At 70.1% G+C, this 354,337-nt stretch carries 357 protein-coding genes, 3 tRNA genes and 8 pseudogenes (1 of these 368 running past the window's edge); 203 read left to right on the forward strand and 165 right to left on the reverse strand.

Features of this window, described 5'->3' with window-relative positions; translation table 11 throughout:
• Positions 1–280 carry the end of an APC family permease gene (locus tag ACPEH2_RS06605; protein WP_423718476.1) on the forward strand. It extends 1,265 nt beyond the left edge of the window, so only the last 280 of its 1,545 coding nucleotides appear in the window; the start codon falls outside the window, past its left edge; its stop codon occupies positions 278–280.
• Positions 281–299: 19 nt separating this feature from the next.
• Positions 300–1,538, forward strand: coding sequence for a saccharopine dehydrogenase family protein (locus tag ACPEH2_RS06610; protein ID WP_423718477.1), 1,239 nt, complete (start codon positions 300–302; stop codon positions 1,536–1,538).
• 10 nt (positions 1,539–1,548) lie between these two features.
• Here the strand turns inward: ACPEH2_RS06610 and ACPEH2_RS06615 are convergent, their stop codons facing one another.
• The 3 genes from ACPEH2_RS06615 to ACPEH2_RS06625 form a co-directional block, all read right to left on the reverse strand.
• Entirely contained in the window at positions 1,549–2,940 is a 1,392-nt protein-coding gene (locus tag ACPEH2_RS06615; RefSeq protein ID WP_359918950.1) for a CotH kinase family protein, read from the reverse strand.
• A gap of 38 nt (positions 2,941–2,978) precedes the next feature.
• The gene (locus tag ACPEH2_RS06620; protein WP_359918952.1) at positions 2,979–4,142 is read right to left on the reverse strand and encodes an acyl-CoA dehydrogenase family protein; all 1,164 of its coding nucleotides are present in this window, start codon (positions 4,140–4,142) and stop codon (positions 2,979–2,981) included.
• 120 nt (positions 4,143–4,262) lie between these two features.
• On the reverse strand, positions 4,263–5,213 hold the full coding sequence (locus ACPEH2_RS06625; RefSeq protein WP_359918954.1) for a M15 family metallopeptidase: 951 nt from the start codon (positions 5,211–5,213) through the stop codon (positions 4,263–4,265).
• Positions 5,214–5,309: 96 nt separating this feature from the next.
• On the opposite strand from ACPEH2_RS06625, the gene ACPEH2_RS06630 reads away from it, so the two are divergent.
• Complete coding sequence (locus ACPEH2_RS06630; protein ID WP_359918955.1) at positions 5,310–7,406, forward strand: intein-containing Rv2578c family radical SAM protein; 2,097 nt, start codon at positions 5,310–5,312, stop codon at positions 7,404–7,406.
• Position 7,407: 1 nt separating this feature from the next.
• Here the strand turns inward: ACPEH2_RS06630 and ACPEH2_RS06635 are convergent, their stop codons facing one another.
• Together ACPEH2_RS06635 and ACPEH2_RS06640 are read right to left on the reverse strand one after the other, a co-directional pair.
• The gene (locus ACPEH2_RS06635) at positions 7,408–7,833 is read right to left on the reverse strand and encodes a GNAT family acetyltransferase (RefSeq protein ID WP_359918957.1); all 426 of its coding nucleotides are present in this window, start codon (positions 7,831–7,833) and stop codon (positions 7,408–7,410) included.
• A 22-nt stretch (positions 7,834–7,855) separates the two neighbouring features.
• Positions 7,856–9,898: a DEAD/DEAH box helicase gene (locus ACPEH2_RS06640; RefSeq protein ID WP_359918959.1), complete on the reverse strand. Its 2,043-nt coding sequence runs from the start codon at positions 9,896–9,898 to the stop codon at positions 7,856–7,858.
• Between the two features lie 233 nt (positions 9,899–10,131).
• Here ACPEH2_RS06640 and ACPEH2_RS06645 point away from each other — a divergent pair, with 233 nt between their 5' ends.
• The gene (locus ACPEH2_RS06645; RefSeq protein WP_359918960.1) at positions 10,132–11,034 is read left to right on the forward strand and encodes an aldose 1-epimerase family protein; all 903 of its coding nucleotides are present in this window, start codon (positions 10,132–10,134) and stop codon (positions 11,032–11,034) included.
• Positions 11,035–11,037: 3 nt separating this feature from the next.
• On the opposite strand, the gene ACPEH2_RS06650 is transcribed toward ACPEH2_RS06645, so the two are convergent.
• The 3 genes from ACPEH2_RS06650 to ACPEH2_RS06660 all read right to left on the reverse strand — a co-directional run bounded on the left by ACPEH2_RS06650 (position 11,038) and on the right by ACPEH2_RS06660 (position 15,651).
• Positions 11,038–14,331, reverse strand: a complete 3,294-nt coding sequence (locus ACPEH2_RS06650) for an efflux RND transporter permease subunit (RefSeq protein ID WP_423718479.1) — start codon at positions 14,329–14,331, stop codon at positions 11,038–11,040.
• An 86-nt stretch (positions 14,332–14,417) separates the two neighbouring features.
• The gene (locus ACPEH2_RS06655; protein ID WP_423718481.1) at positions 14,418–15,380 is read right to left on the reverse strand and encodes a DNA topoisomerase IB; all 963 of its coding nucleotides are present in this window, start codon (positions 15,378–15,380) and stop codon (positions 14,418–14,420) included.
• A 1-nt stretch (position 15,381) separates the two neighbouring features.
• The gene (locus tag ACPEH2_RS06660) at positions 15,382–15,651 is read right to left on the reverse strand and encodes a DUF7218 family protein (RefSeq protein ID WP_217529101.1); all 270 of its coding nucleotides are present in this window, start codon (positions 15,649–15,651) and stop codon (positions 15,382–15,384) included.
• A gap of 185 nt (positions 15,652–15,836) precedes the next feature.
• Here ACPEH2_RS06660 and ACPEH2_RS06665 point away from each other — a divergent pair, with 185 nt between their 5' ends.
• Positions 15,837–15,995 (forward strand): hypothetical protein, encoded by a 159-nt coding sequence (locus ACPEH2_RS06665; protein ID WP_164499361.1) that lies wholly within the window; start codon positions 15,837–15,839, stop codon positions 15,993–15,995.
• 100 nt (positions 15,996–16,095) lie between these two features.
• Here the strand turns inward: ACPEH2_RS06665 and ACPEH2_RS06670 are convergent, their stop codons facing one another.
• Positions 16,096–16,854, reverse strand: a complete 759-nt coding sequence (locus tag ACPEH2_RS06670; RefSeq protein WP_253034846.1) for a MerR family transcriptional regulator — start codon at positions 16,852–16,854, stop codon at positions 16,096–16,098.
• A 136-nt stretch (positions 16,855–16,990) separates the two neighbouring features.
• Between ACPEH2_RS06670 and ACPEH2_RS06675 the strand changes: the two genes are divergently transcribed.
• Together ACPEH2_RS06675 and ACPEH2_RS06680 are read left to right on the forward strand one after the other, a co-directional pair.
• Complete coding sequence (locus tag ACPEH2_RS06675; protein WP_423718483.1) at positions 16,991–17,842, forward strand: DUF4097 family beta strand repeat-containing protein; 852 nt, start codon at positions 16,991–16,993, stop codon at positions 17,840–17,842.
• A gap of 1 nt (position 17,843) precedes the next feature.
• The gene (locus tag ACPEH2_RS06680; protein ID WP_423718485.1) at positions 17,844–18,446 is read left to right on the forward strand and encodes a PadR family transcriptional regulator; all 603 of its coding nucleotides are present in this window, start codon (positions 17,844–17,846) and stop codon (positions 18,444–18,446) included.
• 1 nt (position 18,447) lies between these two features.
• Here ACPEH2_RS06680 and ACPEH2_RS06685 read toward each other — a convergent pair whose 3' ends face one another.
• Positions 18,448–19,008 (reverse strand): universal stress protein, encoded by a 561-nt coding sequence (locus ACPEH2_RS06685; protein WP_423718486.1) that lies wholly within the window; start codon positions 19,006–19,008, stop codon positions 18,448–18,450.
• Positions 19,009–19,154: 146 nt separating this feature from the next.
• Between ACPEH2_RS06685 and ACPEH2_RS06690 the strand changes: the two genes are divergently transcribed.
• Positions 19,155–19,364 (forward strand): DUF3073 family protein, encoded by a 210-nt coding sequence (locus tag ACPEH2_RS06690; RefSeq protein ID WP_064003512.1) that lies wholly within the window; start codon positions 19,155–19,157, stop codon positions 19,362–19,364.
• A gap of 16 nt (positions 19,365–19,380) precedes the next feature.
• Here the strand turns inward: ACPEH2_RS06690 and ACPEH2_RS06695 are convergent, their stop codons facing one another.
• From ACPEH2_RS06695 to purM, 3 genes are read right to left on the reverse strand one after another with little or no spacing between them, the layout of a single operon-like run.
• On the reverse strand, positions 19,381–20,613 hold the full coding sequence (locus ACPEH2_RS06695; protein ID WP_253034848.1) for a CynX/NimT family MFS transporter: 1,233 nt from the start codon (positions 20,611–20,613) through the stop codon (positions 19,381–19,383).
• Positions 20,614–20,631: 18 nt separating this feature from the next.
• Positions 20,632–22,095, reverse strand: a complete 1,464-nt coding sequence (gene purF / locus ACPEH2_RS06700; protein WP_064003510.1) for an amidophosphoribosyltransferase — start codon at positions 22,093–22,095, stop codon at positions 20,632–20,634.
• Between the two features lie 9 nt (positions 22,096–22,104).
• Positions 22,105–23,223 (reverse strand): phosphoribosylformylglycinamidine cyclo-ligase, encoded by a 1,119-nt coding sequence (gene purM / locus ACPEH2_RS06705; protein WP_308210392.1) that lies wholly within the window; start codon positions 23,221–23,223, stop codon positions 22,105–22,107.
• A gap of 88 nt (positions 23,224–23,311) precedes the next feature.
• On the opposite strand from purM, the gene ACPEH2_RS06710 reads away from it, so the two are divergent.
• Positions 23,312–23,923, forward strand: a complete 612-nt coding sequence (locus ACPEH2_RS06710) for a zinc-binding alcohol dehydrogenase (RefSeq protein WP_423718488.1) — start codon at positions 23,312–23,314, stop codon at positions 23,921–23,923.
• A gap of 7 nt (positions 23,924–23,930) precedes the next feature.
• Here the strand turns inward: ACPEH2_RS06710 and ACPEH2_RS06715 are convergent, their stop codons facing one another.
• Genes ACPEH2_RS06715 through ACPEH2_RS06725 form a run of 3 tightly spaced genes read right to left on the reverse strand, consistent with a single transcriptional unit; the run spans position 23,931 to position 25,416 of the window.
• Positions 23,931–24,251 carry a hypothetical protein gene (locus ACPEH2_RS06715; RefSeq protein ID WP_064003507.1) on the reverse strand — a complete coding sequence of 107 codons (321 nt, stop codon included), beginning with the start codon at positions 24,249–24,251 and terminating at the stop codon, positions 23,931–23,933.
• A 22-nt stretch (positions 24,252–24,273) separates the two neighbouring features.
• Positions 24,274–25,026, reverse strand: coding sequence for an HtaA domain-containing protein (locus ACPEH2_RS06720; RefSeq protein ID WP_423718489.1), 753 nt, complete (start codon positions 25,024–25,026; stop codon positions 24,274–24,276).
• Positions 25,027–25,062: 36 nt separating this feature from the next.
• Positions 25,063–25,416 carry a sterol carrier family protein gene (locus ACPEH2_RS06725; RefSeq protein ID WP_366213462.1) on the reverse strand — a complete coding sequence of 118 codons (354 nt, stop codon included), beginning with the start codon at positions 25,414–25,416 and terminating at the stop codon, positions 25,063–25,065.
• A gap of 44 nt (positions 25,417–25,460) precedes the next feature.
• Between ACPEH2_RS06725 and purD the strand changes: the two genes are divergently transcribed.
• Positions 25,461–26,732: a phosphoribosylamine--glycine ligase gene (gene purD, locus ACPEH2_RS06730; protein WP_423718490.1), complete on the forward strand. Its 1,272-nt coding sequence runs from the start codon at positions 25,461–25,463 to the stop codon at positions 26,730–26,732.
• A gap of 28 nt (positions 26,733–26,760) precedes the next feature.
• On the opposite strand, the gene ACPEH2_RS06735 is transcribed toward purD, so the two are convergent.
• The 3 genes from ACPEH2_RS06735 to ACPEH2_RS06745 form a co-directional block, all read right to left on the reverse strand.
• A complete protein-coding gene (locus ACPEH2_RS06735; RefSeq protein ID WP_423718491.1) occupies positions 26,761–28,251 on the reverse strand; it encodes a DHA2 family efflux MFS transporter permease subunit in 1,491 nt (496 codons plus the stop codon).
• The gene (locus tag ACPEH2_RS06740; protein ID WP_423718492.1) at positions 28,248–28,832 is read right to left on the reverse strand and encodes a PadR family transcriptional regulator; all 585 of its coding nucleotides are present in this window, start codon (positions 28,830–28,832) and stop codon (positions 28,248–28,250) included. Before ACPEH2_RS06740 ends, ACPEH2_RS06735 begins: the two co-directional genes overlap by 4 nt.
• A 101-nt stretch (positions 28,833–28,933) precedes the next feature.
• A complete protein-coding gene (locus ACPEH2_RS06745) occupies positions 28,934–29,476 on the reverse strand; it encodes a hypothetical protein (RefSeq protein ID WP_366213457.1) in 543 nt (180 codons plus the stop codon).
• Between the two features lie 42 nt (positions 29,477–29,518).
• Between ACPEH2_RS06745 and ACPEH2_RS06750 the strand changes: the two genes are divergently transcribed.
• From ACPEH2_RS06750 to ACPEH2_RS06760, 3 genes are all read left to right on the forward strand, one after another.
• A complete protein-coding gene (locus ACPEH2_RS06750; RefSeq protein WP_423718493.1) occupies positions 29,519–30,469 on the forward strand; it encodes a phosphoribosylaminoimidazolesuccinocarboxamide synthase in 951 nt (316 codons plus the stop codon).
• 78 nt (positions 30,470–30,547) lie between these two features.
• Positions 30,548–31,906: a uracil-xanthine permease family protein gene (locus ACPEH2_RS06755; RefSeq protein ID WP_423718494.1), complete on the forward strand. Its 1,359-nt coding sequence runs from the start codon at positions 30,548–30,550 to the stop codon at positions 31,904–31,906.
• Positions 31,907–32,003: 97 nt separating this feature from the next.
• On the forward strand, positions 32,004–32,837 hold the full coding sequence (locus tag ACPEH2_RS06760; RefSeq protein ID WP_423718572.1) for a VOC family protein: 834 nt from the start codon (positions 32,004–32,006) through the stop codon (positions 32,835–32,837).
• A gap of 6 nt (positions 32,838–32,843) precedes the next feature.
• Here ACPEH2_RS06760 and ACPEH2_RS06765 read toward each other — a convergent pair whose 3' ends face one another.
• The 5 genes from ACPEH2_RS06765 to ACPEH2_RS06785 all read right to left on the reverse strand — a co-directional run bounded on the left by ACPEH2_RS06765 (position 32,844) and on the right by ACPEH2_RS06785 (position 38,725).
• Entirely contained in the window at positions 32,844–33,878 is a 1,035-nt protein-coding gene (locus ACPEH2_RS06765) for a LacI family DNA-binding transcriptional regulator (protein ID WP_423718495.1), read from the reverse strand.
• Complete coding sequence (locus tag ACPEH2_RS06770) at positions 33,875–35,320, reverse strand: GH1 family beta-glucosidase (RefSeq protein WP_423718496.1); 1,446 nt, start codon at positions 35,318–35,320, stop codon at positions 33,875–33,877. Before ACPEH2_RS06770 ends, ACPEH2_RS06765 begins: the two co-directional genes overlap by 4 nt.
• A 43-nt stretch (positions 35,321–35,363) precedes the next feature.
• Complete coding sequence (locus ACPEH2_RS06775) at positions 35,364–36,290, reverse strand: carbohydrate ABC transporter permease (RefSeq protein ID WP_423718497.1); 927 nt, start codon at positions 36,288–36,290, stop codon at positions 35,364–35,366.
• Positions 36,287–37,333, reverse strand: coding sequence for a carbohydrate ABC transporter permease (locus tag ACPEH2_RS06780; RefSeq protein WP_423718498.1), 1,047 nt, complete (start codon positions 37,331–37,333; stop codon positions 36,287–36,289). The genes ACPEH2_RS06775 and ACPEH2_RS06780 overlap by 4 nt, the downstream gene beginning before the upstream one ends.
• 69 nt (positions 37,334–37,402) lie before the next feature.
• The gene (locus ACPEH2_RS06785; protein WP_064003492.1) at positions 37,403–38,725 is read right to left on the reverse strand and encodes an ABC transporter substrate-binding protein; all 1,323 of its coding nucleotides are present in this window, start codon (positions 38,723–38,725) and stop codon (positions 37,403–37,405) included.
• 231 nt (positions 38,726–38,956) lie between these two features.
• On the opposite strand from ACPEH2_RS06785, the gene purS reads away from it, so the two are divergent.
• Both purS and purQ read left to right on the forward strand, forming a co-directional pair.
• Entirely contained in the window at positions 38,957–39,202 is a 246-nt protein-coding gene (purS, locus tag ACPEH2_RS06790; protein ID WP_064003491.1) for a phosphoribosylformylglycinamidine synthase subunit PurS, read from the forward strand.
• Positions 39,199–39,906 (forward strand): phosphoribosylformylglycinamidine synthase subunit PurQ, encoded by a 708-nt coding sequence (purQ, locus tag ACPEH2_RS06795; RefSeq protein WP_359918997.1) that lies wholly within the window; start codon positions 39,199–39,201, stop codon positions 39,904–39,906. The genes purS and purQ overlap by 4 nt, the downstream gene beginning before the upstream one ends.
• A gap of 4 nt (positions 39,907–39,910) precedes the next feature.
• Here purQ and ACPEH2_RS06800 read toward each other — a convergent pair whose 3' ends face one another.
• Complete coding sequence (locus ACPEH2_RS06800; RefSeq protein ID WP_423718573.1) at positions 39,911–40,342, reverse strand: DUF1761 domain-containing protein; 432 nt, start codon at positions 40,340–40,342, stop codon at positions 39,911–39,913.
• A gap of 106 nt (positions 40,343–40,448) precedes the next feature.
• Between ACPEH2_RS06800 and ACPEH2_RS06805 the strand changes: the two genes are divergently transcribed.
• Positions 40,449–41,363, forward strand: coding sequence for a 2-hydroxyacid dehydrogenase (locus ACPEH2_RS06805; RefSeq protein ID WP_423718499.1), 915 nt, complete (start codon positions 40,449–40,451; stop codon positions 41,361–41,363).
• Here the strand turns inward: ACPEH2_RS06805 and ACPEH2_RS06810 are convergent.
• Together ACPEH2_RS06810 and ACPEH2_RS06815 are read right to left on the reverse strand one after the other, a co-directional pair.
• Positions 41,350–41,922 carry a nucleotidyltransferase family protein gene (locus tag ACPEH2_RS06810; protein WP_359919001.1) on the reverse strand — a complete coding sequence of 191 codons (573 nt, stop codon included), beginning with the start codon at positions 41,920–41,922 and terminating at the stop codon, positions 41,350–41,352. The genes ACPEH2_RS06805 and ACPEH2_RS06810 overlap by 14 nt on opposite strands.
• Positions 41,922–42,914 (reverse strand): XdhC family protein, encoded by a 993-nt coding sequence (locus tag ACPEH2_RS06815; RefSeq protein WP_423718500.1) that lies wholly within the window; start codon positions 42,912–42,914, stop codon positions 41,922–41,924. Before ACPEH2_RS06815 ends, ACPEH2_RS06810 begins: the two co-directional genes overlap by 1 nt.
• A gap of 139 nt (positions 42,915–43,053) precedes the next feature.
• Between ACPEH2_RS06815 and ACPEH2_RS06820 the strand changes: the two genes are divergently transcribed.
• From ACPEH2_RS06820 to ACPEH2_RS06845, 6 genes are all read left to right on the forward strand, one after another.
• Entirely contained in the window at positions 43,054–43,890 is an 837-nt protein-coding gene (locus ACPEH2_RS06820) for an FAD binding domain-containing protein (RefSeq protein WP_423718501.1), read from the forward strand.
• A complete protein-coding gene (locus ACPEH2_RS06825; protein ID WP_423718503.1) occupies positions 43,887–46,613 on the forward strand; it encodes a molybdopterin-dependent oxidoreductase in 2,727 nt (908 codons plus the stop codon). The genes ACPEH2_RS06820 and ACPEH2_RS06825 overlap by 4 nt, the downstream gene beginning before the upstream one ends.
• A gap of 66 nt (positions 46,614–46,679) precedes the next feature.
• Entirely contained in the window at positions 46,680–47,774 is a 1,095-nt protein-coding gene (locus tag ACPEH2_RS06830; RefSeq protein WP_359919006.1) for an ABC transporter substrate-binding protein, read from the forward strand.
• Positions 47,775–47,789: 15 nt separating this feature from the next.
• Positions 47,790–48,611 carry an ABC transporter ATP-binding protein gene (locus ACPEH2_RS06835; RefSeq protein ID WP_311286558.1) on the forward strand — a complete coding sequence of 274 codons (822 nt, stop codon included), beginning with the start codon at positions 47,790–47,792 and terminating at the stop codon, positions 48,609–48,611.
• A 2-nt stretch (positions 48,612–48,613) separates the two neighbouring features.
• Positions 48,614–49,420: an ABC transporter permease gene (locus ACPEH2_RS06840; protein ID WP_423718505.1), complete on the forward strand. Its 807-nt coding sequence runs from the start codon at positions 48,614–48,616 to the stop codon at positions 49,418–49,420.
• On the forward strand, positions 49,420–50,307 hold the full coding sequence (locus ACPEH2_RS06845; protein WP_423718506.1) for an ABC transporter permease: 888 nt from the start codon (positions 49,420–49,422) through the stop codon (positions 50,305–50,307). The genes ACPEH2_RS06840 and ACPEH2_RS06845 overlap by 1 nt, the downstream gene beginning before the upstream one ends.
• A gap of 17 nt (positions 50,308–50,324) precedes the next feature.
• Here the strand turns inward: ACPEH2_RS06845 and ACPEH2_RS06850 are convergent, their stop codons facing one another.
• Positions 50,325–51,692, reverse strand: a complete 1,368-nt coding sequence (locus tag ACPEH2_RS06850) for an amidohydrolase family protein (RefSeq protein ID WP_423718507.1) — start codon at positions 51,690–51,692, stop codon at positions 50,325–50,327.
• A 93-nt stretch (positions 51,693–51,785) separates the two neighbouring features.
• Between ACPEH2_RS06850 and ACPEH2_RS06855 the strand changes: the two genes are divergently transcribed.
• Positions 51,786–52,403, forward strand: coding sequence for a TIGR00730 family Rossman fold protein (locus ACPEH2_RS06855; protein WP_287270402.1), 618 nt, complete (start codon positions 51,786–51,788; stop codon positions 52,401–52,403).
• Positions 52,404–52,441: 38 nt separating this feature from the next.
• On the opposite strand, the gene ACPEH2_RS06860 is transcribed toward ACPEH2_RS06855, so the two are convergent.
• The 6 genes from ACPEH2_RS06860 to ACPEH2_RS06885 form a co-directional block, all read right to left on the reverse strand.
• Positions 52,442–53,821 carry a Zn-dependent hydrolase gene (locus tag ACPEH2_RS06860; protein WP_359919012.1) on the reverse strand — a complete coding sequence of 460 codons (1,380 nt, stop codon included), beginning with the start codon at positions 53,819–53,821 and terminating at the stop codon, positions 52,442–52,444.
• Complete coding sequence (locus tag ACPEH2_RS06865; RefSeq protein ID WP_311286563.1) at positions 53,818–55,050, reverse strand: pyridoxal-phosphate-dependent aminotransferase family protein; 1,233 nt, start codon at positions 55,048–55,050, stop codon at positions 53,818–53,820. The genes ACPEH2_RS06860 and ACPEH2_RS06865 overlap by 4 nt, the downstream gene beginning before the upstream one ends.
• Positions 55,047–56,621 carry an AtzH-like domain-containing protein gene (locus ACPEH2_RS06870; RefSeq protein WP_359919015.1) on the reverse strand — a complete coding sequence of 525 codons (1,575 nt, stop codon included), beginning with the start codon at positions 56,619–56,621 and terminating at the stop codon, positions 55,047–55,049. Before ACPEH2_RS06870 ends, ACPEH2_RS06865 begins: the two co-directional genes overlap by 4 nt.
• A complete protein-coding gene (locus tag ACPEH2_RS06875; RefSeq protein ID WP_311286565.1) occupies positions 56,618–57,703 on the reverse strand; it encodes an acetamidase/formamidase family protein in 1,086 nt (361 codons plus the stop codon). Before ACPEH2_RS06875 ends, ACPEH2_RS06870 begins: the two co-directional genes overlap by 4 nt.
• Entirely contained in the window at positions 57,700–59,088 is a 1,389-nt protein-coding gene (gene allB / locus ACPEH2_RS06880; protein WP_359919019.1) for an allantoinase AllB, read from the reverse strand. Before allB ends, ACPEH2_RS06875 begins: the two co-directional genes overlap by 4 nt.
• 73 nt (positions 59,089–59,161) lie before the next feature.
• Positions 59,162–59,782 carry a helix-turn-helix domain-containing protein gene (locus ACPEH2_RS06885; protein WP_311286567.1) on the reverse strand — a complete coding sequence of 207 codons (621 nt, stop codon included), beginning with the start codon at positions 59,780–59,782 and terminating at the stop codon, positions 59,162–59,164.
• A 191-nt stretch (positions 59,783–59,973) separates the two neighbouring features.
• Here ACPEH2_RS06885 and ACPEH2_RS06890 point away from each other — a divergent pair, with 191 nt between their 5' ends.
• Genes ACPEH2_RS06890 through ACPEH2_RS06900 form a run of 3 tightly spaced genes read left to right on the forward strand, consistent with a single transcriptional unit; the run spans position 59,974 to position 62,653 of the window.
• The gene (locus ACPEH2_RS06890; RefSeq protein ID WP_028497146.1) at positions 59,974–60,930 is read left to right on the forward strand and encodes an ABC transporter substrate-binding protein; all 957 of its coding nucleotides are present in this window, start codon (positions 59,974–59,976) and stop codon (positions 60,928–60,930) included.
• A gap of 53 nt (positions 60,931–60,983) precedes the next feature.
• Positions 60,984–61,850: an ABC transporter permease gene (locus tag ACPEH2_RS06895; protein WP_084201860.1), complete on the forward strand. Its 867-nt coding sequence runs from the start codon at positions 60,984–60,986 to the stop codon at positions 61,848–61,850.
• Positions 61,851–61,864: 14 nt separating this feature from the next.
• A complete protein-coding gene (locus tag ACPEH2_RS06900) occupies positions 61,865–62,653 on the forward strand; it encodes an ABC transporter ATP-binding protein (protein WP_076688357.1) in 789 nt (262 codons plus the stop codon).
• Positions 62,654–62,686: 33 nt separating this feature from the next.
• Here ACPEH2_RS06900 and ACPEH2_RS06905 read toward each other — a convergent pair whose 3' ends face one another.
• Entirely contained in the window at positions 62,687–63,394 is a 708-nt protein-coding gene (locus ACPEH2_RS06905) for an aspartate/glutamate racemase family protein (RefSeq protein WP_311286568.1), read from the reverse strand.
• Entirely contained in the window at positions 63,391–65,001 is a 1,611-nt protein-coding gene (locus tag ACPEH2_RS06910; RefSeq protein WP_423718511.1) for an NCS1 family nucleobase:cation symporter-1, read from the reverse strand. Before ACPEH2_RS06910 ends, ACPEH2_RS06905 begins: the two co-directional genes overlap by 4 nt.
• A gap of 226 nt (positions 65,002–65,227) precedes the next feature.
• Between ACPEH2_RS06910 and ACPEH2_RS06915 the strand changes: the two genes are divergently transcribed.
• The 4 genes from ACPEH2_RS06915 to hpxO are packed head-to-tail and all read left to right on the forward strand — an operon-like array spanning position 65,228 to position 67,948.
• Positions 65,228–65,833 carry a helix-turn-helix domain-containing protein gene (locus ACPEH2_RS06915; protein ID WP_311286570.1) on the forward strand — a complete coding sequence of 202 codons (606 nt, stop codon included), beginning with the start codon at positions 65,228–65,230 and terminating at the stop codon, positions 65,831–65,833.
• A gap of 41 nt (positions 65,834–65,874) precedes the next feature.
• Entirely contained in the window at positions 65,875–66,393 is a 519-nt protein-coding gene (gene uraD / locus ACPEH2_RS06920) for a 2-oxo-4-hydroxy-4-carboxy-5-ureidoimidazoline decarboxylase (RefSeq protein ID WP_423718512.1), read from the forward strand.
• Entirely contained in the window at positions 66,390–66,710 is a 321-nt protein-coding gene (uraH, locus tag ACPEH2_RS06925; RefSeq protein ID WP_311286572.1) for a hydroxyisourate hydrolase, read from the forward strand. The genes uraD and uraH overlap by 4 nt, the downstream gene beginning before the upstream one ends.
• A gap of 47 nt (positions 66,711–66,757) precedes the next feature.
• A complete protein-coding gene (hpxO, locus tag ACPEH2_RS06930; protein WP_359919026.1) occupies positions 66,758–67,948 on the forward strand; it encodes an FAD-dependent urate hydroxylase HpxO in 1,191 nt (396 codons plus the stop codon).
• Positions 67,949–67,954: 6 nt separating this feature from the next.
• On the opposite strand, the gene ACPEH2_RS06935 is transcribed toward hpxO, so the two are convergent.
• On the reverse strand, positions 67,955–68,473 hold the full coding sequence (locus ACPEH2_RS06935) for an adenine phosphoribosyltransferase (RefSeq protein ID WP_217529048.1): 519 nt from the start codon (positions 68,471–68,473) through the stop codon (positions 67,955–67,957).
• A 73-nt stretch (positions 68,474–68,546) separates the two neighbouring features.
• Between ACPEH2_RS06935 and ACPEH2_RS06940 the strand changes: the two genes are divergently transcribed.
• From ACPEH2_RS06940 to sufU, 8 genes are all read left to right on the forward strand, one after another.
• Positions 68,547–70,220 carry a glycoside hydrolase family 13 protein gene (locus ACPEH2_RS06940; protein WP_423718514.1) on the forward strand — a complete coding sequence of 558 codons (1,674 nt, stop codon included), beginning with the start codon at positions 68,547–68,549 and terminating at the stop codon, positions 70,218–70,220.
• A 1-nt stretch (position 70,221) separates the two neighbouring features.
• Positions 70,222–71,247: a LacI family DNA-binding transcriptional regulator gene (locus ACPEH2_RS06945; RefSeq protein WP_217529044.1), complete on the forward strand. Its 1,026-nt coding sequence runs from the start codon at positions 70,222–70,224 to the stop codon at positions 71,245–71,247.
• 10 nt (positions 71,248–71,257) lie between these two features.
• Entirely contained in the window at positions 71,258–72,472 is a 1,215-nt protein-coding gene (locus ACPEH2_RS06950) for an amidohydrolase (protein ID WP_217529042.1), read from the forward strand.
• Positions 72,469–73,284 (forward strand): hypothetical protein, encoded by an 816-nt coding sequence (locus tag ACPEH2_RS06955; protein ID WP_253034873.1) that lies wholly within the window; start codon positions 72,469–72,471, stop codon positions 73,282–73,284. The genes ACPEH2_RS06950 and ACPEH2_RS06955 overlap by 4 nt, the downstream gene beginning before the upstream one ends.
• Before the next feature lie 106 nt (positions 73,285–73,390).
• Positions 73,391–75,445 (forward strand): APC family permease, encoded by a 2,055-nt coding sequence (locus ACPEH2_RS06960; protein WP_359919031.1) that lies wholly within the window; start codon positions 73,391–73,393, stop codon positions 75,443–75,445.
• Positions 75,446–75,479: 34 nt separating this feature from the next.
• On the forward strand, positions 75,480–76,235 hold the full coding sequence (locus ACPEH2_RS06965) for a hypothetical protein (RefSeq protein ID WP_253034875.1): 756 nt from the start codon (positions 75,480–75,482) through the stop codon (positions 76,233–76,235).
• A 47-nt stretch (positions 76,236–76,282) separates the two neighbouring features.
• Positions 76,283–77,578 carry an aminotransferase class V-fold PLP-dependent enzyme gene (locus tag ACPEH2_RS06970; RefSeq protein ID WP_359919033.1) on the forward strand — a complete coding sequence of 432 codons (1,296 nt, stop codon included), beginning with the start codon at positions 76,283–76,285 and terminating at the stop codon, positions 77,576–77,578.
• A complete protein-coding gene (gene sufU, locus ACPEH2_RS06975; RefSeq protein WP_217529033.1) occupies positions 77,575–78,036 on the forward strand; it encodes a Fe-S cluster assembly sulfur transfer protein SufU in 462 nt (153 codons plus the stop codon). The genes ACPEH2_RS06970 and sufU overlap by 4 nt, the downstream gene beginning before the upstream one ends.
• A gap of 48 nt (positions 78,037–78,084) precedes the next feature.
• Here the strand turns inward: sufU and ACPEH2_RS06980 are convergent, their stop codons facing one another.
• The 3 genes from ACPEH2_RS06980 to ACPEH2_RS06990 form a co-directional block, all read right to left on the reverse strand.
• Positions 78,085–79,053 carry an SRPBCC family protein gene (locus ACPEH2_RS06980; RefSeq protein ID WP_359919035.1) on the reverse strand — a complete coding sequence of 323 codons (969 nt, stop codon included), beginning with the start codon at positions 79,051–79,053 and terminating at the stop codon, positions 78,085–78,087.
• 26 nt (positions 79,054–79,079) lie between these two features.
• Positions 79,080–79,421 (reverse strand): ArsR/SmtB family transcription factor, encoded by a 342-nt coding sequence (locus tag ACPEH2_RS06985; protein ID WP_311860790.1) that lies wholly within the window; start codon positions 79,419–79,421, stop codon positions 79,080–79,082.
• 551 nt (positions 79,422–79,972) lie between these two features.
• Complete coding sequence (locus tag ACPEH2_RS06990) at positions 79,973–80,128, reverse strand: hypothetical protein (protein WP_359919037.1); 156 nt, start codon at positions 80,126–80,128, stop codon at positions 79,973–79,975.
• 289 nt (positions 80,129–80,417) lie between these two features.
• Between ACPEH2_RS06990 and ACPEH2_RS06995 the strand changes: the two genes are divergently transcribed.
• The 19 genes and pseudogenes from ACPEH2_RS06995 (at position 80,418) to ACPEH2_RS07085 (ending at position 97,207) form a co-directional block, all read left to right on the forward strand.
• A complete protein-coding gene (locus ACPEH2_RS06995) occupies positions 80,418–80,870 on the forward strand; it encodes a hypothetical protein (RefSeq protein WP_359919038.1) in 453 nt (150 codons plus the stop codon).
• A 90-nt stretch (positions 80,871–80,960) separates the two neighbouring features.
• Positions 80,961–81,629: a DsbA family protein gene (locus ACPEH2_RS07000; protein WP_359919040.1), complete on the forward strand. Its 669-nt coding sequence runs from the start codon at positions 80,961–80,963 to the stop codon at positions 81,627–81,629.
• Between the two features lie 26 nt (positions 81,630–81,655).
• Positions 81,656–82,648: a flavin-containing monooxygenase gene (locus ACPEH2_RS07005; protein WP_359919041.1), complete on the forward strand. Its 993-nt coding sequence runs from the start codon at positions 81,656–81,658 to the stop codon at positions 82,646–82,648.
• A 13-nt stretch (positions 82,649–82,661) separates the two neighbouring features.
• Positions 82,662–83,399, forward strand: coding sequence for a copper resistance CopC family protein (locus tag ACPEH2_RS07010; protein ID WP_423718516.1), 738 nt, complete (start codon positions 82,662–82,664; stop codon positions 83,397–83,399).
• Positions 83,389–83,940 (forward strand): signal peptidase II, encoded by a 552-nt coding sequence (locus ACPEH2_RS07015; protein WP_359919045.1) that lies wholly within the window; start codon positions 83,389–83,391, stop codon positions 83,938–83,940. The genes ACPEH2_RS07010 and ACPEH2_RS07015 overlap by 11 nt, the downstream gene beginning before the upstream one ends.
• Positions 83,937–84,272 (forward strand): annotated as a pseudogene (locus ACPEH2_RS07020) (DUF6804 family protein). The gene ACPEH2_RS07015 and the pseudogene ACPEH2_RS07020 overlap by 4 nt, the downstream one beginning before the upstream one ends.
• On the forward strand, positions 84,269–84,871 hold the full coding sequence (locus tag ACPEH2_RS07025; protein ID WP_359919047.1) for a TlpA family protein disulfide reductase: 603 nt from the start codon (positions 84,269–84,271) through the stop codon (positions 84,869–84,871). Before ACPEH2_RS07020 ends, ACPEH2_RS07025 begins: the two are co-directional and overlap by 4 nt.
• Positions 84,868–85,635, forward strand: coding sequence for a cytochrome c biogenesis CcdA family protein (locus ACPEH2_RS07030; protein WP_359919048.1), 768 nt, complete (start codon positions 84,868–84,870; stop codon positions 85,633–85,635). The genes ACPEH2_RS07025 and ACPEH2_RS07030 overlap by 4 nt, the downstream gene beginning before the upstream one ends.
• Positions 85,616–87,310 carry a cytochrome c biogenesis protein ResB gene (gene resB / locus ACPEH2_RS07035; protein WP_359919050.1) on the forward strand — a complete coding sequence of 565 codons (1,695 nt, stop codon included), beginning with the start codon at positions 85,616–85,618 and terminating at the stop codon, positions 87,308–87,310. The genes ACPEH2_RS07030 and resB overlap by 20 nt, the downstream gene beginning before the upstream one ends.
• Entirely contained in the window at positions 87,307–88,245 is a 939-nt protein-coding gene (locus ACPEH2_RS07040) for a cytochrome c oxidase assembly protein (RefSeq protein WP_359919052.1), read from the forward strand. Before resB ends, ACPEH2_RS07040 begins: the two co-directional genes overlap by 4 nt.
• Positions 88,246–88,248: 3 nt before the next feature.
• Complete coding sequence (lnt, locus tag ACPEH2_RS07045) at positions 88,249–89,865, forward strand: apolipoprotein N-acyltransferase (RefSeq protein ID WP_359919054.1); 1,617 nt, start codon at positions 88,249–88,251, stop codon at positions 89,863–89,865.
• A 191-nt stretch (positions 89,866–90,056) separates the two neighbouring features.
• Positions 90,057–90,794, forward strand: a complete 738-nt coding sequence (locus ACPEH2_RS07050; RefSeq protein WP_359919056.1) for a hypothetical protein — start codon at positions 90,057–90,059, stop codon at positions 90,792–90,794.
• 46 nt (positions 90,795–90,840) lie between these two features.
• Entirely contained in the window at positions 90,841–91,266 is a 426-nt protein-coding gene (locus tag ACPEH2_RS07055) for a M23 family metallopeptidase (RefSeq protein WP_359919058.1), read from the forward strand.
• A 196-nt stretch (positions 91,267–91,462) separates the two neighbouring features.
• Positions 91,463–92,143: a M23 family metallopeptidase gene (locus ACPEH2_RS07060; RefSeq protein ID WP_359919059.1), complete on the forward strand. Its 681-nt coding sequence runs from the start codon at positions 91,463–91,465 to the stop codon at positions 92,141–92,143.
• An 80-nt stretch (positions 92,144–92,223) separates the two neighbouring features.
• Positions 92,224–93,219: pseudogene (gene ccsB, locus ACPEH2_RS07065) on the forward strand (c-type cytochrome biogenesis protein CcsB).
• Positions 93,220–93,264: 45 nt separating this feature from the next.
• The gene (locus ACPEH2_RS07070; RefSeq protein WP_359919061.1) at positions 93,265–93,957 is read left to right on the forward strand and encodes a DUF3105 domain-containing protein; all 693 of its coding nucleotides are present in this window, start codon (positions 93,265–93,267) and stop codon (positions 93,955–93,957) included.
• On the forward strand, positions 93,954–94,637 hold the full coding sequence (locus ACPEH2_RS07075; RefSeq protein WP_359919063.1) for a DUF305 domain-containing protein: 684 nt from the start codon (positions 93,954–93,956) through the stop codon (positions 94,635–94,637). Before ACPEH2_RS07070 ends, ACPEH2_RS07075 begins: the two co-directional genes overlap by 4 nt.
• A 154-nt stretch (positions 94,638–94,791) precedes the next feature.
• Positions 94,792–96,788 (forward strand): annotated as a pseudogene (locus ACPEH2_RS07080) (cytochrome c oxidase assembly protein).
• A gap of 23 nt (positions 96,789–96,811) precedes the next feature.
• On the forward strand, positions 96,812–97,207 hold the full coding sequence (locus ACPEH2_RS07085; protein WP_242086713.1) for a DUF4307 domain-containing protein: 396 nt from the start codon (positions 96,812–96,814) through the stop codon (positions 97,205–97,207).
• A 35-nt stretch (positions 97,208–97,242) separates the two neighbouring features.
• Here ACPEH2_RS07085 and ACPEH2_RS07090 read toward each other — a convergent pair whose 3' ends face one another.
• Complete coding sequence (locus ACPEH2_RS07090; protein WP_242086711.1) at positions 97,243–97,527, reverse strand: zf-TFIIB domain-containing protein; 285 nt, start codon at positions 97,525–97,527, stop codon at positions 97,243–97,245.
• 82 nt (positions 97,528–97,609) lie between these two features.
• A complete protein-coding gene (locus tag ACPEH2_RS07095) occupies positions 97,610–99,646 on the reverse strand; it encodes a heavy metal translocating P-type ATPase (RefSeq protein ID WP_242086709.1) in 2,037 nt (678 codons plus the stop codon).
• 78 nt (positions 99,647–99,724) lie between these two features.
• On the opposite strand from ACPEH2_RS07095, the gene ACPEH2_RS07100 reads away from it, so the two are divergent.
• On the forward strand, positions 99,725–100,057 hold the full coding sequence (locus tag ACPEH2_RS07100) for an ArsR/SmtB family transcription factor (protein ID WP_242086707.1): 333 nt from the start codon (positions 99,725–99,727) through the stop codon (positions 100,055–100,057).
• Positions 100,058–100,378: 321 nt separating this feature from the next.
• Here the strand turns inward: ACPEH2_RS07100 and ACPEH2_RS07105 are convergent, their stop codons facing one another.
• From ACPEH2_RS07105 to ACPEH2_RS07115, 3 genes are all read right to left on the reverse strand, one after another.
• Positions 100,379–102,301, reverse strand: coding sequence for a heavy metal translocating P-type ATPase (locus ACPEH2_RS07105; protein ID WP_242086706.1), 1,923 nt, complete (start codon positions 102,299–102,301; stop codon positions 100,379–100,381).
• Positions 102,302–102,563: 262 nt separating this feature from the next.
• Positions 102,564–102,899: a Cd(II)/Pb(II)-sensing metalloregulatory transcriptional regulator CmtR gene (gene cmtR, locus ACPEH2_RS07110; RefSeq protein ID WP_313895384.1), complete on the reverse strand. Its 336-nt coding sequence runs from the start codon at positions 102,897–102,899 to the stop codon at positions 102,564–102,566.
• Between the two features lie 208 nt (positions 102,900–103,107).
• The gene (locus ACPEH2_RS07115) at positions 103,108–103,767 is read right to left on the reverse strand and encodes a hypothetical protein (protein ID WP_359919067.1); all 660 of its coding nucleotides are present in this window, start codon (positions 103,765–103,767) and stop codon (positions 103,108–103,110) included.
• Between the two features lie 290 nt (positions 103,768–104,057).
• On the opposite strand from ACPEH2_RS07115, the gene ACPEH2_RS07120 reads away from it, so the two are divergent.
• Together ACPEH2_RS07120 and ACPEH2_RS07125 are read left to right on the forward strand one after the other, a co-directional pair.
• The gene (locus tag ACPEH2_RS07120) at positions 104,058–104,879 is read left to right on the forward strand and encodes a mechanosensitive ion channel family protein (RefSeq protein ID WP_359919069.1); all 822 of its coding nucleotides are present in this window, start codon (positions 104,058–104,060) and stop codon (positions 104,877–104,879) included.
• Positions 104,880–105,063: 184 nt separating this feature from the next.
• Complete coding sequence (locus tag ACPEH2_RS07125) at positions 105,064–106,485, forward strand: DUF222 domain-containing protein (protein WP_423718519.1); 1,422 nt, start codon at positions 105,064–105,066, stop codon at positions 106,483–106,485.
• Positions 106,486–106,692: 207 nt separating this feature from the next.
• On the opposite strand, the gene ACPEH2_RS07130 is transcribed toward ACPEH2_RS07125, so the two are convergent.
• The gene (locus tag ACPEH2_RS07130) at positions 106,693–107,031 is read right to left on the reverse strand and encodes a TraR/DksA family transcriptional regulator (RefSeq protein ID WP_217529024.1); all 339 of its coding nucleotides are present in this window, start codon (positions 107,029–107,031) and stop codon (positions 106,693–106,695) included.
• Between the two features lie 97 nt (positions 107,032–107,128).
• Here ACPEH2_RS07130 and ACPEH2_RS07135 point away from each other — a divergent pair, with 97 nt between their 5' ends.
• The 6 genes from ACPEH2_RS07135 to ACPEH2_RS07160 all read left to right on the forward strand — a co-directional run bounded on the left by ACPEH2_RS07135 (position 107,129) and on the right by ACPEH2_RS07160 (position 112,396).
• On the forward strand, positions 107,129–107,365 hold the full coding sequence (locus ACPEH2_RS07135; RefSeq protein WP_311286585.1) for a hypothetical protein: 237 nt from the start codon (positions 107,129–107,131) through the stop codon (positions 107,363–107,365).
• 166 nt (positions 107,366–107,531) lie between these two features.
• Entirely contained in the window at positions 107,532–109,853 is a 2,322-nt protein-coding gene (gene purL / locus ACPEH2_RS07140; protein ID WP_359919071.1) for a phosphoribosylformylglycinamidine synthase subunit PurL, read from the forward strand.
• A complete protein-coding gene (locus ACPEH2_RS07145) occupies positions 109,850–109,984 on the forward strand; it encodes a hypothetical protein (protein ID WP_308210393.1) in 135 nt (44 codons plus the stop codon). Before purL ends, ACPEH2_RS07145 begins: the two co-directional genes overlap by 4 nt.
• An 8-nt stretch (positions 109,985–109,992) precedes the next feature.
• Entirely contained in the window at positions 109,993–110,724 is a 732-nt protein-coding gene (locus ACPEH2_RS07150) for a YqjF family protein (RefSeq protein WP_359919073.1), read from the forward strand.
• 45 nt (positions 110,725–110,769) lie between these two features.
• Positions 110,770–111,633, forward strand: coding sequence for a hypothetical protein (locus tag ACPEH2_RS07155; protein WP_359919075.1), 864 nt, complete (start codon positions 110,770–110,772; stop codon positions 111,631–111,633).
• A gap of 10 nt (positions 111,634–111,643) precedes the next feature.
• Positions 111,644–112,396 carry a hypothetical protein gene (locus ACPEH2_RS07160; protein ID WP_359919076.1) on the forward strand — a complete coding sequence of 251 codons (753 nt, stop codon included), beginning with the start codon at positions 111,644–111,646 and terminating at the stop codon, positions 112,394–112,396.
• 12 nt (positions 112,397–112,408) lie between these two features.
• On the opposite strand, the gene ACPEH2_RS07165 is transcribed toward ACPEH2_RS07160, so the two are convergent.
• From ACPEH2_RS07165 to ACPEH2_RS07175, 3 genes are all read right to left on the reverse strand, one after another.
• A complete protein-coding gene (locus ACPEH2_RS07165; RefSeq protein ID WP_253035073.1) occupies positions 112,409–113,323 on the reverse strand; it encodes a glycine betaine ABC transporter substrate-binding protein in 915 nt (304 codons plus the stop codon).
• Positions 113,324–113,412: 89 nt separating this feature from the next.
• Positions 113,413–114,393, reverse strand: a complete 981-nt coding sequence (locus ACPEH2_RS07170; RefSeq protein ID WP_359919078.1) for an ABC transporter permease — start codon at positions 114,391–114,393, stop codon at positions 113,413–113,415.
• A complete protein-coding gene (locus ACPEH2_RS07175; RefSeq protein ID WP_359919080.1) occupies positions 114,393–115,691 on the reverse strand; it encodes a quaternary amine ABC transporter ATP-binding protein in 1,299 nt (432 codons plus the stop codon). The genes ACPEH2_RS07170 and ACPEH2_RS07175 overlap by 1 nt, the downstream gene beginning before the upstream one ends.
• A gap of 365 nt (positions 115,692–116,056) precedes the next feature.
• Here ACPEH2_RS07175 and ACPEH2_RS07180 point away from each other — a divergent pair, with 365 nt between their 5' ends.
• From ACPEH2_RS07180 to ACPEH2_RS07200, 5 genes are all read left to right on the forward strand, one after another.
• Complete coding sequence (locus tag ACPEH2_RS07180; RefSeq protein ID WP_359919081.1) at positions 116,057–117,226, forward strand: MalY/PatB family protein; 1,170 nt, start codon at positions 116,057–116,059, stop codon at positions 117,224–117,226.
• An 85-nt stretch (positions 117,227–117,311) separates the two neighbouring features.
• Positions 117,312–117,695, forward strand: coding sequence for a GntR family transcriptional regulator (locus ACPEH2_RS07185; protein ID WP_064002872.1), 384 nt, complete (start codon positions 117,312–117,314; stop codon positions 117,693–117,695).
• The gene (locus ACPEH2_RS07190; protein ID WP_359919083.1) at positions 117,692–118,588 is read left to right on the forward strand and encodes an ABC transporter ATP-binding protein; all 897 of its coding nucleotides are present in this window, start codon (positions 117,692–117,694) and stop codon (positions 118,586–118,588) included. The genes ACPEH2_RS07185 and ACPEH2_RS07190 overlap by 4 nt, the downstream gene beginning before the upstream one ends.
• Entirely contained in the window at positions 118,585–119,280 is a 696-nt protein-coding gene (locus ACPEH2_RS07195; RefSeq protein ID WP_359919084.1) for a hypothetical protein, read from the forward strand. Before ACPEH2_RS07190 ends, ACPEH2_RS07195 begins: the two co-directional genes overlap by 4 nt.
• Positions 119,281–119,371: 91 nt before the next feature.
• The gene (locus tag ACPEH2_RS07200) at positions 119,372–121,264 is read left to right on the forward strand and encodes an amylosucrase (protein WP_359919086.1); all 1,893 of its coding nucleotides are present in this window, start codon (positions 119,372–119,374) and stop codon (positions 121,262–121,264) included.
• A 462-nt stretch (positions 121,265–121,726) separates the two neighbouring features.
• Here ACPEH2_RS07200 and ACPEH2_RS07205 read toward each other — a convergent pair whose 3' ends face one another.
• Positions 121,727–122,521: a hypothetical protein gene (locus ACPEH2_RS07205; protein WP_359919088.1), complete on the reverse strand. Its 795-nt coding sequence runs from the start codon at positions 122,519–122,521 to the stop codon at positions 121,727–121,729.
• Between the two features lie 352 nt (positions 122,522–122,873).
• Here ACPEH2_RS07205 and ACPEH2_RS07210 point away from each other — a divergent pair, with 352 nt between their 5' ends.
• The gene (locus ACPEH2_RS07210; protein ID WP_359919089.1) at positions 122,874–123,824 is read left to right on the forward strand and encodes an L-lactate dehydrogenase; all 951 of its coding nucleotides are present in this window, start codon (positions 122,874–122,876) and stop codon (positions 123,822–123,824) included.
• A 140-nt stretch (positions 123,825–123,964) separates the two neighbouring features.
• Here the strand turns inward: ACPEH2_RS07210 and ACPEH2_RS07215 are convergent, their stop codons facing one another.
• Complete coding sequence (locus ACPEH2_RS07215) at positions 123,965–124,543, reverse strand: hypothetical protein (RefSeq protein WP_311286598.1); 579 nt, start codon at positions 124,541–124,543, stop codon at positions 123,965–123,967.
• Between the two features lie 88 nt (positions 124,544–124,631).
• The gene (locus tag ACPEH2_RS07220) at positions 124,632–126,239 is read right to left on the reverse strand and encodes an L-lactate permease (RefSeq protein ID WP_311286599.1); all 1,608 of its coding nucleotides are present in this window, start codon (positions 126,237–126,239) and stop codon (positions 124,632–124,634) included.
• 295 nt (positions 126,240–126,534) lie between these two features.
• Here ACPEH2_RS07220 and ACPEH2_RS07225 point away from each other — a divergent pair.
• Positions 126,535–126,702: pseudogene (locus ACPEH2_RS07225) on the forward strand (ABC transporter ATP-binding protein); the annotation flags it as partial.
• Positions 126,703–126,900: 198 nt separating this feature from the next.
• On the opposite strand, the gene ACPEH2_RS07230 reads toward ACPEH2_RS07225, so the two are convergent.
• The 11 genes from ACPEH2_RS07230 to ACPEH2_RS07280 all read right to left on the reverse strand — a co-directional run bounded on the left by ACPEH2_RS07230 (position 126,901) and on the right by ACPEH2_RS07280 (position 135,617).
• The gene (locus ACPEH2_RS07230) at positions 126,901–127,182 is read right to left on the reverse strand and encodes a hypothetical protein (RefSeq protein ID WP_311286600.1); all 282 of its coding nucleotides are present in this window, start codon (positions 127,180–127,182) and stop codon (positions 126,901–126,903) included.
• 132 nt (positions 127,183–127,314) lie between these two features.
• Complete coding sequence (locus ACPEH2_RS07235; protein ID WP_311286601.1) at positions 127,315–127,605, reverse strand: chorismate mutase; 291 nt, start codon at positions 127,603–127,605, stop codon at positions 127,315–127,317.
• Positions 127,606–127,742: 137 nt separating this feature from the next.
• The gene (locus ACPEH2_RS07240) at positions 127,743–128,486 is read right to left on the reverse strand and encodes a ComEA family DNA-binding protein (RefSeq protein ID WP_359919092.1); all 744 of its coding nucleotides are present in this window, start codon (positions 128,484–128,486) and stop codon (positions 127,743–127,745) included.
• Complete coding sequence (locus ACPEH2_RS07245; RefSeq protein WP_311286603.1) at positions 128,483–128,989, reverse strand: hypothetical protein; 507 nt, start codon at positions 128,987–128,989, stop codon at positions 128,483–128,485. The genes ACPEH2_RS07240 and ACPEH2_RS07245 overlap by 4 nt, the downstream gene beginning before the upstream one ends.
• Positions 128,986–129,723, reverse strand: coding sequence for a 4Fe-4S single cluster domain-containing protein (locus tag ACPEH2_RS07250; RefSeq protein ID WP_359919093.1), 738 nt, complete (start codon positions 129,721–129,723; stop codon positions 128,986–128,988). Before ACPEH2_RS07250 ends, ACPEH2_RS07245 begins: the two co-directional genes overlap by 4 nt.
• Positions 129,720–129,926, reverse strand: coding sequence for a DUF2997 domain-containing protein (locus ACPEH2_RS07255; protein ID WP_064002863.1), 207 nt, complete (start codon positions 129,924–129,926; stop codon positions 129,720–129,722). Before ACPEH2_RS07255 ends, ACPEH2_RS07250 begins: the two co-directional genes overlap by 4 nt.
• A gap of 11 nt (positions 129,927–129,937) precedes the next feature.
• Positions 129,938–131,557, reverse strand: coding sequence for an AAA family ATPase (locus tag ACPEH2_RS07260; RefSeq protein WP_311286606.1), 1,620 nt, complete (start codon positions 131,555–131,557; stop codon positions 129,938–129,940).
• Positions 131,558–131,579: 22 nt separating this feature from the next.
• On the reverse strand, positions 131,580–132,338 hold the full coding sequence (locus tag ACPEH2_RS07265; RefSeq protein ID WP_423718521.1) for a hypothetical protein: 759 nt from the start codon (positions 132,336–132,338) through the stop codon (positions 131,580–131,582).
• Positions 132,335–133,177, reverse strand: coding sequence for a hypothetical protein (locus tag ACPEH2_RS07270; protein ID WP_359919097.1), 843 nt, complete (start codon positions 133,175–133,177; stop codon positions 132,335–132,337). The genes ACPEH2_RS07265 and ACPEH2_RS07270 overlap by 4 nt, the downstream gene beginning before the upstream one ends.
• Before the next feature lie 37 nt (positions 133,178–133,214).
• Positions 133,215–134,327 (reverse strand): lactonase family protein, encoded by a 1,113-nt coding sequence (locus ACPEH2_RS07275; protein WP_423718522.1) that lies wholly within the window; start codon positions 134,325–134,327, stop codon positions 133,215–133,217.
• 3 nt (positions 134,328–134,330) lie between these two features.
• On the reverse strand, positions 134,331–135,617 hold the full coding sequence (locus tag ACPEH2_RS07280; protein WP_064002858.1) for an adenylosuccinate synthase: 1,287 nt from the start codon (positions 135,615–135,617) through the stop codon (positions 134,331–134,333).
• Positions 135,618–135,810: 193 nt separating this feature from the next.
• Here ACPEH2_RS07280 and ACPEH2_RS07285 point away from each other — a divergent pair, with 193 nt between their 5' ends.
• The 4 genes from ACPEH2_RS07285 (at position 135,811) to ACPEH2_RS07300 (ending at position 139,164) form a co-directional block, all read left to right on the forward strand.
• The gene (locus tag ACPEH2_RS07285) at positions 135,811–136,794 is read left to right on the forward strand and encodes a methionine ABC transporter ATP-binding protein (RefSeq protein ID WP_359919101.1); all 984 of its coding nucleotides are present in this window, start codon (positions 135,811–135,813) and stop codon (positions 136,792–136,794) included.
• Positions 136,791–137,510: a methionine ABC transporter permease gene (locus ACPEH2_RS07290; RefSeq protein ID WP_359919103.1), complete on the forward strand. Its 720-nt coding sequence runs from the start codon at positions 136,791–136,793 to the stop codon at positions 137,508–137,510. Before ACPEH2_RS07285 ends, ACPEH2_RS07290 begins: the two co-directional genes overlap by 4 nt.
• A gap of 65 nt (positions 137,511–137,575) precedes the next feature.
• Positions 137,576–138,403, forward strand: coding sequence for a MetQ/NlpA family ABC transporter substrate-binding protein (locus tag ACPEH2_RS07295; protein WP_217528982.1), 828 nt, complete (start codon positions 137,576–137,578; stop codon positions 138,401–138,403).
• Positions 138,404–138,456: 53 nt separating this feature from the next.
• A complete protein-coding gene (locus ACPEH2_RS07300; RefSeq protein ID WP_253035095.1) occupies positions 138,457–139,164 on the forward strand; it encodes a Pr6Pr family membrane protein in 708 nt (235 codons plus the stop codon).
• 32 nt (positions 139,165–139,196) lie between these two features.
• On the opposite strand, the gene ACPEH2_RS07305 is transcribed toward ACPEH2_RS07300, so the two are convergent.
• The 7 genes from ACPEH2_RS07305 to ACPEH2_RS07335 all read right to left on the reverse strand — a co-directional run bounded on the left by ACPEH2_RS07305 (position 139,197) and on the right by ACPEH2_RS07335 (position 146,795).
• On the reverse strand, positions 139,197–139,463 hold the full coding sequence (locus tag ACPEH2_RS07305) for a hypothetical protein (protein ID WP_253035096.1): 267 nt from the start codon (positions 139,461–139,463) through the stop codon (positions 139,197–139,199).
• A gap of 16 nt (positions 139,464–139,479) precedes the next feature.
• The gene (locus ACPEH2_RS07310; RefSeq protein ID WP_217528977.1) at positions 139,480–140,493 is read right to left on the reverse strand and encodes a LacI family DNA-binding transcriptional regulator; all 1,014 of its coding nucleotides are present in this window, start codon (positions 140,491–140,493) and stop codon (positions 139,480–139,482) included.
• Complete coding sequence (locus tag ACPEH2_RS07315) at positions 140,490–142,013, reverse strand: sugar ABC transporter ATP-binding protein (RefSeq protein ID WP_359919106.1); 1,524 nt, start codon at positions 142,011–142,013, stop codon at positions 140,490–140,492. Before ACPEH2_RS07315 ends, ACPEH2_RS07310 begins: the two co-directional genes overlap by 4 nt.
• A 37-nt stretch (positions 142,014–142,050) precedes the next feature.
• Positions 142,051–143,079, reverse strand: a complete 1,029-nt coding sequence (locus tag ACPEH2_RS07320) for an ABC transporter permease subunit (protein ID WP_359919107.1) — start codon at positions 143,077–143,079, stop codon at positions 142,051–142,053.
• On the reverse strand, positions 143,076–144,125 hold the full coding sequence (locus ACPEH2_RS07325) for an ABC transporter permease (RefSeq protein ID WP_311860854.1): 1,050 nt from the start codon (positions 144,123–144,125) through the stop codon (positions 143,076–143,078). The genes ACPEH2_RS07320 and ACPEH2_RS07325 overlap by 4 nt, the downstream gene beginning before the upstream one ends.
• Entirely contained in the window at positions 144,122–145,714 is a 1,593-nt protein-coding gene (locus ACPEH2_RS07330; protein WP_359919109.1) for a sugar ABC transporter ATP-binding protein, read from the reverse strand. The genes ACPEH2_RS07325 and ACPEH2_RS07330 overlap by 4 nt, the downstream gene beginning before the upstream one ends.
• Positions 145,715–145,805: 91 nt before the next feature.
• Positions 145,806–146,795, reverse strand: coding sequence for an ABC transporter substrate-binding protein (locus ACPEH2_RS07335; RefSeq protein ID WP_359919111.1), 990 nt, complete (start codon positions 146,793–146,795; stop codon positions 145,806–145,808).
• A 345-nt stretch (positions 146,796–147,140) separates the two neighbouring features.
• On the opposite strand from ACPEH2_RS07335, the gene argG reads away from it, so the two are divergent.
• The 4 genes from argG to ACPEH2_RS07355 all read left to right on the forward strand — a co-directional run bounded on the left by argG (position 147,141) and on the right by ACPEH2_RS07355 (position 151,946).
• Positions 147,141–148,583 carry an argininosuccinate synthase gene (gene argG, locus ACPEH2_RS07340; RefSeq protein ID WP_359919113.1) on the forward strand — a complete coding sequence of 481 codons (1,443 nt, stop codon included), beginning with the start codon at positions 147,141–147,143 and terminating at the stop codon, positions 148,581–148,583.
• A gap of 152 nt (positions 148,584–148,735) precedes the next feature.
• Complete coding sequence (locus tag ACPEH2_RS07345; RefSeq protein WP_359919114.1) at positions 148,736–149,347, forward strand: TetR/AcrR family transcriptional regulator; 612 nt, start codon at positions 148,736–148,738, stop codon at positions 149,345–149,347.
• The gene (locus tag ACPEH2_RS07350) at positions 149,344–150,054 is read left to right on the forward strand and encodes a hypothetical protein (RefSeq protein ID WP_423718523.1); all 711 of its coding nucleotides are present in this window, start codon (positions 149,344–149,346) and stop codon (positions 150,052–150,054) included. Before ACPEH2_RS07345 ends, ACPEH2_RS07350 begins: the two co-directional genes overlap by 4 nt.
• Positions 150,051–151,946 (forward strand): YhgE/Pip domain-containing protein, encoded by a 1,896-nt coding sequence (locus tag ACPEH2_RS07355; RefSeq protein ID WP_359919117.1) that lies wholly within the window; start codon positions 150,051–150,053, stop codon positions 151,944–151,946. The genes ACPEH2_RS07350 and ACPEH2_RS07355 overlap by 4 nt, the downstream gene beginning before the upstream one ends.
• A gap of 3 nt (positions 151,947–151,949) precedes the next feature.
• Here ACPEH2_RS07355 and mnhG read toward each other — a convergent pair whose 3' ends face one another.
• The 7 genes from mnhG to ACPEH2_RS07390 all read right to left on the reverse strand — a co-directional run bounded on the left by mnhG (position 151,950) and on the right by ACPEH2_RS07390 (position 159,286).
• On the reverse strand, positions 151,950–152,306 hold the full coding sequence (mnhG, locus tag ACPEH2_RS07360; protein ID WP_217528957.1) for a monovalent cation/H(+) antiporter subunit G: 357 nt from the start codon (positions 152,304–152,306) through the stop codon (positions 151,950–151,952).
• A complete protein-coding gene (locus ACPEH2_RS07365) occupies positions 152,303–152,575 on the reverse strand; it encodes a monovalent cation/H+ antiporter complex subunit F (RefSeq protein ID WP_359919119.1) in 273 nt (90 codons plus the stop codon). The genes mnhG and ACPEH2_RS07365 overlap by 4 nt, the downstream gene beginning before the upstream one ends.
• Positions 152,572–153,171 (reverse strand): Na+/H+ antiporter subunit E, encoded by a 600-nt coding sequence (locus ACPEH2_RS07370; protein WP_359919121.1) that lies wholly within the window; start codon positions 153,169–153,171, stop codon positions 152,572–152,574. The genes ACPEH2_RS07365 and ACPEH2_RS07370 overlap by 4 nt, the downstream gene beginning before the upstream one ends.
• Positions 153,161–154,732 carry a Na+/H+ antiporter subunit D gene (locus tag ACPEH2_RS07375; protein ID WP_064002839.1) on the reverse strand — a complete coding sequence of 524 codons (1,572 nt, stop codon included), beginning with the start codon at positions 154,730–154,732 and terminating at the stop codon, positions 153,161–153,163. The genes ACPEH2_RS07370 and ACPEH2_RS07375 overlap by 11 nt, the downstream gene beginning before the upstream one ends.
• The gene (locus ACPEH2_RS07380; RefSeq protein ID WP_217528951.1) at positions 154,729–155,250 is read right to left on the reverse strand and encodes a Na(+)/H(+) antiporter subunit C; all 522 of its coding nucleotides are present in this window, start codon (positions 155,248–155,250) and stop codon (positions 154,729–154,731) included. The genes ACPEH2_RS07375 and ACPEH2_RS07380 overlap by 4 nt, the downstream gene beginning before the upstream one ends.
• Positions 155,247–158,162, reverse strand: coding sequence for a Na+/H+ antiporter subunit A (locus ACPEH2_RS07385; protein ID WP_359919124.1), 2,916 nt, complete (start codon positions 158,160–158,162; stop codon positions 155,247–155,249). Before ACPEH2_RS07385 ends, ACPEH2_RS07380 begins: the two co-directional genes overlap by 4 nt.
• Positions 158,163–158,245: 83 nt before the next feature.
• Complete coding sequence (locus tag ACPEH2_RS07390) at positions 158,246–159,286, reverse strand: LacI family DNA-binding transcriptional regulator (RefSeq protein ID WP_359919126.1); 1,041 nt, start codon at positions 159,284–159,286, stop codon at positions 158,246–158,248.
• 65 nt (positions 159,287–159,351) lie between these two features.
• On the opposite strand from ACPEH2_RS07390, the gene ACPEH2_RS07395 reads away from it, so the two are divergent.
• Complete coding sequence (locus ACPEH2_RS07395) at positions 159,352–160,566, forward strand: MFS transporter (RefSeq protein ID WP_253035708.1); 1,215 nt, start codon at positions 159,352–159,354, stop codon at positions 160,564–160,566.
• Positions 160,567–160,572: 6 nt separating this feature from the next.
• On the opposite strand, the gene nucS is transcribed toward ACPEH2_RS07395, so the two are convergent.
• The gene (gene nucS / locus ACPEH2_RS07400; protein ID WP_423718526.1) at positions 160,573–161,259 is read right to left on the reverse strand and encodes an endonuclease NucS; all 687 of its coding nucleotides are present in this window, start codon (positions 161,257–161,259) and stop codon (positions 160,573–160,575) included.
• Positions 161,260–161,517: 258 nt separating this feature from the next.
• Here nucS and ACPEH2_RS07405 point away from each other — a divergent pair, with 258 nt between their 5' ends.
• Complete coding sequence (locus tag ACPEH2_RS07405; protein WP_359918382.1) at positions 161,518–162,429, forward strand: helix-turn-helix domain-containing protein; 912 nt, start codon at positions 161,518–161,520, stop codon at positions 162,427–162,429.
• A 9-nt stretch (positions 162,430–162,438) separates the two neighbouring features.
• Positions 162,439–163,116, forward strand: coding sequence for an HAD hydrolase-like protein (locus tag ACPEH2_RS07410; RefSeq protein WP_064002833.1), 678 nt, complete (start codon positions 162,439–162,441; stop codon positions 163,114–163,116).
• A gap of 4 nt (positions 163,117–163,120) precedes the next feature.
• Here the strand turns inward: ACPEH2_RS07410 and ACPEH2_RS07415 are convergent, their stop codons facing one another.
• Entirely contained in the window at positions 163,121–163,327 is a 207-nt protein-coding gene (locus tag ACPEH2_RS07415; protein ID WP_064002832.1) for a cold-shock protein, read from the reverse strand.
• 175 nt (positions 163,328–163,502) lie between these two features.
• On the opposite strand from ACPEH2_RS07415, the gene ACPEH2_RS07420 reads away from it, so the two are divergent.
• From ACPEH2_RS07420 to ACPEH2_RS07430, 3 genes are all read left to right on the forward strand, one after another.
• Positions 163,503–165,149, forward strand: coding sequence for an FAD-dependent oxidoreductase (locus ACPEH2_RS07420; protein WP_359918384.1), 1,647 nt, complete (start codon positions 163,503–163,505; stop codon positions 165,147–165,149).
• A 2-nt stretch (positions 165,150–165,151) separates the two neighbouring features.
• Positions 165,152–165,418 (forward strand): metal-sensitive transcriptional regulator, encoded by a 267-nt coding sequence (locus ACPEH2_RS07425; protein ID WP_253035715.1) that lies wholly within the window; start codon positions 165,152–165,154, stop codon positions 165,416–165,418.
• A gap of 73 nt (positions 165,419–165,491) precedes the next feature.
• Positions 165,492–165,887, forward strand: coding sequence for a VOC family protein (locus ACPEH2_RS07430; protein ID WP_359918386.1), 396 nt, complete (start codon positions 165,492–165,494; stop codon positions 165,885–165,887).
• A 65-nt stretch (positions 165,888–165,952) separates the two neighbouring features.
• Here the strand turns inward: ACPEH2_RS07430 and ACPEH2_RS07435 are convergent, their stop codons facing one another.
• Both ACPEH2_RS07435 and ACPEH2_RS07440 read right to left on the reverse strand, forming a co-directional pair.
• Positions 165,953–166,543: a GNAT family N-acetyltransferase gene (locus tag ACPEH2_RS07435; protein ID WP_311286629.1), complete on the reverse strand. Its 591-nt coding sequence runs from the start codon at positions 166,541–166,543 to the stop codon at positions 165,953–165,955.
• A 332-nt stretch (positions 166,544–166,875) separates the two neighbouring features.
• Positions 166,876–166,959: transfer RNA gene (locus ACPEH2_RS07440), tRNA-Leu, on the reverse strand.
• 143 nt (positions 166,960–167,102) lie between these two features.
• On the opposite strand from ACPEH2_RS07440, the gene ACPEH2_RS07445 reads away from it, so the two are divergent.
• The 7 genes from ACPEH2_RS07445 to pknB all read left to right on the forward strand — a co-directional run bounded on the left by ACPEH2_RS07445 (position 167,103) and on the right by pknB (position 176,039).
• Positions 167,103–167,837: a DUF3662 and FHA domain-containing protein gene (locus tag ACPEH2_RS07445; RefSeq protein ID WP_359918388.1), complete on the forward strand. Its 735-nt coding sequence runs from the start codon at positions 167,103–167,105 to the stop codon at positions 167,835–167,837.
• Complete coding sequence (locus tag ACPEH2_RS07450; protein WP_253035718.1) at positions 167,834–168,370, forward strand: FHA domain-containing protein FhaB/FipA; 537 nt, start codon at positions 167,834–167,836, stop codon at positions 168,368–168,370. The genes ACPEH2_RS07445 and ACPEH2_RS07450 overlap by 4 nt, the downstream gene beginning before the upstream one ends.
• Positions 168,371–168,382: 12 nt before the next feature.
• Complete coding sequence (locus ACPEH2_RS07455; protein ID WP_311286632.1) at positions 168,383–169,612, forward strand: PP2C family protein-serine/threonine phosphatase; 1,230 nt, start codon at positions 168,383–168,385, stop codon at positions 169,610–169,612.
• The gene (locus ACPEH2_RS07460; RefSeq protein WP_359918391.1) at positions 169,609–170,985 is read left to right on the forward strand and encodes an FtsW/RodA/SpoVE family cell cycle protein; all 1,377 of its coding nucleotides are present in this window, start codon (positions 169,609–169,611) and stop codon (positions 170,983–170,985) included. The genes ACPEH2_RS07455 and ACPEH2_RS07460 overlap by 4 nt, the downstream gene beginning before the upstream one ends.
• The gene (locus ACPEH2_RS07465; RefSeq protein ID WP_064002824.1) at positions 170,982–172,436 is read left to right on the forward strand and encodes a peptidoglycan D,D-transpeptidase FtsI family protein; all 1,455 of its coding nucleotides are present in this window, start codon (positions 170,982–170,984) and stop codon (positions 172,434–172,436) included. Before ACPEH2_RS07460 ends, ACPEH2_RS07465 begins: the two co-directional genes overlap by 4 nt.
• Entirely contained in the window at positions 172,433–174,253 is a 1,821-nt protein-coding gene (locus ACPEH2_RS07470; protein WP_359918393.1) for a protein kinase domain-containing protein, read from the forward strand. Before ACPEH2_RS07465 ends, ACPEH2_RS07470 begins: the two co-directional genes overlap by 4 nt.
• Positions 174,254–174,341: 88 nt before the next feature.
• On the forward strand, positions 174,342–176,039 hold the full coding sequence (pknB, locus tag ACPEH2_RS07475; protein ID WP_359918634.1) for a Stk1 family PASTA domain-containing Ser/Thr kinase: 1,698 nt from the start codon (positions 174,342–174,344) through the stop codon (positions 176,037–176,039).
• A 9-nt stretch (positions 176,040–176,048) separates the two neighbouring features.
• Here the strand turns inward: pknB and ACPEH2_RS07480 are convergent, their stop codons facing one another.
• From ACPEH2_RS07480 to ACPEH2_RS07490, 3 genes are read right to left on the reverse strand one after another with little or no spacing between them, the layout of a single operon-like run.
• Positions 176,049–176,687 carry an anthranilate synthase component II gene (locus ACPEH2_RS07480; protein ID WP_359918395.1) on the reverse strand — a complete coding sequence of 213 codons (639 nt, stop codon included), beginning with the start codon at positions 176,685–176,687 and terminating at the stop codon, positions 176,049–176,051.
• Positions 176,684–176,851: a hypothetical protein gene (locus ACPEH2_RS07485; protein ID WP_251577382.1), complete on the reverse strand. Its 168-nt coding sequence runs from the start codon at positions 176,849–176,851 to the stop codon at positions 176,684–176,686. Before ACPEH2_RS07485 ends, ACPEH2_RS07480 begins: the two co-directional genes overlap by 4 nt.
• Positions 176,851–177,648, reverse strand: coding sequence for a class E sortase (locus ACPEH2_RS07490; protein ID WP_253035454.1), 798 nt, complete (start codon positions 177,646–177,648; stop codon positions 176,851–176,853). The genes ACPEH2_RS07485 and ACPEH2_RS07490 overlap by 1 nt, the downstream gene beginning before the upstream one ends.
• A gap of 55 nt (positions 177,649–177,703) precedes the next feature.
• On the opposite strand from ACPEH2_RS07490, the gene ACPEH2_RS07495 reads away from it, so the two are divergent.
• Entirely contained in the window at positions 177,704–177,940 is a 237-nt protein-coding gene (locus tag ACPEH2_RS07495; protein ID WP_253035455.1) for a cell division protein CrgA, read from the forward strand.
• A gap of 78 nt (positions 177,941–178,018) precedes the next feature.
• Here the strand turns inward: ACPEH2_RS07495 and ACPEH2_RS07500 are convergent, their stop codons facing one another.
• Positions 178,019–178,894 carry a rhomboid family intramembrane serine protease gene (locus ACPEH2_RS07500; protein WP_359918397.1) on the reverse strand — a complete coding sequence of 292 codons (876 nt, stop codon included), beginning with the start codon at positions 178,892–178,894 and terminating at the stop codon, positions 178,019–178,021.
• A 7-nt stretch (positions 178,895–178,901) separates the two neighbouring features.
• Entirely contained in the window at positions 178,902–179,459 is a 558-nt protein-coding gene (locus ACPEH2_RS07505) for a peptidylprolyl isomerase (RefSeq protein WP_311286641.1), read from the reverse strand.
• A gap of 100 nt (positions 179,460–179,559) precedes the next feature.
• Between ACPEH2_RS07505 and ACPEH2_RS07510 the strand changes: the two genes are divergently transcribed.
• On the forward strand, positions 179,560–180,129 hold the full coding sequence (locus tag ACPEH2_RS07510; RefSeq protein WP_217528917.1) for a DNA helicase: 570 nt from the start codon (positions 179,560–179,562) through the stop codon (positions 180,127–180,129).
• Positions 180,122–180,619: an aminoacyl-tRNA deacylase gene (locus ACPEH2_RS07515; RefSeq protein ID WP_359918401.1), complete on the forward strand. Its 498-nt coding sequence runs from the start codon at positions 180,122–180,124 to the stop codon at positions 180,617–180,619. Before ACPEH2_RS07510 ends, ACPEH2_RS07515 begins: the two co-directional genes overlap by 8 nt.
• Here ACPEH2_RS07515 and ACPEH2_RS07520 read toward each other — a convergent pair.
• The 4 genes from ACPEH2_RS07520 to ACPEH2_RS07535 all read right to left on the reverse strand — a co-directional run bounded on the left by ACPEH2_RS07520 (position 180,610) and on the right by ACPEH2_RS07535 (position 182,720).
• Positions 180,610–181,035: an NUDIX hydrolase gene (locus ACPEH2_RS07520; RefSeq protein WP_064002815.1), complete on the reverse strand. Its 426-nt coding sequence runs from the start codon at positions 181,033–181,035 to the stop codon at positions 180,610–180,612. The genes ACPEH2_RS07515 and ACPEH2_RS07520 overlap by 10 nt on opposite strands.
• Positions 181,036–181,269: 234 nt before the next feature.
• Positions 181,270–182,397 (reverse strand): dimethylsulfone monooxygenase SfnG, encoded by a 1,128-nt coding sequence (gene sfnG / locus ACPEH2_RS07525; RefSeq protein WP_359918403.1) that lies wholly within the window; start codon positions 182,395–182,397, stop codon positions 181,270–181,272.
• A 162-nt stretch (positions 182,398–182,559) separates the two neighbouring features.
• Positions 182,560–182,632: transfer RNA gene (locus tag ACPEH2_RS07530), tRNA-Ala, on the reverse strand.
• 14 nt (positions 182,633–182,646) lie between these two features.
• Positions 182,647–182,720: transfer RNA gene (locus tag ACPEH2_RS07535), tRNA-Ile, on the reverse strand.
• A gap of 113 nt (positions 182,721–182,833) precedes the next feature.
• Between ACPEH2_RS07535 and ACPEH2_RS07540 the strand changes: the two genes are divergently transcribed.
• Positions 182,834–183,559, forward strand: coding sequence for a VIT1/CCC1 transporter family protein (locus ACPEH2_RS07540; protein ID WP_359918419.1), 726 nt, complete (start codon positions 182,834–182,836; stop codon positions 183,557–183,559).
• A 21-nt stretch (positions 183,560–183,580) separates the two neighbouring features.
• On the opposite strand, the gene ACPEH2_RS07545 is transcribed toward ACPEH2_RS07540, so the two are convergent.
• The 7 genes from ACPEH2_RS07545 to dnaA all read right to left on the reverse strand — a co-directional run bounded on the left by ACPEH2_RS07545 (position 183,581) and on the right by dnaA (position 193,461).
• Positions 183,581–183,988: a DUF3566 domain-containing protein gene (locus ACPEH2_RS07545; RefSeq protein ID WP_064002812.1), complete on the reverse strand. Its 408-nt coding sequence runs from the start codon at positions 183,986–183,988 to the stop codon at positions 183,581–183,583.
• Positions 183,985–186,543 (reverse strand): DNA gyrase subunit A, encoded by a 2,559-nt coding sequence (gene gyrA / locus ACPEH2_RS07550; RefSeq protein ID WP_253035462.1) that lies wholly within the window; start codon positions 186,541–186,543, stop codon positions 183,985–183,987. The genes ACPEH2_RS07545 and gyrA overlap by 4 nt, the downstream gene beginning before the upstream one ends.
• Positions 186,544–186,594: 51 nt before the next feature.
• The gene (gene gyrB / locus ACPEH2_RS07555) at positions 186,595–188,637 is read right to left on the reverse strand and encodes a DNA topoisomerase (ATP-hydrolyzing) subunit B (protein WP_064002919.1); all 2,043 of its coding nucleotides are present in this window, start codon (positions 188,635–188,637) and stop codon (positions 186,595–186,597) included.
• Positions 188,638–188,760: 123 nt separating this feature from the next.
• Positions 188,761–189,255 carry a DUF721 domain-containing protein gene (locus tag ACPEH2_RS07560; protein ID WP_217528896.1) on the reverse strand — a complete coding sequence of 165 codons (495 nt, stop codon included), beginning with the start codon at positions 189,253–189,255 and terminating at the stop codon, positions 188,761–188,763.
• Positions 189,242–190,408 (reverse strand): DNA replication/repair protein RecF, encoded by a 1,167-nt coding sequence (gene recF, locus ACPEH2_RS07565; protein WP_217528894.1) that lies wholly within the window; start codon positions 190,406–190,408, stop codon positions 189,242–189,244. Before recF ends, ACPEH2_RS07560 begins: the two co-directional genes overlap by 14 nt.
• 55 nt (positions 190,409–190,463) lie before the next feature.
• The gene (gene dnaN, locus ACPEH2_RS07570; protein ID WP_217528892.1) at positions 190,464–191,606 is read right to left on the reverse strand and encodes a DNA polymerase III subunit beta; all 1,143 of its coding nucleotides are present in this window, start codon (positions 191,604–191,606) and stop codon (positions 190,464–190,466) included.
• A 430-nt stretch (positions 191,607–192,036) separates the two neighbouring features.
• The gene (dnaA, locus tag ACPEH2_RS07575; RefSeq protein ID WP_253035465.1) at positions 192,037–193,461 is read right to left on the reverse strand and encodes a chromosomal replication initiator protein DnaA; all 1,425 of its coding nucleotides are present in this window, start codon (positions 193,459–193,461) and stop codon (positions 192,037–192,039) included.
• Between the two features lie 303 nt (positions 193,462–193,764).
• Here dnaA and rpmH point away from each other — a divergent pair, with 303 nt between their 5' ends.
• From rpmH to ACPEH2_RS07625, 10 genes are all read left to right on the forward strand, one after another.
• Entirely contained in the window at positions 193,765–193,902 is a 138-nt protein-coding gene (rpmH, locus tag ACPEH2_RS07580; protein ID WP_064002918.1) for a 50S ribosomal protein L34, read from the forward strand.
• A gap of 9 nt (positions 193,903–193,911) precedes the next feature.
• Positions 193,912–194,250 carry a ribonuclease P protein component gene (rnpA, locus tag ACPEH2_RS07585; protein WP_253035466.1) on the forward strand — a complete coding sequence of 113 codons (339 nt, stop codon included), beginning with the start codon at positions 193,912–193,914 and terminating at the stop codon, positions 194,248–194,250.
• On the forward strand, positions 194,247–194,603 hold the full coding sequence (yidD, locus tag ACPEH2_RS07590; protein ID WP_082886155.1) for a membrane protein insertion efficiency factor YidD: 357 nt from the start codon (positions 194,247–194,249) through the stop codon (positions 194,601–194,603). The genes rnpA and yidD overlap by 4 nt, the downstream gene beginning before the upstream one ends.
• Positions 194,604–194,609: 6 nt before the next feature.
• Positions 194,610–195,704 (forward strand): membrane protein insertase YidC, encoded by a 1,095-nt coding sequence (gene yidC, locus ACPEH2_RS07595; RefSeq protein ID WP_217529204.1) that lies wholly within the window; start codon positions 194,610–194,612, stop codon positions 195,702–195,704.
• A gap of 20 nt (positions 195,705–195,724) precedes the next feature.
• Positions 195,725–196,228 carry a protein jag gene (locus ACPEH2_RS07600; RefSeq protein WP_064002805.1) on the forward strand — a complete coding sequence of 168 codons (504 nt, stop codon included), beginning with the start codon at positions 195,725–195,727 and terminating at the stop codon, positions 196,226–196,228.
• Positions 196,221–196,865 carry a 16S rRNA (guanine(527)-N(7))-methyltransferase RsmG gene (gene rsmG / locus ACPEH2_RS07605; protein ID WP_359918424.1) on the forward strand — a complete coding sequence of 215 codons (645 nt, stop codon included), beginning with the start codon at positions 196,221–196,223 and terminating at the stop codon, positions 196,863–196,865. Before ACPEH2_RS07600 ends, rsmG begins: the two co-directional genes overlap by 8 nt.
• Positions 196,866–197,040: 175 nt before the next feature.
• On the forward strand, positions 197,041–197,970 hold the full coding sequence (locus ACPEH2_RS07610; RefSeq protein WP_359918426.1) for a ParA family protein: 930 nt from the start codon (positions 197,041–197,043) through the stop codon (positions 197,968–197,970).
• Positions 197,970–198,956: a ParB/RepB/Spo0J family partition protein gene (locus tag ACPEH2_RS07615; protein ID WP_359918428.1), complete on the forward strand. Its 987-nt coding sequence runs from the start codon at positions 197,970–197,972 to the stop codon at positions 198,954–198,956. The genes ACPEH2_RS07610 and ACPEH2_RS07615 overlap by 1 nt, the downstream gene beginning before the upstream one ends.
• 39 nt (positions 198,957–198,995) lie before the next feature.
• Entirely contained in the window at positions 198,996–199,331 is a 336-nt protein-coding gene (locus ACPEH2_RS07620; protein ID WP_359918430.1) for a tryptophan synthase subunit alpha, read from the forward strand.
• 23 nt (positions 199,332–199,354) lie between these two features.
• Positions 199,355–200,383 (forward strand): hypothetical protein, encoded by a 1,029-nt coding sequence (locus ACPEH2_RS07625; RefSeq protein ID WP_359918432.1) that lies wholly within the window; start codon positions 199,355–199,357, stop codon positions 200,381–200,383.
• 10 nt (positions 200,384–200,393) lie between these two features.
• On the opposite strand, the gene trxA is transcribed toward ACPEH2_RS07625, so the two are convergent.
• The 4 genes from trxA to ACPEH2_RS07645 form a co-directional block, all read right to left on the reverse strand.
• The gene (trxA, locus tag ACPEH2_RS07630; protein ID WP_064002800.1) at positions 200,394–200,717 is read right to left on the reverse strand and encodes a thioredoxin; all 324 of its coding nucleotides are present in this window, start codon (positions 200,715–200,717) and stop codon (positions 200,394–200,396) included.
• A gap of 74 nt (positions 200,718–200,791) precedes the next feature.
• Positions 200,792–201,772 carry a thioredoxin-disulfide reductase gene (trxB, locus tag ACPEH2_RS07635; RefSeq protein WP_061018795.1) on the reverse strand — a complete coding sequence of 327 codons (981 nt, stop codon included), beginning with the start codon at positions 201,770–201,772 and terminating at the stop codon, positions 200,792–200,794.
• 85 nt (positions 201,773–201,857) lie between these two features.
• The gene (murJ, locus tag ACPEH2_RS07640; RefSeq protein WP_359918434.1) at positions 201,858–203,477 is read right to left on the reverse strand and encodes a murein biosynthesis integral membrane protein MurJ; all 1,620 of its coding nucleotides are present in this window, start codon (positions 203,475–203,477) and stop codon (positions 201,858–201,860) included.
• The gene (locus ACPEH2_RS07645) at positions 203,477–205,546 is read right to left on the reverse strand and encodes a DUF6049 family protein (protein ID WP_359918436.1); all 2,070 of its coding nucleotides are present in this window, start codon (positions 205,544–205,546) and stop codon (positions 203,477–203,479) included. Before ACPEH2_RS07645 ends, murJ begins: the two co-directional genes overlap by 1 nt.
• A 107-nt stretch (positions 205,547–205,653) precedes the next feature.
• Here ACPEH2_RS07645 and ACPEH2_RS07650 point away from each other — a divergent pair, with 107 nt between their 5' ends.
• Positions 205,654–207,177: a DUF7059 domain-containing protein gene (locus ACPEH2_RS07650; RefSeq protein WP_359918438.1), complete on the forward strand. Its 1,524-nt coding sequence runs from the start codon at positions 205,654–205,656 to the stop codon at positions 207,175–207,177.
• A 38-nt stretch (positions 207,178–207,215) separates the two neighbouring features.
• A complete protein-coding gene (locus ACPEH2_RS07655) occupies positions 207,216–208,643 on the forward strand; it encodes a CCA tRNA nucleotidyltransferase (RefSeq protein WP_359918440.1) in 1,428 nt (475 codons plus the stop codon).
• 18 nt (positions 208,644–208,661) lie between these two features.
• Here the strand turns inward: ACPEH2_RS07655 and ACPEH2_RS07660 are convergent, their stop codons facing one another.
• From ACPEH2_RS07660 to ACPEH2_RS07670, 3 genes are all read right to left on the reverse strand, one after another.
• On the reverse strand, positions 208,662–208,859 hold the full coding sequence (locus ACPEH2_RS07660) for a helix-turn-helix transcriptional regulator (protein WP_064002794.1): 198 nt from the start codon (positions 208,857–208,859) through the stop codon (positions 208,662–208,664).
• A gap of 2 nt (positions 208,860–208,861) precedes the next feature.
• Positions 208,862–209,338 carry a hypothetical protein gene (locus tag ACPEH2_RS07665; RefSeq protein ID WP_359918442.1) on the reverse strand — a complete coding sequence of 159 codons (477 nt, stop codon included), beginning with the start codon at positions 209,336–209,338 and terminating at the stop codon, positions 208,862–208,864.
• A gap of 77 nt (positions 209,339–209,415) precedes the next feature.
• On the reverse strand, positions 209,416–209,808 hold the full coding sequence (locus ACPEH2_RS07670; protein WP_359918444.1) for a DUF6992 family protein: 393 nt from the start codon (positions 209,806–209,808) through the stop codon (positions 209,416–209,418).
• 187 nt (positions 209,809–209,995) lie between these two features.
• Here ACPEH2_RS07670 and ACPEH2_RS07675 point away from each other — a divergent pair, with 187 nt between their 5' ends.
• The 8 genes from ACPEH2_RS07675 (at position 209,996) to ACPEH2_RS07710 (ending at position 219,299) form a co-directional block, all read left to right on the forward strand.
• On the forward strand, positions 209,996–211,309 hold the full coding sequence (locus ACPEH2_RS07675; RefSeq protein WP_359918446.1) for a helix-turn-helix domain-containing protein: 1,314 nt from the start codon (positions 209,996–209,998) through the stop codon (positions 211,307–211,309).
• Between the two features lie 172 nt (positions 211,310–211,481).
• Complete coding sequence (gene exaC / locus ACPEH2_RS07680) at positions 211,482–213,029, forward strand: acetaldehyde dehydrogenase ExaC (protein WP_311286667.1); 1,548 nt, start codon at positions 211,482–211,484, stop codon at positions 213,027–213,029.
• A gap of 11 nt (positions 213,030–213,040) precedes the next feature.
• Positions 213,041–213,427 (forward strand): DUF779 domain-containing protein, encoded by a 387-nt coding sequence (locus ACPEH2_RS07685; protein WP_423718536.1) that lies wholly within the window; start codon positions 213,041–213,043, stop codon positions 213,425–213,427.
• 66 nt (positions 213,428–213,493) lie between these two features.
• Positions 213,494–214,471, forward strand: a complete 978-nt coding sequence (locus tag ACPEH2_RS07690; protein ID WP_359918448.1) for a glycosyltransferase family 2 protein — start codon at positions 213,494–213,496, stop codon at positions 214,469–214,471.
• Positions 214,468–215,820, forward strand: a complete 1,353-nt coding sequence (locus ACPEH2_RS07695) for a polysialyltransferase family glycosyltransferase (protein ID WP_359918450.1) — start codon at positions 214,468–214,470, stop codon at positions 215,818–215,820. Before ACPEH2_RS07690 ends, ACPEH2_RS07695 begins: the two co-directional genes overlap by 4 nt.
• 1 nt (position 215,821) lies before the next feature.
• Positions 215,822–216,985 carry an acylneuraminate cytidylyltransferase gene (locus tag ACPEH2_RS07700; protein WP_359918452.1) on the forward strand — a complete coding sequence of 388 codons (1,164 nt, stop codon included), beginning with the start codon at positions 215,822–215,824 and terminating at the stop codon, positions 216,983–216,985.
• A gap of 104 nt (positions 216,986–217,089) precedes the next feature.
• The gene (locus tag ACPEH2_RS07705; protein ID WP_359918454.1) at positions 217,090–217,962 is read left to right on the forward strand and encodes an N-acetylneuraminate synthase family protein; all 873 of its coding nucleotides are present in this window, start codon (positions 217,090–217,092) and stop codon (positions 217,960–217,962) included.
• Positions 217,959–219,299 (forward strand): DUF6716 putative glycosyltransferase, encoded by a 1,341-nt coding sequence (locus ACPEH2_RS07710; protein ID WP_359918455.1) that lies wholly within the window; start codon positions 217,959–217,961, stop codon positions 219,297–219,299. Before ACPEH2_RS07705 ends, ACPEH2_RS07710 begins: the two co-directional genes overlap by 4 nt.
• Before the next feature lie 77 nt (positions 219,300–219,376).
• On the opposite strand, the gene ACPEH2_RS07715 is transcribed toward ACPEH2_RS07710, so the two are convergent.
• The gene (locus tag ACPEH2_RS07715; protein ID WP_253036004.1) at positions 219,377–220,285 is read right to left on the reverse strand and encodes a LysR family transcriptional regulator; all 909 of its coding nucleotides are present in this window, start codon (positions 220,283–220,285) and stop codon (positions 219,377–219,379) included.
• A 144-nt stretch (positions 220,286–220,429) separates the two neighbouring features.
• On the opposite strand from ACPEH2_RS07715, the gene ACPEH2_RS07720 reads away from it, so the two are divergent.
• Together ACPEH2_RS07720 and ACPEH2_RS07725 are read left to right on the forward strand one after the other, a co-directional pair.
• Positions 220,430–221,812, forward strand: coding sequence for an MFS transporter (locus ACPEH2_RS07720; protein ID WP_359918457.1), 1,383 nt, complete (start codon positions 220,430–220,432; stop codon positions 221,810–221,812).
• Positions 221,809–222,555, forward strand: coding sequence for a 3-hydroxybutyrate dehydrogenase (locus ACPEH2_RS07725; protein ID WP_311286674.1), 747 nt, complete (start codon positions 221,809–221,811; stop codon positions 222,553–222,555). The genes ACPEH2_RS07720 and ACPEH2_RS07725 overlap by 4 nt, the downstream gene beginning before the upstream one ends.
• A 90-nt stretch (positions 222,556–222,645) precedes the next feature.
• On the opposite strand, the gene ACPEH2_RS07730 is transcribed toward ACPEH2_RS07725, so the two are convergent.
• The 3 genes from ACPEH2_RS07730 to ACPEH2_RS07740 form a co-directional block, all read right to left on the reverse strand.
• Complete coding sequence (locus ACPEH2_RS07730; RefSeq protein WP_359918459.1) at positions 222,646–223,764, reverse strand: hypothetical protein; 1,119 nt, start codon at positions 223,762–223,764, stop codon at positions 222,646–222,648.
• Positions 223,761–224,741 (reverse strand): hypothetical protein, encoded by a 981-nt coding sequence (locus tag ACPEH2_RS07735; RefSeq protein WP_359918461.1) that lies wholly within the window; start codon positions 224,739–224,741, stop codon positions 223,761–223,763. Before ACPEH2_RS07735 ends, ACPEH2_RS07730 begins: the two co-directional genes overlap by 4 nt.
• Before the next feature lie 91 nt (positions 224,742–224,832).
• Entirely contained in the window at positions 224,833–225,288 is a 456-nt protein-coding gene (locus ACPEH2_RS07740) for a VOC family protein (RefSeq protein ID WP_359918462.1), read from the reverse strand.
• 90 nt (positions 225,289–225,378) lie between these two features.
• On the opposite strand from ACPEH2_RS07740, the gene ACPEH2_RS07745 reads away from it, so the two are divergent.
• The 5 genes from ACPEH2_RS07745 to rplI all read left to right on the forward strand — a co-directional run bounded on the left by ACPEH2_RS07745 (position 225,379) and on the right by rplI (position 228,103).
• A complete protein-coding gene (locus ACPEH2_RS07745; protein WP_359918463.1) occupies positions 225,379–226,326 on the forward strand; it encodes a helix-turn-helix transcriptional regulator in 948 nt (315 codons plus the stop codon).
• Between the two features lie 112 nt (positions 226,327–226,438).
• Positions 226,439–226,804, forward strand: coding sequence for a 30S ribosomal protein S6 (rpsF, locus tag ACPEH2_RS07750; RefSeq protein ID WP_269454691.1), 366 nt, complete (start codon positions 226,439–226,441; stop codon positions 226,802–226,804).
• Positions 226,805–226,809: 5 nt separating this feature from the next.
• Positions 226,810–227,331 (forward strand): single-stranded DNA-binding protein, encoded by a 522-nt coding sequence (locus ACPEH2_RS07755; protein ID WP_064002776.1) that lies wholly within the window; start codon positions 226,810–226,812, stop codon positions 227,329–227,331.
• A 53-nt stretch (positions 227,332–227,384) separates the two neighbouring features.
• Positions 227,385–227,639, forward strand: a complete 255-nt coding sequence (gene rpsR / locus ACPEH2_RS07760; RefSeq protein ID WP_005054609.1) for a 30S ribosomal protein S18 — start codon at positions 227,385–227,387, stop codon at positions 227,637–227,639.
• A gap of 11 nt (positions 227,640–227,650) precedes the next feature.
• Positions 227,651–228,103, forward strand: a complete 453-nt coding sequence (gene rplI / locus ACPEH2_RS07765) for a 50S ribosomal protein L9 (protein ID WP_064002775.1) — start codon at positions 227,651–227,653, stop codon at positions 228,101–228,103.
• 230 nt (positions 228,104–228,333) lie between these two features.
• Here rplI and ACPEH2_RS07770 read toward each other — a convergent pair whose 3' ends face one another.
• Together ACPEH2_RS07770 and ACPEH2_RS07775 are read right to left on the reverse strand one after the other, a co-directional pair.
• Positions 228,334–229,989, reverse strand: a complete 1,656-nt coding sequence (locus ACPEH2_RS07770) for a chaplin family protein (RefSeq protein ID WP_359918466.1) — start codon at positions 229,987–229,989, stop codon at positions 228,334–228,336.
• Between the two features lie 97 nt (positions 229,990–230,086).
• Entirely contained in the window at positions 230,087–231,115 is a 1,029-nt protein-coding gene (locus ACPEH2_RS07775; RefSeq protein WP_359918467.1) for a hypothetical protein, read from the reverse strand.
• A 440-nt stretch (positions 231,116–231,555) separates the two neighbouring features.
• Here ACPEH2_RS07775 and dnaB point away from each other — a divergent pair, with 440 nt between their 5' ends.
• Complete coding sequence (gene dnaB, locus ACPEH2_RS07780) at positions 231,556–232,926, forward strand: replicative DNA helicase (protein WP_064002773.1); 1,371 nt, start codon at positions 231,556–231,558, stop codon at positions 232,924–232,926.
• Positions 232,927–233,077: 151 nt separating this feature from the next.
• Positions 233,078–233,416, forward strand: a complete 339-nt coding sequence (locus ACPEH2_RS07785) for a hypothetical protein (RefSeq protein WP_359918469.1) — start codon at positions 233,078–233,080, stop codon at positions 233,414–233,416.
• Positions 233,417–233,479: 63 nt separating this feature from the next.
• On the opposite strand, the gene ACPEH2_RS07790 is transcribed toward ACPEH2_RS07785, so the two are convergent.
• The 8 genes and pseudogenes from ACPEH2_RS07790 to ACPEH2_RS07825 form a co-directional block, all read right to left on the reverse strand.
• Positions 233,480–236,428: a type I restriction endonuclease subunit R gene (locus ACPEH2_RS07790; protein ID WP_359918471.1), complete on the reverse strand. Its 2,949-nt coding sequence runs from the start codon at positions 236,426–236,428 to the stop codon at positions 233,480–233,482.
• A gap of 13 nt (positions 236,429–236,441) precedes the next feature.
• The gene (locus tag ACPEH2_RS07795) at positions 236,442–237,497 is read right to left on the reverse strand and encodes an ImmA/IrrE family metallo-endopeptidase (protein WP_359918473.1); all 1,056 of its coding nucleotides are present in this window, start codon (positions 237,495–237,497) and stop codon (positions 236,442–236,444) included.
• Positions 237,498–237,542: 45 nt separating this feature from the next.
• Positions 237,543–237,833: a type II toxin-antitoxin system RelE/ParE family toxin gene (locus ACPEH2_RS07800; RefSeq protein WP_359918475.1), complete on the reverse strand. Its 291-nt coding sequence runs from the start codon at positions 237,831–237,833 to the stop codon at positions 237,543–237,545.
• A gap of 56 nt (positions 237,834–237,889) precedes the next feature.
• Positions 237,890–239,143, reverse strand: coding sequence for a hypothetical protein (locus ACPEH2_RS07805; protein WP_359918477.1), 1,254 nt, complete (start codon positions 239,141–239,143; stop codon positions 237,890–237,892).
• A gap of 89 nt (positions 239,144–239,232) precedes the next feature.
• Complete coding sequence (locus ACPEH2_RS07810; protein WP_359918479.1) at positions 239,233–241,089, reverse strand: DUF262 domain-containing protein; 1,857 nt, start codon at positions 241,087–241,089, stop codon at positions 239,233–239,235.
• A complete protein-coding gene (locus ACPEH2_RS07815) occupies positions 241,086–242,900 on the reverse strand; it encodes a type I restriction-modification system subunit M (protein WP_359918480.1) in 1,815 nt (604 codons plus the stop codon). The genes ACPEH2_RS07810 and ACPEH2_RS07815 overlap by 4 nt, the downstream gene beginning before the upstream one ends.
• Positions 242,901–242,971: 71 nt before the next feature.
• Positions 242,972–243,325, reverse strand: coding sequence for a hypothetical protein (locus ACPEH2_RS07820; RefSeq protein WP_359918640.1), 354 nt, complete (start codon positions 243,323–243,325; stop codon positions 242,972–242,974).
• Positions 243,326–243,414: 89 nt separating this feature from the next.
• Positions 243,415–243,687, reverse strand: a pseudogene (locus ACPEH2_RS07825) (metallophosphoesterase); the annotation flags it as partial.
• Positions 243,688–243,775: 88 nt separating this feature from the next.
• Between ACPEH2_RS07825 and ACPEH2_RS07830 the strand changes: the two are divergent.
• Positions 243,776–244,414 (forward strand): SDH family Clp fold serine proteinase, encoded by a 639-nt coding sequence (locus tag ACPEH2_RS07830; protein ID WP_359918482.1) that lies wholly within the window; start codon positions 243,776–243,778, stop codon positions 244,412–244,414.
• Positions 244,415–244,707: 293 nt separating this feature from the next.
• Here the strand turns inward: ACPEH2_RS07830 and ACPEH2_RS07835 are convergent, their stop codons facing one another.
• From ACPEH2_RS07835 to ACPEH2_RS07865, 7 genes and pseudogenes are all read right to left on the reverse strand, one after another.
• Complete coding sequence (locus ACPEH2_RS07835; RefSeq protein WP_359918483.1) at positions 244,708–245,187, reverse strand: GNAT family N-acetyltransferase; 480 nt, start codon at positions 245,185–245,187, stop codon at positions 244,708–244,710.
• A gap of 166 nt (positions 245,188–245,353) precedes the next feature.
• A pseudogene (locus tag ACPEH2_RS07840) lies at positions 245,354–246,790 on the reverse strand (phytoene desaturase family protein); the annotation flags it as partial.
• Positions 246,739–247,737, reverse strand: coding sequence for a UbiA family prenyltransferase (locus ACPEH2_RS07845; RefSeq protein ID WP_359918635.1), 999 nt, complete (start codon positions 247,735–247,737; stop codon positions 246,739–246,741). The gene ACPEH2_RS07845 and the pseudogene ACPEH2_RS07840, both read right to left, overlap by 52 nt.
• Complete coding sequence (locus ACPEH2_RS07850) at positions 247,734–248,231, reverse strand: gluconokinase (protein WP_359918485.1); 498 nt, start codon at positions 248,229–248,231, stop codon at positions 247,734–247,736. Before ACPEH2_RS07850 ends, ACPEH2_RS07845 begins: the two co-directional genes overlap by 4 nt.
• On the reverse strand, positions 248,228–249,250 hold the full coding sequence (locus tag ACPEH2_RS07855; RefSeq protein WP_359918487.1) for an L-idonate 5-dehydrogenase: 1,023 nt from the start codon (positions 249,248–249,250) through the stop codon (positions 248,228–248,230). The genes ACPEH2_RS07850 and ACPEH2_RS07855 overlap by 4 nt, the downstream gene beginning before the upstream one ends.
• Before the next feature lie 15 nt (positions 249,251–249,265).
• On the reverse strand, positions 249,266–250,033 hold the full coding sequence (locus ACPEH2_RS07860) for an SDR family oxidoreductase (RefSeq protein WP_359918488.1): 768 nt from the start codon (positions 250,031–250,033) through the stop codon (positions 249,266–249,268).
• Positions 250,026–251,408 (reverse strand): GntP family permease, encoded by a 1,383-nt coding sequence (locus ACPEH2_RS07865; protein WP_359918490.1) that lies wholly within the window; start codon positions 251,406–251,408, stop codon positions 250,026–250,028. The genes ACPEH2_RS07860 and ACPEH2_RS07865 overlap by 8 nt, the downstream gene beginning before the upstream one ends.
• Before the next feature lie 168 nt (positions 251,409–251,576).
• Between ACPEH2_RS07865 and ACPEH2_RS07870 the strand changes: the two genes are divergently transcribed.
• The 6 genes from ACPEH2_RS07870 (at position 251,577) to ACPEH2_RS07895 (ending at position 256,266) form a co-directional block, all read left to right on the forward strand.
• Complete coding sequence (locus ACPEH2_RS07870) at positions 251,577–252,281, forward strand: FadR/GntR family transcriptional regulator (protein WP_359918492.1); 705 nt, start codon at positions 251,577–251,579, stop codon at positions 252,279–252,281.
• A gap of 136 nt (positions 252,282–252,417) precedes the next feature.
• Positions 252,418–252,699 carry a metal-sensitive transcriptional regulator gene (locus ACPEH2_RS07875; protein ID WP_064002763.1) on the forward strand — a complete coding sequence of 94 codons (282 nt, stop codon included), beginning with the start codon at positions 252,418–252,420 and terminating at the stop codon, positions 252,697–252,699.
• 28 nt (positions 252,700–252,727) lie between these two features.
• The gene (locus tag ACPEH2_RS07880) at positions 252,728–253,015 is read left to right on the forward strand and encodes a heavy-metal-associated domain-containing protein (RefSeq protein WP_359918494.1); all 288 of its coding nucleotides are present in this window, start codon (positions 252,728–252,730) and stop codon (positions 253,013–253,015) included.
• Positions 253,012–255,189, forward strand: a complete 2,178-nt coding sequence (locus tag ACPEH2_RS07885) for a heavy metal translocating P-type ATPase (protein ID WP_359918497.1) — start codon at positions 253,012–253,014, stop codon at positions 255,187–255,189. The genes ACPEH2_RS07880 and ACPEH2_RS07885 overlap by 4 nt, the downstream gene beginning before the upstream one ends.
• 135 nt (positions 255,190–255,324) lie before the next feature.
• Positions 255,325–255,753: an SRPBCC family protein gene (locus ACPEH2_RS07890; RefSeq protein WP_359918499.1), complete on the forward strand. Its 429-nt coding sequence runs from the start codon at positions 255,325–255,327 to the stop codon at positions 255,751–255,753.
• An 81-nt stretch (positions 255,754–255,834) separates the two neighbouring features.
• The gene (locus tag ACPEH2_RS07895; protein WP_359918501.1) at positions 255,835–256,266 is read left to right on the forward strand and encodes a hypothetical protein; all 432 of its coding nucleotides are present in this window, start codon (positions 255,835–255,837) and stop codon (positions 256,264–256,266) included.
• A 1-nt stretch (position 256,267) separates the two neighbouring features.
• Here the strand turns inward: ACPEH2_RS07895 and ACPEH2_RS07900 are convergent, their stop codons facing one another.
• Positions 256,268–257,005 (reverse strand): SDR family NAD(P)-dependent oxidoreductase, encoded by a 738-nt coding sequence (locus tag ACPEH2_RS07900; RefSeq protein WP_359918502.1) that lies wholly within the window; start codon positions 257,003–257,005, stop codon positions 256,268–256,270.
• 23 nt (positions 257,006–257,028) lie between these two features.
• Positions 257,029–258,582: a cryptochrome/photolyase family protein gene (locus ACPEH2_RS07905; protein WP_359918504.1), complete on the reverse strand. Its 1,554-nt coding sequence runs from the start codon at positions 258,580–258,582 to the stop codon at positions 257,029–257,031.
• Positions 258,583–258,676: 94 nt separating this feature from the next.
• Between ACPEH2_RS07905 and ACPEH2_RS07910 the strand changes: the two genes are divergently transcribed.
• Positions 258,677–259,669: an alpha/beta fold hydrolase gene (locus tag ACPEH2_RS07910; protein WP_359918505.1), complete on the forward strand. Its 993-nt coding sequence runs from the start codon at positions 258,677–258,679 to the stop codon at positions 259,667–259,669.
• 22 nt (positions 259,670–259,691) lie between these two features.
• Here ACPEH2_RS07910 and ACPEH2_RS07915 read toward each other — a convergent pair whose 3' ends face one another.
• The gene (locus tag ACPEH2_RS07915) at positions 259,692–260,885 is read right to left on the reverse strand and encodes an ROK family protein (protein ID WP_359918507.1); all 1,194 of its coding nucleotides are present in this window, start codon (positions 260,883–260,885) and stop codon (positions 259,692–259,694) included.
• Between the two features lie 127 nt (positions 260,886–261,012).
• On the opposite strand from ACPEH2_RS07915, the gene ACPEH2_RS07920 reads away from it, so the two are divergent.
• The 11 genes and pseudogenes from ACPEH2_RS07920 to ACPEH2_RS07970 all read left to right on the forward strand — a co-directional run bounded on the left by ACPEH2_RS07920 (position 261,013) and on the right by ACPEH2_RS07970 (position 270,223).
• Entirely contained in the window at positions 261,013–262,317 is a 1,305-nt protein-coding gene (locus ACPEH2_RS07920; protein WP_359918509.1) for an ABC transporter substrate-binding protein, read from the forward strand.
• Positions 262,314–263,237, forward strand: a complete 924-nt coding sequence (locus ACPEH2_RS07925) for a carbohydrate ABC transporter permease (RefSeq protein ID WP_359918511.1) — start codon at positions 262,314–262,316, stop codon at positions 263,235–263,237. Before ACPEH2_RS07920 ends, ACPEH2_RS07925 begins: the two co-directional genes overlap by 4 nt.
• On the forward strand, positions 263,237–264,157 hold the full coding sequence (locus ACPEH2_RS07930; RefSeq protein WP_359918513.1) for a carbohydrate ABC transporter permease: 921 nt from the start codon (positions 263,237–263,239) through the stop codon (positions 264,155–264,157). The genes ACPEH2_RS07925 and ACPEH2_RS07930 overlap by 1 nt, the downstream gene beginning before the upstream one ends.
• Before the next feature lie 29 nt (positions 264,158–264,186).
• On the forward strand, positions 264,187–265,881 hold the full coding sequence (locus ACPEH2_RS07935; protein WP_423718541.1) for a glycoside hydrolase family 13 protein: 1,695 nt from the start codon (positions 264,187–264,189) through the stop codon (positions 265,879–265,881).
• Positions 265,882–265,988: 107 nt separating this feature from the next.
• Positions 265,989–266,849 (forward strand): DNA-formamidopyrimidine glycosylase family protein, encoded by an 861-nt coding sequence (locus ACPEH2_RS07940; protein ID WP_359918515.1) that lies wholly within the window; start codon positions 265,989–265,991, stop codon positions 266,847–266,849.
• A gap of 55 nt (positions 266,850–266,904) precedes the next feature.
• Positions 266,905–267,279: a DUF2256 and DUF3253 domain-containing protein gene (locus ACPEH2_RS07945; RefSeq protein WP_359918517.1), complete on the forward strand. Its 375-nt coding sequence runs from the start codon at positions 266,905–266,907 to the stop codon at positions 267,277–267,279.
• Between the two features lies 1 nt (position 267,280).
• Positions 267,281–267,733 (forward strand): MSMEG_6728 family protein, encoded by a 453-nt coding sequence (locus tag ACPEH2_RS07950; RefSeq protein WP_311860985.1) that lies wholly within the window; start codon positions 267,281–267,283, stop codon positions 267,731–267,733.
• A gap of 250 nt (positions 267,734–267,983) precedes the next feature.
• Positions 267,984–268,331, forward strand: a pseudogene (locus ACPEH2_RS07955) (DUF805 domain-containing protein); the annotation flags it as partial.
• Positions 268,332–268,375: 44 nt separating this feature from the next.
• Positions 268,376–268,576: a hypothetical protein gene (locus ACPEH2_RS07960; RefSeq protein WP_359918518.1), complete on the forward strand. Its 201-nt coding sequence runs from the start codon at positions 268,376–268,378 to the stop codon at positions 268,574–268,576.
• A 25-nt stretch (positions 268,577–268,601) separates the two neighbouring features.
• On the forward strand, positions 268,602–269,888 hold the full coding sequence (gene nhaA, locus ACPEH2_RS07965) for a Na+/H+ antiporter NhaA (protein WP_359918520.1): 1,287 nt from the start codon (positions 268,602–268,604) through the stop codon (positions 269,886–269,888).
• The gene (locus ACPEH2_RS07970) at positions 269,885–270,223 is read left to right on the forward strand and encodes a DUF6804 family protein (RefSeq protein WP_217528765.1); all 339 of its coding nucleotides are present in this window, start codon (positions 269,885–269,887) and stop codon (positions 270,221–270,223) included. The genes nhaA and ACPEH2_RS07970 overlap by 4 nt, the downstream gene beginning before the upstream one ends.
• A gap of 1 nt (position 270,224) precedes the next feature.
• Here ACPEH2_RS07970 and ACPEH2_RS07975 read toward each other — a convergent pair whose 3' ends face one another.
• The 6 genes from ACPEH2_RS07975 to ACPEH2_RS08000 form a co-directional block, all read right to left on the reverse strand.
• Positions 270,225–270,614 carry a ribonuclease inhibitor gene (locus tag ACPEH2_RS07975; RefSeq protein ID WP_359918522.1) on the reverse strand — a complete coding sequence of 130 codons (390 nt, stop codon included), beginning with the start codon at positions 270,612–270,614 and terminating at the stop codon, positions 270,225–270,227.
• Positions 270,615–270,619: 5 nt separating this feature from the next.
• A complete protein-coding gene (locus ACPEH2_RS07980; protein ID WP_359918524.1) occupies positions 270,620–271,555 on the reverse strand; it encodes an aldo/keto reductase in 936 nt (311 codons plus the stop codon).
• Between the two features lie 79 nt (positions 271,556–271,634).
• Positions 271,635–272,333: a GOLPH3/VPS74 family protein gene (locus ACPEH2_RS07985; protein ID WP_423718542.1), complete on the reverse strand. Its 699-nt coding sequence runs from the start codon at positions 272,331–272,333 to the stop codon at positions 271,635–271,637.
• Positions 272,334–272,366: 33 nt separating this feature from the next.
• A complete protein-coding gene (locus ACPEH2_RS07990; protein ID WP_359918528.1) occupies positions 272,367–273,137 on the reverse strand; it encodes a MerR family transcriptional regulator in 771 nt (256 codons plus the stop codon).
• A gap of 45 nt (positions 273,138–273,182) precedes the next feature.
• Positions 273,183–273,764, reverse strand: coding sequence for a small multidrug efflux protein (locus ACPEH2_RS07995; protein ID WP_359918529.1), 582 nt, complete (start codon positions 273,762–273,764; stop codon positions 273,183–273,185).
• 63 nt (positions 273,765–273,827) lie between these two features.
• The gene (locus ACPEH2_RS08000; RefSeq protein WP_359918531.1) at positions 273,828–274,613 is read right to left on the reverse strand and encodes an EI24 domain-containing protein; all 786 of its coding nucleotides are present in this window, start codon (positions 274,611–274,613) and stop codon (positions 273,828–273,830) included.
• 93 nt (positions 274,614–274,706) lie between these two features.
• Here ACPEH2_RS08000 and ACPEH2_RS08005 point away from each other — a divergent pair, with 93 nt between their 5' ends.
• The 4 genes from ACPEH2_RS08005 to ACPEH2_RS08020 are packed head-to-tail and all read left to right on the forward strand — an operon-like array spanning position 274,707 to position 278,308.
• Positions 274,707–275,195: a DUF2975 domain-containing protein gene (locus tag ACPEH2_RS08005; RefSeq protein ID WP_359918532.1), complete on the forward strand. Its 489-nt coding sequence runs from the start codon at positions 274,707–274,709 to the stop codon at positions 275,193–275,195.
• Between the two features lie 39 nt (positions 275,196–275,234).
• Positions 275,235–276,614: an APC family permease gene (locus ACPEH2_RS08010; protein ID WP_359918534.1), complete on the forward strand. Its 1,380-nt coding sequence runs from the start codon at positions 275,235–275,237 to the stop codon at positions 276,612–276,614.
• 57 nt (positions 276,615–276,671) lie between these two features.
• Positions 276,672–277,061, forward strand: coding sequence for a D-alanyl-D-alanine carboxypeptidase family protein (locus ACPEH2_RS08015; protein ID WP_359918536.1), 390 nt, complete (start codon positions 276,672–276,674; stop codon positions 277,059–277,061).
• Positions 277,058–278,308 carry an FAD-binding protein gene (locus ACPEH2_RS08020; protein WP_359918538.1) on the forward strand — a complete coding sequence of 417 codons (1,251 nt, stop codon included), beginning with the start codon at positions 277,058–277,060 and terminating at the stop codon, positions 278,306–278,308. Before ACPEH2_RS08015 ends, ACPEH2_RS08020 begins: the two co-directional genes overlap by 4 nt.
• Positions 278,309–278,681: 373 nt before the next feature.
• Here ACPEH2_RS08020 and ACPEH2_RS08025 read toward each other — a convergent pair whose 3' ends face one another.
• Together ACPEH2_RS08025 and ACPEH2_RS08030 are read right to left on the reverse strand one after the other, a co-directional pair.
• Complete coding sequence (locus ACPEH2_RS08025) at positions 278,682–280,079, reverse strand: HNH endonuclease signature motif containing protein (RefSeq protein WP_359918540.1); 1,398 nt, start codon at positions 280,077–280,079, stop codon at positions 278,682–278,684.
• 355 nt (positions 280,080–280,434) lie between these two features.
• On the reverse strand, positions 280,435–280,680 hold the full coding sequence (locus ACPEH2_RS08030; protein WP_311286429.1) for a hypothetical protein: 246 nt from the start codon (positions 280,678–280,680) through the stop codon (positions 280,435–280,437).
• A gap of 199 nt (positions 280,681–280,879) precedes the next feature.
• Between ACPEH2_RS08030 and ACPEH2_RS08035 the strand changes: the two genes are divergently transcribed.
• The 4 genes from ACPEH2_RS08035 (at position 280,880) to ACPEH2_RS08050 (ending at position 284,003) form a co-directional block, all read left to right on the forward strand.
• Positions 280,880–281,887 (forward strand): SDR family oxidoreductase, encoded by a 1,008-nt coding sequence (locus ACPEH2_RS08035; RefSeq protein WP_064002726.1) that lies wholly within the window; start codon positions 280,880–280,882, stop codon positions 281,885–281,887.
• Between the two features lie 57 nt (positions 281,888–281,944).
• Positions 281,945–282,739 carry a thioesterase family protein gene (locus ACPEH2_RS08040; protein ID WP_311286427.1) on the forward strand — a complete coding sequence of 265 codons (795 nt, stop codon included), beginning with the start codon at positions 281,945–281,947 and terminating at the stop codon, positions 282,737–282,739.
• Positions 282,736–283,596: an SDR family oxidoreductase gene (locus tag ACPEH2_RS08045; RefSeq protein WP_359918542.1), complete on the forward strand. Its 861-nt coding sequence runs from the start codon at positions 282,736–282,738 to the stop codon at positions 283,594–283,596. The genes ACPEH2_RS08040 and ACPEH2_RS08045 overlap by 4 nt, the downstream gene beginning before the upstream one ends.
• A gap of 152 nt (positions 283,597–283,748) precedes the next feature.
• Positions 283,749–284,003 (forward strand): hypothetical protein, encoded by a 255-nt coding sequence (locus ACPEH2_RS08050; RefSeq protein ID WP_253034674.1) that lies wholly within the window; start codon positions 283,749–283,751, stop codon positions 284,001–284,003.
• A gap of 32 nt (positions 284,004–284,035) precedes the next feature.
• On the opposite strand, the gene ACPEH2_RS08055 is transcribed toward ACPEH2_RS08050, so the two are convergent.
• Positions 284,036–284,557, reverse strand: coding sequence for a sigma factor-like helix-turn-helix DNA-binding protein (locus ACPEH2_RS08055; RefSeq protein WP_359918544.1), 522 nt, complete (start codon positions 284,555–284,557; stop codon positions 284,036–284,038).
• Positions 284,558–284,753: 196 nt separating this feature from the next.
• Between ACPEH2_RS08055 and ACPEH2_RS08060 the strand changes: the two genes are divergently transcribed.
• The 5 genes from ACPEH2_RS08060 to ACPEH2_RS08080 all read left to right on the forward strand — a co-directional run bounded on the left by ACPEH2_RS08060 (position 284,754) and on the right by ACPEH2_RS08080 (position 289,513).
• A complete protein-coding gene (locus tag ACPEH2_RS08060) occupies positions 284,754–285,584 on the forward strand; it encodes an aldo/keto reductase (RefSeq protein ID WP_253034676.1) in 831 nt (276 codons plus the stop codon).
• 127 nt (positions 285,585–285,711) lie between these two features.
• A complete protein-coding gene (locus tag ACPEH2_RS08065; protein WP_217528736.1) occupies positions 285,712–287,223 on the forward strand; it encodes an MATE family efflux transporter in 1,512 nt (503 codons plus the stop codon).
• Between the two features lie 120 nt (positions 287,224–287,343).
• Positions 287,344–288,141, forward strand: a complete 798-nt coding sequence (locus tag ACPEH2_RS08070; RefSeq protein ID WP_253034677.1) for an alpha/beta fold hydrolase — start codon at positions 287,344–287,346, stop codon at positions 288,139–288,141.
• A gap of 96 nt (positions 288,142–288,237) precedes the next feature.
• Positions 288,238–288,933: a DUF2332 family protein gene (locus ACPEH2_RS08075; protein ID WP_253034678.1), complete on the forward strand. Its 696-nt coding sequence runs from the start codon at positions 288,238–288,240 to the stop codon at positions 288,931–288,933.
• A 127-nt stretch (positions 288,934–289,060) separates the two neighbouring features.
• Complete coding sequence (locus tag ACPEH2_RS08080) at positions 289,061–289,513, forward strand: hypothetical protein (RefSeq protein WP_423718547.1); 453 nt, start codon at positions 289,061–289,063, stop codon at positions 289,511–289,513.
• On the opposite strand, the gene ACPEH2_RS08085 is transcribed toward ACPEH2_RS08080, so the two are convergent.
• Complete coding sequence (locus ACPEH2_RS08085; RefSeq protein WP_253034680.1) at positions 289,488–290,612, reverse strand: PQQ-dependent sugar dehydrogenase; 1,125 nt, start codon at positions 290,610–290,612, stop codon at positions 289,488–289,490. The genes ACPEH2_RS08080 and ACPEH2_RS08085 overlap by 26 nt on opposite strands.
• A gap of 95 nt (positions 290,613–290,707) precedes the next feature.
• On the opposite strand from ACPEH2_RS08085, the gene ACPEH2_RS08090 reads away from it, so the two are divergent.
• Together ACPEH2_RS08090 and ACPEH2_RS08095 are read left to right on the forward strand one after the other, a co-directional pair.
• Positions 290,708–291,349 carry an acyl-CoA synthetase gene (locus ACPEH2_RS08090; protein ID WP_253034681.1) on the forward strand — a complete coding sequence of 214 codons (642 nt, stop codon included), beginning with the start codon at positions 290,708–290,710 and terminating at the stop codon, positions 291,347–291,349.
• Entirely contained in the window at positions 291,346–291,699 is a 354-nt protein-coding gene (locus ACPEH2_RS08095) for a hypothetical protein (protein WP_217528725.1), read from the forward strand. Before ACPEH2_RS08090 ends, ACPEH2_RS08095 begins: the two co-directional genes overlap by 4 nt.
• A gap of 27 nt (positions 291,700–291,726) precedes the next feature.
• Here ACPEH2_RS08095 and purB read toward each other — a convergent pair whose 3' ends face one another.
• Entirely contained in the window at positions 291,727–293,109 is a 1,383-nt protein-coding gene (gene purB / locus ACPEH2_RS08100) for an adenylosuccinate lyase (RefSeq protein ID WP_359918550.1), read from the reverse strand.
• Between the two features lie 26 nt (positions 293,110–293,135).
• The gene (locus ACPEH2_RS08105; protein ID WP_064002909.1) at positions 293,136–293,609 is read right to left on the reverse strand and encodes a low molecular weight protein-tyrosine-phosphatase; all 474 of its coding nucleotides are present in this window, start codon (positions 293,607–293,609) and stop codon (positions 293,136–293,138) included.
• Between the two features lie 140 nt (positions 293,610–293,749).
• Between ACPEH2_RS08105 and ACPEH2_RS08110 the strand changes: the two genes are divergently transcribed.
• Both ACPEH2_RS08110 and ACPEH2_RS08115 read left to right on the forward strand, forming a co-directional pair.
• Positions 293,750–294,043 carry a hypothetical protein gene (locus ACPEH2_RS08110; protein ID WP_359918552.1) on the forward strand — a complete coding sequence of 98 codons (294 nt, stop codon included), beginning with the start codon at positions 293,750–293,752 and terminating at the stop codon, positions 294,041–294,043.
• Entirely contained in the window at positions 294,043–295,329 is a 1,287-nt protein-coding gene (locus ACPEH2_RS08115; protein ID WP_359918553.1) for a hypothetical protein, read from the forward strand. The genes ACPEH2_RS08110 and ACPEH2_RS08115 overlap by 1 nt, the downstream gene beginning before the upstream one ends.
• Here ACPEH2_RS08115 and ACPEH2_RS08120 read toward each other — a convergent pair.
• Positions 295,301–295,693, reverse strand: coding sequence for a phage holin family protein (locus ACPEH2_RS08120; RefSeq protein ID WP_253034684.1), 393 nt, complete (start codon positions 295,691–295,693; stop codon positions 295,301–295,303). The two genes, ACPEH2_RS08115 and ACPEH2_RS08120, sit on opposite strands and share 29 nt — an antisense overlap.
• A gap of 71 nt (positions 295,694–295,764) precedes the next feature.
• Here ACPEH2_RS08120 and ACPEH2_RS08125 point away from each other — a divergent pair, with 71 nt between their 5' ends.
• Complete coding sequence (locus ACPEH2_RS08125; RefSeq protein ID WP_359918555.1) at positions 295,765–296,829, forward strand: histidinol-phosphate transaminase; 1,065 nt, start codon at positions 295,765–295,767, stop codon at positions 296,827–296,829.
• A gap of 103 nt (positions 296,830–296,932) precedes the next feature.
• Here the strand turns inward: ACPEH2_RS08125 and ACPEH2_RS08130 are convergent, their stop codons facing one another.
• Positions 296,933–298,381, reverse strand: a complete 1,449-nt coding sequence (locus ACPEH2_RS08130) for a sugar porter family MFS transporter (RefSeq protein WP_423718549.1) — start codon at positions 298,379–298,381, stop codon at positions 296,933–296,935.
• Positions 298,382–298,466: 85 nt separating this feature from the next.
• A complete protein-coding gene (locus tag ACPEH2_RS08135) occupies positions 298,467–299,516 on the reverse strand; it encodes a LacI family DNA-binding transcriptional regulator (protein ID WP_359918558.1) in 1,050 nt (349 codons plus the stop codon).
• A 114-nt stretch (positions 299,517–299,630) separates the two neighbouring features.
• On the opposite strand from ACPEH2_RS08135, the gene ACPEH2_RS08140 reads away from it, so the two are divergent.
• Entirely contained in the window at positions 299,631–300,209 is a 579-nt protein-coding gene (locus tag ACPEH2_RS08140) for an NAD(P)H-dependent oxidoreductase (RefSeq protein WP_359918560.1), read from the forward strand.
• A gap of 387 nt (positions 300,210–300,596) precedes the next feature.
• Here ACPEH2_RS08140 and ACPEH2_RS08145 read toward each other — a convergent pair whose 3' ends face one another.
• Together ACPEH2_RS08145 and ACPEH2_RS08150 are read right to left on the reverse strand one after the other, a co-directional pair.
• Positions 300,597–301,028 (reverse strand): GIY-YIG nuclease family protein, encoded by a 432-nt coding sequence (locus ACPEH2_RS08145; protein ID WP_359918562.1) that lies wholly within the window; start codon positions 301,026–301,028, stop codon positions 300,597–300,599.
• Between the two features lie 267 nt (positions 301,029–301,295).
• Positions 301,296–302,066, reverse strand: a complete 771-nt coding sequence (locus tag ACPEH2_RS08150) for a PepSY domain-containing protein (RefSeq protein ID WP_423718551.1) — start codon at positions 302,064–302,066, stop codon at positions 301,296–301,298.
• 85 nt (positions 302,067–302,151) lie between these two features.
• Here ACPEH2_RS08150 and ACPEH2_RS08155 point away from each other — a divergent pair, with 85 nt between their 5' ends.
• Positions 302,152–302,664, forward strand: a complete 513-nt coding sequence (locus ACPEH2_RS08155) for an ASCH domain-containing protein (protein WP_359918565.1) — start codon at positions 302,152–302,154, stop codon at positions 302,662–302,664.
• A 29-nt stretch (positions 302,665–302,693) separates the two neighbouring features.
• Here ACPEH2_RS08155 and ACPEH2_RS08160 read toward each other — a convergent pair whose 3' ends face one another.
• Together ACPEH2_RS08160 and ACPEH2_RS08165 are read right to left on the reverse strand one after the other, a co-directional pair.
• Positions 302,694–304,037: a sensor histidine kinase gene (locus ACPEH2_RS08160; protein ID WP_359918567.1), complete on the reverse strand. Its 1,344-nt coding sequence runs from the start codon at positions 304,035–304,037 to the stop codon at positions 302,694–302,696.
• A gap of 4 nt (positions 304,038–304,041) precedes the next feature.
• Positions 304,042–304,719 carry a response regulator transcription factor gene (locus tag ACPEH2_RS08165; protein ID WP_359918569.1) on the reverse strand — a complete coding sequence of 226 codons (678 nt, stop codon included), beginning with the start codon at positions 304,717–304,719 and terminating at the stop codon, positions 304,042–304,044.
• A 145-nt stretch (positions 304,720–304,864) separates the two neighbouring features.
• On the opposite strand from ACPEH2_RS08165, the gene ACPEH2_RS08170 reads away from it, so the two are divergent.
• The 3 genes from ACPEH2_RS08170 (at position 304,865) to ACPEH2_RS08180 (ending at position 308,446) form a co-directional block, all read left to right on the forward strand.
• Positions 304,865–306,004, forward strand: a complete 1,140-nt coding sequence (locus ACPEH2_RS08170) for a thiamine pyrophosphate-dependent dehydrogenase E1 component subunit alpha (protein WP_217528701.1) — start codon at positions 304,865–304,867, stop codon at positions 306,002–306,004.
• A complete protein-coding gene (locus ACPEH2_RS08175; protein WP_311286403.1) occupies positions 306,001–306,984 on the forward strand; it encodes an alpha-ketoacid dehydrogenase subunit beta in 984 nt (327 codons plus the stop codon). The genes ACPEH2_RS08170 and ACPEH2_RS08175 overlap by 4 nt, the downstream gene beginning before the upstream one ends.
• 127 nt (positions 306,985–307,111) lie before the next feature.
• On the forward strand, positions 307,112–308,446 hold the full coding sequence (locus ACPEH2_RS08180; protein WP_359918571.1) for a dihydrolipoamide acetyltransferase family protein: 1,335 nt from the start codon (positions 307,112–307,114) through the stop codon (positions 308,444–308,446).
• 61 nt (positions 308,447–308,507) lie between these two features.
• Here ACPEH2_RS08180 and ACPEH2_RS08185 read toward each other — a convergent pair whose 3' ends face one another.
• Positions 308,508–308,960 (reverse strand): BLUF domain-containing protein, encoded by a 453-nt coding sequence (locus tag ACPEH2_RS08185; RefSeq protein ID WP_359918572.1) that lies wholly within the window; start codon positions 308,958–308,960, stop codon positions 308,508–308,510.
• Between the two features lie 249 nt (positions 308,961–309,209).
• Between ACPEH2_RS08185 and ACPEH2_RS08190 the strand changes: the two genes are divergently transcribed.
• The 10 genes from ACPEH2_RS08190 to rpsN all read left to right on the forward strand — a co-directional run bounded on the left by ACPEH2_RS08190 (position 309,210) and on the right by rpsN (position 316,196).
• A complete protein-coding gene (locus ACPEH2_RS08190) occupies positions 309,210–310,211 on the forward strand; it encodes a metal ABC transporter solute-binding protein, Zn/Mn family (RefSeq protein WP_359918574.1) in 1,002 nt (333 codons plus the stop codon).
• Entirely contained in the window at positions 310,208–311,020 is an 813-nt protein-coding gene (locus ACPEH2_RS08195; protein ID WP_359918575.1) for a metal ABC transporter ATP-binding protein, read from the forward strand. Before ACPEH2_RS08190 ends, ACPEH2_RS08195 begins: the two co-directional genes overlap by 4 nt.
• Positions 311,017–311,916, forward strand: a complete 900-nt coding sequence (locus ACPEH2_RS08200; protein WP_359918577.1) for a metal ABC transporter permease — start codon at positions 311,017–311,019, stop codon at positions 311,914–311,916. Before ACPEH2_RS08195 ends, ACPEH2_RS08200 begins: the two co-directional genes overlap by 4 nt.
• Before the next feature lie 9 nt (positions 311,917–311,925).
• The gene (locus tag ACPEH2_RS08205) at positions 311,926–312,339 is read left to right on the forward strand and encodes a Fur family transcriptional regulator (RefSeq protein WP_359918578.1); all 414 of its coding nucleotides are present in this window, start codon (positions 311,926–311,928) and stop codon (positions 312,337–312,339) included.
• Entirely contained in the window at positions 312,329–313,669 is a 1,341-nt protein-coding gene (locus tag ACPEH2_RS08210; RefSeq protein ID WP_359918580.1) for a permease, read from the forward strand. The genes ACPEH2_RS08205 and ACPEH2_RS08210 overlap by 11 nt, the downstream gene beginning before the upstream one ends.
• Complete coding sequence (locus tag ACPEH2_RS08215) at positions 313,666–314,334, forward strand: DNA-3-methyladenine glycosylase (RefSeq protein WP_363379972.1); 669 nt, start codon at positions 313,666–313,668, stop codon at positions 314,332–314,334. Before ACPEH2_RS08210 ends, ACPEH2_RS08215 begins: the two co-directional genes overlap by 4 nt.
• Before the next feature lie 333 nt (positions 314,335–314,667).
• Positions 314,668–315,306: a HEAT repeat domain-containing protein gene (locus tag ACPEH2_RS08220; RefSeq protein WP_064002677.1), complete on the forward strand. Its 639-nt coding sequence runs from the start codon at positions 314,668–314,670 to the stop codon at positions 315,304–315,306.
• 173 nt (positions 315,307–315,479) lie between these two features.
• On the forward strand, positions 315,480–315,716 hold the full coding sequence (gene rpmB / locus ACPEH2_RS08225) for a 50S ribosomal protein L28 (protein WP_018187658.1): 237 nt from the start codon (positions 315,480–315,482) through the stop codon (positions 315,714–315,716).
• Complete coding sequence (gene rpmG, locus ACPEH2_RS08230) at positions 315,716–315,886, forward strand: 50S ribosomal protein L33 (RefSeq protein WP_005051772.1); 171 nt, start codon at positions 315,716–315,718, stop codon at positions 315,884–315,886. The genes rpmB and rpmG overlap by 1 nt, the downstream gene beginning before the upstream one ends.
• A gap of 4 nt (positions 315,887–315,890) precedes the next feature.
• Positions 315,891–316,196 carry a 30S ribosomal protein S14 gene (gene rpsN / locus ACPEH2_RS08235; RefSeq protein ID WP_217528687.1) on the forward strand — a complete coding sequence of 102 codons (306 nt, stop codon included), beginning with the start codon at positions 315,891–315,893 and terminating at the stop codon, positions 316,194–316,196.
• A gap of 83 nt (positions 316,197–316,279) precedes the next feature.
• On the opposite strand, the gene ACPEH2_RS08240 is transcribed toward rpsN, so the two are convergent.
• Genes ACPEH2_RS08240 through ACPEH2_RS08250 form a run of 3 tightly spaced genes read right to left on the reverse strand, consistent with a single transcriptional unit; the run spans position 316,280 to position 318,773 of the window.
• On the reverse strand, positions 316,280–316,684 hold the full coding sequence (locus ACPEH2_RS08240; protein ID WP_217528686.1) for an arsenate reductase ArsC: 405 nt from the start codon (positions 316,682–316,684) through the stop codon (positions 316,280–316,282).
• The gene (locus ACPEH2_RS08245; RefSeq protein ID WP_423718554.1) at positions 316,681–317,451 is read right to left on the reverse strand and encodes an aquaporin; all 771 of its coding nucleotides are present in this window, start codon (positions 317,449–317,451) and stop codon (positions 316,681–316,683) included. Before ACPEH2_RS08245 ends, ACPEH2_RS08240 begins: the two co-directional genes overlap by 4 nt.
• A 2-nt stretch (positions 317,452–317,453) precedes the next feature.
• Entirely contained in the window at positions 317,454–318,773 is a 1,320-nt protein-coding gene (locus ACPEH2_RS08250; RefSeq protein ID WP_423718577.1) for an NAD(P)-binding domain-containing protein, read from the reverse strand.
• Between the two features lie 91 nt (positions 318,774–318,864).
• On the opposite strand from ACPEH2_RS08250, the gene ACPEH2_RS08255 reads away from it, so the two are divergent.
• The 6 genes from ACPEH2_RS08255 to ACPEH2_RS08280 all read left to right on the forward strand — a co-directional run bounded on the left by ACPEH2_RS08255 (position 318,865) and on the right by ACPEH2_RS08280 (position 324,030).
• The gene (locus ACPEH2_RS08255) at positions 318,865–319,215 is read left to right on the forward strand and encodes an ArsR/SmtB family transcription factor (RefSeq protein ID WP_359918589.1); all 351 of its coding nucleotides are present in this window, start codon (positions 318,865–318,867) and stop codon (positions 319,213–319,215) included.
• On the forward strand, positions 319,212–319,715 hold the full coding sequence (locus ACPEH2_RS08260; protein ID WP_423718555.1) for an N-acetyltransferase family protein: 504 nt from the start codon (positions 319,212–319,214) through the stop codon (positions 319,713–319,715). The genes ACPEH2_RS08255 and ACPEH2_RS08260 overlap by 4 nt, the downstream gene beginning before the upstream one ends.
• A gap of 32 nt (positions 319,716–319,747) precedes the next feature.
• On the forward strand, positions 319,748–320,053 hold the full coding sequence (locus ACPEH2_RS08265; RefSeq protein ID WP_217528681.1) for a biopolymer transporter Tol: 306 nt from the start codon (positions 319,748–319,750) through the stop codon (positions 320,051–320,053).
• 100 nt (positions 320,054–320,153) lie between these two features.
• Positions 320,154–321,185, forward strand: a complete 1,032-nt coding sequence (locus ACPEH2_RS08270; RefSeq protein WP_423718557.1) for an alpha/beta hydrolase — start codon at positions 320,154–320,156, stop codon at positions 321,183–321,185.
• A gap of 501 nt (positions 321,186–321,686) precedes the next feature.
• Entirely contained in the window at positions 321,687–321,965 is a 279-nt protein-coding gene (locus tag ACPEH2_RS08275; RefSeq protein WP_064002669.1) for an HU family DNA-binding protein, read from the forward strand.
• 82 nt (positions 321,966–322,047) lie between these two features.
• Complete coding sequence (locus tag ACPEH2_RS08280) at positions 322,048–324,030, forward strand: cytochrome c oxidase assembly protein (RefSeq protein ID WP_423718558.1); 1,983 nt, start codon at positions 322,048–322,050, stop codon at positions 324,028–324,030.
• Positions 324,031–324,036: 6 nt separating this feature from the next.
• Here the strand turns inward: ACPEH2_RS08280 and ACPEH2_RS08285 are convergent, their stop codons facing one another.
• Positions 324,037–325,164 carry a hypothetical protein gene (locus ACPEH2_RS08285; RefSeq protein ID WP_423718559.1) on the reverse strand — a complete coding sequence of 376 codons (1,128 nt, stop codon included), beginning with the start codon at positions 325,162–325,164 and terminating at the stop codon, positions 324,037–324,039.
• A gap of 44 nt (positions 325,165–325,208) precedes the next feature.
• Between ACPEH2_RS08285 and ACPEH2_RS08290 the strand changes: the two genes are divergently transcribed.
• Entirely contained in the window at positions 325,209–326,591 is a 1,383-nt protein-coding gene (locus ACPEH2_RS08290; protein ID WP_423718560.1) for an ATP-dependent DNA helicase, read from the forward strand.
• A gap of 22 nt (positions 326,592–326,613) precedes the next feature.
• Here the strand turns inward: ACPEH2_RS08290 and ACPEH2_RS08295 are convergent, their stop codons facing one another.
• Positions 326,614–327,267: a heme oxygenase (biliverdin-producing) gene (locus ACPEH2_RS08295; RefSeq protein ID WP_217528672.1), complete on the reverse strand. Its 654-nt coding sequence runs from the start codon at positions 327,265–327,267 to the stop codon at positions 326,614–326,616.
• Between the two features lie 47 nt (positions 327,268–327,314).
• Positions 327,315–327,626 (reverse strand): DUF2470 domain-containing protein, encoded by a 312-nt coding sequence (locus tag ACPEH2_RS08300; RefSeq protein WP_311286384.1) that lies wholly within the window; start codon positions 327,624–327,626, stop codon positions 327,315–327,317.
• 93 nt (positions 327,627–327,719) lie between these two features.
• On the opposite strand from ACPEH2_RS08300, the gene ACPEH2_RS08305 reads away from it, so the two are divergent.
• Together ACPEH2_RS08305 and ACPEH2_RS08310 are read left to right on the forward strand one after the other, a co-directional pair.
• Positions 327,720–328,973, forward strand: a complete 1,254-nt coding sequence (locus ACPEH2_RS08305; RefSeq protein WP_366214558.1) for a serine hydrolase domain-containing protein — start codon at positions 327,720–327,722, stop codon at positions 328,971–328,973.
• Positions 328,970–329,845, forward strand: coding sequence for an EamA family transporter (locus ACPEH2_RS08310; protein ID WP_366214557.1), 876 nt, complete (start codon positions 328,970–328,972; stop codon positions 329,843–329,845). Before ACPEH2_RS08305 ends, ACPEH2_RS08310 begins: the two co-directional genes overlap by 4 nt.
• Positions 329,846–330,007: 162 nt before the next feature.
• Here ACPEH2_RS08310 and ACPEH2_RS08315 read toward each other — a convergent pair whose 3' ends face one another.
• The 6 genes from ACPEH2_RS08315 to ACPEH2_RS08340 form a co-directional block, all read right to left on the reverse strand.
• Positions 330,008–330,703 carry a sirohydrochlorin chelatase gene (locus tag ACPEH2_RS08315; RefSeq protein ID WP_359918606.1) on the reverse strand — a complete coding sequence of 232 codons (696 nt, stop codon included), beginning with the start codon at positions 330,701–330,703 and terminating at the stop codon, positions 330,008–330,010.
• Positions 330,700–331,845: a uroporphyrinogen-III synthase gene (locus tag ACPEH2_RS08320; RefSeq protein ID WP_359918607.1), complete on the reverse strand. Its 1,146-nt coding sequence runs from the start codon at positions 331,843–331,845 to the stop codon at positions 330,700–330,702. The genes ACPEH2_RS08315 and ACPEH2_RS08320 overlap by 4 nt, the downstream gene beginning before the upstream one ends.
• Positions 331,842–333,083, reverse strand: a complete 1,242-nt coding sequence (gene cobA, locus ACPEH2_RS08325; RefSeq protein WP_423718563.1) for a uroporphyrinogen-III C-methyltransferase — start codon at positions 333,081–333,083, stop codon at positions 331,842–331,844. Before cobA ends, ACPEH2_RS08320 begins: the two co-directional genes overlap by 4 nt.
• Positions 333,080–333,457, reverse strand: a complete 378-nt coding sequence (nirD, locus tag ACPEH2_RS08330) for a nitrite reductase small subunit NirD (RefSeq protein ID WP_311861131.1) — start codon at positions 333,455–333,457, stop codon at positions 333,080–333,082. Before nirD ends, cobA begins: the two co-directional genes overlap by 4 nt.
• Positions 333,454–336,033 carry a nitrite reductase large subunit NirB gene (nirB, locus tag ACPEH2_RS08335; protein ID WP_423718565.1) on the reverse strand — a complete coding sequence of 860 codons (2,580 nt, stop codon included), beginning with the start codon at positions 336,031–336,033 and terminating at the stop codon, positions 333,454–333,456. Before nirB ends, nirD begins: the two co-directional genes overlap by 4 nt.
• A gap of 77 nt (positions 336,034–336,110) precedes the next feature.
• Positions 336,111–336,986, reverse strand: coding sequence for a formate/nitrite transporter family protein (locus tag ACPEH2_RS08340; RefSeq protein ID WP_359918612.1), 876 nt, complete (start codon positions 336,984–336,986; stop codon positions 336,111–336,113).
• Positions 336,987–337,171: 185 nt separating this feature from the next.
• On the opposite strand from ACPEH2_RS08340, the gene ACPEH2_RS08345 reads away from it, so the two are divergent.
• Positions 337,172–338,032 (forward strand): carbohydrate kinase family protein, encoded by an 861-nt coding sequence (locus tag ACPEH2_RS08345; RefSeq protein WP_359918614.1) that lies wholly within the window; start codon positions 337,172–337,174, stop codon positions 338,030–338,032.
• A 16-nt stretch (positions 338,033–338,048) separates the two neighbouring features.
• Here the strand turns inward: ACPEH2_RS08345 and ACPEH2_RS08350 are convergent, their stop codons facing one another.
• Positions 338,049–338,390, reverse strand: coding sequence for a hypothetical protein (locus ACPEH2_RS08350; protein WP_359918616.1), 342 nt, complete (start codon positions 338,388–338,390; stop codon positions 338,049–338,051).
• A 124-nt stretch (positions 338,391–338,514) separates the two neighbouring features.
• Here ACPEH2_RS08350 and ACPEH2_RS08355 point away from each other — a divergent pair, with 124 nt between their 5' ends.
• Both ACPEH2_RS08355 and ACPEH2_RS08360 read left to right on the forward strand, forming a co-directional pair.
• A complete protein-coding gene (locus ACPEH2_RS08355) occupies positions 338,515–339,027 on the forward strand; it encodes a MarR family winged helix-turn-helix transcriptional regulator (RefSeq protein WP_359918618.1) in 513 nt (170 codons plus the stop codon).
• A 79-nt stretch (positions 339,028–339,106) separates the two neighbouring features.
• The gene (locus ACPEH2_RS08360; protein ID WP_217528643.1) at positions 339,107–339,466 is read left to right on the forward strand and encodes a hypothetical protein; all 360 of its coding nucleotides are present in this window, start codon (positions 339,107–339,109) and stop codon (positions 339,464–339,466) included.
• Between the two features lie 9 nt (positions 339,467–339,475).
• Here the strand turns inward: ACPEH2_RS08360 and ACPEH2_RS08365 are convergent, their stop codons facing one another.
• Complete coding sequence (locus tag ACPEH2_RS08365) at positions 339,476–340,354, reverse strand: aldo/keto reductase (protein WP_359918619.1); 879 nt, start codon at positions 340,352–340,354, stop codon at positions 339,476–339,478.
• 121 nt (positions 340,355–340,475) lie between these two features.
• On the opposite strand from ACPEH2_RS08365, the gene ACPEH2_RS08370 reads away from it, so the two are divergent.
• Together ACPEH2_RS08370 and ACPEH2_RS08375 are read left to right on the forward strand one after the other, a co-directional pair.
• The gene (locus ACPEH2_RS08370) at positions 340,476–341,522 is read left to right on the forward strand and encodes an NAD(P)-dependent alcohol dehydrogenase (RefSeq protein WP_217528636.1); all 1,047 of its coding nucleotides are present in this window, start codon (positions 340,476–340,478) and stop codon (positions 341,520–341,522) included.
• 108 nt (positions 341,523–341,630) lie between these two features.
• Positions 341,631–341,975, forward strand: a complete 345-nt coding sequence (locus ACPEH2_RS08375; RefSeq protein ID WP_217528634.1) for a hypothetical protein — start codon at positions 341,631–341,633, stop codon at positions 341,973–341,975.
• Positions 341,976–342,108: 133 nt separating this feature from the next.
• On the opposite strand, the gene ACPEH2_RS08380 is transcribed toward ACPEH2_RS08375, so the two are convergent.
• Positions 342,109–342,369 carry a hypothetical protein gene (locus tag ACPEH2_RS08380; RefSeq protein ID WP_311861146.1) on the reverse strand — a complete coding sequence of 87 codons (261 nt, stop codon included), beginning with the start codon at positions 342,367–342,369 and terminating at the stop codon, positions 342,109–342,111.
• A gap of 200 nt (positions 342,370–342,569) precedes the next feature.
• Here ACPEH2_RS08380 and ACPEH2_RS08385 point away from each other — a divergent pair, with 200 nt between their 5' ends.
• From ACPEH2_RS08385 to ACPEH2_RS08425, 9 genes are all read left to right on the forward strand, one after another.
• Entirely contained in the window at positions 342,570–342,752 is a 183-nt protein-coding gene (locus ACPEH2_RS08385) for a hypothetical protein (RefSeq protein ID WP_359918621.1), read from the forward strand.
• A 155-nt stretch (positions 342,753–342,907) separates the two neighbouring features.
• Positions 342,908–343,897, forward strand: coding sequence for a MetQ/NlpA family ABC transporter substrate-binding protein (locus tag ACPEH2_RS08390; protein ID WP_359918623.1), 990 nt, complete (start codon positions 342,908–342,910; stop codon positions 343,895–343,897).
• A 78-nt stretch (positions 343,898–343,975) separates the two neighbouring features.
• Complete coding sequence (locus ACPEH2_RS08395) at positions 343,976–345,025, forward strand: methionine ABC transporter ATP-binding protein (protein ID WP_359918625.1); 1,050 nt, start codon at positions 343,976–343,978, stop codon at positions 345,023–345,025.
• Complete coding sequence (locus tag ACPEH2_RS08400) at positions 345,018–345,683, forward strand: methionine ABC transporter permease (protein ID WP_217528626.1); 666 nt, start codon at positions 345,018–345,020, stop codon at positions 345,681–345,683. Before ACPEH2_RS08395 ends, ACPEH2_RS08400 begins: the two co-directional genes overlap by 8 nt.
• Positions 345,680–346,849, forward strand: coding sequence for an acyl-CoA dehydrogenase family protein (locus ACPEH2_RS08405; RefSeq protein ID WP_359918626.1), 1,170 nt, complete (start codon positions 345,680–345,682; stop codon positions 346,847–346,849). Before ACPEH2_RS08400 ends, ACPEH2_RS08405 begins: the two co-directional genes overlap by 4 nt.
• Positions 346,846–347,859: an aldo/keto reductase gene (locus tag ACPEH2_RS08410; RefSeq protein ID WP_359918627.1), complete on the forward strand. Its 1,014-nt coding sequence runs from the start codon at positions 346,846–346,848 to the stop codon at positions 347,857–347,859. Before ACPEH2_RS08405 ends, ACPEH2_RS08410 begins: the two co-directional genes overlap by 4 nt.
• Positions 347,856–349,049: an acyl-CoA dehydrogenase family protein gene (locus ACPEH2_RS08415; protein ID WP_359918628.1), complete on the forward strand. Its 1,194-nt coding sequence runs from the start codon at positions 347,856–347,858 to the stop codon at positions 349,047–349,049. The genes ACPEH2_RS08410 and ACPEH2_RS08415 overlap by 4 nt, the downstream gene beginning before the upstream one ends.
• Before the next feature lie 22 nt (positions 349,050–349,071).
• A complete protein-coding gene (locus ACPEH2_RS08420; RefSeq protein ID WP_359918629.1) occupies positions 349,072–350,460 on the forward strand; it encodes an NtaA/DmoA family FMN-dependent monooxygenase in 1,389 nt (462 codons plus the stop codon).
• A gap of 112 nt (positions 350,461–350,572) precedes the next feature.
• Entirely contained in the window at positions 350,573–351,427 is an 855-nt protein-coding gene (locus tag ACPEH2_RS08425; protein ID WP_359918630.1) for a sulfurtransferase, read from the forward strand.
• 109 nt (positions 351,428–351,536) lie between these two features.
• On the opposite strand, the gene ACPEH2_RS08430 is transcribed toward ACPEH2_RS08425, so the two are convergent.
• The gene (locus tag ACPEH2_RS08430) at positions 351,537–351,842 is read right to left on the reverse strand and encodes a substrate-binding domain-containing protein (protein ID WP_359918632.1); all 306 of its coding nucleotides are present in this window, start codon (positions 351,840–351,842) and stop codon (positions 351,537–351,539) included.
• A 410-nt stretch (positions 351,843–352,252) separates the two neighbouring features.
• Here ACPEH2_RS08430 and ACPEH2_RS08435 point away from each other — a divergent pair, with 410 nt between their 5' ends.
• Positions 352,253–353,977, forward strand: coding sequence for an alpha/beta hydrolase family protein (locus ACPEH2_RS08435; RefSeq protein WP_423718571.1), 1,725 nt, complete (start codon positions 352,253–352,255; stop codon positions 353,975–353,977).
• A 267-nt stretch (positions 353,978–354,244) separates the two neighbouring features.
• Here ACPEH2_RS08435 and ACPEH2_RS08440 read toward each other — a convergent pair.
• Positions 354,245–354,337: pseudogene (locus tag ACPEH2_RS08440) on the reverse strand (IS5/IS1182 family transposase); the annotation flags it as partial.

A 354,337-nucleotide genomic window follows, 5' to 3' on the forward strand; every position in this document is an offset into this window, starting at 1 on the left:
CCCCCTCGTCGGCGCCCTCATGCTGACCTACGCCTTCATCCAGTCGGCGATCGACATGCTGAACCCCGATTACGGCTACTCGGGCACGCTGCTCGGCGTGGGGTCGACCTTCGTCGTCGGCATCGGCGCGCTCGGCCTCGGCGTCGTGCTCATGCTCGTGTGGTTCCTCTTCCCGCGCTCGAAGCGGTTCTTCCGCGGCGAGAGCCTCAACCGCGAGACCCCCGTGCTCGTCCCCGACGACACGAGCACCCTCCCCCGCTCCATCGACGGCGGCATCTGACCGCCCGGAAGGACCCCGCATGCGCATCCTCATCATCGGCGCCGGCGGCGTCGGCAGTGCCGCCGCCCGCATCCTCCGCCGCCGCGACTTCTTCGAGGCCGTCGTCATCGCCGACTACGACCCGGCCCGCCCCGAAGCGCTCGTGGCGGAACTCGGCGACGAGCGGTTCGCCGCGGCGCAGGTGGATGCCTCGAGCGCCGAGTCCGTGGCATCCCTGATCCGCGAGCACTCCGCCACCCATGTGCTCAACGCCGTCGACCCGCGGTTCGTCATGCCGATCTTCGACGGCGCCTTCGCGGCCGGGGCGACGTACCTCGACATGGCGATGAGCCTGTCGCAGCGGCATCCGGAACGCCCCTATGAGGAAGTGGGCGTCAAGCTCGGCGACGCGCAGTTCGCCAAGGAGCAGGAATGGAAGGATGCCGGGCGCCTGGCGCTCGTCGGGATCGGCGTCGAGCCGGGCCTGTCGGACGTGTTCGCCCGCTACGCGGAGGACGAGCTGTTCGACGAGATCGACGAGCTGGGGGTGCGCGACGGGGCGAACCTCGTCGTCGCCGGGTACGACTTCGCGCCGTCGTTCTCGATCTGGACGACGATCGAGGAGTGCCTGAACCCGCCGGTCGTCTACGAGGAGGGCAAGGGCTGGTACGTCACCGAGCCGTTCAGCGAGCCCGAGGTGTTCGACTTCCCCGACGGCATCGGTCCGGTCGAGTGCGTCAACGTCGAGCACGAGGAAGTGCTCCTCATGCCGCGGTGGACCAAAGCAAAGCGCGTCACGTTCAAGTACGGCCTCGGTGACGAGTTCATCGAGGTGCTGCGGGTGCTGAACAAGCTCGGCCTCGACAAGACCGAGCCGCTGTCGGTGAAGGGTGTGCAGGTCTCGCCGCGCGACGTCGTGGCGGCGGCCCTGCCCGACCCCGCCACGATCGGCGACAAGATGAGCGGCAAGACCTGCGCCGGCGTGTGGGTGACGGGAACCGGCAAGGACGGGAAGCCCCGCTCGACGTACCTGTACCACGTGGCCGACAACGAGCAGACGATGCGCGAGGACAACTCGCAGGCCGTCGTCTGGCAGACCGCGATCAACCCCGTCATCGCCCTCGAGCTGCTCGCCCGCGGCACCTGGTCGGGCACGGGCGTGCTCGGCCCCGAGGCGTTCGACGCCAAGCCGTTCCTCGAGCTGCTCGCGGCGCCGAAGCCCGAGGGTTACGGCTCGCCGTGGGGCATGCGGGAGCAGCCGCACCCCGTCGCGTCCTGAACCGTCGAGGTCAGCCCGCGAGTCGGTCGAAGGATGCCGAGAGGTCCTCAGCGTCGGAGGTCACGACGTCGGCGTCCACGAGATCCGACGCGCCGTCGATCAGGGTGTCGGACCACGTCTGCAGGATCTCCTCCGCCGCTCCCGAGTCGTAGAACAGCTCGCTGAGCCGGTCGAGCTCGCTCTCGTACAGGACCGTGAAGTCGTCGTTCGCGAGGAAGCGCTCGGCGAGGATGTTCGAGCCGCCGCCCGGGCCGGCACCGCCGCCCATCTGCGCCCCTGCCTCACCGCCGTCGTCCGGTCGCGTGGGACGCTCACCGGCCGCGCCCCAGGCCGCGTCATCCGGCGGCGTCGCGCCGTCCGGAGCGGCCGCGTCGTCGCGATCGGGCATCATCCCGCCGCCGGCACCGCCACCGCCGACCTCGTCGGCCCCGGGCGAGGCCCCGAAAGCCAGGTTCACATCCCAGTTGACGACGGTCATCAGCCCGGTATCCGCGTCGTAGGCCAGGTACGAGTTGTTGCCGGGACCGTCGATGTCGTCGAAGTTGTCGACAAGGTCCTGGAACGCGAGGTAGGTCGCGAAGGCGTCGATGTCGAGGTGATCCGACAGCTCCGCGGCGAAGGTCTCGTCATCCGAGTCGTTGATGAACTCGAGGAAGTCGATGAGGGGCGTCAGGTCGTCCTCGCCCGCCTCCTGGTCGAACACGTCGGTGTACGAGTCGGGGTCGTCGCCGCGGTACGAGTAGTCGCCGCCTGACTCGGCCTTGTACAGCGCCGTCGCGCCCACGGTCGAGTCGTTCCAGGTGTCGCTCGGGTTCTCGACGACCAGGCGCAAGGACGTCGCGTCGCCGATCGTGAAGCGGGTGGCGGCCGCCTGCTCGGCGGCCAGACCTGTGAGGTCGAGCAGGTCGAGTGCGACCGCCTCGTTCAGCGACGTCTCGGAGCTGTTGCCGCGGACGACGAACTCGGTGATGCCCTCGTGCTCCTGCCAGTCGACGAACTTGTCGAGGCGGATGACCCAGGGGATCGTGCTCGGGTCGTCGTCGCTCGTGACGCTCCGGAGCGACGAATTGCCCTTGAGCTTGAGTCCCGCACCCTCGTAGACCTCGCCGTCGATTGTGACGGTGACCTCGATCCACTCCTTGTCGCCGGTGCTCTCGTACGTCTCGAGCAGCTCGGTGAGCGCGTCGTCGTCCACATCGACGGTGATCGAGTGCACGGTCGAGGAGTCCCAGAAGCTCGCAGTCGAGGTCGACACGGATGCGGCGTCCGAGGACCCGTCGCCCTCGTCCACCGCAGGCGCGACGCATCCCGCGAGGGCGAGGGCACCGACCGAGACGACGGCGAGGGACAGGGTGAGGCGGAAGTGACGGTGACGCATCCGCCGATTCCACCCGGCTGTCATTAACCGCGCCTAAGACGCGACTAATGACAGCCTTCGGGTCAGCGCTTGCCGGCGATCCGGCGCGAGACGATGTCGCGCATGATCTCGTTCGTGCCGCCGTAGATGCGGTGGACGCGGGCGTCGAGGAAGGCGCGGGCGATCGGGTACTCCATGATGTAGCCGTAGCCGCCGTGCAGCTGGACGCAGGCGTCGAGCACCTCCCACTCGCGCTCGGTGGCCCAGAACTTGACTTGAGCGGCATCCTCGGCGGACAGCTTGTTCTCGCCGTACAGGGTGATCGCGCGGTCGACGTAGGCCCACAGCGCGTCGACGGTCGTGACGAGGTCGGCGAGGGTGAAGCGGGTGTTCTGGAAGTCGATGATCCGCTGACCGAAGGCCTCGCGGTCCTTCGTGTACGCGACCGTCCACTCGACGCCCGCCTGCGCGGCCGCGGCGCCCGCGACACCGATCGACAGGCGCTCGAGCGGCAGGTTCATCATGAGCTGGATGAAGCCCTTGCCCTCTTCGCCGCCGATGAGGTTCGCGTCGGGGACGAAGACGTCGGTGAAGCTGAGCTCGGCCGTGTCGTGGCCGTGGAAGCCCATCTTGTGCAGTTTCTTGCCGTGGTCGAAGCCCGCCATGCCGGCCTCGAGCAGCAGGAGCGAGAAGGCGTCGGGCCGGTTGCCCTCGCCCGTCTTCACGAACACGACGAAGATGTCGGCGGTGGCGCCTGACGAGATGAAGGTCTTCGCGCCGTTGACGATGTAGCCGCCGTCGGTCTTCTTCGCGGTCGTCGAGATGCCGCGCAGGTCCGATCCCGCACCGGGCTCGGTCATCGCGAGCGCACCGATGATCTCACCGGTCGCCATGCGGGGGAGCCAGGTCTCCTTCTGCTCCTGCGTGCCCATGTGCACGAGGTAGGGCACGGCCAGGTCGTCCTGGATGCCGAAGGCGCCGGCGAGCGATCCCGCACCGGCCCGGATGACCTCTTCATTGACGATCGTGCGGAAGCGGTAGTCCTGCAGCATCCCCGCGCCGCCGAACTCCTCCGGCACGCTGAGCCCGATCACACCGGCCTCGCCGGCCGCGCGCATCGTCGCCCGGTCGATCTCGCCGGCGGCATCCCACTGTTCGCGCTTCTCGTTGGTGACGTAGCGCTTGATGAACTCCTTGACGACGTCGCGGAACGCTTCGTGGTCCTCGTCGTAGATGTTCCGCTCCATGTGCGGACCCCCTTCGTGTCGGCGCGACGCTGCGCTCGTGGGCGGCGTCGCCACCCTCCACTGTACGCGCGCCGTGGGATCCGATGCCAGGGTGAGCGCGACTGAGTTCCGCGACGAGCCTCAGCCGTATTCGGGGGCGGGCTCGAGTCCGAAGAACTCCTCGAGGGTGTGGAAGCCGCCGTCGGCGTAGGCGGCGGCCAACTCACGGCCGATGAACCGCAGGTGCCACGGCTCGGCGGAGTAGCCCGTCGTCGCGGTGCGTCCCTCCTCGTAACGGACGATGAAGCCGTACCGCCAGGCGTTCTCGGCGATCCAGTCCGACTGCGGGGTGCCGCCGAAGCCGTCATGGTCGCCGCATCCGGAGTCGCATGCCACGACGTCCACGGCGAGTCCGGTCTGGTGCTCGCTGTGGCCGGGGCGTGCGCTCCGGAGGTCGGCGGCGGCCTTGCCGCGCATCGAGACGTAGCGGTTGTACGTGTCGACCTGGAAGTCGTAGGGGCGGAACCCGCTGCTCACCCCGATGGTGCCCGCCGCGGCTCGCACGTCGGCCGAGAGCTCGTCGAGCGCCGCCGCCGTCTCGTCGAGCAGCCACCCGCCCGCCACGATCCAGGTGTCCTGCGGACGCGCCTGCGGTGTGGGCCAGTAGTCGATCGGATCGAGGGGATGCCGCTTGTTCGCGACCACCCAGAGGCGCCCCGCCTCGTGCAGGTCGACGCAGGGGGCCGCGCCGTCGGCGATCGCCGCGCGGAACGGTTCGGCGCCGCCGAACGCGGCGATCACGTCGCGGTCGGAGCCGTTTTCGAGCGCCGCGGTCACGGCATCCGTCTCGCACAAGGCCGGCTCGGCCTCGGGGGTCTCCGGCGTCGGCGTCGGTGTGCTCGTCGGCGCGGACGAGGGCGGAGCGGGGGTGGATGCCGGTTCGGCGACGGCGTCGTCGGGGGCGAGGGCGCGCGGGAGGACGACGACGAGGGCGATGATGAGCGTCGCGACGAGGGCGAGCAGGACGACCGCGCGGCGCTGGCGTCGCCGACGGAGCACCCGCCGCCTCGCGGCGCTCCTCGACTCTGACACGTGACCATTGTCCCAGGCCGGGGAGTGCGTCCTCGATGTTCTACTCTCCCGGGCGCGACATTGACTCTTTGCTCGTATATGTGTTCGACTGAGGAGATGCGGTGGCAGGGGCAGGACATCTCGACGGTCGATGAGGCCGCCCTGCCCGGGCTCGAGTCGATGGGCGGTCTCGTCCGCTCGGTGACGACGCCCGAGTTCGCCGGGATGACATTCCACGAGGTGGTCGCGAAGTCCGCGCTGAACCACGTGCCGAGCGTTTCCGCGATGCCGTTCTCGTGGACCGTGAACCCGTATCGAGGCTGCTCGCATGCGTGCACGTACTGCCTGGATCCCGAGACCCTGGTCATGACGGCTGAGGGTCGACACAAGCGGCTCGGGGACGTGCGCGTCGGCGAGGACGTGATGGGGACGCGCGTGGATGGTGCGTACCGGCGCTACGTCCCCACGACGGTGCGCGCCGTCTGGCACACCCGGAAAGCGGCCTACCGGATCACCCTTGCCGACGGGACGGAGATCATCGCGAGTGGCGATCATCGGTTCCTGACCGAGCGCGGATGGAAGCACGTGACGGGGACGACATCGGGCGCCGGCCGTCGTCCGCATCTGACCACGGGGAATCGTCTGCAGGGGTTCGGGATGGGCGCCCCGCGCGGGCAGAGCGCTTTCGTCGCCGACCCGGACTTCGAACGGGGATACCTCAGTGGGATGATCCGCGGCGACGGGATGATCTTCCATGGCACGTACACCGACGCGAAGCGGGTCCGGGTGATTCACCGATTCCGCCTCGCGTTGGCGGATGTCGACGCGTTGGACCGGACTCAGCGCTTCCTGGAGCGGGCAGGAGTTCTCACGCACGAGCGAGCGTTCACTCCGGCGACGGACGTGCGGCGGCCGATGACGGCGATCCACACGGCACGGCAGGGCGATGTCGAGACGATCGAGACGCTGATCGTCGAACCCATCGCACCCTCGTCCGCCTGGAGGGCGGGATTCCTCTCCGGCATCTTCGATGCGGAGGGCTCGTGCTCGCGCGGCATCCTCCGCATCGTCAACACGGACGAGCGGCTGCTCGAGACGGTGTCGACCTCGCTCGACCACTTCGGGATCAGCTTCATCCGAGAGCCCGTGCGGCCCAATGGTCTGAGGGCGATCCGCGTGACCGGCGGGCTGCCCTCGCGGGATCGGTTCTTCCGGATCACCAGCCCCACCATCACGCGGAAACTGTCGATCGTGGGCGCGGCCGTGAAGACCGCGACCGATCTGACGGTGATCTCGATCGAGGACGTCGGTGAACGCGATCTCGTCGACATCTCCACGGACACCGAGGACTTCATCGCCGCCGGGGTGGTCAGCCACAATTGCTTCGCCCGCAACACGCACACCTACCTCGACCTCGACGCGGGGGCCGACTTCGACTCGCAGATCGTCGTGAAGGTGAACGTGGCGGAGGTGCTCGCGCGGGAGCTCGCCAAGCCGTCGTGGCGGCACGAACCGGTCGCCCTCGGTACGAACACCGATCCGTACCAGCGGGCCGAGGGCCGCTATCGGCTGATGCCGGGCATCATCGACGCCCTCGCCTCGAGCGGCACGCCGTTCTCGATCCTCACGAAGGGCACGCTGCTGCGCCGCGACCTGCCGCAGCTGACGGATGCCGCGACCCGCGTCCCGATCCACATCGCCATGTCGATCGCGATCCCCCACGAACCGTTGCGTCAACTCCTCGAGCCGGGCGCGCCGTCGTTCCAGGCACGGCTCGACACCGTGAAGGCCGCGACGGATGCCGGTTTCTCGGTGACCGTGTTCCTCATGCCGATCGTGCCGCACCTGACCGACGGGATCGACGTGCTCGACGACGCGATCGCGCGGATCGCGGCATCCGGTGCGCGTCGGGTCGTCTTCGGCGCCCTGCACCTGCGGCCGGGCGCGAAGGAGTGGTTCTGGCAGTGGCTGGAACGCGAGTGCCCGGACCTCGTGCCGGCCTACCGCGGTCTCTACCCCGGCGTCTCGGTCTCGGCGCCGAAGGGATACCGCTCTTGGCTGTCCGCGCGGGTGCGTCCGCTGCTGCGGAAGCACGGACTGCACGGCAGGCTCGAAGAGGAGGACGCTCCCCCGCGCGGGCTCGGCCCGGTGCGGACCACGGGTCCGGTCATGAAGGCGACGACGCGCGAGCAGGCGGCAGCGATGCTGTTCTGACTCAGTCGTCGGGGATGAGGCGTTTGCCGAGGACGGAGGTCGCGTCGCGCGCGTAGCCGATGCCGTCGTAGAACTCGGCGACCGCGTCGTTGCCCTCGCGGACCATGAGCATCACCTTCGGGCAGCCGAGCGCTTCGAGCCGTCGCTCCGCCTCGGCCACCAGCATCCGCCCGGTCCCCTCGCCGCGCCGGTCGGAAGCCGATGCGAGGTAGTACAACCAGCCGCGGTGTCCGTCGTACCCGGCCATGACCGAGCCGACGACGCGGTCGCCGTCCGCCGCGACCAGAAGGAGGTCGGGCCAGACGGCGCGGGCACGCGCGATGTCGCGGTGCGGGTCGTTCCAGGGGCGGGTCAGGCCGGCGTCGTGCCACAGGGACACGACCGCGTCGACGTCGGGATCACCGAGCGGGCGGATGACGAGCGGCATCCGCCCACCCTAGTGACACCGCTCAGGCGTCGACGTTCGCGGCCTGACGACCCGTGATCTCCTCGAGCAGGTCGTCGCCGATGCGCGCCTCGTCGAAAGGCGCATCGATCTCGGCGCGCTCGAGCATCTCGGTCATGCGCCGACGACGCTGACGCGTGATCAGCGTGACGACCGTGCCCGCGCGGCCCGCGCGACCGGTGCGGCCCGAGCGGTGCGTGTACGTCTTGTACTCGTCGGGAGCGTCAGCCTGGACGACCAGGTCGATGTCGTCGACGTGGATGCCGCGGGCTGCCACGTCGGTCGCGACGAGCACGTTGACCTTGCCGTCGGTCAGGCGCTGCAGGTTGCGGGTGCGCTTGGCCTGGTTGAGGTCGCCGTGGAGGGCGACGGCGGCGATCCCGGCATCCTCGAACTGCTCCACGAGCATCTCGGAGTACGCACGGGTCCGCGTGAAGACGAGCGTCTTGCCGTCGCGGTCGACGAGCGAGGTGAGGATCTCGGCCTTGTCGCGGTGGTCGATCACGAGCACGCGGTGGTCGATGGTGCCGGTCTCCTGCGTCTCGCCCGCAACCTCGTAGACGGCCGGGTTCACGAGGAACTCGTCGACCAGAGCAGCGACCTCGCGGTCGAGCGTGGCGGAGAAGAGCAGCTTCTGCGCGTCGTCTCGCACGAGGCGGAGGATCCGCTGCATCGGCTCGAGGAAGCCCAGCTCGCTCATGTGGTCGGCCTCGTCGAGGACGACGATCCCGACCTCGGACAGGTCGAGCTTGCCCTGCTTCTCGAGGTCCTCGATGCGGCCAGGGGTGCCGATGACGATGTCGACGCCCTTCTTGAGCGCGCCGACCTGGCGGCCCTGCGGGACGCCGCCGTAGACCTGCGTCGTGAAGAGGCCGACGCTCCGCGCGAGCTCCTGCACGGTGCGGTCGATCTGCAGCGCGAGCTCGCGCGTCGGCGCGAGGATCAGCGCCTGCGGCGAACGGCCCCACGCGCGGCGCTTGCCGGCCTGGCCGCGCAGCACACGCTCGACGAGCGGAGCGCCGAAGGCGATCGTCTTGCCCGAGCCGGTACGGCCACGGGCGAGGACGTCACGGCCCTCGAGGATCGGACGGACGGTGGCCGCCTGGATCGGGAAGGGGCTCGTGGCGCCGAGACCTTCGAGGGTGCGCACGATGTTCTGGCCGAGCCCGAGGTCGGCGAACGACGCCTGCTCGACGGATGCGGCATCCACCGCTTCGGCCTGGAGACGCTCGTGGACGACGTCGACGTGCTCCTGGTGCGCCTTCGACTTCTCGGCGGCGTTCTCCCCACGGCCACTCCACGCGCCGCTGCCGCGCCGCGCGGAGCCTCCGGCCGCCTGGGCCCAGTCCGACCGGTTCGCGCGCTCGTCGCGGCGGGGCCGGTCGTCGCGGCGGGGCCGGTCGTCGAACGAGCGCGCGGTGCGGTCGGCGCGGTCGAAGCGCGGGCGCTCGGGACGGCCAGTACCGCGGAATTCGCGTGCGTCACGGCCGTTTCCGGCGTCACGAGGGGCGCGGCGGTCGGAATCTCCGCGGTCGTTGCCACGGTCGACGCGGTCGAGGCGGGGGCGCTCGGTCCGGCCGAACCGCGCACGATCGTCGCGCTCGGGGCGGCCGTAACCGCGGACATCCTGCCCATCCCGACGCGAATCGGCCCCACGGGGGCCCCGACGATCGAAATCTCCGCGGTCGTTGCCACGCTCGCGGTCGAAGCGCGGGCGCTCGCCACCGGCGCGGTCGAAACGCGGGCGCTCGCCACCGGCGCGGTCGAAGCGCGGGCGCTCGCCAGCGGCGGCGCGGTCGCCGCGGGCGTGCGAGCGGATGCCGCGGGCCTCGGCCCGGCCGGCGCGGTCCTGCTCGGTCCAGCGGCCCTTCGCAGGTGCCGACTCCTCGGCGGCGCGGAAGCCGCGATGCTTGGGGCTCTTGCTGCCGGCGGTTCCGGCGGAGGCCTGGCCGGGGCGGCGCTTGGCGTCCTGGTAGGAGGTCTTCTTGCCGTAGCGGGGCTCGAAGTTCTGCGCGCGGCCGCCGGCCGGCTTCTTGTTCTTGGGCATGCGTGTGCTTTCTGGGTTCTCGCACGAAACAGCGCCGTGCGCGCACGCACGGTGAGACCCGGACTTCCGTCGGCCGGGGGCCATTCCAGTTACTGGTTCCGACACCACGGAGCGGGTGTCGAGATCGGCCCCGAGGACTACACAGGATGCCCGCGCACAGCGCGGTGTCCTCCGCCGACGGATCCACGATACCCGGCCCACCTGGGAACCCGCCGCGCCGATACGCTGGCCGCATGGCCGCCGATCCCACCGGAACCCGCTTCGCCCTCCGCGCCGCCGACGTCTCGGCCGAGATCACCGAGGTCGGTGCCGCGCTGCGGGCGCTGCGCGTCGGCGGCGTCGACCTCGTCCCGGACTACCCCGACGACGCGCCGACACCCGCGGCATCCGGCATCGTCCTGGTCCCCTGGCCCAACCGCGTCCGCGACGGCCGCTGGGAGGACGACGGCGAACTCCGCCAGCTCGCGATCACTGAGCCGAAGCTCGGCAACGCGTCGCACGGGCTGCTGCGGTTCGCGTCGTACCGGGTGGAGGAGCAGACGGATGCTGCGCTCACCCTGCGGGCCGACGTCGTGCCGCAGACGGGGTACCCGTACCACCTCGCCACTCGCGTGACCTATCGCCTCGGCGAGCGCGGCATCCGGGTGACCCACGAGATCACGAACATCGGCGACGGCGACGCCCCGGTCGCCCTCGGGACGCACCCGTACTTCCGGATCTCCGACGTCGACACCGCCGACCTGTCGCTGCAGGTCGAGGCGCGGACCTGGTTCCGCCTGGACGATCAGAGCATCCCGGTCGCCGAGGAGCCGCTCGACGACGAGCACGACCTCCGCACGCCCCGACGCGTCGGCGACCTGTCGCTCGACGTCGCCTTCGCGGGACTCCCCCGCCGCGACGGACGGATCCATGCGCACCTGATCGCCCCGGACGGGCGCCGCCTCACGGTGTGGGCGGGCGAGGGATTCGAGTACGTCCAGGTCTTCACGACCGACCGCTTCCCGGGGCACGACCTGGCCGTCGCGATCGAGCCGATGACGTCTCCGGCCGACGCATTCAACTCCGGCCGGAGCCTGCGACGTCTCGCCCCCGGCGAGAGCTGGACGCTCGAGTGGGGCGCCGACCTCGTCGGCTGACCCTCACTCCTCGCGCCGCGGCTCCTCGTCGGACGCCGCCGGCTCCTCGACCGCCGGCGCCTCGACCGCCGGGATCTCGATGTCCGGGGCCTCCTCGATCACGAGCGCCGTGTCGACGGCGGCCGCGCCGGTGACGACTCCCGCCGAAGCCGCGGCATCCCGCCGCGCGCGTCGCGTGAGCGGCGCCTCGGTCGCGGTCGCGGCGGGCACGACGTCGCCGCGCTTGGCGGCGCGACGCTCCTTGGCGCCCTCGACGAGGTTGTAGAGCGCGGGCAGCACGAGCAGGGTCAGCACGGTCGACGACACGAGTCCGCCGATGACGACGATCGCGAGCGGCTGCGAGATGAACCCGCCGTGCCCCGTGATCCCGAGCGCCATCGGCGTGAGCGCGAAGATCGTCGCGAGGGCCGTCATGAGGATCGGCCGCAGTCGGCGCGCACCGCCGGCGAGCACCGCCTCGGGCGTGGACAGACCCTTCTCGCGGTACTGGTTCACGAGGTCGATGAGGACGATCGCGTTCGTGACGACGATGCCGACGAGCATCAGGACGCCGATGAGCGACGCGACGCCCAGCGGCACACCCGAGACGATCTGCAGCAGGATGGCGCCGGTCGCCGCGAACGGCACCGAGACGAGCAGCAGCACAGGCTGCCGCAGCGACTTGAAGGTCGCGACCATGACGATGTAGACGATGAGGATCGCCGCGAGGATCGCGAGCCCCAGCTGCGCGAAGGCGTCCTGCTGCTGCGTCACGACCCCGCCGATCTCGGCGTCGGCGCCCTGCGGCAGGTCGACGTCGGCGAGCGCGGTGGTGACGGCCGCGTTCGAGGCGTTCAGGTCGTCGGTGGCGGGGGTGACGGTGACGGATGCGGTGCGCTGACCGCGCTCGCTGGTGATCGACGACGGTCCCTCGGACTGCTCGACGGTCGCCACCTCGTCGAGGCGCACGAGGCCCGACGCGCTCGCGATCTGGAGCGAACGGAGTTCGTCGATCGTCTGCGGGATGTCGGCAGCCTTCAGGTACACGGTGAGCGACGCGTCGTCGATCTCGACGGTGCCGATCTGTCGCGGCTGCATCGTGTTCGACACGAGCCCGCCGACGGCGACCTCCGACAGGCCCAGCTCGGCCGCCTTGTCGCGGTCGACGGCGACCGAGACGAAGGGGAGGGATGCCGAGAGGTTCGAGTCGACCTGCTCGATGCCCTTCGCGTCCCGCAGCGCGGCGACCACGGCGTCGGTCGCGTCGCGCAGCACGCCGGCGTCCGGCGCGGTCACGTCGACCTCGATGTCGGTCGAGCCGAAGCCGCCCTGCGCCGCCGAGACGACGACCTCACCGGCATCCGGCAGGTCGGCGACGGCCTGCTGCACGTCGGTGCGGATCTGCTCCTGGTCGGCGTCGGGGTCGGTCGTGATCGAGTAGGTGATGCCGGGCCCGCCGCCCGAGAACGCGTCGCGGAGCGCCGAACCGCTCGAGCCGATCGAGGTCTGCACCGTCTCGATGCCGTCGACGTCGAGCAGGACCTCCTCGACGCGCTTCGCGGCGGCGTCCTGGGTCTCGAGGCTCGCGGTGTCGCCGACGTTCTGCGTCACGGTGAAGGTGTTCTGTCCCGAATCGCCGAGGAAGTTGACCTTCATGAGCGGGGCGGCCAGGACGGTGCCGCCGAGCACGATGGCGGCGAGCACCAGCGTCACCACCGAGTGCTTCAGCGTCCAACGCAGCACCGGCAGGTACGACGTCTGCAGGCGGCTCGGCGGCGCGGCCGGATCTTCGGGGTCGATCGCCCGACCCGCGGCATCCGTCACCGGCTTGCCCGGCCGCAGGAACCAGTACGCGAGGACGGGCACGATCGTCAGCGCGACGAAGAGCGACGCGAGCATCGCGATGGTGACCGTCAGCGCGAAGGGGCGGAAGAGCTCGCCGGTCAGGTCGCCGACGAAGGCGATCGGCAGGAAGACGGCGACGGTCGTGAGGGTGGAGGCCGTGATGGCGGCCGCGACCTCGCGGACGGCGAGGAGGATCGCCTGCAGCTTGTCGGCGCCGCCGACGTAGTGTCGCTTGATGTTCTCGATGACGACGATGGAGTCGTCGACCACACGGCCGATCGCGATCGTGAGGGCGCCGAGGGTCAGGATGTTGAGCGAGTAGCCGAAGGCCTGGATGCCGATGAACGTGATGAGCACGCTCGTCGGGATCGAGATGGCGGTGACGAGGGTCGAGCGCACCGACAGCAGGAAGATCAGGATGACGACGACCGCGAACGCGAGCCCGAGGAGCCCCTCCTGCGCGAGCGCCTCGATCGACTGCTCGATGTAGGGCGCCTGGTCGAAGACGACCGTGATCGTCGCGCCGCTGCCGATGTCGTCCTGCAGCGCGCCGATCGCGTCGCGGACGAGGTGCGAGACGTCGACCGTGTTGGCCGCGGGGAGCTTCGTGATCGACACCGTGAGCGCGGGCTTGCCGTCGACGCGCGAGATCGAGGTCACCGGGTCGGTGTCGAGGACGACGTCGGCGACGTCCCCGACGGTGACCTTGCCGGCGGCGAACTGGTCGGCGTCCGTGGGGACGAGCGGGAGCGCGGCGATCTCGTCGATGGAGTCGAGCTTCGTGCCGGTCTGCACGGTGAGGGTCTGGTCGCCCTCGTCGATCGTGCCGCCGGGGAACAGGACGCCGTTCTGGTCGAGCGCGTCGGTGATCGCGGTCTGCGTGTACCCGTCGGCGGCGAGCGCGGCCTGGTCGGGGGTGATCGTCACCCGCGAGGTCTGCCCGCCGACGATCTGCGCGGCGGCGACTCCGTCGAGGTCCTCGATGTCGGGGACGACGGCGTTCTCGAGCCGTGTCTGCACCTCGGTCGCGTTGTCGTATCCCGTGACGGCGAGCGCGATGACGGGGAGGTCGTCGGTCGAGAAGGCGAGGACGCTCGTGTCGAGACCGTCGGGCAGCGTGTCGTCGATGCGGTTGATGGCCTGCAGGATCTTCTGCTCGGCGGTCGCGAGGTCGGTGCCGTAGGCGAAGGATGCTCGGATGATCGACGCGTTCGTCGTGCTCGTCGACGACGTGGACTCGAGGTCGGGGACGGCCTGGATCGCCTGCTCGATCGGCGTCGAGACGTCGTTGTTGACGACGTCGGGGGATGCGCCGGGGTACGTGGTCAGGATCGACAGCTGCGGCAGCTGGATCGGCGGGATCAGCTCCTGCTTGAGGCTCGTGAGGGCAAGTCCACCGAAGATCGCCGCGACGATCGTGATGAGGGCGATGAGCGCGCGGTTCTTGAGGCTCAGGACAGCGAGGTTCGACAACGGAGGCCCATTTCCACGGTGCAGGTGAGGGATGCGGGGGTGCGCGTCAGTATTTCACGGCACCCCACCCGCGGGGCTGGGAGGGGTCAGGTGAGGATGAGCGTCCGGATGGCGGATTCGGGCGACACGGTGGTGTCGAGCAGGATGCCGCGACGGTAGCGGTCGAACACGCGCGGGTCGATGTACGAGCTGCGCGCCACCGACGGGGTGTTGCCGAGCGTCTCGGCGGTCACCTTGACCGCGAGGACCTCGGCGCGTTTGAGGTCGGACTTCTTCGTCGAAGGCCCGATGCGGGCGAGGGCGTCGGCGGCGGTGATCGTGCCCCGCAGGGTGCGGAAGTCCTTCGCCGTGAACGTCCCCCCGGTCATCGACCGGACGTAGAGGTTGACGTCCCGGGGCGTGAGGGCGACGCGGCGACGCCCGCGGAGGTAGGCGAGCAGCGGCGAGCTCGGCCTGCCCGCGACGAGCAGCTCCACGGCCGCGGCGAGGTCGGGGTCCTCGACCTCCATCTCCTGGCGCTGGCCGCTCTTGCCCGGGAAGCGCAGCGCGACGACGGTGCCGTCGACGACGGCGTCCCGGCGCAGCAGCGTGGTGAGGCCGCGGCTGCCGTGCTTGACGAGGTAGCGCTCGGCTCCCACGCGCGGCGCGGCGAGGTCGAGCAGCCGGAAGGCGGCGGCGAGCACGCGTTCCTGGTCGATGTCCTCGCGACGGATCGACGTCGTGACGCGTCCGCGCGCCCGCGGCAGCGCCTCGGCGAGCTGCAGCGCCCGGGCGTACTTGCCCTTGTCGCGTCCCGCCGTCCACTGCGGGTGGTAGCGGTACTGCACCCGCCCCGCCTCGTCGACGCCGGTCGCCTGGATGTGCCCGTTCGGGTCGGAGCAGATCCACACGTCCTGCCACGCGGGCGGCAGGACGAGGGCGCGCACGCGGTCGGCCTCCGCCTTCGGGAGGGGGTCGCCGTCGGCATCCACGTACCGGAAGCCGGTCCCGGAGCGCAGCCGGCGATAGCCGACGTCGGTGCCGGGCCGCACCCGCTTGAGCCGTGGCACGTCAGTGCGATCGGAGCATGTCGATGAGGTCGGCCTTGCGGGCATGGGAGTACCCGCGGATGCCGAGCTCCTTCGCGCGGCCGCGGAGGTCGGCCACGGTCCAGTCCTCGTAGTCTCCGGACGCGCCGCCCCGGCGGCCCACGGCGCTGCGGCCGTCGCGCGCGGCGGCGTTGGAGATGCGGGCCGCCTTCTCCTTCGAGGCGCCGTCCTTTCGGAGCTCTTCGTAGAGGTCGGGGTCCTTCAGGCTGTTCGAGCCGCGTCCTGCCGGCATGGTGCATCCGCCTCACGTGATCGATGCGGACAGGGATCGCCCGCGTCCGGCCACGTTATGTCACCGCCCGCAGCGCCTGTCAAGGGCCTGATCCGCCTGGGAGAACGCTGATAGCAATGTCTACGACGCACACCCGCGTCACCCCCGCTCCGGCGGACAACGGAGACAAACAGAGGGAGCCTCCAATGAACCTTGCACTCATCATCATCATCGTGATCGCCATCGTGCTGGCGATCGTGGGTGGCATCACGGAAGGTCTCCAGTTCCTGCTCTGGGTGGCCATCATCGTGGGTGTCATCGCGCTGATCGCCTTCTTGCTGCGGGTCCTCCGCAAGAACACCTGATCGTCTGACGCGCACCCCCAGGCGCGTCAGCGGCGCTCGCCCCCACGAGCGCATCGAGGCCCCCTCCCGATCTCGGTCGAGGGGGCCTCGTCACGTCCGCTCACGACCGGTCGAGGTGGTGGCGCAGCGCGTCCCGGACGAACGTCGCGCCCGCCGTCCCGCCGTAATTCGCACCGAAGCGGTCGTCGGCCACATACATGTCGGCGAGGCCGAGCACGTATCCGCGGAGGTCGCCGCCGTCGGCGGCGGGCGTTCCGGGGATGCTCTCGAGCCACGCGATGTGCCGCGCGGCGAGCTCCTGCGCCTCGTCGGAATCGGGACGGATGCCGCGGCCCGCCGCATCGCTCCAGTCGGAAGTCAGCTGCGCGCTGCGCTCCATCCAGCCCTTCTTCTCCTCGGCCGACATCCCGCGCCACCAGGCGTCGGAGCGCGCGTACGCGTCGGCGCCCCAGCGTTCGGTGACCTCCTCGCGGTGCACGGTGTGGTCGAAGCCGTCGAACATGTTCTCGGCCATGGGTTCCTCTCCTCTTCTCCTCGCGTCGAGGGTCGATGCGACGGCGGCGATCTGCCGGTCGATGCGCGCGCGTTCGGTCTCGAGCCAGCCCAGGTGGGTGGCCAGCGCCGCGGTCTCGTCGACGTCCTCGGCGAGGACCTCGGCGATGCGGGGCAGACCCAGTCCGAGCTCGCGCAGCAGCAGGATGTGCTGCAGGCGGCGCAGGGCGGCGGCGTCGTAGAACCGGTAGCCCCCGGTGCCCGTCCGCGTCGGCGACAGGAGTCCGACCTGGCCGTAGTGGCGCAGGGTGCGGCTCGTCGTCCCCGCCAGGCGGGCGAGTTCCTGGATCGACCATTCACGCGTCATGACGACCACGCTAGAAGTTGACGCAGCGTCAAGGTCAAGCGCTCGTTGCACATCGGTCTCGACAATTCGAGATATATCGTGTTACGGTGCCTGCAACGCGATATATCTTGATTCGCGATCGACCGCAGGAGACAACATGACTCTCGAGAAGTGGCTGGTCCAGCCCGGGGAGACCCGCGTCATCGACCTCGACGGCATCCGTCGACTCAAGGTGGGACTCGTCGGCGGACAGATCGACGTCGTCGCCCACGACGAGCCCGGCGTCCGCATCGAAGTGCACTCCGTCACGCAGAAGGAACTGCGCATCGAAGCTCGTGACGGTGCAGTGGAGATCGATCACGCACAGCTGCGCTGGGACAACTTCCTGTCGTCGTTCCGCAACTTCGGCAGCGGCGGACCGCAGGCGGAGGTGAGCATCGCGGTTCCGCGCGAGATCGCCCTCACCCTCGGCGTCGTCAGCGCGAGCGCGCTCGTGGCGGGGCTCGTCACCGACGCGAAGCTCAACACCGTGTCGGGTGACATCATCGTCGACGGCCTGACCGGCGACGTGACGGTGAACTCGGTCTCGGGCGACGTGCAGATGCGCGACCTCACCGGCACGCTCAACGCCAACGCGGTCTCGGGCGCGATCACCGCGGCCGGCACGATCCGCACCGCGTACGCCGACACCGTCAGCGGCGCCGTCCTCATCGACTCGGTCGGACCGACCCAGAACGTCTCGTTAAATACGGTCAGCGGCGCCGCAACCCTGCGCCTCGATGAGGCCGTAGCGGCGAAGTACACCCTGCGCACGGTCAGCGGGAAGCTGAGCGTCGACGGGATCGACCGGTCCCAGAGCGGGATCGGCTCGACCTACTCCGGATCGGTGGGCGAGCTCAGCGGCTCGTTCGCGGAGGTCCGCGCCAACACCGTTTCGGGCGACGTCTCCGTCATCCGACGCGTCGCCTCGGCGATCACCGACCCGACCCCCGCGGCAGAGGAGTACTGAGATGCCCCCCGTCTTCTCCCACGGCGACCTGCGCCTCTACCTGCTGAGTCTGCTCGACGAGGCGCCGCGCCACGGGTACGACCTCATGCAGGCGCTGTCCGACCGCACCGGCGGCACGTACACCCCCAGCGCCGGCACGATTTACCCCCGCCTCTCGAAGCTCGAGGAGGAGGGTCTCGTCACCAAGACCGTCGACGGCCGCAAGACCGTCTACGAGATCACGGATGCCGGTCGCGCCGAAGTGGCGTCGCGCTCGGGCGACCTCGCGGGCATCGAGGCCGGCCTCGCGGACAGCGTCCGTCTCATCGCCGACGAGGTGCGCGCGGGCGTGCGGGAGGCCATGCGCAGCCTGCAGGCCGACCTGGCCGCGGCATCCGCTGCGCCCAGCCGACCCGCGGCGCCCCCCTCGACCGATCCGCGCGCGGCGGCGCGCGAGCAGGTGCGACGGGCCGACGAGCTGCTCGCCGAGTTCCGTGCCGGTCTGCGAGCCGACCTGCGCGGTCACGTCGCCCGCGGCGGCGACCTCGCGGCATCCGTCGTCGACGACCTGAAGACCGCGCTCGACGAGACGGCCGAGGCCGTCCGGCGCGCGATGCGCAGCTGACTCAGCTGCCGGGCCAGAGCTCCTCGGGCCAGTCCTGCCGGTCGCGCCACAGGTCCTCGTCGTCCTTCACGGGCTCCCCCAGGGGGACGACGAGGACGGGGCGCGGCTGCCGGTGCGCGAGGCGTGCCGCGACCGACCCCGTGAAGAACTCCCGGATCGAGTCGCCGATGCCGCGCTTGCGCGTGCCGACGACGATGAGACGCGCCTCGGTGCGCTCTGCGAGGTCCTTCATCGCCAGCGCCGGGTCGCCCGCCAGCATCTCGAGCGACCACGCGACGTCGATGCCCGACAGCGCCGCGGTGGCCTGGTCACGCAGCTGGGCCTCGAGCGCTTCGCTCGGGATCGCGTCGAGATTGATCGGCGCCGTGTGGACGTAGCCGTCGGGATCCTCGTACGAGACGAACCGGGTGATGTCGACGTGGGCGATCAGCAGGGCGGCGCCGTGGAGCCGGGCATACTGCGCGGCTTCGCGGAGCACGCGGGCCGGCTGCCCGGGCACGATCCCCGCGATCACGGGACGATGCGGACGGCGGGTCTGCGGCTGCGATACGGCATCGGACATGTCGGATCACCCTTCCTGGATCCCCGCCGCGAGGGCGGTGGGAACGCTCCGTGGTACCCTGAATGCTACTCTTCCCGGCCATTGCCGGACTGTGACTCGTCGGGCTGCCGGACCAAGCCCGCACTCGTGAAATGAGGGGGTTACGCATGGGGCGTGGCCGTCAAAAGGCGAAGAACACCAAGATCGCCCGTGAGCTGAAGTACGACACGTACAGCTTGAACATCAACGCGCTCGAGCGTGAGCTCGGCGCGCCCGGTGACGAGCAGTACGAGGACAAGTGGGCCGACCAGTACGCCGACGAGGACGACGAAGAAGACCCGTCGGCCGCGGCCCCGGCATCCTTCGAGAAGGCCTGACCCCTCGCTCGTCCGCTCACCACGAACCGTGGCGCTGTTCCCACTCCTGTTCGACCGTCTTCCGTCGCGCGATCACGACGCCCGCCGGCACGGCGAGCAGTGAGATCGCGAGGAGCATGAACAGCGGCACCGTCCACGAACCCATCGCATCGTGGATGAGGCCGACCCCGATCGGCATCAGCATCGTCACGCCGTAACCCAGGCTCTGCGCGAACGAGCTCAGCGCGACCGTCGCGTCGTGCGTGCGCGTGCGCAGCCCGACGGACGTCAGGACGAGCGGGAACAGCAGCGGCAGGATGCCGAGCAGCGTGACCCAGAGCCAGGGGGCGGATGCCGGGGCCACCAGCAGCCCACCGGCGCCGAGCACCCCCGAGGCCGAGGCGACGATGAACAGCGGCAGCACGACGCCCCGCCGGGCGACGAGCACCGGCACGACGAGCGACGCGGGCAGCCCGATCAGCGCGAAGAGCGACAGCAGCGTGCCGGCGACCTGCGGCGTCACGCCCGCCGTGTCGACGAGGATCTTCGGCAGCCACGCGAACGACGTGTAGGCGACGGCGCTCGAGACGAAGAAGGTGACGGCGAGGGCCCAGGCGGTGGGCAACCGCCACATCCGCCCGAACACCCGTGTGCTCACGGGTTCGAGGTCCACCTCGGCGAGGGCGGCGCGGCGGGCGCGCAACGCGAGCACGATCCAGGGGGCGAGCCCGGCCAGGGCGAAGACCGCCCAGAGCCCCAGCGACGTGCGCCACCCCGCGGCATCCGCCACGGGCACCGCGACCAGCGGAGGCACGAAGGTCGAGATCGCCATCATCGTCGAGTAGACCGTGGTCATCAGGCCGATGCGGTCGGGGAAGTACTTCTTGACCAGCGCGGGCAGGAGCACGTTGCCGACCCCGACCCCGGCGAACACGAGCGCCGAGCCGAGCAGCAGCCCGTACGCGTCGATGGCGGCCGCGCGCGCCACCAAGCCGAGAGCGACGGCGCCGAGTGCGACGAGCGTGGTCCGCTCGAGCCCGAAGCGACGCTCGAACCCCGAGGCGAGGAGGCCGAACACCGCGAAGCACAGCGGCGGCACGGTGCCGATCAGGCCGAGCACCGCGGCGGGAAGGACGAAGTCCTCGCCGATCGCATCGAACAGCGGCGAGAGCGACGCCACCGCCGAGCGCAGCGAGAACGCGAGCAGGACGATGCCGACGACGGCGAGGATCCGACCACGACGCACGGCGAGGGGATCGGGGGACGTCACCGATTCAGCCTAGGCGGCTCAGGACTCCTGGGTGCCCTCGACCCAGGCGAGGTACTCGTCGCTCACCGTGCCGGTGACGTACCGACCGTCGAAGCAGCTCATGTCGAGGTCCTCGACGTCGGGCGCACCCTCGAGGATCGCGGCCTTCAGGTCGTCGATCTCCTGGTAGACGAGGTAGTCGCAGCCGAGCTCCTCGGCGATCTCGGGGATCGTCCGGTTGTATGCGACGAGCTCGTGACGCGACGGCATGTTGATGCCGTACACGTGGGGGAAGCGGATGGGCGGGGCGGCCGAGGCGAAGGTCACCGAGGTGGCCCCGGCATCCCGTGCCATCTGGATGATCTCGCGCGAGGTGGTGCCGCGCACGATCGAGTCGTCGATGAGGAGGACGTTCTTGCCCTTGAACTCGGTCGACATCGCGTTGAGCTTCTGGCGCACGCTCTTCTTGCGGATCGCCTGGCCCGGCATGATGAACGTCCGGCCGATGTAGCGGTTCTTGTAGAAGCCCTCGCGGTACTCGATGCCGAGCTTTCGCGCGACCTGCATCGCGGCGGGACGCGAGGAGTCCGGGATCGGCATGACGACGTCGATCGAGCCCTCGGGGGTGTACTTCGCGATCGTGTCGGCGAGGCGCTCGCCCATGCGGAGGCGGGCCTCGTAGACCGAGATGCCGTTCATGACCGAGTCGGGACGGGCGAGGTAGACGTACTCGAACGAGCAGGGCACGAGCTTGGGGTTCGGCGCGCACTGCTTCGTGAAGAGGTTGCCGTCGAGATCGATGAAGACCGCCTCGCCGGGCTCGACGTCGCGGACGACCTCGAAGCCGCCGTTCTCGAGGACGAGCGACTCGGAGGCCACGGTCCACTCGTACCGGCCGTTCTCGGCCCGGCGGGTGCCGAGGATCAGCGGACGGATGCCGAAGGGGTCGCGGAAGGCGAGCAGACCGTACCCGGCGATCAGGGCGATGGCGGCGTACGAGCCCTCCACGCGCTGGTGCACGCGCGTGACGGCCTCGAAGATCTGCTCGTGGTCGAGCTCGAGCCCCGAGATGACGGCCTGCAGCTCGTTCGCGAGGACGTTGACGAGCAGCTCGGTGTCGGAGCTCGTGTTGAGGTGCCGGCGGTCGGTGCGGAAGAGCTCCTCGGTGAGCTCGCGCGTGTTCGTGAGGTTGCCGTTGTGGACGAGGACGATGCCGTACGGGGCGTTCACGTAGAACGGCTGCGCCTCCTCCTCGTTCGAGGCGGTCCCCTTCGTCGCGTACCGCACGTGACCGAGGCCGATCGTGCCGAGGAGCGAGCGCATGTCACGGGTGCGGAACGCCTCGCGCACCATCCCGCGGTTCTTCGCGATGTGGAAGATGCCACTCGACTCCGCTGTCGCGATGCCGGTCGAGTCCTGCCCGCGGTGCTGCAGCAGCAGCAGTGCGTCGTAGACCTCCTGGTTGGCGGGTCCCTGTCCGACGACGCCGACGATTCCGCACATGGGTGTAGCTCAGTCCGTTTCTGCGTAGGAGCCGACGAGACGGACCGCGCCGCCGTCGACGCCCTTCGCGCCCTGCTCGTAGTCGCCGGCCGGCAGCGCCGCATCCGACACCGTCCCGACCTGCCAGGTGTGGATGCCCTCCGCGGAGAGGGTGGACGCGGCGGCGTCGGCGGCCTCGGCCGACACGACGGCGAGGAAGCCGATGCCGAGGTTCCAGGTGCCCTCGGTCTGCTCGAGCGACAACCCGCCGATGTCGGCGAGGACGCGGAACACGGGCGGGGGCGACCACGTGGCGCGGTCGACGTCGACCCAGGTGCCGACGGGCAACACGCGGGCGAGGTTGGCCGCGATGCCGCCGCCGGTGACGTGGCTGAGGGAGTGGACGGCGCCCGGGTGCGCGTCGATCGCGCGCAGCAGCGGCGACGTGTAGAGGCGCGTCGGCTCGAGGAGCTCCTCGCCCCACGTGCGACCGAAGTCGGCGGCGTTGTCGCCGTACCCGATGCCGGCGTTGGCGATGATGTGGCGGATCAGCGAGTAGCCGTTGGAGTGGGGACCGCTCGAGGCGAGCGCCAGCACGACATCGCCCGAACGCACCCGGTCGGCGCCGAGGACGGCATCCGCTTCGACCACTCCCGTGGCCGCTCCCGCGACGTCGTAGTCGTTGACGCCGAGCAGGCCCGGGTGCTCGGCCGTCTCGCCGCCGACGAGCGCCGTGCCGGTCGCGGCGCAGCCGTCGGCGATACCGCGGACGATGTCGGCGATGCGCTCGGGGAAGACCTTGCCCGTCGCGATGTAGTCCGTCATGAAGAGCGGCTTCGCGCCGACCACGACGATGTCGTCGACGACCATGCCGACGAGGTCCTGGCCGATCGTGTCGTGCTTGTCGAGGGCCTGCGCGATGGCGACCTTCGTGCCGACGCCGTCCGTCGAGGTCGCGAGCAGGGGCTTCGTGTACCCGAGGAGGGCCGAGGCGTCGAAGAGGCCGGCGAAACCGCCGACGCCGCCGAGCACTTCGGGGCCCTGGGTGCGACGGACGGCCGATTTCATCAACTCGACGGCGAGGTCCCCCGCCGCGGTGTCGACGCCGGCAGCGGAGTAGGGATCGGTGGGAGTCGAGGCCACCCGCACAGCCTACCGGCCCCCGGACGCCGCCTGCTTCCGCCGCGGAGGCGACGCGGAGCGGACGGGGACCACAGGCGAGCCATAGGATGGCGCCATGGGCGGGGCTGAGCGGCCCGAATGGGTGGTGCGGGAGGACGCGAGTACGACGGTGCTCGTCGCCTTGTTCGTGCGCCAGGCACTCGGCATCCGTGCCCCCGAAGAGCTGCCCCACCTGCGGGGAGCCCCCGCGGCACCGCCCGCCGGCGATGACGACGACGCCCGCCTGCTGCAGCGGCAGTGGCTCGCGTACTGGGCGATGGCGGTCGAACCGCAGGCGCACCCCTCCCCCGTGCCTCTCGATCTCGTCGACGGTTACGAGACGCTCGCCGTGCTCCCCGTCGACGGTTTCGACGAGCTCCGCGCCGCCATGGCGCCGCTCGCCGACGATGCCGTCGCCTTCGCGCGGTGGGCCGCCGATCGCTACACGATGCAGGCGCGGGCCGGATCGGCGAGCAGCTACCGGGCCTACGCGAGCGCGATCGCCGAGCACGAGCGCCGCGTCGGCCGGCGGGCGCACTCGTTCGAGCTGAACGTGCAGGTGCTGCCGCTCACGCAGCGCGGCGTCTGGTGGATCGGCTCACTGACGATCGCCGTCACCGACGGCCTGCGCGGCGACGTCGCGGCGTTCGATCCGGCGATCCAGCCGATCATCGCCGAACTCGCCTGAGGCGGGCTCAGTCCTCCGAGCCCTCGACGCGCTCGCGCTCGATGCGCACGGTGCGGTGCTTCTTGCCGAGCACCCGGTCGAAGACGAGCGCGACGACCGCGCCGACCGCGATCCCGGCGGGCACGCACCACAGCAGCAGGAAGCCGAACACCTGGCTCTGCGAGTAGCGCGCTCCCGTGCTCTCGCTGATCGCTCCGTCGCCGAACGCGAACGTCAGGATGAGGGCGACGAGGATGCCGAGGGCCGCCCCGACGGCGAAGAAGGCCGCGAACCGCGGGGTGCGCCGCAGCTCGGCGGACTCGACGTGCGTTTCGGAGTGCTCGGCCATGCTTCCATTGTCCACCCCCGTCTCAGGGGAGCGGGTCGCCGACGGTCTCCGGCTGGGCGGCGCGGGCACTGTTGCGCTTGCGCCGCTGGACCGATCCGACGGCGAGGATGACCGTCACGGCCGTGGCGATCCCGACGACGATGAGCGGGACGAGGATGCCGGGGGCCGCGGCATCCTGCTCCTCCTCCTCGACGACCGCGGTGTCGGCGATCGTGGTGCAGTCCGCGGTCACGGTGAGATCGAGGTCCTCGAGGGTGCCCGCCCAGAGCAGGTCGGAACCGTCGGCGGTCGCGTCGGTCTGCGCGTCGACGCCGTCGAGGTTCATGGTGTCGCCCGATTCCGAGACGGCGACGGCGCGGAGGTCGACCTCGGCGAGCGCCGCTTGGGGGATCAGTTCCGTCCCCTCGGGCTGCACGTCGAACAAGAGGGTGCCCGAGCCGCCGTCGATCACGAGGGTCGGGGCGGACAGCGTCGTCTCGACGCCCGCGGCGCTCGTGTAGGCGACGGTCCCGTCGAAGCTGAGGCTGCCGGAGGGGCGGACCGGCTCGAGCACGCCGGCGCCGCCGTCGAACGTGAGGATGCCGCCCTCCGCCGAGATGGCGCCGTCGGTCCGCAGCTCATCGGCGCCGGAATCCCAGACGGCCGTCGCCTCGGAGACGACGCACGTCGGCGTCGCCGCGTTCGCGGGCGCCACGGGCGCGAGGAGGACCGCAGCCGCACCGATCAACCCGGCGACGAGGGGACGTGTGACGCTCCGGGGGTGCCGTGCCTGCATGGGGATCCTCTCCGCAGGCGATGGTACCGGGGCAGGTCAGGGCCGGAGCGGCAGCAGCCCGTCGAGGTTCGCCCGGACGCCCGACGCCCGGACGGTGCCGGCGGTGACGGCGTCGGCCCAGGCGACCCGTCCGGTTGCGAGAGCGATCCAGGTCGCGGCATCCGTCTCGATCACGTTCGGCGGGGTGCCGCGCGTGTGACGCGGTCCCTCGACGACCTGCACCGCGCCGAACGGCGGCACACGCACCTCGACGGAGTTGCCCGGCGCCTTCTCGACCAGCAGCTGCAGCAGGTAGCGGACCGCCGTCGCCGTCTCGGGACGCGTCGGGGTGCCGGCGGCGACGGCCGCGAGGGCGTCGCGTCCGTCGCCGGTGCTGATCGTGCGGGCCATGGCAGCCACCGTAACGCGCGCAGGCCGGTCGGTAGGCTGGCGGGGTGAAGATCCTGGTCCTCGGCTCGGGCGCGCGCGAGCACGCCATCATCCTCGCCCTCGCCGCCGAAGGCGCCGGGCACGAGATCTTCGCGGCCCCCGGCAACGCCGGCATCGCCGCCGACGCGAGGATCGTCCCCGGGCTCGATCAGAACGACCCCGCGGCCGTCACCGGCTACGCGAACGAGGCGGCGATCGACCTCGTCGTCATCGGCCCCGAAGCCCCCCTCGTCGCCGGCGTCGCCGACGCGCTGCGTGAGCGCGGCATCCCCGTCTTCGGTCCCGGCGAGGCCGCCGCGCAGCTCGAGGGCTCGAAGGCGTTCGCGAAGCGGATCATGGATGCCGCGGGCGTCCCGACCGGTCGCGCGGCGCGCGCACACACCCGCGACGAGGTCGCCGCGGCGATCGACGAGTTCGGCGCCCCCTACGTCGTGAAGGCCGACGGTCTCGCTGCCGGCAAGGGCGTCATCGTCACGTCCGACCGCGACGCGGCGCTCGCGCACGCCGACACCTACTTGCCGAGCGGTCCCGTCCTGGTGGAGGAGTTCCTCGCCGGCCCCGAGGTCTCGCTCTTCTTCGTCTCCGACGGCGACATCGTGCGGGCGCTCAGCCCTGCGCAGGACTTCAAGCGCGCGTACGACGGCGACGAGGGCCCGAACACAGGCGGGATGGGCGCCTACTCGCCGCTCCCCTGGCTCGGCGAGCGCTTCGGCGGCGAAGACGCGTTCGTCGCGCAGGTGACCGCCGAGGTGGCCGAGCCCGTCATCCGGCAGCTGGATGCCGAGGGCACCCCGTTCATCGGGCTGCTCTACGCGGGCCTCATCCTCACCGAGTCCGGCGTCAAGGTGATCGAGTTCAACGCCCGCTTCGGCGACCCCGAGACGCAGGTCGTCCTGGCGCGTCTGCGCAGCCCGCTGTCACGCCTGCTGCTGGCGGCGGCCAGCGGCACGCTCGAGTCCGAGCCGGCCCCCGAGTTCTCCCCCGAGGCCGCCGTCACCGTCGTCCTCGCGAGCGAGGGATACCCGGAGGCGCCGCAGACCGGCCGCGCCATTGAGGGGACGGATGCCGCGGCATCCGTCGACGGCGTGCACCTGGCCCATGCTGCGACCGCCACCGCCGACGGTGCGCTCGTCGCCACCGGCGGGCGCGTGCTCAACGTCGTCGCGGTGGGCGCCGACCTCGCCGACGCGCGCGAGCGGGCGTACACCGCCCTCGAGCGCATCACCCTCGAGGGCGGGCACTACCGCCGCGACATCGCCGCCCGCGCCGCGGGCTGAACCCCGCGCGCGCCACCGAGCGCTGCGCTCAGCGCTGCGCGAGGTGCGCGGGGCGGCGCAGGAACAGCACGAGCACGACGCCGAGCGCGATCACGGCAGCGGGCAGGAGCATCGCTTGAGCCATCGCGGCGGAGAACCCCTCGGCGACGACGGGAGGCATCCCGCCACCGCCGCCGAAGTCCCCGCCCGTCGCGTCGCCGGCACCCGGCAGGTTCGCCTCGAGGCGCGACTGCATGACGGAGGCGATGGCCGCGGAACCGATGACCGACCCGATCGTCCGGGTCGTGTTGTAGATGCCCGATCCGGCACCCGCCTGCTGCGGCGGCAGGTTGCGCGTAGCGGTCGTCGCGAGCGGTCCCCACATACCCGCGTTGGCGACACCGATGACCGCCGACGGGATCAGCAGCAGGAGGATCGGCGCCTCGGTGTTCATGAGCAGGGAGTACCCGGCGAGCCCCGCAGCCATCAGCGTCAGTCCGGGGACCAGCAGCACGCGGGGGTCGACGCGGTCGAGGATGCGGCCCGCGAAGGGGGCGAGCACACCCGAGAGCACCGCCATCGGAATGAGGAGCAGGGCCGACTCGGTCGGCGTCAGCCCGCGCGCGAGCTGGGTGAAGAACGCCATCGGCAGCGCCATGCTCGTCACGGTGAAGCCGACGGCGGCGATCGCGAGGTTGGAGATCGCGAAATTGCGGTCGCGGAAGAGCCGGAGCGGCACGAGCGGCACGCTCTTCGTGCGGCCCTGCGTCCAGATGAAGATCGCGAGGACGACGACGCCGGCGGCGATCATCGCCCACACCCACGCGGCCCAGTCGTAGTGCTCGCCCTCCTGCAGGCCGAAGACGATGAGGAAGAGGGCGACCGCACTCAGCACGACGCCGAGGACGTCGAACCGGTGCGGGTGCGTCTCGAGCTGCGGCACGAGCCGCCAAGCGAGCACGAAGGCGACGACGCCCACGGGGATGTTCACGAAGAAGATCCACTCCCACCCGAAGCCGTCGACGAGCAGGCCGCCCGCGAGCGGACCGACGAGGGTGGCGACACCGGCGGTCGCGCCCCACAGGCCCATCGCGGCGCCGCGGCGCTCGGCGGGGAAGGTCCGGGTGATGACCGCCATCGTCTGCGGCGTCATCAACGCGGCGCCGAGGCCCTGCGCGGCGCGCGCGATGATCAGGGCCATGAGCGAGCCCGAGAGTCCGCACGCGAGCGACGCGAGAGTGAAGATCGCGAGGCCGATCAGGTACATGTTCTTGGGCCCGAACCGGTCGCCGAGACGGCCGGTGACCAGCAGCGGCACGGCGTAGGTCAGCAGGTAGGCGGACGTGACCCACACGACGTTGTCGAGGTTGCTCGTGGTCGGGTCGAGGGCAGCCTTGATGGCGGGGTTCGCGACCGAGACGATCGTCGTGTCGACGAGGATCATGAAGAACCCGATGACGAGCGCCCAGAGCGCGGGCCACGGGTTCGTGGGGGCGGCGGGTGCGCTAGGGGCGCGGACGGTGGACGTGCTCTCGCTCATGCGCGTGCGGCTTCTCTCTGTGCCAGATAGCGGTCGGTGGCGGGGATGTCGACGACACCCCAGACGGTGTCGGGACGACGGATGAACTCGACCGCTTCGTCGAGCCAGGCGATGTCGGCGTCGAGGAGCGCCGCCTGGCGGTGCACCTCGATCAGGAACTGGGGGTGCGATCCGTGCGCGATCGCGCGATCGCGGGCGCTCCGATGGGCGTCCAGGGATGCCGCGAGCAGCTCCCGACGCTGGGAGAGGAGCGCGAGCACCTCGTCGCGGGGCAGGTTGTGCGCTTCGGTCAGGGCGATGCGGAAGCGGCCCGGGTCGTCGACCGACACGAGCTCGCGGCGGATCCAGGCGAGGAGGTCGGCGGCACCGGCATCCGTCAACGCATACGTCGTGCGCTCGGGGCGGTTGCCGTCGCGGCCGCTGCCGACCTCGACGATGCGACCCTGCCGTTCGAGGCGGGCCACCGTGTGGTAGATCGTGCCGTGGGTGAGGGCGATCAGCCGGTCGGCGCGGCGCTCGCGCAGCAGGCGCACCATCTCGTACGCGTGCATGTCGTCCTCGTGCAGCAGCGCGAGGAGCATGACGGCGGTCGGCGTGAGCGTCGCCGTGCCGTGCCGTGCGCCATGGAGCCTCCCGATGAATTAGTCCATGTGGACTATATGCCGGTCCGACGACACCGGGATCACTGGTCGGGACGCAGCACCGCCCACGCGCGCGACACCTCGTCGCCCGTCATCGAGATCTGCACGCCGACCATCCGGTCGACACGGATCCCGGTCGTCCGACCCGGCCCGCTGCACCCCTGCGTGAGGGCGATGGGCCCGGAGAAGTTCACGGGAGGGTCGTCCTCGCCCACGGCCGGCGACAGGGACAGCGTGATGGTGGCGTCCCGCGGGACGCAGTCGAAGTCGAGCACGTAGTCCTGGTCCCTCACCGCACTGCTCGACACGCTCACGACCGTCACGGGGTCGACGCCGACGGCATCGCTCTCGAACACCAGGCGCGAGGCCTCGAGCGGGTCCTGCTCGGGGACGGCGTACGAGGGGTCCACCGATTCTTCGGATTCGGGCGTCGAAGTGGGGGTCGGGGTCGGCGCGGCCTCGGCCGACCTGGTCGGGGACGACGACGGCGTCGGCGCGGCGTCATCGACCGCGGCCGTCGAGACGCAGCCGCTCAGTCCGAGCGACACCGCGAGGGCGGTCAGGGCGAGCAGGGGGCGACGCATCCCGCCACGGTACGCGTTCCGCGCTCCCGCCATAATGGGCTGGTGACGGATGCCGCGACCCCCCTGCCCGGATGGACCCACGTGTACTCGGGCAAGGTCCGCGACCTCTACCGGCCCTCCGACGGCGCCGATGACGGCCGACTGCTCGTGGTCGCCAGCGACCGTGTCAGCGCGTTCGACCACGTGCTCGAGCCGGCGATCCCCGGCAAGGGCGCCCTCCTCACCGCGCTGTCGCTGTGGTGGTTCGAGCAGCTCGCCGGTGCCGACGGCGGCCGCGCGATCGCCAACCACCTCCTCCCCGGCCAGACGCCGCCGGCCGCGACCGACGGGCGCGGCATGGTCGTCCGTTCGCTTGACATGCTGCCCGTCGAGTGCGTCGTCCGCGGCTACCTGACCGGCTCGGGATGGGTCGAGTACCAGGCGGACGGCACGGTCTGCGGCATCCCCCTCCCCACCGGCCTCGGCAACGGCGACCGCCTGCCGGAACCGATCTTCACCCCGGCCTACAAGGCCCCGCTCGGCGAGCACGACGAGAACATCTCCTTCGAGCGCACCGTCGAGCTCGTCGGCGCCGAGCGCGCGGCCGAGCTGCGCGACGCGTCGCTCGAGATCTACCGCCGCGCCGCCGCCCTCGCCGAGGCGAAGGGGCTGATCCTGGCCGACACGAAGTTCGAGTTCGGCCTCGACGCCGACGGCGTCCTCACCCTCGCCGACGAGGTGCTCACAAGTGACTCGTCGCGGTACTGGGATGCCGAGACCTGGCGCACCGCCGAGACCCCCGCCGCGCGCATGGCGAGCTTCGACAAGCAGATCGTGCGCGACTGGCTGGCGGCGCATTGGGCCCACGCGCCCGGAGGCTCGGCGCAGCGCAATAGCGATGCGTCGAGTGGGCGTGGGGAGGACAAGCAGGGCACGCCGCCCGTCGTCCCCGACGAGATCGTCGCCCAGACGGCGGCGAAGTACCGCGAGCTCCTCGCACGCCTCACGTCCTGACGGCGTCGCTCCCACGCACTCAGCCGGCTCCCAGGTAGCCTGACGCCAGGCATCCCCCATTACCCGAGGAGTACGCGCATGCCCATTTGGACCCTCCACGGCGACGGCCGTCGCGTCGCCCCCGGTGCCGTCGTCACCCCCCGCGAGCGCCTCGGCTGGGGCACCACGATCGCCATCGGCGCCCAGCACGTCGTCGCGATGTTCGGCGCGACGTTCCTCGTGCCCCTGCTCACCGGGTTCCCCGTCAGCACGACGCTGCTCTTCTCGGGCCTCGGCACTCTCCTCTTCCTGCTCCTCACCCGGAACCGCCTCCCCAGCTACCTCGGGTCGTCGTTCGCGTTCATCGCGCCGATCACCGCCTTCGGGCCGGGCGAGGGCAAGCCGCTCGACAGCCCCGAGCAGATCGGGCAGGCGCTCGTCGGCGTGTTCGTCGCCGGCCTCCTGCTCGCCGGCATCGGCTTCCTCGTGCAGGCGACGGGGACGCGCTGGCTCGAGAAGCTCATGCCGCCGGTCGTGTCGGGAGCGATCGTCGCTCTCATCGGCCTGAACCTGGCACCCGCCGCCTGGAACAACTTCACGACCGACGCGGTGCTCGCGACGATCACGCTCGTCGCGTGCATCCTGTTCGCGGTGCTGTTCCGCGGCATCCTCGGGCGCGTCTCGATCTTCCTCGGCGTCGTCGTCGGCTACATCGCCGCGCTGATCATGGGGCGGGTCGACTTCACCGGCGTGGCGAAGCTCATCGAGGACCGCGCGTGGTTCGGGTTGCCCGCCTTCCACCTGCCGTCCTTCGGCGACCCGATCGCGTGGGGCCTGCTCCCGATGTTCCTGCCGGTGGTGCTGGTGCTCGTGGCCGAGAACGTCGGACACGTCCGCGGCGTCGCGACCATGACCGGCGACCCCACCGTCAACACGCGGACCGGTCGCGCCCTCGTCGCCGACGGACTCGCGACGACCCTCGCCGGCGCGTTCGGCGGCTCGGGCACGACGACCTACGGCGAGAACATCGGCGTCATGGCGGCCACCCGCATCTACTCCACGGCGGCGTACTGGGTGGCGGGCATCATCGCGGTGCTGCTGTCGTTCTCGCCCGTCGTGGGCGCCGTGCTCTTCACGATCCCGAGCGGCGTGATCGGCGGGGTGACGACCGCCCTCTACGGCCTCATCGGCGTCATCGGCATCAAGATCTGGGTCGACAACCAGGTCGACTTCTCCCGCCCGGTCAACCAGTACACGGTCGCGGTCGCCTTCGTCGTCGCGATCGCGAACTTCACGATGGACCTCGGCCAGCTGCAGTTCGGCGGCATCGTCCTCGGCACCCTCGCCGCGCTCGCGATCTACCACGGCGGCAACGCCATCGCCCGGGCGCGCAAGACGGGGGCGGATGACGGGGGCCCGATCGTCCCGATCGGTCAGCTGGGCGGCGACCCGGACTGAGTTCCGGCGCCGCGCGCGTGGGAACAAACGGGAAGCGGCGGCGTTACCGATTCATGTGAATACGCCTACGCCGGACCGTCTCGCGCCCGCGACCTCGATGGGCGCGGTGACGCTCCTGGTCGGAGACCTCGACGGGATGACCCGGTTCTACCGCGACGTCATCACACTGCAGGTGCTCGATGCGGAGGGCGACACGGTGACGCTCGGTCGCGCGAACCGCCCGATCGTCGTGCTCCGAGCCGATCGGTCGCTGCGCCACGCCCCCGCAGGTTCCGCGGGACTGTTCCACACCGCGATCCTCTTCGAATCGCAAACGGCGCTCGCGGCGGCCCTGTACTCCCTCGCACGCCATGCGCCCCAGACCTTCACGGGCAGCGCCGACCACCTCGTGAGCCAGGCCTTCTACGCCACCGACCCCGAGGGCAACGGCATCGAGCTCTACTGGGACCGCGACCGGAGCGCCTGGTCGTGGACGCACGGACGGGTGGAGATGGCGACGCTCTTCCTCGACCCGAACGCCTTCATCCGCGAGCACCTGACCGACGCCGCCGCCGCGGGCGCGACCGCCGACGAGGCGGCATCCGTCGGTCACGTCCACCTGTCGGTGGGAGATGTCGAGACCGCCCGCTCCTTCTACGTCGACACGCTCGGGTTCGATGTCACTGCGGAGCTCAGCGGTTCCGCCCTGTTCGTGAGTGCGGGCGGCTACCACCACCACATGGCGATGAACGTCTGGAACTCGCGCGGCGCGGGGCCGCGCATGCCCGCGCTCGGCCTCGGCCGCGTCGACCTCGCCCTGCCCGACCGCGACGGTCTCGGCGAACTGAGCGAACGCCTGCGGCACCACGGCGTGCAGGTGGCCGACGACGGTCGGACGGTGACCTTCACCGACCCGTGGCGCAACACGCTGCACGCGACCGCCGTCACGTGAGCCGCGTCAGGCGGACTCGCGGACGATCAGCTGCGTGTCGAGCAGCGTCTCGCGCGGCGGGTATCCGCCCGACAAGAGGGTGAGGAGGATGTCCGCCATCACCTCGCCCTGCTCGAGCGACGGCTGACGCACCGTCGTCAACGCGGGCGAGACCGACGTGGCGACAGGGGAATCGTCGTAGCCGACGATCGCGACGTCCTCGGGGACGCGGATGCCGGCGCGCGTCAGCTCGGTCAGGACGGCTCCCGCCATCAGGTCGCTCGCGACGAACAGTCCGTCGAACTCGGCACCCGACCGGAGGATCCGCGTGACCGCGGCGGCGCCGCCCGCGGCGGTGAAATCGCCGTCTTCCACCGCGACGGGCGACAGGCCCGCAGCGTCCAGCGCCTCGTGGAATCCGGTCAGCCGGTCGATGCCGCCCGGCATCGTCGTCGGGCCCGTGACCATGGCGAGCCTGCGCCGACCCCGGTCGAGAAGATGCTGCGTCGCGACACGGCCGCCCTCGACGTTGTCCACGTCGACGTAGTAATCGCGTTCGCGCTGGCGCACGGGTCGCCCGCCGAACACGACGGGCATCGCGGCGGCGATGCGGTCGATGAACGCGTCGCTCGTGTGGTGCGACACGATGATCGCACCGTCGACCGCTCCGCTGCGCAGGTACTCCGTCGCCTTGTCGTTCGGATCGTCGCTGGCGATGATCAGGTTCAGGACGTACTCGGACTTCGAGATCCGCTTGTTGATCCCGCTGACGATCGCCGCGAAGAACGGGTCGCCGAAGAAGCGGGTGGTGTCCTCCGGGACGACGAGCGCGATGGCCATCGTCGCGCGGCTGGCGAGGGACCGCGCAGCGCGGTTGGGAACGTAGTTGAGCTCATCGATCGCGCGGCGGACGGCGGCGAGCGCGGCGGGGCTGACGGCGGTCGAACCGTTCACGACGCGCGAGACCGTGGAGCGGGACACCCCCGCCGCCGAGGCGACCTCTTCGATCGTCACCGGGGGGTGGAGGACATCGGACACGGTCACCTCGCGGAGTGCAGTCATTCCATCGCTCGGGCGGCGATGACCCGACGATACTCCAGGGCGCTGTCTTTGAACGTCCGTTCCTGAGTGGCGTAATCGACGCGGATGAGACCGAACCGCTTGTCGTACCCCCACGCCCACTCGAAGTTGTCCATGAGCGACCAGTAGAAGTAGCCGCGGACGTCGACGCCGGCGTCGGCGGCATCCAGGATCGCGGTGAGGTGGCCGCGCAGGAACCCGACCCGGTCCGCATCGTGCACGCGCACGGTGCCGTCGTCCACGACCGCCTCGTCGTCGTAGGCCGCGCCGTTCTCGGTCACGAACAGCGCTGTCCCGGCATCCTTCGCGTACTCGTCCCAGACCCGCTCGAGCAGCACCGTCAACGCCTCGGGTTGCACCTCCCAGTGCATCACCGTCCGCGGCAGTCCGCGCTCGTACCAGTGGATGCCGTCGCCCGCCGGCCACGGCGACCCGACCGCGCGGTCGGTCGGGGCATCGCCGGGCAGCGGCGGATCCGCGGGGGCCGTGCCGCCGACGAACTCGCCGTGGTAGTAGTTGACGCCCAGCACGTCGAGCCGCCGGGAGATGGTGTCGAGGTCGCCGGGCAGCACCGCCGCCTCGAAGCGCGCGACCGCGTCCGCGTCGACGGCGCGGATGTCGGCGACGATGTCCTCCGGGTAGCCGCCGCGGAAGATCGGGTCGAGGAACCAGCGGTTGAACTGCCCGTCGATCCGGCGCGCGGCATCCACGTCCTCGGGTCTGGCGGGGTCCGCCGCCTCGGCGACCGTCAGGTTCAGGGTGATGCCGAGGTTCAGCGCGGGGTCGCGACGGCGCAGTTCCTCGACGACGAGACCGTGTCCGCGCAGCAGGTGGTGGGAGGCCAGCATCCCGTCGGCGATGCTGAACCGGCCGGGCGCGTGGATGCCGCCGGTGTAGCTGAGGAACGACGAACACCAGGGCTCGTTGAGCGTCGTCCAGTCCGTCACGCGGTCGCCGAGTGCGTCGTGGACCGACAGGGCGTATTCGGCGAACCGCTCGCTGGTCTCGCGCGCCGTCCACCCGCCCCGCTCCTCGAGCGCCTGCGGCAGGTCCCAGTGGTACAGCGTGAGCCAGGGACGGATGCCGGCACCCAGCAGCTCGTCGACGAGACGCTCGTAGAAGTCGATACCCTTCGGGTTCACCGCGCCGCCGTCGGGGCGCACGCGCGACCACGACGTGGAGAACCGGTAGGTGTCGAGGCCCAGCTCCTTCATGAGCGCGACGTCGCCGCGGTAGCGGTGGTAGTGGTCGCACGCGACGTCGCCGTTGTCGGCGTTGATGACGGCCCCCGGCACCCGGCTGAAGGCGTCCCAGATCGACGCGGTGCGACCGTCCTCGAAGGCGGCGCCCTCGATCTGGTAGGCGGCGGTCGCCGCCCCGAAGAGGAAGCCGGTCGGGAAGGGGCGGATGCGGGGGGCGGGCACGGGGGCAGAGTACTCCTGCGCGAGGACGTTCACCGGATGACCGTCAGCCCTTGACCGCGCCGGCCATGATGCCGCTGATGAGCTGCTTGCCCGCGACCACGAAGAGCACCAAGAGCGGGAGCGTTGCCAGGATCGCGCCCGTCAGGACGATCGAGTAGTCGACGTAGTAGCCCGACTGCAGCTGGCTGAGCGCCGTCTGCAGCGTGGGGCTCTGCGGCTTGAGCACCAGCAGAGGCCACAGGAAGTCGGTCCATGCCGTCATGAACGTGAACAGGCCGAGGATCGCCATGGCCGGTCGCGCCGCGGGCACACCCACCGTGAGGAAGGTGCGGAACTGCCCCGCACCGTCGACGCGGGCGGCCTCGATGAGTTCGTCGGGGATGACGTCCACGAGGTACTGCCGCATGAAGAAGACACCGAACGCGGTGACGAGGGTTGGGATGATGACGGCCCCGATGCTGCCGGTCCAGCCCAGCTCGCGCATCAGCATGAACAGCGGGATGATGCCGAGCTGCGTGGGGATCGCCATCGTCGCGACGACGAAGACCATGAGGCCGTCGCGGCCCTTGAACCGCAGCTTCGCGAACGCGTAGCCCGCGAGGGTGGAGAACGACACGACTGAGACCGTGATGATCGACGAGATGAGGACCGAGTTACCCAGGGCGACCCAGAACGGGATGGCGTCGAGGACCTTCATGGCGTTCGCCAGGAAGTTGCCGCCCGGGATGAGCGGAAGCGTCTCCGCCCGCGTGGCGTTGGTGCCGCTGCCGACGACGAACGACCACCACATCGGGTAGACGCTGCCGACGACGAAGGCGGTCAGCAGTCCGTAGGTCAGGAAGCCGGGGCGGCTGCCGATGCCGGCCGGCCCGCTCTCGCGGGGACGTCGACGGCCGCCGCGGCGCGGACGCTCGGGCTCGACGACGTCGACCTGCTGGACGGGCAGCGGTGCCGGGATCGCGGTGGTCATCGGGTGCCTTTCGTGAAGTCGGAACGACGCGCGCGGCGCGCCTTGCGGTCGGCACGCTCCGCGCCGCCGGCGATGCCGCGCGAGAAGAGGAAGTTGATGAGGCCGATCCCGACGATGAGGACGAACAGGAGGATGGCGACGGCCGAGCCTTCGCCGAGATCGCGGCGGAAGAACGCCAGCTCCCAGAGGTAGAGGACCGTCGTCTGGAACTGCCGGTCGCTGCCGCCGGTGCCGCCGGCGGTCGACACGTCGAACAGCCGGGGCTCCGCGAAGATCTGCAGACCGCCGATCGTCGCGGTGATGATGACGAAAATGAGCGTCGGTCGGATCGAGGGGATCGTGATCGAGAAGAACCGGCGCGCGGGTCCCGCACCGTCGATGGCGGCCGACTCGTAGAGGTCGCGCGGCACCGCCTGCATGGCCGCGAGGAGGATGAGGGCGTTGTATCCCGTCCACCGGAAGTTGACCATCGTGGCGATCGCGATGTGGCTGAGGAACGTGTCGTGCTTCCACTCCTGGTCGGGGATGCCGACGAGGTTCAGCACGTTGTTGACGAGGCCGTCGGCCTCGTTGAAGGCGCTGGAGAAGATCAACGCGGTGGCGACGGGGGTGACCACGAAGGGGATGAGGACGCTCATCCGCCAGAAGGTCGGCGCACGCAGACCGCGGTCCAGGAGGTAGGCCACCAGGAGCGCCACGGAGAGCTGCGGGATGGCCGAGAGCAGGAAGATGCTCAAGGTGTTGCCGATGGACTTCCAGAACGAGTCGTCCTGGAGCACGCTCACGAAGTTGCCCGCGCCGACGAACTCGTCCTGACCGCTCAGCAGATCCCAGTCGAACAACGAGACGTTGACCGTGTACAGCAGCGGGAAAAGACCGACGAGGGCGAAGAGGAGGAAGAACGGGGCGATGTAGGCGTACGGCGAACCGCGATACGCGAATCGCGAAAGGCGCTGGCGTGCGCTGAGGCGCGGCGGTCGAGCTGCGCCGTCGGTCGGGGCCTCCGGGCGCACGCGAGGCTGCGGCGAAGCGGTGGTGGTCATGGTGTCCTCTCGTGTGCGCCGGGATGGTGCACGGGTCACCGGCGATGCCGGTGACCCGTGCGGGAGGTCCTAGTCGGACTCGACCTGCTTGGCCAGCTCCGCGAGTGCCTTGTCCCACGCGCCGGCGGTGTCGACCTCTCCCCGGTCCAGCGCGCTCAGCGCGGGCCCGAAGACGTTCTCCTGGATCACCGAGTCGTCCGGTCCCTTGTACTGGGCGACGACACCCTTCGCGCGCTCGGCGAGGATCGCGCCGGTCGGGGCGTCATTGAAGAACTCGTTGGGCGTCGCGTCGCTCGCGAGGCTCTCCTGTGCCTCGATGGTCGACGGGAAGTTGCCCGCAGCCGCCGACTGCTTGACCTGCTGCTCGGGCTGCGTCAGCCAGTCGGCGAGCTTCGCCGCCGCTTCCTTGTGCTCCGAGGTCTCGGAGACCGACAGCCACGCGCCGCCCCAGTTGGCTGCGCCGCCGGGGAAGACATCCGCGAAGTCCCACCCGGTGGAGGCGTCCCCGCCCGCGCTCTCGACGCGCTCCTTGACGATGCCCAGCATCCATCCCGGGCAGACGAAGGTCGCGAACGTCCCGTCGACGAACGACTTGTTGCCGTTCCAGTCCCACGCCGCCTGCGCGGCGGACTGGCCACCCTCGGTGGCGGCGCCGAGGAGCTCGAAGCGCCGCTTGAGCTCGGCGTTGCCTTCGACGTTGAGCGTCCCGTCGGCGGTGTAGTAACCCTCGTCGAGCTGGTTGACCATGGCGTTCCAGACGAAGCCGGAGTGGTCGTACCACCCCTTGCCGGTGTCGTCGGTGTACTTCTGGCCGATCTCGAAGTAGTTCTCCCAGTCGCCGTCGAGCAGCTCGGCGACACTCTCGCGGTCGGTCGGCAGGCCGGCCGCCTCGAACGCCGGGGCGTTGTAGCAGATGCCGCTCGGGCCGATGTCGGTGCCGTAGCCAATGACACGACCGTCGGGTGCCGTGGCGGTCTCGTACTTCCAATCGACCCAGTCGGCCTTGCGGTCCTCGATGCCGTAGTCGCGCAGGTCGGCGAAGTTCTCGACGACACCCTCCTCCATGATCGCGCCGAGCCAGCCCTCCTCGATCGCCACGATGTCGGAGAGCCCGCCGGCGCCGATCTTCGTGAAGAGGTCGGTGCGCGCGTTGCCGCCGGTGTCGATGTTGGTGGCTTCGATCTTCACGCCCGGGTTGGCCTCTTCGTACTCCTTGTAGAGGTCCTCGTAGCCGAAGGTGCCGAAGGTGGTGATGGTGAGGGTGACGTCGTCGCCGCCACCGCCGCTGCCGGTGCCGCCGGTACCGCCGGCCGAGCAGCCGGCCAGGACGAGAGCGGACGATGCGGCCGCGCCGGCGATGATTCCGACGCGTCGCAGAACGCGTGAGTTCACAGGACACTCCTTCGTGGTGTGGACGAGAGCCAGGTGCCGTACTCCGCCTTTGGGAGCGCTCTCATCGGGTTGTGGGAGACGTTATGGGATCGCTCCCACGACTGTCAAGGGAGCGCTCCCACGGCGGGAGTCACGGTTTGGTCACGGACGGCCGCGGTGGAGCGCAACGGCGGCGCGGCGCGGGCTCTAGACTGGTCGCGCACCCTGCCCGCGACATCCCGGAGCTTTCTGATGCCCACCATCGTCGTCGACGTCATGCCCAAGGCCGAGCTCCTGGACCCGCAGGGGAAGGCCGTCGCCGGCGCCCTGCAGCGCCTCGGTCACGCCGGATTCGGCGACGTCCGCATCGGCAAGCGGTTCGAGCTCACGGTCGACAGCGCCGACGAGCAGACCCTCGCCGCCGTCAAGACCATCGCCGACGAGATCCTGTCGAACTCGGTCATCGAGGACGTCGTGGGCATCGAGGTCGTCGAGTGACCGTCCGCGTCGGGGTCATCACCTTCCCCGGCTCGCTCGACGACGGCGACGCGCGCCGCGCCGTGCGTCTCGCCGGCGCCGAGCCCGTCGCCCTCTGGCACGGCTCGCACGATCTCGACGGCGTCGACGCCCTCGTCCTGCCGGGCGGGTTCAGCTACGGCGACTACCTGCGCGCCGGCGCGATCGCCGCGCTCGCGCCGATCATGTCCGAGGTGAAGGATGCCGCGGCGAAGGGCATGCCCATCCTCGGCATCTGCAACGGCTTCCAGATGCTCGTCGAGGCGCACCTGCTGCCGGGCGGACTGATCCGCAACGCCCACCAGCAGTTCATCCGCCGCGACCAGCGGCTCGTCGTCGAGAACGCCGACACCGCGTGGACGAACGAGTTCCGCCGCGGGCAGGAGATCGTCATCCCGCTCAAGAACGCCGACGGCGGCTACATCGCCTCCGACGAGACGCTCAAGCGGATCCAGGGCGAGAACCTCGTCGCGTTCCGCTACGCCGGCGTCAACCCGAACGGGTCGATCGACGACATCGCGGGCCTGACGAACGAGGGCGGCAACGTCGTGGGTCTCATGCCCCACCCCGAGCACGCGATCGAGCCGGGCTTCGGTCCCGACACCCCCGCCGCGATGCGGTCGGGCGTCGACGGTCTGCGCTTCTTCACCGCGGCGGTCTCCGCGGTCGTGCACTCCGCCGCCTGAGCCGTCAGACGGTCCCCGCCGGGGGCCAGACGCCGATGATCACGGCCATGACGAGGACCGTGACGAGCTCGTGCCCGATGTTCATCACCGTGAGCGAGGACGGCCGCCCCTCGAAGGCGTCGTGCGTGATGAACCGGGATGCCGTGAACCCCGCCCACAGCAGGATGCCGGTCACGATCGCCGCCCACAGATACGACCCCTCGTAGAAGTGCCAGGCGATCGTCGTGGCTCCCGCGAGCACCCACGCGGAGGCGAAGCTGACGAAGACCGTCACCACGATGGCGACGGTGGCCGAGGCGGCGGGACGATCCATGTCGACACCCGCCAGGCGCGCCCATCGCGTCCCGAAGACCTTCGGGGCGTACCAGATCGACCCGACGATCATGGTCGAGACGGTGGCGAGGATGACGCTCCAGTAGTTGATCTCGGGGACCACGGGGACCTCCTGAGGACGACGGTCGATGTGAGGCGACAGGAGCGCCGCGCGGGCGCCCGCGCGAGATGCCACGGCGTCCGTGTCGGACCGAAGGTAGCGTGAGGGGATGACCCTCGTCGTGACCGTCCCGACCGCGGGTCTCGCCGCGGACCTCGCCCCCGTGCCCGACGGCGTCGAGGTGATCGTCTGGGCGATGGACACCCCCGCGCCGCGCCCACGGATCGACATCGTCGTGCCGCCCTACATGTCGGACGTCACCTTCGATCGTCTGGCCGGCGTCGAGATCGGCCTCGTGCAGGGACAGGCGATCGGCTATGAGGGCATCGCCGACAAGCTCCCGCCCGGCACCGTCTTCGCCAACGCCACCACGGTGCACGAGACCTCCACGGCCGAACTCGCGGTGGGTCTGGTGCTCGCGTCGCAGCGTCGCATCGACAGGTTCGCCGTCGACGGGCGAGAGGGCCGGTGGAACCCCGTCCTCACCGACAGCCTCGCCGACCGCCGCGTCCTGCTCCTCGGCTACGGCGGCGTCGGCACCGCGATCGCCGCCCGACTCGCCCCGTTCGAGGTCGAGATCGTCCCGGTCGCCTCACGGGCCCGCGACGAGGACGGCGTCCACGTGCACGGCATCGACGAGCTGGGGGACCTCCTGCCGACGACCGACATCATGATCGTGTCCCTCCCCGGCGGCGATGCGACGCGGCACATCGTCGGCGACGCAGAGCTCGCCGCCCTGCCCGACGGCGCGCTCGTCGTCAACGTCGGCCGCGGCCCGCTCATCGACACCGACGCACTGGTGCGCCACACCGCGGCCGGGCGCATCCGCGCCGCGCTCGACGTCACCGACCCCGAGCCGCTGCCCGCGGACCACCCCCTGTGGCGGAACGACGGGGTGCTGATCTCGCCGCACGTCGGCGGGGCGAGCAGCGCCATGCGGCCCCGGATGGTCGCGCTCCTCCGGCGTCAGATCGCCCACGTCCTGGCCGGCGAGCGGCCGGAGAACATCGTCATCGGCGGCTGATCGGCTGCGGAAGGTCGGTGTCGGCGCCGTCCCACAGGTCACCGCACTCCACGACGAGCGCCCCGCGCGCCGCGAGGAGGGGTCCGGCGCCGCGGTCACCCGTCACTGCGGCGGCGAGCTCAGCCCAGTGGTCGCGCCCGATCAGCACGGGGTGCCCCGGCATCCCGTCGAATCCGGCTCGGACGAGCGCGGCCGGTCCGATCGCCGACGCGACGATGCGGCGACAGACGGATGCCGGGAGCCCCGGCACATCGACGGGAACGACCAGCAGCGCATCGGCCGTCGAGTCCGCCGCCGCCGCGAGGGCCCGCCGCACGGTGGCCGAGACACCGCGTCGCCAGTCGGGGACGACGGTGACGTCGCACCGACGCGGCACCAACGGAAGGGCCTCCTCGGCGCGTGCTCCCAGCAGGACGCCGACCTCGTCGCAGCCGCCGGCGGCGAGCGCCTCGGCGACGCGGGTCACCCACGGGGTGCCGTCGTCGGTGCGGGCCAGCACCTTGGGATGCCCGTAGCGCGTGCCGGCGCCGGCGGCGAGGACGACGCCCCGCACCCGCATCAGGACACGACCGTCCCGGCGTGGACCGGCCCGGAGCGCTCGGTCAACCGCATCCCGCTGGCTCCGTGCCGGTCGGCGACGATCTCGGCGAGGATCGACAGCGCGGTCTCGGCCGGCGTCCGGCCGCCGAGGTCGAGTCCCAGGGGAGAGCGCAGCCTCGCGAGCGCGTCGTCCCGGACGCCTGCCTCGCGGAGGCGTCGAGCACGGTCGTCGTGCGTGCGCCGGCTCCCCATCGCCCCGACGTAGCCGGCCGCGGAGGCGAGGGCGGCCTGGAGGGCGGGGACGTCGAACTTGGGGTCGTGGCTGAGCACGCAGACCGCGTCGCGCGGGACGAGGCGCTGCGCCGCGAGGTAGCGGCCGGGACGGTCGACGACGACCTCCGCCCCGGGGAAGCGGGCGGCGGTCGCGAAGACGGCGCGCCCGTCGACGACGGTGACCCGCATGCCCGCGGCGACACCCAGGCGCGTGAGGGCGACGGCGAACTCGACGGCGCCGACGACGATCAGCCGCGGCTGCGCTCCCACCACGACCGACAGGGCCGTCGGATCGGGCGCCGAGTCGACGTCGACGATGCGGCCGTGCCCGAGGTGCGCCCCCGAGACGGCGAGGTCGAACCGGGTGGGATTGCCGGCGGCATCCCGCTCCGCGAGCAGGATGAGCTCGCGGGCCTCCGCCGAGCCGGGAAGGATGCGGCGCACGAGCACCTCGACGACGCCGCCGCACGTGAGCCCGATCTCGATCGCATCGGCGTCGCCGTAGCCGAAGCGCTCCACGACGGGCGCTCCGTCAGCGATGACCTCGAGCGCGGTGCCGTAGACGGCGCCCTCGACGCAGCCCGCCGAGACGTTGCCGAACAGGTCGCCGTCGGCCGAGACAACCATGCTCGCCCCGATCTCGCGCGGCGCGCTGCCCGCCACCGCGATCACCGTCGCGACGGCGAACGCACGCCCCGCGCGCGCCCAGTCGGCGGCGGCTTCGAGGATCTCCTGCATCCGGCAACGGTAGGACGGCGCCGGCACCGCCGCGTTGCGCCATCGTTTCGAACGCATGAAACACCGCGGAAACGACCGAGTGGTTCGATCGAGCGGTCCCCGGCCGAGCCCCGACCGGGACCCGGGATCGGAGGCCGCCGTGGACATCACGTCCGTCACCTCCTACCGCCGCGCACGCGACCGCGGCGACCTCGCGCTCGCGCCCGGAGAGGTCGTCATCGCCGGCGGCACCTGGCTCATGAGCGAGCCCCAACCGGACACGACGGGCTTCGTCGACCTCACGACCCTGGGGTGGCCCGACCTCGAGATCGATGCGAGTGGGCTGCGCATCGCCGCCACCTGCACGATTGCCCGGCTCGTCGCCTGGGCGGAGGGCCGCCTCCCTGCGCTGCCCGTCCCCGCGGACTGGCGCGCAGCCGCGATCGTGCCGGATGCCGCGAACGCCCTGCTCGCCTCGTTCAAGATCTGGAACACCGCCACCGTCGGCGGGAACCTCTGCCGCTCCTTCGCCGCCGCCGCGATGGTCTCGCTATGCGTCGCCCTGGACGGAGTTGCGGAGGTCTGGACGGCGGACGGCGGCGAGCGCCGCATCCCCGTCGCCGAACTCGTCACCGGCGACGGCACGAACGTGCTCGCCCGCGGCGACGTGCTGCGCGCGGTCCGGCTGCCGGGCGAGGCGCTGCGCTCGCGTGCGCTGCTGCGCAAGATCGCCCTCGCCGAGCACGGCCGGTCGGGCGCCGTCGTCACCGGGCGGGTCGATCCCGGCGGTGCGTCGGTGTTCACGATCACCGCCGCGACCTGGACGCCCACCGTGCTGCGCTTCGCGGAGATGCCGGATGCCGCAGCCCTGGCCGCCGCGGTGGCCGCGGCATCCGGGTACTACACCGACCCCCTCGGGTCGGCCGACTGGCGACGGGGCGTGAGCGGGGTGCTCGCGGAGCGGATCCGCGTGGAACTGATCGAGGGGGGCGCATGAGGTTCGAGGTCGACGGCGAGCCGGTGGAGGCGGAGCCCCGCCCCGGCCAGTGCCTGCGGACCCTGCTGCGCGAGGCCGATCGCACCTCGGTGAAGAAGGGCTGCGATGCGGGCGACTGCGGCGCGTGCAGCGTGCTGCTCGACGGCGACCCGGTGCACTCCTGCCTCATCCCGGCGGTCCGCGCCGAGGGCAGGCGCGTGACCACCGCGGCGGGACTCGCGCCGGGCGATGACCTGCATCCGGTGCAGCAGGCGATCGCCGACAGCTTCGGGTTCCAGTGCGGCTTCTGCTCGCCGGGGATGAGCGTGACCGCCTCGACGCTGTGCGCGAGCGACCTTCCCGACCTCGATCGCCGGATGAAGGGCAACCTGTGCCGGTGCACGGGGTACCGTCCCATCCGCGAGGCGATCACGGCCGCGGTGCTCGGGCCCGTGCGCGAGACCGGCCGCGCCCGCGAGAGCGGCCCCGCCCCGGAACGGGTGGGGCACTCGACGCGCCCCGAGGCCGCCGCCCGCGTCGTGCAGGGCACCGAGCCGTTCACCTTCGACCTGCCGCCGGGGCATCCGGCATCCGCCGCGCTCGTCCTCCGGGTCGTGACGAGCCCGCATGCGCACGCCCGCATCCTGTCGATCGACACGGCCGCGGCCCTCGCCGTTCCCGGCGTCGTCGCTGTGTTCACGCACCGCGACGTGCCCGACCGGCGCTACTCGACGGGACGCCACGAGCACCGTGAGGACGACCCCGACGACACCCGCATGCTCGACGACGTCGTGCGCCACGTCGGGCAGCGCGTCGCCGCAGTGGTCGCCGAGACGGCCGAGGCCGCCGACGCCGCACGCGCGCTCGTGCGCGTGCGGTACGAGCTGCTCGACGCCGTCTTCGACCCCGAGGCCGCCCGGCGCCCGGGGGCACCGCTCATCCACCCCGACCGCACGCCCGCCGACAGGGTCGACGACGCCGGGCGCAACGTCGTGCTGCGGGTCGAGTCCGGCGACGACGTCGACGACATCCTCGCGGCGAGCGCCGCCGTCGTCGGCGGCACCTGGCGCACGTCGCGCGTGAGCCACGCCCAGCTCGAGACGCACGGGGCCGTCGGCTGGCTCGACGACGACGGCCGGCTCGTCATCCGCGCGTCGACCCAGGTGCCCTTCCTCGCCCGCGACGAGATCGCGCGGCTGTTCGACCTCGACCGCGAGCAGGTCCGTGTGCACACCGCCCGCGTGGGCGGCGGCTTCGGCGGCAAGCAGGAGATCTTCGCCGAGGACCTCGTCGCCCTCGCCGTGCTGCGCACCGGGAGACCCGTGGGGTACGAGCTCAGCCGCGCGGACGAGTTCCAGCGCACCTCCGTGCGGCATCCGATGCGCGTGCGGGTCGACCTCGGGGCCGACGCGCACGGCATGCTGACGGCGCTCAAGCTCGATGTCCTGAGCGACACCGGCGCCTACGGCAACCACTCGCGCGGCGTGCTCTTCCACTCGCTCGCGGAATCCACGACGATCTACCGCTTCCCCGCCCGGCGCATCGAGGCGGAGGCCGTCTACACGAACAACGTCCCCTCCGGCGCCTTCCGCGGGTACGGGCTGGGGCAGGTGATGCTCGGCGTCGAGTCGGCGATGGACATGCTGGCCGAGCGGCTGGGCATCGATCCGTTCGACCTGCGGCGGCGCAACGCCATCCGCCCCGGCGACGACCCCGGCCACGACGACCTGGTCTGGGGCAGCTACGGCTTTGACCAGTGCCTCGACCTCGCCCAGGACGCGCTCCGACGCGGCAACGGCGTCGAGGCGCCCGCCGGCTGGCGGGTCGGCGAAGGGGTGGCCGCCGCCATGATCGCGACGATGGCGCCCTTCGGCCACATCGCGCACACGAGCGCCACCCTCCGACCGGACGGTACGTACCTGCTGCGCACCGGGACCACGGAGTTCGGCAACGGCACGACGACGGTGCTTCGTCAGATCGCCGCGACCGACCTCGCGGCATCCTTCGACCGCCTCGAGCTGTGGACGGCCGACACCGACGCCGTCGCGCACGACACGGGAGCGTTCGCCTCGGCCGGCATCACCGTCGCCGGCAAGGCCCTGCACGCGGCGTGCCTCGCCCTCGCGAGGCGGATGCGGGAGCGCGCCGCCTCGCTCACCGGCACCGACCCCGACGAAGCGGTGCTGACGGAGACCGGCGTGTCCACGCCCCGCGGCACGGTGGGCTTCGCCGCGCTCACCGCCGACGGCGAGCTCTCGGCGCACGGCGGGGAACTGGGCGAGCAGCGCTCGCTCGCCTTCAACGTGCACGCGGTGCGCGTTGCCGTGGATCCCGAGACGGGTGTCGTGCGGATCCTGCAGTCGGTGCACGCCGCCGACGCGGGCTTCGTCATGAACCCCGCGCAGTGCCGCGGCCAGATCGAGGGCGGCGTAGCGCAGGGGATCGGCAGCGCCCTGTACGAGGAGGTCATGGTCGACGCGGACACGGGCCGCGTGACGACGCCGGTCCTCCGGCTGTACCGGATGCCGCAGCCGGCCGACATCCCCGAGACCGAGGTCCTCTTCGCCGACACGAGCGACGACCTGGGGCCGTTCGGGGCGAAGTCGATGAGCGAATCGCCCTACAACCCCGTCGCCCCGGCGATCGGGAACGCCATCGCACGGGCGCTCGGCGCCCGCCCGTTCGTGCAGCCGTTCTCCCGCGACCGGGTCTGGGAACTCGGCCGTCACACGTCGGAAACGTGACTGACCGTCAGCCGGAAATACGAGCGGTCTAGCGTCACGACTGCACCTCTCACAGATGGAGTCCCGATGCACGCACGTCACCTCACCCGCCGCCGCGGCGGAACCGTCCTCGCCCTGGCCGCCACCGCCGCCCTCGCCCTGTCCGCCTGCGCCGGCACGAGCGCCGAAGAGGCGTCGAGCTCCGGCGAGGCCGCCGACTTCGGCTCGATCAGCGTCCAGTACTCCTGGATCAAGAACGAGGAGTTCGCGGGCGAGTTCTATGCCTACGACAACGGCTACTACGACGAGGCCGGCTTCTCGGAGGTCACCGGCATCGCCGGCCCCGACACCGGCGTCGCCAAGCTCCTCTCCGGCACGGTTCAGGTCGCGCTCAGCGATGCGGCATCCATCGGCGCGGCCGTCGCGACGGAGGACGCGCCGCTGAAGATCGTCGGCGCGACGTTCCAGAAGAACCCCTTCACGATCCTCTCGCTCGCCGACGGCGGCGACATCGAGACGCCCGAGGACCTCAAGGGCAAGAAGATCGGCGTGCAGGACTCGAACGCCTCGGTGTTCCAGGCCCTCCTCGCCGCCAACGGCATCGACGAGAGCGAGGTCGAGATCGTCCCAGTGGACTTCGACCCGACGCCGCTCATGAACGGCGAGGTCGACGGCTTCATGGCCTACCTCACCAACGAGGCCATCACGGTCGAGATGGCCGGATACGAGGTGACGAACCTCGCCTACGCCGACAACGGCCTGCCCTACGTGGCCGAGACGTTCTCGGTCACCGACCAGTACCTCGCCGAGAACCGTGAGCTCATCAAGGCGTTCCTCACCGCCGAGATCAAGGGCTGGACCGACACCTTCACCGAGCCCGTGGACGACACGGTCGCGAAGGTCATCGAGCACTACAACGAGTCCGCCGCCGCCGGCGACCTGACGTTCGGCGAGCTGGACCCCGCCAAGGTCGAGGCGGGCCTCGCCGCTCAGGCCAAGCTCATCTCGACCGAGGAGACCGAGGCGAATGGCCTGTTCACGATCTCGGACGAGCTGAAGGAGCAGACCCTCACGTCGCTCGCCGCGTCGGGCTGGGAGCTCGAGGCCGACGACCTGTTCGACACGACGATCATCGACGAGATCTACGCCGAGAACCCCGACCTGAAGGAGTACCTGCCCTGAGCAGGCCGACCCGTCATGAGCACCACTGACACCCTGGATGCCGGTTCCCTCGCGGGAACCGGCATCCGGATCACCGGAGTCTCCAAGACCTTTCCGCTGCGCGGCGGCAAGACCCTGACCGCGCTGCAGGACACCGATCTGCACACCGAGAAGGGCTCCTTCCTCGCGCTGCTCGGTCCGTCCGGATGCGGCAAGTCGACCATCCTTCGGATCCTCGCCGCGCTCGAGCACACGTCCTCGGGCGTGGCGCTGGTCGACGGGCAGACGCCCGACCAGTTGCGGGCCCGCAGCGAGCTCGGGATCGCGTTCCAGGACCACGCCCTGCTGCCGTGGCGCAGCATCCGCAAGAACATCGAACTGCCCTTCGAGGTCGCCGGCCGCAAGGTCGACAAGGCGTACGTCGACGAGCTGATCGAGCTCGTCGGGCTCGCGGACTTCGCGAACGCGAAGCCGGCGCAGCTCTCGGGCGGCATGCGCCAGCGCGCCTCGATCGCCCGGGCGCTCGTCCTCAAGCCGTCGGTACTGCTGCTCGACGAGCCGTTCGGTGCGCTCGACGACATGACCCGGCAGAACCTGAACCTCGAGCTGCTGCGCATCTGGACCGAGAAGCCCGCGACGACGCTCCTCGTGACCCACGGGATCAGCGAGGCGATCTTCCTCGCCGACCGTGTCGCGGTGATGTCGCCGCGCCCGGGGCGGATCAAGGAGATCCTCGAGATCGACCTGCCGCGTCCCCGCACGCCCGACATGATGCGCACCCCCGAGTTCCACGCCTACGTCGACCGCGCCTCCGAACTGCTGTTCGGGACCGACGGGCGCGCCGAAGCGGAGGCGTGAGCGTGACCCGCAGGGGCCTCCCGGGCTGGGTTTCGGGGATCCTTGGCGGCGGCGCGCTCGTGCTGCTCTGGTGGCTGTTCTCGGCGACCGCCTTCCGCCCGCAGGAGGGGACGAGCTTCACTCCGGTGCCCTCGCCGGGGGCGGTCTTCGATTGGCTCATCGTGCAGGGCAACATCGCCGGCGCGTGGAACGTGTTCCAGCCCACGGTCACCGCCGCGGCCGTCGGCTACCTCTGGGGCAACGGCATCGCCCTGCTCCTCGCGGCCCTCGTGCTGCTGTTCCCGCGCCTCGAGCTGCTCGTGTCGCAGATCGCCGTCGTCACCTACTGCCTGCCGATCGTCGCCGTCGGCGGCATCTCGATCGTCGTGCTCGGCCCAGCCAAGAACCCCGGCGACCCCTCGCCGACCGCGATCTTCCTGGCCGCGCTCGTGTGCGTCTTCACCACGGTGGTCGGCTCGATCCTCGGGTTCACCTCGGCCGACAAGGCCTCGCTCGACGTCGTCCGCGTCTTCGGCGGCGGCGCGTGGACCCAGCTTGTGAAGGTCCGCCTGATCGCCGCGCTCCCCGCGATCCTCAACGCCCTGCAGATCGCGGTGCCGAGCGCGTTCCTCGGCGCGGTCCTGGGCGAGTACCTCGGCTCCATCACCGCGGGCGTGGGGCCCACGCTCATCCGCCTGCAGGGTCAGCTCGACTCCGCCGGCGTCTGGTCGGTGTTCCTGCTCACGGCCGTCTTCGCGCTCGTCGCGTACGGCCTGTTCGGTCTGCTCGTACGGCTCGTCACGCCGTGGGTCTCGGGGAAGGCACGCTGATGGTCGACACCACGCATCCGACGGGCGCGGCGCCCGCGGCCGAGGACGCCGCCCACGCCGCCGCGCAGGCGCGACTGCGTGCCGAGCGCCGTCGCGCTCTCGGGAGGACGCTGCTGCGCTCACTGGGAGGCGCCGCGCTCACCCTCGCCGTCCTGCTCCTGCTGTGGCAGGCCGCCGTCAGCTTCACCGGCATCTCGCCCTTCGTCGCCAAGGGTCCGCTCGACGTGTGGGGATTCCTGTTCACCGACGAGGATGCCGCCGAGCATCGCGATCAGATGTTCCCGCTGGTCGCGGTGACCCTCGCGGACGCGGCCATCGGGTTCGTCGTCGGCATGAGCGTCGCGATCGTCGCCGCGATCCTGTTCAGCCTGTCGCGGTCCATCGAGGCCGGCGTCATGCCGCTCGTGCTGCTGCTGCGGACGATCCCGCTCGTCGCGATCGCGCCCGTGATCATCCTGGTCACCGGGCGCGGAACCCCGGCATCCGTCGCGGTCATCGGCACCATCGTGGTGCTCTTCCCCGCTCTCGCCAACGTGCTGTTCGGCCTGAGCCGGGCGAGCCAGCAGAGCGTCGACGTCGTGCGGGTGTTCGGCGGCGGTCGGTTCACCACCCTCCGCAAGGTCAACCTGCCGGGGGCGCTGCCCAGCGTCTTCGCCGCAGCCCGCGTCTCGGTGCCCGGCGCCGTCACGGGAGCACTGCTCGCCGAGTGGCTCTCGACCGGCACGGGGATCGGCGGGTCCATCCTCAAGTTCAACGCGCAGGCCCAGTTCACGCAGGTGTGGGCCTCGATCGCGCTGATCACCGTCATCACGCTCGTGCTCTACAACCTCGTGCAGATCCTCGAGAACGTCGCCCTCACCCGCATGGGCATGACCGGCTCGCGCTGAGCCGACCCGCCCGCCGCTCAGTGCGGGTGGCCGCGGTGCGGCACGAGCGCCGCCGGCAGCTCGTGCACCTTCGCCGAGGCCTCGGCCGCCAGCGGGTTCGTCGAGACACCCGCGGCGTCCATGAGTCGGCCACCGACGTAGACCGCCTTGAGGTTCCGCGGGCTCATCGCGAGCACATACGAACGCACCGGATGCCACAGCGGACCGACATCCGGCATGCGCGGATCCACCACCACGAAGTCGGCAAACTTGCCGACCTCGAGACTGCCGACCCGGTCGTCGACGCCCATGATCTCGGCGCCGCCGAGCGTGTGCAGTCGCAACATCTGCTCGGGCATCATCGACAGCGGGTCCTTCGTGCGGGCACGCTGCATGTAGATGCCCATGCGCATGTTCTGCCACGGGTCACTCACGTCGGTGCACGCCTGGTCGTCGAGCCCGACGCCCACCTTCATTCCCATCGCGAGCATCTCGGGCACGCGCGCCACGCCGGATGCGAGCCGACCATTGGATGCCGGTTGCCACGACATCGACGCACCGCCGGCGACCGCCTGCTCGATGATCTCGGGGGTCGTCTGGATGAAGTGCCCGAACATGAGGCCGAGGCCCAGCGCCCCGGCATCTCGGTACAGCGCGAACTTCGACTGCTGGTGCTCGATCGCCTCGGGCGACTCGAGGAAGTGCGCCTGGTTGGTGACGCCGTAGCGGCGCATCGCCTCGGTCTCGAGCTCGGCCGCCTCGGGCCGCGGCGACCACTGCACCTGGCCCATGATCGAGCAGCCGAGGGCGTAGTCGGGGTCGAACGTGCGGGTGTGGGCGACCTCTGCGGCGAACCGGTCGAAGATGTCCTGGTCGGTGCCGACGGTGACGTCCATGCCGGTCGCATCGACGAAGCGGATGCCGGCGTCCCGCGTGCCGTCGGCCTGTCGGAAGTGGTATTCGAGGTCGCGGATGCCGGCGGTGCCGGCGCGCTTGCCGTCGACCATCGACTCCCAGGCCTGCAGCGGGTCAGTGAAGTTGTAGGCCGTCGTGACGCCGTTGCCGAGGAAGTCGAGGCTGCCGTGCAGGGTCGACCAGTACATCTGCTCGGGCGTCATGTGCGCCGTCGTGCCGAGCATCGAGTCGCACCAGCCGTAGAGCGTGTCGGCGACGCCGAGCCCTCGCAGCCCCGACGTGAACAGGTGCGAGTGGCTGGAGACGAACCCGGGGGCGACGAACTTGCCCGCCACGTCGAGGACCTCGTCGGCGGTGACATCCGGGGTCCCGGAGCCGATCGCCGCGATGCGACCGTCTCCGATGAGCATCCAGCCGTCCTCGATGTACCCGGGGTCGGCGGTGCCGGCGGGGATCGTGATGAGACGCGCGTGGGTGACCAGAACAGACATGCTCGTCACGGTATCCGGGCGATGTTTCCGCGCTGTCACGGCCTGGAAACACGCAGGCACGCCCCGGAAACACGCGAGTTCTAGCGTCTATCCATGGAACGGTTCACAGTCACGGTCTTCTGCGGATCCTCGCCGGGGTTCGACCCGATCTACGTCGACGCCGCCCGCGCGGTCGGCACCGCGATCGGCCGGGCCGGCATGAACCTCGTCTACGGCGGTGGGCACGTCGGGCTCATGGGCACGGTGGCGGATGCCGCGGTGGCAGCCGGCGCGCACGTCACGGGCGTCATCCCGCGCGCGCTGCAGGCGCGTGAGGCCGTCAACCACAACATCGCCGAACTCGTCATCGTCGACACGATGCACGAGCGCAAGATGATGATGGCCGACCGGGCCGACGCGTTTCTGGCCCTCCCCGGCGGGCCGGGCACGCTCGAGGAGCTCACCGAGCAGTGGACGTGGGCGCAGCTGGGCATCCATCAGAAGCCCGTCGGCCTGCTCAACATCGACGGCTACTTCGACCCGCTGCTCGCGTTCGTCGCGAACATGCGCGACCGCGGCTTCACCCACCCTCGCTACACCGACATGCTCGTCGTCGCGACCGAGGCCGACGAGGCCCTCGCCCGGTTGCGCGACTACGTGCCGCCGGCGCGGAGCGAGGCATCGCCCGGCGCTGAGATGACCGGCGCGCTGTCGCTGCCCGTGCGGCCCTGACGCGGCGGGCGCGGGCCGCGGGCTGCACGGGCAGCGGGTCAGCGCGGCTCGGCGGCGAGGTGCAGGATCGATTCGGCGAGGGCGCGGATGCCGTGGGCCACGTCACCGGCCGAGACGAACTCGTCGGGGTGATGACTGATGCCGTCGGGGTTGCGCAGGAACAGCATCCCCACGTCGGTGATCGCGCCGAGCGCCATGCCGTCGTGGCCGGCCGGGCTGAAGAGGACCGGCGCCGCATCCGAACGCACGGGCAGTGTCGCGCGGATGCCGGCGGCCACGACATCCTGCAGCAACGGCGCGCAGAACACGGCCGGGGCGCTGTGCACCTCACGCGCCGACCAGCGCAGGCCGCGGCGACCCATGATCTCGTCGAGGTCGCGCGAGAGCAGGTCCCACACGCGGTCGCGTTCGCCATCGAACTCGCCGCGCAGATCGAGCGAGAACCGCACTTCGCCGGGGATCACGTTGACGGCACCGGGGAAGGCCTCGAACCGGCCCACCGTGCCGATGATGTGGTGCTCCGCGGCGCACACGCGCTCGACGGCGAGCGCCGCTTCGCTTGCGCCCAGCAGGGCATCGCGGCGCATGTCGTAGGGAGTGCCGCCGGCGTGCCGCGCCTCGCCCTCGACGACGAGCTGGAACCGGCGCGCCGACGCGATCGACGACACGACCGCAAGGGGCTCGCCGGCGCGGTCGAGCGCGGGGCCCTGCTCGATGTGGGCCTCGAGGTAGGCGACGAGCTCATCGGGGCGGCGAGCCGCCTCGCCGATGCGCGCGGGGTCGAGTCCGAACTCGAGGAACGCCTGCCGCAGGCTCACGCCGTCGGCATCCGTCAACGTCCACCACGCGTCGTTCCACGAACCGGCGACCGCCGACGAACCCAGCAGCGCCTTGCCGAACCGGGTGCCTTCTTCGTCCGAGAAGGCGACGACCTCGATCGGGAACGGTAGCGGCACGGCCCAGCCGGTGTCGGCCGGCACCCGCAGCAGCCGCACGACCTCGAGCGCGATGAGCACGCCCGCGATGCCGTCGAACCGGCCCGCGTCGATGACCGTGTCGAGGTGGGACCCCAGCAGCAGTGCGGGAGCGTCGGATGGTCTCGATACGCCCGGCACTCGACCACCGGGGGACGCGTCGCTCCGCGACGGCACTCGACCACCGGGGAAGGCGTCGCCGGCCGCCTCGATCCGCCCGACCTGGTTGCCGGCGGCATCCTGCCACGTGCGCATGCCGACCTCGCGCATCCATTCGGCGGCGAGGCGGTTGACGCGGGCGTGCTCGGGCGAGAGGTAGACGCGCTCGATGCGCCCCGGCGTCGCGGTGACGCGGGCGAGCTCGTCGCAGCGCGCCATGACGCGGCGCGCGGCTGCCGCCACGGCATCCGGCGACGCGGTGAGCAGGCGGGACGCAGCGCTCACGCGGCCCCCGCGTAGACGTCAGCGGCCGCCTCGACACCGCCACCGGCGGGCACGGAGGCCCCGAACCGCCGCAGCACGGCCTCGAGCGCGGCGAGCGTCGTGAGCACGGCGTCCTTCCGGGCGTTGTAGCCCATCGTCCCGATGCGCCAGACGCGGCCGTGCAGGGGTCCGAACGAGGTGCCGATCTCGATGCCGAAGTCCTCGAGCAGGGCCGAACGCGCGGCATCCCCCGGCACGCCCTCCGGGATCTCGACGGCGACGACGTTGTTCATCTTGTGCGCGACGTCGCCGAAGACGCCGAGGCCGAGGCCCCGCACGCCCGCGAGCATTGCGCGCCCGGCGAGCTCGTGCCGGGCGATGACCTCGTCGCGCCCCTCGAGCAGCAGCACGCGTGCGCACTCGCGCGCCGCGTACAGCATGCTCGTCGCCTCGGTGTGGTGGTTGAGCCGCCGCGGCCCCCAATAGTCGAGGATCATGCCGAGGTCGAAGTAGTTCGACAGCACGAAGTCGGATGCCGCGACATCGCCCGCCTCACGGATGCCCGCCTCGACGCGGCCGCGCGAGCGGATGACCTCGACGGCGCGCTCCGACAGCGTGATCGGCGACGAGCCCGACGGCCCGCCGAGGCACTTCTGCAGTCCGGCGGTCGCGGCATCCAGCCCCCACGCATCCGCATCGAAGGCGTTGCCGCCGAGCGATGCGGTGGCGTCGGAATAGAACAGCACGCCGTGGCGGGCGCAGATCGCGCCGATGTCCTCGAGCGGCTGGTTCATCGTCGTCGAGGTGTCGCCCTGCACGAGGGCGAGCAGGGCGGGCTTGACGCGGATGATCGCCTCCTCGATGACGGATGCCGGGAACACCTGCCCCCACTCGGTCTCGATCGTGTGCACCTCGGCCTGCGCGCGCTCGGCGATCTCGGCGAGCAGATGCCCGAACCGGCCGAAGACGGGGACCAGCACGCGGTCGCCGGGGCGCACGAGCGAGACGATCGCCGCCTCGATGCCGGCGCGGCTCGTGCCGTCGACGAGCAGGGTCGCGTCGTTGGTGGTGTTCCAGACGACGCGGTAGAGCTCCTGCGTCTCGGCCATCGCCGTCGTCATGAACGGGTCGTACTGCCCGACGAGGGGTGCCGACATCGCGCGCAGCACGCTCGGGTAGGCCGAGATCGGGCCGGGGCCCATGAGCAGGCGCGCAGGCGGGTCGATGGGGCCGGGGATGACGGTGGTCATGGTGCTTCCGTTCCGGTGGTGAGTGCGTGCAGGGCGAGGCCCTGCCGCACGAGGGCGATGTCGGTTCCGGAGCGCGCGACGAGGCAGACGCCGACGGGGGCCGGCCCGAGGGGCGAGGCGACCGTCAGGAGCGGCACCGAGAGGGCGGGCAGCCCCGCGACGGCGGCGGGGGTCGTGAGCCGCAGCGTCGCCTGGCGCACGGCGTCGATGCCCTCGCCGCCGGCCGTGCGCGCGGGGGCAGGGCCGGGCGCGGTCGGCAGGATCAGGACGGCATCCGTCACGAGGTCGGTCAGCCGTGCGCGCAGCGGGGCGAGGGCGGTGCGGGCCGCGGCCTCGTCGGCGGCCGTGACGGCAGCGGCCGCGCGGAAGCGGTCTGCGACGGCGGGACCCGTGGCGCCCGGGTGCGCGCGCAGCCAGTCGCCGTTGTTGCGCCAGGCCTCCGCGCCCTGCACCGTGCGGAACGGCACGAGGTAGTCGTCGAGGTCGCCGATCGAGGCGGTTTCGACGGGCAGAGCGGATGCCGCGACGAGGGCCTCGAACGCGGCGCGCGTGGCGGCATCCGCGGCATCCAGCGCCTCGGCCGGGATGACGAAGCGCCAGGGCAGGTCGGCGCCGGACTCACCGAAGACCGACTCGGTCGAGTCCGACCCGTCGTAGCTGAGGCACCAGTCCGCGACGCGCTGCAGGGTCGCGCCGTCGCGCGTCAGCCAGCCGACGGTGTCGAAGCTCTGCGCGAGAGGCAGCAGACCCTGCCGCGGCACGAGGCCGTGCGTCGTACGCAGACCCCACAGCCCCTGGTACGACGCGGGCACGCGCACGCTGCCGGCGGTGTCGGTCGCGAGGCCGATGTCGGCCTGGCCTGTCGCGACGGCGGTCGCCGGTCCACTCGACGAGCCGCCGGGCAGGGCCCCCGGGAGGGCTCCGTTGGGCGGGGTGCCGTAATGCGCGTTGTCGCCCGCGATCGAGTACGCGAACTCGTCGGTGCGGGCGATGCCGCGCAGCGACGCGCCGCCGCGGAGCAGGTCGCCCACGGCGGGAGCCGTCGTCGTCTCGGCGCGCGCCGAGTCGAGGTAGGTGGGGTTGCCCGCGCCGATGCGGTAGCCCTTGATGGCGAAGAGGTCCTTGACGGCGACCGTGAGGCCCTCGAGCGGACCCTCCCACGCGCCCTGGAACAGCGGGTCACCGACCGATCGCCAGACCGACCGGTCGAGCGCCTGCGCGCGCGGCGTGACGTGGGCGGCCGTGATGAGCCAGCGCCCGTCGAGGCGCTCCCAGACCTGCGTCTGCAGTCCCGTGCCACCACCGCGGAAGCGCGAGACCGACACGAGCAGCGCGACGCCGTCTGCCAGCGGGCGATACTCGATGCGCTCGATCGTGCGGGGCGGAACCCCAGCGCGCACGCCGCGGAACGCGCTGATCGTGTCGTGCCCGACGAGCAGGCCCGCGCCGTCGCCGCGCATCGTCTCGGCGCCGGGCGCGAACGCGGCATCCAGCGCATCGAGGTCGTTCGCGAGGATCGCGGCCTCGTACGCGTCGAACGCCGCGCGCAGGTCGGCGGGGATCTCGGTCACGCGTCGCCCGCCCTCGCGACGCCGGCGAAGTCGGCCTCGCGGATGCGGGCGTGCACACCGCACACGATGTCGACGACCTGGGAGATGTCGAAGTCGGTGGCCGCCGACAGGTACGCGTAGGCGAGGTGCTCGGCCATGCCGTAGCGGGCCGCGAGCAGGTCGAGCGCCGCGCGCACGGCCTTGCGCATCGCCTCGTTGAGGTCGGGGTCGAGTCCCGTCGGCACGAGGTACTCGTCCGTCCGCACGAGGGGGCCGGTGACCTCGCCGAAGGCGGCGAGCGCTTCGGCGCGCGGCACGACCTCGAAGCGCAGCGTCGCGCGCAGGGATGCCTCGAGCGCCGTCAGCGCGACTTCGCCGTCGCCCTGCGCGAAGTGCGGGTCGCCGACGTAGGCGAGGGCGCCGGGCACCTGCACGGGCAGGTACAGGACCGTGCCCTCGACGAGCAGGTTGATGTCGATGTTGCCGCCGTGCGAGCCGGGCGGCACCGAGTGGGGGCGCTCCGGCCCCGCGACGGCGACGCCCATCGTGCCGAGGAACGGCGCGAGCGGGAAGCCCACGACGCGATCGCCTCCCTCGACGAGCGGCAGGCGTCCGGCGCCGCCGGCGACCGGCGTGAAGACGCTGACGTTCTCGGGGCCGCGCGGCAGCGTGCCGGGCAGGGCCCCCTTGCCGTGCCGGTTCGAGATGACGCCGTACGGCACGCGCGGTGCGAGATCGACGACCGTGATCTTGAGCAGGTCGCCGGGCTCGGCTCCCTCAACGAAGACGGGACCCGTGACGACGTGCGGACCGTCGGCGACGGCGTCGCGGGGGACGGATGCCGCGATCTCGATCGCGTCGGTGAGCACGGCCTCGGGCGCGACCCCGTGTCCCGTGAAGTAGGCGAACGGATCCTGCCCCTGATCAGGCAGGATGCCTTCGTGGCTGACGGTGTCGAACGTGACGGTCGCCCCGGCCGGAACGGCCAGCACCGGGGCATCCGTCTCGCACGGCAACCTCCCCCACATCACCGTCTGCGGCGACGCGGCGACGTAGTGGTCGCCGGGGATGGGCCCGACTCCGGGCTGCAGGATCTCGCTCACGCCGTTCCTCTCGACAGGAGGCGGCCCGCCGGTGGGCGCCTCAGCCACGGCGCCTCGCCGGCGCCGCCTTCGCTCGCGTCGTACACACTCTGCCCGCGCAGCCACGTGCGGCGCACGCGTCCGGTGAGGACCTTGCCGTCGTAGGCCGAGATGGGGTTGCGGTGCTGCAGGGCGCGCGCCTCGATGCGCAGGGTGTCGTCGAGGCCGAACACCGCGAGGTGCGCGGACGCGCCGACGACGATCTCGCCGACGCCCGTCAGCCCCGCGACCCGCGCGGGACCGGTCGTGAACAGCGGCAGGAGGGTGTCGAGCGGGATGCCGCGGCGGCGCGCCTCGGTCCAGACGGCCGAGAGCCCCACCTGCAGGCCGGCGATGCCGCCCCACGCGAGACCGAAGTCGCCGTTCCCCGACCGCTTGAGGTCGACGGTGGAGGGCGAGTGGTCGCTCACGATCGCGTCGATCGTTCCGTCGAGGATGCCCTGCCACAACAGCTCCTGATTGCCCGCTTCGCGGATCGGCGGGCAGCACTTGAACTCGCTCGCGCCGTCGGGGATCTCTTCGGCGGTGATCGTCAGGTAGTGCGGGCAGGTCTCGACGGTGAGGTCGACGCCGTCGGCCTTGGCGGCCGCGATCGCGGGAAGGGCGCGCGCGTCACTCAGGTGCAGGATGTGGGCGCGTGCGCCGTGACGCCGCGCGGCGGCGATGACGGCGTCGATCGCAGCCTCTTCGCTCGCCGGCGGGCGCGACGCGAGGAAGGCGGCGTAGCCGCGCCCGAGCGACCCGTCACCGGAGAGGAGGTCGGGGTCTTCCGCGTGGACGATCAGGCGCGAGCCGATCGCCGCGACCTCGGCCATCGCCCGGTCGAGCTGGGCGCGATCGAGGTGTCCGAACTCGTCGACGCCGCTGGGCGCGAGGAAGCTCTTGAACCCGTACACCCCCGCGTCGTGGACCGGCCCGAGCGCACCGAGGTTCTCCGGAACCGCGCCGCCCCAGAACCCGATGTCGACATAGGCGGATGCCGCGGCAGCCGCCCGCTTGATCGCGAGGGCCTCCGTCGTCGTGGTCGGCGGGATCGAGTTGAGCGGCATGTCGACGAGGGTCGTCACGCCGCCCGCGGCGGCGGCGAGGGTCGCCGAGCGGAAGCCCTCCCACTCGGTGCGGCCGGGTTCGTTGACGTGCACGTGCGAGTCGACGAGACCAGGGAGGAGGACCGCGTCTTCGGGCACTTCGACGGCTCCGCGCGGGGCACCGTGGGGCACCCGGACGTCCGCGATGACTCCGCCGCGCACGACGACCTCGGCGGGGCGGAACGCACCGTCGATCCACGCGCGCTCCGCACGGATCACGAGGTCCGCGCCATCCACCTGCTCTTCACCGGTCTTCACGCCTCTAAAGCTATTGCTTAACGTGACGCGAGCGATTACCCCCACGTAACGGGCGTGTGAAACGCCGCAGGGTTCAGACGCCGCGCGCCGGGAGGATCGTCAGCCAGATCGCCGAGGCCACCTCCGCCGTCTGGTTGACGACGCGGTGCGGCCGAGACGCCGCGAACGAGAGCGACCCGCCTGCTCCGAGCCGCACGGCGCCTTCCGTGAACTCGAACGTGAGCTCGCCCGAGCGCACGTAGCCCGACTCGAGACCGTCGTGCACGAGCATCGCACCGTCGGCGCTCGACGCGGAGCCAGGCGGGTAGATCGACTCGAAGAAGTCCACGCCGGGAAGAGGCGCCGGCGACAGTCGTCGGTAGACCACGTCCTGGTCCAGCTGCGCGGGGGCAGCCTCGCCCGGCCCGGTGACGAGGACCCCCGGGAGGGGTTCGGCGACGTCGCCCGCGGCGTGATCGAGGTCGGGTGCGAACAGATCGAGATCATCGAAGATCGCCGACACGGGAGCGCCCAGCACGGCGACGAGCTCGACGAGCCGGTTGACCGAGGGACGCATCGTGCCCGTCTCGATCTGCGACAGCGCGCTCGACGAGATGCCGAGCTGCTGTGCGACCGACGCGAGGGAGCGGCCCGAGGCCGTCCGCAGCCGACGCAGTCGCGCACCGATCTGTGCGGGCAGGGGGCTCTCTTCCACGGCATCCTCCGGTCCTCGTGCGCGACCCATCGTATGCGCGACCGACTCCGCGCGTGTTCAGTCATGACTTAACACAACCGTTACACCGCCTTCATGGCGAGCGCGACCGCGCTCGCTTTACTGGGGCCACACAGCACCTCGCACCGTCCGTCGGCCGTGTCGTCGGCGGACCGAACCCGGGAGTCCTTCACATGGCACGATTCCGTCCTCGCATCGCCGCCGCGCTGGCCGTGGCATCCGTCCTCATCCTGTCCGCCTGCAGCTCGGGTGACACGACACCCGCGTCGTCGGATGCCGCCGAGACCGTCACCGTCAAGATCGGCACCCTGCGCGGCCAGCCGCACTTCTACCAGCCGTTCCTCTACGACGACCACGCCGTCGACGGTGTGAAGTTCGAGGTCGTCACGCTCGACACGACGCCCGCCCTCTCCGACGCGCTCGTGTCGGGGTCGATCGACTTCGCGATCTCGGGTGTCACGCCGACGATCTCCTCGATCGCGCAGGGCCGCGATCTCAAGATCATCGCGAGTGCCGCCGACGGCGGATCCGGCTTCATCGGCAACGGCGAGTCGAGCCTCGACGAGCTCGTCGGCAAGAAGATCGGCATCGTCCAGGGGTCGGCCCAGGAGGTCGCCCTCCGCCTGCTGATCGACGAGGCCGGTCTCACCCCCGAGGACTTCGAGCTGTCGGTGATCCCCGTGCCCGAGATGGCATCGGCGTTCATCGCGGGCGACATCGACGCGTTCATGGGCGTCGAGATCGGCGTCTCGATCGCGAAGAACGCCGGCGGCACCGAGGTCGTCGACCCGTACTCGACGCCCATCGGCAAGGTCAACATCGGCCTGGTCACCACCGGCAAGCTCATCGAGGAGAACCCCGAGCTCGTGCAGAAGGTCGTCGACACGCACGCCGCGACGACCGCCTACATGGCCGACAACATCGAGGAGTGGCTGCCCGGCATGGTCGAGGAGTTCGGCGGTGACGAGGACGTGTTCACGTCGGCGCTGGCGAACTTCTGGCTGCGCTCGGATCTGTCCGACGAGTACGTCGGACAGCTCTCCGCCCTCGCCGAGGCGATGGCCTCGATCGGGCTCATCACCACGACGCCCACGGGCGACGACATCGTGGACACCTCCTTCACCTCGTGATCGCGCGTGCGGGGGCGGCTGCGGCCTCCCCCGCACGCCAGAAGGGCGGCCGCATGGCCACGCAGACGACGGCGCGACCCGTTCGCCGACGCCCTCCCGCGCAGCGACCCAATCAGCGCGCACTCCTCACGCGGATCCTCCTCGGGATCCCGATCCCGTTTCTGTTCCTCGTCCTGTGGCAGGTGGGGCGCGACCAGGCGTGGGAGATTCCCCTCATCGGCATCCGGATGGGGTACCTGCCCGCCCCCGGCGACGTCGTCGCGTCGCTGTGGGACTACGCATTCGGGGGCATCCACGACGACGCCTTCTCCGGCGACCTGTGGGTGAACCTCGGGGCGTCCTCGCTGCGGGTGCTCATCGGCTTCCTCATCGCGTCGGTGCTGGCGATCCCCCTCGGCATCCTGATGGGCCGCTACTACAAGATGGACGCGATGTTCGATCCGTTCATCAACCTGTTCCGGCCGATTCCGGCGACGGCGTGGGTGCCGCTCGTCGGCCTCCTCATCGGCTGGGGCGACCAGGCGACGATCTTCCTGATCGCCCTGTCCTCGTTCTTCCCGATCGTGCTCGGCGCGATCAGCGGATCCAAAGAGGTCCCGGGTCGGCTCATCGAGGCCGGGCAGATGCTCGGCGCCAGGCGGTGGGAGATCCTCGGCCAGATCGTCGTGCCCGCCTCGGCGGCAGCCGTCATCAACGGAATGCGCGTCGGGCTCGGGCTCGCCTGGGTCGTGCTCGTGCTCGGCGAGAGCGTCGGCGTCAATGTCGGCCTCGGCTCTGCGATCATCCTCGCCCGCGACGTGGTGCGCACCGACATGATCGTCGTCGGCATGATCGTGATCGGCCTCGCCGGCTTCCTCTCCGACCGCATCCTCGTCGGAGCCTTCCGCCTGCTCACGCGCGGGCGCCCCCTGGTGAAGTGACGGGAGCACAGCACATGACCGATCTGACCACCGCCGACGTCGTCCTGCAGGATCTCGGCAAGCGCTACGGTCCGGAATGGGCCGGCGTGCAGGCCGTCGCCGACGTCGACATCGACATCGCGGCGGGCGAGTTCATCGCCGTCGTCGGCGCATCCGGCTGCGGCAAGAGCACCGTGCTGCGCATCCTCGCCGGATTCGAGCCCGCCACGAGCGGCAGCGTCACCGTCGGCGGGCGGCCCGTGACCGCCCCCGGTCCGGACCGCGGGGTCGTCTTCCAGGACTACGGGCTGTTCCCCTGGCTCACGGTGCGCGAGAACATCGCCTACGGCCCGAAACGGCGGCGCCTGCCGCGCGCACGTGTGCGCGAGCTTGCGGACCGGTTCACCGAGACCGTCGGGCTGAGCCGCTTCGCCGACCGTTACCCGGGCGAGCTGTCCGGCGGCATGCAGCAGCGGGTCGCGATCGCCCGCGTCCTCGCGAACGAGCCGAGCGTGCTGCTGATGGATGAGCCGTTCGGCGCGCTGGATGCGCTGACGCGGTCGGATCTTCAGGCCGAGCTCAAGCGCATCCACCTCGAGACCCGCACAACCGTCGTCTTCGTGACGCACTCGATCGAAGAGGCCGTGTTCCTCGCCGACCGCGTGGTGGTGATGACCGGTGGGGCCTCGCACGGCGTGCCCGGGCACATCGCGCGCACCGTGCCGATCGACCTGCCCGAGCCGCGGGATGTCACGACCCCCGCGTTCAACGCGTACAAGCGCGAGATCTCAGACCTCGTGCACGGCGCAGGCGATCACGCCTGACACCGGCCCCGGCCCCGGCCGCGGGGCAGCGCCTCACACGGCGACGAGGCGGGGCGGGCTCGCGTACTCGCTGCGCTTGCTCGTCTTCAGCCCCATCCGCACCATCGCGGTCGCGAGGCCCACACCCGACGCGACACCGTCGACGACGGGGACACCCGCTGTCGCGGTGAGCATGCGACACAGATCCGCCATCCCGGCGCAGCCGAGCACGATGACGTCGGCCTCGCGGCGCACCGCTTCGTGGCAGAGGCGGGCGATGGATGCCGCGGCCTCCGACCCGGTGTCCTCGAGCTCGAGCACGGGGATCTCGGCGGCCGTCAGCCAGACGGCCGCGTCACCCATGCCGTAGCGGGCCACGAGGTCGCGGGCGCGGCCGAGCGTGCGGCTCAGGGTCGTGACGACGGCGAAGGTGCGTCCCGCGAGGGTCGCGGCGTGCATCGCGGCCTCCGCGATGCCGATGACGGGAACGTCGACGAGCTCCCGCGCGGCATCCAGCCCCGGATCCCCGAAGCAGGCGATGACGTACGCGTCACTGCCCCCCGCCTGCTGGTCCTGCCGGACGAGGTCGACCACCGCCGCGGCGGCGAGGACCTCGTCGACGTGCGACTCGATCGCGGCGGCGCCCGTTTCGGGGCAGACCGCGTCGATCACGACGCCGGGCCCCGCCGCCTCCCGGGCGGCGGCGGCGATCTTCGCCGTCATCGCCCGGGAGGTGTTGGGGTTGATGAGGAGGATCCTCATGCGGTGGCCGGGACCGTCGCCGGGGCTTCCTGCTCGATGCTGCCGTCGGAGATGCCCTCGGTCTCGCCGTCGAAGGTCGGGACCTGCGGGTCGATGCGCTCGAAGACGACGAAGGCGGCGAAGGCGAGGCCGCAGCCGATGAACCACGTGAAGTTGCCGATCCACGACACGTCGAACAGTCCGAGGTCGGCGAAGGTCTTCGGTAGGATCGCGATCAGCACGGTGGGGATGCCGGCGACGAGGAGCGTCTTCATCGCGTTCGGGTTGTAGCCGCGCCGGTACCAGTAGGCGCCCTGCTCGCTCATTGTGAACATGTCGTCCGTCTTGATCCGCTGCCGCGCGGCGATGTAGTAACCGGCGACGAGGAGGCCGAAGAGGGGCCCGATGAGCGCGGCGAGGATGCCGAGCGAATAGTGGATGGCCGTGGCATCCGAGTACCAGTTCCAGGGCGTGAGGAACACCGAGCCGACGGCGGCGATCATGCCGCCCATCCGCCACGAGATCCTCTGCGGAGCGACGTTCGAGAAGTCGAACGCGGGGGCGATGAAGTTGGCGACGATGTTGATGCCGACCGTCGCGGTGACGAAGGTGAGTCCGCCCAGGAGGATCGCGAACGGGGTGTCGATCGCCTCGACCGTGTGGATCGGGTCGAGCAGCAGCTCGCCGAAGACCGGGACGGTCGCGGCGGCCGTGAGGACCGTCAGAATCGAGAAGAAGAGGAAGTTGACCGGCAGACCCCAGAAGTTGCCCTTCTTCACGTCGCGGAATGAGCGGCCGTAGCGGGCGAAGTCGCCGAAGTTCAGCATCGGTCCCGCGAAGTAGGCGACGACGATGCCGACGGTCATGGCCATGAGACCGAGCGTGCCCCAGAAGTCGTGCGGGGCTGCCTCGGGGTCCGACAGGTTGAGGTCGATGTTCTCCCAGCCGGCCTGGCTCACCAGGTAGATCGCGAGCACGATCATGACGACGTAGACGGCGGGGCCTGCCCAGTCGATGAAGCGGCGGATGACCTCCATGCCGTTCCAGAACAGCGCGACCTGCGCGACCCACAGGATCGAGAAGGAGATCCAGCCGAGGGCCGAGAGTCCGAGGAACTCGATGTCGAGGAGGACCTCGGAACCCGGGATGAACTTCAGGAAGATGATGTTGAGCGACTGCGCCGCGAGGAACGTCTGCACGCCGTACCAGGCGATCGCGATGATGCCTCGGATGATCGCGGGGATGTTCGCGCCGCGCACGCCGAAGATCGCGCGGTTGATGACCGGGTAGGGCACACCCGTCTTCTGACTGGGCTTCGCGACCAGGTTGGCGAAGATCTGCACGATGACGATGCCGACGACGAGCGCGACGAGCACCTGCCACGCGGCGATGCCGAGCGCGAACAGCGATCCCGCCGTCACGTAGCCGCCGACGGAGTGCACGTCCGACATCCAGAAGGCGAAGATGTTGTACCAGGTCCACTTCTGCTTGCGAAGCGGGGCGAGGTCCTCGTTGGCGAGGCGGGGGTCGTATCCGGGCTTGACGTTCCCCGATCCGGTCGGGTGGCCGGCGGCCTCGACGAGGTCGTGCGGCTTCGTCGTCACCGACAGCTCCTGCGATGTGGTCATTGGTGGGCTTACCTTCCAGGTGGGGCCGATACGGCCCGCGGATGAGGGGACCACGACGTGGAGTCCGCGGCCTGGTGGTACGTGAAATGAAGCTATTGATTCACGGGATCGCGGCGGTTTCGCTCATGTAACAGCCGTGTGAAGTCGTCGCTTCACATTCACCGGACGGGATCGACCGAGAGTGGATGACGCGGATGCGCTCCGACCCGCCCGTAGGATCGGCGGTATGTCAGAGCTCGCTGCCGTGGGGACGGTGCCCGAAGTCGGACGCCGCCTCCGCGAGCTGCGTCGGGCCCAGCGCATGTCGGCGCGTGCACTGGCGGAGACGCTCGGCATCAGCCCCAGCGCGGTGTCGCAGATCGAACGCGGCGTCCTGCAGCCGAGCGTCTCGCGGCTGATCGCCATCACCGACGCACTCGGCGTGCCCCTCGCATCGGTGTTCGAGGCCGATGCGGAGCCGGGTGACGCGGTTCCCGACCCCGATGCCGACGGCTTCGTCCTGCAGCGCGCCGGCCACGGATCGACCGTCGTCCTCGACAGCGGGGTCGCCTTCCGCCGGCTCACCCCCGGACGGACGCCGGGGGTCGACTACTTCGAGTCGATCTACCCTCCGGGTTCGAGCGCCCACGCCGATACCGAGCTGTTCCGCCACGACGGGTACGAGATCGGCACCGTCCGCTCCGGCGAGCTCACGATCGACTTCGAGTCCGAGCGGGTCGTGCTGCGGCCGGGCGATTCGATCAGCTTCCCCTGCTCGAGGCCGCACCGCATCCACAACGCGGGTGCCGAGATCGCCGTCGCGCAGTGGCTCATCGTGCACCCGCCGCACTGACGCGACATCCCGGCGAAACCTCGGACCGCTAGCCTCGCGGCATGCAGCTCAGCGCCTTCAACGCGGCACCGGATGCCGAAGCCGCCCGCACCGTCGCAGTCTTCGCCGCGGTCCCCGACTGGGTAGACGCCGTCGTCGCCGGGCGCCCGTACGACAGCGTCGACGAGCTCGCGCAACGGGCGGCCCTGCTGTCGCAGGAGTGGGATGCCGACGACCTCGCGGCCGCGCTCGCCCACCACCCTCGCATCGGCGAGCGACCGGCCGGTGCCGGAGCCGAGGCGGACCACTCCCGCACCGAGCAGGCGGCGATGAGCGCGGCATCCGACGATCTGAGCGAGGCGATGGCCACCGCGAACGCCGCGTACGAGGCACGGTTCGGACGCGTGTTCCTCATCCGCGCCGCGGGCCGATCGGCCGAGGAGATGCTCGCCGAGGCGCGTCGCCGCGTGGGGAACGACGCCGTGACCGAGACCGACGAGGCCCTCACCCAATTGCGCGAGATCGCCCTGCTCCGACTGCGCGCGACTCTCGTCGACGACGACGACGAGGAGCGCACATGAGCCTGCTGACCACTCACGTCCTCGACGCCGTGCGGGGGGCGCCGGCTGCCGGCGTCGAGGTCGTCCTCCTCGGCCCCGACGGCGCCGAGGTCGCTCGGACGACGACGGATGCCGACGGCCGCGCCGCGGTCGGACCCGACTCGCTCGAGCCGGGCGAGCACGCCCTGCGCTTCGGCACCGGCGCGTACTTCGCGCGCAGCGGGACCGAGACCTTCTACCCGACGGTGACCGTCGCGTTCGTCGTCGGCGACCGCCCGCACTACCACGTGCCGCTGCTGCTGAGCCCGTTCGCCTACTCGACGTACCGGGGCAGTTGAGGTCCCACGAAACGAGGCCGTGACATGCGAGCCGTAGCGTGCTCGGCATGAAGGTCATCATCGTCGGCGCCGGGATCGGCGGCACGAGCGCGGGGATCGCGCTGCAGCGGCTCGGGCACGAGGTGGTCGTCTACGACCAGATGCGCGAGAACAAGCCGGTCGGCGCCGCGCTCTCGCTCTGGCCGAACGGGGTGAAGGTGCTCAACTGGCTGGGCCTCGGCGACGAGGTCGCGCGGCTGGGCGGCGACATGGCCGACCTCGTCTACGCCGACGGGAGGACCGGCGAGACCCTCTGCGACTTCTCGCTCGCCCCGGTGACGGCCCAGACCGGCCAGCGCCCCTACCCGGTCGCGCGCGCCGACCTGCAGGCGCTGATGATGCGCCGGCTCGGGGGCGACAGCATCCGCCTCGGAATGCGACTGGTCGGCATCGAGGACGACGGCGAGACGGTCACCGCGACGTTCGCCGACGGCACGACCGACACCGCTGACCTGCTCATCGGGGCGGACGGCGCCCGGTCGATCACCCGCGCCTACGTGCAGCCCGATGGTGCGGCGCCGATCGAGCGCGAGTACGCGGGTTATACGAACTTCAACGGGCTCGTGCCCGTCGACGAGTCCATCGGGCGTGCGACGGCCTGGACGACCTACGTGGCGGACGGCAAACGCGCCGCGGTCATGCCGGTCGCGGGCGACCGCTTCTACTTCTGGTTCGACGTGCCGCAGGCGTCGGGACTGCCCTACGACCGCTCCGAGGGCACCGCGCCGCTCCGGGCCGCGTTCGAGGGCTGGGCCCCGGGCGTGCAGGCCCTCATCGACGCGATCGACCCCGAGTCGTCACTGAACCGGGTCGAGATCTGGGACATCACCCCGTTCTCGACGTGGGTCAAGGGTCGAGTCGCGATCCTCGGCGATGCGGCGCACAACACCGCCCCCGACATCGGTCAAGGAGCGTGCTCGGCCCTCGAGGACTCGTTCGCCCTGGGCATCGCGTTCGCGACGAACACGGTGAGCGTCCCGGACACCCTGCTGCGCTACCAGGACATCCGCGTCGAACGTGCGGGAGACCTCGTGCTGCGCGCCCGCAAGCGGGGCCACGAGACGCACGCGTTCGACCCCGCGGTGACCGCCGCCTGGTACGAGAGCCTGCGCGGCACGGACGGCGCCGGCATCATCCGCGGCATCGTCGGCAACGTCGACGGCAGCCCGGTGAACCTCGGCGGTCCTCTGCGGGCGTGAAGCCGCTCAGACGGTGAACACGCTGTGCACGTCGCCGCAGACGGTGCGGCCCTGCAGGGCGGTGAGCTCCATCAGCACCGAGGTGCCCGCGAGCGTGTAGCCGAGCTGCTCGAGCAGCTGCTGCCCGGCGCGCAGCGTCCCCCCGGTGGCGAGCACGTCGTCGACGAGCAGGACGCGGGCGCCGGCGGTGAGGTCGTCGGTCATCTCGATCGTCGCGCTGCCGTACTCGAGGTCGTAGCTGACCGATCCCGCCGGACGCGGCAGCTTGCCCGCCTTGCGGATCGGTGCGAGGCCGGTGCCCGACGCGACCGCGATCGCCCCGGCGAGCAGGAACCCGCGCGCCTCGACGCCGGCGACGACGTCGAACGAGCCGACGTACGGCTCGGCCATGGCCATCGCGATCGTGCGGAGGGCCGCGGCATCCGCCAACAGCGGCGAGATGTCACGGAAGAGGATGCCGGGTTCGGGGAAGTCAGGGATCGTCGCGATGAGCGATTCGGCTCGGGCGAGGGCGTCGGGATTCACTGGGTCGAGGTTACTCGCCTCGCCTGACGACAGAGGATGCGGGTGCGCAAGCGCTTGCGCTAGGCTGGCGCGCATGACTTCGACCCCCGTCTCGATCGTCACCTCGACGCTGGCCCCGATCGGCGAGAGCCGCCCCGGCGCCGAGTGGTGGCGCACCGCCGTGATCTACCAGATCTACCCCCGCTCCTTCGCGGACGCCTCGGGCGACGGCATCGGCGATCTGCCCGGCATCACCGCGCACCTCGACGACCTCGCGTCGCTCGGCGTCGACGCGGTCTGGCTGAGCCCGTTCTTCACCTCTCCGCAGAAGGACGCCGGCTACGACGTCGCCGACTACCGCGACGTCGACCCGATCTTCGGCACCCTCGGCGACTTCGACGACATGCTCGAGGCGGCGCACGCCCGCGGCATCCGCGTCATCATCGACCTCGTCCCCAACCACTCCTCCGACAAGCACGTCTGGTTCCAGCAGGCGCTCGCCGCCGCGCCCGGCAGCCCCGAGCGTGCGCGGTACATGTTCCGCGACGGCACCGGCGAGAACGGAGAACTGCCTCCCAACAACTGGGAGTCCGTGTTCGGCGGGCCGGCCTGGACCCGGGTCCCCGACGGCCAGTGGTACCTGCACCTGTTCGACAGCTCGCAGCCCGACTTCGACTGGAACAACCCCGAGGTGCGCGCCGAGTTCGAGACGACGCTGCGCTTCTGGCTCGACCGCGGCGTCGACGGCTTCCGCGTCGACGTGGCGCACGGTCTGATCAAGGCCGACGGCCTGCCCGACTACACGCCCCCGGCCGAGGCCGACTCGATGGGCGGCGCCGAGCCGGTCCCCTACTGGGGTCAGGACGGCGTGCACGAGGTGTGGCGCGAATGGCACCGCGTGCTCGACGAGTACGAGGGCGACCGCGCGCTGTGCGCCGAGGCGTGGCTGCCGACGGTCGACGAGACCGCGAAGTGGGTGCGCCCGGACGAGATGCACCAGGCGTTCAACTTCCCCTACGCGATGAGCGAGTGGGATGCCGCGCAGCTGCGCGTCGTCATCAGCGAGTCGCTGCGGGCCTTCCCCGCCGTGGGCGCGCCGGCCACCTGGGTCCTCTCGAACCACGACGTCATCCGCCACGCGACCCGCCTCGCGATGCCGGGTCACCCGCAGGGGCACGGCGTCGGACCGGCGTCCCCCGGCAAGCCCGACCCCGCGGCGGGCCTCCGTCGCGCCCGCGCGGCGACCGCGCTGATGCTCGCCCTGCCGGGCTCGGCCTACCTGTACCAGGGGGAGGAGCTCGGCCTCCCCGAGGCGATGGAGCTGCCCGACGACGTCCGCCAGGACCCGACCTGGTTCCGCACCGACGGCGAACGCTACGGCCGTGACGGATGCCGCGTCCCGCTGCCCTGGACCGCGGACGACGGCGCCTTCGGGTTCAGCCCGACCGGCGAGAGCTGGCTGCCGCAGCCGGCCGAGTGGAACGCGCTCGCCCGCGACGTGCAGGAGGACCAGCCCGAGTCGACGCTGTGGCTGTACCGCACGCTGCTCGCCACCCGTCGCGCGCACGACCTCGGCTCGGGCGCGCTCGAGTGGCTCGACGGCTACGGTGACGACGTCATCGCGTTCCGCAACGGCGACGTCACCGTCGTCGCGAACGTCGGGTCGACGCCGGTCGCCCTGCCGAAGGGCACCCTGCTCGTCGAGAGCGACGCGTTCCTCGGCCGCGAACTGCCCGCCGACACCACCGTGTGGATCGCCGCGGAGTGACGTGACCGGGATCGACGACGTCGCCCGCGCAGCCGGCGTGTCGGCGGCGACCGTCTCCCGCGCACTCAGCGGGCGCGGGCGCATCTCGGATGCGACCCGCGCCCGCGTGCGCGCCGCCGCCGCCGACCTCGGCTACGTCGTCTCGGCCGCGGCATCCGCTCTCGCGACGGGCCGCGCGGCGAACATCGGCGTCGTGGTGCCGCTGCTGGACCGCTGGTTCTTCGCGAACGTGCTCGACGGGATCGCCAGCCGGCTCACCCCGCGCGGGTACGACATGACGCTGTACAGCATGAGCACGGACCGCGCGCAGCGCGACGGGGTGCTGGACGTGTCGTTGCGCCGCGGGCGCGTGGACGGACTGATCGTGCTGTCGCTCACGCTCGCCGACGACGAGGTCGACCGGCTGCTGGCCCTGGACCTGCCGGTCGTGGGGCTCGGCTCCACCAACCGGCGACTGCCCGCGTTGCGGATCGACGACGTCGCCGTCGCGCGCCTCGCGACCGAACACCTCCTGGCGCTCGGGCACCGCCGGATCGCGCACCTCGGCGCCGGGTACCCGGGAGACCCGGGCCTGGACATCCCGTCCCTGCGCCGCCACGGGTTCGATGCGGCGATGGCGGATGCCGGCATCCGCGACGCGCGCTTCGTCGCCACCGACTTCACGATCGACGGCGGCTACCGCGCCGCTCGCGCCCTGCTGCAGGAGGCGGAGCCGCCGACGGCGATCTTCGCGGCATCCGACGAACTGGCGTTCGGTGCGCTCTTCGCGGCGCGGGACGAGGGCCGGGACGTCCCGTGGGACCTCTCGGTGATCGGCGTCGACGGTCACGAGATGAGCGACTTCTTCGGCCTCACGACGATCGCCCAGTTCCCGCACGAGCAGGGCGAACGGGCGGCGGACGCGGTCCTGGCGGCCGTGGACGGACGCACCGAACTGGGGGAGCTCTCGTTCCGGCTCGTCGAACGCACCTCGACGAGCGCCCCGCATGGAGGACTCGCTGAGAAATCGGGGTCTCCCGCGCCGTAGGCTCGAAGGTATGCCCCTCGATCTCGAAGCGATCTACACCGATCTGCACCGGCATCCGGAACTCTCGTTCCAGGAGACCCGGACGGCCGGCGTCATCACGCGCGAGCTCGCGGCGCTCGGCCTCGAGTACGAGGAGGGCGTCGGCCGCACGGGTGTCGTCACGGCCGTCCGCAGCGGCGACGGCCCCGTTGTCTGGCTGCGCGCCGACATGGACGGCCTCCCCGTCGCCGAGCAGACCGGACTCCCCTACGCCAGCACCGCCCGCGGCGTCGACCCGGCGGGGCAGGACGTGCCCGTCATGCACGCGTGCGGACACGACATGCACGTGACCGCGCTGCTGGGTGCACTCGAGAAGCTGCAGGCGACCCGCGGCGAATGGTCGGGCACCGTCGTCGCCGTCTTCCAGCCCGCCGAGGAGTACGGCGCCGGCGCGCAGGCGATGATCGCCGACGGCGTGTTCGACCGGTACCCGAAGCCCGACATCGTCCTCGGTCAGCACCTGACCCCGCTGCCGGCGGGAACGATCGGCGTGCGTCCGGGCACGCAGATGGCGGCATCCGACGGCATCACCGTCACCCTGCACGGCCGCGGCGGACACGGCTCGCGCCCGCACGCCACGATCGACCCCGTCGTCATGGCGGCGGCCACCGTCATGCGCCTGCAGACGGTCGTCTCGCGCGAGGTCGACCCGCGCGAGATGGCGGTCGTGACCGTCGGCTCGATCCACGCGGGCCTGAAGAACAACATCATCCCCGCTGAGGCGACCCTCGAGCTCAGCCTGCGCTACCCCAACGACGAGGCGCGCGCCGACATCCTCGCGCGCGTCGAACGCGTCGTCCGCGCCGAGGCGGCGGCATCCGGTGCCGAACAGGAACCCACGATCTCAACCCTCCATTCCCTCCCGCCGACGATCAACGACGCAGACGCGACCGCGCGTCTGACCGCCGCGCTCGACCGCGCGTTCGGCGAGGGCACGGTCGTCGACCCCGGCATGTTCACCGGCAGCGAGGACGTCTCGTGGTTCGCCCGCGAGTCCGGCGCCCCGCTCGTCTACTGGTTCTGGGGCGGTGTCGACCCGCAGCAGTACGCGGATGCCGCCGCTGCCGGCACGATCTCGCGCGACATCCCGACGAACCACTCCCCCTTCTTCGCCCCCGTGCTGCACCCGACCATCGAGCGCGGCGTCGACGCCCTGACCGTCGCCGCGCGGGAGTTCCTCTCGTGAGCAACGACGACTGGCTGCCTTTCGCCCCCCTCGACCCGCAGGAGCACCGCGAGCCGGAGCGCCCCGAGAACCCGAACCGCGTGCCGATGATCCTCGGCGCCATCGCCGGTGTGCTGCTCGTGGCCGTGATCGTCGTGGTCAGCGCCTACCTGCTGCGCGCGACCGAGCCGACGACGGCGGCACCGCCCGCGGCGAGTTCACCGGCCGCGCCGCAGCCCGCGCCCTCGACGCCGCAGGAGCAGCCGCAGCCGTCCGAGACGCCCACGCCCGAGCCGCCGGCGGCGGCTTCGACGATCGCGCTGAACGGATCGGGCTTCACGATCACGTCCGAGGACGGCGAGTTCACGCACCGATGGGCGGATGACGCGGCCCCCGCGATCGCCGCGCTCACCGAAGCGTTCGGCACGGCGCCGGAGGAGGACTTCGTCAACGGCGACGCCGAGAACTGGGCGTACGACATCTACGTGTGGCCCGGCTTCCGCCTCTACGACGTCTTCCTCGGTGACGGCGGACGCTCGCGCAGCGAGGTGCCGGCGCCGACCTGGGTCACCGTCGGTGCCGGTCTGCCGGCCGACGTGCAGGTCACGAACGAGTTCGGCGTCGCGGTGGGCGACACCATCGACCAGGCCCGCAGCAAGGGGCCGTTCGACGAGTTCGCCCTCACGAACGGGCGCCTCCGCCTGACCTACGGCGAGGGCCGCGGCACGTTCTACAACAACGGCGAGCGCGTGTTCAGCGCCTTCGTCGAGTCGGACGAGTCCGCGCAGAAGGTCGCGACGATCACGTACACGTTCCGCGCCCGCGGTCAGTGACCGTCGCCGCGGTCGGACTCTGACCGCGAGAGCTCGCCGGTCATGCCTGGATTCTGGGGACGGAGCGGCATCCGCTTCGCGTTGCACTGCGTTCGCGGGAGGCGTAATGTCGCCCGCCGTGACCAGTGACAGCCGCGATCCGAACGCGGCCCCCTCCCCCGCCGTGAAGCGCATGCTGATCGGCGAACCCCTCGACACCGAGAAGCTCGACGGACAGCTCCTGCCCAAGAAGCGGGCGCTGCCGATCTTCGCCTCCGACGCGCTCTCGTCGGTGGCCTACGCGCCGCAGGAACTGCTCATGATCCTGCTGCTCGGCGGCACGGCGTTCATGGCCTTCGCGCCGCCGGTGGCGGCGGCCGTCGTGGTGCTGCTGGTCGTCGTGGTCCTCAGCTACCGCCAGCTCATCAAGGCCTACCCCTCCGGCGGCGGCGACTACGAGGTGGCCCGCACGAACCTCGGCGAGAAGGCCGGTGTCGTCGTGGCATCCGCTCTGCTCGTCGACTACGTGCTGACCGTCGCCGTGTCGGTCTCCTCCGGCGTGGACAACATCATCTCGGCCCTCCCGGCACTCGACCCCTGGCGCGTCGAGCTGGCGGTGGGCTTCGTCATCCTGCTGGTCATCGTCAACCTGCGCGGCGTGCGCGAGGCGTCGCAGACGTTCGCGATCCCGACGTACGTCTTCATCGGGTCGGTCGCCCTCATGATCGTGACGGGTCTCTTCCGGTGGGCGATGGGCGACGCCCCCGTCGCCTCGAGCGCCGACTTCACCGTCGAGGCCGAGAGCCTGTCGCAGGTCGCCTTCATCCTGCTCCTGCTGCGCGCCTTCTCGAGCGGATGCTCCGCCCTCACCGGTGTCGAGGCGGTCAGCAACGGCGTCCCCGCTTTCCGCACGCCGAAGATCAAGAACGCGCAGACGACCCTCGTCCTCATGGGCGGCATCGCCATCGCGCTGTTCGCCGGGCTCACCGCCCTCGCCCTCATCGCGGGGGTGCACTACGCCGAGAACCCCTGCAAGCTGATCGGGTTCGACTGCGAGGCGGGACCCCAGCCGAGCCTCATGGCCCAGGTGGCCGCGGCGACGTTCGGCGGCGACTCGATCTTCTTCTTCGTCATCCAGGCCGCGACCGCGTGCGTCCTGCTGCTGGCGGCCAACACCGCCTTCAACGGGTTCCCGCTGCTCGGATCGGTGCTCGCGCGCGACAGCTACGCGCCGAAGGCGCTGAACTCCCGCGGCGACCGCCTCGTCTTCTCGAACGGGATGCTGATCCTCGGCGGCGCGGCGATCACGATCCTCGTGGTCTTCCAGGCCAACCTGACCACCCTCATCCAGCTCTACATCATCGGTGTGTTCGTGTCGTTCTCGCTCGGACAGATCGGCATGGTGCGCCACTGGCGGCGCGAGCTGCGGCTGCTCAAGACCCGGCCCGCCGCGGCGCGACGCGAGGCGACGGCGGGACTCGTGATCAACTCGATCGGTGCGGCGTTCACCGTGGCCGTGCTCGCGATCGTGACGATCACGAAGTTCACCCACGGCGCGTGGCTCGTCTTCCTGGCGATGCCGGTGCTCGCGTTCCTCATGATCGGCGTGAACCGCTACTACCGCGACGTCGAGCACGAGATCGAGATGGACGACTCCGTGAAGTTCGGCTCGTCGGGCGACCTCGCCATCATCCTCGTCGGCAAGCTTCAGAAGCCCGTCGCCAAGGCGATCGACTACGCCCTCGCCGCCAAGCACGAGAAGACGCTCGCCGTCCACGTGGCAGTCACGACCGACGACATCGCCGAGCTGAAAGCCGATTGGGAGTACCACCGGATGCCGGTGCCCCTCGTCGTCGTCGACTCGCCCTACCGCCACTACGCCGGGCCGCTCATCGGCTTCATCGAGAAGTACCGCGAGAAGCACGGACCCTCGGTCGTGACCGTCTACCTGCCGCAGTACATCGTCGGGCATTGGTGGGAGACACCCCTCCACAACCGCCGCGCCCGCCGCATCGCGCAGCAGCTGATGATGGTGCACGGCGTCACGGTGACGCTCGTGCCGTGGCTGCTGGACTCGTCCGAAATCGTCTACGGACGGCGTTCGCGCCCCCTCCCCGGCGACGACCGCGGCGGCCGCGTCGAGCAGCGTCATTACGGTTTGGTAGAGCATTCCGAAAACTGATGGATGAAAGTCGCCGGGCTGCCATGATGTGCCCATGGCAGAGTCTCGCCGTCCCCGCAACCTCATCCCGCTCCTGACGTTCGCGGGTGTGCTCGCGATCGCGGCCGTCATCGCGATCGTGCTCCTGCTGAACCGCGCGCCGGCCCCCGCCGCCGCGCCGGGAGCGGGCTCGCCGACGCCCGAGGCATCCACTCCGTCCCCGGCGGCGCCCACGCCCGCGCCCTCGGAGACGCAGACCGAGGACCCGACGGCGAGCGCGGTCCTGCTGGGCGCGGACGGCTTCACGATCGTCGCGGACGACGGGTCGGAGCTGTACGCCTACGGGTGGCGCGACGACGCGGAAGCTGCCGTCGCGGCGCTCACGGACGCGTTCGGCTCCGAGCCGTCGGAGTCGGTCTACGAGGGCGACGGCTCGCACTTCCCCGATTACACGTCGTACGACTGGGAGGGGTTCATGTTCCGCGACATGATCGTCACGGAGGACGGCAAGCCGCGCGACGAGTACTTCGTCCCCTCGTACGTCTCGGTCACGGCGAACGAGGTGGGCGACGTCGCCGTCACGCCCGAGTTCGACCTCGCGATCGGTCTCACCGCCGACGACGTCCGCGCCCTCGGACCCGACGAAGAGGTCGAGATGCCCGACGGCGAACCGCGTTTCTTCTTCGCGATCGATCGCGCCGACGGACCCGAGGACGACGCCGAGCTCGACGGATACTCGCCGTGGGTCAACACCGACCCCGCCGACGAGACGGTGGTCTCCATCACGTACCGCCCGTGGTCCGAGCTCTGAGCCGGGGCGACCGGCCCCGGAACCCCGCACCGGCGTAGCCTAGAGGGGTGACTTCTCCCGCCCTGTCCGAGACCGCGACGCTCGACGCTGCCCGGCTGCGCGCGGACTTCCCGATCCTGCAGCAGGAGGTGAACGGGCACCCGCTCGTCTACCTCGACTCCGGTGCGACGAGCCAGAAGCCGCGTCAGGTGCTGCAGGCCGAGTACGACTTCCTCACCCGCAGCAACGCGGCCGTGCACCGCGGCGCCCACACCCTCGCCGCCGAGGCGACGGACCTGTTCGAGGATGCCCGGGCCACGGTCGCGCGCTTCGTCGGCGCCCGCGAGGAGCAGCTCGTGTGGACGAGCGGCGCGACGATGGGACTGAACCTCGTGGCGTACGCGATCGGCAACGCGACGCTCGGGCGGGGGGCACCGGCATCCGCTCGGTTCGCGCTGCAGCCCGGCGACGAGATCGTCGCGACCGAGGCGGAGCACCACGCGAACCTCATCCCATGGCAGGAGCTCGCCGCGCGCACCGGCGCCGTGCTGCGCCACATCCCCGTGCACGACGACGGCCGCCTCGACCTGGATGCCGCGGCGCAGATCATCGGCGAGCGCACCCGGATCGTGGCGTTCTCGCACGTGTCGAACGTGCTCGGGATCGTGAACCCCGTCGCCGAGCTCGTCGCACTCGCGCGGGAGGTCGGCGCGCTGACGGTGCTCGACGCGTGCCAGTCCGCTCCGCACATGCGGCTCGACCTGCCCGCGCTCGGGGTGGACCTCGCGGTCTTCAGCGGGCACAAGATGCTCGGCCCCTACGGCGTCGGCGGTCTCTACGGCCGCAGCGACGTGCTCGAGGCGCTGCCCCCGTTCCTGACCGGCGGGTCGATGATCACGACCGTCACGCTCGACGAGGCGGGGTACCTGCCGCCGCCGCAGCGGTTCGAGGCGGGGACCCAGCCGATCGGTCCCGCGATCGGACTCGCCGCCGCGGTGTCGTACCTCGAAGATGCGGGCATGGCCGCCGTGCACGCGCACGAGGTGCGCCTGGCCGCGCGGATGCGCGAAGGGCTCGTCGACATCCCCGGCGTCCGCCTGCTCGGAGACGCCGAGGGCGCCGAGCGCGTGGGCCTGTGGAGTTTCACGGTCGACGGCGTGCACGCGCACGATGCCGGTCAGTTCCTCGACGCGCAGGGGATCGCCGTGCGCGTCGGGCACCATTGCGCCGCGCCGCTGCACAAGCGGTTCGGGGTGACGGCGTCCGTCCGGGCGTCGGCCTCGCTGTACAACACCGACGACGACGTCGATGCGCTGGTGGATGCCGTGAGCGGCATCCGTTCCTACTTCGGAGTGGACGCATGAACGGTCTCGACTCGCTGTACCAGGAGCTCATCCTGGATCACTCGAAGCACCCGCACGGGCGCGGTCTGTCCCCCGAGGAGGGGCGGACGGCGAGCTCGCACCAGCACAACCCGATGTGCGGCGACGACATCACGCTGCGCGTGCGCGTCGACGACGCGGGCGAGCGCATCACCGACCTGTCCTGGGAGGGGTCGGGCTGCTCGATCTCGCAGGCGTCCGCCTCGATGCTCGCGGCGCTGATCGAGGAGGACGGCGGCGACGACGGACTGCCGCGGGAGGATGCCGTGAAGCTGATCGACGGCTTCCGCGAGGCGCTGCGCTCACGCGGCGCGATCCCGCTCGACGAGGAGACCTTCGCGGACGCGGCGGCGCTCTCGGGGGTCTCGAAGTTCTCGGCGCGCGTGAAGTGCGCGATGCTCGCGTGGGTCGCGCTCGAGGACGCCCTCGCCCGCGCCTGAGCCTGACGATGCCGCGGCGCGCCCCGCGGCGCGCCGTTGCGCACCCGGTCAGGCCGCCTGCAGCACCTCGCGCTCGAGGCGGGCGTACGAGGTCTCCATGCCGTCGGCCATGCCGGTGGCGAGGATCATGTCGCGCGTCTCCTTGTCGGGGTACTCGATGAGGAGCGTCAGCAGGGTGGCGCCGTCCTCCTCGTAGAACTGCAGGTCGTTGGTGGTCGACGGGCCGTCCATGCCGATCATCTTCTCCGTGCTGACCGAGCGGCGGGGTTCGTCGTAGAGGAGGGTCTCGCCCTCGAAGCCGAAGCGGCTCTCGGGGTTTCCGCGCTCCTCCCACACGTACCGGTAGGTGTCGCCGACGACGCATTCGACCATCGACCAGCCGTCGGGGCCCAGCATCCACTTCTTCAGGAGTTCCGGATCGTGGTGGGCACGCCACACGAGATCGCGGGGGCCCTCGACGAGGCGCGTGATGCGCACGTGGGTGTCGTCGAGGAGCTCGACGTTCGTGCCCTTGCCCTGGAACCACTCGCGTAGGCCGTGGAGCACCGTGTCGAGCTGATCCATCGCCATGCGGGACCCTTCGACGGCGCCCATCGCGACGACCTGTTCGAGGGCCTCGGCGGAGGTGAAGTACGTGACGTTCGAGAGGCGCGAACCGCCGGCGGTCTCGGCGAACGAGAAGACCATCCGCATCGACGGGAACTCGGCGATCGGCTGTCCGTCCTCGTCGGCGAACGCGTCGAGCACCTCGAAGCTGCGACCCTCGTCGATGGCGAGGAACTCCCACGTGCCCCGGGACTTCTCGCCCTGCGGGCTCGTCATCGCGTACCGGGCGTGACCGCCGACCGTGAAGTCGAAGTCGGTGAAGGTCGCCGGCCAGCCGGGAGGGCCCCAGAACCGCTCGAGCTGACGCGGCTGGGTGAACGCGCGCCACAGCCGGTCGACGGGGGCGTCGACGTCGGCGGTGAGCGTCATCGTGAGGTTCTCGGTGTCGGTGGTGATGTCGGTGACGGGCATGTCCTTCTCCTTCGGTGGACGGTCGGTCAGTTCTCGGGTTCGGCGAGCAACGCATCGAGGCGGTCGATGCGTGCGCGCCAGAGGTCTTCGTACTGCGCGAGGAGCGCGCGGGCGCGGGCGATCATCGCGGGGTCCGCTCGGACGAGTCGCTCGCGGCCTTCCGCGCGCTTGACGACCAGCTCGGCCGCCTCGAGCACCGCGATGTGCTTCTGGACCGCCGCGAACGACATGTCGTAGTCGGCCGCGAGTGCGGAGATGGACTGCTCGCGCTCGAGAGTGCGGCGCAGGATGTCGCGCCGCGTCGCGGTCGCGAGCGCGTGGAAGACGCGGTCGATCCGATCATCGCTGAGCTCCGTTTGTGCAACCATTTGGTTGTACGTTAAGGCAGCGGATGCCGGGCGTCGAGGGGCGGCGGTGTCGGGAACGCGTTCTCGTTGCACTAGAGGCCTTTTCGTTGCACTAGCCGACTTCCCCATTGCACTAAATGCAATGACACACGCAGGGCCGCCGTCTGCGTACCGGTGTGGATCACGGATCGCGGCCGTCAGACACACTCGTCAGATCAGGTGTAGTCGGGGTGGTTGTGAGTTGCCGCGCGCTGTTTCCCAGGCGCGTGCAGCATCGAGGTAGGGGCGGGCCCACCCGGGAAGCTCATCTGTGTGGCGTACGAGTTCGCCCCACCTGTCGGGCTCGTCGCTGAACCCGAGTCCTTTGTCGCCGCCGAGTGTTCCATCGACCCGCACCCGCATGCCGTCGATGAACACGTGCAGCGCCCCAGGCGAGTCATGCTTAGCCCAATGTTCCACTCGCAGGACCCGCGGAGCTACTACCAGTCGGCGCTGCCGGGCCTCCATCCCGACAACATCAGGCAACCCGTCCGGCAGCTTCCACGAGTACGCGACGTCGCAGCGCCCGACTCTCACGGGTGCACCTCAAGGTCGCTGATCGTGACTCGTTGAAAACCGACCGGTTCCTGGTGGTCATGCGCGACGCCAGCTCCGATCACACGCGTCTGGCGCGCCGCCGCGGTCAGCGCGGGGACAGTCTGCGCCGTCGTCTCGGTGGTTGTGGTCATACGCGCATTCTGTCGTCGAGTCGGGACATCGTCAGGGGATCGGATCGAATGCGAGCTAGCTGCCTTGCGAGTCGCGCTGATAGTCAAAGAATCCGAAGGATGTCTGCTGTTCCATCAGGCGAAAGATCACGCCGTGGTGATCCAGGGCCCTCTTCGGGTTGCCGTCGGGTTGGAGGGGACAGACGACGGGCTCCCCGGCGGGTGTGGGAACGGACCCTTCGTGCAAAACCGCGACGCAGGGCGTGAGGCCTTCTGAGTGCGTTTGGGTGTGCACTGTAGGCTGTTAGAGATGGTCTCTTCGGCCCGGAACTCACAATTCGTGACGCTGAATGAGCAGTTGTTGATAATGAGGCTCATTACTAGCGTCGGTTTGGCGTTGCTGCTGATGCTTGGTCTGGCGGCAACAGCCCATACGGAGCTGGATGGGGCTGCGCCCGTTCCTCTCGTGGTGTCCGGGCTGATGGACCCGCATGTGGAGCCTGTAGCGGATGTCGCGGCCGCGCATGAAGCAGTCGCTGATGGCTCCTGGTCGGGATCGAACGCACTTGTCGGTGCGGCGTTGTGTGTGTTCGGTGTGCTGTGCGGCCTCACGTTCATGGTGGTGTTGCGGAGACTATGGCGTCGGCGGATGCCGCCTGTTCTCGGTGAAGCTCCACGAATGCCTTCGCTGCTCCCTGCTTCGGCGGCGCGCGCGCATCCGATCGTTTTCTGGTTGACGCAACTGGGTCTTTCCCGAACCTGATATCTGGCACGCCACCCCGTGAGGTGGTGCTTCGTCCCGGGCTGTATGCCCGGGTTCTGTCCTGTGCCGTGTCCTGGTTTGGAGTACCCGATGAAAACCCCTGTAAAGGCGACTCTCGCCACCATTGCCGTTGTGGTGGTGCTGGTTGCGGCCGCGTTGATCTATGTCCTTGTCAATCAGAACCAAGCCGCTCCGCCCTCGTCCGGGGACGGCTCCCCGTCGGCGCAGCTGGTGCGGGAGAACTCGCACGTCCTCGATGACGGAGGTGAGGGCGCGGTCACGGTGGTGGAGTTCCTGGATTTCGAGTGCGAGGCATGTGGGTCGTTCTACCCGATCGTGGAAGATCTGCGGGAGCAGTTCGCCGGGGAGATCACCTATGTGGTCCGCTATTTCCCTCTTCCGGGTCATTTCAATTCGAAGAACGCCGCGATCGCGGCGGAAGCCGCTGCGCAGCAAGACCGGTTCGAGGACATGTACCACCGCTTGTTCGACTCACAGGCGGAGTGGGGTGAGGCGCAGGAGTCTCGAGCCGACTTGTTCCGCGGCTTCGCGGAGGAGCTCGGCCTGGATATGGCCACTTACGACGCCGCTGTAGCAGACCCGTCAACGAGTGAGCGTGTCGACCTGGACTTCGAGGAAGGTCGCGCTCTCGGGGTGAGCAGTACTCCGACGTTCTTCGTCGACGGGGAGCTCGCGGAGTTGCAGGAGTGGGACGACCTCGAGAACCTCATCCAGGCCGCGGTGAGCGGTGGCCAGTGATGCGGGCGGGGTTGTCGCATCGGCGGGTGATCATCGTCGGCGCCGGGCAGGCCGGGATGGCGGTCGCTGCGGCGTTGAGCGCGGAAGGGCTCCGGCCACAGCACGAGTTCGTGGTGATCGATGCCGCCGCGATGGGTCAGCGTTCCTGGGCGTCGCGGTGGCATTCGATGGAGTTGCTCAGCGACGCTCGACATAGTGCGTTGTCTCCGCGCCGGCTGCTGGGTGATCAGCGCCGGCATCCACGGGCGGACGAGATGGTGGACTACCTCACGTATGTGGAAGCCGGGCTTGGTGTGGAGACGGTGTGGGGTGTCCGAGCCACGGGGGTGGAGCATCGTGGGAACGGTTCGACGCTGCTGCTGTCGACGACGGCGGGCGAGGTGCAGACCCGCAACGTGGTGTGCGCGACCGGCGCGGCCGCGCACCCTCGGTTCCCGGAGTGGGCGAGTTGGCTGCGTGTGCCTGGTGTCGTGCTGCACAGCAGCGAGTACCTGTACCCAGGGCAGATCCCTGCCGGGGACGTGCTCATCGTTGGCGGGGGTAACAGTGGTGTGCAGCTGGCCCGTGAGCTGTCCGCCTCGCACACCGTCACCCTGTCCACCCGCACTTCGCGGCGGCACCGCCCGGCGGTGAGCTACCCCGCTGCGGCCGGTGAAAGCGTGTCCTGGCTGTCTCGCGAGAGACGCCCCGAGCCGGTGTTCGGCGACAGTTATGAGCAGCTGCGTCGCGCGGGGGTCACGATTGCACCGGCTGTGGCGACCGCGGACGGCGCCGCGGTGACTTTCGTCGATGGTGCTCAGACGTCACCGGGGTCGGTGATCCTCGCCACCGGATATGACCCTGGTGATCACTGGTTGCCGGAAACGGCCCGCACCGAGCGGCCCCGGCGCACCATGACCGGGCTTCCCGGGTTGTTCGTGGCAGGAATGCCGCAGTACGGCGGCCGCGGCGCCGACACCATCGCAGGGGTCTCCAAGGACGCGACAACGATCGCCCAGCACATCATCAACCGGCCCTGAAAGGACCTAGACCATGACCGCAGTACACGTTGCCGACCGCGCATCCCGGCGCCGATCGCCCACCCCCAGGAGCCGTCGACCCTTCCCCTTGCTGTCCAGCCTGGCGGCGCTGCTGCTGACCGCCGGTCTGCTGTACGCCGGCGCAGCTCCCGCGGCCGCGCACGATGAAATCGTCTCGTCCTCCCCCGAAGCCGGTTCGACGATCAGCGTGGTCCCGGAGGAGATCTCGCTGACGTTCAGCGGTGAGATCCTCACCGATTTCAGCGCGGTGATCATCGAGGTCGTCACCGCGGACGGGCAGAACCTCGCGTCCGGAGAACCGATCATCGACGGGACAACCGTCACCCAGGCTGTCCAGCCGGGTCAGGCCGGGGTGTTCACGGTGCGGTGGCGGGTCGTCTCCAGCGACGGGCACCCGATCAGCAACGAGTACCGATACACCGTCGAGGCCGTAGCGGTGCCCACCAGTACCCTCACCCCCGAAGCGACCGAGGAACAGACACCCGCACCGTCTACGACCACAGAGGCCACTACTCCCGGTGAGGTTCACAACGGTCCCTCCGGAGGTGGGGAGCTTCTACCCGTCCTCGCGGTCGTGAGCGGTGTGATCGTGCTCGGCGGCGCTCTGATCGTCGTACTCATGGTGGCTCGAGAGCGCCGCCGCCGCGACAGAGCAGCCACAGCTGCTGCGTCCGGCCAGAGCGGCGGAGATGGCGACACGGGGAAGGACGGTCTGGCCGATGAATCGTGAGCAGTCCCGACGATTCGCCATCGCCTGCCTGGCCGCCGGTGTGGTGGTCTTGGTTGATCAGGCGACGAAAGCGGCCGCACTCAGCGGGTTGAGCCAGGACGAGCGCATCCCGCTGCTGGGAGATCTGCTCGGGCTGCAGCTCGCGTTCAACCCGGGCGCAATCCTCTCTCTTGGCGCCGGGTTCACGGGGCTACTCACTCTCCTCGGCGTCGGCGCCGTGATGGTGCTGATCGTCGCCGCGGCGCGGGCACGGACGGGATGGTGGGCGGTGGGGATCGGGCTGATCCTGGGCGGCGCGGTCGGGAACGTGATCGACCGGCTGTTCTCCCCGCCTGGCTTCGGGGTCGGGCACGTCACCGACTTCCTCGCCTACGGGAACCTCTTCATCGGAAACCTCGCCGATGTCGCCCTCGGCGCTGGCGTGATCGTGCTCGGACTGTACATCTGGATCCGACACCGGCGCGCCCGCACGAACACAGCGGATGCCGGGATGGCCCGCGGACCGTCGCCGGCGGCGGGATCGGCGGTGAACGGTTCATGATGGCTAAGCAGCGCACCCCGTCCGTGTATCAGCGCAACGCATTCGCCCCGGGGCTGCTCGCGGCCGCGGTGTTGTTCCTTGCACCGGCGCTGATGGGTGGGGACTGGTTCACGCTGGTGCTGTTCGTCGCCGCGATCTTGGCGGTAGTCGTCGGTTGATTCGCAATCCAGGCGTGGCAGTGGTGGTGGGTGCCGGTGTTCGCAGCGATCGTGGTGATCTGGAACCCGGTGTTCCCGTTTCCGTTCACCGGCCCGGTGTGGACGGCCGCGCAACCGGTCGCCGCGGTCGTGTTCCTGGTGGCCGGCGCACTGATCAAGGTCAAGCGACCATGAACCACCGCGCTCTGATCGCCACCGCCTCGGTCTTGCTTGTTGCTGGGCTGCTCGCCGGGTGCGGATCTAGCGACTCGCTCGCGCAGCAGTACCGGGACGGAAGCCAGAAAGGCTACATCGCCGGCGACTTCCAGATCGTCGAGATCCCGGATGCCGATCGTGGAGAGCCGGTGGTGTTCGAAGGCGTCACCGAGACCGGCGAGGCGGTCTCCAGCGACGACTACCGCGGCGGGGTGCTGGTGGTGAACTTCTGGTACGCCGCCTGCGGGCCATGCATCGTCGAGGCGCCTCTGCTCGAGGAGGTCTGGCAGGAGTACCAGAAGCAGGGTGTCGCGTTCCTCGGGGTCAACACCTACGACCAGCCCGCGACCGCACTGTCTTTTGCCCGCGATAACAACGTCACCTACCCGAGCGTGATCGACGTGAACGACGGCAAAGTGAAACTCGCATTCGCGCAGGTCACCCCAATCCAGGCCACCCCCACCACCCTGGTCATCGACCAGGAAGGGCGGGTCGCCGCGCGGATCATCGGGCAATTGGCCAGCGCATCGATCCTGTCCACCCTGGTCGCCGACACCCTCGCCGAGGACACCTCGTGAACCCGGGAGCGGTCATCGTCGACGGCGCCCTGTGGGTCGCGATCCCGGTCGCGATCCTCGCCGGGCTGGTCTCCTTCGTGTCCCCGTGCGTTCTCCCGCTGGTGCCCGGTTACCTCGGCTACCTCGGCAGCACCACCACCACGACAACATCCCCCACCGTGAACGGCGGGCGCACCGCCACTGCGGAGCGCGCCCGGCTGCTGCTGGGCGTGACGTTATTCATCGCCGGGTTCACGGTCGTCTTCGTCGCCGTCACGATCCTCGGGGGCACCTTCGGATACCTGCTGCTGCAATACGCAGGCATCCTCACCCGGGTGTTCGGGATCATCATCATCGCCCTGGGGCTCGTGTTCCTCGGCTTCTTCGGCATCGCGCAGCGCACCCTCCGCCCCCGCGCCCAGGGCAGGGCCGGGCTGATCAGGGCGCCGCTTCTGGGGTTCGCGCTCGGCGTCGGCTGGACTCCGTGCATCGGCCCGACGCTCGCGGCGATCATCTCGATGTCGTGGAACCTCGGCGACCCCGCCCGCGCCGGCCTGCTCGGGCTGGCGTACTCGCTGGGCCTGGGTATCCCGTTCCTGATCCTCGCGGCCGGGTGGGGCTGGGCGTCCCGATCGGTCACGTTCCTGCGCCGCCACATCCGGGCACTGAACATCATCGGCGGGGCCATGCTCATCGCCCTCGGCCTGCTGATGGTGACGGGACTGTGGACGGTGCTGATGTCGCAGCTGCAACAGGTGGTGATCAATGTCCCCCTCCCACTCTGACACCGGCGCCGACGTCACAGCCGACCCGCTGCGGCCCGGCGACCACGCCGACACTGACGTCGACGCCGCAACCGAGATCACCCAGCCGGCACTCGGCATCACGGGCTGGTTGCGGTGGGCGTGGCGGCAACTGACGAGCATGCGCACCGCGCTGGTGTTGCTCCTGTTCCTCGCCATCGCCGCCGTGCCCGGGTCGCTGTTCCCGCAACGCAGCGCCGACCCCAACGGCGTCATCCAATGGGAGCGGAACAACCCCGACGTGTTTCCGCTGGCGGACGCGGTCGGGCTGTTCGACGTGTACCTGTCGCCGTGGTTCTCCGCGATCTACCTGCTGCTGTTCACCTCCCTGATCGGCTGCGTCATCCCGCGCGCGAAACATCACTACAAGGCGCTCCGCACCCGCCCGCCGCGCACCCCATCGCGGCTATCACGCCTATCCGAGTACCGGGAGTTCACCATCCCGGTAAGGGCCGCGCAGCCCGACGCGGCCGCGCAAGCGGTTGCCGTCGCCGCTGAGCAGCTGCGGAAGTCCGGGTACCGGGTGGAACGCTACGACGCCCGCGGCGCTGCGTCGGTGTCGGCCGAGCGCGGCTACCTGCGGGAGACCGGCAACCTGATCTTCCACGTCGCCCTTATCGGCGTGCTGGTGTCGGTGGCGATCGGCGGGTCATTCGCATACACCGGGCAGCGGGTGGTGGTGGAGGGCACCACATTCGTGAACGCGCTCAGCGACTACTCCTCGTTCAACCCTGGCCGGTTCATCGATGGGACCGGCCTTGCCCCCTACTCGCTCACCCTCGACGACTTCCAGGTCTCCTACCGACTGCCCGGCACCCCCGGCGCAGGCCAGGCCGGCGACTTCTCCGCCGACGTCACTATTCGGCAGCCCGGTGAAGACGACCGGTCGCAAAGTGTGATTGTGAACTACCCGGTCACCGTCGAAGGTGACCGAATCTACCTGCTCGGCAACGGCTACGCCCCCACCCTCACGATCCGCGACGCCGCCGGCCAGGTCGTGTACAGCGAATCGCAGCCGTTCCTGCCGCAGGACTCCAACATGACCTCGCTCGGGATCATCAAGGTTCCGGATGGTCTGCCCGAACAGGTCGGGCTGGTCGGGTTCTCCTACCCCACCCAGGGGGTGCTGCCCTCCGGCGCGTTCACCTCCGTCTACCCCGACGTGGTCAACCCCGTGATGACCCTCAACGTGTTCAGCGGCGATCTCGGCATCGACGATGGCACCCCCAGGTCGGTGTACACGCTCGAGGTCGACGGGCTCACCCAGCACACCGGCGGCGAGACCGCCGCTGACTCGCTCGAGCTCACCCCGGGCGCCACCGTCGACCTGCCGAACGGGTGGGGCACCATCACCTGGGAGGAGGTCACGACAGAGGAGCCGGTCAAGCGGTTCGCGTCGCTGCAGATCCAACACGACCCCAGCAGCGGCTGGGTACTTGCGTTCTCCGTGCTCGCCACCCTCGGCCTATTCGCCGGCCTGTTCGTGCCCCGCCGCCGGCTCTGGGTGAAAGCCCGCACCACCCCGGACGGTGTGCACGTCGAATACGCCGGCCTCGCCCGGGGTGAAGACCCCACCCTGGCGCGCGCCGTCGACGAGCTCGCCACCCGCCACGCGCAGTCCCTCGGCGTCGAGCCGCCGGCGAAGGGCACACCGTGACCGTGTGGATCCCGGACGCCCCGCCGACTTTCGGCGGCTTCCTCACCCCAGCGCCGCTGCCGGCCCCGCTGCTGCCGATTCTGGCAGGGCTCCTCGCGGTCGCTTACCTGGCCGGCGCGATTCGCATGTGGGTGCGCGGCCGCCGATGGCCGATCTGGCGGACGAGCAGCTTCCTGCTGGGTTGCGTCGTCCTCGCGGCCGTCACCGGTCTGGCCGTGGAGAACTACGGTTACGCGTTGTTCTCGGTGTTCATGTTCCAGCAGCTCACTCTCATGATGGCAATCCCTCCGCTGCTGGTCCTCGGCTCCCCCGGCACCCTGCTGCTGCGCGCCACCCCGCACCACGGCCCCGGCCTCCTACTACTCCGCGTCGCGCATGCCGGGCTGCGCAGCCGCACGGGACGGTGGCTACTCAGCCCGTGGCTGGCGGTGCCGCTGTATCTGTTCGCGTTCTACGGCCTCTACCTGGCGAATTTCGCCGACCCAATCCTCGCGACCGTCACCGGCCACACCCTCCTCGAGGTGGGGTTCCTGGTCGGCGGGATGCTGTTCACGATCCCGATCCTGTCCTCGGACCCGCTGCCGGTGCGGATGAGCCACGGCGGCCGCGCCCTGGACGTGTTCACCGAAGCCGCACTGCATGCCTTTTTCGGTGTGTTCCTGATGATGGCCGCCAACACCCTCGTGCAAGGGTTCGCCGGTCCGACGAGTGCACTGGGCATCGACTCGATCGAAGACCAGCGTCTCGCCGGCGGGCTGGCTTGGTCGTACGGCGAGGCTCCCACCCTGCTGATGCTCATCTACGTGATGCACCGCTGGTTCCGTGACGACACCGCCCAGGCCGTCGCCGCCGACCGCCGTGCCGACGCCCACGGAGATCCCGAGCTCGACGCCTACAACGACTACCTCAGCCGGCTCCACCAGAAGGACACCTGACCCATGCGTGCCACTCTGCCAACACCCGCCTCCGTCGCCGCGCCGGTGCCGGCGTCGCAGCGCCAGGCGGCCTCGTGGTCGCTGCCGCTTTGGGTGGCGGTGCCCGCGGCCGCGGCGGCCGGGTTCCTGCTGGATCTCGCGCCCCCCCCGGCTGGGTGGTGGCCGCTGACATTCATGAGTGTCACTGTTGCTCTGCTGACCCTGATTGGCCGCCGCATCGGCGGTGCCCTGCTGGTCGGCACCATCTTCGGCGCCGTGTTCTACACGACTCACCTGGTGTGGGTGGGCGAGTTCCTCGGCCCGACGCCGTGGCTTGCCCTCGCCGGGCTGGAGGCCGTCCTGTTCGGGGTGGGTGCTGTGCCGATCACCCTCGCCTATCGGTGGACCGCCCGCCACCGATCCCGTAGCGGTATGCAGCTTGCCGCTGTGCCTCTGTTGGTCGCGGGATTGTGGGCGGCTCGCGAGGTGATGATGGGAACGTGGCCATACTCCGGGTTCCCGTGGGCGCGGCTCGGGATGACCCAGGTCGGCGGCCCGATCGCTGAGGTCGCGTCGTGGACGGGTGTCACTGGGCTCTCCTTCCTGATCGTCGCGGTCTGCGCGGCTGTTGTGCAGTGGCTCCGCGCCGGCGGGATCCGGTTCCACAAGGGAATCCTCCCCACTGGGGTCGTCGCGGTCCTCCTGGTCATCGCCCCGCAGTTTCCCACCACCTCGGCCGGAGAATTCCGGGTCGGATGGGTGCAGGGCAACGGGCCGACCGGATACTTCGACGACAAGTCGCCCGGGGACGTCCTCGCCGCGCAGACCGCCGCGACGCGCCCTCTGTACGGGCAGCCGATGGACCTGCTGGCGTGGCCGGAAGGCGGCGTCGACGCTGACCCGCTCAGCGATCCGGCAGCCGCCGAGACGTTGGACCGGGTCGTGCGCTCGACCGGTGCTCCGCTGCTGATGAACGCCGCCACCACCCGCGGCAATCAGGTCTTCAACACCTCGCTGCTGTGGACAGCAAATCCCGTCGACCGGCAGTGGCATGACAAGGTCAACCCGGTTCCATTCGGAGAGTACGTGCCCGACCGTTGGTTCTACAAGCTGATCGTCCCCGACCTGGTCGGACTGATCCAACGCGAGTACACCCCAGGCACCAACCCGCCCATCGTGCAGGTCGGAGACGTCGGGGTGGGGTTGGCGATCTGCTTCGACGTCATCTACGACACCGTGATCTGGGATGGCGCCCGCTCCGGTGCGGAGGTGTTCGTGTTCCAAACCAACAACGCCGACTTCCGTGGGACCGACGAGAACCTGCAGCAACTCGCGTTCGCCCGGATGCGCGCGATCGAAACCGGGCGCGCCGTCGTCAACGTCTCGACGGTGGGCACCAGCCAGGTGATCGCCCCTGACGGCACCACCGTCGACAGCATCGCCGTCAACACTGCTGGCGGGTCGATCAGCACCGTCCCGTTGCGCACCGGACTTACCCCCGCCGTGGTCCTCGGCCCCGGGCTCACCGGTCTCATCGTGCTCGCCGCCGCAGGGGGGCTCGCCGCGGCGGGAGTCTCCCACCGTGCCCGCACGCGTGCGGGCGGTCATGCTCGTCCGACTGACCAGGCGCGGCGCCTATGAACACGTCACGAGCGAGGGCTGCCAGACATCCACATACCCTGCCGCTCCGAACGCTGGTGACCGGCAGCGATCCCACGATCCCTGGTGAACGGATGGCTGAGGGATGCGGGTGCGCGCCTACGCCCGCGGAGAGCCGCGCCTTGCGGGCTGGTGTAAGCCGACGTGTTCTGCTGACCGCGGGGACGGCGAGTGTGGTCGGCGTGCTGGTGGCCGGTCCGTTGTTGCCGGCCGCGTTCGCGGCGACCTATCCGTCTTGGGAGGACGTGCAGGCCGCGAAAGCGAACGAAGCAACCAAAGCCGCCGAAGTCCAGCGGATCCAGGGTCTCATTCAAAGCCTGACCGGTGAGGTGACACGCACCCGCACGATCGCCGAGCAGGCCGCGGGCGCGTTCTACACCGCTCAGCAGAAGTACTTCGACGCATCCATCCGGGCGGACGCGCTGCAGTCCCAAGCCGACACGGAAGCGCAGAACGCGACCGACGCTGCGAACAAGGCCGGCCGCGTCGCCGCGCAACTGTACCGAGACGGCGGCGACACCACTTCGCTGGAGCTGTTCTTCTCCGGCTCAGCGGCCACCGCGGACGACCTCCTCTCCAGGTTGGGCGTGATGGACAAGCTGCTCGAGCGCAACCAGGCGGTGTATGCCGTCGCGATCACAGCACGGGACGCCGCGCAGAGCCTGACCGATCAGGCAGTGGTCGCCCGAGACGAACGAGACCGACTGCAACGCGTCGCTGAACAGAAGATGCTCGAAGCGCAGCAAGCCGCCGATGCCGCACAGGCGGCGTTGGACGCGCAAACCCTCCACCTCGGCGAGTTGCAGGCCCAGCTCGCCGCCCTCGAGGACGCCACCGCGAAGACCATCGCCGATTATCAGGCCGGAGTGGAAGCTGCCCGCATCGCCGAGGAGCAGCGGCGATGCGGCTGAGCGGGCCGAGGCCGAGCGGCTCGCGGCCTCAGGCGGCGGAGGCGGTGTGGTCAGTTCCGGGTGGGCACGGCCAACATCCGGGAACCGCACTTCGGGATTCGGGCCGCGCAGCTCACAGTGCGGCAACGGGTACTGCTCGACCAGCTACCACTATGGCGTCGATCTGAGCGGCGCCTGCAGCGCCGGGATTTACGCGGCCGCGGCGGGCACCGTCGTCTACGCCGGGTACAACGGCGGCTACGGCAACTACATCAAGATCGACCACGGCGGCGGGATCGGCACTGGATACGCCCATATCCGCAACGGCGGCTTCTACGTCGGATACGGCCAACGCGTGAACGCCGGCGACCTGATCGGCAGCGAAGGAAACACCGGCAACGCGTTCGGCTGCAACCTGCACTTCGAGGCCTACGTGGGCGGCTCCCCGGTCAACCCCATTTCCTTCCTCGCCGCCCGCGGCGTGTCCATCTGACCCGAAATGAAGGGACATCATGACTGAACAGAGCACCTCAGCTGGCGACCAGCCCCAGACGCGCCGCAGCCTTCGCCGCGCCGTCACCTCCTTCCCCGCCAGCGCAGCCCACCCCAGGCGGCGCGTGCCCGCCGTGATGTCTGCTCGCCGCGGGGCGATCGCGCTGGGGTCGCTCCGGTCCCTCGCGGCTCTTGCGGTGGTAACCGGTCTGATCGCCACCTTCGCCCTCCCCGCGTACGCTGCCTGGCAGCCCGCAGACATCGAGGTCCCGACGCTGCAGCAAGTCGCGTCCGATGACGCGCAATCTCTGATTGTCGCCTCCGACGCGACCGCGATGCAGCTCACCCGGGAGAGCTACGCGGCCACCACCCAGGAGGAGATCGACCAGAAGAAGGCGGCAGAAGCGGCTGCAGAGCGTGCGCGAGCTGCGCAGGTTGCCTCGATGCCGTTCGACTACAGCATGGTGCCCCCTGGTAGTGGAATCGTGCGCTGGCCGGTCGGCGGCCCGTTCACCGTGACCGACCGGTTCGGGGACCGAGGCGGTGCACATATGGGCACCGACATGGTCGCCGCCGGCGGAACCCCCGTCTACGCGTCTCTCGACGGTGTGGTGCGGATCTCACAGGACAGCTACGGCGGATACGGGGTCACCGTCGTGGTGGAATCCGTCCTGAACGGGCAGCAGGTGAGCACGGTGTACCCCCACATGCAAACAGGCAGCCGGCAGGTCAGCGTCGGGCAGAGCGTGACGGCCGGGCAGCTGGTCGGGCTTGTCGGTAGCACGGGCCGCTCCACCGCAAATCATCTGCACTTCGAGGTGTATCTCGACGGCACCGCCGTCGACTCGCTGACCTGGCTGGAAGCGAACGCGGGCTGACACATGTCCCGAACGCATCCGCCGCGCAACGATGCTCGCGCCAACCCCCTGACCGTACAGACGAAGAGGATGACCCTGCCATGACCGGAACTGACGCGCTCTCCCTCGACGGCATCTCGCTGCTGTTGGTGTGGACGGCGATCGCCACCTACCTGCTCGCTTTCATCGCCTACACCATGGACCTCGCCCAGCGCTCCGTTCCTGCCAGCACCCCGCAGCGGGAGCCTGCGCTGGTCGGCGCCACTGCAACGGCGAGCCCGCAGACCGCGAGCACCCAGAGCGGTGGGACGGACAGTGTCCGCACGCCGCCCGCGCAGCGGCCGCGGCTGCTGTGGGCGCGGAGCGGTCCTCGCGTTTCTGTTTCACCTGGCCGGGACCATCTTGCGCGGGATCGCGGCCGGGCGGGTGCCGTGGGCGAACATGTACGAGTTCGCGCTGACCGGCACCGTCCTGATCGTCGCCGTATATCTGCTGGTGCTGCGCCGCTATGACCTCCGCTTCCTGGGCGCGTTCCTGATCGGCATGATCGTGCTGCTGCTGGGCGGGGCGACCATCACGTTCTACGTCGAGGTCGTCCCGCTGATGGACCCACTCAAGAGTGTCTGGCTGGTCATCCACGTCTTCGTCGCCTCGCTTGCCACCGCCCTGTTCGCGATCGCGTGCGGCCTCGCGGTCACCCAGCTCATGCAAACCCGCCGGGAACGGCGCGCCGACACAACCTCGGCTCGTGCCGGCGGCCCGCGGTTCCTGGCGACGCTGCCTACCGCGGATGCGCTCGAGTCCCTCGCGTACCGGTTCGTGATCGTCGGGTTCGTGTTCTGGACTTTCACCCTGATCGCCGGCGCGATCTGGGCCAACGATTCCTGGGGCCGTTATTGGGGATTCGACACCAAGGAAGTGTGGACCTTCGTGATCTGGGTGCTCTACGCCGGGTACATCCACGCCCGCGCAACCAGAGGGTGGCGCGGCACCCGCTCCGCCTGGCTGTGCATCATCGGATTCCTCACGGTGTGTTCAACTTCACCATCGTTAACATGTTCTTCAAAGGACTCCACGCCTACTCCGGCCTCAGCTGAGCATCATCCGCGAATCCGCCTGAGACACGAACTGAAAGCACGCATATGACTCCGAACCGCCCGAATCCGGCCAACACCCCTCAGCACGGTCCTGTCACCCTCAAGCAACAGCGTGAGCACAAGCGGCAGCAGAAATTGGCTGAGTATCAGAAGCAGCTCGCCAAACGCCGTCGCAGCAGACTGGTCTGGTGGGTCGCCGGATCGACGGCGGCTGTGGTGATCATCGGCCTCTTCGTCGCGTCCGTCGTGCTCGCACCGTCACCGCCAAGACAGTACGAGGCCGGCAGTGAGGGGGCGAGCATCCAAGGCGTCGAAACCTTCGAGAACACGGCTGAGCACGTTGAGGGTGCTGTCCAGTACGAGCAAAGCCCTCCGGCGGGCGGCCCGCACAATGCTGTCTGGTTGAACTGCGGCATCTATGACCAACCGGTCCCGAATGAGAACGCGGTCCACTCCATGGAGCACAGCGCCGTGTGGGTGACCTACAACCCCGACGAGGTCGCGGGTGATCAACTCGCAACGCTCAAGAGCCTTCTACCCTCAACCTATGTCGTTCTGTCCCCCTATGAGGGACTGGATGCGCCGATCGTGATGTCCAACTGGAACCAGCAGCTGAAGGTCGACTCGGCCGACGACGAGCGTATCGGCGCCTTCTTCGAAGAGTACTGGCGCAGCCAGAACGCCCCCGAGCCGAACGCCGCCTGCACTGGCGCATACGACGCACCGGGAAAGCAATGAACCGCGACGAAAACATCGACGCGTCCCCATCCCGAGGGAGGCCGCGGTGGTGGATCGTCCTCCTTATCCTGCTCGCGGTCGGCGCGCTGACCTTCGCTGCGGGGCGCTTCTCGACCTTCGGGTCGCCGGGCGCGAACCCGCCGGGTGCCGACTCTCCCGAGGCGGGCTTCTCACGCGACATGCAGGTGCATCACGCGCAGGCCATCCAGATGGCCATGGAGATCTACCGCAAGACGTCCGACGAGGAACTGAGGATCTTCGCGTACGACATCGCCACCGGGCAGGCAGGCCAGCGCGGCGAGATGTACGACTGGCTCGTGCAGTGGGGGCTGTCGCAGTCTGGTGGTCCGATGATGCAGTGGATGGATGCCTCTCCGGGCGGGAGCGGCCATGCGATGTCTGACAGTGCGGCCATGACGGAGGAAGAGGCACGCATCGCGATGGGCATGGCCTCAGCTGAAGAGATCTCCGCCTTGGAGGGTGCGACCGGGCAGGAAGCCGATTGTCTCTTCCTCGGGCTGCTCATTCGCCACCACGAAGGCGCCATCCCTATGGCGGAGGCGCTCATCGAACTCGGCACAGATCCACGCGCCCTGACCGTCGCAGAAAACATCAAGACCGGACAGACCGCCGAGATCAGCGCAATGAAATCCATGCAGGCGCGAATGGGCTGCGAATAGCACCCGATCGCACCGCTCGTGGCTGGGGCAGCAAACCTGCTCCGCCTGGCTGCGAATGATCCCGTCCCGAGAGAACCACCGTGACCCCAACGCCCAGAAAACGTCTCGCAGGCGAGTGCGCGGCGAGCAACCCGATTCACACCGTGCACAAATGATGTCGCACACCAGAGAGGTCGACTACCGCACGTTGCGGGTACTCGGGCCGACGATCCTCGTTGGGTTGCACTCGCTGTGCTGGTCGGCGCACTGGTATTCGGTGGCGGCGCTGCACAGCTCCCCCTCGGTGACGCCGGCCCGGTCGTGCGCTGGGGGCTTCCGGCCGCGAAGCTGATCGTGAACCTCGCCGCCGCGGGAATGGTCGGTGTGCTCGTGACGGCGCTGTTCACGTTGCGGACGGGTGAGCGCGAGTTCGATATCGCCCTCGATACCGCCTCGATCTCCGCCGCCGTGTTCACCGTGGCGGCCGGTACGACCGGGTTCCTCACGTTTCTCAGCGTCTTCAACCCCGCGATCGACGTGGGACCGCAGTTCGGTGCCCAGCTCGGACGGTTTCTCGTCGAACTCGAGGTGGGCCGGACGTGGCTGATGACAACGGTCGCGGGCGCAGCACTCACCGTCCTGACATTCGCGGTGCGGTCCTGGGTTGGAACGCTTCTCGTCGCCCTGCTGGCGGTCGCCTCGCTCGTGCCGATGGGCACGCAAGGGCACTCCGGTGATGATGCCCTTCACCACGAGGCGATGATGGCGCTCATCCTGCACATCATCGGCGCCGCGGTGTGGCTCGGCGGTCTCCTCTTGCTCGTCGCCACCCGTCCAGTCCTCCAGCGGCAGCGCATCGCCGATGTCGTCGCCCGATACTCGAGCATTGCCTTGGCCGCGTTCGTGGTGGTCGCCGTATCCGGCACGGTGCGTGCGGCTATCGGCCTGCAGCAGTGGTCGGATCTGCTCTCCCCTTATGGCGCAATCTTGGCCGTGAAGGTCGTCGCGCTGGTGGGTCTCGGGCTCTTCGGCGCGTGGTACCGCATGCGGCTGATCGGCAAGGTGCGCGGCTCTGACGCGGCATCCCGCCCCTTCTGGATCTTGATCGTGTTCGAGTTGGCGTTGATGGGCGTCGCCAGCGGTGCCGCTGCAGCGCTGGCCGGCACTCCGCCACCGAACCCGGCCCCGCTTCCCGAGACCCCATCGCCAGCGGAACGCCTCACCGGTGCACCGCTGCCCGCGGAGCTCACGATCGAACGGTGGGTCACCGCATGGAACGTCGACCTGCTGTGGGCGGTGATCGCCGGGTTCGCGATCTTCTTCTACCTTGTCGGGGTGTGGCGGCTGCGCCGCCGCGGCGACGCATGGCCGTTATACCGCACGATCATGTGGGTCACCGGCATGGTGCTGCTGGTGTGGGTCACCGGCGGAGTCATCAACGTCTACCAGGACTACCTGTTCAGCATGCACATGGTCGGGCACATGCTGCTCACGATGGCGATCCCCGTGCTGCTGGTCGCTGGTGCGCCGGTGACCCTCGCCGCCCGGGCGATCCGCAAGCGCGAAGACGGCACGCGCGGCGGCCGGGAATGGATTCTGTGGGCCGTGCACTCGCCCGTTGCCCGGGTACTGACGAACCCATTCATCGCAGCCGGCCTGTTCATCGGGTCGCTGTGGGTCTTCTACTACACCGACCTATTCCGGTGGTCTCTGGCCGGTCATCTCGGGCATCAGTGGATGATCGCGCACTTCCTCATCACTGGTTACCTGTTCGCCCTCACTTTGATCGGCATCGACCCGGTGCCCTGGCGGCTGCCCTACCCTGGCCGACTGCTGCTGCTCATCGGCATCATGGCGATGCACGCCTTCTTCGGGATCGCCATCATGATGCAATCGGGACTCATGGTCGCCGACTGGTTCGGGTCGATGGGCCGGACGTGGGGGCCGACGCCGCTTGAGGACCAGTACACCGGCGGCGGCATCGCCTGGTCGATCGGCGAGATCCCGACCCTCATCCTCGCGATCACCGTCGCCATCCAATGGAGCCGCAGCGACGACCGTGAGACCAAACGCCGCGACCGGCACGCGGACCGCACCGGTGAAGCCGAGTTGCAGGCCTACAACGCGCACCTGGCCGACCTCGCCACGCACGATGCTCGCGCCCGCAGCTGAGCCCTACCGAGACAGAGGACCGCGTGACAACGAAGGAGGAGCTGGCCGAACGCTACGGTCGTGCCCCGCGCCCTCGACGCCGCCGACTGTACTGGATCGCCGTCACAGGTGTGGCGGCGTTGCTTGTCGCTGCGCTCGCATGGCTGACCGTCTCGAACTCGTTCGACGACGTCGGATTCGACGAGACAGGTTTCGAGCTGGCCGATGCCCGCACGGTGACCGTCTCCTTCCAGGCAACCCCACCCGCCCGCGCGGCGTTTGCATGCGCTGTGCAGGCGCTGGATGAGGATTTCGGCATTGTGGGCTGGCGTGTCGTCGAATACCCGGGGTCGGAGGAGATCACGCGAGCCTTCGTCGAGACGATCCAGACCGTCGCACAGGCCACGACCGGCACCGTGAAAGCCTGTTGGGTCACATAGTTCGCAAGGGGCGAGACCCTTCCGGCGGCGGAGCGCTAGTCGAAGAGTTCGCCTAGCCACCCGCCGCGACGTCGGCCATTCTGTCCGTCGTTGATGTCGTGCCTGCTCTGGGATCCATGTTTGGACCCATGTCCGTCATATCGCGTCGGATATGGTGCCGTCTGCTGAGCGGGGGGCAGAGGAGCTGTCAGTGAGCGTTCGATGATCTTGTCGAGTTCACCGCGGTCGAGCCATACTCCACGGCACTCGGGACAGTAGTCGATCTCGATTCCTCTGCGGTCTGACAGCACCAATGTATTTCCGTCGATGGGACATTTCATGGGTGAACTCCAATGAGTAACCGTGCAAGACGGTTCTGGCGAAGATGATCCGGGCGGGGCGTTCGAGTGAGACAGGAGAAGGTCACGGGCTGGGCTTGTCCTCGTGGTCGATGCCGTGGTGCTCCTTGCCTCGCTCGAAGTTGAGCAGGCGGAGCGCGTTGGCGACGACGACCAGCGTGGAGCCTTCGTGGATGAGAACCACGGCGCCGATGTTCAGCCCCAGGAAGGTCGCGAGGATGAGGAACGCGACGATCGCGAGGCTGGCGATGAGGTTCTGCCGGATGATCCGGCTGGTGGCACGGCTGAGTCGCACAGCGAAGGGGAGACGGCCGAGGTCGTCGCTCATCAAGGCGATGTCACAGGTCTCCAGGGCGACGGTGGAGCCGGCGGCGCCCATCGCGATGCCGACGTCAGCGCTTGCCATCGCCGGGGCGTCGTTGACGCCGTCGCCGACCATCGCAATGGGGCGGTGAGTTTTCGAGAGGCGGGTGATCTCAGCGACCTTGTCCTCGGGGAGGAGCTCGCCGAGGGCCGTGTCGACGCCCACTTCCCGGCCCACCGCGTCGGCAACGCGCTGGTTGTCGCCGGAGATCATCACGAGCTGCCCCACGTCCGCGACCCGAAGAGCGCTGAGTACCTGAGCGGACTCCGCGCGGGAGGCATCCATCACTCCGACGATGCCGAGGAACCGGTCGCCGCGGCGGACGATCATCAGCGTCTGGCCGGAGTCCCGCGCCTGCGTGTACGCGTCGGCGAGCGTGCCGGTCAGCGTGAGTTGCTGCTCGTCGAACATGCGCAGGTTGCCGACGTCGACGCGTTCCCCGTCGATCGTCGCCGTGATGCCGCGGCCGACGACCGCGTTCAGGTCTGTCGCGGTGAGGCGCTCGGTCTGGGGGACGCGAGGCTCGAGGTCGCGGACGATCGCCTCGGCCAGCGGGTGATCGCTGAGCGCTTCGACGGCGACCAGAGTGCGGATCAGTTCCGTCTCGGGAACGTCGGTGGCAGGGGTGACGGACGTCACCCGGGGGGCACCCCAGGTCAGGGTGCCGGTCTTGTCGAACGCCATCGCCTTGACCCGTCCGAGCGTCTCGAGCGGGGCGCCGCCCTTGACGAGCACGCCGGCACGCGCAGCACGGGCTACACCCGCCAGCACCGCGGCCGGGGTTGCGATCGCGAGAGCGCAGGGGCTGGCGGCGACGAGCACCGTCATGGCGAGGTAGAACGCGTCGGGGAACGGTTGCGCGAACGCTAGCCAGGAGATCAGGAGTGTAACGGCGACCCCGAGGATCACGGCGGGCACGTACCAACGCTGGAACCGGTCGATGAACTGCTGTGTGGGGGAGGCGGCCTGGTCGGCGGAGCGGACGAGCTCGACGACCTTGCTGAGCGTCGAGTCCGCGGAGGTCGCGGTGACCTCGACCTCGAGCACGCCGGACCCGTTCACGGTGCCGGCGAAGACCCGGTTGGCGGCGGGCAGGGTGTCGACGGTGCGCATCGCCCGCTCCGGGTCGGCCACCGGCTCCTTCTCCACCGGGATCGACTCACCGGTGACCGCGGACTGATCCACTGCTGACACCCCGGAGATCACGAAGCCGTCTGAGGGAATGCGGGAGTTCGGGCGGATGACGACGATGTCGCCGACGACGATCTCCTCCACCGGCACCTCCACTGGCTCCTGGTCGCCGCGGCGCACCAGGGCGCTGCGGGGAGCGAGCTCGGCGAGGGATTCGATGGACTTGCTGGCACGGCTGAGGGCGTATTCCTCGAGCGCGTGGCCGAGGCTGAACAGGAACAGCAGCACCGCCCCTTCCGCCCACCGGCCGATGAGGGCGGCGCCGATGGCGGCGACCAGCATGAGGAAGTCGACCTCGAACTTCCCTCGCATCGTCGAGGCGATCGCGGTGCGGAACGTGAAGAACCCGCCGAAGAAGTAGGTGGCGAGGAAGAACACCAACGGCCATCCGACCATCGGCAGCCCCAACGCGAATTCGGCGATCATCCCGCCGGCGTAGGTCACGCCCGCGGCGATCGCGAACCACAGCTCCCACCGGGCCGAGCCGTGGGAATGGTCGTGCGTCTCCGCAGGGGGCGCGGTAGTCGTCGGGGAGGAAACGGTCATCGCCCAACAATACATCACAAAAACATGATATGTTGTTATTGTGAATGATTATCGTGCTCGAAGGGCACAATAGTGAGCATGGTCACTGCTGAGACTCGTCGGGAAGCGAGCCCCCTGTCCGTAGCGGACGCCGAGCGGCTCGCCGAGATCATGCAGGCGCTGGCCTCCCCCGCCCGTCTGCGCATTCTCAGCACGCTGAGCGCGCGACCGAGCACCGTGACCGAACTCAGTGAACAGTTGCAGATCGGTCAGACGACCGTGTCGAACCATCTTCGGCTGCTGCGGTACCTCAGTCTTGTCACAGGGAGTCGCGCCGGTCGGCACGTCCACTATTCGCTCTTCGACGACCATGTCACCGAGCTCCTCGATGAAGCCATTGGACACCTCGAGCACCTACCGCGCGGAGGATGAGTCGATCAGCCCCGGGAGCGCATTGGTCGATGCTGGATCGAGTCCCGGCACCCGCATGACGCCGACGGCGTCGTCAGCCGACGGCTCCCTTGCAGTCACGCAAGCGTTATGGCGATCGCGGGTGACGCCTGGCGGAGCGGTAGCTGAGAAATAGGAAGGTCGTGTGCCCGGCCAGCGACAGGCTCAGAAAGATGATCGCGATGACGAACACGTTCCCAGGTCCGCGGTCTCCGCCTATCAGCATCACTGCACAGAACAACACCGCCGCAGTGAGAAGCACCGTCTGCACGGCGGAAAAGACGACCCGCCCGTGGGGACCAATCATCCTCGGGGATCTGCCGTTACGGTGCGGGCATCCGCGGGCGCGCTCGGTCTGGCATGTGTTGCCGCGGCGAGCTGTCGAAGGGTAGCGGGTCGGCGGCCGGCGCGGACGCCGTTGAGAATGACGATCACTTCGGCGACCTCGTGCACGAGCACCACCCCGGCAAGTCCGAGCACTCCGAACAGGGCGAGCGGGAACAGCACGACGATGATCGCTAGGGCGAGCACGATGTTCGCGGTCATGATGCGTCGAGCGCGTCGTGCGTGCGCGAGGGCACCGGGGATGAGGCGCAGGTCGTGGCCGGTGAACGCGACGTCGGCGGATTCGATCGCCGCGGCGGATCCTCTCACCCCCATCGCGATGCCGACCGTCGCGGTCGCCAGCGCGGGTGCGTCGTTGATGCCGTCACCGACCATCGCTGTCGGTCGCGACCGCGTTAGCGCTTCAATGGCGGCGGCCTTGTCCGCGGGGAGTTGCTGGGCGCGGACGTCGGTGATGCCGGCGGCGTCGGCGATCGCCCGGGCGGTGCGGTCGTTGTCGCCGGTGAGCATGATCGTCTCGATGCCCTGCGCGTGCAGCATCCGCACCGTCTCGGCCGATTCGGGGCGCAGCTCGTCACGGATCCCGATCAGCCCGGCGATCTGGCCGTCCGCTTCCACAACCACCACGGTCATACCCTGCACTGCCAGCGACTCCGCCAGGGGGCGGTGCTCGCCGGGCTCCAGCCACCGGTCATTGCCGACACGGATCGTGCGCCCGCCGACCCGGCCGGTAACGCCGTGGCCCGCATCCTCAACTACGCCCGTTGCGTCTGTCGAGCCGGGCGTCGCCGCAGTGATCGCCGCAGCCAGCGGGTGAGTGCTAGACGCCTCCACGGCTGCCGCCCACGCCAGCAAATCGTCACGAGTGATCCCGGCCGCGGGGTGCACCTCGACGACAGTGGGTTGGTTGCGTGTGAGTGTGCCGGTCTTGTCCAGCGCGACGGTGCGGATCGTGCCGAGCTGTTCGAACGCTTCGCCGGACTTGATCACGACACCGAATTTGGATGCTGCGCCGATGGCGCTGATCACGGTGACAGGGACGGCGATCGCCAGCGCACAGGGTGAGGCGGCCACCAGGACGACAAGGGCGCGTTCGATCCATAATCCCGGGTCGCCGACGATGAATCCGAACACGGCGACGAGGGCCGCGGCGATCAGTACGGCCGGTACGAGCGGCCGTGCGATTCGGTCCGCGAGGCGAGCCCGCTCCCCCTTGCGGGCGTGGGCTTGCTCGACGAGCGTCACGATTTGGGTGAGGGAGTTGTCGCGTCCGTCTGCGGTCGCCTCGATCCTGAGCGTCGCGGAGCCGTTAACCGATCCGGCCGCGACCTGATCGCCGGGACCCACGTCGACGGGGATCGATTCACCGGTGATCGCGGAGGTGTCCAGGCTCGAGCGTCCGTCGATCACGACACCGTCGGTGGCGACGCGTTCGCCGGCACCGATGACGAGGATGTCGAGCTCGCGCACGTCCGCGGCAGAGATTGTGACGTCCCCGGTCAGGCGGGAGACGCGCACGGTGTCGGGGATGAGCGAGAGCAGCGCCCGCAGTCCTTCTTTGGCGCGGTCCATCGCCCGGTCCTCGATCGCCTCGGCGAGAGAGAACAGGAACGCGAGCGTCGCGGCCTCACCGACGTGGCCCAGAAGCACCGCCCCGATCGCTGCGATCGTCATCAGCAGCCCGACCCCGAGCCGGCCGCGGATCAGCCGCCGTATCGCGCCGGGAACAAACGTGTACGCACCAGCGACCAGAGCTGCAGCCTGCAGCACCAGCGCGGGGACCGGCACCCCGGACCACTCGAACGTGTACCCGGCGAGAAGAAACACCCCCGACAGGACAGACGGGAGGAGAGCGACGTCTCGCCACCACGGCGGTCGCACCTCGAATTCCCCCTCATCGACGGTGCCTTTCTTCAAAGCGTCGGGGCCGCAACACGCATCGCCGGTATCGGTTACGGCGCCGCTCTTCTGCTGGTCGGCTGGTGCACAGCAGGCGTCACCGGCCGGGGAAGGGCGGGAGAGTTCGATGCGGCGCACGGTGGGGGTGGTGCGTGGTTCGTCAGGTCCGCAGCATTCTTCGCTCACCGCCCGACCTCCGAAGCCTTGATACGGGACGAGGGCACGCTGATGTGTTGAGGGTTGTTCATGCGCAGCACTCGCATTCCTGGTCCATGCACGGTGCGCCCTCGTCGACGGCGACAACGGCCTCAAGGAGCTGTCGGAGCCCCTGGGTGAGGTGCGGGTCGGCGATCTCGTAACGGGTGCGTCGCCCCTCCGGCGTCGAGACGATCAAGCCGCACCCGCGCAGGCAGGTCAGGTGGTTCGACACATTCGTCCGGGTCCGCTCCAGGTCCCGGGCGAGTTCCGCCGGATACCCAGGGCCGTCTAGCAGCGTCAAGAGAATTCGGGACCGGGTCGGGTCGGCCATCGCCCGGCCGAGCCGGTTCATCACATCCACACGCGAAGCAAGAGTCAGCACACGCTGACTATACAGTGGGAGATGACTTATTGAGCCCGACCGCTCAGCAATCGCGATGGCGCGCAGACGTGACGCCCCCGCCGCGCCCGGAAAGTGTCACGACAAGACGGCCCTCATCGTTCGGAAACCGTCCGTTTCGGTGACATCCAGTGCCAGCTCACCGCGATACCGACAGCGGCGGCGACGATGTCAGCCCGCCGCCATCGCCTCAGCGACCGAGGCCGACTCGATCGATCTTGCGGTGGTAACGCATGCCGGCGAGGCCCCCGAGGATCGCGCCGATCAGCGTGATCACTGCGGCACCGATGGCTGTCAGGATGCCCGTCGCGGTCGCGGCCTCGGGGTCGACGGGGATCCGCGGGAAGCTGTCGAGATTGCCCAGGACGTCCCACTGGCTGCCTGCCACGGCTGTGACGACGGCGACGATGACGGCGATGGCGATGGCCCAGATCCAGACCGCGATCCCCTGCTTCGCCCCGCTGAAGCGGGCCATCCGACCGGCGACGTACCCACCCGCGAAGTACGAGACGAGCAGGACGATGCCGAGGAGGACAGCACCCAGGATGCTGGCGGTTCCTGCATTCTGGGTGGCGGTTTCGGCGGCCTCCTCAGGGGCGGTCCCCATACTCGCACCGACCCAGGTGCCGGTCGCGGCGACGAGAGCGGTGAGCAGCACGGCCGTGCCCGTGGCGGTGAGCCAGCCGAAGAACGCCGACCCGAACTTGAAGCCGCCGAACTTCGCCTTCTCGCGCTGGAGGACGTCGTGATGGAGCGTGCGTCCGGGTTCGAACGCCTCTGTCGCAGCCGAGGCCGTGGCGCCGTGGGAGGAAAGGTTCGCGTCGTCGCGATCGCGATGTTCGGTGCTCATGGGGCGAGGATCCACCCGGCTGCACCGCGGATGCCCAGGCTTGCGTGGCCCGCACTCCGGGCGTACTGTTCCGCCACCCTGCTGCCTCGCGGCGTCGCACGCGCAGCACATCGGATACCACCGCGAGGAACCCGCGGGCAATCCCTGCGGCACGTTCGACTCGTGGCAGCACAATCGTGCGTCAGCAGCGGACTTCGCCGCACCACACCCCCTGAGAGTGTGCGCACTGAGGGGGCCCATCCGGTCGTCGGCAGCCGCAGATGCCGATGACGATCATGAAAGGTCACATCATGAACATCGGCAACGCACTGGAGAACGGGCTCGCGGCCGTGGTGACATTCGTCCCACAGTTTCTCCTGTTCCTCCTCATCCTCATCGTCGGACTCATCGTCGCCAAGCTGATCAGTAAGGCCCTCGAGAAGCTGCTCGACAAGGTCGGCTTCGACCGTCTCGTGGAGCGCGGCGGTATCAAGAGGGCCCTCGCCAAATCCAAGCTCGACGCCTCCGACATCGTCGCGAAGATCGTGTACTACGCCCTGGTTCTGTTCGTCCTGCAGTTCGCCTTCGGCGTCTTCGGCCCGAACCCCGTCAGCGACCTGCTGGAGGGCATCATCGCCTTCCTGCCGAAGATCATCGTCGCGATCATCATCATCGTGATCGCGTCGGCCATCGCCGCCGCCGTGAAGGGGCTCATTCAGAACACCCTGAGCGGGCTCTCCTACGGCAAGGTCCTCGCGAACATCGCCGCCGTGTTCATCATCTTCCTCGGCGTCACCGCCGCGCTGAACCAGATCGACGTGGCCACCTCGGTCACGACCCCCATCCTGATCGCCGTCCTGGCCATCATCGCGGGCGTCATCATCGTCGGCGCCGGCGGCGGACTCATCAAGCCGATGCAGCAGCGATGGGAAGCCATCCTGACGAAGGGCGAGGAGGAGGCTCCGAAGATCGCGCAGCACGCGAAGAGCGCACCGTCCGTCGCTGCTCAGGCGGAGGAGGCCACGCGTATCCTCCGGCAGCAGACGCAGCCGGAGGCCCCGACGCAGCCGGCAGCCCCGACGCAGCCGGCAGCCCCGACGCGCCCGACCCCGCCGGTTCCGCCCCGGCCATGAATGCTGAGGGCCCTGCCTCCCGGGCAGGGCCCTCGGGCTTTGTCGCGTCGGGCGTCCCGCCGCAGGCGGCCTGAAGACGCGGCGTCGACGGAGGCGAGGATTCTCGCCGCCCGGGCGAGGATCCGTCCTGCCGGGAGTGGTTCCGTCAGGAATCGATGTCGGTGGCCCGTGGCAGAGTGCAGGTATGACGGATGCGGCGGAAACCCCCGGTGGCGAGGACTATCTCGCCACCCTGGCGGCGGTCGTTGCGGACGCCGGTGACGTGGCCCGACGAATCGCCGCGGCTCAGATCGACGAGCTTCGTATGCTCGCTGCGGCGGGCCGGTTGGCGGAGGTGCAGACCGCGCAGCGCAACGCCCGCGTCCAGATCCACGACATGGCCCTGAGATCGATCGCGGCCGAGGTCGGCGGGGTGATGCGTGTCACCGACCGGACCGTGCAACGCCGGATCGGTGAGGCGCGGACGTTGATCGAAGGGTTCCCCGCGACGGTCGAGGCATGGGAGCAGGGCCGGATCGTGCGTGGACACGCGATCGCGATCGTCGAGACCGGGACGAGTCTGCCGGCGGAGATGTGGGCGGAGTTCGAACAGGTTGCGATCTCACGGTGCGAGCGCGACACTCCCAACAGGGTGCGAGGCGAGCTCGAGATCCTTGCCCACCGGATGCACCCGCGCTCGTTCGCGGAACGCCACGAGGAAGCCGCCGCGACGCGGTGCGTGCGGATCGTGCCGGGCCGAGACGGGATGAGCGACGTGGTCGCAACCGTGTCGACGGTGATCGCCGAGGGCATCCACGACCGGCTCACCCAGCAGGCACGAGCGATCATCGACACCCGCGACGAACGTTCCGCTGCGCGCGGAGGTATCGGTGTCGCGTTCGGGGCCGCGGTCACGCAGCGCGACAGCGACAGCGACAGCGACGACGCTGCCACGATCATCGCCACCGACAACCGCTCCACCGACCAGGTCCGGGCTGACGTGTTCGCCGACCTCCTCCTCGCCGGGACACCCGCGCTCGACGACACCCGCGACACCACCGCCGGTCCGCTGGGCGCGATCCGCGCACGTGTGCAGGTGCTCGTCCCCGCCGCGACCCTCACCGGCGAGGACGACGGGCCCTGCGACCTGGCCGGGCGCTCCCCGATCGACCCCGCGACCGCCCGCACCCTCGCGGGCGACACCGGGATGTGGGAACGGCTCTTCCACGACCCCACCACCGGGGTCACCGTCTCAACCGACTCGTACCGCGTCCCGTCCGGGATGCGCCGGTTCCTGCAAGCCCGCGACCAGCACTGCCGATTCCCCGGATGCCGCGTCGCGGCGATCCGGTGTGAGGTCGATCACACTCACGACCACGCCCTGGGCGGACGAACCGAACTGTCGAACCTCGCCCACCTGTGCCAGAGGCATCACTCGATGAAGCAGTTCACCGCGTGGAGAGTGCGACAACTGAAGGGTGGAGTCCTGGAATGGACCTCACCCCTCGGCAGGACCTACCGCGAAGACGCCCCCACCCCGGCCGTCGCCTTCACCCCTGCCGCACCACCACCACCGCCACCGCCACCGCCACCGCCACCCGCACCAGCGGAACCCGCACCCTTCTGACGCCCACCCGCGGCGCGCGTCGTGTTGCCGCGGCAGCATCCACACCGACGCATCGCAGTCAGTCCGGCGCACGCGCGACGCCCCGCGAGACGCGCATGCCCGTGCGGCGTGCGGGAAACCGGCCGCCTTCCGCCCGGCGACGAACACCGCGCCCTACCGCGCGTTCCCCGAACGCCGCGAAGCGCCGACCAACGAAGGCGGCTGCCGTCAGCCGAGCGACGCGCACGCGACGCACATCGTCGCCTGCGGGCGCACCTCGAGTCGCGCCTCGGGGATCGGTCGTCCGCACCGTTCGCAGACGCCGTAGGTCCCGGCATCCACCCGCGCCAACGCCGTCGCCACCTGCGTCAACTCGTCCCGCGTCGAGGCCCGCAAGGCGTCGACACGCTGCCACTCACCCGACAGCGTCGAGCCCTCGGGGTCGTGCTCGTCATCCGCCGTCGCGTCCGACCGGTCGACCCGCAGCGCCGCATCATCCGCATCGAGCCGGGCGAGCTGCGCGCGCAACTCACGCTCACGTTCCCGCAGACGCTCGATCGGATCCATCCGGTCAGCGTAGGCCTACCCACCGACACGAGGGCCGTCAAGACCGTCGCGACCGCGGCATCCCACCCGCACAGTAAGACCAACGGAAGGAGCCGCCATGGCCGACAACGAAGGCACCGAGAACGAGGGCACCGATCAGGAAGGCACCGAGCACGCCGACCCCGAGGAGATGCCCGACACCGACGAGCTCGAGGAGCCCAGCGTCGCCAAGGAGCCCGGCGAAGAGCCGAAGGCACCGCCGCAGCAGGACGAGGAACCCAGCCACCACGCCGTCGGCATCGGCGTCATCGACTCCGACCCGAGCGAGACGGACGAGCCCGGCGCTGAGGACTAGGACGACTCCGCCCCGCTGCCCTCGGCGCTGCCGGTGAGCAAGGAGTGCGCCGAGCTGACGGCGTCAGCGTATCGCTACGGGCCCGACCCGTACACGACGGGATGCGGGTGCCCCGCCGATAGGATGGGGGCGTCCCCCGGCATCCCGAGTCTTGGAGCCCAGCCGCGTGAGCACCCCCGTCGCAGACACTGTCCAGAACGCCGTCGCCACGCCGGAGAAGGAGCAGCCGTACGCGGCGCTCGGCCTCAAGCCTGACGAGTACGACAAGATCCGCGAGATCCTCGGCCGCCGCCCCACCTCGGGCGAGCTGGCGATGTACTCCGTCATGTGGAGCGAGCACTGCTCCTACAAGTCCTCCAAGATCTACCTGCGCCGCTTCGGTCAGAAGGTCTCGGACGAGATGAAGGAACGGCTCATGGTCGGCATGGGCCAGAACGCCGGCGTCGTGGACGTCGGCGAGGGCTGGGCCGTCACCTTCAAGGTCGAGTCCCACAACCACCCGAGCTACATCGAGCCGTTCCAGGGCGCCGCGACGGGCGTCGGCGGCATCGTCCGCGACATCATCTCGATGGGCGCGCGCCCCGTCGCCGTCATGGACCAGCTGCGCTTCGGCGACATCGACGACCCCGACACCGCCCGCGTCGTGCACGGCGTCGTCAGCGGCATCAGCTTCTACGCCAACTGTCTCGGCCTGCCCAACATCGGCGGCGAGACCGTCTTCGACAAGGTCTACCAGGGCAACCCGCTCGTCAACGCGCTCGCGGTCGGCGTCCTCCGCCACGAGGACATCAAGCTCGCCAACGCCACCGGCGCCGGCAACAAGGTCGTCCTCTTCGGCGCCCGCACGGGCGGCGACGGCATCGGCGGCGCGTCGATCCTGGCATCCGACACCTTCGCCGACGGCGGCCCGACCAAGCGTCCCGCCGTGCAGGTCGGCGACCCGTTCGCCGAGAAGGTGCTCATCGAGTGCTGCCTCGAGCTGTACCAGGGTGAGCTCGTCGAGGCGATCCAGGACCTCGGCGCCGCCGGCATCTCGTGCGCGACGAGTGAGCTCGCCGCCAACGGCGGTTCAGGCATGCGCGTCGACCTCGAGAAGGTCCTGCTGCGCGACCCCTCGCTCACGCCCGAGGAGATCCTCATGAGCGAGAGCCAGGAGCGCATGATGGCGATCGTCGCTCCCGAGAAGCTCGACGCGTTCCTCACGGTCGTGCAGAAGTGGGATGTCGAGACGAGCGTCCTCGGCGAGGTCACCGGAGACGGCCGCCTGCAGATCTTCTGGCACGGCGAGCAGATCGTCGACGTCGACCCCTCGACCGTCGCGGTCGACGGCCCCGTCTACGAGCGTCCCGTCGCCTACCCGACGTGGATCGACGCGCTGCGCGACGACTCGGCCGCCGCGCTCGAGCGCAGCGACGACCCCGAGGTCCTGCGCACGCAGTTCCTGCAGCTGCTCGGCAGCCCCAACCTCGCCGACACGTCGTGGGTCACCAACCAGTACGACTACTACGTCATGGGCAACACGGCCCTCAGCTTCCCCGACGACGCCGGCATGATCCGCGTCGACGAGGAGTCCGGCCTCGGCTTCGCGATCGCCACCGACTGCAACGGCCGCTACTGCCAGCTCGACCCGTACGCGGGTGCGCAGCTCGCCCTCGCCGAGGCGTACCGCAACGTCGCCGTCACGGGCGCCCAGCCGACGGCGGTCACCGACTGCCTCAACTTCGGCAGCCCCGAGAATCCCGAGGTCATGTGGCAGTTCGGGCAGGCCGTCGACGGTCTCGCCGACGCCTGCTTCGAGCTCGGCGTCCCGGTCACGGGCGGCAACGTCAGCTTCTACAACCAGACCGGCGACCAGCCCATCTTCCCGACCCCCGTGGTCGGCGTGCTGGGCATCATCGACGACGTCGCCCGCCGCATCCCGAGCGGCTGGCAGGATGCCGGCGAGAACATCTATCTGCTCGGCACCACCTCCACCGAGCTCGACGGCTCGGCCTGGGCCGACACCGTCCACGGTCACCTCGGCGGTCGTCCGCCGAAGGTCGACCTCGCCGGCGAGAAGACGCTCGCGGGCCTGCTGCAGGCCGCGCGCGATGAGATGCTCGTCTCGAGCGCGCACGACCTCTCGGCCGGCGGTCTGGCGCAGGCCCTCGCCGAGGCGACGACGCGGTTCGGCGTCGGTGCCCGCGTGTGGCTGCGCGAGATCATGGAGCGCGACGGGGTGGATGCCGCGACCGCCCTCTTCAGCGAGTCGACCGGCCGCGTCATCGTCTCGGTCCCGCGCGAGGAGGACGTGAAATTCCGCGGCCTGTGCGAGGGTCGCGGTTACCCCGTGCTGCGCATCGGCGTCACCGACTCGGCCCCCGAGGGCGAGCAGTCGTCCCTCGAGATCCAGGACGTCTTCTCGATCCCGGTGCCCGAGCTGCGACGCGTCGCGAAGGCGACGCTGCCCGCCGCCTTCGGCCCGATCGTCGACGAGGTCCCCGCGTGAGCGACGACCCGGAGTACGCCGATTTCGTCGGGCGCAGGCGCGCCCGCACGAAGGTGATCGCGTGGACCGTGATCATCTCGATGGTGCTCGTGGGCGGCGGCGCGACCGTCCTCACGCTCCTGTTCGGCTGACCCGGGTCATGGACGCCACCGCTCCCGCCCTTCCCGGCCGTGCGGTGCTGCAGCAGCGCTGGAGCGGGGCGTGCTTCCTGCACTGGCGCGTCGACCCGTCGCAGGTCGCGCCGCTGCTGCCGCCGGGCACCGAACCCGACGTGTTCGACGGGTCGGCGTGGGTGGGCCTCATCCCGTTCGTCCTCAGCGAGTTCCGGTTCCTGCCGCTGCCCCCGGTCCCGTTCGTGGGGCGGTTCGTCGAGATCAACGTCCGGACGTACGCGCGGGATGCCGACGGTCGCCGCGGCGTCGTCTTCCAGACGCTCGAGGCCGAACACCTCCTGCCGGTCCTCGGCGCGCGCGCCGCGTTCGGGCTCCCCTACCGCTGGGCGAAGGCGGCGACGCGCACGGACGGCGACGCGATCGAGTACGCATCGCGGCGGCATCCGGGATTCGGGGATCGGGTGCGCACCCGCATCCGCGTCACCCCCGGGACCGAGGCCGTCGACGACGAGCTGAGCCGGTTCCTCACGGCGCGCTGGGGCTTCCACGAACGGCACCTCGGCCGGACGATCTGGGCCGCGAACGAGCACGAGCCATGGCCGCTCGTCCGCGCGACGGTCGACCGTCTCGACGACGGCCTGCTCGCGGATGCCGGGTTCCCGGGACTCGCGGATCGCGCACCCGACTCGGTGCTCGCGATGCCCGCCCGGCACCCCGGGGTCGTCACCCGGTTCTCGGGCGCTCGCCTCGTGCGCTGAGCGCGACCTGAGAGCGCGCCCACCGGTCGCGGCTAGCATGGCGGCATGCAGCTCTGGGTCGTCGCGATCGGGGCCGCGGTGGCGGAGTTCTGGTGGGTCGCGCCCGCCGCGGTCGGCGCCGGCGCGGTCAGCGTCCTCGGCGTGCGACGCGGGCGCACCACCCGCGCGCGGCGCCTCGGCCTGACCGCGGCGCAGCGCGAACTGCAGCAGGCGCGCTCCGACGCGGTCGGCGCGCGCGCCGCAGCGCGCGTCGCGCAGGCCGAGCTCGTCCGCGCCGAAGCCGAGCGTGCCGCCGGCCGCGCCCGCCCCGACGACGTCCGGGCCGCGCGCCGCGCGCTCGAGACCGCCCAGCGCGCGAAGGCCGCGGCGACCGCGACCATCCGCGTCGCCCGCGCCCGCGTGGGCGCCGAGCGCGCCGCCGTCCCCGCCCGCGGCACCGACCCGAAGCACCTCCCGCTCGCGCGCCTCATGGCCGCCCACGACGCGATCGCCGCGCGCTGGATGGAGTACGAGACGGATGCCGCCCGCCGCCTCGCCTTCCCCGCGATGAGCGACGTGCGGGTCCCCGCGACGGCCGAGTTCCTGCGCCTCGAGGGCGCCGCCCGCGAGCTGCGCCCGGCATCCCCCACCGCGAAGCTCACCCCCGAGCAGTTCACCGCCTACCGGTCCGCCGTCGACGAGGTGGGCCGTGCCTTCACCGCCGCCGAGCAGGAGGCGTGGCGCCGCGCCGGGCACCGCCCCGACGACGCCCCGACCGACGCACCCGCCGCGCCCGTCTGGACCGTCATCGCCGGTGGGGCGATCGCCCGCTCGGTCGACGGCATCACGCGCGCGGCGGAGGGCGCGGCATCCGCTCTCGACGCCTATAGGTCGCGCCGCGGCGGTCGTGACGATCGTCCCCGCACGTAAGGTGTAGCGGGTGGACGGATTCTGGGCCTTCGCCGGCAACTACTGGTGGCTCGTGTTCCCGCTCTTCGGACTCGCCTCGGCCGCCAGCGGCTCGTGGGCGTCCGCCTCGAAGCGTCGGCACAAGCAGCGCCTCGAGATCATGAAGGCGAAAGCCGAGCTCACCGCCGCCCGTGCCGCCGTCAAGCGCGGCATCGGCTCGGCCTCCGCAGCCGAGGTCGAGGCGCCGTCGCAGTCCCTCGCCGATCAGCTCGACGACCTGCGCGCCGTGCACGACGAGGTCACGCATCGCTGGCTGGACTACGAGCTCGACGTCGCCAAGCTCATCGCGTTCCCGTCGATGAGCGACGGCCGCGACCCGCTCACCGCCGGGTTCCTGCGCGCCAAGAAGGTCGCCGACCGCGCGCGACCGGCCGACGGGTCGAAGCCGTCCGCCGACCAGGTGCGCGAGTACCGCAAGGCCGTCACCGACTTCGAGGTCGCCTTCGACCTCGCCGAGCGCGAGGCCCGTCGGGTGCGCGACTCCGGATTCACCGACGCCGAGCGCAAGCGCCTCGCGACGGCATCCCGCATGCTCGCCGTCGCGACCGACGAAGCCGCCACCCCCGCCGAGCGCCACCTCGCCTGCCAGCGCGTGCGCGAGGAGATCGACGGGCTCATCGCCCTGTCGGACGAGGCGGTCGAGGTGCTGGAGAAGAAGGTCGCCCAGCCGCTGACGCAGCGTCCGAACGACGAAGGGGACCCGGCCGCAGCCGGATCCCCCTGACGTCGCCGACGGTCAGTCGGTGACGATCGTGCCGTAGGCGTCGGGGTTCTCCTCGAGCCACGCGTCGATCGCCTCGGCCTCCTTGCCCTCGCCGTACTCGTTCACGACCATGTCCTCGAGCGAGGCGTACTGCTCGTCGTCGAGGGTGATCCCCTTGATGAGCTCCGCCGCCTCGGGGTACTCCTCGGCGAAGCCGTCCGTGCCGAGGAAGTGCAGCGCCTCGGCCTCTCCCATTGCACCCTTCGGGTCTTCGAGGTCCTTCAGGCCGTACCGATCGTTGGCCCAGAACGGCCGCCACGAGGTCACGACGATGTCGCGCTCGGCAGCGATCGCGCTGTCGAGCTCGGTCAGCATCGCCGCGGTGGACGAGGTCACGAGCTGGTAGCTGTCGTCGAGACCGTACGCGGGGATCATCGACTCCTGCGTCTGCTTCGTCAGACCCGCACCGGGCTCGATGCCGTAGATCTTGCCACCGAAGCGGTCGGCGTTCGCCTCGAGGTCCTCGATCGAGTCGATGTCGACGTACTCGGGCACAGCGATGGTGAGCTTGGCACCGTCGTAGTACGAGCCGAGGTCCTCGATCTGGTCGCCGTACTCGTCCATGTAGGACTTGTGGGTCAGCTCGGGCCAGGCCGACGGGTAGATGTCGACGTCGCCCTGCGCGAGGCCGGCGTACAGCGGGCCCGCCTCGGTGAGCTCCTGCATCTCGACCGTGTAGCCGATCTTCTCGAGCTGATCCTCGAGCAGGTACGCGGTGCTGAGGCCGTCGGTCCACGACGGGAGGTAGCCGAGCGTGATCGTGCCGAGGCTCTCGTCACCTCCCTCGTTCGAACCGCCCTCGGCCTGGTTGCCGCTGGCGCAGCCGGCCAGCGCGAGGGATGCCGTGGCGCCGATCGCGAGGATGCCGGTCAGGTGTCGCTTGTTCATGAAGTGCCTTCCGTATGTGATTGCTGGTTCCGTATCGTGCAGGTCCGGGTGCAACCGGACCGTGCGACCGAGGCCGCACGTGTGTGGGGTCAGAGGCCGCCCGTGGCGATCGGCGCCCGGCGAGGCGACGCCTGCTCGCGCTCCGCCTCGGCTGCCGCGTCCTCGGCGTCGCCGCGAGGAGCACCGTCGCCGCCCGATCCGCGGCGGCGCCGCGCCATCGCTCCGAGCAGCGACCCGCGCTGGTTCTTCAGATCGCCGAGCGCGCCGGTCAGGCGGTCGAGGTACACCGCGAGGATCACGACGCTGAGGCCGGCCTCGACGCCCTTCGCGATGTTGACTGTCGACATCGCCTGGACGATCTCCTTGCCGAGACCGTCGGCGCCGGCGATGCCGGCGATGACCGCCATCGACAGGGCGAGCATGATGAGCTGGTTGACGCCCGCCATGATGCTGGGCATCGCTAGCGGCAGCTGTACGCCGCGCAGGATCTGGCCGGGCGTCGCACCGAAGGCGTGGCCGGCCTCGACGGTCTCGTTGTCCACTCCGCGGATGCCGAGCTCGGTGAGTCGCACGCCCGGGGGCAGCGCGAAGATCACGGTCGCGATCACGCCGGGTACCACGCCGATGCTGAAGAAGACGATCGCCGGGATCAGGTAGACGAACGCCGGCATGCTCTGCATGAGATCGAGCACCGGGCGGATGGCGGCGCTGAACGCGTCGCTGCGCGCCGCCGCGATGCCGACGGGCACCGCGATGACGACGGCGATGAGCGCCGCGACGAGCACGAGAGCGAGGGTCTGCATCGCGGTCACCCACTGACCGACGCCCAGGATCAGCACGAAGCCGATCACGGTGCCGATCGCGAAACGCCACGAGCGCAGCAGCCAGGCGAGTGCGGCGAACAGCACGATCGCGACGACGATGGGCAGCGCGAGCAGCGCGTCGGCGAGCGTGTCGACCAGCCAGCCGACCACCGTCGAGATGAACGAGAGCAGCCATCCGAGCGTGTCGCGGATCCAGTCGACGGCGGCGTCGGCCCATTCGCCGACGGGGATGCGGAAACCATCCATCAGCGCACCACCTCCGCGTCGGATGTCGGGCCTTCGCCGGCGGCACCTGCGAGGGCTGCGTCGATCTCGGCGCCCGGCACCGGGTCGAGGATGACGGGGATCTCGGTCGTCTCGGTCGTCGAGGGGCCGAGCGCGGTGAGGAGCGTGATGCGCGGGATGACGCCGACGAGGCGACCCTCGGCATCCGTCACCGCCAGCGGCAGCGGCGACTCGGCGGCGGGGACGAACAGGTCCATGAGGACGTCGTCGCGGCCGACCGCCTGCGGCACGGGGCGCAGCAGCGACGAGATGGTCGTCTCGCCGCGGCGGACGAGCTTGAGCGCGTCGCGGTCGGTGATCATGCCGAGGAGCTTGCGGCTGCGGTCGGTCACGTAGACGGCGGCCATGCGGGCGTCGCGCATCGTGCGCAGGGCGGTGCGGGGACCGGCGGCCACGGTCACCGAGACCGAGCCGGGACGCTCCATGACGTTCGCCGCCGTCAGCACGCGCGCACGGTCGACGTCCTGCACGAACTGCTCGACGTAGTCGTTGGCGGGGTCGGTGAGGATGTCCTCGGGGGTGCCGATCTGCACGATGCGCCCGTCGCGCATGACCGCGATCCGGTCACCGAGGAACATCGCTTCGTTCAGGTCGTGCGTGATGAAGATGATCGTCTTCTGCAGGGTCTGCTGCAGTTCGAGCAGCTGCTCCTGCATCTCGCGGCGGATCAGCGGGTCGAGCGCGCTGAACGCCTCATCCATCAGCAGGATGTCGGTGTCGGCGGCGAGCGCGCGGGCGATGCCGACGCGCTGCTGCATGCCGCCCGACAGAGCGGACGGCAGCTTGTCCCCCCAGCCCTCGAGGCCGACGAGGGCGAGGATCTCCTCGGCCTTGGCGAGGCGCTCGGCCTTGCCGACGCCCTGCAGCTCGAGCGGGTAGGCGACGTTGGCGGCGACGGTGCGGTGCGGTAGCAGGGCGAAGTGCTGGAACACCATTGCGATGCGCTCACGACGGATGCCGCGCAGCTTCGCGGCCGGGATGCCGGTGATCGGCTCGCCGTGGACGAGCACCTCCCCGCCGGTCGCGTCGTGCAGGCCGTTGAGCATGCGGATGATGGTGGACTTGCCCGACCCCGACAGGCCCATGATCACGAAGATCTCGCCCTTCTCGACGCGGAAGCTCGCGTCGATCACGGCGGCGGTGCCCGCATCGCGGACGGCGTCCCGGCGTTCTCCCGCCTGCAGGCGCTTGACGGCCTGGGCGGGATTGCGTCCGAAGACTTTGAACAGATTCTTCGCTTCGACAGCGGCAGTTGTCACGTGCTTCCCTCGGCGGGCGCGCACGCGTCCGCATAGGTAGCGCCCGGGTGGCGGTCACCGGCATCCGCACGAGCGAAAACGTCACTCGAGTGCAGCGCTCCGACGACGAACATCGGGCTCGTCATCCAGACCGCCGACCATACGCCCGCTCGTCGTCGACACCTCAGGATGTCGGTTCGAAGGGGCGCGGACTGGTCGTCGAGGGCGCGAGGCCCTTCTTCGACGGTAACGAAGATCGTTGACCGGGATCAAATCGATCCATCGGGTTGCATGAATCGCCGACGGTCGGTATCACGCGCGCGCCGGGGCGACGACACGGCATCGGGTATCCGCCAGAATCAGGAGGGCCTGAGAAGAGGAGCGCCATGAGCGAGTTCGCACGACGGATCGACGGCACGACGATCGAGCAGTTGCGCTCGACGGGGGCCACCAAGTGGTCGGCGGATGACGGGACGCTCGGCGCGTTCGTCGCCGAGATGGACTTCGGGATCGACCCGACGATCACGGCCGCCCTGCACCGCGCGGTGGATGCCGGGTCGTTCGGCTACATGCCGCGGGGGATCTCGGCGGATCTCTCGGCGGCGACCGCCGAGTTCGTCGCGCGTCGGTACGGGTGGCAGGTGGCGGCATCCGACGTGCAGCCGATCCCCGACGTCATCATGGGTCTCGAGCTCGCGATGGAGCACTGCTCCGCCGCCGGGTCGAAGATCATCGTGCCGACGCCGTCGTACATGCCGTTCCTCTTCGTGCCGCCGATGCGCGGGCGGGAGGTCATCGAGGTGCCGCTCGCCGTCCGCGACGGTCGGTACGAGTTCGACCTCGACGCGCTGCAGCGCGCCTTCGACGACGGCGGCGGCCTCCTTCTGCTCTGCAACCCCTACAACCCGGTGGGGCGCGTGTTCTCGCGGGACGAGCTCGTCGCGATCTCAGAGGTCGTCGAGCGCAACGGCGGCCGCGTGTTCTCGGACGAGATCTGGGCGCCCCTCGTCTACGGCGGCGCCACCCACACCCCCTATGCGACCGTCTCCCCCGCCGCGGCGCAGCACACGATCACGGCGATGAGTGCGTCGAAGGCGTGGAACCTGCCGGGGCTCAAGTGCGCGCAGCTCGTGCTCACGAGCGACGCCGACCGCGAGACATGGGAGAAGCTCGGCCCCTTCGCCGGTCACGGCACCAGCAACCTCGGCGCCATCGCGAACGCGACGGCCTACCGCGAGGGCGACCGGTGGCTCGCCGACCTCGTGCCCTACCTCGAACAGAACCGCGACACCCTCCTCGACCTGCTCGCCGAGGAGATCCCCGGCGCCTGGATGCCGGAGCCCGAGGGGACGTATGTCGGCTGGATCGATTTCCGCGCCGTCGGGCTCGGCGACCGCCCCGCGGACTTCTTCACCCGCGAGGCCGGCGTCACCCTCACCGAGGGGTCGATCTGCGGCGTGGCCGGGACGGGCTTCACCCGCCTGATCTTCGCGACGCCGAGGCCGATCCTCGAGCAGATCGTCCGCCGCCTCGGGCAGGCGGTCCGCTCCGTCTGATTCCGGCCGCACGGCGCTCTTGACACTCCTCGGGTTCAATGGTTACCTACTCATGTAACTAACCAACGAACAACGCGGAGTCGGAATGGTCGATGAGGGACGCCCGCTCTTCCTGCAGATCGCGGAGAGCATCGAGGACTCGATCATCGACGGCAGCCTGTCCGAACAGGACCAGGCCCCGTCGACGAACGAGCTCGCCGCCTTCCATCGCATCAACCCGGCCACCGCGGCGAAGGGGATCACGATGCTCACGGACAAGGGTGTGCTGGTCAAGCGACGCGGCATCGGCATGTTCGTCGCCGACGGTGCGCGCGAGCTCCTGCTCACCGAGCGGCGCTCGGCCTTCGCCGACCGCTACCTCGACCCGCTGATCGCCGAAGCCCGCAAGCTCGGCCTCGGCCCCGACGACCTCGCGCGCCTGCTGGCGGAGCGCGCCACCGCATCCGGAACGAAAGGAACCGCACGATGACCGCCGTCATCGAGGTGAAGAACCTCACCAAGCGCTACCGCGACACCACCGCCGTGGACGACATCTCGTTCACCATCGAGCGCGACTCGATCTACGGGCTGCTCGGCCGCAACGGCGCCGGCAAGACCACCGTCATGTCGATCCTCACGACGCAGAACTTCCCGACCGCGGGCGAGGTCCGCGTGTTCGGCGAGTCGCCGTACGAGAACGCCGCCGTGCTCAGCCGCATGTGCTTCGTGCGGGAGAGCCAGAAGTACCCCGACGACGCGACGCCGCTGCACGCGTTCCGCATCGCGCGGCTGTTCTACCCGCACTGGGACCAGGCGCTCGCGAACAAGCTCATCCGCGAGTTCCGGCTGCCCGTGAAGACGCGCATCAAGAAGCTGTCCCGCGGTCAGCTCTCGGCCGTCGGCGTCATCATCGGCATCGCGGCCCGCGCCGAGGTCACCTTCTTCGACGAGCCGTACCTGGGGTTGGATGCCGTCGCCCGCCAGATCTTCTATGACCGGCTGCTCGAGGACTACGCGGAGCACCCGCGCACCATCATCCTGTCGAGCCACCTGATCGACGAGGTCTCGAACCTGCTCGAGAAGGTCATCGTGATCGACGGCGGGCGGATCGTGATGGACGAGGACACCGAGTCCGTGCGCGGCCGGGCCGCCACGGTCGTCGGCGATTCGGCGGCCGTCGAGGCGTTCGTCGCCGGCCGCGAGGTGATCCACCGCGAGACCCTCGGCCGCGTCACGAGCGCCACGGTGATCGGCGAGCTGACCGCTGCGGACCGCGCCGAACTGGCGGCATCCGGCCTCGACGTCACCCCCGTCTCGCTGCAGCAGCTCATCGTGCGGCAGACCCAGAACGCCGCCACCACCGACGAAGGAGCACTCCGATGAACCGCACCCTCAAGGTCGTGCGCATGCAGCTGGTCAACCGCGCCACCTACATCTGGGTGCCGTTGATCATCCTCGGCGGCACGCTCCTCATCAGTCTCGCGATCTTCGGGCTCATCTCGAGCAGCGGGGCCGACGCGCAGATGTTCGGCGGCGGCGCGCAGGCACCGCTGTGGTACTTCGGCGTCGTCGGCGTGCAGGCCCTCACCCTGACGTTCCCGTTCTCGCAGGCCATGAGCGTCACCCGGCGCGAGTTCTACCTCGGCACCCTGCTGACCGCCGCCCTGACGTCGTTCGTCCTCGCCGCCCTCTTCATCGTGGGCGGGCTCATCGAGCAGGCGACCGGTGGCTGGGGCATCGGCGGCTACATGTTCTACCTGCCGTGGGTCTGGTCGCAGGGCCCCGTCGTCGCGGGACTGTTCTTCTTCGGGCTCGCGATGCTGTTCTTCGTCGTCGGGTTCTGCGCGGCGACCGTCTACAAGCGGTGGGGCAACCTCGTCCTCACGGTCGTGCTCGTCTCGCTGGGCTTCGTGCTCATCGCCGCGATGTGGCTCGTGGGGCAGCTTCGGGCGTGGGGCGATCTGTTCGCCTTCTTCGGCTCGCTGACACCCATCGCGGTGACCGGTGGGATGGTGCTGGTCGGCGCCCTGCTGGCCGCCCTCTCGTACGGGATGCTGCGACGCGCCATCGCGTGATGGAGCCCTCGTGACTGGCGCGGCCGGGGATCGCACTCGCGGTCCCCGGCCGCGCTACGATGCGGAACACCGACCCGACGCTGGGAGCACCATGGCACGTTTGAGCCCCGATCCGACGACCGACTTCGAGGCCGCAAGGGCTGCGGTCAGGTCCGAACTCGGCGGACCGGATGCGTCGTTCGACGCCCGCCTGCAGGAGTCCCTGCCCGTGCTGCACGACCTGTTCCGGCAGCTCTACGGCGAGCGCGAGGACGGCCGCGAGGCGCTGGCCGCCGTCGTCGCATCGGCCGCCGCGAGCTGGCGCGACCGGCCCGACGACCTGAAGGCGCTCGACCGTCGGCGCACGGCCGACCCGGAGTGGTACTTGTCGGAGCGGATGCTGGGCGGTGTCTGCTACGTCGACCGGTACGCGGGGTCGCTCCGCGGCATCCGGGATCGCATCCCCTACTTCCGCGAACTCGGGCTCACCTATCTGCACCTCATGCCGCTGTTCGCCTCGCCCGAAGGCAACAACGACGGCGGGTACGCGGTGTCGAGCTACCGCGCCGTCGACGAGAAGCTCGGCACGATGGACGACCTCGCCGAGCTCGCCGCCGACCTGCGCGAGGCGGGGATCTCGCTCGTCGTGGACTTCATCTTCAACCACACGAGCAACGAGCACGAGTGGGCGCAGAAGGCGGTCGCGGGTGAGCCGGGGTACGAGGACTTCTACCTGATCTTCCCCGACCGGACGATGCCCGACCGGTACGAGGAGACCGTCCGCGAGATCTTCCCCGACGACCACCCGGGCGCGTTCGTGCAGCTCGATGACGGCCGCTGGATCTGGGCGACGTTCTACCACTTCCAGTGGGACCTCAACTATGCGAACCCAGCGGTGTTCCGCGCGATGGCGGGCGAGATGCTGTTCCTCGCGAACCAGGGTGTCGAGGTGCTGCGGATGGACGCCGTCGCCTTCATCTGGAAGCGGCTCGGCACGGCGTGCGAGTCGCTGCCCGAGGCGCACCTGCTGCTGCGCGCCTTCAATCAGGTGCTGTCGCTCGGTGCGCCGTCGGTGCTCTTCAAGTCCGAGGCGATCGTGCACCCCGACGAGGTCATCACCTACATCTCGACCGACGAGTGCCAGCTCTCGTACAACCCGCTGCAGATGGCGCTCGGGTGGGAGGCGCTCGCGACCCGCGACGGCCGCCTCCTGCAGAAGGCGCTCGACGAGCGTCACGCCCTGCCCGCCGGCACCGCGTGGGTGAACTACGTCCGCAGTCACGACGACATCGGCTGGACCTTCGCCGACGAGGATGCCGCGGCCCTCGGCATCGACGGCTACTCCCACCGCCGGTTCCTCAACGACTTCTACGTGGGCCGCTTCCCCGGCACGTTCTCGCGCGGGGTGCCCTTCCAGGAGAACCCGAAGACCGGCGACGCCCGCGTGACGGGAACGACGGCGTCGCTCGCCGGCGTCGAGGCGGGCGACCCCGGCGGCGAGGACCGCGTCATCCTCGCGCATGCGCTGGCGCTGTCGACCGGCGGCGTCCCGCTGCTCTACCTCGGTGACGAGCTGGGGCAGCTGAACGACTACAGCTACCGCGACGACCCCGCCCACGCGGGCGACAGCCGGTGGGTGCACCGACCGGCCGCCGACCCGGTCGCGTTCGCGGCGCGACACGACCCGACGACGGTGGCGGGTCGCATCCACGCCCGGCTGACGGCGCTGATTCAGGCGCGGCGGCGGACGCCGGAGTTCGCGGACATCCCGCTGACGCCGTTCCACACCCCGCATCCGTCGGTCGTCGGCTTCCAGCGCATCGGCGAGGGCGTCGTGCTCGTGCTCGCGAACGTCGGCGACGATGCGGTCGTCGTCGACGCCGAGACGCTCTCGGGGTTCCGGGCCGACGCCACCGACGTCGTCGCCGGGGCTGCGGTCGACCTGTCGGGCGGGCTCGAGCTGCCGGCGCACGGGTTCCGCTGGCTGCGGGTGCGGCCGGTCTGACGCCTGCTGTCACGGGATGCCACGGATGCCGCGCGGCGCGCCGCGGCATCCATTCATCCACCGGCGTGTCGCCTCGGACCCATTGCATCCGTGAACGCCGGCGGCGCAGCCGCGGGTTCAGCTATCGGGCGTCCGGGAAGTCGCGATAGTTGCTCCTTGCGAATGATGGCCTCCGTGGCGTTCAATCGCACGCCCTGCGCCACGAAAGCCCTCGATCCACTCGAACATCGCCGACGCGAGCTGGGTCTTGGAGTCCCAGGTCGTGCGGTCCAGAAGCTCGCGCTGCATTGTGGACCAAAAGCTCTCGATGAGCGCGTTGTCCACGGACGACGCGACTCTGCCCATCGATCCGAGCAGCCGGCTTGCCGGAGCCGGTGGCCGAACAGCCAGCTGGTGTATTGGGCTCCGCGGTCCGCATGAACAACGGTTCCGGGCTCGGGACGGCGCCGCCACCGGGCCATCTCAAGCGCGCCGACGACGATCTCTGCGGTGATCCGGTCGCTCGGGAGCCACGACCGTCTCGAAGTCCTCGGCGGTGGTGATGCGCGGACCGCAGGGCGCGACGCGCTGTCGGCGCTCCCCCTCGGACTCGCCCTCGGCAGCCGGGATCTGGGTCAGCAGTCCGTCGGGGCCCTCCTCGAGGGTGACGCCGATCGGGCCCCAGCTCGTCTCGGCGAACATCACCGGGTCGAAGACCCGGTGAGCCCAGCGCATGGTCGCCGCCGGGTACTCATTCGCGCGGGTGATCGCCATCGCCCCGCGGCTGATCTCATGGTTGTTGGCGACACTGGTCAGTCGCTGTCCGTCGACGCCCTCGAGCACACCGAGCAGCGCGTAGTCGTCGATGCGATCGGCGCCGGCCATCTCCTTGAGCTCCCACCGGAAGAATGAGCCGAGCACCGGCACGTCCGTCTTGCCCTTAGAGAGGTAGGCGACGTCGTCCCGAGCGAAGGCCTCGGGATCGATCAGGCCGCCGGCGTGCCACTCGCCGGGGGCTTCGACGCCGGCGCGGTGGCCGTCGGTGTTGGCCGTGAACTCCACCTTCCCGTCCCGGACGATGCGGTGGTCGTTGTTCTCGGGCTGACCGCCGAGCGCCGCGATCAGATCGTGCGGGTTCGCGCAGAAGGAGTCGGTGCGGAACGACAGCGGGATCTCGTCCGCCTTGCCGTTGCCGTTCGGGTCCTCCGTCGCGAACGCCTCGAGCGCATCGCGGTACTCGTCGATGGTCGTGGGCATCGGGATGCCGAGCTCGTCCACCCAGGCCTTGTTGACGAACAGGAAGTTCGGGTATTCCAGGAGTGGATCGAAGAGATGACTGCACCCTGGACGGCGCGGGTGGAGGCCGCGTTGCGCGGGAGACCTGAGGTGGAAGGAAACAGGATCTTCGTCCGGTGGCCGGTCACGGACGATTCGGAAACCATCCTCGCTACGGGAGGCATCTTCGTGATGCTGTCGGGGTCCCGCGCTGAGTAGATCTACGCCGCCTGACAATACTGCGGCGAGAACGCGGCGATGCGACTTCCGCGCGAGCTCGCCTCATCCGTTCGGTTTAGAGCTTCCCGCACGTCCGCTTGTTGTACGGTCGCTCGAGCTGCGACACACTGATGGCATGGGCGCGATCGAGAACTCAAAGGTCACCATCGTCGGCGCAGGCAGTGTCGGGTCCAGCGCGGCCTACGCCTGCTTGATTCGCGGATCCGCCCGCCACATAGCCCTCTATGACATCGCTGCAGAACGTGTAGACGCAGAAGTGCTGGACCTGGCGCACGGATCCCAGTTCACGGGCGCCAGTGACATCTCAGGCGGAAGTGACCTGTCGGTGGTGGCCGGTTCCCATATTGTAGTCATCACCGCCGGCGCGAAGCAGAAGCCCGGGCAGACGCGAATCGAGCTCGCTGCGGTCAACGCCCGCATCGTCGCTGACCTAATGCCTCAGCTCCTGAGCGTGGCTCCGGATGCCATCTACGTCATCGTTTCGAACCCGTGTGACGTCCTCACTGTTCTGGCTCAGGAGCAATCCGGGCTGCCCGCGGAGCGGATTTTCGCATCGGGCACAGTGTTGGACACGTCCCGCTTGCGGTGGAAGCTGGCGCGACGGGCAGGCGTGTCCACCTCAAGCGTGCACGCGTACATCGTCGGCGAGCACGGCGACACCGAGTTCCCTCTCTGGTCCACCGCCACTATCGGTACTGTTCCGATCCTGAATTGGGTCGGCCCGGACGGGCATCGGTTCACGCCGGACGCGCTGGATGCGGTCGCCGTCGATGTGCGCGACGCGGCGTACACCGTCATTAAAGGCAAAGGGGCTACCAACTACGCGATCGGCCTTTCGGTCGCGCGCATCGTCGAGGCGATCCTTCAAGATGAACACGCCGTCATGCCGGTCAGCACCGTCCTCCCGGGCTTGCACGGAGTGGGCGGTGTTGCTTTGTCTGTCCCATCCATCGTGAGCGTCAAAGGTGCTCGTCCCGTCGATCAGACGGTCTTCTCTCCGAGCGAGCTGGCACTGTTCCGCCGTTCAGCGGACGCGCTGCGCGCGGTGACGGACTCCCTCCGCTGAGGGGGAGGGTGCTCTCAACCGCGCGATCACGCCTCAAAGGGTGTGGCTGAGAAGGGTTATCCGCACCTTGGCCTGACTTCCCGCGGTCGATGCGACATGCTTGCAACGCCTCGCCCCACCGCCGCTTGGTTGCGCTGCTTCTACCGCGGGCCGCCGCCGTAGGCCAGCGTGACTGTCCATCTGTCTCGCGACAGGTCGACGAGTCGGTAGTGGACCCTGCGGTCGGGAGCCCAGCCCGTACTGCTGACAGGGTCGAGGATCACGTGCTCGAGCTGTACTCGAAGTCCGCGGCCGTCAGCTTCTCTTACGGCTAAAGCTCTTGTCCAGTGCTCTCTCATTGCGCGTTCGCTGGTGTCGGGCAGCAAGTGCGAGTGTCGTCGGATCTCAGCGATGTCCGCGTCATCCAGTTGGTTGGGACGAACGTCGAGGCCTATCGGGACGGCGAGGTCCGCGAGCGCCACCACGGTGACGTCTCCCCGGCTGGCCGCCTTGATGGAGACAGGGATCTCGTCCCCGCCGACCGCCGCATACAGGTGTGACCGGTAGCCGAAGGGTCCCGGCGGTTGGCGTCGCAGTTTGATGTCACGGTGCGTGACCCCGAAACGCCGGGCGATCAGCTCACGGGTCAAGAAGTGGCGGCGCTCGTGCTCGGTGCGCTTCTCATCGTGTCCGAGAATCACGTCGATACCGTCGGGGCCGGCGAGAGGTGTCGAGTTCATGGTCCTCCAGTCCGCCGCTTACCGGCGGATGTTCGGTCTATTGGAGTTGCGTTGCGGTGTTGTGTTCCCCGAGGTGGGTGATCGACGGTCACCGCATGAGTGAGAGCAAGAACACCCAGACACACACCCATGCCAGCATGCCGAGGCTGTACTTGATAGAGGCGCGGAGGATCTCGCCCTCACGTCCACTCAGACCCACCGCACCTGCGGCGATAGCGATGGACTGGGGAGACACCACCTTCGCGACGGTGCCGCCGGCGGTGTTGGCTGCGACGAGGAGAGTCGGATCGACCCCGATTCGCTGCGCGGTGACAGTCTGGAGGTGAGCGAAGAGGGTGTTGTTGTTGACGACGGAACCGGTCACGAAAACACCGAACCACCCGATGATGGGGGCCAACAGCGGGAACAGCAGTCCCACCGCGGCCAGGGCGTTCCCGATCGTGGCCGACCCGCCGGAGAAGTTGGCGATGTTCGCGATGACGAGGATGAGCGCGATCAACACGATCGGCTTCCCGAGGTCACGCACGGTCCCCGCCAGTTGACGGCCCAAGTCGCGCGTGCTCACCCGCGGCATTGTCAGGAAGGACACGATCACGGCGATGAGGATCGCTGTGCCGGTGGCGTTGACGGGTGTGAAAGCCCAGGTCGCCGCAACGGGGGCATCGGCCCCAGATGGGACCACCACACCGGTGATCCCCGGGATCGGGACCGCGAAGGTGAGCCTGGCGAGCGGTCCATCAGCAGCGAACAGCGCCTTGAACCAGGGAATGCTCCACACGAAGATGAGACCGGTGAGGATGTAGAACGGGCTCCAAGCGACGACGACGTCACCGAAGTCCTGCCGCACCCGCTCGGGGATCTCGCTTCCGCCTTCGCGGTACACCCGGCGAGGCTGCCAGACGCGCGAGACCCCGAAAACGACCACCATTCCGATCAGCCCAGGGACGATGTCAGCAAGCTCCGGACCGAGGAAAAGCAGGATGACTGCCTGAGAGGCGGCGTAGGCAACAGCCACCGAAAGAGTAATGGGGAGTGTCTCTCTCACTCCGCGCAGGCCGTCGAGGATCATGACGAGGATGAACGGCACACTGAACGTCAGCAGTTGCAGAACCAGCACCATGTCCACGGACAGGTCACCGAGGGGAACCTCACCGATCTGCGCTCCGACGATGACCGGGATACCAATGGCCCCGTATGCGCCAGCAGCAACGTTGGCCACGAGCGACAGCATGGCCGCCTTGACGGGACCGAATCCGAGCTGCACGAGGAGTGCCGCACAGATCGCGATGGGCACACCGAATCCCGCCGCACCCTCGAGGAACGCTCCAAAGCAGAAGGTGATGAGCAGGACCTGGATCCGCTGGTCAGGGGAGATTCCGGAGATGCTCGCGCGAATGACATCGAACCGACCGCTGGCCACGGTGATTCGGTATAGCCACACCGCCATCAAGATGATGTAGGCAATCGGCCAGATCGCGGTGAGGATGCCGAGTAGCCCTGCGCCGGCAATCGATCCGAGCGGCATCCCGAACGGCCATAGGGCCACCACTATTTCGAGGATGACGGCGATCGTCGCAGCGAGCAGGCCGCTGAGCTTGAAGACGAGCAGCCCGATCAGGAAGACGACGATGGGGAGAACTGCGATGAGGGCGGACAGCCAGAGCTGTCCGGTCGGGTCAAGGGTCTGAGTCCACATCAGTGGCTCCTCTGCGTTTGAGGTCCGGGCCATGCTATCGACGCTCAAGCGCCTGGGGCGAGCCCAGAATGCCGCTGCGGACAGTTCTCCTGCACGGAGGCGGGAAGAGTCAGGACGTTCGCGCTCGCCCAGTACTTCGACCCGCCCATCCGAGTCTCGCTATCGACTGGTGATGTGTGGGGCCGGGCGACGAAGGATCCCCGCGGAAGTCTCGGTGGACAGCAGTTGGTGCAGACACGCTAGGGTCCTGGACACCGCGCAGTTGCCGGGGGGTACTTGCGAGAGAGGGCACGTGCTGATGCTCGACGAGCCGGTCAACGGCCTGGATCCTGAAGGCGTGCAATGGGTGCGCCAGCTCGTCCGATCGCTAGCCGACGGCGGCATGACCGTTCTGATCTCGAGCCACCTCATGGCTGAGATGGCCCTCTCAGCCGATCACCTCATCATCATGGGACGTGACCGGTATCCTCGACTCGTCGCATCCCGACGGCAACCAGGGGCGCCGACCAGGACATCGGACAGCCGCGACACGGAGGACGACAAGGTCTCACGCGGGCACTCGTAGCCGCCGACCACATCACTCATCTGCGACGAAGTGGATGTCCCCGGCCGCATCATCAACTCTCGATACCACGGGTCGAGAGCGCGTCCATCTGACCCGTCAGTCTGCGGGGCTGTCGTAAAGCGGCCTCTCGAGCGCCGCTTCGATCAGCGCGATCGAGTAAATGTCAGTCCAGCTCGAACCGGCGAGCAGCTTGCGGATCGTCGCCTCGTCTACACCCGACTTGCGTTCCAGCGCTCGCACGCTCAGCTCCAGAGCGTTCAGAGACGCTCTCAAGTTGACTGCAAGCTTCCTGGCCGCTTCGGCGGCGATGTGTGGACTCTGCTTGTCTGGCCACCCCGGCGCTAGCTCGTTCGGGCGGTCCCTCGACGTACGGGTCATGCAGCCCTCGCTGGAGAACGAAGTCCGGACGATCGGCGCGATCTCCTGGCGCAACTCGGTCGACCTGACGCAGATAGAGCGACCCGGAGCATGTTTGAGTGTTCAAAAGCGCACGATGTTGGACGTCTTACATCAGCGCTCCTCGGCGGCCTCGGTGTGGTGGCGGATCACCTCGGCGACGACGAAGTTGAACCACTTCTCGGCGAACTCGGGGTCGAGGTCGGCCTCGAGGGCGAGACGGCGCAGACGCGCGGTCTGCTGCTCCTCGCGGGAGGGGTCGGATGCCGGCATCCCGTGCTCGGCCTTGAGGACGCCGACCTGCTTCGTGCAGCGGAATCGCTCGGCGAGCATGAAGACGAGGGCGGCGTCGATGTTGTCGATGCTGGATCGCAGGGTCCGCAGCTGGGCGTTCGGGTCGGTCATCATTCCTCCGGCGTCGAGCGTATCGCGGGCGGCGCAGCGGCTCAGCCGTGCAGGAAGTCCTTGCGCGCCGGGACGTGCTCGGGCTCGAGCCACACCTTCACGACCGCACCGACCTCGGACGTCGGCGTCTCCGGCGATCAGAGGTCTACGCGTCGACCGAAGCGACGCTCTCCCCGCGGCCTCGGCGAGCACGTCGCCGCCGCTCGCAAGCGGACGATCTCGTGCGGCTGCAGCCCCGCCGTCTCGCCGAACTGCTCGAGCGATACGAACCCGTTCTCCTTCGTCCGCGCCCGCACGGCCCGTCGCGCCTTGCTCCGGTTCATCCCGGGCAGCTCGGCGAGCTCGTCCGCGGACGCGGTCTGCACATCCACCGGCTCGACCGCCTCCCGCGGCTGCAGCAGATCCGCCGACGTCGCCCCGACGGACTCCGCCGCACGGGTCGTCTCGCGCTCGGGCGCGGGCTTCGACGCCCGCTTCGAGCCCCGGCGACTTCTCCGCGACGGACGAGCGGATGCCGCCGCGGCAGGCTCCGCCGCGCGCCGCCACACGGCGGGTCGGTTCTTGTCTTCCCCGGCGACGCGACGCTCCCACAGAGTCCGCAGCCACGCCGGGTTGAGCGCGAGTGCGACCACGATGCCGGCGAGGTGCACGATCGCGGCGACGATGTCGGTGAACCCGCCCCAGACCTCGACGCCGATCGTGAACCCCAGGACGCCGCTCGCGAGGGCCGCGACGTACGCGGCGCCGCGCTGCGAGACGGCACCGACGATGAGGAAGCCGATCCACGCGAACCCCGGCCCGAAGAACACCGGCACGAGCCAGGTGCTGACCCCCAGCATCCAGCCCCACCCGGGCACCGCCTCGCGGGTCGGACTGCTCACGCGTTCTCCCGCACGTTCAGCACCATCGTGACGGTGTCGTCCTCGTCGCGGGTTTCGGAGACGAGCTCGAACCCGGCCTGATCGGCGCGGGCGCGGATGCGCTCGGCGACCGCCTGCTGCACGTGCCGCGCGTAGGCGGCATCCAGTCGCGTCATGAGCTCGGCCGCGTCCGCCTCGGTCACCTCGTGCCCGTCGAGGCGCGACAGGTGCGCGCCCCAGACGTCGTCCTCGGTGCGGGACATGACGAGCTCGAGCCCGTCGATCGTGGCGGTCAGCTCGCCGTCGACCAGCGACGTGTCATCGGCGCCGAGGTCGGCGAGGGCCGCCGCGAGCAGGTTCGCATCCTTCATCCGCGTCTGCACGGCGATCGGCACGGCCGCGGGCGGCGCCCCCGGCTCGGTCGTCGCGTCCCGGTTCTGCGCGACCGCCCCGAGCACACCGGTGCCGCCGAGGGCGGCCGCGGCGGCGAGGGCGGCGGGGACGAGGATCAACGAGATGCTCATCGGGAGGGTTCCTTCCTGAGGGATGCCGCGCGGTCGCCGCGCACACCCAGATCGTCCAGCAGGGCGGCGAGCGCCGCATCCGTCGCCCACCCGTTCACGGCGACGGTGCCGTCGGCGGCGATGCGCACTTCGAGGGCGTCGCCGCCGCCGTCGCGCGCGATCCGCTCGACCTCGGCCGCGTACCGCGGGGTGAGCGCGCGGATCGCCTGGTTGCGCGATCCGATCCACGGCCGCCGCGTATCGGGGAGGTCGGCGAGGTAGGGCCCGTCGCACAGCAGGTCGGTCGCCGCGAGCAGTCGCGCGATGTCCGGGCGGTCCCGGCTCCACTCCTGCAGCCGGTCGAACGTGTACCCCGAGAACGCCATGACGCCGAGGCCGGCGCCGCGGAACGCCTCGGCGACGATGGCGAGCGCGTCGGCCTGGTCGAAGGGCTCGCCGCCGAGGAGCGTGATCCCCTCCGCGCCGGCCGCGACGGCGGCATCCACCCACTCCGCGGCCCGTTCGGCCGGCTCGTCCAGGCGGGCGCCGCGTGTCGCCCAGAGGTGCGGGTTGAAGCAGCCGGGGCACCGCACGGCGCAGCCCTGCACCCAGACCGCCGCCCGCACACCCGGACCCTCCGCCGCCGTCGCGGGCACGAACCGCGACCAGCGCAGCTCCGGCTGCCCGGGCGGGGGCGGCGTCGTGCCGAGCAGGCTCGCCCGCCCGCCGACGCCGCGCGATTCGACGAGGGTCATCGGCCCCGGTCCTCCTGCCGCAGCTCGTCCTCGGCCGTGGCGGCGACCCGCGTGTAGTCCTCGGTGAACTGCGACGAGGCCGTCTCGGCGTCGAGCAGCGCCTCGAGCTGCTCGATGTAGTCGAGGCACTCGGGCCCCGTCATACCGAACGTCTCGGCCGCGACCGATCCGTCGGCCCGCAGCTGCACGACGAGCTTCTTCATCCCGGTCCTCCTCAGTAGTCCACGGTCCGGCCGCCGCGACGCGACGACAGGATGCCGTCGGCATCGTCCGCGCCCGCGGGGGCGTCGTGCGCGTCGAGGTCTTCGGCCCCGGTCGCGCGGACGGCGCGCTGCGCGGCCCAGGCGCGGATGCGCTGGACCTCTTCGGCCTGGGTCACCGCGAGGGGGATCATCGTCTCGACGACCCGGTTCACGACGTCCGCCGTGATCGCCTGCCGGCCGCCGAAACCCTCGTACAGGGCGGCCACGACGGCCTGCTCGATCTCGGCGCCCGAGTGGTTCTCGCTCGCCGCGACGAGCGACGAGACGGCACCCCGGTCCTCGGCGACCGCGCGCAGGCCGTTCGCGGGCGTCGCGTGGGCGGCGAGCTGCAGCGACCAGATCGCCTCGCGCTCGACGGCCGTGGGCAGGTCGACGAAGAAGATCTCGTCGAACCGTCCCTTTCGCATGAACTCCGGCGGCAGGGCGTCGATGTTGTTGGCCGTCGCGACGACGAAGACCGGATGCCGCTTCTCCTGCATCCAGGTCAGGAAGGTCCCGAACACGCGGGCCGTCGTCCCGGAGTCGCCCTGCCCCGTCGTGTTCGAGAAGCCCTTCTCGATCTCGTCGACCCACAGGATGCAGGGCGCCACCGCCTCGGCGGTCGCGATCGCGGTGCGGAGGTTCTGCTCGCTCGAGCCGACGAGACCCGAGAAGATGCGTCCGATGTCGAGGCGCAGCAGCGGCAGCCCCCACGAGGCCGCCGTCGCCTTCGCCGTCAGCGACTTGCCGCAGCCCGGAACACCCGTGATGAGCACGCCCTTCGGAGCGGGCAGGCCGTACTCGTGGGCGCTCGGCAACCATGATCCGTTGCGGCGCTCGAGCCAGCGCTTGAGGTTGTTCAGGCCGCCGACGTCGTCGAGGTCGATGTTCGCGGTGACGAACTCCAGCACCCCGGACTTGCGCACCACCTGACGCTTCTCGTCGAGGACGACCCCGATGTCGTCTGCGCGGAGGCGTCCGTCGTTGACCATCGCGCGCGCGAAGGCGTTCTCGGCTTCGGCCATCGTGAGTCCGAGCGCCGCCTGGACGAGCGCCTCGCGGGCCGCGTCATCGGCGGCGACGCGGATCTCGCGGGCGTTGTTGTCGATCATCGTGTCGAGCAGGTCGCGGATCTCGTCGGCCGTCGGCAGGGGGAAGTCGAACAGGTGCGTCAGCTCGTCGAGCTCGGGCGGGATCACCCGCACGGGCGCCGTGATGACGAGCGTGCGCGAGACGTCGCCGTGGCGGAACTCGAGGGCGGTCTCGCGCACCGTGCGCACGATCGCCGGATCGCCCTGCCGGTGCTCGCCGCCGAAGTAGGCGTGCAGGTCGCAGAAGATGAACACGCTCGGGTCGGTCACGCCGGCGGCGTGCTGCAGCGCGCGGGCGGGGTTCGTCGTGTTCGAGACGCTCTTGCCGTCGGGGCCGATGAGCCCGAGCGCCGAGGTCCACGTCCACACCGCGCGGCGGTTGCGCTGCGCGTGGGCGGCGTCGGTGATCGCGGCGATCGCGCGGACCTCTTCGCCCGTCTCGAGGTACAGCAGCGGCAATCGCGCCTTGAAGGCGGCGTCCAGCGTGGCGTCGAAGGTCACGTCCGTCCCTTTCGTTCGGTGGTCATGGTGTGTCGGATGCCGGTTCGTCCAGCGTGATCGTCCATCGCCCGGCGCCCTCGTCGGTGTCGACCCGCAGGATCACGCGCCCCTGCGCGGGCCAGGATGCACGGGTGTCGACGTCGTCGACGCCCTTCACGAGGTCGACGATCTCGCCCGGGAAGGCGGCATCCACGGTGAAGAAGCCGTCCCCCTCGAAGGCGAAGCGGGCACTCAGCGCGTCGCCGTCGTACGACAGCAACGCCGGACCGTCGCCCGTCGCGGACCCGCCCTCGATGGGTGTCGGCGTCTCTCGACTCACGCTCGCGGTCCAGTCGGTGAGGCGCGGCGCGAACCAGAGCCGGCCGCCCGTCGCGGCCGACACGACGGCGATCTTCCGGCTCTCGCTCACCAGCCCGATGTAGTCGGGGCGTTCGTCGTCGAGACCCACGGCGGCGTCGACCTGCTGGTAGACGTTCAGGTAGTCGTCCGTGCCGCTCGCGAGCGGGCCCACGACCCAGACGTCGTCGCCCGGCGGCAGCTCCACGAAGCCGCTCGCGGCCGTACCGCTCAGCTCGTCGCCCTCGAGCCGCGCCTCCTGCGCGTCGGGGTCGTCCCACGGCTCGTACTCGTAGCGGTTCGGGTCGGTGAGGACAAGGTCCCCCGTCCGCGGGTTGACCCCGACGAAGGGCACCAGGATGAAGGCGAGCACGACCGCGACGGCCGACCCGGCCAGCCAGGTGATGGTCGAGAAGCGCCGGATCCGGGCATCCGCGGTACTCACGGCGTCGCCCCAGGTGACGGCGTCGCCCCGGGTGACGGCGTCGCCCCGGGTGACGGTGACGGTGACAGCGACGGTGTCGGTGTCGGCGGGAACTCGAGCTTCCAGCCCACGTCGTCCCAGGATTCGACCGAGAAGACGACGAGCGGCGCGTCGGGCCACGCGATCGACTGGTCGAGGGGCGCCTCGCCGTCGAAGGTCCTCTCACTGCCGTGGGGCGTCACGATCTGGATCGCGATGCTCCCCTCGCCGCGCGCGCTCAGCCGGGCCGTCGACGCCTCGCCGGCGTGGGTGAAGACGGCCGACTCGAACCCGGAAGCGACGTCGTTCGTCCACCCGAGCCCGCCCGTGGTCACCCGCGCGCGCCACGTCTCGTCGCTGAAACCGTCGACCCACAGCTCGACGTCGGGCTGCTCGACGAGCACGACGACGCGGCCGTCGGCGAGGGAGGAGAAGCGCGGCGGCTCGCCGTACTCACCCTCGGTCACGATCCGGCCGCCGGGGCCTGTGACCCGCACACCGCCGAGGTAGGTCGAGTCCTCGGGCGTCAGGACGACGGGAGCGTCGACGTCGAGACCGCTGAGACGGATGACCGCACCGTCGGAACCCTCGTACACCCCGCCGCCGCGGTCGTCCGCGACGATCGGGTCCGGGCTCGTCCACGGCTCGCTCGCGTAGTCCTCGTCGACACCGACCGCACCCACGTCGAAGCCGCCCTCGTCCGCGTAGACGAGGGCGACGATGCCCGCCACGACCAGGCCCGCGATCCAGACGAAAGCGGTGAAACCGCCCAGTCGCGCGATCGCCGTCCGGCTCGCGCCCGTCTGCCCGCCCGCGCTCATGTTCCCCTCCGCCCCGACACGTTACCGGGCACGGGAGTCAGGACGAGAAGGCTAGGAGCGCCGTCGGCGACGGTGCTATTGTCCGGTGCCGGACGCGGCCAGGGACCCCCGTGCGATCCTCGATCGCGAGCGAGACGACCTCGTCGGCCCGCTCACCCGCGACGAGCAGCGTGTCGCGCGCGACCACGTGGTGACGCGGCCAGACCGTGCCCGCCTCGGCGAGCGCGATCGGCTGCAGGGCCTCGCCGCCGCCGCGCACCTTGACGGTCGCGATCGTGTCGCTGCCGCGCAGCCCCGCATAGAGGAAGACACCGTCGGCGGACATCGCGAGCTCCGCGCCCCTGTCGCCCGGAAAGGCGCCGAGCTGCGCCCCGCCCACCAGGCGCCATTCGCCGGCGGCATCCGCCGCGAGCGCGAACACCTCGCCCGAGTACTCCGTCACGACGTACGCGTGGCCGCTCGGGTGCGCCCGCAGGTGACGCGGGCCGGTGCCGGTCGGCAGGGCGAGGCGCTGCACCTCGCGGCCGCCGCGCCAGAAGCGCACGAGATCGAGGCCGAGGTCGGTCGTCGCGATCAGCCCGCCGGGCAGCGCGGCCGCCTGGTGCGCGTGCGACGGCCGGCCCGGTGCGGGTCTGGCGGCATCCGTCTCGTCGTCGGCGTGCGGGATGAGGTGGGCGTACTCCGCGCCGGCGGCGGCACGCAGCGCGCGGGCCGCAGCGGTGAGATCGGATGCCGGTCCGCCCTCGGCGGCGGCCGTCCACGCGCGGGCGGACCCGGGCCGCCCGTCGGGAGCGAGCGCGACGCGCACCACCGCACCGTCGCCGTAGCAGGAGACGATCAGCGCGTCCTCGAGCGCGAGCACGTGGCAGGGGCTCTCGCCCACGGCCACCTCGGGTCCGAGCGGAGCGAATGTGCGCTCCCCCGTCTGACGGTAGGCGCGAACGGTGCCGCGGCCTTCGAGCGTCGCGTAGACGACGTCGAGGGACGGGTGCCGCGCGATCCACGACGGCGACTCGGCCGCGACGACGTCGCCGCCGAAGCCGAGGGGGCCGCTCGCCAACGGGGACGCGGCGCTCCCGGCATCCAGCAGTCCGATGCCCGTCGCCGACCCGCCCATGTCGGCGGAGTACCCGCCGAGCAGGAACCGCACGGGTCAGTCGAGCAGGTCGTGGCGCACGATGACCGCGTCGCGCGCGGGCCCGACGCCGATGACCGAGATGCGCGTGCCGCTCATCTTCTCGAGGGCGAGCACGTAGTCCTGCGCAGTCTGCGGCAGGTCCTCGAAGGTGCGCGCGGTCGAGATGTCCTCGCTCCAGCCGGGGAAGTTCTCGAGGATCGGCGTCGCGTGGTGGAAGTCGGTCTGGTTGACCGGCACCTCGTCGAAACGCTGTCCGTCGACGTCGTAGGCGACGCAGACGGGGATCTCCTTCAGGCCCGTGAGGATGTCGAGCTTGGTGAGCACGAGGTCGGTGATGCCGTTGATCCGCGTCGCGTAGCGCGTGATCGGGGCGTCGTACCAGCCGACGCGGCGCGGCCGGCCGGTCGTCGTGCCGAACTCGAACCCGCGGGAGCGCAGGAAGTCGCCGTCCTCGTCGAACAGCTCGGTCGGGAACGGACCCGAGCCGACACGCGTCGTGTACGCCTTCACGATGCCGACGATGCGGTCGAGGCGGTTCGGCCCGACGCCCGATCCGGTCGATGCGCCGCCCGCCGTCGCGGAGGACGACGTGACGAACGGGTAGGTGCCGTGGTCGATGTCGAGCATCGTCGCCTGGCCGCCCTCGAAGACGACGACATCGCCGGCATCGAGCGCGTCGCTCAGCAGCAGACCGGTGTCGCACACCATGGGCCGCACGCGCTCGGCGTACGAGAGCAGGTCGTCGACGACCTCGTCGACGGTGATGGCGCGGCGGTTGAAGACCTTCACCAGCAGGTGGTTCTTCTGGTCGAGGGCGCCCTCGACCTTCTGGCGCAGGATGTTCTCGTCGAACAGGTCCTGCACGCGGATGCCGGTGCGGTTGATCTTGTCGGCGTAGGTGGGGCCGATGCCGCGACCGGTCGTGCCGATCATGCGCTTGCCGAGGAAGCGCTCGGTGACCTTGTCGAGCGTGCGGTGGTATTGCGTGATGATGTGCGCGTTGGCGCTCACCTTCAGGCGCGACACGTCGACGCCGCGGGCCTGCAGGGCGCCGAGCTCGGCGAAGAGCACCTCGAGGTCGATGACGACACCGTTGCCGATGACGGCGTTGACGCCCGGCGACAGGATGCCGCTGGGCAGCAGGTGCAGGGCGTACTTCTCGTCGCCGATCACCACGGTGTGGCCGGCGTTGTTGCCGCCGTTGAACTTGACGACCCAGTCGGTGCGCTCACCCAGGAGGTCGGTGGCTTTGCCCTTGCCCTCGTCTCCCCATTGAACGCCGACGATCACGATGCCTGGCATGGGCTCTCCCCCGTTATCGGACGGTTACACCCCATCCTATCGGGCCGGGTCCGCGGCCCGAACCGCGGCATCCGCCCCGCAACGCGACGTCACACGATTTGTCGTCGTCGGCACGGGTTGGGTTGCATCGAGGGGACTGCGCGCGGAAACCGCGCCATCGTTCCCCCACCCCCACCATCCGAGAGGACGGCCGTTGATCGCGCTCGATCGGGTCTCGAAGCACTACGGCGGTGTCCCCGCCGTAGATGACGTCTCGCTGACCATCCCCACCGGCGAGGTGTTCGGCATCGTCGGTCAGAGCGGCGCCGGCAAGAGCACCCTCGCCCGCATCGTCAACCTCCTCGAACGGCCCGACCACGGCACCGTGACCGTGGACGACGTCGAGCTCACGGCACTGGGCGAGACGGAGCTGCGTGCGGCCCGCCGCCGGATCGGCATGGTCTTCCAGCGGTTCAACCTGCTCAGCAGCCGCACCGTGCGCGGCAACGTCGAGCTCGCCCTCGAGCTCGACGGCGGCTCCCGCGCCGTCCGTCGCGACCGCGCGCAGGAGATGCTCGACCTCGTCGGCCTCGGCCACCGCGGCGACGCGTCGATCCACGAGCTGTCGGGCGGTCAGCAGCAGCGCGTCGGCATCGCCCGCGCCCTCGCCTCGCGGCCGAGCGTGCTGCTCTCGGACGAGGCGACCAGCGCCCTCGACCCCGAGACGACGGACTCGATCCTCGAGCTGTACCGCCGCATCAACGAGGAGCTCGGACTCACGGTCCTCCTCATCACACACGAGATGGACGTCGTGAAGTCCACCTGCCACTCGGCCGCACTCCTCGAGCAGGGCCGCGTCGTCGAGCAAGGGCGTCTCGTCGACGTCATCCGCACGCCCGGCTCCCGCCTCACCTCGCAGCTGTTCCCGCTCGGCCCTGTGCCCGTCGGCGTACCCGCCGACGCGACCGTCATCGACATCACCTTCGCGGGCGGCACCGCCGACCGGCCCGTCATCGCACGGCTCGCACGCGACCACGACGCCGACGTATCGATCCTCGGCGCCGTCGTCGAGCGCATCGCCGGAACCCAGGCCGGCCGCACCCGCCTCGAGGTGCCCGGCCACGTCGCCGCGGCCGTCATCGCGGACCTCCGCGCGCAGGGCCTGCTCATCGAGGTCCTCCAGGGGGTGGCCGCATGAACCAGCAGCTGATCGACGTCCTGCTGAAGGCCACCGGCGAGACGCTCTACATGGTCGGCGTGGCCCTGCTCGTCACGATCGTCGTCGGGCTGCCGCTCGGCGTCGTGCTCGTCGGCACCGAGGCCGGCCGGTTCCTCGAGCGTCCGTTCGGGTCGCGCGCCGCGGGTGTCGCCATCAACCGGGCGCTCGACTTCATCGTCAACTTCGGCCGGTCGGTGCCGTTCATCATCCTGATGGTCGCCCTCATCCCCGTCACGCGCGCCCTCGTGGGCACCTTCATCGGATCGACCGCGGCCATCGTCCCGCTGTCGGCCGTCGCGATCCCGTTCTTCGCCCGGATGGTGGAGATCGCGGTCAAGGAGGTCGATCCCGGTCTGCTCGAGGTCGCCTCGTCCCTGGGCGCGAGCCGGTGGCAGCTGGTGACCAAGGTGCTGCTGCCCGAGGCCGTTCCCGCCGCGCTCCTCGGCCTGTCGACCACGGTCACCTCGATCATCAACTTCTCGGCGATGGTCGGCACGGTCGCCGGCGGCGGACTCGGCGACGTCGCGATCCGCTACGGCTATCAGCAGTACAGCTGGATCCACATCGTCGCGGTCATCGTCATCATCTTCGCGATCGTGATGGTGCTGCAGAGCCTCGCCGCCTGGGGCGCCCGGCGCCTCGGCCGACGCAGCACCCGCCGCAGCGCGCGCGTCGCCGCGGCATCCACCGTCTAATCCGCCCCTCCCTCCTCCGGCCGTCCCGACGCCGGTCCCCCGCACCACCGACGAAAGGCATCACGATGTCCCGCACCCTCCGTTCCGCCCTCCTGGCCACCGCCGCCGCCACCGCGCTCCTGCTCAGCGGCTGCGCCTCGACGCCCTCCGCCGGTGGTGAGGGCGACGGCGACGGCCTCGGCACGCTCAAGGTCGGCGCGCTGCAGACGCCGGCCGGCGACATCCTCAACCACATCGCCGAGACGAGTGCGAAGGAGGCGGGACTCACCATCGAGTTCGTGCCCTTCACCGACTACAACACGCCCAACACCGCGCTGGCCGACGGGTCGATCGACGCGAACCTGTTCCAGAACGCGACCTTCCTCGAGACCTTCAACGAGCAGGCCGGCGGCGAACTGGTCAGCCTCGGCGAGGCATACCTGCCGAGCGCAGCGTTCTACTCCGACAAGGTGTCGAGCCTCGACGACCTCGCCGACGGCGCGAGCATCGCGATCCCCAACGACCCGACCAACGAGGGACGGGCGCTGAAGCTGCTGGCATCCGAGGGCCTCATCGAGGTCACCGACGACGTCGTCGACCTGAGCGGTGTCACCGCCAACCCCAAGGACTTCGAGTTCCGCGAGATCGAGAACGCGACGCTGCCGCAGGCGCTGCCCGATGTGGATGCCGCCTTCGTCACCATCTCGTTCGCCCTGCCCGCCGGCCTCACGAGCGACAAGGCGATCCTGCTCGAGGGCGAGGACAGCCCGTACTACAACGTCCTCGCGACGCGCCCCGAACTGAAGGACGACGCCCGCGTGCAGAAGCTCTACGAGCTGCTGACCTCGCAGGAGACCGCCGACTTCGAGAACGAGACCTGGGGCGGCCTCGTCGTCCCCGTCGTCAAGGGCTGACCTCTCCCCTTGCGCGCGGCCCGCACCGCGGGGCCGCGCGCTAGGGTTCGGTCATGCGTACCCGAACGTGGCCGACGGTGTGGTCGGTCGTCAGGCTGCTCGCCGCCGCGGTCCTCATGACCGCCGTCGTCGGACAGTTCGTCACCACGGTCCGCTTGGCGATCGCAAACGACCGCGACGTGACGACCACGATCGCGAACTTCTTCAGCTTCTTCACGATCCTGTCGAACCTCGTCGGGGCCATCGCCCTGCTGGCGGCGGTCATCTGGTTCTTCATGCGACCGCCGCACGAAGACCGCGAACCCCGGGGGATCGCCGTCGCCCTGGCCGCAGCCACGACCTACCTCACGATCACCGGCGTGGTCTACAACCTGCTGCTGCGTGGGCTGCCCACGGCCGACGACCACGTCGCCTGGGCCAACGAGATCCTCCACGTCGTCGCGCCGCTGTTCCTCGTGATCGACCTGCTCGTCGCGCCCACCCACCGCGCTTTGCGGTGGCGGTCGGTCCTCGTCATCCTCGCCGTCCCGATCCTCTGGATCGTCTACACCCTGATCCGCGGACCGTTCGTGACCGACCCGGTGCGCGGCGTCGCGTTCTGGTACCCGTACCCGTTCCTGAACCCGAACGGGGTCGCCGGGTGGGGCGGTGTCTGGGCGTACGTCGCCGGGATCGCCGTCACCTTCGTCGTCGTCGGCACGATCGTCGTCGCCGTCGGGCGCCTGCGCACCCGCGGGGCGCGTTCCGCCCTCACGGTCTGAACCCCGGATCATTCCGAGGGCGGTCGCGCGCGTCAGCTGCGCCAGCCGGCGAGCTTGCGGCGCAGCGGAGTCACCTGCCGCAGCTTGAACAGGACGTACTCGAGCGCTGCGGATTCCGTGTCGAAGGTCTGCAGCGTGCGTCCCATGACACCGCCGCGCTCGTCCGACACCCACGCCTGCCACTGCGCATCCGTGCGCGTGAGCAGCACCGCGTTCATATGGACTTCGCCCACGCCGTACAGGACGGGCGCATCGAGGGACTCTTCGCGGACGATCGCCATCAGTTCCTCGACGCTCATCCGTGGACCTCCGGGATCATTCCGCGGCGCGCGAGGACTCGCGCACGATCAGGTGGGTCGGGAGCGGGGTGTCCTCGGTGAGTCCGTCGGGCTCCTCGACGGCGAGGAGCACCTTCTGCATCATGAGCTCGCCGAGGGCACGGAAGTCCTGCCGCACGGTCGTGAGCGGCGGCGACAGGTAGGCGGCCTCGGGCACGTCGTCGAACCCCACGACGGCGACGTCCTCGGGGACGCGCAGCCCGCGGGCGCGCAGCGCCGAGAGCAGACCGATCGCCATGTGGTCGTTGCCCGCGAAGACCGCGTCACCCGGGGAGAGGTCGAGCGACCGTCCGATCTCGGCCCCGCTCGCCGCGGTCCAGTCGCCGTGGCGCGGCTCCACCACCGCCAGCTGGCGGGCCGCGAGCTCGTCGCGCCAGCCGCGGATGCGCTCGACGGCATCCGGATTCCGCACCGGACCCGCGATGTGGAGGATGCGGCGGTGCCCCAGCTCGGCGAGGTGACGCACGGCCGACCGCGCGCCGCGGTACTGATCGATCGACACGAGCTGCGGATGCCGGCGCTGCGTCGCGGCGGCGGCGACCATCGGCACACCGAGGTCGAGCCCGCGCACGACCTCGAGGACGCCGAGGTCGGTCACGACGAGGACGATCGCGTCGACGCGCTGCCGCAGCAGCCCTTCGACGACCGAGCGGATGCTGGCGGCATCCGTGTCGGGCGCGGTCACCGAGTCGACGGAGTACCGCTCCACGCGCGCCGCGACGTTGAAGTGCATCGCGATCGAGGTGGGCCCGAAGTCCGCCGTCCCCGGCGTGATCAGACCGATCGTGCGGGTGCGCTTCGTGACGAGGGCACGGGCCGCCGGCGACGGGCTGTAGCGCAGCTGCGCCATCGCCTGCTCGACCCGCGCGCGGGTGGCGGGCCGGACGTTCGGCAGGTCGTTGAGCACCCGCGAGACGGTCTGGTGCGAGACGCCGGCGAGGCGCGCGACGTCGAAGATGTTCGCGGACTTCGCACCGCGCTCGTCGCTCACGACTCGTCCTCGGGTCGGGCCACGAGCGCCAGCAGCGAGTCGACGGTGAGCGAGTCCGCCGGAATGGTGTCGACGAGTCGACCGCCCCGCATGATCGCGATGCGGTTCGAGACCCGCAGCACCTCTTCGAGCTCGGCCGAGATGAACAGCACCGACAGGCCGTTGTCGGCGAGGTCGGCGACGAGCCGCTGGATCTCGACCTTCGCGCCGACGTCGATGCCGCGGGTCGGCTCGTCGAGCACGAGCACCCGGGGCGAGAGTGCGAGCAGCCGCGCGAGCAGCACCTTCTGCTGGTTGCCGCCCGACAGGGTCCCCGCCGGCCGGTCCGGATCGGCGGGACGGATGTCGAGCGCCTCGATCCAGCTCACTGCGAGCTCGCGCCGGCGGGCGCGGGTGAGCCGGTGCAGGATGCCGCGATCGGCCTGCAGCGCGAGGGTGATGTTGTCCTGCACGCTGAGCTCGCCGATGATCCCCTCGGTGCGCCGGTTCTCGGACGAGTAGACGATCCCCTGCCCGATCGCCCGTCGCGGCGTCGCGAGCACGGCGGGCGCACCGCGGACCTCGATCTCACCGGCATCCGGTCGATCCACCCCGGTCAGCGCGCGCGCCAGTTCGGACCGTCCCGAACCGAGCAGCCCCGCGAGACCCACGACCTCGCCCTCGCCGATCGCCAGGGTGGCCGAGGTCAGCCCCGTCCCCGAGACGAGGCCGCGTCCGGCGAGGGCGACGGGAGAGGATGCCGCGGCATCCTCCCGCTGGTGGACGTCGAGCTCGTCGGCCCCGCGTCCGAGCATCTTCTCGACGAGGTCGATGCGCAGCAGCTCGGTCGGCACGTACTCGCCGATGCGGCGGCCGCCGCGCAGCACCGTGATGCGGTCGCAGATCTCGTAGACCTGGTCGAGGAAGTGCGAGACGAACAGCACCGCGACACCGCGGGAGGTCAGTTCGCGGATGACGCGGAAGAGCTCGGCGACTTCGTCGAGGTCGAGGCTCGAGGTCGGCTCGTCGAGCACCACGACACGGGCGTCGACCGAGATGGCCCGCGCGATCGCGACGAGCTGCTGGATCGCCAGGGAATGCCGCGACAGTCGCGTGCGGGGGTCGATGTCGAGCCCCAGCCCCTCGAGGATCTCGCCCGCGCGGCGGTGCGTCTCGCGCCAGTCGATCGCCCCGAACCGCCTGCTCTCGCGTCCCAGCAGCACGTTCTCGCCGACCGAGAGGTTCGGCAGCAGATCGATCTCCTGGTAGACGGCGCTGACGCCCGCGGCGAGCGCATCGGCGGGCGAGGCGAAGTGCACCGGCTCACCGCCGACGCGGATCGTCCCGGCATCCGGTCGCAGCGCACCCGTAATCGCCTTGATGAGCGTCGACTTGCCGGCGCCGTTCTCGCCCATCAGCGAGTGGACCTCGCCGGGCAGCAGACGGAAGTCGACGGCGTCGAGCACCGTCTCGGAGCCGAAGCGAACGGTCGCGCCGGTCACCTCGACGACCGGCGCGACCGCTGCTTCGCGCGCATCCATACGGACCATCATGCCCGCGGTGAGCTCCCCCCGAGTGTCACCGCGACGTTCGCGCGGTCCGCGCCACGAGCAGGCGCTGCACGACGACGAAGACGAGCAGCAGTGCTCCGATCGTGATGCGGGTCCACGACTGGTCGACTCCGAGGAAGGAGATGACCGTCTTGATGGTGCCGTAGACGAACACGCCGATCATCGATCCGAGCACGAACCCGCTGCCGCCCGTGAGCAGCGTGCCGCCGATCACCACCGCGGCGATGGTGTCGAGCTCGGTACCGATGCCGTTCAACGGGTAGGAGGCCCCGGTGTACGCCGTGAAGACGACGCCCGCGAGTCCCGCGCACACCCCGCTGATGACGTACGCGAGCAGCTTCGTGCGCACGACCGGCAGACCCATGAGGCGCGCGGACTGCTCGTTGCCGCCGATCGCGTAGATCGTGCGTCCGAAGCGGGTGAACTGCAGGATCAGGATGCCGGCGAGCACAACCAGGAGCGCCAGGATGCCGGTCGGGGTCAGGTAGAAGCTGCCCGGCCCGCCCTGCATGCGGGTCGACTGCAGCCACAGGATGGCGGGCTCCTCGACGCGGATCGACGACAGGCTCACCATGAACGCGAGGCCGCGCGCCGCGAACATGGCCGCGAGCGAGGCGATGAACGGCTGCACCCCGAAGTACTGCACGAGCCCACCGACGAACAGACCCATGAGGGCGCCGAGGACCAGCATGACCGGGATGACGAGGGCCACCGGCATCCCCTGGCTCAGCATGCTGGCACCCAGCATCCCGGTGAAGGCCATCACGGCGCCGACCGACAGGTCGATGCCGCCGGTGAGGATGACGAAGGTCATGCCGACGGCGAGGATCAGCAGGTACGCGTTGTCGAGCAGGAGCGCCGACAGCACGCGCGGGGTGACGAAGTTGCCGAAGTAGGCCTGCGCCCCGATGAGCATCGCGACGAGGATGACGACGGCGGCGAAGACGGGCACCCACGAGGCGTGCCGGCTGCGGAGGCGCTGGACCGTGTCGGCGAAGCCGCCGGTGCGTCCGAGGTCTGCGGTGATCGCGCTCACGAGGCCACCTCCACGGTGCGACGGGTGCCGCCCCGGACGGCATCGGCTCCCTTGGCGAAGAGGGACCGTGTGCGCGGGGACTGCACGAGGACGACGATGACGACCACGATGGCGAGGAACAGCGGGCTGACCGCCGGCGGCACCCCGAGGAAGGTGATCGTCGACTTGAGGGTCTGGATCGTGAAGACGCCGACGACGGTGCCGGCGATCGTGAACTTGCCGCCCATGAGGCTCGTGCCGCCGAGGACCACCGCGAGGATCGCGTCGAGCTCGATGTAGAGGCCCGCGGCGTTGGCGTCGGCCGCCATGATGTTGGACGAGTAGAGGATGCCGGCGAAGCCCGCCAGCAGCCCGCTCGCCGCGTACGCGCCCCAGACGATGCCGCGCGAGCGGACACCGGCGAGGCGGCTGGCCTCGGGGTTGATGCCGACGGCCTCGGTGAGGACGCCGAGCGCGGTGCGCCGCTGCAGGACGGCGACGATCACGATCGCGACCACCGAGACGTAGAACGCGAACGGCAGACCGACGAGGTACCCCTGCGCCATGAAGCGGTACGGCGCGCTCGTGATCGTCGTGATGAAGCCGCCCGTGATGAGGAGGGCGACACCGCGGCCGGCGAGCATGAGCACGAGGGTCGCGATGATCGGCTGCACCCCGACGACGGCGACGAGGAAGCCGTTCCAGACACCCAGCACGAGGGCGACCCCGACGGCGAGCGCGATCGCGATGAGCACCGTCGAGAGGTCCTCGGGCGCCGGCGACGACGAGATGAAGGTGAGGGCCACCGCGCCCGAGACCGCCATGATCGCGCCGACCGAGAGGTCGATGCCGCGCGTCGCGATGACGAGCGTCATGCCGAGCGCGACGAGCATGAGCGGTGCGCTGTTGCGCAGGATGTCGATGAGCGGCCCGTAGAGCTGACCGTTCTGCACCGTGATCGAGATGAACGAGGGCCGCGCGATCGTGTTGATGATCACGAGCACGAGCAGTGCGGCGATCGGCCAGACGAGGCGATGCGCCAGGAAGCGCTTGAGTGTCGGGTTCATGCCGCTGTCTCCGGGTTGAGGCGGGACGTCGTCGTCTCGCCGGACTCTTGCGCGATGAGGGCGACCAGGTCGTCGACGGTCACGTCGGTGGCGTCCAGTTCGCCGATCTTAGAACGGTCGCGCAGCACCACGATGCGCTGCGCGATGCGGACGACCTCCTCGAGCTCCGAGGAGATGAAGACGACCGAGAGGCCCTCCGCCGAGAGCTCGGCCACCTTGCGCTGGATGTCGGCCTTCGCGCCGACGTCGATGCCGCGGGTCGGCTCGTCGAGGATGATGAGCTGCGGCGCGGTGGCGAGCCAGCGCGCGAGCAGCACCTTCTGCTGGTTGCCGCCCGAGAGGTTGCGCACGAGTGCGTTCGGGTCGGCGGGGCGGACCCCGAGCGCCGAGATGTACTCCGACACGATGGCGTCGCGCTCGGCGCGGCCGATCGGGCGCATCGCTCCGCGCTTGGCCTGGATGCCGAGGACGATGTTCTCGGCGACGGTCAGGTCGGCGATGATGCCCTCGGCGCGACGGTCCTCGCTCGAGAACGCGATGCGCTTGTCGATCGCGTTCCGCGGGTTGGTGATGCGTGCGGCATCCCCCCGCACTTCGTGGGTGCCCGCGTCGGCGCGGTCGGCGCCGTAGACGAGGCGGACGAGTTCGCTGCGTCCCGACCCGAGCAGACCCGCGATGCCGACGACCTCGCCCTCGTAGACCTCCATGTCGACGGGTTCGATGACGTTCTTGCGGCCGAGGCCCGCGACACGCAGGACGGGCGTCGCGGTGCGGTCGATCTCGCGCTCGGCCGAGCGCGAGAGGGCCTCGAGCTCGTCGAGCTGCCGGCCGATCATCTTGGCGATGAGTTCGCCGCGGGGAAGCTCGGCGGGCAGGTACTCGCCCACCAGCTGGCCGTTGCGCAGCACCGTGAGCCGGTCGGAGATCTCGTAGACCTGGTCGAGGAAGTGCGTGACGAAGAGGATGGCGACGCCGCGGTCGCGGAGACCGCGGACGACGGCGAACAACTGCTCGACCTCGCTGCGGTCGAGGCTCGAGGTGGGCTCGTCGAGGACGAGAACCCGGGCATCGGCGACCGTCGCCCGGCTGATCGCGACGAGCTGCTGCACCGCGATGGAGTGCGATGCGAGCGCCGAGCGCGGGTCGATGTCGAGGCCGAGGGCGGCGAGGTACCGCGTCGCCTCGCGGTGGGTGGCCCGCCAGTCGATGAAGCCCGCCCTGCGCACCTCGCGACCGAGCATGACGTTCTCGCCGACCGAAAGGTTGGTGCAGAGGTTGACCTCCTGGTACACCGTGGAGATCCCGGATGCCTCGGCGTCGGCCGTCGAGCGGAAGACCCGCTGCTCGCCGGCCACCTCGATCGTCCCGCCGTCGATGGCGTACACGCCGGTGAGCGCCTTGATGAGCGTCGACTTGCCGGCGCCGTTCTCACCCATGAGGGTGTGGACCTCGCCGGCGCGCAGCGTCAGGTCGACCCGGTCCAGGGCGAGCACGCCCGGGAACCGGATGGTGACGTCCCGCATCCGCACGACCTCGTCATGCGCGGGGATGGTGGCCGGGGACTCCGGCGTGGCTGCGACATCGACCATGACGCGCACCTTTCCGTGGTGACCGCCGGGGACCGGAATCCGGTCCCCGGCGGGGGTTCGGTGATCCGTACGGACCGTGGGGTTCCGTCGATCAGTAGGGGCGGGAGTCGAGGACCTCGGCGGCCTGCTCCTGCGTGAACGACTGGTCCTCGACGATCGTGCGCTTCTCGACCTCGTCGCCGGCGACGACGGCCTTGACGAGTTCGGCGGCCTTGTCACCGAGGAGCGGGTTGCACTCGACGATGAAGTTGAACTCGCCGTTCGCGAGGGCGGTCATGCCGTCCTTCACCGCGTCGATGGTGACGATCTGGATGTCCTTGCCGGGGGTCAGACCGGCGGCCTTGATGGCGTCGAGGGCACCCAGGCCCATGTCGTCGTTGTGCGCGAAGAGGACGTTGATCTCTTTGCCGTACTTCTGGAGGTAGCCCTCCATGACCTTCTTGCCGCCGTCACGGGTGAAGTCGCCGGTCTGCGAGTCGAGCACGTTGATGTCGGTGCCTTCGATCGCCTCGTTGAAGCCCGTCGCCCGGTCGAGCGCGGCCGACGAACCGGTCGTGCCCTCCAGGACGACGAGGTTCGCGCCCTTGCCGTCGAAGTTCTCCTTGACCCACTCGCCGGCGGTGCGACCCTCCTGCTCGAAGTCGAGGCCGACCCACGAGGCGTAGAGGTCCTCGCTGGCCGAGACGGTGCGGTCTTCGAGGATGACGGGGATCCCGGCATCCTTGGCTTCCTTCAGGACGTCGTCCCAGCCGTCGACCGTGATGGGGGCGATGACGATGGCGTCGACACCCTGGTTGATGAAGTTGCGGACGGCGGAGATCTGCGCCTCCTGCTTGTTGTCGGCCGCGTTGAAGATCAGCTCGAAGCCGTTCTCTGCCGAGAAGGCCTTCTTCATCGACTCGGTGTTGGCGGCACGCCACCCCGACTCCGACCCGGTCTGCGCGAAGCCGACCTTGATGACGTCGTCACCGCCGCCGCCCCCGTTGCCACCGGCTCCGGGAGCCGCGCCGCCGGCGCAGCCTGTTGCGACCAGCGCGAATGCCCCCAGCATGGCTGCAGCCGCGAAAACGCTCTTCTTCATCCCAAAACCTCCTTGTTCGGGTCCGGCTCACCGCCGGTGTTCCGGGCCGCCCTGGCCTTCGGATGCTCGAATGTTAGCCTTCACATTTCTCGCGGCACTAGATTGTGAGCGATAACATTCCGGTAACGGGGGGCGATCGGGGCTGCACCTGCCCGGGCGCCAGGCGGCCCGGCCCGGTCGATGTGAGCATTCACATCCCGGCGCACCGGCCCGCCGAGCCGAGGTTCTCGCCGACACACCGGCCCCCGGCATCCGTTCCCCCGCGTGTCGCCCCGGATCTCCGCCGCCACCGCCCGCGCGTAACCGCGCCGGGGGCCGGACCGCCCGCTCGATAGGATGGAGGCCATGTCGAAGGTCCTCCAGTCCCTGCCCGTCGGCGAGCGCGTCGGCATCGCCTTCTCGGGGGGTCTCGACACCTCGGTCGCGGTCGCCTGGATGCGCGACAAGGGCGCCGTCCCCTTCACCTACACGGGTGACCTCGGCCAGTACGACGAGGACGACATCGCCTCGATCCCCGGCCGTGCCCTGCAGTACGGCGCCGAGGGTTCCCGCCTCATCGACTGCAAGCCGATGATGGTCGAAGAGGGCCTCGTCGCCCTCTCGTGCGGCGCGTTCCACATCCGCTCCGGCGGGCGCACCTACTTCAACACGACGCCGATCGGCCGCGCCGTGACGGGCACGATGCTCGTCCGCGCCATGAAGGAGGACGGCGTCGACATCTGGGGCGACGGCTCCACCTACAAAGGCAACGACATCGAGCGGTTCTACCGCTACGGATTGCTGGCGAATCCGGCCCTGCGCATCTACAAGCCGTGGCTGGATGCCGACTTCGTCACCGAGCTCGGCGGCCGCACCGAGATGAGCGAGTGGCTCGTCGCGCACGGCTTCCCCTACCGCGACTCCGTCGAGAAGGCGTACTCCACCGACGCGAACATCTGGGGCGCGACCCACGAGGCGAAGACGCTCGAGCACCTCGACGTGTCGCTCGAGATCGTCGAGCCGATCATGGGCGTCCGCTTCTGGGACCCCGAGGTCGAGATCGCGACCGAGGACGTGTCGATCACGTTCGAGGCGGGTCGCCCCGTCGCGATCAACGGTGTCGAGTACGCGGATGCCGTGGCCCTGGTCATGGAGGCGAACGCGATCGGCGGGCGCCACGGCCTCGGGATGAGCGACCAGATCGAGAACCGCATCATCGAGGCCAAGTCCCGCGGCATCTACGAGGCCCCGGGCATGGCGCTGCTGTTCATCGCGTACGAGCGCCTGGTCAACGGCATCCTCAACGAGGACACCCTCGCCACCTACCACGAGCAGGGCCGGCGTCTCGGCCGGCTCATGTACGAGGGCCGCTGGCTCGAGCCGCAGTCGTTCATGCTGCGCGAGTCGATTCAGCGCTGGGTGGGGTCCGCGATCAGCGGCACGGTCACCCTGCGCCTGCGTCGCGGCGAGGACTACACGATTCTGAACACCGAGAGCCGCAACCTGTCGTATTCGCCCGAGAAGCTCTCGATGGAGCGCGTCGGCGACGCCGCCTTCGGCCCGACCGACCGCATCGGCCAGCTGACGATGCGCAACCTCGACATCGCCGACTCGCGTGCCCGCCTCGAGCACTTCGTGGCGCTCGGCCTCATCGGCGGCGCGACCGGCGAGCTCGTGGGCGACCTCGAGCGCGGCGGCGCGGCGGCGATCACGGGTCACGCGCAGCCCTTCGACGAGCAGCGCGAGGGTCTCGCCGAGGCCTTCGACGAGGCCGGCGAGTCCGCCTCGTTCGACTTCGGCGCCGACTGAGCCTCAGTCCCGCGGCGGGCGGTACGCGACCCGGGCACGGGTCTCGCCCGGGCGGCGGACGAGCCACGTCCAGGTAGTAGCTGAAGAGCGTGCCGCTGTGGGTTGGCTGAATTATCTTGCACACATGTGTGCAGGATAGTTACACTGACTTCGTGACCGACTCCTCCGTTCCCCGCCGCATCCGCCGTGACGCCGTCGCCAACCGCGCCGGCCTGCTCACGGCTGCGGCGCAAACCCTGGCGGCCGACCCGAACGCCTCCGTCGACACGATCGCGCGTGCCGCGGGCCTCAGCCGCCGCGCCCTCTACAGCCACTTCGACGACCGCGACGCGCTCATCCGCGAGATGATCCACGCCGGCGCCGAGCGCTTCAACGCCATCGCCGACACGGTCGACGACGACGGCCCCGCGCCGCTCGCCCTCGCCCGGCTGGCCCTCGCCCTCTGGGAAGGCGCCGCGCACGTGCAGTTCGCCGCCGCCGTCGCCCTCGACGACTCCCACGTCGGCGAGACCGCCGCCATCCTCACGCCGGTCCGCCGCCGCGTGCTCGAGATCGTCGACCGCGGCCGCTGCGAGGGCACTCTCCGCGGCGACCTGCACGTCACGACGGTCGCGCGCCTCGTCGAAGAGGCGGCACGCACCGTCATCACGCGGCTGGATTCGAATCGGCCGGATGCCGCCGGTGTGGCCGTCCGCGCGATCCTCGGTGTCGCGGGGCTCGGGTGGCGCGAGGCCGACGCCGTGCTCGCGGAGGCTCGCGCATGAGGATCGCCCTCGACGCCGTCGCGAAGGGCAAGGACGGCGGCATCCTGCCCCCCACCTCGCTCGTCCTCGAGACGGGACGTGTCACCCTCGCCACCGCCGAGACGGAGCAGCGCCCCTCGGTGCTCGGTCTCATCGCGACGGGACGGATGCGTCCGGATGCCGGCACGGTGACCCTCGGCGGACACCGCGGCGCCCGTCGGCTCCGCCGCGTCGCCGCGCTCGTCGACGCCCCCGAGGTCAACGACCCGGCCCCCGATGTCGCCGTCGTCGGTGTCGTCGAGGAGGAGCTCATGTTCGCGGGGCGTCGCGCCGATCCCCTGTCGGCCCGGCACTGGCTCGACGACCACGGCTGGCGCGACCTCGCCCGCACACCGTTCGGCCAGGTCCCGGCGGACGACCGCATCCGCATGCTGCTCGAACTCGCGGCGCTCCGCCGCGGCATCGAGGCCCTCGTCCTCGTCTCGCCCGACCGCCACGGCGGCGATCCCGTGCACTGGCAGCGGATCGCCGAGGAGTTCGCCGCCCGCGGCTTCGCCGTGCTCGTCATCGCCGGGACGGCCGCGGCGAGCGCGCTCACCCCGAGCGCGCCCGCGGCGCTCGCGCACGTCGGTCGGCCGCGGATCCGCGCCGGCGCAGCGCTCCGCCGCGCGCGCCGCCGGCCGGCATCCGTCACCGCTCGCCCTTCGACCGGAGGCATCCGTCCGTGAAGATCCCCGCCCTGTTCGCCGCCGAGCTGCGGCGGCTCACCTCCACGCGCATGCGGGTGATCGCCCTCATCGCCCTGATCCTCGTGCCCGTCCTCTACGGCGGGCTGTACCTGTGGGCGAACCAGGACCCGTACGGCAACCTGTCGCAGGTGCCGGTCGCGCTGGTCGTCAGCGACGAGGGCGCGACGCTCAACGGCAGCGACCGAAACCTGGGCGACGAGGTCGCCGACTCGCTGCTCGAGGACGGCAGCTTCGACTGGCACGAAGTGGATGCCGCCGGTGCCCGCCGCGGCCTCGATGACGGCGCGTTCGACTTCGCCGTCACCCTGCCCGCCGACTTCACCGCAGCCGTCGCCTCGATCTCGTCGGCGGACCCGCGTCAGGCCGAGATCGACCTGACGACGAACGACGCCAACAACTACCTCGCCTCGACGATCGGCACGCAGGCGGTCGAACGCATCCGCACCACCGTGAGCGAGAAGGTCGTCCGCGAAGCCGGCCTGACGATGCTCGACGCGCTGAACACCGTGCGCGTGAAGCTCCTCGACGCCGCCGACGGCGCCGGCACCCTGACCGACGGCCTCACGACGGCCGGCGACGGTGCCGACACCCTCGCCGACGGCGCGGGCACCCTGGCCGCGGGCACGACGAAGCTCGAGGGCGGGGCGACGAAACTCGCGTCGGGTGTCGACACGCTCGCCGACGGCCTGCGCTCGCTCTCCTCCGGCGCCGCGCAGGTCTCGGGCGGCACCGCGAAACTCCGCAGCGTCGCCGACCGCGTCGGATCGGCCGCCGACCGGGTGAGTTCCGCCGTCCCCACCCTCCGCAGCGACCTCACGAGCGCGCTGACCGACCAGGGACTCGACGACGCGCAGATCGCGAAGGTGCTGGACGTGCTCGACCCCATCGGCACCCGCGTCGACGACCTCGACACCCGGGTGCAGCAGGCCGTCGCGCAGATCGACGCGCTCGACGACGGCGCGTCCCAGGTGGCCGCCGGCAGCTCGGAGCTCGCGAAGGGGGCGGCGACGGCGTCGACGGGAGCCCACACCCTCGCCGACGGCATCGCGACGGCGGATGCCGGGGCCCACGAACTCGACACCGGCGCGCACTCGCTGGCCACCGGCATCCACCGACTCGAGGACGGTGCGGGCACGCTCCGCGACGCCCTGCAGGCGGGCGCCGAGCAGCTGCCCGACGACAGCGCGAAGACCCGCGCCGCGCAGGCGGCGACCCTCGCCGACCCGGTGGGTGTCGCCGAGGACTCGCTCACCCAGGCCCAGAACTACGGCGCCGGACTCGCGCCGTTCTTCGCCGCCCTCGCCGGGTGGATCGGCATCTACGCGCTGTTCCTCATCGTGAAGCCCGTGTCCCGTCGCGCGGTCACCGCGCTCCGCTCCCCCGTCCGCGTCGCGATCGCAGGTTGGCTGACGCCGGCCGCCCTCGGCGCGGTGCAGATGGTGACGCTGTTCGGCGTGCTGTCGATCGCGCTCGGCTTCTCGTTCACGCATCCGCTGCCGACCCTCGGCATCCTGCTGCTCGCGTCGGCCACCTTCGCCGCCATCATCCTCGCGCTCAACGTGTGGCTGGGGTCGGTCGGGCAGTTCCTGGGCCTCGTGTTGATGGTGCTGCAGCTCGTGACCGCCGGCGGCACGTTCCCGTGGCAGACGCTGCCGGCGCCGCTGGCGGCCCTGCACCACGTGCTGCCGATGGGGTACGTCGTCGACGCGATGCGGCAGGTCATGTACGGCGGTGTCGCCGGCCGCGCCTGGGCGGATGCCGCGGTGCTCGCGACGTGGCTCGTCGGCGCCCTGCTGCTCGCCGTCGCCGGGGTCACGCGCATGACGTTCCGGCGGACGATGCGCGACCTGCAGCCGAGCCTGATCGGCTGAGACTCAGCCGCCCGCGCCGGGCGGAGTCTCCTTCGCGTCGGCGAGCTCGTCGACGTGCAGGGTCCGCCGGTCGATGGTGCCGTTGCGGTACGCCTGGCGCCCGACCATGTGGGCCGACAGCGGCGCCGTCGCGAACTGGATGACGAGCACGGGCACGAGGAAGGCGACGACCGCCCACGACTGCAGCTCGATCCCCACCGCGATGGCGATCAGCAGGAGCCCGAGCACCTGCGGCTTGGTCGCCGCGTGCAGGCGGGTCGGCACGTCGCGGAGGCGCAGCAGTCCGATCGCGGCCGTCAGGCACAGGAGCGCCCCCGCGAGGATGAGGACGAGCGACACGACGTGCAGGATCTCGGTCATCGCGCGGCTCCGTCCCGGCGGGCGACGAACCGCGCGATCGAGACCGACCCGAACACGCCGACGGCCGCGACGATCAGCAGCACGGGAAGCGTCCGCGTGTGCTGGTTGATCGCCATCTCGGCGCCGAGCGCGCAGATGAGGAGCGTCAGCAGGACGTCGGAGGCGACGGCGCGGTCGAGGATCGACGGCCCGATGATGATGCGCCAGACGGTGAACAGGGCGGCGACACCGAAGACGGCGCAGATGACGACGATGAGGGCGGTGGTCACGGGCGCTCCTCCTTCACGCGGGTGCGGATCTCGGCGCCGCCGGCGCTCGACGCGCGGATCGCCTCGAGCTGGGCGCGCGAGCCGACGGCCCGCACGATCCGCGCCTCCCAGCGCTGCACCATCCGCCGCTGCGCGTCGACCTCGGCATCCGTCGCGGCGCCGAGGACGTGCAGGTAGAGGATGCGGCGGTCGCGGTCGGTCTCGAGGACGAGCGACCCGGGGATGAGGGATGCCGTGACCCCGACGTGCGCCATGATCAGGTCGTCGTCGGTCACGAGCGGCACCGCGACGACCGAGACGCCGGGCTGCCGGCCGGGCCGGACGACCTGCCACGCCACGACGAGCGAGCCCTTCACGACGGCGCCGAGGAACTGCACGAGGAAGACGAGCAGCCACCACGGGTTGAGGCGTCCGGAGAGCTCGACCGGAGGCAGACGGAAGACGCTCGTCACGAACACGGCGACGACGGTCCCGGTCAGGAAGGCGAGTACGGTGAACTGACCCCACAGCAGCATCCAGAGTGCGATGAGCCAGAGGAAGAACGGCAGCTGCCGCCAGATGCCGGTCAGCGCGCTGCGCTTGACGTCAGTTCCCATCGTTCACCTCGTCCTGCAACTGGGTGAGGCTCACGGGGTAGGGAAGCGCCGCGCCGATGCTCGCGCAGAGGTTGTAGAGCGGGCCTGCGAAGAGGGTGAGCGCCACGGTGACGGCCACCATGCCCGCCGTAGAGGCGGTCATGATGCGCGGGATGACGCGGCGCTCGGTCTGCACACCGGCGGCGGGGGCGTCGCCCAGGTACGAGATGCGGTCGACGACACCGGACTCCTCGGTGTGGTCCTCCTCCTCGCGCCAGAACGCGAGGTTCCACGCGCGCATCAGCGCCAGAAGCGTCAGGAGCGAGGTCACGATCCCCGCGACGATGAGGGCGTACATGATCGGCGTGCCGACCTCGGCGGCCGCGTTGAACAGCGCGTACTTGCCGATGAAGCCCGAGAACGGCGGCAGACCGCCGAGGTTGATGGCGGGGATGAAGTAGAGGACGGCGAGCACCGGCGCCGCCTTCATGAGCCCCTTCACCTTGAGGATCGACGTGGACCCCGCCCGGCGCTCCACGAGCCCGACCGCGAGGAACAGGGTGGTCTGCACGACGATGTGGTGGACCATGTAGTAGATCGTGGCGCCGAGGGATTCCGGTGTCGCGATCGCAAGGCCGAAGACCATGTAACCGATGTGGCTGACGAGTGTGAACGACAGGATGCGTTTGAGCTCGGCCTGCGCGACGGCGCCGAGGATGCCGACCACCATCGTCGCGAGCGCCACGATCAGCAGCAGCTGGTTGACGTCGTTCTCTCGGAAGATCTGCGTCTCGGTGCGGATCATCGCGTAGACGCCGACCTTCGTCAGCAGGCCCGCGAACACCGCCGTGACCGGCGCCGGCGCGGTCGGGTACGAGTCGGGCAACCAGAACGACAGCGGGAAGACCGCCGCCTTGATGCTGAAGGCGAGCAGCAGCATCAGGTGAAGGACGAGCTGCACCTCGTCGGGGAGCTCCCCCATCCGGTCCGCCAGCTGGGCCATGTTCACGGTGCCGAGCGCGCCGTAGATGGCGGCGATCGCAGCGAGGAAGAGGATCGACGAGACGAGCGACACGACGATGTAGACGACGCCGGTGCGGATGCGGGACTCGGTGGACCCGAGCGTGATGAGCACGTACGACGCGACTAGCAGGATCTCGAAGCCGACGTAGAGGTTGAAGAGGTCGCCCGCGATGAACGCGTTGAAGATGCCCGCCGCGAGGATCAGGTACGACGGGTGGAAGATCGAGACCGGGGTCTCCTCGTCGCCATCGGCCGCACCCTGGCCGACCGAGAAGAGCAGGACCGCGAGCAGCACGATGCTCGAGACGAGCACGAGGAGCGCCGCGAGGCGGTCGACGTACAGCACGATGCCGAACGGGATCGGCCATCCGCCGACCGACACCGCCAGCGGCATCCCGCTGACATCCACGTAGTACAGCAGCACGGCCGCGACGGCGGCGGCGACCGTGAGGGTCACGATCGAGACGCCCACCTGCACGCGGCGGCGGCGGCCGAAAATCAGCGCGATCCCCGCGCCGAGCAGCGGCAGGGTGACCAGGAGCGGGACGAGCGCGGTCATCGCGGGCCTCCCGGGGTGTCCGTCGGGGCGTCGTCGCGCAGTTCGGCGATGTCCTGCGCGTGGAGGATCACGATGGGCGAGGTCTCCGTCCCGATGAAGTCGGTCGTGGCGTCGTCGTCCTCGTCCGTGATCTCGTCGTCCATCGTCTCCTCGTCGCGGGCGCCGCGCTCGCGCACCTCGCGGTCGGCCTCGTCGTCGATGACGGTGTCGGCCTGACCGAGCTGCCAGGAGCGGTAGATGAGGGCGAGCAGGAAGGACGAGATCGCGAACGTGATGACGATGGCGGTCAACGAGAGCGCCTGCGGCAGCGGGTCGCTGAAGGACTCCCCCTCGCCGGCGCTGCCGTAGAAGGGTGCGACACCCGGGGCGCCCATGACGACGAGCAGGAAGAGGTTGGCGGCGTTGCCGAGCAGCAGGAAGCCGATGAGGACGCGCGTGAGGCTGCGCTCGAGCATCGCGTACACCCCGGCGGCGAACAGCACCCCCATGATGATGACGAGGACGAGCGAAACGGTCATGCGGTCACCCGCTCCCGCTGCGCCTGCGTCTGCCGGTCGACCTCGGCGCCGAGCGACCGCAGCACGTCGAGGACGAGCCCGATGACGACGAGGTAGACGCCGACGTCGAAGATCGTCGAGGTCACGAACTCGACCTCGCCGAGGAGCGGCAGTTCGGCCTTCCAGTAGGTGCTGGTCAGCGGTGCGGCGCCGAAGAACAGGGGCACGATCGCGCACGAGAGCGCGAGGACCATGCCCGCGCCGAGCAGGCGACCGGCATCGGTGGGCGCGGCGGCACCGAGCTCCCACCGTCCGCCCGCCACGTAGCGCATCACGAGGGCCATGCCCGCGACGAGGCCGCCCGCGAAGCCGCCGCCGGGCAGGTTGTGACCGGCGAAGAGCAGGTAGACCGACACGACGATGATCGAGTGGAAGAGGATGCGGACGATCACCTCGAGCAGCAGCGATCGGTTCTCGGGCTTGACCTTCAGCCCGCCGACGAGCCAGGCCTGCCGGGTCGAGCCGGGCGCCGTCGAGCGCGGGCGCGGGCCATCGGCCGTCTCGACAAGCGGACGGCGGCTGCGACCCGTGCTGGTCGGCATCGACGGCAGGACGCGGCTGTCGGAGCGGTTCGTGACGAAGACGAGCGAGGCGACACCCGTCGCGGCGAGGATGAGCACCGAGAGCTCCCCCATCGTGTCCCAGCCGCGGAGGTCGACGAGGGTGACGTTGACCACGTTCTTGCCCTGTCCGATCTCGTAGGCCAGGTCGGGGAACGGACCCGAGACGGGGTCGGCGACGCGGGCCCCCGTGGCGATGAGGGCGATCGCCGCCATCGTGACGCCGACACCGATGCCGATGACGGCCCGGACCACCGGCAGCACCGAGGCGTTGTGGTCGCCGAGACGGGCGGGGATGCGGCGCAGCACCAGGGCGAAGGCGATGAGGGTCACGGTCTCGACCAGGATCTGCGTGAGCGCGAGGTCGGGGGCACCGCTCGTCGCGAACAGCAGCACCATTCCGAGCCCCGTCACCGAGACGAGCACGACCCCGGTGTAGCGCTTACGGGCGCGGATCGCGACGAAACCGGCGAGGATCATGACCGGTGCCGCCAGCAGCTGGGCCGGGCTCTGCCACGCGTCGACCGCGATGCGCCATTCCGTACCGGCGAGCAGCGCCGTGGCCTCCGCCGCGACGAACACGACGAAGATCGTGCCCACGTAGAACGGCAGCGAGCCGCGCTGGGTGAGCGAGGTGGTCCAGACCGAGATGCGGGCGATGCCGCGCAGGGACAGGTTGTAGACGTCGTTCGCCGTGAACGGCATGACACGCGCCTTCAGCGGGCGCCGCTGGGTGAACCAGAACAGCAGCGCTCCGAGCGCGATCGAGCCGAGCGACAGGAACAGCGCCGGCTCCCACCCGTGCCAGAGTGCGAGGTGGGACTCCTTGCCGCCCTCTTCGAGCGGGATGCCGTCGGCGTACCCGGCGATCGCCGCGTCGACCAGCGGCGCCGCGACGCCGGCGACCATCGTGAGACCGCTCAGCACGACGGGGGCCACGAGGAAGCCGATCGGCGGGTCGGGCCACTCGGTGCGCTCGAGCGGGGCGCCGGCGGCATCCTTCTTCGTCCAGAACGCACCCCACACGAAACGGATGCCGTACGCCGCCGTCAGAGCCGAACCGAGGAGGATGCCGATGAGCGGGATGAGGGCCGCCGGCTCGGTGCCGCCCTCGAGGAACGAGGTGAGCGCGGCCTCTTTCGCGACGAAGCCGACGGTCGGGGCGACCCCCGCCATCGAGGCGATCGCGATGATCGAGAAGGTTGCGAGGGTGGGCGCCTGCCGACCGACGCCCGAGAGCTCCGCGATGTCACGGGTGCTGAGCTGGCGGTCGATGACGCCGACGACGAGGAACAGCGCCGACTTGAAGAGGGCGTGCCCGACGAGCAGGGCGAGACCGGCGAGTGCGCTGTTGCGTTCGCCGTACCCGAGGACGACGGTCATCATGCCGAGCTGGCTGACGGTGCCGAAGGCGAGGATGCGCTTGAGGTCGGACTCCCGTAGCGCCTGGAAGCCGCCGAGCAGCATCGTGAAGACACCGAGTCCGATGACGATGGGACGCCAGGGGTCGGTGTCGGCGAAGGCCGGGGCGAAGCGGGCGATGAGGTAGATGCCCGCCTTCACCATGGCGGCGGCGTGCAGGTAGGCGCTCACCGGGGTCGGCGCGGCCATGGCGCCGGGCAGCCAGAAGTGGAACGGGAAGATGGCCGACTTGCTGAGCGCACCCACGAGCAGCATCACGATCGCGGCATCCAAGGCGACGGCCTGGCCGCCCTCGAAGATCGGGCCGGTCTCGAGCATCGTCGCGATGCTCGTCGTGCCGTAGAGGACGACGAGCATGACGACGCCGATGAGCATGACGAGCCCGCCGAGGGTCGTCACCAGCAGGGCCTGCAGCGCGGCACGACGGCTCGCGCCGCGCCGGTGGTAGAAGCCGATGAGCAGGTACGAGAGGACGCTCGTGACCTCCCAGAGCATGATGAGCACGACGATGTCGTCGGTCAGCACGAGCCCGTACATCGCCCCGGCGAAGGCGAGCAGCACCGCCGAGAACGTCGCGAGACCTTCGGTCTTGCCGGCGAAGTACCAGCGGCAGTAGATCATCACGAGCGCGCCGACGCCGCTGACGATGAGGGACATCACCCACGACAGGACGTCCATCCGCATCGACACCTGCACCGCGAGATCCGGGATCCAGGTGTATGTCTCGAACGGGATATCCCCGGCGAGCACGGCGGGCGTCTGCCAGGCCGTGTGCACGAAGGCGGCGATCGGGACGATGGCCGCGACGAGGAAGGTGCGTGACCCGAGGCGCGCGACGAGTGCCGGAAGGAGGATGGGCACGAGCGCGAACGCGGCGAGGAGGATCAGCAACCTGGCCTCCTCTGTGCACTCGCGGGGGTCGAGGACTCCAGTCTACCGGCTGACGACCAGCCGGCGCCCGGCGGGTTCCCAGGTCAGGCGGGTACCGGACCGGTCGTGTTCCCGCGTCGGAATGTGCAGGTGAGGGTGAGGGATGCCGGGTCCCGCCCCTCGAGCATCGCGACGACGGCCTCACCCGCGGCGCGCCCCTTCGCGATCGCGTCCTGCACGAGCGTCGTCAGGGCGTACGGCGCGAGCCCGTCGACCGTGATGCCGTCGAAACCCGTCACGCTGAGGTCCTCGGGGACACGCAAACCTGCCTCCTCGGCCGCGCGGATGACGCCGGCGGCGAGCAGGTCGCTCTGCGCGATGATCGCCGTGGGCCGCTCCCCCTGCAGCAGGACGCGACCGGCGGCGAGTCCCTCGTCGATCGAGCTCGCCCCGACGGCGTAGGCGGGCGCGTCGGGGTAGACCTGCCGCGCGCCGCGCAGGCGGTCGCGGGTGACCTCGACGGCGATTCGGCTGGGGTCGTCGATGAAGCCGCGGGGGCGCGTGGCATCCTTCGTCAGCGTGACGAGGGCCACCCGCTCGTGTCCGAGCGAGCGCACGTGCTCGGCGGCGGTGCGCTGGGCTTCGACATTGTCGAGCAGGATCTGCGGCACGTCGGGTCCGGCGTCGCCCTCGACGACGACGACAGGGATGCCGCGGCGCCCGAGGACGTCGACCGAGGACTGCAGGATCTCGTTGCACCCGAGCAGGATCGCGGCGTCGACCGGCGCCGTCGTGAGCGTGGGCGCCGACTCAACGGGTCCCTCGTCGTGGAGGAGCAGGACGCCGGCGCCGATGGGGGCGAGCGCATCGGTGAGACCGTCCATCATCGCTGCGGTGACGGGGTCGCGGAACGCGGACGCGAGGCGCTCGCGGAAGCGCACGGCGACGACGCCGGCACGTCCGGTGCGCAGGGACGCGGCCCGCGGATCGGGGCCTGTGTACCCGAGGGCCTCGGCCGCCGCGAGCACCTTGGCGCGGGTGGCGTCCGACACGGACACCTTGCCGCTGAAGACGACGGATGCCGTCGATGCCGACACCCCGGCTTCACGCGCGACGTCGGAGATCGTCGCTCGGCGGCTGCTCATCTTTCGATCGTAGCCGCACGGATCCGATTCTCGAATCGATTCGGAGATCCCGCTAGAGTGACGCCATGACGTTGCAGCTCACCGCCTCCCGCCTGTGGACCTGGCGCCTCGCCGTGTTCGCGATCTTCACCGCGAGCGGTCTGAGCATCGCGACGTGGGCGTCGCGGGTGCCCTCGATCAAGGCCGCCCTCGGCATTGAGAACTCGACCATCGGCCTGCTCCTTCTCGGCATGGGCGTCGCGTCGATCCTCGGCCTGTCGGTGTCCTCCGTCATCGCCGCCCGCATGGGGACGCGTCGCGGGATGCTGACGGTCATGCTGGTCCTTGCCGTGGGGCTGTTCCTCATCGGCCTCGGCACCGACGTCGCGCCCTCGCTCCTGCTCGTCCTCATCGGGCTCGCCCTCTTCGGGTTCGGAAACGGCGCGCTCGACGTGCTCATGAACGTCGACGGTGCGGCGATCGAGGTCGAGGTGGGCAAGACGATCCTGCCGCTGTTCCACGCCTTCTTCAGCCTGGGCACCGTCATCGGCGCCGGCATCGGCGCGCTGGTGGCCGGTGCACGCATCGGCGTCTTCCCGCACACCGCCGTGATCGCCGTCGCGATCGTCGTCCTCGCGGTCGTCGCCTTCGCGTACGTGCCGCAGCGCGACTTCGGCGCCCCGGACGCGGCACCCAGCGGGTGGCGTTCGCGGCTGGCGGCCGCGCTGTCGGCGTGGCGCGAACCGCGCACCTACGTGCTGGGCGTGGTCATGCTCGGTATGGCATTCGCCGAGGGCGGCGCGAACGACTGGATGGCCCTCGGCGTGAGCGAGGACCACGAGGGCGGCGTCGCACTCGGCGCCGCGGCGCTCACGGTCTTCTCCGTGGCGATGACCGTCGTGCGGGTCTTCGGCGGCCCGCTCGTCGACCGCTTCGGCCGCGTCGCGACGCTGCGGGTGCTGGCGGTCACGGCCGTGGTCGGCATCCTGCTGTTCATCCTGGCGCCGAACCTGCCACTCGTCTTCGTCGGCGCGGCCCTCTGGGGCGTGGGCGCCTCGCTCGGCTTCCCGCTCGGGATGTCGGCCGCCGCCGACGACCCCGAGCACGCAGCTGCGCGGGTGAGCGCCGCCGCGACCATCGGCTACGTCGCATTCCTGTGCGGCCCGCCGATCCTGGGTGTCATCAGCACGCACATCGGCCTGCTCAACACGCTGTTCATCATCGCTGCGCTGGTCGCCGCGTCGGGGTTCGCCTCGGGCGCCGCCAAGCCCCTGCCGGGCACCCGCGGCACGAGCCACTGAGCGACGTCAGAACAGACGCGGAGCTCCCGACTCGATGCCCTTCATCTCGTCGTAGTCGAGGGTGACGCAGCGGATGCCGCGGTCCGCCGCCAGAACCTTCGCCTGCGGCTTGATCTCCTGAGCGGCGAAGACCCCGGTGACCGGCGCGAGGTGCGGGTCGCGCCCGAGCAGTTCGAGGTAACGGGTGAGCTGCTCGACGCCGTCGATGTCGCCGCGCCGCTTGACCTCCACCGCCACGGTGCCGCCCTCGGGGTTGCGCAGCAGCAGGTCGACCGGTCCGATGGCGGTGGGGAACTCCCGGCGCACGAGCGTCAGGTTGTCGCCGATGACGCCGACCTGCTCCGCGAGCAGCCGCTGCAGATCGGCCTCGACACCGTCCTTGACGAGGCCCGGGTCGGTGCCGAGCTCGTGCGACGAGTCGTGCAGCACCTCGTAGATCCGGATGGTCAGCTCATCGCCCGACTTGGCGTGCGTCACGCGCCACTTCTCGACGACGTCGACGTCGTCCTCGCCGGGCTCGATGACCGTCAGCGTGCACGGCGGGCTCATCCAGTTGAGCGGTTGGTGCTGGATGTCGCGGTGGAACGCGACCGTGCCGTCGGACTTCACCATGATGAGGCGGGTGGCGGGCGGCAGGTGGGTGTTGAGGCGACCGGTGTAGTCGACGGAGCAGCGGGCGATGACGAGACGCACGGCGACGAGCCTACCCGCGGGCCCGTTCGGGATCGTCCGGGAATGGGCTCCGACGCCCCGTCCGCGGCTGACGGCTCGTACCGTGGACGGCGAGCAGGTGCGCCGGTGGCGGTCCGTCTCCGGGGGGAGAACGAGATCACCACGTCACCGGGCGCCGTCGCTGCACGCGGATTCGGGCTCGCGTGCCGCTCACCGCGGTGGTGCCGTGTCGGTGACCCGGGGTCCGACTCGGCACCTCCGCGGCTCTACGATGACGGTGTGGGGGGCTCCAGCGACGCGAGTGCGGCGCGCATCGACGAGCTGGTCTCGGAGCTCCGCACCCTGCGCGACGCGAGGGGCGTCTCGTACCGCGAACTGGCCGCCCGGATCACCGAGCGGCGCATCGCCGCCGGCGCGAACCCCGCGGCGGCGCGCGTCGCCCACACCACGATCTCGGATGCGTTCCGGCTCGGTCGGCGTCGGCTCAACGCCGGCCTGGTCGCCGAGATAGCGGAGGCGCTCGGCGAGGACGCCACTGCGGTGTCCTCCTGGCAGGCGCGGGTGGCGCAGGCCGTCGCCACCGATCCGGTCCACTCTCCGGCGCCGGTCACGGAGACACCGCCCCCTCCCGCGGTGGGGCGCACGCCGGGACGCGTGATCGCCGTCATCGTCGCGGGCGTCCTCCTGAACTCGACCGGCAAGTTCGTGAACCCCCTGCTCGGCGACGTGTTCTTCTTCGACATGGCGGGGACGGCTCTCGTGGCCATCCTCGCGGGCCCCTGGGCGGCCGCCTCCGTCGGCGTCCTCTTCATCACCGTCGAACTCCTCAAAGGTCAACTCGTCGACGCGGTGTTCTCGGTGACGATGGTGTCCGCCGGACTCGTCTGGGGATTCGGGGCGTCCCGATTCCGCCTCGCCGCCTCGCTCCCCCGCTTCCTGGGGTTGAGTGCCGTCGTGGCAGCGGTCACCTCGGCGATCGCGGTTCCCATCACGGTGTTCTACTTGGGTGGCTCCACCGATCGTGGACTCGACGGCCTGCGCGACGTCGTGAGGGGGATGATCGGGGTGAACCCCGAGGTCGCGATCGGCATCGTGAACATCACCATCTCGCTCGTCGACAAGGTGATCGTCGGTGCACTCGCGTACGCGGTCGCCACCCTCGTCCGTCGGACGCTCCGACCCGCCCCGTAGGCTGGGGTCATGACGACACGCTCCCCCTGGTCCTGCATCCTCTGGGACGTGGACGGCACCATCGTCGATGCATCGGACGGCATCCTCAGCCGGCTCGACCGCTGCCTGAGTCACTTCGGGTACCCCGCCCCGACGCGCGCGGAACTGGTCCACTGGATCGGACCGCCCATGTACGACTCGTTCCAGAAGAACGTGGGGATGACCCCGGCGCAGGCGTCCGAGGCGGTCACCTACTACCGCGCACTCGGCAAGCAGGACGGGTACACGGCCCGCACGCGGCTCTACCCGGGTGTCGGGGAGCTCATCGCGGACATCTCGGCCGCCGGCATCCCGCAGGCGACGGCGAGCTCGAAGCCGGAGGTCCAGGTCGTCGCGCTGATGGAGCACTACGGTCTGGCCGAGCACATGCAGGCGATGGCGGGCGCGACCCCGGACGAGAAGACCCTCGCCTCGAAGGCGGACATCGTGGCGGAGTCACTGCGGCGGCTGCGCTCGATGGGGGTCGACACGAGCCGACCGATCCTCATCGGGGACCGCCATCACGACATCGACGGGGGCGCGGCGAACGGCGTGCCCGTGATCTTCGTGCGGTGGGGCTTCAGTTGGCCCCACGAGTCAGAAGGAGCGCAGGCGGCGGTCGACACGATGGTCGAACTCCGCCGCCTGCTCCTCACTGAAGAGGTGTGAAACCTCAGAGGGGACGGATGTTCTCCGCCTGAAGACCCTTGGGGCCCTGTGCGATGTCGAACTCAACTCGCTGGTTCTCTTCCAGCGAGCGGTAGCCCGACGATTCGATGGCCGAGTAGTGGGCGAAGACGTCGGCGCCGCCTTCATCGGGAGCGATGAACCCGAAGCCCTTCTCCGAGTTGAACCACTTGACGGTACCGCTGACGCTCATGAACTGCCTTACTGATTGTTGCCGGCGACACGTCCGCCGGTCGTTCCCCAACCTAGCCCTCGCAGCCTGTGCAGTCACCCCCCACGTGCGAAGGTGACACAAACGTTGCCGGGCGTACACCCGGCGTCTGCCCATCCGGCGACCGCAGCGATACCCCCCGGGGTATCATCGGGACATGCGGACCATCATCATCGGAGGTGTCGCGGCAGGGATGTCGGCGGCCACCCGCCTGCGCCGTCTCGACGAACAGCGGGATATCGTCGTCTTCGAGCGCGGCGCGCACGTCTCCTTCGCGAACTGCGGACTCCCTTATTACATCGGCGGCGTGATCGCCGACCGGTCGTCGTTGCTGCTGCAGACCCCCGCATCGCTCGCCGCGCGCTTCGCGCTGCGCGTGCACGTGCGGCACGAGGTGACGGCGATCGACGCCGCGTCCAAGGTCGTCACGGTGCGCGACCTCGATGCCGGCACCGAACGGGACGAGCCGTTCGACGACCTCGTGCTCGCCATGGGAGCGGCGGCGACCAGCGGCATCCCGGGCGAGGGCGTTCCGGTCGCGACCCTGCGCAGCGTCGACGACGTCGATGCGATCACCGAGGTCCTCGCGGGGCTGCGGACGCCGCGGACGGTCGTGGCCGGTGGCGGGTTCATCGGCGTGGAAGCCGTCGAGAACCTCGCGCACCGCGGCGCGCAGGTCACCCTCGTGCAGCGCGGGGCGCAGGTGCTGAGCGCCCTCGACCCCGAGATGGCCTCGCCTGTCCACCGTGCGCTGTCGACCGCCGGAGTGGACGTCCGCACCCGGACCACCATCGAGCGCCTCGAGGCCGGCGTCGTCGTCCTGTCCGACGGCAGCCGCGTGCCCGCCGATCTCGTCGTCGACGCGCGCGGGGTGCGTCCCGACGTCCGGATCGCCGAGGCCGCGGGCATCGCACTCGGCCCGACCGGCGGCATCGCCGTCGACGACCGGCACCGCACGAACATCCCGGGCGTGTGGGCCGTGGGCGATGCGGTCGAGAAGACCGACCACCTCGACGGCGCCGCGACCCTCGTCACCATGGCGGGCCTCGCCAACCGGCACGGCCGAGCCGCGGCCGACGACATCGCCGGCGTCGCCACCGCACCCGCGACCCCCGCGCTCGGGACGACGATCGTCGGCATCCTCGGCCTCACGGTCGGGCTCGTCGGCTGGAGCGAGCGCCGGCTCGTCGCGGCGGGCCGGGCGCACCGCGTCGTGCACACCCACCCCTTCTCGCACGCGACGTACTACCCGGGCGCCGAACAGATGGCCATGAAGCTGCTCGTCGACCCCGAGACCGACCTGATCCTGGGGGCGCAGATCGTCGGCGGAGCCGGCGTCGACAAGCGGCTCGACGTCCTCGCCGTCGCCATGACGGCCGGGCTCACGGCATCCGCTCTGTCCCAGCTCGAACTCGCGTACGCACCGCAGTACGGATCGGCGAAGGACGCGATCAACATGGCGGGGTACGTCGCCGAGAACCTCGCGACGGGAGCCGACCGCACGATCCAGTGGCACGAAGTGGATGCCGCCCGCGCGGCCGGCGCCGTCGTGGTCGACGTCCGCACAGCCGAGGAGAACGGGGCCGGAGCGATCCCCGGCGCCGTCCTCCTGCCGCTCGACGAGATCCGCGAGCGTCATGCGGAGCTGCCCGACGCGCCTCTCATCGTGCACTGCAAGGTGGGGCAGCGTGGGCACACCGCGAGCCGCTTGCTGCAGCAGCTGGGGCACGATGTCCGCAACCTCGACGGCGGCTGGCTCACGTGGACCGACGGCCTCGAGGCCGCCGCGCGCGAGGAGGTCTGACGGTGTCGACGGCGCTCCGGGACGACGAGGCCGTTCGCCGCATCGCGAACCGCCTCAAGCGCGCGCAGGGCCAGCTCGCCGCCGTGATCGCCGCCGTCGAGGAGGGCGGCGACTGCCGCGCGGTGGTCACGCAGCTCTCCGCAGTGTCGAGCGCGATCGATCGGGCCGGGTTCGCGGTGATCGCCGCCGCGATGCAGCAGTGCCTCGGCGAGGACGACGCCGAGCTGCAGATGGCGGACCTCGAGAAGCTCTTCCTGTCGCTGAGCTGATCGGCGCGTCATCAAGGGACGGGCACCGGCATCCGCTCTGGTCCCGCGGGTGACGGCGGTCTACGGTGAGCGGATGACCGGACTCACCCCGTATCTGACGTTCCCCGGCACGGCGCGCGACGCACTGACCTTTTATCAGGGGGTGTTCGGCGGCGACCTCGTGCTGAACACGTTCGCCGAGTTCGAGCGCGTCGACGGCCCCGGCGGTTTCATCGCCCACGGGATGCTGACCGGCCCGGTCGCGCTCTTCGCCTCGGACGGCGGGCCCGGGGACGAGGCGCTGCAGCTGCGCGGAGTGATGTTCGCGCTGCTGGGGGCTGCGGAGCCGGCCGTCCTCGAGACGTGGTTCGCCCGGCTGGCCGACGGTGGCCGGATCGTCGACGATCTGCAGCTGCGCGCCTGGGGCGACCACGACGGAACGGTCACCGACCGCTTCGGGGTCACCTGGCTCATCGGCTACCAGGGCTGATCCGGACGACGGGACGGAAGGCGCCGGGCCGTCTGGCAGCAGGAAGCTGGGCAGGCTTCGCAGGATCATCGGACTGGCCCAGGGGGAAGGATCTTCACGCGGCGGCTGTTCAGCGGCAGCACGCCCCACCGATACGTCGGATTGTCCTGCGGGAACCCGATGCTGACGCCTTCGAGTTGGGCGAACCGCATGTTGAGAAGCTCGCCCCGGTCGAGTGCGTGGAATCCGCTGCGTGTGTAGAACTCATATAGGCCGGGCTGTGAGTCGTCGAAGATCACCGTCACAACGGACGCGTCTGAGCCGCGGGCGTCGTCGATTCCCGCAGCGATGAGTTTCGCGCCGAGGCCGCGCCGTCGATGGGCGGGCGCTACGGCGACTTCATGGATCATCAGCATCTCGTCGGCGATGACTGACGCGACACGCATCTGCCCTCTGTAGCGCCACCGAAGCACATCCTCGGGGTTGCGGGAGGCGAACATGGCCGCCTGGATCGTGCCGTCCTCGTCTTCGGCGACCCGCAGAATGGATGGAATCCCGATCTCCGCATCCAACGAGCGAGGCGGGATCGGGTAGCCGGTCTGATCGGCGAGGTTCTCGGCGAAGAATGACCGAACTCGCTCCCGATCTTTCTCACTGCCCACTCGACGAAACTGCATCCCATTCCCTTCATCCGCAGAATCGGCCCCGGCGCGTGACCCATACTCAAGGGTCCGAAGCCTAGTCAGCGCCGCTCGGTGGCCCGCTCATGGAAAGCACAACCGCCTGCGGTCCGTCCCCCCGCCGAGTAAGTCCATGGCGTACGGGGCCGGTAACGGGGGCGACATCAGGGAACGGATCATGGCGCGAGTCGTGGTTCACTGCGCCGTGTGCAGCCTCAGGGTCCTCTTGTGGAACCTGTGCCGCGACCGTCTCGATTGTTGGCATCGCCCAGAAACGACGAAGCCGGTCGGGGTTCTCACCACCGACCGGCTTCGTTTCGCACTATCTGTGCGCGAGGGGGGAGTTGAACCCCCACGCCCTTTCGGGCACTGGCACCTGAAGCCAGCGCGTCTGCCTATTCCGCCACTCGCGCGAACCCGTGTCGCCACGGGATCAACTTTCCGAGGATATCATGGCGCGAGCCCGCCGGAGAAACGGCCGCAGCTGTGTTCCCCAGACCCTGCCAGGGTCGACAACTAGCATGTGAGCACCGGTCCAGACTGCCTGAGGAGCCCCGTGGGACTACTTGACAGCTTCGAGAAGGGAATCGAGCGCGCCGTGAACGGCGCGTTCGCGAAGACCTTCCGCAGCGGTGTGCAGCCTGTAGAGATCGCCTCCGCACTGCGTGCCGAACTCGATGCGAAGGCCGCCGTCGTCTCGCGCGACCGCATCCTCGTGCCGAACACGCTCGTCGTCCGGCTCGCCCCCGCCGACCACGAACGCATGGGCGCCCTCGGCCGCACACTGCACGACGAACTCGTCCAGCTGGTCGAGGGCCACGCCAAGGCGCAGAAGTACAGCTTCGCAGGCCCCGTCTCGCTCGCGATCAACCCCGACGAGTCCCTGACGACCGGCACCGTCCGCGTCGACTCGCGCTCCGCCTCAGCCGAGGAGGTCTCGTGGCACGGCGTCGTCGAGATCGACGGCACGCAGCACCGCCTCACCGGCAGCCGCACCGTGATCGGCCGAGGGACGGATGCCGACATCACGATCCCCGACGCCGGCACCAGCCGTCGCCACGTCGAGATCCTGTGGGACGGTCGCCGTGCGATGGTCCGCGACCTCGGCTCGACCAACGGCACCCAGCTGAACGGGCAGAAGGTCTCGGAGGCCGCCCTCGAGCCGGACTCCGTCGTCACGATCGGCCGCACGCGCATCACGTTCCGCGTCGTCGCGCAGGCGGCATCCCGCATCTCCCCGCGGCCGCAGGATCCCGCGACCCGCTTGTTCGACCTCGGAGGCCAGGCATGAGCGAACTGACACTCCTGCTGCTGCAGATCGGATTCCTGATCCTGCTGTGGTTCTTCGTCTTCGCAGTGGTCTACTCGCTGCGCGCCGACCTGTTCGGCGTCAAGGTGCGCAAGATGCCCGAGCCGGCACCGGCCGCCGCGGGCCCCGTCGCGACGGCCCCGGCCAACGCCGAGACCTCCATCGTCTCGCCGGTCATGACGCGCCCGGCGGCACCCTCGGGTCCCCAGAAGGCGACGGTCAACACCGTGTCCCGCATCGTCATCACGAGCGGACCGAAGGCCGGACTCGAACTGCCCCTCGGTGACGAGCCCCTGACGATCGGCCGCTCCAGCGAGTCGGGCCTCGTCATCCGCGACGACTACACCTCGAGCCACCACGCCCGCCTCGTCCTCTGGGGTGAGCAGTGGATGGTGCAGGACCTGGACTCGACGAACGGCACCTGGCACGACGGCGAGCGCGTGGCATCCCCCGTCCCCGTCATCGTCGGCGCTCCGATCAAGGTCGGCGCCACGACGTTCGAGCTGCGGAAGTAACGGCCCGCACCGATGGTCTTCGAGGGCTCGAGCGCCGCCATCTCGCATACCGGGAAGGTCCGCTCCAACAACCAGGACTCGGGCTTCTCGGGCTCGAACCTGTTCGTCGTCGCCGACGGCATGGGCGGGCACGCCGGCGGTGACATCGCCTCGAGCATCGCCGTCCACCACCTCGAGGGCCTCGACCACGGGTTCCCGACGCCGGCCGAAGCCGAGCGCGAGCTCCGCGAATCGATCGTCGACGCCGCCCACGTCCTCGTCGACACGGTCGCCGAGCGCCCCGAGCTCGCCGGAATGGGCACGACGGTCAGCGCCGTGCTCATGGTCGACGACTACGCCGTCATCGCCCACATCGGCGACTCCCGCGTCTACCTCTTCCGCGACGGCGTGCTGACGCAGATCACGACCGATCACACCTTCGTCCAGCGCCTCGTCGACTCGGGCCGGATCACCCCCGAAGAAGCGCGCTACCACCCGCGCCGGTCCGTCCTCATGCGCGTGCTCGGCGACATGGGCACCGATCCCGAGGTCGACGCGTTCATCATGCAGACCCAGCCGGGCGACCGGTGGCTCATTTGCTCCGACGGCCTGTGCGGCGTCGTCGACGACGCGCAGACCGCCAAGGTCCTGCGCCAGGACCTCGCCCCGGGTCGCACCGCCGACATGCTCCTGAAGCTGGCGCTGGATGCCGGTGCCCCCGACAACGTCACGATCGTCCTCGTCGACGTGGGCGGGCGGCATCCGATGTTCAGCGGCACCGCGACCGTCGTCGGGTCCGCGGCCACGCCGAAGGGCATCGAGGTCCCCGTGGCGCGCCCCGCCCGCACGGGCTGGTTCCAGACCGGACGCCAGGCGGCGAACGAGCCCAGCCACTTCGAGCCCGCGGCCGAGTACCTCGAGGAGCTCATAGAAGAGGACCGGCGCCGCGCGCGCCGGCGCCGCGTCTGGTGGTTCGTCGGCTTCATCGCGATCGTCGCGGTGCTCGCCGCGGGGGTCTTCGCCGGGTACGCCTGGACCCAGACGCGCTACTTCGTCGGCCCCGACGACGACAGCGTCGTGATCTACCGCGGCATCCAACAGGACATCGGTCCGATCTCGCTGTCGACGCCGTACGAGGACACCGACATCCTCCTCGCGGACCTGCCCGCCTATCAGCGGCTGTCCGTGGAGCAGACCATCTCCGCCCGATCCCTCGCCGACGCCGAGGCGATCGTCGACAACCTCCGCCAGGGGACCCCATGACAGCCGCGGTAGAAACCGACACGACGGTCATCAAGGCACTCCGGAAGCTCCGGATGCCGGCGACCCAGCGCAACCGCGAGCTCGGCCTGCTCGTGTTCGCCATCATCGTCTCGACGGTCGCCGTGCTGCTCGTCCAGCTGGGCGCCCGCGACGAGATCGACCCGACGTTCCTCTCGTACTGCGGATGGCTGGCGGGGCTCTCGCTCGCGCTGCACATCGTGACCCGCATCTGCGCCCGCGACGCCGACCCGTTCGTCCTGCCGATCGCGACGCTCCTCACGGGCATCGGCGTCGCGATGATCTACCGCCTCGACATCGCCGAGGACCGCGTCGGCTGGTCCTCGCTCGGGTTCCGCCAGCTCGTCTGGGCGGCGATCGCGATCGCGGGCGCCATCCTCGTCGTCATCTTCCTGCGCAACTACCGGGTGCTCTTCCGGTACACGTACGTCTTCGGCCTCAGCGGCATCCTGCTGCTGCTGCTCCCCTTCGTCCCGGGACTCGGCATCGAGGCGGGCGCCGACGTCTGGGTGTCGGTCGCCGGTGTCTTCTCGTTCCAGCCCGGCGAGCTCGCGAAGATCTGCCTCGCGATCTTCTTCGCCGGCTACCTCGTCCGCACCCGCGAGGCCCTGACCTCGGTCGGCACGCGCTTCCTCGGGATCACCTGGCCGCACGCCCGCCAGCTCGGGCCGCTGCTGATCGTGTGGGGTGTCTCGCTCGGGATCATCGTCCTGCAGCGCGACCTGGGTACCGGCATCCTCATCTTCGGCATGTTCATCGCGATGCTCTACGTCGCGACGGGCAAGGCGAGCTGGGCGATCCTCGGCGTCCTCCTGGCCGTCGCGGGCGCCCTGGCCGCCGCGCAGGTCCTGCCCTACGTCGCCTCCCGGTTCTCGAACTGGCTCGACGCCTTCAACCCGGACTACATCAACGGCAGCAGCTTCCAGCTCGTCTCGGGCATCTTCGGCCTCGCCCACGGCGGACTCATCGGCACCGGCTGGGGCATGGGCCGACCCGACCTGACGCCGCTCGCCCACAACGACTACATCCTCCCGAGCCTCGGTGAGGAACTCGGCCTGGTCGGCGTCTTCGCGATCCTGGCCCTTTACATGGTCTTCGTCAGCCGCGGCATCCGGATCGGCATCGCGGGTCAGGACGACTTCGGAAAGCTGCTCGCGACGGGGCTGTCGTTCACCCTCGCGCTGCAGGTGTTCATCATGGTCGGCGGCGTCACCCGTCTCATCCCGCTGACGGGTCTGACGATGCCGTTCCTCGCGGCCGGCGGTTCCTCCCTCATCGCGAACTTCCTCATCATCGCGATCCTGTTGAGGATCTCGGATGCCGTCCGCTCCAGGCCCCGGGTGGTGATCGGATGACCAAGCAACTCCGTCGACTGAGCGTCGTCGTGCTCCTCATGTTCCTCAGCCTGTTCGCGGCGACGAGCGTGATCCAGGTGGCCCTCGCCGGTCAGCTGAACGAGAACCCCGACAACCGGCGCACGCTGTACGACTCGTACGCGGTGCAGCGCGGCACGATCTTCGCCGGCAGTACGGCGATCGCGTCGTCCGAGCCGAGCGACGACGTCTACAGCTGGATCCGCACGTACCCGGATGCCGAGATGTGGGCGCCCGTGACCGGGTTCATCAACCCCGTCCTGCGCTCCTCGACCGGGCTCGAGTACGCGATGAACGCGGCCCTCGCCGGCACCGGCAGCCAGCAGTTCCTGACCCGTCTCGACCAGATCGTGAGCGGCCAGCCGCCGCGCGGGTCGAACGTGCTCCTCTCGCTCGACCCCGCGGTGCAGAAGGTGGCGTACGACGCGCTGGACGGACTCGAGGGCGCGGTCGTCGCGATGGAGCCCGACACCGGCCGCATCCTCGCGATGGCCACCAGCCCCAGCTTCGACACCAACAAGCTCGCCTCGCACAACAGCTCGGCGGTCAACGCCGCCGATCAGGAGCTGCAGGCGGATCCGCTGCGACCGCTCACCAACCGGGTGACCCGCGAGACGGAGCCCCCCGGATCGACCTTCAAGCTCGTCGTCGCGTCCGCCGCCCTCGCCTCGGGGAAGTACACCCCCGACTCCGAGTTCGACAACCCGGCGACCTTCACGCTCCCGGGAACGAACAACGTCCTGCACAACTTCGACCGCGGCACGTGCGGACCGGGGGAGAAGACGACGCTCGAGACCGCGCTGCGGCTCAGCTGCAACATCCCCATGGCCGAGCTCGCGCTCGAGCTGGGCACCGACGCCATCCGTGAACAGGCGCAGAAGTTCGGCTTCAACTCTGCCTTCGAGATCCCCCTCGACGTCGCCGCGTCGAGCTACCCCGAGGGCTTCGACGAGCCGCAGACCGCGCTCAGCGGCATCGGTCAGACCGACGTGCGCGCCACCCCGCTGCAGATGGCGATGGTCGCCGCCGGCATCGCGAACGACGGCGTCGTCATGAACCCGCGGATGGTCGACCGCGTCGTCGCGGCCGATCTGACGGTGCAGGACGAGCCCGCGAACACGCAGTTCGGCGAAGCGCTGACCCCCGAGGTGGCCGAGACGATGACGACCCTGATGATCGGCAATGTCCAAAACGGCGCCGCGTCGGGTGCGAGAATAGACGGCGTCGACGTCGCCGGGAAGACCGGAACGGCGGAGCACAATCCGGGGGACCCGTACACGCTCTGGTTCACCGGTTTCGCGCCCGCAGAGGACCCGGAAGTGGTCGTCACGGTGATGGTGGAGAACGGTGGTGGGCTCGGCCAGAACGGCACGAGCAACGGGATCGCGGCCCCGATCGCGAAGAAAGTGATTGAGGCGGTGCTGAGCGAATGAGACCGACGCAGGGTGTGAGCTTCGGCGGACGGTACGAACTGGACTCGCGGATCGCGATCGGCGGCATGGGCGAGGTCTGGGAGGCCACCGACCACGTCATCGGCCGCACGGTCGCCATCAAGATCCTCAAAGACGAGTACATGGGCGACCCGGGCTTCCTCGAGCGCTTCCGCGCCGAGGCCCGTCACGCCGCGCTCGTGAACCACGAGGGCATCGCCAGCGTCTTCGACTACGGCGAGGAGAACGGCTCCGCCTTCCTCGTCATGGAGCTCGTCCCCGGCGAGGCGCTGTCGACGATCCTCGAGCGCGAGGGCGCCCTCTCGACCGACAAGACGCTCGACATCGTCGCGCAGACCGCGTCGGCGCTGCAAGCGGCCCACGCCGCGGGGCTCGTCCACCGCGACATCAAGCCCGGCAACCTGCTGATCACCCCCGACGGCCGCGTCAAGATCACCGACTTCGGCATCGCCCGCATCGCCGACCAGGTGCCGCTGACCGCGACCGGCCAGGTCATGGGAACCGTCCAGTACCTCTCGCCCGAGCAGGCGTCGGGGCACGCGGCATCCCCCTCCACCGACATCTACTCGCTCGGCATCGTCGCCTACGAACTGCTCGCGGGTCGTCGTCCGTTCACGGGTGAGTCGCAGGTCGCCATCGCGATGGCGCAGATCAACGACACCCCGCCGCCGCTGCCCGACACGGTCGCCGAGCCCGTGCAGCGCTTCGTGATGAGCATGATCGCGAAGAAGCCCGAGGACCGTCCCGCCTCGACCTCCGCCGTCGCGCGCGCCGCCGGCGCGCTGCGTCGTGGGGACGTCGCCGGTGCCGCGGCCATCGTCCCCGCGATCGGCGGCGCCGCCGACGCGGACGCGTTCACCCAGCTGCTGACCCCGACCACGGGATCGGATGCCACGACCCGGCTCCTGCCCGCCGGCGCCGCCGCGGCGGCCGGGGCCGGTGCGGCTGCTGCCGTCGGCACGGGCACGGCCGCGCTGTCGACCGACCAGGCCTCGCCCGCGGGGACGCAGCGCAAGAAGAAGCGCAGCCCGTGGACGTGGCCGCTCGTCGCGCTCATCGTGCTGCTGACCATCGTCCTCGTGGGCTTCCTGATCACGCTGTTCATGCCGCAAGGCAACACCGCGGCTCCGAGCAACACGCCCCCGAACCCGCCGTCGAGCGCCAGCGTCCCGCCCTCCTCACCCGCACCGACCCCCACCGAGACCGAGCCGACGACCGCGAACCCCGCGACCCTGGGGCTCGAGGGGAAGACGTGCGAGGAAGCCACCGCGATCCTCAACGACAACGGTTTCGACAACGTCGTCTGCGAGCGCGGTGCCGAGGCGGACACCGACGCGGAGGCCGGTCAGGTCTACAGCGTCGACCCGACCGGCAACGTGCGCTTCGACCGCGAGATCACGCTGCTGTACTACGCCGACGCCGCGGCGCTCGGAGTGCCCGCTGCCCCCCGCATCGAGGGTGGCAACGGCGACGGCACCGTCACCGCCGGATCGACGGTCCAGGTCATGTGGGACAGCTACACCTGCCCCGCGGGCGCTCCCACGGCGTCGAGCTACACGATGACGCTCTCGGGCGGCATCTTCGACACGAACGGCGAGTCGACGGCGAGCTTCGGCATCGACCAGCGTCCGGCGAAGATCGTCGTCGACGACAACAGCCAGGCCCTCTCGGTGACCTACACCGTCACGTGCACGGGCGAGGGCACCGAGCGCGAGTCGGGGAGCTCTCCCGAGGCGTCCGCGTCGATCGTGCCCGCACCCGAGGAGACCCCGCCGGCCGACGGCGAGGGCGACGGCTGACCACGACCGCTTTCAGCGGGCTTTCGAGCGGGGTCGGATAGGCTGTCCGGGTTCCATTCCGGGGAGTGATGTGTCCGTACAGCAACGCGTGCTTTCGGGCCGCTACCGCGTCGATGATCTCATCGGCCGAGGCGGCATGGCTTCGGTGTACCGCGGGCAGGACCTCACGCTCGGGCGCGACGTCGCCATCAAGATCCTCGAGCCGGATCTCGCCGCCGACGGGGCGTTCCGCACGCGGTTCCGCCTCGAGGCGCAGTCCGCGTCGCGCATGTCGCACCCTGCGATCGTCCGTGTCTTCGATGCCGGCGAGGAGACGAGGACGGATGCCGCGGGTCAGCCGCATCCCGAACCGTACATCGTCATGGAGCTCGTCTCGGGGCGCCTGCTGAAGGACATCATCAGCGAGGGTCCCGTAACGATCGAGGACGCCCTGCGCTACACCGACGGCATCCTCGAAGCCCTCGAGTACTCTCACCGGGCCGGCGTCGTCCACCGCGACATCAAGCCCGGCAACGTCATGGTGACGGATGCCGGTCAGGTGAAGGTCATGGACTTCGGCATCGCGCGTGCCGTGTCTGACTCGTCGTCGACGGTCGCCGAGACCACCGCGATCATCGGAACCGCGTCGTACTTCTCGCCCGAGATGGCCAAGGGCGACCCTGTGGACGCCCGCGCGGACATCTACTCGGCCGGCATCGTCCTCTACGAACTGCTGACGGGGCAGCCGCCGTTCCGCGGCGAGAACCCGATCGCGGTCGCCTATCAGCACGTGTCCGAGGCGCCCGTCCCGCCGTCCGAGGTGGTCGAGACCGTGCCGCGGTCGCTCGACGCCCTCGTGCTGCGCGCGCTCGCGAAGGACCCGTTCCAGCGGCCGCAGACCGCCGTCGCCTTCCGCGACGCCCTCGCCGCCGCGACCGGCCGCAAGGCGCCGAGTAAGCGACGCGTCGAGCACCTCAGCAACGAGCTGTACGGACCCGACCCGAAGCAGGCGGCCGAGACCGCGCGGTCGCTGCGCCAACTGACGAGCGACGACACGATGCGCCGCACGCAGGCCGGGCCGCCCGTCGCGTGGGTGTGGGCCGGCATCGCGATGCTCGCCGTGCTGCTCGTGTCGGTCTTCATCTGGGTGAACACGATCCGCCCGGAGGAGGGGACCGTCACCCCGAACGCGCTCACCGTCCCCGACGTCGTGACGATGACCTGGGACCGCGCGCAGGAGGTCCTCGGCAAGGACCAGCTCGAGCCGCTGCAGGTCGGCGAGACGAGCGCCGACGTCCCCGAGGGCGCCGTGGTGCGCACCGACCCCGCGGCCGGCACCACCGTCGCACCGGGGGACCAGGTGACCGTGTACGTCTCGGAGGGTGTCGAGATGGCTGCCATCCCCACCCTCGCCAATCTGACGGTCGACGAGGTGACGACCGCCCTCGAGCAGGAGGGCCTCACGCTCGGTTCGATCACGCGACGCAACGACCCCGCCCTGGCGGCCGATGTCGTGATCAGCGGATCCGTGGACGGCGCGCCCGTGACCGCCGGCGAAGAGGTCCCCCTCGGTACCGCCGTCGACCTCGTAGTCGCCACCGGTACCGTCACCGTGGAGGACTTCGCGCTGAACTACACGGTCGACAAGGCCGCCGAGATCCTCGGCTCGGACGAGTACCGCCTCGACCCCGTCATCCAGGAGGATCCCTCCTGCCCGGCCACCGACCCGCGCATGGTGAAGGTGCAGTCGGCGATCGGCGAGGTTCCCGTCGGGTCGGAGATCGTCCTCACGACCTGCAGCGGCTGACTCCCGCGGTCACGTCACGGTGCGATGCGGTGACAGCCGGGCGCCGCGCGCTGCGGCATCCATCACTCCGATGCCCTCCAGCCACGTGCCCAGCAGCAGGTAACCGCCCTCGGTGAGCACGCTCTCGGGATGGAACTGCACACCCTCGATCGGCAGCGACCGATGGGCGAGGCCCATGACCGTTCCGGACGCGGTCCACGCCGTCACGCGCAGCTCCGCCGGAACACTGCTCCGCTCGACCGCGAGCGAGTGGTACCGCGTCGCGGTGAAGGGATCCGGCAACCCGGCGAACACGCCCGCCCCCTCGTGGTGCACGGCCGACGTCCGCCCGTGCATGAGATCGGGTGCGTGAGAGACCACGCCGCCGAACGCCGCGGCGATGGCCTGGTGTCCGAGGCAGACGCCCAGCAGGGGTGTCGCCGTCCTCGCACACCGGCGGACGACCTCGATCGATGCGCCCGCGTCCTCCGGCGTCCCGGGGCCGGGGGAGATGAGCACGCCGTCGGCATCGTCCATCCGGGAGAGGACGTCGGCGGCATCCGATTCGACCATCTCGACGTCGGCACCCAACTCGGCGAGGTACCCGATCAGGGTGTGGACGAAACTGTCGTGGTTGTCGACGACGAGGACACGGATGCCGGTGGTCACCCGCCGCCGCCGACGGTGGACTCCTCGCTCGGCCACAGCGTGTGGAAGACCCATGGAAACGCGTAGTAGAAGAGCAGGTACAGGATGATCGCGGCCAGCACGATCAGGATCAGCACCCGCACCCACCACGGACCGGGCAGCACACGCCAGAGAGCCGCGTACATCAGGCGCCCACCCCGCCGGTCAGCGACGCCGGCGGTCCGTCGGCGGTCGGGGTGAACTCGTCGAACACGGCGTAGGCGATGATGCGCTCCAGGGAGTTCAGTTTCGGCGCGCAGCTGGTGAGCGTCAGGTATCGGCCGTTGGCCTCGACGTCCGGCTGATTGGGGACGGGGAGCAGCACCTGCACCTGCGTCTCCTGCACGTACTCGAGCGAGCGGAACCGGTAGGTATACCAGCCCGCCTTCGTCTGGATGACGATCGCGTCGCCGATGACCAAGCGGTCGATGGGGTCGAAGGGGGCCCCGGAGGTCCAGCGATGCGCGGCGTACGCGGTGTTCCCGACCGCGCCGGGCATCGCGGTGTCGGGGTAGTGCCCGATCTCCCCGCGATCGAGGATGTCGGGCCGCGTGATGCCGGAGGCGATCTTGAACTGCCAGTTCGCCCCGAACCGCGGCACCTTCATGATCCCGAACACGTCACCGTGCGACTGGTCGCCGAGGACGGGAATCGCCGCCGGGGACCCGGGCTCGGCCGTCGCGTCGGGCGCGGGTGTCTCGGACGGTGCCGGCTCCTCCTGCGCCTCGTTCGCCCATTCGTCGGCGAGCGCCTGCGCCGCCGCGTGCTGCTCGCTCTGCACGATGGCGTCACCGATCCAGGTGTGCCAGGAGACGTAGAGCAGCGTCAGCACGCCGAACGTGAGGAGGATCTCGCCGAGGACGCTCGCAACCGTGGCGCGACGACGAGGACGCGGGCGACGGGAACGTCGGGTGGGGTGCTCCGTGGGCGAGGAGTCGGTCACGATCGGAGTTTAGCCAGCGAAGGCTGAATCCGGGCTGGCAGGTAGACTTCCCCCCATGGCACGTGGAGACAAGGACGACGACCGACTCGTCCAGACCGAGGGCGAAGCCGCCCCCAACCCCGTCTGGTTCAAGCCGATCATGCTCGGGCTGATGCTCATCGGTCTGATCTGGATCATCGTCTTCTACCTGAGCGGCCAGGCCTTCCCGATCCCCGAGATCGGACCGTGGAACCTCGCGATCGGCTTCGGCATCGCGTTCATCGGGTTCCTCATGACAACGCGCTGGCGCTGAGCCTGCGGCATCCCTCTGCCCCGGCGGGAATTACACCCGTGTGATTCATCCCCACCTGGGGATGAACCTGTGGATAACTCAGAGGTAAAGCAGACCGGGTACCGTGACCGCCAGGGCGACGAGGCCGAGGCCGATCACGACGAGCAGGAGCGCCTGCAGGCTTTGACGGTTCTGCGCGCGTGTCCGCGCGAAGACGAAACCGACCAGCAGACCCACGAGACCGCCACCGATGTGCGACTGCCAGGACACTCCGGCACCCACGAACGAGAACACCAGGTTGATCCCGAGCAGGATCGCGATCGGGAGGATGTTCGCGCCGACGTGGCGCCCGATGATGAGCATGGCCGTGAGCAGACCCCAGACCGCGCCGGACGCACCGACGACGGCGGAACCGGGCGCGATGAGCGCGACGAGGACCGATCCGCCGATCGCACTCAGCGCGTAGAGGGCCAGGAACCGCGCCTTGCCGAGAAGGGGTTCGAGGCTGCGGCCCAAAGCCCACAGCGCCAGCATGTTCAGAGCGACGTGGAACGGCAGCGGTGTCGAGTGCACGAGGGCCACCGTCACCATCCGCCAGGGCTCGAAGGGCGCACCGGTGCCCGGCACGACATACGGCGGGGCGAAGGCGAGTGCACCCGTGACCGCGCCGCCGACGACGGGGATCAGCTGCACCAGGTAGACCGCGACCGTGACGATCATGATGGCGTAGGTGACGATGGGGCGGTCGCTGCGCATCTTGCGTGCGAACCGCCCCGGCATCCGCCTCACCTCGGCCGACCGCGCGCCCTTCTGCTGCTCCGCCAGGCACTCCGGGCAGATGACCCCCACCGGAAGCGGGGTCTGGCACTCGGGGCAGATGGTGCGGAGGCATCGCTGGCAGAGCACGAAGCTCTGACGGTCGGGATGCCGGTAGCAGAAGTTGTCCGGATTGGTCCGGGGGTCGGCCGAGGTCACGAAGGGATCAGGCCTCGGCGATGTCGATCGAGGAGATGACGACGGGCTCGAGCGGACGGTCCTGCGCACCGGTCGGGACGGCGCTGATGGCGTCGACCACCTTGCGGGAGGCGTCATCGGCGACCTCGCCGAAGATCGTGTGCTTGCCGTTGAGCCACGGGGTCGGGTCGGTCGTGATGAAGAACTGCGACCCGTTGGTGCCCTCGGCCTTGCCCGTGATGGCGTTGCGGCGCAGGCCCGCGTTCGCCATGGCGAGGAGGTAGGGCTTGCTGAAGGTCAGCTCGGGGCTGATCTCGTCGTCGAAGTTGTAGCCCGGTCCGCCGACGCCCTGACCGAGCGGGTCGCCGCCCTGGATCATGAAGCCCGGGATGATGCGGTGGAAGATGACGTCGGTGTAGAGGGGACCCTCGCCCGGCTTGCCGGTGGCGGGGTGCGTCCACGCCTGGGATCCGTCGGCGAGGCCGATGAAGTTCTTGACGGTGCGCGGCGCCTGGTCGCCGAACAGGTTGACGACGATGTCGCCGTGGGTGGTGTGCAGGGTTGCGACAGCGGAGTGAATCGGCATACCCATCATCCTCTCACTTGCAACCCCCCTCACAGCCTGAATGCGTCTGGCAGTATGGACCCACTACGTCCCCGGATGAACCCCGAAAAGGGAGGGCCCCGTGAGCCTCAACCGCAAGACCAAAAAGGAACTCCGCAAGCTGCAGAAGCAGGCTGCGAACCTCTGGGAGTCCCAGCAGGTGCTGGTCGGCCAGGCCGGTGAGGTCGCCCGCGAGGCGGGTCGCCAGCTCGGCAAGTACAACCACGACCACGTGGTGCCCGCCGCCAAGCACTCCTACGAGCGGTACGCCGCTCCCTACGTCGACCGCGGTGTCGAGACCGGACGCAAGGTGCTCAACGGCGCCATCGTCCCCGCCGCGGGAGCCGTCGTCGGTACCGCCCTGTCCGTGTGGGACGTCGCCAACGACACGCGTCTCCGTCTGGCGAAGGGCAAGGGGCTCGGCGGCTTCGACGCCGACGACTTCCGCAAGAAGGCGAAGAAGGCCGGCAAGAAGGCGACGAAGAAGCTCAGCGTCCCCGAGAAGAAGAGCGGCCCGAGCGCCGGCGGCGTCCTCGCCCTCATCCTCGGCATCGCCGCGGCCGCCGGTGTGCTCTACGCCGCGTGGCAGACGCTGCGTGCCGACGACGAGCTGTGGGTGGCGGACGACCCGCTGCGTGCACCGGATGCCTGAATCCACGCCCGTACCGTCGGAGCGCGTCGCTGAAGCGGCGCGCTCCCGGTCTTTGTCGGTGGAGTTCGTCGCCCGGCCGGCCGCGGGGAGTCTCGAGGAAGCCGCACGGCTGCTGGGTCTCGCGGCATCCGACATCGTGAAGACCCTCGTCGTCAAGCGCAGCGACGACACCTACCTGTTCGCTCTCATCCCGGGCGATCGCGCCATCTCGTGGCCGAAGCTGCGGGCCGTGGTCGGTGTGAACAAACTGCGGCTGCCCGAACCGGAGCTGGCGCTCGCGGCGACGGGGTTCGAGCGCGGCACGATCACACCGATCGGCAGCACGACGGACTGGCCCGTCTACGCGGACGAGACCATCACGGGTCGACGGATCGCGATGGGAGCCGGCGCCCACGGCTTCAGCCTCTTCGTCGACGCCGACGACCTCATCCGTGCCTACGGCGCGACGGTCGCCGACATCTCGCAGGCGATGGGCGAGCGTCAGGCCTGAGGCAGCAGCCCCGCCATCCGCAGGGCGGTGTCGACGAGACCGACCCGGGTCAGCGCCGGAACGTCGGCGAGCGGGAACCACGCCGCCTCGTCGGTCGATCCGTCCTCCTCATTGCGGAGGTCGCCGCCGACGATGTGCGCGCGGTAGAGGATGCGGAGCGCCTGGATGGGCCCTTCGCCGTGCAGCCGGTCCTTGGCGGCGATCACCTGCGAGTCGGTGCCGAGGATGCCGTCGAGTTCCACGTGGAACCCCGTCTCCTCGAAGACCTCGCGCACCGCGGCATCCTTCGGATCCTCACCGGGATCGATGCCCCCGCCGGGCATGGTCCACGCGGGTCTCGTGGGGCTGTTCCAGTGAGCGAGCAGGATGCGGTCCCCGTCGGTGATGACGGCGTACGCGGCGACGCGGATATCCACGCGTTCACCCTACGCGCCACCTCGACGCGGGGGACTGCCTGGGGTGCGAGCTCCCCAGCCACGCACCCCAGGCCCTGTCGCGCAGAGCCCCCGGAAACTCCGCGTCCCCCAGCGGAGTTGCTGCTCACGATGGATCCGAGCTTCGGGTGGTCGTCTCCAACGGCGACACCCTTCATGGTGTCGGGTGCGGCGCAAGCGAAGCGCAACATCACCTCAAGATCAGCGCAAGATTCCTCACACGTTGGCGTGGTGACGCTGCGCGACCCCCGTCTGAGCCTCGAGTTCGCGCACCAGAGGGATGACCTTCTCGCCGAACTGCTCGAGCTCCTCCTGGAAGTGCAGGAAGCCGAGGAGGAGGAGGTCGACCCCGCGCCGGCGGTACTCGACGATGCGTCGGGCGACCTGCTCGGGTGTGCCGATGAGCTGCGTGCGGAACCCGTCGTTGTACTGGACGAGGTCCTCGAAGCTCGAGTCCGCCCACATCCCCTTGCGGTCGGCGGTCGCGGGACCCGCCTGCTGGACGGACGTGCGGAAGCCCTCGACGGCCTCGGTGTCGGCCTTGGCGATGATCTCGCGCAACTGCTCGCGCGCCTCGGCCTCGGTGTCGCGCACGATCGCGAAGCCGTTCAGGCCGAACCGTACGCGGCGTCCATGCTCCGCCGCGATGCGGGTGACCTCGTCGTACTGCTCGGTGAAGCCGTCGAAGTCCTTGCCGTTGGAGAAGTACCAGTCCGCGTAAGCGCCGCCGTTGAAACGCGCCGCCGTCGAGTTGCCGCCCTGGAAGATCTCCGGATGCGGTCGCCCGGCCACCGGGTAGGGTCCGGGCCGCAGCGTGAAGTCGTTCACCCGGTAGAAGTCGCCCGCGAACCGGACGTTCTCCTCGGTCAGCAGTTTGCGCAGGACCTGCAGGAACTCGCCCGACCGCCGGTAGCGCTCGTCGTGGTCGAGCCAGGGGAGTCCGAGCTTGGTGAACTCGTCCTTGAACCAGCCCGACACGACGTTGACGGCCGCGCGACCCTTCGAGAAGTTGTCGGCCGTGAGGAGGAACTTCGCGAGGACCGCCGGCTCCCACAGGCCCGGGTGCACCGCCGCGATGACCTTCAGCTTCTCGGTCGCCAGGAGCAGGGCGAGGCTCGTCGACGTCGACTCGTGCTGCTGCGCCGCGCCGTAGCTCGACAGGTACCGCACCTGACTGAGCGCGTACTCGAAGCCGACGCGCTCGGCCGTGCGGGCCAGTTCGATGTTGTAGTCCAGGTCGAACGAGGTCCGCTGCTCGATCGAGGACACCACCAGTCCGCCCGATACGTTGGGCACCCAGTAGGCGAACTTCGTGGGCTCGAGGCCCGCCGTCGTCTCCGTCATCATCCGCTCCGTTCCGCCTCGCTCCGAGGACTGTGCGAACGAATCTCCGCCATGGCCGCAGGGGTGTCAAAGAAGACGACGATCCGTGTCGCGGCGTGACGGGATATGACGACCGGATGCGCGAAACGCCGGACCCTGTGGGGAACCGGCGTTTCTGGACTGTGGAGCCTAGGAGATTCGAACTCCTGACATCCTGCTTGCAAAGCAGGCGCTCTACCAACTGAGCTAAGGCCCCCGGTGCGGTGACGGTGGGGCTACCAGGACTTGAACCTGGGACCTCTTCATTATCAGTGAAGCGCTCTAACCGCCTGAGCTATAGCCCCGTCGTTGCCGGCTCACGCCTGCAACCTCCAAGACTTTACCCGAAGAGGGCGCCGTTTGACGAATCCGCGGCGGCGACGGCCCGCGCATCCGTTTGTTCTGATTCACTGGGCTCATGAGCACGACCATTCCCCGTGAGCCCGGCCACCGCGAACCGCAGGGCGCCGGCCTCGGCCAACGCTTGAACTGGCTGCGCGCCGGTGTCCTCGGCGCGAACGACGGCATCGTCAGCGTCGCCGCCGTCGCGGTCGGCGTCGCCGGTGCGACGAGCGACCTCGGACCGATCCTCACGGCATCGTCCGCCGCTCTCGTGGGTGGGGCGATCTCGATGGCGCTCGGCGAGTACGTCTCGGTGAGCAGCCAGCGCGACACCGAGCGCGCGCTCATCGAGAAGGAGACGCGGGAGCTCGCCGAGATGCCCGACGAGGAACTCCGCGAGCTCGCCGAACTCTACGAGGCGAAGGGGCTGAGTGCGGAGACCGCGCGGAAGGTAGCCGAGGAGCTGACCGCGCACGACGCCCTGCGCGCGCACCTCGACATCGAGCTCGGGATCGACCCCGACGAGCTGACCAGCCCGTGGCAGGCTGCGGTGTCGTCGGCGATCGCCTTCACGCTCGGCGCGCTGCTGCCGTTCCTGGCGATCCTGCTGCCACCGGCGGAATGGCGGGTGCCGACGACGTTCGTCGCCGTCCTCATCGCGCTGGGTCTGACCGGTACGATCTCGGCGACCCTCGGCGGCGCCGGCAAGCGGCGGGCCGTCGTGCGTCTCGTCGTCGGCGGGGCGCTCGCCCTCGCCGTCACCTGGGCGCTGGGTCTGCTGCTCGGGACATCCGTCGCGTGAGCGGATGCCGCAGCATCCGCCTCAGTTCGAGGTGAAGCCGACGAGCAGGCCGCCGGTGACCTTGACCATGAGGTTGTAGATACCCGCGAGGACCGCACCCAGCACCGTCACGACGATGAGGTTCAGGATCGCGACGACCGCGGCGAACGCCATCACCTGGGGCAGGTTGAGGATCGAGGCGAGCGTGAAGGTGTTCTCGCCGTTGACCGCACCCAGCAGGGCGTCGACCTGGCCCACGAGACCGGTCGAGCTGATCACAAGGTAGACGAGCAGCGTCGAGACGACCGTGACGATCGCGAGGGCGACGGCCGCCAGGAAGGACAGCTTCACGGCCGACCAGAAGTCGACGTAGACGAGACGGAGGCGGACCTGCTTCGCGGTCGTCCGGCTCGAGGACTTCTTGGCCAGCTTGTCGGCTACGGAGCTCATGCGTCACTCTCTTCGGTGGTCTCGGGAGCTGCGGCGGCCTCCTCGGCCCCCGCACTCTCAGCCAGACCCCGCTCGCCGTTGCGGGCGATCGCGAGGATCCGGTCGTCGTCATCGGGGCGAGCGAAGACGACACCCATCGTGTCGCGACCCTTCGCAGGCACCTCAGCAACGGCCGAGCGTACCACCTTGCCGCTGGCAAGAACCACGAGGACCTCGTCGTCGGCGCTGACGATCAGACCGCCCGCGAGCTCGCCGCGGTCGTCGTGCAGCTTGGCGACCTTGATGCCGAGACCGCCGCGGCCCTGCACGCGGTACTGGTCTACCGAGGTGCGCTTGGCGTAGCCGCCCTGGGTGACGACGAAGACGAATCCCTCGTCACGCACGACGGATGCCGAGAGCAGGCTGTCGCCGTCGCGGAAGGACATGCCCTTCACACCCTCGGTCGAACGGCCCATCGGACGCAGCGATTCGTCGTTCGCCGTGAACCGCAGCGACATGCCCAGGCGCGAGACGAGCAGGAGGTCGTCGGTCGAGTCGACGAGCATCGCGCTGACGAGCTCGTCGCCGTCCTCCTCGTCCTGACCGCGCAGGCGGATCGCGATGATGCCGCCCTGCCGGTTCGTGTCGTACTCGGTGAGCGCCGTCTTCTTGATCTTGCCGTCGCGCGTCGCGAGGACGAGGTACTCGGCCGCGGCGTAGTCGCGGATGTCGAGGATCTGCGCGACGTCCTCGCCGGGCTGCAGGGCGAGCAGGTTCGCGACGTGCTGCCCCTTCGCATCCCGTCCGCCCTCGGGGAGCTCGTAGCCCTTTGCGCGGTAGACGCGCCCCTTGGTCGTGAAGAACAGGAGCCAGTGGTGCGTCGTCGAGACGAAGAAGTGCTCGACCACGTCGTCGGCGCGCAGCTGCGCACCCTTCACACCCTTGCCGCCGCGGTGCTGCGAGCGGTAGTTGTCGCTGCGTGTGCGCTTGACGTAGCCGTTGCGCGTGACGGTGACGACGATCTCCTCTTCGGGGATCAGGTCCTCCATCGACATGTCGCCGTCGTAGCCGTGCAGGATGTGCGTGCGACGCTCGTCGCCGAACTTCGCGACGATCTCACCGAGCTCCTCGGCGATGATCCCGCTCTGGCGGTCGCGCGAGACGAGGATGTCGTTCAGGTCCGCGATCTTGAGCTCGAGCTCGGTGGCCTCGTCGACGATCTTCTGGCGCTCGAGGGCGGCCAGGCGGCGCAGCTGCATCGTCAGGATCGCGTCGGCCTGCGCGTCGTCGACGTCGAGGAGCGACTTCAGCCCTTCGCGCGCCTCGTCGACCGTGGGGGAGCGGCGGATGAGGGCGATGACCTCGTCGAGCGCGTCGAGCGCCTTGAGGTAGCCGCGCAGGATGTGCATGCGCTTCTCGGCCTCGCGCAGCCGGTAGCGGGTGCGGCGGACGATGACCTCGAACTGGTGCGCGAGCCAGTAGCTGATGAAGCCGTCGATCGGCAGCGTGCGCGGCACACCGTCGACGATGGCGAGCATGTTCGCGCCGAAGTTCTCCTGCAGCTGCGTGTGCTTGTACAGGTTGTTGAGGACGACCTTCGCGACGGCGTCCCGCTTGAGGACGACGACGAGTCGCTGACCGGTGCGGTCGCTCGTCTCGTCGCGGATGTCGGCGATGCCGCTGAGCTTGCCCTCGCGCACGAGCGAGGTGATCTTGGCGGCGACGTTGTCGGGGTTGACCTGGTACGGGAGTTCCGTGATGACCAGGCAGGTGCGGTTCTGGATCTCCTCGACGTTCACGACGGCGCGCATCGTGATCGAGCCGCGACCCGTGCGGTACGCCTCGCGGATGCCCTTCGTGCCGAGGATCTGCGCGCCGGTGGGGAAATCCGGCCCCGGGATGCGCTCGATCAGCGCATCGAGGAGCTCCTCGCGGGAGGCATCCGGGTTCTGCAGGGCCCACATGACACCGTCGGCCACCTCGCGGAGGTTGTGCGGCGGGATGTTGGTGGCCATGCCGACGGCGATACCGACCGAGCCGTTGACCAAGAGGTTCGGGAAGCGCGAGGGCAGGACGACGGGCTCGCGGGTGCGGCCGTCGTAGTTGTCCTCGAAGTCGACGGTGTCCTCGTCGATGTCGCGCACCATCTCGAGGGCGAGCTGGGCCATCTTGGTCTCGGTGTACCGGGGGGCCGCGGCGCCCATGTTGCCGGGGGAGCCGAAGTTGCCTTGACCGTCGGCCAGCGGGTAGCGCAGCGACCACGGCTGAACGAGACGGACGAGCGCGTCGTAGATCGCGCTGTCACCGTGCGGGTGGTACTGACCCATGACCTCGCCGACGACGCGGGCGCACTTCGAGTAGCTCTTGTCGGGACGGTACCCGCCGTCGTACATGCCGTAGATGACGCGGCGGTGCACGGGCTTGAGGCCGTCTTCGACGCGCGGCAGCGCGCGACCCACGATCACGCTCATCGCGTAGTCGAGGTAGCTCCGCTGCATCTCGACCTGGAGGTCGACCTGGTCGATGTTGCCGTGCTGGTAGCCGGCGTTCGGGTCGGGACGCTCTTCGTCAGCCATGTTCTCTCAGTCTTCGTTCGTCGTCGGAGTGCCGGGGCGGATGCGGTGGACTCAGATGTCCAGGAACCGCACGTCCTTGGCGTTGCGCTGGATGAATCCGCGCCGCGCCTCGACGTCCTCGCCCATCAGCACGGAGAAGATCTCATCGGCCGCGGCCGCGTCGTCGATGGTCACCTGACGCAGCGTGCGCGTCTCGGGGTCCATCGTCGTCTCCCACAGCTCCTTGGCGTTCATCTCGCCGAGACCCTTGTAGCGCTGCACGCCGTTGTCCTTCGGGATGCGGCGGCCCGCCGCGGCCCCTTCGCGCAGCAGCGCGTCGCGCTCGGCGTCGCTGTAGACGTACTCGTGCGGCGCGTTCGACCACTTCAGCCGGTACAGCGGGGGCTGCGCGAGGTAGACGTAGCCCGCCTCGACGAGCCCGCGCATGTAGCGGAACAGGAGGGTGAGCAGGAGCGTCGTGATGTGCTGACCGTCGACGTCGGCATCGGCCATCAGGACGACCTTGTGGTACCGGGCCTTCTCGATGTCGAAGTCCGGCCCGATGCCGGCGCCGAACGCCTGGATCATCGCCTGGATCTCGGCGTTGCCCAGGGCACGGTCGAGCCGCGCCTTCTCGACGTTGAGGATCTTGCCGCGCAGCGACAGGATCGCCTGACGCTCGGGGTCGCGGCCGGACACGGCCGAGCCGCCGGCCGAGTCGCCCTCGACGAGGAAGATCTCGCTGATCGACGGGTCCTTGCTCGTGCAGTCCTTGAGTTTCTCGGGCATGGATGCCGACTCGAAGACGCTCTTGCGACGCGCCGTCTCGCGCGCCTTGCGCGCCGCCATGCGCGCGGTCGCCGCTTCGATGGCCTTCGTGATGATGAGCTTCGCCTGCTGCGGGTTGCGGTCGAGCCAGTCCATGAGCTGGTCGCCGACGACCTTCTGCACGAAGGCCTTCGCCTCGGTGTTGCCGAGCTTGGTCTTCGTCTGGCCCTCGAACTGCGGTTCGGAGAGCTTCACCGAGATGACGGCGGTCAGGCCCTCACGGATGTCCTCGCCGGCGAGGTTCTCGTCCTTGTCCTTGAGGAGGCCCTTCTCCTTGGCGTAGCGGTTGATGTACATCGTCATCGCCGCACGGAAACCCTCTTCGTGCGTGCCGCCCTCGTGCGTGTTGATCGTGTTCGCGAAGGTGAAGACGTTCTCGGTGTAGCCCGAGGTCCACTGCATCGCGAGCTCGAGCGAGATGTGACGGACCGTGTCCTCCGACTCGATCTCGATGATCTCCTCGTTGATGACCTCGGCCTTGCGGACCTTGTTGAGGTACTCGACGTAGTCGACCAGGCCGCGCTCGTACAGGAAGTCGTCGTGGCGCTGCGTGGTCTCGGAACCGCCCTCGGGCAGATCCACGACGTCGAGGGCCTCGGGGCGCTCGTCGGTCAGGGTGATGCGCAGACCCTTGTTGAGGAACGCCGTCTGCTGGAAGCGGGTGCGCAGGGTGTTGTAGTCGAAGTCGGTGGTCTCGAAGATCGCCGCGTCAGGCCAGAACGTGATGGTCGTGCCGGTCTTGTCGCTCTCCTCGCCCTTGGCGAGCGGGCCCTCGGGCTTGCCGCCACCCGAGAACGTCTGACGCCAGATGTGTCCCTGACGAGCGATCTCGACCTCGAACCGCGTCGACAGCGCGTTCACGACGGACGATCCGACACCGTGCAGACCACCCGAGACCGCGTACCCGCCGCCACCGAACTTGCCGCCCGCGTGGAGGACGGTCAGGACGACCTCGACCGTCGACTTGCTGGGGTCGGAGGAGTGCGGGTCGACCGGGATGCCGCGGCCGTTGTCGACGACGCGCAGGCCGCCGTCGGCCAGGATCGTGACGTGGATCGTGTCGCAGTAGCCGGCGAGGGCCTCGTCGACGGAGTTGTCGACGATCTCGTAGACCAGGTGGTGCAGACCGCGCTCACCGGTCGAACCGATGTACATGCCGGGGCGCTTGCGGACGGCCTCGAGGCCCTCGAGGACCTGGATCTCGTCGGCCCCGTACTCCGCGGGGATCCGGGGTGCGGCGGGCGGGTCGAGATCCTCGGGAGTGTTGTCGGGGGTATCTGACGTCATCGGTTTCGCGCGCTCCACATCCATCGTCTGGGCTTGATCCCAGTCTAGTGCCTCACGCCTTCGTCACGCGGCTGAACGCCGCTGTGGCGGCACGAAACCTTTCCGAAGCCTCCGGGACGTCGGTCAACCGTAGGTATCGCGTGGACCCCGCCCTGGAACGGCTCTGGGGCCCCATTTCCAGGAGGGGACGTCCGGCCCCACGAAACGCACGGACTCGACGCCGGCCTCCGGGAACCGCCGGATGAGTTCGGTGACGATCGTCGCGCGCATGAGGTGGAGGTTCTTCGCCCACGCCGTCGAATCGCACTGGACGGTGAGCACGCCGTCGCTCAGGGCCACGGGATCCGCGTGACGCGCGGTCTCCTCGCCGGCGACCTCGGCCCACTGGAGCACGAGGTCCTCCTTCGCCAGCTGCGCGTCCCATCCCGACTGCCGGGTGAGGTCGGCCAGCAGGTCGCCGACGCCCTTGGGATCGCGACCCGGCGTGAACGGCTGATTCTCGTCGTCGTCGTTGCGCCGCTTCCGGCGGCGCTTCTTCGCGGCCGACGGCTCGAGTCCGCGCAGCCGGAGGTAGGTCGCGACCGTTTCGGGGATGCCGGTGGCGTCAGACATCGGCATCCGTCACGATCGTGCCCGCCTCGACACGGACGGTGCGGACCCGGAGCGACGCCGGGACGTCGCCCTCGACCGCCGCTGTGACGATGACCTGCTCGAAATCGGCGACGACGCCCGCCAGACGGGCGCGCCGGTCGGCGTCGAGCTCGGCGAAGACGTCGTCGAGGATGACGATCGGGTCGCCGAGGCGCAACTGGTCGCGCAGCAGCTGCGCCGACGACAACCGCAGCGACAGCGCCGTCGACCAGGACTCGCCGTGCGAGGCGTATCCCTTCACGGGGAGTCCGCGCAGGCGCAGGAGGAGGTCGTCGCGGTGCGGTCCGACGAGGGTCACCCCGCGCTCGAGCTCCTGGGATCGCTTCGCCGCCAGTCCGGCGCGGAAGGATGCCGCGACCGCGTCGGCCCCGACGGCGGAACCGGTCTTCGCGACGGGTGCGGCGTCGTCCTCCGGGTCGGACCCCTCGACCGTGAGCACCCATTCGAGCTGCGGGTCGTGGTCGGCGCCGGCGATGGCCTCGTACGCGTCGCGCATCGGCTGCGCGAGATCCTCGGCCAGGCGCAGGCGGGCCAGGATGATCTCGGTGCCGAGCGAGATGAGTTTGTCGTCCCAGACGTCGAGCGTCGTGAGCTGCTCCGCCTTCAGTCCCCGAGCCCGCGCCGACTTCAGCAGCGCCGTGCGCTGCTTGAGCACGCGGTCGTAGTCGCCGAGCACGCCCGACATGCGGGGCGCGCGCTGCACGAGGAGCTGATCGGCGAACCGGCGTCTCGCGGACGGGTCGCCGCGCACGATCTGCAGGTCCTCGGGGGCGAAGAGCACGACCTGCGCGTAGCGCGGGAGCTCCGAGGTGCGCACCGGCGACCCGTTGACGCGCGCCTTGTTCGAGCCGGACCGGTTCAGCTGCGCCTCGAGTTGGATGCGGCGGTCGCCGTACCCGAGCCGGGCGCGGACGAAGGCGGCATCCGCCCCGTACCGGACCATCGGCGCATCCTGCGACACCCGGTGCGAACCCAGAGTCGCGAAATAGCCGATCGCCTCGGCGAGATTGGTCTTGCCCTGGCCGTTGCGGCCGACGAACACGTTCGGACCGGCGGCCAGACTCACGTCGGCCGCCGCGTAGTTGCGGAAGTCGACGAGACTCAGGTGCTCCACGATCACCAGATCACCCTCCCTCGAGGCTCCGACACGCCTCGATGTGGACGGACGCCGGGGGTCAGCGCAGCAGGAGGTTCGGCTGCAGCAGGTACTTGAAGCTCTCGGGCGTCCCCGAGGTCTGCGGCGTGATGAGGACCGGGCTCAGCTTGTTGGCGTTCTCGCTCGAGGTGAACGTGATGCGCGTGAACTCGCTCTTCACGGCGCCGAGCGCCTCGAGCAGGTACTGCGGGTTGAGTCCGAGGGTCACCTCGTCGCCGGCGAGCGTCGCGTCGACCGACTCGGTGGCGCGGGCCTGCTCGGTGCCCGCGGCATCCATCGACACGCCCTCGTCGGAGAACGTGAATCGCAGCGGCGCCGACCGGTCGAGCACGAGCGAGACGCGGCGGACGGCCTCGGCGAGCTCCGCCGTGTTGACGACCGCATAGTGCTCGGTCTGCGCGGGGAAAAGCCGCCGGACCGGGGGGAAGTTGCCCTTGATGAGCAGGGAGGTCACGGTCTTGTTGCCCGCCGTGAACGCGATGATCTCGCGATCACCCGATCCGGAGAACGAGATCTGGATGTCGCCGGAGTGCGCGAAGGTCTTCCCGACCTCGGTCAGCGTGCGCGCGGGGACGAGCGCGGTCGTCGCCTCTTCGCGGGCGACGGCGCCGCTGTCGAAGTTGATCTCGCGCAGCGCGACGCGGTAGCGGTCGGTGGCGACGAGGCTGAGTTCGTTGCCGGTCACCTCGAGCTGCACACCCGTCAGGACCGGGGTGACGTCGTCGCGGGAGGCCGCGAACGCGACCTGCGCGATCGCGGTCGAGAAGTCGTCGCCCGGGACGAGGCCGGAGTCGCCCGAGACTTCGGGGATCGCGGGGTACTCGGCGACGGGCATCGCCGCGAGGGTGAACCGCGCCGAACCGCACGTCAGCAGGATCTCACCGTCGGCATCCTGCGTGATCTGGATCGGTGCGTTCGGCAGACGGCTCGCGATCTCGGACAGCAGTCGGCCGTGGACGAGGATCGTGCCCGGCTCGTCGACCGTCGCCTCGATGCGGGTACGGGCGGATGCCTCGTAGTCGAACGCGGCGAGCGACAGACCGTCGTCGCCGGCTTCGATGAGCACACCCGCGAGGATCGGCTGCGGGTTCCGCTGCGGGAGCAGTTTCACGACGAACGACACGGCTTCGCTGAATACATCGCGGTTGACGTGGAACTTCACTGATGCTCCCTTGACGGCGAGATGGGCCCTCTCATGCTAGTGCCCACGACAGGACGCTCCGGAAGCGCTCTGCCGAGCTCGCCGCGACGGGCCCGCACCCCGTGGGTGTGATCGGATCGGGCTTCCATTAGATAGTTCTCTGTCTTCTTGTTAACAGCTGTGGAAACTGTGGATAAGTCGGTGGATCCCTGTCGCCGAGCCGGAACCACATCCGTGTAACTTGTGCACGGGCTGCGGAAAGACGCGTGATTTCGACGACGCCGGATTGATGCGTGTCATCCGTTCATCCACAGGCTGTCGCCGTTCGTTCACATCCGACGGCCCGTGACGCACAGTTATCCACAGGCTTTCCACACTGTGGGAAACGGCATTTTGGTGGTCCGGCCGGGCACGTGTCAAGTACGGCCGCACACCCGGGCGTGTGGGGCCGTCAGCGCGAGGAACGGCCGAGCTGCGAGGTGATCTCGGATACCTGGTTGTAGATCGAGCGACGCTCTTTCATGAGCTCGCTGATCTTCTTGTACGCGTACATCACCGTCGTGTGGTCGCGGTTGCCGAACAGTTGACCGATCTTCGGCAGCGACAGGCTCGTGCGCTCGCGGCACAGATACATGGCGATCTGCCGAGCCGTCGCGACGGACTGCGAACGGCTCGAGCCGTACAGGTCGTCGACCGTGAGGCGGAAGTACTGGGCCGTGGCCGAGATGATGTCGGTCGGCGAGATGATGTTCGCGTCGTCCTGGTCGACGATGTCGCGGAGCACCGTCTGCGCGAGCGAGATGTCGAGGTTCGAGCGGTTCAGGCTCGCGAACGCGGACACCCGGATGAGGGCGCCCTCGAGTTCGCGGATGTTGCTCGACACCTTGGTGGCGATGTACTCCAGCACGTCGTCGGGCACCTGCAGGCGCTCGGACTGCGCCTTCTTACGCAGGATCGCGATACGCGTCTCGAGGTCGGGGGCCTGCACGTCCGTGATGAGACCCCACTCGAAGCGGCTCCGCATCCGGTCCTCGAACCCGGTGAGGTGACGCGGCGGCACATCGCTCGTGATCACGACCTGCTTGTCATGGTCGTGCAGCTGATTGAAGGTGTGGAAGAACGCCTCCTGCGTCTCAGCGCGACCCTGCAGGAACTGGATGTCGTCGATGAGGAGGATGTCGACGTCGCGGTACCGGGCCTGGAACGCCGACGCGCGGTTGTTCACGATCGAGTTGATGAAGTCGTTCGTGAACTCCTCACTCGAGACGTACCGGACCTTGATGCCCGTGTAGAGGTTGATCGCGTAATCGCCGATCGCGTGCAGGAGGTGGGTCTTCCCCAGCCCCGAGTCCCCGTAGATGAACAGCGGGTTATACGCCTTGGCCGGCGCCTCGGCGACGGCGACCGCCGCCGCGTGTGCGAAACGGTTGGACTGGCCGATGACGAAGTTGTCGAACGTGTACTTCGGGTTGAGGCGGGTGTCGTTGCGGGATGCCGGTGCCGCCTGCTCGCTGTAGTCCTCGGCGTTCGGCCGGGTCGGTGCCGACGGGGTCGGCGCGAGGGCCGACTGGACCGGGACCGGCGCGGTGAGGTGGGTGTCGCCGAGTTCGGGGTTCACGACCACGCGGAAGGTGCTCGCCGACGGCTCGGCGTCGACCTGCGCGAGGGCCTCCATGATGGGTCCGCGCAGGCGCTTGTTGAACTGGCCGGCGGTGAGGTCGTTCGGGACGTCGAGGTAGAGCGTCCCGCTCATCACCCCCTGGGCGACGGCGAGGTTCACGAAGCCGTGCAGCTGCGGCGTGACGCGGTCGTCGTTCGCCAGCACGTCGAGCACGGCGCTCCAGACGGGGACATCTGGAAGTTCGTGCTCGGACATGACCCTCCCGGGGTGTGGACAATGGTGTGCACGGTACTGTGCACAACCTGTGGATAAGTATCCGGATCACGCTAGCCATCGGCGCTCCGCAAGGCAAAACCCACTGTAGAACCGGCCCGCGTGTCGTCGCCAGCAGCGTTCGGGCGTCGGTGGATAATGGCCGGTCGGCGTCCCGGTTTGGGATCTCAGGAATCTCGACGTATCCTAGGTCGGTTGACTTGTGCCTCTCGGCGCGAGTCCCCCATGTACCTGTGTCCCCGGTCTCGAGCGTTCGGGTGACCCCGCCCATCCGGAGTGATCTTCATGAGCAAGCGCACGTTCCAGCCCAACAACCGCCGCCGCGCCAAGAAGCACGGCTTCCGCGCCCGTATGCGCACCCGCGCCGGCCGCGCCATCCTCTCGGCTCGCCGCTCCAAGGGGCGCACCGAGCTCTCGGCCTGACACCACGCGGTGCTGGCGCGCGGGAACCGCATCACCCGCGGGGCGGACTACCGTTCCGCCGTCCGCGGAGGTTCCCGCTGTCCGGCGGCACACACCGTGACCCACGTGGTCAGCACGTCTGAACAGCGCCCCCCACGCTTCGGCTTCATCGTGAGCAAGCAGGTGGGGGGCGCTGTCGTGCGCAACACGGTGCGTCGCCGGCTCAAGGCGATCTGCGCAGAGGCCCTGCCGGAGGTCCGGCCCGGGGCCGATGTGGTCATCCGCGCGTTGCCCGCTGCGGCATCCGTCGATTTCGCGACCCTGCGCACCGAGGTCATCCGCTGCCTCGAACGGAAGGCGGCCGCATGAGCTCGGCGCCTCTTCCCTCGTACACCCGCGGAACGGCGGTGATGGATGCCGCGACCCTGCCGGCGACGATCACGCTGCTCCCCCGCAACGCGGTGATCGCGCTGCTGCACGGCTACCGGGCGACCGTCTCCCAGCTGTACGGCGACGTGTGCAAGTACTATCCCTCGTGTTCGGCCTATGCGCTGGGCGCCGTGCAGCAGCACGGGGTCCTCAAGGGCTCGGCGCTCGCGGCGGCCCGTCTCGCGAGATGCCACCCGTGGGCCGCGGGCGGCATCGACGACGTCCCCGCTCACACGCACTTCCGGCACGACCTGACTTCGCACGGCTTCGTCGTGCCCCTCAGAAAGGATTGATCCGTGATGGATCTCTTCGCCTCGGCGACCCTCCCGCCGCTCCCGAACCCGACGACACCCGAACCCGGTGATCCTGACTTCTTCAGCATCATCCTGTGGCCGTTCAAGTTCGTCGTCGAGGCGATCCTCGTCTTCTGGCACTGGATCTTCACGTCGATCGGACTGGCTCCGGATGCCGGCCTGACCTGGGTTTTGTCCATCATCGGGCTCGTCATCGTCGTGCGTGCCGCGCTCATCCCGCTGTTCGTGCGGCAGATCAAGAGCCAGCGCAAGATGATGGAACTCGCGCCCGAGATGCGCAAGATCCAGGAGCGGTACAAGGGCAAGCGCGACCAGCTGTCGCGCGAGGCCATGAGTCGCGAGACCATGGCGATGTACAAGAAGCACGGTACGACGCCGCTGTCGAGCTGTCTGCCACTGCTGGTGCAGATGCCGATCCTCCTCGGCATGTTCTACACGCTCAGCGAGGTGAAGCGTCACGCGGAGTGGGGTGTGGGGGGCACCGGCCTGCTGAACGCGACCCTGACGCGCGAGTTCTACAACGCCGAGCTGTTCGGTGTCGCACCGCTGCACGTCAACATGATCGACGCGATCAACACGAATCAGACGGCGACCGTCGTGATCCTGGTGATCCTCGTGATCCTGATGATCCTGTCGCAGTTCTTCACGCAGCTGCAGATCATCTCGAAGAACCTCTCCCCCGAGGCCAAGACCGGCCAGGCCTACCAGATGCAGCGCATCATGCTGTACGTCCTGCCGCTGGCCTTCATCTTCTCGGGTGTGTTCTTCCCGCTCGGCGTCGTCATGTACTGGTTCACCTCGAACATCTGGACCATGGTTCAGCAGTTCGCCGTCATCCGGAACCTCCCGACCCCCGGGTCGGAGGCGGCTAAGGCGCGCGAGGAGCGGCTCGCGAAGAAGGGCAAGGCTCTCGACCCGAGCGGCAAGGTCATCCCCCTCGCCAAGTACGAGGCCGAGCAGCAGCGCCTGTTCGAGGAGGCCGAGCGCGCGAAGGCGCAGGCTCCCAAGCGCCAGCAGCCGGTGGGCAAGCAGCGCGCGAAGAAGCAGGCTCAGAAAGGCAAGCAGGACGGCACGTCCTGACGAGGACCGAAGGATCGATCATGACGACCACTGACCAGACCCCCGGCGCTCGCGCTGTGCCCACTGTCGACGAGCTCGAGCAGGAAGGCGACATCGCCGCCGACTTCGTCGAGGGCATCCTCGACATCGCGGACATCGACGGCGACCTGACGCTCGACGTGCGCGCCGGCCGCGCATACGTGTCCGTCGAGAACGAGCAGCCCGACGCACTCTCGCTCCTGTCCGACCCGGAGACGGTGCAGGCGCTGCAGGAGCTGACCCGCATCGCGGTGCAGACCAAGACCGGTCGGTTCTCGCGCCTCATCCTGGATGTGGGCGGATCCCGCGACGCGCGGCGCGCGCAGCTGCAGAAGCTCGTGGAGCGTGCGCTGGAGCGCCTCGACGACGGTGCCTCGCAGGCATCCCTGCCGCCGATGTCCAGCTACGAGCGCAAGCTCGTGCATGACATCGCCGCGGAGCACGGCCTGGTGTCGGAGTCCTACGGCGAAGGCGCCGATCGCCACACCGTTCTGCGCCGTGGCTGACGTTTCACGTGAAACACCCGAGCGCGAACCGGATGCCGCGGCATCCGTCTTCGGCGATCGGATCGATCTCGCTCGTCGCTTCACCGACGCGCTGATCGCCCAGGGCGAGGAGCGCGGTCTCATCGGACCGCTCGAACTCCCCCGCATCTGGACCCGGCACATCCTCAACAGTGCGGTCGCTGCGCCGCTGTTCACGGCCGGATCCCGCGTCGGTGACATCGGTTCCGGCGCCGGTCTGCCGGGACTCGTGCTCGCCATCGCACGTGCTGACGTCCGCTGGGTGCTCATCGAGCCGATGGAGCGCCGCATTGCGTGGCTGACGGAGCAGACGGACGAGCTCGGGCTCGACAACGTCGAGATCGTCCGCGCACGCGGCGAGGACTGGACCGAGGGTGCTGTGTTGGATGCGGTGACCGCCCGCGCCGTGAGCGCGTTCCGCACCCTCATCCCGATCACTGCACCGTTGGTGCGGGACGGCGGGGAGCTGGTCCTGCTCAAGGGTGCCAACGCAGCGAACGAGATCGCCGCTGCGGAGAAGGCGATCCGGAAGTTCCGCTTGTCGGATGTCCGGGTCGAACCCGTCGGCGACGGTGTCGTCGCCGAGCCGACGCGCGTCATCCGCGCCACCGTGCGCTGACAACAGCCGGCGATGTTTCACGTGGAACATCGAGCGGCCTGCAACGTCGGCGAACGTTTCACGTGAAACGTGCGGAGCGCAGGTTCCCTGTTTCACGTGAAACAACGACCGGCGCCCGAGGCCGCCGTAGGCCTCGACTACAGTGGGAACGTCCTCGACACGACAGGAGTAACAGGTGCCGGATTCGGAGAACACCACCTCTCCCGCACCCTTCTCTTTCGACGACAGTCCGATCGCCCGCGAATTGGCGGATCTGACGTCGCGCAGGAAGGTCCTCGCCGAGGTGAAGGTCGAGTTCGACGGCTCCACCCGCGTCTTCACGGTGTCGAACCAGAAGGGCGGCGTGGGGAAGACCACGACGACCGTCAACCTCGCGGCGGGGCTCGCCTCCGTCGGTGCGCGCGTGCTCGTCATCGATCTCGACCCGCAGGGGAACTCGTCGACGGCGCTCGGCATCCCGCACAGCGCCGACGTCGCGAGCATCTACGACGTCCTCATCGATGAGGAGCCGCTCGCGGACGTGATCCAAACGAGCCCGGAATCGCCGAATCTGCTCTGTGCGCCGTCGACCATCCATCTCGCCGGCGCGGAGATCGAGCTCGTCTCCCAGGTCGCGCGGGAACACCGTCTGCGGACGGCCCTGGAGACCTACCTGGCGGACACCCACGTCGATTTCGTGTTCATCGATTGCCCGCCGTCGCTCGGGCTCCTCACGATCAACGCTTTCACGGCCGCGACCGAGGTCCTCATCCCGATCCAGTGCGAGTACTACGCGCTCGAGGGACTGAGCCAGCTGCTGGGGAGTGTCTCGATGATCCAGAAGCACCTCAACCCCGCCCTGCACCTGTCGACCATCCTGCTGACCATGTACGACGGGCGGACCCGACTCGCGCAGCAGGTCGCCGATGAGGTGCGCACGCACTTCCCCGACCGGGTGCTGACCACCGTCATCCCGCGGTCGGTCCGTGTCTCCGAGGCCCCGAGCTTCGGGCAGACGGTCATCGCCTACGACGGACAGTCCGCGGGCGCCGTGGCGTACCGCGAGGCGGCGGTCGAGATCGCGCGGCGCGGTCTCGCACAGAACTCAGAAGAAGGAGCCCATTGATGGCCAAGCGAACCGGACTGGGCCGGGGCATCGGAGCCCTCATCCCGACGCAGGACTCGTCGGAGGCACGTCCCGTGGACGTGTTCTTCCCGGGAGCGTCGCTGCCCGCAGCCGACGCCGACGGATCGAACCAGGATGCCGCACCCGCGGAGAGTCCGGCGGGGGAGGATGAGCTCGTCGCCGTTCCCGGAACGCGTCTGATCGAGGTCGACCCGAACGAGATCGTCCCCAACCCGCGCCAGCCGCGCACGAACTTCGACGCGGACGACCTCGCCGAGCTCGTGCACAGCGTCCGCGAGTTCGGTGTGCTGCAGCCGGTCGTCGTGCGGCGCAACGAGGACGGCGCGTACGAGCTCATCATGGGCGAGCGCCGCACGCGCGCTGCCCGCGAAGCCGGCCTGACCGCGATCCCGGCGGTCCTGCGGGAGACCGAGGACGAGCACCTGCTGCGCGACGCGCTGCTCGAGAACCTGCACCGTTCGCAGCTGAACCCGCTCGAAGAGGCGTCCGCCTACCAGCAGCTCCTCGAGGACTTCGGGATCACCCAGGAGGAGTTGGCGACGCGCATCGGGCGATCGCGTCCGCAGATCAGCAACACGATCCGGCTGCTCAAGCTCCCCGTGCCCGTGCAGCAGCGCGTCGCGGCCGGCGTGCTCAGCGCCGGCCACGCCCGCGCCATCCTCTCGGTTGACGACGCCGACCACATGCAGCGCCTGGCCGACAAGATCGTGAACGAGGATCTCTCGGTGCGCGCCGCGGAGGCAGCCGCCAAGACGATCGGCAATCGGGTGCGTCCGCTGCCCAAGGCCGGCACGCGCCGTGCGCACCTCGACGACGTCGCGGAGCGCTTGGGGGACCGGCTCAACACGAAGGTGAAGATCTCGCTGACGGCGCGGAAAGGCCAGATCAGCATTGATTTCGCGACGATCCAGGATCTCAACCGCATCCTCGGTGAGCTCGGCGAGACGGAGTTCGGCGGGTCCTGATTGGGGCCTGACGTCGGGCGGCGAGCGTAGGCTGGAGGGGTGAGCGAGCGCCCCAACCTCCCCCGACGCGCGAGCCTCGAGGTGCTGCGCGCGGAGGCGTCCGACGAGTTGTCGGTGCTGGTCGAGGAGCGTCTGCGCGACGGTGGGGACCCCTGGGCTTTCATGGAGGATCTCCCCTCGGTCGACGAGCTGGTCGTGCTCACCCTGCGGGCGGAGAACATCGCGGCCGACGGGGGGCAGCGTCCGACCCAGGCGCGGAACTACCGTGTGCTGCGACAGATCGCCCTGGACTACCCCGCGCTGAGCGCGGCGGTTTGGCGCCTGCTCGGCAGCGAGCCGCACCGGACGTGGAACGTCTCGGTCCGAGCCTCCTGACCGTTCCACGTGAAACGTCGCCGATGGAGGAACTGACGATCGCCACGATCGACATCGCTTCGTCGCGAACGGTCCTCACCATCGACGCGGTGCGCGCCGCGCTCCGACAACGGGGGATCCCCGCCGTCGTCGGCGACGAGGACGGCACCGTGATCGCACGCGTGGCCCTCACGCCCGACGGCCAGCTGGTCATCGCGTCCGACGGCACGGTCACGAGCACCGCCCCGGAGCCGGTGCTGGACGCCCTCGCGGCGGAATGGTCGGCCGACGTGTTGCTCGAATCCGACGGCCTCTTCCTCGTCGGGCGCGGACGGGATGCCGCGGACCCGCCGCCGTCGACGTCACCGATGCGTGACCTCCCGCTCCGGGTCTACGTGCTGATGGGCGAGCGTGTTACCGGTCTCACCTCGCTCGCGCAGCAGCTCGAGGCATCCGTCACCGTCGCCGAGGTCGACGGAGCGGCCATCGTCGTGGCGCACGGGCACGTCCGGGACTCCTGGCCGCCGGCGCAGCGCCCCGTGGTCGCGCTCACCCGCACGCGGACGGGCCTCACGGTGGAGGTGTTCAGCGCCGCCGGACTCGCGGCGCTGCCGGAGAAGGAGCGGATGCGGGGGCGCGGCATCCCGGATCTGATGCTGTCGTGGCCGGCACGATGGGTGCCGGTGCTGCCGGAGGAGGGGTGGACGGGGGAGGTGCAGCGGATGCTGCGCACGGCCGCCGTCGAGCGGATGTCGGAACTCGCCGATGACCGGCCCGTGCTCGACGAGCTGCGGGTGACGCGGGCGGCGTTCGAGCACCTTCGCCGATGCGACAACGATGACGACCTCCCCGGTCACCTCACCCGGGCCCTGCGTCTGCCGGCGGTCGTCGAGGACCTCGCCCGGGGCCGTGCCGACGTCGCGGATCTGCCGGGTGCGCGCCGGAGCGAACGCACCGACGCGGGTCGACGCGCGTGGGAACTCGCGTCCCGTCCGTCGTGGTGGTCGCGGTTGTTGCGGCGGCGCGGAAACGACGACGGACCCGGCGACCGGGGTCGCGCGGGTCCTTCGTGACGTGGGGTGCTCAGCCGATGTAGTCGGCGAGGTCCTGCTCGAGGGCGAACTTCGGCTTGGCGCCGATGATCGTCTTCTCGACCTGGCCCTTGTGGAAGACCTTCATCGCCGGGATCGACGTGATCTGGTACTCCATGGCGAGCTGCGGGTTCTCGTCGACGTTGAGCTTCAGAACCGTGATCTTCTCGGGGTTCTCGGTCTGGATCTCGTCGAGGATGGGGCCGACCATGCGACAGGGTCCGCACCACGCCGCCCAGAAGTCCACCAGGACGGGGCCTTCGGCGTCGATGACGTCCTGCTGCCAGGTGCTCTCACTCGTGGCCTTGGCGGTCATATGTCTGTCTCCTTAGGAATCGACACGTGGGTGTCAGAGGGGAAAACGCAGCGGATGCCGCAATTGTTCCGCGCTCAGGCGGGGGTCGGCAGCCCGTCGATCAGTGCGGCGTCCTGCGCGGGGGCACCCGCGTCGCCGCGCGCGGCGAGGTAGTGCTCGAGGTCGAGGGCGGCGACCGTGCCGCTGCCGGCCGCGGTGACGGCCTGGCGGTAGGTCGGGTCGATGACGTCGCCGGCGGCGAAGACACCGGGGACGGAGGTCTTCGAGGTGCGGCCGTCGACCCACACGGTGCCGTGCTCGGTGATGTCGAGGACGTTGTGCACGAGGTGCGTGCGGGGGTCGTAGCCGATCGCGACGAACACGCCGTCGAGGGCGAGGTCGCGCTCGGACCCGTCGACGGTGTCGCGCAGACGCACGCCGGTCACGGCATCCTCACCCAGGACGTCGATGACCTCGGCGTTCCAGACGAACTCGATCTTCTCGTTGGCCTTGGCGCGGTCCTGCATGATCTTCGAGGCGCGCAGCTCGTCGCGACGGTGGATCACGTAGACCTTCGAGGCGAACTTCGTGAGGAACGTCGCCTCTTCCATCGCGGAGTCGCCGCCGCCGACGACGGCGATGACCTTCTCGCGGAAGAAGAAGCCGTCGCACGTGGCGCAGTACGAGACGCCGCGGCCCGACAGGCGGGTCTCACCCTCGATGCCGATCTTGCGGGGCGCGGAACCGGTGGCGAACACGATCGCCTCGGCCTCGTGCGTCTCGCCGCGGCCGAGCGTGACGGTCTTGATGTCGCCCGACACGTCGAGCGACACGACGTCGTCGTAGACGACCTCGGCGCCGAACTTCTCGGCCTGCTCCTGCATCTTGGTCATGAGGTCGGGGCCCATGATGCCCTCGGGGAACCCGGGGAAGTTCTCGACCTCGGTCGTGTTCATTAGCTCTCCGCCGGCCTCGACCGAGCTGGCGACGACGAGGGGCGACAGGTTCGCGCGCGCCGCGTAGATCGCCGCGGTGTAGCCCGCCGGACCCGAGCCGATGATGATGACCTTGCGCACGATGAATCCTCTCTTCGTCTGGGCGGTGTTCGCGCCCGGACAGTTCAACCCATGGTAGCCGCGTGGCATTCCACGGAGGGGGGGCTCACCGGCCCGGCAGGAAGCGGCGGACGGCGCGGAACGCGACACCGAGCTCCGGGGTGCGGGACAGGGCCAGGATGCCGCCGTAGACCAGCAGTGTCACACCGCCGATGAGCGCGGCGCCGAGGAATCCGGGGAGACGCTCGGAGACGGCCCACCCCTCGACCCCGCCGAGAAGGAGGAAGACGGCCCACCCCGCGGCCGCCGCAGGGACGGCCGCGAGCAGGAAGCGCAGGACTCCGCGGAACGCCGCACCGAGACCGAGCGGACCGATCTTCCGCCGCAGGAGGGTGATCGCGAGTGCGAACTGCAGGATGTTCGCCACGGACTGTCCGAGGGCGATCGCGAAGGCGAGCCAGGTGAGGGGCAGGATGCCGGCACCGACGAGCGCCGACGCGGCCAGAGCCGTCGCGATGACCAGCGCCGCCTGCACGAGCGTGTACACGAAGGGGGTGCGGGTGTCCTTGAGGGCGTAGAAGGTGCGCTGGATGCCGAACTGGAATGACAGCGGCAGGAGCGCGAGCAGGTACGCGCCCAGGACCCAGGCGAAGGCGACGGCGTTGTCCGGCGATGTCGTGAACAGGCGCGCCAGCGGCACGGAGGCCACGGCCATCGCGGCGAGGATGCCGACCATGAAGATGCCGACGGTCCGGGTGAGGGAGGACAGGTCGGCGGTGACCGCATCCGCCCGTCCCTCCGCGACGTGCTCGCTGAGCTTCGTGTAATACGGGGTCCCGAGGGAGAGGACGATCACGGAGAACGGGAGCATGAACAGGAGCCACGCGTTCTGCAGCGTCGCACCGGCCGCCGCGGGACCCGAGGCGGCACCCACGATGTTGATCTGGAAGGCGCCGGCGATCTGCCCGACGACGACCATGAGGAACGTCCAGCCGGCGAGGCGGCCGATCTGGCGGAGGCCGATGCCCCGCCAGCCGAAGTCGGGCCGCACGTGCAGTCCCGCTCGCCGCCAGAACAGGAACAGGATGCCGGCCTGCACGACGATCCCGAGGGTCGCGGTGCCGCCCATCAGCGCGATCATGCCCGCCGTCCAGCCCGAGGCCGACTCGTAGGTGCCGAACAGCACGATGAAGACGCCGAAGCCCGCGATCGAGATCAGGTTGTTCACGATCGGCGACCAGGCGAACGGCCCGAAGATGCGGTTCGCGTTGAGGATCTCGCCCACGAGCGCGTACAGCCCGTAGAAGAGCAGCTGCGGCAGACACCAGTAGGCGAGGGCGAGGGTGAGCGTCTTCGCCGCCGGGTCGGTGAACCTCCCCGCGTAGATCTCCACGAGCACGGGCGCCGCCACGACGGCGACGATCGTGACGACCAGCAGGGCGAGGACGCCCAGGGTCAGCAGTTTCGACACGAAGGCGCTGCCGCGGTCGTCGTGCGTCTTCACGGCCTTGACGATCTGCGGGACGATCACCCCGGCGAGGAGCCCCGAGGAGATGAGCGCGAACACCGAGTTCGGCAACTGGTTCGCGATCGCGAACGAGTCCGCCGCCTTCGCGCCGACGGTGCCGACGGCGACCGTGAGCACGATGTTGCGGATGAGTCCCGTGATGCGGGACGCCATGGTGCCGGCGGCGACGGTGGCGCTCGCGCGTCCGAGGCCGGCCATCAGGGGGCCACCGGCATCCGCTTGCGCCGTCGGACCGTCCGGACGACACCGAAGACGAGGAGGGCGGACACGAGGACGGTGAGGATGACGAGGGCCACCGACTCCCATTCGGCGCGCACCGACACCTCGACGGTCTCGCTCCGCCCGATATCGACGCCGGACGGGGTGCGCAGTTGCAGGTCGACGGAGGATTCGCCGCTGCCCACGAGGGCGGAGACGGGGATCGCGACGCGGCTGGTCTGCTGGGCGCCGATCTCGACCTCGGTCGTCGACTCGATCACCAGACGCGCGTCGCCGGGCGAGGCGATCAGGTCGACACGGGCCGGCCACGGCAGGTCGTTGCGGACGGTGAAGACGAGGGGCGCGGAGGCCCCGGCGAGGGTGATGGGGCCGCCGAGGACGAGGGCGACACCGTCGGTCCAGGTGGCGATGCGCTCGCGCTGCGCCTGGATCGCGGCATCCCATCCCTCGCGGTCGTCGAGCCACGCGTTGCCGAGCAGCTGCAGCTCGGTCGCCCGCTCCGACGAGGTGAGCAGCGTCGGGTCGTCGAGCACACCCGAGATGCGCTGCAGACCGCCCTGCGCGGCGCGGAACCCGTCGATCACCGCGACGCGGTCCTGGTCGGCGGGGACGGAGTCGACGTCGACCGCGGCGGCGGGGGCCGCGAGGAGGCCGTCGAGGTCGGTCGCCGTCCAGCCGGGGAGCCCGGTCGCCGCGTCGATCGCGCCGCGCAGGGCGGCCTGGGACCGACCGTTCGCGCGGTCGACCGTGACGAGCAGGGGGTCGGCGAGGTCGCCCACGGCCGCCCGCGCAGTGAACTCCGCCAGGAGCGCTCCGCGGGCGGTGTCGGCATCGGTCGCGGAGGCGTCCTCGAGCAGGCGCGAGAGGCCGGCGTCGTAGAGGAGCAGGTCCGTGTCGGCCGCGACGGCGTGCGCCCCGGCATCCGATCGCACCACCGAGCTCGGCAGGAGCGTGACGGGCGCGTCGTCGCCGCCCGTCACGGCGCCCAGGGCGGCGACGGTCTCGGCGCCGGCTGTTCCGGTCGCGGGCCAGAAGACGCTGTCGCGGTCGGCGCCGACGTCGAACAGCTCCTCGAGCGTGGGGAGGGTCGGTTCCTCGGGGGTCGGCGTCGGGGTCGGGGTCGCCTCGCCGTCGACCGCGGGGGCGCCGAAGTTGGTGGGGTCGAGGTAGGCCGCGAACGAGACCGGCCGGAGGGGGGATGCCTCGCCCGCGCCGATCTGCGCGGCGAGATCGGCGTCGCCGTACTGCAGCGCGAAACGGTCGTTCGGGAGCGCGATCAGGTCGTCGAGCCACGCGACCGCGTCGGCCGGCGCCGCGGAGCCCAGGGCGCGGATCGAGGCGGTGATCGCGGGATCCACGGCGAGGATCGCCGGCGTGCCCGTCACGGCATCCACCTGCTCGCGCAGGTCGCCCCCCTCGGCGGTGAGCTCGGTCAGTTGTCTGGAGCTGAGGACGCCGGTGGACTGCGGTCCCGCGGTGATGGGCACGACGACGCCGATCTGACGAGCCGGTGCGCCGGTGTCGGGGACGACGAGGACGGTCCGCGCGCGGAGACTGTCCTCGCCGGTGCCGTAGACAGCCCGGACCGGGTACACCCCCGGGTCGAGGTCGTCGATGGGGGCATCGCCCGCGTCGATCGTGAGCGCGGCGGATGCCGACTGCTCGGACGCGACCTCGGGCATCGCGATCTCGCCCACGTCGTCGAACGACGCGCCCGTCGAGCCGCTGTCGAGCCACGAGGCGATCGCCGCGGTCGACGCGAGCGGGTCGGAGCCGATCCCCACGGTCGCCGTGCCGGCGGGGACGGCGTCCGGGCCCGGGTTGTCGGCCGTGAGCGTCAGGGTCAGATCGCCCGATGCGGGGACCACCCCGCTCGTACTTGGCGCGAGGGTGGCGGTGACGGTCTCGTCGGGCGCGTCGTCGACCGCGGCGAAGGCCGCCGGGGCCGGGGCGGCGAGGGCGATCGCGGCCGTCGCTGCCGCTGCCGCACGCAGCCACCGGGATCGGCGAGGCGGACGTCGGCCCGGAGCAGGCGAGATGAAGGTCATGAAGAGGTCGATTCCCGTGCGGTCGATGACCGCACCATCGGGAGTGATTCTAGGGTCCCCGTCCTGCGGAGCCCCTGATTGGGCCCCGAGGCCGGTTGAATGGGACGGTGAGCGACATCCGGCATCCCGATCCGTCCACGACCGCCGCGCTCCGCGCCGACCTCGCCGCCGCCGGGTACACGGCCGACGCCGTCCGGGCCGCGTGGGGGCCGCTCGCCGACGACGCGATCGGCCGCGGCCTGCTCGCCCCTGCCCGCCGCGCCCTCGCGGGCCGCACCGACGCGCTCGCGGTGCTGTGCCGCACGCTCTTCCTCGGTGATGCCGCCCACGCCGCGGACCTCGACCGCGCGCTGCCGACCGCCGGTGTCGCGGGTCTCGTGACGCTCGGGATCGTGCGCGTCGAGGGCGGCGCCGCGACACCGCTCGTGCTGCTGCGCCCGCAGGACTACACGGATGCCGCCGGCTCGGGGTGGTGGTGGATCGTGAGCGACCTCGACGAGGCGGCGCTGGGCGGCGCGCTGCCGACCGGGCACGTCCTGGGCGTCGGCGGCGCCTCGCTCACGCTCGCCGGTCTGCAGCTCGACACCCCCGCGCGGCGCGTACTCGACGTCGGGACGGGATGCGGCATCCAGGCCCTGCGGGCGCGGCGGAGCGCGTCGAGCGTCGTCGCGACCGATGTGTCGGAGCGGGCGCTGCGGTTCACGCTGCTGAACGCCGCGCTCAACGACGTCGACGGGATCGAGGTGCGCCACGGCAGCCTGTTCGAGCCCGTCGCGGGCGAGGAATTCGACCGCGTCGTCTCGAATCCCCCGTTCGTCATCACGCCGCGCGTCGCCGGGGTGCCCGAGTACGAGTACCGGGATGCCGGTTTCGCGGGTGACGATCTCGTCGCGGCGTTCGTGTCGGGCGTCGGCGGGGTGCTCGCCCCCGGCGGGACGGCGCAGCTGCTCGGCAACTGGGAGTATCGCGACGGGCGGGACGGTCTCGACCGCGTGCGCGAGTGGGTCGCGGCATCCGCTCACCCGCTCGACGCATGGATCGTGGAACGAGAGCAGCTCGACCCGCTCGCGTACGCCGAGCTGTGGGTGCGCGACGGCGGCACGGCGCCGGGGAGCCCCGACTACGCCCGGCTCATCGACGCGTGGCTCGCCGACTTCGCCGCGCGCGGGGTGACGGCGGTCGGCTTCGGGTACCTGCTGCTGCGGCGGACGCCGATCGGGATGCCGCCCCTCGCCCGCTACGAGCGCGTCACCCAGCCGGTGCCCGGCGCCCTGGGGCCGCACCTGGGGGCCGCGCTCGCGGCGTGGGACCGCCTGGGGCTGCTCGACGACGACGGACTGGCCGAGGCGACCGCGGTCGTGGCCTCGGACGTCACCGAGGCCCGCCACCACCGCCCGGGAGCCGAGGAACCTTCGGTGATCGAGCTGCGCCAGGGCGCCGGGTTCGGGCGCGTGCTGAACGTCGACCCCGCGCTGGCCGCCCTCGTCGGCGCGTGCGACGGCGACCTGCCGCTCGGCGTGCTCATCGACGCGATCGCCGACCTGCTCGAGGTGGATGCCGCCGCGCTCCGCGCCGACCTGCTGCCGCGCGTGCGCGAGCTGGCGTTCACGGGGTTCGTGCGCGTGGTGTGAGGCGGGGGGCGCCGGATGCCGTCGGTAGGCTCGTAGGCATGCTGAACATGGCCGAGGGTCTCGCGCGCCTGGGCGCGCTCGCCGAGGCTCCCGTGTCGGCCGCGCTCGCCCGCGCGTTCGCGGATGCCGGGTTCGAGCTCGCGATCGTCGGCGGACCCGTCCGCGACGCGCTGCTCGGCCGCACCGTCAACGACCTCGACTACACGACGGACGCGCGACCCGACGACATCCTGCGCATCGTGAAACCGCTCGCGACGGCGACGTGGGACATCGGTCGTGCGTTCGGCACGATCGGCGCGAAGATCCGGGGCGAGCAGGTCGAGATCACGACCTACCGCGCCGACAGCTACGACGGCGCGACCCGTAAACCCACCGTCGAGTTCGGTGACACCCTCGAGCAGGACCTCGTCCGCCGCGACTTCACGGTCAACGCGATGGCGCTCCGCATCCCGGGACCGTCGCTCGTCGACCCGACCGGCGGCGTCGAGGACCTCGTCGGCGGGTCGCTGCGCACCCCCACCGATCCGGACGTCAGCTTCGGCGACGACCCGCTCCGGATGCTGCGCGCCGCCCGCTTCGCGAGCCAGCTCGGCATGGATGTGCACCCTGCGACCCTCGAGGCGATGAGCCGGCTCGCGCCGAGCCTGTCGATCGTGAGCCCCGAGCGGATCCAGGGGGAGCTCGTGAAGCTCCTGTCGACGGAGGCGCCGGACCGCGGCATCCGTCTGCTCGTCGACACCGGCCTCATGGCGCTCTTCTTGCCCGAGGTCCCGGCCCTGCGGCTCGAGGTCGACGAGCACCACCATCACAAGGACGTGTACGAGCACTCGCTCACGGTGCTCGCGCAGGCGATCGACCTCGAGAAGCAGCGGCACCCGGGTCAGGCGCCCGACGTGACCCTGCGCCTCGCCGCGCTCCTGCACGACATCGGCAAGCCCGCGACCCGCAAGCTCGAGCCGGGCGGCGCGGTCAGCTTCCACCACCACGACGTCAAGGGCGCGCGGATGGCGCGCAAGCGGCTGCAGGCGCTGCGGTTCGACGGTGCGACGACGGATGCCGTGTGTCAGCTCATCGAGCAGCACCTGCGCTTCTTCGGGTACGCCGAGGGCGCGTGGACCGACTCGGCGGTGCGGCGGTACGTCCGCGACGCGGGCGATCAGCTCGAGCGGCTGCACATCCTGACGCGCGCCGACGTGACGACCCGCAACAAGCGCAAGGCGACGCGGCTGCGCACCGCGTACGACGACATCGAGTCGCGCATCGCGGCGCTCGCCGAGCAGGAGGAGCTCGACGCGATGCGTCCCGAGCTCGACGGCAACCGGATCCAGCAGGTCCTCGGCATCCGTCCCGGTCGTGAGGTCGGCGAGGCGTACCGGTTCCTGCTGGACATCCGCCTCGACGAGGGGGTCATCGGAGCGGATGCCGCGGAGCAGCGCCTGCGCGAGTGGTGGGCCGCGCGGGGCTGAGCCCGTGCGCGCGGCGGGTCACTCCCCGTCCGGCTCGAACACGGTCTCGATCGTCGTCTCGAAGAGGCGGGCGATGCGGAACGCGAGCGGCAGGCTGGGGTCGAAGCGCCCGCGTTCGATGGAGATGATCGTCTGGCGCGAGACGCCGAGCTCGTCGGCGAGGCGCTGCTGCGACCAGCCGCGGTCCTGACGGAGTGCGGGCAGGGAGTTCTGCACGCTCAGCCCCGACGTCGCGCGATCAGATAGCGGATGCCGCAGCTGCCCATCGCGACGACGAGCACGCCGATCAGGGCGATGAGCATGTCGACGCGGATGCTGGTGATGGCGAAGAACGCCGTGCCGAGGCCCGTGATCAGCAGCGTGTCCGAGAACGCGCCCTGCGCGGCCTTGTCGTACCAGGCGCCCTCGATGGACTCCTCGGGGCGGTCGATCGCGCCGCGGATGGTCTCGCGATCGACGAGGAACGCCCACACCAGGCCGACGAGCGCCGGCAGGGTGACGACGGTGAAACCGATCCCGACGATGAACGGCGGGGTGGGAGCGTTCCACATCGCGCCGGCGATGACGCCGACCGCGACGGCGAGCACGAGGCCGGCCGGGATCGCGATCGCCATCGCGGGGGTGCGGCTGCCGCCGCGCAGGCGGCCCCATCGCGTGCGGTCGAGCTGTGGCGCGGTGTCGCCGATGCCGGCCATGATGTCCTCCGATGTGTCAAGGTCGCTTTACTGTAAAACAACCTTGACACAGACGGAACGATCGGCGCAAGACGACGTCAGAGGCGTCGCGCTGCGGTGAGGTCGATGACGAAGAGGACGGCACCCTGGATGACGATCGCGAGACCGTGTCCGCGGGCATCCGCCCGGCTCAGGCGCCCCCCGAACGAGGGCGTACGCGTCGCGAGGTGGGCGCCGGTGGCGACGTAACCGACGTCGAGCGCCGCGTTCACCAGGAGGATGCGGCGCAGCATCCGCTTCTTCGGGACGCTCCGCTGACGGCGGGTGAACGCCGCGAGACCGGCGTCGATCGCGCCCCACATCAGGCTCTGCAGGCCGAACGCGCGGGTGCGCGGGAACAGCGCGAGCGCGCCGCCGACGACGACGGATGCCGTGCCCCACCGCGTCAGGCGACGGACGACGACGGCGGCGACGGACTTCGCGGAGCTCATGCCTTCATCATGGCCCGGCGGCGGGGCCCCGGGGCCGCTCGCCTGTCACGATCTGCGGCCGGCGACGGCGTGTCGTGACAGGCGAGCGCGGGTGGTCGCCTTGCCGCGGGCCGCCCCCGCCCTGTCGTTCCCGGGCAGGCCGACCTAGACTGACCGGCACCGCTCCTTCGACGATGATCGGAGCCCCATGAGCTCGCCGTGGTCCGCCCGGGTCGAGGTCGCGCCCGCCACCTCGCGCCTGCTGATCGAGCGTGCGCACGAGGAGCTGCTCGCCGGCAACGCCGGGGATCCGCGGCTCGAGGACGTCCGGCCGCTGGTCCGGGAGTCGTGGCGCCGGTCGCTGGCCTCGGATGCCGCCGCCGAAGGGCTCCCGCGCCTCGACATGACGGCCGACGAGCTCGAGGCCTACCGGCGGGCGCATCCGCTCGCCGGGGTCATGGAGATGGTGCGATCGCTCCTGCTGCCCGGTTCCGCCGAGGATTCGGGTGTCATCGTCGCGGTCGGGGATGCCTCGGGTCGCCTCCTGTGGGTCGAGGGCGACCGCGGGGTGCGCACCCTGACCGGCGACATGGGGTTCGTCGCCGGTGCGGACTGGGCCGAGGCATCCGTCGGCACCTCGGCGCCCGGTACGGCGCTCGCGCTCGACCGGGCGGTGCAGATCCGGCAGGCCGAGCACTTCAACCGCTTCGTGCAGCCGTGGTCGTGCACCGCGGCGCCGGTCCACGACCCCGAGACCCGGCGGCTGCTCGGAGTGATCGACGTGACCGGCGGCAGTGAGGCGGTCACGCCGCAGGCGCAGCTGCTCGTCGACGCGACGGCGCGCGCCATCGAGGGCGAGCTGCTCGTCGGACGGCTGCGCTCCCGCGCCGAGGCGCCCCGGCGCCGAGCCCCCCGCGCCGCGACCGTCCGGCACGCGACCCTGCGGGTGTTGGGGCGCGACCGGGCGCTGCTCGAGACGGAGGGGGATGCCGCGGCATCCGTCGTCGAGCTCAGCGCACGACACGCGGAGATCCTGCTCATGCTCGCCAGCCACCGGGAAGGCCTGTCGGCCGAGGCGCTCGCCGACCTCGTCTACGGCGAGCCCGCGGTCGAGACCCTGCGTCCCGAGATGGTGCGGCTGCGCAGGGTGCTCGAGAAGCAGGCACCTCAGCTCGTGCCGCTGTCGCGCCCGTACCGGCTGCCGGCGGAGCTCGAGACCGACGTGCAGCACGTCGTGTCGCTGCTCGACCGCGGGGCGCACCGCGTCGCGCTCGCCGCGTACACCGGGCCGGTGCTGCCGGACTCCGTAGCGCCCGGGGTGGAGGAGCTGCGCACGTCGGTGCGGGCCACCCTGCGCGAGACGATGATCGGCGAGGCCGGCGTCGAGGCGCTGCTCGCCTACGCCGACAGCGTCGACGGGCGGGAGGATGCTCAGGTGCTCCGCCTGTGCCTGCGCATGCTGCCGCCGCGCTCGCCGCGTCGCCCCGGGCTCGTCGCCCGACTCGAGGCCCTCACCGCCTGACCCGTCGTTCCCCTGTCGCAAACGGCATGGCGCCGCGGCGTGTTGCGACAGGGGCAGGCGGGGACGGGGGGGGGATGCCGGGGCGCAACCGGATGCAACGTTGCGCGGCGTAGCGTGCCGGCATCCGATCCGCGGCGCTGACGCCGCATCCATGTCCGTCGAAGGAGACAGCATGACCATCGTCGAAGAGGGCGTTTCGAGCGTCTACGCCGCACCCGGCCAGCGGGGCGCGGTGGCGGAGTACCGGGCGCGCTACGGCCACTACATCGGCGGCGAGTTCGTCGAGCCGGTGAAGGGCCAGTACTTCGAGAACATCACCCCCGTCACCGGCAAGCCGTTCTGCGAGGTCGGCCGCGGCACCGTGGAGGACATCGACCGCGCGGTCGACGTCGCGTGGAAGGCGTTCGCGTCGTGGAAGAAGACCACGCCCGCCGAGCGCGCCGTCATCCTCAACAAGATCGCCGACCGCATCGAGGAGAACCTCGAGAAGATCGCCGTCGCCGAGACATGGGAGAACGGCAAGCCGGTGCGCGAGACGCTCGCCGCCGACATCCCGCTCGCCGTCGACCACTTCCGCTACTTCGCAGGTGTGCTCCGGGCTCAGGAGGGCTCGCTCAGCCAGATCGACGAGGACACCGTCGCCTACCACTTCCATGAGCCCCTCGGTGTGGTCGGCCAGATCATCCCGTGGAACTTCCCGATCCTCATGGCCACGTGGAAGCTCGCTCCCGCCCTCGCCGCGGGCAACTGCGTCGTGCTCAAGCCCGCCGAGCAGACCCCGGCATCCATCCTGTTCCTGTTCGAGATCATCGGCGACCTGCTTCCGGCGGGCGTCGTCAACATCGTGAACGGCTTCGGGATCGAGGCGGGCGCGCCGCTCGCGCAGCACAAGCGCATCCGCAAGGTCGCCTTCACCGGTGAGACCACGACCGGCCGGCTCATCATGCAGTACGCATCGCAGAACCTCATCCCCGTCACGCTCGAGCTCGGCGGCAAGAGCGCGAACGTCTTCTTCGACGACGTGGCGCGCGACCGCGACGCGTACTACGACAAGGCGCTCGAGGGCTTCACGTTCTTCGCGCTGAACCAGGGCGAGGTGTGCACGTGCCCGTCACGCGCTCTCATCCAGCGGTCGATCTACGACCAGTTCCTGGGCGACGGCCTCGACCGGGTCTCGAAGATCGTGCAGGGCAACCCGCTCGACCCGGCGACCATGATCGGTGCGCAGGCCTCCAACGACCAGCTGGAGAAGATCCTCAGCTACATCGACATCGGAAAGCAGGGCGGCGCCAAGCTGCTGGCCGGCGGTGAGCGGGTCGACCTCGGCGGCGACCTGAGCGGCGGATACTACGTCGCGCCGACGGTGTTCGAGGGCACGAACGACATGCGGATCTTCCAGGAGGAGATCTTCGGCCCGGTCGTCTCGGTGACGAGCTTCGACGACTTCGGCGACGCGATCGACATCGCCAACGACACCCTCTACGGTCTCGGTGCAGGCGTCTGGAGCCGCTCGGCTGACACCATGTACCGGGCGGGACGTGCGATCGAGGCCGGCCGTGTGTGGACGAACACGTACCACCAGTACCCCGCCCACGCGGCCTTCGGCGGGTACAAGCAGTCGGGCATCGGACGCGAGAACCACCTGAAGATGCTCGATCACTACCAGCAGACGAAGAACCTCCTCGTGTCGTACGCCGAAGGCGCGATGGGCTTCTTCTGAGCCGTCACCCCATGACCGACACCACCTACAGCAGGGTCGCCGTCTCGGACGAGGCGGCGGCCCTGCTGCGCACCCTCACCGCGCAGCACGGTCCGCTGATGTTCCATCAGTCGGGCGGATGCTGCGACGGCAGCAGTCCCATGTGCTACCCCGTGGGCATGTTCCTCACCGGCGCGGGCGACGTGAAGCTCGGCGAGATCGACGCGGGCCTCGACGATCCGATCGAGGTGTACATGTCGGCATCCCAGTTCGAGTACTGGAAGTACACGCACCTCACGATCGACGTCGTCCCGGGACGCGGGGCGGGGTTCTCGGTCGAGGGGCCGACGGGGATGCGGTTCCTCATCCGGTCCCGGATGCTGACCGACGAGGAGCTCGCCGCCTCCGGGCTCGCCTGAGCGCCCGACCACGACCGTTCACCCGGAGGCCACCTTCCGGTCACGCCCGCTTGTTTGGATCGCGGGGTGTCCTCCCCGATCGTGACCGTCATCCTGCCGGCGAAAGACGCCGGTCCGTACATCGGCACGACCGTCACGACGCTCGGACGCCAGTTCGAGGACCCGGGCCGCCTGCGCCTCGTGGTCATCGACGACGGCTCGACGGACGACACCCGCGCGCAGGTGCAGCACTTCGCCCGCGAGATGCCCCACGTCGAGATCATCTCGAACGCGCAGCCCGTCGGCCTCGCGGCCGCGCGCAACCAGGGACTGGACCTCGTCGACACCGAGTTCTTCTGCTTCGTCGACGGCGATGACTGGATGCATCCGGACCGTCTCGAGAGCCTCGTGGCCTCGATGCGCCGGCTGGAATGCGACTTCGTCCGCACCGACCACGTCACCGACACCGACGGGCGTCGACGCCTCATGCGGGCACCGCACGGTCGACGAGGCCGGGTCGTGTCGCCGCGCGACGCGATCATGCCGGCCGACGAGACGACGATGGTCGACTACCCCTATGCCTGGGCGGGCATGTTCCACCGCCGGGTGCTGGACCAGGGTCTCGCGCACTTCGAGCCGGGCCTGTTCACGGCGGAGGACCGCCCGTGGATCTGGCGCCTGCACCTGCGCGCGGAATCGTTCGCGGTCGTCGATGCCCCCGCGATCCTGTACCGCCGCGGCGTCACCACCTCGCTCACCCAGGTGCTCGACCGTCGCCAGCTCGACTTCCTCCCCGCCTTCGCCGAGGCGATCCGCGTCGTCGAGGCCGACGACGAGGCCGACCGCTTCCTCCCCAAGATCGCGACGACGACGATGTCCGTGTGCGCCTACCACCTGTTCCGCGCCCGCGCGATGTCGACCGCCGACCGCACGGCGCTGCGCACCGGCATCCGTGACCTGCTGCGCGCCATCCCGGCCGAGCAGATCGACCCGGCGCTGATGCGGCTGTCGGATCGCCGCCGCCGCATCCTTGCGCGCCTGGTGCGCGAGGTGCGTACGGCATGACGCAGATCTTCGTCCTGAACTCCGCGTACGGTCTCATGACCGCTGTCGCGGCGATGGATGCCGGGGCCATCCCGGCATCCCCGTCGGGGCGCATCCTCGTCGCCGTGAACGCGGCCATCATCCCCGAAGCCGCCCCGGGCATCGGGGACGCCGCGCACCTGGCCACCCTCCGCGCGCGGTTCGACCGCGTCGTCGACCTGAACGAGCTGCTCGCCCCCGAGCGCCCGCCGCATTGGCGCGTGACCGCGAATGCGGCTCCCGTCCTCGAGCGCCTACTGCGCGAGGCCTGGGGGATCGGCGACGCGGCCGTCGAGCTGTTCCTGCAGAGCCCACAGGTTGCGCCGTCGCGGGTGTTCATCGACGTGTTCGCCGGTGCCGACGTGTCGATCGTCGGCGACGGCCTCATGACGTACTCGCCGATCCGCAACCGCTGGCCGCACACCGTCGCGAGCCGGGTCACCGCCGTCGTCTACGCCCACACCGTGCCGGGGGTCGAGCCGCTGCTGTTCCCCGTTGCCGCTCGAGTGCCCGTGCCACCCGCAGCCCTCCGCGCGGTCGTCGACGAGGTCGCCGCCGCGACGGACGACCCCGAGATCGATGCGCTCGTGCAGCTCGATCGCCCGGCCCTGGTGCTCGGGCAGTACCTCTCGGCGCTGAAGCTCATCTCGGCCGACGAGGAGCTGCGGATGCAGTGCGACATGATCGACCGTGCGCTCGAGTGGCGCCCGGGCTCGATCGTGTTCAAGCCGCACCCGTCGTCGGCCCCCGCCCTCATCGACGACCTCGCGGCGCACGCCGCCGCGCGCGGGGTGGGCTTCACCGTCTTCCGCGGCGGCACCCCCGCCGAGGTCCTCGCCGTGCGGCTGCCGTTCGTCGGCGCGGTCGCCGGCTTCTCGACGGCCCTGCCCACGCTGCAGGCGCTGACCGGCCTGCCCATCGGCGCCGTCGGCACCGATCTGCTGCTGCAGCGACTCACCCCGTTCGAGAACGGCAACCGCATCCCGGTCACGATCATCGACGCGCTCACCCGTCCGGACTCGCCCTACCCGGGAGAGCGAATGCAGCTGCTCGTCGATGCCGTCGGGTACGCCATGCAGCCGGTCATCGCCGCGCACCTGCGGCCGCGCGCCGAGGAGTTCCTCGCATCGGCGCCCGCCGCCGAGCGTTCCCGGTATTTCGCCCGCGCGCGCCTGACCTCGCTCGCGCTGCCCGGCGGCGGCACGCCCGGCCTGTTCTCGCGTGCGCTCGGGCAGCGCGACGGCGCGAGTCGCATCACCGAGGTGCAGCTCGCGCTCCGCGGCGCGCAGCGCCGGGGGAAGCGGGCCTGGAAGGCCCTGCGAGGAGGATGACGTGACACCGAGCACCGCCCAGACGATCGCGATCATCCCCGCCCGCGGCGGGTCGAAAGGCGTGCCGGGCAAGAACGTCGCCCGCGTCGGCGGCATCCCGCTCGTCGCGCGCGCCGTCCGTGCCGCGCTGACCTCCGGCGCGATCGACCTCGTCGTCGTCTCGACCGACGACGCCGCTATCGCCGACGCCGCGCGCGCCGCCGGGGCGCGCGTCGTCGACCGTCCCGCCGACATCTCCGGCGACCAGGCCAGCTCCGAGAGCGCGCTGCTGCACGCCCTCGACACCCTCGCGGCCGAGGGGATCACCCCGCGGGTGACGGCGTTCCTGCAGGCGACGAGCCCCTTCATCCCCGCCGCCGCCCTCGGCGAGGCGGTCGCGCTCGTGCGGGGAGGCCGCGCCGACAGCGTGTTCTCGGCGCGGGAGAGCTACGAGTTCGTCTGGCGGAGGGATGCCGCCGGTGCGGCATCCGCTCTCGGTCACGACGCCGCGCACCGGCCGCGCCGGCAGGACCGCGACCCGCACTACGTCGAGACGGGGGCGTTCTACGTCTTCACGACCGACGGGTTCCGGGAGGCCCGGCACCGCTTCTTCGGCCGGACGGAGATCGTCGAGGTCCCCGAGGAGACCGCGATCGAGGTCGACGACCCGGCGCAGCTGCGCACGGCGCAGACCCTCGCGCACCTGCTCGAGCCCGCCGTACCCCTCGCCGCGCGGGTCGTCGTGACCGACTTCGACGGCGTCCACACCGACGACTCCGCCTGGGTGGATGCCGCCGGCACCGAGCACGTGCGCGTCAGCCGCTCCGACGGCATGGGGGTCGCGCTGCTCCGGCGAGCCGGGGTGCCGGTGCTGATCCTGTCGACCGAGCAGAACGCGGTCGTCCGCGCCCGCGCCGAGAAGCTGCAGGTCGAGGTGATCCACGGCGTCGACGACAAGGCGACCGTGCTGCGGCAGTGGGCGACCGACCGCGGCATCGACCTCGCCGAGACGGCCTACCTCGGCAACGACGTCAACGACCTGCCGGCGATGGCTCTCGTCGGCTGGCCCGTCGCCGTCGCCGACGCCCGGCCCGAGGTCGTCGCCGCCGCGCGCGTCGTGCTGACGCGCCCCGGCGGCGCCGGAGCGGTGCGCGAACTGGCCGACCGCGTCATCGCCGCACGCTGACGCACCCACCCGACAGCCAGTCGTCCGGTCCTCGCCACCCGGGATTCATCCGTCATTCACGGTCGGAACCGACGCTGAGGGGAGTAACGACGAAAGGACTCGCCATGACGGTGACCATCGGAAACCACGTACTCGGCGGCGGACACCCCGTGTACGTCATCGCCGAGATCGGCCTCAACCACAATGGCGACGTCGAGCTCGCCAAGCGTCTGATCGACGTCGCCGCCGACGCCGGCGCGAACGCGGTCAAGTTCCAGAAGCGCACCCCCGAGATCGCGACGCCCGCACACATGCGCGACACGCTCCGCGAGACCCCGTGGGGCACGATGACCTACCTCGAGTACCGCTACCGCGTCGAGTTCGACCGCGACCAGTACATCGAGATCGGCGACCACGCCACGATGCGCGGCCTCGACTGGTTCGCCTCGCCGTGGGACGTCCCGAGCGTCGAGTTCCTCGAAGACCTCGGCGTCGTCGCCCACAAGGTCGCCTCGGCGAGCCTCACCGACATCGAGCTGCTCGAGGCGCTGCGCGCCACCGGCAAGCCGGTCATCCTCTCGACGGGCATGTCCACGATCGAGCAGATCGACCGCGCGCTCGAGGTGCTCGGCACCGACCGCACGGTGCTCATGCACGCGACGTCGACCTACCCTATGGAGCCCGAGGAGGCGAACATCAAGATGATCACCTCGCTCCGCGACCGCTACGCCGGCATCCCCGTCGGGTACTCCGGTCACGAGCGCGGCCTGCAGATCTCCCTCGCCGCCGTCGCCCTCGGCGCGGTCGCCGTCGAGCGCCACATCACCCTCGACCGCACGATGTGGGGCTCCGACCACGCCGCCTCGCTCGAGCCGACCGGTCTCGAGCACCTCGTCCGCGACATCCGCGTCATCGAGACGGCCCTCGGCGACGGGGTGAAGCGCATCTACGAGGGTGAGCTCGCCCCCATGGCGAAGCTGCGCCGCGTCCCGGCATGACCATGCGCGGTGACCGTCCGGGACGCCTGCGCGTCGTCGCGATCGCCGACGCCGACTCCTTCGTGAAGTGGTCGGCGGCGCTCATCGACTCCGCGCCGTCGGTGGACCCCCACCTGCTGCTCGTGAAGACGCCGCTCACGGTGAGCGTGGCGCAGGAGCATGCGGCGTTGGCGGGCACCGGCATCCGTCCCGAGGCGGTCACCCGCCTGGCCTGCGACGACATCGCGGCCTGGCTCGCGAAGGACCGCCCCGACGTCGTCGTCATCGGCGGCCGCGGCCCGTTCGTGCGGCTCGTGATGCGGCAGATCGACCGCGTCGCGCCGCGGCCCGTCGTGGTGTCGGGGCTGCCCGGCATCTCGATCCCCGCCCAGCGCGGCGCCGCGATGTACCGCAAGCACTGCGACCTCATGATCGTGCACTCGCAGCGCGAGCGACGGGCGTTCCGGCACCTGGCCCAGCGCCTCGGCCTCGAGCTGCGCCTGGGGCTCGCGACCCTGCCGTTCGCGCGTCCGACGCGTCCGTCCGGGGGCGGTACCGACCTGGTCTTCGCGGCGCAGGCGATCGTCCCACGCGAGCCCGCCGACCGGGTCGCCATCGCGGGCATCCTGCGGGCCGCGGCCCTCGCCGACCCGTCGCGGCGCGTCGTCGTGAAACTGCGCTCCCGCCCCGAACTCGGCGAGACCGAGACGCACTACGAACGCACCGAGCTGACCGAACTGCTGCGGGACCGGCCCGACAACCTCGTCTTCTCGCACGAGCCGATGGCGCAGGCGCTCGCGAACGCCGAGGGGCTCGTCACGGTGAGTTCGACGGCGGCGATCGAGGCCATGGCGATGGGGGTCCCCGTCATCGCCCTCGACACGTTCGGCGTCTCGAAGACGCACCTCAACACCGTGTTCAACGGCAGCGGCGTGCAGGGCAGTGCCGAGGACGTGATCGCCCGCCGGTTCCGCCACCCGAACGCGCAGTGGCTCGCCGACAACTACTTCCACGCCCCCGAGCAGTCGACCTGGTGGTCCGACGTCGAGCAGCTCGTCTCGCTGCGCCGGCGTGGCCTGCTGCCGCCGCGGTTCGTCCCGACGGCCCGCGGGGGCGCGCTGCACGAGGCGTGGCAGCGAAAGGCCGTGCTCGGCCGCGAGGACCGCTCGCTCACGGGGGCCGTCGCGCTCGCCGTCGGCGCACCGCTCGTCTGGGGCATCCTCACCGCACGCAAGGTGCACGGCCGTCGCGGCGCGGGCAGCTGGTTCGACGACCAGACCGACATCACCGTCACCCCGGCCCGGTATCAGGACCCGATCGTCCGGCCCCGCCGCGCGGCGCTCGTCGCGATCGACTGACGGGGCGCCGGGGCTTCCCCTGTCGCAACACGCCGCGTGCGGCTGCAGGTTGTGACAGGGGAGGAGAACGCCGCGCGTCAGCGGCGCCCGGCGAGCATCGCGGCGGCGGCCGCGGTCTCGTCGCGCAGGGCGTCCGCGAGGGCGGCGACCGCCGGGATCCGCAGCGACTCGGGCCGCACGATCATCCAGTACGGCAGCCGCTCGTCGAACTGATCGGGCAGCAGCCGCACGAGGTCGTCGTGCCGGTCGGCGACGAAGCACGGCAGCAGCCCGATCCCCGCCCCCGCCCGGGTCGCCTCGACGTGCACGAACACGTTCGTCGAGCTCAGTCCGTCGCGCATCTCGGGTACGAGGCGCCGCGGCAGGTCGAGGGCGTCGACCTGCAGGATCGCGTCGACGAAGTAGACGAGCGGATGCCGCATCAGCTCGGCGGCGTCGCGCGGCATCCCCTCCCGTTCCAGATAGGCACGCGAGGCGTACATCCCGAGCGTGTAGGCCCCGAGCTCGACGCCCTGCGCGCGCCGGGATTGCGGGGCGCCGACGACCACCTCGATGTCGAGGCCGGGACGGTGCGCGGCGGCCCGCCGGGTCGCGGTGACGATCTCGACGCTCAGGCGCGGGTGCTGCCGGCGCAGCCGCGCGACGGCGGGGGCGGCGATGAAGGCGCTGAACCCGTCCGTCGCCGACATGCGCACGACACCCGCGATCGGGTCGTGGTCCTCGCCGGCGCCGGAGAGCTGCGTCAGCGCGGACTCGATCCGTCCCGCGGTGTCGACCGCCTGGCGGCCGAGCGCCGTGAGCTCCCAGCCGCCGCCCGACTGCGCGACGAGGCGCCCGCCGACCGCGTCCTCGAGGGCGGCGATGCGACGCGCGACCGTCGTGTGGTCGACGCCGAGGGCGTTCGCCGCCGTCGTGTAGCGACCCGACCGGGCGACGGCGAGCAGCACGAGCAGATCATCGGCGCGGAGGCGACCACGGGCGTCCATGGGTGCAATTCTGCACATGACGGGTGCAGGACTGGGCATTGATCCCCATCGCGCGCGGTGCGCAGACTGTGGGGCGGACGCCACCGCGTCCCACGTCAGAGCAGACCACCCCGGATGTCATCGACGACATCGATCGGAGAGACCATGTCAGCCCCCACCCGCGCCGCCGACCCCGCGGCATCCCCCACCCCGTCCGGCCTGCGCCGCGTCGTCGCCGCCTCGATGGCCGGCACCGTCGTCGAGTGGTACGAGTTCTTCCTCTACGCCACCGCCGCGAGCCTCGTGTTCGGCACCTACTTCTTCCCGCAGACCGGCTCGTCGCTCGACGGGATCATCGCCGCCTTCGTCACCTACGCCGTCGGCTTCATCGCGCGGCCGCTCGGCGGCGTCGTGTTCGGCCAGATCGGCGACCGCTTCGGTCGCAAGCCCACCCTGCAGGCGACGATCATCATCGTCGGCGTCGCGACCTTCCTGATGGGCTGCCTGCCCGGCTTCGTCGAGATCGGGTACTGGGCCCCCGCGCTGCTGGTCGCGCTGCGCTTCCTGCAGGGCTTCGCCGTCGGCGGCGAGTGGGGCGGCGCCGTGCTCCTCGTCGCCGAGCAGAGCCCGAACCGGTCGCGCGCGTTCTGGTCGAGCTGGCCGCAGGCCGCCGTGCCCGTCGGCAACCTGCTCGCGACGCTCGTGCTGCTCATCACCTCGTGGGTGCTGAGCTCCGAGGACTTCCTCGGCTGGGGATGGCGCATCGCCTTCTGGCTGTCGGCCGTCATCGTCCTCGTCGGCTTCTACATCCGCCGTCACGTCGAGGAGGCGCCGATTTTCCTCGAGGCCAAGGCGCAGGTCGAGGCCGAAAAGGCGGTCTCGTACGGCGTCGTCGAGGTGCTGCGTCGCTACCCGGTCGGCGTGCTGCAGGCCATGGGCGTGCGGTTCGCGGAGAACATCGTCTACTACATCGTCGTCAGCTTCTCGATCGTCTACCTGAAGACCGTCCACGAGTACGACACCAGCCAGCTGCTACTCGCCCTGCTCATCGCGCACGTCGTGCACTTCCTCGTGATTCCGCAGGTGGGACGCCTCGCCGACCGGTTCGGCCGCCGGCCCGTCGCCCTGACGGGCGCGATCCTCAGCGCGACGTGGGCGTTCTTCGCCTTCCCGCTGTTCGACACGCTCAACCCCGTGCTCATCGTGCTCGCCGTGACCGTCGGCTTGACGTTCCACGCGTTCCTGTACGCGCCGCAGCCGGCGATCATGGCCGAGCTGTTCCCGACCCGCATGCGCTACTCCGGCGTCTCGCTCGGCGCGCAGGTCACGGCGATCGCCGCCGGGTCGCTCGCCCCGATCCTCGCGACGCAGTGGCTGCGCGACTACGGCTCGTGGACCCCGGTCTCGATCTACATCGCGATCGCCTGCCTCATCACCGGCACCACGATCGTCCTCATGCGCGAGACGAAGGGCGCCTCGCTGCAGGCGATCGACGACGCGGATGCCGTCCGCACGGCCGAACTGCTCCGCGAGAAGGAGCGCGCATGACCGACCTCACCGGCCGGACCGCCCTGGTCACGGGTGGCGCGAGCGGCATCGGGGCGGCGTGCGCCTCGGCGCTCGCCGCCGCCGGTGCCCGGGTGACGGTCGCGGACGTCGACGCCGACGGCGCGCAGCGGGTCGCTGCCGCCGTCGGCGGCGAGGCGTGGGCCGTGGACCTGAGCGACACGGCGGCCCTCGCCGACCTGCGGCTTGACGTCGACGTCCTCGTGAACAACGCCGGCATCCAGCACGTCCGCCCCATCGAGCAGTTCGAGCCCGAGCGGTTCTCGTTCATGATGCGCCTCATGCTCGAGGCGCCGTTCCTGCTCATCCGCGCGGCGCTGCCCGCCATGTACGAGCGCGGGTTCGGCCGCATCCTGAACATGTCGAGTGTGCACGGACTCGTGGCATCCCCCTACAAGTCGGCCTACGTCGCCGCGAAGCACGGTCTCGAGGGACTGTCGAAGGCGACCGCCCTCGAGGGCGGTGCGCACGGGGTCACGAGCAACTGCATCAATCCGGGCTACGTGCGCTCGCCGTTGGTCGAGAAGCAGATCGCCGATCAGGCGAAGCTGCACGGCATCGGCGAGGACGAGGTGCTGTCGCAGGTGCTGCTCGCCGAGGCCGCGGTCAAGCGCCTCGTCGAACCCGAGGAGGTCGCCGCCCTCGCGGTCTGGCTCGCGGGACCGGATGCCGGCATGGTCAGCGGCGCGAGCTACACGATGGACGGCGGCTGGTCGGCGCGCTGAGCCCCCCGGTGCTTCCCCTGTCACAACACGCCGCGCGCGGCTGCTGTTTGTGACAGGGGAAGGGGGGATGCCGCGGCCCGCCGCGCCGGGTCAGCGGAAGATCGCGTCGAGCAGGCCGCTCTGCATCGCGAAGACGCCGAGGACGAAGAGCCCGCCGATGATGATGGCGGGCCACGAGACGCCGCCCTTCAGGCGTCGGCCCTGCGCGGCGACCCCCGGCGGCGGGCGCAGCGTGCCGAGCGGCGGGGCGAACGGCAGCGAGTCGGCCGTCGCGCCCGGCACAGCCGCGGTCTGCGTGAGCCGGTCGTCGCGCCAGCGCTCCCACTGGGCGAGCTTGTCGAGCAGGGCGCCGACCGCGGAGAACAGCCACGCCCACGTGTTCGGGTCGAGGGTCGACAGGTCGCGCTTCGCGTAGAGGAACAGCCAGTCGTCCACGATCTCGACGTCGAGCTGCGCGGCGTGGTCGATGAAGCGCGCCATGATGTCGGGCGTGAAGAGGTAGAGCGCGTCCTGCTCGTACCCCTGCGGGCAGTAGAGCGCGAAGTGCTCGTCGAAGTCGCCTTCGAGGCTGAGCCGCTGGTCCTTGTCGAACGCCTGCGGCAGGTTCGAGCCGAAGAGTCCGTTATTGCCGGTCGCGTCGAGCACGATGTGCGGCAGCGGCGTCGCCAGCCGGATCGCGACGTACCCCCAGCGGTGGGTCGTCTGGTTCTTGCCCGACCCGGTCGTGTAGCGGTAGTTCGCGAACTCCACGAACCGCGGCCTCTCGCCCCGCAGGATGTCGGTCGACTTGCGGGAGTGCCCGTGCGAGAAGATCATGCCCGGCAGGGGCGGAGCGGATGCCTCGGCGTACCAGGTCAGCCCGTTCGCCCGAGCGAAGCGGTCGAGGCGGTAGATCCGTTCGTGCGAGCCCTTGAGCCCGCGGATGATGAGCGAGACGACACCGATCGCGAAGATCGAGATGACGAGGATGAACCCGAAGGCGAGCGGGTTTCGGTTCGCTCCGCTGAGGGAGCTCGTCAGCACCTCGACGAAGATGCTGACGACGAAGAACCCCACGAACAGGAACACTGCAACCACGACGACGACCACCCACACACCCCCGCCGGAGGGGAGCCGCCCGGCGGCGAGCAGATCCTTCCGATGCGCGGCGACGGCCGCACGGTCGACCGGCTGGGTGAGCGGGGTCGGGTCGAAGGTCGATGTGCTCATCGGTTCACCTCGTCGGAGTCGGACGTCAGGGCGGCGCCCTCGGGGATCTCGAGTGCTTCGAGATCAGATGCCGCGACCAGGGCGGCGATCAGTTCGCGGGAGCCGCCGATCACCGTCGAGTCGAAGTCAACCTCGGACACGAGCACCCAGGCACGATCGTCCGGCCAGACGATGCTCGGGCTGAGCGCCGAGGGGTCGAAGCCGTGCTCCTCGGCGGGTCGGTCGCGCCAGGGCACGTCGAGGAACCAGTTCGAACGGGCGAGCTCACTGACGCCGCCGCGGAAGAGGACGTGTCCCCGGCCCGGGAGCTCGAGCCGAGGACTCTCGGAGATCTCCCGCGACAGGATGCCCTCCTGCCAGGTCTTCCGACGGAAGACGTTGTTCCACGCGTCCTTCACGCTCGTGCCGAGCATCTGATTGTGGTGAGCGAGGACGGGGTCGGCCGGATCGCCCATCTGGAAGAACGCGCGTGACGGGCCGGCGCCCATGTGTCCGAGCAGCGCGCCGTGACCCTCCCAGAGCGCGACGACGCCGTCGTCCGGAGTGGTCGTGTGCTGCGCGAGGATCGACGCGAGCGCTGCGAGCAGCTCGGGCAGGAGCTGCCCGCTCTCGGGGGGATCGACCCAACGCCCGTCGGGCGTGACGAGCGTGCCGCCCGTGTCCTCCTGTTGCGTCAGGCTCGACCACTGGGCGGTGGGGTGGAACACGGTGCCGAAGATCCCCGCCGCCTCACGCCACGTGAGGTCCCGTGTGACGAGGCGTTCGCTCACGCGGAGGTGCTCGTCGGCCGTGACCGCCACCCACTCCTCGATCGTGGGCAGCCGCTCGCCCGGGAGCTCGGTGACGGATGCGGGGTGGAACACCCGTGCGTACGCCTCGAACCCGCGCGGCACGACGTCGTGCATCGTCCAGGTCCACGGGTCGTCGATGCGCGCGCGCAGCCAGTCGCCGGCCGAGACGTCCGCGGTCCACTCCATGACGGCCACGGTACCGGCCGGCCGCTCCCGGGAGCGGGACGGATGCGGCGGGGCACCGGCATCCGTCCCGTTCGCCGTCAGGCGACCCGGCTCACGCGGTGCGCACGTCGACGACCCAGGTCACGCCGAAGCGGTCGGTGAGCATGCCGAACCCTGCGCTCCATGCCGACGCGGCGAGCGGTTCGACGACGGTCGCGCCCTCGGCGAGGGCGTCCCAGCGTGCGGTGACCTCATCGAGGGTGTCGCCCTGCAGCGAGACGAAGAAGGCGCGGTCGGTGATCGTCATCCCGTTCTCGCGGTGCGTCGTGCCCGCGACCGCCTCGGCGCCGGCGGCGGGCCCCGGGACGTCGTACGCCATGAGGCGGAATCCGTCCGCCGCGACGAGGATGCCGAAGACGACCGTGTCGGCGCCGGGTGCGTCGGCGGGCATCCCGAGGTCGGCGTAGGTGGTCACCATCGCCTGGCCGTCGAAGACGCGGGCGTAGAACTCGAGGGCCTCGCGTGCGGTGCCGCGGAAGTTGAGGTGGGTCGTGGTGGTGAGGGTCATGGTCGTCCTTTGCTGAGTGGCTGTCTGCCTGCAGCGACTCTCCTCCGCGTAGAGGACCGTTCCTGTCCGCTTCTCGACGAGGATGGGGACATGTCGTCGCCCTCGCACCGGATGCTGAACCTGCTGTCGGTCCTGCAGTCCCGGCGCGACTGGGCGGGGCAGGAGCTCGCCGACCGCCTCGGGGTGACCGTGCGCACCGTGCGACGCGACGTCGACCGGCTGCGCGAACTCGGCTACGCGATCACGGCGGTCAAGGGTCCGTACGGCGGGTACCGCCTCGCGCCCGGCGAGGAGCTGCCGCCGCTCCTGTTCGACGACGAGCAGGCGGTGGCGATCGCGGTCGCGCTGCAGTCGGCATCCGGAGTCGACATCGCGGATGCCGCGGCCCGGGCCCTCGCCACGATGCGGCAGGTCATGCCGTCGCACCTGCGCCACCGCATCGACGGCATCCGGTTCGAGGCGGACGCGGCGGGCGCGCAGGCGGCGCCTACGGTCGTGGCGGCGGTGAGCGCCGCGGCCCGCGATCACCGCACCCTCCGCATCGAGTACCGCGACGACGACCGCTCCCGGCCGATCGAGCCGCACGCCGTCGTCGTGCGCGACGGGCGCTGGTACGTCGTCGCGTGGGACGGGGATGCCGCGGACTGGCGCATCCTGCGGCTCGACCGCGTGCGGCTCCGGCAGGGCGGCGGCGTCCCGTTCGAGCCGCGCGAGATCCCCACGGGCGATGCGCGCACCTATCTCTCCGCGAGGTTCAAGGGTTCCGACGAGCAGGACCGCTGGCCCGTGACCGCCGACCTGATCCTGTCGACGCCCGCGCAGCGGGTCGTTCCGTTCCTCGGCGACGCGGAGCTCGAAGACCTCGGCGACGGCCGCAGTCGCGTGCGCGTCGGATCCTGGTCGTGGGCGGGAGCGCTCGCGTGGGCGCTGCGCTTCGACGCCCCGTTCGAGGTCGTGGGGCCACCGGAGCTCGCCGACGCCGCCGGGGCGCTGGGGCGTCGACTGAGCGATTCCGCGGCGGGGCCGGGCATCCGCTAGACTGTTGTGGTTGTCCGTCTGCGCTCATGCGCGGAATCATCGGACACGTGCATCAACCCTCCTGATGCCGGGAAACGCCCGGCATCCGTTCTAGTCCGAAGGAGGTGGGTTAGTGACGCACATCCACCAGTACGAACTCATGGTGATTCTCGACCCCGAGGTCGACGAGCGCCAGGTTGCTCCCAAGCTCGACGGGTTCCTGAAGGTCATCACCGCTGATGGTGGCTCGATCGACAACGTCGACGTGTGGGGCAAGCGCCGTCTCGCCTACGAGATCCAGAAGAAGACCGAGGGCATCTACGCCGTCGTCAACTTCACCGCCACGAGCGAGGCCACGCAGGAGCTCGACCGTCAGCTCAAGCTGAACGAGCAGATCATGCGTACCAAGGTCCTCCGCGCCGAGGAGGCGATCGCTCAGGTCGCCGCCGAGAAGGAGCGCGCTGAGGCCAAGGCCGCCCGCAAGGCAGCGAAGGCTTAAGGCTCATGGCCGGCGAGACCATCATCACGGTCGTGGGTAACCTCACGGCGGACCCCGAGCTGCGCTACACGCAGAACGGCCTCCCCGTCGCGAACTTCACGATCGCATCGACGCCGCGCAGCTTCGACCGTCAAGCCAACGAGTGGAAGGACGGCGAAGCGCTGTTCATGCGCGCGTCGGTCTGGCGCGAGTTCGCTGAGCACGTCGCAGGCTCGCTCACCAAGGGCATGCGGGTCGTCGCGACCGGCCGCCTGAAGCAGCGCTCCTACCAGGACCGCGAAGGCAACAACCGCACGGCGATCGAGCTGGAGGTCGACGAGATCGGCCCCTCGCTCCGCTACGCCACGGCTCAGGTCACCCGCGCCGCCTCCAACGGCGGCGGTAACGGTGGCGGCGGCTTCGGCGGCGGTCAGCAGCAGTCGCGTCCGCAGGTGCAGCAGGACGAGCCTTGGGCCACGCCCGGGTCCTCGGCTCCTGACGCCTGGAGCGCGCCCGGGACGAGCTACGGCGACGACACCCCGTTCTGATTCGAATTGCGGATGCCGCGGGTCGCGGCATCCATCTCTCTTAAGGAAGACACATGGCTGGAAAGGCAACCGGCGATCGCCGCAAGCCGCGGAAGGGCGCGAAGAACGCCGCTCCCGCGAAGGCGATCCGCGTCGGCGTCATCGACTACAAGGACGTCGCGACGCTTCGCAAGTTCATCTCGGAGCGTGGGAAGATCCGCGCCCGTCGTATCACCGGAGTCTCGGTGCAGGAGCAGCGTCTGATCGCCAAGGCGATCAAGAACGCCCGTGAAATGGCGCTCCTGCCCTACGCCGGCGCTGGCCGGTAAGGAGTACCGACATGGCAAAGCTGATTCTCACGAACGAGGTCGCCGGGCTCGGTAGCGCCGGCGACGTCATCGAGGTCAAGAACGGGTACGCCCGCAACTACCTCATCCCCCAGGGCTTCGCTGTGGCCTGGACCCGCGGTGGCGAGAAGCAGGTGGCGTCGATCCGCGCCGCTCGCGAGTCCCGCGCGATCCACGACCACGAAGAGGCCGTGGCGCTCAAGAACACGCTCGAGTCGAACACGGTCAAGCTGACCGTCAAGGCCGGCGCTGAGGGCCGCCTGTTCGGTTCGGTCAAGACCGCCGACGTGGCCGACGCCGTCAAGGCCGCCGGTCTGGGCGACCTCGACAAGCGCAAGATCCACATCACCTCGCCGATCAAGGCCGTGGGCGAGCACGAGGCGACCGTTCGCCTCGGCGACGAGCTCACCGCCGTGATCACCCTGCAGGTGGTCGCCGCCAAGTAATCCTGGCGCGCGGTTCGGATGCCGCGGTCCCTTCCCTCACGGGTCGGGACCGCGGCATCCGTCGTTTCCGGGGGCCGTGCGATGTGTTCGCGGATGCAATGGATCTCGGCCGACACGCCGGTGTAGGGGGTGGGGACCCGGCGTGTCACGCAGGATCCATTGCATCCGCGAGGGGGTGGACGGATGCCGCGGGTGGGGGCCCGGGGCATCCGTCCTTCTGGGGGAGTCGGTCAGACAGTGCGGCGACGCCGCGTGAGCAGCGCACCGCCGGCGATCAGGGTGATCGCGGCCAGAGGCAGCCACGGGGTCGCGACGCCTCCCGTCTGAGCCAGCGCCTGCGGCGTCTCGCCACCGCTGGCCCGGGGGACCATCGGGGCGAGGCTGCCGCCGGGGATCTGACCGTCCGTGCCGTCACCGGGGACCGTGGGCTCGACCGGCGTGGTCGGGTCCGTCGGGTTCACCGGCGTGGTGGGGTCGGTCGGGTCCGTGGGGTCGACCGGGGTGGTCGGGTCCGTCGGGTCCGTCGGGTCGACCGGGGTGGTCGGGTCCGTCGGGTCGACCGGGGTGGTCGGGTCCGTGGGGTCCGTGGGGTCGACCGGCTCCGTGGGATCCGTCGGGTCCGTGGGGTCGACCGGGTCCGTGGGGTCCGTGGGGTCGGTCGGATCCGTCGGGGTGCCGGGGTCGGTCACCTCGCTGTCGCCGATGACCGAGACGGCGGTGTCACCGATGGTGATCGGGATGCCGATGGGCAGCACGACCTGCGTACCGCTTCCGACACCGCCCTCACCGGAGGTGACGGGGCCCGTCGACGTGCCGGTTCCCGGCGTCCCGGCGGAGCCGCCGCCGATCACCGAGCTGTCGCCGATTACCGACACCGCGGTGTCGTCGACCGTCACCGGGATGCCGATCGGGGCGACCACCTGCGTGCCTGAGCCGACACCGTCGGTGCCGTCCGTGGACGGGCCGCCGGTCGTGCCGGGTGCGGGCGCTGCGGGGGCCGCGGCATCCGTACCCTCGCTCGTGCTGTCACCGATGACCGAGACCGCGGCGTCGTCCACGGTCACGGGGACCGTGATGGGGGCCACGACCTGCGTGCTGGAGCCGATGCCGTCGGTGCCGTCGGTCGAAGGCGCGCCGGTGGTTCCGGTGGCCGGTGCGGTGGGCGCGGCGACGTCGGTGCTGTCACTCGTGCTGTCGCCGATGACCGAGACCGCGGTGTCGCCGATGGTGACCGGCACGGTGATCGGCGCGACCACCTGCGAGCCCGAGAGGATGCCGTCCGAACCACCCGTGGTCGGCGCTGCGGTCGAACCGCTCGGCGCCGGGGCGGCCGGGGGCGCGGCATCCGTCGACTCGGTGTTGCTGTCGCCGATGACCGAGACCGCGGTGTCGTCCACGGTCACGGGGACCGTGATGGGGGCGACGACCTGGGTGCCCGAGCCGACGCCGTCGGTTCCGTCGGTGGACGGGGCCTCGGCCGGCTCGGCGGGTGCGGGTGCCGGCGCGGCATCCGTCGACTCGGTGTTGCTGTCGCCGACGACCGAGACCGCGGTGTCCTTCACCGTGATCGGGACGTTGACGTCGACCAGCGCCTGCGACCCCGAGGCGGCGCCGCCGGCGCCACTCGTGGACCCGGACGAGGTCTCGCGCGGCTGAGCCGGCTCGGCCTCGTCGTCGGACGAGCTGGACGAGTCCCCGATCACCGAGACGGCGGTGTCGCCGACGGTGATCGGGATGTCGACGTTCAGCAGGGCCTGGGTGCCCGAAAGCAGCCCCTCCTCGCCGGACGTCGTCGGTTCTGCGGCCTGTGCGGCCGCCGCGCCGAAGAGCGTGATGCCCCCGGCCACGAGCGTGCCCAGCAGGACACGCGACAACGTGGAGTTCATTTCATCTCTCCTCAAAAATCGACAGGGAATCGGCGCTGGAGCGCCGGCACGCAGCGCGTGCGGATGCATGCCGCGAGAAGGCGCGGCGCGATCCCCGTCAGTCGGGAGAGACGGCGGTGTCGAAGAAGGGCGCGGGAAGGCCCTGCTCGTCGGTCGGGCGACCCCGTCGTGCCCAGGCACGGTGCGCGACGGGGAACCCGAGCGGGAGCAGGGCGAACAGCCCGGCTACCCCTCCGGAGGATGCGGAAGACAGAGAACCCGACTCGCTCAGCGGCGCCGAGGGCGCGGGCGCAGGGGGGCCTGCGAGATCGAGCGGATGCGGCGCCGCGACAGCCGCGCCGGAGTCGGCGGGAGCCTGCGTGACGGCGCGGGAGAAGAGCTGGGCGACCTGCGTCGGGGTGCCCGACGACGCCTCCGTCGGAGCGGTCGCGGGCAGGTTCACCAGCGCACCGGTGGGAGCGTCGACGACCGGCATCGACACGACCGGCTCGACGACGGGCACGGTGGGCGCGGTCGGAACCGGAAGGCCCGGCACAGGTCCCGTGGAGGGCACGTCGACGGGGAGGCTCGGAAGCTCGATGTCGGGTGTCACGGCATCCACCACGGGCGAGACGACCTCGACGATCGGCGGGATCACGGGCGAGACGGCGTCGACGACGGGGTCGGTCACCGGGCTGACCGCGTCGACGATGGGCGGGACGACGGCCTCGACGACCTCGTCCGTGACGGGGGTGATGACCTTGTCGGCGACCGGCTTGACGACCTTGTCGGCGACCGGCTTGACGACCTTGTCGGCGACCGGCTTGACGACCTTGTCGGTGACGGGCTTGATGACCTTCTCCACGACCGGCGCGACGACCTTTTCGGCGGTCGGCTTGACCGCCTTCTCGGTCACGGGCTTCGCGACCTTCTGCGTGACGGGGGTCACCACCTTGTCGACGACAGGCTCGGTGACGTCTTCGACGATCTTGGTCACCCCGCTGAGGAGTCCCTCGTCCGTGCGGTCGGACGCGCGGGCATCCGATGCGACCAGGACGGTGACGATCGCGGTCCAGACCACGGCGATCCCGAGCCCGATCGCACAGAGGAGACCGAGGCGGGTGAACGCGCGTAGCGTCGTGTGCACAGGTCACCTCCACGATGGAAACGTCGGGACGCATGCCGAGATGGCCGCGTCTGCGGGGTGCCTGGACCCCATAAAGTACGCCGTTCCTATGAGCTTGGCAAGAGGTTCCGAGGGTTCGGGAAGACCGCCGGGAAGGCCCGACTTTCTCATTTGACAAACGGGCGATACTGCACATGGGGTGGGGATAACGCTGAACCTTCAAGCGCCACTTGAGGTCGGTTATCCATCCACAGCCTGTGGGAAGCATAAGCCCAGATCAAAGGGACATTCGGCGGTGTGGAACGATGTGTTTCCGCAGGTTTTCCACAGGCACTCTGCACAGGGTGGTCGGCGTTTCCCGCATGTTCTCCACACAGTTATCCACAGGCTGGTTTGCGTGTGTCGGAGCCCCTCCCTAGCGTGTGCGAGGGCCTTCCAGCGGGCCCGGAAGAGGGGCATGGATGTCGATCGCGGATCTGTCGGACGACCGAATCGGCGGCTCCCGCGGCCCCGAGCGGACTCCGCCGCACGACATGCTCGCGGAGCAGAGCACCCTCGGCGGAATGCTGCTCTCGGGTGATGCGGTCGCCGACGTCATCGAGGCGCTCCGCGGAACCGACTTCTACGTCCCGAAGCACGAGCTGATCTTCGAGGCCGTCCTCTCCCTCTACTCGCACGGCGAGCCGACCGACGTCGTCGCGGTCACCGACGAGCTCATCAAAACAGGCGATCTGCAGCGTGCCGGCGGGGCGGACTACCTGCACTCGCTGACGTCCATCGTCCCGACGGCGGCCAACGCCGCCTACTACGCGTCGATCGTCCGCGAGCGGGCGCTGCTGCGTCGCCTCGTCGAGGCCGGCACCCGCATCGTGCAGATGGGCTACAACGGGCAGGGCGAGGCGCTCGACCTCGTCAACAACGCCCAGGCCGAGATCTACTCGGTCACCGGTGCCGAGCAGTCCGAGGACTACGTCCCCCTGCAGGTCGCTGTCGACGCCGCCGTCGAGGAGATTGAGGCCGCTCGCGGTCGCGACGGTCAGATGACCGGCATCCCGACCGGGTTCGCCGGGCTCGACCAGCTCACCAACGGTCTGCACGGCGGTCAGATGATCGTCGTCGCGGCGCGTCCCGCAATGGGTAAGTCGACGCTCGCGCTCGACTTCGCCCGCGCCGCCGCCATCAAGCACAACCGCCCGACCGTGTTCTTCTCGCTCGAGATGGGGCGCAGCGAGATCGCGATGCGCCTCATGAGCGCCGAGGGCTCGGTGCCGCTGCAGAGCATGCGCAAGGGCATGCTCGACAGCCGCGACTGGACGACGATCGCCTCGACCCGCGGCCGCATCAACGACGCGCCCCTCTACATCGACGACAGCCCGAACATGACGCTCGTCGAGATCCGCGCGAAGTGCCGCAAGCTCAAGCAGCGCGTCGGGCTCGAGATGGTCGTCATCGACTACCTGCAGCTCATGACGAGCGGTAAGCGCGTCGAGTCGCGTCAGCAGGAGGTCTCGGAGTTCTCGCGTGCGCTCAAGCTCCTCGCGAAGGAGCTGCAGGTCCCGGTCATCGCCCTGTCGCAGCTGAACCGTGGTCCCGAGCAGCGTGCCGACAAGAAGCCCGCGATCAGCGACCTGCGTGAGTCCGGCTCGATCGAGCAGGATGCCGACATGGTGATCCTCCTGCACCGCGAGGCCGCCTACGAGAAGGACAGCCCCCGCGCCGGCGAAGCCGACCTCATCGTCGCGAAGCACCGTAACGGCCCGACCGACACCGTCGTCGTCGCCTTCCAGGGACACTTCTCGCGCTTCACCGACATGGCCGTCGGGATGGACTGAGGGCCGGGTCGTCCCCCGTGTAGGTTTTTCTTGAAGTTGTCCATTTCGCAGGCGAAATGTCCACCGTGTGTCCATATGGACATCTCGGTCCGTCCCGCCCCGGTCGCACCCAGCCAGATACGTTTGGACTGAGGAGCGAGGAGATCGACTGATGCTCGGGTATGACGCGCACGTGCACGAGGTCCGCTCCGGGGTGAGTGGGGACGACCTACGTCGTATCCGCGAGATTGCTTATGAGGAGCGGACGAGATACCTCGGCACGCTCCTGTCGCGCCGCGTTGCGTACATTCCCTATCGGACCTGGGTGGACAAGCTGTTGAGTGCCTCTAAGGACGGGCGGGTGGAACTGCTCCACGATGGCGGCTACCCGTACCTCTTTCACGCCCGCGGGGAGGAGATCAAATCCAACTTCGCGACCGCTGACATTGAGGCGATCTCGAGTTTGCCGGACGCGACTTGGTACCTCGTCGAAGCATGGGATCAGAGCTGAGACTCGTGTACGCGTCGGACCGAAGGACACCCTTGCCGTCGAGCTACCGGTGGTGCTTTCTTGTTACGCACTCTTCTTGTACGTGGCCCGAAACACTGCATCCTCAAGCCACTTCTTGAAGTCAGCGTTGTCCGAGTACTCCTTGAAGAGCTGAGTCTCGTCGCGGACCAGGCTGAGCATCACGCGGCCAAGCGCATCGACCATCGCGATCTTCGCGTTGGCTTTGTCATTGTTCGCGGCGGCGGTCTGGTAGGTAGGGTCTTCGGCGACCTTCGCCGGAACTTCTTCGGTGATGCGGTGGCGTATGCGCTCAGCGTCTTGCCAGTCGATGTTGCCGAACAGAGCGTTGAACGACTTGACGATCTCACTCAGCCGCTCCAGAGCTGGGTCGCGATGTCCGGTCGCGCCAGCGCCCGGGACCGGCTGCACCTCGGCATCTTCGTCGGCCAGTGCGATCGACATCGCCCGTGTCTTCTCCACGCGGAACGAATCGAGGTCGATGCTCTCGATGATGCCTGCCGCGAAATCCACTTCGGGTGGGGTCGGGAGCTTCGGAATGAGGTATCCGAGGAAGATCGCGAGCTTCTCCCACGCCACGTTGGAGTACGGCAGGATCGCCGAGAGGAAGCCGTAGGCGCGGACGAACGACTTCGCCGCCGACTTGAACTGGATCTGGTCATCGATCTCACGTTCGATGTACTCGGCAGCGCAGGCGTCGAGCAGCGGGTCGAGTACATCGCGCCGAGCTGCGTTGAGGTAAAGCCCCACGAACTCGTCGATGATCTCTTGGACGACGATCGCGGAGTCCATGATGAGCGCCGCGAGATCGTGGAGCCGATTCGGATCGGTCTCCTCGGCGAGTAGCGTCGTGCGGTAATAGGGCTCGAAGGCGGCGCGGATCGCGTCGGCGTCACCAGCGAAGTCGAGCACGCACACGTCGTTCTTTTGCGGATGTGCCCGGTTCAGCCGGGAGAGGGTCTGCACCGCTTTGACTCCCGAGAGCACCTTGTCGACGTACATCGTGTGCAGAAGCGGCTCGTCGTAGCCGGTCTGAAACTTGTCTGCGACCACCAGAATCCGGTAAGGGTCATCCTGGATGCGGTCGGGGATCTCGGCGCTGGGGAAGCCGTTATATTGCGCTTCGGTGATCTTTGCGCCGTCGCGTTCTATGTCGCTGAACGCGACGATCGCCTGGTACGGACGGCGGTTCTCCTTGAGGTAGGCGGACAGTTCCTCGTAGTACGCGATCGCGCGGTCGATCGAGGAGGTCACGATCATTGCGCGCGCTTTGCCGCCGATCTTCTTCTTTGCCCAGACCTGCTCGTGGAAGTGGTCGGCCATTACCTCGGCCTTCTGCCGGATGGCGTCGCGCTGGCCCTCGACGAACGCCCGAAGCTTCTTGTTCGCACGACGAGCGTCGAACTCGGGGTCGTCCTCGACGACCTTGACGAGCTTGTAGTAGGCGTCGACAGCGACATAGTTGGAGAGGACATCGAGGATGAATCCCTCCTGGATGGCCTGCTTCATCGTGTAGCTGTGGAAGGGGCGCCGTTTGGTGAGGCCGTCCACGACGTAAGGGACGCCAAAGGTCTCCAGGGTCTTGTTCTTCGGCGTCGCCGTGAACGCGAAATAGGATGCGTTCGGCAGCAGCTTCTTCGCGGCCATGAGGCGGACAAGTACGTCCTCCGAATCCTCGTCTGCCTGGGCTGCCGCCACGCCGTGCGCGGAGAGTGAGGCGGCCAGTGCGGCCGAGACGCTGCCGCCCTGACTGGAGTGAGCCTCATCTACCACGATGCCGTACGTGCGATCCCGATGCTGTGTGCCGAGACCGGCGACGATGTAGGGGAACTTTTGCGCGGTGGTGACGATGATCTTCTTGCCTGCCTCGATCGCGGCGCGCAGGTCGGCTGACGAGTCGGCGTGCACGACGGTACTGGCAATCTGCGTGAAGCCCTTGATGGTGTCGTGGATCTGGCGGTCGAGGATGATGCGGTCGGTGACGACGATGATCGTGTCGAACGCCGCTGTCCCGCTGTGCTCGACGCTGATGAGCTGGTGTGTAAGCCACGCGATCGAGTTGGACTTGCCCGAACCGGCAGAGTGCTGGATGAGGTAACGAGCGCCGGCGCCACGCGCGCGCACGTCGGCGAGCAAGGCGCGGACGACGTCGAGCTGGTGGTAGCGGGGGAAGACCGCCAACCGCGACTTCTTCCTCGTCTTCTTGCTCTCGACGGCGACGACGTGCGCGTAGTGCTCGATGATGTCGGCGAGGGACCCCGGGGCGAGCACACGACGCCACAGGTAGTCGGTGGCGACGCCGTGAGGGTTGGGCGGGTTACCTGCCCCGTCGTCGTGGCCTAGGTCGAAGGGCAAGAACCAGGAGGCGTTGCCCTTCAACTCGGTGCAGAATCGCACGCTGCGGTCATCGACGGCGAAGTGCACGATTGCCCTGCCCGGCCGGAACAGAAGCTCGGACGGATCGCGGTGCGCTTTGTACTGCGCGACCGCGTCTTCGACGCTCTGCCCGGTGATGAGGTTCTTCAGCTCGAAGGTGACAATCGGCAGGCCGTTGAGAAGCGCGACGAGGTCGATCGATGTGCCCGGGGTGCGCACGCTGTAGTGCACTTGCCGGGTGATCTGCAGCCGGTTCGCCGAGTGCTGATCCGCAGCCTTCGCGTTACCGCGAGAGGGCGCCGGGTAGTACAGGTCGACGTGGTGCTGCAAGTGGTCGACGCCGCGCCGGAGCACGTCGACAATGCCGCGCTTGGTGATCTCACCTTCTAGCCGGGCGAGGAACTTCTGCGCCGTCGGCCCACCGGAGCCGATATCGAGCAGCTGGGCGGTCTCAGGCTGCGTCGCTTCAAGGAATGCGGTCAGCTCGCCGCGATCCAGACCGAACGCGGCGTCGAACGTCTTCGGGTCACCCTCATGCCATGCGGGACTGCCACCCAATCCGACGAGCTGCTCGACGATGAGCGATTCGAGGCTCGCCTCGTTCAGGTAGGTGACCACTCCGCTCCTCCGCTCAGGCCGCGAACTCGAACTTGCGCTTCAGCGCGTGGCCCCAGGCATAGTCCCTAGTCTCGCGCTGGATGCGTCCGAGCACGATGCTGGGCGCGATGCCGAGCTCGGCGGCCATTGCGCCGACCGCGCTGAGATTTCGATCGCGGGGGAGCCGCGCGGCGATGTCAGGTGGGATGAGAGTGTCTGAGGCCCAGCGGTCGGCCTCGTCTTCCGCAGAGCCGCCGTTGCCGTTCAGGTAAAGCTCCTTCTCACCGTGCAGGAGGACGTGTGCAAGTTCATGGAACAACGTGAACCAGAACTGGTCGTCAGTCTTCCGTAGGAGCGATAGCTGGATCACAGGGTGACCAGCGATCCACCGAGTTGCTCCGTAGAGACCGAGGCCTGGGACTGCGGGGACGAAGCACAGCACCACGCCGACCGATCGGAGCAGGGCAACCGATTGTGGAATGGCTGTCTCCGGTTCAGTAGCGGTGAGGGCGCGCAAGTCGTCGATGAGCGAGGTGAGCCGTCCCCGATCGAAGTCGGGAAGTTCACCCAAGCCGTCGGCGTGACGCTCGGCAAGGGACAACCAGGTGGCGACCGCAGGCAGGTCGTCACGACTGACTGCTGAACGCCGATAAGCGACGCTGCCTTCACGCCACGTTGCCTCGAACGCGTCGAAGCTGGCGACGCCGAGGATGCCGAGCAACTGCCTTACAGTGCCCGCGCGGTCGGCAGCCGGTGCCGTGAGGAGCTTGAACTTCCGGAGATACGCGATCGGGAACGTGGCCGCTCTCTCGTACTGCGCGGCCAGTTCTTCATCCTCGGCGCGGCGGGCGAGGTCGCCGCGGTACCCGCTCTCGTAGAGGTTCCAAACGCGGGCGGGCACGCCAGTGACACGCTCCAAGTCGAGCGCGACCTCGTGCGAAAGCGGGGCCTTCCCGCTGAGCAGCTCGCTGACATGCTTGCGCGAAGTACCCAACCGCCGCGAGAGCTCGGCCTGGTTGATTCCCTCGTCTTCCATCCACTCGGCGATGTAGTCGCCCGTGGAGACGACGTAGTTCGGGGTGGCGGACATGGTCTTCTCGTTTCGGGTTCTTGGTTCCGTCGTCTTCGTGATTTCTCAGTGGTAGTCGATGATCTCGATGATGGTGACGGTGATGCCGTCGTTCGCGGGCTCCACGATCAGCCGCCAATTCGCGGTGAGTCGGGCCGACCACTGACCCGCACGGTCAGCCTTCAGCTCCTCCCACTTCCCTGTGCCCAGCAGCAGATCTTTCATCTCCTGCACATAGCGCAGTTCGGCGATGCGGAGCTTGAGGGTTTTCGCGACCTGTGCCCCGAGATGCTTCTGCATCCGACGTTCGTCGGTGCAAAGGCGCTCGAGGTCGCGCGTCGCATAGCCGATCTCCATTTGGATATGTTACCTAAAGCGTAACACTGAACCGGGCAACGGTGCCACCGCGGATGTCACGCGTCTTCGACTGGATCGAGGGCATCATCGGCCTCATCTTCGTCGCCATTCTCGACGTCCAACGGCACATCGTGCGAATCGAGTGGAGGCAGTGTCGCCGCGGCCGAGCGCACGTCGACCTGCCCCGTCACGATGTCGGCGGTGAGTCGGGTGCGGAACTCGCGAAGGAGCTCGATCTCACTTCGGGCGCGAGCGATCGCCTCATCTGAAGCAGAAGTAACCGCGGAAACTCGGGCAACCATTTCGCGTTGTGCGGCCAAGGGAGGGACGACGACACGCATCCACCCGATGTCGTCCATGTTGAAATGCCCGACGGTTGAGCCCTGGGTGGCGAGTGTGATGCGGTGGCGGGGTACCCCGCTGTAGATCTGATGCACGAGGAAGGAGGGATCCATCAGGTCGCGCCGCAGCTTCATGAGAACCGTGCGCTGGCCGAGTGCTGTATGTCTGCCCTCGGGGATGACGGCAGCCTCCCCGACCGGCGCCTCGCGGGTGAATATGACATCGCCGGCTTCGGGCTTGCCGCGCGAAGTCCACTCGCCGTACGAGGCGGCATCCGTGGTGTAAGCCCCATTCCAGTTGATATCACCCGCTCGGATAGCAGAGGTCCGGAGAATCCAATAGTCGCCTTCAGCTCTTGGAGCCGTCTTGTGCTCACAATCAATGAGTTGGCGCAGGACGTGCTTCAGAGCGCGGGAACCGCCATCGCTCTCGCGGAGGACTTCGTGAGCGACTGCGCGCTTCTGCTCCCCTAGGAGTGCGATGAGGTCGCGCTTGGCGGCGATGACGCGGTCGATGCGGGCGTGGGCGTGCCCGAGGTACGTCACGATGGCCGCCTGCTCCTCCGTGGGCGGGATTAGCACCGGGAGGGCTCGGAAGCGATCCGTCACGAGATCCCACTGCCCGATCCGCACGCCGTCCGATGCGGCCGCCATGAGACCCACATAAGGCTTGCTGCGGAGCAAATACTGGCCGAACGCCCGATTGTCGATGCTGAAATCGAAGACAAAGTAAGCAGGGCTCACGATCCCGTCGACCGGCGCGAGCCCGAGTGATCCTTGCCACGCCTTCATTTTGTTGATGACAAGGTCACCCTGGCGCGCGAACTTGTAGTTTGAGAGATCCTCGGGAATCACATTGTGATTGCCGTCGTCCTCGTGGCGCACGAAGACGCCCCGCTCGCGAGCCACAGTCAGGAGCGGAAGGTCCGCGCGGTTGCGCTCGGATCGTGGCCGGATCAGCGAACGCATCGGCGCCACGCGCCAGTGGGCGGGAGCCTCCGTCAGCGCCGGGTGGCCGGTCGCAGCGCGGGCCTCATAGGCCGGAAGGTCGCCGAGCACTACGCCGCGCCCTTGGCGACGGCGAGGAGGTCGTCCGGGTTCCACACCAGCCTCGCGAGGTTACGGTAGAGCGCGCCGCGCTCCACGATCGCCTCGGCCGTGAACTCGTCGTAGGCGCGGAACGGCAGGCCGCTCGCCTGGACGAACCCGCGAAAGCCGGGGTTCCGGGTGTAGCTCAACTCGTTCAGGCTCGCGGCCAGGAGGTTCTGGCCGAAGTAGTGCGGCAGCTTCTGTGTGTAGGTGTCGTCGTTGTAGCTGGCGTTGAACTGCTTGGGGAGCAGCAGCAGGTCGCCGATACGGTTGCGGTGGCGGGCGAAGTCGGCCTCGTGTGCGAACTCGCCGGTGTGCCGGTCGAAGTGGTCGGCCCAGACGTGCTCGACCTCGTACTTCACCTTGGCCCCGCCGCTGAGCTCGAGATAGTTCGATGCCTGGCCCGACGCCACCGTGATGTGGTCTGTCATCCGGGCGAGCAGGTGGTGCAGGTGGCGCCGGTTCTGCTGGTGCACGGAGGGTCCGTCCACTTCGAACGTCTCGTCCAGCTTTCGCAGGGTCTCGCGCAGCGCCACGGCGAGGTCCGCGACGCCGAGCCCTCGGATGTCCTTCATCACGAGGAACATCGCATACGACATCGTCGAGTAGGCGATCGACTTGTTGTTCCAGATGCGCCGGGCGACGAGGATGTCGGTGAACCGTCCGACCAGTTCGAGCTTGCGGTCGATCGTTTCCGAGACATCACCGACCGCGAGCGGGGCGAGCAGGAGCTGGTTCTGCAGCGTGAAGCCCAGGTCAGCGTTGTAGCGGACGAACCGCAGGCGGCTCGCGGGATCCACGGGGCCGGACGCCGCGTCGAGGATGCGCGCGTACTGTTCGCCGTAAAACTCGAAGTCTTGCGTGACGAAGCCGTAGAACGCCTCGCTCGTGGTCAGGCCGACCGCCTCGTGGGCGCCGCGCAGCCAGCGGTGGAACTCGGTGCCGATGCGATCCCAGTCCTCCGCCTTCGCCCCCCTGCGCCGTTCGCGGATCTTCGTGGAGTACTGGCTTCGCAACCAGGTCTTCAGGAAGTCGGAACCCGCATCCTCGGCACGTTCGTCCAGCCTGCGCAGGCGTTTGCGCCAGAGGTCGTTTGCCCTCGTGCGCTGGCGCCCTTCCTCCATGTTCGCAAGCAGGTAGCCCTTGAGCATGTCCGCGGGTGTCAGCTTGAGGCCGCGGTCGTTCATGGTCTCGAAGATCGCGTACGCGTCGTCGTCGCTGTAGGCGGTGATCTGGACGAGCTGCACGCGATCCTTCAGCCAGTCGATGAAGAACGGCAGGGCGTCACCACGCACCTCCTCGGGGAAGAGATCGTCGAGTTCCGCGTACCGGGACACCAGCGTGCGCACCGACTCGGGCGCATCCGCCGGCGGCTCGTACTCGCCGTGTTCGAACAGGGCGTCCATGCAGTCGAGGCGGTCTTCAACGTCGAGGTTGAAGGACTTCTCGCCGAACTTCTCGGAATAGATCAGCTCGTCAATGCCTACCTGGTCGTCCCGATTCTGCTGCAGGCGGCGCAGGTAGGTGAGCAGTAGCGTGAGGCTCGTGAGGCGCTGCTGGCCGTCAACGACGAAGGGCTGAGAGCCCTTCTGCGACACGATGATCGATCCGAGGTAGTAGCCGGGGTACTTCGCGACGTCCCGGCGGGCGTGGCCGGGCTCGTATAGCTCGAGGAACTTCGCCGTCAGGTCGGCCACGAGTTCGGCGAGTTGCTTCGACTCCCACTTGTACTCGCGCTGGTAGTAGTCGATCGAGTACTTCTTCTTCTCCAGCACCTCGGCGATCGTCTTCGCGACGCCGTCGATGGTGCGGTCGGTCGTGGTCATGCGTCTCCCCCCGCGATCTCACGGACGAGGTCTTCGGTTTCCGCCTCCAGAGCTCGGATATCGGCGCGGATCTCGTCAAGTGTGCGCAGCGGCGTGGGCTTATAGAAGTGACGGGTGAAGCTGATCTCGTATCCGATTTTCGTCTTCGTTCGGTCGACCCACGCATCCGGGGCGTAGGGCAGCACCTCGCGAGCCATGAATGCGTAGATGCCGTCACCGTCGTCTTTCCCGGGCTCGTTCAGCGGGACTTGCTCGGCATCCCGCAGTGCCGGGTCGGCCTTCGGGCGGCCGCGTCCGTCCAGGACGATGCCGCCATCAGCATCGCGCAGCGGCTGTTCCACGATGATCTTGTAGTAGCCGAAGTCGCGGTTGTCGAAGACCTTGCTGACCGCAGGGTCGGCTTCGTCAAAGGCATCGTAGGCCGCGAGCACGCGCTCGATATCGGCTTCGGACAGCTCCACCGACTTCTGGCCGAGATTCTTGCGCAGCGGGACCGACCACCCGGTCGCGTCGATGAGCTGCACCTTGCCCTTGCGGCGCTCCTCCTTGCGGTTGGAGACGACCCACACGTATGTGGCGATGCCGGTGTTGTAGAAGAGCTTGAGCGGCAGGGCGACGATCGCTTCGAGCCAGTCGTTCTCAATCAGGTATCGGCGTGCGTTCGACTCGCCTTGCCCGGCATCTCCCGTGAACAGGCTCGATCCGTTGTGGATTTCGGCGATGCGTGATCCCAGCGGTGTGTCGTTCTTCATCTTCGCCAGCAGGTTCGCCATGAAGAGCATCTGCCCGTCGCTCGTGCGGGTCACGAGACTGAACTCGGGTTCGCCGTCGTGCTCCACGATGAAGCGAGAGTCGGAGAGACCCTTCTTACCGCCCATCCGCTCCAGGTCGGTCTTCCACGACTTTCCGTACGGCGGGTTGGAGAGCATGAAGTCGAACGTCATGTGGCCGAACGCGTCGTTCGAGAGCGTCGAGTACTCTGGGCCGCCCTTAATGTTGTCCGCGGCGCGGCCCTGGCCGGTAAGGATCAAGTCCGCTTTCGCGATCGCATAGGTCTCGGCGTTGATTTCCTGCCCGTACAGGTGCGTGTCGATCCGCTTGCCTCGGGCGATCCGGGTCAACGTGTCCTGCGCAACGGTGAGCATGCCGCCGGTACCCATCGCGCCGTCGTACAGCGTGTAGGTGCCGGCGGGGATGCGGTCGGCGATGGGTTCGAACATGAGCCGGGTCATCAAGCGGATTACATCGCGTGGCGTCCAGTGCTCGCCGGCTTCCTCATTGTTCGCCTCGTTGAAGCGGCGCACGAGTTCCTCGAACACCGAGCCCATGCCGTGGTTGTCCAGACCGGCCGGAGAGAGGTCGATGCGCGGGTCGAGGAACTTCTCGATCAGCAGGGCGAGCGCGTCCGCAGCGACGAGCTTGGGCACCTGATGGCGGAAGTCGAAGTTGTTGATGATCTCCTGCACGTTCTCGCTGAAGCCGTCGAGGTATGCCTCGAAGTTTTGCCTCAGCTTCGTCTGCCCGGTCGCCGTGGTGAGGTCGCGCAGTCGGAACTCGCTGGTGTTGTAGAAGTCCTGGCTGGCCGCGTCGCGCAGCGCCTGCTCCTGGTTGACGATGCCTGCGTCGTCTAACGTCTTCTTGAGTTGGAGCACGGCTTGCTTCGTGGGCTCGAGCACCGCGTCGAGACGACGCAGCACCGTCATCGGAAGGATCACGTCACGGTACTTGCCGCGGTTGTAGAGGTCGCGAAGGACGTCGTCGGCGACACCCCAGATCAAGCTGACGATCTGCTGGTGCACGGCCTGGTTCACGGGATCTCTTTCTGTCGCGGTCGCAAGCGGGCGACCTTTTCAGCGTAGTCAACGCTCCGTGTCGTTCCCGATCACAGCTCGGGCAAGTCGATCCCGAGCCGCTCCGCCACCTCGGACGGCGGTGTGCTCGGACCGGTCGCGGAGCGTGCGCGCACGATGGCCGCGATCTCCTCCTCTTCGCGGCGCAGGTCTTCGAGCCATGCATCGACAAGAGTCATCGGGATCGGCGCGAACGCGAAGGCATCGACCCCGACGTGGAACTGATGCCCTATGGGTCCGTCATCGCGATCGTGGGTGTGGCCATGCTGTAGCGGGAGTCCATGGTCGACGGGTCGATGGGTGGGGTGGCGATCGTCGACCTGTGTGTCTCCGGAGTAGGGGTAGTACGAGGCGAGCAGTCTGTTCTCGGCCCGCGTGCCGGACACGACCCCGGGGAGGATGGTCCAGCCAGATTCCGCGTACAGCGGCGTGAACCTCTCGATGGCGCGGTTGGTCTGCGTCGCGGGGGAACTCGGTCGTGGTTGCCTGGAACCAGGAAGCGGCGGCCGTGCAGCTGGGCTGTCAGTGGGAGCGATTCGGCGATCGGCCCGAGAGCCAGATCGCCAAGATGCAGGACGACATCGTCAGGCGCAACGGTCTCGTTCCATCGGCGGATCAACTCGGCGTCCATATCTTGCACACTTGCGAACGGTCGGCCGGCGAGCTCAATGATTCGGGCGTGGTTGGAGTGAGTGTCGGAAGTCACAAAGTCGACCTGATTGAAGTCGAACGTCGGGTACTCAGGCATCGTCGAGCTCGCCGTCCATCTCGAACGCCCGCAGTAGAATGCGTTCGCCTTCGGTCATGGGCTCAGGAGGGAGCGCGTCCGCCTCTCGATGAAGCTGCTGGAGCAGCTCTTTGATCTCATCACGGTGATCTTCGCGCCATGCGCGGAGCGCGGGGTCGCGGAGGAGGCCGGACTCCTCATTGCTCTTTCGGCTAAGTCGGTTGTAATGGGCAAGCATTCGAGCCTGGGCCCAATCGATCCGCAGATCATGGGCATGCCGGCTCACGCACTCGTGGCGGAGTTCACGAACGCCGCCGAAGAGATCCGCAAGGATCCGTCCGCCATCCCAGTGTGGCAGCCAATCCTCGCCAAGTATCCACCGACTCTGATAGGGGAGTCCCAGAAGGCCATCGTCTGGGCAGAACAGATGGCCCGCGAATGGCTTGCTACCGGGATGTTTGCTGGAGCGAACGACTCGGAGGAAAAGGCAGCCGCAGTTGTCAGTGAGCTGGCGAGTCACGAGCTGACGTTGTCCCATGATCGGCACATCCCGGCGGAGAAGGCGAAAGAGATCGGCATCTCTGTCGAAATGCTCGAGTCGAACGACGACCTGCAGGAAGCGGTTCTCAGCGTTCATCACGCTTGTATCCAGACCCTGGCTGAGACACCGGCGTTCAAGATCATTGAGAACCACATGGGTGTCGGGTTCATCACATCGGTCAGGATGGCGCCGCCTACAGCCGGTTAGGTTGCCCGAGAACTAGGGCGACCCGACCGACCGGCGAGCGTGCAGCGTCGACCACGCCAGTTCGAGGGGCGCATAGCGGTCGCTGCTGGCGTCGCGCTCAACGCGCGCTGATGGACACGCTGAATGTCGAAGGCGCGAACCTGGTCGTCCCCGGTGCACCCGCGTGGTCCTGGGCGGACACTTCGGCGCGGGACGCTTACTTGTCGGAGCGGACATTTCATGACGGCGTTGCTCGGGAATCCGATTCTGTCATGGACATGTCTGAGCGGTTCCTACACCCCGTCCTGCTCGGATCAGCGCGGCATCCGTCGTTCCAGGATCAGGTCGCGCGGCTCGCTGAAACCGAGTCGCCGGTAGAGCGCCTCGCCGTCCGCCGTCGCAGCGAGGCGCACGACGCGGACGGCCGTCTCGGCGTCGAACCACTGCAGCAGCGCTTCCACGCAGGTGCGGGCGAGCCCGCAGCGGCGGAACGCGGGGAACGTCACGACGTTCGCGATCTCGCCCCGCAGTCCGCTCGGGTTGCGGGGCGACGGGGCGTGGTCGTCGACCGTGCCCACGGCGCACGCGACGACGCCGTCGCCGGGGACCTCGGCGATGATCGCGGCGCATCGCATCGGCTCGGCGAGACGGGCGCGGTACCAGGCCGCGGCATCCGCTCGCCAGGACTCGTCGCCCGTGTCCGCACCCATGTCGCGCATCATCTGCGCGCGCAGGTCGACGAGCGCGGGAACGTCGGCGGCGCGGGCACGGCGGATCACAGCGTCGGTCGTCACACCCCGATGCTACGGGCGAGCGTTCCGGGGACGTGTTCGGTCGCTCCCGCGCGCGGCGGGCGACGAATCGCGTCCCCGGAGCCGCCGCGGCCCGCGCTCCAGGGGCGCGTCCTGTCGTTCACCGCTCGCGCACGCGACGAATCGCGTCCCCGGAACCCGACCCCGATCAGACCGGATGCCGCTGCAACAGCTTCGCGGTCACCATCATCGCTCCGCCGAGCACGGCGGGGATCCCGCCGCCCGGGTGCACCGAGGCGCCGACGCGCCACAGCCAGGGTGTCCGCGGGTCGTGGTGCGCGGGGCGGTGCAGCGGGCCGCTCATCCACAGCGGTCGCGCGGCGCCGTACAGCGCGCCGTGGCGCTCGCCGAACGTGCCGAAGTAGCGCGGGTCGAGGACCGCGGCATCCGTCATCGTGTCGGTCAGCAGTTCATCGAGACCCATCGTCCGCGAGATCCGTTCGACCTCGCGGCGCACGAACGGATGCTCGAGGCTGTACCCCGACCCGTCGGCCGGAGCGGTCAGCAGCAGCGCGAGCGTGCTGCGGTCGTTCGGGTAGATCTCGCCCGCCCGGTACAGGTTCACGAACGCCATCGTGTCGGCGGGCTCGTCGCCCGCGGCGAGGCTGCGGAACAGCGCGTCGGGTTTGGTGGGGAGGATGACGCTGTGCGCCGCGATCCGCTCGGGCAGCGGCTCGCGCAGCGCCCCGTAGATCGCGACCGCCGAGCACGACAGCGCGCGCGCCCGCCGCGGTCGCCGGCCGAGCAGCGCGTCGACGCGGTCGGCGTCGAGGGCGCTCACGACGACGTCGGCCCCGAACGATCCGCTGGCCGTCGTGACGCGGCCGCGCTCGAGGCGCGTCACGGTCTCGCCGGTGCGGATGTCGACACCGGCGGCATCCGCCATCCGTTCCAGCGCGAGCGGGATCTCGTACACGCCGCCGCGCGGAACCCACACGCCGGATGCCGCCATGATCGCCGGCATGCTCGCGTAGAGCGCGGGCGTCTGCGACGGTGACACCCCGGCATTGAGGGTGTGGATCGCGATGATCTCGCGCAGCCCGTTGGGCATCCACGTGAGGCTGTCGAGGTAGGCCCGGGTGCTGAGCCGCGGACCGTAGACGGCGAGCAGTCGGCGCAGCGCCGGCAGAGACCGGCGGTCGAGCGGGTCGGCGACGAGCAGCGCCGTCACGTCGTCGGCGAGCGGAGCGTGCAGGTCGCTGAACCGCTGCCACGCCGGGTACCAGCGGTGCTCCGGCGGCACGGGGAGGGTGACCTCCTCACCGTCGTAGTAGTAGCGTCCCACCTCGGGCAGTCGCTCGAGCTCGAGGGCTCCCGCGTCGGTGCCGAGGCGGCGGCACAACTCCTCCCACACACCGGGGAAGGTCACGAGCGACGGCCCCGAGTCGATGCGCTCGCCGTCGACCTCGAGCCTGCGGCTCTTGCCGCCGACCCGATCCGCCGCCTCGAGCAGGGTCACCTCGTGACCGGCACGGGCGAGAAGAGCGGATGCCGCCAGCCCCCCGAGTCCGGCACCGACCACCACGATGCGGCTCATCCGTACGCCTCGAAGAACATCTTCGTCAGCTGCAACCCGCTCGCCACCGACCCGGCGACGTACGGGAACGCGATCGACACCGGGTAGAGCCGGCGACCGGTCGCGGGAGCGGGGCGCACCAGCATCCACACGACGAGGACACCGGCGATGACGGCGTTGAGCGCGGCGACCGGGATGCTGACGACCGCGAACAGCACGCTCGACACGAGCCACCAGAAGCCGCTCCACAGCGCCGTGCCGCGCGGACCGAGCAGCACCGCGGTCGTGCGGATGCCCGCCTCGCGGTCCTCGTCGATGTCCTGCACGGCGTCGTACGCGTGCTTGGCGACGCTCCAGACGAGCAGCCCGGCCACGGCGGGCCACAGCGGCGGCGCGCCGAGCGCGACGGGGACGATCAGCAGCGGAAGCCCGTAGGCCGCGTTGCTGAGCGAGTCGAGGAACGGTCGCTGCTTGAACCGCAGCGGCGGCGCCGAGTAGAAGACGAACACCGCCGTGTAGAGCAGGATCAGCGCGTTCGCGGCGAGCGGGTAGGCGATCAGGAACCACGCGAGGAACGGCACATTGGTGATCGCGACGGCCCAGACGATCGCCCGCACCTCGCGCGGCTCGATCCGGGCGCCCTCGATCGAGCCCTTGCGCGGGTTCAGGGCGTCGGTCTCCTGGTCGAAGATGTCGTTCACGCCGTAGATCAGCAGGTTGAACGGCAGCGTCAGCCAGACGAGGAGCGGGATCGCCGCGGGATCCAGCAGTGCGCCGGTGAGCCACATCCCGAGCACGCCGGTGCCGATCGTGTTGATCCAGAGCACGGGACGCGAGATGTGGACGAGGCGCCCGAGGGTCGTCCGCCAGGTGACGGGCCGGGTCGGCGCAGGGTGGTCGATGACGGTTCTCCTCGGATGCGGCGGCGCGGACGGCCGTCTTCCGCGATTGTATGCGGGGCGATCGACCGGCTTCTCGCCCTTGCGCTCGGCGCGGAGCGCGGGCGGAGCCCTCAGTCGGCCTGGTCGAGCGCGATGCGCGCGCGGCGCGCGACGTCGAGGATGCGGCCGACGTTCTCGATCGCGACGCCGGGCTCGTCCGCCCCGAGGTGCTCGAGGGTCGCGAGCTGCGAGGCGAGGAGCGCCGGCGGCATGAAGTGCTCGCGCGACCGCATCCGACGGTCCAGCTCCTCGGGTGAGACGACCAGCTCGACGAAGCGCACGTCGGGGGCCGCGGCGCGGATGCGGTCGCGATAGCGGCGGGCCAGCGCCGAGCACGCGACGACCAGGCCCGGAGCGTCAGCGAGCGTCAACCCGACGATGTCGAGCCAGGGGGCGCGATCCTCGTCGTCGAGGGGGTGGCCCTCCTCCATCTTCGCCACGTTCGCCGCCGGGTGCAGATCGTCGGCGTCGACGAAGTCCACGCCGAGATCGACGGCGAGGGCGGCTCCGACGGCGGTCTTGCCCGACCCGCTCGGTCCCATGACGACGATGCGGGGTGCGGTGCTCACGATGCCACCTTCGCAGAGTTCATCGCGACGACGACCTTGCTGCTGTCGGCGGGTCGGCGGGCCGTCTCGAAGGCCTCGACCGCGTCGCCCGGAGCGAACTCGTGGGTGATGACGGACTCGATCTCCGGGCGGCGGCCCAGCACATCGATCGCACGGTCGATCTCGTCGAGGAACCGGAAGGCACCGGTGAGGGTCGCCTCCTTGGAGATCAGCGGGGCGATGTTCACGCCGACCGGCTGGTTCGGCAGCATCCCGATCTGCACGACGGTGCCACGGCGGCGGACGGCGGCGATCGCCGACGAGACGGCGGGCGCGGCACCGGAGCACTCGAGGACGACGTCGTAGGCGTCGGAGGGGATGTCATCCTCGCCCACGCGCCAGACGCCGTCGGCGCCGAGCGCGCGGGCCCGGTCCAGCGGCCCGGGCAGCAGGTCGGTGATCTCGACACGTGCGGCGCCGGCCTCCTGCGCGGCGACGACGGCGAGCAGTCCGATGGGACCGGCGCCGCAGACGAGCACGCGCGCTCCGTCGAGGGAGCCCGCCCGACCCGCACCGTGCAGGGCGACGGCCAGGGGCTCGGCGAGGGCGGCACGACGCACGGGCAGCTCCGCGGGCAGAGTCCGGATCATGCCGGCATCCACCACCAGGTACTCGCTCATCGCGCCCTGCGTGTGCGGGGTGGTCGCGGCACTGCCGAGGTAACTGCCGCCGGGGCGCAGATGGGGCTCGACCGGAGTCGACCCTTCGGGACCGAAGCGGGCGGGATGCACCGTCACCGGCGTGCCGGGCGCGAAGCGCCCGTCGGGGTCGAGGTCGACCCAGCCCGACAGTTCGTGCCCGGGGATCAGCGGCTCGGTGACGACGAACGCTCCGTTCGCCCCCTCGCCGTAGTAGTGCAGGTCGGACCCGCAGATCCCCACGTACCCCACCCGGATCCGGACCTGCCCGGCGTCGGGCTCGGGGACGGGGTGCTCGGCCACGGTGAGGTCGAGCTTTCCCTTGATGACGACGGCATCCATGTCTTGCTCCTCTTGTCAGACGACGGCGGTCATGCCGCCGTCGACGAACAGGTTCTGTCCGTTCACGAAGTCGCTCGCCGCCGAGGCGAGGAACACGAGCGGCCCGCGCAGTTCCGCGACATCGCCCCAGCGACCGGCCGGGGTGCGCTGGGTGACCCAGTCCGAGAAGTCCGCGTCGGCGACGAGCGCCGCGTTCATCTCGGTGGCGAAGTAGCCCGGCGACAGCGTGTTGACCTGGATGCCGTGGCGCGCCAGGTCCGCGGCCATCCCGCGACTGAGCTGGGCGATGCCGCCCTTGCTGGCCGCGTACGGCGCGATCGTCTGCCGCCCGAGCAGCGACTGCACCGAGGCGATGTTGATGATCTTTCCCGAGCCCCGCGCGATCATGCCGGGAGCGACGAAGCGCGACACGTAGAACGCGCTCGACAGGTTGCTCGAGATGACGGCATCCCAGTCCGCGACGGGGAACTCCGCGAACGGCGCCCGCCGCTGGATCCCCGCGTTGTTGACGAGGATGTCGGGGGTGCCTACCCGCTCGATGAGCTCACCGATCGCGGCCTCGACGGCCGCGGCATCCGTCACGTCGAACAGGGTCGTCTCGGGACGGATGCCGGTGCGCCCGGCGATCGCGTCGGCGCTGCGCTCCGTCGCCTCGGCGTCGCGGCCGTGGACGATGACGCGTGCCCCGGCATCCGCCAAGCCGAAGGCCAGGCTCTGCCCGAGCCCCCGTGACGATCCCGTCACGAGGGCCAGGCGGCCGGTCAGGTCGAAGACGTCAGACAAGGGACACCAGACCGAAGATGCCGAGCACGATGAGGAAGCCGACGACCGACTCGAGGGCCTGCTGCACCGTCCAGGTCTTGAGCGTGGTCTTGACGTCCATGCCCATGAGGCGGCCGACGAGCCAGAAGCCCGAGTCGTTCACGTGCCCCGCGAAGACGGAGCCCGCCGCGGTGGCGAGGACGATACAGGCGACCTGCAGCGGGTTGAAGCCGCCCGACACGACGGCCGGTGCGACGAGCCCCGCCGCGGTGACGAGGGCGACGGTCGCCGACCCCTGCGCCACGCGGAGGAGAACGGCGATGATGTAGGCGGCGAAGATGACCGGGACGCCGATCGAGGCGAGCGAGTCCGACAGGGCGTCGCCGATGCCTGAGGCGCGCAGCACGCCGCCGAACATGCCGCCGGCGCCGGTGATGAGCACGACCGAGCAGATCGGTCCGAGAGCGGACTCGACGATCTTGTCCAGCGCGCTGCCTCCGACGCCGCGGCGGGTGCCGAGGACGAACAGGGCGACGAGGACGGCGATGAGCAGCGCGACCTGGCTCGTGCCGATGAGGCCGAGCGCCTGGACCCAGACGGCGGTGCCGTCGACGGCTCCCGACGAGACGAGCGCGGCGGACCCGGTGTTCAGGAGGATCAGGACGAGCGGGATGGCGATGACGCCGATGACGGTGCCGGCCTTGGGCGGGTTCGTGGGCTCGACGTCCTCGCCGAACAGGCGCGGGATGGCGAGCGGGATGCGGCGGTCGATGAAGCGCGCCCAGAGGTAACCGCTGAGGTACCACGTCGGGATCGCCACGACGAGACCGATGAGAAGCACGAGCCCGAGATTGGCGCCGTAGGTCTCGCTCGCCGTGATGGGACCGGGGTGCGGCGGCACGAAGACGTGCATGACCGAGAACGCGGCGGCGGCCGAGATGCCGTAGAGCAGCATGTGCTTGCCGCCGATGCGGCGGGCGACGGCGAAGATGATCGGCAGCATGACGACGAGCCCGGCGTCGAAGAACATCGGGAAGCCCATGAGGAGCGACGCGACGCTCAGGGCGATGGCAGCGCGCTTCTCACCGAAGACCGAGACCATCTTCTCGGCGAGCACGCGGGCGCCGCCCGAGCTCTCGATGAGGGCGCCGAGCATCGCTCCGAAGCCGACGAGGAGCGCGACCGTGCCGACGGTCGAACTGAAGCTGTCGATCAGCACCTTTCCGATGCTGCCGACCGGGATGCCGGTGGCCAGCGCGGTCAGCAGCGAGACCAGCACGAGCACGATGAACGCGTGCAGGCGGACCTTGATGATGAGCAGCAGGATCAGGGCGACCGCTCCGGCCGCGATCAGAAGCAGGGGCACTGCTCCGAGTGTTTGCGTCCACTCGTCCATGGGTGTGTTCTCCAGTGAATCGTCCCGACGCCGGGGCCTTTCCCGGCAGCGCACCCACGGTGCCACATAAGTACTACTTTTGGCAAGCGATTAGTAGTACGTTTCGGATGCCGCGCCTGGTCCCCCGGCATCCGCGGGGTAACGTGAGGGTCGCAACGAAGGACACCGATGCCCACGCCCGTCACCACCGCGTCCCACGCCCACATCGTCGAGACCCTCGGTCGCCGCATCGTCGGCGGCGAGCTCGCACCGGGGGCGGGGCTGACCCTCGCCGGCCTCGAGGAGACGTTCGCTGCGTCACGAACCGTCGTCCGCGAGGCGGTGCGCGTCCTCGAGACGCACGGGCTGGTCACCTCGCGTCGTCGGGTAGGCATCGTCGTCCGCCCTCTCGCGGAGTGGGACGTGCTGAATGCCGACATCATCGAATGGTCGCTCGACAGTTCCCGTCGGCGGGATGTCCTCATCGAGCTCACCGAGCTGCGCATCGCCGTCGAGCCGGTCGCCGCCCGTCTCGCCGCGGAACGCGCGACGGCGTCTGACCGCGAGGAACTCCTTCGATGGGCGACGGTGCTGAGCGATCTCGGCGGGCAGGGCCTGGGGGATTCGGACGAGTACCTGGATGCCGACATCGCGTACCACCGGCTTCTGCTGCGCGCATCGGGGAACCCGCTGTTCCTGAAGCTGAGCGAGCCGATCGCCGAGATCCTTCGCGGCCGGTCGGTGCGGGGACTGACGCCGGGGATGCCGCGGGTCGGCACGCTCGAAGCGCACCTCGCGACGGCGCAAGCGATCCACGACGGACGCGGCGCGGATGCCGAGGCGTCGGCGCGCGAGCACCTGACGCTCGTGTCGGACGAGGTCGAAGGGGCCTGACCCGGACGGGGCGCGGCTGCAGCATCCGCTCGCCTGTCGCAAAGTGCGGCCGCGCGCGGCGTGTTGCGACAGGGGAAGGGATGCCGTGGCCCCAGACGCCTTGACGTACATACCCTAGGGGGGTACCGTATCCAGCGTGAACGGGTACGACGCGAACAAGGACGACCTGCAGAAGCGGCTGCGCCGCGTCGAGGGACAGGTGCGCGGCATCGCCCGCATGGTCGACGAGGACAAGTACTGCATCGACATCCTCACGCAGGTGTCCGCGGCGACGAAGGCCCTCGAGACCGTCGCGCTCTCGCTGCTCGCCGACCACCTCAGCCACTGCGTCGCCGAGGCGAGCGCCGAAGGCGGGCAGGTCGCCGCCGACAAGATCCGCGAGGCGAACGACGCGATCGCCCGTCTCGTCCGCTCCTGAACTCGCTCCTGAACCTGGAGGAAACACCATGACCGACCGCATCCAGCTGGGCCTCACCGACGTCTCCGCATCCGCGACGCCTGCCGCCCCGGCATCCGCTGTCACCGAAGAACTGCTCGTCACCGGTATGACCTGCGGCCACTGCGCCGCGAGCGTCCGCGAGGAGCTCTCCGAGATCGACGGCGTCGAGGCCGTGACCGTCGACCTCGTCGCCGGCGGCACCTCGCACGTCACCGTGCACAGCGCGACCCCCCTCGACGACGACGCCCTGACCGCCGCCATCGAGGAGGCCGGATACACCCGGGTGTCGGCGTGAGCACCACCGACGTCGAACTCGACATCTCCGGGATGACCTGCGCCTCGTGCGCCACCCGGATCGAGCGCAAGCTCAACAAGCTGCCCGGGGTCGAGGCATCCGTCAACTACGCCACCGAGAAGGCGCGCGTGCGTGCCGAGGGCGTCGAGACGACGCAGCTGATCGCGACCGTCGAGGCCGCGGGCTACGGCGCGACCGTACCCACGCCCGAGCCTGAGGCGGCCGAGGCGGAGGACGAGACGAAGCCGCTCCGCCAGCGGCTTCTGATCAGCGCGGCGCTGTCGCTGCCGGTGGCGCTGATGTCGATGATCCCGGCGCTGCAGTTCGAGTACTGGCAGTGGCTCGCGCTGACCCTCGCGGCTCCCGTCGCGGTGTGGGGCGCGTGGCCGTTCCACCGGGCCGCGGCCGTCAACCTGCGCCACGGCGCCGCGACGATGGACACCCTCATCAGCCTCGGCGTCATCGCCTCGTTCGGCTGGTCGCTCTACGCCCTGTTCTTCGGCGGCGCGGGCATGCCGGGCATGACGATGTCCTTCACGCTCGTCGGGGCGCCGCGGGCGGGCGGGCACGAGATCTACCTCGAGGTCGCCGCGCTCGTCACCGTCTTCATCCTCGCCGGGCGATACATCGAGGCCCGCGCGAAGCGGGCGTCGTCCGAGGCGCTGCGCGCGCTGCTCGAACTCGGGGCGACGGATGCCGCGAAGCTGCAGAACGGTGTCGAGACGCGCGTGCCGGTGTCGCAGTTGGTCGTCGGCGACACGGTCGTCGTGCGTCCGGGCGAGAAGATCCCGTCGGACGGTCTCGTCACCGCGGGGATGAGTAGCGTCGACGCGAGCATGCTGACGGGTGAATCGATGCCCGTCGAGGTCGCGGAGGGTTCGCGGGTCGTCGGCGCGACGATCAACGTCGGCGGACGCCTCGAGGTGCAGATCACCCGGGTGGGTGCCGACACCGAGCTGGCGCGGATGCGCCGGCTCATGGAAGAGGCGCAGACCGGCAAGGCCGAGGTGCAGCGCCTCGCCGACCGGGTCTCGGCCGTCTTCGTCCCCGTCGTGATCGGCCTCGCGGTCGTCGCCCTCGTCGGCTGGACGATCGCCGGTGCGCCATGGGAGCTCGCGTTCACCGCCGCCGTCGCGACGCTCATCATCGCGTGCCCGTGTGCGCTGGGTCTCGCGACCCCGACCGCCCTGCTGGTGGGAACCGGGCGCGGGTCGCAGCTCGGCATCCTGATCCGCGGACCTCAGGTGCTCGAGCAGACCCGCACCGTCGACACGATCGTGCTCGACAAGACCGGCACCGTCACGACCGGACGCATGAGCGTGACCGACGTACTGCCCTCGGGCGTCTCGCGCGAGGAGCTGCTCGCCGTCGCGGCGGCGGTGGAGTCGGGGTCGGAGCACCCCGTCGCCCGCGCGATCGTCGCGGCTTCGACAGCGGGGGTTGTCGAGTCGTTCCAGTCGCACGCCGGGTTCGGGGTGCAGGGTGTCGTGGACGGAGCGGCGGTCGTCGCCGGGCGTCCGTCGTGGCTCGCCGAGCAGTGGGCAGTCACCGTACCTGCGGATTTGCCCGAGGGCACGGTCGTCGCCGTCGCCCGGGACGGGGAGTACCTCGGTGCGATCGTCGTCGCCGACACGGTGAAGCCCACGAGCGCCGCGGCGATCGCACGGTTCCGTGAGCTCGGTCTCGAGCCGATCCTGCTGACCGGTGACACCGCCTCCTCGGCAGCGCGGGTCGCCGCCGAGGTCGGGATCTCCCGCGTGGAGGCCGGGGTGACGCCGGCGGGCAAGCTCGACGCGATCCGCCGGCTGCAGGGCGAAGGCCGGGTCGTGGCGATGGTCGGCGACGGTGTCAACGACGCCGCGGCGCTCGCCGCTGCCGACCTCGGGATCGCGATGGGTGGCGGGACGGATGCGGCGATCGCGGCATCCGACATCACCGTCGTCTCGGGCGATCCCCTCGTCGTCGCCGATGCGGTGCGCCTCGCGCGGCGGACCCTCGGGATCATCAAGGGCAACCTGTTCTGGGCGTTCGCGTACAACGTCGCCGCGATCCCGCTCGCGATGGCCGCGCTGCTCAACCCGCTCGTGGCCGCCGCCGCGATGGCGCTGTCGTCGGTGTTCGTGGTGACGAACAGTCTGCGGCTGCGCGGGTTCCAGGCGGTGGGGCGGGGCTGAGGCGGTGCGCGGCCGGGGTTCGCGGGTAGGGCGTTCACGGATGCAATGGATGCCGCGCGACACGCCGCGCCCCGGCATCCGTCCCCGAGACGCCGCACGCGTCGACCCCCATCGGATCCCACCTAGGGTGAGGACATGTTCACCGTCGCCGAGTCCGTCACGATCGACCGCCCGGTGGACGAGGTGTTCGCCTTCTTCACCGCGGGGCGCGCCCGCTGGGACGAGTCGGTCATCTCGGAGGAGCTGACCTCGCCTCCGCCCGTCGGCGTCGGGTCGACGCTGCACACCCGGATGCGGGCGGTCGGGCGCGAGTTCGCGTTCGACTGGCGTGTGACCGGGTACGAACCCGGCTCCCGCATGGCGATCACCAGCACCAGCGGCGTCATGGCGACGTCGTCGGAGCTGACGTTCGCCGACGCGAACGGCGCGACCCTCGTGAGGGTGGGCATCGAGGCGGAACCGACCGGCGTCATGCGCCTCGCGCAGGCGATGATCGCCGGCGAGGTGCGTTCCACGCTCACGGCGTCGCTCGCGAAAGCCAAGCGCGTGCTCGAGCAGGACTGACGACCCGCGTCATCCTTCCGACGGACACGGATGCCTCGCGAGGCCGATGATCGCGGCGCGGCATCCCCGTAGACAGGGAGCATGAACCGCGCACTCGCCGCCCTGTCCCTCGCCCTCCTCGCCGCCGGCCTGACCACGGCGTGCGCGCCGACGTCGAGCGACATCGAGGAGCGTGTGCTCGGCACTGTCGCGGCGGGGACGACCCTCACCGTGACCGACCTGCTCCCCGAGGAGGGGGCGAAGCGGTTCACGGTCGCCTGTCCGTACGAGACCCCAGCGGATGTCGCTGCCCGGCTCGACGTCGACGCGAAGGCGGTGCCCGACCTCTCGGACCGCGACGACGCTCAGGCGCTCGTCGTCGTGAGGGCGGACGGGATCGACGCGGGCGAACTCCCGCGCGATCGGGTCGACTTCTGCTCGACGGGCGGCGCGTGGCCGGTCTACTCGGGCGACGCCGATGACAGGCTCGCCGTCACGCGGAACGACGACGACGTCTACGTCGTGACCCGCTGACCTACTTCACGAGCGGGCGGATCGTGGTGAACCCGCCGTCGACCGGGATCACCTGACCGGTGATGCGGGCGGCATCCGCCGACAGCAGCCAGTCCATGACCGCCGCCACGTCGTCGGCGCTCTGCACCCCGCCTAGCGGGTACTGCTTCTCGGCGCCCTCCCGCTGCATCGGGACGCTCAGCATCCCGGCCGTCATGGGGGTGTCGGTCATGCCCGGAGCGACCGCGTTGACCCGGATGCCGCGGCTCGCATACGTCGCGGCGGCGCTGCGGACGAGCGCCTCGACACCGCCCTTCGCTGCGGCGATCGCCTCGTGGTTCGCGACGCCGATTCGCGCGACGACGGAGCTCGCGAACACTGCGGCACCGGGCTCCTTGCCGGTCGCCTCGAGCCAGGCCTGCAGGATCCAGATGCTGCTCTCGAGGTTCACCCGCAGGATGTCGCGCGCCGCGTCGGCCTTCGTGCGGTGCAGCGGCGTGATGAGCGTGCTGCCCACCGCGTGCGCGAGCCAGGCGGGCGCGTCACCCAGCTCGGACCGGCACCCCTCGAGTGCGGCGGCGGCACCCTCGGGCGTCGTCACGTCGGCCTCGAGGTGCGCGTCCGCCTCGACGGCGGTGAGGGATGCGGCATCCCGCCCCACCGCGGCGACCCGCAGCCCGCGTGCCCGCAGCCGGGCGACGAGGGCGCTGCCGACGCCGCCGCGGGCGCCGGTGACGAGGGCGATGTCGGTCGAGGTCATGGTGTCTCCTTGCTCGGGTGGGGTCAGGCGTGGCTCGGAACGGGGACGTCGCCGCGGCGGATCGCGTCGGCGCGTTCGCGGATGCCGGTGATCTCGTCGTCGTCCAGGCGCGAGACGTTCTTCACCTGCAGCGACATGCGGTGGTTGGCGGCGAGCGGCTCCTCGTGCCGGATGAGGTAGTCCCAGTACAGGGTCGTGAACGGGCACGCGTCGTCGCCGACCCGCTTCGCGGGATCGAACGGGCAGGTCTTGCAGTACGGGCTCATGCGGTCGATGTACTTGCCGGTCGCGGCATACGGTTTGCTGCCCATCAGCCCGCCGTCCGCGTACTGGCTCATCCCGAGGGTGTTCGGCAGTTCCGCCCACTCGACCGCATCGACGTACACCGCGAGGTACCAGGCGTGGACTTCTTTCGGGTCGACGCCGAGCAGCATTGCGTACAGACCCGTCACCATGAGGCGCTGGATGTGGTGCGCATACCCGTTCTCGAGCGTCGTGCCGATCGCGTCCTGCAGGCACGCCATCGCGGTGTCGCCGGTCCAGTAGAAGTCCGGTAGCGGCTCGAACGCCTCGAACGCATTCCGTTCGAGGTATCCGGGCATCTGCGTCCAATAGATCCCGCGGACGTACTCGCGCCAGCCGAGGATCTGGCGGATGAACCCTTCGACGGCCGCGAGCGGCGCCTTCTTCGCCCGGTACGCCGCCTCTGCCGCGGCGACGACCTCGCGGGGAGTCAGCATCTTGAGGTTCATCGACGACGACAGGTGCGCGTGCCACAGCCACGGCTCGCCCGGCCACATCGCGTCCTGCGTCTCGCCGAAGCCCGGCAGCCGCTCGGCGACGAACAGGTCGAGCGCCTCGAGCGCCTGCGGGCGGGTCACCGGCCACGCGAACGAGTCGAGCGAGCCGGGGTGGTCGCCGAACCGCTTCTCGATGAGGGCGATGACGTCGCGCGTGATCTCGTCGGGCTCGAACCGGGCGCGCGGCGGTACGAGCCCCGGACCCTGCTTCGGAAAAGCCTTTCGGTTGTCGGCGTCGTAGTTCCACTGCCCGCCGACGGGCTGGCCGCGCGTCGTCATCAGCACGTCGTGCTTCTTGCGCATCTCGCGGTAGAAGTACTCCATCCGCAGCGACGTGCGACCCTCAGCGTGCGCGGCGAACTCCGCGACGGTGCAGAAGAAGTGACGATCCTCACGGATCTCCAGCGGGATGCCGGTGGTCTCGGCGACCTCGCGGAGCGCTTCCCGCACGCGCCACTCCCCGGGCTCCGTCACGATGAGCCCCTCGGGCTTCAGCCTCTTCAGGTCGGCGGCGAGCTGCTCGGCGAGCGATCCCCGAGTCCCGCGGGCGTCGAGCTTCGCGTAGTGGAGGGGGCGCCCGGCACCCGTCAGTTCGGCGGCGAAGTGGCGCATGGCGGCGAGGAAGACGGCGGTGCGCTGCTTCGTGCTCCACACGTGCTCGGATTCCTCGGCGACCTCCGCCATCCAGACGGCATCGCGAGCCGCGTCGAAGTCGTCGAACGCGCTCGACTCGTGGTCGAGCTGGTCGCCCAGCACGATGACGAGGTGGCGCAGCATGGCGCCAGCGTAGGAACGCCGCGGACCGATCCCCAGCGCTTGTGCGCGGGGCGGCCCTGCGCTAGCGGCGCGCGCGACCTGGCATCCTGGGGGCATGCCCGCGACAGAGGACGCCCCCAACGTCGACGTCGAGCATGTCGGCCACGGCGATCGCCGCACGCGGGTCACGCGGGTCGAGACCACCGCGGGCGACGGCGGCCGCCCGTTCGTGCTGGTCGCGGGGGTCGGGGTCGCGGCGACCTACTTCGAGTTCCTCGCGCCGTCGCTCGCCGAGCACGGCGACGTCTTCGCCCTCGACCTGCCGGGTTTCGCCGGGATGCCGCGCCCCGGCGACCAGCCCACGGCCGAGTTCTTCGCCGATCGGGTCGAGGAGGTGCTCGACCACTACGGGCTCGGCGACCCCGTGATCATCGGCCACTCGATGGGGACGCAGATCGTCACCGAGGTACTCATCCGCCGGCCGCAGCTGCGTCACGCCGTGCTCGTGAGCCCCGTGGTCAACGACCAGGAGTCGTCGCTCCCGATCGTCGCGCTCCGCTTCGCGCAGTCCGCCACCCGCGAGACGTTCCACCTCGCCATGACGGCGCTGTCGGCCTACGTCCTCTGCGGTTTCGTCTACTTCGTGCAGGTGCTCCCGCACCTGCTGCGCTACCGGCTGATCGAGCGGATGCCGCTCGTCGAGGCATCCGTCCTGTTGATCCGCGGCGAGTACGACGCGACGTCCCCGCGCCGGTTCCACTCCCGGCTCGTCGCCGTGGCCCGGCGCGCGCGCCGCTGGGAGATCCGGGGAGCGGCGCACTCGATCATCAACGCGCACGCCGTGGGTGCCGCCGACCTCATCGTGAAGCACGCGAACGACTCACTCGCCCCGAAGGGACGGATGCCGGCCGAGAAGGCGGTCGTCCCCCCGCCGCCGCACGCGGGACTCGACATCGTGCTCAGCGCGATGCGCGAGCGCTTCGCCGAGTGGTGGTCCGCCGCCCGCGGCGACGAGGCGGGCGTCGAGCGCGCGAAGGAGCGCCACGCGCGCATCCTCTGGCGCGCCTACACCCGCTCGGGCCAGGACCCCCGCCGCGACGCACGCTGACAGAACCCGCGCTGCGCGCTGCTCAGCCGGCGGCGCCCCACACGTCGAGCACCCGCTCGCGGGCCGACGCGACGGCGGCGGCCACCGCACCGGTCACGACGACCTCGCCGCCGAGCGTCGAGGCGACGAGCTCGGGCGCGGGCAGGTCGAGGTCGGTCGGCAGCGAGCGCCGCGCGGCGGCGACCACCTCGGCGACGCCGTCGGCGATCGCGCCCGAGACCACCACCCGCTCGGGGTCGAACATGCTGCCCAGCACGCTGACGATGCGGGCGAGCGCGAGGCCCACCCGGTCGACGATGCGCAGGGCGTCGGCATCCCCCTGCGCGGCCATCGCGAGCACCGTCCGCGCGTCGAGCGATTCCGGCGCGACGTCGCGGAACCCCGCCGTCGCCTCGCCGGACTGTGCGAGTTCCGACGCCCACGCGGCCACGCGGTGGCCGAGGCCCTCGGCCCCGTGCACGCCGTCGACGTGGTCGAACGCGACCATCTCGCCGACCCCGCCGTGGCTGCCGCGCAGCAGGCGACCGTCGACGACGACGCCGGCGCCCAGGCGTGATCCGGCCAGCAGCGCGATGTAGTCCTGGCATCCCCTCGCGGCGCCGACCGACCCTTCGGCGATGGCCGCGAGCGAGGCGTCGTTCTCGATGCGCACGATCGGCGCCCACGACAGGACGTCGGCGAGGTCGGGGTTCATCCGCTCCCAGAAGCGGGTGGGATGCCGCGGCGACCGCCCCGTGCGATCGACGGGCGCGGGCACGCCCGCGCACACGGCCAGCACGTCGGTCCGCGTGACGTCCGCGGCGGCGAGGGCGCGGTCGATCGTCTCCGCGACGATCGCCGCGCGTGCGGGACCGTCGTCGCGGTCCAGGACGAGGCGCGCATCGGCATCCGCGATCCGCGTTCCGCGCAGGTCGGCGACCGTCACCGACACGTGCTCGTGGCCGGCGTCGACACCGACGACGACGGCGGCGTCCTCGCGCAGGACGAAGCGCCGGGCGGGTCGTCCTTTGCGGTAATCGCCGGCGAGGCGGGCGTTCGGCAGCTCGCGCAGCAGGCCCCGTGCGACGAGCGCGTCGGTCGCTTCGATCGTGGTCGACCGCGTCAACCCCGTGGACTGCAAGGCCTCTGTCGCGGTGAACTCCGAGGAGTCCCACGCGAAAGCGAGCACGGCGTCGTGGCTGGCAGGCCGTGCCGGGGAGGAGACGAGTGTCGACATCGGGGTCTTGACCTTTCGGGACGCGCCCTGCAATATTGCCTGCATCACATTGATTTGGCGACTAAATATAATCGCCGCATCACCTCGTGAGTGAGAACTTCGTCCGCAACGACGCGATCGGATACACATGTCATCGACCACTCCCCGCCGCCGACGGGCGGCCGCCGCGCTGGCCGTCGCCGCCCTCGGCGCCGCGACCCTGGCCGGCTGTTCCGCCGACGGCCGCGAGACCATCCGCTTCACCTTCAGCAAACGCGAGGCGCTGACCTTCATGCAGGACGTCGTGAAGGACTACAACGCCTCGCAGGACGCCGTCACGGTCGAGATGGACACGTCGGGCGTCGACGTCGTTTCGGCGAGCTTCGTGCGCGGCAACCCGCCCGACATCATGCTGGCCAACTACAACTACGAGGTCGCCCGCTTCGTCCAGCGGTGCGCGCTCAGCGATCTCGGTGACACGGATGCCGCGGCCACCGTGCGCGAGGACCTGCAGCCGCTCATGGAGCAGTACGGCACCTGCGAGGGCCGCACGAGCGCCCTGCCGTACTCGGTGATGGCCTCGTCGGTGATCTACAACACGCAGATCTTCGAGGAGAACGGGCTCGAGGTCCCCACGACGTGGGACGAGCTGATCGCCGTGTGCGACGCGCTCGAAGCCGCCGGCGTCACGCCGTTCTACGGCACGTTCAAGGACGACTGGACGGTCGCGCAGGGCTGGTACGACTACGCGATCGGCGGCTCCATCGACGTCATCGACTTCTTCGACCGGCTGGCCGCCGAAGGCGCCGACGTCGACGGGTCCTCGGACGTCTCGTTCGAGAAGGACTTCACGGAGCCCGCGGAGAAGATGCTGCAGCTGGCCACCGAGTACACGAACGAGGATGCCGACAGCCGGGCCTACGGCGACGGCAACCTCGCGTTCGGCGAGGGTCAGGCGGCGATGTACCTGCAGGGGCCCTGGGCCTTCAGCGAGATCGCGAAGACCGCGCCCGACGCGCCCCTCGGCACCTTCCCGCTGCCGATGACCGACGACCCCGACGACCGCGCGATCCGCGTGAACATGGACCTCGCGGCCATGATCCCCGACGCCTCCACGAAGAAGGACGCGGCGCGGGACTTCCTCGAGTACCTGTACCAGCCCGAGATCATCGAGGCCTACAACGAGTCCCAGCTCGGCTTCGCTCCGACGACGGATGCCGCTCCGCCCGACGACCCGCGGGTCCAGGGCATGCAGGAGTTCTACGACGCCGGCGCCATCTACCAGGGCCCGTCCGTCCTCGTGCCGAAGACGATCCCCGTCTTCGCCTACGCGCAGGCGCTGGTGTTCGGGCAGGACCCGGCGCAGACGTTCGCCACCATGGACAGCGACTGGTCGCGGCTCGCGTTCCGCCAGCCCGTCCTCACCGACGAGGCTGAGGAGGCCACGCGATGACCACCACCGCCGGGTCGACGACGACCCTCCTGACGCAGGGCGACCGCGCGCGTCGGCGCAGCAGCAACCGCGTCGAACCGATCTACTACCTGTTCCTGCTGCCCACCGTGCTGCTGTTCACCCTGGCGATCAGCGTCCCCGGGATCATCGGCATCTTCTTCAGCCTGACCGACTCGATCGGGCTGGGGGAGTGGAACTTCATCGGGTTCACGAACTACATCGCCCTGTTCAGCGATCCCGCGATCCTGCAGAGCTACCTGTTCACGGCCGGCTTCGCGGTGGCGACGGTCATCGTGGTCAACATCGCGGCGTTCCTGCTGGCCGTGGGCCTGACCTCCCGCATCCGCTTCAAGACGGGCCTCCGAACGATCTTCGTGATCCCGATGGTCATCTCGGGCATCATCATCGCCTACGTCTTCAACTTCCTGTTCTCGAACTCGCTGCCCTCGGCGGGGTCGGCGCTCGGGGTCCCGTGGCTGCAGGAGAGCCTGCTCGCGAACCCCGACCTCGCCTGGATCGCGATCGTCATCGTCACCGCGTGGCAGGCGATCCCGGGCACGCTCCTCATCTACATCGCGGGGCTGCTGTCGGTGCCGGGCGACGTGTACGAGGCGGCCGACATCGACGGGGCGTCCAAGCGGCAGCAGCTGCTGCGCATCACCATCCCGCTCGTCGCCGGGTACGTCGTCATCAACGTGATCCTCGGCTTCAAGGGCTTCCTCAACGCGTACGACATCATCGTCGGCCTCACCGGCGGCGGTCCCGGGACCGCGACGCGCAGCGTCGCGATGACGATCATCGCGGGCTTCAACGGCGGCGACTACGCCTACCAGATGGCCAACGCGACGATCTTCTTCATCGTCGCGGTCCTCATCTCTCTCCTCCAGCTCTCGCTCACGCGGGGAAGGAACAAGGTCTGATGTCCACCACGCAGCCCGCGCTCGCCTTCGAACAGGCCGACGCCGTCACCGCCCCCGACCGCCCCACCGAACCGCCGCGCCGTCGGCGCAAGACGGGCGCCGAGCGCCCCAACTGGTCGGGCACCGTCATCCTCTTCCTCTGCTCGGTCACCGTGCTCCTGCCGCTGTACGTCACCATCTCGATGTCGCTCAAGACGACGGGGCAGGCCGTCGACGGCAACGCGTTCTCGCTGCCGGCCCCGTTCAGCTTCGACGGGTTCGTGCAGGCGTGGAACCTCACGCAGTTCCCCGTCGGCGCCGCGATCTCGTTCTTCGTCACGGCGGGGACGGTGGTCGCGACGATCATCCTGGCCGCGTTCGCCTCGTACGCGATCGTCCGCAACTGGGACCGGAAGCTCTTCCGCTACTCGTTCTTCTACCTGCTGGCGGCGATGTTCATCCCGTTCCCCGTCGTCGCGCTGCCGCAGATCCAGCTGACCGGACGCCTCGGCCTCGACAACCCGGTGGGCGTCATCCTGCTGGCGACGATGTTCCAGCTGAGCTTCAGCGTGCTGCTGTTCACGGCGTTCCTGCGCTCGATCCCCCTCGAGCTCGAGGAGAGCGCGCGCATCGACGGCGCGACGACGTGGCAGACGTTCTGGAAGCTGATCTTCCCGCTGCTCGCCCCGATGAGCGCGACGGTCGGCATCTTCGCCTTCCTCTACGCGTGGAACGACTTCATGCTGCCGTCGCTGATCATCTCCGACCCCGGCATGCAGACGCTCCCGGTGCGCCAGAACCTGTTCCAGACGCAGTTCAGCAACAACTACAACGTCGCGTTCGCGTCGTACCTCATGGCCATGGCCCCCGCGATCCTCGCGTACCTCTTCACCCAGCGCTGGGTGATGGAGGGCGTGACGCAGGGCGCCGTCAAGGGCTGATCGACCACCGCAACCTCGAAAGGACCCTCGTGACCTCCGACGTGCAGACCGCACCCGAGACCGCCGACCTCACCGACGCCGAGCTGCCCGAATGGTGGCGGCAGGCGGTCGTCTACCAGGTGTATCCCCGCAGCTTCGCGGATGCCGACGGTGACGGCATCGGGGACCTTCGCGGCATCCGCTCCCGGGTGCCCTATCTGAAGGAACTCGGCGTCGATGCGATCTGGATGAGCCCGTTCTACCCGTCCGACCTCGCCGACGGCGGCTACGACGTGGCGGACTACCGCGACGTGGACCCGCGGCTGGGGACGCTCGACGACGCGGACGCGCTCATCGCCGCCCTCCACGAGGCGGGTATCAAGGTCGTCATCGACATCGTGCCGAACCACACCTCCGACCGGCACGCCTGGTTCCAGGAGGCGCTCGCCGCCGGGCGCGGCTCGGCGGCGCGGGCGCGGTACATCTTCCGGGACGGCAAGGGTGAGAACGGCGAGGAGCCGCCCGAGGACTGGACGTCGGCCTTCGGCGGCCCGGCGTGGGAGCGCGTCGAGGACGGGCAGTGGTACCTCCACAACTTCGCCGTGGAGCAGCCCGACCTCGACTGGTCGAACCCCGAGGTGCGCGCCGACTTCGTGCGGACGCTGCGCTTCTGGTCCGACCGGGGCGTCGACGGGTTCCGTATCGACGTCGCCCACATGCTGACGAAGGACCTGCCCGAGGAGCTCCCCACGCAGGCCGAGCTCGACGCGATGCCGCGCGACGGGCAGCATCCGATGATCGACCGCGACGACGTGCACGAGGTCTACGCCGAGTGGCGTCGGGTGTTCAACTCCTACGACCCGCCGCGCACCGCCGTCGCCGAGGCGTGGGTCGACCCGTCGCGCGTGCCGCTGTACGCGAGCGCCGAGAGCCTCGGCCAGGCGTTCAACTTCGATCTGCTCGAGGCCGACTTCGACGCCGGCCAGTTCCGGCGGATCGTCGCCGACAACCTCGCGCTCGCCGCCTCGTCGGGGTCGTCGACGACGTGGGTCCTCTCGAACCACGACGTCGTCCGGCACGCGACGCGGTACGGGCTGCCGCATCCGGAGCGGGATGCCTCGGGCCGCCCGTCGCGCAAGCACGGCAACGAGTGGCTGCTCTCGGGCGGCGCCGAGCCCGCGCTCGACGCGGAGGCGGGCCTGCGGCGCGCCCGCGCGGCGAGCACGTTCGTGCTGGGGCTGCCGGGCTCGGCCTACATCTACCAGGGCGAGGAGCTCGGGCTGCAGGAGGTCGCCGACATCCCCGATGACGAGCGACAGGACCCGACGTTCTTCCGCAGCCCCGGCGAGGACAAGGGGCGGGACGGATGCCGGGTGCCGATCCCCTGGACCGCGTCCGGCTCGTCGTTCGGCTTCGGCTCGGGCGGGTCGCACCTGCCGCAGCCGGAGTGGTTCGGCGGGATGTCGGTCGAGGCCCAGGAGGACGACCCCGCGTCGACCCTGAACCTCTACCGCCGTGCGCTGGAGCTGCGGCACGAGCTGCAGACGGCGGAGGAGTTGACCTGGCTCGAGACGGGACGCGATGACGTGCTCGCGTTCTCGCGACCGAACGGGTGGACCGTGGTCACGAACTTCGGCGACGAGCCGGCCGAGCTGCCGACGGGCGAGATCCTGCTGGCGAGCGCCGAGCTCGCGGACGACCGCCTGCCCGGCGCGACGACGGTCTGGCTGCGCGCCGCCGGCTGAAACCCGGACGGCCCGTCTCGCACGTGCCGACGTGCTCGTGCGCAACTCCGCAGCGCCGAGTCACCACTCAACGGCCGAATCACCACCGGAATGCATGACGATGGGTGGTGATTCGGCACGCGGGTGGTGACTCGTGGTTCGGCTGGAGCGACACGGGGATGGGGAGGCGGATGCCGGAGGGCGACAGTGTGTTCCGGTTGCGGCAGCGGCTGGCCGCGGCATCCGTCGGTCACACGATCGCCTCGGGTGAGCTGCGCTCCGGCGACGCGGCGGGCACGCCGCTCGCCGGGGCTCGGATCGCCTCGTACGACACGCACGGCAAGCACCTGCTGACCCGGTTCGACACGGGGCACACGCTGCACACGCACCTGCGGATGCAGGGGAGCTGGACAGTCACGCGGCCGGGTCGCCGCATCCCGTCCCGGGAGGAGCACCGGGTGCGCGTGCGGATGCGCCTCGACGACGGGTCGACGCTGTGGGGGATCGACCTGCCCGTCGTCCAACTAGTCGCCACGGCGAGCGAGGACGACGTGCTCGGGTACCTCGGTCCGGATCCGCTGCGCGAGGACTGGGATGCTGCCGAGGCGGTGCGCCGGCTCGCCTCACGGCCCGAGCGTCCTCTCGTCGCGGCGCTCCTCGACCAGCGCAACCTGGCGGGGCTCGGCAACCTGTGGGTCAACGAGACCGCGTTCCTCTCCGGCGCGCATCCGTTCGCACCGATCGGATCGGTCGACCTCGCACCGCTCGTCGAGAGGGCGGCGCGGATGCTGCGGATCTCGGCGACCGTGCCGGGGATGTACCAGGTGACCACCGGGTCGACGCGGAAGGGCGAGTCCCACTGGGTCGTCGGGCGCGCGGGACGCCCGTGCCTGCGGTGCGGCACCCGCATCCTCGTCCGCAACGAGGTCGCGAACGACCCCGAGCGTCGCCGCACCTGGTGGTGCCCGCGCTGCCAGCCGGAGGTGTGAGGTGCCCGCCCGCAACCCCTTCGCCCGTGTCTGCTCACCGACGTAACGTCGCGGCATGGCTTCCACCCCGGCACCCAAGTCCTGCGCCTCGTGCGGGCGCGAGATTCAGTGGCGCAAGAAGTGGGAGAAGACCTGGGACGAGGTGAAGTACTGCTCCGACGCGTGCCGGAAGCGCGGCATCCGTCCCGTGGACGAGAAGCTCACGCGGACGATCGTCGAGCTGCTGGATGCGCGGGCGGCGTCGGCGACCATCTGCCCGTCCGAGGCGGCGAGAGCGGTCGGTGGCGAGGACTGGCGCGACCTCATGGAACCCGCCCGTCGGGCAGCGAGGCGTCTGGTCGCGGCCGGCGAGGTCGAGATCACGCAGCGGGGGCAGGCCGTCGACCCGTCGACCGCGAAGGGACCCATCCGCATCCGGAAGGTCCGCTGACGTGCAGACCTTCGTCCCGTACGCCGACCTCGCCCGCGGCATGGCCGCGCTCGACACGAAGCGGCTCGGCAAGCAGCGCGTCGAGACCCTGCAGGTGATGCGCGCGCTGACGATCCCGGACTACGGCTGGCGCCACCACCCGGCGGTCGCCATGTGGCGCGGGCACCGCGCGGCGCTCATGGTCTACCAGGACCTCACGGTCGACGAGTGGGTCCGGCGCGGCTTCGCCGACACGACCCGGCAGTCCACCCTCGCGACCCTCGACGAGATCCCCGAGGACGGCGCCGAGTACCGGTCCGGCACGGTACGGATGCCGCCCTGGTTCGGCCGCGAGGAGGTCCACCGCTCGCACCGGTCGAACCTGCTCCGCAAGGATCTCGAGTACTACCGCGCGCAGGGCTTCGACGACCCCGACGACCTGCCGTACGTCTGGCCGAAGGCCGAGGTCGACTGAGTCAGGCGGATGCCGCCCACGCCCGGATCTCAGAGAGGAGACAAAAAAGTCCGGCATCCGCCACGATGGACGCACGCCCCGACCGTCCCCGGAGGAACCGATGTCCTACGCACCGCCCCCGCCGCCCTCGCCCTACGGTCGACCGATGCCTCCCGCCGCGGGTCCGGGGCAGCCGCCGCTCGAGTGGCCCCTCTACGGCGCGTCGTTCACGCAGGCCTTCGTCCGGTAATGGAAGAAGTACGCGACCTTCACCGGTCGCGCCAGCCTCAGCGAGTTCTGGTGGATGCGCCTCGCGTACTTCCTGATCGGGATGGTGCTCGTCGTGATCATGATCGGCGGCGCACTCGTCGGCGTCTCGTACGACCCGGTGACCGGGCAGAGCCGGCCCGGTCCGCTCATCGCGGTCGGCGCCATCCTGCTGGTCCTCTTCCTGCTCGCGACGATCATCCCGGACGCCGCTCTCACCTGGCGGCGGCTGCACGACGCGAACCTGCCGGGACCGCTGTTCTTCCTCGCCTTCATCCCGAGCCTCGGCTCCCTCGTCCTCCTGGTCCTGACCCTGCTGCCGACCGATCCGGCCGGGCGCCGCTTCGGCTGAGCAAGTCCCGGGCCGCGTCCGGGCGGCCTCGGTACGATGGAGGCATGACGATCACGGCCCGCTACCGCCTCGAGCGCGCGCTGCCGTCGGCGATCGGGATCCGCGCCCTCACCGCACCGCAGCATCCGGGAACCAACGGATGGGTCAGCGAATGGGGCACCAACGCGCACGGCGAGATCGCCGGCTGCCCGCCGTCGGGGGGCCTGACGCGCACCGCTCGTCGGTGCGTCCTCAGCGACCCCTGATCACCGACGCGGAAAGCGATCCGTCATGTCCACTTCCCCCTCCTCCCGCACGGCGCCGCACGAGATCTGGCGCGGCATCCGTCAGACCGTGCAGACCGACACCTTCGGCGGCATCCTGCTGCTGGCTGCGACCGTCGCGGCCCTCGTCCTCGCCAACTCGCCCGCCGCGCCCTGGTACACCGGTCTGCGCGAGACGTCGTTCGGACCCGAGGCGCTCGACCTCCACCTGACCGTCGCGAACTGGGCGGCCGACGGACTGCTCGCGATCTTCTTCTTCGTCGTGGGTCTCGAACTCAAAGAGGAGATCGTCGCGGGGCGGCTGCGCTCGCCGCGCATCGCCGCGGTGCCCGTGATCGGCGCGCTCGGCGGTGTCATCGTCCCGGCGCTCATCTTCACGGCGTTCACGGTGACCGCGCCCGGTGACGCGGTGCGGGGCTGGGCGATCCCGACGGCGACCGACATCGCCTTCGCCATCGCGGTGTTCGCCGTCGTCGCGAAAGGCCTGCCGCCCGCGCTCCGCGTTTTCCTGCTGACTCTCGCCGTCGTCGACGACCTCTTCGCCATCACGATCATCGCCACCGTCTACACCGACGACCTGCAGCCGGTGTGGCTCGCGGCGGCGATCGTCCCGCTCGTCCTGTTCGGGCTGGCGGTGCGGCGCGGCATCCGTCATTGGTGGGTGCTGATGCCGCTCGCGATCGTCACCTGGGCGCTCGTCCACGCGTCGGGCGTGCACGCGACGATCGCCGGCGTGCTGCTGGCCTTCACCGTCCCCGCGACGGTGACGCCGCGAGCGCGGGTGCGGGTGGGGACGGATGCCGACGGCAGCCCCATCCACGATGCGTTCACCGCGCACTTCGCTGACCGCTTCGGTCCGATCTCGACGCTGGTCGCGATCCCCGTGTTCGCGTTCTTCTCCGCCGGGGTGACCGTCGGCGGCTGGGACGGGCTGGTCTCGGCCTTCGGCGATCCGGTGACCCTCGGCATCCTGGTGGGGCTCGTCGTGGGCAAGCCGGTCGGCATTCTGCTCGCGGTGTTCCTGCTCACGCGGGTGCCGTCGGTGCGGCGGACGTTCGAACTGCGATGGGGCGACATGCTCGGCGTGGGCCTGCTCGCCGGCATCGGGTTCACGGTCGCGCTGCTCGTCGGCGAGTTGTCGTACGGCGTCGGATCGCTCCAGGACGACCACGCGAAGATCGGCATCCTCAGCGGGTCGGTCATCGCTGCGATCGTCGGTGGCGCCGTGCTCGCCGGGCGCGCGCGACGCGTGCGGCAGACTGAGAGCGCGTCCCCGTCCCCAGGAGCCCCATGAGTCGCACGCAGCCGACACCCGCGATGTACCAGCGCAACGCGCTCGCGCCGAGCCTGCTCGCGGCGGCCGTGCTGTTCGTCGCGCCTGCGCTGCTCGAGAGCGACTGGTTCCTCACCGTCCGGTTCGTCGCCACGATCCTCGCCCTCATCATCGGATGGTTCGCGGTGCAGGCGAGGCACTGGTGGTGGGTGCCGATCATGCTCGCTGTCGCGGTGATCTGGAACCCGATCTTCCCCTTCGCGTTCTCGGGTGCGATCTGGAGCGCTGCCCAGGTCGCGGCCGCGTTCGTCTTCCTCGCCGCCGGCGCGACGATCAAGATCCGCCGCCAGACCTGACTCAGCGGAGGTCGAGCGTGACCTGCGGGTGGTCGGCGAACACGTCGAGCACCCGTTCGAAATAGGTCATGCCGGTCCCCGCGCGCAGGTCGTCGAGCTGACGCTGGATCGTGTCGGAGTCGAACCTGCCCGGCTGTGCCAGCTTCTCGCGCAGCCATCGCTCCGTCTCGGCGACGCCGAGGGCCTGCCGGCTGCGCGCCGAATCGCGCCAGACGACCCGCGCGGAGTGGTCCTCGGCCAGCGCCCCGTACCCGCCGTGGAGCAGGTCGTCCAGCGCGTCGAGGCTGGCGCCCAGCTGCCAGTCCTCCCCGGTCATGAACAGACGGTTCAGTTCGGCGTAAAGATCGGGGATGCCGCCGATGCGGCTCCCCTCGATGACGTAGTCCGCCATCCGGCTCAGGGCACCTTGTGGCCCGCCGCCGAGATGAGGCCGTACCACTCCGCGCGGGTGAGGGGGATGTCCGAGCCCGCTGCGGCATCGGCCACGCGCTGGGGATTGGTCGTCCCGAGCACGACCTGCATGTGCGCGGGATGCCGGGTGATCCAGGCCGTGGCGATCGCGATCGGCGTCACGTCGTACTTCGTCGCGAGGCGGTCCAGCAGGGCGTTCAGCTCGGGCAGCTCGGGGGCGCCGAACATCACGCCGTCGAAGAACCCTTTCTGGAACGGCGACCACGCCTGCAGGGTGATCCCGTTGATGCGGGCGTGGTCGACGAGCCCGCCGCCGTCGCGGCTGACCGAGTCGTCCTCGCCCACCATGTTCGCCGCGAGGCCCTGCGCGACGATCGTCGAGTGGGTGATCGACAGCTGCACCTGGTTGGCGACGATGGGCTGCGTCACGGCGGTCTTCAGCAGGTCGATCTGGCGCGGCGTGTGGTTCGAGACGCCGAAGGCTCGGACCTTGCCCGAGGACTCGAGGTGATCGAAGGCGCGGGCGACCTCGTCGGGTTCGACGAGCGCATCGGGGCGATGCAGCAGGAGCACGTCGATGCGGTCGGTGCCGAGGGCCTCGAGCGACTCCTCCGCAGAGGTGACGATGTGCTCGTGCGAGTGGTCGAAGTGCCAGTCGCCCGGCACGATGCCCGTCTTGGTCTGCAGCGTGATCTCGTCCCGCTCCGAGGCGCTCAGACCGAGCGCCTCGGAGAACCGTCGCTCGCAGCCGTGCCGCGTGCTGCCGTACAGGTCGGCGTGGTCGAAGAAGTCGACGCCCGCCGCGCGGCACGCGTCGTACAGCTCGCGGATCGCCTCATCGGACATCTCCTCGATGCGCATCATCCCCGCGACGACGTTGGGGACGCGGTGGTCGGTGGGCCCGAGGGGGACGAGGCGCATGGTGCTCCGTTCTGCGCCGATGCGGCGCGATCGAGCTCCCAGCATGACCGAACCCGATGCGGGTCTGTCAACGGGCTGGCTACGCGCGACCGGCGACCGCAGCGGCGACCACGACGTTGTTCACGATCGTGGCGGCGACCGTGCGTGCGACGGCCTGCGCCGCGGCATCCGCTCCCCAGTTGCCCTGCTCGAGCTCCTTCGCGCGAGTGATGACGGCGCTGTTCCAGCCGATCTCGCGGTCGAACTGCGGGAGCGTCCCGCTGCCGGACAGCAGTGCGGCCAGCGCGGCGGTGCGGACGTCGGGCTGCGCGCCGTCGACGAGCACCGCGCGGACGCCGGCCATCAGCTTGTCGCGCCGGCCGCTCGGGCCGGGTGCGAGCGAGGTGGTGTCGATCAGGCCGAGGAGCTTCCGTGAGGTGCAGGCGATGTCGCCGCGGTCTTCGAGGCGCTCGAGGACGGGCGAGCGGAGTGCGGGCCCGACGGCGGCGAGCACGGTCTGGACGCCGCGCGGCTTGTCGGTGACGTAGTCCCAGGCTGGGCGGAGGAGCGGGTCGCCGGGCGGGTGGTCGGCGACGGCGCGGATGCGGAGTGCGCCGGTGGCGCCGGCGGTGTCGGTCTCGACGTTGCCGTCGAGGCCGAGCTCGGCGAGGACGGCGCCGGCGAGGACGTAGAAGAGGGTGCCTTCGCCGGCGATCGTGCCGTGGCGCGGCTGGAAGAGGAGGAGGAGCAGGTCCTCGGCGAGCGTGGGTGCGCCGGGATCGGTGTTCGTCGTCATCATGTGCTCAGTCGACACCCTGTTCCCGGAACAGGGTCAAGCGCCGGAGGCGGTCTCCTCTGGGGTGGACACCTGCGCGGCGGCGATCTGCTCGGTTGCGAGGTGGCTCGCCAGTGCGAGCACGCGGATCTGTGCGGGGTTGTACAGCTCCTGCAGCGCCTCGACGAAGGTCTCCTGGCTCACCCGCTCGCCTCGGGGGAGATGGTCGCCCGGATCGCTCAGCCACGGGTAGTCGCGCAGGCTCTGCTCGATCGAGGGAGCCAGCGCGCGTGCGAGGCGGAGCACGGTCTCGTCGCCGGCGTCCGCCGCGAGGGCGTCGATCTCGGCGCGGACCTCGGGCGGGCTCGTGTCCTCGCCGACCATCTTCCGGACGTCGGCCATCGCCTCGTCGTCGTACAGGCGGCCGAAGACGTGGATCAGTGAGCTGTCCGCATCCGAGAGTGTGTCGGCGTACGGCTCGAAGCCCGACGGGCCCGACGCGGGCGCATGCCCGTGTCGGATGGCGGCGAGGTCTGCGCGGGCGCGCTGCAGTCGTTCGATGCCGGCCTGCAGCTCGGCATCGAGATCGTCGAGCTCGCGCTCACCTGCGGTGCCACCGTCGATGAGGTCGGGGACCCGCGAGAGCGGGACGCCCAGGTCGACCAGACGCCGGATCCGCAGCAGGCGCACGAGGTCGGCCGCCGTGTACTGCTTGTAGCCGTTGTACCGCCGGTCCGGCTCGGCCATGAGGCCGAGCCGGTGGTAGTGGCGGACCGTGTTGACCGTCGTGCCGGCGAGCTCAGCCAGTTCCCGCGTGCTCCACGCCATGCGCTCCTCCTCGCCGCGTCACTGTATCCAGGGGATGCCGCGATGTCACCATCCGAGGACGGTGACGAGCCCTGTGGCGGCCGCGGCGACGGCACCGGTCCACAGCACGATGGCGATGATCTGCCAGAGCATGACCCAGCCCTTGCGCACGCCCGAGGCGACGAAGAACGCGGCGGTCAGCTGGGTCGGCAGGGCGAGCGGGGCGAGCAGGCTCGCTCCGGGGACGCCGAAACGCACGAGCCAGCGGCGGAGCTTCGTCTGCCCCTTCGTGCGGCGGGTGGGCTTGTCGTCCGTGGTGGCCTGCTCGTCGACGGTCGCGACCGTCAGCGCCCCGGTCGAGGCGCCGGCGCGGGCGGGCGCGGCGGTCTGCGTCGCTGCGGCGCGGCGCGCGACGACGGATTCGCGGACGCGCGAGCCGAGCAGCACGACGAGCAGGACCGAGAGGATGTTGCCCGTCGCGCCGGCGATCGCGGCGATGATGGGGTTGATGCCCACGATGATGCCGAGGGTCGCGGAGCCCTCGCCCTCGACGTAGGGGATGGCGCCGGCGAGGGCCACCATCAGGGGATGGACGAGTTCGGGAAGGCCGGCGACGACATCCTGGAGGCCTTCGTAGGGGCTGGACATGGGGTGCTCACGCTCCGTTTCGATGGGTGAGCACCCATCACAGACCGTGTTCTCACCACAGGGTCAAGCGGTCGTGTCAGCCGTGTCGGCGGCGGTCGTGTCGAGCATCCTCCGGGCGAGCAGCGTCGAGCCTGCGACGGCTGCGGGCATGGCGACGACGGCGCCGAGCGGGACGAGGAAGCACAGCTGCGTCGCGACGCCGAATCCCAGCACCCGCGCGCGCTGACCGCGGCGCAGGTCGCGGCGGGCCGCGGCATCCAGCCCCCGCGCTGACAGCGCGCGCGAGGTGAGTTCGTCGGCGAGCAGCCAGCCCGTGAGGAAGGCGGCGACGACCGCACCCAGGGCGGTGCCGACCAGCGGAATGAGCCCGACGAGTCCGGCGACGATCGCCGCGAGGAGCCCGCGGAGGATGAGCCCGACGCTGTCACGGATCGACCGCCAGAACCCGTAGTCCGACTCGGGCGGCGCGTCACCGAGGTGCTGCTCGACCGAGCGCCAGATCCGCTCGTAGAACGGGTCGCCGACGAGCAGCGTGAGCGCGGTGAACGAGACGACTGCGAGGACGACGGCGCCGCCGAGGATCGCCGCGCCGATGCCGAGCCGGACGAGGGATGCCGCGACCTCGGCCCAGTCTTCGGCGAACGGGGTGAGCGCGTCGACGATGTCGCGCAGGAAGACGACGAGGGTGATGATCCCCGCGAGCAGCAGGATGCCGACGATCGCCGCCGGGATGAGGCCGAGCGCCATCCGGCCGGGCAAGCGCCCCCAGAACGCGAAGCCGCGACCGAGGTCGCCGACCCCGCGGAAGAACGAGGCGACCGGGCGCGGTGCGGGCGGGGGAGTCGTCATGCCCCCATCCTGCCCGGTCGCCGTTCTCGAACGCTCGACAAGGCGAGCTGTTTGTCGATATAAAGGTATCGAAAGTCGATAGATGGGGAATCCGTGATCGCACTCGCCAAGGCCGGGATCGGCATCTTCCTGGTCGCTCTCCTCGCCCTGCAGCTGTGGGTCGTGCCCGAGGTGGCGGCGGGGTTCGCGCAGCTCGCTCCCGAGTTCGCCGGACTGCGGATGCCGGGGGTCGTCCTCAGCGGCATCCTGCTCCTCTGCGTGCAACTCGCGCTGCTGTGCGCGTGGCGTCTGCTCGCACGCTTCGGCGCCGGGCGTCTCTTCGAGGACGGCGCTTTCCGCTGGGTCGATGCGATGATCGGCCTGACCGTGGCGGGAATGGCGGTGGTCGCCGCGGGATGCGGGGTGATCGGCGCGGCCGGCGCGGGGAGCCCCTTCGTCCTGATCCTCACCTTCCTCGCGCTCGCCGCGGGCGCGGCGATCGCCCTCCTGCTGGGGGCGCTGCGCGCGGTGCTCCGCGACGCCGTGCTGCTGCGCGATCAGGTCGTCGGGGTCGGGCACGCACAGGAGAACCCGCCGCGATAGGGGTTGCATCCCACGCGCGGTTTCGGTTGGAGTGGTGCGATGACAAACGACACGTCGGCTCCCCTCGCCCAGGAGAAGCCCGGTCTGAAGCGCGCCGTCGGCACCTGGCTGCTCTTCGCGTTCATCGTCGGTGACACCCTCGGCGCGGGCATTTACACGCTCGTCGGCACGATGGCGACCGACGTGGGCGGTGTCATCTGGCTGCCGCTGCTCATCGCGCTCGTCGTCGCGCTGCTCACGGCCGGCACCTACGCCGAGCTGATCACCAAGTACCCCCACGCCGGCGGCGCAGCACGCTACGTCGACAAGGCGTTCGGCATCCCGTTCCTGTCGTTCCTCGTCGGCTTCCTGATGATGGCCTCGGGCATCACGACGGCCGCGGCGCTCGCCAACGCGTTCGCGGGCGATTACTTCAGCGCCCTGTTCGACATCCCGCCGATCCCGGTGGCGATCGGCTTCATCGTCGTGCTGACCCTCATCAACCTGCGCGGCGTGAAGGAGTCGCTCGCGACGAACATGGTCGCGTCGATGATCGAGGTCTCGGGACTCATCCTCGTGATCGTCATCGCGGCCGTCGTCTTCGGCAGCGGCGGCGGCGAGCCGTCGCGCATCTTCGAGTTCGCGCCCGACGTCGCACCCCTGCAGGGCGCGTTCGCGGCATCCATCATCGCGTTCTTCTCCTTCCTCGGTTTCGAGGCGGCGGCGAACATGGCCGAGGAGGTCAAGAACCCGTCGCGGTCGTACCCGCGAGCACTGTTCGGCGCGATTCTCACGGCCGCCGTTGTGTACCTGTTGATCGCGATCGGCGCGGTCATCGTCGTCGAACCGTCGAAGCTCGCGACGTCCTCCGGTCCGCTGCTCGAGGTCGTGACCGCGAGCGGTCTCGCGGTGCCGGGATGGCTGTTCAGCCTCATCGCGCTCGTCGCGATCGCCAACGGCGCGCTGCTGTTCATGGTGATGGCGAGCCGTGTCGCCTACGGTCTCGCGGAGTCGGGTCTCATGCCGCACGCCTTCGGCAAGGTGCTGCCGAAGCGGCGGACGCCGTGGGTCTCGATCGTCGTCGTCGCCGGGGTGACGATGCTCCTCACGGTGGTCGGCGACATCTCGACGCTTGCCGAGACGACCGTGCTCCTGCTGCTCCTCGTGTTCCTCACCGCGAACGTGAGCGTGCTCGTGCTGAAGAAGGACAAGGTCGAGCACGACCACTTCTCGGTGCCGCGCATCGTGCCGATCCTCGCCATCATCGCCAGCATCGTGCTGCTCACCCAGCAGACCGGCCTGGTCTGGCTCGCCACCGCCGGATACGTCGTCGTCGGAGCGATCCTGTTCTTCGTCGCGCGGTTCAGCCGTCGCCGCGGCGACCGCAAGATCGCCGCGCGCACCGGCGCGATCCCGACCGTGAAGGGGTTCCGCGACTGAGTCGCGGGGCAGTCGCACGATCGCGGTGACGATCGCGAGCCCGAGGCCGTTGCGCTCGTGATCGGACCGGCGGATGCGGGTGGCGCCCCGCTGGAACGGCTCGGCGAGCGTCGCGGCGACCGCGGCATCCATCCGCTCCCCGCCGTTCTCGACGATGAGGACGGCCGCGTCGTGGTCGCGGTGCGTCGTGACCGGCTGGGCGAGCCGACGGCGGACACCGCGTCGCCGTGGACGGCGAGCACGCGTGCGACGGAGGACGGGCTGACTCTGCGGATCGACAGCGGCTGGCGTTCGCCCGAGTACCAGGAGCGCCTGCTGCAGGATGCCGTGGCGAAGTGCGGCTCGCGGGAGGAGGCCTCGCGGTGGGTCGCGACCCCCGAGACCTCGGCGCACGTGTCGGGTGACGCCGTCGACCCCGTCCGGGCGCGCCTAGGCTGGCACGCATGAGCGACGACGCCGGCCTCAACTGGTCCCGCAACATCCGCTACTCGGCAGAGCGCATCGTCGCCCCGACGACGGTCGACGAGCTGCGCGAGGTGGTCGCGGCATCCGCGTCCGTGAAGGCCTTGGGGTCGCGGCACTCGTTCACCCGCATCGCCGACACGACGGGCACGCTCGTGTCGACCGCCGAGCTCGACCTGCCTATCCAGGTGGATGCCGCGCAGCGCCGCGTGCGCGTCGGCGGCGGCGTCCGCTACGGCGAGCTCGCGCAGGAGCTCGACCGGCAGGGGTGGGCGCTCGCGAACCTGGCTTCGCTGCCGCACATCTCGGTCGCCGGCGCGGTGAGCACGGGCACGCACGGCTCCGGTGTCGCGAACCGGTCGTTGGCCGCGGCGGTCACGGGGCTCGAGCTCGTCACCTCGACCGGCGACCTCGTCCGGCTCAGCGAGACCGACGAGACCTTCTACGGCGCCGTCGTGGGGCTCGGCGCGCTCGGCATCGTCACGACGGTGGAACTCGCGATCGAGCCGACCTTCGAGGTCGCCCAGACGGTCTACGAGAACGTGCCCGTCGAGGCGGTCCGCAAGGCGTTCGACGTCATCGCCGCGTCGGCGTACAGCGTCTCGTTCTTCACGACCTTCCGTGAGGACATGTACGTCGACCAGGTGTGGCGCAAGGAGCGGACGGATGCCGCGGCGACTCCGATCCCTGCGGCGCTGCGCGATCGCGAGGCGTCCGGGGCGCGGCATCCGCTGCCCGGGGTGTCCGCGGCGTCGTGCACCGTGCAGGGCGGTAAGGCGGGGCGCTGGCTCGACCGGTTGCCGCACTTCCGCCTCGAGTTCACCCCGTCGAACGGCGAGGAGCTGCAGTCCGAGTTCCTGCTGCCGATCGTCGACGCGGTCGCCGCGTTCGACGCGGTGCGCGAGCTCGCCGACCGGCTGAAGCCTGTGCTGCAGGTGTGCGAGGTGCGCACGATCGCCGGCGACGAGTTGTGGCTGTCGCCGAGCTCGGGGCGCGATTCGGTCGCGTTCCACTTCACGTGGACCGCCGACGAGGCCGGCGTCGCCGAGGTGCTGCCCGAGCTCGAAGCGGCGCTCGCGCCGTTCGACGCGCGACCGCACTGGGGCAAGGTGTTCACCCCGCGCGACCCCGCCGAGCTCTACCCGCGCTGGGCGGACTTCGTCGCCCTGCAGCGCGAGCTCGACCCGCGCGGCGCGTTCGTGAACGACTACCTGCGCGCGTTCGGGGTGTAGTCCGCGCGGGCTGCGCGGCTGCGTGGGGTTCACGGTTGCGCGGGGTGGCGGTTGCGCTTGGTTCACGGTTGCGCTTGGTTCACGGTTGCGCGGGGTGGCGGTTGCGCTTGGTTCACGGTTGCGCTTGGTTCACGGTTGCGCGGGGTGGCGATTGCGGCGTCGGCTTGATGGTGGCGCGGTGCCGAGTTGGGCTCGATCTTTGCGCGGGTCCGGCTCCCGAGGGCCGCGGGCAGACCCGGCAAGAGCGAGCGCTGACTCAAGCGGTCAACCAGACCGCGTGTGTGGCGGGCCGCCGCTCGGTCGTCGAACCGTCGTCGACCAGACCGCATGGATGGCGGTCGGCGGCGGCTCGGTCGTCGGACCGTCGTCGACCTCAGAAGGGTGCGGGTGCCGCTGGCGCGGTCGGCGGTGGTGGTGCGGCAGGGGTGAAGGCGACGGCCGGTGTCGGTGCGTCTTCTCTGTAGATCCTGCCGAGGGGTGAGGTCCATTCGAGGACTCCACCCTTGAGTTGTCGCACTCTCCAGGCGGTGAATTGCTTCATCGAGTGGTGTCGTTGGCACAGATGAGCGAGGTTCGACAGTTCTGTTCGTCCGCCGAGGGCGTGATCGTGCGTGTGGTCCACTTCGCAACGGATGGCAGCGACCCGGCACCCGGGGAAACGGCAGTGCTGATCACGGGCTTGCAGAAACCGGCGCATCCCCGACGGGACCCGGTACGAATCTGTCGAGACCGTGACACCCGTGGTCGGGTCGTGGAAGAGCCGTTCCCACATCCCGGTGTTGCCGGCGAGCGTGCGCGCCGTTGCGGGGTCGATGGGGGAGCGCCCGGCGAGGTCGCACGGTCCGTCGTCCTCGCCCGTGAGGGCGGCGGCGGGGACCAGCACCTGCACGCGTGCCCGGATCGCACCGAGCGGGCCTGCGGTGGTGTCGCGGGTGTCGTCGAGGGCGGGTGTCCCGGCGAGGAGCAGGTCCGCGAACACGTCGGCCCGGACTTGATCGGTGGAGCGGTTGTCAGTGGCAACGATGGCGGCGGCGTCTTCGCTATCGCTGTCGCTGCGCGTCGTGGCGGCGTCCCCGAATGCGACACCGACACCTCCGCGCGCAGCGATGCGTTCGTCGCGGGTGTCGATGATCGCCCTTGCCTGCTGCGTCAGCCGGTCGTGGATCCCCTCCGCGATCACCGTCGGGACGGTTGCGACCACGTCGCTCATCCCGTCTCGGCCCGGCACGATCCGCACGCAACGCCCAGCGGCGGCTTCATCATGCCGCTCGGCGAACGAGCGCGGGTGCATCCGGTGTGCGAGGATCTCGAGCTCGCCTCGCACCCGGTTCGGGGTGTCCCGTTCACACCGGGTGATCGCGACCTGTTCGAACTCCGGCCACATCTCGGCCGGCAGGCTCGTCCCGGTCTCGAGAATCGCGATCGCGTGCCCGCGCACGATCCGCCCCTGCTCCCACGCCTCGACCGTCGCGGGGAACCCTTCGACCAGAGTCCGCGCTTCCCCGATGCGGCGTTGGACGGTCCGATCGGTCACGCGCATCACACCGCCGACCTCGGCCGCGATCGACCGCAACGCCATGTCATGCACCTGCACCCGCGCATTGCGTTGGGCGGTCTGCGCCTCCGCCAACCGCCCTGCTGCGGCCAGCGCGCGCAGTTCCTCAATCTGCGCGGCGGCGATCCGCCGCGCCGCGGAATCGACGTCCGCGACAACTCCCGCCAGGGCAGCGAGATAGTCCTCGCCACCGGGGGTTTCCGCCGCATCCGTCATACCTGCACTCTGCCACTGGCCACCGACATCCACCCCGGCAAAACCGGCCCAGATCACACGATGTGAACGTCCCGAGGATGAGAGTTCTCTCATCCTCATCGGCCCGCCCCGAGCGCCTGTCGAGACCTTCGGGACGCCGTCCTGCGAGAACTCGGTCTACCAGCCGTCGCAGGTGCGGGGTGCGGCAACCTCAGGGCCGAGTGAGTCGCGGTCCGAGCTCGACCGCGTCCCCGACGAGGACATCGTCGAGACGTCGCGTCAGGCCGGTCGCTTCATCCTCGACGAGCTGATGGGCGTCTGGGAGATGGTCGACGTGAACGACGCCGCGCGCCCCCCACCGCTCGCGCCGGCAGAGTCACCCCTCGTCGGTCTCGATCTCGCCGTTCGCGATGGCGTCGGCGTAGGTGCGGATGTCGGGGCCGGGCTCCCAGTCGATGAACTCGTCCTTCAGCCTGCCGGTGAGCGCGGCGTACGCCTCGTCCGAGGACATCCCGTCACCGGAGCGGGCCAGGTCGACCACGGCCTCCCGCAGCACCCGGTCGGCGTCGTCGAGGATCTTGCCGCGTGCTTCGTCGTTCCAACGGATCTCTGAGCTCTTCATGCCGCGACGCTAGCCCGACGGGCGGATGCCGCATCCCGGCTTGCGTTCTCGGCCCCGATGCGCTTGCCCTGTACCTCATCGCCGCGACCCTGGCAACGGCATCCCGACCCTCCACGGCAGACCGAAGGATGGAGGCAGCGGCAGAGGCCCGCCTCACACGGGTCCCCCGCCCGGTCGGGCCCCCGCGGAGGAGCCGGTCGTGAGCAGCACCACATCCCGAGGCGTCGCCGTCGTCACCGGCGGCAGCGCCGGACTCGGCCGCGCGATCGTGCGCGAACTCGCCGCCCGCGGCTGGGACGTCGCCGTCCTCGCCCGAGGATTCGAGGGAGTGGATGCCGCGGCCACCGAGGTGCGCGCCAAGGGCCGCCGCGCGCACGGCATCACCGTCGACGTCGCCGATCACGCCGCCCTCGAGCTCGCGGCGGCCGAGGTCGAGGCCGAGCTCGGCGAGATCGACCTGTGGGTGAACAACGTCATGTCCGGCTCGATCGCCCCCTTCCTCGACACGACCCCGGAGGACTACGAGCGCGCGACGCAGGTCACCTACCTCGGTACCGTGAACGGCACGCGCTCCGCGCTGCGACGGATGCGGGGGCGCGACCGCGGCCACATCATCCAGATCGGCTCGGCCCTCGCCCACCGCGGCATCCCGCTGCAGGCGGCGTACTGCGGGTCGAAGCACGCGATCCACGGCTTCACCGACTCGGTCGTGTCCGAGCTCACACACGAGGGGAGCGCCGTCGCGGTCTCGATCGTCGACATGCCGGCCCTCAACACGACGCAGTTCGGCTGGGTGAAGTCGCCGTTCTCGAAGCACCCGCAACCGGTGCCGCCGATCTACCAGCCCGAGGTGGGCGCCCGTGCGGTCGCCGACGTCGCCGACAAGCCGCGCCGCCGCACCTGGGTGGGCGAGTCGACCGTCGGTCTCGTCCTCGGCACGCGGGTGGCGGGCCGCTTCATGGACTGGTACCTCGCCAAGAACGCGTGGGAGGGTCAGTTCGCCGACGACAAGGGTTCGTCGACCACCCCGCCGAACCTCTACGAGCCGGTCGCCGGCGACCACGGTGCGCACGGCGCGTTCGACGACCGCGCGCGCGGCGAGAGCCTGCAGACGCGCGCGCTGCGCCACCGGCGCGGGCTGTACACCGCGGCATCCGTCGTCGGGGCCGCCGCGGTCGCGGGCGCGGTGAAGCTCCTGCGACGCTGAACCCCGCCCCCCAGACCCCCTGACCCCGGGGGCCGGCCGCGGGTAGCATCCCATCTCGTGCCCGCCTACTTCGAACGCCTCGCTTCCGAAGGTGTGAACGAGACCCGGTTCCAGCCCACCGCCTTCACCGGCGGCGCGTGGAACGTCACCGAGCAGCACGTCGCCCCGCCGATCGGCCTGCTCGCGCATGCCATCGAGGTCGACCACGCGGCGCGCAGCCCGCAGCCCATGCAGCTCTCGCGCCTGTCGGTCGACATCCTCGGGGTCATCCCGATCGACGAGGTCGAGGTGACGTGTCGCGTGCTGCGGCCGGGTCGCAGCATCGAGCTCGTCGAGGCGACGCTCGCGCAGGGCGGTCGTCCCGCGCTCTCGGCACGGGCGTGGCTCCTGCACACGCGCGACACCGAGGCGCTCGCCGGCTCCGCGCACCCGGCGATGCCGCCCCGCGACGCGATCGAGCGCGTCGACCCGTCGTCGGCGTGGCCCGGCGAGTTCATCGCGACGGTCGGCGAGGTGCGCCGCCGGCAGGAGGCGCCGGGTCGCGCCTGGACCTGGATCCTGCCCGCCGTGCCGCTGCTCGAGGGCGAGCCGGTCTCGACGACGGCGCGCCTCGTGTCGCTCATCGACATCGCGAACGGCGTGACCCCGCGCGTCGATCCGCGCGAGGTCGCGTTCCCGAACCTCGACCTGACCCTCCACCTCGTCCGCGCCCCCGAGGACGGCTGGATCGGCTTCGACACGACCGTCACGTTCGGGGCGACAGGCCTCGGGATGACGCACACCGTCCTGCACGACGAGCGCGGCGTCGTCGGCTCGGTCGTGCAGTCCCTCACCGTGCGGCCGCACCGATGACCGCGCCTCTCACCGGGAAGACCGCCCTCGTCACCGGCGTCTCGCGCCGGCGCGGGATCGGGTACGCCGCGGCGACGCGGCTCGCGCAGCTCGGCGCGAGCGTGTTCATCCAGCACTGGCGCCCCCACGACCTCGACCGGCCGTGGGGTGGCGACGATCTCGACGCGGTGCGCACCGGCATCCGCGCGGCCCTCGTCGATGACGCGCGCGTGGGCGACGCCGAGGCGGATCTGACGGATGCCGCGGCGATCCCGGGTCTCATCGCCGACGCCGCTGCTCTCACCGGACGCCTCGACATCCTCGTCTGCAACCACGCGAAGAGCGGCGACGACGGCAGCATCCTCGACATGACCGCCGACCGGCTCGACGCGTTCTGGGACACCAACACCCGGTCGACACTGCTGCTGACCGCGGCGTTCGCCCGTCGCCTCGCGCCGCCGCAGTCCGGTCAGCGCCGGCCGGGCGACGCGGTCGAGGGTTCGAAGCCCTACGCCGAGCCGACCGGGCGCGTCTTCTGGATGACGTCCGGGCAGGGTCACGGCGCGATGCGCGGCGAGGTCGCCTACGCGACGAGCAAGGCGGCGCTCGCGGGGGTCACCCGCACCGTCGCGGCGGACCTCCTCGATCTCGGCATCGTCCTCAACACGATCAACCCGGGACCCGTGAACACCGGGTACATGGACCCCGACAGCGCCGACCGCGACACTTCGGGCCTCGACGAATGGCTGCGCACGACCGCGTTCGGCCGCGTCGGCGTGCCCAGCGACCCCGCGGCCCTCATCGGCTGGCTGTCGACCGCCGAGGGCGCCTGGATCGTCGGGCAGGTGCTCACGAGCGACGGCGGATTCAGCCTGTAACCACGGCGGTTACAGCCTCCAGCGGTGACGGATGCACGATCGGTGGGGCAGGCGTCGCTTCGCCGCGACGCGCACTAAGCGCCGGCACCGCCGGTCGTGCATCCGCGCGCGAACCCTGGCGCGAACACCCTCCGATGTGGTCGGATCACCCCATGGGTGCGGGATCTCCGATGCGGGCGGTGCTGTGGGGCGCCGCCGCGCTGCTCCTCGCGACGATCTTCCTCGCCCCGATCTTCGGTTTCGGACGCTGCCTCGACTCGCCCGATCCGGAGAAGTCCTTCTGCGAGTCGTACACCGCGTCGTACGCCGGTCTGCGCGTGGACATCTGGCCGTGGGCCGTGGTCTCCGCGGTCATCGTGGTCGTGACCGTGGTCGTCGCGGTGCGCCGACACCGCCGCAGTTCGTGACAGGCAAGCGCTGGGTCGGGGCCCTGATGCTGCTACGCGACGGCGCCGGAGACGCGCGGCAGCGTGATGGGCGAGGTCACGACGCGCGCCGCGGCCTGCAGCTGGTCGAGGGCGCCACGGGTGAGGGAGCGCACGGCGCTGAGGGTCTCTCCCGTGAGCGCGGCGATCTCGGTCTGGCTGTAGCCGCCGAAGTAGGCGAGCGCGATGACCCGCTGCTGCTCGAGGCTGATGTCGCCCAGTCGCGCCCGCGACACGGCCTCCGCCTGCGCATCGAGGGTGCGCCGGTGCGCGATCGCGTGACGGTGGGTGAGCAGCAGGACCCAGGCCCGCGGATGCCGCGCCTCGGCCTCCGCCGCGTGTTCCCACACGTGCACGTAGACCTCCCGCAGCACGCGCTGCGCCGGCTGCTCGTTCCGCAGGATGTGGGTCGCGAGCGTGTAGGCGCTCGCGCAGGTCGCGTCGTAGAGCCGCGCGAAGGCGTCCGCGTCACCGGTGGCCGTGCGGGCCAGCAGATTCGACAGCTCGGTGTCCGTCAGCCGAAGGGGGTGCGACATGACCTCATCGTGCGCCCCCCGAGCCGTTCATTCGAGCCGTTGCCCCCGTCGGGAGTCGGTGCTAGCCGACATCCAGTCATCTGAATGGACGAATCGCCCGCGTGCGCGATCCGCGAACGCACGGAGCGGATGCCGCATCCGCAACGTTTCGTCAACCGGTGCCGATGACGTACCCGGCGGTGGAAAAGTTGAGCCCATGACCGTTCCCACTCTCACACTCAACGACGGACACACCATCCCCCAGCTGGGCTTCGGCGTCTTCCAGGTCGATCCCGCCGAGGCCGAACGCATCGTCAGCGTCGCCCTCGAAGCCGGCTACCGCCACATCGACACGGCGGCGGTGTACGGCAACGAAGAGGGTGTCGGTCGCGCGATCGCGGCCTCCGGCATCCCCCGCGACGAGCTGTTCATCACCACGAAGCTGTGGAACTCCGAGCAGGGCCGCGACACCGCGCGTCCCGCGATCGAGGCGAGCCTCCAGAAGCTCGGGCTCGACTACGTCGACCTGTACCTGATCCACTGGCCGCGCCCCGACAAGGACCGCTACGTCGAGACGTGGCAGCAGTTCGAGACCTTCCAGGCCGACGGCCTGACCCGCTCCATCGGCGTCTCGAACTTCCACCAGCCGCACCTGCAGCGCCTTTTCGACGAGACCGACACCGTGCCGGCGGTCAACCAGATCGAGCTCCACCCGGCGTTCGCGCAGCGCGAGCTCCGCGCGTTCCAGGAACCGAAGGGCATCCACACCGAGTCGTGGGGCCCGCTGGGCCAGGGCAAGTACGACCTGTTCGGCGAGAAGGCGGTGGCGGATGCCGCCGAGGCCCACGGTGTGAGCCCGGCGCAGGTCGTCATCCGCTGGCACCTGCAGGAGGGCCTCATCGTCTTCCCGAAGTCGTCGACGCCCGAGCGCATCCGCACGAACTTCGACGTGTTCGGCTTCGAGCTGACGTCGGAGCAGGTCGAGGCCATCAACGCGCTCGACCGCGGCCAGCGCGTCGGCGCCGACCCGGACACCGCCACGTTCTGACCCGTTCACCGAGGAGGGGCGCCGAGGAATCGGCGCCCCTTTTTTCGTGGACCCCCCTTACGTCTCCCAGGGAGGGCTCGATACAATCGATCGACCTCGAATCGATTCGAACCCCCTGAAAGCCCCCATGGCCACCTCCCTCACGACGGGCCGCCCTTGGCGCGTCATCCTGCTGTTCACCCTGCCGCTCATGATCGGCAACGTGGTGCAGCAGCTGTACCACTTCGCCGACACGATCGTCGTGGGTCGGCTGCTCGGCGTCGACGCGCTCGCCGCCGTGGGAGCGACCGGCAGCCTGCTCTTCCTGCTGCTCGGTTTCGCGTGGGGTCTCACGTCCGGGTTCGCGATCCCGACCGCGCAGGCCTACGGAGCGATGGATGCCGCCGGTGTCCGCCGCTCCGTCGCCACCGGCGCCGTCCTCAGCGGCATCACGACGGTCATCCTGACCGTCGGCGCGCCGCTGCTCGCCGAGCCCGCACTCGTGGCGCTGCAGACGCCGCCCGAGCTGCTCGCGGACGCGACCGTCTTCGCCCAGGTGAGCTTCCTCGGCGCCGGGGCGCTCATGTTCTTCAACTTCCTGTCCGCCGTCATCCGTGCGATCGGCGACTCCCGGACCCCGCTCGTCTTCCTCATCGTCGCGTGCGCCCTGAACGTCGTGCTCGTGATCGCCGCGATCGCGTGGCTCGGCCTCGGTGTCGCCGGCGCGGCTCTCGCGACCGTCGTCGCCCAGGGTGTCTCGGTACTCCTGTGCCTCGAGTTCGTGCGCCGCCGCATCCCCGAACTGCACCTGAAGCGCGAGGACTGGCGCATCACCCGCGCCGACATCGTCGCGCACCTGCGTCTCGGTCTGCCGATGGGCTTCCAGGCGTCGATCATCGCGATCGGTGCGCTGACCGTGCAGGTCGCGCTCAACACGCTCGGCGGCGAGGCGATCGCGGCCTACACCGCGGCATCCCGTGTCGACGGCCTCGCCGTCGCCCTGCTGCAGTCGATGTCGCTCGCGGTCTCGATGTACGTCGCCCAGAACTACGGCGCCGGCCGTCCCGACCGCATCCGACGCGGCGTCGTGCAGGCGACGTGGATCGCCGTCGGAGCGGCGGTGGCCCTCGGCATCCTGCTCATCTCCCTCGGCGGCCCGATCGTCCGCATCTTCGTCGGAGACGGCGCGGACGACGTCGTGCACCTCGCGGTCTCGATGCTCGTCATCAACGGTTTCAGCTACACCGCCCTCGGCATCCTGTTCGTCACGCGCGGTGCGCTGCAGGGGCTCGGCAACGCCGTCATTCCGACGGTGACGGGTGTCGTCGAGCTCGTCGCGCGGGCGGCGGCGGCGATCCTGCTGGGAGCCCTGTTCGGGTTCATCGGCGTGGCGTGGTCGAACCCGCTGGCGTGGATCTCGGCGGCGATCATCCTGATCCCGGCGTACATCCGCGCGCACCGGATGCTCGCGACGATGCCGATGGCGCCGATGACCATCACCCCGACCACGCCGATCGCCGTCATCGGACCGGTCGACGGCTCGATGACGGTCGAGACGGTCGTGACGCAGCCGGTCCCGCTGCCGAAGCCCACCTCGCGGATGCGCCGCGCCCTGCGTCGCCGCGCCGGCACGTCGCGCCGCCTCGCCCGCAAACGCTGACGCCGAGGTCCCGATCCGACCGGGTATCGCACCGCGCCGTGTCGCGGAGGAGCTCGTCTCGGGCGAACGCTTCGACGCAATCGATACCTGAGCGAAACCTGTGGGGTGCATGATCGTGGGGTGACCACCGTGTTCCCCGCGCTGACCGAGACCCCCGACCCGCAGTTCGTGATGGTGGGGGACGGCTACCGCATCGCGACGTACGAGTGGGGACCGGCGGATGCCCCGACGGTCATCCTCGTGCACGGTTTCGCCTCGAGCGCCCGCGACAACTGGGTGAACACGGGCTGGGTGCGCGACCTGCTACGCGCGGGGTACCGCGTGCTCGCCGTCGACCAGCGCGGACACGGCGCGAGCGACAAGCCGCATGAGTCGCGTGCCTACGCGCTGCGGACGATGGTGACCGACCTCGAGGCCGTGCTCGACACCTACCTCGTCGACGAGGCGCTGTACGTCGGGTACTCGCTCGGCGCCCGCGTCGGATGGGAGGTCGCCCGCGACCTGGAGCCCCGCATCCCGCGCGTCGTCCTCGGCGGCGTCCCCGACGGGGTGCCGCTCGGTCGTCTCGATCTCGACCAGGTGCAGGCGTACGTCGACGAGGGCGAGCCGGTGACGGATGCCGTGACCCACGACTACATCACCCTCACCGAGCGGGTGCCCGGCAACGACCTGCGGGCGCTGCTCGCGATCGCCCGCGGCATGCGCGCGACGGGCACGGTCGACCCCGACCCCGGAAAGGCGCCCGGCCAGCCGGTGCTCTTCGCCACGGGCACGAAGGACGGCATCATCGAGGGCTCGAAGTCGCTCGCCGCCGCGACTCCGCAGGGCCGGTTCGTCGAGATCCCGGACCGTCACCACTTCAACGCACCGGGTTCCCGCGTCTTCCGAGAGGCGGCGCTGGCCTTCCTCGCCGAGTAGGCCGCGCCGCGGCATCCGTCGACGTCCCATTCCGGCTGGGAAAGGTCGCGAGATACCCGGCCCGATCGGGACCTCGCCCCGCGCTACGCTCGCGCCATGACCGACCTTCCCTCGTGGGGCGTCGCAGCGGATTCGCCGACGGCCGAGCACTACCGCACCTTCGGCGCGCGCGAAGCGGCCGGATCATCGGCGACGTACGAGGACTGGGCGCTCGGGATCGCGGACGACGGCGACATGCTCGCGCTGATCGACGAGCTCCCCCGCGCCAAGCGGCAGGCGAACCTCGTCGTCGTCGACTGCCGCATCGAGAACGCCACGCCCCCGACCCGCCTGCCCGAGGTGGTGTGGCGCGGTGGCATCGACCTGAACCCACTCGACCCGGCCGACCCCGACACCCTCGCCTGGCTCGACGCGCTCGTGTGGCCCGAGCACGACGACCGCCGCGCCCGCCTCGCCGCCGCGGCGCGCATCGCGGCATCCGATCCCGCGCCGATCCGCGCCGGCGACCTGAACGACCTGATCGCGGATGCCGCGGCATCCGCCCCTCGCGATGCGACCCTCGTCGTCTTCCACACCGCGGTGCTCGCGTACCTGACCCCCGAGGACCGCGAGCGGTTCCGGCGGACGATGGCCGACACGGATGCCGTGTGGCTCTCGAACGAGGGGCTCGGCGTGTTCCCCGAGTTCGAGCGGGTGGTGCCGCCCGGGGAGCGGCACCGGTTCGTGCTGGCGGTCGACGGCGAGCCCGTCGCACTCACGCATCCGCACGGCCGCAGCTACCGCGCGCTCTGACCCCGCTCCGGGGACGCGATCTGCCGCCGCGCAGCATCACGCCCGACGAAACGCGTCCCCGGAACCGCCCCCTCGTCCCACGAGCGCGCGAGTGGCAACATCGACTCCACAGCAGGAGGGAACCACCATGGCAGGCAAGACCAGCGGGGGAGCCGGCTTCAGCGACGCCGAGAAGGCCGCGATGAAGCAGCGGGCCGATGAGCTCAAGGCGACGAAGGGCCTGCAGGGCCTCGCCAAGATCGAGAAGGAGAACCAGGCCTGCCTCGACGCGATCGAGGCGCTCGAGGGCACCGATCGCATCATCGCCGAGCGGGTGCCCGTCATCGTCCTCGAAGAGGCGCCCCACCTCAACCCGAAGACGTTCTACGGCTTCCCGGCCTATGCGAAGGACGGCAAGGTCGTCGTCTTCTGGCAGCCGGCATCCAAGTTCAACACCCGTTACGGCACGGTCAGCTTCGACGAGCCCGCGCAGCTCGACGACGGTCCGATGTGGCCGGTCTCGTTCGCGGTGATCGAGATGACGGATGCCGTGGAGCAGCGCATCCGCGAACTCGTCAGGGCTGCGGCACCGCGAGACTGACGATCCGGTCGTCGCCCTCGCGGGGCGACCCCCGCCCGTCGGTGTTGTTGGTGAGCACGAACAGCGTGCCGTCGGGGCCGATGATCACGTCGCGGAGCCGGCCGTACTCGGTGGTGAGGTCGGTCGACGTCGACGGATCCGCGACGGGAACGGCGCGGAGCACGCGGCCGCGCAGGTTCGCGATGACGATCGTGTCGTTCACGACGGCGATGCCGCTGGGGCTGGCGGCATCCGTCGGCCACGTCTGCACCGGGTCGATGAACCCGTCCGCCTCGCCGCCGGTCCCCTCGACGAACGGCCAGCCGTAGTTGCCGCCCGGCTCGATGATGTTGAGCTCGTCGCGGTAGTTGCGGCCGAACTCGCTCGCGAACATCGTGCCGTCCTCGGCCCACGCGAAGCCCTGCACGTTGCGGTGACCGAGGCTGTAGACGGGGGAGTCGGGGTCGGGATTGTCCGGCGGGACGCTGCCGTCGGGCGCCATCCGCAGGATCTTGCCCGCGAGCGAACCGGGGTCCTGCGAGGCGGGTTCGTCGCTCGTGTCGCCGTTCGCGATGTAGAGCATCCCGTCGGGACCGAACGCGATGCGCCCACCGTTGTGGTGGGTGCCCGCCGGCATCCCGTCGATGACCGACTCCGGTTCGCCGAGCCCGAAAGAACCCGCAGAGCCCGTGATCGGGTAGCGCTGCACCCGGTTGCCGTCGCGGGCGGTCGAGTAGACGAACAGGTCGTCGCCGTCGATCGCGAGACCCAGCAGACCGCCCTCGTCGCTGTGCACCACACCCTCGACCGTCGCGACGACACGCGTCGCACCGTCCGCCGCGACCTCGAGGATGCGGGCGCTGTCGCGTTCGCTCACGAACACGGTGTCCCCGTGCACGGCCATCGACCACGGAGCCTCGAGCCCCGTCGCGACGGTGCGCGGCGTCACCGGGGTGGGCGTCGGGGTGGGCGTGGCCGTGGGGGTGACGGTCGGCGTCGGCGACGCGGCAGTCGGCTGCTCGACGGTCGGCTGCCCGGGCGCCGCGCACCCCGCGAGAGCGAGGGCCGCGGCGAGGCCGAGCCCGGCGGACGAGGCGGCGGAGCGGCGGCGCGGGGACATGCGCTCAGTCAACCGCATCCTGTCGCGCCGGAGGCCGGAACCGGGCGGACGACCTAAACTGGGGGCATCCCGTCCCCGTCCCCGAGAGACAGCCTGTGCCTGACGCCGCCCCCCGTACCTTCGAGGTGCGCCACCTGCAGATGGGGCGCGCCCTCTTCGCGGCGATCGCGGCGGTCATGATCACGTTCTCGGTCGATCACTCCGCGCAGGTCGGCGGAGCCGTCTTCAGCGGGTTCGCCGTGGCCACCGCACTCATCCTGATCCTGTCGGCGTGGCTCGTGTTCCGCGCGGGTGAGCGCTGGCAGGCGGTGCTCCTCGGCATCCTGACCCTCGTCGCGGGCATGATCGCGACCCTGCCCGTCGCGCGCACCGTCGACGGATACTTCACGGTCGTCCTCGTCTGGGCGCTCGCGGCCGGCGTCGCGGAGCTCGTGATCGGCATCGTCGGCCGCCGCCGGGGCGCACCCGCCGCGCGCGAGTCCGTCTTCGTCGGCGCCCTCACGATCGTGCTGGGTGTCGCGCTGGTGTTCATCCCGCGCGAGTACATGCTCGAGTACTACATCGACGAGGCGCGTCGCTCCTTCACCCTCACCGGCATCACGATCGGCGTCGGTGTGTTCGGCGGCTACGCGGCGATCGTCGCGGTGTATCTGGGGATCGCCGCATTCTCACCTCGTCCCGCTGCGGTCCCCGCGGTGGAGACGGCCAACACGGATGCCGCTGGAGGCCGCTCATGACCGACAAGAACCCGACCCGCCGCGACCTGATGCGCCCGGTCCAGCTGCTCGGCTTCGCGCTGCTCGCGGCCCTGTTCGCCGGGATCGTGACCCTCGTCTCGATGGGGGTGCTGCAGGATCAGCGTCCGACCAGCGACGTCGACCAGCACCTGCGCGCCTGGGGCGTCGCCGCGATCGTCGCCGGGGTCACCTTCATCGCGACGCTCGTGATCATGGCGCTGTCGCTGCTGGTCGTCGACCCCGCGCAGGTCAGCAAGCAGGTCGACCGCGGCCTGCTCCTCGACCCGGAGGACGACGCCGCTCCGGACGCCCCCGGCGACGCCGGCCGCGGCCCGCGCTCCCCGCACTGACCCGCGCGCCCGCGCAGCGCCCCGCGCTCAGCGCAGCAGGTCGACGAGCCGGTCGGCGAGACCCGCGTAGCCGGCGGGGGTGAGCGCGAGCAGGCGCTGCTTCGCGGCATCCCCGATGTCGAGGCCGTTCACGAACTCGGCGAGTTCGGGCGCCCCGACGCGGCGGCCGCGGGTGAGGTCCTTCAGCAGGGCGTACGGGTCGGTGATCTGCGAGCGGCCGGCGACGATCTCGGCGCGCACGACGGTCTGGATCGCCTCGGCGAGGACCTCCCAGTTGGCGTCGAGGTCGGCCAGCAGCACGTCGCGCGACAGCGAGATCTCGGTGAGCCCGCGCTGCAGGTTGTCGAGCGCGAGCAGCGAGTGGCCGAAGGCGACGCCGATGTTGCGCTGCGTCGTCGAGTCGGTGAGGTCGCGCTGCTGGCGCGACGTGACGAGCGTCTGCGCGAGCGTCCCGAACAGCCCGCCCGAGATCTCGAGGTTCGCCTCGGCGTTCTCGAACCGGATGGGGTTGATCTTGTGCGGCATCGTCGACGAGCCGGTCGCACCCGCGACGGGGATCTGCGCGAAGAAGCCCAGGGAGATGTAGGTCCATACGTCGGTGGCGAGGTTGTGCAGGATGCCGCCTGCGTGGCGCACGCGGTCGTACAGCTCGACCTGCCAGTCGTGCGACTCGATCTGGGTCGTCAGCTCGTTGAACCCGATGCCGAGGCCCTCGATGAAGCCGCGCGAGAGAGCGGGCCAGTCGACGTCGGGCTCGGCGGCGAGGTGCGCCGACCAGGTGCCGGTCGCGCCCGAGAACTTCGCGAGGTACTCGCCGCCCTCGATCTGGCCGGCGACCCGCTGCAGGCGCCACGCGAAGACGGCGAGCTCCTTGCCCATCGTCGAGGGCGTCGCGGGCTGACCGTGCGTGCGCGAGAGCATGACGGCATCCCGGTGCTCTTCGGCCAACTGCGTCAGCGAGGCGATGACCGCGCGCAGCTTGGGCAGCCAGACCCGCTCGACGGCGCGCTGGACGGTGAGGGCGTACGAGGCGGAGTTGATGTCCTCGCTCGTGCACGCGAAGTGGGTGAGCTCGGCGATGGCGTCGAGCCCGAGCGACGACAGGCGGTCGCGGACGAGGTACTCGATCGCCTTCACGTCGTGCCGGGTGACGGCCTCCTTCTCGGCGAGCCAGGCGATGTCGTCGTCGCCGAAGTCGCGGTAGAGGCTGCGCAGCGACTCCTTCTGCTCATCGGTGAGCGCGGACGATCCGAACAGGCCGCGGTCGGTCAGCGTGATGATCCACTCGACCTCGACCTCGACGCGGGCCCGGTTGAGACCCGCCTCCGAGAGGTACTCGGCCAGCGGGGCGACCGCGGCGGCGTAACGACCGTCGAGCGGGCTCAGGGACATCGAGGGCAGGGAGGACACGCGACTCCGTTCGGTGGGGGGTGCGCTCACCGGCGAAGCGCGGGTTCGAGCTGCCGGAACAACGCCCGGCTGGCGCTCTCGATCATACCGAGCACCTCATCGAACATCGTGGGGCCGCCGTAGTAGGGGTCGGGCACGTCGAGGGCCCCGTCCGCCCGCGCATCGAAGCTGAGCAGCAGCGCGAGCTTGTCGACGTCGGCGGGGCTGCGCGCCCACTCCGACAGGATCCGCTCGTGCGAGCGGTCCAGCGCGATCACGAGGTCGTTGCGGTCGAAGTCCTCGCGGGAGAACTGCCGCGCGCGGTGCCGGGTGCCGTCGTACCCGCGGCGCTCCAGGGCCTCGAGCGTGCGGCTGTCGGCCCGTTCGCCGACGTGCCATTCCCCCGTGCCGGCGCTCGTCGAGACGACACGGTCGCCGAGGCCCGCCTGATCGGCGAACCACCGGAACACGACCTCCGCCATCGGGGACCGGCAGATGTTGCCCGTGCACACGAACAGCACACGGAAAGCATCATCGGGCTCGGGCACCCCTCCATTGTGCTGATCGTCGGGCCTTCTGCACAGAGCGGGTCCGCTGCGCGGCATCCACCGTCCGTTCCGGGCGCCCTCCGAAGAGCGGATGCCGGGGGCACAGTCGACGCATGTCCGATGTTCTCGCGCCGTCCCCGTACCTGTGGGGCGCTCCCGTGGGGGAGCGTCTCGCCGCCCTCGACGACGGGATCGCCCTTCTGCGACAAGCCGACGATCAGGTGCTCGAGTTGCTCGCCGACGTCCGGCGGGTCGCGCACCTCGTCGACTGGCGCGCCGAGGCCGCCGACGCGTTCCGTGAGGCGGTGGCCGCGTGGGAGGGCGAGGTCGCCCGGTTGTCGACGGCGATCGAGGGGGCGATCGGCCAGGCGTACGGCGACCGCACTTGGGTCGAGGCGACGGGCTGATGGCGGAGATCGAGATCCGCGGCGGCCGCGTCGTCGCCGTCGACACCGAGACCCTGCGCAACGCGGCGGCGCAGACCGAGCTCGCGGTCGCCGACGCCGACACGGTCCGTGCCGGACTGAGGTCGGCCGACCGCCTCCTCGGGTCCGCGACGATCGGCGGGGGTGCTGCGTACCTCGCCACCGCCGCGGGCGCGGTCGTCGAGCGGGGACAGGAGCTCGCGCGCGCACTCCGCGACACGGCGGCCGCGTACGAGATCGTCGAGTTGCAGGCGCGTGCGGCGATCGCCTGGCACGGGGACGCGCGCGATCGCGGCGACGTGGTGGACCTCGCCCAGAAGGTGGCGGAGCTCGAGGCATCCTCTCCCGCTGCGGCCGAGGCCGCGCGGCAGGCCGTCGCGGACGCGCCCGATCCCTTCGCGACGGTCGCGGGCGAGCTGTGGTGGACGACCCTCGCCTCCGGCCTCGCGCCCGTCGCAGTGGGCGCGCTCCGCTGGGGGGCAGCGGAGATCCGGGACCGCGGCACGGGAACGCTTCCCGAGGGGAGCCGTCTGCTCGGAAAGCCAGCGCGTCCCACCGTCGAGCTGGCGCGGTCCCAGCCGGGATCGGCACCCGCGACGGTCGCCGACGTGGCGCGCCGCGTGCCCGGTGGCGGGCCGGGCGCCATCCGGGTCGAGCGGTACACGATGCCGGACGGCGGACGGCGGTTCGCGCTGTACCTTTCGGGCACACGGTTCGGAGAGGACCCCGGGACGTTCGACTGGTCGTCGAACGTCGCCCTGTACGACGGGATGAGGTCGTCGTCCTATGAAGCGAGCCGCATCGCGCTCGAGAAGGCCGGAGCGAAGCCCGGCGATTCGGTGATGGTCAGCGGGCACTCCCAGGGCGCCATGGTCGCCAGCCGGATCGCGCTCGAGAAGGAGTACGAGGTGCCGATGATCGTCGGGTTCGGCAACCCCGTCCAAGCCGACGTGGGGCCCGACACCCTCCAGGTCGACTTCCGGCACCGGGACGACGTGGTGCCGCTGCTGGCGGGCGGAGGCCACGACGCCGAGATCGGCGCCCCCGGGAGCATGGTCGTCGAGCGCACCGTCGACCCGCTTCCGTGGTTGAACTCCCACCAGATGGACGAGTACACCGCGACGTCCGAGATGCTCGACGTCTCGACCGACCCGCGGATGGATGCCGTGCGCGACCGCCTCGCCGAGCTCGGCACGGCGGAGTCGGTGGAGGTGTTCGTCTACGACACCGCCGAGGGCGTCAGCGCTTCGTCTGCGGACGCAGGATGATCCCGAAGACGAAGTTGATGAGCGAGATGATCAGCGCCGCGACGACGCCCAGCCAGAACGACTCGACCGACAGACCCCAGCCCCACCACTCGGTGAACCACCCCGTCAGCCAGAACAGGAAGCCGTTGATCACCAGGGAGATGAGGCCGAGAGTCAAGATGTAGAGCGGGAACGCCAGGATCTTCAGGATCGTCCCGATGACGGTGTTGACGATCGCGAAGACCGCCGCGACGGCCAGCAGCGACAGCACGAGCTGCAGCGTCTCGCCGGGTTCGAAGGGGGTGACCTCGACGCGCAGCGGTTCGATGAGGGTGACGACCCAGATCGCGAAGGCGTTGATCACGACGCGGACGATGAAGCGCATGCCCGCAGTCTCCCACGCCGTGCGTCCACGGGCGAGGGACGGGCCGGCGCTCCCGCTCGTAGACTCGTCGCGTGACCGACATCCCCGTCCGGGTTCGTCCCGAAATCGCCGCGCTGCCCGCCTACAAGCAGGGCAAGCAGGCCGGCGCCACCGCCTACAAGCTCTCCAGCAACGAGAACCCGTTCGACCCGCTCCCCGGTGTCGTCGCCGCGGTGCGTGACGCGGTCGCCTTCAACCGCTACCCCGACGCGCTCGCCGCCCGGCTGCGCGCGCGCCTGGCGGAGCGGTTCGGGGTCACCGACGACCGCATCCACATCGCCGCCGGCTCGGTCTCGATCCTGTACCAGCTCGCGCAGGCCGTCGCCTCCGTCGGCGATGAGATCGTCCTGCCGTGGCGTTCCTTCGAGGCGTACCCGGGCATCGTGACCGTCACCGGCGCCACCCCCGTGATGGTCCCGCTGACGGATGCCGCCGCGGTCGACCTCCCCGCGCTCGCCGCCGCTGTCACCGACCGCACGCGCGCCGTCTTCGTCTGCACGCCGAACAACCCGACCGGCGCGGTCGTGACGCAGGCAGAGTTCGACGCGTTCGTCGCCGCCGTCCCGGAGGACGTGCTGATCGTCCTGGACGAGGCGTACGTCGAGTTCGTGACGGATGCCGCAGCGGTCAAGGGCGAGAGGGTCATCGCCGCCGGGCACGACAACGTCGTGATCCTCCGCACCTTCTCGAAGGCGTACGGGCTCGCCGGCCTGCGCATCGGCTACGCCGTCGGGCACCCCCGCATCCTCGATGCCGCCCGCAGCGCCGGCATCCCGCTGTCGGTCACGGCGCAGGCCGAGGCCGCGGCGCTCGCGAGCCTCGACGCCGAGGACGACCTGCGCGAGCGCGTCGCGGTCGTGGCGCGGCGGCGTGACCTTCTGGTCGACCGCCTGCGCGAGATCGGATGGGACGTACCGACCGCGCAGGGCAACTTCGTCTGGCTCCCGGCCGGCGACCGCTCGCTCGAGGTCGCGGCGGCCTTCGAGGCCGCCGACCTCGTGGTCCGGCCCTTCGCCGGCGACGGCGTGCGTGTGTCGGTGGGCGAGGAGGAGTCGATCGACCGCGTGGTCGAGGTCGCGGCATCCGTTCGCCCCTGACGGCGACCCATCTGCGAGCAGGCCGTCGCGCGGCACCCCGCCCGCGCTTCCCTGTCACGACACGCCGCGGGGCGCCGCACGTTGTGACAGGGGAGCGCGCGGGTCAGCCCTTCGCCTTGCGGACGAACAGCGTCTCGGTCTGTTCGAGCTCCATGCCCTTCGTCTCGGGCACGCGCCAGGCGACGTAGACGAACGACAGCGCCGCGAACAGCGCGTACATGCCGTAGGTGAGGGGCAGCGACCAGCTCGACATCGCGGGGAACGACACCGTGATGAGGAAGTTCGCGATCCACTGCGCGCCGGCGGCGACGCCGAGGGCCTTGCCGCGGATGCGGCTGGGGAAGATCTCGCCGAGCAGCACCCACACGAGCGGACCCCACGAGGCGCCGAATCCGACGACGAACAGGTTCGCCGCGATGAGCGCGACCGGCCCCCACGCGCCGGCTAGCGAGACTTCGCCGTCGACGGTGACCGCGAAGGCGAACGCGAGCGCCATGGTCGCGAGCGACAGGGCCATGAGCACCGAACCGGTCAGCAGGATCGGCTTGCGGCCGACACGGTCGACGAGCCAGATCGCGATGAGGGTCACGACGACGTTGGTGACCGAGGTGATCACGCTGATGAGCAGCGAGTTGCTCTCGTCGAAGCCGACCGCCTTCCAGAGGGTGGTCGAGTAGTAGAAGATCACGTTGATGCCGACGAACTGCTGGAACGTCGACAGGATGATGCCGACCCAGACGATGCCCTGCAGGCCGAGGACCGGGCCGCGCAGCGAGGCGCCCTTGGTCTTGCGGTCCTCGTCGATGGCGTTGCGGATCTCGTTGACGGACTTGTCGAGGTCGGCTTCGGGCACGAGTCGCGCGAAGATCTCGCGGGCCTCGTCGTTGCGTCCCTTCGCGAGCAGATAACGGGGAGACTCGGGCATGGTGAAGGCGAGGATGCCGTAGACCGCGGCCGGGACGATGCCGACGAGGAACATCCAGCGCCACGCCTCGAGGCCGAGCCACAGCTGCTCCGACGCGCCGCCGGCGGTGTTCGCGAGGACGGCGTCGGAGAGGAGCGCGGCGAAGATGCCGAGCGTGATCGCGAGCTGCTGCAGCGACGCGAGGCTGCCGCGGATCTGCCGCGGCGCGATCTCGGCGATGTAGGCGGGGGCGACGACCGAGGCGATGCCGATGCCGATGCCGCCGATCACACGCCAGACGATCAGGTCGGGGACGCTGAAGGTCAGGCCCGATCCGATGGACGACACCAGGAACATGACGGCGCCGAGCATCATCGTCTTCAGGCGGCCCCAGCGGTCGGAGAGGCCGCCCGCGAGCACCGCGCCGACGGCGCAGCCGAGCAGGGCGACGGCGACGACGAAGCCGGTGAGGACGCTGTTCAGGTCGAAGTTCGACTCGATGGAGTCGACCGCGCCGTTGATGACGGACGAGTCGAATCCGAAGAGGAAGCCGCCGACCGCGGCGGCCACCGATAGGCCGATCGCTCGTCGGCCGTAGGGGCTCCTGATCGAGAAGGCGTCCGCAGGAATGGTCCCGGTAGTGCTCATGAGGTTCGAGGGTACGCCGGTGCGCATCGGTCCTGCCCGCCCTTGCGCGCGTGACGAAAACCGATACGGGTGGGCGGCTCAGGCCTCAGTCGGTGATCGCCTCGGGGTCGGCTGCGCACCCGCACGACTCGCGGATCACGAGCCGGGTCGGCAGCACCGTGCGCGGGTCGAGGGTCTCGCCGAGGGCGCCGGCGGCGGCGCGCGCGCCGAGCTCGGCGACCGGCTGGTGCACGGTGGTCAACCGGGGCGAGGCGATCTCGGCGAGCGACTGGTCGTCGAAGCCGGTGATCGCGACGTCCTGCGGGATGCGGTGGCCGAGGCCGGGCAGCGTCGCGAGCAGACCGATCGCGAGCTCGTCGTTCGCGCAGACGAGCGCGTCGGGCAGTGCGCTCTCGTGCACCTGCCGGGCGGCGAGGGCGCCGCTGCGGACGTCGAGTCCGTAGCGCAGCGGCTCGCCGGCATCGTCGAGCCCCGCCTCGCGCAGGGCGTCCCGGAAGCCTTCGTAGCGCAGCGTGGTGTCGGGCGATCCGGCCGGCTCGCCGACGAACGAGAGCCGGCGATGGCCGTGCACCTCGATGAGGTGGCGGGTGAGCTCCGCGGCGGCGCTGCGTCCGTCGGTCAGCACCGCCGGAGCGTCGTCGCTCTCGCCGGCGACCACCACGACGCGGCCGGCCGCGGCGAGTCGGGCGATCTCGGCATCCGGCACCGTCCCGCCGGCGATGATGAGTCCGTCGGTGCGCTCGGCGAGCTGGCGGACGGAGGCCACGGCGTCGGGGCGCAGGTGGGTGCCGAGGACGTTGATCGCGACGCCGCGCTCGACGGCGACCGACTCCGCGCCCTCGATGAGGGCGGCGAAGTACGGGCCGCCGAGGCCCGGGAGGACGATGCCGAGGGTGTTGGTGCGCTGATACGAGAGGGCGCGGCCGAGGGACGAGGGGGTGTATCCCAGGCGGTCGATCGCCTCGCGGACGCGGTCCTTCGTTTCGCCGGCGACGCGGGGGTCGTCGTGCGTCACGCGCGACACCGTCGCGACCGAGACGCCCGCGGCCCGTGCGATGTCGCGGATCGTGGGGCGGGAGCTGCCGCCGTGCGAGCGGGTGCGCGACCGGGGGGTCTGCGCGTCGTGCGTCGTCATGTCCCTCCGTCACCTCCTCGTGAGATCGGGATCCGGCGATGTAACCGGATACATCGAGCGTCTGTAGCGCTGGTAACCGGTTACATCAAGACCTCGCGTCCGCAGAATGGAGGGATGAGCTCGCTCCTCGTCGTCGCGCATCCGGATCCGCAGTCCTTCACGCACCACGTCGCCGACCGCCTCGCCGCCGCGCTGCCGGCGGGCGAGGTCGAGATCGCCGATCTCACGGCTGAGGGCTTCGACCCGCGCTTCACGCTGGCAGATCGGCACGCCTACGCCGTGGCGGGGGAGTACCCCGCGGACGTCGCCGCCGAGATGGCCCGCATCGACCGCGCCGACCATCTCGTGCTCGTCTTCCCGGTATTCTGGTGGTCGATGCCCGCCCTCCTCAAGGGGTGGATCGATCGGGTGTTCGCGAACGGGTGGGCCTTCGGCGTCGGCGAGGGCGGCGGCATCCGTCCCGGACTCGGCAGGCTCACGGTGCACCTGGTGCCCGTCGCGGGCTCGGATGCCGCGCTCTACGAGCGGCGCGGATACGACCGCGCCTTCGCGACCCAGATCGAGACCGGCATCCTCGACTACTGCGGGGTGCGTCGCGGGCGGACCGAGTTCCTCTACGACGCGGATGCCGGTGGTGCCGCCGCCGACGTCGACGCCGTCGTCGCGCGCATCGCCGCCGCGGTCCGCGCCTGACGCTGCGGGAGGGTCCCCGACCCCGAACCGCGGGGGGAGGTCGGCTCGACGGCCCGGGGCTCCCGGGCGCGTCGCCATGACAGGGGAGAGGCGATTCCGCGCGGACGACCCGGGGCTGGGTTGCCCGCGACGATACGCGTGCATCCGCCCGAGCGGAAGGGGTGAGACCCGGCTGGAGGGGGGTCTCCCCCGGACCCCAGCCGGGTCGTGGTGCTGTAGCGGGGCCCGCATGCGGAAACGCCTTTTGTCCCCCAGAGACCGATCCGAGTGCGGGCAAACCAGCTCCCCAAATGATGGTCCTACAGCACGTGAGAATCTACTCATGTTGGGTGGCGTTCTTGTCCCCCTTTCGGGGGACAAGCGTCGTGTGGTAGAACTTTCGGCCGCCTACGAGGATCGGCGTCGGAACGCGTCGCCGAGCCAGCGGTCGTAGGCCGCCCACGGGTCGCCGATGCGCTCTCGCTCGGCGTCGATGTGCGCCGCGAGCACCCCGGTGAGCGTGAACCATTCGCCGCCCTCGCGAAGCTCGGCGAACTCGCGGTGCCGCTGCTGTTCCAGAGCGCGGTCGCCCGGTTCGAAGGCCAGCAGCTCGTCGTGCATGATCGCGGCCAACCGGCGCCGTGGCGTCGCCGACGTGCCGATCTTCACGCGGTCGCGGTACCGCAGGTAGTAGACGACGTCGATCCGCGGCGGCGGGATGTCGGGGTCGGGGGCGTCGCCCAGCCGCCATCCGCAGCGCGTGCAGTACCAGGCGTCGTCGCGGCGCTCGCCGATCGTGCCGCCGCAGAGGCGGCAGCGCGAGGGCAGGGCATCGGGCACGTGAGCATGGTGGCATCGACGGCCCACACCGCGTCGATGTCGAGGTGCGCCCGGCCTGGATGTAACCGGATACATCGAGTACAGTCCCCGGGGTGATCCCGGCGGTCTGAGGCTCGCGGGCCGTCGCTTCGCGAGGAGATGGAGGTTCCCGAGGACCGGATCGAGCGGATGCCTCCTCTCGAACCGACATCTCCTCGCGAACGCGACAGGGGCGCGGTTCCCGAAGGACCCGCGCCCCTGCGATGGATGCCGCGGGGCGGCATCCGCTCAGTCGTCGAGTTCGGTCTTCAGCACCGTGCCGGACGCGTCGAGGGTGACCTCCACGATCTGACGGTCGCCTGTGAGGATCGACACGTCGAACGGGGAACGGTTGTCGTCGTCGGCGTCGACGTCGATGATGCGCCCGGGCTGCTCCGCGAGGGCCGCGTCGACCATGGCCTGCAGCGTGGCGGTGTCGAGCACGTTCTGCGGCGCGCGGTCGTCGGCGTCGGGTCCTTCCGTCTCGCGCACGACCGCCTGGCCGTCCGCGCCGACGAGGACCTCGGTCTCTGACCCGTCGGCGCCCGTGAGGGTGACGTCCCAGCTGCCGTCGCGGTTCGCGTCGATCGCGGTCGGCTCGCCGTCGGCGACGCCCTGCGCAGCCTTCGCGATGCCGTCGAGCTCTGCGGCGTCGGACGCACCGAACTCGCCGGACGCGGTCGTCGCCGCGGTGTCGTCGTCGACGTCGGGTGCGTCATCGTCGGTGTCGTCGACGCGCGTGCCGTCGACCCCGCCCTGCGTTCCGGCGGCGGTGTCCCGCGTGCCGTCGGCCTCGCCCTGCTGGCTGACGGCCACGCCGTCCAGGCGGTCGTCGTCGTCGAGTGCGGAGCCGATCGCGACGCCGCCGCCGACGAGCACGAGTGCGCCGAGCGCTGCGCCACCGGCGATCAGCGCGGTGCGGCCGCGCCGCTTCGCGGGCTTCTCCGCCGCCGGCTCGGCGGCGGGCGTGTACGGCTGGGTGGGGGTGGACGGGTCGGGGGTGGTGGTGTTCTCGCTCATGCACCCAGAGTGCCGAGCGGGCACTGAAGCCCACCTGAAGCGACCTGAAGCGGTCTTCAGGATGCCGGGATGCCAGGATCGAGGGATGTCCGAGAGCCTCTCCTCCGCCGCCTTCCCCCTCGATCGTGACGCCGCCGACCGGATGTGGGCCGACTACCGCGCCGCGCATCCCGCTGCCGCGGCAGCCGGACCGGAGTACACGGTCGAGCACTTCGGCGACAGTCCGCGGCTCGCGGACCAGCTCCTCGACGCCGTGCTGAACGGTCCGAAGCGGGCGACTTCCGAACTGGTCGCGGAGTTCTTCGAGCACGGCGACCAGCTGCCGCGGATCGGTTCGCACTGGATCGCGTGCGACGGCACCGGCGCGCCGCGCATCATCATCCGGAGCACCGAACTGCGCGTCGGCGCGTTCGCGAGCGCCGACGCGGCCTTCGCGTTCGACGAGGGCGAGGACGACCGCTCCCTCGAGAGCTGGCAGCGCGAGCACCGCCGCTACTTCACGCGGGTCGCCGCCGCCCGCGGCGCGGAGTGGTCCGAGGACGACGAGATCGTCTTCGAGCGGTTCGCCGTGGTCTGGCCGCCCGAGCACGCCGACTGATCGCTCCTGCCTGAGCGCCCCCGCCGCCCTCAGTCCGCGGCGGGCAACCGGACCGTGAAGCGCGCGCCGCCCAGCGGCGATTCGCCCACCGTCACCGTGCCTCGCGAGGCCCGCACCACGCCGGCGACGATCGCGAGGCCGAGGCCGCTGCCCCCGGCATCCCTCGCCCGACCTTCGTCGAGACGCACGAAGCGCTCGAACACACGCTCGCGCTCCGAGGCGGGGATGCCGCTGCCGTCGTCGTCGACCGTCAGCACCGCGTCGGCGCCGTCGCGGGCGACTCCCACCGCGATCCGGGATGCCGCGTGCCGGGCCGCGTTGTCGGCCAGGTTCCGGGCGATCCGCCCGAGCAGACGGTCGTCGCCCGTGACCTGCACCGCCGTGATCGCGGAGCCGTCGACGCTCACTCCGGCTGCGCGCAGGCGCGACACCTCGGCGAGGGCGAGGTCGTCGAGGTCCACGACACCCCGCTGCGAGGGGGCCTGCTCGTCGAGCCGGGCGAGCACCAGCAGGCCCTCGACCAGGTCCTGCATCCGCAGCCCCTCCTCGGTGACGACCTCGGCGAGGTCGTCGAGGCTCGTCGCCTCGGGGTGGGCACGCGCGAGTTCGGCGTGCTGGCGCATGGTCGCGAGCGGCGAGCGCAATTCGTGCGAGGCATCCGACACGAACCGGCGCTGGGCGGTGGCGGACGCGTCGAGCCGGTCGAGCATGCGGTTCATCGTGCCGGCGAGGGCCTCGATCTCATCACCCGACGACGGCTCGACGACCCGCCGGTCGAGGCGGTCGCCGGTGATCTCGTCGACTTCGCGGCGGATGCGCTCGACGGGACGCAGGGCGCGGCCGACGACCCACCAGGTGACGGCCGCGACCACGAGGGCGACGAGCAGGGTGGATGCCGCGAGCAGCCATCCGGCGGTGGCGAGGGTCGCGTCGTCGTCCTCGACGGGCACCGCCAGCACGACCCGCGCGTCGGCGGACGGCTCATCGTCATCGTCGTCGCTTTCGCGGCCGCCGTCGTCGTCGACGTCCGCCACGACGACGAGGACGCGTTCGCCGTCGTAAACGACGGTCTCGCCGTCGCGGTCGGCGGGCAGCGCTCCCGCGCGGGCATCGTCCGAGGCGGCGACGACGGTACCCGCGCCGTCGACGACCTGCACGATGTCGTCGTCGAGGTCGTCGACGGCGTCGCCCCCGAACTCGTCGACGCGCACGGCGATCTCCCCCGCCCGTGTCTCGGCGGTCCGGGTCGTCGCGCCGCGGATCTCCGCGCTGAGCACGGCACTGAAGCTCAGCGAGGCGAGGACCATGACGACCGCGACGATGAGGGTCGCCGCGGCGGTGATGCGCGTGCGCAGCGACCTGACCCGCGGCATCCGCTCAGCCACCGTCGGCCGCCAGTCGGTACCCGGCGCCGCGGACGGTCTCGATCGCGTTCCGGTCGAAGGGACGGTCGAGCTTGCGGCGCAGATGCCCGACGTAGACCTCGACGATGTTCGGGTCGCCGTCGAAGTCGTCGTCCCAGACACCGGCGATGAGGTCGCGCTTGGAGACGACCTGGCCCTTGTGGCGGATGAGATGCAGCAGCACGGCGAACTCGCGCGAGGTCAGCTCGACGGCCGTGTCGCCCCGGCGGACGCGGCGCGCGGCGGGGTCGACGTGCAGGTCGCCGGCCTCGAGCGCGACGGGACGTTCGACGCCGCCGCGGCGGATGAGCGCCCGCAGCCGCGCGACCAGCACGGGGTACGAGAAGGGCTTCGTGACGTAGTCGTCGGCGCCCGCGTCGAGCGCGTCGACCTGGTCCCACTCGCCGTCTTTGGCGGTCAGCATGAGGACGGGCGTCCAGTTCTCCTCGGCGCGGAGGGCCTCGCAGACCTTCCAGCCGCTCATGCCCGGCATCATCAGGTCGAGCACGATCGCGTCGTAGTTCGTCTCGCGGGCGCGCCACAGCCCGTCGACGCCGTTGTGCGCGACGTCGACGGCGAACCCCTCGGCCTCGAGCCCGCGCCGCACGCCGTCCGCCAGGCGCACCTCGTCGTCGACCACCAGAACACGCATGCGCCCAGTGTGGCGTGCGCACGCTGAAGCGCCGCTGAAGCGGATGCCGGGGCGCGGCCGGCTTGTCCCGAGGGAACGGCGAATCGCGGCATCCGTTGTCGGGGTCATGCAGAACCGCTCATGCGTCGGGGTCTAGCGTGGGAGGGTGACCCCCTCGTTCGAGGCTCCGGCCGAAGCATCCGACGTCGTCCGCGTCCTCGCCGCCGACGGTTCGTACGACCCCTCCGGCGCGGCTGAGCGCTACCTGCCGCTGATCGACGCCCTCACCGACACCGAGCTCGAGACGTTCTACCGCGACATGGTCGTGGTGCGCGCCTTCGACCGGCAGGCGACCAACCTGCAGCGTCAGGGCCAGCTCGCGTTGTGGCCGCCGTCCCTCGGGCAGGAGGCGGCGCAGGTCGGCTCGGCGAGGGCGACCCGCGCGCACGACCATGTCTTCCCGTCCTACCGGGAGCACGTCGTCGTCACGACCCGCGGCGTCGACCCGATCGACATCATCCGGCTGATGCGCGGGCTCACCCACGGCGGCTGGAACCCGGCCGAGCACCAGAACACGCACATCTACACGCTCGTCCTCGGCGCGCAGACCCTGCACGCGACGGGACTCGGCATGGGGCTCGTCTTCGACGGCCGCACCGGCACGGGCAACCCCGAGAAGGACGAGGCGGTCATCGTCTACTACGGCGACGGCGCCTCGAGCCAGGGCGACGTGCACGAGGCGATGGTGTTCGCCGCGAGCTACCGGACGCCGCAGGTCTTCTTCCTGCAGAACAACCACTGGGCTATCTCGGTCCCCGTCTCCACGCAGTCGCGCGTCCCGCTCGCCCGCCGCGGCGACGGCTACGGCATCCCCGCCGTCCGCGTCGACGGCAACGACGTCCTCGCGAGCTACGCGGTCAGCAAGGTCGCCCTCGACGAGGCGCGCGCCGGCGGCGGCCCCCGCGCGATCGAGGCGCTGACCTACCGCATGGGCGCCCACACGACGAGCGACGACCCGACCAAGTACCGCACGAGCGACGAGGAGCAGTCGTGGCTGCGCCGCGACCCGATCGCACGCATGCGGGCCTTCCTGCAGAACCGGGGCGCCTCGGCATCCTTCTTCGACGAGGTGGATGCCGCAGCCGCCGCCTACGCCGACGACGTGCGCGTGCGCACCAACGCCCTGGGCGATATCCCCACCGGCGTCATGTTCGACCACGTCTATGGCGACGCCCACCCGCTCGTGCAGGAGCAGCAGCGCTGGCTCGCCGAGTACGAGGCATCCTTCGAGGAGGGGAACGCGTGAGCGACATCCAGACCCTGCCGTTCGCGAAGGCGCTCAACGCCGGCCTCCGCGCGGCGATGACCGCGGACGACCACGTCCTGCTCATGGGCGAGGACATCGGGCCGCTCGGCGGCGTCTTCCGCGTGACCGAGGGCCTGCACGCCGAGTTCGGACCGCAGCGCGTGCTCGACACGCCGCTCGCGGAGTCCGGCATCGTCGGCACGGCGATCGGCCTGGCGATGGCGGGGTTCCGTCCCGTCATCGAGATCCAGTTCGACGGGTTCGTCTTCCCCGCGTTCGACCAGATCACGTCCCAGCTCGCGAAGCTCGCGAACCGTCACGAGGGGCACGCCCACTTCCCCCTCGTCATCCGCATCCCCTACGGCGGGCACATCGGCGCCGTCGAGCACCACCAGGAGAGCCCCGAGGCGTACTTCGCGCACACCCCGGGTCTGCGGGTCGTGTCGCCCTCGACGCCGAACGACGCGTACTGGATGATCCAGGACGCGATCGCCTCGCCCGACCCGGTCATCTTCCTCGAGCCGAAGGCGAAGTACTGGATGAAGGGCGAGGTGGATGTCGCGGAGCGGGCGCTCCCGCTGCACGCCTCCCGCGTCGTCCGCCGCGGCACCGACGTCACGCTCGTCGGTCACGGCGCGATGGTGACGACGCTCCTACAGGCGGCCGCGCTCGCCGAGGGCGAGGGCACCTCGTGCGAGGTCATCGACGTGCGCTCGCTGTCGCCGATCGACTACGAGCCGATCCTCGAGTCGGTGCGCCGCACGGGGCGCATGGTCTACGCACAGGAGGCCCCCGGCAACGTCTCGGTGGGCTCCGAGGTCGCGGCGACCGTCATGGAGAAGGCGTTCTACGCGCTCGAGGCCCCCGTCCTGCGGGTGTCGGGCTTCGACGTGCCGTTCCCGCCCGCCAAGCTGGAGGGCCAGTACCTCCCCGACGCGGACCGCATCCTCGAGGCCGTCGACCGCGCCCTCGCCTACTGACCCCTCCGACGATGCCTCCCCTACCCGCGACCCCCACACATCCGCGAGACTGCACGTGTGCATCGAGACTGCGGTTTCAGCCCGCGGTCTCGGCGCGCGTCTGCAGTCTCGCGGGGATGGAGATGACATGAGCACGCAGACCTTCCACCTCCCGGACGTCGGCGAAGGCCTCACCGAGGCCGAGATCGTGCAGTGGCGCGTCGCGCCGGGCGACACGGTCGACGTGAACGACGTCCTCGTCGAGATCGAGACGGCGAAGTCGCTCGTCGAGCTGCCGTCGCCGTTCAGCGGCACGGTGGGCGACATCCTCGCCGCCGAGGGCGCGACGGTCGAGGTCGGCGCCGCGATCATCACGATCGCCGGTGGCGAGGGACAGCCGGATGCCGACATCGGCCGCTCCGAGCACGGCGAGAAGCCCGCCGAGGAGGCCGGTGGCTCGGTGCTCGTCGGCTACGGCACCGGGGGCGAGGTGAAGTCGCGCCGCCGCAAGCCGGCCGAGAAGCCGGTGACGAAGGCGGTCGGCGTCGTCGCGAAGCCGCCGATCCGCAAGCTCGCCCGCGATCTGGGGGTCGACCTGTCGGACGTGACGCCGAGCGGCGCCGCCGGCGAGGTGACCCGCGAGGACGTCGTCCGTCACGCCGAGCAGGCGTCGGTGTTCCGCAACATCGCGACGCCGGAGCTGCCCGAGGAGCGCGAGCTGTCGATCCCCGTCGCGGAACCCGCGGCATCCGTCCCCGCCCCGTCGGCGCCACCGGCGGACGCCCGCGAAGAGGCCATCACCGTCAAGGGCGTGCGCAAGGCGACCGCCAACGCGATGACCTCGAGCGCGTACACCGCGCCGCACGTGTCGGTCTGGACCGACGTCGACGCGACCCGCACGATGGAGCTCGTCAAGCGGCTGAAGGCCTCGCCCGACTTCGCCGACGTGAAGATCTCGCCGCTGCTGATCTTCTCGCGCGCGGTCATCTGGGCGCTGCGCCGCACGCCGATGATCAACGCCGCGTGGGTCGAGACCGAGAACGGCGCCGAGATCCGCGTGCGCCACTACGTGAACCTCGGCATCGCGGCGGCGACGCCGCGCGGCCTGCTCGTTCCCAACATCAAGGACGCGCAGGACCTCAACATGCGCGGCCTCGCGAGGGCGCTCGAGAAGCTCACCGTGACGGCGCGCGACGGCAAGACGACGCCCGCCGATCAGCAGGGCGGCACGTTCACGATCACGAACATCGGTGTCTTCGGGATGGATGCCGGGACCCCGATCATCAATCCGGGGGAGTCCGGCATCATCGCCATGGGCACGATCCGGCAGAAGCCGTGGGTCGTCGACGGCGAGGTGCGTCCGCGCTTCGTGACGACGGTGTCGGGATCGTTCGACCACCGCGTCATCGACGGCGACGGCATCAGCCGGTTCATCGCCGACGTCGCCTCGGTGCTCGAGGAGCCGGCGCTGCTGCTCGACTGACGAGCGACGTCCACACCGACGGACGTGCTCGTCAACCTGTCGGGCCTGGCGTACGTGTCGCTCACCCGCCGGTGACCGGAGCCGGTCGGTCGGTCGAGCCGCCCGCCCTGCCGTGGAACCATCCGCCGAGGGCGTCCGCCGACTCGCGGGTCGTCGCATCGTCGTCAGCGGTCCGGAGGGCGTCGACCGCGCCGTCCGATCCGTCACCGGGGGCCGTCGGCTCGTAGCCCATGAACCATGCCGCGTACTTGCGCTCGGTCGTCTGCTCCTCGAGCAGCACGCGGACGTCGGTGTGGCGGGGATCGCGCCCGATGCGCTCGAGGAGTGCACGGACCGCGGCATCCGGTCCTTCGAGGATCTGGACGAAGTCGAGGTCGCGGTAGACCAGCATCCCCGTGATGCCGTCGCGGGAGTTGTTCACGCGGCTCTGGCTCAGGAGGTCGACGAGGTCGTCGTGATCGAAGGGCTCGGCCGCACGGCTCGCATAGACGATGAAGGTCAACTGCTCGGTCATGCTCGAACTCCCCGGAGTGGTGGCGCGCCGGAGGATGCGGGTGCCCCCGGTCCGATGACAGTAACAGGCGGCGAAAACCGGCTCGGGGCTCTTGCGCAAGCCCGTGGTCATGCGCCAAGGAAGGGTGATGTCGAGGACACGGACTGGCGCTTCTCGCTGATGAACTGGGGTCAAGACCCCCTGAAGTAGGAGCCCGGGAAGCACCTCGACGATTTGAGAACGATTATCAACACCGCGTAGACTCGCGGCATGACCTCTCGTGTGCCCGCACTGCTCGCCCTCTCCGTCGGATCGGTCCTCGTGCTCGCGGGCTGCGCCACCGCGACGAGCCCTGCAGCGGGCGGCGACGGCGATCGGCTGAAGGTCGTCGCGTCGACGAGCGTCTACGGTTCGTTGGCCCAGGCCATCGGCGGCGACGATGTCGAGGTCACCTCGATCGTCAATTCGCTCTCGCAGGACCCGCATTCGTACGAGGCCTCGGCGCGGGACCAGCTCACCGTGTCGCAGGCCGACCTCGTCATCGAGAACGGCGGCGGCTACGACGCGTTCGTCGACGCGCTGATCGACGCGAGCGGCACCACCGCCCCCGTCATCACCGCCGTCGAGTACTCGCACGACTACCCCGGCAACGAGGGGCACTCCGACGACGCGCACGCCGAGGGCGACTCCCACGCCGAGGAGGACCACGCCGAGGGCGACGACCACGCGGGCCACGACCACATCGAAGGCTTCAACGAGCACGTCTGGTACGACCCGCACACGATGGAGCACGTCGTCGAGGACATCGCCCACGAACTGGGTGACCTGGATGCCGCCAAGGCCGACACCTTCGAGGCGAACGCGAAGAAGCTCCTCGACGGCATCGCCGGCCTCGAGACCTCTCTCGAGAAGATCAAGGCCGACCACGCGGGCGAGAAGATCTTCGCGACCGAGCCGGTCCCGCTGTACCTCACGGCCGCGGCCGGGCTCGAGAACGCGACCCCCGAGGCGTTCAGCGAAGCCGTCGAAGAGGGCCAGGACGTCCCGCCCGCGACCATGCTCGAGGCGACGAAGATCCTCGGCTCGGGCGAGGTCCGCACCGTCGTCGTCAACGCCCAGACCGGCGGCGCCGAGACGAGCGAGGTGGAGGGCCTCGCAACGAAGGCCGACATCCCGGTGCTGAAGTTCACCGAGCTCCTGCCCGACGGGCTGACCTACCTCGAGTGGATGCAGCAGAACATCGACGAGCTGGCCGGTAGCCTGACTCGGTGACCCGCCCCGACGACATCCCCCTCCGCATCCGGGGCGCCGCGCTCCGCCGCGGCGGGCGGGAGCTCTGGAGCGGCCTCGATCTCGACGTGCAGCCGGGCGAGCTGATCGCCGTGCTCGGCCCCAGCGGCTCGGGCAAGACGACTCTGCTCCGCGCGATCCTCGGCCTCGAGGACCTGAGCGAGGGCACGGTCGAGGTGGGCGGCAAGCGCGTCCACCGCGCCGGCAACCGGGGCATCGGGTACCTGCCGCAGACCCGGCCGTTGCCGCGCGACACGGCTTTGCGCGGACGCGACCTCGTCGCGCTCGGAGTCAACGGGCACCGCTTCGGTCCGCCGATCCCGCGCCGCAAGGACCGCGAGCGGGTCGACGAACTGATCGCCGCCGTCGGCGCGACGGAGTTCGCCGACCGGCCCGTCGGCATCCTCTCCGGCGGTGAACAGCAGCGCCTGCGGGTCGGGCAGGCCCTCGCCGACGACCCGCGGCTGCTCCTGTGCGACGAACCGCTGACGAGCCTCGACCTCGCCAACCAGCAGGCCGTCGTAGGGCTCATCGACCGGCACCGCCGCAGCGGGGCCGCGGTCCTGCTCGTCACCCACGACATCAACCCGCTGCTCGGCAAGGTCGACCGCATCCTCTACATCGCGAACGGCCGCTTCACGCTCGGGAAGCCGAAGGACGTCCTCACCTCGCCGGTGCTCACCGACCTCTACGGCGCGCCGGTCTTCGTGCTGCGCGCCGGCGACCGTCTGGTCGTGGTCGGCGCGCCCGACGCCGAGGCATCCCACCACCATCACGAGGACCACGCATGAACTGGGACGACATCGCGAACGCCATGTTCGGCGGCGTGCCGGTCTACGGCGAGATCCTCGCGCTGGTGCAGAACTCGGTGTGGGCCGGGGCGATCCTCGGCCTCGTCGGCGGCCTCATCGGGGTGTTCGTGCTGCAGCGCGACATGGCGTTCGCCGTCCACGGCATCAGCGAGCTCTCGTTCGCGGGGGCGGCCGCCGCGCTGCTGATCGGAGCCGACGTCGTCACCGGGTCGATCGTCGGGTCGATGGTCGCCGCCGCCCTCATCGGGTGGCTCGGTGCGCGCGCCCGCGACCGCAACTCGATCATCGGGGTGCTCATGCCGTTCGGTCTGGGCCTCGGCATCCTCTTCCTCGCCCTCTACAACGGGCGCAGCGCGAACCGGTTCAGCCTGCTGACCGGGCAGATCGTCTCGGTGCAGTCCGACCAGCTCACGTGGCTGATCGTCATCTCCGCCGTCGTGCTCATCGCGCTGCTGCTCATCTGGCGGCCGCTGCGCTTCGACTCGCTCGACCCGCAGTCGGCGGCCGCCCGCGGCGTCCCGACGGGCCTGATCTCGCTCGCCTTCATGCTGCTGCTCGGTCTCGCCGTCGCCGTCGCCGTGCACATCATCGGCGCGCTGCTCGTCCTCGCCCTGCTCGTGACCCCCGCCGCGGCCGCCGCCCGCATCGCGCACGGTCCCGTCGCCGTGCCGCTGCTGGCCGCCCTCTTCGGCGTGGTCTCGGCGGTCGGCGGCATCCTGCTCGCCGTCGCGGGCACCCTCCCCGTGAGCCCCTACATCACGACGATCTCGTTCGTCATCTACCTCGTCTGCCGCGTCGTCGGCGACCGTCGGGGGCGGGTGCAGCGGACGGATGCCGCCCACGGCGCCCAGGCCGTCGCCAGCACGCGGGCGTAGAATCCGGCCATGGCCCAGCGCAACACCTGGCAGCGCGAGCGCGTGCGTTCGGCGCTGTCCGACGCCCCCGGATTCGTGAGCGCCCAGGACCTGCACGCCGCCCTGCGCGACGAGAACACCGGCATCGGGCTCGCGACCGTCTACCGCGCCCTGGCCACCCTCGCCGCGAGCGGCGAAGCCGACCAGCTGCAGTCGCCCGACGGCGAGGCGATCTACCGCGCGTGCGCCAGCGCGGGACACCACCACCACCTCATCTGCCGCGTCTGCGGCAAGGCCGTCGAGATCCAGGCCGACGAGGTCGAGACGTGGGCCAAGCGCATCGCCGCGGCGAACGGGTTCACCGACGCCGAGCACGTCGTCGACATCTTCGGCACGTGCGCGGACTGCGCCCGCACAGCGGCATCCGGGGCCCGTGCGGACTGAGGTCCGCCCCGCGGAGCCGCGTTCGACGTCGACCTCCCCCGCGGGGTCGGCCGGCCGCGGCGGGCTCTGGCTGGGGGTCGGGTTCCTCGCCGTCCTCGCGCTGATCGGGGTGGCGCTGTGGAGCCCGTCGCCCGAACTCCCGACGCGCGCGCAGGACGGGCTGACGCTCGCCCTCAGCACGCTCATCGAGTCGCTGCCGTTCGTCGTGCTCGGCGTGATCCTCTCGATCGTCGTGCAGGTGTGGGTGCCGCCGGGTGTCATCGAACGGTGGATGCCGCGGGGCCCCTGGGGCCGTCGCGCCGTCCTCTCCCTGCTCGGCATGCTGATCCCGGTGTGCGAGTGCGGCAACGTGCCCTTCGCGCGCGGGCTCATGATGCGCGGCTTCTCGGTCGCCGAGACGCTGACCTTCCTGGTCGCGGCGCCGATCGTCAACCCGATCGTGATCATCACGACCCACCAGGCATTCGGGTTCGACGACGGCATCCTGGTCGCCCGCCTGCTCGGCGGCTACCTCATCGCGAACGTCATCGGGTGGCTGTACAGCCGGCATCCCGATCAGGACGCCCTCGTCACCGACCGCTTCCGCGACGCGTGCCTCGCCGAGCAGGGCGTGACGGGCGACCGGGGGCGGCGCAGCCTCGCCCAGTTCGTCGTCGAGCTGCGCGCGGTCATGCCGGCGCTCATCATCGGATCGGCGGTCGCCGGAGCCGTGCAGGTCGTCGTGCCGCGCGACGTGCTGCTGTCGATCGGATCGAACCCCGCGCTGTCGATCGCGGCGATGATCCTGCTCGCGATGATCGTGTCGATCTGCTCGAAGGTCTCGCCCTCCGGCGGGGCGCCCGTCGAGCTCGGCAACGCGATCGGCATCGACGACCTCGCCGGGACGACCGCCTTCATCGAGCGCGTCGACGGTCCCGCCGTGGTGGACCTGACCACCGCGGACGAGAAGCCGTTGCCGCCGACGCCCGCCGACCTCGGCCAGACCGGGTCGGTGACCGCGCTCGCCGACGGCTCCACGCTCCGCGCCCTCACCCCCTTCGACGGCATGACGCCGCTCGCGACGACGGTCACACGAGTGGATGCCGACGGTGCCGCCACTCCCGCCGCCGAGGTCGCGCCGACCGACGCGCTGCTGCAGACGTGCGTGTCGCCGAGCGGCCGGTACGCCGCCCTCGTCGTCGCGCCCGACATCGTCACCGACACGTACGACGGGTACCTGCTGCCGCTGCCCACGAAGCTCGAGACCCGGATCTACACGCTCGACGGCACGCAGGTCGTGGCGCTGCGCGGATTCGACATCTCCTGGTGTCGCAAGGCCCCGGCGCTGTGAGCGCCCTCGTCCCCGCGACGCGTGAGGCCCTGGAGGGGCTCCCGGCCGACGTCGCGCCGACGCTGCTCGGTGGTGAGCTGCGGGTGACGACGGCGGGCGGGCTCGTCGCGTTGCGGATCACCGAGGTCGAGGCGTACCACGGGCGCGGCACCGGCGCGCTCGCCGACCCGGGCTCGCACGCGCGCATGGGACCGACCGCCCGCAATGCGACGATGTGGGGCGAGCCCGGCCACCTGTACGTGTACCTGAGCCACGGCATCCATTCGTGCGTCAACGTCGTGTGCGGCCCCGAGGGTGTCGCCGGCGGAATCCTGCTGCGCGCGGGCGAGGTCGTCGAGGGGCAGGATGCCGCGCACGCCCGCCGTCCCGCCGCGCGCCTCGCGCGCGACCTGGCCCGCGGACCGGGTCGGCTCGGCGACGCGGTGGGGCTGCGGCATCCGATCCACGACGGCATCGACGCCGTCACCGGCGCGGAGCAGGCCGGCGCGCGGGCGCGGCTCTTCGTGCGCGCAGAGCCGCTGCGCGAGATCGCGACCGGACCGCGCGTCGGGGTTGCGGGCGTCGCCGGGACGGACGCGTTCCCGTGGCGCTTCTGGATCCCGGGCGACCCGACGGTGTCGGCGTTCCGCTGGGGGCGCGGTGCGCGCGAGGCCGCCGGCGGGTGAACCGGTGACGGTTGCCGAGGAGATGACGGTTATCGAGGAGCGGATGCCGCGGCTCGGCCCTCGGGAGCCTCCATCTCCTCGCGAAGCGACGGCTAGGCGGCGCGGGTCGCGAGGATGCTGGTCGTTCCGCTGGTCCCGGTGTTCCTGACGTTCGTCGTGCTCGTCCTGGCCCTCACCGTCTGGGCCGGCGCCGTCGTCCTGCGCGAGAGCGCCCGCTGACGCGGGCCCGGCGGCGGCGTCGTCCGCGAAGCGACGCGGGAACACGCGCGGGTGCCGGGGCGTTCGAGACAGGGTGGGATGCCGCATCCCGCCCGACTCTGTGAGGTGACCCCCATGACCGACGCTCCGATCGACGCCGCCGCCCGGCTCGAGGCCGCCCTCGCGTCGCTGGATCCGTCGGCGCGCGTGCAGGCCGCGATGACGGCGGGCACGCACCCGCGGTCGGAGTACATCCCGGTGCTGGTGGCGCAGTGCCGCATCGAGCCGCAGTTCCTGGTCCGCGAGATGCTGACCTGGGCGCTGACCCGTCACGACGCCGACGAGGTGCTCGACCTGCTGATCGGCGAGCTGCGCTCGCGCGGTGCGCAGGTGCGTGCGCAGGCGCTGCACACGATGTCGAAGATCGGGGGACCGCGGGTGTGGCCGGCGGTCACGACCGAGCTGCTGAAGGATGCCGACGACACGGTCGCGCGCACCGCGTGGCGGACCGCGGCGCGGCACGTGCCGGCAGCCGAGGCATCCGCTCTCGCCGATGTGCTGGCGACGCAGTTCGCGCGCGGCGAGGATGACACCCGACGGAGCCTGAGCGAGGCGTTCGCGACGATCGGCGAGCCGGCGCGGCCGCAGGTGGACTGGGCGCTGGCGACCGGTGGTCCGTACACGCGGGCGCACGCCGCGGTGACCGCCCGGCTGATGGACGACCCCGAAGTGACGTACGCCGAGGCGGTCGTCGCGGTGGCGGAGTCGGCCTGAGTCAAGGCGACACGCCCGGCCGTGCTAGACTGACTCTTCGTCTGCGCGCACTCCAGCACGCAGTTCGCATCCCACCTCCAGAAGACGGCTCTATAGCCGTGTCCGGGAGTGGGGTGCAGACAAGGGATCTTGGGTGGGGCCGTCCGGCTTCACGGTACTAAGGAGACATCACCATGGCAGCAGTGTGCCAGGTGACTGGAGCAGTTCCCGGCTTCGGTCACAACATCTCGCACTCGCACCGCCGGACGAAGCGCCGCTTCGACCCGAACGTGCAGAAGAAGACCTATTTCGTTCCTTCGCTTGGTCGCAAGATCACGCTGAACGTCTCGGCTAAGGGCATCAAGGTCATCGACGCCCGCGGCATCGAGTCGGTCGTGAAGGACCTCCTCGCGAAGGGTGTGAAGCTCTAATGGCGAAGAAGGCTCAGGACGTCCGTCCGATCATCAAGCTGCGTTCGACCGCCGGCACGGGGTACACCTACGTGACGCGCAAGAACCGCCGCAACAACCCCGACCGCATCGTGCTGAAGAAGTACGACCCGGTGATCCGCAAGCACGTCGAATTCCGAGAGGAGCGCTGATCTCATGGCCAAGAAGAGCAAGATCGCGCGCAACAAGCAGCGTGAGGTCATCGTCGCTCGCTACGCCGAGAAGCGTGCCGAGCTGAAGAAGACCCTCGTCGACCCGAACGCGACCGACGAGGCCCGCGAGGCCGCCCGCGTCGGCCTGCAGAAGCTTCCCCGCAACGCGTCGCCCGTGCGCCTGCGCAACCGCGACGCCATCGACGGACGCCCCCGCGGCCACCTGTCGAAGTTCGGCATCTCGCGTGTCCGCTTCCGCGAAATGGCGCACCGTGGCGAGCTGCCCGGTGTCACCAAGTCGAGCTGGTAAGCAACAGCATCCGCACGAAGCCCCCGTCCTCGGACGGGGGCTTCGTCGTTTGCCGGGAGGTGGATCCGCTCGCCGGGTCGCGGTCAGACGAGACTCGCGACGAGCTCTTCGACCCGTCCTCGGATGTCGTCTCGGACCTCCCGCACCACGTCGATGGGCTGGCCGGCGGGGTCGGTGAGCTGCCAGTCCTCGTAGCGCTTGCCGGGGAAGATGGGGCAGGCATCGCCGCATCCCATGGTGATCACGACATCGGCCTGGCGGACGGCATCGGTCGTGAGGATCTGAGGCACGGCGCCGGTGAGGTCGATGCCCTCCTCCGCCATGACGGCGACCGCGTTCGGGTTGATGGCGTTGCCGGGCTCGCTGCCGGCGGAGAACACGTCGACGCGGTCGCCCGCGATCGCGCGGAGGTAACCGGCGGCCATCTGCGATCGGCCCGCGTTATGGACGCAGACGAAGAGGACGGCGGGCTTGGTGGTGTCGGTCATGAGTGCTCCTGCGGTGTGGTGTCGGGTCGGATGGGCACGATGGCGCGGGCGGCGGTGCGATCGGCCGTCGGGTAGAGGACGAGAAGGAGCGCGACTCCGACGGCGGCGCCGACGAGTTGCGCCAGGATGAACGGCATCGCGGAGGCGGGGGCGATCCCGGTGAACGTGTCGGTGAAGATCCGGGCGACGGTGACGGCGGGGTTCGCGAACGAGGTCGAGCTGGTGAACCAGTAGGCAGCACCGATGTAGGCCCCGACCGCCGCGGCGGTCACAGCGGCCGTGGTCGTGCGCGCGAGAGCGAACACCAGCAGCACCAGTCCCGCAGTGGCGACCACCTCCCCGACCAGCTGCCCTGCGGTCGCGCGAGGAGTGGTCGAGAGCGTCGGGGCAACGTCGAACATGACGCTCGCCAGCAGGGTGCCGGCGACACCGCCCGTGATCTGAGCGGCGACGTACGCGCCGAGGTCGGTCGACGAGAGGCCGCCGGCACGACGGCGCGACAGCACCCAGTCGGCGAGGGAGACGGCGGGGTTGAGATGGGCTCCCGACACGGGGCCGATCAGGAGGATCAGCACGGCGAGGCCGAGGGCGGTGACGAGGCTGTTCTCGAGCAGTTGCAGGCCGACATCGTTCGGAGACAGTCGCTGCGCGGCGATCCCCGATCCGACGACGACCGTGACCAGCATCCCGGTCCCGAGGAACTCGGCGGCCAGGCGGCGCATCAACGGCGGCCGCACCGATGACGGCGGGCGCGGTCCGGCATCCATGATCAGACGGATGCCGGGGACCGGCCGACCTGCAGCAGCGCGGCGGGCGGGGCGCAGCATGCACCACCGAGCGGGGAGCCGGCTGCGTCGAACAGTCCCGCACCCCCGCACACACCGGTGTCCGGCAGGGACAGCTCGACACGGCGGGCGGCCTCGCGATCGCCGGCGAGCTCCGCCACGACGCTCCGCACCTGCTCGTAGCCGGTCAGTGCGAGGAACGTCGGCGCGCGCCCGTACGACTTCGCTCCCACGAGGTAGAAGTCGGGTTCGGGCTGAGCGAGGTCCGCGGCACCGGTCGCGGCGACGGATCCGCAGGAGTGCACGTTGGGGTCGATCTCGGCGGCTATCCGGACGGGTGCCTGCAACGTCGGGTCCAGCTCGAGCCGCAGCTCGGAGAGGAATGACAGATCGGGACGGAACCCGGTCAGCACGACCACCCGGTCCGCAGTGAGGGTGCGGCCGTCCTCAGCGACCAGGACGGCGCTTTCGCCCGCGCGAGTGACACGCTCGACGCGGAACCCGGTGACGAGCGAGACGAGACCGGCGTCGACGTACTCCTTCGCCGTCTTCCCGAGCGCCCCGCGAGCGGGCAGCTCGTCGGCGTCGCCCCCGCCGAAGGTGTTGCCGGCCGTCGCTCGTCGCAGCGCCCACGTCACGGTCGTCGACGGATAGCGCCGCGCCATGCGCGCAAGGGCGAGGACAGCGGTGACGGCGGAGTGGCCGGAACCGATCACGACGGTGTGCGTGCCGGCGAACCCGGCTCGATCTCGGAAGTCCGGGATGCGGTACGAGAGCAGATCCGCTGCGGCAGTCTCTCCCAGCGCCGGGAGCCCGTCAGCGCCGGCGGGGTTCGGGGTGGCCCACGTGCCGGATGCGTCGATGACGGCACGAGCCTGCAGCCGATATTCCTCCCCCTCCGCGGGGGCGACGTGAACCGTGAACGGCTGATCCCCGCGTCCCGCGTCGACGAGCCGATCCCGGCCGAGACGCGACACGCCCGTGACGCGGGCGCCGAGGCGGATGCGATCGCCCAGGGCCGCTGCGAGGGGGGCGAGGTAGGTCTCGATCCACTGCTCCCCGGTGGGGTACCCCGCGGTCGGTGCCTGCCATCCGGTGGCGCTCAGGAGGCGCGCTGCGGCCGCGTCGATGAGTTCGGGCCACTCGGAGAACAACCGGACGTGCCCCCACTCGGCGACAGCGGCAGCCGGTGAAGCGCCGGCTTCGAGCACGACGACCGGCAGGCGCCGCTCGACCAGGTGTGCGGCTGCCGCCAGCCCCTGCGGGCCTGCGCCGATGACGACCACCGGCAGTGCGTTCTCCATCTGGACCTTCCGATACATATCGACGAACCTCGATGGATTGAGAATGCCCAACGCATCGACAGATGTCAATATGACGTGAGAGGATGGCCCCATGCCCACGCATCTCCCGCTCCTCGCACCCACGGACGGGGCAGCGTGCTGCGGCACGGTCACGGGCAGTGTGATCTCGGTCGCCGACGCGGAGCGCACCGCGCGGGTCTTCAAAGCCCTCGGGGACCCGACCCGCGTACGACTGCTCTCGCTCATCGCCGCATCCGACGACGGGGAAGCCTGCATCTGCGACCTCACCGAACCGGTGGGTCTGTCCCAGCCGACCGTCTCGCATCACATGAAGCAGCTCGTCGACGCGGGACTGGCCACCCGCGAGCAGCGCGGCCGTTGGGCCTACTACCGCGTCGTCACCGACGCCCTCGACGCGGCATCCCAGGCTCTTCGCCCATGACTCACGCGACCATCCGTGCCATGACTGCGATCGACTGGCCACAGGTGGAGTCGATCTACCGCGAAGGCATCGCCGCGGGAAACGCCACGTTCGAGAGCGAGCCCCCGTCGTGGAGTGACTTCGATCGAGGAAAGCTCGGTGTCGGCAGGCTCGTCGCGGCCGACTCCGATGGCGCCGTGCTCGGCTGGATCGCCGCGTCCCGGGTCTCGGCGCGAGAGGTCTATCGAGGCGTCGTCGAACACTCCGTGTACGTCGCACATGACGCCCGCGGGCGCGGGGTCGGGAGAGATCTTCTCGCCGCGTTCCTGAGCGAGGCCGCACCCGCCGGCATCTGGACGGTTCAAGCCAGCATCTTCCCCGAGAACGCCGCCAGCCTCACTCTGCACGAGCGGGCCGGCTTCCGCCGCATCGGCCACCGCGAACGCGTCGCGTACATGACCTACGGCCCCTGGGCGGACACCTGGCGCGACACGATCCTCATCGAACGCCGGCTGGGCTGAACGGCCCCGAAACCCTCTTTGGCGGATTGTCGATGGCGGATGACGCAGCTTCTGACGACGAGCGATGGCTTGTCATCAATGGACGTCGATGGCGGCGCACCGACCCGTCGCTGCCCGCGGAACTCGTGGCGGCGCTGACCTCCCATCTCGGGCGCGGCAGATCAGGGGTGCGCCGCGCTCAGGGTGATCCGGATGCCTTGGCAGCCGCCCGCAGACGCGTCGACCTGGCCAAGCACGGGCTCGGCGAGCGAGGTCCCTACTGGTGGGACGAGCCGGAGAGCGAGCGGCTGCACCGAGCGAGGCAGGCGCTCGCTGAGCTGGAGGGACTCGAGGACTGACGGGTCTCGACGCGTCGGCGCACTTCGGCGGCATCCCTCACCGCGGTCGAGTCCGCGCCCGACGACCCGGGGCTACGCTCGAACGGTCGGAGGGAGCCCCATGCCGCTGGATCCGTTCTTCCGCGAGCGACTGCGCACGCACCGCCGCTACCTCGTGAAGAAGGCGTGGACCGAGCTGACCGCGCGGTTCCGTCCGGCGCCGCCGGCGGCGCCGGCATCCGCGTCAGCCACGAAGACGAAGCCGCTCAGCCCGCGCGAGCGACACCGTCGCGCGGCCCTCAACTGGGACCGCATGGAACTGCGCACCGCCGGCATCCCGGGGCCGCAGATGGAGACGACCGAGCACACCGTGCCGGTCGACGGGTACCCCGACGTCCGCATCCGCATCTACCGCCCCGCCTCGGCCCCGACCCCGGCACCGGCGTGCCTCGTGATCGGCGGCGGTGCGTTCCGCATCGGCGGCATCGATTACCCGACGGCGGATGCCTCGTGTCGCCGCCGCGCCGACCGTTCCGGCGTCGTGCTCGTCGCGGTCGGCTACTCGCTCGCGCCCGAGCACCGCTACCCGACGCAGGTCGAGCAGGTCCACGCCGCGTGGGTGTGGCTGCACGCGCACGCCGCCGAGCTCGGACTCGATCCGGACCGGATCGGCCTGAACGGTGCCTCAGCGGGGGGATGCCTCGCGGCATCCCTCACTCTGATGAACCGCGACCGCGGCACCCGACAGGCGACCCTGCAGATCCTCGAAGTCCCCGTCACCGACCTCACCGGCCGCTGGATCGACCTGCGTGCGACGTACGCGCTCGGGGTGTCGGCGTTCATCGCGCTGCGCGAGCTGCGCTCGGTCGCCCGCACCTACCTCGGCGACCGGTCCCGCGCGCGCGAGCAGTACGCCTCGCCGATGCGCGCGGCGTCGCATGCGGGCTTGCCGCCCGCCGTCGTGCTCACCGCCGAGTACGACCCGCTCCGGCGCGACGGCGCGACGTACGCGGCGAAGCTCCGCGACGCCGGGGTCGACGCGAGCGCGACGCGCTACCTCGGTGTCACGCACGACACCCCTCTGTACGTGGGCGCGCTGCCGGCCGCTCGCCGCTGGGAGGACGACGTCGTCGCCGCCCTGCGCCGCATCTGACGCGGATGCCGCGACACCGACCGCGGAGTTTCGCCCCGCATCCAGCCGTCACCCCGCCCAGGCGCCCGGATCGCGCCGATGTTCCGCGGTTACTGCCGCTCGCCCGCCGAGCCGCGGCTCTGCCTCGGACGCCGCCGACGAGTTCGCTCGCGAGTGACGCGGATTCGGACATGTGCGCTGGATTCGGACGGGAGAGCGCTGCCGCATCCGAATCCGGCGCCGTTCTCCGAATCCGGCGACAGGCGACGGATGTCGACGGCACACCCGCGCGCAAAAGCAACCCCTCCCGCGGAAATCCGCGGAATCCGCCCGAATCGGCAACATCAGCCTCAAAAACCCCTTCTGACACACGACACGCCGGTCGATTACGGCCCAGATGACCGAAGATCCGCGGAATTCCGGGGTTCGTGGGTATATTCGGGACCGGTCGCAACGACCAACCGGCGGAATCCCGTCGGTCCGAGTAACTGAAGACGGCGACCCGCCGTCTGGAGGAGCACCATGGCCATCACCAAGACCGAACTCGTCGCCAGCATCGCCAGCGCCACCGGCGAGAGCCAGGCCACCGTCTCGCGCGTCGTCGACGGCCTGTTCTCGTCCGTCTCCGAGGCCGTCGCCAAGGGCGAGAAGGTCTCGATCCCGGGCTGGATCGCGTTCGAGCAGGTCGAGACCTCGGCTCGCACGGGCCGTAACCCGCAGACGGGTGCCGAGATCAACATCCCCGCCGGCAAGCGCGTCAAGGTCAGCGCCGGCTCGAAGCTGAAGGCTGCCGTCAAGTAAGACGCTGCAGACGTACGAAGGGGGATGCCGAGAGGCATCCCCCTTCGGCGTTTCCCCACCCACCTGCGCGTAGGCTTGACGGGTGAACCCGCGTGCTCTCCGCTTCGCCGGCCCGGTGATCCTCGCGGGCGCGGGTCTCGTCGCGCTCCTGCTGGGCCTGGCCTACGGTGGCGCCGCCGCGCCGCTCGTGATCGGCGACCCCGGTCCGGTCGTCCGCTGGGGTCTCCCGGTGGCGGAGCTCGTCGTCAACCTCTCGGCCGCGCTCCTCGTCGGTTCGCTCGTGCTCGCCGTGTTCGCATTCGCGTCGGGCACGAAGGAGTTCGACCTGGCATTGGATGCCGCCTCCGCCGGCGCGGCGATCCTCACCGTCTCGGCGGGCACGACGGCCTATCTCACCTTCCTCAAGGTGATCCCGGCGCGACCGAGCGCCGACGCGGCGTTCGGTGAGCAGCTCGGCAGGTTCCTCGTCGACACCGATCCGGGTCGCGCCTGGCTCATGACCACGGTGGCGGCTGCGGCGCTGACCGTCCTCGCCTTCGCCGTCCGCGGATGGCTCGCGACGCTGCTTGTCACGATCCTGGCGATCGCGGCGATGGTGCCGATGGCGACCGCCGGCCACACCGGCAGCGAGGCCAACCACAACTCGGCCGTCACCTCGCTCTCGCTCCACATCATCGCGGCGGCGGCGTGGCTCGGCGGGCTGCTGCTGATCGTGCTGCTGCGACCCGTGCTGTCGCGCGACAAGCTGGTCGTCGTCCTGCAGCGCTACTCGAGCATCGCGCTCGCCGCCTTCATGGTGGTCACCCTCTCGGGTGTCGCCCGTGCCCTCATCGGGCTCGTCAGCCCCGCGAACGTCTTCTCGCCGTACGGCACGCTCGTCATGGTCAAGGTCGGTGCCCTGCTCGCGCTGGGTGTGCTCGGCGCGATCTACCGCCGACGGCTGATCGCCGGCATCCGCGACACCGCCGTCGCCGCACGCTTCTGGACCCTCGTCGCCGTCGAGGTGCTCTTCATGGGCATCGCCTCGGGCGCGGCGGTCGCCCTCTCGCTCACCCCGCCGCCGGTCGATACGACGATCCCCACCGACGCGACGCCCGCACAGGTGCTCACCGGGTCGCCGCTGCCGCCCGAGCTCACCCCGCTGCGCTTCGTGACGATGTGGGACGTCGACCCCATCTGGGCCTTCGCCGTCGGGTTCGGGCTGTTCTTCTACCTCGCGGGGGTGCGCCGGCTCGCCCGTCGCGGCGACCGCTGGCCGATCGGCCGCACCGTCCTGTGGGTGACCGGGCTCCTGCTCCTGCTGTACGTGACGTGCGGACCGGTCAACGCCTACCAGGACTACCTCTTCAGCATGCACATGGTCGGGCACATGCTGCTGTCGATGGCGATCCCGATGTGCCTCGTGTTCGGCGCGCCCGTGACCCTCGCGTCCCGCGCGATCCGCAAGCGCGACGACGGCACGCGCGGCGGCCGCGAATGGATCCTCTGGGCCGTGCACAGCCCGTACGCGAAGGTCATCACGCATCCGCTCGTAGCGGCGGCCCTGTTCATCGTGTCGCTCTGGGCGTTCTACTACACCGGCATCTTCCGCTGGACCCTGTACGACCACCTCGGCCACGAGTGGATGGTGCTGCACTTCCTCACGGTCGGCTACCTCTTCGTCCTCTCGCTCGTCGGCATCGACCCCGTGCCCTACCGGCTGCCGCACGCCGGCCGTCTGCTGACCCTCATCGGCGTCATGGCGATGCACGCGTTCTTCGGCATCGCGATCATGATGTCGTCGGGACTGTTCGTCGCCGAATGGTTCGGCTCGATGGGGCGGACGTGGGGCCTCGACCCGCTCGCCGACCAGTACATGGGCGGCGGCATCGCGTGGTCGATCGGCGAGATCCCGACGCTCATCCTCGCGATCGTCGTCGCCGTGCAGTGGAGCCGGTCGGACGAGCGACGCCAGCGACGCGACGACCGACAGGCCGATCGCAGCGGCGATGCGGAGCTCGAGGCGTACAACGCCCGGCTCGCCGCGATCGCCGAACGGGATGCCCGGCGCGAAGCCGCGCGCTGAGCCCGGTCAGTCCGCGGCCGACACCGCGATCGAGGCGGTGCCGTCGGGGAGGATCGTGATCTTGCCCGTCAGGAAGAACGGGACGAGTTCGGTCACGTCGTAGATCGAGCCGTCGAAGATCGACTGGATCTGCACGTCGATCTTGGCGACCGCCTGCGTGCGCGTGATCGCCCATCCGGCGCCGTCGGGCTCGAGGGTGACGACCGGGTTCTCCTCGATCGACCAGGTGGGCGGCTCGACGATGCGGTTGCGCACGTAGTACCCGAAGGGGCATCCCGTCGGCTGCAGCACCTTCTGCGTCGCGCACTCCGCGAGGAACGCGTCGACCTCGCGCTGGACCACGCCGATGAACTCGCCGGTCGGCTCCGCCTGGAACGAGACCGGGATCTCGGCGAGCGGGGTGTCCGACAGCACGGCGACCCCGGGGCTCGTCGTCGCCGCGGTGTCGACGGTGATCGAGTAGAGCCCCGGCGAGAAGGCGAGCATCGGGATCGGCTCGAGCGGGTCGGCCTCCTCGGCCTCGGGCGAGACCTGACGCTTGTCGATCTCGAACCCGTTCACCTCGAACTGCATCGACCCGCGGACCCCGAGCTCGATCACTGCGAGAGGGCTCTGCGCGAACCGCCATCGGGGGAGGATGCCGCCCTCGTCGTCGTCGCGCTCGACCTCGAACGTCGTCTCGCCGGCGTGACCGCCCACGCGGTAGGTGACGGTGACGGCCGTCGTGCCGTCGGCATCCGTCTTCTCCGACACCGGCTCGACGTCGGACAGCGGCGTGAGGGTGCTGCCGCGCAGCAGCGCCGCGCTGGCATCGGCCGGCAGACCCGCGGCGGCGAGGTCCTTCGACGTGGCCGAGACGCCGGGCACGAGCAGGGCGTCGGTCGCGCGCCCGTCGGCGAGCAGGTGCAGGTAGTCGAGCACGAACGCGGTCGGGCTGTAGAGCTGGCGGTACAGGACGGCCGACGTCGCGCCGACGGCACCGAGGAAGAGGATGCCGACCACCCCCAGCACCGTCAGGTCGAACGCGAGCTTGCGGCGCCGACGGGGTCCGGCGACGGTGGCCGTGCGGGTGCGGGCCGCGGGGGCGTCGGGCGCGGCGGCATCCGTCACCGCCTCTTCCCCCTCGCGTTCCACACGCTCAGTCTAGGAAAGCCCGGCAAATAGCTAGCATTGTTCCGGTGAGCACGCCGCCCCTGTCTCCTGAACAGGACGCGCTTTTCCGTCTCATCGAGGACACCCGCGAACACGTGTTCGTCACGGGTCGTGCCGGCACCGGCAAGTCGACGCTGCTGCAGCACCTCGCGTGGAACACGAACAAGCAAATCGCCGTCTGCGCACCCACCGGCGTCGCCGCGCTCAACGTCGAGGGTCAGACCATCCACTCGCTGTTCAAACTGCCGATCGGGCTCATCGCCGACAGCGAGATCGAGCAGGCCGACGCGACGCGCAAGATCCTCAACGCCATCGACACGCTCATCATCGACGAGGTGTCGATGGTCAACGCCGACGTCATGGACGCGATCGACCGGTCGCTGCGCCAGGCCCGCCGCCGTCGCGCCGAGGCGTTCGGCGGAGTGCAGATCGTCATGTTCGGCGACCCGTACCAGCTCTCCCCGGTGCCGCCCCGCGGCGACGAGCTGCGCTACATCCAGGACCACTACCGCTCGTTCTGGTTCTTCGACGCGCAGGTGTGGGCAGGACCCCGAGCGGATGCCGGGGCGATCCGCTCGGACGGGCTGCTCGACCTCGGTCGGGTCGGCGCTCCGCTGCACATCGCCGAGCTGCGCGACATCCACCGCCAGTCCGACGACGCGTTCAAGGCGATGCTCAACGCCGTGCGCCACGGGATCGTGACGGCCGACATCGCGGGAGCCCTCAACGCGGCGGGAGCCCGCAAGCCCCCCGAGCCCGCCGCCGGCGAGGTGCCGATCATCACCCTCGCGACCCGCAACGACATCGTCTCGCGCATCAACCAGCGCCACCTCGACGCGCTGCCCGGTCCTGCCCAGACCGCCCGTGCCGAGATCAGCGGCGACTTCGGGCGCGGCGACGCCTACCCCGCCGACCAGGAGCTGCAGCTGAAGGTCGGGGCGCAGGTGATGTTCCTGCGCAACGACATCGGCGGGTTCGGCGGCGACGGTCCGCGCTGGGTCAACGGGTCGATCGGCACCGTCACGCGGATCGCGGGCGGCACCGTCCGCGTCGAGCTCGACGGCGAGGAGCACGACGTCGAACCGACGGTGTGGGAGAAGTTCCGCTATGCCTACGACCCCGGCACCCGCAAGCTCACCCGCGAGATCGTCGCCGAGTACACGCAGTTCCCGCTGCGTCTCGCGTGGGCGGTCACGATCCACAAGTCGCAGGGCAAGACGTACGACCGCGCGATCGTCGACCTCGGCAACGGGGCGTTCGCGCCGGGGCAGACCTACGTCGCGCTCTCGCGGCTGACGTCGCTCGAAGGGCTCTACCTGTCGCGGCCGCTGCGCCCCGCCGACATCCTCGTCGACCGCGACGTGCGGCGCTTCATGGCCGGGGTGCGGGCGGCGCAGAACGCGGGGTGAGGCGCGGCATCCGCTCGTCGGGTCAGGCGGCCGAGGTGCGTTTCGCGGCCGCGAGGTCGGCGAACAGCTCGGTGTTGAAGCGGTAGGCGAGCAGCACCTCGTCGATCACGCGCTCGCGCTCGGCGGCATCCCACGGCACCGCGTCGAGCTGCTCGCGGTAGACGTCCTTGAACGCGGCGGGATCGGCGATGTCGTCGAAGACGTAGAAGCCGATGCCGTTGGTCTCGAAGCCGAAGCGGCGCGACATGACCCGCGCGATGAACTGACCGCCCGACAGGTCGCCGAGGTAGCGCGTGTAGTGATGGGCGACGAAGCCGCCCGGCCAGGTCGCACCGACCTCGGCGATGCGTGCGACGTAGCGGGCGGTCGTCGGCAGCGGCGCGATGCGCTCGCGCCAATCGGTGCCGATGAGGAACTCCAGATCGGCCTCGAGGGCGGGCAGGCGGGTCAGCTTGTCGCTGAGGAACCGGGATGCCACGGGGTCGCCGCTCATGCGGGCGGCCGCTGTCTCGAGCGCCTCGTAGATGAACCAGTGCTGCGCCACGAGGGCGACGTAGTCCTCGCGGGAACCCTCGCCGCGCATGAGGTCCGACATGAAGTCGGCGCCCTCGCTCGACGAGTGGGCGCCGGCGGAGCGGGCGCGGACGGCGGCGGAGAAGGGGACGGGCTCGGACATGGCCCCGAGCGTACAGTAAGGCTCAGCTAACCTGAAGGTCGTATCTCCTAGGAATGCGGGCGGGGCTCCACGCCGAGCCGGGCGCAGGCCGCGTCGTAGAGCGCGACGATCTCGCGCCGGACCTCGGCGCGCTCGGTGATCGCGCCGCCGGGCCAGGGGATGCGGATGACGTCCTCCGCCCCGTCCGCGGTGATCACGTGCCACTGACCTGCCTCCCCGTCGAAGGTCGTCATCGTCGCCGCGATGACGTCGGGGAGCGGCGAGAACGCGCGCGCGATGAGCACGTTGTCGTCGGTGTGGTCGGCGTTCATGTGGTGGAGCACGGCGCGCTGCACGGAGTCGTCGAAGACGGCGGTCATGCGCACAGCCTAGGAGGGTGCGGTCGGGCGAACGGGAGGCGGCCGACGGGTGTGCTGTAATCATGGGACAGGAAAAACGGGGGTGATCTGCGCGTGGCAGGACGAGTGTCGAGGCGAGTGGTCGCGGCGGTGACGGCGCTCGGTCTCGCGATCGGTCTCGGAGCGTGCTCACCCGGACCCGCGCGGATCGACATCGGCGTAGACCAGGTCGACGGGGCGCTCCCGTCGGATCTGACCGACCAGATGCAGACCTTGACCGAGACGGCGATGACCGCCGTCGGCGCGAGCGGGGCCATCGTCTCGGTGTCGGTGCCCTGGTCGGGCCAGTGGGTCGCCGGTGTCGGCACCTCGGGTGAGGGCGGCCCGAAGGTCGACCCCGCGATGACCTTCAAAGCCGTGAACGTCACCCGCGCGATGACCTGCGACGTCCTGTACGCCCTCGTCGAGAAGGGCACCGTCGCCCTCGACGACAGCATCGCGGAGTACGTCGATTCGTACCCAGGCGAGAGCAACATCACCCTCGGCGAGCTCTGCGACAGCACGAGCGGACTGCACGGATACCTCGGCGCGATCTTCGAACGTGTCCTCGCGACGCCCGAGCGCACCTGGAACCCGCGCGAGCTCGTCGCCTACGGCCTCGGCCAGCCGCGCGCCTTCGAGCCCGGCGCGCGCTTCGCGGAGTCCGACACCGGGTACGTGCTGCTCGGCATCGTGCTCGAGCGTGCCGCGAACACGCCGCTGAACGAGCTCTTCGACGAGTACGTCTTCCAGCCGCTCGGGATGACCTCCAGCTCCCTCCCCGCCGGGGTCGGCGGCGGCGACCGGCTGAAGGGCTCGTACCTCGCGTCCGGTGAGGACGGCAAGGCCGACTGCAGCGCCCCGACGGACATGACGGACCTCACCTCGAGCGTCGGCGCAGCGGCGGCCGGCGCCGTGTCGAGCGTCGCGGACCTCTCGACCTACGTCCGCGCCCTCGCCGTCGGCGCCCGCCCCTACGACGTCGAGCAGCGCCTCGCCGACGCGCGTCCCGTCGCCGACTCGCAGCCCACCTGGTTCACGGCCAAGGGCGGCACGTATCAGGGCGACAGCCTCGTCGGGCAGTACGGCTCCCTCCCGGGCTACATGGTCGCGGCCTTCGCCGACCGCGAGACCGGGATGTCGGTCGTCGTCGTGCTCAACGACTCGCGCGCGTCGTCGAACGTCGCGCGCCTGCTCGCCTGGCAGCTCGCCGCCCTCGCGTCGAAGGCTCCTGCCGCCGACGGTCGCACGGCTCCCGAGCTGGGCCTGCCGTGGACGGTCGAGAGCCTCGGCGAGGAGCTCGCCGGCTACGCCATCTGCGGCGAGTGACCGCACGCACCGCCCCGACGACCGCGGTCGTCCTGGTGGTCGTCGGCCTCTGCTGCCAGGAGGTCGGTGCCTCGCTCGCCGTCCTGCTGTTCCCGCAGGTCGGCCCGCTCGGGATGGTGATGCTGCGCCTCGTGTTCTCGGCGGTCATCCTGTGGCTCATCGCCCGTCCGTCGCTGCGCGGGCACAGCCGCGCCGCGTGGACCGCCGTCGTGCAGCTCGGCGTCGCGCTCGCCGTCATGAACGGCTTCTTCTACCTCGCGCTCGAACGGCTCGCGCTCGGCGTGACGGTCACGATCGAGATCCTCGGACCGCTGGCGCTCTCGATCATCGCGAGCCGGCGCGCGTCGGCGTGGCTGTGGGCAGGGCTGGCGCTCGTCGGCGTCGTCGCACTCGGCGGCGGCGGCTTCGACCGGCTCGATCCGCTCGGGGTCGTCTTCGCCCTGGGCGCCGCCGTCAGCTGGGCGTTCTACATCCTCGCCTCGGCGAAGGTGGGCGCCGCCATCCCCAAGCTCGACGGCCTGGCGCTCGCGATGGCGGTCGGTGCCGTCCTGTCGCTGCCCTTCGGGATCGTGGATGCCGGTGCGTCACTGCTGCGCCTCGACCTCGTCGCGCTCGGCGTCGCCGTCGCGGTGCTGTCGTCGACCATCCCGTACGCGCTCGAACTCATCGCGCTGCGCCGACTGCCCGCGGCGGCGTTCTCGATCCTCATGGCCTTGGCCCCCGCGACGGCGTCGTTCGCCGGGTTCCTGCTGCTCGGCCAGCACCTGAGCCTGCTCGAGGTCGCGGGCATCGCGCTCGTTATCGTCGCGTCGATCGGCGCCGTCCGTGCCGCCGGCCGCCGCGCACGCGACGTCGCGGAGCCCGTCGGCTGACGCGCCGGGGATTCGCGCGCCGGGCGCGGCGTGCGCCGCGAGAGCGTGCGTTGCTGCCGAGCGCGCCGGTTGGTGAGCGTGCGGGGGAGGCGATCTCGGCACGGAGGGGCGCTTTCGCGGGCGGCGCGGGGTGGATGCGGCGCGCGCGGCGCGCGGGGTGGGTCAGGCGGCGCGGGTGAGCGGGGCGGCGGCGGCGAGGTAGCGCTCGACGACGACCCGGGCGACGAGGTCGTCGGGCGCCAGCGGCGCCGTGACGAGGTCGGCGCCGGATCGGGCGATGACGTCGGCGAAGAAGCCGGGGGCGAGGACGTAGCTCGCGGCCACGACGCGGGGGGCACCGGCATCCCGCGCCGCAGCGACGGCGGCCCCGATGCGGGTTCCCGCGCCCGCGGCGAAGCCGACCGACACCGGGCCGTCGACGCGCTCGCGCAGCAGGTCGGCCATCGCGGCGACGTCGACGGATGCCGCGGGGTCGGTCGATCCCGCCGCCGCGAGCACCACCGCGTCGCCGGGAGCCGTCCCCGCCTCGCGCAGACGCGTCGCGAGCAGGTCGGCGAGCAGCGGATGCGGCCCGAGCGGCGCCGTGGCGGAGGCGCGGCCCCCGGCATCCGTCACCGCGCGAGCGATGTCGACCTTCGTGTGGAACCCCGTCGACAGCAGGAGGGGGACCACGACCGCGGCGCGCGGGGCGGTCGCCCGCACGACGTCGTCGATCTCGGGCTGCTGCACGTCGACGAACGCCTCCTCGACGGCGACGTGCGGAAGGAGCAGCCGCACCTTCTCGACGAGGGCCGAGATGGCGGTGCGTCCGGCGAGCGAACTGGTCCCGTGCGAGCAGGCGATGAGGACGGGCGTCACGGTGATCCTTCCGGGGCGAGGACGTCGAGGCGGTACCCGCGCTTGACGACGGTACGGATGAGGGTCGGGATGCCGAGGGCTTCGCGCGTACGCGCGATCGCCACGTCGACGGCGTGGGCGCTGTCGGCACCCGAGCGTGGCAGGGCGGCGGCGAGTTCGGCCCGCCCGACGACGCCGCCGCGGGCGGCGAAGAGCAGCGCGAGGATCGACGCCGACGTGCGCGACAGGGGAAAGACCTCGCCGTCGAGGACGGCGGCGCCGCTGCGCAGCTCGAGGCGCCCGACGGGCGTGGCGAGCGACGGCGCGCCCCCGCCGCCGAAGTGGGTGACGACGGCGCGGACGAGCGAGCCGAGCCGGCCGCGCTCGGCGACGAGCGGCGCGGCTCCCACGGCGACGAGGGGGCCCGCGGTGATCGGGCCGACGGCCGCGAGCAGGAGGGTGCCGTCGGCCGAGCGCTGCACGACGTCCTCCAGCACGCCCTCGCGCCGCGCGGTCTCGATCCACTCCGCGGCCCCCGGCGCCGAGGTGAACAGCACGGCGTCGACCTCGTCCTGCGCGGTCTGGACCACCGAGCGCGCGACCGCGGCGGCATCGGGCGGCGGCCCCCAGCGGTAGACCGTCAGGCTCACGACGTCGGCGCCCGCCTCGGTGAACAGCTCGTCGAGGCCGTCCGCGCCCGAGCCGTGGTGCTGCACCGCGACGCGGCGCCCCTCGAGACCCTCGGCGAGCAGGAAGGCGCCGAGCTCCTCGGAGGTCTCGGACTCGGCGACCCAGTCCGCCGCCAACCCGGCCTGCTGGATCGCGCCGCGCGCCTTGGGGCCGCGTGCGACGATCTGCGCCCCCGCGAGCGCCTCGTGAAGCCCGCCCTGCAGGCCCGCCTCGTCGGCGGCCTCCATCCACCCGCGGAACCCGACCCCCGTCGTCGCCACGACGATGTCGGGCGGGGTGTCGATCAGCTCGCGCGTCGCCCCGATGAGAGCCTCGTCGTCGATGTGCGACACGATCGTGAGCGCCGGAGCGTGACGGACGGTCGCCCCGTGCCGCTCCAACGCCGACGCGAGCTCGGCGGATCGACGATCGACGGCGATGACGATCGTGCAGCCGCCGAGCGCGGCCGAGAGGGCGGGGCGGGGGGTCGTCACCGGTCGGAATCCCCTCCTCCCGCCGAGACCGCGGCCGCGTCGGGCAGGAGCAGGCCCGCGGCGGCGACCTCGCCCACCACGATGACGGCGGGATTGCTCACGCCGGCGGCCGCGGCATCCGTCACCGCGGCCGACAGGGTCGTGCGCGTCGTCCGCTGCGTGGGGGTGTGACCCCGTTCGACGATCGCGACGGGCCGGTGCGCGGGCGCCCCGGCCGCGAGCGCGGCGGCGACGAGCTTCGGCAGGGCCGCGACGCCCATGAGCACGACGGTCGTCACGGTGTCGTCGGCCAGCGCGGCGCGCGTCGCCGCCGACACCGGGCCCTGGCCCATCGTCACGTGCAGTCCCGCGGCGGTGCCGCGATGGGTGACCGGGGTGCCGGCGGCCTGGGGCACCGACACGACACTCGTCAGCCCGGGCACCACCTCGACCGGGACGCCCGCCGCGAGGCACGCGGCGACCTCCTCGCCGCCGCGGCCGTAGACGAACGGGTCGCCGCCCTTCAGGCGGACGACGCGCTTGCCGGCGCGCGCGTGGGCGACGAGGATCGCGTTGATCTCCTCCTGCGGCACGGGGTGGTGGCCGGGCGCCTTGCCGACGTCGATCACCTCGACGTCGGGGTCGAGTTCGGCGAGGACGTCGGTCGGTCCGAGCCGGTCGGCGACGACGACGTCGGCCTCGGCGAGCAGCCGGCGACCGCGGACGGTCATGAGGTCGGCGGGACCGGGGCCGCCGCCCACGAGGTCGACGCGACCGGCGGCGGTGCGACGGCGCCGCAGGGGCAGCATCCCGTCGCGCAGCGCCCCCGCGATCGCGTCGCGCAGCCGCGCGGACCGGCGCGGGTCGACGCCGGCGTCGGACGCGACGGCGACGATCACGTCGCCCGACCGGGTCTCGGCGCTCAGGCGGGCCGACCCGTGGGCGCCGTCCGACGCGTTGACGCAGAACACGCGCACGGCGTCGCACCACGCCGCGACGGCGGAGTCGACGGATGCGTCGCCTGTCGCCGCGTGGACGAGCCAGGCATCCGTCACGTCGTCCTGACGGGCGGGGCGCGGGACCCACGTCACGCGGCCGGCGGCGACGTGCGCGCGCAGGGCGTCGCCGAGCGCCGGCGCGACCACCGTCACGAGCGCGCCCTCGTCGAGGAAGCGGCCGACGCGCCGACCGGCGACGGTGCCGCCGCCGACGAACACGACGCGTCGTCCCGTCAGGGAAAGACCCAAGAGGGTGGTCATCGCTGCTCCTCCCGGACGTAGACGATCCCGCCCTCGACGGCGGCGGGCCACACCCGCAGCGTCTTCGCGTCCTTGCCCTGCGTCTCGAGGCAGACCCCGGTGCGCAGGTCGAAGACCTGCTTGTACATCGGCGACGCCACCGTCGGGACCTCGCCCCGGGTACCGACGATGCCGCGCGAGATCACGTGCGCGCCGCTGTACGGGTCGAGGTTCTGCACCGCGTGCACGCGGCCCGCGTGGGTGACGAAGAGGGCGATCTGGTCGTCGCCGAGCAGCGCGGCGCGTCCCCGCTCGACCTCGAGGTCGGCGAGGGCGCAGACCGCGGTCCAGCCGGCCGGCACCGCGGCATCCGTCTCGTGCACCATCATCGTCATCGCCGCACCTCCAGGGTCGTCCCCGCGATGAGGACGCGGCCGTCCTCGCGCTCCTCCGCCGTCGCGGGACGCGCCTGCCCGCGCTCGACCGTGTACGCGAGCGAGGGGTCGGGCGTCGTCGGGGCGTTGACGAACGACGCGAAGCGGCGGAGCTTCTCGGGGTCGTCGAGGGTCGCCTTCCACTCGTCCTCGTAGTTGTCGAGGTGGCGGGCCATGGCGGCATCCAGATCCGCGCAGATCCCGAGCGAGTCGTCGAAGATCACCCGGCGCAGCTCGTCGATGCCGCCCTCGAGGTCCTCGAACCAGGGGGCGGTGCGCTGCAGGCGGTCGGCCGTGAACACGTAGTACATGAGGAAGCGGTCGATCGCCTGCAGCAGCCCGGCGTCGTCGAGTCCCTCGGCCAGGAGCACCGCGTGGCGGGGCGTGAAGCCGCCGTTGCCGCCGACGTACATGTTCCAGCCGGCCTCGGTCGCGATGACGCCGACGTCCTTGCCGCGGGCCTCGGCGCACTCGCGGGCGCAGCCCGAGACGCCGAGCTTGATCTTGTGCGGCGAGCGCAGCCCGCGGTAGCGCAGCTCGAGCTGCACCGCCATGCCGACCGAGTCCTGCACGCCGTACCGGCACCAGGTCGACCCGACGCAGGACTTCACCGTGCGGAGCGACTTGCCGTAGGCGTGGCCCGACTCGAAGCCCGCGTCGACCAGTCGCTTCCAGATCTCGGGCAGCTGCTCGAGCCTCGCGCCGAACATGTCGATGCGCTGACCGCCGGTGATCTTCGTGTACAGCCCGAAGTCCTGCGCGACCTGCCCGATGACGACCAGTCCCTCGGGGGTGATCTCGCCGCCCGGGATGCGCGGGACGACCGAGTAGCTGCCGTCCTTCTGCATGTTGGCCATGACGTGGTCGTTGGTGTCCTGCAGGGTCGCGTTCTCGCCGTCGAGCACGTGCCGGCCGGTGAGGGTCGACAGGATGCTGGCGAGCACCGGCTTGCAGATGTCGCAGCCGCGGCCGGTGCCGAACCGGTCGATGACGGCGCTGAAGGTCGACAGTCCCGAGACGCGGACAGCGTCGAAGAGCTGCCGCCGCGACATCGCGAAGTGCTCGCACAGCGCGGTGCTGAGCGCGGCGCCGGTCTTCGCGAGCTCGCTGCCGAGGAGCTTCGTGATCATGCCGACGCACGACCCGCACGCCGCGCCCGCCTTCGTGCAGGCCTTGATGCCCTTCACGTCGGTGCAGCCCTCGTCGTGGACGGCCGAGCGGATGCCGCCGGCCGTGACGCTGTTGCAGGAGCACACGAGCGCGTCATCGGGCAGGTCGCCCGTCGGGGCGGCGACGCCATCGGAGGGCAGGAGGTAGGCGACGGGGTCGCCGCCGAGGGCGCCGCCGACGAGGGGACGGAGCGACCCGTACGCCGACGCGTCGCCGACGAGGATGCCGCCGAGCAGGGTCTTCGCGTCGTCCGAGACGACGAGTTTCTTGTAGACCCCCGCGATCGGGTCGGCGTAGACGACATCGAGGGCGCCGGGTGTTTCGGCGAACGCGTCGCCGAAGCTCGCGACGTCGACGCCCGACAGCTTGAGCTTCGTCGACACGTCGAAGCCCGCGAACGAGGCTTCGAGCCCCAGCAGGCGCGCCGCGGCGACTTCGGCCATGGCGTAGCCGGGGGCGACGAGACCGACGCACTGGCCCTCGAAGCTGGCGACCTCGCCGATCGCGAGGATCGCCGGGTCGGAGGTGTCGCAGCCGGCGTCGATGACGACACCGCCGCGCGGGTCGACGGCGAGCCCGGCCGTGCGGGCCAGTTCGTCGCGCGGGCGGACGCCGACGGTGAAGACGACGACGTCTGTGCGCTCCCACGACCCGTCGCGGAACTCGAGCCCGACGACCTGCCCGCTGCGGTCGGCGTCGAGGCGCGTCGTGATCGCCGATGTGCGCACGCCGATCCCGCGCTGCTCGATGAGCCGGCGCAGGGCGTCGCCGGCAGGCAGGTCGAGCTGCGCCGACATGAGCCGGTCGGACGACTGCACGACGGTGCAGTCGACGTCGAGGCCCTGCAGCGCGCCGGCCGCCTCGAGGCCGAGCAGTCCGCCCCCGATGACCGTGCCGACCAGGCGGCGGCCGAGCTCGGCCGACCGGCGCTGCACGAACCGCTCGAGGGCCTCGACGTCGTCGAGCGTGCGGTAGACGAAGCAGCCGTCGTGGTCGTACCCGTCGACCGCGAGCCGGGCGGCGTACGAACCTGTCGCGAGCACCAGCCGGTCGTAGTCGATGCGCTCGCCGCGGTCGGTGACGACCTCGGCGCGGTCGCGCTCGATCCGCGTGACGGCGACGCCGCGCAGGAACCGCACCCGCTCGTCCGAGAGCGGACCCCCGTCGAGGGCGAGGTCGTCGGCCGACGCCCCGGCGAAGAAGGACGTGAGGCCGACCCGGTCGTAGGGATGCCGCTGCTCCTCACCGATCACGGTGATCCGCCACGGCTCGTCGGTGCGGCTGAGCAGGCTCTCGACGAAGCGGTGCGCGACCATCCCGGCACCGACCACGACCACGTGGGGCGGGGTGGGGCCGGTGGAGCTCATGTCGTGACGGTATGCGGGCGAGGTTGCCTGCGTGGTCACGTCGTGTTGCAGTCTCTTTACGATGCCGGCCACGTCGGTCACCGGGTGGGGACGGCGGAGCCTGCGGCGACGGCGCGGGCAGCGGCGGCTTCGCGACGCGACGGGCGCACGCGGCGCGGGGCGGCGGGACGTCCGTACGTCAGATACAGCGGGATGCCGACGAAGAGCAGTCCGCCCACGAGGTTGCCGAGCACCGTCGGGATCTCGTTCCAGATCAGGTAGTCGCCGATCGTGAAGTCACCGCCCAGAAGCAGCCCCGACGGGAAGAGGAACATGTTCACGATGGAGTGCTCGAAGCCCATGAAGAAGAACAGCATGATCGGCATCCACATCGCGACGATCTTGCCGATCACGTCCTTCGACACCATCGCGAGGACGACTCCGGTGGCGACCATGGCGTTGCAGAGCACGGCGCGGACGAAGAGGGTCAGCATCCCGTTGGCACCGTGTTCGGCGTAGCCGACCGTGCGGCCCTCGCCGATGTGGCCGATCGCCTGACCGACCTCGTTCGGCGGGGTCGAGAAGCCGTTCGTGAAGACGATCGCCATGAGCAGCGCGATCGAGAACGCGCCGATGAAGTTGCCGAGGAAGACGAGTCCCCAGTTGCGCAGGATGCCGCCGAGCGTGACGCCCGGGCGCTTGTCGAGCCACGCGAGGGGTGCGAGCACGAACACGCCGGTGAGCAGGTCGTAGCCGAGCAGGTAGAGCATCACGAACCCGATGGGGAAGAGCACGGCGCCCAGCAGCGGCATGCCGGTGGTGACGCTGACCGTGACGGCGAACGCCGCCGCGAGCGTGAGCAGCGCGCCGCCCATGATGGAGCGGACGAGGGTGTCACGGGTGGAGAGCATGACCTTCGACGCGCCGGCGTCGATCACGGTCTGGACGAGCTCGGTGGGCTTGACGTACGTCATCGCAGATCCCTTTCAGTCGTGGAGCCGGGTATGAGGCTCGACGCTAAAGGGCGGGTGTTTCCCCCGACCGCACCGGGATCGACCGCTTTGGTTACCTCTTCCTCTCTTCGGAGGGAGGCGCGATGTGAGAACGGATGCGTCCGGTCGTCGGCCTCCGGAGCAGAGACCGATGGTTGACTGAGCGCATGACCGTCGTCGTGTGCGGGCCCGCCACCTGGAACCACCTGATCGAACTCGATCGGCTCCCCGAGCCGACACCCCACATGCAGTTCGCCACCGGATCGGTGCGGACGGTCGGCGGAACATCGGCGGGCAAAGCGGTCCACCTTGCGGGGCTCGGCCTGGACGTGAAATTGCACGCGCTTCTCGGAGCGGATGCCGAGGGTGCCGCCGTCGCGAACGGGCTCGCGCGTGCGGGCGTGCGGCTGGCGCGCCACGCGTCCGACGCCACGGAGCAGCATGTCAATCTGATGACTCGGGCGGGCGAGCGGGTCTCCCTGTACGTCGCGACGCCCTCGGCGGCGGATCCGGCGATCGTCGCGGAGATCGGTGACGATCTGGACTCCGCCGCTGTCGCGGTCGTGGACCTCAGCGCGCTCGGGGCCGAGCTCGTGGCGCGCGGCATCGACGCCCCGGTCTGGACGGACCTCCACGACTACGACGGGAAGGCCGCATTCCATGAGCCGTTCCTGCGCGCCGCGGACGTCGTGTTCATGAACGACGATGCCGTCGATGACCCGTGGCAACTTCTGGAGTCGTGCCTGGAGCGCGGGCCCCGTCTCGCGGTATGCACGCGCGGAGCGTCAGGGGCGATCGCGATGGACGCCGCTCGCCGTCGGTACGCGGTCGCCGCAGCGGACGTCGACGTCGTCGACAGCAACGGGGCCGGCGATGCCTTCTTCGCGGGATTCCTCGCTGCGCACGGTGCGGGTTCGGACGTCGAGGCGAGCCTCGAGGCCGGTGCGCGACAGGCTGCGGTCGCCCTCGCGTCGCCTCACCTGCATCCGGCGCTCAGCGAGCCGGAGGCGGGCACGCGGGCCGGCTGAGAACGGATGCCGCGGCTCAGCCGGCGGCGTCCTCCTCGTGGCCGACGGAGCGGGCTTCGAGGTAGGCGCAGAGCTCCGCGGCGACGGACAGCTCGACGGCCATCGCGTGCAATTGGTGGCTGTTGAGGGTCGTTGTATCGGGCTGCGGTTCGAGCGTCACGCGCCACGACGCCTCCCCGATGGCCGCCGGCTCCATGAAGATCGTGACGGTGGCGTTCTGCAGGGGGACGATGACCAGTCCCGTGTCGCCCCCTTCCGAACCGTCCTGCACGATCACCTTGACCAGCTCGCCCGCGCCGCGGGCTTCGTGGAAGTCCGCCACCCAGCGTTCAAGGGTCTCTTTGCTGCGGAACGGCATGGGCTTCCCTTCTCGGCGGCGGGAGAGTAGCGGATCCGGAGACACGTGGCTACTGGCGACTGTCCGCCTATTCCCATCACCTATTCTCGACGATGTCGTCGCATTTCGGCGCGACGAGCAGGGAGTGGATGTGGCGGAGGGCGAGCACACGGCCGGCTATTGGTACGACGAGTCGCCCGGCGAACGCGATCGCGCTCGCCGTGTCCTCGAAGCCCTGCGCACGTACCGGGCTGCGGAGGCGGCGATGCGCCGCCGGACGCGGGACTCCATGGCGATGGGTGAGAACGAGCTGCTCGCCCTGCGGTACCTCATCCGCCAGCCGGGCCACTCCGCTCGTCCCGCCGAGCTCGTCAAGTACCTCGGGGTGACATCGGCCTCGATCACCACGATGCTCGACCGGCTCGAGAAGACCGGCCGTGTCGAGCGCATCGCCAACCCGAACGACCGGCGCAGCATCTTCGTGCGGGCGACCCCCCACGCCAACGAAGAGGTGCGCGAGACCCTCGGGCGCATGCACGGGCTCATGTACGACGTCGCCGTCGGGATGACCCCCGACGAGCAGGAGCACGTCGTCGCCTTCCTGCAGAAGATGACGGATGCGGTGGACGACGTCGCGCCCGTGACCGCCGAGGCCTGACCGCGGCATCCGCTGTACCCGCCGCGGAGCGGGAACGCAACCATTCCCGTGATTCCGTTCCGACGCCCATAGTGGGCATATGAGATGCATCACGTACGCCGGCGAGACCGTGGTCACGACCGATGACGTTGCGGAGGCTCTCGTCACGTTGACGGCCGCCGTCGCAGAGCGCGGACGGGCCGATGCCGTCACGATCCCGATCGTCTTCGAGAAGAGCGGGGAGATCGGCGAGGCATCCCTCGTCATCGGCGTCGGCAACGACGTGCTTTCGGTCGCGACGGAGTGGGACCGCCCCGAGCCCGACTTCTCGTTCGCTGCCGCGCAGCTGCGCCACCACCCGCATTTCCCTCGCGCCGACGGCGGCTCGGGTGACAGTGTGTACGACGAGGGGCCCGAAGCGTACTGGGACCCCGACCTCGACGGGTTCGGCCGGGCCTGACGCGAGCGGTCAGTCGTCGACCCCGGGCGGGGGCGCGCCGAGCGACTCGACGGCGTCGAAGAACGCCTCGGGCACCTCGGCCTCGATGAGGGGGCCGAGGGCGTCGAGGCGGGCGCTCGAGGTGATCCCGACGACGGTCGCGTCGACGAGGGCACTGCGCATCGAGAACTGCAGCGCCGCGGCGGCGAGGTCGACCCCGTGCTCGTCGGCGAGGCTGCGGACGCGACCGACATGGGCGGCGAAGTCGGCGGGCATCGGGCGGTAACCGAACGAGCCGTCGCCGTTTGCGAGCGTGCCCCCGCCGAACGGCGCCGCGTTGAAGACCGTCATGCCGTGCGCGCGGGCCGCCTCGAAGACGGGCTCGGCGGTGCGCGTCACGAGCGTGTAGCGGTTGTGCGAGAGGACGACGTCGAACGCACCGGTGTCGACGTACTCCCGCACCTGCGACAGCGTGCCCGACGCGATGCCGATCGCGCCGATCACGCCCTGGTCGCGGAACTCGATCAGGGCGGGGACGGCACCGCCCGGACCCATCGCCTCGGCGAGCGTCAGGCCGTAGGGGTCGTGTAGCTGGTACAGCGGCAGGCGGTCGAGCCCGAGGCGGGTCAGCGACTCGTCGAGCGAACGCTTCACCCGGTCGCCGTCGAAGACGCCCGTATCGGGGTCGCTGTCGGCCTTCGAGTAGATCCGCGCCGGTCCGGGCAGTCCGCCGGCGCGCCGGATCGCGTCGCCGAGCGCCTGCTCGCTGCGTCCGCCGGCGTAGTTGTTGCTCGTGTCGACGTCGCCGAGGTCCGAGCGGATCAGTGCGTCGGCGAGCTCGGCCGCCCCCGGGCGGTCGCCGAGACGCGAGGCCCCGAGGATGACGGGGGTGGGGGAGAGGGCGTTCATCGGTGCCTCCCGGCTTCGGTGCGCGGTCGCCTCCGACGATACCCACGGTCGCGCGCGTAGCGTGTGACAGGACGGATGCGGCGACCCGCGGCATCCGTCGATCGATCAGCAAGGAGAACCCATGCCCACCGTCGCCGCGTACGCAGCCCCTTCGGCAACCGACCCTCTCATCCGCACGACGATCGAGCGTCGCGAGACGGGACCGCGCGATGTGCTCATCGCCATCCGGTACGCGGGGATCTGCCACTCCGACATCCACACCGTCCGGGGCGACTGGGGTCCGGTGACCTACCCGCAGGTCGTGGGGCACGAGATCGCCGGCGAGGTCGTCGAGGTCGGATCCGAGGTCACGGGTTTCGCGGTCGGTGACCGCGTGGGCGTCGGCTGCATGGTGAACTCGTGCCGCGAGTGCGAGAACTGCCGGGCCGGCATGGAGAACTACTGCCTGAAGGGCAACACGCAGACGTACGCGTCGGTCGACCGCGACGGCACGATCACGCAGGGCGGCTACTCGACCCACGTCGTCGTCGATCAGGACTTCGTGCTCCGCATCCCCGAGGCGCTCCCGTACGAGTCGGTCGCACCTCTGCTGTGCGCCGGCATCACGACGTACTCCCCCCTCGCGCACTGGAAGGTCGGCCCCGGCTCGAAGGTCGCCGTCGTCGGCATGGGCGGGCTCGGGCACCTCGCGGTCAAGATCGCGGCCGCGATGGGTGCCGAGGTGACCGTGCTGTCGCAGACGCTGTCGAAGCAGGAGGACGGCCTGCGCTTCGGTGCGACCCACTACTTCGCGACGAGCGACGACGCCACCTTCCGGACCCTCGCCAACACGTTCGACCTCATCCTCAACACGGTGAGCGCGCCGCTGAAGCTCGACTCCTACCTGCGGATGCTGCGCCTGGACGGCACCATGGTCAACGTCGGCGCCCCGCCCGAGCCGCTGCCGCTGCGCGTGTTCACGCTGTTCGGCAACCGGCGGTCCTTCGCCGGTTCCAGCATCGGATCCATCGCCGAGACGCAGGAGATGCTCGAGTTCTGCGCCGCCCACGGCATCGTGCCCGAGACCGAGCTGATCGGCGTCGACGAGGTCAACGAGGCGTACGAGCGGGTGCTGCGATCGGACGTCCGCTACCGCTTCGTCATCGACATCGAGACGCTGAAGGACTGAGTCTGAAAACCCGGCGGGATCTGGTCACCTCGGGGTGTTACCCTCGCGTCAGAGCGTGACATATCCCGCCGGGTCCACCGGCGCGGTCGCGCACGGGAAGACGGACACATGCCGTACCGCAGCCGCGCCACCCTCCAGCTCTGGCTCGAGGACTTCATGTCCGCGCGCGAGGACGGCGACCTCATCAAAGTCGTGATCCAGGACGATTCGTGGGGCGACGACGGCGGGCTGGTCGTCGTGCCGCTGCGCAACGCCTCGACCACGGTGTACGTGCGCCCGCCGATGGGCGAGGACTCCCGCTGGCGGGTCGTCTTCGAGCCGCAGCTCGACGAGGTCGCCCTCTCGGTCGAGGAGACGGCTGCCCTCGTGGCCGAGCTCGGGACGGCCGCCGAGCTGTGCGGCTACCTCGAGGTCCGCTCGGTCGCGCACAGCGAGGCCGCACCGTCGGCCTGAGGGGACCATGCGTCCGACCCGGATCTGCGAGGAACTCCCTCACCCATGCTTCCAGAAGGGCCTTCGACCGCGCGGGCACCGGTGCAGGACGATCTTCCACGACTGCACCATGCCATCTGGGCGAACCGTTCGGTCATTCCCATTCCCACGGCGTGGCCGGGATCGGCTCCCAGCTCGCGGCCGTCTGCTGCGTGGCGATACTCACGCTGCTGATCGAGGTGATGAGCAGGCGCACGTCGACGGCTTCCGGTGTCTGGAAGGTGACGAACTCCGCTCCGGATCTGGCAGCCGCGGCGACACTCCTCGCCAATTCGTCCACATCGGTGTCTTCCGCGAGCCGGAAGACGGCGCCATCGACGGCGATCGTCGTCTGGGGCTTCTCCGGCTCGGTCACCCGGCGACGATACCTCATTTCGCTAGACGACCTAGCGAAAACACCACTCTCCGGACTCTTCGGCGTTGATGCGCGCGAGCTCCCTCGGGCTGAACACCCATCGGCGGCGATCTCGCCCACCAGACCCTCGAGCGAGAGGTCGGTCTCGATCCCCCCGCGTTCGGCACCGTTCCTGCGGGACGGGTGTCAGGATGAGGCGCATGGAGCCGCTCGAAGGATCCCGATGGATCGTCACCGGTGCCGCAGGACTCATCGGTCGTGCGCTCCGCCAAGCTCTCCGGGACCGTGAGGTCCTGCTCGTGTCGACGGTCGAGTTGAGCGGGAGCACGGCGGCGGAGTTGGCGCTCATGGCGGAGCGGTTCGAGCTCGCCTGGATCGCGTGAAGGACGGCTCCAGCGGCGGCGGAGTCTCCAAACCTCTTCGTAAGACGCGGTAACGGCTCGTCACGGAACGTCCCGCACCGGACGGGCCGGTGCCCCGCGGGTTAGGAATGTGTCTCACCCACACACCCACAGCTCGCACGAAGGAACGCCGCACCATGTCCGACCAGCCCCAGCACCCACAGAACGACCTCCGAACGGCGGTCGCCGGAGAGAAGAAGCGCACTCGCGTCGTGCTCTCCGTCGCCATCGGAGTGGTCGCCGTCGCCGCCATCGTGGGCGGCGTCGTGCTCGCCACCAACGCGTTCCGCACTCCGGCGGCCGGCGCGGCCGGTGAGCCCGCCGCTGCGGCGGAGCCCCTCAGCGTCAAGATCGCCGTGTCCGAGGACAGCCCGTTCCAGGACGCCGTCAAGGAGGTCGCGGCCGAGAAGGGCCTCGACATCGAATGGGTCAACGTCGAGGACTGGGTTCTTCCGAACACCGAACTGGCGGCCGGTACGGTCGACGCCAATGCCTTCCAGCACATCCTCTACCTGAGCGCGTTCAACGCCGAGAACAACGAGGACCTGACTCCCGTCTTCTCGACCCTCATCACGCAGTGGGGCATCTTCTCGGCCTCCCTGGGCTCGGTCGAGGACGTGCCTGACGGCGCGAAGATCGCCATTCCGGACGACCCGTCCAACGGCGGCCGCGCGCTGAACATCCTCGAAGCAGCCGGCCTGATCGAGCTCTCGCAGGACAAGGGCGACTTCCCCTCGACCGATGACGTGACCGGCAATCCGAAGAACCTCCAGTTCGTGGAGATCGCGGCGACCTCGATCGCGCAGCAGTTCGACGACCCGAGCCTCGCGGCGGTCGTCGTGGGCACCTCCTACTTCGACCCCAGCCAGGGCATCACGACCGATGACGCACTGTTCCTCGACGACTCGCTTTCCGAGCAGAACCTCCCTTACGTGAATGTCATCGCGACGCGCGACGACAACAAGGACGACCCGGCGTGGGCGATCCTCAAGGAGGTCTACGCGGACGATCGTGTCGCGGACGCGAATGTCGAGGAGAACGCCGACACGACGGTGCTGGTCGACGTGCCCGTCGAGAAGCTCCGCGCCAAGCTGGCCGACCTCGAGGAGCAGGCAGCTTCTCAGTAAGCCGCTGCCGCACCATCCCTCTCGGGGCCGTGGCGGACGCTCGTCCGCCACGGCCCCCTCGACCGGAGAAGAGCACCCATGAGCACCGCCATATCCTTCGAGAACGTCTCCAAGTCCTTCACGGTGAAAGGACGGACCTTCACCGCCCTGAACGACGTCAGCCTCACGGTCGAAAGGGGCGAGATCTTCGGCATCGTCGGATTCTCCGGCGCCGGCAAGTCCACTCTCCTGCGCACCGTCAACGCTCTCGAGCGACCGACCAGCGGCCGCGTCGTTGTCGACGGTCGTGAGATCTCTGCGCTGTACGGCAAGGCGCTCTACGCCGCCCGGCAGCGCATCGGCATGGTGTTCCAGCAGTTCAACCTGCTGGAGTCGCGGAACGTCTACAAGAACATCGCCTACCCCCTGCGGCTCGCGGGGATCCCCGAGGATGAGACGCTGGACCGCGTCGAGGAGCTGCTTCGCTTCGTCGGGCTCACCGACAAGGCGTTGGCTTACCCGTCGCAGCTCTCCGGTGGACAGAAACAGCGCGTCGGCATCGCTCGCGCTCTGGCCACCCGGCCCGACGTCCTCATCTCGGACGAGGCGACCAGCGCCCTCGACCCCCAGACCACGGGCGAGGTCCTCGACCTCCTCCGCAGAGTCAACGAGGAGTACGGCGTGACGATCCTGCTCGTGACCCACGAGATCGACGTGATCCGGGAGATCGCCGACAAGGTGGCCGTCATGGAAGACGGAGAGGTCGTCGAGCACGGCAGCGTTTACGACGTCTTCTCCGCGCCGCGGCATCCCACGACCAGACGGTTCGTCTCGTCCGTCCTGCACCACCTACCGTCACCCGACGCGCTCGACAAGATCCGTGCCGTCCACCACGGTCGGCTCGTGCAGTTGCACGTCGAGGATCGGGACACCAATCACCCGTTCCTGTCTCAGGTCGCCCGTGACCACGGCGTCGACTTCAACGTCGTCTTCGGGGGCGTCGACGAACTGCAGGGACGCCTGTTCGGCAGCCTGACCGTCGAGCTGATCGGCGCCGATGAGGCAGTGGATGCCGCGATCGGCGGACTGCGGCGGACGACTTCCGTCACCGAGCTCGACGCACGTATACCGGAGGTGGCTCATGCGTGATTTCGACCCCGATGCCTTCTTCCCACGGCTGTGGGATGCCATCGCCGAGACCGGCCTCATGGTGACCGTCGCTTTCGCGGGCGCAGCCGTCATCGGAGTGTTGCTGGGGCTCCTGCTCTACGCGAGCCGCCCGGGCAACCTGCTGCAGAACCGATTCGTCTTCGGCGTGCTCAATTTCGTGATCAACGTGATCCGTCCGATCCCGTTCCTCATCGTCGCCATCGCGGTCATCCCGCTCACGCGCGTGATCTTCGGGACGGGCCTCGGCCCGCTCCCGCAGACGATCCCGCTCATCATCGTCGCGTGCGTCGCCATCGCCCGCGTCTCGGAGTCCAACCTCGTCGCAGTCAGTCCGGGATCGATCGAGGCGGGCGCGGCGATGGGGGCGAGCCCCGCGCGAGTGCTGTTCTCCATCGTCGTGCCGGAGGCGCTCGGCCCTCTCACCCTGGGCCTCACCTACATCCTCGTCGCGCTCGTCGACGCGACGGCGGTGGCGGGCGTCCTCGGGGGAGGCGGGCTCGGGTCGCTCGCGATGAACTACGGGTACCAGCGCTTCGACTGGATCTCGGTGGCGATCGTCGTCCTCGTCCTCATCGCCCTCGTCCAGGCGGCGCAGTTCCTCGGCAATGCGGTGGCTCGGAAGGTGATGCACCGATGACCCTCGCCTTCGATGAGTTCCTGGCACGCGTCGCCCCCGATGCGGCACGGCGGGAGCGTGACCGGTGTCTGCTGACGGAAGAACTCGCCGAGCTCCGCGGGATCGGCTTCGGCACGTGGCGAGTGCCGGCGGCCTTCGGCGGGTCGCCCCTGCGCCTCGAAGAACTGTTCGCCCGCCTCATCCGTCTCGCCGGCGCGGACGCGAGTCTCGGCCACGTCTGGCGTGGTCACATCGCCTTCGTGGAGTCGCTGCGACAGCAGCCGGCGGCCGTCGCGGCACCGTGGTTCGAACGCATTCTCTCGGGCGATTTCGTCGGCAACGCCCAGTCGGAGCGTCACGACACCGCTCGGCTCGAGACCCGCATCGATCGCTCCGCTGGTTCCCCTCTCCTTTCGGGCACGAAGTACTACACGACAGGGAGTATCTACGCCGACTGGATCCATCTCGCAGCGTTGGACGGTGACGAGCGGGTCGCCGTCACCGTGTCGGCGCACCACGACGGTGTGCGCTCGACCGACGATTGGGATGGCTTCGGTCAGGTGCTGACCGGCAGCGGCACGACCGTCTTCGACAGTGTGCCGGTCGGCGTGGACGGCATCCTTCCGCCCTCGAGTGATACCGCCGATTCGCGGTGGCATCACCTCGGATCGGTTCTCCAGCTGGCGCTCATCGCCGTCATCGCAGGAATCGCGCAGCGCGCTCTCGACGACACCGTCGCCTTCGTGACGCCGCGCCGTCGCACCTTCGGGTTCGCCGGCGAGACCCTGCCCCGGGAGGATCCGCTGGTCCAGCTCGTGGTGGGCGAACTCAGCGTCGCCGCAGCGACCGCGCGACGACTGGTGCTGTCGGTCGCCGCCGACCTCGAGGACGCCTCGGAGTCGCGCGCCACCGTCGAGCGCATGCGCGACATCCAATTCGACGTGTTCCGACTACAGGAGCTCGTCCCCCGGCTCGTGCTCGATGCGACGACCCGTCTGTTCGAGGTCGGCGGAGCCTCGGCGGTCGGCAACGGCTACGCGCTCGACCGTCACTGGCGCAACGTCCGCACGATCGCGTCCCACAACCCGGTCATCCAGCGGACCCGTGCGCTCGGACAGTTCGCGCTGACCGGCGATCTTCCCGACTGGCAGGCGCCCGCTGCGGACCGCTCGGAGGTATCCCGATGACCCTTCCCTCGATCACGCTCGGCGACGGGCTCATCGTTCCCGCGCAGGGCTTCGGGACGATGTCGCTCACACACGCCTACGGGCCGGCGGATGAGCAGGAGTCGATCGCCACACTTCACGCCGCTATCGACGTGGGGGCGTCCCTCATCGACACTGCCGACATCTACGGCAACGGCGCGAACGAGGAGCTCGTCGGACGTGTGGTCCGCGCCCGCCGCGACGAGGTCGTCCTCGCCTCGAAGTTCGGCTTCCTGCCCGACCCGGATGCCGACGGTCTGCGGGTCCGCGGAGATAGGCCTTACGTCCGCGCGGCCGTGCAGCGGAGCCTCCGGAGGCTCGGTGTGGAGCGCATCGACCTGTACTACTACCACCGGGTCGACCCGCGGGTGCCGATCGAGGACACCGTGGGCGCGATGGCGGAGCTCGTCGATGACGGACTGATCGGTCACATCGGCTTGAGTGAGGCGACGGCTGCGGAGCTCGCGCGCGCACACGCCGTGCACCCCATCGCGGCCGTGCAGAGTGAATGGTCGATCTGGAGCCGGGATGTCGAGGATCACGTCATCCCTACGGCGGTGGACAGGGGAGTGGGCTTCGTGGCGTACTCGCCGCTCGGGCGAGGTTTCCTGACCGGGGCCGTCAGCGCGGATGCGCCGCCGGATCCGACCGACAGCCGTCGCAACTTTCCGCGTTTCGACGCGGAACGTCTCCGCTCGAACGAGGTGATCGCCGATGCGGTGCGTCGACTCGCGGACGACGAGGGAGTGAGCCCCGCCCGGCTTGCATTGGCCTGGCTGTACGACCGGGCGGATGCGCTTGGTGTGACGCTCGCGGCGATTCCCGGCACGCGTCGCGCCGACCGGGTCCGGGAGAACATCTCCGCGCTCGGGTACCGCCCGTCCACCGACACGGTCGTAGAGCTCGATCGCCTCGCGGCGCTGGTGCACGGGGATCGGGCGCGCGATCCGCTCACGATCTCGCAGGGGCGCGAGCGGACCGCTGGCGCATGAGTCGCACCAGAGATGCCGTCCGGAGGTTCAGCGCCGTCTTCGACGAGGTGGGCCGGGAGGCCGTCACCCGCGAACGCGACCGGCGACTCCCGCACGCCGAGGTGGCTGCGCTGCGCGAGGCGGGGTTCACGAGAGTGACGCTGCCCGAGGAGTTCGGAGGGGGCGGCGAAGCGCCTTCCGTGCTGTTCGAGCTCCTCGCCGAGTTGGCTCGTCGCGACCCGAACCTCGCTCAGTTGTTCCGCTCGCATTTCTCGTTCGTCGATCGCACGGTGCTCGCCCCGCCGTCATCGCAACGCACCCGCCGTCTCGAACTGATCTCGTCGGGAGCGATCGTCGGCAACGCCAGTCATGAACGGTCGACGGCGAAGGTGGGGACTCTCACCACGACGCTCGCAGACTCGCCGGACGGTCTCGTGCTGGACGGCACGAAGTACTACAGCACCGGCACCCTGTTCGCAGACCTCGTGTCCGTCGCCGCCCAGGATGAAGACGGTGCTCTCGTGTCGGCGCTGGTCCCGACGAACGCGTCGGGCGTCGAGGTCATCGACGATTGGACGGGATTCGGCCAGCGCATGACCGGGAGCGGTACGACGATCTTCCGCGCCGTCGCCGTGGCGGAGGATGCCGTCACGCGCCGGCTGCTCGGCGGACCCTCGCACGGCGGGGCATTCGTGCAGTTGGTCCTGCTCGCGACGGTCGCGGGCATCGGTCGGGCGATCGTCGACGACGCCGTCCGGTTCGTGCAGACCCGCACCCGGACCTTCAGCCACGGCTCGGCGCCGACGGCCCGCGAAGACCCGATCGTGCAGGAGACCGTCGGCAGGCTGTCCGCTCTCGCCTTCGCGGCCGACGCGGCGCTCGCCGCCGCCGCCGCGGGCGTGGACGCGTCGACCGAGGCTCAGCGGAGCGGTGCGTCGGGAGAAGAGCTGCGTGCGATCATCGAGCCCGTCGAGGCATCCACCACTCGTGCACAAATCGTCATCCTTCCATCGGTCCTCGACGCCGCCACTCTTCTCTTCGAGGTGGGTGGCGCGAGCGCGGTCGACACGGGGCTCGCCCTCGACAGGCACTGGCGCAATGCCCGGACGATCGCGTCGCACAACCCCACCCCCTTCAAAGCCAGAGCCCTCGGCGATCTCCTCCTCAACGGCATCCCCGTCCCGGGATGGTGGAGCACCGGTGAGGCATGAGGCGAACCCGGAAAGGCATCGAATGACCGAGCCCAAGAAGCTCATCCTGAACCTGTTCGAGATGAACACGGTGAGCCACATCACGCACGGTCTCTGGTCATTGCCGGAGAACAATCGGCACCGTTTCAACGACATCTCGTACTGGCTCGAACTCGCTCAGATCCTCGAGCACGGTGGGTTCGACGGTGTGTTCCTGGCCGACGTGATCGGAGCGTACGACGTGTTCCGCGGCGGCCCCGAGACGGCGATCCGCGAGGGACTCCAGATCCCGTCGAACGACCCGCTTCTGGTCATCCCCGCCATGGCGGCGGTCACGGAGAGGCTCGGGTTCGGGGTGACGTTCTCGACGAGCTACGAGCCGCCGTTCGCCTTCGCGCGCCGCATGTCCACCCTGGATCACCTCACCGGAGGGCGGGTCGGGTGGAACGTGGTCACCTCGTACCTCCCGAACGCCGCGCGCAATTTCGGTCTCGCCGACGAGATCCCGCACGACCGCCGCTACGCCATCGCCGACGAGTTCCTCGACGTCGTCTACAAGCTCTGGGAAGGGTCGTGGGATGACGACGCCGTCGTCGCCGACGCGGTCGGGAAGACGTACACCGATCCCTCGAAGGTGCGCTACATCGACCATGTCGGCGAGAACTTCCGTGTCGCCGGTCCCCACCTGAGTCAGCCTTCCCCGCAGCGGACCCCGGTTCTGTATCAGGCGACCGGGTCGCCGGCGGGCATCGCCTTCGCCGGTCGTCACGCCGAGCTCGTCTTCACCGGCGGGCGGTCGACAGCGGACTTCATCCAGAATGCCGAGCGGATGCGGGAGGCCGCCGCGCGTCACGGGCGCACGGCAGACGACCTCAAGTTCATCGTGCAGGCGGGCGTCGTCGTGGGGCGCACGGAAGCGGAAGCGTCGGACAAGTGGCGCACCTATCGCGAGCAGACCAGCCTGGAAGGCATCCTCGCCCACGCCGGGTTCCCCTTCGATCCGACGGTGTTCCCGCGGGAGACCCTCGTTCGCGATGCCCTCGCGCAGGCCGGCGTCGCCGAGAAGGCGGTGCCGAGCGCGGGCCCCGACACGACGATCGGTCAGCTCATCGACGGGATCGCAGGCGGACGGGAGGGCCGGTTCTTCGTCGTCGGGACGCCGGGCGTCGTCGCCGACGAGATCGAGCGGTGGCTGGACGAGGACGGTGTCGACGGGATCAACCTGCGCCAGTACCACTCCTTCGACACGGCCCGCGACTTCGCCGAGCTCGTCGTCCCCGAGCTGCGCGCGCGCGGGCGTCTGCTCGAGGGCGGGCCGACCCTCCGGGAGCGTCTGTTCGGCCGGGGACCGCGACTGCCCGAGAATCACATCGCCGCGCGCTACCGCGGTGGAGCGAACTTGACCGTCCCGATGCCTCCCCTCTTCGGCTGAGAAGAGCGTCCGCACGCCTGGGCTGGCAGCGCGTGTGAATGAATATGACGAACCTCTACCTCGTGTTTCACGTGCCCGTTCTGGGTCGGCGCAACGCCTGGACGATGGGAGGATGTCGCACCTGGTCACTGTCGAGGAGCTCGCCACCGAGCTGTCCTCCGGTGCGCCCCTGCGTCTGCTGGACGTGCGGTGGCGGCTGAATGAGCCCGAGGGTCGTCCGGCGTACTTGAGCAGCCACGTTCCTGGGGCCGTGTACGTGGACCTCGAGCGCGAGCTCTCACGACCCGGACACCCGGAGGAGGGTCGCTACCCGCTGCCGGACAGGGCGCAGCTCGAGCAGACGGCCCGCCGCTGGGGGATCAGCGACGGTGACCGTGTCGTCGTGTATGACGACAACGACGGGGTGGCGGCGGCCCGTGCCTGGTGGCTTCTCCGTGGACACGGGCTGCACGTACGACTCCTGAACGGCGGCTTCCCCGCATGGCTGCACTCAGGGAATCGGCTCGCACGCGGCGACCACATCTCCACTTCGGGAGATGTGACCCTCAGCGCTTCATCCCTCCGTGCAGTCTCGATCGACGAGGTCGCGAGCGCCGAGCGCCCGGGATTCCTCGTCGACGTCCGCGCGCCGCAGCAATATCGAGGTCAGGTCCCCGGCCTCGAGGCCGACGCCGGGCACATTCCGGGTGCCATCAACATCCCCACGGTGACGCACATCGACTCGCGCGGGCGTCTCCTGCCGCCGGAGCGCATCCGCGAGACGCTGAGGTCCCACGGCCTGGAGCCGGGCGCTCCCGTCACCGTCTACTGCAACAACGGGATCGCTTCGGCCCACTCGGCGCTCGCGTTCGAGTCGGCCGGGTATCAGCCGCAGCTCTATGCCGGCGGGTGGAGCCAGTGGAGCCGATCACCTGGGCGTCCGATCGCCATCGGACGCACTCCTGCCGACGTCATCGTGGCGGCGTGACACTCGACATGCGTTGATCGAGCCGTGGCCGCTCGATGAGCATCTGCTCAGTCTCGACGCCACGCTGCGCCCAGGGAGGACGTGCGAGGGATGAGTCGCGGCTCGAGGGTCACCGTCCGGTTCCGGTGGGTCGGGTTCTCGATGCGCTCCAGCAAGAGGTCCGCCGCCGCTGACCCATCTCTTCACCTGGCTGGGCGACCGTCGAGATCGGCACGGCGCTTTCGGAAGCGAAGTGGTTGTTGTCGTAGCCGGTGACGGCGATGTCTTCGGGCACCGAGCTTCGCGACTTCGCGTCCGTGACGGATGTTGAGACCCCGGGTTTCGATGACGTCGAGCGTGGCACCGGGAACGTTGGCGACAGCTTCCCTCGCACCGTCAAGACGAGAGGAGACCGCCGACAAGAAGAGAGGTCCACCTGTGAACAGCAGTCGCCGTCGGCCGAGAGCGAGGAGATGCTCCGCCGCCAGGCGTCCGCCGTGATGCCAACATCGCTCTGAAGCCGGAGTCCGAAGCCCAGGGATACCCTCTCGCCTTGCGGCGAGGGTTCGTCACGCTTCTGTGGCGGGGACGGGGCGCTGCACAGGTGTGCATTTCGCTCGATGGCGGCATTTACCGTCGTAGATTGGCGGTCGCGCAGCGGGAATGAGCCCGCTGCTCAGGACGGATCCGATGGCGGATCCGCGTGTGAAGGAGCACTCCTCGATGAGGCGACAAACTTTCCGGCGTAACGGCTTTTGGCTGGCCATCTCTTTGGTTCTGATGCTGGTATCCAGCATTGGTGCCTCGCTCGTGCAGACCGTCGGCGGTAGCGTCGCCGTTGAGGACATGCGCTGGGAGGCTGCATCGGGCCGCGAGATGAGCGCCCTGTTGTTCAAGCCGGCTTCCGTCTCGGCCGAGAGTCCGCGCCCGGCGATCGTGGTCAGCCACGGCTGGTGGAACAACCGTGAGATGCAGGACGCCAACTACGTCGAGCTCGCCCGGCGCGGGTACGTCGTGCTGTCGATCGACATGTACGGGCACGGCAATTCGGACCCGCTCCCTGCGGGACAGGAGGCCGTCGGTGGCACCGGTATGTACGACGCCGTGAAGCTCATCGCGGACTTGCCCTACGTCGACCCGAGCCGGATCGGCGTGACCGGTCACTCGAACGGGGCGCGTGCGGCGAACTTCTCGGTCGCCCTCGACAACGAAGCCGAGACGCCCCTCATCGCCTCGGTGCTGCTCGTCGACAACGACCCCGTGTACGTCGACGACGCGGGTGCGTTCACGAACGTCTACGGAAGTCGCGACACCGGCGTCATCCAAGCGCAGTACGACGAGTTTTTCTTCCGCAGCTACGACGCCGAGGGCAACGCACTGACCCCGCCGCGCGAGTACCTCTCCACCCCCAACGCGCAGTCGTTCCTGCACTTCGGGCAGGACCCGTCCGAGGCGACAGATGTGCGCGAGGCAGGCCAGGTCTACACCCAGGCCGTCGACGGTGCCGAGGCGATGCGCGTCATCTGGTCTCTGCCGCAGACGCACCCGTGGTCGACGATCTCGAGCACGGCGGTGGGGCACCTGGTCGACTTCTTCGACGAGTCCCTCGGCGCACCCAACTCGCTGCCGGCGGGAAACCAGAACTGGCAGCTCAAGGAAGTCCTCACGACCTTCGGTCTCATCGGCTTCGGCATCTTCCTCGTCGCGTTCACGCGTGCGCTGCTGGCGACCCGGGCCTTCGCGGGACTGCGCGTCTCCGAGCCGATCGCGGCAGTGGCGACCACGCGCCGCGGGCTGGTCTGGTTCTGGGGAGGGCTGGTCGTCACGACGGTTTTCTCAATTCTCAGCTACGTGCTCCTCAGCCAGGCGGAGTGGGCCGGCGCGATCGCCTTCGGTTCGGTGAACCTCATCGCCCCCGGTGTCCCGTGGTTCATCGGCATCTGGGCTGCGATCAACGGTGTCGCCGGCCTGGCGATCATGGTCGTCTCGTACCTGCTGTTCGGGCGACGCAGCGGTCAGGACCTGCGGGCCGTGGGCGTCATTCCAGGCTGGCGTCGCTTCGGGCTCGGAGTGGCGCTCGCGCTGACGACGACCGTCGCCGGGTTCGGCATCGTCTTCGTGCTGGACTACTTCCTCAAGACCGACTTCCGGTTCTGGGTCCTCGCCGTGAAGGCTTTCAACCCCGAGATGATCGGGTACTCCCTGATCGTCCTGCCGCTGTTCCTCGTCTACTTCGTAGCGAACTCGGTGGCGATCAACTCATTCAACCGATTCACGCTTCGGGGACGGGAATGGATGAACACGGCCCTGCTGGCGCTGTTCAACTCGCTCGGACCGATCGTGCTCATCGTCGCGCAGTACACGACGTTCTTCATCACCGGTGAGACGATCGACGGCTTCGGCGGCATCTTCAGCATCTGGCTGTTCCCGGTCGTCGTCATCCTGGCCGTCGCTGCGGTCATCAGTCGAAAGATCTATCGGGAGACGAACAACCCTTACATCGCCGGTTTCCTCAATGCCGCGGTCGTCACGGTCATCAGTGTCACGAACTCGCTCGTGATCGCATACTGACCGGAGTGTGTGGGTCGGCCCGCCTCGAGGCGGGCCGACCCACGCCGAATCCCGTGTCGCCTCACGTCGGACAGCCCAAGGGGTGTGCCCTCAGCCCGCGACGGAGCATCGGCACGCTGACGAACAGAACGGCTTCAGCGCGTCGAGGGATCGTGCCATAGCGGAAATCAACCAGTAAGTTCTCTCTAGTGTCGGAGCCCCGGACCTAGGCGGAGCGGCGTCAGCGCGACGGCGGCTCTCCGAATTGTTCAGCCACGGTGTCACATAGGGCATGTCTGACAATTGCCGGGTCCAGGCGATGACGGCGTTGAGGATGACAGCGGCCCGGTAGGTGATTGCGAGTTTGTCGTAGCGGGTGGC

The sequence above is a fragment of the Microbacterium sp. NPDC064942 genome (genome assembly GCF_049545525.1).
In the GTDB taxonomy this organism is placed as follows: domain Bacteria; phylum Actinomycetota; class Actinomycetes; order Actinomycetales; family Microbacteriaceae; genus Microbacterium; species Microbacterium gawkjiense.

Coding starts and splice junctions, on each gene's coding strand:
- ACPEH2_RS06610 (WP_423718477.1), top strand. CDS start 300: ATGCGCATCCTCATCATCGGCGCCGGCGGCGTCGGCAGTGCCGCCGCC.
- ACPEH2_RS06615 (WP_359918950.1), bottom strand. CDS start 2,940: ATGACAGCCGGGTGGAATCGGCGGATGCGTCACCGTCACTTCCGCCTC.
- ACPEH2_RS06620 (WP_359918952.1), bottom strand. CDS start 4,142: ATGGAGCGGAACATCTACGACGAGGACCACGAAGCGTTCCGCGACGTC.
- ACPEH2_RS06630 (WP_359918955.1), top strand. CDS start 5,310: ATGCGGTGGCAGGGGCAGGACATCTCGACGGTCGATGAGGCCGCCCTG.
- ACPEH2_RS06635 (WP_359918957.1), bottom strand. CDS start 7,833: ATGCCGCTCGTCATCCGCCCGCTCGGTGATCCCGACGTCGACGCGGTC.
- ACPEH2_RS06640 (WP_359918959.1), bottom strand. CDS start 9,898: ATGCCCAAGAACAAGAAGCCGGCCGGCGGCCGCGCGCAGAACTTCGAG.
- ACPEH2_RS06645 (WP_359918960.1), top strand. CDS start 10,132: ATGGCCGCCGATCCCACCGGAACCCGCTTCGCCCTCCGCGCCGCCGAC.
- ACPEH2_RS06660 (WP_217529101.1), bottom strand. CDS start 15,651: ATGCCGGCAGGACGCGGCTCGAACAGCCTGAAGGACCCCGACCTCTAC.
- ACPEH2_RS06665 (WP_164499361.1), top strand. CDS start 15,837: ATGAACCTTGCACTCATCATCATCATCGTGATCGCCATCGTGCTGGCG.
- ACPEH2_RS06670 (WP_253034846.1), bottom strand. CDS start 16,854: ATGACGCGTGAATGGTCGATCCAGGAACTCGCCCGCCTGGCGGGGACG.
- ACPEH2_RS06675 (WP_423718483.1), top strand. CDS start 16,991: ATGACTCTCGAGAAGTGGCTGGTCCAGCCCGGGGAGACCCGCGTCATC.
- ACPEH2_RS06680 (WP_423718485.1), top strand. CDS start 17,844: ATGCCCCCCGTCTTCTCCCACGGCGACCTGCGCCTCTACCTGCTGAGT.
- ACPEH2_RS06685 (WP_423718486.1), bottom strand. CDS start 19,008: ATGTCCGATGCCGTATCGCAGCCGCAGACCCGCCGTCCGCATCGTCCC.
- ACPEH2_RS06690 (WP_064003512.1), top strand. CDS start 19,155: ATGGGGCGTGGCCGTCAAAAGGCGAAGAACACCAAGATCGCCCGTGAG.
- purF (WP_064003510.1), bottom strand. CDS start 22,095: ATGTGCGGAATCGTCGGCGTCGTCGGACAGGGACCCGCCAACCAGGAG.
- ACPEH2_RS06710 (WP_423718488.1), top strand. CDS start 23,312: ATGGGCGGGGCTGAGCGGCCCGAATGGGTGGTGCGGGAGGACGCGAGT.
- ACPEH2_RS06715 (WP_064003507.1), bottom strand. CDS start 24,251: ATGGCCGAGCACTCCGAAACGCACGTCGAGTCCGCCGAGCTGCGGCGC.
- ACPEH2_RS06720 (WP_423718489.1), bottom strand. CDS start 25,026: ATGCAGGCACGGCACCCCCGGAGCGTCACACGTCCCCTCGTCGCCGGG.
- ACPEH2_RS06725 (WP_366213462.1), bottom strand. CDS start 25,416: ATGGCCCGCACGATCAGCACCGGCGACGGACGCGACGCCCTCGCGGCC.
- ACPEH2_RS06735 (WP_423718491.1), bottom strand. CDS start 28,251: ATGAGCGAGAGCACGTCCACCGTCCGCGCCCCTAGCGCACCCGCCGCC.
- ACPEH2_RS06740 (WP_423718492.1), bottom strand. CDS start 28,832: ATGCTCCTCGCGCTGCTGCACGAGGACGACATGCACGCGTACGAGATG.
- ACPEH2_RS06745 (WP_366213457.1), bottom strand. CDS start 29,476: ATGCGTCGCCCCCTGCTCGCCCTGACCGCCCTCGCGGTGTCGCTCGGA.
- ACPEH2_RS06755 (WP_423718494.1), top strand. CDS start 30,548: ATGCCCATTTGGACCCTCCACGGCGACGGCCGTCGCGTCGCCCCCGGT.
- ACPEH2_RS06760 (WP_423718572.1), top strand. CDS start 32,004: ATGGGCGCGGTGACGCTCCTGGTCGGAGACCTCGACGGGATGACCCGG.
- ACPEH2_RS06765 (WP_423718495.1), bottom strand. CDS start 33,878: ATGACTGCACTCCGCGAGGTGACCGTGTCCGATGTCCTCCACCCCCCG.
- ACPEH2_RS06775 (WP_423718497.1), bottom strand. CDS start 36,290: ATGACCACCGCGATCCCGGCACCGCTGCCCGTCCAGCAGGTCGACGTC.
- ACPEH2_RS06780 (WP_423718498.1), bottom strand. CDS start 37,333: ATGACCACCACCGCTTCGCCGCAGCCTCGCGTGCGCCCGGAGGCCCCG.
- purS (WP_064003491.1), top strand. CDS start 38,957: ATGCCCACCATCGTCGTCGACGTCATGCCCAAGGCCGAGCTCCTGGAC.
- ACPEH2_RS06805 (WP_423718499.1), top strand. CDS start 40,449: ATGACCCTCGTCGTGACCGTCCCGACCGCGGGTCTCGCCGCGGACCTC.
- ACPEH2_RS06810 (WP_359919001.1), bottom strand. CDS start 41,922: ATGCGGGTGCGGGGCGTCGTCCTCGCCGCCGGCGCCGGCACGCGCTAC.
- ACPEH2_RS06815 (WP_423718500.1), bottom strand. CDS start 42,914: ATGCAGGAGATCCTCGAAGCCGCCGCCGACTGGGCGCGCGCGGGGCGT.
- ACPEH2_RS06825 (WP_423718503.1), top strand. CDS start 43,887: ATGAGGTTCGAGGTCGACGGCGAGCCGGTGGAGGCGGAGCCCCGCCCC.
- ACPEH2_RS06830 (WP_359919006.1), top strand. CDS start 46,680: ATGCACGCACGTCACCTCACCCGCCGCCGCGGCGGAACCGTCCTCGCC.
- ACPEH2_RS06835 (WP_311286558.1), top strand. CDS start 47,790: ATGAGCACCACTGACACCCTGGATGCCGGTTCCCTCGCGGGAACCGGC.
- ACPEH2_RS06845 (WP_423718506.1), top strand. CDS start 49,420: ATGGTCGACACCACGCATCCGACGGGCGCGGCGCCCGCGGCCGAGGAC.
- ACPEH2_RS06850 (WP_423718507.1), bottom strand. CDS start 51,692: ATGTCTGTTCTGGTCACCCACGCGCGTCTCATCACGATCCCCGCCGGC.
- ACPEH2_RS06855 (WP_287270402.1), top strand. CDS start 51,786: ATGGAACGGTTCACAGTCACGGTCTTCTGCGGATCCTCGCCGGGGTTC.
- ACPEH2_RS06865 (WP_311286563.1), bottom strand. CDS start 55,050: ATGACCACCGTCATCCCCGGCCCCATCGACCCGCCTGCGCGCCTGCTC.
- ACPEH2_RS06890 (WP_028497146.1), top strand. CDS start 59,974: ATGGCACGATTCCGTCCTCGCATCGCCGCCGCGCTGGCCGTGGCATCC.
- ACPEH2_RS06895 (WP_084201860.1), top strand. CDS start 60,984: ATGGCCACGCAGACGACGGCGCGACCCGTTCGCCGACGCCCTCCCGCG.
- ACPEH2_RS06900 (WP_076688357.1), top strand. CDS start 61,865: ATGACCGATCTGACCACCGCCGACGTCGTCCTGCAGGATCTCGGCAAG.
- ACPEH2_RS06905 (WP_311286568.1), bottom strand. CDS start 63,394: ATGAGGATCCTCCTCATCAACCCCAACACCTCCCGGGCGATGACGGCG.
- ACPEH2_RS06910 (WP_423718511.1), bottom strand. CDS start 65,001: ATGACCACATCGCAGGAGCTGTCGGTGACGACGAAGCCGCACGACCTC.
- ACPEH2_RS06915 (WP_311286570.1), top strand. CDS start 65,228: ATGTCAGAGCTCGCTGCCGTGGGGACGGTGCCCGAAGTCGGACGCCGC.
- uraD (WP_423718512.1), top strand. CDS start 65,875: ATGCAGCTCAGCGCCTTCAACGCGGCACCGGATGCCGAAGCCGCCCGC.
- uraH (WP_311286572.1), top strand. CDS start 66,390: ATGAGCCTGCTGACCACTCACGTCCTCGACGCCGTGCGGGGGGCGCCG.
- hpxO (WP_359919026.1), top strand. CDS start 66,758: ATGAAGGTCATCATCGTCGGCGCCGGGATCGGCGGCACGAGCGCGGGG.
- ACPEH2_RS06940 (WP_423718514.1), top strand. CDS start 68,547: ATGACTTCGACCCCCGTCTCGATCGTCACCTCGACGCTGGCCCCGATC.
- ACPEH2_RS06950 (WP_217529042.1), top strand. CDS start 71,258: ATGCCCCTCGATCTCGAAGCGATCTACACCGATCTGCACCGGCATCCG.
- ACPEH2_RS06960 (WP_359919031.1), top strand. CDS start 73,391: ATGTCGCCCGCCGTGACCAGTGACAGCCGCGATCCGAACGCGGCCCCC.
- ACPEH2_RS06965 (WP_253034875.1), top strand. CDS start 75,480: ATGGCAGAGTCTCGCCGTCCCCGCAACCTCATCCCGCTCCTGACGTTC.
- sufU (WP_217529033.1), top strand. CDS start 77,575: ATGAACGGTCTCGACTCGCTGTACCAGGAGCTCATCCTGGATCACTCG.
- ACPEH2_RS06980 (WP_359919035.1), bottom strand. CDS start 79,053: ATGCCCGTCACCGACATCACCACCGACACCGAGAACCTCACGATGACG.
- ACPEH2_RS06985 (WP_311860790.1), bottom strand. CDS start 79,421: ATGGTTGCACAAACGGAGCTCAGCGATGATCGGATCGACCGCGTCTTC.
- ACPEH2_RS06990 (WP_359919037.1), bottom strand. CDS start 80,128: ATGACCACAACCACCGAGACGACGGCGCAGACTGTCCCCGCGCTGACC.
- ACPEH2_RS06995 (WP_359919038.1), top strand. CDS start 80,418: ATGGTCTCTTCGGCCCGGAACTCACAATTCGTGACGCTGAATGAGCAG.
- ACPEH2_RS07000 (WP_359919040.1), top strand. CDS start 80,961: ATGAAAACCCCTGTAAAGGCGACTCTCGCCACCATTGCCGTTGTGGTG.
- ACPEH2_RS07010 (WP_423718516.1), top strand. CDS start 82,662: ATGACCGCAGTACACGTTGCCGACCGCGCATCCCGGCGCCGATCGCCC.
- ACPEH2_RS07015 (WP_359919045.1), top strand. CDS start 83,389: ATGAATCGTGAGCAGTCCCGACGATTCGCCATCGCCTGCCTGGCCGCC.
- ACPEH2_RS07025 (WP_359919047.1), top strand. CDS start 84,269: ATGAACCACCGCGCTCTGATCGCCACCGCCTCGGTCTTGCTTGTTGCT.
- resB (WP_359919050.1), top strand. CDS start 85,616: ATGTCCCCCTCCCACTCTGACACCGGCGCCGACGTCACAGCCGACCCG.
- lnt (WP_359919054.1), top strand. CDS start 88,249: ATGCGTGCCACTCTGCCAACACCCGCCTCCGTCGCCGCGCCGGTGCCG.
- ACPEH2_RS07070 (WP_359919061.1), top strand. CDS start 93,265: ATGACTCCGAACCGCCCGAATCCGGCCAACACCCCTCAGCACGGTCCT.
- ACPEH2_RS07075 (WP_359919063.1), top strand. CDS start 93,954: ATGAACCGCGACGAAAACATCGACGCGTCCCCATCCCGAGGGAGGCCG.
- ACPEH2_RS07090 (WP_242086711.1), bottom strand. CDS start 97,527: ATGAAATGTCCCATCGACGGAAATACATTGGTGCTGTCAGACCGCAGA.
- ACPEH2_RS07095 (WP_242086709.1), bottom strand. CDS start 99,646: ATGACCGTTTCCTCCCCGACGACTACCGCGCCCCCTGCGGAGACGCAC.
- ACPEH2_RS07100 (WP_242086707.1), top strand. CDS start 99,725: ATGGTCACTGCTGAGACTCGTCGGGAAGCGAGCCCCCTGTCCGTAGCG.
- ACPEH2_RS07115 (WP_359919067.1), bottom strand. CDS start 103,767: ATGAGCACCGAACATCGCGATCGCGACGACGCGAACCTTTCCTCCCAC.
- ACPEH2_RS07120 (WP_359919069.1), top strand. CDS start 104,058: ATGAACATCGGCAACGCACTGGAGAACGGGCTCGCGGCCGTGGTGACA.
- ACPEH2_RS07125 (WP_423718519.1), top strand. CDS start 105,064: ATGACGGATGCGGCGGAAACCCCCGGTGGCGAGGACTATCTCGCCACC.
- ACPEH2_RS07130 (WP_217529024.1), bottom strand. CDS start 107,031: ATGGATCCGATCGAGCGTCTGCGGGAACGTGAGCGTGAGTTGCGCGCG.
- ACPEH2_RS07135 (WP_311286585.1), top strand. CDS start 107,129: ATGGCCGACAACGAAGGCACCGAGAACGAGGGCACCGATCAGGAAGGC.
- ACPEH2_RS07150 (WP_359919073.1), top strand. CDS start 109,993: ATGGACGCCACCGCTCCCGCCCTTCCCGGCCGTGCGGTGCTGCAGCAG.
- ACPEH2_RS07155 (WP_359919075.1), top strand. CDS start 110,770: ATGCAGCTCTGGGTCGTCGCGATCGGGGCCGCGGTGGCGGAGTTCTGG.
- ACPEH2_RS07165 (WP_253035073.1), bottom strand. CDS start 113,323: ATGAACAAGCGACACCTGACCGGCATCCTCGCGATCGGCGCCACGGCA.
- ACPEH2_RS07170 (WP_359919078.1), bottom strand. CDS start 114,393: ATGGATGGTTTCCGCATCCCCGTCGGCGAATGGGCCGACGCCGCCGTC.
- ACPEH2_RS07180 (WP_359919081.1), top strand. CDS start 116,057: ATGAGCGAGTTCGCACGACGGATCGACGGCACGACGATCGAGCAGTTG.
- ACPEH2_RS07185 (WP_064002872.1), top strand. CDS start 117,312: ATGGTCGATGAGGGACGCCCGCTCTTCCTGCAGATCGCGGAGAGCATC.
- ACPEH2_RS07190 (WP_359919083.1), top strand. CDS start 117,692: ATGACCGCCGTCATCGAGGTGAAGAACCTCACCAAGCGCTACCGCGAC.
- ACPEH2_RS07195 (WP_359919084.1), top strand. CDS start 118,585: ATGAACCGCACCCTCAAGGTCGTGCGCATGCAGCTGGTCAACCGCGCC.
- ACPEH2_RS07200 (WP_359919086.1), top strand. CDS start 119,372: ATGGCACGTTTGAGCCCCGATCCGACGACCGACTTCGAGGCCGCAAGG.
- ACPEH2_RS07210 (WP_359919089.1), top strand. CDS start 122,874: ATGGGCGCGATCGAGAACTCAAAGGTCACCATCGTCGGCGCAGGCAGT.
- ACPEH2_RS07215 (WP_311286598.1), bottom strand. CDS start 124,543: ATGAACTCGACACCTCTCGCCGGCCCCGACGGTATCGACGTGATTCTC.
- ACPEH2_RS07220 (WP_311286599.1), bottom strand. CDS start 126,239: ATGTGGACTCAGACCCTTGACCCGACCGGACAGCTCTGGCTGTCCGCC.
- ACPEH2_RS07230 (WP_311286600.1), bottom strand. CDS start 127,182: ATGACCCGTACGTCGAGGGACCGCCCGAACGAGCTAGCGCCGGGGTGG.
- ACPEH2_RS07235 (WP_311286601.1), bottom strand. CDS start 127,605: ATGACCGACCCGAACGCCCAGCTGCGGACCCTGCGATCCAGCATCGAC.
- ACPEH2_RS07245 (WP_311286603.1), bottom strand. CDS start 128,989: ATGAGCATCTCGTTGATCCTCGTCCCCGCCGCCCTCGCCGCCGCGGCC.
- ACPEH2_RS07250 (WP_359919093.1), bottom strand. CDS start 129,723: ATGACCCTCGTCGAATCGCGCGGCGTCGGCGGGCGGGCGAGCCTGCTC.
- ACPEH2_RS07255 (WP_064002863.1), bottom strand. CDS start 129,926: ATGAAGAAGCTCGTCGTGCAGCTGCGGGCCGACGGATCGGTCGCGGCC.
- ACPEH2_RS07270 (WP_359919097.1), bottom strand. CDS start 133,177: ATGAGCGCGGGCGGGCAGACGGGCGCGAGCCGGACGGCGATCGCGCGA.
- ACPEH2_RS07280 (WP_064002858.1), bottom strand. CDS start 135,617: ATGCCAGGCATCGTGATCGTCGGCGTTCAATGGGGAGACGAGGGCAAG.
- ACPEH2_RS07290 (WP_359919103.1), top strand. CDS start 136,791: ATGAACCAGCAGCTGATCGACGTCCTGCTGAAGGCCACCGGCGAGACG.
- ACPEH2_RS07295 (WP_217528982.1), top strand. CDS start 137,576: ATGTCCCGCACCCTCCGTTCCGCCCTCCTGGCCACCGCCGCCGCCACC.
- ACPEH2_RS07300 (WP_253035095.1), top strand. CDS start 138,457: ATGCGTACCCGAACGTGGCCGACGGTGTGGTCGGTCGTCAGGCTGCTC.
- ACPEH2_RS07305 (WP_253035096.1), bottom strand. CDS start 139,463: ATGAGCGTCGAGGAACTGATGGCGATCGTCCGCGAAGAGTCCCTCGAT.
- ACPEH2_RS07315 (WP_359919106.1), bottom strand. CDS start 142,013: ATGGATGCGCGCGAAGCAGCGGTCGCGCCGGTCGTCGAGGTGACCGGC.
- ACPEH2_RS07325 (WP_311860854.1), bottom strand. CDS start 144,125: ATGAACCCGACACTCAAGCGCTTCCTGGCGCATCGCCTCGTCTGGCCG.
- ACPEH2_RS07330 (WP_359919109.1), bottom strand. CDS start 145,714: ATGGTCGATGTCGCAGCCACGCCGGAGTCCCCGGCCACCATCCCCGCG.
- ACPEH2_RS07335 (WP_359919111.1), bottom strand. CDS start 146,795: ATGAAGAAGAGCGTTTTCGCGGCTGCAGCCATGCTGGGGGCATTCGCG.
- argG (WP_359919113.1), top strand. CDS start 147,141: ATGTCGAAGGTCCTCCAGTCCCTGCCCGTCGGCGAGCGCGTCGGCATC.
- ACPEH2_RS07350 (WP_423718523.1), top strand. CDS start 149,344: ATGAGGATCGCCCTCGACGCCGTCGCGAAGGGCAAGGACGGCGGCATC.
- mnhG (WP_217528957.1), bottom strand. CDS start 152,306: ATGACCGAGATCCTGCACGTCGTGTCGCTCGTCCTCATCCTCGCGGGG.
- ACPEH2_RS07370 (WP_359919121.1), bottom strand. CDS start 153,171: ATGGGAACTGACGTCAAGCGCAGCGCGCTGACCGGCATCTGGCGGCAG.
- ACPEH2_RS07375 (WP_064002839.1), bottom strand. CDS start 154,732: ATGACCGCGCTCGTCCCGCTCCTGGTCACCCTGCCGCTGCTCGGCGCG.
- ACPEH2_RS07380 (WP_217528951.1), bottom strand. CDS start 155,250: ATGACCGTTTCGCTCGTCCTCGTCATCATCATGGGGGTGCTGTTCGCC.
- ACPEH2_RS07390 (WP_359919126.1), bottom strand. CDS start 159,286: ATGAGCAGCCGCCGAGCGACGATCTCCGACGTCGCGCGTGAAGCCGGG.
- ACPEH2_RS07395 (WP_253035708.1), top strand. CDS start 159,352: ATGACGTTGCAGCTCACCGCCTCCCGCCTGTGGACCTGGCGCCTCGCC.
- ACPEH2_RS07410 (WP_064002833.1), top strand. CDS start 162,439: ATGACGACACGCTCCCCCTGGTCCTGCATCCTCTGGGACGTGGACGGC.
- ACPEH2_RS07415 (WP_064002832.1), bottom strand. CDS start 163,327: ATGAGCGTCAGCGGTACCGTCAAGTGGTTCAACTCGGAGAAGGGCTTC.
- ACPEH2_RS07420 (WP_359918384.1), top strand. CDS start 163,503: ATGCGGACCATCATCATCGGAGGTGTCGCGGCAGGGATGTCGGCGGCC.
- ACPEH2_RS07430 (WP_359918386.1), top strand. CDS start 165,492: ATGACCGGACTCACCCCGTATCTGACGTTCCCCGGCACGGCGCGCGAC.
- ACPEH2_RS07435 (WP_311286629.1), bottom strand. CDS start 166,543: ATGCAGTTTCGTCGAGTGGGCAGTGAGAAAGATCGGGAGCGAGTTCGG.
- ACPEH2_RS07450 (WP_253035718.1), top strand. CDS start 167,834: ATGAGCGAACTGACACTCCTGCTGCTGCAGATCGGATTCCTGATCCTG.
- ACPEH2_RS07455 (WP_311286632.1), top strand. CDS start 168,383: ATGGTCTTCGAGGGCTCGAGCGCCGCCATCTCGCATACCGGGAAGGTC.
- ACPEH2_RS07460 (WP_359918391.1), top strand. CDS start 169,609: ATGACAGCCGCGGTAGAAACCGACACGACGGTCATCAAGGCACTCCGG.
- ACPEH2_RS07465 (WP_064002824.1), top strand. CDS start 170,982: ATGACCAAGCAACTCCGTCGACTGAGCGTCGTCGTGCTCCTCATGTTC.
- ACPEH2_RS07470 (WP_359918393.1), top strand. CDS start 172,433: ATGAGACCGACGCAGGGTGTGAGCTTCGGCGGACGGTACGAACTGGAC.
- ACPEH2_RS07485 (WP_251577382.1), bottom strand. CDS start 176,851: ATGTACGCGGCTCTCTGGCGTGTGCTGCCCGGTCCGTGGTGGGTGCGG.
- ACPEH2_RS07495 (WP_253035455.1), top strand. CDS start 177,704: ATGGCACGTGGAGACAAGGACGACGACCGACTCGTCCAGACCGAGGGC.
- ACPEH2_RS07505 (WP_311286641.1), bottom strand. CDS start 179,459: ATGCCGATTCACTCCGCTGTCGCAACCCTGCACACCACCCACGGCGAC.
- ACPEH2_RS07515 (WP_359918401.1), top strand. CDS start 180,122: ATGCCTGAATCCACGCCCGTACCGTCGGAGCGCGTCGCTGAAGCGGCG.
- sfnG (WP_359918403.1), bottom strand. CDS start 182,397: ATGACGGAGACGACGGCGGGCCTCGAGCCCACGAAGTTCGCCTACTGG.
- ACPEH2_RS07540 (WP_359918419.1), top strand. CDS start 182,834: ATGAGCACGACCATTCCCCGTGAGCCCGGCCACCGCGAACCGCAGGGC.
- ACPEH2_RS07545 (WP_064002812.1), bottom strand. CDS start 183,988: ATGAGCTCCGTAGCCGACAAGCTGGCCAAGAAGTCCTCGAGCCGGACG.
- gyrA (WP_253035462.1), bottom strand. CDS start 186,543: ATGGCTGACGAAGAGCGTCCCGACCCGAACGCCGGCTACCAGCACGGC.
- gyrB (WP_064002919.1), bottom strand. CDS start 188,637: ATGACGTCAGATACCCCCGACAACACTCCCGAGGATCTCGACCCGCCC.
- ACPEH2_RS07560 (WP_217528896.1), bottom strand. CDS start 189,255: ATGCCGATGTCTGACGCCACCGGCATCCCCGAAACGGTCGCGACCTAC.
- dnaA (WP_253035465.1), bottom strand. CDS start 193,461: ATGTCCGAGCACGAACTTCCAGATGTCCCCGTCTGGAGCGCCGTGCTC.
- rpmH (WP_064002918.1), top strand. CDS start 193,765: ATGAGCAAGCGCACGTTCCAGCCCAACAACCGCCGCCGCGCCAAGAAG.
- yidD (WP_082886155.1), top strand. CDS start 194,247: ATGAGCTCGGCGCCTCTTCCCTCGTACACCCGCGGAACGGCGGTGATG.
- yidC (WP_217529204.1), top strand. CDS start 194,610: ATGGATCTCTTCGCCTCGGCGACCCTCCCGCCGCTCCCGAACCCGACG.
- ACPEH2_RS07600 (WP_064002805.1), top strand. CDS start 195,725: ATGACGACCACTGACCAGACCCCCGGCGCTCGCGCTGTGCCCACTGTC.
- ACPEH2_RS07615 (WP_359918428.1), top strand. CDS start 197,970: ATGGCCAAGCGAACCGGACTGGGCCGGGGCATCGGAGCCCTCATCCCG.
- ACPEH2_RS07625 (WP_359918432.1), top strand. CDS start 199,355: ATGGAGGAACTGACGATCGCCACGATCGACATCGCTTCGTCGCGAACG.
- trxA (WP_064002800.1), bottom strand. CDS start 200,717: ATGACCGCCAAGGCCACGAGTGAGAGCACCTGGCAGCAGGACGTCATC.
- murJ (WP_359918434.1), bottom strand. CDS start 203,477: ATGGCCGGCCTCGGACGCGCGAGCGCCACCGTCGCCGCCGGCACCATG.
- ACPEH2_RS07645 (WP_359918436.1), bottom strand. CDS start 205,546: ATGACCTTCATCTCGCCTGCTCCGGGCCGACGTCCGCCTCGCCGATCC.
- ACPEH2_RS07655 (WP_359918440.1), top strand. CDS start 207,216: ATGCTGAACATGGCCGAGGGTCTCGCGCGCCTGGGCGCGCTCGCCGAG.
- ACPEH2_RS07665 (WP_359918442.1), bottom strand. CDS start 209,338: ATGGCCGGCATCGGCGACACCGCGCCACAGCTCGACCGCACGCGATGG.
- ACPEH2_RS07670 (WP_359918444.1), bottom strand. CDS start 209,808: ATGAGCTCCGCGAAGTCCGTCGCCGCCGTCGTCGTCCGTCGCCTGACG.
- ACPEH2_RS07675 (WP_359918446.1), top strand. CDS start 209,996: ATGAGCTCGCCGTGGTCCGCCCGGGTCGAGGTCGCGCCCGCCACCTCG.
- exaC (WP_311286667.1), top strand. CDS start 211,482: ATGACCATCGTCGAAGAGGGCGTTTCGAGCGTCTACGCCGCACCCGGC.
- ACPEH2_RS07685 (WP_423718536.1), top strand. CDS start 213,041: ATGACCGACACCACCTACAGCAGGGTCGCCGTCTCGGACGAGGCGGCG.
- ACPEH2_RS07695 (WP_359918450.1), top strand. CDS start 214,468: ATGACGCAGATCTTCGTCCTGAACTCCGCGTACGGTCTCATGACCGCT.
- ACPEH2_RS07705 (WP_359918454.1), top strand. CDS start 217,090: ATGACGGTGACCATCGGAAACCACGTACTCGGCGGCGGACACCCCGTG.
- ACPEH2_RS07710 (WP_359918455.1), top strand. CDS start 217,959: ATGACCATGCGCGGTGACCGTCCGGGACGCCTGCGCGTCGTCGCGATC.
- ACPEH2_RS07715 (WP_253036004.1), bottom strand. CDS start 220,285: ATGGACGCCCGTGGTCGCCTCCGCGCCGATGATCTGCTCGTGCTGCTC.
- ACPEH2_RS07720 (WP_359918457.1), top strand. CDS start 220,430: ATGTCAGCCCCCACCCGCGCCGCCGACCCCGCGGCATCCCCCACCCCG.
- ACPEH2_RS07725 (WP_311286674.1), top strand. CDS start 221,809: ATGACCGACCTCACCGGCCGGACCGCCCTGGTCACGGGTGGCGCGAGC.
- ACPEH2_RS07730 (WP_359918459.1), bottom strand. CDS start 223,764: ATGAGCACATCGACCTTCGACCCGACCCCGCTCACCCAGCCGGTCGAC.
- ACPEH2_RS07735 (WP_359918461.1), bottom strand. CDS start 224,741: ATGGAGTGGACCGCGGACGTCTCGGCCGGCGACTGGCTGCGCGCGCGC.
- ACPEH2_RS07740 (WP_359918462.1), bottom strand. CDS start 225,288: ATGACCCTCACCACCACGACCCACCTCAACTTCCGCGGCACCGCACGC.
- ACPEH2_RS07745 (WP_359918463.1), top strand. CDS start 225,379: ATGTCGTCGCCCTCGCACCGGATGCTGAACCTGCTGTCGGTCCTGCAG.
- ACPEH2_RS07755 (WP_064002776.1), top strand. CDS start 226,810: ATGGCCGGCGAGACCATCATCACGGTCGTGGGTAACCTCACGGCGGAC.
- rpsR (WP_005054609.1), top strand. CDS start 227,385: ATGGCTGGAAAGGCAACCGGCGATCGCCGCAAGCCGCGGAAGGGCGCG.
- rplI (WP_064002775.1), top strand. CDS start 227,651: ATGGCAAAGCTGATTCTCACGAACGAGGTCGCCGGGCTCGGTAGCGCC.
- ACPEH2_RS07770 (WP_359918466.1), bottom strand. CDS start 229,989: ATGAACTCCACGTTGTCGCGTGTCCTGCTGGGCACGCTCGTGGCCGGG.
- dnaB (WP_064002773.1), top strand. CDS start 231,556: ATGTCGATCGCGGATCTGTCGGACGACCGAATCGGCGGCTCCCGCGGC.
- ACPEH2_RS07785 (WP_359918469.1), top strand. CDS start 233,078: ATGCTCGGGTATGACGCGCACGTGCACGAGGTCCGCTCCGGGGTGAGT.
- ACPEH2_RS07795 (WP_359918473.1), bottom strand. CDS start 237,497: ATGTCCGCCACCCCGAACTACGTCGTCTCCACGGGCGACTACATCGCC.
- ACPEH2_RS07800 (WP_359918475.1), bottom strand. CDS start 237,833: ATGGAGATCGGCTATGCGACGCGCGACCTCGAGCGCCTTTGCACCGAC.
- ACPEH2_RS07805 (WP_359918477.1), bottom strand. CDS start 239,143: ATGCGTTCGCTGATCCGGCCACGATCCGAGCGCAACCGCGCGGACCTT.
- ACPEH2_RS07810 (WP_359918479.1), bottom strand. CDS start 241,089: ATGACCACGACCGACCGCACCATCGACGGCGTCGCGAAGACGATCGCC.
- ACPEH2_RS07830 (WP_359918482.1), top strand. CDS start 243,776: ATGAAGCTGCTGGAGCAGCTCTTTGATCTCATCACGGTGATCTTCGCG.
- ACPEH2_RS07855 (WP_359918487.1), bottom strand. CDS start 249,250: ATGGATGCCGTCGTCATCAAGGGAAAGCTCGACCTCACCGTGGCCGAG.
- ACPEH2_RS07865 (WP_359918490.1), bottom strand. CDS start 251,408: ATGGACGAGTGGACGCAAACACTCGGAGCAGTGCCCCTGCTTCTGATC.
- ACPEH2_RS07870 (WP_359918492.1), top strand. CDS start 251,577: ATGCCCACGCCCGTCACCACCGCGTCCCACGCCCACATCGTCGAGACC.
- ACPEH2_RS07880 (WP_359918494.1), top strand. CDS start 252,728: ATGACCGACCGCATCCAGCTGGGCCTCACCGACGTCTCCGCATCCGCG.
- ACPEH2_RS07890 (WP_359918499.1), top strand. CDS start 255,325: ATGTTCACCGTCGCCGAGTCCGTCACGATCGACCGCCCGGTGGACGAG.
- ACPEH2_RS07895 (WP_359918501.1), top strand. CDS start 255,835: ATGAACCGCGCACTCGCCGCCCTGTCCCTCGCCCTCCTCGCCGCCGGC.
- ACPEH2_RS07900 (WP_359918502.1), bottom strand. CDS start 257,005: ATGACCTCGACCGACATCGCCCTCGTCACCGGCGCCCGCGGCGGCGTC.
- ACPEH2_RS07905 (WP_359918504.1), bottom strand. CDS start 258,582: ATGCTGCGCCACCTCGTCATCGTGCTGGGCGACCAGCTCGACCACGAG.
- ACPEH2_RS07910 (WP_359918505.1), top strand. CDS start 258,677: ATGCCCGCGACAGAGGACGCCCCCAACGTCGACGTCGAGCATGTCGGC.
- ACPEH2_RS07915 (WP_359918507.1), bottom strand. CDS start 260,885: ATGTCGACACTCGTCTCCTCCCCGGCACGGCCTGCCAGCCACGACGCC.
- ACPEH2_RS07920 (WP_359918509.1), top strand. CDS start 261,013: ATGTCATCGACCACTCCCCGCCGCCGACGGGCGGCCGCCGCGCTGGCC.
- ACPEH2_RS07925 (WP_359918511.1), top strand. CDS start 262,314: ATGACCACCACCGCCGGGTCGACGACGACCCTCCTGACGCAGGGCGAC.
- ACPEH2_RS07930 (WP_359918513.1), top strand. CDS start 263,237: ATGTCCACCACGCAGCCCGCGCTCGCCTTCGAACAGGCCGACGCCGTC.
- ACPEH2_RS07945 (WP_359918517.1), top strand. CDS start 266,905: ATGGCTTCCACCCCGGCACCCAAGTCCTGCGCCTCGTGCGGGCGCGAG.
- ACPEH2_RS07960 (WP_359918518.1), top strand. CDS start 268,376: ATGACGATCACGGCCCGCTACCGCCTCGAGCGCGCGCTGCCGTCGGCG.
- nhaA (WP_359918520.1), top strand. CDS start 268,602: ATGTCCACTTCCCCCTCCTCCCGCACGGCGCCGCACGAGATCTGGCGC.
- ACPEH2_RS07970 (WP_217528765.1), top strand. CDS start 269,885: ATGAGTCGCACGCAGCCGACACCCGCGATGTACCAGCGCAACGCGCTC.
- ACPEH2_RS07975 (WP_359918522.1), bottom strand. CDS start 270,614: ATGGCGGACTACGTCATCGAGGGGAGCCGCATCGGCGGCATCCCCGAT.
- ACPEH2_RS07980 (WP_359918524.1), bottom strand. CDS start 271,555: ATGCGCCTCGTCCCCCTCGGGCCCACCGACCACCGCGTCCCCAACGTC.
- ACPEH2_RS07985 (WP_423718542.1), bottom strand. CDS start 272,333: ATGATGACGACGAACACCGATCCCGGCGCACCCACGCTCGCCGAGGAC.
- ACPEH2_RS07990 (WP_359918528.1), bottom strand. CDS start 273,137: ATGGCGTGGAGCACGCGGGAACTGGCTGAGCTCGCCGGCACGACGGTC.
- ACPEH2_RS07995 (WP_359918529.1), bottom strand. CDS start 273,764: ATGTCCAGCCCCTACGAAGGCCTCCAGGATGTCGTCGCCGGCCTTCCC.
- ACPEH2_RS08000 (WP_359918531.1), bottom strand. CDS start 274,613: ATGACGACTCCCCCGCCCGCACCGCGCCCGGTCGCCTCGTTCTTCCGC.
- ACPEH2_RS08010 (WP_359918534.1), top strand. CDS start 275,235: ATGACAAACGACACGTCGGCTCCCCTCGCCCAGGAGAAGCCCGGTCTG.
- ACPEH2_RS08020 (WP_359918538.1), top strand. CDS start 277,058: ATGAGCGACGACGCCGGCCTCAACTGGTCCCGCAACATCCGCTACTCG.
- ACPEH2_RS08025 (WP_359918540.1), bottom strand. CDS start 280,079: ATGACGGATGCGGCGGAAACCCCCGGTGGCGAGGACTATCTCGCTGCC.
- ACPEH2_RS08030 (WP_311286429.1), bottom strand. CDS start 280,680: ATGAAGAGCTCAGAGATCCGTTGGAACGACGAAGCACGCGGCAAGATC.
- ACPEH2_RS08045 (WP_359918542.1), top strand. CDS start 282,736: ATGACCGCGCCTCTCACCGGGAAGACCGCCCTCGTCACCGGCGTCTCG.
- ACPEH2_RS08050 (WP_253034674.1), top strand. CDS start 283,749: ATGGGTGCGGGATCTCCGATGCGGGCGGTGCTGTGGGGCGCCGCCGCG.
- ACPEH2_RS08055 (WP_359918544.1), bottom strand. CDS start 284,557: ATGTCGCACCCCCTTCGGCTGACGGACACCGAGCTGTCGAATCTGCTG.
- ACPEH2_RS08060 (WP_253034676.1), top strand. CDS start 284,754: ATGACCGTTCCCACTCTCACACTCAACGACGGACACACCATCCCCCAG.
- ACPEH2_RS08065 (WP_217528736.1), top strand. CDS start 285,712: ATGGCCACCTCCCTCACGACGGGCCGCCCTTGGCGCGTCATCCTGCTG.
- ACPEH2_RS08075 (WP_253034678.1), top strand. CDS start 288,238: ATGACCGACCTTCCCTCGTGGGGCGTCGCAGCGGATTCGCCGACGGCC.
- ACPEH2_RS08080 (WP_423718547.1), top strand. CDS start 289,061: ATGGCAGGCAAGACCAGCGGGGGAGCCGGCTTCAGCGACGCCGAGAAG.
- ACPEH2_RS08085 (WP_253034680.1), bottom strand. CDS start 290,612: ATGTCCCCGCGCCGCCGCTCCGCCGCCTCGTCCGCCGGGCTCGGCCTC.
- ACPEH2_RS08095 (WP_217528725.1), top strand. CDS start 291,346: ATGACCGACAAGAACCCGACCCGCCGCGACCTGATGCGCCCGGTCCAG.
- ACPEH2_RS08110 (WP_359918552.1), top strand. CDS start 293,750: ATGTCCGATGTTCTCGCGCCGTCCCCGTACCTGTGGGGCGCTCCCGTG.
- ACPEH2_RS08115 (WP_359918553.1), top strand. CDS start 294,043: ATGGCGGAGATCGAGATCCGCGGCGGCCGCGTCGTCGCCGTCGACACC.
- ACPEH2_RS08120 (WP_253034684.1), bottom strand. CDS start 295,693: ATGCGCTTCATCGTCCGCGTCGTGATCAACGCCTTCGCGATCTGGGTC.
- ACPEH2_RS08130 (WP_423718549.1), bottom strand. CDS start 298,381: ATGAGCACTACCGGGACCATTCCTGCGGACGCCTTCTCGATCAGGAGC.
- ACPEH2_RS08135 (WP_359918558.1), bottom strand. CDS start 299,516: ATGACGACGCACGACGCGCAGACCCCCCGGTCGCGCACCCGCTCGCAC.
- ACPEH2_RS08140 (WP_359918560.1), top strand. CDS start 299,631: ATGAGCTCGCTCCTCGTCGTCGCGCATCCGGATCCGCAGTCCTTCACG.
- ACPEH2_RS08150 (WP_423718551.1), bottom strand. CDS start 302,066: ATGAGCGAGAACACCACCACCCCCGACCCGTCCACCCCCACCCAGCCG.
- ACPEH2_RS08155 (WP_359918565.1), top strand. CDS start 302,152: ATGTCCGAGAGCCTCTCCTCCGCCGCCTTCCCCCTCGATCGTGACGCC.
- ACPEH2_RS08160 (WP_359918567.1), bottom strand. CDS start 304,037: ATGCCGCGGGTCAGGTCGCTGCGCACGCGCATCACCGCCGCGGCGACC.
- ACPEH2_RS08165 (WP_359918569.1), bottom strand. CDS start 304,719: ATGCGTGTTCTGGTGGTCGACGACGAGGTGCGCCTGGCGGACGGCGTG.
- ACPEH2_RS08180 (WP_359918571.1), top strand. CDS start 307,112: ATGAGCACGCAGACCTTCCACCTCCCGGACGTCGGCGAAGGCCTCACC.
- ACPEH2_RS08185 (WP_359918572.1), bottom strand. CDS start 308,960: ATGACCGAGCAGTTGACCTTCATCGTCTATGCGAGCCGTGCGGCCGAG.
- ACPEH2_RS08190 (WP_359918574.1), top strand. CDS start 309,210: ATGACCTCTCGTGTGCCCGCACTGCTCGCCCTCTCCGTCGGATCGGTC.
- ACPEH2_RS08200 (WP_359918577.1), top strand. CDS start 311,017: ATGAACTGGGACGACATCGCGAACGCCATGTTCGGCGGCGTGCCGGTC.
- ACPEH2_RS08205 (WP_359918578.1), top strand. CDS start 311,926: ATGGCCCAGCGCAACACCTGGCAGCGCGAGCGCGTGCGTTCGGCGCTG.
- ACPEH2_RS08220 (WP_064002677.1), top strand. CDS start 314,668: ATGACCGACGCTCCGATCGACGCCGCCGCCCGGCTCGAGGCCGCCCTC.
- rpmB (WP_018187658.1), top strand. CDS start 315,480: ATGGCAGCAGTGTGCCAGGTGACTGGAGCAGTTCCCGGCTTCGGTCAC.
- rpmG (WP_005051772.1), top strand. CDS start 315,716: ATGGCGAAGAAGGCTCAGGACGTCCGTCCGATCATCAAGCTGCGTTCG.
- rpsN (WP_217528687.1), top strand. CDS start 315,891: ATGGCCAAGAAGAGCAAGATCGCGCGCAACAAGCAGCGTGAGGTCATC.
- ACPEH2_RS08240 (WP_217528686.1), bottom strand. CDS start 316,684: ATGACCGACACCACCAAGCCCGCCGTCCTCTTCGTCTGCGTCCATAAC.
- ACPEH2_RS08245 (WP_423718554.1), bottom strand. CDS start 317,451: ATGGATGCCGGACCGCGCCCGCCGTCATCGGTGCGGCCGCCGTTGATG.
- ACPEH2_RS08250 (WP_423718577.1), bottom strand. CDS start 318,773: ATGGAGAACGCACTGCCGGTGGTCGTCATCGGCGCAGGCCCGCAGGGG.
- ACPEH2_RS08255 (WP_359918589.1), top strand. CDS start 318,865: ATGCCCACGCATCTCCCGCTCCTCGCACCCACGGACGGGGCAGCGTGC.
- ACPEH2_RS08260 (WP_423718555.1), top strand. CDS start 319,212: ATGACTCACGCGACCATCCGTGCCATGACTGCGATCGACTGGCCACAG.
- ACPEH2_RS08265 (WP_217528681.1), top strand. CDS start 319,748: ATGGCGGATGACGCAGCTTCTGACGACGAGCGATGGCTTGTCATCAAT.
- ACPEH2_RS08270 (WP_423718557.1), top strand. CDS start 320,154: ATGCCGCTGGATCCGTTCTTCCGCGAGCGACTGCGCACGCACCGCCGC.
- ACPEH2_RS08275 (WP_064002669.1), top strand. CDS start 321,687: ATGGCCATCACCAAGACCGAACTCGTCGCCAGCATCGCCAGCGCCACC.
- ACPEH2_RS08295 (WP_217528672.1), bottom strand. CDS start 327,267: ATGTCCGAGCCCGTCCCCTTCTCCGCCGCCGTCCGCGCCCGCTCCGCC.
- ACPEH2_RS08300 (WP_311286384.1), bottom strand. CDS start 327,626: ATGACCGCCGTCTTCGACGACTCCGTGCAGCGCGCCGTGCTCCACCAC.
- cobA (WP_423718563.1), bottom strand. CDS start 333,083: ATGACCACCCTCTTGGGTCTTTCCCTGACGGGACGACGCGTCGTGTTC.
- nirD (WP_311861131.1), bottom strand. CDS start 333,457: ATGACGATGATGGTGCACGAGACGGATGCCGCGGTGCCGGCCGGCTGG.
- nirB (WP_423718565.1), bottom strand. CDS start 336,033: ATGAGCTCCACCGGCCCCACCCCGCCCCACGTGGTCGTGGTCGGTGCC.
- ACPEH2_RS08340 (WP_359918612.1), bottom strand. CDS start 336,986: ATGACGTACGTCAAGCCCACCGAGCTCGTCCAGACCGTGATCGACGCC.
- ACPEH2_RS08345 (WP_359918614.1), top strand. CDS start 337,172: ATGACCGTCGTCGTGTGCGGGCCCGCCACCTGGAACCACCTGATCGAA.
- ACPEH2_RS08350 (WP_359918616.1), bottom strand. CDS start 338,390: ATGCCGTTCCGCAGCAAAGAGACCCTTGAACGCTGGGTGGCGGACTTC.
- ACPEH2_RS08360 (WP_217528643.1), top strand. CDS start 339,107: ATGAGATGCATCACGTACGCCGGCGAGACCGTGGTCACGACCGATGAC.
- ACPEH2_RS08365 (WP_359918619.1), bottom strand. CDS start 340,354: ATGAACGCCCTCTCCCCCACCCCCGTCATCCTCGGGGCCTCGCGTCTC.
- ACPEH2_RS08370 (WP_217528636.1), top strand. CDS start 340,476: ATGCCCACCGTCGCCGCGTACGCAGCCCCTTCGGCAACCGACCCTCTC.
- ACPEH2_RS08375 (WP_217528634.1), top strand. CDS start 341,631: ATGCCGTACCGCAGCCGCGCCACCCTCCAGCTCTGGCTCGAGGACTTC.
- ACPEH2_RS08385 (WP_359918621.1), top strand. CDS start 342,570: ATGGAGCCGCTCGAAGGATCCCGATGGATCGTCACCGGTGCCGCAGGA.
- ACPEH2_RS08390 (WP_359918623.1), top strand. CDS start 342,908: ATGTCCGACCAGCCCCAGCACCCACAGAACGACCTCCGAACGGCGGTC.
- ACPEH2_RS08395 (WP_359918625.1), top strand. CDS start 343,976: ATGAGCACCGCCATATCCTTCGAGAACGTCTCCAAGTCCTTCACGGTG.
- ACPEH2_RS08400 (WP_217528626.1), top strand. CDS start 345,018: ATGCGTGATTTCGACCCCGATGCCTTCTTCCCACGGCTGTGGGATGCC.
- ACPEH2_RS08405 (WP_359918626.1), top strand. CDS start 345,680: ATGACCCTCGCCTTCGATGAGTTCCTGGCACGCGTCGCCCCCGATGCG.
- ACPEH2_RS08410 (WP_359918627.1), top strand. CDS start 346,846: ATGACCCTTCCCTCGATCACGCTCGGCGACGGGCTCATCGTTCCCGCG.
- ACPEH2_RS08415 (WP_359918628.1), top strand. CDS start 347,856: ATGAGTCGCACCAGAGATGCCGTCCGGAGGTTCAGCGCCGTCTTCGAC.
- ACPEH2_RS08420 (WP_359918629.1), top strand. CDS start 349,072: ATGACCGAGCCCAAGAAGCTCATCCTGAACCTGTTCGAGATGAACACG.
- ACPEH2_RS08425 (WP_359918630.1), top strand. CDS start 350,573: ATGTCGCACCTGGTCACTGTCGAGGAGCTCGCCACCGAGCTGTCCTCC.
- ACPEH2_RS08435 (WP_423718571.1), top strand. CDS start 352,253: ATGCGCTGGGAGGCTGCATCGGGCCGCGAGATGAGCGCCCTGTTGTTC.